Genomic DNA, 447,913 nt, shown 5'->3' with positions numbered 1-447,913 from the left:
GGCGGTAATGAGATGACTGCGGCGTTCGCTCAGGACCAGGTCGCACAGCAGATCAACGCAACGGGCTACTGGTCCACGATCAACGACTCGGCCGAGTCGTCGGTTGCCGGCAAGGGCGCGATGGCGATTCCCCCGATGACGGAGGACGGAAGCACGCTGATGTTCGGGTGGTTGATCGGAGTCGGCGAGCAGTCCGCGGCGAAGGATACTGCCTGGGAGTTCCTCGAGTTCGCTCTCGGAAAGGACGGCACCCGCCGCCTCATCGAAGAGGGCGCCCCGCCGCCGGCACGCCAGTCTCTGCTTGACGACCCCGCTGTCCTCGACGAACTGCCGTACCTTCCGACCCTCATCGAGGCGTCCGAGCGAGGCGGCCACCTTCCCTACATCACTCAGATGCCCGAGATCATCACCGCACTCTCCGTCAGCCTCAACGAAGCCGCGTCCGACGAGACGTCCGCAAACGAGCTTGTTGCGTCGGCACAGGCCCAGGTTGAGTCCATCGTGGCGGGCCTCACCGAGTGCGGCTGACCCTCGTTGATTCCCGCGCCGGCGTGGGCGTTCCTTCAGGAAAGGGGCGCCCACGCAGGGCACGCGAATCCCGTGATCGGTGGACGGGACTGGCCTTCACCGCGCCTGCACTGATTCTGCTGCTCTTCGCTGTGGGCGTACCTCTCGTACTAGCCGTCGTGGCCTCGCTGACCGACGAGAACCTCGTGTCGGCCCGACCGCGCGAGGGCGTCGGCTTCCTGAATTATCTGACCGAAGTCTTCACGGCCGACTTCGTGTCGGCGCTCATGGTCACGGTCGGGGTCATTGTTCTCAGCGTTGTCATCCAGTTGCCCATCGGTCTCGGCCTCGCATTGTTGCTCGTTCGACCGCTCATGGGAAAGGCAGCACTTCGCACCTTCATTACTCTGCCGATGATGCTCACCCCAATGGCAGTCGGCCTGATGTGGCGCTTTCTCGTCGACCCGGACCTGGGCGCCATCCGATGGTTCGCCTCCCTCGTCGACGAGACGTGGCAGCCCAATATCCTCGGAAATCCCGTCGGCGCCCTCGGCCTCATTGTCACGGTGAATTCGTGGATCAACATCCCCTTCGTCACGCTGCTCATGCTGGCGGCGCTGCTCGGGGTTCCCGGTGATCTCTACGAAGCTGCAGCCATCGACGGAGCGGGCTGGTGGCGCACGCTGCTGAAGATCACCGTGCCGTCGATCGCGCCGGTTCTCGCCGTGTGCGCAGCGCTTCGCGTCGCCGCCGACTTCCGGATGTTCGACCTCGTCTTCACGATTACCCGCGGCGGGCCTGGCAGTAGCACGGTGAATCTCTCGATGCTCGCGTACCAGGAATCCATGGTCAACTTCCAGATCGGACGAGCGTGCGCGATCGCAGTAGCGATGGCCGTGATCGCCATGCCCTTCTATTGGTTCTTCAACAGAATGATGCGGGAATGAGCCGGACCGGGACGAGGCGAACTCGCGTCGGCAAGGCGCTTCGGGTCGTCGCCCTCGTGATCGCTGCGTGTGCCGCGCTCTCGCCCGTGCTGTGGACAGCGCTGACCTCGCTGAAGACCAACAGGGAGGCGCAGTCGTACCCTCCCACTCTGCTTCCCGAGCGGCCCATCTGGAGCAATTACACGGATCTGATCACGTCGGGCGCGTTCTTGAACTCGCTAGGCACCTCCGCGGTCGTCACGCTGCTTGCGACCCTTCTGACGATGGCAGCAGCGTTTCCGTGCGCGTACGCGCTCGTGCGCCTGCGGCCGCGCGGCCGCCCCCTCCTCGTGCTGCTCATCGTATTGGCGCAGGCAGTCCCGGGCATCGTCTTCCTGATTCCGCTGTACTCGGTCGTCGCGGCCGCGGGGCTCTACGACACGACGCTCCTGCTGGTGATCACCTATGCCGCCTTCCTGACGCCTTTTGCGACACTCGTGCTCGCCTCCTTCATCCGGAGCGTGCCCATGGAGATCGAGGAGGCAGCCATGGTGGATGGGTGCAACAGGCTCTCGCTCCTCTTGCGCATCGTGCTGCCGGTCTCACGTGCAGGATTGTCGAGCGCGATGGTCTTCACGGCGCTCTTCGCGTGGAACGAGTTCCTAATCCCCATCATCATGAGCGGGCGAAACACGCGCACGCTCACAGTGCATGTGTCCACCTTCGTGGGTCAGCAGAACATCGAGTGGGGGCCGCTCTGTGCGGCCGTCATGATCGTGCTGATTCCGGCCGTCGCGGTCGTCCTCTTTCTGCAACGGCATCTTGTAGCCGGACTCACTGCAGGATCGATCAAGTGATCCCGCTTACCCTCACGGAAAGGCATGCACCATGTCCACACTTGTGATCGTTGGTTGCGGAGTGATGGGAAGGGCCTACGCGGAAACCCTTTTGCGGAGCAACCTCCGCTGGCGCACTCGGCTTGTCGGCGTTTGCGACAGCAATCCGGAAGCGGCTGAGGCGCTGGCGCGTGAAACGGGTGCGCGGGCATTCACCGATGTCGCCGAGATGCTGAGAGTCACCGAGCCGGAGGCCGCGTACATCGCTGTGCCGGATCACCTTCACGCGGATCCGTTCTTCGCCTGCATAGAGGCCGGTATCCCGGTACTCGTAGAGAAGCCGCTTTCGACGGACCCCGGGACGGCCAGAGCAATGCGCTCGGCGTCGATAGATGCGGGCGTGTACGCCGAATGCAACTTCACCAACCGTTCCAATCCCGTTTTCACCACCGTCAAGAGCGCAATCGATCGCGGGGAAGTGGGCGAGGTTATCGGGATCAACTCTCGTCTGAGCAATTCCATCCAGTACCCGACTTCTCTTCTGCGCTGGGCCGCCGACACGTCGTCTGGCTGGTTCCTGCTCAGCCACGTTTTCGATCTGACCACGTGGTTGACGGGCGCGCGGGCCGCGGAGGTCACTGCCACCGGTATCCGGCGGGTGCTCAAGTCACGGGGAGTGGACACCTATGACCTCATTCACGCTCTGGTGCGTTACGACCGGGAAATGAGTGGCCTGTACGAATCGTCTTGGACTCTCCCGGACTCATTACCCTCCGCGGTCGATTTCACCTTCGAAGTCCTCGGCACGGATGGTGCCATCTACGTGGACACGTCCGACCAGATGGTTCACGTAGCGGGACGAACGAGCTACACGAAGCCCGGCACGAACAATTGGACCGAGGCTCGTCTGAGCCAGTTCCTCGACCATGTCGAAGGCAGCGCTCGTCCAGACGACCCGCTGGGGGAGGCGCTTGACAACACCCTCCTGCTCGTCGCCCTGCACGAAGCGCTCGAGACTGGTGGCGCCGTTGCGGTCGCCCACCGTGACGACGCGTTGCTGCCGACCACGTTGAGCGAGAGGTGAACGGGATGACCTCTGCATCCTCCGACGGTCCTGCGCTTGCCGCCATCGCCGACGATCTGCTGTCTCCTGCTCGCGCGGTCGCGGCGCAGGAGGTCGACACGATCGCCCGAGTCGCCCTCCGGTTCGCCGAGATTTTCGAACGTGGCCGTCGCGTCTATGGATTCGGGGCTGGCCACTCCAAGGCGGTCGCCGATGAGTTGTGCTATCGGGCCGGAGGCCTCCCGGGTTTCACGTCGATGAATCTCGACGATCTGCGAACGGAACCGCGGCCGGCTCACCTTCAGCTGTCCGACTCGATGCCCGAGCGTGATCCTGCGAACGGCCCGGCACTGCTCGAACTGTTCGCAGTCGGTGCGGGAGATGGCCTGCTCATCGCATCCCAGAGTGGCCGAAACGGAGCCATCGTCGAGATGGCACGGGTCGCGAGGGAGCGGGGGGTTTACGTCGTCGCCGTTGTTTCTCGTGCCCACAGCGACGCGTCGGTGTCCCGTCATCCGGGGGGCGGACGACTCATCGACTATTCGGATGAGACCATAGATAATCACGGGCCGCTCGGTGACGCCGTGATACGTCTGCCGAACGGCGCAGCCACCGGCTCCGCCTCGACCATCTCCGGCGCGCTCATCGCCCAACTTCTGACCGTCGCGACGGCCCGCGCGCTCCTCCTGCGCGGGCAGGACCCGGGAATCATCCCGAGTGCCAACGTTGACCGCTCGAGCGCGGGATGACGCGAGCAGGAGCGGTCGTTGACGTGGGGGGAACGAAGGTCGTTTCCGCGTCGTCGGCGAGCCCCGAGAACTCTCGACGTTGGGCGACGGACGTGGAGCACGGCGCCGACGCGTTGGCCGACCAGATCTCCGACGCTCTTCGCTTCTGGGAGATTCGTGCAGGAGAACGCGCAGTGGTCGCAAGCGCAGGGTACCTGGACGTCGGGTTGGGGCGGGTCCGTCGGGCGTCGAACCTCCCTTTCATCGATTACCCGCTGCGTGACCGCTTGCGCGAATTGCTCGGCTGCCGCGTCGAGCTGGTCGGGGACGCCACCGCCGCGACCGTCGCTGAGTTGACCCACCGCTCGCGCCGCGCTCATGAGAACGGCCTGTACGTGACGATCTCGACCGGAATCGGCATGGGAGTCGTCCGGGAGCGTCGTCTGGACTGGTTAGCCGGAAACGGCGACCGTGAACTCGGCCATGTCCGGGTTGATCAGGCGCCCGATGCTGAGATCTGCGGCTGTGGCAGACGCGGTTGCCTCGAGGCGTATGGATCCGGTTCGAGCATCGTGCGTCGCTACGCGGAACTCAGCCGGATCGACGCTGTTCCGCTCACCTCGCCGGACGAACTGACCGTGAGTGATGTCGTCAGAGCCTGCGATGCGGGAGACGTGCGTGCGCGCACGGTGATCGGCGATGCGCTCGGCTATCTCACCACGGCCATCGCCAATGCCTCGCGAGAATCGGAGGCGAGCGTCTTGGTGTTGGGGGGAGGAGTTATGGTCCATGCCGGTCTCTTTGAGCCGCTTCGGCAGCGGCTCCTCGTTGAGACGGGCAGCCGCATATCAATCGAAAGGTCGCTCTTCGGTGAGCACAGCGTCCTTCATGGAGCGGCGGCGATCTGCGAGCGTGACTCTGAGGTGGTTCGAGCTCTCGGCGAAGACTGGGTAGGGGATCGATGACCTCCCCTCTCCTCGTCGGCGCAGCCAGCGCCGTAATCACCCCCGGACCGGGGCGTATCATGGGCGGCTACGCCGCGCGCGCCTCAGGGGCGACGGGAACGCTCGACGACCTGGAGTGCCGGGTTGTCGTCCTAGAAAAGGACCTCGACACACTCGTGATCGTCGCGTTGGATCTTCTCTACGTGCCTGTCGCGCTGACTCTGCTGATCGCGGACGGCATTTCCGAGCGGTTGAACGTACCGCCCGAGGCGGTGATGGTGACTGCCACACACACTCACTGCGGTCCGGCAATAGGCCCCACCCCGACAACGCCGCAGTCTACGAGCGGGTCTCGGATGCCGCTGTGCTCTCAGCCGCGCGCGCCCGGGACGGGGCGCTGCATGCGGTGCTGGTGCGCGGAGAATTCTCGGCACCAGGCCTAGCGCGAAGCCGTCGAGATCCCGCCGCACCGGTAGACGATTCTGGTTCCGTCCTGTCAGCCGTCGCGCCGACAGGCGAGCTCATCGCGACTCTGGTTAGCTTCGCCTGTCACCCCACCCTCTTGACAGCGGACAATCTTGAGTATTCGCGCGACTACCCGGGCGTCGTTCGCGACACCGTCGAGGAGTTCTGCGGCGGCACCGCGATATTCCTTCAAGGCTTTGCCGGCGACGTGAACCCCGTCTTCCAAGATCACTCGGCGCGTGACATGCAGCTATTCGGAAAGCAGATCGGGGCCGCTGCAGCTTCCGCCGCGCTTTCCGGCCTCCGTTATGCCCAGCCCGCCTTCACCATGAACTTGAGCAGGGACGCCGTGTTGCCGGTGCGCGACGGGTCGCCATCGGTAATGCTGCCGGTAGACCGGATGAGCGCGACCATCGCACATGTTGACGTGGACGCGAAGCCTATCGTCGGCCCGGATGCCAGCCGGCGTGCGTTGGAGGTGGCCCTAGCCGCAGAGATCAGTGCCCGCTCCGAGGGGGAGCGGGAGCGTGCAGTTGCTGTGAGACAGGCCTGCTGGATCGACGATCTGATGGCGTCGCACAGCCCGGTACTCGGTATCGACTTCCCACGCGGAGGCCACAATACCCTGCCTGTTCAGGTGTTCCGAGTGGGACCCATGCTGCAGATCATCGCGCTTCCGGGCGAACCGCATATCTCCACAGCACGTAGTCTTCGCGCCAGGGTGGGAGACACCGCCCTCCTCGTGGGTTATGCCAACGCGGCGCCGAGCTATCTGCCCCCTGCGGAAGCCTTCGCCGAGCACGGCTACGAGGTAGGGAGCACGCGATACGCCCTCGGCACCGTCGAGCGACTCGCAGATGCCGCAGTACGGCTCGCGTTCGCCCCAACAGAGGCGACGAGTGACACGATAGGCGGACTGTGACCAGTGCAACCGACTTGCCCGGCCGTGTCGTGTCCCTCGGCCCGCGCACGCGCAGCGGCCTTCTGTCAACGACGGACGTGGCAGGGGCCAATCAGGCCGTCGTCCTCCAGTCGCTGGCCGACCACGGCCCGCTCTCTCGCGCGGAACTCGCTCGGCTCAGCGGCGTGACTCGCGCAAGCATCGGTGGCGTCGTCGCGGGGCTCCTGGAGCAGGGGCGTCTCGAGGAACTGCCGGTGAAGTCCACCCCTGGTCGGGCTGGTAAGCCCTCCCGCCCGCTGTGGTTCCGCGCCGTGGGCCACTTCGGTGCCGTGGTCATCCAGCCGGGCGGGATCGACGTCGCAGTCATAGACATGCAAGGGAACATCATTACCCATGAGTGCAGCCCACTCCCCACCCAATCGGACGGGTTCGACGATGCGGCCTTGGAGGTCATAAGCGCAACGCTGTCCACGGCCGAGGCGGGACTCGCCGCGATCGGTCTCACCATCCCCGCCTTCTTCAATCCCGACGGCGACATCGTAGCCTCCACGACTCTGCCCCCTCTTGTGGGCTCTCAGCTGCCCACTCAGCTGGCGGATGCCTTCAACACGACGGTCGTTCTGGAGGACGACGCACGCGCACTCGCCCTCGGTCAGCGCTGGTTCGGTCAGGCTCGGGGAGAACGGGAGTTCACGGCCCTGCAGATCGGTGAAGGAATTGGCGCCGGCATCATGCTCGACGGGCGGCTACACCGCGGTCCGCTAATCGGCTCTGAGATCGGACACACGGTGGTGGACCTGAACGGCGAGCGCTGCCACTGCGGTCTCATCGGGTGTTGGGAGACGATCGCCTCCCTGCGGTGGCTGCGCGGTCGATCGGCGTTCGCGGAGTTGAGCGTCGGACACGAAATGACACCGCGACTCCTCGCGGAACTCGACCGGTCCGGCGACGAAGTCGCGCGGCAGATCATCGACGAGTACGCCGACCATGTCGCCGTCGGTGTGGTCAATCTGTTCCACACGCTTTCCGTGCCCCTCTTCATCCTGCATGGGGACGTTGTGGGCGCCGGTGACCGCTTCCTCGCCCAGCTGCGCGCCCGGGTCGCAATTCGCGCGATGCCTGCGCTGAAGTCTGCTCCGGAGATCCGCTTCGATGAGAATGGCGCCCAGTCAGCGGTTCTCGGTGCGGCAGCCGCAGCAACGACGTTCTCGCTCGGGGTCACGCTCTGACCTAGCCTGAGTACGACAAGCGCGATCGTGGCCAAATCGCCGATGTCGTTGCGTAGGAAGTGCGTAAACCTGAACGACTCCCGACATAGCTGAACGTCACAGAATGGGACCGCGAGCTGCATCGAATCAACGCGAACATCGCTGAGCCCGACGCCAGATGCGAGGTGGGGTTCAAATCCCTCCGTGTCCGCAGAAAATCCCCCGATAAGCGGGGTTTGGATTTGGCGTTGTTACCGGTCGACCCCGTCAGATGGATCGTGCAGGCCCCAGGTGACGTCGGCCGATTCTGCCGCTTCTGCGTCGGCGAGACGCTGGAGATGGGCGCGGCCGTGGCCCTCGCCGAGGAAATGCGTATAGACAGCGCGCACAATCCGCGGATCGTCTCCTAGGTACTCGGCGACTTCGTGTGGGAGTGCCAAGCCGCAGCCAACGGGACGCCGCGTGGTCGCGAAGCGCGTGGCGACGAAAACTGAGGGAATACCTCCGGATCGTTGAGACAATGAGTTGCTGCAGACCGATCGCCCGCAGATTGACTACAGAATCCCGATGTCTCACGGAGGAGACGCCACCTCGGAGAACGCGCAGACTGCACAGCGACTGCGGGACTTCAGGCCGGGCCGCTAATTCGCTCTGCGGCGGACTGCAACGAACAAAGCGCAGAATGGCTTGCCCTTCGCCAGCAGCTTCGGTCACCGGAGGCGGCCGGGCGGAGGAACTCCTCGTGCGACAGGTACTCATGCTTCGAATGTGACTCCTTCGGCAGGTCGGTACGACCCGCTCGTGCGGGATCGTGGCGGAGGCGGTCGTCTTGCACCGCGTCGTCCAGGATCGCGGCGAGTACGCCAAACGTCCTGATCGTCACCGTGGCGCCGGCGATTGAGGACAGTCCGCGACCCACGCGCGAACGTCGGTGTGCCGGATGTCGCCGACGCGCCACTTGCCCGCCGGGGAGGACCGGGAGTCACCACGCCGCGTCGATAGAACGCGTATCCACGCTGGCGGGAAGGGCACGCCCCTGTGCGACCATGGTGCCGTGGCGGTCCGGTATGTGAGCGATCTGGCGAGGGCGAATTGGAGCTCGCTCATCTCTGGCGTGGTGGGAGTCGCTGTAGCCGTGCTCATCGTGCTCTCGCGCAACGACCCCGCCGAGCGCGACCCGGCAACAGTGCTCATCGCGTTCTATCTCGTGGCATGGCCGGCGTTCGTGGCGATCTATCTGGCGTGGACGCATGTCGTCTATGCTCAACGCGGTCCGAGGGGCCTCGCGACGGTGGCCCGCCAAGAGACTCGATCCCTGCGACGCTGGTGGACCCGCATCCTCGGGTACGGTGGCGCCTCGAACTGGGCCCTGATCGGCGCGCTGGTCGCCGTCATGCTGACCATCGTCGTCGCTCAGAACCCGGCGTTCCAGGGGGATTGGCTGTTCATCCTCCTCGGTCTTCTCACGGTCGCCAGCTCATGGGCGCTGATGGTCTACTCCTTCGCGCTCGAGTATCTTCGCCTGGCCTCAACGCACGAAGACGACGACGTCCCCGTCGCTGTCAACGTCGACGGCGATGCGCGCTTCACCGACTATCTGACCCTCGCGATCCTGGTCTCCACCATGGCGGCGACGGTGTCGGCGACGATCCGCTCACGTCGAGCGTGGACGCTCGTCCGTATCAACGTCCTCTTCGCCTTCACGTTCAACACTGTGATCGTCGCGATGATGGTGTCGCTGCTGTTCGGCGGGATTCTCGGCTGACGGTCGCTCCGTGGGTCAACACGTTGGGATCATCTTCGACGCCGCGCTGCACGTGGACGTCAACGCCGCGTACGATCGCTCGGCGGGCGTCGGAACGGTGACGACGCTGCTGCCCGCCGTCATGATTGTCCTCGCGCCCGCGGTGGTGTGGGTGCGAACCCGGCGCACAGGGCCGGCGCGGACACCCAACGCCGGGTCGCGCACCGGGGCGGGTCAAGTCCTGTTGAGTCGCCGATGGCGGGAGCGCGCCGCTGTGGAAGCGCTACATGGAGGGCATCACCCGCCGAGAGATCGCCCACATCGAGCAGGCTGCCGAGGCGGGATGACCGCGCAGGACGAAGAAGCCCGGACCCCTTGCAGGTCCGGGCTTCTTCGCATATCCGTGCTGGGGCGTCAAGCCACGGTCTCGGTGATCACGTGGCGCTCGACTCCGATCGTGACGCGGGTCACGAGGGCCGCGACGGCACCGACGGCCACGAGGACCGGAGCCAGGAAGAGGCCGACCGTGGCCACAGCGACGCCGGCCGTGAGTGGCACTTCGAGGATGGTCTCCCCGGTATCGCGCTTGACGAAGAGGCGGCTGACGTTGCCCTCACGAACGATCTCGCGAACGCGGGTGACCGCGTCCTCGGCATCGACTTCGAACTCCTCGTACGCCTTGTGGCTGTTCTCGCTCATGAGAGTGTTCCCTTCTCTTTTTCGACCGGCTCATCCGGCCGTGTCAGGACACTAGGCATCTGCATCGCAGCCGCGCCTCCACCCGTGGTGTCGATCAGCGTGGTCCGCGGTATGCCCCTCCGCAGTACCGATGGGTGACGTGCGCGGCGCCCGCGCGGTCGTACCGTTTCGACATCACGCCGCAGCGACCGAGACGGACTCGAAGGATGACAATCATGACCGACACCCCAGCATCGCTGAGCTCCGATGCCTCGACACGGCTCCTGAGCCCGCTGCGGGCGGCCCGGGCCATCGGCCCCGAGGCTCTCGAGTACGCCGTCCACGGTCTTGTGCTCTTCGTTGCCGTCGTCGGTGCGACGTTCGTCGCCGACTATCCCGCGTGGAAGATGCTGATCTACTCCTCGAGCGCTGTCGTCCTCTTCTGGTGCGCACACGTCTACTCGGCAGTCCTCGCCGACCAGCACACCCCCAGCGCCACGGTGCCGACCGGCATCGCGACGGTGTGGCATGAGATGAGGCGTCACATCCCCCTTCTCGAGGCGTGCATCGCTCCCGCCATCCCCCTCGTCCTCGCAGTGATCGGGGTGCTGCCCTCGCCGATGGCATACGCACTGAGCCTCACAACCGGGATTGTCACGCTCGCTATCGTCGGTTTCCTGTCTCTGCGTAACCGCTACGCTTCGATGCGGCGCTCGCTGTTCGCGGCAGTGACGACCGCGGGCTTCGGCGCCGGAATCATCGCCGCCGAGACCTTCCTGCACTGATCCGCCGAGACATTGCGCCCACTCGCAGGCGCAATGTCCCGCCGGCAGCTGCCTCACCATACGGCGGTACGGGGCCGAGACCCACGACCGGGTGATGACGCGGCACGAGATCGGCCGTAGCGTAACGGCGAAGGCCGCTCTGCCGGCCGGAGAGGGCGATCGTGACCAGCGCGACGAACACGAGAGCGGCCGGGCACCAATCGAATGTGGAACTGCCGTTCTGGGCTTGGTGCACGGCTGTCGCATTCTGCACGACACTGTTCACCGCCGCGGTTCCGATCACGACCGCGGTCTACGACGTTCCCCTTCTGGTGGCCTTCGCGATCTGCACCGTTCAGTCCGGCTCGCTGATTCTCACGATCTTCCGGCCGCTCGTCGGCGCCGCTGTGCATCTCGCCTCCATCGTCGCGCTCGCCCTCGCGACGCGCGGCTTTTCCGAAGGGCCGTGGCCGCTGCCCGTCACCGGACTGATCTCGCTGGGCGCCCTCATCCTCCTTCTCGGGATCCGCGAACGCTGGATCGTGTCGCTGACCGTGTGGTGGGTGAGCATCGTCGTGCTCGCCGCGGTGATCGCCGCGTCCCCCGCGCAGTATGCCTCACCCGATCAGTGGGGCAGCAATCTGATCATCTACAGCAGCTACACGGTCACCGTTCTGGCTGCGGCGATCGCCGTGGGCCAGAGAGCCCGCATTCGCAGTGATCTCGCACGAGCACGCCGCGATATCGAACTCGAGCACGCGCAGCGCCTGTACGTCGAGGAACGCGGGCGCATCGCGCGCGAGCTGCACGACGTCGTCGCCCACAGCATGTCCATCATCCACATGCAGGCGATCTCCGCACCCTTCCGCCTCCGGGACGCCGCGCCGTCTGCCATCGAGGAGGAGTTCACCGACATCGCCCGCTCCGCGCGCACGGCGTTGTCCGAGATGAGGCATCTCCTGGGCGCTCTCCGCTCGGGCGACGAGGATGCCGACCTGCTACCGCAGCCCCAGCTCACCGAGCTGTCCGAACTCGCGCAGTCTGCGTCGCGCGCCGGAACCGATGTCGAGATGGTCACGGATCCCCGCGCGTTCACAGCCAGCTCCCTCGTGCAGCTGACCGCATACCGCATCGTCCAAGAAGCCCTCAGCAATGTCGTGCGACATGCTGCGGGCGCTCCGACGACGGTGAGAGTGAGCGTCGGCGAGGAATCGGTTCTCATCGAGGTGCGCAACGTCGGACCCGGACGCGTGACCGGCGCCGCGGCCGGAATGCCGATCGTCGACCGAGGCGGCCAGGGATTGCGGGGCATGCGAGAACGCGTGAGCCTCCTAGGAGGACACGTGACGACCGGGCCGACGCCCGACGGCGGCTACCTGGTGACTGCCGTCCTCCCCGCCGCGATCGAAAGCCGAGTGGAGACGCCATGACCGTCCGGGTGCTCATCGTGGACGACCAGCCGATGTACCGGGCGGGGATGTCCGCCATCCTCGGGGCAGCGGACGGCATCGCCGTCGTCGGCGAGGCGGGGGACGGCGAGGAAGCGCTCGTGCGGAACCGCGTGCTTCATCCCGACGTCGTGCTGATGGACGTGCGCATGCCGAAGATGAACGGAATCGACGCAACCCGTCAGTTGACGCGCCCCGCGGGGACCGCGAACATTCCGCGCGTGGTCATGCTCACGACGTTCGATATCGACGAGTACGTTTACGCGGCGCTTGAGGCCGGCGCCAGCGGCTTCCTGTTGAAGGACGCCGACGCCCACGAGCTCACCTCCGCGGTGCACATCGTCGCGGGAGGCGATTCCCTCCTATCCCCGCGCGTGACCCGCCGACTCATCGAGGACTTCGTCGCGAGCAAGCCGACCGGATTGCAGTCCACGACCGTCTTCAACAGCCTCACCGACCGTGAGCGCGAGGTGTTCCTGCTGATCGCCACCGGGCGGTCGAACGCCGAGATCGGCAAGGAGCTGTTCATGGCGGAACAGACCGCGAAAAGCCATGTCAGCCGCATCCTGTCCAAGCTGCACCTGCGCGACCGTATCCACGCCGTGATGCTCGCCTACGACACCGGGCTCGTCAGGCCCGGTGCGTCCGGCTGACGATCGCCGGAGCCCCTACCCGCGTACGGGGAAAGACCACCCGTCGGGTGAGGACCCACCCGGCATTCTGCTCGTACCTTCGGGGAACTGTCGCAGGGAGCGGCCAAGACCCGAGCAGGGGGAGCATGATGACCAGCACGACCGGTAGCACGACGAACGACAGGCGCGACACGTTCGGGCGCCGCCACCGCAAAGGCCTCATGATCACCGGCATCGTTGCGGCCGGGCTGGTCGTCGGGAGCCTCGGTTCGTATGGCGTGCTCCGCTCCATCCCGCCGGAGTTCCCCCTCGTCTACTCCGAGACCATCGAGCCGGGCGCGACCGAGGGGGTCAGGGTGGCCGACCCGGCGATCGCGCTCACCTTCGCGCGGGTAGCCACGGCCGCCGGTCCCGCCGTCCTCGCCGTCACCGACTACTCCGGCGGCGAGATCACCGGGATCGATATCAGTGCCGCCACCGGCACCGCTCACACCGAGCCGATCACCGCCTTCAACGCGCTCGGCTACGAGACGCTCCACGGCATCGCGACCGACGCGTCGCAACCCGCGGTCACGGTGGAGGCCTCCGCGGTGCTCACGGCGATCGAGACGCACAAGCACCATGTCGGGACCGGAACCAACTACGTCGAGCATCAGGAGGAGACCACCATCCACGAGCCCTACCTCTTCCCCAAGATGGGGGCGATCACCGATTCGAACGAGCCGCTGGCCGCCGGCGTCGGGGGACTGCTCGACTATGAGGTCGAACTCGGCCTCGTCGCGATGCACGACATCACCGCGGAGACCGGCATCCCCGAGTACATGGGCCTCATGCTCACCAACGACTGGACCGACCGCGAGCTTCTCGTCAGCCAGATCGAGCCTGACAACCTGACCGACGCGGCCGGCTTCACCAACGCGAAGAGCCAGCCCGGCTTCTTCAGCACCGGCGACCTGTTCGTGATCCCCGCCGACTGGCAGACCTTCTACCGGGAGCTCGAGCTGGACCTCTTCGTCAACGGCGACCTGCGCCAGCGCGCCCACCCCGTCGACATGGTCTGGGACGCGGCCACTCTGATCGAGCGGACCCTCGCCATCGGCGACCGCACGTGGGACAGCGACGGCGTGCAGACTCCGCTCACCGCGGCGCCCGGCGTGATCAGCCGGGGCACCATCATCCAGAGCGGGACGCCGGAGGGCGTGATCTATCGCGCCCCCGACACCCGCCAGCGTGTCCTGGGGTTCATGGAATACGTCGCCAGCTTCGGCACCAACGCCGATTCCATCGTCGACTCCGCTTTGAAGGTCTACGTTCGCGACGCCCACGCGGCCGGGGTGTACCTGCAGCCCGGCGACACGATCGTCACGCGCGCGGAGAGACTCGGCCAGATCTTCACGGACATCGTCGCCGGCGAGCGCTCCGAGACCGAAGACCTGAACTGGCCCTCGGTCGGTGCGGACGCGGGAGGCCTCAGCCCCGGAGCGCGAGGGTGAACGGGAGGACCCCGGTCGCCCCGGCTCGGCGCAGCTCACGCGCCGCGACCGTCACCGTCCACCTGCTGTCGACGAGGTCGTCGACGAGCAGCACGGGACCGGTCGGAACGGCCAGAGCGGCCGCGCTGAACCGCTCCCAGACCCCGGCAAGCCGGAAGGCGCTGTTGCCGCCGGGCCCGCCGCTGGGCCCGCCCTCCACCGCGTCCAAGGCTCCCAGCATCGGCATCCGCCCAATGTCGGCGATTCCGCGCGCCAGGGAGTCCACGAGCTGCGGCCTCGATCGGGAGGGCATCGCCACCACGGCGACCGGACGCTCGGCCCACCCCCAGTCGGCCAGCACTCGGACGCAGGCGGCGAGCACGTTCGGCGGGATCGGGCTGTCCGCGGCGCCCGCCGCGAACATCTCGCGCAGGGTTCCACCCCATCCGAGGTCGGTCAGCCGGGCAAGCGCCCTGCCTTCGTCGGCCTGCTCCTCAGCGAGGATGCGGCCACGAACGGGCACGCCGAGCCGGTCGGCGCCGGTCGGCCACTGTCGCCTCGGTTCGAGCGGCACGCCGACACGGTCGAGGGCGGCGGATGCAGCTTCTGTGGCGTCGTCGCCGATCGCGGTGGGAAACCACGCTCCGGCGCAGTTGTCACAGCGTCCGCACGGCCTCGCGGTGTCGTCGTCCAGGGAGCGCTGCAGAAACTCCATGCGGCACGAGGTGGTCTCCTCGTACTCGATCATGTGCTGCTGCTCGGCGACGCGTTCCGCAGCGATCCGTCGGTAGCGGTCCTCGTCGTACGTCCACGGTCGGCCGGTCGCGATCCATCCGCCCCGCACACGGGCGACCGCCCCGTCGACATCCAGCACCTTCAGCAGCAGCTCCAGCGGCGTGCGCCGGATGTCGACCATGGCCTCCAGGGACGGCGTCGACAGCGGGCTTCCCGCGGCCGAAAGGGCCGAGAGCACGCGCTCGGCCCGGTCTCGGTCGGGCATCGCCGCGGTCGCGAAGTAGTGCCAGATGTCGCGATCTTCGACGCCGGGAAGGAGGAGCACATCGGCGGAGGCGGTCGCGCGCCCTGCGCGGCCGACCTGCTGGTAGTACGACACCGGCGATGAGGGAGCACCGAGATGGATGACGAACCCGAGGTCGGGTTTGTCGAATCCCATGCCCAGAGCGCTGGTGGCGACGAGGGCTTTGACCCGGTTGTCCTTCAAGAGCGACTCGGACTCTTCGCGTTCGTCCGGATCGGTCTGACCGGTATACGCACGCACCTCGTACCCGCGGTCGCGCAGCAGCCGGGCCGTGTCGTTGGCCGCCGCAACGGTGAGCGTGTAGATGATTCCGGAGCCGGGGAGCTCGCCGAGATGGCTGAGAAGCCACGCGAGTCGGGTCGGCGCGTTCGGCAGGCGGAGCACGCCGAGCCGCAGCGACGTGCGAGCGAGGGCCCCGCGGATGATGAGGACCTCGGATGAGCCGGTGCTCTCGTCGGGCACGCCGAGCTGCTCGGCGACGTCCGCCACGACGCGGCTGTTGGCGGTCGCGGTCGTCGCCAGCACCGGGACGCCCGCGGGTATGCGCGCGATGAGGTCGCGAAGTCGTCGATAGTCGGGGCGGAAGTCGTGACCCCAGTCGCTGATGCAATGTGCCTCGTCGACGACGAGAAGCCCGATCCTCGCCACCAGCTGCGGCAATTGCTCGTCGCGGAACGATGGGTTGTTGAGCCGCTCGGGAGAGACCAGCAGCACGTCGACCTCGTCACGGTCGAGCTGCGCAAGCACATCAGTCCACTCGTGCGCGTTCGTCGAATTGATCGCGACTGCCCGCACACCCGCTCGCTGCGCCGCGGCGATCTGGTCGCGCATGAGCGCCAGGAGGGGTGAGACCAGCACGGTGGGCCCTGCGCCGCGCCGGCGCAGGAGCAGGGTCGCGACGAAGTAGACCGCCGACTTCCCCCACCCGGTGCGCTGCACGACGAGCGCGCGGCGGTGACCGTCGACGAGGGCATCGATGGCCTCGAACTGGCCGTCGTGGAAGTCGGCGTCGTCGCGCCCGACGAGAGCGCGCAGCACATCGAGTGCCTCTGTCCGCGTGGGCGTCGTCAAGGTCATGCCCTCAACCCTGCCTCATGTCACCGACGTGGTGCCCGGCCGCCCTCAGCGCCAGCGGCCCGCGCCCCACGAAGAACTGGGTAGGTTCGGATGCGTCGTGGTGGCGCTACCGCGCCGGACCGAAGGGGGAGACATGACCTGTTCCGCCGAGCGCCCGGGAGCGACTCTCGCCGTCGAAGCGCGAGTGGGAGGCGACGCGCCATGAGGGCGGTCCTCGTCACGGGAGGCTCCGGCGGGATCGGCGCCGCCGTGGCACGACGATTCGCCGAGGCCGGCGATCGCGTGGCAGTGCACTACGCCAGCAATGAGGCCGGAGCCGAGGAGACTCTCCGCTCCCTCCATGGCACCGGCCATGCGGCCGTGACCGGCGACGTGGGGGTCGCCGACGGCGGGCGCGCCATCGTCGCGGCCGCGATCGAGGCGGTCGGCCCGCTCGATGTCCTCGTGTGCAATGCGGCGGTCGCTCCGGGCGCCACCAATCGCCACGTGATCGGCGAAACCTCGTACGAGGACTGGAGTGCTGCCTTTCAGCAGATGGTGACGGTCAACCTTCTGGGTGCCGCAAATCTGGCGTGGGCGTTCGCGAATCACCTCATCGGTCGCCCCGCCCCTGGCGCCATCGTCAACGTCGGGTCGCGGGGCGCCTTCCGCGGTGAACCCGAATTCCCGGCGTACGCAGCCAGCAAAGCGGGCCTTCACGCGCTCGGCCAGTCGCTGGCGGTCGCTCTGGCTCCGCATGGGATCTCGGTGACATCCATCGCGCCCGGATTCGTGGCGACGCCTCGCCAACTGGCGAAGCTCGACGGAGCCGAGGGCAACGCCCTCCGCGCGCAGAGCCCCTTCGGCCGGGTCGGGACCCCGGAGGAGATCGCCGCCGCGGTGTTCTGGCTCGCCTCCCCGGAGGCAGCGTGGTCATCGGGAGCCATCCTCGACGCCAACGGCGCGTCCTATCTCCGTCCGTAGGGGCGCGACGGGGGTGCGGCGCCCGTAGGAGTGCCGCCACCCTTGCCTGCGTCGGCGGCACACCGCACCGTGAAACCATGTGCGATTCGGTGACGCGGACGCGACCCTGCTACGGGCGCTGCGCCTGGGGAACGCGGGCGAGTGCACGCGCAAGGAATGTTTCGATCCCGTCGACCACTGCCTCGAAGCGTTCGGATGCGAGGAGGTCGAAGCCGTGCTGTGCACCGGGGAGCTCCGCGAGAACGACCGGATTCTTCGACCGGGACTTCAACTGGTGGGCAAGCGCCCGCGCCCCCTCGACGGAGGTGTAGCTGTCCCGGTCGCCGTGCACGAGAAGCACGGGGGGTGCTGCGCTGGCATCGAACCCGAAGGGCGACGAAGGGAGATCCTCAGATTCGCCCCGGCCGTAGTATCTCCCGTAGTAGCCATAGAGCCCGATCGCGACGGCGACGCGGGTGTCGACGTCCTCGAAGCCGGGTTGGAACCGACGTTCGCCGGGGCTCAGGGCGGCGATCAGCGCCAGATGCGCGCCGGCAGAGCTCCCGCAGACGACGAGCGAGGATGGGTCAAGGCCATACCTGACCGAGTTCCGGTGCACCCACGCAATGGCGCGCTTCGCATCGACGAGATGTTCCGGGTACCCGACCTGAGGTCTCAGCCGATAGTTGGCGCTCACCACAACCCAGCCGCGTAGTGCCAGGCGGTACATCAACGCGAGCGATTCCCAGCGCTTATCCCCTCCGAAGTAGCCGCCACCGTGGAGATACAGGAGGACCGGCGATGGTCTCTGTGCGGGAGTACGCAATGCGTAGAGGTCGAGCCGTTGCCCACGCCCGCCTGCGCCGTAGGGCAGGTCCTTGAATCGACGTACGGCCCCAGGACGAATGGGGATCGGCAGCAAGCGAGAACGCCACACCCGGCGCCGTGGCCCGAGGTGCTCTCCCAGCGCGTGGAAGACTGCTCGTCGCGCCTGCAGTACCCGCGCCTGCAATCTCGCGCACCCCACCACGATGGCGCCCGCGGCGAGCAGCGCGACCGCGCCCTGCCATGTCGCCAGAAGATCGTCCCATGCAACCGCGAACGCGGTGACGATGAGGATGTACAGCATCGCCAGCAGCGGGATCTCGTTCACGACCATGCCCAGCAGGTAGCCCAACCGGGCGACAGAGCGCGGCCTCGTCGGCGGAGCTATCGCGAGGCACACCATGACACCTGCGCACGCGAGAGTGATCAGATAACCGTATGGCATCGGCCGCCCTTCAATATGGTTCTACAGATGTAGAGGATTGCGGTACTCTACAGCTGTAGAAGCCGCTGTCAAGAGGACGGACCCGTTGCTGAACACGCCACGCCGTCAACTGCTCGCGTCCGCTGCCGTCGCCACTCTCGCGCTCCAGGGCAGCCGGGGGCTGACGCACCGCGCGGTCGACCGGGCCGCCGGGGTCCCAGACGGCACCACGTCGTACTACTTCCGGTCGCGCGGCGACCTGCTTTCTGCCGCGGCTCACCGCCTCGCGCAGGATGACGTCGTGAAGATCGCGCGGATCCCTGCCGGCTCCGCAGACCAGCTGATCGACTCGCTGGCCTTCGCCGTCAGCGCTGAAGGCAGCGATCGACCGTCGCATGTCGCGCGGCTCGAACTGACCTTGGAAAGCACGAGGCGGCCAGAGCTGCAAACGGCGTTGCGTGAATCCGGCCGAGCAGTACACGAAGCGCTCACGGAGCGTCTGGTGTCCCTCGGAATTTCGGATGCCGCCGCGAAGTCGACCGCTCTTCTCACGATCATGGACGGTCTTCTCCTCGATGCGTTGTCCGGCCCGGACGCGAGAGTGAGGTCCAGCGAGCAGGCTCGAAGTGTGCTCCTTCTCGCTCTTTCCTGAGCGGTCACATCCCCGATCGGGCCCTGCGCGGTGCGTCAGCCGGTAGGCGCCAGGCGACCGAGTCGCTGCTCGAGCGGATGATCCGGTGGTACTCGGAGGCGGTCAGCCCCAGCTCGGCTCGGAAGTCCGCGGCCAGATGAGCATGGTCGGCGTATCCCAGTTCCGCAGCGACCTCGGCCAAGGAACCGGCCGGGCCCTCCCTCACCCGCTGCGCTGCCTCCTGCAGACGGCGGCGGCGAATCATCGCAGCGGGCGACACGCCCACCGTTCGGCGAGTGAGCCGCTGAAATGTCCGGGTCGACACGAGCATCCGCCGCGACGCTTCCTCGACGCGGAGGATGCGGGAATCGCTGAGCAACAAGTCAGACATTTCATTGGCCAGCCGCCCCTCAGCTGTCGTCTTGCCGACACGCGCGATGAGCCACCGCGATAGGGCGTTGGCCGCAGCCTGCTCGTCGGGCATGGCCGCGGCGACCGCCTCGTGCAGGTCAGGTGCGCAGACCTCGACGAAGCCGTCCACCAGCTCAGCGGGCGCTTCGCTGAGCTTCATCAGCGCGGCAGGGCGCAGCACCGCACCCACGGCCCACCCGCTGTCGCGGAGCACGCGCTCCGATGCGCGCGTCGTCGCGCCCCACAGCCTCACTTCCGTCGGTTCAACGACGATGTTCGCCGCGGGATACGCGAGCAGACTCTGATGCGACTCCACACCCGGAGCCAGGTTCCACTGCGGGATCCATAGCCACGCAATCAGTTCGGACGCCTCGGGGTCCGGCGCCAGCCGCGTGAACCGGGGGAGTTGGTGCGGGAAGAGAACACCGCGCGTCGGGTCGATCACGGACGCAGCGTACCCACCCGCGCGTCATGCGGCTCGGTCATGCCGGTGGATCCGGAATCTCGTAGTCCAGCCGAATGCGATGAGTCCCGTCCGACTCCACCCAAAGGGCACCGTCCCCGGATATGCCCCTGAGAGCACCAGTGCCGCTGCCCGGCACGATCCGCAAGTAGTCACTGCGTGAGGGCCCGACCGCTCCCCCCTGCACGGTCGAGGAGTGAACCACGTTGAAGCTGCCCTGCCTGCCGTCCAGTGTTGCCTCGATCGACTCCAGAGCGACGAAGGTACCGGTGTTGGATTCCCCGTCGTATGAGTAGCTGAACTGCGCGATTGCACGGCCCGACAGGGCCCCCGTGAAAGCCTTCCGAATATGCGCGTGACCAGTCGGCAAACCTGTGGTGATCTCGGGAGACCACTCCACCGACTCATAATCCTGGACCTGAAACGTCGATTCAGCGCTCGGCATGCGGCGATTGTAGGAGACGCAACCAGCCGACGTCATCCCAGCGTGAAACGCCGAATGAAGGCGGCTATCTCCGGCCCCGGGAGCTCTACCCTTGCGGCCATGGATCACGAAGCAGCCCAGGATTTCGCCAGCCGCTGGGTCGAGGCGTGGAATGCACACGACCTCGATGGGGTCTTGTCGCACTTCGCTGAGGACGCGATCTTCACTTCGCCTGTAGCTCGCCAGCTTCTCCCTCACACGGAGGGCGTACTGCGTGGGAAGGAAGCGATACGGGCATACTGGCAACTGGGCCTGGAGCGCATTCCCGATCTGCATTTCGATCTGGAAGCCATCTACCTCGGCGTACAAACCGTCGTCATCAACTACCGGAATCACGCGGGGAAACTCGTCAGCGAGGTGCTTGAGTTCGGCTCGGATGGCCTGGTCGTCGCAGGCGCAGGCACGTATTCGACGACGGACGCCACCTCGGCACGCCCCATGCCGCAGTGACTGACACAGCCCTCAAGGGTGCTTCCCAGGCGGCGCTCCAGCCCAGGTTGTCGCGTATTTCCAAGCCGAGCGTCCGGGCGGGCCCGCACAATGACGCGGGTGACCATGCAAAAAAATCCGGCGAGCACTCGGCGTGCGGCGACACTGCGTGGGCAGCTTCTCTTCTTCGCGCTGGCGTGTGCGGTCATCAGCGGAGGATTCTGGATGGCTCTCCCTCTCGTCGGTGGTGCCGTGACGACGTCGCCAGGGATCTGGCTGTACTCGCTCGGTGCGTGCGGTCCGTCATTGGCCGCGCTCCTTGCGGTGCTCCTGCTCAGCCGAGGGGACGTGCCGCGCCGGCGCATCCGGCGTCCATGGGTGTGGGTGCCCGCCGCCTTGGTGCTCGGCGCGCTCCCCGCAGTCGTCAGCGCGGTGATCGTCTCCGGCGGTCGACTCGGCGCGCACGCCGGCGAGACGATCACCTCGATGGGCGGCTTGCTCCCGTTCATCGCGATTTTCCTGCTCACCGGGCCCATCGCCGAAGAGTTCGGTTGGCGCGGGTACGTTCAGCCGCGCCTGCGCATGCGGCTGGGAGTGCTGCCTACCGCCGCCGTGTTGGGGGCGACGTGGGCCGTCTGGCACTTACCGCTCTTCCTGTTGGCCGGCACCGGTCAGCATGCGATGGGGCTCTTCACGCCGCGCGCCGGCGTGTACCTCCTGACGATGGTCCCGTTATCGGTGTTGTTTCTCTTCGTGTCCGAGTGGCTGTCTGGGGGAGTATGGGCAGCGATCGTTCTCCACTTCGCCGGTAACGCGACGGGCGCACTGCTGCCGCAGGCGAATCTCGCCGGCGGGCTCGCTCAACTGGGCGTGGTGGTCGCTCTGGCCTGCGGGTGTCTGTGGGCGTGGCGAAGGATTCCGCCGCGATCGGCGACTCGATCGACGGACTCGCATTTTGTGCCAGTCGGCGGCTAGCCGTGATCCCGGACGAGCGAAACGAGTCCCTGCACGTTCCTCGCGCGGACCGACGCGTGCGAATCGCAGCTCAGGTCAAGCCGCAACATGCCGAGTACGACGAGATTCGTCGCGCGCTGGCCGCCGCCGAGGAGACCGGCGTGGATGTGGTGTTCACCTGGGACCACTTCTTTCCGCTATCCGGCGACCCCGATGGCGCCCACTTCGAGGCATGGACGATGCTGGCAGCGTGGGCCGAGTCCACCGAACGCGCGGAGCTCGGCGTACTCGTCTCGTCCAACAGCTACCGAAATCCTCGGTTGTTGGCGGACATGGCCCGCACCGTCGACCACATCAGCGACCGCGGTGCTGGTGGGCGTCTCATCCTCGGCATCGGCGCAGGCTGGGCAGAGCGGGACCATGTCGAGTACGGCTACGCCTTCGGCACCCCGGGAGATCGGCTGCGCAAGCTGGATGCTGACGTCGCCACCATCCGGGACCGGTGGGGGAAGCTCAACCCCGCGCCGACTCGGCAGATCCCGGTCCTGATCGGTGGGGGCGGCGAGAAGGTCACCCTGCGGATCGCTGCGCGGCACGCCGATGTCTGGCACGGATTCGGCGACGTGGGAGCGATCGCTCACAAGCACGCGGTACTGGACGGTTGGTGTCATCAGATTGGCCGCGATCCGGCTGACATCGAGAGATCGGCGGGAGTGAGTCCCAAGCCCGGGCGGTTCGCCGAGGACGTTGACGACTATCCCGCAAACGCGGAAGCGCTCTTCACCGTTGGGACCCGCTTGTTCACCGTCGGTCTCGAGGCGCCCCGTTGGGATCTGGGACCTCTCCGCGACCTCGTTGCGTGGCGCGATGACCGTAACCGATCTCGTGGATAGATCGTGCGCACGGTCGACGCACCCCTCGTTGTCGATCAGCGGGAAAGGCGCGGGGCTCCTCGCGATGGCGATCACCCAGATCGTCGCGTGGGGTGCGCTGTACTACGCCGTTCTCGTAGCCGCGCCAGCGATCGCCGGCGACACCGGTTGGACTGATCGGGAAGTGTTCCTGGCGATCACCGCGGGGCTCCTGTCATCCGCCGTCTGCGCGATCGCCGTGGGTCGCTGGCTGGATCGGCATCCGCGTCGCGTCATGGTTTCGGGCGCCGTGCTCGGCACTCTTGCGATGCTTGGCGCAGCGGCCTCCCAGAACATCTGGACCTTCGCGGCAGCGTGGATCGTATGCGGTGCGGCTCAAGCCGCGGTGCTCTACCAGGCCGCCTTCACGGTCATCACCCACCGTTACCGGTCGGACCGTCGCGGACCCCTCACGCTGGTAACCCTCGCGGGTGGACTCGCATCGACCATCTTTGCGCCGCTTACGGGATGGCTCGTCGTCGAGGTGGGTTGGCGGGTCGCGTTTGCGATCCTGGCTGTGATCCTCGCCGGCGTGCTGGTCCCGGTGTACTTCCTCACGGTGGAGCGCGTGTGGCCCCACCTGGAAGCGTCGGCCGCGACGAACGGCGCTTCGCGACGGGCGCTGCAATCGACGAGGTTCTGGCTGCTCACGGTCGCGCTCGCCCTGCTCTCGTTCTCGCTGGGCGCGGCGACACTGTCCGCGGTCCCGGCTTCCGTGGAGAAGGGGCTCGATCTCCCATCCGCATCCTGGGTGTTGGGGCTCATCGGTGCAGGGCAAATCCTCGGGCGAGTGCTCTACCTGGCGGTCCCGCACCGGTCCGCCCCTTGGATCGCACCGGCGGTCGTTGGTGCGCTGGGCGCTGCATCCCTCGCCGGCTATGCCGTCGCCCGCGAACCCGGATGGATTTTCGCCGCCGCCATCCTTGCCGGTGCCGTTCGCGGCGCATTCACTCTTGTTCAGGCGTCAGCTGTTTCGGACCGTTGGGGCACGACCGCTTACGGGCGATTGAACGGGATGCTGGCTGCGCCGATCTCCGCCCTCACGGCCCTCGCCCCCGGCGCCGCTGCGGTACTCGCCGGTCTCTGGGGCTCCTACCAAGCGGTGAGTCTTTCCATGGCCGCCATCTGCCTGGCAGGGGGGTTGCTCGTCGTCCGGCGATGACGTCTGATGCCCGCGGGTCGGGAACGACCGAAGCACCTCCCGCGGAGCCCCATCCCAGGAAAGTGGCCCGGTCGGCACCGACTGTGGATCGCCCATCGTGCGTTCAGTACACTGTCGCCCAGGCGCATCCCACGCCCAACCTCCTGACCGGTTCCCCGCGCGGATCGGCGATGCGGAGGCAAAGGGGACTTCGTGAGCCTCGGGATGGAGCAGGTCTGGTCGTCGACACAGAACGGTTGCACGGTCTGAAGCGCGGGCGAGGATCGCGAGGGCAACCGGGGAACCTGGTCATGACCGGACAGAAGCAACTCAAGGCACGTATCCGCGAACGGATGGCGAGGACCGGCGAGCGGTACGCGTCCGCTCGGGCGAAGTTCGTCACCGACAGCGCCGTCGAAGCCGACCACGGCTGGGCGCTTCGCGGGGGAACCGATCCCGACGCGTCCAGCCTCGCGAAGGTGCTCGCACACCGCGGCGTGGTCGGCGTGGACGGCCCGCTCTCGGAGGCGCTGCTCTTCGGGATCGCGGGCGGCATCGGCGCCGGCTACATCCTGTGGGAATTCCAGGAACACAATGAGATCCACCTCGTCCTCGGCTTCGGGCACTCGTGGAACCACCTGGAACGCCGAGCGGTCCCCGCGCTTTCCCGCCTGGGAGTGGAAGCCGATTTCACCCGCACAGGGGGTGAAAAGGCCGCATCGGCGTTGCTGTCGAGGGAACTCGCGGCAGGCAATCCGAGCATCGTCTGGCCGGACCGATACCGGATCGGCTACTGGAACCTGCCCGCCCACCTCGACGGGCACGGCGGGCATCCCGCCGTCGCGTACGCAGAAGCCGATGGCCGGGTGCATCTCGACGACCGAAACCTCCGCCCGCTCACGGTGCAGCGCCACGTGCTCGACGATGCGAGGTCACGGGTCGGGTCATACAAGCACGCGATGCTGGTGGTGCGCGCGAGGGATGTCGTCCTCACCGAGGATCGTGTCGAGTCGGCGGTTCTCGAGGGGCTGTCCGTCGTGATCGATCATCTGTCCTCCGCGTCGACGAGCTTCTCGCTGCCCGCGTGGCAGAAGTGGTCGAAGCTGATCGTGGACGACAGGGCGAAGAAGGGATGGCCGACGGTCTTCTCCGGTGGCACTGACCTGCTCAATGGGCTCGCAGGAACCTGGGATGCGATCGCTCCGGTGAACGCATCGGGTGGTCATCTGCGCGGGCTGTTCGGTGACTTCCTGGCGGAGGCGGGACAGTTGCTGCGACGTCCGCAGATTGAACAGGAGGCCAGCAGATGGCGGGAGATCGGCGACATGTGGCAGGACCTGGCCGATACGGCACTGCCGCAGGGTGACGCCCTCTTCGACGACGTGCGCGAGCTCACGGCCGGCGTCGCCGAGTCGTTGGCGCGGGGCGACGACGGCAGCGAGCAGAGAAGTGATGCGGCGCTGCGTAGATGGAAGCTTTTCGAAGCGAACCGCGACCTGCCGGACTACGACTCCGCGGCGACGTTCGAAGCCATGAGCGTGAGACTCGCGGAGATCTTCCGCGCGGAAGCGGCCGGCATCGCGCGGCTTCGAGAACTGACCACCTCGTCCCGCTGAGGGGCCCCCGCTCCGTCGTTCACTCCGTCACGCCGGACCTCACGCGGCCTTGATGTACCCGTTCGGGTTCAGCACGTACTTCTTCGCCGCTCCCTGGTCGAATTCGGCGTAACCGCGGGGCGCGTCCTCGAGCGAGATCGGTGTCGCGTTCACGGCCCGGGCGATCTGCACCTTGTCGTGCAGGATCGCCATCATCAGCTGACGGTTATACCGCATGACCGGGCACTGGCCCGTCGTGAACGACAGCGACTTGGCCCAGCCGAGGCCCAGTTGCAGCGACAGCGAACCGACCTTGGCCGCCTCGTCGATCCCGCCCGGGTCTCCTGTCACGTACAGTCCCGGGATGCCGAGCGCGCCGCCGGCGGCGGTGATGTCCATGAGCGAGTTGAGCACGGTGGCAGGCGCCTCGTGCGACGCATCGGATCCGTGCCCGCGCGCTTCGAAGCCGACGGCGTCGACCGCGGAGTCGACCTCGGGGACGCCGAGGATCTGCTCGATCTGCTCCTTCGGATCGCCCTGGGAGACATCGACCGTCTCGCAGCCGAACGAGCGGGCCTGGGCGAGGCGATCCTCGTTGAGGTCGCCGACGATGACGACCGCAGCGCCCAGCAGTTGCGCGCCGACGGCGGCCGCCAGGCCCACCGGGCCGGCACCGGCGATGTAGACCGTGGAACCGGGGCGGACCCCCGCGGTCACGGCGCCGTGGAAGCCGGTGGGGAAGATATCGGAGAGCATCGTCAGGTCCAGGATCTTCTCCAGGGCCTGCTCGCGGTCCGGGAACTTCAGCAGATTCCAGTCGGCGTACGGCACGAGCACGTACTCGGCCTGCCCGCCCACCCAGCCGCCCATGTCGACGTAGCCGTACGCGCTGCCCGGCCGGTCGGGATTGACGTTCAGGCAGATGCCGGTCTTGCCCTCCTTGCAGTTACGGCAGCGGCCGCACGCGATGTTGAACGGCACCGACACGATGTCGCCCACGTTGATGAACTCGACGTCCGGGCCGGTCTCGACGACCTCGCCCGTGATCTCATGACCCAGCACGAGCCCCGCGGGTGCGGTGGTGCGCCCGCGCACCATGTGTTGGTCCGACCCGCAGATGTTCGTCGCGACCGTTCGCAGGATGACGCCATGCGGCACCTTCCGACCGATGTTGGCCGGGTTCACGCCCGGTCCGTCCTTCAGCTCGAACTCCGGATACGCGGTGTCGGTCACCTCGACGAGACCAGGGCCCTTGTAGGCGACAGCCTTGTTACCTGACATTCGATCTCTCCTTCTGTTGTCCCTCGCCGGTCCGCCCGGCCCGCGAGTCGGTTCATCGCCGTGTACCGGTGCCAGGGAGCGAACAGAACTCCGCGTCCGCGAAAGCCCGGTGCCCGTGTACGGCGATCATCTCGTCCGTCGCGGGGGGAGCGGTGTGGTCATCGTCCTCGTATGCGGGTGGGGGCGTGAGGGGGTTGTCGCGCATCGGAGTGTGTGCAGTGGAAATGCCTCCCCCGGCCCATCCGCGTAGGTCATCGGATGCAGCTACCGCACTGGGTGATTCGGCGTCGGTCGGCTGCATACTCAGATTCCCCCGAAGCTGAGCGATCACAGGGTGCACCTTGCGCCTTCGGCAGGCAACGTGAGATCGATCAGGTAGTCGGCGACAGCCTGGTCAACGCAGGGGCTGATGCCCTGCAGCGCGATCGTGTGACGTTCGCCTTCGACGGTCAGCAGGGCTGACCCGAGAGACTCGGCGAGGCTGACGCCACCGTCATACGGAGTGCTGGGGTCTCCGGTGATCGAGATGACCAGCGTGTCCGGCAGACCGGATATGTCCTGGGCGTAAGGGAACCCCAGGGTGGGATCGGCAGGCCACGCCTCGCATGCATGGCGCGTGCTGCCGGCGAAGTCTTCCCCGGAATCCAGCCAGGGACTCGTCGCAGCGACCTGCGCACGCAGGTCGGTCTCAGCAGCCGGCGTGCGACGCTCCTCGTCCATGCAGTTGATCGCGAAGTTCGCGTCGAGGAACGTGGACCAGACGCCGTCGCTCCCGCGCCCGGTATAGAGATCATTGAGGGCGAGCAGCTGGTCTGCGCGGCCCTCATTCTTCAGCTGCGCGATGCCTGCGATCGCTGCATCCCACCCCTCCCGCGTGTACAGGCTGGCCCCGACTCCACCGATGACCTGATCGAAGTCGGCCGTGCGGCCGTCGCCCGCCGGCGCGGGTTGGTGCACGAGGGGGTGAACCAGCTGCTGGAATGCCCGTGTCGCCTGGCCCGGGTCAGTGCCGAGCGGGCAATCCGCACTCTCCGCGCAGTACGCGGCGAGCTGCTCGAATGATCGCTGGAACCCGGCCAAGGTCGCGATCCGTTGCCCTTCCCCGTCCGCACGTGGGTCGACAGCCCCATCGAGCACCATCGCTCGGACGTTCTCCGGGAACTGTTCGGCGTAGACGGCGCCCAGGCGGGTTCCGTAACTCATGCCGAAGAAGGTGAGCTTCTCATCGCCGAGGACCGCGCGCAGCACATCGATATCTCGAGCGGCATCCCGCGTCCCCACGGCGGCCAGGACCTCCTCGCCACCGGACGCTTCCGCGCACTTCTCGACGAGAGCGGCGGTGTCCTCCTCCGTCCACGTGCCAGACGCGCCGACCAGGGTCGTCTTCGCCTCACCGGCATCGCGTTCCGCGTCAGAGAAGCACCGGATCGACGGCGTCGACGCGCCCACGCCCCGCGGGTCGAAGCCGACCAGGTCGAATCTCTGCAAGACCGGGGATTCCGCGAGCCTGAGGCTGAGGGCGGCCGCGATGAGCATTCCGGATTCCCCCGGTCCGCCCGGGTTGATGACAAGCGACCCGAGGCGCTCCTCCGGGGACCCCTGCGCGGGAACACGCAGCACACCGATGCGCATGCGCTCCTCCGATGGGGCGGTGTAGTCCATCGGCACTTCGAGGTGAGCGCACTCCAGGGATTCGGACGCGAACAGCGCAGACGCGGTCTCCGTCTGCGCGAATTCCGCGCAGAGGCCGAAGTCGATTCCCTGTCCGTAGAACCGGTCCAGTGCAGGCGACGCGCTCGAGTTCGGCGCGGGAGGTGAGACGGCTGTGCATGCGCTGAGCAGGATCGCTGCAGCCGCTGCTGCGCCCAGCGCGGCCAGGCGGCGGATTTGTCGTCGGGTCGATCGATCTGTGCGGGTCATGTGCCCATCGAAGAGTCTGTTCCCGCAACAGGGTCAAGCGCTTCCGGCCAGATCGCCCCGCCACGGTCATCGCCGGGTGTCCCGCGTCAGCGGGGGTTCACGCGCAGTGTCGTCTGCTTCGAAAGTGCGGTGGTGATCGCCCGGGTCGCAGATCCCGTGCCGTATTTGGCGGCGTACGCGGCATCGATAGCGGCGTCGTGCGAGGAGTCGAGGGTGTAGGTCACCGGCCGGGTCTCACCATCCCAGCTGAGGAACCCCTCGAAGTGCCTCGCGACGCCCTGGTACCACTGTGCCCGCGGACCTTTCACGGAGCGCAGATACAGCTGACCGTCGACGACGACCTGCCAGACGATCACGGGAGTTCGTGACGTGCCATCGGCGTGGCGACCGGCGACGCGCACTTCGCCGATCCTGTCGAGCTGGCGAAGCTCCTCGGCGGTCCACTCGCTCACCGGATCTTCTCTCCGCCGCCGCCGCCGCTGGCGACGACGTCGCTGCACTGACCCATGTCGTTGACCGTAGGCGGCGGTCCGTGATCGCGGCAGGGTCTGTCCGTACCTCACGTTTCCGGCTGCTGCGTCGTCTGGTGGATGTGAACACACATTTCCGCCGCATCCTCCTCGCCTTCACCGTCGTCCTCGGCCTCTACGCCGGGATCTGGGCGCAGTTCTTCCCGACCGAGTTCTACGCGTCGTTCCCCGGATTCGGCCTGCACTGGGTCGACGTCGACGGCCCCTACAACGAGCACCTCATCCGCGACGTGGGGAGCTTCTACCTCGCCCTGACCGCGGTGAGCGTGTTCGCGATCATCCACCGCAGCGCTCTGCCGGGGCGGCTGGCCGGTGTCGCGTGGGCGGTGTTCGGGATCCTGCACTTCGGCTATCACCTGGTGCACCTGGAGGGCTCCGCGCTCGATGTCATCGGGAACGTCGTGAGCCTCGGATTCAGTGCCGCCCTCGGCATCCTCCTGGCCCTGCCGTCGCGCCGCGGGGGCGCGGGGACCGCGGCATGAGCAGCGGCTGACGGCCCGCGCCTGTCCGCCCCGGTCCGGAGGCGGCCACCACCCGAACTCCGCAAAACAGCCCGCGGGAACCGGTTGCGATTGGCGTCGGCGGGCAATTCCGTGCCTGTCTTGAGGAGTTCGGTCGGGCGGAGGCGGCGGATCAGCCGGTCGGATGATGCGCGAGGGGAAGTTCGAGGGGCGGGGAGCGCCGCACGACAGACATCGGTCGCGCCTGGCGCCGGCGTCTGCCGCGGGGCGCCGGTCACGTGGAACACTGAACCATGGCCCACATCGTCCGCCCCGCCACAGGGTCGGATGGCACCTCCCCGTCGTTCCTCGCCGGACTCGCGGCACAGCTCTCCCGCGTGGAGAAGTTCAAGGATGCCGTGGACCCGGCCGCGGTGCGGCGGGGGAGCCGCGTCGTCACCGAGTTCTTCCGCCGGCGCACGGACGAGCTCCGTCAAGCCGCCGGCCTGCCGGCAGGACCCGGAAGCTCCGCCGTGGGCAGGCGCCTCGCCGCCGAAGAAGGCGCCCGTGCGCGCGACGTGCCGCTTCCGGTGTACTCCTACTGGAACACCGGTGTGGACGATGCTCCCGATATCGTCCGCGCGTGCGTCACGCAGCTCCAGCGGCTGCACGTCGACGTGCGGATGCTGGATGCGGTCAGCGTGCGTCGGCTGATCGACATCCCCCCGCGCATCCAGTCCGTGCTCGAGCGCGACCATCCCGCCCATTTCGCCGACTACGTGCGGGTGGCGCTCCTGGAACGCCACGGCGGGATCTGGGTCGATGCGACCTGCTGGGTGCCTCGTCCCCTCGGCGACGTCATCCGTCCGCTCCTGGGCGCCGGCGTGCTGTACCCGCGCTGGGCGACGGGACAGATCGGCAACTGGTTCATCGCATCCACCCCCGGCTCACTCGTCATCCGGCTGCAGCGCGCCGCGCTGGAGATGTGGTGGGCGGAGCGCGATGACCTGCCCGACTACTTCCTCTACCACCGGATCTTCGAGGCCCTGCGCGCCCTGATCCCCGAGTTCCGGGGGCAGTGGGCCGAGGCCGCCCACCTCTCCAGTGCGGCCAGCCATGTGCTGCAGTTGAGCATGATGCAGCCCTGGTCTCCCGAGGTGGCAGGAGTGATCGACGACATCTCGATCGTGCAGAAGCTCAGCTACAAATACGATCCGGCATCCGTCCCGGGCGACTCCATCCTCCAGCACCTTCTCACGACGCGCCGCCTGACGTGAGGGGGCGGGGTCGGGCATACGCTGCCCCTGTCTGTCTCCAGATAATCCATCCGCACCCCCGTAGCCGCAGAGAGGACACAGCATGTCTTTCATCGAGCTTCTCACCGCCCTCAACGCAGGCGAGACCATCACCGGCGGCTCGCCCGCCCATGCCACGATGATCGAAACCAGCCAGGAAGCCCTCCGTATCGCCGGCGAGCTCAACACGGGATACCACGAACCCGCGGAGGTACGGGAACTCCTCGCACAGCTGATCGCGCGCCCCGTCGACGAGTCCGTCACGCTTTTCCATCCCTTCACCGCGGACTTCGGCAAGAACATCTCGCTCGGTAAGCGCATCTTCATCAACTCCGGCTGCCGGTTCCAGGATCAAGGTGGGATCGCGATCGGTGACGATTGCCTCATCGGCCACAACGCCGTGATCGCCACCCTTCAGCACGACATCCACCCCGCGCGACGCGGCGACCTCATTCCCTCACCGGTGGTCATCGGCCGCAACGTATGGCTCGGCGCGAACGTCACGGTGCTGCCCGGAGTCACCATCGGCGACGACGCCGTCATCGGCGCCGGATCTGTCGTCACGAAGGACATCCCCGCCGCATCCATCGCCGTGGGCTCGCCAGCGCGCGTCGTGCGCATGATCAGCGAGTAGCGAGGTCGAGGTCGCCCCCTCAGCCGACCGCGCACATGACGTACTGACCGCACCCGCGCCGGCCCCAAGCCCTCTGGTCGCCGAGCGTCGGTTCGGGGAGGAGCCCCGGCATGTCGCGTGGGGCGGGGCCGGGCATACGCTGTGGATGTCGTCAACCGAAGGGCCCGCCATGTCTTCCCACCCCGACCACTCGTCCGAGGAGCACGTTCCCGGCCCCGGCGAGCCGACGATCCCCGAACTCGAGGTGGATGAGACGCAGGCGCCGCGACCGGAGGAGGAGATCGCCGACCTTCTCCGCGCCGAACCCGACACCGAGGATCACAGCCCGCACGCCGAGTGAGGGCGCGCGTCGGGCTCGGTCGCGTCCTATCCGCCGGCGCTCGCCCGCTCCGCGATCTGCGCCCGCAGCCCCGCGACCAGGGTCTCGAGGCTGAACGACCACGCCAGGGTGGGGTCGTGATCCTGGAGGGCGTGGAACTGCGGAAAGCTCTCGAGTGGGAGATCTTCCATGACCGTCTCCGGGAGCTCGTCCCTGGCGCTCATGCTGCGCTCGGCGCCCACCCCGAGCGTGGCGAAAACCGCTGCCTTCACGGCGCTGTAGGCGTCGCCGGCTGACAGTCCCGCTCGGGCGAACGCGGCCATGGCGACCTCGAACGAGGCGGCGGCGCGAGCACCCTGCACGGGTCGGCGCGAAAGGGCGGCGAAGGCGCCGGGGTGCCGCGTGGCCAGATCGCTCATCGCCGCGAAGAAGGTGCGGACCCACTCCTCCCAGTCCACGGGGGTCACGGGGAGATGCGCTTGGTCGAGCAGGACGTCGACGATCCCGTCGGTGATGGCGTCCCGCGTCTCCACGTGGTTGTAGAGGGAGGTGACGTGAACGCCCAGGTCGGCGGCGATCCGGCGCAGGGTCACCGCATCCAGACCGTCGCGGTCGGCCATGGCGACCGCGCAGTCCAGGATCCGTTTTCGCGTCAGCCCCGCCACCCGATGAGCATAACGCTGTTGACAGCGCTACCTACACTGTAGGTATGATGCACCTACAGTGTAGGTCAGGGATGAAGGAGAACCGGATGTTCGCGTCACACGAGCTGGAGCAGAAGCTCACCGAGCTGATCACGAAGCACAACGTTCCCGGCGCCCAGCTGGCCGTCCTGGACGGCGACGCGGTGACCGAGGTCGCCGCCGGCGTGCTGAGCACGCGTACGGGTCTGGCCACGACACCGGATGCGCTCTTCCTCCCCGGCTCCATCGGCAAGCTCTACACCGCGACGCTGGTCATGATGCTGGTCGAGGAGGGCACGCTCGACCTGGACACCCCGATCCGCACCTACCTGCCCGGCTTCGAAGTCGCCGACCCGCGAGCCCGCGACACGGTGACCCCGCGCGACCTCCTGACCCACACGAGCGGTTTCGACGGCGACCACTTCACCGATACCGGACGTGGCGACGACGCGCTCGCCGCCTATGTCGCCGGATGCGCCGAGCTGCCGCAGATCGCGGCGCCCGGCGAGATCTGGAGCTACAGCAACAGTGGGTATTCCATTCTCGGGCGGATCGTCGAGGTCCAGATGGGGATGACCTTCGAGCAGGCGCTGCAGGAGCGCATCTTCGCGCCGCTCGCACTCGAGCACACCGTGTCCTTCGCCGAGGACGCGATCGTCCACCCCGCCGCCGTGGGGCACATCCCCGACCCCGACGACCCCGAGTCGCAGATCGTGAGCCCGACATGGGGCCTGTGGCGCGCGTTCGGGCCGATGGGGTCGGCCGTCGTGGCATCCGCCGGCGATGTGCTCGAGTTCGTGAGGCTGCACCTCGACGGCGGGGTGGCGCCGGATGGCACCCGGCTGCTGGACGCGGGACTGGCTGCGAGCATGCTCGAGCAGCAGGTGGAACTGGTCGATGACTCGGTGCTCGGGAAGGGCTGGGGCCTGGGCTGGATCCTGGATCAGTGGGGTGATGTCACCGTCATCGGCCACGACGGCAACTCCATCGGGCAGAACGCCTTCATGCGGGTCGCTCCCGAGCAGCGGTTCGGTTTCTGCCTGCAGACCAACGTGGAAAGCGCGCTGAACATGTACCGGGAGCTGGCCGATTGGCTCTTCGGGCGACGGCTCGGGGTGGGGCCGCGACCGGACCCCGCGACCGTCGAAGACTCGCGCGTGGCGGCGACGGATCGTTACGTCGGCACCTACGCGCGCGAAGGGCTGAGCCTGCAGGTCTCGGCCGACGTGGAGGGGCGTCTGCTGGCCACCGTGACGCCCTCGCACGGGGTGGCTCAGGACCAGGGCTGGCCGCCGATGGTGGATCTGCCCCTGCAGCCGGTCACGCGGGAGGACTCGTTCCTGCTGGACCTCCCCATCTCCGACGCCGCCCTGCTCGCCGTGTTCTTCAATCCGGCCGATGCCGACGGTCTCCCCACCTACCTCCACTTCGGGGGACGGGCCCACCGACGCGTGGACACGGGGAGCTGACCGCGGCACCGGCGGAACAACCCGCCGTGACAGCGCGTTGGATGTTCGCGCGCGGGGATCTCGCGTCGTCGGCACGCCACAGCAAGGAGAACCCGTCATGACCACCATCGCTGTCCTCGGCGCCGGCCAGGCGGGAAGCACCTTCGCCCGCGTGGCCATCGCAGCGGGGTACGACATCGTCATCGCCAACTCACGGGGTCCACAGACGCTGAAGGACCTGGTCGCGCAGCTCGGACCTCGGGCGCGCGCGGCGACGGCGGCGGATGCGGCGGCGGAGGGCGACTTCGCGTTCGCCGCGTTCCGGTATGCCCCGCACGACAGCCTGCCGGTCGAGGAGCTCGCCGGAAAGGTCGTCCTCGACAACAACAACTACATGATCTGGCGCGACGGCAACCATCCCGAGGTGGACTCCGGCCTGAAGACGGTGCACGAACTGCGGCAGGAGCAGCTGCCCACGTCCAAGGTCGCGAAGGCGTTCTCGCACATCCAGTTCCACCCGCGCTTCCAGATCCGCGTTCCCAGCGACGCGCTGCCCGCGCTGATCCGGCTCGCCCGGCCGGCGGGCGCGCCCGATCGCACGGCGCTCGTCGTCTCCAGCGACCACCCCGATGCGGTCGGACTCGTCACCGGCTTGTATGACGAGCTCGGCTTCGACGCGGTCGACAACAGTCCGCTGAGTGAATCGTGGCGCAGTGCGCCCGGCACGCCCATGTGGCGCCACATCGTCGACGGACAGAGCCGGGAGGAGCTCATCCGCAATCTTCAGCGCGCTGCGCGTCACACGCCCGCTGGTTGAGCCGTTCTCGCCGGATCCGGCGCAGTGCTGGTGGAATTATGTTCCGGTCGGTACGGTTCTATTCCGCACAGAACCCAGCAGAGGAGCCATCATGCTCGACAGCGCCCACCAGGTCATCGCCGGAGCCGTCCTCCTGACCGTCATCGGAGTCGCCTACGGCGGTCGATTCGTGTTCACCGGTGTGGCGGGGAGGTTCCCCGCCAACGGCCTTCAGAAGTCGTTCTTCCGCGCCGGCCACGCTCACGCCGGCGTGCTCGTGCTCCTCGGTCTCGTGACCATGCTGCTCGTGGAGACGAGCGAGGTACCCGAACCCTTCGCGACGATGTCGCTGGCCGTCTTCGTGGCGGCGATCCTGATGCCGACCGGATTCTTCGTCTCGGTGATCGGCAAGGACCCCGTTCGGCCGAACCGGGCCATCGCTCTGCTCTGGATCGGAGCCGGCGTGCTCGTGCTCGGACTGCTCTCGGCCGGGATCGGCCTCATCGTCGCGGGATTGACGCCGTGACAGAACCACTGGGCGCCGTCCCGAGACCGGACCACTGGCATCGCCCTCTTCTGGTCTTCGCCGTGGCGATGGTCGCTCTCGCCGTCGGGGCGGCGCTCATGGCCGTCATCGATCAGCGCACGGTGACGGGGGCGGGGGTGTGGCTGAAGCCCCTGAAGTTCGCGGTGTCGGGTGCTCTGTACACCGTGACTCTCGCCTGGTTCATCGGCCAGGTGCAGCGCGGGCGCCGCATCGCCGATCGCGCCGGCACGTGGGTGGCGATAGCGCTCTCGGTGGAGATCCTGCTCATCTTCGCGCTGGCCGGGGCCGCGCAATCCAGCCACTTCAACATATCGACGCCGTTCCACACCGTCGTGTGGGGCATCATGGCAGCGTCGATCGCTCTGGTGTGGGTGATGACCCTGCTCATCGCGATCGCCGTCGTCCGAAATCCGGGGCGCGACCGCGCCCGCACCCTCGCGGCCGGGTCGGGAATCATCCTGGCCCTGGTCGGCATGGGGCTGGGGTTTCTGATGACGCTGCCGACGGCCGCTCAGATCGACGATTTCCAGGGCGTCGTCGGCGCGCACGCCGTCGGCGTGCCGGACGGCGGCCCCGGGCTTGCGCTGCTGGGCTGGAGCACCGTGGGCGGAGATCTCCGCATTCCCCATTTCCTCGGGATGCACGCCCTCCAGGCCATCCCGCTGGCGCTTCTGGCCCTCGAGATCCTCGGCCGGTGGGTGCCCGTGCTGTCCCTGCCGCGCGCGCGGTACCGCGTGCTGATGATCGTGGTGATCGGGTTCGCCGCGACCCTCGCCAACGTCACGGTGCAGGCCCTCATCGGGCAGTCCATCGTCCACCCCCGCGGCGCCGTCCTGGTGGCAGGAGTCGCGATCGCCGTGATCGGGGTGGGGGCGACCGCCGTGGTGCTGCACCGTGAGGCCCACGTGCGCCCGGGACCGCTCCGCGCAAAAGTACAGTGAGGGGATGTCGAGGTCACCAGGAGCCGCGGTCGGCCGCCCGAGAGAATTCGACACGGATGACGCGCTGGACAACGCGATGAGGACGTTCTGGCAGCGGGGTTACGAGGGATCGAGCCTGACGGATCTCACCGGCGCCATGGGCATCACCAAGACCAGCATGTACGCGGCGTTCGGCAACAAAGAGCAGCTCTTCCGAAAGGCGTTGGACCGATACCTCCAAGGGCCCTCCGCCTACGAGATGGAGGCGCTGCGGGAGCCGACCGCGCGGGCGGTCGCGGAGGGGTTCCTTCGCGGGGTTCTCGATACGACGACCCGCCCCGACAGTCCGCAGGGATGCCTGACGGTGCAGGGCGCGCTGGCGGCCAGTGACGGCGCACGGCCCGCGCATGAGATTCTCCTGAAGGTGCGAAGCGAAGCGGGGGACCGTCTCGCGGAGCGATTCCAGCGTGCCGTCGACGAGGGCGACCTCCCCGCGGACGCCGACGCCGACGGGCTGGCCCGGTACATCATGACCGTGGTGTTCGGCCTCGCCGTCCAGGCGGCCAACGGGGTCGCCCGTGAGGATCTCGACCGAGTAGTCGATGCGACGCTTCACGCGTGGCCGATGTAGCGCTGGCCGCCCGCATCAGCCGTAGAGGGCTCGGTCCGTTTCCTTTTGCGCGGTCTGCGGTTCGCTGATGATGTAGAGACCGCTCGGGGAGTTGGCCGCTGTGGTGAGCGCTTCCAGCCACGCCCGGTTGATCTGCGGCTGCCGGTTGCCGCTGAACTTGAAGATCAGCGAGGCCTCGGGGTGAATCCACAAGGAGGTGCGGCCGCTGCCCAGACTGACGTCGTCTTTCCACGTGAAGAAGAACGGCTCGCCTCGGCGGAGCTTGGTGCCGATGACGATCTGGAGGTGGGCGAGCAGCCGGTCTTCGAAGGTGGCGCTGATTTGGGTGTTGTAGGAGAACTTGCCCATCATGGCTCCCTGTTCCTGCGCGTCCGGCGCGCGAGGTCTGTGTGTCTGGTCATGAGGCTGCGCGATGAGGCTCGTGTCAGTAGTCGAAGAAGCCGCCGAACGGAGCGTCGTCGTCTCCGGTGTCTCGTGCATCGAATTGGACGGTCTGAACCGAGATGACAACCTCCGTGCGGGGCGAGACGAGAACTGACACCGCGCGGTTGCCGACGACGATGAACTCGACGAACCGGCCACCAGAGCGCGAAGCATCCTCGATCTCGCGGCGCAATTCGCTCACGTCGTGGCCCTGGGCCAGCAGGTAGCTCTCGCCGTTGACCACTATTTCGGTCCGCACCATCGTCGTCATATCGGTCACGTGACCACGCTAGATCAGAGCCGCCATCTCGTGCCCAGCCTTGCGTCGACACCCGGGTCTATGTCAGGCCCCACCCGCGCCGCGGACTGTCAACCCCCGCACGCTTCCTCGTGGTTGCCCACACAGTAGGCCGCGTGAAGCACCTGACTTTCGCAGACAAGACGATGTTCGTGGACGATGAGACGGCAGATTGTGTCACCGAGTACGCCGCGCTCCTGGGCACGGAGCACCTCGCCGACACCGTCACCGTCACCGTGATGGGTCCGGACGGCAATCAGAGCGAGGCAACGCTTCTGCTCAACTCCGCGACGAACCTGATCGCGGAGACCACCAACTTCGACGCGCGGATGGCTGATAACACGGAAGCCGTGGCATACATGCGGAAGCGGATCGGCGAGCTTCGCAACCCTCCGTCGCCTGCATTCGATGAGAGACCGCACCTCGTAGATCTGGACGAGGACGACATCGCCTGAGTGCCTCGCCCGGGAGGGAAGTCCCGGTGCGGGGTGGGACGAGCCATGTGACGGAACCCTGGGCGTATGCTCGCGGCATCGGATCGTCGCGGAGTGACGCGGGTTCACGGCCTCCGCCCGCCTGCCCGTGAGGGGCACAGCGATCGAAGGGGGATCATGGGCCACTTGATCTACGGCGTGGCACCGGCCATCCGCATCGAAGACTGGGGACTGCGGCATCTTCAGTCCGTCATGCTCACTCGGCTGCGACGCAACGAGAGCTTCAGCTTCAGCTGGGACAATGAACCGGACGTCGGCGGGGACGCCGAGGTGGCTGAATCCGGGCGACACGGCACCGTCTGGATATCGAAGAGCTCGTCCCTCTACTTCAGTTACGACCGGCAGCGTGATCGCCCGCTGAACCGCCGATGGCTCGTGCTTCTGGCCGACGCGGCGAACAGCACGCATGGTCTCCGGCTGCTGCCAGAGCCGCCCGACGATTCGCTGCCCCGACCGTAGCCGTCGCATCAACGATCGCCGGGGCGCGACGGCACCGCTCACTCCCTTCGTGATCTGTCAAGCCTCGTGACGGGGATAGCCGGAGAAATGTACTCCTTGAGGCTGTCCGCCCGACGAAGAGGAGTACGTCCGTGGGTCAAGTAGTGACGAGCGCGCTGCGGTCGGTGACCGGATTCGGCAGGCGCCTCCTTCGGCGCCCTCCTCAGCGACGGAGCACGTGGATCGCAACGGTAGCCGAGGCCGGACGAGGGGACGCCCATCGGCTGCCGACGGCACCGTGACGATCCGAGGATCCTCCGCCCACCGCCCGTCTGCCTGAGTGTCTGACCGGAGGGTCGGATGGGTACGTTCACCTACGACGGCACGGCCAAAGTAGACCTCGATGACCGGCTCCTGACGCACTTGCAACTCGTCATCGGCACCAAACTTCGCCGTCAGGAGTTCACGCCCATGCAGTTCACATACAGCGGCAGTCGCACTCCGCAGATCAGCCCTCCATGGCTGGATGCTCTCGCCCACACGGCAGGCGTCGCTACATGTACTCGAAGTCGGTGATCGCGGCGAAGGGGGTGTGGAGGTCGCCGGTGTCGCGGGTGTCGAAGTCGTCTGCCTCGACGGTCTCGGAGGTGAAGATCACCGCCACGCCCGGCGAAACGAGGACGGATACCTCTCTGTTGCCGTAGACCACGAGATTCACGAGGTCGCCGTTGGCGCGTAGGGCGGCCACTGTGGCGGCCTTCACCGACTCGATGTCGTGCCCCTGGGCGAGGACGAACCTGTCTTCGCCGATCTTCACCGTGTCGCGTCTCATGTGAACCACCCTCGGGATCAGTGTCCACCGGGGACCCCACGGCGAACCGATTGTGGCAATCTACGCCGTCTCTGCGCCGGGGGCGAGCGTGACGGAGAATTCACCGCCCGTCCTCAGGTGGCGCGCCGGCGCCGGTGAGGCGGGCGACGGCGGCTTCGTCGGCGGCCTCGGCGAGGCCTCCCATCTCCAGGAGGTACCGGTCACCGCAGTGGCCGAAGAGGAGCGCGCCGAGTGTGAAGAGGAATTGAGCCGTTGCACGCAGCATATGCGTGCAAGAGTGAGGGTTTGCGATGCGACTGCGTCGCCGTCGTTTGCGTGAAATGACAACAATTTCGCAGCCGTAAGTTCGCCCAGCAAATGCGCTTGCGATATCAGCTTGTATGGTGAATATTTATCTCGGGATGCGAACGCGCACCTTGACAGCTCTCCCGATTGGAATTCCATGTCCACACAGCGAAAGCTCACGCGCCTGCTCGGCATCGGCGTCGTTGCCATGACCGCGGCGGCCCTCGCCGGTTGCGCCTCCGGGGGAGGTGGAGACGAGGGCGCCGACGGAGAAGCATCCGGTGAGATCACCGTGTGGTCGTGGTCGACCAACGCCAAGGAGATCGCCGAGCTGTTCGAGGAGGAGCACCCCGACATCACGGTCAACCTGGTCAACCCGGGCGACGCCGCGACGGGAAGTGAGCGCCTGCAGACCGCCTTCCAGGCCGGCAGCGGTGCGCCGGATGTGGCGATGATCGAATACCCGGGCATTCTGCAGAACGCCATGTCGGGGTACATCGTGCCGCTCACCGACTTCGGCATCGACGAGATCAAGGACGACTTCGCCAACAGCATCATGTCGCAGCTGACGGTGGACGGCGAGGTCTACGGCACCCCGATCGATGCGTCCCCGATGGCGCTGTACTACCGCACCGACCTCTATGCGCAGGCCGGCATCGAGCCCGCCACCACGTGGGAGGAGTTCGCGCAGGACGCCGCCACGCTGCAGGCCGCGCTGCCGGGAAGCTACATCGCCAACAGCGCCTTCGCCGACGGCAGCATGAACCGCATGTACTGGCAGGCGGGCATCGCGCCGGTCCAGGTGGAGGGCGAGACGATCGCCATCGACTACGACCAGCCCGAGATCCAGAACGTGCTCGATTACTGGGCCGGTCTGCACAACGACGGTCTGACCGCCGATCTGCCCATCTACAGCCCGGAGTGGAATGCCGCGTTCGCGGACGGCACGATCACCTCGTGGGTCGGCCCCGGGTGGGGCCCGGTCATCCTCGGCTCGAACGCGGAAAGCTCCGCGGGCAAGTGGGCGGTGGCGCCCCTGCCGTCATGGGACGGCGAGCCGGCATCGGCGGAGTGGGGCGGCAGTGCCTACACCGTCACCGAGCAGAGCAAGAACAAAGCCGCGGCCGCCGAGTACGTCAAGTGGGTCAACCACGACCCGCAGGCCTACGAGCTCCTGTTCGAGCTGACCGGCTCCTTCCCGGTGCTGAAGTCCTACATCGCCGATGAGGAGTTCCTGGCGTCGCCCTTCCCCTTCTTCGGTGACCAGCCGGTGAACCAGGTGCTGGCCTCGGCCCTGGAGAGCGTGTCGGACTGGCAGTGGACCCCGTTCAACAGCGAGGTCACCAACGTCTCCGACGCCGAGTACAACTCGATCCTCGAGGACGGACAGGACACCTCGAAGACCCTGGCCACCATCGAGACCAGCCTGCGCGACTACGCGGCCAAACAGGGCTTCACGGTCGCCGATTAGCACGCCACCGCGGGTCCCCCGGCCGAGATGTGCCGGGGGACCCGCCTCGTCCCGGAGAACCGATCCAGCATGACGACAACACACGCACCGCCCACCGCAGCGCGGCGGCAGAAGGGGCGATGGATCCCCTACGTCCTCGTCGCGCCCTTCCTGCTCGCGCTGGCGGTGTTCATCCTCGGCCCCCTCCTGATCTCGCTGATCAATTCGCTGTTCGTCGAACGACTCATCGGCGGGGTCACCTTCGTCGGCCTGGAGAACTACGCACGAGCCCTGACCGATGCGAACTTCTGGGAGGGCTTCGGTCGCCTGCTGCTGTACGGCGTGATCTTCACGCCGCTCACCATCGGACTCTCCCTCCTCATCGCGGTCGTCGTCGACAGCGGTGCGGTGCGCGGGAGCGGCTTCTACCGCGCCCTCTACTTCATCCCGTACGCCATCCCCGGCGTGGTCGCGACGCTCATGTGGGGCTTCCTGTACGGCCCGACCATCAGCCCCTTCACCGACATGGCGGAAGCGGTGGGCCTGGAAGGTCTGAACCTGCTGTCTCCGCAGTTCGTCCTCTTCGCCATCGGCAACATCGGGATCTGGGCGTTCGTCGGCTACAACGTCATGATCTTCTACGCCGCGCTGCGCGCGATCCCCGAGGAGATCTACGAGGCCGCGATCCTGGATGGCGCCGGCCGGTGGCGCATCGGATTCAGCATCAAGCTGCCCATGATCAAGCCCGTCATCACAATGGTCGTCATCTTCTCCATCATCGGAACGGTCCAGCTGCTCACCGAGCCGCTCGTCCTGCAGCCGCTGCAGCCGCGCTCCATCGAAGACAACTTCACCCCCAACATGTACGCCTACTCGCTCGCCGCGGGCGGGCAGCAGCTCAACTATGTCGCCGCGATCTCGTTCTTCATGGGACTCGTCGTCGTCGCACTGTCGGTCGTGTACAGCAAGTTCATGAACCGGCCGGAGAAGGGTGCATCGTGAACAACCCCGCCTTCAAGCGCCCCTCGGTGATCGCCGCGATCCTGTTCGCGGGCTTCGGCATCTACATCCTGGTGCCGATCTACTGGCTGGTCGTCAATGCGACCAAATCCACCTCCGACCTCTACTCCACCTTCGGGTTCTGGTTCTCCGGCGAGCCGCAGCTGTGGCAGAACATCGTCGAGGTCTTCACGCACGACGACGGCATCTTCGGGCGGTGGATGCTCAACACGGTCGGGTACTCCCTGGCCGCCGCCGTCGGCGCCACACTGCTGGCTGTCCTGGCCGGTTACGCCTTCGCGAAGTGGCGATTCCGCGGTCGCGACGGGCTGTTCTGGCTCGTGCTGGTGGCCATCATGGTGCCCGGCGCCGCTCTGGCGGTCCCGACGTATCAGCTGGTCGCCGCGATGGGGCTCGTGGACTCCCCGCTCGCGGTCATCCTGCCCTCGATGGTCAGCCCGTTCGCGATGTACATGCTCACGGTCTACATCTCCTCGGCGGTGCCCGACGAGATCATCGACGCCGCCCGCGTCGACGGCGCGCGTGAGCCCCGCATCATCCGCAGCGTCGTGCTGCCGATCATCGGGCCCGGGGTGGCGACGGTGTTCCTGCTGACCTTCGTCGGCACGTGGAACAACTACCTCCTGCCGCTGCTGGTGCTCCAGTCCCCCGAGCTCATGCCGATCACGCTGGGCCTGACGAGCTGGAACCGGGTCTCGCTGTTCCCCTCGACGGGTGCAGAGGTCTTGTACAGCCTCGTCGTGACCGGATCGCTGCTGTCGATCATCCCGCTGATCATCGTGTTCATCTTCCTGCAGCGGTACCTCCGCAGCGGGCTCACCCTGGGAGCCGTCAAGTGAGTGCCACCCCCACCCGCCGCGTCTTCGCCCACGAGGTCGTCGACTTCGACACCCCCGCCGCGATCACGACGCGTGCGGAGCTGGACGGCGAGGTCGAGCGGCTGCGCTCGGAGGTGCCGGCCGCCGTCATCGAGAACGAACGACCCCTGCGCACCGTCCACCCCCTCACGCCGTGGCACGTACGCGCGTGTGCGGAGCATCCCGCCGACCCCGCCGCAGCCGACGCCTCGGATTTCGCGCCGGCGACGCTTCCGTACAGCACCGAGGACGCGTACCTGCACTTCCGTGCCGAGACGCCGGCCAGTGACAGTGCGTGGGCCGAGCGCGCCGTCCTGCGCGTGGTCCGCCCCGACTACGAAGCCGTCGTGTACGTCGATGGCCGTGCCGCCGGCCGCCGCCGCGGATACCTCGGCACACTGGAGGTGGAGATCGACGCCCGCCGGTCGCGGCAGATCGACATCATCATCCGCCGCGCCCGCGACACGTACCGGTGGTCCGGCGAGAGCGAGGGCGAGAACTTCGGCGACGCACACGGCAAGGGGCTCGGGTCGGTCGTGGCGGATGCGGTCACCGCCGGTGCCGCGCTGGACGCGGTGGAGCTCGAACTCCGCCCGCCCGCACACCTGTCGTATGTCGCCGCGGATGCCCGGGCCGACGGCACGGCCGACGTCGTGGTCGAAGTCTCCGGCGCCGGGGATGCGGCCGAGGGCCTCTCGATCGCGGTGACGGTGACCACCACGGAGGGCCATGTGGTCGCGCAACAGCGGCACGACGTGACGGCAGCGCGCACCTCGGTGCCGCTCTCGGCCGCCGGCATCACGCCGTGGTCGCCCGCCGACCCGGTGCTGTATCGCCTCACCGTGCAGGTGTGGTCCGGAGATGAGCTGGTCGACGAGGTCCGCCGCCCCATGGGCTTCCGGACATTCCAGCGCGATGCCGACGGCTCCCTGTCGCTGAACGGCGCGCCCATCCTCCTGCGCGGCACGACGACCATCGGCTGCGTGTGGGATGCGTCCCGCGAAGGCCGCGACGAGGACGTCATCCGCCAGCTGCTCATCGTCAAGGCGCTGTTCGGCAACATGCTGCGCGTGCACGTCGCCGTCCCACCCGCGCGGGTGTTCGAGCTCGCCGACCGCGTGGGCGTGATGATCTACCAGGACGGGCCGTTCCAGTGGCACTGCTTCGCCTCGCGTGAGGCCGATCTGGAGGAGGAGCTCCTCCAGGTCGAGGAGCTCGCGCGCACGGTGGCGGGTCACCCGAGCGTCGTGGTGGTGTCGGTTCCGAACGAGATGCACATGAAGGTGCCCTTCCACGACGCCGACATCGCCTTCGTCGAACGGGCCGCGGACGTGCTCCGTGAGCACGTCCCGGGCGCCGTGCACCTGCAGGACTGGTCGGGCGGCACGCGGCCCCGAACGCTCCCGCAGGCGGTGCACGACTACCCCGGCTACTTCTACGCCACGACAGGGGCGCTCACGGGTGTGTTCGACGACCCGGCCAACGAGCAGGTGGATCCCGGCGTGCGAGCGATCGTCTCGGAGTACGGCGGTGGCGTCGTGCCGAGCTGGGAGGCGATGAAGTGCACCCAGGATGCGCATGCCCGCCGCGGCGAGACCATCACCCTCCCGCCGACGGAGGACGACCGGTGGACGGCCGAGGCGAGCCTGTACGAGATGACGGGGGAGATGGTGCGCACCCACCAGCGCGTCGTCGGCTGGCGCGACTCGTTCGCCGAGTACCGCCGCGCCAGTGGGGAGGCGCAGTCCCGCGTGCTCACGCGGCAGACCGGGCGCATGCGCCGCGACCGCCAGCACGTCTCCGGCGTCATCCATCACTATCTGCAGAACCCGGGCGACGTCTGGTACAACCCGTGGGTCGACCTGCACGTGATCGACAACGCCGGCGAGCTGACCGGCGGGTTCTCGGCGCTGCGGGACGCGCTCCGCCCGGTGTCGCTGGAGGTGACGGGTCTGCCGCATCGTGCGTACGGCGGCACGACGCTGACCCCGGAGATCTGGATCTGCAACGACCTGCCCGCCGAGATCCCCATCGATGTCGAGTGGACCGCTCGGACGGAGGACGGCGAGGTCCTCGCCACCGACAGTGTGGCCGCCCGCCTGGACGCCGGTTCGGCCGTCGCGGTGGCCCGGCCCGAGGTCGTGCTGCCGGTCGGAAACCGGGTCGCTGCCGTCGTCCTGACCGCGCGTGTCCGCCTCGAGGGACGCGCGTGGGTGGAGGCGACCGAGTCGGTCCAGGTGCACCCGGCCGCGCCGACGTGGGACGGCGAGGTGGACGTGCTGGGCGACCTGGACGGGTTCATCGAGCGCGCCGGCGCATGGCTGCCGCGTCTTCGGCCCTACTCCGCGGACAACGCGCACCCGGTGGTCGTCACGCCGGACGTGGCCCTCACCGCCGATGTCGTCGGTGAACTGCGTGCCGCCTCCGAACGCGGCCGCATCGTCGTGCTGCTGGAGCGCCGCCCGGGGGACGACCTGGGCTGGATCGGCAAGCACATCGAACTGGCCGTCACCGGCGACCAGCCGGTCGAGGTCGCCAACGTGGAGCTCTCGATGCGGGATTCCGGCCTCACCACCGACGACCTCAGCCGCTGGGCGACGCCCGACGGCCGTGTGCTGACCAATCCGCTCATGGGCATCGATCGCCGCGGGACGCCGGCGTGGGCCCGATGCGGGCACGGCCTGCAGATGTCGGCCATTCAGGAGGCGAGCCGCCTGGGCGGGCTCGTCCTGGTGTGCCAGCTGCTGGTGTGGTCGACCCTCGCCCACGAGCCGATGGCCGCGCGCGTCCTCCAGGCGCTACTGGCCGCTCCCTACCGACCCATCTGATCGCCCCCCACGACGACGAACAAGCAAGGAACCACCGTGAACCGCTCCTCGAGCACGGCCGCCGACGGCGTCCGCGTTTCCGCCACCTCCGCCGACCTGGACGCCCGTGCCCACCGCACGCTCCCCGGCGGTGTGAACTCCAACGTGCGCCTCGCGGCACCGAAGCTCTACTTCGAGCGCGGCGAAGGGGCGCGCCTGTACGACGTCGACGGCAACGAGTACATCGACTACCTGCTCGGCCAGGGGCCGAACATCCTCGGGCATGCACCGGCGAAGCTGCAGGCCGACGTCGCCGCCGCGGTGAGCTCCGGCATGCTGTTCGGCGCTCAGCACGAGGCCGAGGTCCGCGCCGCCGAGCGGGTCGTGGAGATCCTCGGCTGGCCGGACATGGTCCGCTTCGGGGTGTCCGGCACCGAGAGCGTGCAGGCCGCGCTCCGCCTCGCGCGCGCGGCGACCGGCAAGCGCCGGTTCATCCGGTTCGAGGGGCAGTACCACGGCTGGCTCGACAACACGCTGGCCAACTGGGACGCCGAAGGCAACGCCCTCGTCGCGGGCGCCGGTCAGATCGCCGACTACCTTCGCGACTTCGTGCCCACGCCCTGGAACGACCTGGCCGCCGTGCGCGAGCGACTCGAGACGCACGACGACATCGCCGCGATCATCACCGAGCCCATCATGCTCAACGCCGGCTCCATCCCGCCGGAGGACGGGTACCTCCAGGGGCTGCGCGCGCTGGCGGACGAATTCGGCGTCGTGCTCATCTTCGACGAGGTCATCACCGGCTTCCGCGTGGGCCTGGGCGGGGCGGCGGAGCGCTACGGCGTCACGCCCGACCTCGCCGTGTACGGCAAGGCGATCGCCGCGGGCTGGCCGGTGAGCGCGCTGGCCGGCCGCCGCGACCTGATGGAGCGGTTCGGCACGGGCGAGGTCAACCACTCCGGCACCTTCAACGCCTCCGTGATGGCCACCGCGGCGGTCCTGTCGGCCACCGGGATCCTGCAGGAGACCTCGCCGTACGCGCGCATGGAGGAATACGGCCGGTCGTTGCAGGAGCTCATCCGCGCCGCGGCGGCCAAGCACGACCTCCCGCTGCACGTGCAGGGCGTGCCGATGGCCTTCCACGTCTCCTTCAGTGGCGGACGCACCCTCAAGGACAACCGCGACATCCTCGCGTGCGACGCGCCCCGGTACGCGGCGCTGTCGCGCGAGCTCATCCGCCATGGCGTGTGGGTGGCAGCCCGCGGCGTCTGGTACATCAGCGCGGCGCACTCGGACGCCGAGCTCGCCGACACCGAGGAGCGCGTGGATCGGGCGTTCGCCGCTCACGCCGGCTCATGACGGCCCGGCGCGTGCGGGTCGGCGTCCTCGGGTTCTTCCACGAGTCCAACACGTTCGCGCCCGGCGCGATCCGGCTCGAAGACGTCGAGCCGCGGACGCTGTCCGGCGAGCGGATCCTGGACGAGCATGCGGATGCCGACACCGCCGTGTCGGGTCTTCTCGCCGGCGCCGCGCGGCACGGATGGGAAACGGTCCCGCTGACCTACATCGAGTTCGTGCCGTCGGCGCCCCTGGACGCCGGCGCAACCGCCGAGGTGATCGCACGACTGCGCCGCGCGGTCACCGAGCACGGTCCGTTCGACGCGCTCCTGGTCGCGCTGCACGGTGCGGCGGTGTCCCTTGCCGAGCCGGATCTGGACGGCGCCGTGCTGGATGCACTGCGCGAGGCGGCCGGCGCGGACACCTTGATCGCCGGTGTCCTGGACCTGCACGCCAACGTGTCGCCGCGGATGGCTGCAGCGGCCGACGTGCTCGTCGGCTACCGCACCAATCCCCATGTGGACGCGAAGGACCGCGGCCAGGAGGCCGCCGACATCGTGGCGCGTGCGCTGACGGAGGGCATCCGCCCCCGCTGCGAGCTGGTGATGGTGCCCGCCGTGATGGGGATCCTCGCGCAGGCCACCGCCGCCGAGCCCTGGGCGGGGTTCGCGCGGGCCGCGGATGACACCCGGCAGTTCCCCGGCGTGCTGTCGGTGTCGCTGTTCCAGGGCTTTCCGTGGGCCGACGTTCCCGAGATGGGGATGTCGGTCCTCGTCGTGGCACCGATCGGTGACCATTCCGCGCGCGGCAGCGCCGAACGCCTCGCGGATGTGATGTGGGCGGGTCGGAACGGATTCCGCTCCGACCCGGCCGCGCCCGCGGCGGCCCTCGCCGACGCCCCCGCCGGCACGACGACGCTCCTGCTGGATGTCGGCGACAACATCGGCGCCGGCGGCACCGGGGCGAGCACGCATGTCCTCGGGCACGCCATCGCCGCGGGACGCCGCAGCGTCGTCGGCATCGTGTGCGACCGGGACGCCGCGGCCCTGGTGCACGAGGTCGGTGTCGGCGCCGCGATCGAGCTCGCCGTCGGCGAGCCTGCCCTGACTGTGCGCGGCACCGTGACGGCGGTCTCCGACGGCCACTACGAGGATCCCGGTCCCACGCACGTCGGGCACCGCTACTTCGATGCCGGACCCTCCGCGGCGCTGACCCTCGAGGGCGGTCAGACGCTCGTGCTGTGCAGCCGCGCCATCCTGCCCTCCTCGGCGCAGCAGTTGCTCAGCCTCGGTGTCGATCCCCGCGCGCACGAGATCGTCATCGCCAAGGGCGTGCACTCCCCGGTGGCCGGCTACCGGCCCTATGTCGACCGGATCGATTACGCGGACACCCCGGGCGCCACCGCCAACGACTTCTCCGCCCTGGACTACCGGCGCCGCCGGCGTCCGCTCTTCCCCCTCGAGACCGAGCACGACCGCGCGGGATCGCCGCGCCCTGCGACCGACAACGAACGGAGCCTCCGCCCATGAAGATCACCGCCGTCGAGACCATCTATCCCGGCGCCCGCAGCGCCATGCCGGCCCTGGTGTTCGTCCGCATCCACACGGATGAGGGCATCCAGGGCATCGGCGACACGTTCTACCTGCCGCAGACCTGCATCTCCCTCATCCACGAGCACATCGCACCGGTCCTCCTCGGCCAGGACGCGCTCGCCATCGAGCGGCACTGGCGTGACCTGTACCGCGCCTACGCGCGCTTCGGTGGGCGGGGAGCGGAGATCCGCGCGCTGTCGGCGGTGGACGTGGCCCTGTGGGACATCCTCGGCAAGGCGTCGGGCCAGCCCGTGCACCGGCTCCTCGGCACGGCGCAGGAGAGCATCCCCACCTACAACACGTGCGGCGGCCCCCTGTACGCCTCCGTGGACGGCGGATCGCAGGCCGGCTACGGCAGCTCGCGCGTCGCCGGCATGTGGGACGACTTCGACGCGTTCCTCAACCGTCCGGGGGAGCTGGCGCAGGACCTCGTCTCGGAAGGGGCGAAGGGCATGAAGATCTGGCCCTTCGACCGCTTCGCCCAGGCCAAGGGATCGCGCGCGATCGAGGGGGGAGATCTGGCGGCGGGGCTGTCGACGGTCGCCGCGATCCGTGACGCCGTCGGCGACGCGATCGAGATCATGGTGGACGGCCACGGACTGTGGGATCTCACGCCGGCCATGCGCATCGCCAAGGGTCTCGAGCAGTACGACCTGGCGTGGGCCGAAGACCTCACGCTCGCCGACAACCCGCGCACGCTCGCGCGCCTGCGCGCGTCGTCCACGACGCCCATCTCCGTGTCGGAATACCTCGTGACGCGGCAGGAGTACATGCCGATCCTCGAGCAGGATGCCGCGGACCTCATCATGATCGACCCCACCTGGGCCGGCGGCATCACCGAGAGCCGCAAGATCGCGGTGCTGGCGGACACGTTCGGGCTGCCGGTCACTTACCACGACTGCACGGGCCCGCTCACGCTGCTGGCCGGTATCCACCTGTCGGCCGCCACCCCCAACCTCCGCTATCAGGAGTCGGTCCGCGCCTACCTCCGGTCGGTCTACCCGACGATGGTGACCTACGTGCCCGAAGTGATCGACGGCACCTTCGCGCTCCCGACAGCGCCGGGGCTGGGCACCGAACTGAGCCCGGAGTTCCTCGCCGGCGAAGACGTCGTGGTGCGCACCACGCGGCTCGAGAGCTGACGGGAGCGACGATCATGACATCTGCCGGCGCTCGCCGTCGCGCGTTCGTGGCGTCCGTGGGTGCCGCCGTCCTCACCGGGTCGGCGCTCGCCGCCCCCGCCGTCGCATCCGAACCTGCCGCCCCCATCGACGTGCAGGTCCTCGCGATCACGGATCTGCACGGGTACCTGAGTCCGCCGGCCGACCAGGCCAACGGCACCATCGCCACCTCGGACGGGCGCACGCTCAGCGTCGGCGGGGCGGCATACCTCGCCACGCATCTCGACGGCGCCTCGGAAGGCGCCGGAAACTCCCTCCGGGTGAGCAACGGCGACAGCTTCACCGGGTGGCAGTGGCAGGTCACGATGACCCGCGACGAGCCGACGATCGAGGTGATGAACGCGCTGGACATCGAGGTGTCCACCGTCGGCAATCACGAGCTCGACATCTCCGAGTGGTTCCTCGCCGACCATATGGCCGAGGGCGCCTGCGACGGCGACCCGGGGATGTGCTTCCCGCAATCCGACGGCACCGCGTTCGCCGGGGCCGATTTCCCGTTCCTCGCCGGCAACCTCACGCGCACAGCCGATGGGACCCGCCCGTTCGCGGCATCCTATGTGCGCGAGGTCAGCGGTGAGGGCGGGGTGACGCGCAAGGTCGGCGTGATCGGCGTCACGACCCCGGCGGTGGAGCGGATCTTCGCGTCCTACCAGGTGGGTGCGCTGCAGGCGGGGGAGATGCTCGACGCCGTGGACGCCGAGGCCGAACGGCTCGCCGCCCAGGGCGTGAACGCGATCGTCGTGCTCGCGCACGAGGGGGCGTCGACCACGGGGACGTTCGACCAGTGCGCCGACGTGCAGGGCCCGATCGTGGAGCTCGCGACGCACGCGAGCCCCCTCGTGGACGTCGTCGTCGGTGGTCACTGGCATACCGCCTTCTCGTGCATGCTGCCCGGCCCAGACGGCACCGACCGGCCGGTGATCTCGCCCGGGCATCACGGGCGCCTGTTCGCCGACATCCGCTTCGACGTCGATCCGGTGACCGGCGACGTCGTGCCCGGCACGGCAGCCGCTGTGAACGTCCCGGTCACGCGGGACGTTCCCGCCGACCCGGAGATCGCCGCGACCGTGGACTACTGGAACGGCGTCGGCGCGCAGCGGTGGGCCGATCCCCTCGGCGCCGTCACCGCGGAGGTCTCAATGACGCTCGATGACACCGGCGAATCCGCGATGAAGAACCTCGTCGCCGACGCGTACCGCGACATCGGCGGCGAGACCTGGGGCACGCGTCCCGATCTGGCGATCGCCGAGCCCTACCAGGTGCGCGGGGGAATCTCCCATGCCGTCGGCACGAACGCCGCCGACGCGCCGGGGCGCGTGCTGTTCGGTGAGGCGTGGTCCGCGCAGGGCCGAGGGTCGTCGATCGTCACCGGTCGGCTGACCGGGGCGCAGATCCGCGACGCTCTCGAACAGCAGTGGCGGACGGATGCGGCCGGCGCCGAGCAGTACGTGCCGCTGGGGCTCTCGGGCCTCACCGTCGTGGCCAACCCCACGCAGCCGGTGGGTCAGCGCGTCAAGAGCGTGCGCCTCGACGGCCGGCCGCTGCTGGCCCACCACTCGTACGTGGTGTCGATGTCGTCGCGCCTGGCTCTCGGCATGGACGGCTTCACGGCGTTGGCGGACCCGCGCGACCCGGTCCGCTCCGACATGGACTACTTCGCGTTCACGTCCTGGTGGGGCGGGCAGGATGTCGTGACGCCGCCGGCGACGGACCGCGTGGAGTTCCGCTGCGGGAAGGCGTGGAGCCGGCCGGGCTGGCCGGTGCTCCCGCCGAACGTCCCCGGCGGGCCCTGCGGGTGAGGCTCAGCGGCTGCGGGCGCTCAGCTCCCGCAGCCGCGCGCCGAGGCGCTCGATGACCGGCGGGGTCATGCGGGTGATGGGTCCCGACACGCTCAGCGCATGCTGCCTGCCGTGTCCGGCGCCGCCGACGATCGCGGCGACGCAGATGGCGCCGCGCTCGTTCTCCTCGAAGTCGATTGCGTACCCCCGGTCGCGGGTGTGCTGAAGATCGTCATGGAGGGTGCGCGCCTCGTCGCCGTCGGGCATGTCCGCCGCCAGCGTGAAGCGCAGCTGCTCGTCGTCGAGCGACGCGAGGATCGCCTTGCCCAGCGCCGTGGAGCGTGCGCTGTGCAGACTGCCCACCTCCGCGGTCATCCGCAGGCTCAAGTGGCTCTCGACGATCGCGAGGTACTGGATGTGATCGCCGACCAGAACGCCGAGGTTGACCGTCTCCTGGAATTCGTCACGCAGGTCGTTCATGACCGGCAGCAGGTCGGACACGACGTCCTGCCCCTTCATGAGGGCCGACGACATGGCCAGCAGCTGCGGGCCGGGCACGTAGCGCTTGTGCGCATCCCGGATCGCGAGCCCGCGCTCCTCGAGCGTGTTGAGGATGCGGTAGACCGCGGCCTTCTCGATCCCGCTCGCCTCGGCGATCTCGCGCAGGGTCTGAGCTTCGCCGAACACGAGCGCCTCGAGGACGTCCACCGCTTTCGAGAGCACGCCGACCGTGTGGGATCTGGGTCGCGTCGCCGTCTCATCGGGTGCGGCCATGTTCTTCCCCCTCTGCGCTCCGCGATTCGCGATGCGCATTGAAAGTTTGGTAAGTAAACTATAACACCGGCATGCCGAATGAGGAGGAACGGATGAGATTCGCGCGAGTAGGAGAACCCGGGGCCGAGAAGCCGGTCGTGGTGCAGGGCGACGCACTGTTCGACCTCACGCCGCTCACGGCCGACATCGATGGTGCGTTCCTCGCCGACCCCTCCGCTCGTGCCCGCGTGGCCGTCGCGCTGGCGGACGGCGCCCTCCCGCGGCTTCCCGCCGACGACTCCCGCCGCTTCGGACCGCCGATCGCGCGGCCGCACGCGCTGCTGTGCATCGGGCTGAACTATGCGGCCCACGCCGCCGAGTCCGGCGCCGCCAGCCCGACCGAACCCATCCTGTTCCTGAAGACCCCGAATACCCTGTGCGGTCCCAACGATGACCTCGTGCTTCCTCCCGGCAGCCGCAAGACCGACTGGGAGGTCGAACTCGGCGTGGTCATCGGCGCGCCCGCGTACCGGCTGAAGGACCCGTCGGACGCGTGGGCGCACATCGCGGGATATGTTCTCGCCGACGACGTCTCCGAGCGCGAGTACCAGCTCGAACGCCCGGGCGGCCAGTGGTCCAAGGGCAAGATCTCGCCCGGATTCACCCCCGCCGGACCCTATCTGGTCACCGCCGACGAGGTCGACCCGGGAAACCTCGGCATCCGCAGCCGGGTCAACGGCGAGGTCCGGCAGGACTCCACGACCGCCGACCTCATCTTCCCCGTGGAGTTCCTGGTGTGGCACCTCAGCCAGTACGTGCGGCTGGAGGCCGGCGATCTCGTGCTGACGGGCACACCCGAGGGTGTCGCGCTGTCCGGTCGCTTCCCCTACCTCGCCGACGGCGACCGCGTCGAGGTGGAGATCGACGGGCTCGGCGCGCAGTCGCGGAGCGTCGTTGCCGGCACGGATGACTGAACGGGACAGCCGCGTCCGCACGCCGTGGGTGATCGGGCACCGTGGGGCGCCAGGACATCGCCCCGAGCACTCCCGCGCGTCGTACGAGACGGCGATCCGGCTCGGCGTGGACGCGGTCGAACCCGACGTCGTGCTGTCGGCCGACGGCGTGCCCATGGTGCTGCACGAGACGGAGCTGTCGGCCACGACCGATGTCGCCGCGAGGCCGGAGTTCGCCGAGCGTCGCAGCGTCAAGGTCGTCGACGGGGCCCGGCGCGAGGGCTGGTTCGCCGAGGACTTCACGAGTGCCGAGCTGCAGGGGCTGCGCAGGCACGAGCGGTGGCCGCACCTGCGCCCGGAAAGCGCGGCGGCCGAAGGCGGGGCCGTGCTGACGCTCGCCGAACTCATCCGCCTCGTGGACGACACCGCCGTCGGGACGGAGTGCGCGCTCGTGATCGAGCTGAAGCACTCGGATCACCTGCGTGCGCTCGGGCTGGATCTCGAGCGTGCGGTGATCGACGTGCTCGCGGAGCACCCGCGGCCGGACGGCGGGGTGCGCACGGTCATGGTGGAGAGCTTCGAGCCGGAGGCGCTCCGGCGGATACGCGCGGCGGGGTTCGCGGGCCAGTGTGCGCTCCTGTGCGAGGGCGCTTCGCTGGCGGAGGTACTGGAGCAGGCCGCGGCCGCTTTCGGACCCGTCGGCCGCGACGGCGGCGCGCCCGTGTTCCTCAGCATCGACAAAGACCTCGTCCTGCAGCATCCGGACGGAGCCGAGGCGGCGGTCCGGGGGATCCGGGATGAGGGCTGGCGGCCCCTCGTGTGGACGCTGCGCCCCGAGAACGCGTTCCTCACGCCGCGCTACCGGCGCGGGAGCGACCCTGCCGCCCACGGCGACTACGTCGGCGAATGGGGAGAGCTCGTCGCGGCCGGGGTGGACGGCGTGTTCGTCGACCATCCCGATCTCTTCGCCCGTGCACACGATCCCGCGGCCACCGCGGTCTGAACCGGAAAGGCACAAACGACATGGACGTGCAGGCGGAACTCTGGTGGGCCACTGGGCATGGACTCGGTGAGTCCGCACGCTGGTTCGGCGGCGCCTACCACTGGGTCGACATCGAGAGCGGTTCGGTGCTGCGCGCCCGACCGGGGGGACCGCTCGAACGCACCGAGCTCGGAGGGATCGTCTCCGCCGTGTTCGATGCGGGCGACGGATGCGAAGGCGTCGTCGCCGGCGACCGCATCCTCGTGCTGCGGGACGGTCGGATCGAGAAGGAATACCCGCTCCCGGATCTCGCCGACCGGCACGGGCGCACCAACGACGCACGCGTCGACCCTCTCGGACGGTTGTGGGTCGGCACCGTGGGACGAGGGTCCGACGCCCGCGCGGCGGTGCTGTGGCGCCTGGACGCGGAGGGCCCGGCCGTCGTGCGCTCGGGGCTCACGCTCTCGAATGGGCTGGACTTCGACGCAGCCGGCACCGCGTACCACGCCGACACGTTCGACCGCGTGGTGTACCGCTACCGTATGGGGCCGGACGGCGAGATCGCGCAGGTCGAGGAGGCCGTGCGGGTGGACGGCCTCCCCGACGGGCTGTGCCTGGACGCCGCGGACGGGTTGTGGATCGCCCTGTGGGGCGGCGGCCGCGCGGAGAGGTACGACGCAGGCGGCCGGCGCACCCATGTCATCCGCACACCCGGCGCGTCGCAGGTGACGTCGCTGTGCTTCGGCGGGCCGCGCCTGGACGAGGTGTTCCTCACCACAGCCGCGGAGGATGTCGACGAACCGAACGCCGGTGCGGTGTTCCGTGCCCGCGTCGACGTGACCGGCCGAGCCGAATCGATTTGGACACGGGAACGGGAGACGGGTGCGAGCCATGACTGAGGGTGCAACGGGGCGGGTGGCCGTCGTCACGGGAGGCAGCCGCGGCATCGGCCGCGCGATCGCGGAGCGTTTGGCCGCCGACGGTCATCGCGTGGTCGTGATCGACGTCGACGCTGCCGTCGAGGAGGTCGCGCGGGCGGCGGGCTGGCGCGGCATCGTCGCCGACGTCTCCGATGAGGCCGCCGTCGAACGGGCGTTCGCGTCGATCCTCGAGCGGGAGGGGCGGGTGGACGTGCTCGTGAACAACGCGGCCCTCACCGGCGTGCACCGCGCCTGGGAGAGTGTCTCGGTCGCAGACTGGGACGAGCTGATGGCGGTGAACCTCCGCTCGGTGTTCCTGTGCTCGCGGGCCGCTGCGCGCGACATGCGGGAACGCCGATGGGGGCGGATCGTGAACATCTCATCGGTGACGTTCGCCCTCGGCATGCGGAACCTCGTGGACTACGTCGCCTCGAAGGGCGGCGTCGTGGGGTTCACGCGAGCCTTCGCGCGTGAGGTGGGACAGGATTTCATCACCGTCAACGCGGTGTCGCCCGGATCCATCCAGACCGAGGCCGACATCGCCAACTTCCCCGATCAAGACGCCATCGCCGCCGCCCAGGCGGAGGTGCAGGCCATCCCGCGTCGCGGCATGCCGGCCGACATCGCCGCGGCGGTATCGTTCCTGGCGGGGGACGACGCGTCCTTCGTCACCGGGCAGACCCTCGGCGTCGACGGCGGCTGGATCATGGCCTGACCTGCTCCCGACGTTCTCCGGCCGATCACTGCGAAGGGTGATGCACGATGGCAATGGATCCCACGGGTACGACGACCCTGGCCGCACCCGCCGCAGAGCTGCTGCGCAACCTCCGCACGGCCGGCGTCGAGGTGCGCACGCGCGCGACCGACCGGCTCGCGGCGGCCCATGACGGATCGCACTACCTCCTGACGCCCCAGGCCGTGGTGAAGGCGAAGAACGCGACCGATGTGGCCGCGACCATGCGCGCCGCGCAGCAGTCCGGCGTCCCCGTCACTTTCCGCTCCGGAGGGACGAGTCTGTCCGGTCAGGCCGGCACCGCGGGCGTGCTCATCGACACGCGCATGCATTTCCGCGGCATCACGGTGCTCGAAGACGGCGCCCGCGTCAGGACCGGCCCGGGCGCCACCGTGCGGGCGGTCAACCTCCGCCTGGCCCGGCACGGCCGCAAGCTCGGTCCCGATCCGGCGAGCGAGATCGCCTGCACGATCGGGGGCGTGGTCGCCAACAACTCCAGCGGCATGTGCTGCGGCACCCACGCGAACACCTACCGCACCCTGGACTCGGCCATCCTGGTGCTGCCCTCCGGCACGGTCATCGACACGTCATCGCCGGATGCGGACGACACTCTGCGCGCGCGCGAGCCGCGCATCCACGCGGGGCTGCTCGCCCTGCGCGACCGCGTACGCGCAGACGCCGCATCCGTGCGCGCGATCGAGGAGCTGTACGCCATCAAGAACACGATGGGGTACGGGCTCAACTCGTTCGTCGACCACGACCGCGCCGTCGACATCCTCGAGCACCTGGTCGTCGGCAGCGAGGGCACGCTCGCGTTCGTGGCCGAGGCCACCTTCCGCACCGTTGCGCTGCCCGCCCATGTCGCCACGGGGCTGCTGGTGTTCCCGACGCTGGACTCCGCCACCGCGGCCCTTCCCGACCTGGTGGCCGCCGGATTCGCCGCCATCGAGCTGATGGATGCCACGAGCCTGCGCGTCGCGCAGCGCGACCCCGACGCGACCCCCGAGCTTCTCGGGCTCCAGGTCACCGAACAGGCCGCGCTGCTGGTCGAGCATCAGGCCGTGAGTGCCGACGGGCTGGACGCGCTCGTGTCCGCGTCGGCCCCGCTGCTGTCCACGCTGGAGTTGGCCGTGCCTGCCGCCCTCACGACCGATCCGGCGATCCGCGCGCAGCTGTGGCACATCCGGAAGGGACTGTTCACGGCCGTGGCCGGGGCGCGCCCGTCGGGGACGACCGCGCTCCTGGAAGACATCGCCGTGCCCGTGGACCGGCTGCTGTCCACCTGCACCCGCCTGATCGAGCTGTTCGACCGGCACGGCTACGAAGACAGCGTCATCTTCGGGCACGCCAAGGACGGCAACATCCACTTCCTCCTCAACGAACGCTTCGACGACCCGCGCTCGCTGCTGCGGTACGAGGCCTTCACCGAGGAGATGGTCGATCTCGTCCTGTCGCAGGGCGGCACGCTCAAGGCCGAACACGGCACGGGGCGCATCATGGCGCCGTTCGTGCGCCGTCAGTACGGCGACGAACTGTACGACGTCATGCGCGAACTGAAGGCGCTCGTCGACCCGGAAGGGCTGCTGAATCCGGGCGTGCTCCTCGCCGAGGATCCGAGCGCCCACGTGCAGGATCTGAAGATCGTGCACACCGTCGAGGAAGAGGTCGACCGCTGCGTGGAGTGCGGCTACTGCGAGCCGGTGTGCCCCAGCAAGGATCTGACCCTCACGCCCCGCGAGCGCATCGTCCTGCGGCGGGAGATGGCCCGGGCCGAGGCCGCCGGCGACCACGCGCTCGCGCAGCAGCTGCGGTCGGAGTACGACTACGACGGCGTGCAGACGTGCGCGGTGGACGGGATGTGCCAGACGGCATGCCCCGTACTCATCAACACCGGTGACCTCGTGCGGCGCCTGCGCACGGAGAACCAGAACGCCCTCTCGCAGGCGGGGTGGAAACTCGCGGCGAAGCAGTGGGGCGCGGTCAGTCGCGTGGGCGGGATGGCGCTGTCGGTGGCGGATGCCGTTCCGGCGGCGCTGCCCGCGGCGGCCACCGCTGTGGGACGCGCCGTGCTGGGGGACGATGTCGTACCGAAGTACACCGGAGACCTGCCCGCGGGGGGTGCGAAGCGCCGGCCGTTCACCGAACCGGACGCCGTCGCGGTGTACTTCCCCAGCTGCACCACGACGATGTTCGGGCCGGCCGAGCCCGGCACGCGCGGCGCATCCGAGTCGTTCCGTGAACTCTGCGCGCGAGCGGACGTGCCGCTGGCGACGCCGGCCGACATCCCGGCGCTGTGCTGCGGGACGCCGTGGAAGTCGAAGGGACTGACCGACGGGTATGCGGCGATGAAGGACCGTGTCGCGGCATCCCTTCGTGCGGCCACGCGCGAGGGTGAGCTGCCGGTGGTCTGCGACGCGTCCTCCTGCACGGAGGGCCTGGAGGTTCTGCTGGAGGCGGCCGGGGAATCGGGGATCCGCGTCATCGACGCCGTCCAGTTCGTCGACGAGGTGGTGCTCGAGCGACTCCCGGCCGGGGAGCGCGTGGCCTCCCTCACCCTCCACCCGACGTGCTCGTCGACCCGCATGGGGATCAATCCCGCCCTCACGAGCGTGGCTGCCGCCGCCGCGGACGAGGTGCACGTGCCCGACGACTGGGGATGCTGCGCCTTCGCCGGTGACCGCGGGATGCTGCACCCCGAGCTCACCGCCTCGGCCACCGCGCCGGAGGCCGCCGAGGTGGCATCCGGCGGGCCGGCCCAGCACGCCTCGCTCAACCGCACGTGCGAGCTCGGCATGACCCGCGCCACCGGGCACGCCTACCGGCACGTGCTGGAGGTGCTCGCGGACACCCTGCCCGACCTGCCCTGAGCCCGCGCAGTTCCCGAACTCCTCAAAACCGCGAGTGTGCGCGGCCGAAACCGCCGCAACCAGGCCGGCGGCGGCGGAATTGAGGAGTTCGGGCGGCACGGACACCGCACGGATCGCGCCGGCAGACGAGCCGCTGCGTGACCACTGCTGTCACCCTGGTCTTCGAGCCGTCGCGTCGACGACTGCCATCCGCACCCGAAAGGCCGCCATGACCACTCCTCACATCGCCGCAGCCCCCGGCGACTTCGCCCCCGACGTGCTCCTGCCCGGCGATCCCCGTCGCGCTCGCCGCATCGCCGAGACGTTCTTCGACGATCCGCGGCTGGTCACCGACGTGCGCGGCATCCTCGGTTTCACCGGATCCATCGGCGGCCGCCCCATCTCCGTCCTCGCCTCCGGGATGGGCATGCCGTCGGTGTCGATCTACGCCACCGAGCTCGCGCGGTCCTTCGGTGTCACCCGTATCGTCCGCACCGGCACGCTCGGTGCGATGCAGGAGCACGTCGCGGTCGGCGACGTCGTCATCGCCTCTGCCGCGCACACCGATTCGGCCATGAGTGAGCTGCGCATCCCGGGTGTGCACTTCAGCCACGCCCCCTCGTTCGCGCTGCTGCGCGAGGCGGCAGCCGTGGCGGCGGGAAGGGGCCTGAAGGCACACGTGGGGGCGGTGTTCACGAGCGACAGCTTCTACGGCGTCCGGCCAGAGATCACCGCAGGGCTGACCGCGCACGGCGTCCTCGCCGTGGAGATGGAGGCCGCGGGTCTGTACGCCGTCGGGGCGGCTGAGGGGATCGAGACGCTGATGGTCGGGACCATCAGCGACCACCTGCTGCGCGCGGAGGAGATGACCCCCGAGCAGCGCGAGACCACCTTCGTCGACATGGTCGCGGTGGCCCTCGGATCCCTGGGATTCACCCTCTGAGCGGCGGCGGCGGCGGCGACGGAGGGGGCGAGGGAAGCGCAGCGCGGCGTCGGGGCGCAGACTGGATGCTGTGACCCGACCCGCTCCACTGCAGCCGCCCCGCATCGAATCCCTGACCCTCCCGCCGCTCGCCGACGCCGACGCACGCGATCTGCGCGCGGGCGGCTCCTACGAGGCATCCCGGTTCACCGGCGCCGACGTGGCGGGGCGCGACCTGACCGGTGCCCGGTTCCTCGAGTGCGAACTCTCCGAGTGGTCGGCCGACGACGCGGTGCTGCAGGGGGCGGAATTCGTGCAGGCGCGCATCAGCCGCCTCAACGCGCCGACCCTCCGCGCGGGACGGACACGCTTGCGCGAGGTGGAGATCCTCGCGTCACGGCTGGGCTCGGTGGAGCTGTACGACGCCGCGGTGTCGGACGTCGTCGTCGCCGACTCGAAGATCGGCTGGATCAACCTGCGCGCCGGTGATCTTCACGACGTGGTGTTCCGCAACTGCCGGTTCGACGAGATCGACCTCAGCGGCGCCCGGCTGAACCGCGTCGCGTTCGAAGGATGCACGACGGGCCGGCTCGACCTGGCGGGAAGCCGCCTGCAGCACGTCGACCTGCGGGGGCTTCGTTTCGACGCCGTCGACGGACCGGCGGGACTTTCCGGAGCAACGATCGACCGCGACCAGCTCGCCATGATGGCCGAGATGTTCGCCGCGCACATGGGCGTCCACGTGCGCGGCTGACCGATCCGCCGGCGACGCGAGCCGGCTCACACCCGGATCAGCACCTTGCCCACCGTCCCCTGCTCGACGGCGTCGTGCGCGGCCGCCGTCTCGGCCAGGGGGAACCACGTCAGGGGCAGGCCAGCCTCCTCGCCGACCGGCAGCGCGCCGTCCTCCAGCGCCGCCGTGATGTCGGCCGCCGCCGCCTCCCACGCGTCGGCACCCACGGTGTAGAGCAGAACTCCCTGCACCCGCAGGTTCTTCGCGAAGCTGGGGCGGATGGGCAGGGCGAAGGTGTCGCCGCCGTCGTCGGCGTAGTACGCGATCGAACCGTGGTTCGCGGCGACGGCGGCATCGGCCTCCGCGTTGGCGGCGATCGAGACCTCCACGATGTGGTCGACGCCGTCCGGTGCGATCTCGCCCACCTGGGCGGTGACGTCCTCGGACGTGTAGTCGATGGTGTGGTCGGCGCCGGCGGCACGGGCCAGCGTCGCCTTGGCGGGAGAGGAGACCGTGGCGATCACGGTGGCGCCGGCCCAGCGGGCGAGCTGGATGGCGGCGTGGCCCACGGCGCCCGCGCCGCCGGCCACCAGGACGGTGCGGCCCTCGAGGGCACCGGGATGCAGCCGCGCGGGGCCGTGCGCGTGCACGGTGAGGGCGCGGTGGGCGGTCATGGCGGGCACTCCGAGGGAAGCCCCGACCGCCATGTCGACGCCCTCGGGGAGCTTGACCGCGCGCGCGGCGGGCACCACCACCTGCTCCTGGGCGGTTCCGGTGGGGCGCTCGTGCTGGGCGAGATACAGCCACACGCGGTCGCCGACCCGTAGGTCCGTGACCCCCTCGCCGACGGCATCCACCACCCCCGCGCCGTCCTGGTTGGGGACGATCTCGGCGAAGTCGTCACGGCGGGTGGTCCCCACGCGCGCTTTCCAGTCGGTGGGGTTGACGCCCGACACCTCGACGCGCACGCGCACTTCGCCCCGGCCCGGCTCTGCCGGGTCGCGGTCGACGAGGGACAGCACGGAGGAGTCGCCGGGGGAGGAGTACACGATCGCCTTCATGCCAGCACGGTACCGGCGATCCACCACCATCGCGGTGGGCTTGACCTGCGACCGTCGCCGGCGTGAGGGCAGCCCACGAGATGGCAGCATCGGGACGCAACCTGTCCGTCGTGCGACCGCGCGGATTGCTCTGGATGCGGACGCTTGGGGGAGAGGAGAAAGGACAGTCATGAGACATTCGACGTGGCCCGTCCGGCCGGAGGTGGGGATCGGCCGCGTGCCCGCCCACCTCGCCGCGCTGGTGACCCTGCCCCGGTACGGCTACCTCGACGCCTTCACACTCACATTCCCCGGCGCCGACCGGTGGTCGGCGGAGCAATGGGCGCGAGCCATGTTCATCGACGACCGTCCGCTGCTCGTCCGGGCGGCGACACGCGGGCTGCTGGGCGTCATGCTGAATCGGCCCTCAGCGCCGGATCGGATCGGCGAGTACACCATCTCCTCGGCCGAGCCGGCCGTTCTGCGGGGGGAGGTGACGTCCCCGCGCGGCGCCGATCAGGTCGTCGTGGCCGTGGAAGGTCACTCCGTGTCGCTGGTGACGGCCGTGCACCGTGACACCCGGGCCGGCAAGCGGGTATGGGGCGTCGTGTCACGTGTTCACCGGCTCTTCGCGCGGCGGGTGCTGCGGTATGCGGCGGCGCGCCTGCCCGCCACGCGGATGACCGTGCAGGCCGACGTCTCGTAGCGACGGCGCGTGCGCCGAGGCGGTCTGTTCGGGCGGCCAGGGTCGACTGTCCTCACGGACGGGGCGCCCGCCCGCGGTCACGACGACGCTGGCGGTATGGACGAAAACAACACACCAGCCATCGCCGTGCGCGGGCTGACCAAGCGCTTCGGTGCGCATATCGCCGTGGACGACGTCGGCTTCGACGCGCTCGGCGGACGCGTCACGGCCCTGCTCGGACCCAACGGGGCCGGCAAGACCACCACCATCCGCATGCTCCTGGGCCTGGCCGCCCCCGATGCCGGCGCCGCCGACATCCACGGCCGCCCGTACTCCGAGCTTCCCCATCCGGCGCGGACGGTCGGAGCCGTCCTCGACGGCGGCGGACTGCACCCCGGGCGCAGCGGACGCGATCACCTTCGCATCGTCGCGGCCCAGATCGGCGCCGCATCCGATCGGATCGACGCCGTGCTCGAGGAGGTCGGGCTGACCGCCGCCGCCCGCCGTCGCGTGGCGGGCTACTCCCTCGGTATGCGGCAACGCACCGCGATCGCCGCGGCGCTCCTGGGCGAGCCGACGGTGCTGGTGCTCGACGAGCCTGCCAACGGATTGGATCCGGAGGGGATGCACTGGCTCCGCGAGCGCATCCGGGCGTTCGCGGATGCCGGCGGCGCGGTGCTGCTGTCATCGCACGTGCTGTCGGAGGTGGCGCTCGTCGCGGACGATGTGGTGGTGATCGCGCACGGACGCGTCGTCGCGGCGGGCGATATGGCCTCCCTCGTCGCCGCCCACGGCGGAGATCTCGAGCGGTTCTATCTCGACGTCACCGCGACCCGGGCGGGGGTGCGCTGATGTTCCGCGGAGAACTCCTCAAGCTGACCACGACGGCCGCGACCAAGGTCGCCCTCGCCGTGGGCGTGCTCGGACTGGTCGCCACCCAGCTCGTGCTCGTCGTCCTGCTGCCCGCACTGGCCAGCGGAACCATCGGCCCCGGCGCCGACGCCCTCGGCGACGACCTGCCCGCGTCGGGTGTCGCGAACGCATCCGCCCAGCTGGCGGCACTCAGCCCCCTCGGGGCCAGTGGAGGCGGGGGATCGCTCAGCATCGCCATGCTCGCCGTCCTCGTGCTCGGTGTGCTCGCCGGCACGACGGACTACCGGTTCGGGGGCATCGTGCCCACCGCGCTGGCCGAGCCGCGACGCGGGCGCATTCTGGCGGCCAAGGTCGTCGCCACGGGAGTGACAGGGCTGGTTCTGGGAGCCGCCTACGCGCTCGTGAGCCTCGTCGCCCTGCTGGTGTCGCTGCCCGCGACCGGGTCGGCGCTCGCCGTCGGGATCGTCGACATCGCTGCCGTGATGGCGCGCGGAACGGTCGTGGTGGCGCTGCTCGCGCTCCTCGGACTCGGAGTCGGCGTGCTGGCGCGCAACCAGCTCGCCGGCGTTCTGATCATGCTCGGCGCGGCCGTGCTGGAACTCATGACGCAGGGCGTCGCCGTGCTCATCAGCGGCGCTCAGCCGCTGTGGGCGCAGGTGCTTCCGCTCACCCTCAGCCAGGCCGCGATCGGCAGCGCGCCGGCTGCGATCCCCTCCGCCGCGGCGCTGGCAGCCCTCGCGGGATGGGTCGCGATCATCCTCGCCGCCGCGGCGGCGGTGATCCGTCGACGCGACCTCTGAGTTCGCATACCCTGACGCCGCCCGGGCCGATCGCATCGGTCCGGGCGGCGTTGCCGCGTCCGAATCCCGCGCGAGACGGGAGGCTGCCACCTGAAGAGTGGAACCGTGACCCGCTCCGCCGCTCCGCCGCTCCGCCGCTTCCCCGCTCGTTCGTCCGGGTGGCATGGTCGAGCGTCCTGGTGCAAGGATCCGAGCAGCTGGCGGTCGCGGCGGCGCCGCTGGCGGCGGTCCTCGGCATCGTCGCCGACCATGTTCCGGGGAAGATCGTCCTCGTCGTCGCGGAGAGCCTTCGCGGCGCGACCCTCGGCGCCGTCGTCCTGCTCGCGTGCGTCGGCGCGCTGGATTACCGCTGGCTCCTCATCCTCGGCGCGACAGGTGCCGTCGGAACGGATCACGACGACGTCGCTGCGGCAGGCGATCGCGCCGGTGGACATGCTCGGGCGGGTCTCATCGCTGCTGATCATGTCGACGTTCGGGGCGCGTCCGATCGGGGCCGGCCTCGCCGCGATCGTCGCCGCGCAGTACGGCCTGCCCGCCTGCCTCGCGCTCGCGGTGGGGTTCTTCGCCGCGCAGCTGATCTGCATCCTCTGCTCGGCCCTCCCGCTTGTCCGCAGCCTCCACGACGCCGGCGCGCGGCCTGCGAGCTAGGAGTTCAGTCGAGGATGGCTCCGGCCGTGAGGTTCCCGACGACTCCCGTCATGGCCGCCGCGCGGTCGGATGCGGCGAAGGCGAGGTACTCCGCGACATCCTGCGCCCCGGGGAGGTGGCCGAGCGCCGATCCCGCCGCCGCGCCGGAGAGCCAGTCATCGGTCGACATCCCCGCGCGCGCCGCGATGCGGCCGAACATGCGGCGCGTGTACGAGCCGGATGCTCCGGCGGCCAGCGCGTGCGGCCGCACGCACAGGACCCGCACACCGGCGGGCCCCAGTTCGGCCGCGAGCGCGCGCGAGAACCCCTCGAGTCCGGCGCTCTGGGCGGCGTTGCCGATGATCCCCATGCCGCCCAGGCGCGCACCGGGAGTGGAGATGTTCTGGATGACGCCGGATCCTTGCGACGTCATCACCTCTGCTGCCGCCTTCGCGGTGACGAACGCCGCAGTGAGGTAGGTCACGACGGGCTCGAGGAACTGCTCCAGCGACGTCTCGCCGATCGGGATGCCCTGCACATGGTCGGCGCCGATGGCGTTGAGCACGAGGTCCACGTGCCCCTGCTCACGCGCGACGTCGGCGAGATGGCGGGTGACCGCGTCCTCGTCGAGCGCGTCGACCACCGCCGCATCCGCCCTGCCGCCCTGCGCGCGGATCGCTTCCCGAGTGCGCTCGAGCGGATCGAGGGTGCGCCCGGCCAGGGCGACGTAGGCGCCCTCCCGGGCGAAGACCTCGCCGGCGGCCGCACCGATGGAACCGCCTCCGCCGTAGATCACGGCCGTCTTCCCTGCCAGCAGCATGGCTCCTCCTCGTCGTGGATCATCCGCCCCTGCGTTGCCGCCCGATGCTAACGGTCGGCAGGCGGGCGCGCACCGAAACACGCGAAAATGGCTGAGACACCGCGCGACGCGCGGTGTCTCAGCCGCAATATGGTGTCTCGGGCCAGGGGGGCGGGGGCACGCGCACCCGCCGGGCGTCAGGAGGCGTAGGCGACGGCGAGGCGGCGGAGGCCCTCGTCGATCGACACGGCCGGTGACCACGCCAGCGCCCGGCGGGTGTCGCGCTGGTCGAACCAGTGCGCGGTGGAGAGCTGCTCGGCGAGGAACCGGGTCATCGGAGGCTCATCCGCGCCGGGTTTGATCGCCCATGCCCGCTCGATGACCGAGCCGGCGGTGCGCCCGAGCCACGCCGGGATGCTGAGCCGCGGGGGTTTCACACCCGCGGCGATGCAGATGCCCGCCAGGAGGTCGCCCACCGGGCGCGGCTCACCGTTGGTCAGGACGAATGCGCGGCCCCCGGCCTCCTCCGCCCGCTCGAGGGCGGCGGCGATCCCGCTGGCGGCGTTGTCGATGTAGGTGGTGTCGATGAGGGCGGTGCCGCCGTTGAGGAGCGGCAGTCGCCCTGCTCGTGCCCGCTCCACGATGCGTGCGATCAGCTGGGTGTCGCCGGGACCCCACACGAGGTGGGGCCGCACCGCCACGACGCGCATCGACGGCGAATCGCGTCCCAGCGCGATGAGCTCCGCCTTCGCCTTCGTCCGCGCGTAGTCCCCCCGGGCGCGGAGCGGATCGGCCGGCTCGGCGCCGACACCCGCGAGCGCGGCACCGGCATACGCGACCGAGGGGGAGGAGACCTGCACGAACCGTGACGCTCCGGCCTGTTCGGCCCCGTCGAGGAGGGCTCGCGTACCCGCCACGTTGACCTCGTCGAACTCGTCCCTCGCTCCTGCGAGCGAGACCTTCGCGGCAAGGTGCACGACACCCTCCACCCCGTCGATGGCACGCTCGATGTCGGCGGGCGTCGTGATGGAACCCAGGATGTCGGTCGCTCCATCCACACCCGACGGGCGCCGTTGCAGCGTGCGCACGCTGTGACCGGCGGCGACGAGTTCGGTGGTGACCGCGCGTCCGAGGAAGCCCGACGCCCCGGTGACGAGGACGATCACGGGGCCGCCGGCCTTCCACCGGCGAGGATGCGCTCGGCCCACCCGGACAGTTTCGAACGGTCGATCTTCGAGTTGTGCCGGATGTCGGTGGGGAGGTGCGGCACGGCGAGGACAGCGACCAGCGGCGTGCGGGTGCTTCCGCGCACGGCGGCGGTGAGGCCGGGGTCGGCGAGAGTCGCCCGCTTCGTCGGCGGGATCGTCTCGACGACCGCGACGGCCTGCCGCAGCCCGTGCGGGCCGACGCCCACGACAGCCGCCCGGCGCACCGCATCCACGCGTTCGACCTCCTGCTCGGGCCCGACGGGGGCGAGAGGACCGTCCTCGGTGACGAGGACGTGCGGCATCCGTCCCTCCACCCACAGGCGGCCGTGCTCGTCCAGGTGGCCCACGTCGCCCGTCCGATGCCAGCGCGCCCCCGGCTCGAAGGGGTCGAGTCCCTCGGTTCCCCGGGTGGCTTCACGGTCGGTGAGCCACAGGCGGTCGTAATGGTCTTTGAGGTGGGGTGCCGAGACGACGATCTCGCCGAGCACGCCGGGCTCCGCCGTCGGAGTGCCCGTCGCGCGGCCGTCCGCGTCCAGTGCGCTCACCAGCACTCGGTTGGCGCCGATCGGCACGCCCACGCACACGCCCGCGTCCGGAGCCTGCGCGGCATCGTGCACGGCGTCGAGGGTCACATCGGTGACGAGCAGGCACTCCGTCATCCCGTACGGCGTGTGCGGGGTCGCATTCGGCATGAGCTCGGCGGCGGACTCCAGCAGGCGCGGGCTGATCGGTGCGCCGGTGGAGAGGAATGTGTGGACGCCTGCGAGCGCCGCGCGATCTTCTTCCGTGAGGGCGTCCGCCGTCGCCACCACGTTGAGGACGGCGGCGGGGGAGAGGAAGACGATGCCCGCACCTGACTCGCGCACGGCTGCGGCCACCGCGCTCGCGGTGAGCGTACGCGGTGAAGAGACGTCCATCTGCGGGGTGACCGACCGCGTTCCCAGGGCGGGGCCCAGCAGTGCGAACGGCGCGAACCCCGTCACCAGGCCCGTCTGCTGCGTCACGCCGAAATGATCGGCGAGCACGTCGCGCAGTGCGGACAGCTGCCCGTGCGTGTAGGCGACCCCCTTCGCCGGTCCCGTGGACCCCGACGTGAACAGGATGGCCGCCTCATCGCCGGGTCCGGGGGGTTCGGGGAGGGGCTCGCCGGTGCCCTGGGCCAGGATGTCGCTCAGACTGCAGGTGACCCCCAGCGCCGCGGATGCCGCCTTCGGCAGTCGCGCGGCCGAGATCCGCACGCCCGGCCACCCCAGCGCGCGGGCGGCGGTGAGCCCCAGCGTTTCCCCGATGATGAAATCGGGCCACGATCCGCGGACGGCGCGCGTCAGGCCCCGGATGCCGAGGCCCGCGTCGGCGACCACGATGACGGCGCCGATCCGCAGGCACGCGTAGACGACGGCCGAGAGCGTGGGGCCCGGGGGGACGAGGAGCGACACGCGGTCGCCCTTGCGGACACCGATGCGGTGAAGGCCCGCCGCCAGGCGCCGGACTCGATCGTCCAGCTGTCGCCAGGTCACCCGCCGGGTGGCGCCGGAGCGCGTGGGAGACATGTCCACGATGGCCGTCTCGTCGTCGGCACGACGCTGCTGGAGGCCATGCCAGATCGGGGTGAAGCCCGATCCGTCGGGATCCGTGGCGGTCACCGGACGCGCCGGTGCGGTCGCACCGGGGGAGGTGAGCCGATCGCCGTGCTCGCGCAGCCACGTCAGCACGGCCTCCGCGTAGGGGCGGTCCTCGGCGACGAGGTGGCTCGCGCCCTCGAACCGGTGGACGTCGGCATGCGGCAGCCGGTCGAGGAGGTCGTCGAGGTAGCGGTCACTGAAGATCGGATCCTCGGGGCCCCACAGCAGGAGCGCCGGCACGTCCAGTTCGGCGACGCCGGCGGCGATCCGCTCGAGTTCGGGATGGCTCGGGTGCCGGCCGTCGGCGGGGATGTCGGCGACGAAGCCGCCGATCGCGCGACGCCGGGTGGCCGAGCCGTAGGGCGTCCGGTAGGCACGCCGGGTCGCCGCATCCACTGCCGGTGTGGCCAGGGCGAGCGTCGTGTCCAGGAATGCGGTGGTGGCCACCGTCGAGGCGGCGAGGACTCCGCGCGCACCGGCGAGCCGCAGGGGTGCGGGAATCGGGACGCCGTCCGGATGGTGGACGGCGGTGTTGAGCAGCACCACCCCTGCGAGCGATTCCGGGTGGTCGATCGCCCAGCCGGCGGACACCACTCCGCCCCAGTCGTGTCCGAGCGTGACGACGGGCGTGTCCAGGCCGAGCGCCGCCGTGAAGGCGCCGAGGTCGGCCACGCGCTGTGCGAGCGGCCGATCCTCGTCGGTGCGGTCGGAGAATCCCATGTCGAGCTGGTCGACGGCCACGACCCGCCATGCCGGCTCTCCGCGCTCGGCCGCGTGCACCGACTGCGTGAGGAGGGCACGCCAGAGGTAGGACCAGGTCGGATTCCCGTGCACGGCGAGGATGGTGCCGACGACGCGGACGCCGAGTCGCGTCAGCTCGGCACCGGTGTCGAGGCAGTGCCACTCGCGCACGACGCCGTGGTCGACGCCCACGCCGGGCACCGCGACGATCCGGCTGAAGCCCGCATCGAGGCCGGGGAGGCCCGGCGGGGGCAGTGTGGCGCGGGCGGTCACCAGGCCAGTTCCATCATGGCCGTGTTGAGGCCGGAGCCGACGCCCATGAGCAGCACCCGGTCGCCCCGCGCCAGGGTCGCCTGCTCCTCGGCGAGGGTGATGGGGATCGAAGCCGGTCCGACGTTTCCGTACTTCGGGAAGGTCACGGGCATGCGGGAGCGGTCCAACTTCGCCGCTTTCACGATGGCGTTGGTGTGTACGGAGGACACCTGGTGGGTGATGTACCGGTCCATCGACGACCAGTTCCACGGGCCCGACGCTTCCTTCCAGGCGGAGACCACGAGATCGAGTCCGCCCTTGAGGAGTGCCTTCGCGTCGGTGAACATGCCGTCGACGCTGCCGACGCACAGATCGTGGAACTGGGTCGCCGCGCGGGTGACCCCGCCGAGGATGCGGTGCCCGCCGGGGTGCTCGTCCGTGCGACCGAGGACCGCGGCGGCCGCGCCCGAGCCGAGGGTGAGTGAGGCGAATTCGCTCATGAAGCTGGATCGGCCGATGTCCGCGCCCGACAGGCGGCGGATCGTGTTGGCCTGGATCTCATCCGCGTCCTCACCGTTGACGACGATGGCGTAGCGGATCTGACCGGACTGGATCATGTTCGCCGCCAGGCTCATACCGCTGACGAACCCCAGGCACGCGTTGGCGACGTCGAAGTTGATCGCGGAACTGGGCAGCCCCAGCCCGTGGTGCAGGCGCACCGCCACGGACGGCTCGAGGTGCTTGCGCGAGACGGACGTGTTGATCAGCAGGCCGACGTCGGACGGGTCGACTCCGACCTCGGCCAGTGCCCGCCGTCCCGCCGCGACCGTGGCCTCGTCGGAGGACTCTCCGGGCGCCCAGTTGCGACGTTCGAGTACCCCGGCGACGCGCTCGAGCAGGCCCCCCGGCAGTTTCAGTCGCCGCAGTGCCGGGGAGAGACGATCTTCGATCTCCTCGGATGTCGTCACTCGCCCAGGCAGTGTGCTCGCCACCGACAGCAGCGAGACATTGTCAAAGCGAGTGGTCGCATTTCCGGCCACGAAACCTCCGTCGGACGCGCCCATCTGGCTCGGTCATCAAGAGCGCAATTTTACGCCCCGCGCATCCATGTGGATGACCCACAGCGCAGAAGCGGGACAGCGGGTATCCTTGCCCGCGCACGGGAGGGTCGGGAACAATGAAACGATGGCGCAAACGAGGGTGACTCCCCCCTGCATCCCATCCCTCCTCCGCAGCGGATCAGCGCGCAGGTGAGGGTCAACTTCAGCAGGTACCAGGAAATCGCCGACACGCTGACTCGCCACGGTCTGGGTTTCCTCGCCGGCGCGACAGGCGTGGCCAGGTGGGTGCCCGCCCGTCGCCGTCGCGACGTGCCCCACCCGCAGACCCGGTCGTACACGGTGCCGCAGCGGGTGCGCGTCGCCCTCGAGGAGCTCGGCCCGACCTTCGTCAAGCTGGGCCAGCTGCTCTCGACTCGTCCAGACCTGTTGCCGCCCGCCTACATCATGGAGCTGTCGAAGCTGCAGGATGCGGCGCCGCCGGTGCCCGCGGCCGATATCCGCGACGCCATCCAGCGCGAGCTCGGAGCCGAGCCCGAGGACCTGTTCGCGGAGTTCGAGTGGACACCGCTCGCGTCGGCGTCGATCGGGCAGGTGCACGCGGCGCGGCTGGACGGCACCTCGGTGGTGGTGAAAGTGCGCCGCCCCGATGCCGTGCGGCAGGTGCAGGAAGACCTGGAGATCCTCAACAGCCTCGCCGCGCGCGTGGACCGCGCGTGGGCGCCGGCGCGGGCGTACGACATCCGTGGAATCGTCCGGGAGTTCTCCCGGACGCTGCGTGCCGAGTTGGACTACCACCGCGAGGCTCAGAACGCGGAGCGGTTCGCCGCCCAGTTCGCCGACCGGCCCGACGTCGTGATCCCGCGCGTCTTCTGGGAGAGGACCACCTCACGCGTCCTGACGCTGGAGCGGATGACGGGCATCAAGATCAACGATCTCGCTGCCCTCGACGCCGCTGGTGTCGACCGGCGCGCTCTCGCGCGCAGCGGGGCCGACATCGTGCTGAGCATGATCTTCGAGCACCGCTTCTTCCACGCCGATCCGCACCCCGGCAATCTCTTCGTGCACCCGGACGGGCGCATCGCCCTCATCGACTTCGGCATGGTCGGGGAGATCGGCGAGGAGCTTCGCGATCGGTTCGCAGACTTCCTCATCGCCTTCACGCTGCGCAACCCCGATGCGCTGGCCGACGCGCTGGAAGGCGTCTCGGTGACGCGCGGCGACGTGGACCGCTACGCCTTCCGGGAGGCGCTGAGATCGTTCGTTTCGCTGTACTCCGACCGCTCCCTCACCGAGGTGGGCTTCGCCCGGCTGGCGAGCGAGCTCCTCGCCCTGCTCCGCGAGCAACGGCTGCAGCTGCCCCGTGAAGTGGCGCTGATCTTCAAGGTCCTCATGATGATGGAGGGCATCGGCGTCCAGCTCGACCCGCAGTTCGACCTGACCGCCGTGCTGACGCCGTACGCGCGACGCCTGGTGCGCGAGCGGTTCGCCCCGGCCGCGATCGCCAACCGGATCGCGCGTGCCTCCGCCGACGCCGGCACCCTCGCCCTGGAGCTGCCCACGCGCCTGCGGCGGGTGATCGACACGGTGGACCGCAACGGGCTCGAGGTGCACCTGCGGGCGGCGGAGCTGGAGCCGCTCGTCGGCCGCGCCGAGCGGATCGGGAACCGGCTGGTCGCCGGCGTCATCACCGCTGCGCTGATCAACGCCGTCGGCCAGTTCATCGCCCGAGACAGCCGGTGGCGTTCACGGCAGAGCGCGCTCGTGGGCGCGGGAGTGACCGTCGCCACGACGCTGAGCGGGTACCTGCTGTGGACCGCGCGACGGCGTTCCGGGCCGAACTGACCCGGAACGCCGGACACTGCTCAGCCTGGCCGGGCCGGTCGCCCCCTCACGCGGCGGCGAAGGCGCGGCGCAGGACCGGCGCCGTGGCCCGCGTGCTGAGCCACACCACGACGACGCCGGCGCCGATGACCGTGGCGATGGTCAGGAGCGACACCGGGGCGGTGATCAGCGCCATGCCCAGCAGCGGGAAGATCAGCACGCCCGCGCACACGGCCGAACCGATCGCCGTGATCAGGAGCGGGCTCATGATCGCCCCGCGGCGGGCGCGCTCGACGGTCTCGACGGGCATGCCCAGGCGGTGGAGGCTGCGGTGCAGCTCCTGCCGGTCCAGGATCTCGGCGGCCTGGTTCACGCCGACGGATGCCGCCACCATGAGGAACGACGCGACCAGGGTGATGATCACACCCGTGCGGATGTCGGCGGCCAATTGGAGGTCCTCGCGCGATCCGGTGCCCATGACCTCGAGGGCTGCCACCGCGCTGCCGGCGAAGACGGCGATGAAGCTGGCCATCGCGATGCCGCTCACCTGCCGCCAGGCCGCCTTGGGCGACTCGAGCACCGTGCGCGCCGACAGCAGCTGATCCGGACGATCCGCGCGCCGGAGCCTCCGGCGCGCCTGGATCCCGAGGACCCACGGACCGATCACGTTGAGCACGGCGAACGCGATCGCGAAGACGACCGTGAGCACGATGATGGTCGGCAGCATCTCGGCGGCCGAGGGCACGAGCGAGATGAGCACGAACGCCGCGACGAGCGCGAGCACCGTGATGACCGCGCGCATCCAATGCGGCTTGGCCACGACCGCGCGCGTGCGCACGCCGAGCGGGGAGATCACGACCTTGCGCAGGCCGATCGCGGCGCTGCCTGCGGCCAGGAGCACGATGCCGGCGAGGATCGCGAGGGTCGTGGGCACCGGCACGAAGACCGCCCCCGCTCCCAGGGCCGCGCCGCGGAAGGGGATGAGGCCCACCAGTGGCACGAGCACGATGTGGAGCACCAGGCCCGCCAGGGCGCCGACGGCGGCGAGGATGGCCGACTCGACCACGGTCGCCAGAACGACACCGGCGGGGGTGACTCCCAGGAGGCGGAGGGTGGACAGGCGCTCGTCGCGGCGACGGGCCGACAGCCGCGCGGCGGCACCGCCCAGGGTCAGGAGCGGCACGACGAGCAGGACCAGGGCGATCGCGGCGAGGGCGTGGTAGATCGGCGCCTCCGGGTCGTCCCACCCCCAGAACGACTGCGCGCCGCCGATGACGGTGAGCACGAGCGCGCTGACGGTGGCGAAGGCGATGATGGGGAGGACCAGCACATCGTTCTGCCCGGGCGTCGGCCGCAGCAGCAGGGTCAGGACGCGCGGGTTCATGCCGACACCCCCTCGGTGATGAGCCGGCCGTCGCGCACGGAGATCGTGCGTGCGCAGCGGGCCGCCACATCGGCGTCATGCGTCACGACCACGAGAGTGCGCCCCTGCTGGGTCGTCGCCCACAGCAGTGCGTCCATGACCTCACCCGATGTGCGCGAGTCCAGCGCCCCGGTCGGCTCATCGGCGAACACGACTTCCGCGCCCGTGACCTGGGCGCGCGCGATCGCGACCCGCTGGGCCTGCCCGCCGGACAGTTCGCCGATCCGGCGGCCCTCCATGCCGCCCAGGCCCAGGGCGGCGAGCCAGGATGCGGCGCGCTCGGTCGATTCGGCCCGCCCGACTCCCGTGATCATGAGAGCCAGCGCGACGTTCTCGACCGCGGTGAGTTCGGGCATCAGGAGCCCCTGCTGGAAGACGAAGCCGAAGTTGTCACGGCGCAGTTTCGACCGCCCGGTCTCGCCGAGGGCGGTGACCTGCACGGCCGCGCCGTTGGCCGGGGTGAAGGTCACCTCGCCCTGGTCGGGGGTGGTGATGCCGGCAAGGACATGCAGAAGGGTGGTCTTGCCCGAGCCGGACGCCCCCATGACGGCGACGGATTCCCCGCGACGGATGGTGAGGTCGACTCCGGCCAGGGCGGTGGTGGGTCCGAAGGTCTTGACGAGTCGGGTGGCCTGTAGCACTGAGGAGGTCATGCTTACAGCCTCGTCAGCGGCGGAGCCCCCGTCGTCGCCCGCAGGAATGAGGTCTGCCGCCGCGGGTCATCCTGCAGGCTGACGCTCGCATCGGCGGGCGCCACAGCGATGCAGGGTCAGGAGTCCTGCGGCACCTCGTCCTGCAGGGGGAGCGCGGCCATGGCCCGCAGGCCTTCGGTGGCAGGCCCGGGAAGCAGGGGGATCGCCTGCCGGAGGCGCCGGGGGAGGCGGGGCAGCAGACGCGCCACCTGCGTGCCCAGGGCGACCTCGACGCGCGAGCGGGGGACGAGCGAGGTCAGCAGCGCCGGCCCGATGGCGCGCGTCTTCGGGATGACATCGCCGAGCGCCTGGGCGTACCGGGCGTACGCGACGCGGTGGTCTCCGGCGGCGGCGGCGAGCTCGCGGGCGAGGATGTAGGCGGCGGTGGTGGCGAGGCTCGTTCCGCCGCCCACCCCGGAGCCGGGCGCGTATCCGGCGTCGCCGACGAGCGCGACACGGCCCTGAGTGTACGCATCCATCCGGATCTGGCTGACGGAGTCGAAGTAGAGGTTCTCGCTGCGGCTGACGTAGTCGAGCAGTCTGGGCACTTCCCAACCGCTGGTGGCGTACGCCGCACGCAGCAGGCGCTTGTGCCGGCTCGCGTCGCGGTAGTCGTAGTCGAGTTCCCGGGTGCTGCGGAACATGAAGACGGCGCGCACATCGCCGGTCTGCCTCACCGGGTACATCACGACGGTGCGGTCGACATCCCGGTAGTTCAGGATGCGGCCCTCCAGCCCGAGGAAGTTGGGGACGGAGCAGATGGCGATGTAGCCCCCGAGGTAGTGGCGGAAGTGCGATTCGTCTCCGAAGGCCAACCGCCGCACGCGCGAGTGCAGGCCGTCGGCGCCGATCACCAGGTCGAATCGACGTGGCGCGCCGTGCTCGAAGGAGACCGCGATGCCGTCGGCGTCCTCCGCCATCGCCGCGATGGAATCGCCGAGGAGGTACTCCACGTCGCTGCCGACGGCGTCGTTGAGCAGCCACGTGAGGTCATCGCGCGGGATCTCGACCGACCGCTCGGTGAGGGTCGTGGTCAGATCGCCCACCTGCATCTGCACCGACGGCTTTCCCGGACGGATCAGGGATGCCACCGTGTTGCCCGTCCGTGCCGCCTCGATGGCGGGCAGGATGCCCATCTGCTCCACGACATCCACCGCCGACCCCCACAGGTCCACGGCATGCCCTCCGCTTCGCCGGATCGCGGGCGCCCGCTCGATCACCGTGGGTTCGAACCCGTGGCGCGTGAGCCAGTACGCCAGCACGGGCCCCGCGACCCCTGCCCCGGATATCAGCACCTTGGCGTTGCGGATCATCGGCATTTGCTCCTTCCGGATCGATCAGCCGTCGCCCGGCAGGTCGCCCGTCGCGCCGACGCCCTCCGACGCCCTGGCCGGCATGCGGCCACGCACGTACCGCCGGATGTCCTCCGCCCCGCCGCGCGCGGCGATGTAGCCGTCGGGGCGGACGAGTACGAGTGTCGGGCCGGTGATCTCGTATGCCGCCGACACCTCCGCCGTCTCCGGCATCCGGACGACCGGGGCGAGGAGGCCGCCGGTGATCGGCTCTCGCGCCGACGCGGCATCCGTCCCGAAGTCCAGCAGGGTGAAACCGACCGGGTCGAGCAGATCATGGATGCGGCGGCCGCCGGCGTCGGCGTCCGGGGCCCGGTCTCCGACCGCCGCGCGGCCGGCCGGTGCGGCGCCTCTGGCGTCGTGGTAGGAGACGTCGAGCTGGGAGACGGCACGCGTGAGGACGCGCTGGGTGTGGGGACGGCCGAGGACCCGAGGGGCGACCGTGCGTCGCGCGGCCAGCGCGATGGGGTTGTGCAGCAGCGTCATCCGCGTGACGGCCCGTGTGCCCCTCACGAGCCGCGCAGCCACGGGGGCGCGCTCGGCTTCGTAGCTGTCGAGCAGCTGGGGGTGCGCATCGCCGTGGATGACGCCGGCGAGCTTCCACGCCAGGTTGACCGCGTCCTGGATGCCGGTGTTCAGGCCCTGCGCGCCGATCACGGAGTGGATGTGTGCGGCGTCGCCGGCCAGGAACACGCGGCCGGCGCGATGGGCGGCAGCGCGACGCTGGTTGATGCGGAACCGGCCCGATTCGCGCACCTCCACGATCCGCGGGCGCCCCGGCACGATCCTGTCCAACGCGGCCTGCAGGTCGTCGGTCGGAACGCTGCCGCGTTCCCATCGCTCTTCGCCGGCGGGCCGCGCGATCGCGACCCGGTGCCAGCCGCCGATCATGGGGAAGAACGCGGCGAACCGTCCACGGTTCAGGAAGGCGAAGAACTCCGTCGGCGGCCGATCCCAGTCCACGCGCAGGTCGGCCACGGCGAAGTGCTCGTCGAACGCGGTGCCGAGGAATCCGATGTCCAGCAGTGCGCGCACGGTGCTGTGCGCACCGTCGGCCCCGATGACCCACGGATAGGTGCGCGCTTCGGCGGGGCCCTGAGCATGGGTCACCGTGGCCGTGACGCCATCGATACTGGGGGTGAGGGCGGTCAGTTCGCACTCGCGTTCGACCGCCACCCCCCACTCGGCCAGGGCCTGCGCGAGGACGTCTTCGACCTCGTTCTGGGGCACCATCAGCAGGAAGGGGTATGCCGTCGGCAGGCCCCCGAAATCCGCGCGGAGGATGCGGCGGCCCTCGCTGAAGATGTTGAAGCGGTCGGCCATCAGCCCGCGTGCCAGGAGCTCGTCGGTGATGCCGGTGCGTGCGAGCAGCTCCAGCGTGCGGGCCTGCACGCCCAGCGCCCGGGTCTGCGTGTTCGCGGTCCGTGCCCGGTCGATGATCCGGACCCGGATGCCGCGCCGCGCCAGCTCGAGCGCTGCCGTGAGCCCCGTGGGGCCCGCGCCGACGACCAGGACGTCCGCATCCATCCGGTCTCCTCTCGCCCGTGGGCTGTGCTCCGGATGCGGCGAACGTAGCCGATCGGCTCGACCCGGCGCCCGTGTACGAACTGCCATCCTGCGTCGGGAGGGTGCCGACCGCCCGAACAATTAGCCGACACGTTGTCGGTAAGCTGGTGCACATGGAGATCCTCAAGAACGTCGTCCTGGCCCTGCACATCATCGGTGTCGCCGCCCTGCTCGGTGGTGTGCTCTACCAGATCGGCGCCATGCGCCAGGGGAAGGCCCGCGTGCTGCCCGCGATGATGCACGGTGCGTGGACCATGCTCGTCACGGGCATCGTGCTGGTCGGTCTGCAGTACCCGCTGGGCAACGAGGTGAACAACGTCAAGATCAGCGTCAAGCTCGCCGTCCTCGTGGCGATCATCGTGATCGCGCTCATCCAGCGCAGGCGTGAGAGCGTCGCCACCTGGGTGCTGCCGGCGATCGGCGGCCTCACGGTGCTCAACGTCGTGCTCGCCACCGTCTGGAAGTAGCGCGCAGCGAGCATAATTGCGTGATGCCGAAGATCTCCGCGCCCACCGTCGCCGAGCATCGCGCAGCGCAGCGCGCCGCTCTCGTCCGTGCCGGAGAGACCCTCCTGGCCGAGTCCGGCCTCGGGGGAGTGTCGCCGCGCAGTGTGTGCGAGCGCGCGGGGATGTCGCGGTCGAGCTTCTACGACTACTTCCCCTCGCTGGATGACCTGCTCGTCGCGATCGCGATCGACGCGATCGAGCGGTGGGATGCGGAGATCGACGAAGCGCTGGTGAGGGTCGAGCCGGGCCTGGACGAACTCCGCGCCTTCGTGGACGCCACGATGGCCATGACCGCCGACGGCAAGCACGCCATCGCGGGTGCGCTGCGGGAGGCCGACCTCAGCCCGAGCCGGTTCGACGACCTCATGGCGCTGCATGACGCCCTCATGCGACCGCTGGTCCGGGTGCTGGGGCATCTGAACGTGCCGAACCCGCCTACAGCGGCCGTCCTCGCGCAGGGCGTGCTCGGCGCGGGCATCCAGCTGGTCTCGCACGGAACCGATCACCGTGAGGTGGCGCGCGACGTCTTCGGTCTTCTCACGAGAGGGCTCATGGGCTGAGCGGGCGTGCGGTGATTTTGCCGCACGAAGTTTTGGTGACAGACTGTCGGGATCATACCGACAGCCTGTCGGTAAATCTCACACGGAAAGCCCTCATGTTCCTCGCTTTGCGCGAACTGCGGTTCGCCCGCGGTCGCTTCGCCCTCATGGGCATCGTGATCGCCCTCATATCCGTCCTCGTCGTCCTCCTCTCCGGGCTCTCCTCGGGTCTCGTGAACGACGGCGTCTCCGGCCTGAAGGCCATGCCCGCCACCGCTTTCGCCTTCGATGAAGGCGCGATGAAAGACAACGCCTTCAGTCGTTCGGTCGTCGACGACGAGCAGCTGTCGGTCTGGCAGGACGCCGAGGGCATCGCCGAGGCGGAGCCGATGGGCGTCAACATCGTCAACGGCGTGACCGACGATTACACTCAGATCGACCTCACCCTCTTCGGCGTCGAGCCTGCCGGATTCCTCACGCCGCCGGTCTCCGCCGGCGAGGAACTCGGCCGGGTGGACGGCATCATCGTGTCGGAGCCGCTCCGCGAGGAGGGCATCGACATCGGGACCGTGGTCACCCTGGACCGCCTGGACGTCGAGCTGACCGTCGTCGGTTTCACCGAGGGGCAGGCGACCTTCGGCCACGTGGACGTCGCGTACCTCCCGATCGACACGTGGCGCCTCATGGCCGCCGGGACGTCAGAGCCGGGCGCCCCGACCGCCGCGCAGCTGGACGCGCTGGACTTCCCGTTCGCCAGCGTCGTGGCGCTGCTGGCAGAGGACGACGTCGCGCCCGATTTCGCCGGCATCGATGAGGCGGCCTCGACCACGACGATGACCCTCACGGAGGCGTTCAACGCCTCGCCCGGATATGAGGCCGAGACCCTCACGCTCAGCATGATCCAGGTCTTCCTCTACGCCATCTGCGCCCTGGTCGTCGGTGCGTTCTTCACGGTCTGGACCATCCAGCGCAGCCACGACCTCGCCGTGCTGCGGGCGACCGGAGCATCCAGCCGCTACCTCCTGCGCGACAGCCTGGTGCAGGCCGCCATCCTTCTGGTCGGTTTCACGGCGCTCGGCGTCGCGGCGGGAGTCGGGATGGGTGCGGCGATGCCGGACGCCATGCCCTTCGACCTCGAGGTCGCCCCCATCGCCGTCGCCTCCGCTCTCACCATCGGGCTCGGCCTGCTGGGTGCGGCGATCGCCGTGCTCCGCATCACCCGAATCGACCCGCTTCGCGCCCTGGGAGGTCAGCGATGAATTCCGTAACCACACCCGTCCTGGATGTCTCGGGCGCAGTCCTCGAACTCGGCGACGGCGATTCCCGCGTGCGCGCCCTGGACGACGTGTCGTTCACCGTGATGCCCGGCGAGTTCGTCGCGATCGTCGGTCCCTCCGGATCGGGCAAGTCGTCCCTGCTCGCCGTGGCCGGCGCGCTGGCGCGGCCCGATCGGGGCACCGTCCGCGTGCACGGCACCGAGCTCGGCACGCTCTCCAAGAGTGCCGCCACCCGGTTCCGTCTTCGCAACATCGGGTTCGTCTTCCAGTCGGGGAACCTGCTCCCCTCCCTCACCGCGGCCGACCAGCTCCGCCTCGCCGGGCGGCTCGCCGGTAACCGGAAGGTCGATCCCGCCGGGCTGCTGGACTCGGTGGGGATGGCGCACCGTGCCGGGCATCGCCCGGGTCAGCTCTCCGGCGGCGAACGTCAGCGCGTGGGCATCGCCCGGGCCCTCGTGAACGAGCCCACGCTGCTCCTGGTCGACGAGCCGACCGCGGCGCTCGATCGCCGCCGCAGCCACGAAGTGGTCGAGCTGCTGGCCGAGCGTGCGCACGCGTCCGATGTCGCCGTGGTCATGGTCACTCACGACCGCGACGTCCTGGAGCACTGCGACCGCGTCCTGGAGATGGTGGACGGGCGGCTCGGCGTGCCGGCGCTGGCCGGGTAGAACCGGCTGCTCCGGCGGCGTGCTCGACGCGTGCGGGGTCTGGCCGGTGCGATAACCCGATTCGCGCGAGATTTCCAGCCCCCCTCCGCACGCAGGTGCGCGCCGTATTCTCGCCGCAGGAGGCCACGGCCTCGACGATCGAGATGGAAGGAGCCCGCTATGGGACTCGACGACAAGATCAAGAATGCTGCCGAAGACCTCTCCGGTAAGGCCAAGGAGGGCACCGGCAAGGCGACCGACGACGAGAAGCTGGAAGCGGAGGGCAAGGGCGACCAGACTCGCGCGAGCCTGAAGAAGGCCGGCGAGAACGTCAAGGACGCCTTCAAGTAAGTCCTCACCCGCCGACCGGGATGTGTTCCGGTCGCACACAGCGCCCCGGCGCCGGTACTCTCCGGCGCCGGGGCGCTCTTTCGTGCGTCGCCGGATCCATCTCGCACCCCTCCTCCGTCGTATGCACGCTGGAGCGGCCACGTCAACCCGCACGACAAGACGGCGCATCCCCCCGTAGACCGGTAAGCCAGCCCGATCCCCCGATCGGAAGTGAGAGGAAGACATGTCGAATATGTATGGAGGAGAGCCTGCCGTCACGTCGACCGCCGAGCCTCAGTCGGGCAAGGTGGAGACGGCCAAGAGCGAAGCGGGCGAGGTCGCCGGGTCGGCCAAGGCAGAAGCCGGTCACGTCGTCGAGACGGCCAAGTCGGAGGCGGCTGCCGTCGCCGGCGAGGCGAAGACCCAGGTCAAGGACCTGTATGCGCAGACTCAGCGCGAACTCAAGGACCAGGCTGCGACACAGCAGCAGCGCGTGGCCGAGGGGCTGCGGTCGGTCGGTGACGAACTGGGCGCGATGGCGCAGCGCTCCGAAACTCCCGGCGTGGCCACCGACATCGTGTCGCAGGTCTCCACGCGACTGGAGGACGTCGCATCCTGGATCGGCGACCGCGATCCGGGATCGCTGCTCAACGAGGTGAAGAGCTACGCCCGCCGGAAGCCCGGAACCTTCATCGCTGTCGCAGCTCTCGCAGGGCTGGCCGCGGGTCGCCTCACGCGGGCGCTCGCCGAGCAGGCCTCGGATGAGAAGAGCAGCGCCCCGCAGCAGCCTCGGTCTCAGGGGGCCGTCGTGGACGCGGCACCGGCCGCGACGATGGGAGCGGGGAACGTCACCACCGCCCCGCCCGTCATCGGCGGAGCAACCCCCGGCACCGGCGTTCCCGCCGGAACGCCGGTCTACGACCAGGTCCGCGCAGTCGGCGACGGTCCCGGTCACGGTGGAGGGAGCACGGATGTCCGATCCGACACCGTCTGAGCAGAAGGCCGCGACCACCTCGCTCGGCGAGCTGCTCGGGGAGGTCACGAGCGACCTGTCCACGCTCATGCGTCAGGAGCTCGAGCTGGCCAAGGCCGAGCTCCGGCAGTCCGCCACCCGCGCCGGCAAGGGCGCAGGGATGCTGGGGGGCGCCGCCTATGCGGCGTTGATGGCGATCTTCTTCCTGTCGGTCGCACTGTGGTGGGCGCTGGCCTACCTGGTGGGATTCGGCTGGTCGGCCGTCATCGTCGCCGTCCTGTGGGGCGTCATCGCCCTCGTGCTGTACCTGAGCGGACGCTCTCAACTGAAGAAGACCGAGGGTGTGCCGCAGACCGTGGACACGCTCAAGCGCATCCCCGACGCCGTGAAGAGAAATGAGGAGAACCGATGAGCGATTCACCGGAAGCAATCCGCGCGAACATCGACCGCACGCGTGAGGAGCTGGGCCTTGACGTCGACGCGCTCGCCGACAAGGTCACCCCATCGAAGATCGCCCAGCGGCAGACCGACAAGATGATGGGAAGATTCGGATCGCTGCGTGATCGCGTGATGGGTGCGGCGGATGACGCAGGGTCGTCGGTGCAGGGTGCCGGCTCCGGCGCGGTGTCCAGCGTCTCCGACGCGGGACGGACGGCGGTGTCCAAGGCTCAGGGCAACCCCCTCGCCGTCGGGCTGGTCGCCTTCGGTGTGGGCCTGGTCGTGGCCTCCCTCATTCCGGCTTCGCAGAAGGAGAAGGACGCCGCTGGGGCGATCAAGGAGCAGGCTCAGCCGCTCATGGATCAGGCCTCCGGCGCCGTGAAGGAGATGGGCGAGCACCTGAAGGAGCCCGCTCAGGAGGCCGTGGCGGCCGTGAAGGACTCCGCGACCGGAGCCGCATCCACGGTCAAGGAAGAGGCGACCTCCTCCGCAGACACCGTCACCGAGCGCGCCCGTGAGGCGCGCGACACGGTCGGCGACAGCGCCTGATCACTCAGGGGATGCGGCGGGGCATCACGCCGCATCCCCTGAGCTCTGCTGCCGCCAGCCCCTGACATCGCGCTCGCCCACGGTGAAGTGGGGCCGGTTCAGAACGGTGGCGGGTCTCCGTCGGGGATGAACATCACCCGGGGTGGTGGTTCGTCGGTGTAGGTCTTGCCCAGCGGGCTGGTGAACTCGACCGTGCCATTCGGCAACTGGCGGACGGTCCATTCCGTTTCTGTTTTCAGGGTGTGGTGTCGGGTGCAGAAGTGGGCGAGGTTGGTGAGCGCGGTCGGTCCGCCGTCGTGGTGCTCGTGGTTGTGGTCGATCTGGCACCGGTGGGCGGGTTGTCGGCATCCGAATCCGCGGCAGTGTTGATCGCGAGCCTGCAGGTACCGGCGTTGGTCGGTGCCGGGGGTGTACCGGTCGACTTCGAGGACGGTCCCGGTGATCGGGTGGCAGAGGATCCGGTCCCATCCGGGTGCGGTGCCGGCGAGGTGTCGGGCGGTGTCGGGGTCGATCGGGACCTGCCCGTGCAGGCTGGCGCCAGCATCGGTCTTGCCGAGCAGAGTGAGCACCGGGACCACGACCTGCACGTGGGCGTGGATGGCGCCGAGCCCGCCGGGGAGCTGTTCCCCGGTGGTGGGGTCGATCGCCGGGGTGCCGGTGAGCAGCATGTCGGCCGCGACGTCGGCGCCGATCTGGACCAGGGTGCGCGTGTCGTCGACGACCGGCTGATCTTCGTCCTCGGTGGCCGGATCGGCGGCGGCTTCCGCGCGCCGTGTGCGTTCGATGTTCGCGGCATCCCGGATGGCGCGCGCCTGCCGACGGATCCGGTCCCGGATCCCGTACGCCACCGCCGCCGGCAGCCGCAGCTGCAGGAGCGCCATCCCGTCATCCAGGTCGAGAACCGACACACCCCGGGTTTCGGCGGCTCTGGCGTGCCGGATGGTCATCCCCTCCGGGTTGACCGCTTCGGCCAGCTGCCGGGCGTACGCCTTCGTCCGCCCCGGTGCCTGCCGTGCGGCGTAGTCCAGGACAGTCTCCTCCCATGCGGCGCGGACCTGATCGTCCACGATCGGCAGCCCCGTTTCGAGGATGACGTCGACGTGTCGCTTCGAGATCCGCGCGTCCGCCAACGCGGTCACGGTCGCGGCGAACTTGCTGACGAGGGTGTGCGCGTCGCCGAGTTCTCGCTGCGCGGTGATGTCGTGCACGTGCGTGGCGAACGCGACCTCCGCGGCGAGGGAGCGCATCGGCATCTCCCGCTCCCGTGAGTCCCGCGACCCGATCCGTGCCACCTGCCCGGTGGCCACCTCGGCCAGGGCGGCGAGGGAGCGGATCCGCTCTGCCTGCGCCTTCGCCACAGCCGCGTCGGCATCCTGCAACCCGGCGAGACCGGCGCGCATGCGGGACGCGTCCGCTGCGGTGGTTTCACCAGGCCAGGGGCTGTATTCCATACCCTCAAGCTAGCCAGGGCCACCGACATTGAGCGCCGTTCTATCGGGCACTGAAGACACCCTGTGGATAAGTCGTATCCGCACCATCCTGGGGAGGAACCGACGCGTCGATCGACGCCTATCGTGCCTGCTCACCGCCGGCGCAAGGAGTGCGCAGACAGGCATCGACAGGTGGGCGCCGGGCCTGGTCAGGCCTGCGCCACCGACCCGCGGGGCCGAAGAGGCATCGCGATCCGCTCCACCCGTGGCGTGGTGTCAGCGCCTTCCAGGAGCACCTCGATCGCCCGCTGCCCGAGCTCGTGGTGGGGGATGGCGAACGTCGTCAGACCGGGACGGAGCCACCCGGCGAGCTGATGATCGTCGAACGAGACGATGGAGAAGTCCTGCGGGATCGACAGTCCGGCCTCGGCGATCGCCTGGTAGGCGCCGAAGGCGAGCCGGTCGTTGAACGTGATGAGCGCGCCGCCACGCACTCCGGATGCCACGAGCTCCGAGGTCGCCCGCCAGCCGTCTTCGGGGAGCCAGACCTGGCAGAGGCGCCCGGTCGCCGGGGTGATCCCCTCCTCGTCGAGAGCGGCCAGGATGCCCGCGAGGCGCTCACGCGCAGCGACGCTCTGACCGGGAACGTCGTGCGTGGACGGGCCGGCCCCGATCAGGTGGATACGCCGGTGCCCCGCCGACAGCAGCGTCTGCGCGGCCGCCCGCCCGGCGGCGTACTCGTCGGGTACGACGGAGGCAGCCGAGGCCGGCGGCTCGGGGAGGGCGTTCAGGAGAACCGAGGGGCGGTGACGCAGGGCCGCGGGCAGCGGGCGCTCGCGCGTGAACATCGACGCGATGACGAAGCCGTCCACTTGCCGATCGAGCATCGCCTCGACGAGGCGCTCCTCCTCACGGGCGTCGCCCTCCGTCTCACCGATGAACAGCATGTATCCATTGCGGTGGGCGTGGTCGAGTGCCCCCTTGATCATGTCGCCGGCCAGTTGCGAGGTGGCCACGGTGTCCGAGATGAAGCCCATGGTCCGGCTCAAGCCGCTGCGCAGCCCTGCGGAGACGACGTTGGGGCGATACCCCAACTCGGACGCGACCAGGCGCACGCGGGCCTGTGCCGCAGGGGAGATGCGCAGTTCGTCACCGCGCTCGCTCAGCACGAGCGAGGCTGTCGTGCGGGAGACCCCTGCGGCGCGCGCCACATCGGCGAGCGTGACTCGTCTGTGACTCACTTGGCCCTCCGCTCTGCGAAGATCCTAGCCGCGCACAACGAGCAGGCCGTGTCTCCCATTTCCGTTGACACGCGATGCGCGGCGGGGCATGATGGCCGTGCTAACGCGGTTTAGCACAATGCTCCCGCGTGCCGTCCCACGTCGAAAGGGAGACATCGGTGTCTCAGTCACAGCGTTCTCAGTCACGCAATCTCCTCGCAACGGGCATCTTCCTCGTCACGGCCTTCGCAGTCACCGCGTGCGCCCCGCCCGGCGGCGACGCCCCTGCTCCGGAGGGCTCCTCGGGCCCCGTGTTCGGGGGAGGTGAACCGACGTGTGGAGAAGAGGACGTCGTCCTCAACATGTACGCGGAGACGGGTTTCCCGCTTCCGATCGAACTCGCCGACGAGTTCACCCGGCAGTACCCCAACGTGACCTTCGAGACCCGCGAGGACCAGTTCGCGGTGCTGACGCAGAACGCCCCGCGCGTCCTCCGAGACTCCCCACCCGACCTCATGCGCCTTCCGCAGATGTCCGAGCTTGCCGAGGGCGGCCTGCTTCTCGACCTCGACCCCTACGCCGAGGTGTTCGGGTGGACGCAGTGGCCCGAATCGCAGCTGGAGCAGCTGCGCGTGGACGAGGACGGGCGCCGCGGGGACGGCCCGCTGTACGCCATGGGCCTCAACTTCTCGATGACCGGCGTCTTCTACAACAAGGAGCTCGCCGCCCAGATCGGGATGAGCGAGGCGCCCGCCACGCTCGAGGAGTTCGACGGGTATCTGAAGGCGGCGAAGGACGCCGGCCTGACCCCCATGGCGCAGTTCAACGGCGGTGCGACGGGCGGCCTTCTCTTCCCGCTGCAGGGCCTCATGGCCTCGTACGGTGAGACCGCGCCGATCAACGACTGGATCTACCAGAAGCCGGACGCGACGATCGACACGCCCGACAACCTCGCCGCCGCCGAGCACCTGCAGCGCTGGGTCGATGCCGGGTACTTCGCACCCGACATCAACTCGATGGACTACTCCCAGATGATGAGCCGGTTCATCGGCGGGGAGAGCGTGTTCATCTTCAGCGGCGACTGGGAGTCGGGCAACCTCGACACGCAGATGCCGGACAACGCCGGGTTCTTCCTGGTGCCGCCGCTCGAGGCGGACGGCCCACAGGGGGCGATGTCGGCGCCGCTGACGTACGGCATCTCGGCGTTCGCCGAGAACCCGGACTGCGCCGCGTTCTTCCTCGATTGGGTCGCCACGAACGAGGAGGCGCGCACGATCACGGTGGAGGTCGGCGGATCGCATCCCATGGGTCCGGCCGACGCCTTCATGCCGGAGGTGGCAGCGGGTTCCGTCACCGAGGCCACGCTGGCCGCCGGCGACGTCATCAACGAGAAGGACGGCGCCATGGACTTCATCGCCAACGCGACCGGAGCCATCTACGCCCAGAGCTGGACGCCCAACGTGCAGCGGCTCGTCGCCGGAGAGCAGGATTCGGCCGGACTGCTGTCGGCCGTGCAGTCGGACTACGAGACCGAAGTCGCCGACTGACGGATGGCCTCTCCATCCCAGGCTGCAGCGTCGGCGCGTGACGTCGGCGCTGCAGCCCCCACCTCGCGCCGGCGTGCGGCCGCGCCCCCCACGCGCGGGAAACGGCGCCTCACGGCGACCGTGGCCGCGTATGTGCTGGTACTCCCGGCTGCCCTGTTCTACATCGCCTTCGTCATCAGCCCCATCGTGCGCACGGCGCAGTACTCGCTGTACGAGTGGGACGGCATCAGCCCGGCCACGTGGGCGGGTCTGGCCAATTACGTCCAGGTGTTCGCCAACCCCACCCTCGTCGGTTCGATCCTCAACTCCTTCGAGCTGATCCTCTACTTCAGCGTCGTGCCCGTGATCCTCGGGCTGTTCGCCGCGAACGTCATCCGCGGGATCGCGACCAGTCGGCTGGCGACGGTGGCGCGCACGGTCCTGTTCCTGCCGCAGGTCATCCCGCTCGTGGCCGCCGGGATCATGTGGACCTGGCAGCTGTCCACCAAGGGCGTGGTCAACCAGTTCCTCGAACTCGTCGGATTGGGGGCGGTCGCCCGTGCATGGCTGGGGGACACGCAGACCGCCTTGCCCGCCGTGGGCGTGATCGGCGCGTGGGTGCAGCTGGGACTGTGCCTGCTCCTGCTGCTGGCGGGCATGACCAAGATCGACCCCGCACTGTACGAGGCGGCACGCATCGATGGTGCGGGGCCGGTGCGGGAGTTCTTCTCCATCACCCTGCCCAGCGTGCGGCAGGAGCTCGCGGTGTGCGTGACGATCACCGTCATCTCGGCGCTGGCGAGCTTCGACATCATCTACATCTCGACGCAGGGCGGCCCGGCCAACAGCACCCTGGTGCCCGGACTGCAGATCTACTACCTCGCGTTCTTCCAGCGCGACATCGGCACCGCATCCGCGCTGGCGATGGTCCTGATGGTGCTGGTCCTGCTCGTCGTGATCCCCCTGCAACGCGTCCTGAGAGGACGTGACGCGTGATCGTCTCGGCTCGCGAGACGTGGCTGGGTCGCGCCCTCCTCGTCGTCCTCATGCTCGTCACGGTGCTCCCGTTCGTCAGCCTGTTCGTCACGGCGCTGCACGAGCCCGGGACCTACCCGGGCGGCCTCAGCTGGCCGGAGGACCCGCACTGGGAGAACTTCGTGCTCGCTTTCCAGTCGGCCGACATGTTCCAGCTGCTGTGGTCGAGTGTGCTCATCGAACTCGGCGTCGTGCCGTTCGCCGTGCTGATCGCCACGCTCGCCGGCTTCGCCCTGGGACACCTCGCCCCTCGGGGCGGGCGGATCGTGTTCATCGTGTTCCTGCTCGGTCTGACGCTGCCGTTCGAGGGCATCATCGTGCCGCTGTACTACCAGATGCGTGATCTCGGGCTGCTGAACACCCGCTGGGCGATCATCCTGCCGCTGGTCGGCCTGTTCATGCCGTTCGCCGTGACCTGGATGCGGGCGCATTTCGTCAACATGCCGCAGGACATCTCCGAGGCCGCCCGCGTCGACGGCGCCACGACCTGGCAGCTGTTCTGGCGCATCCATGTGCCGCTGTCGCTGCCGGCGCTGTCCTCGCTCGCGATCCTCCTCTTCCTGTGGACGTGGAATCAGTTCCTGCTGGCCGTCGTGCTCGTGGACGATCCGGCCAAGCGGACGATGGCCGGGGCCCTCGGCGCGTTCCAGGGGCAATGGGGCACCGACATCCCGCTGCTGTGCGCCGGATCGCTGCTGATCCTGACCCCCACGCTGATCGTGTTCCTGGTGTTCCAGCGTCAGTTCGTGGCAGCCCTCCTCCAGGGTTCCTTGAAGGGCTGACAATGTCGTCCCCGCCGCCGTTCGACCCCGAGATCGTCGCTGCCCTGCAGGCGCGAACCGACGTCGTCACCACCCTGCGAGCGGACGAGATCGCCCGCCTCCGGGCGGGGATCACGCGCCCGACCGACGCGGAGATCACTCTCGGCGGGGTGTTCGACTTCTCGGAGCACTCGGTGCCGTCGGTCGACGGCAGGACTCTGCCGATGGTCATGCTGCGCCCTCGCAACGCGGAGACCCCGGTGCCCGTCCTGTACCACGTGCACGGTGGCGGGCTGGTGGTGGGGACGCCGTACGAGGATCTTCCCTCTCTTGCGGCTCTCGCGAGGGACGTGGGATGCGCCGTGGCCTCGATCGACTACCGGCTCGCGCCTGAGCATCCCTATCCCGTGCCGCTGGAGGACGTGTACTCGGGGCTGACGTGGCTCGTCGCCGAGGCGACGAGCCTCGGGATCGACCCCCGCCGCGTCATCCTGAGCGGGGTGAGCGCGGGCGGCGGTCTGGCCGCGGCGGCAGCACTCCTCGGGCGTGACCGAGGCGGCCCGGTCGTGCGCGGGCAGCTGCTGGCGTGCCCGATGCTCGATGACCGGAACGACACGCCATCGGCGCACCAGATGGCGGGTATCGGGGCATGGGACCGTACGGCGAATGAGACGGGCTGGACCGCCTACCTCGGTGCCGAGCGAGGAGACGTTCCGGCGTACGCGTCGCCGGGCCGAGTGACGGACCTGTCCGGGCTTCCGCCGATGTTCCTGGACGTCGGATCGGCCGAGACCTTCCGCGATGAGGTCGTCGCGTATGCCGCCCGCGTGTGGGAGTGCGGGGGCGAGGCCGAACTGCACGTCTGGCCGGGGGGTGCGCACGGGTTCGACACCCTCGCACCCGACGCGGCCCTCAGCCGAGCGGCCCGCGCCGCGCGTGCGGGGTGGCTGCGGCGGCGTCTGGGCGCGCCGGCGCCCGCGCCGCGTTCGGGCTAAGGAGCGACGGCGACCGGCATGCGCGCGGTGGCGCGTGCTCTCGCGTGGCGCAGTTCGCGTACCGCCACGTTCACGGCGACCGCGGCGGGGACTGCGAGAAGCGCGCCGATGATGCCGTAGAGCGTCCCGCCGATGAGCGTGACCAGCAGCACCATGACCGCGGGGATCGCGACGGAACGGCCGACCACCCGCGGCGCGAGCACATACGCCTCGAAGGCCATGTAGAAGACGTACCAGCCGGCGAGGACGAGCCACGGGACGGGGTCTGCGGGCGCGATGAGCGCCTGCGAGCCCACGATGATCAGCGCCCCCAGCGGGATGCCGATGAGGGGGATCAAGGCCGTGATCATCGCGACGGCGGCGAAGAGGAGCGGAAGTGCCGAGCCGGTCGCGACGAGGAGGATGAGGCTGGTGACACCGGTGATGAGAGCCAGGAGCATCTGCCCGAGGAAGTAGCGGCCCACCGCCGAGCCCACCCGGCTCACCACGCGCACGCCCGTGTAACGATGCCGGCGGGGGAGGAGGGCCACGAACTGACCGCGGAACCAGCGTCCGGACGCGAGGAAGTACACGGTGAGCACGATCACGATCGTCGTCAGGAAGAACCCGTTCCCCAGCGCCAACCCGGCCCCGACGACTCCGCTGGAAACGGTCTGCACCGTCGCGCCCGCGACTCCCGCGAGCATCCCGTCGAGCATCGCCGTGACGTCGAGGACCGCGACCGGCACGAACTGCTGCAGCTGTGCGGCGACGGAATCCAGGGCGCCGGATGCGACGAATTCGTCGGCGCGTGCGAGCAGTTGGGTGGTCTGGTCGACCACGGGCGGAACGATCATCAGCACGACCCCGGCCAGCGCGAGGGCGACAGCCGATGACACCGCGGTGATGGCCAGCGGACGGGGCATCCCCCAGCGGTGAAGCGCCCGTACGAGAGGCGAGAGCCCGATGGCGAAGAACGCCGCCAAGGCGATGCACCACACCACGGGAGCGAGCGGGCCGATGAGCGTCCATGCGGTGAAGGCGGTGAGCACGCCGCCGGTGAGGACGAGGCCACCGACGTAGGGGCGGCGCATCATGGCGCCGAACGAGGGGGCGTCCACGAGGTGGCCCCCGCGGCCGATCACGGGGTGGCCCCCGCGGCCGATCATGCGGTCACCGCCGCTCGCGCCGGGGCGACCGCCCTCATCGACCGCGTCAACCAGTAGACCGCCCGCAGCAGCACCGCCGGCGCCTTGAGGTACCAGTGGTGGATCTGGTGTCTGGCATAGGTGCGCTCGAACCGGTCGGTGTAGTCGCGGAAGGACGCGGGCGAGGTCTGCAGGCGTCGCGCCGAGACGCTCGCCTGCATGTCGGACGCGTACGCGACCCGGAAGTCCGCGTCGCGCAGGTGCACGGAAAGGTCGATGTCTTCGTGCAGGAGGTCGTCGGGATCCAGGCAGGCAGCGTGCTCGATCGCGCGCCACGCATCCGCGCGCATCGCCATGTTGCTGCCGTAGAGGAAGGGGTACTTCCCGCTCACGCCGCGCAGCACACGCCGCACCAGGTCGTCGGAGAACTCACCGGCTCCGCGGAATGGCAGGTCGTAGTACCGGACCGGGCCGGTGACCGCGCCCACCGTGGGGTCGGACATCGCCGCGGCGACGCGCGCGACCCAGTTCGGCTCGAGGACGGTGTCGGCGTCGATGCGGCCCAGGATCTGCCCGGTGGCCTGCGCGAAACCGAAGTTGCGCGTGGGGATGAGTCCCTGGACCTTCGACTGCTGCACGACCCGGATCGCCGCGCCGGGATACCGCTGGGCGACGCGCTCTGCCAGGAGAGCGGTGCGGTCGGTGGAGCGGTTGTCGACGACGATGATCTCCGCGGCGGGCACGATCTGCGATACCGCGGCGAGGAGGCAGCGCTCGATCGTGGCCTCCTCGTTGTAGGCCGGGATGATGAGCGAGACCGACGGCCGGACAGGCAGGGGGGCGGGATCGCGCGTCGGCGGTTCGGGGGTCGGGTTGTCTGGAGGAGGGTGGACATGCGGTCGTTCCTTTCGGCGGGTGTCGAGTGCCGTGAGGCTAGAAGCCGCCTGCAGAGCCGGGCGTCTCCCCGGCGTAGTGTTCTGCCCCCTACCGCCGTATCGCTCGGCCGCTCCCTTCGTCCTGCGCGGACGATGCCCGCGCCGGACGCCAGGACGACGGCGCGCGCGCGGTCGCGGAAACCCCGCTGCGAGGCCAGGCGGTCGCGAGGGCGTGCGGCTTCCCGGACGCGGCGAACCGCTTCACGGCGGGTGCGGCGGCCGGCCCGTTCCGGCATTCATTTTCAGCGCGGATCTGCGCCGCCAGGTGAGGCCCCGATCAACCGCGACGCCCGGGACGAGGGTGATCGTCACAGCGATGGTCGTGGCCAGCAGAGGGTCGGGAGTGACGAACGAGCCGTTCAGCGCACCGGGGTGGGCGTCCGGGGGCGCGAGCGCCGGGCGCCGGCGCGCCGCGCGACATCGACGCACCAGCGGACTGTCACGGCCACTGCGGCGATGAGGACGTACATGAGGACGAAGAGGCCGGCGAGCAGGGTGAAGGCGAGGATGCCGAGGAGGGACAGAGCCGTGCCGAGGAAGGAGGTGATGGCGTTCATGATCGTGCCTCTCTGAGGGTGGTGGATGCTGACCCCGCGAGGGACGAGGGCGAGTGCCGACGAGCCATCCAGCGGCGATGCGGGAGCTGCTCGGGGAAGTGTTCGGCGAAGGTGTGTGCGGCTCGCGCGAGGCGACGTCCGTAAGACGCCCAGCTGCCGAGCGGACGGGCCGAGATGCCGACGACGAGGCGCCGGTCGAACCGGACGCGCGCCGAGGCAGGCAGGCGGTAGCTGAGGTCCATGTCGTCGTGCAGTTCGGTGTCGTCGCGGGGGACCGAGGCGCTGATCGAGCGCCACACCTCCGCGCGCACCGCGCAGTTGGATCCGAAGAGCACGGTGTGCCCGAGCATCAGCCGCATGAAGACGAAATAGCCGGAGACGTAGAAGAAGCGCGCCACAGCGCCTCGTGCACCGCCCAGGTTGTAGAAGGTAGCGGGCCCGGTGACCGCGACTGCGCCGGCGTCCGCCGCGAGAGTCTCCTCGATCCGCGCGAGCCAGGTCGGCGGGAGCACGGAGTCGGCGTCGCAGCGCGCGATGATGTCGCCGGATGCGGCGTCGAACCCGCGCGCGGAGGCGGCGGTGATGCCGGGGCGGACTTCGGTGACGACGGTGGCGCCGAAGCGTTCGGCGACGGCGCGGCTGTCGTCGGTGGATCCGTTGTCCACGACGAGCACCTCGTCGGCCGGGCGGGTCTGCTCGGCCAGCGAAGCCAGGCAGCGCTCGAGCATCCGGGCATCGTTGCGGACGGGGATGACGACGGATATGGATCTGTGCATGCCGGCAGGGTAGGAACCCGCGGTCGGTCCCCGCGTCGCCCGGGCGTAGCGAGCGACCCCCTACCCGAGTACCACGCGATTCCTTCTCCCGGAGGATCCGCGCGACGCCCGCGCCTGCGACAGTCATCACATGGCCGACACATCCGACATCCGCACCCCCTCTCCTGCACGCTCCGCGTCGACCGACTGGGTGACGTGGCGAGACCTCGACGCCACCGAGACCGCCGCGGTTTCCGTCATCGTTCCGGCGGGTGAATGCGACGTCGATCTCGAGGTGCGCCTCCCCGCGGTGCTCAATCAGACCGTGTCGCCGCACGAGATCGTCGTCATCGACTCCTCGCCGGACGGACGCCACTTCGGCGCCGTCACCCGGCTCGAGCAGGCCGGGACGCGCACGGCGATCCGTTACGTCCGCTCACCGGCCCTGAGCCCGGGCGCCCTTCGCCGGCTCGCGGCACGACTGGCCGCCGGCAACGTCCGGGCCTTCGCATTTGCCGGATCGCTCCTTCCGGCCACGTGGGTGGAGCGGATCGGAGCCGCGGTGCGCGGGATGCGCTCGCCGGCCTTCTCCATAGCGTGACGGTGGCTCGTCCGCCGACCGGCCCCGCGGAGCGCCGAGCCCCCTCGGCTAAGCTCACGGCAGCGCTCACTGGCGGCTACCGGAGGTGGGAGGGTTCGCATGCCGATTCCGGCGGAGATCACGGTCGTGGACGAGCGGATGGCCGCGACGAAGACCGACTCGACCCTGACGGTGCACTTCTCCGACGGAAAGTGGCTCGAGGGGCCGTCACACTCGGTGCAGGGCAGATACCTGCTCTTCAGTGACATCCCCAACGACCGGACGCTGCGGCTGGACGAGATGACCGGCGACGTGTCGGTGTTCGACCAGCCGTCGCGCTTCGCCAACGGTCGCACGCACGACTCGATCGGCCGGCTCATCACGTGCCTGCAGGGCCAGCGCGCGGTGGTGCGCCGCGAGCACGACGGACGCGAGAGCGTGATCGCCTCGCACATCGGCGGGCGCAGGCTCAACAGCCCCAACGACGTCATCGCCAGTTCCGCCGGCGTCATCTGGTTCACCGACCCCACGTACGGCCTCAACGAGTACGAGGGTCACGCCGCAGAACCCGAGCTCGACGTGCGCGGTCTGTACCGCTGGTCGGAGGGGATGAGCGAACCCGAGCTCGCCTGCGGCGACTTCACGCAGCCCAACGGGCTGGCGTTCTCGCCCGACGAATCCACCCTGTACGTCGTCGACAGCGACCAGGGCAGCATCGACGCCTTCTCGGTCGATGAGGCGGGGGTGTCGTCGCGCCGCACCGTCGTGGCGGGCAGCTTCGGCTTCGACGGCATCCGCGTCGACATCCACGGGCGCATCTGGGCGGCGACCTCCGAGGGGGTGAGCTGCTTCGACGACGCTGGTGTGGAGATGTGGAAGCTGGCCGTCCCCGAGCCGGTGTCGAACCTGGAGTTCGGCGGGCGTCAGCGCAACGTCCTCTACCTCACGGCGACCACGAGCCTGTACTCGATCCGCACCTCCGTGCGCGGCCGGGCGTGACGCCGAGCCGGCGGCCCGGAGTGCGAGACTTGTCGGCATGACCTCCGACACAGACGCGCCCGTGACGGTGCCGGCGCGGCGAGGTCGGCCCGGATACGACCGTGACCGGGTGCTCGAGATCGCCGTGCAGCTGTTCAACGAGCAGGGTTACGACGCCACCTCCGTCGCCGACCTCGCCCAGCGGCTGGGGCTGACGAAATCCGCGCTCTACCACCACTTCGCGTCGAAGGAAGAGCTCCTCGCCGTCGCGCTGGACCAGGCCCTCAGCAGCCTGGAGGCGGTGCTCGATGACCCGCGTGCGCAGGAGGGGCCGGCATCCGATCGCCTCCGGCATGTCATCCGCAGCGCCACCGACGTGCTGGTGGCCCAGCTGCCGTCGGTGACCCTGCTGCTGCGCGTGCGGGGCAACAGTCCCGTCGAGCAGAGCGCCCTGGAGCGCCGGCGCCTGTTCGACCACCGGGTGACCCGCCTGGTCGCGGAGGCCCAGCGCGAGGGCGATGTGCGCACGGATGTCGACGCGGCCGTGGTCGCCCGCCTCATCTTCGGCATGATCAACTCCGTCGTGGAGTGGTACCGCCCCGGGGGCTCGGTCGATGGCGACCGCCTCGGTCACGACATCATGACCATCGCGCTGGACGGTCTGCAGTCGCACGACTGACGCTCAGGCGTGCAGATCGACGTTCTTCGGCTCCTTGATGAGGGACACCCCGACGAGCGAGATGACGGCGGCCAGGGCGATGTAGGCGCCGATCGTCCACGACATCCCGGTGGCTCCGAACAGCGCCTCGGCGATCATCGGCGCGAACGCCCCGCCGAGGATCGCGCCCAGGGCGTAGCCGATCGAAACGCCGGAGTAGCGGACGTTGGCCGGGAACATCTCGGCGTACAGGGCCGCCTGCGGGCCGTAGGACAGGCCGAGACCGAACGTCATCACGAACAGCGCGACGAAGTACCAGAGGATGTTCGCGGTGTCGATCAGGAACCACATCGGAATCGCCCACAGCGCGAGCACGAGGTAGCCGATCTGGAACGTGCGGATGCGGCCGAGGCGATCGGACACGCGCCCACCCCACAGCGTGAACCCGAGCCAGCCGAAGGAGGCGAGCGTGGTCGCCAGCAGCACCGTGGGGCGGTCCATGCCCAGCACCGCGACGGCGTACGTCGCGAAGAAGGCGATGAGCAGGTAGCCCGCGGCGTTGTTGCCGATGAAGACCACGGCCGTGAGGGCGACCTGGCGCCAGTTCTTGCGGAACAGCTGCCCCAGCGGTGCGGAGGACTCCTTGCGGCGACGCATGAGGTCTTCGAACACGGGGCTCTCCTCGACCGCGCGGCGGATGATGTAGCCGATGACGATCAGCACGATCGACAGCAGGAACGGGATGCGCCAGCCCCACTCCAGGAACGCCTCCGCCGACATCACCGAGGTCAGGATCCACAGGGTGGCGGTGGCGAGGATCATGCCGATGGGCACGCCGATCTGCGGGAAGGCGCCGAAGAACCCGCGCCGGCCGGCGGGGGCGTGCTCGACCGACAGCAGGGCCGCACCGCCCCACTCGCCACCGGCGGAGAAGCCCTGCAGGATGCGGAGCAGGATGAGCAGGATCGGCGCGATGATGCCGGCCGCGGCGTACGTGGGCAGCACGCCGATCAGCGCGGTCGAGGCGCCCATCATGATGAGCGTGAGCACGAGCATCTTCTTGCGACCGAGGCGGTCGCCCAGGTGCCCGGCGACGACGGCGCCCAGGGGCCGGAAGAGGAAGGAGATTCCGATCGTGGCGAACGAGAGCACCTGCGCCAGCCCCGCATTGGAGGCCGCCAGCGGCGCGAGGAACAGCGGTGCGAGCACGAGCCCGGCCGCCTGCGCGTAGATGAAGAAGTCGTACCACTCGATCGATGTGCCGACGAGGGTGCCCGCCAGGACCTTGCGCTCCTCGCGGGTGACCGCAGCCGAGGGCGTGCGGGCTTGCGTCGATGACGCCATGAGAACTCCATTGTTCGGGTGGGGATCGGCGCAGCGGGATTCCTGACCGATCGGTGAGTAAAGCACAAGGTAGCGCACGCGACCAGCGGGCGGGAAGTGTCTCTTGCGCCGGCGCACCCGCGGCGGCCGGTCAGTCGCGGTCGACGAGGAGGTTGCTGATCCGGGCGGTGGCCAGGAGTGCGCCACCCTCCCCGGTGACCCGGATGTCGTACGTGGCCATTCGCCGGCCGCGGTGAAGCGCCGTCGCGGTTCCGGTGATGACGCCCGCGCGGGCTCCGCGGTGGTGCGTGATGTTCAGGTCCACGCCCACGCACACCTTGCCCAGCGTGCTGGCGTGGATCATCGCGGCCCACGATCCGATGGCCTCGGCCAGAGCTGCGGTGGCGCCGCCGTGCAGGCGCCCGAGCGACTGGGTGTTGCCCGCCACCGGCATGGTCGCCACCACGCGCTCGGGCGACTGCTCGAGCACGTCGATGCCGAGCTTGACGTCGAGATCGCCCGGGGTGATCCGCCAGGGTGCGTCGCTCATCGCTGCCTCTCTCCGCCTCGGCGCCTTGCCGAGCCGGCTGACCTCTGACACTATTACTGAACGATCGGTCTGCAAAGGCGTGGATCCTGCGACGGTGCACGAGAGGATGACGATGTCCGAGGCTTTCCTCGTCGGCGGTGTGCGCACGGCGGTCGGACGCTACGGCGGAGCGCTCGCCTCCGTGCGGCCGGATGATCTCGCCGCGCTCGTCCTGGCAGAAGCCGTCACGCGTGCGAAGGTGCCCCGCGGGGGCATCGACGAGGTGTACTTCGGCGCCGCGAACCAGGCCGGGGAGGACAACCGCAACGTCGCCCGGATGGCGGTGCTCCTCGCGGGGCTCCCCGATACCGTTCCCGCGCTCACTGTCAACCGGCTGTGCGCATCGGGGATGTCGGCCATCGCGCTCGCCGCGCAGGCCGTCCGCTCCGGCGACGCCGACCTGATCGTCGCCGGCGGGGTGGAGTCGATGACGCGGGCGCCGTGGGTGCAGGCCAAGCCCGATCGCGCGTGGGGCAAGCCCGGCGAGGCGTACGACACGTCGATCGGCTGGCGGTTCCCCAACCCCGCACTCGTGGCGCGGGACAAGGCCACGTACTCGATGCCCGAGACGGCCGAGGAGGTCGCCCGCCGCGACGGGATCACGCGCGAGGATGCCGATGCCTTCGCCCTGCGCAGTCATCAGCGCGCCGTCGCCGCGATCGACGCCGGGCGCTTCGTGGACGAGATCGTTCCGGTCCCCACCCGGCGCGGGCCCGTCGCCCAGGACGAAGGGCCGCGCCGCGACACGACGCTCGAGGTCCTCGCCGGGCTCCGGCCCGTGGTCGGCGGCGGCACCGTGGTGACCGCCGGCAACTCCAGCTCGCTCAACGACGGCGCCTCCGCCATCGTCGTCGCGAGCGCCGAGGCCGTGGAGCGCCACGGGCTCACGCCGCGCGCGCGCATCGTCTCCGCGGCATCCGCCGCCCTCGCGCCGGAGATCATGGGCCTCGGCCCGGTCCCAGCCACCGAGAAGGCGATGGCGAAGGCCGGGCTGACCGTCGCGGATCTGGATGCCGTCGAACTCAACGAAGCGTTCGCCACGCAGTCGCTCGCCTCGATCCGCCGCCTGGGCCTGGATCCCGACATCGTCAACGCCGACGGCGGGGCGATCGCACTCGGTCATCCCCTGGGCTCCAGTGGATGCCGTCTCGTCGTCACGCTGCTCGGGCGCCTCGAGCGGGAGGGTGGTCGTCGCGGGCTCGCCACGATGTGCGTGGGCGTCGGGCAGGGCGCCGCGATGATCCTGGAGCGCATCGATGGCTGACCCCCTCCTCATCGAGCGGCACGACGACCGCGTCGTGGCGACGCTGAACCGCCCGCACGTCCGCAACGCGATCGACCAGGCGATGATCGACCAGGTGCACGTCCTGTGCGCCGAACTCGAAGCCGCACCCCGCGTGCTCATCCTCACCGGCGCGGGCGGCGTCTTCGCCTCGGGGGCCGACATCGCCCAGCTCCGCGCGCGGCGCGCCGAGGATGCGCGCGCGGGCATCAACACGCTCGCCTTCCGCCGCATCCGCGACCTGCCGATGCCGGTGATCGCCGCGATCGACGGTTACGCGCTGGGCGGGGGTGCCGAGCTGGCCTACGCCGCCGACATCCGCCTCGGCAGCCCCGCCGCTCGCATCGGCAACCCCGAGACGGGGCTGGGCATCCTCGCCGCCGCGGGGGCGACGTGGCGGCTGCCGCAGATCGTGGGGGAGGCCAGGGCGGCCGAGCTGCTGCTGACCGGACGCATCCTCGACGCCGAAGAGGCGCACTCGTGGGGCCTGCTGAACGCCGTGCACCCGGCCGGATCGCTCCTGCCGGCCGCGCACGCGATCGCCGACCGCATCGCCGCGAACGACCCGCTCGCCACGCGTCACACCAAGCGCGCCCTCCTCGCACCGCCCGAGGCCCACCCCGCGATCGAACTCGACCTGCAGGCCGAGCTGTTCGAGAGCCCGGAGAAGGAGCGGCGGATGACGGCGTTCCTGGAACGGAGCAGGACATGACCGCGCCGATCCCCTCGCACGTCGGTGTGCTCGGCGGAGGCCGCATGGGGGCGGGCATCGCCCACGCGTTCGTGCTGGCCGGCGCGCACGTGGCCGTGGTCGAGCGCGACGCGGCGTCGGCGGATGCAGCGGCCCGGCGCATCCGCGAGAGCCTTCGCCGTTCGGTCGAGCGCGGCGCCACTTCCCGCGGTCTCGCCGACATGGACGCCCTGGTCTTCTCCGGCACCGACCTCGACGCCTTCACCGATGCCGGGCTGGTGGTCGAGGCGGTGCCGGAGGACAGCGCGCTCAAGCTCGACGCCCTGCGGCGGGCCGAGTCGGCGCTGCCGCCCGACGGGGTGCTCGCCTCCAACACGTCGTCGATCTCGATCGACGGGCTCGCCGCGTCGCTGGAGCGGCCGGACCGCTTCCTCGGTCTGCACTTCTTCAACCCCGTCCCCGCGTCCGACCTCGTCGAGGTCGTCCTCGGCGCCGCGACCGACCCCGACGTGGGCGCGGCCGCCGTGGGCTGGGTCGGCGCCCTCGGCAAGCGCGCCGTCGTCGTGCGCGATTCGCCCGGCTTCGCCTCCAGCCGCCTGGGTGTGGCCCTCGCGCTCGAGGCGATCCGGATGCTCGAGGAAGGCGTGGCCTCGGCGGCCGACATCGACGCGGCGATGGAGCTCGGCTACCGGCATCCGGTCGGTCCCCTGCGCACGACCGACCTCGTGGGCCTGGACGTGCGCCTGGGGATCGCCGAGGAGCTCTCCGCGCACCTGGGCGACCGGTTCTCGCCGCCGCAGCTGCTGCGCGACCTCGTCGCCGACGGACATCTCGGCCGCAAGAGCGGCCGCGGCTTCTACGAATGGAGTGATCGATGAGCATGATCCTGCCCAGCTATCTGCAGGACGCGTGGTGGACACCCGACGACGCCTCCGGCGCCACGACGGTGCACGACGCCTCCACGGGGGAGGCGGTCGCGTCCGTGAGCGCGCGCGGCGCCGACCTGGCCGCCGCGCTCGCCCACGCACGCACGGTGGGGCAGGCGAGCCTGGGCCCGCTGACCTTCCACCAGCGCGCGATGCTGCTCAAGCAGTTCGCGCTGGCCCTGGGGGAGCGCAAGGAGGAGCTGTACGAGCTGTCCCGCCACTCCGGTTCGACCCTCCGGGACTCCCTGAGCGACATCGACGGCGGCATCGGCGTGCTCTTCACCTATTCCTCCAAAGCGCGCCGCGAACTGCCCAACGCCCAGGTCTACCTCGACGGCCCGGTCGAACCGCTGTCGAAGGACGGCTCCTTCCTCGGCCGCCACGTGTACACGCGCCTTCCCGGCGCCGCGGTGCAGATCAACGCCTTCAACTTCCCCACGTGGGGCGCGCTGGAGAAGTTCGCGCCGGCGTTCCTGGCCGGGATGCCCTCCGTGATCAAGCCCGCGACGCCCACGGCATACGTCGCGGAGGCATGGGTGCGCATCCTCGTCGACACCGGCCTCCTCCCGCCCGGGTCGCTGCAGCTGGTCAGCGGCAGCGTGCCCGACCTGCTGGACCACCTCGAACTCGGCGACATCGTCGGCTTCACCGGCAGCGCCTCCACGGCCGACCGGCTGCGCCGGCACGACAACGTGCAGTCCGGTCGCGTGCGGTTCACGAGTGAGACCGACTCCATCAACGCGTCGGTGCTGGGCCCCGACGCCACGGCGGGAACGCCCGAGTTCGACGCGTACATCAAGCAGCTGATGGTGGAGTTGACGACCAAGGCGGGTCAGAAGTGCACCGCGATCCGACGCGCGATCGTGCCGGCGGATGCGGTGGCCGACGTCATCGGGGCGCTCAAGGCGAAGATCGACGAGCGCGTCGTGGTCGGCGACCCGCACGCCGAATCGGTCACGATGGGGCCCGTGGTCTCCCGCGCGCAGCGCGACGAGGTGCTCCGTCAGGTGGAGGTGCTCCGCGACGCCGGCGGAGAACTGCTGCTGGGTTCGACGGACGCGCCGGAGGTCGTGCGCGCCGACGGCACCGTCGGTCGTGCGGATCAGGGTGCCTTCCTCTCCCCGATGGTCATCGGTTTCGCCGATGCAACCACCCCCGCCGCGCACGAGATCGAGGCGTTCGGGCCCGTGGCCACGGTGCTTCCCTACCGCACGGTGGCCGAGGCCGCCGACCTCGTCACGCGCGGCGGCGGATCGCTCGTCACGAGCGTCGCGACCCACGACGACGACGTGGCGCTGGAGCTCATGAGCCGGATCGGTGCGTACAACGGCCGCGTCCTCTTCCTCAACCGGGACAACGCGCGCACCTCCACCGGCCACGGGTCGCCCGTGCCGCACCTCGTCCACGGCGGACCGGGGCGGGCCGGCGGCGGGGAGGAGCTCGGCGGGATCCGCGCCGTGCTGCACCACATGCAGCGCACGGCGGTGCAGGGGTCGCCGGAGACGCTGACCGCGCTCACGGGCGTGTGGCACACCGGCGCCGCATCCGCCGCCGGTGGCCGTCACCCCTTCCGCAAGGCGCTGAGCGAACTGCGGATCGGCGACCAGGTCGCGTCGGCCTCGCGCACCGTGACCCTGGACGACATCGAGACCTTCGCCCGCTTCACCGGTGACACGTTCTACGCGCACATGGACGAGGCCTCCGCCGCGGCCAATCCCTTCTTCCCCGGGCGCGTGGCCCACGGCTACCTCCTGGTGTCGTGGGCGGCGGGATTGTTCGTGGATCCCGAACCCGGTCCCGTGCTCGCCAACTACGGCCTGGAGAACCTGCGTTTCGTCACGCCGGTGTCACCCGGTGACGAGATCCGCGTCGTCCTCACGGCCAAGCAGATCACGCCCCGCGAGACGGACGACTACGGCGAAGTCCGCTGGGATGCGGTCATCCGCAACCAGGACGACGAGCTGGTGGCCTCCTACGACGTCCTGACCCTGGTCGCCAAGACGGACGACCACCGCACGGATGCGGGGGCCGTGCGCGAGGAGGTGGCGGCCCGATGAGCGACACGACGCTGCGCGCCATGATGCAGAACGACCGGGCATCGGCGTCGCTGGGAATGGTCGTCGAACGCGACGAGCCGGGCATCGCGGTGGTGAGCATGCGGGTGCGCGAAGACATGACCAACGGATTCGCGATCACCCACGGCGGATTCGTGTTCGCCCTCGCCGACACCGCGTTCGCGATCGCGTGCAATGAGGACGAGCGGGTGACCGTCGCCGCCGGCGCCGACATCACGTTCCTGAAGTCCACCACCGCCGGGCAGACCCTCACCGCCACCGCGGTGCGGCGCACCGTCAGCGGTCGCACGGGCATCTACGACGTCTCCGTCACGGATGAGACCGGCGACACCGTCGCGGAGTTCCGCGGCCGCTCGCTCACCACCAACCGACCCGTGTGATCCCCCGCGAGATCCCCCAGGAGCAGCCATGCCCAAGACGACGACACCCGAGATCCGCTCCGACGCGGCGCTCGGCCACACGGCCGCGGAGGTCCTCACCCGCCCCGAGCTCGAGGCGCTGCAGCTGGAGCGGCTGCGCTGGACGGTCCGGCACGCGTACGAGAACGTGCCGCTGTACCGCCGGAAGTTCCACGAGGTCGACGTGACACCCGACGACATCCGCACCCTCGCCGATGTCCGGCGGCTGCCGTTCACGTCGAAGGACGACCTGCGGGAGACCTACCCGTTCGGGATGTTCGCCGTCCCCATGACGCAGGTGCGCCGCATCCACGCCTCCTCCGGCACCACCGGGCGCCCCACCGTCGTGGGCTACACCGAGGCAGACCTTGACCGGTGGGCGGACTGCGTCGCCCGCTCGCTTCGGGCAGCCGGCATCGCGCCGGGGATGAAGGTGCACAACGCGTACGGGTACGGCCTGTTCACCGGGGGCCTGGGCGCCCACGGAGGGATCGAGAAGCTCGGTGCCACCGTCATCCCCATGTCGGGCGGGCAGACCGCACGGCAGGTTCAGCTCATCCGCGACTTCGAACCCGACGCGATCCTGTGCACGCCGAGCTATCTGCTCACCATCGCCGACGCCATGGCGGACGCCGGCATCGATCCGACGACCACTTCTCTCAAGGTCGCCGTCCTGGGTGCGGAGCCGTGGACGAACGAGATGCGAGCGGAGATCCAGCGGCGCCTGAACATCGACGCCGTCGACATCTACGGCCTCAGCGAGGTCATGGGTCCCGGCGTGGCCAGTGAGAGCGTGCTGACCAAGGACGGTCCGCACGTGTGGGAGGACCATTTCCTCCCCGAGACCATCGATTCCCGGACGGGAGAGCCGATGCCGGACGGGGAGCTGGGGGAACTCGTGTTCACGTCGCTGACGAAGGAGGCCTTCCCGGTCATCCGCTACCGCACGCGAGACCTCACGCGACTGCTCCCGGGCACCGCGTACCCGGCGATGCGCCGCATCGAGAAGATCACCGGACGCAACGACGACATGATCATCCTGCGCGGCGTGAACCTCTTCCCCACCCAGATCGAGGAGCTCGTGATGGGGATCGAGACGCTCACCCCCCACTTCATCCTCGAGCTGAGCCGCGCGGGTCGCATGGACGTCATGACCGTGCGCATCGAGCGCCACCCCGACCTCGACCGGGAGACGTGCGAGGCGGCCGCCGCGGTTCTCGCCCAGCGGATCAAGGTGCACATCGGCACGTCGGTCGACGTGCGGGTGGAGGAGCCGGGCACCCTCCCGCGCAGCGAGGGCAAGTACAAGCGGGTCTACGACAACAGGTGAGTCCGGCGGTTGCCCGCGCGCGGACGGGCGGTTAGACTAACTGAACGATCGTTCTGTAAAGGAGTCGAAGATGACAGCATCCGACGCGGCCGTCCTGGCCGCCGAAGCAGAGGCGCAGGCCCGCTTCGACGAGATCATCGCCGCCGACTCCCGCATCGAGCCCCGGGACTGGATGCCCGAGGCGTACCGCAAGACGCTCATCCGGCAGATCGCGCAGCACGCGCACTCCGAGATCATCGGCATGCAGCCCGAGGGCAACTGGATCACCCGCGCGCCGAGTCTCAAGCGCAAGGCGATCCTGCTGGCCAAGGTGCAGGACGAGGCCGGCCACGGCCTGTACCTGTATTCGGCGGCTCAGACGCTCGGCATCACGCGCGAGGAGATGACGCAGCAGCTCATCGACGGCAAGGCGAAGTACTCCTCGATCTTCAACTACCCCACCCCCACGTGGGCCGACATGGGCGCGATCGGATGGCTCGTGGACGGCGCGGCCATCTGCAACCAGGTGCCGCTGTGCCGCGCGTCGTACGGACCGTACGGCCGGGCCATGGTGCGCATCTGCAAGGAGGAGTCCTTCCATCAGCGGCAGGGGTTCGAGATCCTCCTCACCCTCATGCGCGGCACCGAGGCGCAGCAGCGGATGGCGCAGGATGCGGTGAACCGCTGGTACTGGCCGAGCCTGATGATGTTCGGGCCCCCCGATGACGAGTCACCCAATTCGGCGCGGTCCACGGCGTGGAAGATCAAGCGCTTCTCCAACGACGACCTGCGTCAGCGCTTCATCGGGATGCTCGTCCCGCAGGCCGAGGCGCTCGGGGTGACGCTGCCCGACCCGGAGCTGCGCTGGGACGCCGAGAACGAGCGCTGGCACACGAGCGAGATCGACTGGAGCGAGTTCTACGAAGTGCTCGCCGGTCGCGGGCCCATGAACGCCGTGCGACTGCAGAACCGCCGGGACGCGCACGAGAGCGGTGCGTGGGTGCGGGAGGCGGCTGCCGCCTACGCGCGCACGCAGGCCGCCCGCTCGGACGGCGAACGGCAGGTGGCGTGATGTCGGCGCCGGGCGCATCGGCTGCCGAGCAGTGGCCGCTGTGGGAGGTGTTCGTCCGCGCCAAGCGGGGCCTCAGCCACGTCCACGTCGGGTCGCTGCACGCCCCCGACGCAGCGCTCGCCGTGCGCAACGCGCGGGACCTGTACACGCGGCGGAACGAGGGCGTGTCGATCTGGGTCGCCCCCGCCGACGCGATCACCACGAGCGACCCCGACGCGAAGGGCGCTTTCTTCGAAAGCCCGGCGGGCAAGAACTACCGGCACGCGTCGTACTACACCGCATCCGAGGGGGTGCCGCACCTATGACGGCCCTCCGACGGCCTCAGCATCCGGCCGAGGCCGACGTGCACGGCGAGGTCACCGTCGACGATGTCGAGCTCTCCGCCGAACTGGCGGGGGAGGGCGGCCGTGCGGCGTCGGCGGACGCGGCCGAGTACGCCCTCCGACTCGGCGACGACGCCCTCATCCTGTCGCAGCAGCTCAGTGCCTGGGTCGCCCATGCCCCCGAGCTGGAGGAGGACGTCGCGCTGGCGAACATCGCCCTCGACCTGCTCGGGCACGCCCGCTCACTGCTCCGCTATGCCGGCACCGCGGACGGCCGGTCCGAAGACGACCTGGCCTACTGGCGCGACGAGCCGGAGTTCCGCAGCTCGTGGCTCGTGGAGCAGCCCAACGGAGACTTCGCGCACACGATCGCGCGCCAGCTCGTCGCCGCCGGCTACATGTTCGAGCTGTACACCGCCCTGAGCGGGTCGCCCGACCCGTCGCTCGCGGCGATCGCGGCCAAGGCGGTCAAGGAGGTCGACTACCACCGCGACCATGCCGTGACGTGGACGCTGCGACTGGCCGGCGGAACCGACGAATCGCGCCGGCGCATGATCGCGGCGCTGACCGACGTCTGGCCCTACGTGGACGAGCTCTTCCGCGACGACGACCTCATCGAGCGGCTCGAGGGCGTCGCACCGCGGCCCTCGGCGCTGCGTCCGGGGTTCGATGAGGTCATCGCCGCCGTCCTGGCGGAGGTCGAGCTCGAGATGCCGTCGGTGCAGCCGTCGATGGCCGGCGGGCGCCGCGGTGAGCACTTCTCCACGCTGGGTGTCCTGCTCGCAGAGATGCAGGTGCTCGCCCGTCAGCATCCGGGGGCGACATGGTGACCGCGCGCACGCGGGCCTGGGACATCGCCGCGCGGGTGTGCGACCCGGAGGTGCCGGTGCTCACGATCGAAGACCTCGGCATCCTCCGCGACGTCCGCGAGGGCGAGGACGGTGTCGTGGTGACGATCACGCCGACGTATTCGGGATGCCCCGCGATGGACACGATCCGCCAGGACCTCACCCTCGCCTTCTCGGTCGAAGGGTACGACCGGGTCGAGGTCGATCTCGTGCTGGCGCCGGCGTGGACGACGGACTGGATGACGGATGCGGGCAAGCGCAAGCTCAGCGAATACGGCATCGCTCCGCCCATCGGCCGTGCCGCCGACCGCGGGCCGGTGCGGCTGCAGCTGGGTGTGAAGTGCCCGCGCTGCGGCTCTCTGCACACCCGCGAGGTCACCCGCTTCGGCTCCACGTCGTGCAAGGCGCTCTACGAATGCCGTGCGTGCCTGGAGCCGTTCGACTTCTTCAAGGTGCACTGATGGCGCCCTCGCCCACCGTCTCCCGCACCGAGGCGGTCGCCGACGCCCTCCTCCACACCGCCGTGGGCGGGACCGGCGGGGGGCGGCCCCGCGCGCGCTTCCATCCGCTGCGTGTGGCCGAGGTGCGCCCCCTGACGGCCGAGTCGGTCGAGGTCACCTTCGCCGTCCCGGACGACCTCGTCGCGGAGTACGACTACCTCCCGGGGCAGTACGTCGCCCTGCGGGCGCAGCTGGACGGGCATGAGGTGCGCCGCTCCTACTCGCTGTGCCGGCCGCCGACCCCGGGCTCGGTGAGCGTCGCGATCAAGCGCAACTCCGGCGGCTGGTTCTCCGCCTGGGCGCAGACCGAACTGCATGCCGGCGACGAGATCGACGTCATGAGCCCGCAGGGCTCGTTCACCACGTCGCTCGCCGACCTGGATGGCGCCCACGTCGCCGGCATCGCCGCCGGCTCCGGCATCACTCCGGTCATGGCGCTGGCGACCACCGTGCTCGCGCGCTCGGAGAGCTCACGGTTCACGCTCGTCTACACCAACCGGTCGACGCTGGATGTGATGTTCCTCGACGAGCTGGCAGACCTCAAAGACCGCTACCCGACCCGCTTCGCCCTGCATCACGTCCTCTCGCGCGAGCAGCGCGCGGCCCCGGTGCTGTCGGGCCGCCTCGACGAGGAGCGGCTCCGCCGCATCCTCGACGGCCTGATCCTGCCGCAGACGGTCGACGAGTGGTTCCTGTGCGGACCGTTCGAGCTGGTCCAGCTGTGTCGCGACACCCTCGCCGACGTCGGCGTGGACCGTGCGCACGTGCGGTACGAGCTGTTCACGACCGGAGAGGCGGGTGCACCGGCTGGCCCGCGGCGACCGGTGGAGGTGCGGGCGGACGAACCGGTGCGCACGATCGAGTTCACGCTGGACGGTCAGTCGGCGAGCGTGCAGTCGCCGGTGAGCGCGAGGGAATCGATCCTGGATGCGGCGCTGCGCGTGCGCCCCGACACGCCGTTCGCGTGCGCGGGCGGGGTGTGCGGAACGTGCCGTGCCCGCGTGCTGACCGGGTCGGTCACGATGACGGAGAACTACGCGCTCGAGCCCGACGAGATCGAGCACGGCTACGTGCTCACCTGCCAGTCGCATCCCACCACCGACCGCGTCGCGGTCGACTACGACAACTGAGGCCGACGATGATCGATCTGCGCATCGACGGCGACGTCGCGCACGTGGTGCTGAACAATCCCGCCAAGCTCAACGCGCTGGACGAGGCGGCGCTGCGGAGCCTCGACGCCGCGTACGCCGACGCCGAGGCGGCCGGCGTGCGTGCGCTCGTGCTGCGCGGGGAGGGCCGGGCATTCTGCGCCGGCCGCGACATCTCCGGCGTCGACCCGGCCACCGACGACGTGCACGGCTACCTCACGGGGCTCCTCACGCCGCTGCTCAAGCGGATGGCGCGGTTCCCTGCTCCCACCTTCGCCGCCGCCCACGGGGCGTGCCTGGGGGTGGGCCTGGGGCTGCTCATCGCCACCGACGTGGTCTACGTCGCCGACACCGCGAAAGTGGGGTCGCCGTTCGCCGCGCTGGGCGCGACGCTGGACTCGGGCGGCCACGCGCTGTTCTATCAGCGGCTCGGGGCGCACCGCACGCTCGACCTCATCTACTCCGGCGGGTTGCTCTCGGGTGAGGAGGCCGTCCGGCTGGGTCTGTTCTCGCGGAGCCTGCCGGCCGGCGAGGTGCAGGCGGCCGTCGGCGCGGCAGCCGTGACCGCCGCATCCGGCCCCACGGCGGCGTTCGTGGAGAGCAAGCGCATCATCGCCCTCCTCCGCGAGGAGCGCGCGGGCCTGTGGGAGGCGATCGCGGCCGAGAACCTCGCGCAGGAGGCGCTGCGCGACACCGCCGACTACCGCGAGGGATTCGCCGCCTTCCAGGCCAAGAGGCCTCCGGAGTTCACCGGGCGTTGAGCGAGCACGGGCAACAGTGCCTCTGGGGGTGAGCAGGCACTACTGTCGATGCATGCCGGAGTCGCTCACGCCGCGCGCGCAGCTCAGGGTCACGCTGCGGGAGCTCGCGTGGACGATCCACCGTCGCGCTCCCGCCCGCGCCGGGGTCGGTCCGCTGCCCACGAGTGAGATCGCGCTGCTCAAGCAGGTGCTGGATGGCCCGGGCGCGACGATCGGAGAGCTGGCCGCCGCCCTCGGGCTGCAGCAGCCCAACGTCAGTACGGCCGTCCGGCTCCTTCAGCAGCGGGGCTTCGTGCTGAAGGAACCGGATCCCTCCGACGGCCGCATCGTGCGCATCTTCGCGACCGAGCGCGGCGCCTCCGAGCATCGCGCGATCACCGACGCGTGGACCGAGGGGCTCGCCGCCGCCTTTGACCGGCTCACCCCGGAACACCAGGCGATGCTCGACAACGCCCTGGACGCCCTGCAGGCGCTGAACCGGATCCTGCGCGCCGAGTCCTGACCGGCCGCCGCCGGATCGGAGTCGCCCGCCTCAGCGTCCGAAGCCGGACGCATCCGCCGCCGCCGCGAGACTGTGCCAGGTCTCGTACGTGAGGCGGGCGGCCGCCTCGGTGTCGCCCGCCGCACACAGGTCGATGAAGCGTTCGTGACGCTCGATCGACGCGCGCCCATCATCCGAGCCGAAGCGCAGTCGCTCGGCACGGCGGACGACGGGATGGAACAGCTCCAGCACCGCGGCCAGCGCCCGATTACGCGCCGCGGCGATCACGACGGCGTGCAGGTCGTCGTCGGCCCGCAGTGCGCCGTCGGTGTCGCCGTCTTCCAGTGCTGCGGCGAAACGGCGGTTCGCCGCGCGCATCCGCTCGATGTCGTCCGCATCCAGCCGTAACACGCCCTCGCGGACGGAGAGTTCGTGCATCGCGGCCACGACATCGCGTGCCTCGCGCACGGTGGCCTCGTCGATGCTGCTGACCGTGGTGGAGCGCCCGGGCTGCGTCACCACGAGGCCACTAGCCGCCAGACGCAGGAGGGCCTCCCGCACGGGCGTGCGGCTCACCCCCAGCCATGCCGCGAGCTCACCGTCCTTCAGCTGCTCACCCGGCGCGAACGTGCCGTCGACGATGGCGTCGCGCAGCCGCCCGTACACGTCGTCGCGGAGCAGCATGCGGTCGAGCGCGGGGCTGTCGGCGGGAATCGGCATGCAATATATTGCACTCGGTTCGCGTCCCCGGTGCAAGGCGGCGCGCCGCCGGCGGGGGATCATCGTCCTCCCGCCGGCGGATCGGTCAGAGCGGCCAGCCGGTGTACGCCTCGGCGAGGTAGGCCCGCCCGTGCTCGGACTCCACGACGCTGCGCAGTTCGCCCAGCTGACGCAGGCGATCGAAGTCGGATGCGTCGGGGGCGACGTGCAGCATGCTGGTCATCCACCACGAGAAGTGCTGCGCCTTCCAGATGCGCCGGAGAGCGGTCTCGGCATACGCGTCCACGAGCCGCTCGTCGCCGTCCTGGAGGAGGGCACGCAGCGCCCGCTCGAGCACGAGCACGTCCGCCACGGCGAGGTTCATGCCCTTCGCGCCGGTGGGCGGAACCGTGTGCGCGGCATCTCCGACGAGGGCGACCCGGCCGCGGCGCAGCTCGTGAGCGACGAAACTGCGGAACCGCAGCACGTCGCGCTGGAAGATCGGGCCCTCCCGAAGGGTCGTGCCCGGAACCCGGGTCTGCAGCGCATCCCACAGCTCCGCCTCGCTGAAGGCGGCGGGGTCCGCCTCCGGATCGCACTGGAAGTACATGCGCTGGATCGTGGCGCTGCGCTGGCTGATGAGCGCGAAGCCGTCGGGGGAGTTGCTGTAGATGAGCTCCTCGGCACTGGGTGGGGCCTCGCACAGGATGCCGAACCACGCGAACGGGTACTCGCGGAAGTATCCGCCGGTGGGTGAGCCCGTGACCGCCTCGCGGGCGACGCTGCGCGATCCGTCCGCGCCGACGACGAAGTCGGCCTCGATCTCCAGCCGTGCACCGTCCGCGTCGATCGCGACGACGCGCGGTCGGTCGGTGCCGGCGTCCTCGACGCGCTCCGCGGTCACGCCGAAGCGCAGGTCCTGCCCGCCGGCCAGGCGCGCGGCGATGAGGTCTTTGAGAACCTCGTGCTGGGGGTACAGCCACACCGCGCGCCCGACGAGGCCGGCGAAGTCGATGCGGTGGCCCTCGCCGGCGAAGCGCAGCTCGATGCCGTCATGCCGGTTGCCGGCGGTGCGGACGCGATCGGATGCTCCGGTCGCCTCGAGCACCTCGACGGTGCCCTGCTCGAGGATCCCGGCCCGGATCGTCGTCTCGATCTCCGCGCGGGTGCGCTGGTCGATCACGACTGAATCGATGCCGGCGTCGGCCAGCAGGTGCGAGAGCAGCAGCCCGGCGGGGCCGGCGCCGATGATGGCCACACGGGTGCGGACGGGGGTGGTCATGGGGTCTCCTTCGACGGACGTACCCACCGATCCTGCAGGATCAGCCCCCCGCCGCGCGATCGGATTCCCGTTCAATGGGAGGTGGGTCCAGTGCGACGCGGATGTCCTGGGCGGCGCGGCGCAATTCGGCGAGGGGCTGATCGATCGCGGCGTCGCGGGGGAGGACGACGGACAGGGCCGCCACCACCTCACCGGTGCGCTCCCGGATGGGCACCGCCACACCGGTGGACACGGTCTCGACGAACCCGGGCGCCGCGGCATGGCCGAGCCGGCGCACCTCCGCGAGCTTGCGCCGGAGTGCGGCCGGGTCGACGAGGGTCTCGCGCGACATCGGCCGCAGGGGTGCGGACAGCAGCCGCTCCTGCACGTCCGCGTCGGCGTACGCGAGCAGGACGAGACCCGACGACGACGCGTGCAGCGGCAGGCGACCCGCGATCCGCGTCACGTTCGCGCCGGAGGCCGGGTCGCTCAGTCGCTCGAGGAACAGCGCCTCGTCCTGTTCGCGGATCGCCAACTGGGTGTGCTGGCGCACCCGGGCCTGGACGCGCTCCATGTACGGCAACGCGACTTGCCGCAGGTGCAGCGCGTACGACGAGCGGGTCGCCAGTTCCCACAGGCGCATGCCCACCCGCACGCGCCGGTCGTCGGCGCGCTCGAGCAGCCCCGTGGCGACCAGCTCGCCGACGATGCGGTGGGCGGTGGAATCGGGCAGCCCCGCGTGCCGGGCGATCTCGGCGGCGGTCTGCACGGTCCGCGTGGGGGTGAAGGTCTCCAGGATCCGCACCAGCCGGTCGGTCATCGAGTCGCCCGAGGGGGAGTTCGCCATCGGCCCAGCCTCCCACGCGGCCCGCCGCCGGCCGGGCGAACCCGTCGTCGCGGTTTTACCGCGCCGCCCCGCCCGCGGTCAATCCGGAGCGCGGAATCGCCCGCGGGAGTAGAACTGTGCGCGGATCGCGGCGCGGCCGCCGAAGGAAGGAACGCGGATGTCCTCGTCCAAGGTGCAGGTCAAGGAAGTCAGATCCCTCGTGCCGGCGCGGATGGACCGCCTGCCGTGGTCGCGATTCCACTGGATGATCGTGGTGGGCCTCGGCTTCTCCTGGATCCTGGACGGCCTGGAGGTGCAGATCGTCGCAGCCAACGGCTACGCCCAGACGCTGGGGATGGGCGCCTTCGAGGTCGGGCTGGCCGGCACCTTCTACCTGCTGGGGCAGGTCACCGGCGCTCTCGTGTTCGGGCGGCTGACCGACCGGCTCGGCCGCAAGAAGCTGTTCATCCTGTCCCTCGTGGTCTACCTCGCCGGCAGCGCGATCGCGGGCCTGGCGTTCGCGCCCTGGTTCTTCTACATCTGGCGTTTCGTCGCCGGCGCGGGCATCGGCGGGGAGTACGCCGCGATCAACTCCGCGATCGACGAGATCATCCCGTCGAAGTACCGGGGACGGGTCGACATCGCCATCAACGGCACCTACTGGGGCGGGGCGGCGCTGGGCGCCGTCGCCAACATCTTCTTCCTCAACACCGACCTCCTGCCGCAGGATGTGGGCTGGCGTCTCAGCTTCTTCCTCGGCCCGGTCCTGGGGCTGCTGATCATCTGGCTGCGCCGCCACATCCCGGAGAGCCCGCGGTGGCAGATGACGCACGGCCGAGAGGAGGAGGCCGAGCGCAACGTCGACGAGATCGAGGAGCGCATCCGCAACGAGGGCAAGACCATCAGCCCCGTGGACGACGCCAAGGCGATCACGGTGAAGGAATACGGTCAGGTGCCTTTCCTCGTTATCGCGAAGGTGCTGTTCCGGAAGTATCCGCGGCGCACGCTCGTGGGCGTCACGATGATGGTGACGCAGTCGTTCCTGTACAACGCGATCTTCTTCACGTATGCGCTCGTGCTGCAGAACTTCTACGACACCCCGCCCGCCTCCGCGGGGCAGTACTTCATCATCTTCGCCGTCGGCAACCTCGCCGGAGCACTGATCCTCGGCCACTTCTTCGACACGTGGGGGCGGCGGCGGATGCTGTTCGGCACCTATGTGCTGGCGGGCTTGATCCTGCTGTTCAGCGCCTTCCTCTTCAACGCGGGAGTCCTCAACGCCGGTACCCACACGGCGTTCTGGTGCGCCTCGTTCTTCTTCGCCTCCGCGGGAGCATCGGCGGCGTACCTCACCGTCAGCGAGATCTTCCCGCTCGAACTGCGCAGCCAGGTGATCTCGTATGTGTTCTCGATCGGTCAGCTCGTCGGATCGATCGCGCCCGCGCTGTACGGTGCGCTCATCGGCGACGGCACCGACCGCACCCCGCTGTTCTGGGGGTATGTGCTCGGGTCGGTCGTCATGATCGTCGGCGGCGTCATCTCGGGCGTTTTCGGTGTGAGCGCGGCGGGCAAGTCGCTGGAAGACATCGCCGACCCGCTGTCGCTCGTCGCCGGCGCCGACGGGAAGGTCACACCCGACGAGGACGACGGAAAGGAGGCGGCCTCCGCCGACCCGAAGTAGGGCCGGCGCCGGCGCTAGGGTGAAGGCATGGGGTCCAGGCCGGACGAGCGCGGCGCGCTCGGGCGGATGCTGCAGGTGCTGGAGTGCTTCGACGAGGACGAGCCGGCGCTGACCGTGGCCGAGATGTCCCGGCGCACCGGCATCCCGCTGTCATCGCTGCACCGCTGGGTCGCCGTCCTCGCCCGCGAAGGGCTGCTGGCGCGAGGTCCCGGTGCCACCTATGCGATCGGCTCGCGCCTGTGGGAGCTGGGTGAGCTCTCCCCGCTGTCGCTGCGGCTGCGCGAGACGGCGCTGCCGCATCTGGCGCGGCTGTACGAAGCCACGGGGGAGAACGTCCACCTGGGGGTGCTGGACGGCACGTCGCCGGAGACGTCCACGGTGCTCTTCGTGGGCCGGGTGACGGGGCTGAACTCGATCCCGGTGGTCAGCCGTGCGGGGGCCGCGGGCCGCTCCACACCACCGGGGTGGGCAAGGCGCTCCTCTCCACACGCGACGAATCCTGGCTGCGCCGGTATCTGCGCACCCCGCGCGAGCCGGAGACGCAGCACTCGGTCATCGCCGAGGAGGCGCTGCGCGCCGACATCGACCGTGCCCGCGCCCGCGGCTTCGCGACGACGCGGGAGGAGATGACCCTCGGCAACGTCTCCGTCGCGGCCGCGCTGCCGCGCGTCGAGGGTCTCCCCCCGGTCGCGATCGGACTCGTGGTGCACCTGGACCGCGCCGACGAGCGGCGACTCGGCCCTCTCGTCGTCCAGACCGCGCGCGACCTCCACGCCGCCCTCCGCGACGCCCGCTGACCCGGATCCCCCGCGAGACTGCACGCCGCCGACGAAACCCCGACATAATGCCGCTGTCTCGCCGGTGGCGTGCAGTCTCGCGGATGGCGTGGGTCGGGTCGGGGGGCGCGACCGGGCCTGGCGCGGGAGGTCGGGGCGGCGTAAGCTGGTCGCTATACGCACGACTGTTCGCTGTGCGGACGGATAGGGAGCCGGAGTGATCGACAAGACCGTGCCAGACGTCGAATCGGCGGTTGCGGGCATCCAGGATGGTGCGACCGTCCTGATCGGCGGATTCGGGCGCGCCGGCCAGCCCGTCGAGCTGATCGACGCACTGATCGCCCACGGGGCGCGCGAGTTGACCATCGTCAACAACAACGCGGGCAACGGAGACACGGGTCTGGCGGCGCTCCTGGCAGCGCGACGCGTGCGCAAGATCGTGTGCTCCTTCCCGCGGCAGAGCGACTCGTGGGTCTTCGACGGCCTCTACCGCGCCGGTGACATCGAGCTGGAGCTCGTCCCCCAGGGCAACCTCGCCGAACGCATCCGTGCCGCCGGCGCCGGTGTCGGCGCGTTCTTCTCGCCGACGGGCGTAGGCACCCAGCTCGCCGACGGCAAGGAGACCCGCGAGATCGACGGTCGCACCTACGTGCTCGAATACCCGATCCGCGGCGACGTGGCCCTGATCAGCGCCTATCGCGCCGACCGGTGGGGCAACCTCGTCTACCGGGAGACCGCGCGCAACTTCGGCCCCATCATGGCCACCGCCGCCGCCACCACGATCGTGCAGGTCGACGAGATCGTGCCCCTGGGTGCGCTCGATCCCGAAGCCGTCGTCACCCCCGGCCTGTTCGTGGACCGTGTCGTCGCCGTCGGCGAGCGGCCCTGGCTGCGCGAGGGCGAGTTCGTCGGCGGCGTCGACCTGGAAGGGCGGCCGCTGGAGGCCGCGACAGGAGGAGAGCGATGACCACGCGTCTGTCCCGCGACGACCTCGCCCGCCGCATCGCGGCCGACATCCCCGAGGGCGCGTACGTCAACCTCGGCATCGGTGCGCCGACCCTGGTGGCGAACTTCCTGCCCGCCGACGAGGAGATCATCCTCCACACCGAGAACGGACTGCTCGGGATGGGGCCGGCCCCCGAGTCCGGTCACGTGGACCCCGACCTCATCAACGCCGGCAAGCAGGCCGTGACGGCGCTGGCGGGGGCGGCGTACTTCCACCACGCCGACTCGTTCGCGATGATGCGCGGCGGCCACCTCGACGTGTGCGTGCTCGGGGCCTTCCAGGTCTCGCAGACTGGCGACCTCGCCAACTGGTCCACCGGCGCACCGGGCGCGATCCCGGCGGTGGGCGGGGCCATGGATCTGGCCATCGGCGCGAAGGACGTCTACGTCATGACCGATCTGCTGACCAAGGACGGCGGCTCCAAGCTCGTCGCCTCCTGCACGTATCCGCTCACCGGTGTCGGGTGCGTCTCGCGCGTGTACACCGACCACGCCATCTTCGACGTGACGGCGGAGGGCTTCGCCGTCCGCGAGCTGTTCGGCGACAACACCGTCGACGAACTCCGGTCGCTGACCGGACTCGACCTGATCGACGCGACGGCGGATGCCGCGGCATCCGCCGAAGGGACCCAGTCATGACCGCCAGTTTCGTCTTCGACGCCGTCCGCACCCCCTTCGGCCGAGCCGGTGGCGCGCTCGCCGGCGTCCGGCCGGACGACCTCGCCGCGCTCACGATGCGCGCGATCGTCGACCGCACGGGCCTGGATCCCGCGCGCATCGATGACGTGATCTTCGGCGATGCCAACCAGGCCGGAGAGGACAACCGCAACGTCGCCCGGTTCGCGGCGCTCCTGGCGGGCTTTCCGACCAGCGTGACCGGCGTCACGGTGAACCGGCTGTGCGCGTCGTCGCTGGAGGCGGCCATCCAGGCCGCGCGCGCCGTGGAGACCGGCGACGCCGACATCGTGCTCGCCGGCGGCGTGGAATCGATGAGCCGCGCGCCGTTCGTGGTGGAGAAGTCGCCCCGGCCGTGGCCGGCGGTGGGCAACCAGACCCTGTGGAACACCGCCATCGGGTGGCGCATGGTGAATCCGAAGCTGCCCGCGCACTGGACCATCTCCAACGGCGAGTCGGCGGAGAAGATCGCGCGCGAGTGGGGGATCAGCCGCGAGGCGCAGGACGAATTCGCCGTGCGCTCGCACCGGCTGGCCGCCGCCGCGTGGGCGGAGGGCGTGTACGACCCCGAGATCGTGCAGGTGCCCGGGGCCGAGCTGGCGCGCGACGAAGGCATCCGCGACGACACGTCGGTGGAGAAGCTCGCAGGTCTGAAGCCCCTGTTCGCGCAGGACGGTTCGGTCACGGCCGGAAACTCCTCGCCCATCAACGACGGCGCTTCGGCCGTGCTGATCGCCGGTGAGAACGCGCTGCCCGCAGAGCCCCTGGCCCGCATCGCCGGCCGGGCCACGCACGGCGTCGACCCCGACCAGTTCCCCATCGCTCCCATCGAGGCGGCCAACAAGGCCCTCGCCCGCGCAGGACGCACGTGGGCGGATGTCGACGTCGTCGAGTTGAACGAGGCGTTCGCGTCGCAGTCGCTCGCGTGCATCGCCGGCTGGCCCGATCTCGACCCGGAGAAGGTCAACATCCACGGCGGTGCGCTGGCGATGGGGCACCCGCTCGGAGCGTCCGGCGGCCGCATCCTCGGACACGCGGCGCACGAGCTGGCCCGTCGCGGCGGCGGGATCGCCGTTGTGGCGATCTGCATCGGCGTCGGACAGGGCCTGGCCGTCGTCCTCGAGCGCTGAGCCCGCGGATAGGGTGAGGCGGTGACCGACGACACCGCACCACCCCCGGCGTCGGCTGACTTCGTCCAGTCGCTCGCCCGCGGCCTGGCCGTCATCCGCGCCTTCGATGCGGATCATCCCGCGCTCACCCTCAGCGACGCGGCGCGGCGCGCCGGGCTTCCGCGGGCGGCCGCGCGACGGTTTCTGCACACCTTGGAGACACTCGGGTACGTGCGGGCGGATGCGCGCACGTACTCCCTCACCCCGCGCGTGCTCGAGCTGGGGTTCAGCTACCTCTCGGCGCTGTCGCTTCCCGAGATCGTCCAGCCGCACCTCGAGCGACTCTCCCGCGAGGTCGACGAGAGCGTCTCGGCGGCGGTGCTCGACGGCCCCGACATCGTGTACGTGGCCCGCGTCCCCACCCGCCGCATCATGAGCGTGCGGATCACGATCGGCACACGTTTCCCCGCGTACGCCACGAGCATGGGGCGGGTGCTGCTGGCCGCGCTCCCCGAGAGGGAGGCGGCCGATCTGATCGCCTCCGCACACCCCGAGCCGCTCACCCCGCGCACGCGCACGGATGCGGCGGCCCTGACCGCGGAGTTGGAGCGCGTCCGGTCGCAGGGGTGGGCGCTCGTGGACGGCGAACTCGAGCCGGGCCTCCGCTCGGTCGCCGCGCCCGTGCACGGCCGCAGCGGCGCCGTCGTGGCTGCGGTGAACGTCTCGGCCAGTGCCGCCGGCCACCGTGTCGAGCACCTGCGCGACGCGTGCCTGCCGGCGCTGCTGTCGGCGACCGCCGCGATCGACGCGGACATCCGATTGCTCTGAGGACCCCGCCCACCGCGGCGTGTGCCCGATCGTGTTAGGAAGGAGCACATGACCTCCGCCCCGCCCGTCGGACTGCTGATGCGGCGGAAGCGCGACACCGCACGCGACATCCACCGGGCGGCGCTCGACCTCTCGGTCGCGATCGGGCGCAGCTTGGCGGTGAACCTGCGCGAGCGGATGACCGCCCTCGCCGGCGCGCTCGGCTCGGAGGCCCGCGCATGACCGCGCCCGCGGCGATCGTCGTCATGGGGGTCTCGGCGGCGGGCAAATCCAGCGTCGCCGCCGCCCTCTCGGAGCGCCTCGGCCTCCCGTGGGCCGATGCCGACGGTCTGCACTCGGCTGACAACGTGGCGAAGATGGCGGCGGGACAACCGCTCAGCGACGATGACCGCTGGCCCTGGCTGGATGCGGTCGGGCAGGCGCTCGCCGCCGGCGCCGCGACCGGCGGGATGATCGTGGCGTGCTCGGCGCTCCGGCGCTCGTACCGCGACCGCATCCGCCGGCACGCGCCGGACGCGGTGTTCGTGCACCTGAGCGCGCCCGATGAGGTGCTCGCCGCGCGGGCCGCCGCCCGCACCGGGCACTTCATGCCCACGACGCTGCTGGCGTCGCAGCTGGCGACCCTCGAGCCGCTCGGCCTCGACGAACCCGGCGTCGTGGTGGATGTCACCCCGCCCGTCGCCGACGTCGCCGACCAGGCCGCCCGTGCGCTCTCGGCGGGGAGCTGAGTCCGTGCCCACGCGTCTGCTGCTCATCTCAGACACGCACGTGCCCGCCCGCGCGCGCACGATCCCGCCTGCGGTGCTGCGCGCGGCGGATGCGGCGGATCTGATCGTCCACGCCGGGGACTGGATCGTCGCATCCGTGCTGGACGAGCTGGAGGAGCACGGCGACGTGCTGGGGGTGTGGGGCAACAACGACGGACCGGACCTGCGGGCACGACTCCCCGAGATCGCGCGGCGGGAGGTGGACGGCATCCGGCTCGCCGTGGTGCACGAGACCGGGCAGGCGAAAGGCCGCGAGGCGCGCATGGACGCCGCGTTCCCCGGCACCGACGTGCTCGTCTTCGGGCACAGCCACATCCCGTGGGACACCACCACGGCCGGTGGGATGCGGCTGCTCAATCCCGGCTCGCCCACCGACCGGCGCCGCCAGCCCCGGCACACCTACCTCACCGCGGTGGCGGACTCCGGCGTTCTCCGCGACGTGCGCCTCATCGAACTCTGACCGCCCGGGTGTGGCGGGAGTCCACCGCCGTTGCTTGACAGCGGAACGCGTGGGCGTTTACATGAGTGCAGTGTCACTTCACACGCGTGCGGATCACCTGTGTGAGAGGGGAAGCCGGCCATGAGTGGACGCACGATTCTCGTCGCCGGCGGATCGTCGGGCATCGGCCTGGAACTGGCCAAGGACCTCGTGGCCACCGGGGACTCCGTCGTGCTGACGAGCCGGAGCCTCGAACGGGCGCAGGAGGTGGCGGGCAGCCTCGGCCCGCGGGCGACGGGGATCGCGCTGGAGCTGGCCGAACCGGAAGGCATCGCCGCCCAGCTGCGCGACGTGGAGGGCCTGGACGGGCTCGTCCTGATGGCGATCGAGCGCGACGCGAACACGATCCGCGATTACGACGTCGCCGGTGCGCGCCGGCTCGTGACACTCAAGCTCGTCGGGTACACCGAGACGGTCCACACGCTCCTGGATCGGCTGACGCCCTCCGTCGACACCGGCATCGTGCTCTTCGGGGGTCGCGCGAAGGATGCGCCCTATCCCGGTTCGACGACCGTGTCGACGATCAACGGCGGCGTGGAGGGTCTCATGACCACGCTGGCGTGGGAGCTCGCCCCCATCCGGGTCAACTCCCTGCACCCCGGGATCATCGGCGACAGCCCCTTCTGGGCGGGCAAGCCCGAGGGAGTGCTCGACGGCTATCGCGATCGCACGCCGGGGGGAGAGCTCGCCACGATGGCCGACGTCGTGGATGCGACGAAGTTCCTGCTCTTCAACCGCGGCGTCAGCGCTCACACGCTCCATGTCGACCGGGCCTGGCGCATCGCCTGACCCGGCCCTGGCGGGGTCGCTCAGATGAGGATGCTGAGCGGATTCTCGATTCGGCGCTGGAAGGCGGCGAGCCACTCCGCGGCGATGGCGCCGTCGAGCACGCGGTGATCGGCCGACAGCGTGACGGTCATGACGGAGCCGACGGTGAGTTGGCCGTCGGGGTCGACGACGGGCATCGGACGGGCGGCGCCGACGGCGAGGATCCCGGACTGCGGCGGGTTGAGGATGGCGCTGAACTGCGCCGTCCCGTACATGCCGAGGTTCGACACCGAGAAACTCCCGCCCTCGAGCTCGTGCTGGCGGAGCCGCCCGGCGCGGGCGCGCTCGGCGAGGTCGGCGACGGTGGCGCTGACCTGCGACAGGGGCAGCCGGTCGACGCCCCGCACGACCGGCGTCAGCAGTCCGCCGTCGGTGGCGACCGCGACGGCGAGGTCGACGCCGGTGAAGCGACGGATGCTGTCGCCCAGCCAGATCGCGTTGGCGGCGGGAACCTCGACGAGCGCGGCGGCGACGGCCTTGAGGACGAAGTCGTTGACCGAGATCTTCCGTGGTGCCGACTCGTTGACGCGCGCGCGGAGCTCGAGGAGCGCATCCGCTTGGCAGTCGGCGACGAGGTAGAAGTGCGGCACGGTGGACTTGCTCTCGGTGAGCCGGCGGGCGATGGCACGCCGCATCCGATCGACCGGGATGTCTTCATAGGTGGCGGCACCCTCGGCGGGAGACGCCGGCGCCTGCGGAGCGGATGGCTCGGCGACCGCACCCGCGGGCGCGGCCGCTTCGGCGGGTGCAGCGGTTCCGGCCGCTTCGGCGGCAGCGGTTTCGGCCGGGAGGCCCGCGAGGTGGCGCTCGAGGTCGCGGCGCACGATGCGTCCGTGCGGTCCCGTGCCCGAGACGCCGGCCAGGTCGACACCCTGCTCCGCCGCCAGGCGGCGCACGAGCGGGCTGGCGAACAGCCGCTCGCCGGAGTCGTCCGGCTCCGCCGGCGCCTCGGGCGCGGCGCCGGTGCGGACACCCGACCCGTCCGCCGGGTCGGGCTCGGGGTCGCCGGGGGCGTCCTCCGCGGGCGGTTGCGCGGCCGTCCCGGCGGACGACGATGCGTCCGGCGCGCGCTCGGCCGCAGGAGCGGACTCGGCTGCAGCGACGCCGGCGACGCGCAGCGCCTCGTCGATGGCCTCCGCGCCTTCGCCGTCGGCGATGAGCACGACGATCACATCGCCGACCGCCACGCTGTCGCCCTCGCCCACGAGCAGGCGGCCGACCGTGCCGGATGCCTCGGCCGACAGCTCGACCGTGGCCTTGTCGGTCTCGATCTCGGCGAGAGTCTGGCCGACGGCGACGGTCGCCCCCTCGGCGACGAGCCAGGTCTGGATGGCGGCCTCGGTGGCTCCCGCCATCACTTCGGGCATGCGAATGATCTCAGCCATGTCAGGCTCCGAATCCGGTGCGGACGGCTTCGAGGGCCGCGACGACTTCTTCGGTGCGGGCGATCGCCGCGCGCTCGAGCACCCGGGAGATGCTCGGCGACGCCTCGCCTCCCGTCACGCGGGCGACGGGCTGGTCGAGCCAATCGAAATAGCGGCGCTGGATCTCGTCGGCGAGCCATCCGCCGTAGGAGGTGCCCTGTGCTCCCTGTTCGACGATGAGCACCGCGTTGGTCTTGCGGATGCTGTCGCCGATCGTGTCCCAGTCGATGGACGCGCGGTCGAGCCACCGCAGGTCGATCAGCTCGGCGTCGACGCCGGTCTGCTCGATCGCCTCTGCGGCGTGACCGACCATGGACAGGTACGACAGGACGGTCACCTCCGAGCCCTCGCGGACGACGGCGGCGCTTCCCGGCGGGATGATGTAGTCGAGGTCGCCCTCGGGTACCTCATCGGCCTTGCCGTACAGGTCGACGTGCTCGATGACGAGCACCGGGTCCTGCAGGGCGAGCGCGGCGTTCATCAGGCCGACGTAGTCGCGGGCGTTGGATGCGGCGACGATGCGCCATCCGGGGCTGGTGGCGAAGATGCCGGCCGGGTCCATGAGGTGCTGCGAGCCGTAGCCCGATCCCATGGCGACCTTCGTGCGCAGGACGAGCGGCACGGGGTTCTCCCCGCCGAACATGTGGCGGGCCTTGCCGATCTGGTTGAACACCTGGTCGGCGGCGACCCACATGAAGTCGGGGTACATGAACTCCACGACGGGGCGGAACCGGCCGTCCAGCGCCAGCCCGCCGCCGAGTCCGACGAACGCGTTCTCGCTGATGGGCGTTCCCATCACCCGGTCGGGTCCGTACTTCTGCGCCAGCCCCTTCGTCGCACCGTTCGTGCCGCCGTTGAGCTTGTGCACGTCCTCGCCCATCACGACGATGCGCGGGTCTTCCTCCATGCGCCGGTCCATGACTTCGGCCACCGCGTCGACGAATTTCACCGGGCGGGTGGCAGCCGAAGCATCCAGCCGGGGGAGGCCCTCGAGTTCACCGGCGTCGCCGCGCACACCCACGTTGACGAACGTCGTCTCCGGCCACAGCTCGGGGCGGATGCGGCGCTTGCCGGGGCGGTCGGGGTCGGGCTCGACGAGCGCGTCCACCGCATCCGTCATCGCCTGCTGCACGCGTGAGCGCAGGGCCGCGACGCCTTCGTCGTCGATCTGGCCTCGCTCGCGCATGCGCGTGGCGGTGAGCTCCAGCGGATCGCGCTCCCGCCACTGCGCCTCCTCCTCCTTCGTGCGGTAGCCGAAGGCGCTGCCGGGGTACGGGCCGTTCTGGTGGAAGAAGCGGTAGACCTGCGCCTCCACGATCGCGGGACCCCGGCCCGCCCGCATCCGCTCGGACGCCTCGGCCATCGCCAGGTGCACCGCGAGCGGGTCCATGCCGTCCACCCGCCACGACGGGATGCCGAAGCCCTGGCCGCGCACCGAGAACCGGGGGTCGGCGGTGATCTCGTCGGCGCGGGTGGACACGCCGTACAGGTTGTTCTCGATGAAGAAGCACACCGGGAGGTGCCACGCGGCGGCGAGGTTCATCGACTCCAGCACCGAGCCGATCTGCGCGGCGCCGTCGCCGAAGAAGTTGACGGTGAGGTCGGTCGTGCCGCTGTGCTTCTGGGCCCACGCGTTGCCGGTGGCCAGGGGTGCGCCGCCGCCGACGATCGCGTTGGTGCCGAGCGCGCCGGCGTCGAACCACTGCAGATGCATCGATCCGCCGCGACCGCGGCAGTAGCCCTGCGCGAGCCCGAGGATCTCGGCGAGGGTGCGCTGCAGCACGGTCTGGATGTCGTCGTCCACGGGGTTCGCCGGGTCGATCGTGCCGCCGCTGACGTGCGTGAGGGCCTTGGCGAGGAACTGGTGGTGGCCGCGGTGCGAGCCGTTGACCCCGTCGGTGGAGCGGAGGGCCACGATCGAGCCGACCGCGCCGCCCTCCTGCCCGATGCTGGAGTGTGCGGGGCCGTGTACGAGGCCTTCGCCGGCGAGCTCGAGCACCGACTCCTCGAACGCGCGGATCAGGTGCAGCTCGCTGAGCATCGTGCCCAGCAGTGCCGGGTCGGCGGCATCCCAGTCGTCCTTCGTCGTGGACAGTTCGATCCATTCCACGCCGGTGGACAGTGTCGTGCGCTCCGGCATCGTCGCCTCATCCCATCCGCGGCCCGTGCGGCCGGTCCGATCATCCGAGCGTAAGGGCGGATTTGATCCAATGCAAGACCCGGCGTGGGATCTGTGCCGGAATAAGGCGACGAAACCGTAGCGAATGGATACGATGAAGCATCGGTGGACGAGGAGGTCGCGCATGACGAAGGACAGTGGCGGAGGAATCCCCGGACTGAGGGGCGCGGATCACATCGGGATCACGGTGCCCGATCTCGATGAGGCGCACCGTTTCCTCGTCGACGTCCTGGGGGCCGAGCACATCTACTCCCTCGGTGAGAAGCGCGCCGACGACGATTGGATGCAGCGGCAGCTCGGCGTCCATCCGCGCACCGTGATCCGGGCGATCCGGTTCTACCGGCTCGGCACCGGGCTGAACATCGAGACGTTCGCCTACGACGCGGCCGACGGGCAGAACGCCCAGCCGCGCAACAGCGACATCGGCGGGTACCATCTGGCTCTGTACGTCGATGACATGGATGCCGCGGTGGCGTACCTCCGCGCATCCGGCGTCGAGGTGATGGGCGAGCCGGTCGCCAGCCGGCAGGCGGCGCTCGGTCAGCGGTGGATCTATTTCCGCGCGCCGTGGGGGATGCAGTTCGAGCTCGTCAGCTATCCCGGAGGCAAGGCGTACGAGGCCGGCGCACCGCGTCTGCTGTGGAAGCCGACCGACCCGGCGGCGTGAAGAAGAAGAAGAGAGGATCCGCCATGGCACCTGCGCGTGCGGGCGTGCACGGCGCCACCGGCGCCCGGATCGCCGCGACGCTGCGCGAGGCGATCCTCGACGGCGGGTATGCGCCCGGGGAGCGGATCCGCCAGGACGAACTCGCCGAGCGGCACGGGGCGAGCCGGCTTCCCGTGCGCGAGGCGCTGCGGATGCTGGAGGCCGAAGGTCTCGTCACCCTCGTCGCCAACACGGGTGCGTGGGTGTCGACGCTCGGCGCCGACGAGTGCCAGGAGTTGTATCTCGTGCGCGAACGCCTCGAACCGCTCCTGCTGCGCATGAACGTGCCACTGCTGACGGACGACGAGGTGGCGCGCCTCCAGGTGCTCGCCGATCGGATGGAGCGCTCCGCCGACGTCGAGGACTTTCTCCTGATGGACCGGGAGTTCCACCTCTCCGGCGTCGATCACGCCGACACGACGGTGCTCACCGACCTCGTGAAGAGCCTGTGGAACCGGACGCAGCACTACCGTCGCGCCGCGACCCGGCTGTTCTGGAGCGAGGGGGATCGCAGCGTCCACCATGATCACCAGCTCCTGGTGGGAGCGTTCCGCCGCCGCGACGCCGACGATGCCGAGAACCTCCTGGCGCAGCACATCCGCCGCAGCCGTCTGGAGCTGTCGCGGCATCCCGAGGTCTTCGACCTCCCTGCCTGACTCCGTCCCATCGCGCAGAACTCAGGAGATTCCGGCGCATCCGCACTCCCACAGGCCCTCAGACCCCCGGATCTCCTGAGTTTTGAACGGCACAGGGTGCGGTGGGGCCCGAGAGCGGCGTCGATGGTCCCGGCCTCCCATGCCGGGTCTTCCCGCACCCGAGGTGCAGAACTCAGGAGATTCCGGCGCATCCGCACCCCCAGAAGCCCTCAGACCCCCAGATCTCCTGAGTTTTGAACGACACAGGATGCGACGCAGGCGGGGGATGGCGCCGCGCGGCCGCGGGATCAGCGGGTGAGGATGAGGGCGTCGCCCTGACCGCCGCCGCCGCACAGCGCGACGGCGGCGGTGCCGCTGCCGCGACGGATCAGCTCGTGCACCGCGTGGACGACGAGGCGGTTGCCGGATGCGCCGATGGGGTGTCCGAGCGCGATGCCTCCGCCGTGGATGTTGACGACATCGTCGGAGAGACCGAGCTCGGCCTGCGAGCGGGCGACGACAGCGCCGAACGCCTCGTTGATCTCCACGACATCGAGGTCGGTGGGCGAGATCCCGGCCTTCTCGCACGCGAGTGCGAGTGCGCGGGCCGGCTGCTCGTGCAGGGAGTTGTCGGGTCCGGCGACCTGACCGCTCGCGCCGACGACGGCCAGCACGTCCCATCCGTTCTCGTCGGCGTGCGCTCGGGTGGTCACCACCACCGCGGAGGCGCCGTCGGAGATCTGCGACGAGTTTCCTGCCGTGATCGTGCCGCCCTGCGCGAAGGCCGGGCGCAGGGCGGAGAGGGTCTCGACGGTCGTGTCGGGGCGCACACCCTCGTCGCGCGTCACGAGGATCGGGGCGCCCTTGCGCTGCGGGATCTCCACCGGAACGATCTCGGTGTCGAAGATGCCGGTCTCCTGGGCGGCGGCGGCGCGCTGGTGGGAGCGGGCGGCGACGGCGTCCTGAGCCTCGCGGGAGACCTCGAACCGCTCGTTGGCCCGCTCGGTGGAGGCGCCCATGCTCTCGCGGTCGTACGCGTCGGTCAGCCCGTCGAAGGCCATGTGGTCCAGGGCCTCGACCGCGCCGTACGTCCAGCCCTCGCGCGAGCCCATCAGCAGGTGCGGCGCGCGCGTCATCGACTCCATGCCGGCGGCGACCACGACGCGCGCGTCGCCGGTGCGGAGCATCCGCGCGGCGTCGATGATCGCGGTCAGGCCCGAGAGGCAGACCTTGTTGACGGATGCGGCGTGCACCTCCCACCCGAGGCCTGCAGCGACCGCGGCCTGGCGCGCGGGGTTCTGCCCGACGCCGGCCGGCAGCACCTGACCGACGATGACGGCGTCGACGGCCTCGGCCGGGATGCCGCCCCGCTCGAGTGCACCGCGGATCGCGATGCCGCCCAGCTCCGGTGCCGGGACCGACGCGAGCTGGCCCTTGAGCCGGCCCTGCGGCGTGCGGGCGGCGGCGACGAGGACGATGTCGTCGATGATCATGAGGACGTCTCCTGGGGGATGCGGACGATGAGGGGCGGCTCGGTGGCCGCCTGTACATCCTCCACCGTGACGCCCGGGGCGGTCTCCACCAGCACGAGACCCTCCTCGGTGACATCGATCACGGCGAGGTCGGTGATGATCCGGTCGACCACTCCCTTCCCGGTCAGGGGCAGGGAGCAGCTGTCGACGATCTTGGGGCTGCCGTCGCGGGCGACGTGCTCCATGAGCACGATCACGCGGCCCGCGCCGTGGACGAGGTCCATCGCGCCGCCGGGGCCCTTGACCATCTTCCCCGGGATCATCCAGTTCGCGATGTCGCCGGTTCGCGACACCTGCATCGCCCCGAGGATCGCCGCGTCGATCTTGCCGCCGCGGATCATCCCGAAGCTCAGCGACGAATCGAAGAACGCCGCGCCCGGGAGGGTCGTGACCGTCTCTTTGCCGGCGTTGATGAGGTCGGGGTCGACCTGATCCTCCGCCGGGTACGGCCCGACGCCGAGGATCCCGTTCTCGGACTGCAGCACGAGCGCGACCCCGTCGGGCACGTGATTGGGCACGAGCGTGGGCAGCCCGATGCCGAGGTTCACGTACGCGCCGTCGGGCAGCTCGCGTGCTGCGCGCGCTGCCATCTCCTGTCGGTTCAGGGCCATGTCAGTTCCCTCCCGTGCGGACGGTGCGCTTCTCGATGCGCTTTTCGATGCCGGTGCCGACCTCGATGATGCGATGCACGAAGACCCCGGGCAGGTGGATGCTGTCGGGATCGAGTCCGCCGGGTTCGACGAGCTGTTCGACCTGCGCGATGCACACGCGCCCGGCCATGGCTGCGAGCGGGTTGAAGTTGCGGGCGGCCTTGTTGAAGACGAGGTTGCCGTGCCGGTCTCCGCGCAGGGCGTGCACGAGGGCGAAGTCGGTGCGGATCGCCTCCTCCAGGACGAAGTCGCGATCCTCCCCGTCGACCTCGAAGACGCGGACGTCCTTCGCGGGGGAGGCCACGGCCACGCCGCCCGAGCCGTCGTAGCGGCGGGGGAGGCCGCCCTCGGCGACCTGCGTGCCGACACCGGTCTGCGTGTAGAACGCCGCGATGCCCGAACCGCCCGCCCGCAGCTTCTCGGCGAGCGTTCCCTGCGGCGTGAGCTCGAGCTCGAGTTCACCGGAGAGGAACTGCCGCTCGAACTCTTTGTTCTCGCCCACGTACGACGACGTCATCTTGCGGATGCGGCGGGCGTTCAGCAGCACCCCGAGGCCCCAGTCATCCACGCCGCAGTTGTTGGAGACGACCGACAGATCCGTCGTGCCCTGCGCCAGGAGCGCCTCGATGAGGGCGATCGGGTTGCCCGAGAGGCCGAAGCCGCCGACGGCGAGCGTCGCCCTGTCGGGGATGTCGGCGACGGCCTCGGCGGCCGAGGCCCAGGTCTTGTCGATCACGGGTTCACTCCTTCGTGCGGCGCGCGAGAGCACGCGGGTGGTTCCATCCTGCGTGCCGCGCGGCCGCGGTGGGATGGCGCGCGTTGCGATGTGGATGCGGCGGGCCGTAGTGTCCGTATCGTGGACACTACGGCCGAACGCAAGGTGGTGCCCGGCGCGCAGGCGATCGCCCGGGCGGCGCACCTGCTGCGCCTGGTGACGGCTGCGGGGACGGCGGGCGCACCGATCGGCGCACTGGCCGCCGACGCAGGCCTGACCCGCCCGACGGTGCACCGGCTGCTCACCGCGCTCCGGCGCGAGGGCCTGGTGGACCGGGACGAGGCCACCGGACGGTGGCTTCCCGGGCCCGAGCTGTATCTCATGGGAACGGTGGCCGCGTCGCGGTACGACATCACCGCCACCGCCCGCGACATCGTCCGCTCGCTCGCGGTGCGCACGGAAGAGAGCGCCTTCCTGTCCGTGCGCCGCGGCGACGAGACGGTGTGCCTCCTGCGGGAGGAGGGCAGCTTCCCGATCCGCTCGTTCGTGCTCTCCGAGGGTGTGCGCTTCCCGCTGGGCGTGGCATCCGCGGGCCTGGCCATTCTCGCCTTCCAGGCACCCCACGATGTGGACGCCTACTTCGAGCGCCACCCCGACCTGGCCGCGACGTGGGGCGCGGCCCACGGTGAGAAGCGCCTGCGCGCCCGCCTGCGGGAGACACAGGAGCGCGGTTTCGCGGTGAACCCCGGATTGATCGTGGAGGGGAGCTGGGGGATGGGCGCCGCCGTGTTCACGCGCGAGGGTGATCCGCAATGGGCGCTCAGTCTCACCGGCGTGCAGTTCCGCTTCGGGCCCGACCGGATCGCGGAACTCGGACGGACCCTCCTCGCGCACGCCCACCAGCTCACCACGCGCATCGCGCAGCGGTGACGGTGAGCGGCGCCCCCGCCTCCCGTTCGATCGCGATCTCGACTACCGTTCCCAAGCGAAGGGCCACCAGCCCGGCGCCGCGAGGCGTGCAACCGCTGTCAGAGAGGACACCGCCATGAGCACCGTCGCATCCGCCCCCGTCGCCACCTCCGCCGCCACGGAGGTGCCGCGCATCCCGCACTGGATCGACGGCGCCGAGCATCCCTCCAGCGGCGCGCGCACCGCCCCCGTGTACAACCCCGCCACCGGTGCGATCGCCGCCGGGGTGACGCTCGCGGACGAGGAGGACGTGGCCGCCGCGCTCGCGTCGGCAGAGCGCGGGTTCGCGGTGTGGAGCGAGTACTCCATCGCCAAGCGCCAGGCGGTGATGTTCGCATTCCGGGAGCTGCTGAACGCGCGCAAGGGCGAGTTGGCGCAGATCATCACCGCCGAGCACGGCAAGGTGGTCTCGGATGCGATGGGCGAGATCGCGCGCGGACTGGAGGTCGTCGACCTCGCCACCGGCTTCCCGAGCCTGGTGAAGGGCGCCTACTCCGAGAACGCCTCCTCGGGGATCGACGTGTACACGCTCAAGCAGCCGCTGGGCGTGGTGGGCATCATCAGCCCGTTCAACTTCCCGGCGATGGTGCCGCTGTGGTTCTTCTCCGTCGCGATCGCCGCTGGCAACGCGGTGGTCCTCAAGCCCAGTGAGAAGGACCCGTCGGCGGCGCTGTGGCTGGCGAAGCTGTGGCAGGAGGCGGGTCTTCCCGACGGCGTGTTCACGGTGCTGCAGGGCGACAAGGTGGCCGTGGACGGACTGCTGACCTCGCCGGTCGTGCAGTCGATCTCATTCGTCGGGTCCACGCCCATCGCGCAGTACATCTACGAGACCGCAGCGCGCCACGGAAAGCGCGTGCAGGCGCTGGGCGGCGCCAAGAACCACATGCTCGTGCTCCCCGACGCCGACCTCGATCTCGTCGCAGACTCGGCGGTGAACGCCGGGTATGGCGCGGCGGGGGAGCGGTGCATGGCCATCAGCGTGGTCCTGGCCGTCGAGCCGATCGCCGACGAGCTCGTGGCGAAGGTGCGCGACCGCGTCGCTCGCCTGCGCGTGGGCAACGGCGCCGGTGGGGCGGAGGGCGAGCCCGACATGGGCCCGCTGATCACCGAGGTGCACCGCGACAAGGTGGCCGCCTACGTCGACATCGCCGAGGCCGACGGTGCGTCGGTGGTCGTGGACGGGCGCGGATTCACCGTCGACGGGCACGAAGACGGGTTCTTCTTCGGGCCCACCCTGCTGGACCACGTCCCCACGACCTCCCGTGCGTACACCGAGGAGATCTTCGGTCCCGTGCTCTCCGTCGTGCGGGTGGCCTCGTTCCAGGAGGGCGTGGACCTCATCAACTCCGGCGCTTTCGGCAACGGCACCGCCGTCTTCACCAATGACGGGGGAGCGGCCCGCCGGTTCCAGCGCGAGGTGCACGTGGGGATGATCGGCATCAACGTGCCGATCCCCGTGCCCGTGGCCTACCACTCGTTCGGCGGATGGAAGGCGTCGATGTTCGGCGACGCCAAGGCGTACGGGGTCCACGGGTTCGACTTCTTCACGCGGGAGAAGGCGATCACCGCCCGTTGGATCGACCCCGCCACCCGCCACCAGAGCGACCACGGCGGCATCGACCTCGGCTTCCCCCAGCACACCTGAGGATGCGTCGGCCGGGCTCGGTCAGGATGCGGCGAAGGCGCGCACGCGCATCAGCAGGCCCGGTGCCGTGCGGTCGAAGATCCGCCCGCCGAGGAGGATCCCGCCGGTCAGGGCCGCCGCGCCCAGGACGATCCCGACCGGCAGCGCGATCCAGCCGAGCAGCGACGAGCCGGTGATGCCCGCGGCGATGGCCAGGCCCAGCGCGGGGGAGGCGATCACGAGGGCCAGGACCCAGCACGCGAGGTAGGCGAGGAACATCAGGAACGTCTGCCCGGGGACGCGCTGGAACGGGTTGGCCCCGGGTGCGGCCACGGGGACCACGACGAGAGCCGAACTGACCGCGCACACGCCGTAGCCGGCCAGGAGCATCCCGAGTGATCCGCCCACGGCGGCGGGCGTCAGGTCCCAGCGTCCCGATATGGCGGCGGTGATGACGATCACCGCGAGCACGACCGGCACGCCGACGGATGCCGCGGCGAGCATCCGTCCGGCGCGGTCGGCGCGCCCGCGGATGCCGGTCTGCAGCACGGTCGCGAAGGCGGTGTTGTCGTAGGAGACGTCGGAGTAGGGCAGCACGCCCAGGAAGAACGCCACCAGCAGGGCGGACAGGGCGAAGAAGGGCCCGTCGAGGTCGCCGCGGCTCCAGATGAGGGTCAGCACCGGCCACAGCGGGACGATGAGCAGCTGCTGGAGATACCGCAGGTCTTTCAGCCAGTACGTGAGCGAGCGTGCCCAGGATGCGCCGGTCCCCCCGGTCGGCATGATGCCGAACCAGCCCAGCGCGCCGGCGCGGGCGCGTCGGCCCGTCGACTGCGTGGGCGGGGCGACGAGGGATGCGGACAGGCTCCGGTGCCACAGCAGCCATACGGCGGCGAGTGAGGCCGCCGCGATGGCGAACTTCAGCGCCGCGGTGAGGACGTGTCCGGCCGCGAGATCGCCCGGCACCGCCCATGCGGCAGCGACCGGCGTCCACGACAGGCCCTCCACGAGCGCGACGAGCTGGTCGCCGTCGGCGCCGGCCGATTCGAGCACCGCGACCAGGCCCAGGATGAGGGGGCTCGCGAAGATGATCACCGCGAAGGCGACCAGCCCGATGAGTTCGCGTACGCGGCGGCGGCCGCCGAGCCCCTGCGCGAAGGATGCGACGGCGCGCGAGGCCACGATGCACAGGGCGAAGCCCAGGGGCACGGCGATGACGGCCGTGGCGGCGGCGAGCGGCCACCGCCACCACACCGCGAAGGTCGCCAGGACGCCGAGGGCGGTCGTGATGCCCGGGACGCCGGTGGCGCCGCCCGCCGTGATCGCGACCATCATCTTCGTCGTGGACATCGGGAAGGGTGCGAGCTTCGCGGGGTCCAGCGTCGTGTCCACGCCGGCGGCGAAGACCGGGCCGATGACCCAGCCGAGCGTCAGCGCCGCCCCGGTGGCGGTGACGGCGTAGCGGGCGGGGTCCAGGCCGAAGCCGCCGATGAGGAACAGGCCGAGGGTCGCCAGCCCCAGCACCCACACTCCGGAGAGCGCGCCGAGGAGGAAGCCGACGAGCTGCCAGGGGCTGCGTGCGAGCGTGTTGCCGAGGACCCGGAAGCGGATCCTCAGGACAGTCGCAACCATTCCGGCCCTTCCGATCGGTGACGTCCGCCGACCAGTTCGACGAACCGATCCTGCAGCGTCTGGGTGCCGCGCACCTCGTCGATCGTGCCCGCGGACAGCAGACGGCCCTGCGCGATGATCGCGACGTGGTCGCACATGCGCTGGACCAGATCCATCGAGTGGCTCGAGACGATCACGGTGCCGCCGCCGGCGGTGTAGCCGCGGAGGATGTCCTCGATGTTGGCGGCCGAGACCGGGTCGACCGATTCGAAGGGCTCGTCGAGCACCAGCAGGCGCGGCGCGTGGACCAGCGCGCACGCCAGAGCGACCTTCTTCGTCATCCCCGCGGAGTAGTCCACCACGGGCATGCCGGCGGCCTCGGTGAGATCCATGATGCGCAGCAGATCGGCCGTTCGGGCCGTGACCTCGTCGCGGGCGAGTCCGAACATCATCCCCGTGTAGACGACCAGCTGCTCGCCGGTCAGCCGGTCGAACAGGCGCACGCCGTCGGCGAGATTGCCGATCATCGCCTTGGCCCGTACGGGGTCGGCCCACATGTCGACGCCGTGGATGACGGCGGTGCCGGCGTCGGGTCGGAGGAGACCGGTCGCCATCGACAGCGTCGTGGTCTTGCCTGCGCCGTTGGGTCCGACGAGGCCGAAGAACGACCCGGCGGGCACCGTCAGATCGAGGGCGTTGACGGCCGTCTTCTCGCCGAAGCGCTTGACCAGGCCGGTCAGCGCCATCGCCGGGAGCGAGTCGGTGCGCGGGGGCGCGGACACGGGGAGCGCACCGGGGTTATCTGTCACCCTTCGAACCTATCGGCCTGCCCCCGGTCTCACGAGCGGCGGCGCAGGCGCAGGCGCCGCCGCCGGCGGGGCTCGGCGGGCGGGGTGGATGCGGCGGCCGCCTCACGCGCGGCGCGCCGCGTCTCCCACGCCGCGACCTCCGCCGGCACGTCGAGGGTCGGGGTGATCACCGGGGGCCCGCCCAGCAGCTGCCGGCGGGCCTCGATCACGCGGCGGTTGAAGTCCTCGACGGCCTCGCGGACGTCGTCCCGGCGGCTGAGGGCATCCAGACGCTCGTGCATCTCGGCGTGCTCGACCCTCAGGGTCAGCGCAGGTGGGCCGAGCCCGGTCAGCTTCTCGGCGGCGATCTTGCGCCGTATCCACCAGTCCGGGTCGTGGCTCTCGCCGAGGTCGGGTAGAGGCCTGCCGGCACCCGGGAGTCCCTCGAAGTCGCCGCGGCGGATCGCCTGCTGAATCGAGGTCTCCACGAACGCCGCCCGCTCCGTCGCGGTCGAGCCGCGCTCGGGTGCGTCACGGGCGCCCGCCTGCTCCTCCAGCGCCGCGGCATCCTCGGGCGACAGGCGTCCCGCGCGCGCCTCCCGCTCCAGCCGATATCGCGCGGCCGCCTGCCTCGGGTCATCGCTCATGCGCACCTCCGCAGGGTCTGCATTCGAGCCTACGACCGGCAGCGGAGCTCGGCGCGGGAGATGCGCCATCGGGCGCGCTAGGGTGGCCGCGCGGCTCCTGGAGGGCTCGGGCGGAAGGGCGGGAACCATGGGCGAGGAGACACCCGCGTCACCCGCGCGTGCGGGGCGCGTCGGCGTCCGCGACGTCGCCCGAGCCGCCGGAGTGTCGCCGCAGACCGTGTCGCGTGTGCTGAACGGCCACGCGAGCATCCGCGACGACACGCGTGCCCGCGTGCGCGAGGCCGTCTCCGCCCTCGGCTACCGCATGAACAACACCGCGCGCGCGTTCGGCACCGCCACCACGCGCACCCTGGGAGTCGTGGCCTCGGCGGCGGCGCTGTACGGGCCGTCGGCGGGGATCGCCGCCGTCGAGACGGCCGCCCGCGCACGGGGCCGATGGGTAGCCACCGCCTACGCCGACGCGGCCGATGCCGCCTCGGTCGTGGCGGCGGTGCAGCACCTCCTCTCCCAGGGGGTCGACGGCATCGTCCTGGTCGCCGCCCACGCCCTCACCCGCGAAGCGGTCGCCCAGGCGCGGCCGGGGGTTCCGGTGGTCGCGCTGCACGACGGTTCGGGTGCTGAGCGCCAGCAGGAAGGCGCCGCCCTGGCCGTGCAGCACCTCCTGGACCTCGGGCACCGCCGCATCGCAGAGCTGCGCGGACCGGAGGACTGGACCGAGGCCGCCGCCCGCTCGCGCGGGGTCGCTTCCGCGCTGGCGGCGGCCGGGCTCACCGTGTCGGCGTCGTGGACGGGGGATTGGAGCGCGGCGGCCGGCTTCGCCGTGGCGCCCGCCGTCGCCGCGGCAGTGGCGCGGGGCGGCGGGCCGACGGCCGTGGTCGCGGCGAACGACCAGATGGCGCTGGGCTTGGTCGCCGGGCTGCGCGCGCAGGGCGTCGAGGTGCCCGGCGAGGTCAGTGTCGCCGGATTCGACGACAACCCGGATGCCGCGTTCTATCGCCCCGCGCTGACGACGGTCCGTCTCGACCTCGCCGGCGAAGCCCGCAGGGTCGTCGCCGACGTGATCGGCGAGTCCACCGAACCGCCGTCCGCGCCGCTGCTGGTGGAGCGTGCCTCGACCGCCCCGCCGAACCATTAGCCAACCGCGGATGGGACCGGTAACATTCGGCGAGAACCACATGCCCCAGCCGACGAAGCACCTGTGAGGACATCCCCGTGAGCGCCGATGACGACCGCATCCGGGACCAGCTCGAGAATGGGCGCACGTCGCTCGGCATCGAACTCGGTTCGACCCGCATCAAGGCCTGCCTCGTGGGCGAGGACCCGGCCGATGTGATCGCCGTGGGCAGCGCCGCGTGGGAGAACGAGTACATCGATCGCACGTGGACGTACTCCCTCGAAGCCGTGGAGTCCGGACTGCGCGCCGCGTACGCCGACCTCGTGGCCGATGTGCAGCGCCGGTACGGCGTGCAACCGGCGACCTTCGGGGCGATGGGCGTCTCGGGGATGATGCACGGCTACCTCGCCTTCGACGCCGACGGTGAGCTGCTGGTGCCGTTCCGCACGTGGCGGAACACCTCCACGGGCGCGGCCGCGGCCGAACTCACCGAGCTGTTCGGGGTCAACATCCCCCTGCGGTGGTCGATCGCCCACCTGCACCAGGCGGTGCGCGACGGTGAGACGCACGTGCCCCGCGTCCACGCGATCACGACCCTCGCCGGCTACGTCCACGAACGCCTCACCGGGCGCCGAGTGCTGGGTGTCGGCGACGCCTCCGGCATGTTCCCGATCGATGCGGCGACCCACGACTACGACGCGACGCTCCTGGCGCGCTACGACGACCTCGTCGCCTCCGCACCGCTGAGCCGTCCGCTCGCCCAGGTCCTGCCGGAGGTCCGGGTGGCCGGGCAGCCCGCGGGAGAGCTGACGGCCGAGGGGGCCGCGTGGCTCGACCCGAGCGGCCGCCTGCAGCCGGGCATCCCGATGTGCCCGCCCGAGGGCGACGCGGGCACGGGGATGGTGGCGACCAACTCCGTCGCGCCGCGCACCGGCAACGTCAGCGCGGGCACGAGCATCTTCGCGATGGTCGTCCTCGAGCGCCCGCTCCCGCAGGTGCACGAAGAGATCGACCTCGTCACGACCCCCGCGGGCGACCTCGTCGCGATGGTGCACTGCAACAACGGCGCGAGCGAACTGGGCGCGTGGGCCGAGGTGTTCGGCCGGTTCGCCGCCGCGTCGGGCACGCCCGCCGATTCGGATGCCGTGTTCGCCACGCTCCTCACCGAAGCCCTCACCGGGGAGCCGGATGCCGGCGGCGTGCTCGCCTACAACCACCTCGCCGGAGAGCCCATCGCCGGGCTCGTCGAGGGCCGCCCGCTGGTCGTCCGCACCCCGGGGAGCCGGCTGACCCTGGCGAACCTCATGCGCGCGCAGGTGTACGGCGTGTTCGCCACCCTCACCATGGGGATGCGCATCCTCGCCGACGAAGGCGCGACCCTCGACGAGATGTATGCCCACGGCGGAGTCTTCCGGACCGCCGGCGTCGCCCAGCGATTCCTCGCCGGAGCCCTGGGGGCCCCGGTCTCGGTGGCGGAGACCGCCTCGGAGGGCGGCGCCTGGGGGATCGCCGTGCTGGCGTCGTACCTGGCCGAGGCAGACCGGGTGGATCTGGACGCGTATCTCCGGGAGCGCGTGTTCGCCGGCGCCGCCTTCACCACGACCGCCCCCGACGCCACCGACGTCGCCGGATACGCCGATTACCTCCAGCGCTACCGCGCGGGTCTCGCGGCCGAGGTCGCCGCCGCGGCCGCCCTCTGATCCGACTCGAACCTCCCGAAGGACACCCCATGACCCGCACCCCACTGCCCACCTCGCTCGAGCCGTATGAGATCTGGTTCGTCACCGGCAGCCAGACCCTCTACGGCGAGGAGACCCTCCGCCAGGTCGCCGAGCAGTCCCAGGCCGTCGTCGCGGGGCTCGAGGGTCTTCCGGTGAAGATCGTGTGGAAGCCGGTGCTGAAGGATGCCGACAGCATCCGTCGCCTCGCCCTCGATGTGAACGCGCGCGACGAGGTGATCGGGGTGATCGCGTGGATGCACACGTTCAGCCCGGCGAAGATGTGGATCGGCGGTCTGGATGCGCTGCAGAAGCCCCTCCTGCACCTGCACACGCAGGCGAACGTCGAGCTGCCGTGGTCGGAGATCGACTTCGACTTCATGAACCTCAATCAGGCTGCCCACGGCGACCGGGAGTTCGGGTACATCCAGACCCGCCTCGGGGTCGCCCGCAAGACCGTCGTCGGCCACGTCTCGAATCCGGCGGTGCGCGAGCAGGTGGAGGACTGGCAGCGGGCTGCGGCCGGATGGGCGGCCGTCCGCTCGCTCAAGCTCGCGCGTTTCGGCGACAACATGCGCTACGTCGCCGTGACCGAGGGCGACAAGACCGAGGCCGAGCTGCGCTTCGGCGTGCAGGTGAACACGTGGGGCGTCAACGACCTCGCCGAAGCCGTCGCCGCGGCATCCGACGCCGACGTCGACGCCCTGGTCGCCGAGTACGAGGAGCTGTACGACGTGGCGCCGGAGCTGCGTTCCGGCGGCGAGCGCCACCAGTCGCTGCGCGACGGCGCGGCGATCGAGCTCGGGCTGCGGGCCTTCCTCGAGGAGGGCGGTTTCGGGGCGTTCACGACCAGCTTCGAAGACCTCGGCGCACTCCGGCAGCTCCCCGGCCTGGCCGTGCAGCGCCTCATGGCCGAGGGGTACGGCTTCGGCGCCGAGGGCGACTGGAAGACGGCGATCCTCGTGCGGGTGGCCAACGTCATGGGAGCCGGTCGCCCGGGAGGCGCGAGCCTCATGGAGGACTACACGTACGACCTCGTCCCCGGCGACGAGAAGATCCTCGGCGCCCACATGCTCGAGGTGTCGCCGTCGCTGACGACCGCGAAGCCGCGCCTGGAGATCCACCCGCTCGGCATCGGCGGCAAGGACGACCCGGTGCGCCTGGTCTTCACGGCCGATCCCGGACCGGCCGTCGTGGTCGCCATGAGCGACATGCGCGACCGCTTCCGCCTGGTCGCCAACGTCGTGGACAACGTCGAGGCCCCCGACCTGCCCAAGCTGCCGGTGGGCCGGGCGGTGTGGAGGCCGCAGCCCGACTTCGCCACGTCGGCCGCGTGCTGGCTGGCCGCGGGCGCCGCCCACCACACCGTCATGACCACGGCCGTGGGTATCGAGGTCTTCCGCGATTTCGCCGAGATCGCCGCGACCGAGCTCGTCGTTATCGACGACGAGACCACCGTGCGCGGGTTCCAGCGTGAGCTGCGCTGGAACCAGGCGTACTACCGACTCGCCCAGGGACTCTGACGTGGCACGCACACCCCTTTCGGGCACCCAGCACTGCCTGCGCGCCGGCGACGCGACAGCGGTCGTGGCCGGAGTGGGAGCGTCGCTGCGCGCGTACACGCACGAAGGGCGAGACCTGGTGCTCGGCTTCGACGCGGATGAGGTGCGCCCCGGCTACCGCGGCGCGACCCTGGCGCCGTGGCCCAACCGCGTCGTGGACGGGCGTTACCGCTTCGCCGATGCCGAGCAGGTTCTGCCGCTGACCGAGCGCAGCCGAGGGCACGCGCTGCACGGCCTGCTCGCGTGGACCGAGTACGCCGTCATCGACAAGGGCCCGAGCCACGTGACGCTCACCGCCACCGTCGAGCCGCAGACCGGTTATCCGTGGCGTGTGCACGTGGAGACGAGCTTCGTACTCGCCGCCGACGGCCTCACCCAGTCCGTCCGCGCCCACACCGAGGGTGACTCTCCGGCGCCCTGGGGTACGGGACCTCACCCGTACCTGGTGGCGGGGGAGGGGCGCGTGGACGACTGGATGCTGCACCTGCCGGCCTCGCGTGTGCTCGAGGTGACCCCCGACCGGCTCGTTCCCACCCGCCTGGCCGATGTGGCGAGCGACCCCGAGCGCTTCGACTTCCGCGAGGCGCGGCTCATCGGAGGCGCCGAGATCGACCACGCGTTCACCGACCTGCAGCGAACGACCGACGGGACGACGACCGTCGCGGTGACCGACGCGACCGGGCGCGGGACGGGGATCACGTGGTCGGGCGAATGCTCGTGGGTGCAGGTGCACACCGCCGACCAGCCCGAGGGCGAGGCGTCGCCGGCGCACCGCACCGGCCTGGCCGTCGAGCCGATGACGTGTGCCCCCGACGCCTTCAACGCCGATCGGTACGACTTCGACACCGGCCTGCTCCTGCTGGAGCCGGGCGGCGAGCCGGTCGCAGCGGGATGGAGGATCCACCCCGTCGCGTGAGCTCGGGCGCAGGGGAAAGGCCCCGGACGATCGCCGAGGCCTTTCGTTCGCGCGCAGCCGCGGGCGCGACCGCATGCGGGGATCAGGGGTCGCGGCGCAGCTGCTCGCCCATTTCGTTCTGGTGCTGAGGGTTTCCGCTTTCGGCGTCCGCAATCCGGGCGTCGGCGGCGGGCTGACTGTTGTCGCCCGAGACGGGCTCCTTCTTCGTGCCCGAACCAGCCGTGCCGTGCTTGTCGGGGTGATCGTCGTCCTTGTCGGTCATGTCCTCCCATGCGTCCTTGGCCTTGCGTGCGGCCTCTTCCGCCGCGCGCTTCGCGTCGTCCATGAATCCCATGTGTTCCTCCTTCCGGAAGAGATGACTCGACCGTAGGGCGCCGAGAACCCCTCTTTCGACGGGGTTGCGTCGCGAGCCGTCGCGCGGTAACGGGGCTCCGCATCCGCGATCTCTTGATTCAAACTCGAACTATGTGTAACGTCGCAGATCATTCCAGTTAGAACTATCCACCGAATGATCGAGGACATCATGCACATCACCATCCTGGGCACCGGTCACATGGGCCGGACCCTCGGAGCAGGACTGCTCCGCGGCGGGCACTCCGTCATCTTCGGATCGCGGGCGCCGGAGTCGGCCACCGATCTGCCGGCACCGGTCTTCGGGCACGCCGATGCCATCGCGCGAGGCGAGATCGTGCTGAGCGCGATCGTCGCGGCCCGCGCACTGGAGACCCTCACGACGCTGGTGGACGAGATCGGAGATCGTGTGCTGATCGACATCGGCAACGCCGTCGACCAGCATCTCGAGCTGCTCTACCCCGAGGGAAGCCTCGGCGAGCGGCTGCAGCACGCGCTTCCGCGGGCGCGCGTGGTGAAGACCTTGAACACCCTCGCCGGGACGCTGGCGGTCGATCCGTCGAGCCTGCCCGTTCCCACGACGGTGTTCCTCTCCGGCGACGACGCGGAGGCCAAGGCCGCTGTCGCCGGCATCCTGCGCAGCCTCGGCTGGGCAGAGGAACAGCAGATCGACCTCGGGGGGATCTCGACCGCCCGGGCCGTGGAGCACTACTTCCTCCTGTTCGCCGCGATGATGATGGGGCTGCGAAGCGAGCGCTTCAACGTCGCCGTCGTCCGCTGATGGCGCAGTGGAGATCCGCCTCATGACTCAGCAGCAGCGCATCGCGCTGGACGAGATGCTCCGCTCTCTGCCCCTCGACCTCGGCGGCGACGTAGCGGAGCAGCGAGAGCTCTTCGCGCAGATGATGGAAACGATCCCGCTCGCCGAAGACGTCGTCACCGAGCGCGGAGAGCTCGGCGGCGTCCCGGTGGTCGCGGTGGGCATCGACGGAGCGAGCGCTCGCGGGACGATCCTGTACTTCCATGGCGGCGCGTACACGATCGGGGCCGCGGAACTGTCGGCAGGGCTGGCCTCCGAGCTGGCTCGCCGGTCGGGGACGCAGGTCGTCTCGGTGGAGTACGCACTCGCTCCCGAGTCGCCCTATCCCGCGGCCGTGGAAGACGCCGTGGCGGCCTACCGGGGTCTGCGGGAACGGGGCGTGCCCGCCCGCGACATCGTCCTCGCGGGGGAGTCCGCCGGAGGCGGGCTGGCTCTGGCGGCGGCGATGGCGATCCGCTCGGCGGGGATGGACGCGCCGGCGGGCATCTATGTCGCGTCGCCGTGGGTGGATCTGACCCTCTCCGGGCGGAGCGCCACAACGAAGGCGGCGGTGGATCCGTCGGTGACGGCCGAGGGGCTGGCGCGTCGCGCGCGGGATTACGCCGGCGAGGCGGATCTGCGCGATGCGCTGATCAGCCCGGTGTTCGGTGACTTCTCCGGGCTGCCGCCGCTCCTGGTCCAGGTCGGCGGCAACGAGGTGCTGCTCGACGATGCCACGCGCTTGGCCGCGCGCGCCGCCGCGCACCAGGTGAGCGTCAGGTTGGAGGTGACTCCCGGCGTCCCGCATGTGTTCGTCGCCTTCGCCGGGATGCTCGACGAAGCGGATGCTGCGCTCACGCACGCCGCCGGGTTCATCCGCACCGTGCTCGATACCCGGCCCGGCTGATCGCGGTGGGGGCGGCGGCCCGCGGGGTGCGGCGCGGGTTCGGTACTCTACGAGGGCGGGAAGGACACGCCCTTGGTGGACCAGCAGATCAGTCGCGACGAGCTCTCGGCGTACTTCGCGCTTCGTGCCGCGGGGGACCGCCTCCAGCGCGCGGTCGCCACGCAGCTGCGTGAGCACGGACTCACCGAGGCGCAGTTCACGGTGCTCGCGCAGCTGCAGGACGCGGGTGAATTGCGCATGAGCGACCTCGCGCAGGTGCTCGTCGCCTCCAAGAACGGGCTCACCTACCAGGCCACGCAACTGGAGAACCGCGGACTGGTCAGCCGCCGCACGAGCGAGGAGGACGCCCGCGCGGTGATCATCCGGCTGGAGCCGGCGGGCGCCGAGCTGCTGGCGAAGGTGCTCCCCGGCCACATCGCCCTGGTCAGAGAGGCGTTCCTGGACCGGGTGAGCGCGAGTGAATTGGCGGCCATCAGCCGGGGGCTGGCGAAGGTGGCGGCGAACTGACGCGAAGTGCGGCCGGTGGCGTGTGCGTGAGCCGCTAGCCTCGGTGCGAGGGAGGTCTGTGGTGGGGCGAACGTCGGAAGCCGTGGAGGAGGGCGTGTCGATCGCCTCCGCAGCCGCTCGGCTGACGGTGCGCAACCACATCCTCGTCGAGACGATCTCCGCCGGCGCCACCTTCGATCGCGACAAGCTCGCCGGGTTCGCCCGCGACACGATCCTCGCCCTCGCCGAGGAGCAGGAACGGGCGGCTCAGCGCATGCGCGACCTGCGGCGTGGAGCGTGGGGCAAGTTCTCCACCTCCAGTGGCACCCACGACTATCGCGAGCGCGACATGCGCAACCTGCGCCGCCGGCGCAAGCAGTACGACGGGGTCGCCAAGGAGCTGCGGGCGTGGGCCGATGACCCCGAGCGGGTGTATCAACTCGTCGACGCCGCCCGGGAGGCGGCCTGGGGCGATGTCGAAGCGAACCTGCAGCGGCGGCTCAAGGTGGAGGGGATGACGCCCGACGCCGACCCCGACTACGAACGCATGCGCAAGGCCCGCATGGATGCACTGCGCATGGTGGATCTCGCGCGCCTGGCGGCGCACACCCAGCGACGCCGCCAGTCCGCCGACGCCGCCGAATCCTGACCTTCGCCGTCGCGTACGCGGGCGGGATGCAGAGATCCCCCGCTCTCCGAGGAGAACGGGGGATCTCGTCACTGTCTCAACACAGTGCGCGCCCGAAGGGACTCGAACCCCTAACCTTCTGATCCGTAGTCAGATGCTCTATCCATTGAGCTACGGGCGCACGGCCCCCGCGCGAAACGGCGCGTGGGCCTCCTAGAGAATACCCCACACTCCGCCGCCCCGACGAATCGCGGTGGACAACCGCTCTCGGAAGCCGGCGATTGCGGGCTCAGGCGGCGCCGGGTGAGACTGGGGGCACCACGGCGAAGGCGACGGAGGAACATGCGACTGGTGCAGGTGGCGCAGCGCGCCGAGGACCTTGATCGGGCGTCCGACTTCTACACGGTGCTGCTGGAGGCCGAACCCGTCGCGCGATTCGACGATCCGGGACTGGTGTTCTTCGATCTCGACGGCGTGCGCCTCGTGCTGGATCGCAACGCGCCCTCCGCTCTGATCTATCTGCACGTCGACAACGTGCACGAGGCCATCGAGCGGCTCGCGGGCGTGGCGGAGGTGGTCACACGTCCGCACGTGATCTTCACGCATGACGGCGAAGCCCTGGGTCCGCCGCGGCATGAGGAGTGGCACGCCTTCATCCGCGACACCGAGGGGAACCTCGTCGGGCTCGTCGCCTTCCAGCGGGTGTGAGGCGCCGGGGCGTCAGCAGTCGGTGTCGGGCTTCGGCCTGCGCAGCTTGGCGGTGAGGTCGCGCAGCAGCGCCAGCTCGTCGTCGCTGAGTGGCGACATCCGCTCGGCGATGTTGGCGGCGTGCTCGGACGCCAGGCGGCGGAAGGCAGATGCCCCGGCTTCGGTGGCGCGCACGAGGGCGCCGCGGCCGTCGTCGGGGTCGGGGCACTTGCTGATGAGGTCGCGGGCGACCATCCGGTCGACCAGCCGCGAGACGCTCGGCTGGCTGATGAGCATGTTCGCCGTGACGTCGCGCAGGCGCGCCGTCATCTCCGGCGCACGCGTGACGGTGAGCAGAACGTCGTATTCCGCCTGTGACAGATCGGTGTCGGTGAAGTCGACTCTGAGCTGTTCGAACACCTCGTGCTGTGCACGGAACAGGCTCTCCCACGCATCGACGGCGAGGTGGCGGTCGGTCATACCGACAAGAGTAAGGGCCCAGGGGGGCCGCATAGGCTGTGCGGCATGAAGTGGATGCGACGCACCCTGGCAGCCCTGGTGATCGCCTTCACCTCCGTCGGTGCGGGCCTCGTCGCCGCGCCGGCCGCGTCGGGTGCCTCGACGGCGCCGGTGGCCGCTGCATCCGTGGTGCGAACGGATGTGAACGACTTCACGTTCGCGAGCATGGATGCCGACTACACCCTCACGCGCGCCGAGGACGGGGCCAGTGAGCTGCGGGTGGTGGAGACGTTCGTGGCGGAGTTTCCCGACGCCGATCAGAACCGCGGCATGCAGCGGTTGCTGCCGGAGAAGTACCTCGGGGCGCCGCTGGAGGTGGATCTGATCTCCGTCACCGACGCCGACGGTGAGCCCCGCGAGGTCGAGACCGAGAGCGACGACGGCTATCTCCTGGTCACCTCACGCGCCGACGATTACGTGCACGGGGAGCAGACGTACGTCTTCACCTACACGATGCGCAACGTCGTGCGATTCTTCGACGACACCGATGCCGACGAGTTCTACTGGAACGTCAACGGGCTGGACTGGCAGCAGCCTTTCGGTCGCGTCACCGCGGCCCTGCATGTCGATGAGGCGCTCGCCGCGGAGCTCACCGGCTCGCAGGCCTGTTATGCCGGCGCGCGCGATTCGACGACGGAGTGTCCCATCGCCGCGGAGACGGCCCCCGACGGGGCTGTGACGGTGCGGGCGGAGGCGATGGGTCTCGGTCCGCACGAGACGCTCACGGTGGCGGTCGGGTTCGCCTCGGGCACCTTCACGCCCTTCAATCCGTCGTTCTTCGCCTCACCGTGGGGCTGGCTGCAGCTCGTTGGCGTGCTCATCATCCTGGCCGCAGCGGCCTGGGCGATCGTGATCAGGGTCCGGCTCCTGTCCGATGCCCCGGGGCGCCCGACGGTCGTGGCCGAGTTCACCCCTCCCGCCGCCGTCGACGCCCTCGAGAGCGCCGTGCTGCTGGGGAAGACGACCAAGGCCATCCCCGCCGAAGTGCTCGAGCAGGCCGTGGTGGGCAGCATCCGCATCGTCGAGGGAGAGCGTCGGCGATTCGGAGGCCTGCAGTTGGAGGCGCACCTCGTCGACCCCGCACGGGCAGACGGGGATGGGCGGATGCTGCTGAACGGCCTGTTCGGCGAGGATGCGGCGCCCGGCGCGGTCTTCACGTTCGGGCGCCAGGACACCCGGCTCTCCACCGCGGCCAGGGCGATCCTCGCCGAGGCCGGCAAGGAGCTCACGCGGAGCGGCCTGCGCAGGGAGGTGCCGCTGAAACCGCGGATGGGGCCGGCGCTGCTGGCGTTCGGGGGCATGGCGGTGTCGACGGTCTTCGGCGTTCTTGCGCTCCTCGGCAGCGTGACGCCGCTCCTGCCGATCGTGCTCCTGATCGTCAGTGCGCTGGCGCTGGTCTTCGTCATCGGTGTGCTCGCCCACAAGCCGCTGACGCCGGTGGGCGCGGACACGCGCGACCACCTGGCGGGGCTGAAGGTCTTCATCGACTGGGCGGAGGCCGACCGCATCCGGATGCTGCAGTCGCCGGGTGGCGCGGAGCGCGTGGCCGTGGACGCGAGCGACCCCCGGCAGATGCTCCGCATCTACGAGTCGCTGCTGCCGTACGCGGTCGTGTTCGGGCAGGAGAAGCAGTGGTCGGAGCGGCTCGGGGTGCTGTATGAGTCCACCGGCACTCCCGGCTGGTACGTGGGTGCGTCGGGCTTCAACGCCGGGGCGTTCGCGTCGGGCATCGGGTCGCTCTCGGCGAGTGCGACGTCGTCGTCGTCCACGTCGGGCGGGTCGACCGGGGGCGGCTCCGCCGGCGGGGGCGGCGGGGGTGGCGGGGGCGGCGGCGTCTGACTCGGACCGTCACGGTGGCGCGGCGTGGACGAGCGTGGCGTGCTGCCGATGGATCGAGCCTGTGGCGGGTCGCCATCGCCGGTTGTGGTCGAGCCACCTCGGCGGCCGGACCCACGGCGCCCCGCGCACCATCCGGATCTCCCAGCCGCTCGTCTCGAGCGTGCGGTGGTGGGACCAGCACAGCAGCACACCGTTGTCGGTGTGGGTGGGGCCTCCGCGGGCTGCCTCATGCACGTGGTGCACTTCGCACCACGTGGCGGGCACGTGGCATCCCGGGATGATGCACTCGCCATCTCTCGTGGCGATCGCGCGCCGCTGGTGTGCGGTGTAGAGGCGCTGCGGTGTACCGAGGTCGATGATCCGCCCTGCGCGATCGAAGACGATGCGCTGGATCTGCCCGGCGCACCCGGCATGCCGGGCGACGGAAGCGGGCACCGCTCCGGTGTCACCTGCTGTGCGCGGCGGTACGAACGCGACGCCTGAGGCGTGATCGAGCTGATCGGCGGCGACCGTGACCACGAGGGTCGGGGCCGATCCGCCGAGGTGCGGCATGCCGTCCATGCCGGCGGCGACGGCGAGGACGCCGGCGAACGCGTCGTGCCGCCGCTGTGCGCTCGTGCGCGGGTCGACCGGCGGATCCTCCTCCCCCTCCTCGGTCTCGGTTTCGGCCGCGAAGCGCGGCCCTGGAGCGCCCGCCACCTTGGGGTTGAGGAAGGCGTCGAGCAACCGCTGCAACTGAGCGGCGACGTCGGGAAGCAGCGCGCCCTGCACGCCGACGACGCCTTCGCGTTCTCGCCCGAGCGTCAGTCCGCGTGCCTTCATGGCGCGTTCCTCCTCAGGGAGTGCCCCATCCGGGTCGAGGAAGAGCGCCCACGTCTGAGCCATGATCGCGACCTCGTCCGCGCCGGCGGGCAGCGCGTCGCCGTCTCCCGTGGCGGCGTCGACGAGAGCCTGCTCCGCCGCTGCGAACGCGTCCGTGTCCGACACGGCGCCCCGATCGCGGATCGAGGCGAGGGCTGTCACGATCGCGGAGGCCGCATCCACCCCGAGGGCTCCTGACGCCAGTGCCCTCGCGACTAGGGGGAACGCCGGGGGCAACGGCTCGCCGGTGAGCGCCGTGCGAGCCCGCAGTGGCGCCGCGGCGCGCAGGCGCGCGCGTGCGGTGGACCCCGAAACGAGGGTGACGCGTTCGAGGAGTTCGCCGGGAGTCCGGCAGCCACGCGTGACGGTCAACCGCTCGCTGCCCAAGTCGGTGCGGCTGCGATGCGCGACCTCTCCGGCGAGGATCACTCGCCCCGCATCCAGCAGCCGGCCCAGAGCTTCCACGTCGGCCGCGTGCCGCAGGAGTTCGTCATCAGATGCGGCCGCCGCATCCAACCCGTCGACCAGCGCCTGCAGACCTGCACGAAGGGAGGTCACGAGGGCGGTGCGATCGCTGTCGAACATGACCCGATTCTCGCAGGGGCCTCCGACATTCCCAGGTGATTCACCCCAGGTCAGATGCTATTTCTGTGGACAACTCCGCCGAGAAGTGGGCTGGGGAGGAGAGGTGGGTGGCAGGCAAGAGTAAGGGCCGGTCGGAGAGGCTTCCGACCGGCCCATTTCCCTTTGCACCAAGAGTGTCCTGCAATCACATGTCCGGTAACTGCCACAGCAAACAACTACCGTGCGAGCACTCTATAACGAGAAGGTAACGGGAGGGAAGACCTCGCCGTTATCTTTTTGTGATTCTCTCGTCGTGTCCGATTCCAGAACCTGTCAGTGCCGTCAATCGTTCTGTCAGTAGCGGCAGAACGTGTCTGCGTTTCAGGAACTTGTCCGTAGCGGCGCGTCACGCACGCGTTCTGTCTGCGTGCTTCTACCTACTCGGCGGCGTCGCGCTACTGAGCGCGCAAGCGAGCGTCGTGGCCGGTTCGAGCGCCGCACCGTGGAAGTTGGAACTGCTTCTCTTGGTGGGCCTGAACGTGCTGGTCTTCCACGCGGGCGTCTATCGTCGTGTCGATGACTGGGCGAAGGCCGCCATGGCACCCGTTACTGCCCGCGTCGCCGCGAGTGTGTCGCTGGTCGCCTGGACCGGAGTGATCTTCGCCGGACGCTTCCTCGCCCACGTGTGACGGGACTCCTGACAAGTCGCGTGGCAAGACCCACCCTGTGCGACTGCATTGCCGTGCCGCGAATTCGCGGGACGGTCGCATGCTGGGCTGTCAATCAGCGTGGCATCGGACAGTTCAGTCTCCGTGGCACAACTAGAGAAGTCGGATGCTTGCTCTAACTGGTATAACCGGTTAGATTCTTCGCATGCTGACGCGTCCGCGTTACCCGCTTCCCCCGGACATCGCTCAACTGCTCGATGAGCGGGAACTCCGCGCCGACTACGACGCGCGCCCCGCCTACCAACGAAACGACTACGTCGGTTGGATCGGCCGGGCCAAGACAGCGGCGACGCGCACGCGACGCGTCGAGGTGATGCTGACTGAACTGGCTGAGGGCGGCGTGTACATGGGCATGCAGCACGCACCTTCCCGTAAGAGTTCGTGACGGCTGTGAAGGCGCGCGCGCCTGGGACGTGGATGCGAGGGACGGACGGACACCGCTGGTTCTTCGACCCGGGTTCCGTCGGGCTCGAGTTCGCGTACTCGGGTGACTTCGGTTATGGAGTCGCAGAGTGGGAGTCGCTGCGAAGTGCTGCCGAGCTTGGCGACTGGCTCACCACGCGTTTCGGAGAGCCTCTGTCGAAGATCGAGGCGGACGTGTTCGCGGAGGCGATCGCCCTGCGTAGTGCCATCTCGTTCGCAGCCCGTGGAATCGCAGACGGTCAGCCCCTTCGGCCGGAAGACGTTGATGCGATCAACGACCTCGCCGCGAGGGGTGGACTCGCGCCGGTGCTCGCGGGCGGCTCACCCCGCCCCGCCCCCACCGCGAGTCAGATGCTTGCGCACCTCGCTCAAGACGCGATTCGCGCCCTGTCGGCCAGCCCGGGGCGTCTGCGCCGTTGCTCCGCGGACGACTGCGGCCTCATCTTCCTGGATACATCGCGCCCGGGCTCTCGCAGATGGTGCTCGATGAGCCGCTGCGGGGGGCGTGCGAAAGCTCGAGCCCATTACCAACGCAGCCGAGAAGGAGACTGACATGACCAGGTTCACGACCGTCATCAATCCCGAGAACCTCGCGGGCAATCCCGCATTCGCGCAGGGCGTGATCACCGAAGCCGGACGGACCATCTACGTCGGCGGTCAGAACGGTGTCGACACGACAGGCGCTCTCGTCGAGGGACTCGAGGCGCAAACGGCGCAAGCCATTAGAAACGTGCTCACGGTGCTCGAAGCCGCCGGAACAGGCCCCGAAAACGTCGCACGGCTCAGCATCCATCTGCTCGACGGCAGCGACCCCCGCGCCGCGTTCGCAGCATCCGGTGCCGTCTGGGGCAACCACCCCACTGCGATCACCGTTCTGCTCGTGAGCGGACTCGCACGCCCAGGCGCCCTCGTCGAAATCGATGCCATAGCCACCGTTCCGCCGCGGACCGGCGCCGCGTAGCGGAAGACCCCGATAACCCAGGATCCGGTGAGTGGAAGTCGCTTCGTCAGGTGGCAACGAGACGTCGAATAGATCTCGCACGCCCCCTGCTGTTTGAGGAGCGGCCCTGGGGCGCAAGCAATGCGGGTATCTAAGCGTCCATGACGTGCCGCCTCGTTCGACTAATGACAAGTCGCATGATGAAGCAGAACTGGTGCAGCGTGGAGGCGATGGCGTGGGCCGCGGGGCGGTCGCGCGTCCGGCTGACAAACTGCGTGGCATCGGACAGAGACGATGGGGCGACGTTGCAGCCATCCGGTGAGGATCAGGACCAGTGCACTCCCGGTCAGGAGGCCATCGAGCAATCCGGGGGGCATCAAGAAGACCATCAGAGTCAGCGTTGTCCCGCAATTGAAAAGGGACAGCACGAGGCCCCACATCTGATTCCGGGCCAGGCCGATCGCGCCGATGACTCGAAGCACGCCGAAGATGCCGCTCATCGCCATCATCAGATACAGGTTGTCGTTCAGATACGGCAGCGCGAAGATGTCCACCCGGTCAGTGATCGTCGTCTGCGGCGTGCCGAGGACGAGGAGGACGACGACGCCGACAAACACGGAGAGCTCCATCAGCGTGCCTTGCGCAATCAGCAGGCCACTTGCCCATCGAAGCCGGATGATGCGGGAGCGAGCGTCTGTCACACCGCAAACCTATCCGGCAGATCTGACCGCAGTCGCTGCGCCAGGACGTGCCGTCCAGCTGCTCGATCTGCACGGGAACGAGCGGTCAGGGCGGGAGCTTCCGCGGTCCCGCTGCGATTCACGCGGCGGCGACGAGCGTGTTCTGCCGGCGGACGATCCACCAGCGGCCGTCGCGGCGGGCGAAGACATAGAGGGCCGTCATTTCGGGGGCATCGCCACGCTCGGCGGCTTCCGCGGTCGACCACGCCCGCTTGTGCGCCACCGCGACGTCGGGGGCGAGCAGCGTGATCCCGTCGAGGCGGTAGTGCGCCGTCGCGTCACGCAGATGCGCCTGCAGGAGCCCCTGCCGGGTGGACGCCGCGATCTCCTCGCGACCGATGAGCTGCGCGCCGACCGCGTTGACGATGCGGGCGTCGGGGGCGATGTCGCGGACCAGGAGCTCTACGTCGTTCCGATTGAATCCCTCCTCGACGTTGGCGACGATGTCGCGCAACGCGGCCGCGTCTTCGGGCGCCGACGCCTCGTCGTCGGGCGGGATCACGCCGGTGTTCTGCCCGTGCACGATGCGCCAGTCGCCGTCCCGTCGCGCCCACACGTAGGTCGGTCTCCCTTCGATCCGCGGGGAGAACGACTCCTCATCGGCGCTCAGGTACTCCTGATCGACACTCGTGATGGCGACGTCGGGTGCGGGGAAACGCACATCCGTCACGTCGTAGCGGACGGACTGCCCCGCCATCCCTCCGGGGAGGGCGTTCCGGGTGAACGCCGCGATCTCCTCCAGCCCGACCAGACGCTGACCGGCTCCGTTGACCCACACGGCGTCGGGCGCGAACAGGTCGAGGAAGCCGTCGACGTCCTCCGAGCGCTGCGTGCGCTGGATCGCGGCGACCAGCTCTGTGAGACGGTCGGTGTCCGTGGGCGCTGTGGCTGCGGGCGAGTCGGAGGCGTTCATGTCGTAGAGTCCACTTCATCAAGTCCGCTTGATGTCAAGGGGAGTCATGGCGCAGATCCCGGAGGATGCGGTCTGGTTGAAGCCGGGCCAGGTGGCGCAGCGCGCGGGTGTCGCCGTTTCGACGCTGCACTACTACGAGAGCCTGGGTCTCATCGCCAGTCGGCGCACCGCCGGCGACCGGCGCGAGTACCGCCGCGACACGCTCCGCGTGATCGGCTTCATCCGGGCGTCACAGACCCTCGGCATCCCGCTCGCGACCATCAAGCAGGCTCTCGACGGATTGCCCCACGAGCAGCCGCCGACGAAACGCGATTGGGCGCGGATCGCCCGGATGTGGCGTGCCGACCTGGATCAGCGCATCGAGCGCCTCGAGGCTCTCCGTGACAACCTCGCCAACTGCATCGGCTGCGGCTGCCTCTCCCTGACATCCTGCCCGTACACGAATCCGGGCGATGCGATGGGAGAGCAGGGGCCGGGAGCTCGACGCCTCATCCCGTGAGGTCATCGGCGGTCATCGGTCGGGGTCGGCGTCCTCACGCGAGCCGGGCCTGGATGCTCCGGATGTTCGCCGCGAGCGCGCCCGTCGCGAGGAGGCCCGGGCCGAGCGGTCCGGCAGAGTCCGCGCCCAGTGGCGGAAGTCTCCGCAGTGCGGTCCTGGCGTGGGGCGAGAGGTGCGCGAGCTGCCACTCGATCTCTGCGCCGTGCGCGTCCGGGCGTTCGGGCGCCGCCAGTTCTGCGGCTCTCGCCGCATACGCGGCCGCACCGAGAGCGTGCGCCCCCATGTGAGCCACGCCGGCGGCCTGCGCGGCCGCCCTGGCCGCGGCGACGGCCGCGGGAGCGGTGACCGATCGCGCCGCGCGACCCGCGACGAAGCGGCGGCGGATCTCGCCGGCTGTGTCCAGTTCTCCGCGGGAGAACGCACGCGCACGCGCGATGGCGTCGCGCGGACGAAGATCGGCGGGTGCCTCCTGCTCGAACGATGTCAGGACCCGCTCCGCACAGTCCGCCGCCCACCCCGCGAGAAGCCGCCTGTCCGTCTCGCTCAACGTCTGTGTTGATCGCATCTCACGCGTCGCCCGATCGGCGGGATGAGCGTGCGCGGGCTGCCTCGTGGGCGTCGCGCAGGAGCGACACGACCAGTTCCGCGGTCGTCGCCGCCGGATTGACGACCGACACCCACCCGGTGGCACCGTACACAGGATGCGGCGCGAAGGCGTCCGTCGCTGCCGGATCGGCGTCGGCGCGCGCGATCTCCGCGGCCCGATCCCGTCCGACGTGGATGTTCACGCGGAACCGGTGCGGATCGTCGAGCCGAGATCGCTCGTCGTCGGGGTAGTTCTTCGTGACGATCGTCCCGTAGGGCTGGGATCGCTGGGGCATCACACCATCCGGTGCGTAGTAGAAGAAGGCATCGCCCCACGCCAGCTCCGGCAGTCCGCTCCCTCTGTCCGGGACGACGACCAGTGCGCCCTCGAAGCTGCGCACGACATCGATGATCTCTCGCATCTGCATGTCTCAATGGTCTCCTTCACGTGCTTATGTGGACTTGGCGCAGGACGGAGCAGGCGTGGAAGCCGTGAACCCTCAACTGGAGCACCTTACGACGGCGGTCGTCGGCGGCCTCGTCGGCTACTCCACGCAGCAGGTGCGCGATCTGGAGCGACTCGGAGTCATCCCGGTCGCCGACCGTGCCGCCAACGGCTACCGGCGCTACGCGCAGGGTCACGTCATCGCCCTCCGCGCCTACCGAGCACTGGCCGCCGCCATCGGCCCTGTCCCCGCCCGGCAGATCATGCCGGTGCTGATCGAGGGCCCCACGGATGTCGCGGCCGGGCGGATCGACGACCTCCATGTCGTGATCGCTCTCGGCCGAGCGCGGATTCGTGAAGCACTCCGGGGGATCGATGCCGTACTGACAGATGCGAGCGACGTGTTCGAGGAACAGGACGCGATGTCGATCGGCGAGCTGGCGCAGGCGCTCGACGTGCGTCCGTCCGCGCTACGGCACTGGGAACACGAAGGACTCGTCGACCCGGGGCGCAGGAACGGCTCCCGATCCCGCCGCTACGACGCCCGCGCCGTCACGGAGGCGCGCATCGTCGCGGCCCTACGCGACGGGGGTTACCCCATCCCCGTGATCTCCCGCGTCCTGGAGCGACTGCGCGCGCACGGGCTGGCCGCGGAGGTGCGAACGCTGCTGAACGAGCGGCTGTCCGACCTCACCCGTCGCAGTGTCGCGCTGCTCGAGGCGTCTGCGGAGCTTCACGCACTCCTCAGTCGTCAGGGGGAGTAGCCCGCCAGGCAGCCCGGCGGCGTCCACGTCCGAAACAAGGCGACCTTGCTCGGCAGACGATGCGCCGGCTGGGGGTCACTCTGGCCTGCACGCGCGAAATGGTGGACGAGTGGACGGCCACCGTGGCCGACAACCCGGCGCGGGTCGATTACGCGATTACCGCCGTGGACGCCGATGACTGCACGAGGAGGGCCACCTGCGCGACGCCGCCCTCCTCGACGGGGAGTGGACGGATCGGCTCGTCTTCTCGGCGCTGGACAGCGAAGGCGTCTGAGGGTCTGCATCCGCGCCGTCAGCCACTGCTGGCGGATGCGGCGAACTCCTCGGACAGGCGGTGCAGCGTCGCGCGCACCTCCTCGCCCTCGAGCAGTTCCCACCGCAGGCCGCACGTGCCCAGGTAGAGGGCGATCACCTCCGGGCGATCGGCCCCCGTGATCAGTTCCGTCGTGGCGCCACGGTCGATGACCTCCGCGACCGTGGGCCCGAAGATCCGTCGCACCACGTGCGCCTCGGCGTGGATGCGGACGCGGGCGCGCACCGGATACGGGGAGATGCTGATCGCCCGGGTGGTGGCTTCACGCAGCGCGTCGTCGGGGATCTCCCGCGCGCCGAACGTCGTGGGAGTGAGTGCCACCCAGCCGATGCGGTCCACCCGGAGGGTGCGCCATCCGCGGCGCCGGGGCTCCCATGCGACGAGGTACCAGCGGTCTGCAGTGTGGATGATCCGATGCGGCTCGACCGTGCGCTCGACGATCTCGCCGTCGTGCCGGCGGTAACGGATGCGGATGGCGCGGCGCTGCGCGATCGAACGCGCGAGCGCCGTGACCGTTTCCACGTCGATGTCGTCGCGGGCGCGCCCCAGATTCACCATCGCCCGTTCGACCGCCGCGATCTGATCACGCGTCGAAGGAGCGAGAGACAGCTCGAGCTTGGCGAGGGTCCGTGTGGCGGCATCCTCGATCCCCGTCACGATTCCCGCCGCCGCGGTGCGCAGCCCGACGGCGATCGCGACGGCTTCGTCGACGGCGAGGGTCAGCGGGGGAACCGACGCGCCGGCGCCCAGCCGGTAGCCGCCGCCGACGCCGCGGGTGGCCTCGATCCCGTAACCGAGCGCCCGCAGGTCGTCGATGTCGCGCCGCAGCGTCCGGTCACTGACCTCGAGTCGCCGACGCAGCTCCGCCCCGGTCCACTCGGGGCGCGACTGCAGCAGTCCCAGGAGGGCGAGGGTTCGACCGGTCGTCCGCGACATGCGACCACGATCTCATCTATTCCGGCCGCATTGCGACCGGAATATCTCCCACGCTGGAGGCATGGAAGATCACCGGGTCACCCCCTTCCGCATCCGGATCCACCCCGACGAGGTCACCGACCTTCGGAGGCGATTGGACGCGGCCCGGTTCCCACCGGAGCTGCCCGGCGACGAGTGGAGCACGGGGGTGCCCGTCGCCGTGCTCCGTGACCATGTCGCCCGGTGGCGGGAGCATGATTGGGTGGCCACCGAGGAGCGGCTGAACCGTCTGCCGCAGTTCACCACCGAGATCGACGGGCAGACGGTCCACTTCGTGCACGCGCGGTCCGCGGTGCGCGGTGCCGTTCCGCTCATGCTGATCCACGGATGGCCCGGATCCTTCCTCGAGTTCGAGGGACTGGTGGGGCCGCTGACCGACCCGGCCGCGCACGGGGGCGACAGTCGCGACGCATTCGATGTCGTGATCCCGTCGCTGCCGGGATTCGGGTTCTCGACTCCGCTCACGGGATCCGGTTGGTCGACACGTCGCATCGCCGCCGCGTTCGCCGAGCTCATGACCCGGCTCGGGTACGAGCGGTTCGTCGTGCAGGGTGGCGACATCGGAGCGGCGGTGGCCCCCGAGATCGGGCGGGTCGCGCCTGATCGCGTGATCGGCGTGCACGTCAACGGTGCGCTTGGGGCGTTTCACCCGCACGTCGGTGAGGACGCGCTGGCGGCGATGCCGCCCGTCGAACGCGACCGGATGCGCCGGATCGGCGAGTTCATGCAGACGGAGCTGGGCTACGTCGCGATCCAGTCCACGCGGCCCGGCCTCATCGGTGCCATGACCGCTGACAGCCCGGCCGGACAGCTGGCATGGATGCTGGACAAGCTGCAGTCGTGGAGCCATCCGCCGGAGCAGCCGGCGACCGAGGTGCTCGGAGACGAGTTCGTCTTCGCCGACCTGTCGCTGTACTGGTTCACCGCGAGCGGCGGCTCTTCCGCCTACGTCGGGTATGCCCAGGGCGAAGGATGGGGAGATGACCCGGTCGCCTCGGGAGTGCCGACGGCGGCGATCCAGTTCGCACACGACATCGGCATCCGTGCGTTCGCGCAGGAGTGCAACCGCATCGTCCGCTGGAGCGAGCACTCCGACCGAGGCGGGCATTTCGCCGCGCTCGAGGAGCCGGAGCTGCTCGTGGACGATGTTCGCGCATTCGTCCGGTCGCTTCGTCCGGCGGATGGCGACGAGCCCCACCCGGGTCGGTAGTGTCATCGGGTGCCCCAGATCCACCGAGCCGGCGTCGCCGACATCGATCCGATCACGCTCTACCGCATCCTGTGGCTGCGCGTGAGTGTCTTCGTCGTCGAGCAGGATGCCGCGTACCCCGAGATCGACGGGCGCGACATCGAGCCAGGAGCGGAGCTCATGTGGATCGCGGAGGGGCCCGAGGTCGTCGCGACGCTGCGGATCCTCCGCGATGCGGACGGAATGCGCATCGGGCGGGTGGCCACCGCCGCGCCCGCCCGGGGGCGCGGGTACGCCGGCGACCTCATGCGGGCGGCCGTCGCGCGCTGCGCCGAGACGGCGCCGGGGCTGCCGATCGCCCTGGACGCGCAGATGCAGCTCGAGGACTGGTACGCCCGTTTCGGCTTCGTCCGCTCGGGGGAACCGTTCGAGGAGGACGGCATCCCGCACATCCCGATGAGGAGATCATGACCCCGGTGCGCACTGCGCGGCTGACGCTGCGAGCGTGGACGACGGATGCGGACGACGTCGCGTTCGTCTTCGACATGTATTCGCGCATGGACGTGCTGCGCTACCTCGGTCGCACCCCGCGCGTGCTGGAGGACCCGGCCGAGGCGTCCGCCATGATCGGCAGGTGGGAGGCGCTCCGCGACGGCGTGCTCGGAGTGCGGGCGATCACGACGCACGACGGCGAGCGGCTGGGGTGCCTCCTGCTCAAGCGCATACCGTGGTCCACGGATGCCGCGGCGCCGGGAACGCCCGAAGACATCGAGATCGGCTGGCACCTGCATCCCGACGCGTGGGGCCATGGCTACGCCGCGGAGGCGGCCGCCGCCGTGCTGCCGTTGGCGTGGGCGGCGGGCGTCCCGCGCATCGTCGCGGTGACCAACCCCGCCAACGCCGCCTCCCAGAGCGTGTGCCGCCGCATCGGGATGCCCGCGCTCGGCCCGACCGACCGGTACTACGACAGCACGTGCGAGTTGTTCGAGTTCGTGGCGCCGGCAGGCAGCGGCGCGAGCTAGCGCCCGGGCCGCGGCCGCGCAACCACGCCCGCTCGCGGGGCACGCGGGGGAGGATGGGCGTATGCCAGGCATCCCCACCGTTCCCCTCAATGACGGCACCGACTTCCCCGAGCTCGGGCTGGGCACGTACAACCTGCGCGGCGAAGCGGGCGTGACCGCGATGGTCTCCGCGCTGGAGTCGGGCTACCGGCTGCTGGATTCCGCGGTCAACTACGAGAACGAGGCCGAGGTGGGCGAGGCGGTCCGCCGCAGCGGCATCCCGCGTGACGAGATCCTCGTCACGACGAAGATCCCCGGTCGCGATCACGGCTACGACGAGGCGACGGCCAGCGCGCGGCGGTCGCTGGACACGCTGGGCCTGGACCGCATCGACCTCTACCTCATCCACTGGCCGAACCCGAGCGTCGACAAGTACGTCGATACGTGGCGGGCGATGATCGATCTGCGCGCGGACGGGGCGGTGCGCTCGATCGGCGTGTCGAACTTCACCGAGCCGATGCTGCGTCGCATCGTCGAGGAGACCGGCGTCGTGCCGGCGGTCAACCAGGTGGAGCTGCATCCGTACTTCCCGCAAGACCAGCTGCGCGCCGTGCACGCCGAGCTCGGCATCCGCACGGAGAGCTGGAGCCCCCTCGCCCGCCGCAGCGAACTGCTCGGCGAATCGGTCGTGACCGAGGTCGCCCACGCCCACGGCGTGACGCCCACCCAGGCGGTGCTGCGCTGGCACGTGCAGGTGGGGTCGACGCCCATCCCGAAGTCGGCGGATCCGCAGCGCCAGCGGGAGAACGCCGACGTCTTCGGCTTCGAACTCACCTCTGAGGAGGTCGACGCGCTCTCGGCGCTCCGTCGGGGCCGCCTGTGGGACGGCGACCCTGACACGCACGAGGAGATGTAGCCGGTCGCGTCACCGGGCGGGACGGACTCCGGCGAGCCACTGGTCGAACGTCTGGCGTCCGAGCGTGGCGGAGGCATCGGGCAGGAGCGACCCGTCGCGCTGTGCCCGGCCGAAGGGTCCCGGTACCGGCACCGCCGGAAGCCATCCGCGCGCACCGATCGCACGGGCATACGCGCGCACCATGCGCACGAGGCTCTCCTCCCGCGGCCCGGCCAGATCCGGGACGCGCCCCGCCGCGCCCCCGGCCGCGATGGCGGCCAGCGCGTCCCCGACCTCGCGGGCAGCGACCGGTTGCGTCCGCATGCGCGGGGCGACGCGGAGCGGGCCGATCTTCGCGCGGTCGTACATCTGGGCGGCGAATTCGTGGAACTGGGCGGCCCGAAGGATCGTCCACGGGATGTCTCCGGCTTCGACGAGCTGCTCCTGTGCGACCTTTCCGGCGTAATAGCCGAACGGGGCACGCTCGATCGCGACGATGGAGAGGGCCACGTGGTGCTGCACTCCGGCACGTGCCTCCGCGGCGAGGAGGTTCTGCGTCGTCGCGCGGAAGAACTCCACCGTCTCCCCGCCGTCCAGCGTCTCCACGCTCAGCGCATCGATCACCGCGTCCACGCCCTCCAGCGCCGCATCCAGCCCCGCAGCGCGCCGCGCGTCGACGCCCCTGCCGCGTGAGATCACCACCGGCTCGTGTCCCGCCGCGCGCAAGGACGCCACGGCGTGATGTCCCACCGCGCCGGTACCCCCGGCCACCGCAACCCTCACCGCCGTTCGCTCCTGTTCTGCGTGGTCCGACATGTCTGCTGCACGATCCGGTTCATACCCTCCCGACGACGCAGCATCCGCGGATGTGAGGTTCGGCGCCGGCCGGGCGGTCCTACGCTGAGCGGGGAGGTGCGTGACGTGTTCGACGTGGAGACCGAGCGGTCGCAGTTGACGGCGATGGCGTACCGGATGCTGGGAACCGTCGCCGACGCCGAGGATGCCGTGCAGGAGACCTATGCGCGGTGGTTCCGCATGCCCGAAGACGAGCGAGCCGCCGTCCGCTCTCCCGGCGCCTGGCTCGGGCGCACGGTCGGCCGCGTGTGTCTGGACGTGCTGGGCTCGGCGCGCATGCGCCGTGAGCACTACGTCGGGGAGTGGCTGCCCGAGCCGGTGCCGGCGCACTCGGATCTGGTGACGGGGTCCCGCTCGGGCGTCGACCCGCTGGAGGTGTCGATCCGCAACGACGCGGTGAGCACGGCTCTGCTGCTGGTGCTGGAGGCCCTCACCCCCGCCGAGCGGGTGGCCTTCGTGCTGCACGACGTGTTCGACCTGAGCTTCGCCGAGATCGCCGCCGCCATCGGCCGGTCCGAGGCGGCGACACGACAGCTGGCGTCGTCGGCGCGGCGGCACATCCGACAGCGGCGGGCGCGCATGGCCTCGCGTGAGCACCACGACGCCCTCGTGCGCGCCTTCGCCGCCGCGTCGCTGAGCGGTGACTACCACGCGGTCGTGCGCGTGCTCGCCCCCGACGTCGTGCTGCACTCCGACGGCGGGGGAGCGGTGTCGGCGGCCCGGCGGCCCGTGCTCGGCGCCGACCGCGTGGCCCGCTTCCTGCTCGGGCTCCCGCATCTGCAGCCGGGGACCGTCCTCGAGCCGGTGGCGACCCCGGACGGACTCGGGTTCCTCGCCCGTACGGCGAGCGGGCAGGTGCACAGCGTGTGGACGGCCGGCGTGGAGGGTGACCGCGTGACCGACGTGTGGATCGTGGTCAACCCCGCCAAGCTCACGCTCTGGGCGTGACGTCCGGTTCATCCGGCGCCATCTCGGCGCAGTCGGGCAGCATCGACCCGGGCGGACTGGGTTCCACGCGAGGCGTCGCGAGTGTCGCGATGACCACTCCGGCGAGGGCGACGGCGCCGCCGATCGCCTTGACCGGATCCAGCGGCTCGCCCAGGACGAGGGCGAAGGCGTAGCCGAACGCCGGGATGGCGGCGGTGGCGACCCCGGACACGGCAGCCGGAACCCGCTCGGCGCCGTAGTTGAACAGCACGAGAGTGGGGGCGGTGACCACGAGCGCGAGGATGAGGATGCTGAGGAGTCCGCGCGCATCGGTGGGCGCGGCGAGCGTCCCCGTCACCGCCTCCCAGCCGAGCCAGGGCAGCATGAGCGCGGTGCCCCACACGCCGGTGGCGGTGGCCAGCGACAGCGCGTCCGGAGCATCCGGCCGCCCGCCGTCGCGACGCAGGAGCACGGTGTAGACGGCGTAGCCGGCCAGGGCGCCGATGTTCAGCACGACGCCCAGATCGAAGCGGAACCCGGATGCGGCGACCAGGGCGACGCCGAGGGAGGCGAGGATCAGGCCGATGACGGTCCGCAGCGACAGGCGCTCACCGATCATCACGACGGCGGCAATCGCGGTGAGCACCGGCAGCAGCGAGACCACGAGCGCCGCCGTGCCGGGGGTGGTGAAGAGCAGGCCGATGTTGGCGAGGGCGTAGTACACGGTGACGCCGGTGAAACCCAGCAGGATCGTGCGCGGCTGACGCAGCGTGCGCACGAAGGCGGGGCGCCGCAGGGCGAGGGGGATGAGCACGATCAGCGCGAGGCCGAAGCGGCTCACCGACAGCACGGCGGGCGAACCGGTCTGCAAGGCCCAGCCCGACAGGACGTAGGCGAACGACCACAGCGTCACCGACGCCCCGATCGCCGCGATCGGCAGTCCGGGCACGGGCACGGCCCGGCTCAGAGTTCGATGCCGCGGTCGGGGTCGTTGACGCCGGAGTTGCGTCCGCGCCACGACTCGTACGCGAGGAGCCAGCCGATCGAGATGACGGCGCTCAGCACGATGCCCAGCCACACGTTGCCGAACACCATCCCGAAGAGCACACCCAGGGCCAGGAGCAGGATCGTGCCCAGGATCCACTGGGTGCGGCCGCGTGGCCAGCCGGTACGGGGTTCGGACATACGGTCAGCCTAGAGCCTGCGCCGCGTCATCCCTGCGGGGCGATGGAGACCATCCAGTCGACGCCGAACCGGTCGGTCAGCATCCCGAATCGGCCACCCCACGGCGGGGTCTCCAGCGGCATCGTGATGGCGCCGCCGTCGCTGAGCGCACGCCAGTATCCTTCCAGTTCCCTGTCGTCGTCCCCGCTGAGCGACACCGCGAATCCCGCGGGGGGAGCGTAGGGCAGTGACCCCGGCGTGTCCGAAGCCATGAGGGTGAACCCGCGCGGGGTGTCCAGCTGAGCGTGCATCACCAGATCGTTCTCGGCGGGGTCCTGACCCATGTCGTACGCCGCGAAGGTGTCGATGGCGAGGTCGCCGCCGAAGACGGAGCGGTAGAACTCCATCGCAGGGCGCGCGGTGTCACGGAAGGACAGGTAGGGGTTCAGTGTCATGGACATGAGGGCAGTGTGCTCGGGGCGTCTGACATCGGGTCCTGGGCGATGCCTGCTCAGCGGTCGCGGTGATCCTCGGGGTGCACGCGCGGTCCCCTGCGCGGCTCGATCACGCCGCTGGCGTAGATGAGGCGGATGACGCGCTGTCGCTGCCCGGCCCACGGGGCGAGGAGTTCGAGCATCCCGTCGTCCTCCACGCGGTGGCCGGTCAGCGCATATCCGACGTGGTGGGCCAGGTGGTAATCGCCCACGCTCACGGCGTCGGGGTCGCCGAACGCGCGGATGCGGGTCTCCGCGCTGGTCCAGACGCCCACGCCGCGCACGCTCGTGAGGACGGCGTCGCGGGCGGGCCCATCCACGGCTGCGGTGGCCGCGCGTTCGAGGGCGTCCGCGCGCGCGGCGGCGTCGACGATCGTGCGGGACTGAGGGGGCTCCAGGCCCGCCCGGTGCCACGTCCACGACGGGATGCGGCGCCAGCCCTCCAGATCCGGCGGCGCGAACATCGGTCGGGGTGTCGGCCCGGGTGCGCGCTCGCCGCACCACGTGAGGATGCTCCGCCACGCCGAGAAGGCCTGCATCGCGGTGACCTTCTGCTCCATGACGGCGCTGGCGAGGGAGTCGAAGACCCGGTCGGTGCGACCGATGCGCAGCCCCGGGTGCCGGTGATGGGCCTCGGCGATCAGGGGGTGGAGTGACGGGTCGAAGTCGCCCGGGTCATCCTCCGCCCCGCAGAGGGCGGGAAGCTGGGCGAGCGCCCACTCGGCGCCGGGCCCCCACGCCGCCCCGCGCACGATGCCCCCTGGTCCCGCGCGCAGGGCCAGGGTCGCGATGCCCTCCGGCGTCCGGCTCGCGCGCCAGATGACGCCGCCGGCCGCCGTCATCGCGGGGTCGTGCGCGCCGTGGCGCTGCGCGAGCACCGCGCGCGCCAGGTCGAGCGCGTGACGCGGACGGTAGACCGTCTCCCGTGGCTTTGCGGACGCGGGGCGTGGATCGCGCGAGGCGCGCGGTGGGGCGGATGCCCGTACACGCACTCCCGTCGGCCTCATGCCGCCACCCTACGTCGTCCTCTCGACATCCTCCTGGGCATGTCTGCGCCCGGGCGGCGGTCAGACGCGGTCGGGGGAGGGCGTGCCGTGGCCGAAGCGGATCGCGACGTCGGCGTGCCGGTCGAAGCGGTAGCCGACGCCGCGCACGGTGCGCACGATGTCTTCGAAGCGGCCGAGCTTCGCACGCAGCCGGCGCACGTGCACGTCGATCGTGCGCTCGCCGGGGGCGTCGTCGTCGGTGGGGTTCTGCCACAGCGACGCGACCAGCTCGCTGCGGTCGATCGTGCGGCCTTCACGCAGCACGAGGTACTGCAGCAGCTCGAACTCCTTGAACGTGAACGCGGCCGATTCGCCGTCGATGAGCACGCGCTTGCGTGAGATGTCGACCACGACGCCGCCGGCGAGGTCGTCGGCCTCGTCGGGCTCCTGCTTGGTGCGGGCGACGGCGGAGGGCTCGTGGAGGGCCAGGCGCACGACGTCGACATCCCGGCCGCCGGTGCCGGTGGGGGCGAGCGCCACGGTGGCGTAGGTCTGCGCGCTGGGGGCGAGGTCGGCGAGCGTGCGGCGGAGGGCCTCGACGAGCACCCCCAGGCTCACGCCGTCGGCTGCGGCCTTGGATTCGTCGATGCCGACGTACAGTGCGAAGCCGCGCGGCGCGGTGCCAGGGGGGAGGTGGTGAGCCGCGCTCGGGGCGGGCTCGGGCGCGGAGGGCGTGGGGACCGCGCGGAGGTGGCGGGTGGGAGCGGGACGGTCGAGGAGGGCGGGAGTAGACATGATGATGGCTGTCCTAAGAAGGGGAACCGGCGCAGGAGGAGGCCGGTTCGAATGTGGGAGAGCGGGCCGCGACGGCCGGGGGCGAGGCATCCGGGTACGCGTGATCGACGCGGTTGCCGGGATGCTCGGGACGCGTGCTGCGCTCAGATGCGCAGGTGGGCGTCGGGTGGGGTCACCGAGTCAGCGACACATTCGACACGAAGTCGCGCGGCCGGCCATCATCATGCCGGCAGTCCCGTTCGCCTCCCAGGCGGACAGAGAGCGCGCGTTATCGGTCATGGGGCCGATTATGTCCGAATGCGTCGTCGTGCGTCAAATATCTCGCCCGCACGGGCGGGAATGTGACGTCGGGTGACGAGGCGCCCGACCGCGCCGTCGACCCGGCCTGCTCGCCCGGCACCGACCGTCCCGAGCCCGGTTCCACCTCCCAGAGGGGGAGTGGACGCACCTGCTCACCGGTGAGACCGTGACCGGCGGACGCTGGCGGCGCGAGCACCACGGGTTCGACAGCATCCCGGTGTACGTTCGTCCCGGTGCCGTGATCCCGTGGGGAGCACGCACCGACCGGCCCGACGACGACTACCTCGACGGCCTGAGTCTCCGGGTCTTCCCCGGGGCGAAGGGATCGCCGACGTGCGTGTCACGACCCCCGACGGCCGGACCGCCCTCCCGTCCGCCGACCGTTCGGAGATCACCCGATGAGCACGTCCACCGGCAACAACGACTACCGCGACAGCGGACTCGTCTTCCCCGAGGGCTTCACCTTCGGTTCCGCCACCGCGTCGTACCAGGTCGAGGGCGCCGCCGCCGAGGACGGCCGCCTGCCCTCCATCTGGGACACCTTCAGCAAGACCCCCGGCAAGGTCTGGAACGGTGACACAGGTGACGTCGCGTGCGACCACTACCACCGCTGGGAGGCCGACCTCGACCTCATGAAGGAGCTCGGGCTCGGCGCCTACCGCTTCTCGATCGCGTGGCCGCGCATCATGCCGACCGGCACGGGCGCCGTGAACCAGGCCGGGCTGGACTTTTACTCGCGCCTCGTCGACGGGCTCCTTGAGCGCGGCATCCGCCCCGTCGCGACGCTCTACCACTGGGACCTGCCGCAGACGCTGGAGGATGCCGGCGGGTGGCCGGCGAGGGCGACCGCCGACGCGTTCGAGCGCTACGCCGAGGTCGTCGGCGCGGCCCTGGGCGACCGCATCCACACGTGGACGACGCTGAACGAGCCGTGGTGCTCGGCCTACCTCGGGTACGGGCAGGGCGGGCACGCGCCCGGGCGGCACGAACCGGCCGCGGCGCTGGCCGCAGTCCACCACCTCAACCTCGCGCACGGCCGGGCGCTGCAGGCGCTGCGGGCGACTTCGACCGGCGACCCGGAGTGCTCCGTCACGCTCAACTTCCACGTGCCGCGGGGGCGGGGCGATCAGGCCGCGGAGGCGATCCGTCGCGTCGACGCCCTCGCCAACCGCGCCTTCACCGGCCCGATGCTGCGCGGTGAGTACCCCGCCGATCTGCTCGAGGACACCGCATCCGTCACCGACTGGTCGTTCGTGGAGGACGGGGATCTCGCCGCCATCCATCAGCCGATCGATGTGCTGGGGGTCAACTACTACTCCACCGTCACGGTGCAGATGTGGGACGGCGTCTCGCCCAAGCAGAGCAACGACGGCCACAAGGCCGCCGACGGCGGCACGGCGTGGCCCGGCAGCGACGGTGTCGTGGAGTTCCTCGAGCAGCCGGGGCCGTACACGGCGATGGGCTGGAACATCGCCCCGGAGGGTTTGGAGGAGCTGCTGCTGTCGCTGCGCGACCAGTTCCCGGGTCAGGCGCTCATGGTGACCGAGAACGGCGCCGCGTTCGACGACGTGGTCGCCGAAGACGGCTCCGTGCCCGACCCGGAGCGCCTGGACTACCTGCGCCGCCACTTCACCGCCGCCCACAGGGCGATGGCGCAGGGCGTGGACCTGCGGGGGTATTTCGTGTGGTCGCTGCTGGACAACTTCGAGTGGGGCTACGGCTACTCCAAGCGGTTCGGCATCGTGCGGGTGGACTTCGACTCGCTCGAGCGCACCGTGAAGGACAGCGGCCGGTGGTACTCCGAGCTCGCCCGTACGGGCGTGCTGCCCGCCTGACGCGGCTGCCACACTGGGTCGGTGAAGCTGCGGATCGTGGGGGTGTCGGGGGCGGGGAAGACCCGCCTCGCCCGGCGGGCCGGAGATGCGCTGGGCGTCGCGGTGCTCGAGCTGGACGCCGTCTTCTGGGACGCGGGCTGGCAGCATCGCGACCTGGACGAGGCGCTCGAGCTCGTGCGCGGGTTCGTGGCGGAGCATCCCGACGGCTGGGTGATCGAGGGCAACTGGTCGTCGCGCCTGAACGGCCTGCTGGATCCCGGGACCACCGGTGGGGCGGACGCGGTCGTGTGGCTGGACCATCCGCGCGCGGTCGTCATGCGTCGCGTCGTGGCGCGGACGCTGCGACGAGGGCTCACGCGGCAGGAACTGTGGCACGGCAATCGCGAGACCCCGGCCAACTGGGTGCGATGGACGCCGGAGGAGAACATCGTGCGGTGGGCGTGGACGCAGCATCCGGTGACGCGCGAGCGGATGCAGCGCAGGATCGCCGCGGGCCTGCCGGTGGTACGCCTGGCCGGCCAGCGGCAGGTCGACGCGTGGCTGGCCACTCTGCCGCGCAGAATTCAGGAGAACTGAGGGCTCCCCGGGTCGCGGCGGGGGGCCGGGGCGGCGTGTCTCCTGAGTTTTGCGCGGGCGTGGCGCGGATGCGGCGACCCCGCGTCGGACCAGGCGTACCCTGTCGGGGTGACCGGACTGCGATTCACCGACGAGAAAGACGCCTCGCGTTACACGCTGCACCGAGGCGACGACCTCGTGAGCGTGCTGGACTACCGCGACGACGGTCGCACCGTGGCGATGACGCGGGCGTACACGATCCCCACCTTCCGCGGGCACGGCTACGCCGGCGAGCTCGTCGCCCGCGCCGTGGCGCAGCTGGAGGCGTCGGGCGACCGTGAGGTGATCCCGGTGTGCTGGTACGTCGCGGAGTGGTTCGACGCCCATCCCGAGCGCGCCGGCATCCTGCACGCCGCGCGCTCGGCCTGACCGCCCCGCCGCCCGCGCCGCCCGCGCCGCCCCGCCCGCGCCGCCCCGCCCGCGCCGCCGCACAATCCGCGAGACTGCAGCCCACCGGCGAGACAGCGGCTTTATGTCGAGGTCTCGCCGGTGGCGTGAAGTTTCGCGGGGGTGGGGTGGGCGGGGCCGGGTCGGGGAGGGGCGGGTACTCGGCGTCGATCGGCGCGTCAACCCCCTGCGTGCCGGTGGGGCCGCGCGGGAGGGTGGAGAGGACGGAAGGAACACGCCATGGATGATCGCGACCTGCCCGAGGGCGTCATCGACGCCGACCCGCCCGGCGGTTGGGAGAGCGGCGCCGTAGCCGACGGCGAGACGGCCGAGCAGAACCGGGACGCCCAGGGCTCGCCGCGGTTGAGCGACTCCGGCGCGCCCGCAGATGCGGGCGGCGGGACCGCCCCCGAGGGGCCGATCGAAAGCGACGAGCCGTCGCAGGTGGCCGACCCGGACCTGTCCGACGACGAGGAGAGCTGAGATGTCGGGTACGACGAACGAATTCGACGAGCCGGGTGGGAACTACCCCGACCGGTACGACGAGAAGCCGATCGAGCCATCGCAGGACGATGACCGCCGCGGCGACGGCGAGGCCACCGTGCAGCACGGCGAGGCGACGCAGGACGTGCAAGGGGGCGCGGTCGCTCCCGACGCCAAGGCCCCCGAGGCGGCCTCCGCCGGTTCGCCTGGCACGCAGGATGCTCCGGCCATGGACATGCATTCGGCTACCAATGAAGACCGCGTCGAAGGCATCGTGGCTCAGACGCGCGTCGACGTCGGCGACGCCCCCGAGGAGCGCATCGCGGACGTGCTCAGGCAGCGCTTCTCCGAGACCGGAACCGACATCGGCGACGACCGCATCCGGGCCCTCGCCGCGGAGATCGCCCAGCGCTGACCCGGCCGGACACTTCAGCGGTGTGCCGCTGGCGCGTCCGGCCGCACGTCAGTGCGCGCCGGTGGACCTCACACAGCGCACGTGTGCGGGCGGAAGCCGACATCGGAGCCGGACGCGTGCGGCCGGAATCCGACGTCGGAACCCGACGCCATCGCGACGGGGCGCGGCCACACGCCGCGGAACACGCGGCGAGGCGCTGCGGGGGAGCGGAGCGGCTGGAGCACCCCCTCCGGAATGAGACGCTCCGCCCGCAGCGCTCGGCGGCGCAGCGCGCGATCGCGCTCGGCGCTGTCGAGCCGGAATTGGACTTCTGCGGCATATATCCCGAACATCATCGCTCCTGTGGGTCGGTCGTTGCCTCACGAGCGAACGTACGCGGGGCCACCGACATTGCCGCAGCCGTCGACCCTGGCAGGAAAACGCCGCGCCGTGGCGGTCAGGAGGCGAACAGCAGGATCCGCGCGACGGCGGGCGCCGCATCCCGGATCATCGTCTCGTGCCCGCGATCGGGGATCTCCTCCAGGCGCCCGTCGGGCAGGGACTCGGCGATGAACCGGCACCATCCGCGCGGCGAGACGGGATCCTCCTCCCCGCGCAGCACGAGCACCGGAACGCGCACGCGGTCGAGGGAGTCCTCGGGTGCGTGCGCGAGCATCGCGCGGAACTTCCGGCGCAGCCAGGGTCCGGCGCGCAGATACTCCCGCGCGCCGGCGAGGATCACCTTGGGGTGCTCGTCGGTGAGGTCGCGCAGCAGCCGCCACATCTGCGGCAGGGCCCGGCGCGCACGCGCATCCACCGTCGGGGCGGCCAGCACGAGGCGGGAGACGGTGCCCGGATGGCGCGCCGCGACCTCGATCGCCACCTGCGTGCCCATCGAGTGCCCCACCAGCACGACGCGGCCCGGCACCCGCTCCACGATGAAAGCCGCGACGAGATCGGCGAGGCGTTCGATCGCGGGCGTGCGGGCGGGCTCGGGCGCCTCGCCGTAGCCGGGCAGGTCGATCGCGATGACGCGGCCGTGCCGGCGCAGGAGCCCTGCAGCATCGGCGAAGACCGTACGGCCCATCCCGATCCCGTGCACGAGCAGGAACACCGTCTCCCCGGATCCCCGCGTCTCGGCCACGAGCGTGCACCCGGCGGCGGTGAACGTGCTCACCGAGACGTCGTCGGTCGGCTCGGCATCCACCCTCCGACGCTATCGGGTCTGGATGCTGCGGCCCGACCGGGCGTACCGTGGGCGCCATGTGCCGGAACATCCACACCCTCCACAACTTCGCTCCCGCAGCGACCACCGAGGAGATCCACGCCGCAGCCCTGCAGTACGTGCGCAAGATCGCGGGGACGACGAAGCCCTCCCGCGCGAACCAGGCCGCGTTCGACCGGGCGGTGGCCGACATCGCGCACGCCACGGCGCACCTGCTCGACGACCTCGTGGCCGTGGCCCCGCCGAAGGACCGCGCGGAAGAAGCCGCGAAGGCCCGCGCCCGCGCCGAGCGGTCGGGGCGGTACGAGCCGCGCGTCGCCGCCGCATCCTGACCCGCGCAGCGACGTCGGAGGATCGCACGGACGTCGGAGGATGCGCAGCTCATCCTCCGACCTGGGTGCGATCCTCCGACGTCGGTGAGGCGCGCGGGCGCGCGGGACGGGCGGATGCGGCCGCTCGCTGTGGGCGAACCGCCTGAGCGCCTTCGCGGGGATGTCGGGGGCGCGACGTAGCGTGCTGGTATGCGCATCCTGCACACCTCCGACTGGCACATCGGGCGGTCCTTCCACGGACATGCGACCCTCGATGCGCTGCGGGGCGTCCTGGAGGCGCTCGTGGCTCAGGTGGCGCAGCTGCGCGTGGACGTCGTCGTCCTCGCCGGCGACGTGTTCGACTCGGCCGCACCGGCGCCGGCCTGTTACGCGCTGCTCACCGACACCCTCGCCGCGATCTCGGACGCCGGCGCCCGCATCATCGTCACCAGCGGCAACCACGACTCCGCCGCGCGGCTGGGCTTCCAGTCCGCGCTGCTGAGGGAGGGCATCACGGTGCTCACCGACCCCGGTGCGGTCGGCACGCCCGTCACCGTCCACGACGCCTACGGGCCGGTGCACTTCTACGGCATCCCGTACCTGGAGCCGGCGATCGTGCGCCACCGCTGGGAGGGGGTGGAGCTGCGGAGCCAGGCGCAGACCATGAACCACGCGCTGGGGCTCGTGCGTGCCGACCTCGCCGCGCGCGGCGGCCGCTCCGTGGCGATCGCGCACTGCTTCGCGGCGGGGGTCGAGGCGACCCCGGGCGTGGAGCGGGAGATCCGCCAGGGCGGCCTGGACGTCGTGCCGCTGCCGGCCTTCGACGGCCCCGACTACGTCGCGCTCGGCCACATCCACGGCCGCCAGCAGCTGTCCGAGCGCGTGCGGTATGCCGGCGCTCCGCTGCACTACAGCTTCGGCGAGGCCGACAAGCCCCGCGGCTCGTGGCTGGTGGAGCTGGATGCCGCGGGCCTGACCGGCGTGGAATGGATCGCGCTGCCCGTGCCGCGGCGGCTGGTGACGCTGCGGGGGACGCTCGCGGAGCTGCTCGAGGACGCCCGCTTCGCCGCCGACGAAGACGCGTGGGTGTGCGCGCAGTACACCGACCCGACGCCGCAGATCGAGCCGATGCGCCGCCTGCAGCGCCGCTTCCCCTTCTGCGCGACCGTCGTCCACACCCCGGTCGGCGCTCCCGCCCCGGACGGACTGGACTATTCGGGCCGCGTGCGCGCCGCCCGTGACGACGCCGAGCTGTTCGACGCGTTCCTCTCCCATGTGCGCGCGGGAGAGGGCGCCACCGACGCGGAGCGCGCGCTCATCCGCGATGTCGTGGATGCGCGCACCGTCGCCGAGGTCCGCGCGTGAAGCTGCACCGCCTCGAGCTCGCCGGCTTCGGCCCGTTCCGGGAACGGCAGGTCGTCGATTTCGACGCGTTCGCCGACGACGGGATCTTCCTCATCACCGGCCGCACCGGGGCCGGGAAATCGAGCGTGCTCGACGGGGTCTGCTACGCCCTGTTCGGCGGCGTGCCCCGCTACGACGGCGGTGAGCGGAGGCTGCGCAGCGACCACTGCGATCCCGAAGACCCGACACAGGTGGTGCTGGAGTTCACCGCCGCCGAGCGACGGTGGCGCGTCACCCGCTCGCCGGAGTACGAGCGGCCGAAGCTGCGGGGCGGGGGGTTCACGACCGAACCGCACCGCGCGATGCTCGAAGAGTTCGACGGCGGGGAGTGGACGGGGGTCGCGGCACGCCCCGTCGACGTGGCCGCCCACCTGGACGAGATCGTCGGCCTCACCCAGCAGCAGTTCCTGCAGGTCATCCTGCTCGCCCAGAACCGGTTCGCGCGGTTCCTCCTCGCGCGCAACGACGAGCGTCAGGCGCTGCTGCGCACCCTCTTCGGCACACGCACCTACGAGCAGTACGCCGAGATCCTCGAGGGAATGCGCAAAGACGCCGAAGCCGCGCTGGCCTCCGACGGCGAGAACGTGCGGATGCTGCTGGAGGAGGCCGAGCGCGTGGCCCGGGACGCCGATGTGCTCCCCGGTGAAGAGCTCGCGCCCGCCGACATCCCCGGGCGTCTGGACGCCGTGGTGCGGGCCGTCGAACGTGCCGCCTACCGCGCCGAGGTCGCCGCCCAGGAGCAGCGCACCGCCGAGGCGGGCCTGGACGGCGCGCTGGAGAGGGAGCGCGCCGCGCGCGACGTGGCCGAGCGTCAGCGTCAGCGGCTCGAGCTGCGCGAACGGCTGACCCGCCTGAGTGCGGATGCACCCGCGATCGACGCCGAGCGCGGGGTCCTGGCCCGGGCGCGCGCGGGGGAGGAGCTGCGCGCCGCGTTGGAGGCCGCCGACCGTGCGGAGCGCGAAGCCGCCGTGAGCGCGGAGCGCGCCGCCGCGGCCGCCCTCGCGTGGGCGGCGTCGGGGGAGAGCGCGTCCACTCCGGCCCGGCTGCGATCCCGTGACGACGAACTCGCCGCCGTGCTGGCCGCCTGCGCCGACGCCCTGGCCGCCGAAGCCGAACTGGCCGAGGCCGAGCGTGACGTGCAGCAGGCAGCGGCGACCGCCGCCGATGCCGAGCAGGCCCTCGCCGCCCTCGACGCCCAGCGCGCGGCGGTGCCTGCACTCCTGCGCGACCTCGACGAGCAGCTGGACGCGCTGGCCTCGGCGCCGGCCGAACGGGCGACGGCGGAGGCGCGGCTGAGCGAGGCCCTTCGCCGCCGCGACGCGGCGCGGGAGGCGGAAGCGCTCATGGATCCGCTCCGCGCCGCCGAGCGTCATGCGGTCGCGTGCGGCATCGCGCTGGCGGAGGCGACCGCGCACCACACGTCGCTGCTGCAGCGGCGTCTGGCGTCGGCGGCGGGCGACCTCGCCGCCGATCTGGTGGTGGGTGAGCCGTGTCCGGTGTGCGGGGGTACGGAGCATCCGCACCCGGCCTCGCCGTCGGACGAACCCGTCGGGGATGCCGCGATCGAGGATGCGGCGCAGGCGAAGGAGGTCGCGCTCGCCGACGACCGCCGTGCCGCCGAGGTGCTGCGCGACGCGAGCGCCGCGCACGCGGCCGCCGTGGCGCGCGCCGGAGGCGCCGGCCGCGGCGACGCCGAGGCGGCCTACGAAGCGGCCCGCGTGGCGCGCGATGCGGCCGAAGAGCGCGTAGCCACTGCCGGGCGGCTCGCCGCAGAGCGGGCCGGGCTCGCCGCGGCCGATGCCGAGGCCGCTGCCGGCCGGGAGGCGCTGGTCGCCGAGGCGGCGCAGGGGCGCCAGGATGCGGCGCTGGCCGCGCAGCGTGCACACGCCCTGCGCGCCCGGGTGGATGCGGCGCGGGGGGATGCGGCGAGCGTCGCCGAGCGTCGCGACGACGCCGAGCGGCGTCGCGAGCTGCTGCGCGCCGTCACCGACTCCGCCGCCGACAGCGTCGTGCGCGCCGAAGTCCTCTCCAGTGCATCCACGCACCGCGACGAGCGGCTGGCCGCCTCGATCTTCGACGACGCCGGTGACGCCCGTGCCGCGCTGCGCCCCGCGGGCGAGCGTGCCGCGATGGAGGAGCGTGTGCGCGCGCACGAAGACGCCGAGCGCTCGACCCGTGAGCGCCTGCTCGAACTCGAGCTCGCACTCGTCGACGAGCCCGAGCAGCCGGCCGACCTGGAGCCGGTGCAGGCCGAGCTGGCGCACGCGCGCGCCCGCGTGACCGCCGCCGCCGCCGCCGCGGCCGACGCGAGCGCCATCGTCACGCGGCTGCGTGATCTCGCCGAGCGGGCCGACGCCGCCCACCGTGCCATCGCCGACACCGCGGCGCGGGCGGCGGTGGTGGGGCGCCTCGCGCACACCGTCGCCGGGCGCGCGCCCAACACGCGGCGGATGACCCTGGAGACCTTCGTCCTGGCCGCCGAACTCGAGGAGATCGTCGCGGCGGCCAACCTCCGGCTGGGGGACATGTCCGCCGGCCGGTACCGGCTGCAGCACTCGGACGCGCTCGCGGCGCGGGGGGCGGCATCCGGACTGGGCCTGGAGGTGCTCGACTCCTACACCGGCCAGGCGCGGCCGCCGCAGTCGCTGTCCGGCGGCGAGACCTTCCTGGCGTCGCTCGCCCTCGCGCTGGGCCTGGCCGAGGTCGTCACGGCGCGGGCGGGCGGCATCCGCCTGGACACGCTCTTCATCGACGAGGGCTTCGGCTCGCTCGATGACGACACGCTCGAACTGGCCATGCGCGCCCTCGACGAACTGCGCCAGGGCGGGCGGACCGTCGGGGTGATCAGTCACGTGGCGGCGATGAAGGAGCAGCTGCCCGCGCAGCTGGTGGTGGCGGCGGGCCCGCAGGGGGCGAGCGTCATCCGGCAGGGAGCAGCCGTCGCCCGCTGACCGCAAGGCCCGCGGGACCGGAGCTCCCGGCGAGTAGCGTGGGCGGAATGTCACCGTCATCCGGGTATCCGCCTACGCGCGATATCGAGCTTCCGCCGTCGCACCGGTGGCGCGCGTACTGGATCGCCGTGTCGGTGGCCGCCCTCACGATCCTGGATCTGAGCAAGGTCAACGTCGCGCTCCCCGCGATCGAGACGGCACTGAGCGCGGATCCCACGCAGGTCCAGCTCATCGTGTCGGGGTTCATCCTCACGTTCGGACTCGTGCTCGTCCCGGCCGGGCGCCTGGGCGACCAGCGGTCGCGTCGCGTGCTGTTCCTCGTCGGTCTGTCGCTGTATCTCCTGACGAGCCTGGGATGCGCCCTCGCCCCGGATGCGACGCTGCTGCTGGTCTTCCGGCTGCTGCAGGGGGTCGCCGCCGGTATCCAGATGCCGCAGGTGCTGGGGCTCATCCAGCAGCTGTTCGTCGGGGCCGAGCGGGGCAGGGCGTTCGGGCTGTTCGGGGCGACGATCAGCATCGCGACGGCCTTCGGCCCCACCCTGGGCGGCCTCCTGATCGCCGTGGGGGGCGAAGCCGACGGATGGCGGCTGATCTTCTGGATGAACGTGCCGCTGGTGATCATCGTGATGGCGCTGGCGGCGTGGCTGCTTCCCGATACGCGGACGCGGTCGCGCCGCCCGCTCGACCTCGACCCGGTCGGCGTCGTCCTGTTCGGCCTGAGCGTGCTGGCCTTCCTGTGGCCGTTCCTGTTCACCACGGGGGCGCCCGGCGACGACCCGCGCCGCTGGTGGCTGCTGGTGGTCTGCGTCTTCTTCGTCGCGATGTTCCTGCTGTGGGAGCACCGCTACGCCGCCCGCGGGCGGGTGCCGCTCATCCCGTTCTCGGTGTTCAAGCGGGTCTCGTACCGCAACGGCGTACTCGTGTCCACGGCGTACTTCGCCGGAGCCCCGGCGATGTTCCTCCTCGGGACGCTGTACCTTCAGTTCGGTCTGGGACTGGAGCCGGTGTTCGCGGGCATGGTGACGATCGGCTTCGCCGCCGCATCCGCACTCTCCTCGTGGGTGGGCGGCGTGTACGTCAGCCGGATCGGACGGCCCCTGGTCGTGTGGGGACTGGTGGGGCTGCTGGTGAGCGTCGGAGGACTCGTGCTGGCGGTGATATTCACGTCGCCGGAGTGGACGCCGTGGGTCATGGCCGCCGTGATGGTCCTCAGCGGATTGGCCGCCGGCGTCGTGATCTCGCCGAACCAGACGCTCACGCTCGCCGAGGTGCCGGTCCGCCAGGGCGGCGTCGCCGGCTCGATCGGCCAGCTCGGCCAGCGGATCGGCACGGCGGTGGGAACGGCGGTGGCCTTGGCCCTGTTCTACGCCACCGTGTACCGCGAGAAGGGCACGGAGCCCGACGTCGTGGTCTTCCACGACGCGTACGCCGTCGGCATGACGTCGGTGGGCGTGTTCCTCGGGCTCGCGCTCATCGCCGCGGTCGTCGACCTGGCCTCGCGCCGTCGCGACGGCGAGGCGCCTCTTCCGGCCGCGCCGGATCAGACGCCGTAGACCTCGCGGATGCGCTCGCGCAGCTGACGAGAGCACTCGATGACGGCCGTGTCCCACTCCTGCGTCGCGCCGTCCTGCGCGCGATCGGAGACGGCCTTGAGGATGCGGATCGGCACGCCGAACTGGGCAGCCACCCACGCGTAGGCGAACGACTCCATGTCCACCAGGCCCGCCCCCAGGCGGCGGATGACGGCGACGGCGTCCGCGTCGTCGACGAACGAGTCGCCCGTGGCGATCGTGGCCCCCTCGAGGGCGAGGGTCATCCGCGGTGGCAGCGACACATGCTGGCCGCGTACGCCCGCCAGATCCGTGACGTCGTGCTGCACCGTCGCATCGATGTCGTACACGCCCGGCTCGAGTTCAGGGTCGATCGCACCCGCGGTGCCGACGACGACGATCTCGTCGTAATGCGCGGCATCCAGCGCGCGGGTCAGCGCGTAGGTGGCGCGGAGCTTTCCGACGCCGGTGAGGAGCCGGTCGAAGCCCGGCAGTTCGGGCTCGAAGGCGACGAGTTCGGATTCGTGGGCGGCGACGAGGAGTCTCACCCACCCATTCTGCCGGTCGGAGCGATCAGCCGCCGGTCGTGATGATGCCGATGATGCCGGAGGCGAGCATGTAGACGCCGACGCCGGCCACCACGATCCAGATGCCCACGCGCGTGGGGGAGGGCTTCTTCGGGTCGTTCGCGGAAGGGAACATGGGGTCCTCAGGGTCGGGCGAGGATGTAGACGGCGGCGGCGAGGGTGAGCACGCCGCCGACGAGGGCGATGACGCCGATGATCAGGCCGACGCCGATGAGGAGCGCGGCGGCGCCGAGCGCGAGGAACAGCGCTCCCACGACGATGCCGATCACGGCGGCGGCGCGAGGGCGTCGAACGGGGCGGGCGTCTTCCATCGCGTCCAGGCTACCCGCTCGCGGGAGAGCGGACGGGGCCGAGCACCTCGCCCTCGAGCGTCCGGTGCCACACCGCTCCGCTGACGCGGTGCTCGGCGCGCGTGGTGAAGCGGTAGTGATAGGCGTGCACGCGCACCCACGCCGGCCGGCTGCCGTCGAAGGGATCGTGGCGCAGCAGCCGCAGCATCCGCGGGTCGGCCTCCAGCAGGCGCACGACGAAACGGGTGAACCAGTCCTCGAGTGAACGGCCCAGCGGCAGGAACCACATCAGCCAGTCCAGGCGCAGATGGTACGGCGCCACCTGCGGGGGGATGCGGCGGATGTCCCCCGGCTTGCCGCGGAAGCCGTACTCGAGCCACACGGCGCCGGGGTCGTCGGGGTCGGCGGCCGCCGTGCCCTCGATGATGTACTCGACGCGCCGCTTGGTCACCGTTCCGAACGCACCGTACGCGTTGGCGAGGTTCCAGCGGTTGAAGCTCGCGTTCATGAGCTGCCGGCGCGCGGCGAGGTTGCGCAGCGCCGGCCAGCTCAGCACGACGTACATCGCCGCCACGGCGCCGGTGATCAGCAGCCAGTACAGCGGCACGTCGGCGGGCGCGCCCGATCCGGGGATGCTCACGGCGGAGAATCCCAGGACGATCGTGATGACGTTCAGCCACGCGAAGTTGCCCGTCGCCACGAGCCACAGCTGCGTGGCGATCACGATGCCGGCGGCGATCGTGCCGATCCACGCGAAGCCCGGCCACGGGATCCACACGCCCAGGAGCGGTGCGAACAGGAACCACGGCACGACCAGCTGCGCGAAGTGGTTGCCGAGCACTTCGAGTTCGTGGAACCACCGCGGCAGCAGGTGGGCCTGGCGGCTGAGGGGACCGGGCAGCGGCTGGGTCTCGTGGTGGTAGGTCAGCGCGCTCAGATCGCGCCACTCCCGCCCGCCGCGGATCTTGATCATGCCGGCGCCGAACTCCAGCCGGAACAGGAGCCACCACAACAGCACGATCACGACCGTGGGGGGAGGCTGGTCGGCCGAGCCGAGGAAGGCGGCGAGGAACCCCGCCTCCAGCAGCAGCATCTCCCAGCCGAAGCCGTAGAAGGTCTGCCCGAGGCTGACGATCGACATGTACGCCAGCCACACGAACAGGAAGCACAGCATCGGCACCCACGGCGGACCGAGCTGGGGGAGCCCGAACACCAGCGCCGCCGCCACCGCGCCGCCCGCGCCGCACACCGCGAGAAGCCGGCGGTCGGTGTACCGCCACCAGCGGAAGACGGTGGGATGCAGCATCCGCCCACGCGCGCGCGTACCCGAGCGCACCCACTCCAGCAGCCGCGGGGCCGGGAGCAGACCCTCCTCGCCCAGCAGGGCGCGGAACTGCGCGGCGGAGGACAGGAACGCCACGACGTACACCGCGGCGATGCCCCGCTGGAGCACCTCCCGGGCCAGGGTGAAGTCGATCGCGGCGAAGCCGTCCATGCCTCCGAGGCTAGGGAGGCGGCCGCACGGGTGCATCGGGGTTGCGTCCGCGCGAGTCTTTCCCGCATGAGGCGTACGGCGTCGTACCGTGGAACATGGCGCACACATCGGGAACGGGAACCATCGTCGCCGTCGTCGGGGCCGGCTCGGATGAGGCACTCGAGACGCTGGAGGGCCTTGCCGGGGTGGAGGCCCTGAGCCTGCGCGGCACCGAACCGGCCCTCGCCGCGCGGCGCATCGCCGCCGCATCCGTCCCCTGGATCGTGCACGACGCCGACCCGCTCGAACACGTCGCGGCCGCGTGGGTGGAGCTGTACGAGGAGCGCGCGACGCTCGGGACGCTCGAAGTCGAGGTGCAGGCGACGCTGGCCGACTTCGAGGCGGGGCGGGCGGTCATGCCCGACTACTACATCGTGCTCGACCCCGACCAGGCCGACGCGACGTGGCGGCACTGGTGGTGCGGGGCGCTCGGGCACCGCGCGCCCCGGCGCATCCTCCCCGCCGCGGCCGCCTCGTCACCGCGGGATGCCGCGCTTCGGCGGATGCTGCGCACGCTGCCGACCTCGCGCCCGTGGCCCGAGCCGGCCTCGTGGCTCCCTGGTCTCCCGTTCGCCATTCCCGACCGCGTGGGCCTGCACGAGTAAGGGCCCGGCCGCACCCGCCGAGACACCACGTTCCGTCCGAAACACCACGCGTCGCCGGGGGTCTCGGACGGAATGTGGTGTTTCGGGGTCAGGCGGTGGGGAAGACGTCGGGGAGGGCGGCGTGCAGCTCCGCCAGCCACGCGCGCGCGTTGCCGTCGGAGGGGGCGCGCCAGTCGCCGCGGGGCGACAGCGACCCCGACGGAGAGACCTTGGGGCCGTTCGGGATGGCCGAGCGCTTGAACTGCGCGAACGCGAAGTACCGCTGCAGGAACACCTCGAGCCACCGCGCGATCGTAGGCAGGTCGTAGGCGTAGCGCGCGTCGTCGGGGAACCCGGGAGGCCACTGGCCCGCCTCGGCATCGCGCCACGCCTGGTACGCGAGGAACGCGATCTTGGAGGGGCGGAATCCGAACCGCAGGATGTGGTGCAGCGTGAAGTCGTGCAGCGCGTACGGGCCGATGCGGTCCTCGGTCGACTGCATCCGCCCCTCGGCGTCGGCGGGCACGAGCTCGGGGCTGATCTCGGTGTCCAGCACCGACTGCAGCACGTCTTCGGCCTCGTCGACCTCGCCCGCCGAGATGACCCAGCGGATGATGTGCTGGATGAGGGTCTTGGGCACGCCGAGGTTGACGGCGTAATGGCTCATGTGGTCGCCGACGCCGTACGTGGCCCAGCCGAGGGCCAGCTCGGACATGTCGGACGTGCCGATGACGAGGCCGCCGTGGTGGTTGGCGAGGCGGAATAGGTAGTCGGTGCGCAGGCCCGCCTGCACGTTCTCGAAGGTCACATCGTGCACGGGCTCGCCGGCGGCGAACGGGTGACCGAGCCGGCGGAGCATCTCCTCGGCGGCCGGGCGGATGTCGATGGTCTCGATGGATGCGCCGAGCGCCTCCGCCAGTGCGATGGCGTTCCGGCGCGTGCGGTCGCTCGTGGCGAACCCGGGCATCGTGTACGCCAGGATGTCGCTGCGGGGCCGCCCCATGCGGTCCATCGCCCTGGCGACCACGAGCAGCGCGTGCGTGGAGTCGATGCCCCCGCTGACGCCGATGACGGGCTTGGGTCCGCCGATCGCGGTGAGGCGCTGCTCGAGTCCGGACACCTGGATGTTGAACGCCTCGTAGCAGTCCTGCGCGAGGCGCGCGGGGTCGTCGGGCACGAAGGGGAACCGGTCGAGCGAGCGGCGCAGCCCGATGTCGGTCGCGGGCGGGGCGAGGACGAACGGCACGGTGCGGAAGGCCGGCCGGTACGTGCGGCGGTTGTCGTCGAAGGTGCCCTGGCGGAGGCGCTCCTGGCGGAGCCTGTCGAGGTCGACGTCGGCGACGCTGCGGCGCGGCCCGTCGGGGAACCGCTCGGTCGTGTCGAGGAGCTGGCCGCCCTCGTAGATCATCGTCTGGCCGTCCCACGACAGGTCGTTGGTCGACTCGCCCATGCCCGCCGCCGCGTACGCGTACGCCGCCAGGCACCGCAGCGACTGCGACTGCGCCAGCAGGTTGCGGTCATCCGCGCGTCCGATCGTGATGGGACTGCCCGACATGTTCAGCAGCACGGTGGCACCGGCCAGCGCCGCCTCGGACGAGGGCGGCACGGGCACGAACATGTCTTCGCACACCTCGGCGTGCACGACGAGGCCGGGGACATCCAGCGCCTCGAAGAGCAGATCCGGTCCGAACGGAGCGGACAGGTCGCCCAGGCGGATGTCTTCGCCGGCCTGGTCGTCGCCGGCGGCGTACCACCGCCGCTCGTAGAACTCGCGATAGTTGGGCAGGTACGACTTCGGTGCCACGCCCAGGAGCTCGCCGCGATGGATCACGACGGCGCAGTTGTACAGGCGGTTGCGGTGACGCAGCGGCGCTCCGACGACGAGCATCGGGAACAGATCGGCGGATGCCTCGACCAGCCGCTGCACGGCCGCCTCCACCGCATCCAGCACGGGGTCCTGCAGCACGAGGTCGTCGATGGCGTAGCCGGTGAGGCACAGCTCGGGGAACAGCGCGACGGCCACGGACTCGTCGTGGCACTTCCGCGCGGTGGCCAGGACCGACTCGGCGTTGGTGGCCGGGTCGGCGATGGCGACGGGGATCGTGCACGCGGCCACGCGGGCGAACCCGTGCCGGTACGCGCTGGCGAAGGGAAGGCTCGTGCTCGTGCTCACGCTCCCATCCTGGCAGGGCCCGCCCGCTGGCCGCTCGGGGCTTGACGCCCGCAGGCCGGGGCGCGGGGACGTCGGAGGTCGCGGTTAGGGTCGAAGACGGGGAGAAGAGGACCATGCGCTACATCGAGAACGAAGGCCGGATCGTCTGGAGCGCGAGCGACCTCAAAGCGGCGGCCGAGTGCGAGTTCGCCTGGCTGCGTGCGATCGACGCGAAGCTCGGCCGGGTCGCCGCCGTGGAAGACCCCGACGACCCGACCCTCGAGCGGGCGGGGCGCCTGGGGACGGCGCACGAACTGCGCACCCTGGAGGCGTACCGCGCGCGGTACGGCGCCGGAGTCGTGGAGATCCCCGAGACGCGCTCCTCGGATGCGGCGGCGCTCGCCGACGCGGTGGAGCGCACACGCGCGGCCCTGGCCTCCGACGCCGACGTGATCTATCAGGCCGCCTTCGCCACCGACGAGTTCGTGGGGTTCGCCGACTTCCTCGTGCGCGACCCTTCGACCGGCTCAGGGGCCGGGGCGGGGACCGTGCGCGGGCCATGGCTCGTGCAGGACACCAAGCTCGCCCGGCGCGCGCGGGTGACCGCGCTCATGCAGTTGGCGGCATACGTCGACCAGCTCGATCGCCTCGGCGTCCCGCGGTCCGACCGCGTCGAGCTTCTCCTCGGTGACGGGACCGTCAGCACGCACGACGTCGACGACCTGCTGCCCGTCTTCGGACTGCGGCGCGAGCGCCTGCGCGCGCTCATCGCCGACCGCCGCGTCGACCTCGGCGCCGCGGGCGAGCCGATCGCGTGGGCAGACCCGCGCGGCGACCTCGCCGTGGTCGCATGCGGGCGCTGCCCCACGTGCGAGCTCGAGGTCGTCGTCCACCGCGACCTGCTGCTGGTCGCCGGCATGCGCCCCGTTCAGCGGGCCCGTCTCACGGCGGCGGGCATCCGCACGATCGATGCGCTCGCCGGTGCGACCGAGGCGCCCGACGGCATGAGCGCCGACACCTTCGCGTCGCTGCGCACGCAGGCGAAGCTGCAGCTGCAGAGCCCAGACCCCGCTGCGGCAGACGCTGCGGCGGTGCCGGTGTACGAGGTCGTGGCGCCGCAGGCGCTGGGCGCGCTGCCGCGTCCCGACCTGGGCGATCTCTTCTTCGACTTCGAGGGCGACCCCCTCTACACCGAGGGTGAGAGCGGCCAGTGGGGGCTGGACTACCTCTTCGGCTGGATCGACATGCGCGAGCAGTACTCGGCGCTGTGGGCGCACGACTTCGCCGCCGAGAAGGCGGCGCTGGAGCGGTTCCTCGACCTCATCGCGCTGCGGCGGTCGCAGCATCCCGACATGCACATCTATCACTACGCGCCCTACGAGCCGGCCCACCTGCTCACGATGGCGGCGCGCTACGGCGTGCGGGAGGGCGACGTCGACCGCCTGCTGCGCGAAGGCGTCTTCGTCGACCTGTATCCCATCGTGCGCCGCGCGCTGCGCGTGGGGTCGCGGTCGTACTCGATCAAGAAGCTCGAGCCGCTGTACATGGGCGACGAGGTGCGCACCTCCGACGTGCAGCGCGGCGACGACTCGATCGTGCGGTACGTGGAGGCGCGGGCACTCGCCGACGACGGCGACACCGCCGCGTCCGAGGCGATCCTCGCCGACCTCGCCGACTACAACCGCTACGACTGCGTCTCCACGCGGCGCCTGCGCGACTGGCTCGTCGACCGTGCCCGCGAGGCGGGGCTGGTGCCGGCCCGCGGACTCGAGCCCGACGAGGTCGTCTACGCCGAGTCGCCGCGGGCGACCGCCCTGCAGCGGTGGGCGGCCGACGCGCCCGAGGCCCAGGCCGGTGCGCTGCGGCTGGGCGCGGCGGCCATCGATTACTACCCGCGCGAGGCGAAGTCCTTCTGGGCCACGCATTTCCTGCGCCTGCGCGAACCGGTCTCGGTGTGGGAGGACACGCGCGATGTCGTCGTGGTGGATGCCGCGCGCTCCCGCGTGCTGACCGACTGGCACTTCGCCGAGTCGGGAAGGGGAGCAGAACGCCGCATCCTGCAGCTGCGGGGCGATGTCGCCCCCGGCACCCGCCTCACCGCGGGGGGCGAGCCGTTCGCGATCTACGACCTGCCCGCGCCGTTCCCCTACCAGCCGCGCCCGCGGTGGATCCACGGCGCACGGTGGGTGCGTGTTGTCGACGTGCTCGACGACGGCGCGATCGTGGAGGAGACCGCCGTCGACGGCAACACCTGGAGCGAGCTGCCGCTGGCCCTCACGCCCGCCGCCCCGCCGCGCGCGGGCAACCAGCAGGCCGCGATCGACGCGTGGGCGGATGCCGCACTGGCCGCAGCCCCGCAGCTTCCGGCCGACGCTGCCACCGACATCCTGCTGCGCCGCCCGCCGCGCACGCAGGGACAGGGGGCGCTCACGCCCTCCGCGGGCGACGACGTCGCCGCGATCGTGCGCAGCGTCGCCGACCGGGACCGCAGCTATCTCGCCGTGCAGGGCCCGCCCGGGACGGGGAAGACCTACGTCGGCTCCCACGTCATCGCTCGACTGGTTGCCGAGCGCGGGTACAAGATCGGTGTCGTGGCGCAGTCGCACGCCGTCGTGGAGCACATGCTCGACCGCGTGGTCGCCGCAGGGGTGCCGGCATCCCTCGTGGCGAAGACCCCGAAGGACCCGGAGGCGAAGACCTCCTTCACGCCGCTCCCGCGCAACGGCCTCGCCGCCTTCACCGCCGAGCACGCGTCGGGCGGATTCGTCGTGGGTGGCACGGCGTGGGACTTCTCCCACGAGGGACGCATCCCGCGCGGGAGCCTCGACCTCCTCGTCATCGACGAGGCGGGCCAGTTCTCCCTCGCCTCCACGATCGCCGTCTCGCTCGCCGCGCCGCGCCTGCTGCTGCTGGGCGACCCGCAGCAGCTGCCGCAGGTGTCGCAGGGCACGCACCCCGAGCCGGTGGACACCTCGGCGCTGGGCTGGGTGATGGACGGCGCCGAAGTCGTGCCGCCGGAGTACGGCTACTTCCTCTCGCGCACATGGCGCATGCATCCGCGGGTGGCCGGCCCCGTGTCGCGCCTGTCGTACGAGGGCAAGCTCGCCTCCCACCCCTCCACGGCCCTGCGCGAGCTCGAGGGCATCGAGCCGGGCGTGCATCCGATTCCGCTGCGGCACTCCGGCAACGCCACGTCCTCGCCCGAAGAGGCGGCCGAGGTCGTACGGATCGTGTCCGACCTCGTGGGCCGCTCGTGGACGGCCACCGACGTCGACGACGACGGCGCCGTGCGGATGCTGGCGCCCCGGCCGCTGGCGCCGGAGGACATCATCGTCGTGACGCCCTACAACGCCCAGCAGGTCGCGGTGGAGGAGGCGCTCGCCGCATCCGGGTTCCCCACCGTGCCGGTGGGCACCGTCGACCGGTTCCAGGGGCAGGAGGCGGTCGTGGCGATCGTGTCGCTCGCGGCATCCTCCGGGCGGGATGCGCCGCGCGGTCCGGAGTTCCTGCTGCTGGCCAACCGCATCAACGTCGCGCTGTCGCGTGCGATGCAGGCGGCGTACCTGGTCTACTCGCCCGGACTGCTCGACGACCTGCCGCGCACGCCCGAGGGTGTCGCGCGCCTGAGCGCCTTCGCGCGCCTGGTGGCCGCCGCCACCCCGGCAGCCACGCTCGTGCCCGCCTGACCGTTCCCTGAAGTGGTCAGACGGTTCCGTAGAGGCGGTCGCCGGCGTCGCCGAGGCCGGGCACGATGTACCCCTTCTCGTCGAGGCGCTCATCCAGCGCGCCCAGCACCAGGGTCACGTCGCGCCCGTCGACCTGCTTCTCGATCGCGGCGACGCCCTCCGGCGCGCCGAGCAGGCAGATCGCGGTGACATCCTGCGCGCCGCGGCGGAACAGGAAATCGATCGCGGCGCCGAGCGAGCCGCCCGTGGCGAGCATCGGATCCAGCACGAAGCACTGGCGGTCGCTGAGGTCGTCGGGAAGCCGCTCGGCGTAGGTCTTCGGCTCGAAGGTCTCCTCGTCACGCACCATCCCGAGGAAGCCGACCTCGGCGGTGGGCAGGAGCTTGACCATGCCTTCGAGCATGCCCAGCCCCGCGCGCAGGATCGGCACCACGAGGGGCGGGGCTCGCTGATGCGCACGCCCACCGTCGTCGTGACGGGAGTCTGGATCTCGTGCGGTTCGACGCGCACCCCGCGGGTGGCCTCGTACGCCAGCAGCGTCACGAGTTCCTCCGTGAGCTGCCGGAACACCGGCGATGGGGTGCGCGCGTCACGCAGCACCGTCAGTTTGTGGGTGATGAGGGGGTGGTCGGCCACGTGCACACGCATAGGCTCAATCTATCCGCTCGACCCCGTCCGAAACTCGGAGCCGCATGACCGTCCCGCCCGGCGACCTCGTCGCGATGCGCCGCGCGCTCGCGCTGGCCGAGCGGGCCGGAGCCGACGGCGACGTTCCGGTGGGAGCGGTGGTGACCGATGCCGCCGGCACGGTGATCGGCGAGGGACGCAACCTGCGCGAACTCACGCACGACCCCACCGCCCACGCCGAAGTGGTCGCCCTGCGGGAGGCGGCGGCATCCGCGGGCACGTGGCACCTCGCCGGCTGCACGCTCGTGGTGACCCTCGAGCCGTGCGTCATGTGCGCGGGGGCGGTGCTGCAGGCCCGCGTCCCGCGGCTGGTGTTCGGCGCGTGGGAGGACAAGGCCGGCGCCGCCGGCTCGATGTACGACGTCGTGCGCGACCGCCGCCTGCCGCACCGCGTGGAGGTGGTCGCCGGCGTCGAGGCGGAGGCGTCGCTGGCGCTGCTTCGGCGCTTCTTCGCCGGCCGCCGCTGACCCCGCCGCGGAGCAGGATCAGCGCGGGAGGTGCGGCAGCACTTCGGAGCCGAGGTACTCGAGCTGCTCGAGGTCGCCCATGTCCATGAGCTGGAAGTAGACCCGCTCGGCGCCGAGAGCCTGGAGTCGCTCGACCTTGGCGGTGATCTCCGCCCGTCCGCCCGCGACATTGCCGCCGTTGCTGCGGTACTCCTCCAGATCCCGGCCGAGCGTCGCCGCGCGGCGGGTGAGGTCGGCCTCGGATGCTCCGGCCAGTGTCGGAGTCGCCACGGAGAGCTTGAGCGTGCCGGGGTCGCGATCGATCGCCGCGCACGCCGCGCGTACGCCGGCGAACTTCTCGGCCACGGTCGGCTCGGGCACGAAGCCGATGTTGAACTCCGTCGCGAACCGCGCCGCCACCGCGGGAGTGCGGCGGGGCCCGCCGCCGCCGACGATGACCGGCATGCGGGTCTGGACGGGCTTGGGCAGGGCGGGGGAGTCTTCGACGGTGTAGTGCTCGCCGGCGAAGTCGAACCGCTCACCGACGGGCGTCTGCCACATGCCGGTGAGGATGGCCAGCTGCTCCTCGAGGATGCCGAACCGCTTCGCCGGGAACGGGATGCCGTACGCACGGTGCTCGCGCTCGAACCAGCCCGTGCCGAGGCCGAACTCCACCCGGCCACCCGACATCCGGTCGACCTGCGCCACCTGCACCGCGAGCACGCCGGGAAGACGGTGCGTCGCGGAGGAGACGAGGGTGCCCAGGCGGATGCGGCTGGTCTCGCGGGCGAGGCCGGCGAGCGTCGTCCACGCATCCGTGCCGCCGGGAAGGGGATCGCCCTCACCCATGCGCAGGTAATGGTCGGAGCGGATGAACGCGTCGAATCCGAGGCGCTCGGCCGTCAGGGCGAAGGCGAGCTGGTCGTCGTAGTCGTAGCCCTGCTGCGGCTCGGTGAAAATGCAGTACTCCACCGGGCCAGTCTGTCAGCCCGCCGCGGGGCTCCCGTCCGCGTGCGCGCCGGCCGAGCGTCCCGCCGTGGCAGCATCCGGCGCCTCCCCCGTGCCGGTGCGGTCGAGGTCGGGCTCGAGATAGATCGCACGCGCGACCGGCACTGCCGCGCGGATGCGCTGCTCGACGGTGTCGATGTGTGCAGCCACCGTGGTCAGCGGCGCGTCTGCCGGCAGGGCGAGCTTGGCCGCCACCAGCAGCTCGTCGGGTCCGAGGTACAGGGTCTTCAGGTGGATCACGCGATCGACCTCGGGGCCGTCCTCGATGGCGGCGACGATGCGGTCGTGGTCGGCCTCGGTGGCGCCCTCCCCGACGAGCAGGCTCTTGGTCTCGATGCCCAGGACGATCGCGACGAGGATCAGGAGCGCGCCGATCAGGAGCGTGCCGATCGCGTCGAAGATCGGGTTGTGGGTGATGGCGGCGAGGCCGACACCGAACAGGGCGAACACCAGGCCGGTGAGGGCCGCGATGTCCTCCAGCAGCACGACCGGCAGCTCGGGGGCCTTGGAGCGGCGCACGAACGACACCCACGACTGGCCGGGCTCGCGGACGCGATTGCTCTCCTTGACGGCCGTGCGCAGGGAGAACGACTCCAGGACGATCGCGATGACCAGCACGGTGATCGGGATCCACACGTTCTCGAGCTCGTGCGGGTGCGTCAGCTTGTCCACTCCCTCGTAGAGGGAGAACAGTCCCCCGACGGAGAAGAGGATGATCGACACCACGAACGCGTACACGTAGCGTTCGCGCCCGTAGCCGAACGGATGCTCGCGGTCGGCGCTGCGCCGCGCGCGCCGCCCGCCCAGCAGCAGCAGGAGCTGGTTGCCGGAGTCGGCGAGCGAGTGGATCGCCTCCGCGAGCATCGACGCCGAGCCTGAGGCCAGCCACGCGAGGAACTTCGCGATCGCGATGCCCATGTTCGCCAGGAATGCCGCGATGATGGCGCGGCCGCCTCCGGATGCACTCACGGTCAGTCCGCCGATCGCAGGATGATGGCCTCGGTCGAGGGCGCAGGGTCGGCGGGGACGCCGACGTAGCCGATGCGCGTGAGCAGCGCGTGACGGAACTGCGCGGGGGCCTCCAGGTGCGGGCTGTGGCCGACACCGGGCAGGTCGATCTCCATCACGTCCCCGCCGGCATCCGCGTAGGCGGCGAGCACGTCGCGTGTCTGCGACACCATGGGCTGCGGCGGGGCGACCTCCGGCCCCGGCCAGTCCGGCAGGATGCCCAGGCGCCCGAGGTCGTTCGGCTCGTAGACCGACGCATCCGACACGATCGCGTCCACCGCGCCGTGCACCCACAGGAGGGGCGGCTTGTCGGCGAGGTCGACGATGCCCGACACGTCGAAGTACTTCGGTGACAGTGCATTGAGCACGCCGGTGGTGCCCGCCGCGTACCCCGGCCACGCATCGGTGCGAACGGAGTCACCCGGGTAGTTGCCGCCTGCGGTCGAGGTGGCGAGCATCGCCGCCACCCACACGTCTTCGTGCTCCGTCGTGTACGCGCTCGAGACGAACCCCGCCCGGAACATGTTGCGGGGCGACGTCTCCGCCTCCTCGCCGGAGTCGCCTGCGGCCAGGCGTCGCACGAAGTCGGGGTTCGCCATCCCGCCGCCGGTGCCGGCGTCGTCGGACGTGAGGCGCGTGCCGTCCCGGCGGGTGCCCCCGAAGCCGTACGGGGAGATGGGCGCTTCGAGAGTGAGCGAGAGCACCGGGTGCTCGAGCGCGTACTGCAGGATGACCGCCGCGCCCAGCGACCAGCCCACGAGGTGGGCGGTGTGGATGCCGAGCGTCTCCAGTGTCGCGGCGAGGTCGTCGCTGAAGTCGCGCACCCCGCGCGTGGCGTCCACCGGTGCGTTCTCGGTGCCGCCGTACCCGCGAAGGTCGACGGCGAGCACGCGGAGGTCGCGGGGAAGGTCCTGGAGGATCTCCTGCCAGAAGAGCGATGACCCGACGGTGCCGTGGACGAAGGCGACGGTGCGATCGGCGGGGGTGGACGGATCGTCCCCGTCCCGCTCGAGCACGGTCACGCTCAGCCGCGGCGTCTCGACGCGTCGTGAGGAGATTCCGTCGAACAGGGTCATGGGGAGGTCCTCCGCACTGTGTCGCGAGCGATCGGGCCGCCCGCGAATCGACTATATCTCCGGCGTCGGCGGGACGGAACGCGCCACCCTCACCCCTGCGGCTGCTCCTCGCCGCTGTAGAAGGCGTACGTCGCCTCCGCCGCCCGGGCGGCGGCCTCCGCATCCGCGCCGGCGGCGATGTGCGCGTGCGCCCATGCATCCGCCGCGCGGCGTGTGAACGCGCGCCCCTCCTCGGTGAGCGGCCATGTGTAGGCGTCCTCCGGCCGCGGACCGGGTGCGCCGGTGAGGTGAAGCGACAGGCCGAGGAGCCCCTGGTCCCAGCCCACGCCGGTGGCCCCCGGGCCGAACTGCTCCCAGAAGCCGGGCGGGAGGTCCTCCGCCCGGGCGGTGTGGGTGAGCGTGAGTTCGGTGGCCTCCTCGCCGACGGCCCGTAGCCCGACGGTCACCCACGACATGCCGCCGCCGTACTCCCACGTGAGCCGGTACTCGGCCGACCCGTCCTCCGGCGGGGTGCACGACCGGATCGTGCCGCCGGCGTTGCCGACCACCTGATAGTGGCCGCCCAGACGCAGATCGCCCTCCACCGGGGCGAACCAGCGGGCGATCCGCTCCGCCGTGGTCGTGGCCTCCCACACGTCGGCGAGGGGCGAGGGGTAGGTGCGGGTGAGGCTCTGCGCGTGACGGGACGCGCCGTCGACCTCCTCGGTGCGGACCGCCCTCGTGACGGCGTCGATCTCGTTATTCACGTCGACCATGTCAGAACTCTCCTTCGGTGGGGGTGGGCGGTGCTGCGGCGTCGGATGCGGCCCGGCGGCGATCGCGCCTGCCGCGGGCGAGCTCCGTGCCGAGGGCGTCGAGGTGCGGCGTCCAGAAGCGGCGGAACTGCCCGATCCAGCGGTCGGCTTCGGCCAGCGCCTCGGGCTCGAGGGCGTACAGGCGCCGGGTCCCCTCGGCCCGCACGCTCGCGAAGCCCGCGTCGCGCAGGACTCTCAGGTGCTGCGACACGGCGGGCTGGCTGATGCCGAACTCCGTCTGCACGACCTCGCCGACCTCGCCCGCGCGGCGCTCGCCGTCGCCGAGCAGTTCGACGATGCGGCGGCGGACCGGGTCTCCCAGGATGTCGAGGGCGTGCATGCGACACATTCTTGCGCACGCGCTTATATAAGACAAGAATGAATGAGACCTCTTCTAGGATGGCGCCATGACCGATGATCCGTCCGACCTCCTCCCCGCCGTCGCGATCCTCGGAGCCGGATCCATGGGCGGCGCGATCCTTCGCGGTCTCGTGCGCTCCGGACTCGCGCCCGCTGTCACCGTGACGAACCGCACGGCGGCCAAGGCGGGCGAGCTCGCGGGGCTTGAGGGCGTCACGAGCCTCGCGCTCGAGGAGGATCCGCACGCGAATGCGGTCGCGGTGGCCTCCGCCGACGTCGTGCTCGTGGGCGTCAAGCCCGCCATGGTCCCGGGCCTGCTCCGGGAGATCGCTCCGCACGTGCGCGAGGGGGCCATCGTGGTGAGCCTTGCCGCCGGTGTTCCGCTCGCGACCTTCACCGGGATCCTCGGCCCGCGCGTGGTCGTGCTGCGCTCGATGCCGAACACGCCCGCACTGGTGGGCAAGGCCGTCACCGGCCTCGCGGCCGATGCCGCCGCATCCGCCGCCCACATCGCGGTCGTCCGCCGCCTGTTCGAGACGGTGGGAGCGGTGGTGGAGGTGCCCGAGTCCCAGATCGACGCGCTGTCCACGATCTCCGGGTCGGGCCCGGCCTACGTCTTCCTGCTCGTGGAGCAGCTCGCCGAGGCGGCCGTGCGCAAGGGATTCTCCGAGGCCGAGGCGTGGATGCTGGCGGGGCAGACCTTCATCGGCGCGGCGGCGCTGATGGAGGCGACGGGGGAGGACCCGCGCGAACTGCGCCGCCAGGTCACGAGCCCGAAGGGCACGACCGAGCGCGCCGTGGGGGTGCTGCAGGACGCGGATCTGGCCGGCGTGTTCGAGCGGGCGACGGATGCGGCGCTGGCTCGCGCGCGGGAGCTCGCCGCCGGGTGACCGGGGCGCGCGCGGTCAGCGATCGAGCGCGGCGAACCGCTCGATGTCGGAGTTGGTCCCCGACACGATGATGAGGTCGTGGTTGGTCACGATCGTGTTCGCCTCGGCGTAGCGGAACGGCCGCCCGGGGCTCTTGACTCCCACGACCGTGACGTTGTACTTGCTCCGCACGCCCGATTCGTTTAGTCCGATGCCCCGGATGAACTTGGGCGGGTACATCTTCGCCAGTGCGAAGTCGTCGTCGAAACGGATGAAATCGAGCATCCGCCCACTGACCAGGTGCGCCACGCGCTCGCCGGCCTCGCGCTCGGGGTAGATGACGTGGTTCGCCCCCACGCGAGCGAGGATCTTGCCGTGCGCCTGCGAGACCGCCTTGGCCCAGATCTGCGGCACCTTCAGGTCGACGAGGTTGGCGGTGATGAGCACGGAAGCCTCGATGAGCGATCCGACCGCCACGACGGCCACCTGGAAATCCTGCGCGCCGATCTGCTTGAGCGCGTCGATGTTGCGGGCGTCGGCCTGGACGGCGTGGGTGACGCGGTCCGACCATTTCTGCACGAGCTCGAGGCTGTCGTCGATGGCGAGCACGTCCCGGTCGAGGCGGTCGAGTTCGCCGGCGCACGCGGCGCCGAACCGGCCGAGGCCGATGACGAGGACGGGCGAGTCGCTACGGATGCGGTCAACCAACGATGGGCCTTTCCACGGGCAGTGAGTACAGCTGCGTGCGGGACGTCGCAGCGACCGCCGCGGCGAGTGTCACTGTACCAACGCGCCCCATGAACATCGTCGCCGCCAGTACGTAGACCGCGGGGTCGGGCAGGTCGGCGGTCAGGCCCGTGGACAGTCCGACCGTCGCGAAGCCGGAGATCACATCGAAGAGCACCTCTTCGATCGGCGCCTGCGTGATCTGCCCGATCGTCACCGTCGAGAGAGCGACGATCGTCGCGCCCCACGCCACGACGGAGAGGGCGACCCGCTGCACGTCGCTGGGGATGCGGCGTCCGAAGGCCTCGACGGAGGAGCGGCCCTTCGCCTCCGACCACACCGCGAGGGCGAGCACGGCGAGCGTGGTCACCTTGATGCCGCCGGCGGTGGACGCCGATCCGCCACCCACGAACATGAGCATCGAGCCCACCACGAGGGTGGATCCGTTCAGGTCGCCGATGTCGACGACGCTGAATCCGCCCGACCGGGTCATCGCGGAGACGAAGAATGCCTGGAAGGTCGTGTCCCACGCATCCAGGCTTCCGAAGGTCTTGGGGTTGTTGTACTCGAGGAGGAGGATCACTCCCGCTCCCACGACGAAGAGGATGGTCGTGGTGATGAGGGTGAGCTTGGTGTGGAGCGACCAGCGGCGGACGTGCCAGTAGTGCTTCCACAGCGAGAAGATCACCGGGAACCCGATCGAACCGAGGAACACCCCGGCCATGAGGACGGTGAGCAGGAAGTAGTCGTCGGCGAAGGGCGCCAGGCCGTTGGCGTTGGGGACGAAGCCGGTGTTGGTGAAGGCCATGGCGGCGTAGTACGGCGCCTCCCACAGCGCCACCAGCGGGTCGATGCCGGCCATGATGAGCGCGGGGTAGAGCAGGACCGCGAGCCCCGCCTCGATGGCGAGGGTGGAGAGGGCGACGGTCAGCAGCAGCTGCCCGACCTCGCCCAGGCGCACCGTCTGGCCCTCGTTGACGGGCCCGCCGTGCACGCGCAGCGGATTCGAGTCGCCGGCGGCGATGAGCTTGGCACGCAGGCCGAGGCGCTTGGAGATCACCAGCCCGAGGATCGACGCGAGCGTGAGCACGCCCAGCGCCCCCACGTTGACACCGATGTAGGTGAAGACGTGTCCCAGCGGCGACCAGTGGGAGTACATGTCCACGGTCGCCAGACCCGTCACGCAGATGGTGGAGACGGCCGTGAACAGCGCATCGGCGAAGGGCGTGCGCGTTCCGTCGGCGGAGGCCGCCGGCAGGGAGTACAGCGCCGTGAACAGCAGAATGAGCGCGAGGAACACGAGCACCGCGAAGCGGGCCGGCGACGAGGTCGTCAGGTTACGGACCCGATCCCAGCCTCTGTCCCATTGTGCGGACCACCCACGGCGGCCGCGAGGCCACGCCGGCGCTGACGCCATCGCGTCGCCCCTTTCGCTCGTGGACCTGGCTCATGGTACTCCGGGGCGAGCGCGACTAATCTGAAGCAATGGTGGACATCTTCGACGTGATCGCAGACCGCACGCGTCGCGACATCCTCCAGCTCCTCCTCGAACGTTCGACGGACGGCCAGGACGGCACCAGCGTGTCGCACATCGTACAGGTCCTCGGTGCGAGCCAGCCGACGGTGTCCAAGCACCTGAGGGTGCTCCGGGATGCGGGGCTGGTGTCCGTACGCGAAGAGGGTCAGCATCGCTATTACAGCCTGCAGACCGCGCCGCTGGACGAGGTCGACGATTGGCTGGTGCCCTTCTTCTCCGTGGATCCGCCGACGCCGGCGACGCTGCCCGAACCCGCCGCGCACGCGGCGGATGTGGTCGGGCGCGCCGCCGCGTCGGCGAAGCACGCGGTGACCGCGGCCCTGCGCAAGCTGCCGGGCCGCTGACGCATCAGGCGTCGCTGTCGGCGTCGTCCTTCCGGTCGGCGTCCTTGTCGGCGTCCTTGTCCGCGTCGTCCTTGTCGGTGTCCTTGTCCGCGTCCTCGTCGGGAGCGGTGGGGGTGCGGTCGTCCGCGTCGTCGCCGCCGCGCGGTCCGAAGCCGTCACGCGGTCCGGAGCCGTCGTGGTCGCGCGAGTCGGAGTGGTCGTGCCCACGCGGGGCGTCCCGCTCGTCGGAGCCGCCCCCGCGGGGGCCGGCGTCCTCCGGCATCCGGGAACCGTCGGTGAATTCGAATCCCGACTCGGGGCCCGAGTTCAGGTTCCATCCGGTCGCGAGCCCGCCGCCGAAAGCGAGTGCCGTGACGGCGACGCCACCGGCGACCGCCGCCGTGATGACGGGCCAACGGCGCTTGCGTGGAGTCGTCTCCTCGGCAGGCTCCGCAGGTGCCGGGGCCGCGGGGGTGTGGGTGGTGGCGGATTCTTCAGGGGTACTGGGTGAGGCCGGAGCCGGTCCGGCAACTGGTTTCTCGGTCATGTCCCCACTATCGCCGGGCGGATTATGGGAGATGTCAGGGCGGTTTGAGTGTGGGCTGTGAGTTCGGCCGTCACCGGCTGCGCCGGCGGAACAGCCACGCTCCCCACGCGGCCGAGAGGGCGAGGATGAGGCCGCACCACAGCAGCGCCCATCCGAGTTCGGCTCCCATCCCGGTGCTGAAGAGGAACCCGCGGATCGTCTCGATGATGGGAGTCACCGGCTGGCTGTTCGCGATCCATTGCAGCCACTGCGGCATGGTCGCCACGGGGACGAAGGCGCTGGAGAGGTAGGGCAGGAACAGCAGGATGAAGCCGTAGGCGTTCGCCCCTTCCGGGCTTCGCGCGGCAAGTCCGATCGCCGCGAACAGGTACGTGATCGCGAGGATGTACAGCGCGATGATCGCGAGCGCCCCCAGCCATCCCAGCGCGCTCGCGGTGGGACGGAAGCCGACCACCACGGCCACGAGGATGACGACGCCGGTGGCCAGGAGGTTGCGCACGAGGCTGGCGACGACGTGCCCGGTCAGCACGGCGCCGGAGCGCAGTGGCATCGTGCGGAATCGGTCCACGATGCCGGCCTTCATGTCGCCGGCGACGTACAGTGCCGTGGACGACGCGCCGAAGCCGGCGCACGTGAGGATGATCCCGGGGACGACGTAGTCGACGTAGCCGCCGCCGGGTTCGAGGGCGCCGCCGAACACGAACGTGAACATCAGCATCAGCAGGACCGGCAGCAGGATCGCCATCATGAGCGATTCCGCGTCGCGCAGGGAACGCAGCAGCGATCGCCACACGAACACGCGTTCGGCGCTGATCCCGGCCAGGCGGGGGCGCAGGAGGGTGGGGGTGGTCACGGGGTGCTCCTTTCGGGGATCGGTGCGGGGTCGTCGGTGAGAGCCAGGAACACGTCGTCGAGGGTCGGCCGGCGAAGACCGACGATGCCCTCATCCCCGTCCGCGTCGAGGGCGTCGAGGGCCGAGCGCAGTCCCCGCACCGTCCCGTCGGTGGGGATCTCTCGCAGGAGATCCCCGGCCGGGCCGCGCAGTTCGACCACCTCGCTTCCGACACGGGACTTCAGCTCCGACGGAGTGCCGGATGCGACGATGCGACCACCGTGCAGGACGGCGACGCGGTCGGCGAGCTGATCGGCCTCCTCGAGATACTGCGTCGTGAGGAACACGGTGGTCCCTCCGGCGGCGAGCGTGCGGATGACGTCCCACAGTTCCCGTCGGCTGCGAGTGTCCAGTCCGGTGGTCGGCTCGTCGAGGAAGAGCACCTGCGGGGTGACGACGAGGCTGAGGGCGAGATCCAGGCGCCGCCGCATCCCGCCGGAGTAGGTGCCGACCGACCGTGAGGCCGCGGCCGTCAGATCGAACCGCTCGAGGAGCTCGGCCGAGCGCTCGCGCGCGGCTCGCGGGCGCAGGCCCGACAGCCGGCCGAGCATCGTCAGGTTCTCCGCGCCCGTGAGCACGTCGTCCACGGCGGCGGCCTGACCGGTCAGGGCGATGCGCTGCTGCACGTCGCGCGGGTGCGTGGCGACGTCGAATCCCGCCACTCGGGCGTCCCCGGCGTCGGGCAGCTGCAGCGTCGTGAGGATCGAGATCGTCGTCGTCTTGCCCGCCCCGTTCGGTCCGAGCAGTGCGAAGACCTCACCCCGGCGGACGCTGAATTCCAGGTCGTCGAGGACGACGCGTCCGCCGAACTGCTTGCGCAGGCGGCGGACGGCGATGGCGGCGTCCATCGGCTCTCCTTTCTGTGTATGACGTAAACTGCGTATGAAGGTAACACACGGTGTATCGCATAAACAGACCTAGAATGTGATCGTGGAAGAGCAGCCCCTCGATCTCGAGCCTCCGCGCGGCGTCGCGCTCGCGTGGGGAATGGCCGCCGACCCGCAGCGCGGGCCGAAGCGGGAAATGAGTCTGGAGCGCATCGTCGACGCGGCCGTGCAGATCGCCGATGCCGACGGGCTGGGCGCCGTGTCGATGGCGGCGGTCGCCGCGCGACTGGGGTACACGACGATGTCGCTGTATCGGTACGTCAGCGCCAAGGAGGACCTCATCCAGCTCATGCAGGAGGAGGCGACGGGGCTTCCGCCGGAGTCCGTCCGGGAGGCGGACGGGTGGCGGGCCGGGCTGGTCACCGCTTACCGTGCCAGCGTGCAGGTGTACCTGGAGCATCCGTGGATCCTCGACATCCCGATCACCGGGTCGCCGGTCACCCCGAACTCCGCGGCTTTCATGGACGTCATGCTCGACGCTCTCGCCGACACCCCTCTGACCGAGGACGAGCGCCTCGCGGCGGTGCTGCAGGTCACCGGCCAGGCTCGGTGGTACGGCACGATCCTCGCCGCGTACTCCCGCCAGGCCCGTGAGCGCGGAATGTCCCCGGAGGAGATCAGCGCGTACGAGGATCAGCTCTTCGCGAGCCTCATCACGGCGGAGGAGTACCCGGCGCTTCGCCGAGCCGTCGACGCGGGGGTGTTCCGCTCCGAGGCCGACCCCTTCCGGTTCGGGTTGGATCGCACTCTCGACGGGATCGCCGCGTACATCGCCGAACGCGAGTCCGGCGCGGCTCCGGTGCCCTCCGCGACGTGGCTGGAGCCGGCGCCGGCCGGTGTCGCCGACGACAAGCGGTACCGCGAAGCGCGCAAGGCCGTGCGGGAGGCGGAGAAGGCTCTCCGCGCGGCCAGGCGACTCGAACGCCAGGCGCTCACCGAAGCCCGTCAGCGGGCAGCGCGCGCTCGCCGCGACGCGTGAGCCTGCCCCATCCGGCCCAGCAGTCACGCGGGTTTACAGGCGTCGCACCCACCGCCTAGAGTGTCGGCAGCACACCGCGAGAGGGGAACGCCATGGCCGAACTGCCGGACGTGCGGTTCCTCACCGTCGCCGAGGTGGCCGAGTTGATGCGCGTGTCCAAGATGACCGTCTACCGCCTCGTGCACTCCGGCGAACTCCCCGCGGTGCGATTCGGCCGGAGTTATCGCGTGCCCGAGTCGGCGGTGGTCGATGCCATGCAACGGCCGGTCGCCGACGTCGGCTAGACTGATCCGAGGCCTTTTTTCGCGCCTCGTGTACCCGGGAGCCGGCGATCGGCACCCAGACCCTTGACATTGTGAGGTTTTCCGTGGGTTCTGTCATCAAGAAGCGCCGTAAGCGCATGGCGAAGAAGAAGCACCGCAAGCTGCTTCGCAAGACTCGTCACCAGCGCCGCAACAAGAAGTAAGCGGCCGACACACCGAGCGCCTGTCCTTCGTGGCGGGCGCTTCGTGTTCGTCGCAACCGTTCCGCCGTCATCACTGGAGCCGCCATGCAGTCCATCTCCGTCCAGCAGCTGCGCGAGCGTGAGGGCGTCCCGCTCATCGACGTGCGCGAGCCCGACGAGTACGCCGCCGGGCACGTGCCCGGTGCCGTCAACATGCCGATGTCGACCCTCGGCGAGCACGTCGACGACCTTCCCGAGGGTCCCTTCGACGTGATCTGCCAGGTCGGCGGGCGCTCGGCGCGTGTGGTCGAGGCCCTCACCGCGCGCGGACTCGATGCGACCAACGTGGACGGCGGCACCGGCGCCTGGGCCGAAGCCGGCTATGGCCTCGAGCGCTGAGCGCCGCCGGCCGTGAGGCTGCAGAGGAGCCGGTCGTGACGACCCTCACCCTCATCGGCAAGCCGGAATGTCATCTGTGCGATGTCGCCGAGGAGATCGTCGAGACCGTCGTGGCGGACCTCCCCGACGACGTGGCAGACGCCGTCGCCGTGGAGCGCGTGTCGATCCTGGAGGACCCCGCCCTGTATGACCGGTGGTGGGAGAAGATCCCCGTCGTCCTGATCGACGGAGCGCTGCACGCGCACTGGCGCGTGTCGGCCGATCGGCTGCGCGACGCGCTGCTGGACGCGGGCAGGCCCTAGGGCCCTATTCGAGTCCGAGCGTCCTCCCTACGCTTCGGAATATGACAGTGGTCGAGCACGCACGCGATACCACCCACCCCATTCCCCGGCCGGCGTACGCTCAGCCCAAGCTGATCGCGTTCGTGTTCCTCGGCGGGGCGCTGGGGGCCTCGGCGCGCCTCGGCCTCACCCTGGCGATGCCCTCGGATGCTGGCGACGACTGGCCGGTGCTCATCGCCAACCTCGTCGGAGCGTTCCTGCTCGGCCTCTTGCTGACGGGCCTGGCATCCCGCAAGCCGGAGACCCCCGGTCGGCGCGATTTCCGGCTGTTCGCCGGCACGGGGTTCATGGGCGGCTTCACCACGTACAGCTCGCTCGCGACGAACACCGCGGAGCTCTTCGAGTCGGACGTCCTGGGAGCAGTGCTGTATTCGCTGGGCACGCTCCTGGGCGGCATCGCCGCCGCGGCGGTCGGCATCTGGCTCGCCGGCCTCGTGTGGCGGCCGCGAGACGGGAAGGCCGCGTCATGAGCATCGGCATCTTCCTGCTGGCGGCCCTCGGCGGCGGTCTCGGGGCCGCCCTGCGGTTCACCACCGACGGCCTCGTGATGCGGAACGTGCATTCGGGGTACCCGTGGGGCACGTTCGTGATCAATTCCACCGGTTCGCTCCTCCTCGGCTTCCTCACCGGTCTCTCCGACTCCTCCGTCCTCGACGCGGATTGGTTGTTCGTGCTGGGCGGAGGTCTCATGGGCGGGTTCACGACCTTCAGCACCGCGATGGTCGACACCGTCCACATGCTGCAGAAGCGGACGTTCGGGCGTTTCTTCGCGAACTCCCTCGGCATGCTCGTCCTGACCGTCGTCCTCGCCTTCGTCGGCCTGGCCATCGGGCGAGCGCTCTGACCGACCGCCTCCATGCCGCCGCCGCCATGTCCTCGGAATCGGAACGAACGCCCGAGTGGATAGCCCGGCGCATCCTCCGCCCGCGCGGGTCGAGGTGGCATGTCTGCTCGCGCTGACCTTCGCGGCGGGGATCGTCGACGCGCTGAGCTGGATCGGGCTCAGCGGCGTCTTCACCGCGAACCAGACCGGGAACGTACTCCTTCTGGGCATGGGCGTGGCCGGCACGCCGGGGGTGAACGGCCTGCCGGCACTGTGCGCGCTGACGGCGTTCCTCCTCGGAGCGGCCATCGTGGGGCGGATGACCCGCGCGAGTCCGCCGGGATGGACCGGCCGGACGACGTGGATCTTCGCACTCGTCTCCGTCACGGTGCTCGCCCTGGCCGCGGTGGCGTGGCTGTGGCCGCCGCACCGCTTCGCGGTCTCGGGGCTCGCCATCACGGCGGTGCTGGCGGCCGCGATGGGGGCGCAGGGCGCGGAGGCGATGCGCCTGGCGGTTCCGCAGCTGATCACCGTCGCCGTCTCCAGCGCGGTGATCGGTGCGGGGATGAGCCTCCTGGTGGGCCCGTCGCGATCGCGCGCATCGGGTGTGCTGCGGCGGCTGCTGGCGATCGTGGCGCTGGCCACGGGCGCGTTCACGGGTGCCGTCCTGTCCCGGGTCGGGCTCGGGGCGGGGTTGGCCCTCGCCGGGAGCGTGGCCGCCGGGGCGGCCGTGATCGGGCATCGAAGCCGGGCTGTCCGGTGACCGCTGAACGGGAGACGGTGGGGCGATGACGCCGTGGGACGTCGTGTGGATCGTGGTCGGCGTGGTCATCCTCGTCGCCACGCTGGTGGATGCGTTCCTGGCCGTGCTGAACTACGACGAGGCCGGGCTCTTCGTCAACGGCGTCGTACGGACGCAGTGGATCGTGCTCCGCTCCATCACCAGACGGGTCCGCCGGCGCTGGCGGCCGGTCATCCTCCGCCAGGTCACCGGCATCCTCGTCCTCTCGACGATCCTGGCGTGGGTGCTCGGGATCATCCTCGGCTTCACGTTCATCTATCTGGGCGCCATGGGAGCAAGCGGCAACTTCCAGATCTCGGCGGGCGTGCAGGCCGACTTCTTCGGAGCCCTCTACCTCAGCACCGGCCAGTTCGCCACGGTCGGGGTGGACAACATCTCGCCGGGCGATGTCGTGTTCGACATGCTCACCGTCAGCGAGGCCATGATCAACGTCCTCGTCCTGTCCTTCCTCATCTCCTTCCTCGGCAGCGTCTACGGCGTCGTCCAGTCGCTGCGGGCGTTCTCGGCGAACTTCTTCCAGGCCGGTCGTGGCATCGCCAATCCCACCGAAACACTGGAGCCGTACTTCCCCGATGGCGTCGCACGGGGCCTGGACGGTCACCTCGGCTCGATCCTGGACTCCCTGAGCGCGTACTCCGACGGGCTCGCCCAGAATCCGGTGGCGTACTACTTCCAGAGCGGGCGGGAGCAGTTCTCCCTGCCGTACGCCCTGTACATGACCTCGGGAGTGACGGCCGCGCTGCGGTGGGGGCTGCCCACCGGGAGCGACCCCGCCAAGGAGCCCGATCTGATCCGGCTGGTGGAGGCCTTCGACGACTTCCGCGTGCATCTCCTGCGCATGCGGCGCCGGACGTCGCCGGCCACGCCCGACCCGGTCTCGCCCGACGACTTCACCGCCGCGGTCGCGGTCTTCGAGGGCCCTGAATCCAACGCCTCCCTCGACCCCTGGGTGCTGCGATTCCTCACCGTCCAGCGCCGAGTCATGACCGTGACGCAGACGCAGGGCCCGGTCGACCCGGCCGATGCGCACCGCCGGTACGTGCAATGGCTCCCCTTCGATTTCCAGGCCCAGTGGCTCCTCGCCGTGATCAGCCGCGACCTGGACTATCAGCCCGTCTTCCGCGACGTCGCAGCGACCCCCGACGGCATCCCGCTGGATGACCCACGCGCGTGGCGCGCCTCGGGTCCGACGCCCTCCGCGGAGCCACCCACGTCCCGCACGCCGCGCCCCTCGCGGATCGGCGCATGGGTGCGCCGGCGCCACCTCCTCATCGACCCTGGTTGGGTCCGCCTGACCGACGCACTCCGCACGCTCGCCGCCGTCGTTCTCGCCGTCGCGCTCAGCCTGCCCGTGTCGCAGCTTCTGGGCGCCGAGGCGGCGACCGGTGCCGTCTTCGCCGGGCTGGTCGCGCTCTTCTCCGCTCCGGCCACGACAGGAGCGGCCGCGTCTGCGCCCCGGTGGGCGATGCTCCTCACCGCGGTGCCCGTGCTCGTCGGACTGACCCTGGGTGCCCTGCTGCCCAAGGACGTCCTGACGTCCTCGATCGCCATCGCCGTGGTCGCCGCGGCGGCCGCGTGGGCCCGGCGGTTCGGACCGAAGTGGGGCGGGCTGGGCCAGCTCGCGTTCATCACCTTCTTCTTCACGACTCTCACGGGAGTGGAACCGGGCGCGGTCGCCGGCGCCGCCGTGGCTTCGCTCATGGGTCTGCTGGCCGACTGGGTCGTCAGGATCCTTCCGCGGCCCTCCGTGCAGCGCCAGGTGGACGGCGGGATCGGGGCGGTGTACACGCGGGTGGGGATGCTCCTGGACACGATGATCGATCTCGTCGCCAGTGGGCGCCAGGACACGCGCCTGCTTCGGGCCGTGCGGTCAGAGCGGGTCGCCCTGGAACGCACGGTGGGGTCGCTGAACCGTCCCCTGGATCAGTTCGCCCAGACCGTCGCATCGCCGCAGCGGGCTCACACGCTTCGGGTGCGCGTCTTCGACGTGCAGCTGGCGGCGGAGAACCTCGGCACGGTCATCCCCGCCGCCTCCCGTGTCGACGTGTCGGTGCCGCAGCGGGCGCGCCTTGCCTCGGACCTCCTTGCGCTGCGGGAGGAGGTGGCCGTGGTGGAGTCGTCGGAGTACGCCGCGCGCGACGGCGGCGAACCGCGGGACATCGAGGAGTGGCCGATCGAGGCGCGCCGCGTCTCGCGGGCGGCCTCCGAACTGCGCTCCGCCGTGGAGCGCCTCCGCCGCGTCCAGGTGGCCGATGACAAGGTGCTCGAGGACATCCTGCACCGGGAGCTCCCCGGCGTGGATGTGGCGGAGATGGCGCGCAGCGACCGGGAGGCGGCGCGCGCGGCCGCCGCATCCGCGATGCCTCCGCAGCAGCCCGCGACCGCCGGCTTCGCGCCCGCCGACCGCCAGGCGGTGCAGGCGGGACTGTCCACGGCGCTGGCGCTGTACCTGGGTGGATTGGTCTCGAGCGGGCACGAGTACTGGGCGGCGATGCCCGCGTTCCAGGTGCTGAGCGGCTCGGACGGCGAGACGCGCCTCAAGGCGATCCAGCGCATCATCGCCACCGTCGCCGGCTCCGGGGTGGCCTTCGGCCTGGCGATCCTGGCCGGGCACGACCCCCTGTGGGCCTTCCCGCTGCTGCTGGTGGGTGTCTTCTTCGCGCTGTACGTCCGTTCGATCTCCCCGGCGGCGATGTCGTTCTGGATGACGATCGTGCTGGCCAGCATGTACGACGTGCTGGGGAAGCTGACGGTCGAGACGGTGCAGGTGCGGCTGCTGGAGACCGCGATCGGGGCGACCGTGGCCATCGTCATCTCTGCGCTGATCCTGCCCACCCGCACCGGCACGCGCGTGCTGGATGGAATGACCGACCTGCTGGGTCGCGCGCACGAACTCGCCGACGCGGCATTCGCCCGCGTCCTGGGTCGTCCCTCGCCGCCGGACCGCGTGGCACTGGGCGTGCGCGAGCGCGAAGTGAGCCGCCGGCTGACCCAGCTGGAGACGCTCGCCCAGCCGTTGCTGCGCAACCCGGGCTCCCAGCAGCGCACCGGGATCGACACGCAGCTCACGGCTCTGCGGTCGCTGCTGTACTACGAGCGGCACCTCGGCCGCGAGCTGGCCGGGATCGACCCGGGGGTGCCGGGCTCACCCGACTGGGCGGCGCTGGCCCAGGCCACGGACGAGAACTTCGATGCCGCGCGCGCGGTCCTCGCCGGGCGGCTGCCGGCCCGCGTCCACCTGCCGGACGAGTTCGAGACCGATGCCGGGACGGCCGCCTCCCCCAGATACGCAGGGCCATCGTGCAGCTGACGCGGGTCAATCAGGTGCTGCTCGCGCTCGTCGACGCCATCCGCCCGGGAACCGTGGACGCGACGACGGCAGCCGCCTCAGCGCCCCGCGACGGCTGACCGGTCCGCCGGTGTCGCCGGCCGCCCGCTCGTCGTGCCCAGTGCCAGGAGGAGGATCCCCAGACCCGCGATCACGAGGGCGGTCCACACCCATCCGCCCATGTCGTCGAACTCCGCAGCGTCGGAACCGGATGCCGCCGCCAGGATGGTGCCGACCCCCGCGATCCCCAGCAGCTGGCCCGTCTGCTTCGAGGTGGAGATGAGGCTGGAGGCGAGGCCCGCCTCCGACTCCGGGAGCGACGACAGCGCCGTGACGCTGACGGGGTCGGCGATGAACCCGAACCCCAGACCGAAGACGAAATAGGGCACGATGACGGCCCACAGTGCGCCGTGCTCGGTGGCCCACAGTGCGGCCGCGCCCGCCGCGAGCAGCGCACCGCTCATCACGAGCGCGCGCCGCGACTGGCCGCGCACGACCAGGCGGGCCGCCAGCAGTGCCGACGTCGTCGCGCCGGCAGCCAGCGGGATGGTCAGCAGGCCCGCGGCCGTGGCGTTCAGGCCGCGCTCGGACTGCAGGTAGAACGTGTTGAGGAACAGCAGGCCGGCCAGGGCGAGGTAGCCCAGCACGGCCATTCCGAGCCCGCCCACGAAGGAGCGGTCGCGCAGCAGCTGCACGGGGATGAGCGGGTGCGGATGCCGCTGTTCGTAGGGCACGAGGGCGATCAGCGCGACCACCGCGAGCGCTGCGGCGGTGAGGACAGCGGGCGAGGTCCATCCCAGGTGCACGCCCTCGATGAGCGCGAATGCGAACCCAGCGAGGGTGATCGTGACCAGGACCTGACCGACCAGGTCGAAGGGGACCGGCTGGTCGGCGCGCGAGTCCTTCAGGAGCACGACGGCGAGCAGGATCGCGAGCGCGCCCAGCGGCACGCCGGCCCAGAACACCGACGTCCACCCCAGGTCGCGCACGAGGAGGCCGCCGAGGATAGGGCCGGCCGCGAGGGAAGCCGTGCCTATCGTCGTCCACCACATCACCGCGATCGCGCGCCGCGCCCGCTCGGGGAACGCCTCGGCCAGCAGCGACAGGCCCGCCGGTGCGATGAGCGCGCTGCCGATGCCCTGCAGAACCCGGCCGCACACGAGGACCGGAACGGAGGGACTCAGCGCGCATACGACCGACCCGGCCACCATGACCGCGTTGCCCAGGAGAAGCGTCCGCTTCCGGCCGATCCGGTCGGCGAGGGTGCCCGCGAAGGTGAGGAGACTGGCCAGCGTCAAGACGTAGGCGCTGACCACCCATTGCAGGGAATCGATGCCCGCGCCCAGGTCACGGGCGATGTCGGGGAGCGCGATGTTCACGACGCTGCCGTACACCGTGTGCAAGAACTGCGACAGGCAGCAGGCGACGATCACCCACCCGCTCGACGTTCCCGGCGACCTGTTCATCGGCGTCCCTTCGGGGCTCCCGGGCGCCGACTCTAGCGGCGCCGGGGCCATCTCCGTCCACTCTGCGACACGGTCGCAGGTGCGCCAGGGCCTTTGGTCCCCCGCTGGTCGAGGGGTCCCTGTCCGGGGCCCGGTGGCGGTGGCAGGCTGGGCCCGAACGACGCCCCTCCGTACCGCTGCGGAGCGCCACCCCCGGAAAGCAGGAGTCGCCATGGACCTCACTCCCCGCGAGATCGACAAGCTGTACGTCTACCAGGTCGCCGACCTGGCGCGGCGACGGCGCGAGCGCGGCACCAAGCTCAACATGAGCGAGGCGCAGGCGCTCGTCACCGAGGCCATCCTCGAAGGCGCGCGCGACGGCCACACGGTCGCGGAGTGCATGGAACTCGGCAAGAAGGTCGTCAACGTCGACCAGTGCATGGCGGGGGTGCGCGAGCGCATCACGCTCCTGCAGGTGGAGGCGACCTTCCCCGACGGCACCAAGCTCGTCTCCTGCCACGATCCCATCGGCGGCTCACCGCGATGACGGGCGGGGCAGCGATCCACGTGGTCCTCGTCGGAGGCCACGAGGCGGCACAGGGGGCGGATCTCGCCCGCATCGTGCCGCAGCTGGATCACGCCCACGCCACCGCCCCGGGCAGGGGCCTGCACAACGTCGTGTCGGAACTCGTGGGCGACGGCGCGCGCGTCGTGGTCGTGCCGATGACCTTCGGCCGGGACCCGGTCATGGTGGCCGACACTGCCAAGACCCTCAAATGGCTCGCTCCGCAGCATCCGGGCAGGCTCGCCCTCGCGCGGCCGTTCGGTCAGCTCGACCACCTCACGGCGTGGCTGCGCACGGCGGCCAACCGCGCACGCGCCGTCGATCCGGAAGCCGCGCTGCTCATCGTCGCACCGCGCTCGAACCCCTTCGACGAGGCGGAGCTGCACCGCGTGGCGTACCTCGTCTCGGCCAACGGCGCCCTCCCGGAGGTCGCTGTGGCCATCGGGGATGCCGCGGAGGCGGCCACGGCCGCCGAGCGACTGCACACGCTCGGGCGCGCGCACGTGATCGCCGTGCCGGCCGGCCTTGCGGAACACCTGGATGCCCCGGGTGCGGAGTTCGGCGGGCCCCTGCTGAGCGATGCGGCGATCGTGCGGACCGTGAGGACGCGCGTGCAGGAGGCGGCCGAGGCGCTGGACGCCGGTGAGGACGGGATCGACGCCGGCCTCCTCGCCGACCACGGCCATGGATACGCCCACTCGCATGCATTCGAGGAGGGGCACGCGCACGCGCACCCCCACACCCATTCCCACGGCGCGGACCCCGCGCACGACCACACCGACACCGCGTCGCACTCCCACGACGCGCACGCCCACACCCCCGCATCCCGCGCAGCGTTCCCCTCGTCCGGGGACGGCCACCGTTCCCGGCGCTGAGCAGCATCGAAGGAGAAGTCATCATGCACAACAGACGGCCCACCTACCACCACGGACCGGACGAGATCGAGATCAACGCGGGCCGTCCCACCGTGACGGTCAACGTCACCAACACCGGGGACCGCCCCGTGCAGATCGGATCGCACTTCCACTTCTTCGAGGTCAACTCCGCGATGCTCTTCCCGCGCGAGAAGGCGTGGGGCATGCACCTGGACATCCCGGCCGGCACCGGCGTGCGCTTCGAGCCGGGCGAGACCAAGCAGGTACCGCTCGTGGCCTACGCCGGTGCGCGCGTCGTGATCGGGTTCAACGGACTCGTCAACGGCGGCCTCGACGCCCCGCAGACCAAGGTCGACGCGATGCGCCGGCTGCGCGAGCGCGGGTTCGCCGACGGCGAGCCGGACAGCACGGCGGGCAAGCCCGCCGCCGGAGAAGCGAGCAAGTCGGAGGGCAAAGCCGGCAACACCGCCGCGCCTGCCAAGAAGAAGGGAAGCAAGTAATCATGGCTATCCTCAGCAGGCAGCAGTACACCGACCTGTTCGGACCCACCGTCGGTGACCGCGTGACGCTGGCCGACACGAACCTCGTCATCGAGATCGAGAAGGACTACGCCTCCGACAGCTACGGCGACGAGGTCGTCTACGGAGGCGGCAAGTCGGCCCGCGACGGCATGGGATCCGATGCCCGCGCGAGCTCATCGCAGGGGTCGCTGGATCTGGTGATCACGAACGTCATCGTCATGGACCCGATCCTCGGGTCGTCAAGGGCGACATCGGCGTCCGCGACGGCGTCATCGTCGGGGTCGGCAAGTCGGGCAACCCGCAGACGCAGAAGGGCGTCGACCCGCATCTCGTCGTCGGGCCGGGGACCGAGGTCATCGCCGGCGAGCACCTCATCGCCACGGCCGGAGCGCTCGACCCGCACGTGCACTTCATCACGCCGCAGCAGGCCCAGGCCGCCCTGTCCAACGGCATCACGACGCTCTTCGGCGGTGGCACCGGGCCCACCGACGGCACCAACGGCACGACCTGCACGCCGGGCACGTGGAACATCCACCGGATGCTGCAGTCCTTCGACGCGCTCCCCATCAACGTGGGCATCCACGGGAAGGGCAACGGCTCGCTGCCGCAGGCCCTCATCGAGCAGGTGGAAGCGGGTGCGGGCGGCCTGAAGGTCCACGAGGACTGGGGCACGACGCCGGAGGCGCTGAGCCAGGCCCTCGCCGTCGCGGACGAGTACGACATCCAGATCGCCGTGCACACCGACAGTCTCAACGAGTCGGGTTTCGTCGAGAACACGATCTCGGCCATCAACGGGCGGACCATCCACACGTACCACACCGAGGGCGCCGGCGGCGGGCACGCCCCCGACATCATCCGGATGGCCGGGCAGGCCAACGTCCTGCCCTCCTCGACCAACCCGACGCTGCCCTACACCGTGAACTCGGTCGACGAGCTGCTGGACATGGTCATGGTGTGCCACCACCTCTCCTACGACGCCCCCGAGGACGTCGCGTTCGCCGACTCGCGCGTGCGCGCCGAGACGATCTCGGCCGAGACGGTGCTGCAGGACCTCGGGGTCATCTCCATGATCTCCTCGGACTCGCAGGCCATGGGGCGCATCGGGGAGTCGGTGACACGGGCCTTCCAGATCGCGCACCACTGCAAGGACAAGCGCGGCAAGCTCCCGGAGGATGCGGAGGGCAACGACAACTTCCGCGTGCTGCGCTACCTCGCGAAAGTGACCATCAACCCCGCGATCACGCACGGGATCTCCGACTACGTCGGATCCCTGGAGCCGGGGAAGATGGCCGACATCGTGCTGTGGCCGATCGACACCTTCGCCGCCAAGCCGAAGCTGGTGATCAAGGGCGGCCTCATCAACTGGGCGCTCATGGGCGACCCCAACGCCTCCCTGCCGACCCCGCAGCCGGTCTACTACCGGCCCGCGTTCGGCGCCTTCGGGCAGACGCTGCAGAAGACCCGTGCGACGTTCATGTCCAAGGTGTCGATCGAGAAGGGTGTGCCGGAGCAACTGGGACTGCAGAGTCAGATCTTCCCGGTGCACAACACCCGGTCGTTGGGCAAGGACGACATGGTCCGCAACAACGCCATGCCCGAGATCACGGTCGACCCCGAGACGTATGCGGTCACGATCGATGGGCAGCCTGCCCACATCGATCCCGCCCAGACGCTCCCACTGACCCAGCTGTTCTTCCTCGTATGAGGCGCCCATGACGAGCACGGCTTCGGCGGTGGCGACGCGGCTGGTCAGCCTCCAGCTCACGGACTCGGCGTTCCCCAGCGGCTTCTATACGATGTCGCACGGTCTGGAGGGGTTCCATCAGGCCGGACAGGTCGACCGGGAGAGTCTGGAAGGGCTGCTCGAGGACCTCCTTGTCGCCTCGGTCGGGCCGGGCGACGCCACGGCGCTGGCACGTGCGCACGGCAGCGCATCGCGCGGTGACTGGGATGCGGTCGCCTCCATCGACCGCATCCTGTTCGCCTCGAAGCTCAACGCCGAACTGCGCATGGCCAGCGTCCGCAGCGGCCGGCAGCTCGCCGACGTGGCGAGCGAGATCTTCGAGGGGACTCCCGGCGCAGACGACATCGCCGTGTGGGCGGCCCGGGTGCGGGCGAAGCAGACGCCGGGCTGCCAGCCGGTGGCGACGGCGGTCTGCTACGCCGCGACCGGGGTGCCGGTGGCGGAGGCGGTCGCGTCCGACCTGTTCGCATTCGCGGCGAGCTTCGCCTTCGCCGCCCTGCGTCTGCGCCTGGCCGACCACCGCAGCGCACAAGTGCTGCTGCGCCGCATCCAGCCGGTCATCGAAGTCGTCACCGAGGACGCACTCGCGCGCCCCGTCGACGACATCGGCGGATTCACGCCGGTCGGCGACATCATGTCGGCCGGGCACGAGCGGGCCGAAGCGCGCCTGTTCGCGAGTTGACGGCACCACAAACATCCAAAAGACAGGAACAGTCATGAGCGAGAACGTGCTTCGCGTCGGTATCGGCGGCCCCGTAGGGTCGGGCAAGACCGCCCTCACTGAGGCGCTCGTGCCCATCTTCATCGCCGCGGGCCGCGTGCCCGGGGTCATCACGAACGACATCTACACACAGGAGGACGCGCACCACGTGCGCCGCGAGCTGGCCGGCGTGCTCGACCCCGACCGCGTCGTCGGAGTCGAGACGGGGGCCTGCCCGCACACGGCGGTGCGTGACGATCCCACCATGAACCTGGCGGCCGGCGACGAGATGCTCGAGCGCTTCCCCGACATCGACACGCTGCTGTACGAGTCGGGAGGCGACAACCTCACGCTGACCTTCTCGCCGTCGCTGGCCGACGTGTTCGTCTTCGTCCTGGACACCTCCGAAGGCGAGAAGATGCCCCGCAAGCGCGGCCCCGGCATCACCGAGAGCGACATCCTCGTCATCAACAAGATCGACATCGCGCAGTACGTCCGCACCGATCTGTCGGTCATGGAGCGCGACGCCCATGCGGTGCGCGGCGGCAAGCCGGTCGTCCTGACGAACTCGCTCGACGGCACCGGCGTGCAGGAGCTTTTCGACACGATCCTGGCCACGTGGCGGGCGCGCCAGGGCGAGCTGGTGTCGTGACGATCCCCGCGGTGGGCGGCGACGTGGACGTGGAGCGTCACGATCCGGGCGTCGTCCCCCTCCACGGCGGGCCGCGGCTGCAGCCCGCGCACTTCGAGCCGGCGCACGTGCCGGTCGAGGTCGCCCGGTACGGCACGGCGGCGCACACCTTGCCGGTCGGAAGCCCCGGCAAGGTGGGGATCCTCGAACTCGGTTTCGCGCTGCGCGGACCCGAGGGTGCTCGCCGCACCGAACTCGTGCACCACTTCCAGAAGTCGCCGCTGCAGATCATGCGGCCGCTGTACTACAACCTCGCCAGACCCGACATGCCGTACACGTACATCCTTACCACCGGGGGAGGCATCCTCCACAACGACCGGCAGCGCATGGATCTCACCTTCGGGCCCGACACGTCGGCGTTCGTCACGACGCAGGCGCACACGAAGATCTACCGGATGGAGTCGGGGTACGCCACCTCGCTCATCAACCTCGACCTCGCCGACGGCGCGTACGTCGAGTTCCTCCCCGACCCCGTCATCCCCTACGCCCAGTCGCGCTTCTACCAGCGGCTGCATGCCGACGTGCATCCCGGGGCCACGCTCATCGCGGCGGAGACCGTCTACGCCGGGCGCATGACCCGCGGCGAGCACCACGCCTACGCCGCGTATGCGACCGACTTCGAGCTGTGGCGCCCGGGTCCGGAGCCGGCACCTCTCGCGATCGACCGCGTGCGCCTGGTGCCGCACGACGGGTATGTCGGCGGCGCCGCCGTGCTCGGCGGCCGTGACATCGTGGCGTCGCTGTACGTGGTCACGCCGCGCCTGCCCGCCCGCGAGGTGGCCGACGTGCTGCAGGACAGCGTCGCTGCCGTGGTCGAGGCATCCGATGACGACGCCGCCCGGTTCGGGGTCAGCGTGCTCCCGGGCGACGCGGGAGCGTGGATGCGCTTCGTCGGTGACGACACGATCACCTCTCTGGCCGTGCAGAAGGCGGCGGCGGCCGCCGTGCACGAGGCCATCACCGGGTCGCCGGCGCCGCCGATCCGCAAATAGCCGCTACGCCTGGGAGGCGCCATGTCGACGGAAGAGAAGACCGCGCGCAGCGCGGGGGCGCAGTACGGCCTGGGAATGCTCCACGGGCCGTCGCAGATCTATTTCCAGCAGAACGTCATCACGGGCCTGCTCGTGCTCGCCGCGTTCTTCGTCGCCGACTGGCGCATGGGCATCCTGGCCCTCATCGGCGCCGCGGGCGGGATCCTGGGCGGGCGGCTGGTCGGCTTCACCCTCGCCGACGTCGCGGCCGGGATGCAGTCCTTCTGCGGGACGCTCGTGGGGGCCGCCGTCTTCGCCGCACTGGGCGGCGACGCCTGGTGGTCGTACGTCCTGGCCTTCGTCGGCGGGGTCGCGACGGGGCCCGTCACATGGCTCGTCAACGCACTGTTCACCAAGACGCCGCTCAAGCGGTACGACCTGCCGTTCACGACCGCGCCCTTCGTGATCGTCGCGACGATCATCGCGCTGTCGACGCTGCGGCTCGCCGTCGACGCGGCCCCGTCGGACCTTCCCGATGAGCCCGTGCTGGCCTTCCTGTGCTCGCTGCTGACCAACGTCTCTCAGGTGGTCCTCGTCGACAACGTCATCGCGGGCGGGCTGATCCTGGTCGGCCTGTTCGTCGCGAGCTGGAAGGTGGGCATCGCGGCCCTCCTGGGCAGCGTGCTCGGCTCTCTCACCGCGATCGTCCTCGGCGAGTCATGGAGCGAGCTCGCGAACGGCCTGGCCAACTACTCCGGTGTGCTGACGGCCATCGCGCTCACGGTGACGTTCCTGAAGAGCTCGACGGCGTCGTGGATCTACGCGCTGCCGTGGATCGTCATCACCGCGGTGGTCACTCTCGGCATGCATCGTGCGGGCTGGGAGACCTACACGTGGCCGTACATCCTCACGACGTGGGTCGCCCTCATCGTGGCGTACTACGTGCGCGGCCTGCGCCGCACGTGAAGGGGGCCGTCGCATATGGACGACACGATCCCGCTGCGACAGTGGTCGGCGACGCGCCATGAGCACGAAGCGCTGCACGCCGCGGCCCGCGCCGAGGATCTGCGTGCGGCGATGGCGCATCTGCGCGCGCACGGGCAGCGGATGACCGAACCGCGCCGGGCGGTGCTGCACGCGCTCGCCGGTTCCGCCGACCACCTCACGGCCGACGAGGTGGTGGACCTTCTGGCCGAAAGCGACGTACACAGGGCCACGGTGTACCGCACGCTGGATCTGCTCGCCGCATCCGGCGTCGTCTCCCAGCGCCGCACCGCCAGCGGCGCCACCGGCTACCACCTCGCGGCCACGGGCGCGGGCCGTGCGCACCTGCACGGGCACTGCGTCGACTGCGGCGCCGTCGTGATGCTGCCCCTGGGCGCCTTCCGGTCGCTCACGAACCAGTTGCGGGCGACGACGGGATTCGTCCTGGCACCGGATCGCAGCGCCCTCGCCGGCCGGTGTGAGTCATGCGCCGCGGCGCGCTGAGCACCCGGTGACTCCGCCGAGCGTCCGGTGACTCCGCCGACCGGACGGGGGCTCGTCCGCTGGACGGGGCTCGTCCGCTGGTCGTCGAACGACTCGCCGCGCCGCCCGAACTCCGCAAGGTCGCGCCGAAAAGTGCCCGAACGGCCGGTTTCGCGCCCCGGCCGGACCGGTTTTGCGGAGTTCGGGCGACGGGGCCGGGTGGCCGTCGTGCGGGCCGGCTCCGCGCCGCGCGGCTCGCGTCCACCCACCTCATCGCCGTGCGGCTCGCGTGCACCCATCTCATCGCCGCGCGGCTCGCGGGCACCCACCTCATCGCCGTGCCGCTGCCCGAACTCCGCAAGAACGCGCCGAAAAGTGCCGGAACGGCCGGTTTCGCGCCTCGGCCGGACCGGTTTTGCGGAGTTCGGGCGACGGGGCCGGGTGGCCGTCGTGTGGGCCGGCTCCGCGCCGCGCGGCTCGCGTGCACCCACCTCATCGCCGCGCGGCTCGCGTTCACCCACCTCATCGACGCGCCCGAACTCCGCAAGAACGCGCCGAAGAGTGCCCGAACGGCCGGGTTCGCGCCCCGGCCGGGCCGGTTTTGCGGAGTTCGGGCGGGTGCGGTGGGCCCGGTCAGGCGCCGCGGTCGAGGACCGGCTCGCGCTCGTCGGAACGGATCACGGGGATCGCGTTGGTGAAGGCCGACGCCCGCTCCTCGGCCTCCGCGCTGCCGGTGAACAGGCCCGCGCCGGGCTGGGAGGAGGCGTCGCGTGCGGGCGCAGGGTGGGCGTCACCCGCACTGGTCACCAGCACGCGCTGCACGGGCAGTGCGTCGGGCATCGTGTGCTGCATCCACGTGACCATCGCCTCGCGCACGTGGCAGCGCAGGTCGAACAGCGTCGGGGCGTCGGATGCGGTCACGAGGATGCGGATGCGGACGAGCCCGCCGGTGGCCTCGGTCACCTGCAGCACCGACGCGCGCCCGTCCCACAGGTCGGTGCGGGTCAGCACCTCGTCCAGGTGCTCGCGCATGCGTGCCGGCGAGACGCGCCAGTCCACGTCGAGTTCGACCGAGCCCAGCAGTTCGCTGCCGCGCCGCGTCCAGTTCTGGAACGGCTGGGTCGTGAAGTACGTGCACGGCAGCACGAGGCGGCGATCGTCCCACAGATCCAGCACCACGTAGCTGAGGGTGATTTCACCCACGCGCCCCCACTCGTCCTCCACGACGACGACGTCGTCCACGCGCAGCGCGTCGCTGAAGGCCAGCTGCAACCCGGCGAACATGTTCGCCAGCACCGTCTGCGCCGCCAGACCCGCGACGATCGAGGCGATACCGGCTGACGCGAGGACGCTCGCCCCGACGGCGCGCACCGCGGGGAAGGTGAGCAGGATCGCGCCCAGCGCGATCACGACGATCAGCGCGATCGCCAGGCGCCGCACGATGAGGGCCTGCGTACGGATGCGGCGGGCCACCCGGTTGTCGGGGACGTCGATGCGGTGACGGCCGAGCGTGAGGTCGGTGGCGAAGGTGACGAGGGCTCCGAGAAGCCACGCGGCCGCGGCGATCACGAGGATCGAGAGCAGCTGTGTGAGCACGGGCAACCACGAAGCCTCCGGGAAGGCCAGTCCCACGGCCGTCCACATGCCGGCGAGCAGCACGAGCGTGCGGAAGGGGAGGCGGGCGTGGTGGACGAGGCGTTGCGGCCACGCCCGTCGTCGTGCGACCCGCCGAGCGGCCCACGCGACGAGCAGGGTGATGATCGTCGCGACGAACACGCACGCGACGAAGGTGACCGCGAAATTCAGCCAGGCATTGTCGAACACGTGCGTCCACGCTACGCGGCGAGCCTGGACCGATCCTGGCCGCCGGCTCGGCGCCACATGGTGCGGAGCGCGGTCAGGGAGCCAGGCGCGTGGGTCCGCGGAAGAGGAACGTGACCTCGCGGATCGACGACTCACCCAGCAGCAGCATCAGCAGACGCGCGAGCCCCATGCCGAAGCCGCCATGCGGGGGAGTGCCGTAGCGGAAGAAGTCGAGGTAGTGCTCCAGGCCCGCGAGATCCAGGCCCTTCTCCACGGCCTGCTCCTCGAGGATGCGCACGCGGTGCTCGCGCTGCGCGCCCGTGGTGATCTCCACGCCCTTGAACAGCAGGTCGTAGCTCCGCGTCATCCCCGTCTCCGGGTCGCGCATGTGGTAGAACGGCCGGATCTCGGGGTGGTAGTCGGTGACGAAGACGAACTGGTGTCCGTACGTCTCCTCGATGTACGCGGCCACCTGCCGCTCGCCCTCGGGGTCGAGGTCGCCGTCGGTGCGGGGGATCTCGTAGCCGCGCTGCTTCACGGTCTCACGGGCTTCGGCGAGCGGGATGCGGGGGAACGGCACCGTCGGGACGACGACTTCGATCCCGAAGAGCTCCTCGATCTCGGCGCCGTGCTTGTCCTTGACCGCCTGGATCGCGAACTGCAGGAGCTCCTCCTGCATGCGTGCGACGTCTTCGTGCGAGTCGATCCAGCTGATCTCGGCATCCACCGAGGTGAACTCGGTGGCGTGACGGCTCGTGAACGACGGGTCGGCACGGAAGACGTCGCCGATCTCGAAGATCTTGCCGAAGCCGGCCGACTGCGCCATCTGCTTGAAGTGCTGCGGGCTCTGCGCGAGGTAGGCGGTCTTGTCTTCGAAGTAGTCCATGCTGAACAGCTCGGCGTTGGACTCCGACGGGCTCGACATGAGCTTGGGGGAGTGGATCTCGATGTAGTCGCGCTCGACCCAGTAGGTGCGCATCGCGTGCTCGAGGGTGGTCTGCACGCGGAAGATGAGGTTGTTGCGGGCCTGGCGGAGGTCGAGGAAGCGCCAATCCATGCGCTTGTCCATGCCGCTGTCGGCGGCGATGGGCGTCTCGGGGAGGGCTTCGGCCGCGATGTCGAGCGCGGCGACCTTGATCTCGACGCCGCCGAGCTTGACGCGCTCGTCGTGCTTGAGCTGGCCGTGCACGGTGAGGAACGTGCCGGTGGCCAGGGCGGAGATCGTCTCGGTGAGGGCGAGGGCGGCGGATGCCTCGGGGCCGGCGTCCTCGGCGAGCTCGCGCGTGGCGGGGTTCACCAGCTGCACGGCGCCGGTCTCGTCCCGCAGGATGACGAACTGGACCTTCTTCTGATCGCGCACCGTTTCCACCCATCCCGACACCGAAACCGGGCCGTCGGGGAGGGACTGCAGCTGCTTGACCAGAACACGTTGACTCACGAGGGTTCAGTCTACGTGCGGGGCGCCGCTCGGCCGGGCGCGGCCTGTCGGATCAGCGGAATCGTCGGCTGATCGCGCTGCCGGTTTGGAACAGGGTGATCCACACGAGGAACTTCTGGAGGGGACGCAACGGCAATCCGGCGAGCCTCCGCCATCCACGGCGTCGAGACCAGGCCGCGGTGATCGTGACCTGGGTGCCACCCGTCGTGGTCGCCAGCGCGAATTCCGTCAGGACCGAACTGCTTTCGGGTGCGTCGGGATGTGCCAGGCGCCACGCGATCTTCTCCGGTCTATGCGCGGCGACGAGTTCGATGCTGCGGCGACGGAACCGGGGCTTCGTCTTCGCCTGCTTCCCGTCCGGATGACGTGTGGGTGCGTGACCGTGCCAGACCATCCCAGGGGTCGCGTCCTGGCCGGAGTGATCGATGGACCCGACGCTCATCTCCCACTCGGGGAGGTGCGTCGGGTCGGCGAGGAACTCCCACACCTCCTGGATCGGGGCGGGAACGAACGTCTCCACCGACCCCGAGACCCGTCCCTTGGCCTTCGCCGCGGCACGCGCGGTCTTCTCGCGCGGTGCGTCGATCCGGTCGAGGTGCTCGAGCAGGGCATCGGGCGTCGTGCCCAGACGGTCGAGGAGGTCGGCGATCACACCGCTGGGCTCTGCGACGAGCTCCCGGAGCACTGCGGCGGCGTCACCCGCCTTGTCTTTGCCGCCGGAGCGCGCGAGGAGGTCAGAAGCGCGCTTGCTCCACGCGTACCCGTCCGTCTCGTGGAACACGATCCGTCCGGCCTCGGGGAACGACGCCTGGATGCCGAGTGAAGCCAGTTGTCCCTGACGCTGTTCCTCGACGGCGCGACGGGCGGAGTCGAGGTCGATACCCATGCTGCGCAGTGCGCGTCCGGCGGATTGGTCGTTGATGACCAGGGCGAGGAACAAGTGCTCGATGTCCGCTGTGCGCAGCCCGAGCCGGGATGCTTCCTCCATGGCGGCGAGAGAGAGGGATTGAATGGTCTCAGCGGTGCGGACGAACTTGCTCATGCGTTTCTCCTGAGGACCGGGATCGTGGGGTCGACCCGTTTGGCGTGCTTCTTGTGGACGGCCTGCCTGGTCACCCCGAGCGCGTGAGCGATGTCCTGCCACGTCATGCCCGAGCGCAGCGCGGCCTCGACCTGCCGAAGTTCCCACGTGTCCGCGAGCACGCGCAGCGACGCCACTGCCCGCAAGCCCGCCCGAGGGTCGCTGGTGTCGGCTGCCACCGCCGCGATGTGTGGAGACTCCATGCTGTCAACCTATGTTGCTCACGCTCCGTCTGTCAACCTGGGTTGCGCGAGATGTCCGCTCCCTCGCCGCGCCCTTTCGCACGGTCGACGGCGCCGCCCCCTACGATGAGCGCGTGACCTACCCCGCGCCCTCGCCGTCCACCCGTGCCCCGACGCGGCGCACCGGCCGCCCCGTGCGCGTGTGGGACATCGTGCTCACCGTGCTCCTGCTGCTCCTGCTGGCGGTCTTCGCTGCGCTCGCGTCGTACTTCGGCCTCTTCCTCGGGATGGCGTCGGACGGATGCTTCGACGACAACTGCGACTACGGCATGCTGAGCTTCGGGGTCTGGTTCGCGGCGATCTCGCCGTGGGTGATACTCCTGCTCGCCATCGTGGGCGCGGTCACTCTTCTCATCGTGAGGCGGCTCGCCTTCTGGGTGCCGCTGACGGCCGCTGCGCTGAACGTCGTGATCTTCTTCGTGGCCGCGGCGATCGTCGAGGCCGCGGTCGGGCCGTAGCCGGTGACTCCCCGGCTGACCGGGGCGGGGGTGAGCCCCCAGGAACTCGTAACCTCCCGCGCCTAGGCTGATCGCGGCACCCGTACGTCCGCCGATCACCGAGAGCAAAGGCCCCGATGACCGAAACCACGCTTGCCGCGACCTCCTCTGCCGGCGACGGATCGTGGCTGTCGGCGCTGGCCGACTGGACCGTCTCGCTGATGGATGTCATCGGACCCGTGGGCGCGGGTCTTGCCATCGCGCTGGAGAACCTCTTCCCGCCGCTTCCGAGCGAAGTCGTGCTGCCGATGGCGGGCCTGGCGGCAAGCCGGGGATCGTTCTCGCTGGCCGAGGCCCTCATCTGGACCACGATCGGATCGATCGTCGGGGCGCTCGCGCTCTACGGCCTCGGCCGGTGGCTGGGCGTGGAGCGGCTCCGCCGGATCGCCGACAGGATGCCGCTGGTGAACGTGCAGGACGTGGATGTGACCGTGGCGTGGTTCGTGCGGCACGGCGGCAAGGCGGTGTTCTTCGGCCGGATGCTGCCGATCTTCCGGAGCCTCATCTCCATCCCCGCGGGCGTCGCCAAGATGCCGCTGTGGCGGTTCACGCTGCTCACGGCGGCGGGCAGCCTCATCTGGAACACGATCTTCGTGCTGGCCGGATACCTCCTCGGGGAGCAGTGGCACGTCATCGAGCAGTACGCCGACATCCTCCAGTACGTCGTGATCGCCGCCGTCGTCGCCGGGGTGGCGTGGTTCATGGTCGTGCGGGTGCGCATGCTGACGCGTGCGCGCCGCACCCGCACCGACGGCGCCTGAGGGGGCGCCACCGCAGGCATGTCCACAGGCGCTCCACAGAACGCCCGCGCCTAGACTGAAGGGGTGTCCGCCGATCGCCTCCACCTCGTGCGCCATGGCGAGGTCGACAACCCGGGGCGCGTCCTGTACGGGCGGCTGCCCGGCTTCGGCCTGAGCTCCGATGGGCGGCGGATGGCGCGGCAGGCCGCCGAGTACGTGCAATCGCTCGATCGTCCCGTGAGCGCGCTGGTCGTCTCGCCGCTGCAGCGCACACGCGAATCGGCCGAGCCGTTCGCGGAGCTGTTCACGATGGAGCCGGTCATCGACGAGCGCGTGATCGAGCCCACCAACGTCTTCGAGGGCCGGCGGATGGGACGGGTCTTCTACAACCCGCTGAACTGGCGCCACCTCACCCGCCCCGCCCTCCCCAGCTGGGGCGAGGCCTACGAGAGCATCGTCTCGCGGATGCGGGCGGCGATGGATGACGCGTGGGACGCAGCCGACGGCGGGGACGTCGTGATCGTCTCGCATCAGCTGCCGATCTGGATCTCCCATCTCTCGATCGCCGGCGGCGCGCTGCGCCACGACCCGCGCCGCCGTCGCTGTGCGCTCTCCAGCGTCACCAGCTTCGAGCGCCGCGGCGACCGCTGGGTCGAGGTCGACTACGCCGAGCCCGCGTCGACCGCGGGCGCCGTCGACGTGGGGGCCGTGTGATGCGCCGGCGCATCCTCGTCGCATCCCTCGTCGCCGCCCTCGCGCTCGGGCTGGGCGCGTGCGCGGCCGACCCGCTGGCCGACCAGTACCGGGCCGGCGACAACAAGGGCTACATCGCCGCCAACGGGTTCCAGACCACCGAGATCCCCGCCGCCGACCGCGGCGAACCGGTCGAATTCGCCGGCGTCACCGAGACGGGCGACGAGGTGTCGGACGCCGACTACGCCGGCCAGGTGCTCGTGGTGAACTTCTGGTACGCCGCGTGCGGACCGTGCATCGTCGAGGCCCCCCGCCTGGAGGAGGCCTACGAGAGCTTCGATGGACAGGACGTGGCGTTCCTGGGCGTCAACACGTACGACCAGGCCGCCACCGCCGCATCCTTCGCCCGCGACAACGGCGTGAGCTACCCCAGCGTCATCGACGTCAACGGCGGCGCCGTCAAGCTCGCCTTCGCCGAGCACGCGCCCCTCACCGCGACGCCGGTGACGCTCGTGCTCGACACGCAGGGACGCGTCGCCGCGCGCATCATCGGCGAGCTGCCGGAGGCCTCGATCCTGCAGGCGATCGTGCGCGACGTGCTCGCGGAGTCGGCGTGAACCCCGGCGCGATCGTGTTCGACGGTGCGCTGTGGTTCGCGCTGCCGATCGCGCTCGCCGCCGGGCTGGTGTCGTTCCTCTCGCCGTGCGTGCTTCCGCTGGTGCCCGGCTACCTCGGTTTCATCGGCGGATCCGTCGCGCCCCGCCGCGGGTCCTCGGCGGCGGCACCGGGCCGCGGCCGGCTCCTTGGCGGGGTTCTGCTGTTCATCGCCGGGTTCACGCTCGTGTTCATGACCGTGAACGTCCTGGGCGGCACGGTCGGGCGCTTCTTCGTCGAGTACGCCGACCCGATCACGCGGGTCATGGGCGTGATCGTCATCCTGCTCGGGCTGGTGTTCATCGGATTGTTCGGCCTCGCCCAGCGCACCGTCCGGCCGCAGGCCCGCAGCAGCGTGGGACTGGTCGGGGCGCCGCTGCTGGGAATCGCCCTGGGTATCGGATGGACCCCCTGCATCGGGCCGACCCTCGCGGCGATCTTCTCGGTGTCGTGGAACCTCGGAGATCCCGGCCGGGCCGCACTGCTGGGCCTGGCGTACTCCCTGGGCCTGGGCATCCCCTTCCTCCTCCTCGCGCTCGGCTTCGGCTGGGCGACCCGTTCGGTGGCGTTCCTGCGCCGCCACATCCGCGCGATCAACCTGATCGGCGGGGCGCTCCTGATCCTCCTCGGCCTGGCGATGGTCACGGGCGTGTGGGGCGCGTGGATGTCGCAACTCCAGGGGGTGATCCAGAGTGTCCCCCTCCCGCTCTGACGAATCGACCATGACCGACCCACTGCGCCCTGCCGACCACGCCTCCGCACCCGAGCCCGACGACATCACCGCGCCCGCCCTCGGTATCGGGGGGTGGCTCCGCTGGGGCTGGCGCCAGCTGACGAGCATGCGCACGGCGCTCGTGCTGCTGCTGCTGCTGGCGATCGCGGCCGTCCCCGGGTCGATCGTGCCCCAGCGCAGCGCCGATCCCAACGGCGTGACGCAGTACTTCACCGACAACCCCGACCTGGCTCCCATCCTCGACAACCTGAGCCTGTTCGACGTCTACTCCTCGCCGTGGTTCTCCGCGATCTACCTCCTGCTCTTCGTCTCGCTCATCGGCTGCGTCATCCCGCGCACCAAGCACCACTGGAAGGCCCTGCGCGCGCGTCCCCCGCGCACCCCCGCGCGCCTGTCGCGTCTGGACGGCTTCCGCGAGGTCGAGCTGGATGCGGCATCCCCCGACGAGGCCGGCCGCCTGGCCGCCGAATCGGTCGACCTCGCGTCCGAGCAGCTGCGCAAGGCCGGCTACCGCGTCGAGCGCTACGACGGCCGGGGCGCGTTCTCGGTGTCGGCCGAGCGCGGGTACCTGCGTGAGACCGGCAACCTCGTCTTCCACGGCGCGCTCGTCGGGGTGCTCATCGCCGTCGGCGTCGGCGGTGGCTTCACCTACACGGGCCAGCGGGTCATCGTCGAGGGCACGACGTTCGTGAACTCGCTGCTGGATTACTCCTCGTTCAACCCCGGCCGCTTCGTGAGCGCCGAGTCGCTCACCCCGTACGCGCTGACGCTCGACGAGTTCGAGGTCAGCTACGTGCCGCTCGGCGAGCAGGGCGCCGGTCAGGCGGGCGACTTCGCCGCGAACCTCACCACGCGCGTGGGCGGCGAGGAGAGCGAAGGGCGGGTGCGCGTCAATCACCCGCTCGACGTCGCCGGTGACAGCGTGTACCTGATGGGCAACGGCTACGCCCCGACCCTCACCATCCGCGACGCCGACGGCGAGGAGATCTTCCACGACTCGGTGCCGTTCCTGCCGCAGGACACCAACATGACCTCCCTGGGCGTCGTGAAGGTACCCGACGGGCTGCCCGAGCAGATGGGCCTGGTCGGGTTCTTCTACCCCACCCAGGCAGCGCTCGCCTCCGGCGCGTTCACCTCGGCGTACCCCGACCTCATCAGTCCCGTGGTCACCTTCAACGTCTTCGTCGGCGACCTCGGCATCGACGGCGGTCAGCCGCGCTCGGTCTACACGCTGGACACGAGTGAGATGGAGCAGCTCAGCGGCGGCGACACGGGGGTCGACTCGATCGAGCTCGCCCCGGGCCAGACCGCCGAACTGCCCGACGGGCTCGGCACGATCACCTTCGAGGACGAATCGCCCGAGGGTGCCACCGGGTACGCCGAGTCGGTGAAGCGGTTCGCGTCGCTGTCGATCCACCGCGACATCGCGGCCCCATGGGTCCTGCTCTTCGCGGTCCTGGCCACCCTCGGGCTGCTGGCGGCACTGTTCGTCCCGCGCCGCCGCATGTGGGTCAAGGCCACCCCGGACGGGGATGTGGTCCGGATCGAGTACGCCGGTCTGGCCCGCGGCGAAGACCCGACGCTGGGCGTGGCCGTGGATCAGTTCGAGACCCGTCACCGCGCCGCCGTCGAGGGTCGGCGCCGTGCCTCGGACGTAGACTGAGACCATGCCCGGATCCGAAACGCTCTCCCTCGACGCGGTCTCCGTGCTGCTGGTGTGGACCGCCATCGCGATCTACGTGCTGGCCTTCATCGCGTACGCCGTCGACCTCGCGCGCCGCTCCGATGTGGCCCTCAAGGCGCAGGATGCCGCACGCGAGCGTGAGCTCGTGACCGCCGGCGGCGGATCCGCCCGCGCCGGCGGCGGCGGGGCAGGGCAGCCGCGCGACGCCGCGGACACTCCCCTCCAGCCCCGCTACGTGTGGGCGCGCATCGGCACGTCGCTGACGGTGCTGGGATTCCTCTTCCACGTCGCCGCCGACATCACGCGCGGGATCGCCGCCGAGCGCGTGCCCTGGTCGAACATGTACGAGTTCGCCCTCACCGGCACGATGCTCATCGTCGCGGTGTATCTGGTCGTCCTCTTCCGTTACGACCTGCGCTTCCTGGGCTCCTTCATCACCGGGCTGACAGTGGTGCTGCTGGGCGGCGCAACGCTGGCCTTCTACGTCGAGGTCGTGCCGCTGGCAGACCCGCTGAAGTCGGCGTGGCTCGTCATCCACGTGTTCGTCGCGTCGCTGGCCACGGCCCTGTTCGCGCTGGCGTTCGGCCTGTCGGTGCTGCAGCTCATGCAGTCGCGCAGGGAACGGCGCGCGGTGGCCGCCGTCGCGTCGGGCGACGCCGCATCCGCCCCGTCGGGCAAGCGCGGCGGCTTCCTGCGGACCCTTCCCTCCAGCGACACGTTGGAGTCGCTGGCCTACCGCTTCGCGATCGTCGGGTTCATCTTCTGGACCTTCACGCTCATCGCCGGGTCCATCTGGGCCAACGACGCGTGGGGCCGGTACTGGGGCTTCGACACCAAGGAAGTGTGGACGTTCGTCGTGTGGGTTCTGTACGCCGGGTACATCCACGCCCGCGCGACCCGCGGATGGCGCGGCACCCGCTCGGCGTGGCTGTCGATCATCGGCTTCACCGCGGTGATGTTCAACTTCACGATCGTGAACATGTTCTTCAAGGGCCTGCACGCCTACTCCGGTCTCTCCAGCTGACGCCCTTCCGGCGCGGACAGCCGGGATCGCCGTGCGCTGGTAACACGCGCACAGGCTGACCGTCGGCGCACATCGTCGCGGCGGTTGCGCGCGCCTTGTGGCGCTCTTTTGGATGCAATATATTGCATGTCGGCGGCAACCGTCGCCGCAGGAGCGCTCCGGGGAGACCGGTGCGAGACGGAAGGAAGAGCATCGTGAGCACCATCGAGGAAGAGATCACCAACGTCGTGCTCGTGCACGGCGCATTCGCCGACGGCTCGGGGTGGCGCGGCGTCTACGACAACCTGACCGGGCGGGGATACCGCGTGACGATCGTGCAGAACCCGCTCACCTCCCTGGCGGACGACGTGGCCGCGACCACGAGGGTGCTGGACATGCAGGAGGGCCCGACGATCCTCGTCGGCCATTCATGGGGCGGCACGGTCATCACGGAGGCGGGAGTGCACCCCGCCGTGGCGGGCCTGGTGTACGTGTCGGCTCTCGCGCCCGACGCGGGGGAGACCACGTCGCAGCAGTACGAAGGATTCGCCGCGACGCCGGAGTTCGTCATCGACGTCGGCGACGACGGGTACGGCTTCCTCAACCACGACGGATTCCAGGCGGGATTCGCGGCAGACCTCGACGATGCGGATGCCGCCTTCCTCCGCGACACGCAGGTGCCGATCAACATGTCGGTCTTCGCCACGCCTCTGACCAGCGCAGCCTGGCGCGACAAGCCCTCCTGGGCGGTCATCGCCCGGGAGGACAAGTCCTTCGACCAGGCGATGCTGCAGCACATGGCCCGGCGCATGGGCGCGGAGATCACCGAGGTCGCCGGCAGCCACGACGTGTACATCACGCAGGCCGGGGCGGTCTCGGACGTGATCGTGGAGGCAGCGCACAACGCCCTCGCCAACCGGTCGGTGAACGCCGGCTCCGCCTGAGCGAAGCCGGCGCGACCCGGATCAGGCGGGAGCGGGGGCGGGGGCCAGCAGCGCGCGCGCCGACACCGTCCGGCGCCGTGCGACCGCGATGGTCGTCGCGAGGAACGCCAGGAGTGCCCACACGACGAGCCCGACGACTGCTGCGCCGAGGCCCCCCGCGGCGGTCAGCGCTGCGAGCATCCCCTCGTATGCCGGCGCGGTGGGCAGGAGCCCAGCGACTCCCGAGATGACGCCGGGGACGGTCGAGACCACACCCGTGGCCACCGCGAGCACGCCGATCAGTGCCGACACCCATCGGCCCGCACCCCCGAAGACGGCGACGAGGGCCTGGTTCACGGCCGCGAAGGCCACGCCTGCCACCGCGGCGACGGCGGCGAACAGCGACCATTCCGCCCAGCCGTAGCCGGCGGCCAGCTGCACGACGATCGCGACGAGCACGCCCTGGAGTGCCCCGATCCCGGCGGCCGGGGCGAGCGCGCGAAGCGCCAGCAGCGCAGAGGGGCGGCGGGAGGACAGCGTGCGCGCGGTCACGGCGCGCAATGCCACGAATGTGCCCAGCCCGCCGAACCACAGCGCCACGGTCACCACCAGGGGCACCGCCGATGCGCCGAACAGGTTCGTGCCCACGCCCTCCGCCGCGACGGGGTCGGCGACGACGGAGGCGAGATCGGCCGCTTCGGTGTCGCTGTAGGAGGGCAGCTCAGCCACGGCGGTCGCCAGCCCGTCGGCGAGCTCGGCGGTGCCGTCGGCCACCTGCCGAACGCCGCCGGAGAGCTCCTCGGCTCCCGTGGCCGCCTCGCCGGCGCCCTCGGCCAGCTGCGATGCGCCGTCAGCGAGCGTGGATGCTCCGCCGGACAGCTGTGCGGCACCGTCCGAGAGCTGCCGCACGCCGCTCGCGGCGGTGGTCGCGCCGGCGGCGAGCTGGTCGATTCCGCCGGACAGCTGGGACAGGCTCGCCGAGAGGGTCTGCAGGCCAGGGCCGAGCTGCTGGAAGCCGTTGACTCCGGCTGCGATCGTGTCGGACTGCCCGATCAGCTCGGTCACGGGTCCCACGGCCGCCTGCGCCTCGGCGGCCAGCTGGGTGAGCGTGCCGCAGAGCTCCGCCGACCCGCCCTGCGCGGCGCAGTCGGCAGCGGCCTGCGTCAGTGCCTGGGATGCCGCGGTGACCTGGGCCTGGACGGCGGCGCTGTTGGCGGCCAATCCGTTCGCCGCGGTCACCAGCTCGGCGGGCAGCTGCGGGATCGCGTCGGCGGTGGACTGCAGCCCTCCGGCCAGGAGCCGGCCGTTGCCGGCGATCTCCTGTGCGCCGGCGGCCCAGCCGTCCAGGCCGTCGGCGGCCTGCCCGGCTCCACTGTCCAGTCCGGCGGCGCCGCCGGCCAGCTGCGAAGCGCCGTCGGCGAGGGCCGCGGCGCCGTCCGAGAGCTGCGCGACGCCGCCGGAGAGGGCGGTGGCACCGTCCGCGGCCTGTCCCGCGCCGTCGGCCAGCTGGGCGGCGCCGTCGGCGGCGGTGCCCAGCTGGTCGCCGAGCGTGGTGAACCCCAGGAACACGTTCTCCAGGTACACCTCCGATAGCGAGGTGCCCAGGAGGGATGCGGCCGCCTGCGTGACCTGCGCCGAGATGGCGTCGTCCACGACGAGGCTGTCGGGCGGCGTGGTGACCTCGATCGTGGCGCGCTCGGGAGCTTCGCCGCCGGGGGAGGTGGACGTCGCTGCCGCGGAGAAGTTCTCCGGGATGCGGATGACGGCTGCGTACGAGCCGTCGGCGAGGCCCTCGCGGGCGTCTTCGTCGTTGGTGATCGTCCAGTCCAGATTGCTCGGGAGGTCATCCGACCCCTCCACCAGACCGGCGGTCAGCTGCCGGCCCAGCGGCACGGTCTGGCCATCGATCGTGACGGGCTCATCGTCGTTCACGATCGCCGCGCCCATCGACTCGAGGCGCTCGACGGGGTTGTACAGGGCGGCCACCAGCACGCCGCCGACGATCACCGGCAGCAGGAGTGCGCCGATGATCGTCAGCCAGGTGACGGGGCGCCGGGAGCCGGCGCGCTCCAACGCGAGGGGGGAGCCAGGACGGGTCATGCGGTCACCTCGGACAGATCGGACGTGCGGGGGGATGCGGCGGCCACCTGCGTGACGGATGCGCCGGTCCAGCCGGCCTCCGACAGCACGCGGCGTGCCGCTTCGGGGTCGGCGGCGGTCAGCAGCAGCGTCCACTCGCCGGTGGCCGCGGCATCCCGGAGGGTCGCGGCGGCCTGATCGCGCAGCGCGCCGTGGGCGACGGTGTCCACGCCGGAGATCGCGAGGACGCCGGGTGTACCCGTGAGTGCGTCGCGGAGTTCGGCGAGCGGGTCGTCGGCCTCATCCAGTGCGGCGATGCCGACGTGACTGCGCACCCATGCCTCGCGGCCGGGGAGCAGGTGCCCGGCGACACGGAGGCGGCCGGCGGTCGGCGAGACCCGCCCGGAGAGGGTGTAGAGGGCCGCGCGCGAGGCGCGCGGGTCGGTGGAGGTGAGGATGGCGGCGTGCCCCGGGTCCACCTCGAGGGAGAGGCCGTCGAACAGGGGGGTGTCTCCGGCTTCGAGTCCGACGCCGTCCGCGATCACGACGGCGCGCGAGTCGGGCCCCGGCCAGTCCTGCAGGGCGATCTCGCGCTCCACGGCTTCGCCTTCGACATCGAGCTTGGGCAGGATCCGGTCGAGCCAGCGGGGGATCCACCACGCCTTCTCGCCGAGGAGCGTCATGAGTGCCGGGATCAGCGTCATCCGCACCAGGAACGCGTCGACGGCGATGCCGACGGCCAGGCCCAGCGCGATGGGCTTGATCGACGAGTCGCCCTCGGGCACGAACGCGGCGAACACGGCGAACATGATGAGGGCGGCCGCCGTCACGACTCGCGCCGTCGCAGAGAAGCCCGAGCGCACCGCCGCCACGGCGACCGCGCGCGCGTCGGCACGCGCGGCGTTCTTGGTGCGGGTGTGGACGTAGTCCTCCCGCATGCGGGTGACGAGGAACACCTGGTAGTCCATCGCGAGCCCGAACAGCACGCCCATCAGCACGATCGGCATGAAGCTGATCACCGGCCCGACGCGGGCCACGTGCAGCAGGTCGGCGAACCAGCCCCACTCGAACACCGCCGCGACCACGCCGAACGCCGCGGCCACCGACAGCAGGTAGCCCAGGGCTGCCGTGAGCGGAACCGCGATGGAGCGGAACACCACCATGAGCAGGAGGAAGGACAGGCCGACCACGAACAGACCGAAGGGGACGAGAGCGGCGCCCAGGCGGTCGGAGATGTCGATCGCCACGGCGGTGTAGCCGGTGACCTTGAGGTCGATGCCGTACTCGTCCAGGAGCCGGTCGTGCTGCGCGCGAAGCTCGCGCACGAGGTCGGCGGTGGCCGGGTCATCCGGTGCCGTCTCCGGCACGATCTGCACGATCCCGGTGTCGGCGGTCTCGTTCGGGGTGGCGAGGGCGACCTCTTCGACGCCGGGGAGGTCTTCGACCTCCGCCGCGATGTCGGACATGAGACCCAGGGGATCGGTGGAGGTCACGATCGTGCCCGTGAGCACGAGCGGTCCGTTGACGCCGGGGCCGAAGTGCTCGGCGGCGAGGTCGTAGCTCTGCCGGGCGGAATTGCTCTCCGGCAGGACCCCCGCGTTGGGGAGCGCGAGCGCAAGGCTGCCGGCCGGGATGGCGAGGGTCCCCAGGCCCACCACGACGGCGATGGCGGTGACGAGGGGGCGGCGCGACACCATCGCCACCCACCGGTTCGTGCGCTCGGCGGCGGCCGGCGCAGCCGGGCGCTCCGCGGGGAGGTCGCCGTCGGACTCGGCCTCGCGCGCGGCCGCTGCGCGCCGGCGGGCACGACGTCCGGGGCTCCGTCCGGTGGCACGACGCCCCACGAAGCCCAGCAGCGCCGGGGTGAGGGTGACCGAGACGACCACCGCGATCGCGACGGCGACGGATGCGGCGATCCCCATGGTGGTGAGGAAGGGGATGTTCGCGAATGAGAGGCCGATCAGGGCGATGAGCACCGTGACGCCGGCGAATGTCACGGCCGATCCGGCGGTTCCGGTGGCGCGTGCGGCCGATTCCTCGGGATCCATCCCACCGCGCACCTGGTCCTGATGGCGTGCGGCGATGAACAGCGAGTAGTCGATCCCGACGGCAAGGCCCAGCATGAGCGCGAGCAGCGGGGTGGTCGAGGAGATGGTGGCGAACGCGGTGGCCAGGAGGATGAGCGCCATGGACAGGCCCACCCCGAGGATCGCGGTGACGAGAGGCAGGCCCGCCATCACGAACGAGCGGAAGGTCACGACCAGCACGACGAGCGCGATGAGGAGCCCCAGCGCCTCGGTGATGGTCACGCCGGGGATCGATTGGGCGAACAGGTCGCCGCCCAGCGCCGCCTGCGCGCCGTCGGGGAGGTCGGCGGCGAAGTCGTCGGCGGCGTCGCTGAGGGTCTGCTTCGACTCCGGCGACACGCTGGCGCCCTGGCCGTCGAACTGCAGCCGCACGATGGCCGCGTCGCCCTCGTCGCTGACCAGCCCCGAGACGGTCTCGTCGAACGGGTCGGTGACGGCCAGGACGCCGTCGATGTCGCCGAGTTCGGCCACCAGCTCGTCGATGCCGGAGGCATACGGCTCGTCCGCGACCCGGTCGCCGTCTGCGGCCACGACGACGATCTGAGCGCTCGTGCCGCTGACCTGCGGGAACGTCCGGGAGAGCTGCTTGAGGCCCTCCTCCGACTCGGTGCCGGGGATGGAGAAGGAGTTGTCGGTGCCCTGGTTGAACGCGAGCGCCCCGCCTCCCGCCGCCAGCAGGACGACCACCCACGCGATGAGCACGCGCCAGCCGTGACGGTAGGACCAGCGCCCCAGCGTGGCGAGAAGAGTGGACACAGCGGCTCCGATCGGTCAGACGGCTCCGATACAGCGCTGTATCCGATACACCCATGTATCGTATGTCCTGATCGGCCCCGTCAGGCTGAGCGATCCGTGTGAAACGAGGACTCATGAGCGATACCACCGCCACGACCCCTCGAGGCCGGGAGGCCACGCGGCAGCGGCTCTTGGATGCTGCCGCCGAGGTGTTCGCCGAGGTGGGGCTGGACGCGACCTCCGTCGAATCGGTGTGCGAGCGGGCGGGATTCACGCGCGGGGCGTTCTACTCCAACTTCGCGTCGAAGGAGGAGATGTTCCTCGAGCTGGCGGCGTCGGTCGCGCGGTCACGGGTCGCGGAGGTAGAGGCGCGCGTGACGGAGCTGGCGGGGGAGGGGACGCTGGAGGCGACCCCGGCCACCGCAGTCGCGCTCGTCGAGCGGGTGCTGGATCTCCCGGGGGATGACCGGCTGGGCGTGCTGCTCATGAGCGAGATCCGCATCCATGCGCTGCGCAATCCCGCGATGGCCGAAGCGTTCCTCGAGCAGGACCGCGAGCTGGGCCGCAACATCGCCCGGATGATCGGCGACATCGCGCGGGCGAGCGGGCTGCGCCTCGCGCTGCCGCAGGATCAGGTGGCGCAGCTGCTGCTGCTGGTGTGGGAGGGCACGATGACGCGCGCGGTCATGGCAGGCCGAGACCGTCTCGGCGCCCGTGACGAGGTGCAGAAGAGCCTCGCCGGCGTCGTCCCGCTGCTCATCGCCGGGTCGGACTGACCGCGCTCAGCCCTCGGCCAGCAGCGCGTGACAGCGCGTGAGGCGGCGCAGCCACCAGTCGCGGCGCTCGGGAGCCGCCGCGAGTGAGCGGAGGCGCTCGGGCGAGGGGGTCACCGGTCCCACCGGCAGCATCCCACCATGCGCTCGCAGCGGCGGGTCGGCGACATCGGCCAGGAACAGCGACGAGGTCCCCAGTCCGCAGTCGTAGTCCAGTTCGGGCAGCGCCGCGGCCAGCGCCACTCCCATCGCAAGTCCCACGGAGGTGTCCAGCGCGCTGGAGACGACGGCCGGCAGGCCCGCCGCCGCGACGATCTCGAGCGCGCGATGCACCCCGCCCAGTGGCTGGGCCTTGACGACGAGCAGGTCGGCGGCGCCGGCGCGCGCCACCCGTAGGGGGTCATCCGCCTTGCGGACGCTCTCGTCGGCGGCGACGGGGATGCCGAGGTAGCCGATGCGCTCGCGCAATTCGACGAGCTCGTCCAGGCCCGCGCAGGGCTGCTCGATGTACTCGAGATCGAACGGGGAGAGGGCGTGCACCGCATGCTCGGCCTCATCGAGGTTCCAGCCGCCGTTGGCATCGACGCGCACGCGGCCCTCGGGGCCCATGGCGGAGCGGACGGCGCGCACGCGCGCGACGTCGTCCTCGAGGGTCTGCCCGGGCTCGGCGACCTTCACCTTCGCCGTGCGGCAGTCGTCGAATCGCGCGAGCACCGCGGCGACGTCGCCGGCCGCCACCGCGGGGACCGTGGCGTTGACCCGCACGCTGCCGCGCCGGGGCGCGGGGCGCCGGCCCCATCCGAAGTCGACGGCGCCGGCGAGCCAGGTCGCCGCCTCCGCGTCGTCGTACTCGAGGAAGGGGGAGAATTCCGTCCACCCAGACGGGCCCTCCAGCAGCACCGCCTCCCGCACGTCGACACCGCGGAACCGCCGCGCCATCGGGAGGGCGACGACATGCGCGTTCGCGAGGAGTTCGTCCAGGGCGGGCAGCGGTGCGGTCACGCCCCCATCCTCCCCCGGATCGCCGCTCTCGTGGGTCGAGTGCGCACAGCAGTGTGTCCTTGACGTTAGTGTGTGCCGCACAGTACCGTGTGCGATATGAGTGAGGATGACGCGCTGGGCGGACACCTGCAGGAGATCCGGCGGGGGACCGCCGTGCTCGCCTGCCTGCAGCTCCTGCGCGAGCCCGGCTACGGCTACGGCCTGCTCGAAGACCTCGAGCGCCGCGGATTCCCCACCGATGCCAACACGCTCTACCCCCTGCTGCGCCGCCTCGAGAAGCAGGGCTATCTGACCAGCGAGTGGAACACCGACGAGACGCGGCCGCGCAAGTTCTACCGCACGAGTGCCGCCGGTGCCGCGCTCGCCGCCCGGCTGACCGCCGAATGGCGTGCCGTCGCCGACGCGATCGCCGCCCTGCCCGAGGAGAGATGACCATGTCCACCTTGACCGACCGGTACGTCGGCGCCGCGATGCGCTCGGTGCCCGAGAAGCAGCGAGCCGATCTCGCCGCGGAGCTGCGCGCGTCCATCGAGGATCAGCTCGACGCCCGCATGGCAGGGGGCGAACCGCACGACGCCGCCGAACGGGCGGTGCTCACCGACCTCGGCGACCCCGACCGGCTCGCCGCCGACTACACCGACCGCCCGCTGCATCTGATCGGACCGCGCTACTTCCTGGCGTGGTGGCGCCTGACGAAGCTCTTGTGGGCCATCGTGCCGGTGTGCGCCGCTTTCGGGGTGGCGCTGGGACAGACCCTCTCCGGTGCGTCCTTCGGAGAGATCGTCGGCTCGGTCGCGAGCGTCACGATCAGTGTGATCGTGAACGTCGGCTTCTGGACCACCCTGGTGTTCTTCATCGTGGAGCGGTCGGCGGGCGGTGCGGACGTCGGGTTCGTCAGCCGGTGGACGCCCGACCAGCTCCCCGAGCCCCACGACAGCGGTGCCCGCCTCACCGATCTCATCGCGTCGCTCGTGCTGCTCGGGGTGGCGGCCGGCGCGGTGCTGTGGGACCACTTCGTGGGCACGGCATACCTGGCGGGCCGCGGCTGGACGTCGTTCCTGGCGCCGGAGCTGTGGCCGTGGTTGATCGGCGGACTGCTCGTGCTCTGCGCGTGCGAGGCGATCCTGGCGATCCGCGTGTATGCGTACGGGCGCTGGACGGCCCGCTCCGCCTCGGTCAACCTGCTGCTGAACGCGCTGATCGTGGTGCCCGGGGTATGGCTGCTGATGCAGGGCAAGCTGGTGAACCCGACGTTCTTCGCCTCGGTGATTCCCGAATCCGGCGACACCGTGGCGGTGATCGTCGGGATCGTCTTCGGGTTCACCATGGTCGGTGTCGCCGGCTGGGACAGCGTGGACGCCTTCCTCAAGGCCGGGCGCGCCGGCCGCACGTCAACCCGGAGAAGGGCCGCGGTGTCCGCGCAATAGGCTGACGGCATGCTCTTGGAGACCCCCGTACGCATCGGCGTGCAGATCGAACCCCAGCACGCCTCCTATCCGCAGATCCGCGACGCGGTGCTGCGGCTGGAGGAGATGGGCGTGGACATCCTGTTCAACTGGGATCACTTCTTCCCGCTGCACGGCGACCCCGACGGTCTCCACTTCGAGTCGTGGACGATGCTCGCGGCGTGGGCCGAGCAGACCGAGCGCGTGGAGTTCGGTGCGCTGGTCAACTGCAACAGCTACCGCAATCCCGACCTGCAGGCCGACATGGCCCGCACGATCGACCATGTCAGTGGCGGCCGGTTCATCTTCGGCACCGGCGCCGGCTGGTTCGCGCGGGACTACGACGAGTACGGCCACGAGTTCGGCACCCCGGGGACGCGCCTGAACGATCTCGCCGAGGGGCTCGACCGGATCATGGCGCGCTGGGACCGGCTGAACCCGCCACCCACCCGCCGCATCCCGGTCCTCATCGGTGGCAAGGGGGAGCAGAAGACCCTGCGGATCGTCGCCCGTCACGCCGACATCTGGCACAGCTTCGTCGCGCCGGAGGAGATGGCGCACAAGATCGCTGTCATCCAGAAGTGGGGCGAGGTCGAAGGACGGGACGTGTCCGGCATGGTCGTCTCCAACGAGCTGAAGGGACGCGACGAGGCCCAGGCCGATGCCCTGTTCGACGCCGGTGTGCGCCTGTACACGCTGGGCTGGGCCCCCGGTCTCGCCGACTACGACACCGTGGCGCAATGGCTGCGCTGGCGTGACGGAAAGAACGGCGCGTGATGGTCTCCGAGCTGTTCGACGCCGCGGAGTGGACGGCGGCGCCCGCGAGCGAGCGCTACACCGACATCACGGCGCACGTGTCGCACGACGGGCGCATCGCCCGCATCGCGTTCGATCGTCCGGAGGTGCGCAACGCCTTCCGCCCGCACACCGTCGACGAGCTCTACACGGCGCTGGACATCGCGCGGCAGGACCCCCGCATCGGGGCGGTGCTCCTCACCGGCAACGGCCCGAGCCCCAAGGACGGCGGCTGGGCGTTCTGCTCCGGCGGCGACCAGCGCATCCGCGGACGCGACGGCTACAAGTACTCGGACGATGAGACGGCCGTCGGGGATCCGGCCCGCGCGGGACGGCTGCACATCCTCGAGGTGCAGCGGCTCATCCGCTTCATGCCCAAGGTGGTCATCGCCGTCGTGCCCGGGTGGGCGGCCGGTGGCGGGCACTCGCTCAACGTCGTGTGCGACCTGTCGATCGCGTCGGCCGAGCACGGCAGGTTCAAGCAGACGGATGCGGATGTCGGCTCGTTCGACGCCGGCTACGGTTCCGCGTATTTCGCGCGCCAGATCGGGCAGAAGCTCGCGCGGGAGGTCTTCTTCCTCGCGGAGGAGTACTCCGCCCAGCGCGCGTACGAGATGGGCGCCGTCAACCGGGTCGTGCCGCACGCCGACCTCGAGCGCGAGGCGATCGCGATGGCCCGCACGATCCTGGGCAAATCCCCCACCGCGATCCGCATGCTCAAATTCGCCTTCAACGCCGTCGACGACGGCCTGGTCGGCCAGCAGGTGTTCGCGGGGGAGGCCACGCGCCTGGCGTACGGCACTGATGAGGCCGTCGAGGGCCGCGACGCCTTCCTGGAGAAGCGCGATCCGGATTGGACCGGTTTCCCGTGGCACTATTGACCTTCGTCCCGGCCCCCTTGCGGCGATCGGCTGCCGAACCGACCGTGGAAGCAGCGGATTCGCGCATCTCGAGGGAGTGAGGCCGACGTGAGGCTCGAGCAGATCGACGCGGCCGACCCGCGGGATGTGCTGCGGGCACTCCGGGCAGCCCTGGGAGCCGGGCCGGCGGTGGGGTTCGGCTCCACCCGTGAGCAGCTTCCCGCCGAGGTGCCGGCCGGGACGGCGGTCGTCCTGACGACATCGGGCTCCACGGGCGTGCCGAAGGCCGTCGCCCTCAGCCGCAGCGCGCTCACCTCCAGTGCGCTGGCCACCTCCGCCCGCATCGGTGAGGGTGCCTGGCTGCTCGCGCTCCCCCCGGCCTATGTCGCGGGTGTGCAGGTGCTCGTGCGCTCGCTCATCGCCGGACGGGAACCCGGCATTCTGTCGGGCTCGTTCTCGCCCGCCTCCTTCGCCGCGGCCGCGCGCCTGATGGCCTCGAGCGAGAACGGCGTGCGCGTCCCGACGTACACCTCGCTCGTGCCCGTGCAGCTGCAGCGGCTGCTGGATGCCGCCGCATCCGATCGCGACGTCGCCGCCGCTCTGCGTTCGTTCGAGGCCATCCTCGTCGGAGGGCAGTCCCTCCCCGACGCCCTCCGCGAGCGCGCGGCCGACGCCGGCGCCCGGATCGTGCGCACCTACGGCTCGACGGAGACCTGCGGGGGATGCGTGTACGACGGCACGCCGCTGGACGGCGTCCGCGTGCGGATCGTCGAGGGTGAGGTTCAGATCACCGGCCCCGTGCTGGCCGACGGCTACCTCGGCCAGCCGGACCGCACGGCCGCGGTGTTCCCCGCCGATCCCGACGGAACGCGCTGGTACCGCACGGGCGATGCCGGCCTCCTGGACGAGCACGGGATGCTCCGCATCCACGGACGCATCGACAACGTCATCGTGTCAGGTGGCGTGAACATCTCCCTCGATCGCGTGGAACAGATCGTGCGCGGCATCCGCGGACTCGAGTCCGCCGTCGTCGTGCCCGTCGCCGACCCGCAGTGGGGCGAGGCATCCGTCATCGTCGCCCCGCGGGGAGGCGCGCTGCGCCGCAGCGAGGCGGAGCAGCTCGAGCACGCCCGCACGGCGGTCGCGGCCGAACTGGGCGCCCCCGCGCGCCCGTCCCGGCTCATCGTCGTCGACGAACTCGCTCACCTGCCTTCCGGCAAGCCCGACCGCGAGGCGATCCGGCAGCTGGTGGCGTCGCTGCACTAGGCGGGGTCAGGCGGCGCGGTCGCTGGTGTCGACCACGCAGAAGCGGTTTCCCTCGGTGTCCTCCAGCACGATCCAATCCGCGTCCGCCGGATAGCCGTCCCACTCGACCTCGCGCGCACCGAGGTCCAGGAGCCGCCGGATCTCGGCGGCCTGGTCGTCGGCGTAGAGATCGAGGTGCAGGCGCGGCGGATAGTGCTGGGGATAGCCGGCGTCCTCGACGGTCATCACGATGGTTCCGATGCTCAGCATCGCTTCAGCCTGCCGCCGGGGCCCGGCGGCAGGAAGAGGGTTGCGCGCCCGCCTAGGATGGCACTTCGTGGCCGCTCAACCCCGCAAACGTCCCGTCCGCAGCAGCTCCGCACGCCGCCGGCCCGGAGGCAACCCGCAGAAGCGCCCGGTCGCCGCGCCCCCGCCCAAGGCGACCGTGCGCGACTGGATCGGCGCGGCGCGCCTGCGCACGCTGCCGCTCGCGGTGAGCCCCGTGCTCGTGGGCACCGGCGCGGCCAACCTCGGCGCCGAGCCGTTCCACTGGGTCATCGCGCTGACCTGCCTCATGGTGGCGGTGAGCCTGCAGATCGGCGTCAACTTCGCCAACGACTACAGCGACGGGATCCGCGGCACCGACGATCACCGCGTGGGGCCGGCGCGGCTGACCGCGTCGCGGAAGGCGAAGCCGCGCACCGTGCTGGTCGTGGCCCTGGTCTTCTTCGGGCTCGGCGCGCTCGCCGGGCTCGCGATCGTCGTCCGCACGCAGCAGTGGTGGATGCTGGCGGTCGGGGCCGCGTGCATCGTGGCGGCGTGGTTCTACACCGGCGGCAAGCGACCCTACGGCTACGCAGGGCTGGGGGAGCTGTTCGTCTTCGTCTTCTTCGGGCTGGTCGCCACCCTCGGGACGACCTGGGTGCAGGCGTTCACGCTGCCGCAGGAGGCGTGGTTCGGGGCGGTCGCGATCGGGTTCCTCGCGTGCGCCGTGCTGCTGGCGAACAATCTGCGCGACATCGACCAGGACCGCGCCGCGGGCAAGCGCACCCTGACCGTGCGCATCGGACGGCGGGCGACGCAGGTGCTGTACACCGTGCTCGTGCTGGCGCCGTTCGGGATCGCAGCGTATCTGGCGCTGTTCTATCCCATCGCGTGGCTGAGTCTCATGGCGCTGCTGGCCGCGCTGCCGGCGATCCTGATCGTCTGGACCTACCGGGTGCCGCGCGAGCTGGTGATCGCCCTCGCGCTCACGTCGCTGACGTCCCTGGCCTACGGGGCGTTCCTGTTCTGGGCGTTCATCGGCTGACGCACCGCGGGGGACGGGCCGTCAGCGGTCGGTGTCGCGCGGGCCGGCCGCCGTCTCTGCGGCGGCATCTTCGGCGAGGGCGTCGTCGGCGGCGTTCGAGCGGCGGGCCCGCCGCCGGCGCTCCGCCATGCCGGAGGTGACCTGATCGAGAGGGCGGCGCAGGAACAGCAGCGACAGGCTCAGACCGATCAGGGCAGCGAACAGCGCCGCCAGCCACGGCAGGTCCTGGAACACCGGGAACAGCATGAGGATGCCGAACGGGACGAAGAACGCCAGCAGCCGCAACGCGGTGTACACCAGGGCGGAGCGCGCATTCATGCGTCCATCCTAAATCGCGGCCCGAGGTCCCGCCCGCCCGGCCCACGCACAGACATCCCGCCTAGGATGAGGGCATGACGAGGCTGTTGCTGATCCTGGCGCTCGTGGGCACCGCGTTCTGGGTGTACGCGATCGTGGATTGCGCGCTGCAGCCCTCGACCCGCCACCGCGGCGTGAGCAAGGGTGCCTGGATCGCCATCGTCGTGCTGCTTCCGGTGCTCGGCGGCCTGCTGTGGTTCGTCGTCGGACGTGGCCGCGGTGCGAAGACCGCCGCCGCCCGCCGCGCGCCGGACGACGACCCCGAGTTCCTCGGCAGCATCGGATCGATGGCCGACCAGGACGAGCGCATCCGCCGCCTGGAGGAAGAGCTCGCCCAGCTCGACGCCGAGGCCGACGACGAGCGCTTCCGCGCGGACCCGTCCGCGGACGCCCCGCCCAGCGAAACCGGCCCCACCCCGCCGAGCACCGACGGTGACGACGACGCGCGCGGTCAGCGCGGCGCCGTCGGCTGACGTGACCGCAGACCGCCGCACCGACGCGGCACCCGCCACCGACGCGGCCGCCGCACTGCTGGGGGCGCTGGTGGCGCGTGGGGTGGAACACGTCGTGCTGAGCCCCGGCTCCCGCTCGCAGGCTCTCGCTCTGGTGGCGGCCGCGCTCGAGCGAGAGGGCCGCATCCGACTGCACGTGCGCATCGACGAGCGGGTCGCGGGATTCACGGCTTTGGGTATCGGACGCGAGACCGGCACCCCGGCTGCGCTCATCTGCACCTCGGGGACCGCCGTGGCCAACCTCCTCCCGGCCGTCCTGGAAGCGCACCACGCCGCCGTGCCGCTCGTTCTCCTGACCGCCGACCGGCCGCCCGAGCTGCGGGGTGTCGGGGCGAACCAGACCACCCGCCAGCCTGGGCTGTTCGCCCCGAACGTCCGGTTCGACGCCGACCTGCCGGTGCCCGAGACCGCCGACGCCGATGGGTCGTCGGAGCAGACGACGCTGCTGCGCTCGGTCGCAGCCGACGCCTTCGAGGCGGCGCGGGGGAGCGTGGCACGCCCCGGCGGACCCGTGCACCTGAACCTGCCCTATCGCGAGCCGCTCGCCGGCGCGGTGCCCGCGTGGCTGGCCGAGCCGGCGGTGGTGGAGGGCGACGGGTCGCCCGATGGCGAGTCCGGGGCGCTGTACCAGGGCGGCGGCGGCATCGGTGGCGCGGACGCCGCGCCGGCCGAGACGTCCCCGCACGTGCTTGCCCGCGGGCCCCGCACGATCGTGGTCGCCGGGGCAGACGCCGGTCCCGCGGCGGAGGAGCTCGCTCACGCCGGCGGTTGGCCGCTGGTCGCGGAGATCGTCAGCGGTGCGCGGTTCGGCCGCAACCTCGTCCACGGCTACCGCGCACTGCTGCGCGAGCCCGACCTCGGCGGCGCCGTGCAGCGCGTCGTGGTGTTCGGTCACCCCACGCTCAGCCGCGAGGTCGCCGCCCTCCTCGCCCGTCCCGATGTCGACGTGGTCGCGGTGCGCGGCCCCGGTGAACCGCTCAACCTCAACGGCACCACGGTGTCGGCGGATGCCGTGCGCGTCGGTGACGGCACACCCGACCGGGAGTGGCTGGGGCGCTGGATGCGCGCGTCGGCGGCCGCGGCGGTCGACCTGTCTCCCCCCGCGCCCGACGCCGACGCCCTGTCATCGGCCGAACCGCAGCAGCGGCTGGGCGCGATCGCCGCGGAGGTCGCCGTCCTGCGCGCGCCGCTGGACCGCGCGTCGCTCGTCGACGCCCTGTGGCGGGCGACGTGGCCGCACGACCGGCTGGTGTTCGGCTCCTCCCGGCTCGTGCGCGTGGCCGACGCCGTCCTCGGCGGCAAGAAGGTGCCCGTGCACGCCAACCGCGGCCTCGCCGGAATCGACGGCACCGTCGCGACCGCGCTGGGAGTGGCCATCGCCAGTCAGGCCGACGGGCGGCCCGGCCTCACGCGGGCCCTCGTCGGGGATCTGGCTTTCCTGCACGATGCCGGCGCGCTGCTGATGCCCGGTGTGGAGGAGGAACCCCGCATCCAGGTGGTCGTCGGCAACGACGGCGGCGGGACGATCTTCGACGGCCTCGAGGTGGCCGAGACGGCGGGCGCGGAGGCGATGGACCGCGTCCTCTACACCCCGCAGGCGGTGCGGCTGGAGCATCTCGCGCTCGCGTACGGGTGGGAGTTCCACCGCGTGACCACGCGCGGGGCGCTCGATCAGCTGCTGACCTCGCCTGCCGGCGGACGCCAGCTCATCGAGGTTCCGCTGCCGCGCTGACCGCCGGGGATGCGCGGCCGGCCGCGGGCGGCCATCATGAGCACATGACCACTTCGTCGCGGTGGAGCACCGCCGCATCCGAGGCGCTGCGCGCTCGAGCGGGTTTCGCCCTCACGCATGTCGACCCGCGCTCGACGCCCGGCTACACCGGCGGCAAGCCCGACGGCGTCGAGGATCTGGCGGAGGGCGCGACACGACTCGGCGAGCTGCAGGAGCGGCTGTTCGCGCAGAGCGTGGCCGGCACCGCGGAGGGGTCGGTGCTGCTGCTCCTGCAGGCCATGGACACCGCCGGCAAGGGCGGCATCGTGCGGAACGTGGTGGGGGCCGTCGACCCCCAGGGCGTCGAGCTGGCGGCCTTCAAGAAGCCCACCGATGAGGAGCTCGCCCATGACTTCCTGTGGCGGATCGGGCGGCGCCTGCCCGAACCGGGGCGCATCGGGGTGTTCGACCGCTCCCACTACGAAGACGTGCTGATCGGCCGCGTGCGCGCACTCGCCCCGCCGGAGGAGATCGAGCGGCGCTATGGCGCGATCGTGGATTTCGAGGCGGATGCGGCGGCTCGCGGCATCCGCTGGGTCAAGGTCATGCTGCACATCTCCCGCGAAGAGCAGCGGACGCGGCTGGCCGAACGGCTCGACCGCCCCGACAAGCAGTGGAAGTACAACCCTGGCGACATCGACGAGCGGGAGCGGTGGGATGAGTACATGACCGCCTATCAGGTGGCCATCGAGCGCACCTCCACCGACGCCGCGCCGTGGCATGTGGTGCCCGCCGACCGCAAGTGGTACGCCCGGCTGGCCGTGCAGGAACTGCTCGCCGACGCGCTGGCAGGGCTCGACCCGCACTGGCCCGCGCCCGATTACGACGTCGAACGGGAGAAGGCGCGGCTGGCGGCGACGTGAGGCGCGCTCAGGCGAGCGCTTCGACGATCGGCCGGAACTTCACGCGCGTCTCCAGTAGTTCCGTCTCCGGGTCGCTGCCGGCGACGATGCCCGCCCCGGCGTAGGCGGTGATGGGCAGCGCACCGTTGGCGTCGGGGAGGTCGAACTGCGCGCAGCGCAGCGCGATGGCCCACTCGCCGTCGCCGGAGGCATCGATCCAGCCCACCGCACCGGCGTAGCGGCCCCGGTCGAACGGCTCGAGCCGGCGGATCATCGCCATCGCGGTGGGGGTGGGGGTTCCCGCGACCGCCGCGGTGGGGTGCAGCGCCGCGACGAGGTCGAGGGAGGACGAGCCGTCGTCCAGTTCTCCCTCGACGTCGGTGGCGAGGTGCCACACGTTCGGCAGCCGCAGCGTGAACGGCTCCTCCGCCGCGGCGAGGGCGCTGGTGTGCGGGCGCAGCGCGTCCAGCACGCTGCGCACGGCGAAGCGGTGCTCGTCCTGGTCCTTGCCGCTGTCGGAGAGGAACAGGGATGCCGCGGTGTCGGCGTCCGCGTCGGCGCCGCGCGCGATCGTCCCGGCCAGGACACGCGCGGTGACGGTGCCCCGCGAGGCGGTCACGAGGGTCTCGGGGCTCGCGCCGATCAGACCGTCGACGGCGAACACCCAGCAGTCGGGGTAGCCCGACAGGAGCGCACGCACGAGGCGGCGGAGGTCGGCTCCGGAGGGAACGGTGCCCACGACATCGCGAGCCAGGACGACCTTCTCCACGTCGTGGCGGGCGATCGCCTCCAGCGCGGTGCGCACCGCGTCCTGATACCCCTGTGCGCTCATGCGCCCGGGGCCGAGCGTGGCCGACCAGTGCGGGCCGAACGGGGTAGCCGGGGGGAGGGCGGCGGCATCGGCGTCGGGAACCGGTTCGTCCACGCGCACGTGCGTGACCCACGTTCGGCCTCCGCGTCGCCCGACGAGCGTCGCCGGCACCGTGAGCACGCTGGCGTGAGCCGAGCTCGGGTCGAACGCGAAGGAGCCGAGGGCGACCAGGCCGGTGCCGGGCACGCCCACGGCGTCGTCGATGTCGGCGGCTGCTGCCACCGAGCGCCAGCGGACCGCGAGCTCGGCGGCGGGGGTCGGCGCGCCCGGTGCCGCCTCCAGCCGCAGAGCGACTCCGAAGCCGGCCAGCGCATCGCCGCGGCGGCTCCAGAACAGCGGGTCGGTGGCGGCGGAGTAGGCGAGGACGTCGTCCACCGCCGCGATCTCGCGCGTGACGACGCGAAGCCGCGGGATCGTGGGAGACGGGGGCGCGGGCACGTCTCCCAGCCTAGTTCGCGCCTGGGCGCGGAGCCTGTGGGCGAGGGCCCGGAGAGGGCGCGGCATCCCTAGACTGCGATCGTGATCTCTCGTCCCGCACCTGGCACGCGCGTCATGTTCCGCTGGCGGAAGTGGGATGGCGCCCCGCACTGGGAGCACGAGTGCGTGTACCTGGGTCGCGACGACCACGGCGAATGGGTGGGGCAGCAGGCCGGATGGCGCAGCTCCCGCCCCGGCCGCGATGTGCGCGCACGACAGCCCAATGTGACGCTGATCCCGCCGAGCGGGGAGTGGACGTTCACCTCCAACGCCGCCCCGCACCCCACGCGTGTGTACATCGACCTCGCGTGGGACGTCGCCTGGGACGGGGAGGAGCCCACCGGCATCGACATGGACCTCGACGTCGTCGAGCAGGCCGGGCGCGGCATCTGGATCGACGACCGCGACGAGTGGGACGAGCATCGCGTGCAGTATGGCTACCCGCTCGACATCGTCGAGCGCCTGGAGTCGGTGGCCGTCGACCTCGAGCTGCGGGTGCGACGGCGCCGCGCCCCGTTCGACGACGCCACGATCAGCCGCTGGCTCGACGTGCTGACCTCCTTCCCCGGCTGAGGGCGCACGTTCCCGGGCGTCGGGCATCGGCGGTGGGGCGCTGCATCCGCCCGGCCTAGACTCGACGCGTGACCACTCCCGAGCCGAATCGCGCCGACCTCGGCAAGGACCCGGCCCGCGTCAGCGGGATGTTCGATCAGGTCGCGCCCGCCTACGACCGAACCAACACGGTCCTCAGCCTCGGCAACGACCGGTTCTGGCGCGTTGCCACCACCCGGGCCGTGGCTCCGCGGCCAGGGCAGCGCATCCTCGACCTGGCCGCCGGCACCGGTGCCAGTTCGGTGTCGCTGGCCCGCAGTGGCGCCGAGGTCATCGCCGCCGACTTCTCGCCCGGGATGATCGCGGAGGGACGACGCCGCCACGGCGACATCCCGAATCTGTCGTTCGTGCAGGCCGACGCCACCGACCTCCCCTTCGACGACGCGGAGTTCGACGCGGTGACGATGTCGTTCGGGCTGCGCAACGTCAACGACCCGCGCGCGGCCCTGCGGGAACTCCGCCGCGTCACCAAGCCCGGCGGACGCATCGTGATCTGCGAGTTCTCGCACCCGCCCGCGCGGGCGTTCGCCGAGCTGTACCGCTTCTACAACGGCCGCGTCCTGCCACTGGTGGCCAAGGCCGTCAGCTCCAACGCCGAGGCCTACGACTACCTGAACGAATCCATCCGCTCGTGGCCCGACCAGCGCACCCTGTCGGCGTGGCTGCGGGAAGCCGGCTGGAGCGATGTCGCGTACCGCAACCTGTCGTTCGGCATCGTGGCGCTGCACCGCGGCACCGCTGCGGAATCCGAGGCCTCCAGCGGGGCGGGGTAGGGTGGGAAGGTGACCCCCAGACCTTCCGCTGCGGGCTCGCAGATGGCGGGCAAACTGGGCCTCGCCGACCGCATTTTCGCCGGCGTCCGCTCGCGCAAGCTCCTCGCCACGGTCGAGGCCGGGCTCGAGCGCGTCGAGCAGAGCCTCGCGAGCGAGCTGCGCGTCACCGATTCGCTCGCCGACGCGACCAGCCGTTACCTGTATGAGGCCGGCGGCAAGCGCGTGCGCCCGATGCTGGCGATCCTCACTTCACAGCTGGGGGAGGGTGTCACCGATGCCGTCGTCCAGGGCGCGACCGCACTGGAGATGACCCACCTGGGTTCGCTGTACCACGACGACGTCATGGACGGTGCCGACGTGCGTCGCGGGGTCCCGAGCGCGCAGACGGTGTGGGGAAACAACATCGCGATCCTCACCGGCGACCTGCTGTTCTCCCGTGCCAGCGGGATCATGGCGCGCCACGGCGACCGCGCCATCCGCCTGCAGTCCGACACCTTCGAGCGCCTCGTCCTCGGGCAGATGCACGAGACGGTGGGTCCGCAGCCGGGCGACGATCCGGTCGCCTTCTACCTCCAGGTGCTCTCGGACAAGACCGGCTCGCTCATCGCCGCCGCCGCCGAGGCGGGCGTCGTGTTCGCGCGCGCTCCCCAGGAGTACGAGGAGCCCGTGCGCGTCTTCGGCGAGAAGGCGGGCGTCGCCTTCCAGCTGCTGGACGACGTGCTCGACCTGTCGGACGACCCCGACGAAACGGGGAAGGTGCCCGGCACCGACCTGCGGGCCGGTGTGCCGACCATGCCGTACCTGCTGCTCGGGCAGCGGCAGGATGCGCCGTCCCGCGACCTGCACGCCCGCATCGACGACGGCGTGGCCCGTATCGCCGACGGTGCGGACCCCGGCGTGCTCGACGGCGCGCTCGCCGAGCTGCGCGACCACGCCGCGACGCGTGCCACCCTCGACCTGGCCCACTCGTGGTCTGCCGAAGCGATCGCGGCGCTGGACCCGGTTCCCGACGGACCCGTGCGCGAGGCGCTCACGCGCTTCGCGCAGGCTGTCGCCGACCGCTCCAGCTGACCCTTCGACACGCTCGGCGACCGGTGTTGGCAAACTCGAAAGGATCTTCATGACCAAGCTCAGGCTGGCCATCGTCGGCGCCGGACCCGCCGGCATCTACGCGGCCGACATCCTGCTCAAGGCCGAGCGCAAGTTCGACGTGTCGATCGATCTGTTCGAGCAGCTCCCCGCGCCCTACGGGCTCGTCCGCTATGGCGTCGCGCCCGACCATCCGCGCATCAAGGGCATCATCACGGCCCTGCGCGAAGTGCTCGACCGTGGCGACATCCGCCTGTTCGGCAACGTCCGCTACGGCCAGGACATCACCCTCGAAGACCTCAAGCGCCACTACAACGCGGTGATCTTCGCCACCGGCGCGGTCCGTGACACGAGCCTGGACATCCCGGGCATCGATGCGGAGGGATCGTACGGCGCCGCCGATTTCGTCAGCTGGTTCGACGGACATCCGGATGTGCCGCGCACGTGGCCGCTGGATGCGTCGTCGGTCGCCGTGATCGGCAACGGCAACGTCGCCCTCGACGTGTCGCGCATGCTCGCCAAGCACGCCGACGATCTGCTGTCCACCGAGATCCCGGACAACGTGTACGAGGGCCTGAAGGCATCGCCGGTCACCGACGTGCACGTGTTCGGCCGCCGTGGTCCCGCGCAGGTGAAGTTCACCCCCCTCGAGCTGCGCGAGCTCGGCGAGCTCCATGACGTCGACATGGTCGTGTACGACGAGGACTTCGACTACGACGAGGCCTCCAAGGCGGCGATCGCCAGCAACAAGCAGGTCATGGTGATCGATCGCGTGCTGCAGGCCTGGCGCAAGCGCCCGAGCGCGAACAACGCCGGAGGTGAGGCATCCCGCCGCCTGCACCTGCACTTCTGGGCCAAGCCGGTCGAGGTCAAGACGGATGAGGCCGGCCACGTGTCGGCTTTCGTCTACGAGCGCACGCGTCCCGACGGCGAGGGCGGGGTGGTCGGCACGGGGGAACTGCGCGAGATCCCGATCCAGGCGCTGTACCGGGCCGTCGGCTACTTCGGTTCGCCGCTGCCGGGTGTGCCCTTCGACAAGCGGCACGGCGTCATCCCCAACCGCGAGGGGCAGGTGCTGCACAAGGACTCCAACGAGCCGGTGCCGGGCGTGTACGCGACCGGGTGGATCAAGCGCGGCCCGGTCGGACTCATCGGCCACACGAAGTCCGACGCGATGGAGACCGTGCGCCACCTCATCAACGACCAGGGTTCGTGGTGGCAGCCCGAGGATGCCTCGGAGGAGGCGATCCCGGCCCTGCTGGCGTCGCGCGGGGTCCATTGGACCGACCTCGAGGGATGGCACCGGCTCGACGAGCACGAAGTGGCACTGGGCCTTCCGCACGAGCGTGCGCGCATCAAGATCGTGCCGCGCGACGAGATGGTCGCGATCTCCCGCGGCGAGTAGCCCGCAGCACATCCCCTCGATCCGCGCGCTGGACGGCGGCCCTGGGGGCGCGGATCGGTCCGCCCCTAGGGTGGAAGGATGAGTGCGCAGTGGCGCCCCGACATCCTCGGGCCGGGGTTCGAACAGCTGACGCTCGAGCTCGGTGACGAGGACGGCGAACAGATCGTCGCGACGCTCGTGCGGAGCATCCCCTCCGTCTTGCTGCGGACGGTCGGCTCCTTCCGCGACGTGGACGTGCTGTACGTGCACGGCTGGTCGGACTACTTCTTCCAGACCGAACTGGCGGAGTTCTGGACCGAACGCGGTGCCCGCTTCTTCGCGCTCGACCTGCGACGGTACGGCCGGAGCCTGCTGCCCGGGCAGCGCCCCGGCGACGTGCGCTCCCTCGACGACTACGACCTCGACATCGCCGCGGCCCTTGCCGCGATGGACGTGGATGCGCGCGGTCCGCGCCGGCTCGTGCTGCTGGGGCACTCCACCGGCGGCCTCACGCTGACCCTGTGGGCCGCCCGGCACCGGGGCCGCGCGGCCGCTCTCGTGCTGAACAGCCCGTGGCTCGAGCTGCAGCTGGGCCCGATCGGGCGCCAGGCGCTGACGCCGCTCATCAACGCCCGCGCACGCATCGATCCACTGGGCGCCCAGCCCGTCCTTGATCTCGGGTTCTACACGCGCGCGCAGCGGCAGATCGGTGTCCTCCCGGCGGGCGTGGGCGACTGGCGACCCGAACAGGGGTTCCCGACGCATCCGCGCTGGCTGGCCGCCGTCGTGGCGGGGCACGGTCAGATCGCGGAGGGGGTGGATGTCGGATGCCCCGCGCTCGTGATGCTCTCGGCGCGCTCGATCCCACCGATCCGCTGGAGTGAGGACATGACCTCCACCGACTCCGTGCTGTTCGTCGACGACATCGCCCGTGCCGCCACGCGCATCGGCGAACTCGTGACGATCGCTCGCATCGAGGGCGCGATCCACGACGTGTTCCGCTCCCGGCCCGAACCGCGGGCGGCCGCATTCGCGACGTTGGACCGGTGGATCCGCTGGCTGCGCTGATATCAAGGCGTCATCCCCGTGAGGCGGATGCGGCACCCGTCCGTCAGCGCCGTGACCGCGCGACCAGCGCGCAGATGAGCGCGGCGGCGGCCGTGCACGTTCCCACCACCGCCATCGGCACGGCGGTGCCGTCGCCCCACAACCCGACGATGGGCGAGATCGACCCGCCCAGGGCGAACTGCGTCGCCCCCAGCAGGGCCGCCCCGGCGCCGCGGGAGGTCGGGCCGGTGCGTGCGAGGGCCAACGCACTGGCGTTGGACAGGATGAGGCCGGCGCCTCCGGTGATCACGAAGGCGTAGGAGATGAACAAGGCGGCCGAGAGCACGCCGGTGAGCGCCAGCACGGTCATCGCCGCGCCCGCAGTCAGCGTCGCGCCGACGCCGACCAGCAGCATCCGCTCGGGTCCCAGCCGCGGCGCCACGCGCGCATTGACGAGGTTCGCGCAGACGAGGGCGACCCCGCCCGCGGCGAACGACAGCGAGTACAGCAGCGGCGTGAGCCCGAGCACGACCTGACCGACGAAGGGCGAGGCCGAGATGTAGGCCATCATGCCCGTGAACGCGAGGGCGAAGACGAGCACGTACGCGGCGAAGGACCCGTCGCGCGCGAGTTCTCCGAACCGGCGGAACACCGAGAGCACCGTGCCGGGGTGGCGGTTCGCACGCGGCAGCGACTCCGGCACCATGACGGCGGCGAGCGTCAGCATCAGCACGGCAGCCATCGCGAGCGCCGCGAGCACGCCCCGCCACCCCGCGAGCGGGGCGATGAGGCCGCCGATGGGCGGAGCCACGACCGGCCCCAGGGCGCCGACGGTCGCGATGAGGCTCAGGGCGCGCACGGCCGTGGCCCCCGTGCTGAGGTCGGCGGCGATCGCCCGGGCGATCACGACGCTTCCCGCCCCCGCGAATCCCTGCAGGAGGCGCAGGCCGATGAGCGCCCCGATCGACGGCGTGAACACCATCGCCACACTCGCCGCAGTGAACAGCGACACCGCCGTCAGCAGAACGGGGCGGCGCCCCCAGCGATCGGAGAGCGGACCCAGGACGAGCTGCCCGACACCCATGCCCGCCAGGAACGCCGTCAGCGTCAGCTGCACGGATGGGGCGTCGGTGCGCAGGTCGGCGGTCATGTCGGTGAACGACGCCAGGTACATGTCCGTCGCCAGCGGACCCACGGCGGAGAGGAAGCCGAGCACCGCCAGCAGGCCTGGGGTGAGCGAGGTGGGGCGCTTCATGCCCTCGCTCCGCTCACTGATTCATCTTGGCATCCGTGGCGTGCGCTGATTTCCACGGGGCTTCACCCGCACGTCAAGCCCCCGCATCCGGAGCCGTTGTCTCCGTACCCTCGAGGGCATGGCGAACACGGAGAAGAGCGCACCCGACGACCGGCACGACGACGTCGTGGCGGAGCAGCAGATCGTCGAGCCGCCGACGGCGCCGCAGCAGGCGGAGCCGGACGAGGAGGCGGGAAGCTCCGGCGACGACTGACCGTGGCGCGGCCGGGGGTGGACGCCGGCGGCATCCTGGCCCGCGACGCGGGTGCCCGGACATCCACCGCGGGCTGACGGACCTCAGCGCACGGCGGTGAGAGCCTCCCGAGCGGCGACGACGGGCGCCGTGGCCAGCAACCGCGTGATGTTCTCCTGACGCAGGGTCCACAGGGCTCCGTGGATGGCCGCGCCCGTGATGCTCGCCTCGCGCTCGGTCTGCGTCTTGGCGATCGTCAGACTGTCAGTGATGTGGGGGATGGAGCGGGCGAAGAGCACCTCCCGGATTCCTGCCATCAGATGATCGCCGGCGAATGCGAGGAATCCTCCGACCACGAGCACCGAGGGGTTGAGCAGGGTCACGCACGAGGTGAGGACATCGCCGAGGTCGCGTCCGGCACGGCGGAGCACATGCGCCGTCGTGACGTCACCATCGCGGACGAGGGCGAACAGATCCTGAGCGTTCTCCACCTGCACCCCCCGCGAGCGGAGCTCGCTGAAGATCGCATCCGAGCTCGCGACGGCGACGAGGCATCCGGTGTTGCCGCAGTTGCACGGAACGTCGGCATCGGGGCGACGCACCGGGAGGTGGCCGATATCGCCGGCCAGGCCGTGAGCTCCGGAATAGGCGGAGCCTCGGAGGATGAGCCCGACGCCGATCCCGTTGGAGACCGTGACGAACACGAGGTCTTCGGCCGAGGGGTAGTGCGCGGCGTGCTCGCCGATCGCCATCAGGGTCGCGTCGTTGTCGATGAGGATGTCGACGGCGAATCGCGCTCGCAGCCACGGCTCGAGCGCGAAGGAGGACCAGTTCGGCATGGGGCTCACGTTGAAGATCAGCCCGGTCGTGGGATCGATCGGGCTCGAGACGCCGACCGTGATGACCGAGACGGGCCCGTACTCGGCGGGCAGCTCTCGAATGAGCCGTTCGAGCTCCTCCGACGCCCGGTCCAGCACGATTTCCGGCCCGTCACTGAGCCGGATGTCGAAACGCTCGCGAGCCAGGATTCCGCTGCCGAGGTCGGCGACGGCCACCGTGCAGTGCCGGCGCCCGATCTGCATGGCGCCCACCGTGCGTGCCCGGTCGTTGAGGGCGAACCTCGTGGACGGGCGACCGCCGGTCGATGATCCCTCGCCGACTCCCACGACGAGTCCGGCTCTGCGCAGAGCGTTGATCCGGTTGAAGACCGTCGAACGCGATGCGCCCGTGAGCTGAGCGATCTCGGCCCGCGTCCGGGGGGTGCGATCGGCCAGCAGCTTGAGCAGGTCCACTGCGCCGGCGTCGAGACCGAGCGCGTCCTGAGGTTGGCTCATGTCGGGAGTTTACGCACCGGCCGCCCCTCGACCCGGCAATCGTGCGCACCATTGTCCTCAGGATCCGCGAAGTGTAGAACTTTTGCTTGTCCAAGAGGCAAAAGGATGCCAGCATTCACGTGGGGCGCGTCGCCCGTGAGTGCGGAAAGGCAATGATGAGCGTTGACGTCGGCATTCAGCTGTACTCCGTGCGGAACGCGATGGCGGTGGATGCGGAGGGAACGCTCGCGCGCCTGGCCGAGCTCGGGTTCACCCGCGTGGAAGGTGCCAATCACGAAGCGGACACCGATCCCGGGATCGGGTTCGGGATCTCGGCCGACCGCCTCGCCGCCGTCCTCGAGGCCAACGGGCTCTCGATCGTCGGAAGCCACATCAACCCCCTCGACGTCGGCAAGCTCGGGCCGACGCTCGACTTCCATGCCGGCATCGGGAGTCCCGGCATCGGATGCGACATCGAGTTCTACCCGTATGGCGACGTCGACCACGTCAAGCGGCGCGCAGACGCGTTCAACCGCGTGGGCGAGCTGTGCGCCCAGCGGGGGATGGTGTTCTACTACCACAATCATTTCCAGGAGTTCCAGGAGTTCGACGGCACACCCGTATACGAGCTGATCCTGCAGAACACCGATCCGGCGCTCGTGAAGATCGAGATGGACACGTTCTGGGTCTACCGCGGCGGCCACGATCCGCTCGAGTGGATCGACCGGTACCCCGACCGCGTGATCCTCACCCATCAGAAGGACTTCCCGCGGGGGTTCTCCGAGCCTCTGAACCTCTTCGACGGCATCGTCGATCCACGCGAAAACATCACGCTGGAACGCTTCTTGGCGGTGAAGAACCCGTTGTCGTTCGTGGAGATCGGCACGGGGATCCTCCCCATCCAGGACATCATCACGACGCTGGACGGCCTTCCCGCCTTCCGCTGCATGGTGCTGGAGCAGGACTTCAGCACGAACGAAGACCTCGAATCCGCGCGCATCAGCCGGGACGCGTTCAGCCGTCTGCACGGCACGGAGCTGGAAATCCGCGCCTGATCGCCATCCATTTCGGAAGGGGGAACTCCCATGAGCGCGACTGTGTTCAAGTGGGGAATTCTCGGCCCGGGGGAGGTCGCCGAACGCTTCGCCGAGCAGTTGCCGCTGAGCGCATCCGGTCGGCTCGCCGCCGTGGCCAGCCGCGACGGCGCCCGAGCGGCGGCATTCGCTGCACGTCACGGGTCAGCGCAGACCCGCGCCTACGGGTCTTATCAGGATCTGATCGCCGATCCGGAGATCGACGCGGTGTACATCTCGACGGTCCATACCGAGCACGCCGTATGGAGCGTGCGGGCCGCCGAGGCGGGCAAGCACGTCCTGTGCGAGAAGCCGCTCACCGTCACGTTCGCCGAGGCGATGGCCGTCCACGAGGCTGCGCGGCGAGGGGGCGTGGTGCTCGTCGAGGCGTACATGCATCGGTACCACCCCCAGACCGAAGAGGTCCTGCGCCGTGTCGCAGAGGGGGAGATCGGCGAGCTGCAGCACATCGACGCCGGGTATCTGTTCCAGGCCGGCAGCCACACGGGACGGTTGTTCGACCCCGAGGTGGCCGGGGGAGGGATCCTCGACGTGGGCGGTTACCCCGCCTCGATGGCGCAGGCCATCGTGGCAGCGACCGGCCGCAGGCCCGAGCCGCTCACGTTGACCGCCCGAGCGTCCATCCACCCCTCCGGCGTCGACCAGTGGTCGACCGCCTCGCTCACCTTCGCCGACGGGATCACCGCCCACCTGACCTGCGCCATGTCGCTCGCCGACGCACCGCCGTTGCGGATCTGGGGTTCGGAGGGTGTCATCGAGGTGCCCCAGCCGTGGACGATCCCCCCACGCGAGCGGCCGGTGTTCACCGTCGCGCGTGCGGGTGAGGGGCGCCGCACCGTGGTGTGCGAACCCGCGGCCGTGTACGCGCGGGAGGCGGATGCCGTCCACACGGCCTCCGAGGCCGGGTTCGCACCGGATGCGGCGGACACCGCGATCGCGTTGGCACAGCTCCTCTCGCGGTGGCGAGCGGCTGCGGGCGTGCGCTATCCATTCGAACGCGACGACGCGTTCATCCCGACCGTCAGCAGGCGGCCGCTCGTCCGCGGCTCGCACACGATGACCTACGGCACGATCGCCGACGTCGACAAACCGATCTCGCGTCTGGTCTTCGGCTGCGACAACCAACGCGACCTCGGGTTCGCCAGCGTCGTGTTCGACGACTTCTTCGAGCGCGGGGGAAACGCGTTCGACACCGCCTACGAGTACGGAGATCGGCTGCAGCAGAAGCTGTTCGGGCAGTGGATGGCCAACCGGGGCGTGCGTGAGGAGGTGTTCGTGATCGGCAAGGGCGCACACACGCCCTACTGCGATCCGGCGAATCTGGAGTCCCAGCTGCTGGAGACCCTCGAGGATCTGCAGACGGACCATATCGACCTGTACTTCATGCACCGCGACAACGAAGAGATCCCCGTCGGGGAGTTCGTGGACGTCCTCGACCGCTATCACCGGAGTGGGGCCATCCGCGCCTTCGGCGGATCGAACTGGAGCCGGGAGCGCTTCGACGCCGCCAACGCGTACGCGCAGGCCAACGGCACGCAGGGCTTCACGGCGCTGAGCAACCACTTCGGGCTCGCCGAAGCGCATGCGCTGCCGTTCCCCGGCAGCCGGCACGTCACCGACCGTGCGTCCAAGCGGTGGCTCGAGGAGGCTCAGATCCCGCTGTTCGCCTGGGCTTCGGGCGCGCGGGGGTTCTTCAGCCGCGCGAACCCCGCAGACCTGTCCGATCCGATCCTGGTGGAGTCCTATTACAGCGAGCAGAACTTCGAAAGGCTCCGGCGTGCGCGAGAACTCGCCGACAACCTCGGTGTCACCGCGACCGCGGTCGCCCTCGCCTACGTGTTGAAGCAGAAGTTCCCCACGTTCGCCCTCATCGGGCCGCGCACGCTCGCCGAGACGAGAACCTCCACGGCAGCGCTGGACATCGACCTGGACGACGCGGCGATCGCGTGGCTCGACATACGCGAGGCGCAGGCGCCGTCGCGCCGGCTCGCAGCGCAGGTCACAGCGTCCGATGGGTGAAGCGGCCCCCGAGCATGGTGGCGGCCACCGGCATCGACCGCAGCTCGTCCGCGGTGCAGGCGAAGGGATCGCGTTCGACGACGACCAGGTCGGCGGGCCGGCCGACCTCGACGCGCGTGCGCGTCGACGCCGCCAGGGCCGCTTCCACACTGATCGCCTGCTCCGGATGCCACGGTGAGCGGCCGTCGCGGGAACGATCGACGGCGGCCGCGATCGTCACCCACGGATCCAGCGGCGCCACGGGCGCGTCAGAACCGAGCGCCAGCTCAGCACCGGCATCCAGCAGGCTCTTCAGCGCGAAGGAGCGTGCGGTCTTCCCTGCCCAGTACCGATCCGCCACGTCGCGATCGTCCATGGCGTGCTCGGGCTGCACGCTGGCCACGACACCGAGCTTCGCGAAGCGGCCGAAGTCGGACTCGTCGAGGAGCTGGGCGTGCTCGATGCGTCCGCCGATCCCGAGGGTCTCGAAGGCGTCCAGCGCCAGCGTGTTGGCTCTGTCGCCGATCGCGTGCACGTCGGGGACGAGCCCGGCCTCCCACGCGCGCCGCATCAACGGCACGAGTCGCTCAGGCGGTGCTTCGAGCAGTCCGCGGGAATCGGCCTGTCCCTCCAGACCCGGGTATTCGTCGTGGCAGAAAGCCGTGCGGGTGTTGAGCGAACCGTCCGTGAGTACTTTGTACCCGCCCACGGTGACCAGATCGTTGATCGCCGTCCCGGTGCGCAGGCCCATCCCGATGGCGCGTTCGAGGTCTCGCGTGTAGACGCCGAACTCCACCCGCAGTGATCTGAACCCGTTCGTGGTGCGCCGGACCCAGGGGTCGAGATTCCATGTCATCTCCAGGTCGACGACACCGACGACACCCCGCCGCGCGGCCTCCACGCCCGCAGCGGCCGCCCATGCATCGAGGGTGGCATCGGGAACCGTGCCGATGCGGCGGGTGACTTCGAACGCCGGCTCCTCCTGCAGGAGACCGGTGGGGTGATCTGCATGCCCGTACCGCTCGAGGGCAGCCGAGTTCAGCCAGGCGGTGTGAAGGTCGGCGCTGACCAGCACGACAGGGTGGCGACCGGCCGCGTCATCCAGCGTGGTGCGGGTGGGAGTATCCGGCCACAGTCCGTCGCGGAACCCGAACCCGATCAGCGGAGATCCGGCGCTGCAGGCCAGAGCGGTGGTGACGAGCGCGGCTGCCTCTGCGGCGGACCTCGCCCCCGACAGATCGACTCTCTGCTGCACCATCGCCCACTGCGTGAAGTGCACATGGTTGTCCCACAGGCCGGGGAGGAGGATGCGGCCGTCGAGCTCGACCCCCTCTGCCGAGGGGTGCAGGCCCGCACCGATTTCCGTGATGATCCCGTCCTCGACCAGCACGTCGGCGACGTCTCCGCCGCCCACCCGCGCGTTCCGGAGCACTGTGGTCATGACCCCCTCCCCTCACCGGATCCGTCTCAGCATTTGCGGACTTATGCCTGAAAGGTAGACAAAGGTCCGGGCGTGTGTCAATGTTCGTGCGTGGCAATCAAGGGCGAGCGCCGGCTCCCTGCTCCTGCGTCGAAGTGGTCGAGCGCGGCAGTATCGCGTCGCCGTGCCCCCTCGGCAGTGCGCGCCGGCGCACGTAACATCCAATGCATGAGGACGGGCCGCAGCGCTGCACACCCGCCCTGCACCTGAGCACCAGGAAAGGAACGGCGACCATGATGCGCACCACGAGGACAGGGTTGTCTCGCGCGGTCGGACTCGGTGCCGCGGTGGCGATCACCGCGGTCACCCTCGCCGGATGCGGCCGCGCCGAAGACGGCGCGGGGTCGTCAGGCGGATCGGAGGGAATCAGCGACGGGCCGGCGACCGGCGCGATCGAGCTGTGGGCCGCCGGAGCCGAGGGCGAAGAACTGCCCGAGCTGTTCGACGCGTTCATCGAAGACAATCCGGACGTCGACATCAACATGACGCCGATCCCCGAGGAAGACTTCGTCACCAAGATGACGGCGGCCATCGCGGCCGGGACGGTGCCCGACCTCATCTACGTCTTCGCCGAGCACCAGCCCGCCCTGTTCGCGACCGAGGCCTTCGCGCCGGTGCCCGACGGCCTCGTCGATGAAAGCGCGTTCTTCGAGTCGGTGTGGGAGACCGGTCAGGTGGATGACGTCGCGTACGGCGTTCCGTGGTTCACCTACGCGCGTGTGTTCCAGTACCGCGCCGACCTGGCGGAGGCGGCAGGCGTGGACGCCCCGGAGGACTGGGACGACCTCCGCGAGTTCGCCCGGACGCTCAAGGACACCGGGGTCGCCTACCCGCTCGGGTTCTATGTCGTGCCGTTCGATGAGTACACCGCCGCACAGTTCGATACGTTCGCGCACCAGAACGGCGGGGGGATCATCGACGACGACAACTCCGCGTGGACCATCAACTCGCCCGAGAACGTCGAGGCGCTGGAGTTCTACAGCTCGTTGTTCGCCGACGGCTTCGTGTCGCCCGACGGCCCGACGTCCGTGGACTCGGTGGCCTATCTCACCGAAGGCCGCCTCGCCGGAGTGCTCAACGGGCCGTGGCTGCGCGGTTGGATCAAGGATGCGAACGGTCAGGAGTGGCTCGACGCGAACATGGCTGCGCTCGTCCCCCCGGCCGGGCCCGACGGCGACCGTGCAGCATCGATCGGTGGCGGCAACTGGGCCGTCCCCGAAGACGCCGACAACGCAGACGCCGCCTGGAAGTTCGTGCAGTACGCGTCCGAGCCCGACGTCCAGCTGACCTGGTTCGAGCTCATGGGCAACCTCCCCACGGTCAAATCGGCGTGGGATGACCCCGCCATCGCGGAGGACGAGGCGCTGGATGAGGTGCGGGCGGCGATGGAGTTCGGCGTCCCCATCCCGGCGGTGCCGACGTGGAACCAGGTCGGCAAGATCCTCGGCGAGCAGATCGAACGTGTCGTGCGCGGTGGAGCAACTCCCCAGGAGGCGCTGGACACCGCGCAGGCCGAAGCCGAGTCCATCGGCGTCGGACGGTAGACATGTCGGCTGCGGTGACCACCACGCCGGAAGGGCGGGCGCCGTCCCATTCTTCCGGCGCCCGGGGGTCACCCCGCCGCCCCAGGGCGCGCTCGAGCGTCGTCCGGAGGTCGCAGACCCGGGCCGCATGGCTCTTCCTCGCGCCGTTCCTGCTCGTCACGGCCGTCTTCACGGCGATTCCGGTGCTCGCGGCGCTGGGGATGAGCCTCACCGATCTCACCTCTCGCGACATCCGGACGCCCCTGGCCGTGGAGTTCGTCGGCCTGGAGAACTTCGTCGACGTGCTGACGGATGTGGCGTTCCAGAGGTCGATGCTGAACACGGCGATGTTCGTGCTGCTGTGCGTGCCGCTGAACCTCGCCCTCGGCCTGGCTCTCGCGCTGCTGCTGAACCGGGGCATCCGGCGCCTGCGCACGTTCTTCCGCGCCGCCGCGTACCTCCCCGTCATCACGAACATCGTCGCCGCCGCCGTCATCTGGCAGTACGCCTTCGCACCGCGCGGACCCGTCAACGCGGCGCTGGAGAATCTCGGCACGGGCGGGTTGAACTGGCTGGGCGAACCGCCGTCGGCAGTGGCAGCCATCGTCATGCTCGGGGTGTGGCGCAACGTCGGCACCTGCATGGTGCTGTTCCTCGCCGGACTCCAGTCGATTCCGGAGTCGGTGTACGAGGCCGCCGCAGTCGACGGTGCCTCTGCTCCCCGGAGGTTCTGGTCGATCACGCTCCCGCTCCTGCAGCCGACCACTCTGCTGGTGACAGTGCTCATGACCGTGTCGTTCCTCAGCATCTTCGAAGAGCCGTACCTCCTCACCGCGGGCGGACCGCTGGGCTCGACGCGATCCATCGCGCTGTGGGTGTACGAGCAGTTCGGTTTCGGGAACACCGCCGCGTCGATGGCGGGATCGTTCATCCTGATCGCGTTCGTTTCGGTGGTGGCAGTCGTTCAGTTCCGATTCTTGAGGGGGAAGAATTGAACCGGACCTCCCGCCTCGCCACCACGGTCATGTACGCCGCGACGATCGTCGTCGTCGCCGCGCTCCTGCTGCCGTTCGTGTGGGTGATCTTCGGCTCGTTCAAGACCCAGGCCGAGTTCATGTCCGACCCCGGCGCGTGGTTCCCCCGCGGGTTCCCGGTGCAGAACTACGTCGACCTGTTCGTGGAGGAGGGCTTCGGGCGCTACTTCCTCAACAGCGCCATCGTCTCGGCGGTGGCCGTCTCGGCGAACGTGCTGCTCAGCTCGATGGCCGGCTACGCGCTGGCCAAGCTCGACTTCCGCGGGAAGAACCTCATCTTCTCCGTCGTGATCTTCGCGTGGATCGTGCCGTACGTGGCCATCTTCGTCCCGCAGTTCCTCATCATCGTGCAGCTGGGGCTGGTGGACACGCTCGCGGGCATCATCGCGCCGATCCTCGTCTCGCCGCTGTCGGTGTTCATCATGCGGCAGTTCGCCTACTCGATGCCCAACGAACTCCTGGAGGCGGCCCGAGTGGATGGCGCGGGGGAGGGGCGCCTGTTCTTCGGGATCTTCCTCCCGCTGTCGGGGCCTGCGATCGCCACCATCGCGATCCTGTCGTTCCTGGGCTCGTGGAACTCCTTCCTCTGGCCCCTGATCGTCGCGCAGAGTCAGGGCACCTTCACCCTGCCGGTCGCGCTGGCCGTGGCCTCGCAGGCGTCGAACACCACCGAGTTCGGCCTGCTGCTCGCAGGAGCCGTGGTGGTGCTCCTGCCGGTGCTGATCCTGTTCCTCTTCCTGCAGAGGTACTTCATCCAGGGCGTGGCGACTGCCGGGTTGAAGTAGGGGAGAGTTCCCCGCGCACGGCAGTCGGGCTCTCATCCCCGCGAGGAGTCGGTTCCGTGCAGGAGCGGGAGCAGCAGCTCGGTGAGTGCGCGCTCGGTGGTGTCGGCATCGAGGTCGCCGTCGACGCGGAGGACGCGCCATGTCGTGGCATCGCAGAGCGCGACGATCTGAGCGGAGCGGCGGGCGCGTGTCGGCTGGTCCAGCCCCGGATGGAGGTGCTCGGCGAATGTGCGGCGGCACCAGTCCACGTGATAGGCCCGGCCGCGCGCGGCGATCTCCGGAAGTCCCGGTACGAGGGGCGCCTCCGCGTAGGTCTTGAGGATGAGCAGTCCGTACTCCTCGTAGTGCTCCACGAGGGCGCGGACCGTCTCGGTCGGCGTCGACCGCGCCGCCGCCTCACGTTTCGCGGCGATACGCCCGAGCTCACGCTCCACCGTCGTCGTCATGAGCACGGCCTTGCTGCCGAACCTGCGGATCACCGTCTGCACGGTGACATCGGCATCGGCGGCGACGTCCTCGAGGCGGACGCGCTCGTAGGGCGTGGTGCGCAGCCGCGCGAGCATGGCGTCCACGATGCGCTCGGCCGTTCGCTCGGCCGCATCCGCTCGGGCCGACATACGGTAGGTGCGCGTTTTCATATTAGTTACGCTAACATCAAGTTGTGGAGATCTTCATCGAGCACGCTCGGCGCGTGCCCACGCGCCTCGGCCCCCTGTTCGTCCGGCGGGTCGGCCGTGGCGCTCCCACGGTGCTGTGGTCGTCGATGTTCGTCGACAGCCACACGTGGGACGGTCTGCTGCCACTCCTGCTGGCCGGCGCTCCGGGGCGCGAGTACGTGCTGATCGACCCGCCGGGGCTCGGGCTCAGCGAACCTCTGCAGCGCCGCACCACCATCGCCGAAGCCGCCGATGCCGCGCGTGACGCCATTCAGGCGCTCGGCGTAGTCGGACCGGTGGACTGGATCGGTAACGCGCTCGGAGGTCATGTCGGATACGAGCTGGCCACGGATGCGTCGGTGGTGCGGAGCTTCATCGCGATCAGCGCACCCGTCGAGCCGGTTCCTGTGGAGCTCCGGCGGAAGATCGCCCTGCTGCATCCACTGCTGCGTCTGGCCGGGCCGATTCGGCCCGTGGAGAAGGCCGTCGTCGCGGCGATGCTGACGGATGCCTCGGCCACGGACACGCGCATCCTGCGTGTGGTGATGGAGAGCCTCGCGAGACCGACGCGTAAGAGCATGAGCTACGCGTTGCGCTCGTTCATCATCGACCGCCGCGATGTCACGGAGCGGCTCGCGCGCATCGCGGTGCCGAGCCTGTTCGTCGCCTCCGACGACCGTGGCGACTGGAGCCCGGAGGACGCGCAGCGTGCCGCCGCGCAGGCGCCGAACGCTCGGTCGCTCACGATCACGGGTGCACGGACGCTCATCCCTCTCGAGCAGCCGGCCGCGCTGGCGGACGCGATCCTCGCCTTCTGGAGGGACGTCGGATAGGCATACCCCGCGGTTCGGGGCAGGCTGTCCGCGCTGAAGACGGCCGAGCGCTACCGGTAGTTGATGAACTGCAGGTCGACGTCGAGGTCGGCGGCCTTGAGGATGCGGATGACCTCCTGGAGGTCGTCGCGGCTCTTGGACTGCACACGCAGCTCGTCGCCCTGGATCTGCGACTTGACGGTCTTGGGGGCTTGGTCGCGGATCAGCTTGCCGATCTTCTTGGCATCCTCCTGCGAGATGCCCTCCTTCAGCGTGGAGACGATGCGGTACTCCTTGCCGCTGGCGGTCGGTTCGCCGGACTCGAGGCTCTTCAGCGAGATGCCGCGCTTGATGAGCTTGGTCTGGAAGACGTCGAGCACCGCCTTCGCGCGCTCCTCGGAGTTCGCCTTGATGAGGATGGACTCGCCGCTCCACTCGATCGAGGAATCCGTGCCCTTGAAGTCGTAGCGCTGCTCGACCTCCTTGCGGGCCTGGTTGAGCGCGTTGTCGGCTTCCTGCCGATCGATCTTGGAGACGATGTCGAATGAGCTGTCGGCCATGACGCGAGTTTAGCCGCGCGGGTGCACGAAGACGTGGGCGCGGCGCTCCACGGTGCAAGCGTTTCCGGAACGACCGGTCCATTACGTCTTGATATCGAATAGACGGCGGCGTTGCGCGCGGCCCCCTGCTCACCCAAACTGTAAGCGCTTGCATAACGAGCCGGGGTCAACGGTGTCCGCCAATGTGCTGACAGCGGGACTCCTTCTGACAGAGAGGTACACACCGATGAAGGTGAACACCAAGGGAGCGCTCGGTTTCGGCGCACTCCTCGCGACGAGCGCCCTGCTCCTCGCCGGATGCGCCGGCGGCGGCGACGACGAGGGTTCGAGTGGCGGGGGCGACGCCTCGGCGAAGCTGACCGTGTGGGTCGACGCGAACCGCGTGGACGCGCTCAAGGACGTCGCGGCCGCCTTCGAGGAGGAGAAGGGCATCGAGGTCGAACTCGTCCAGCGCGACTTCACCAAGATCCAGGCCGACTTCGCCGCTCAGGTGCCCACGGGCAAGGGCCCCGACATCACCGTCGGCGCGCACGACTGGCTGGGCGGCTTCGTCCAGGACGGTCTGGTCGCCCCGATCGAGCTCGGCGACAAGGCCGCGGAGTTCCAGGAGGTCGCCATCCAGGCCTTCACCAACGATGGCAACGTCTACGGCCTGCCGTACGCGACCGAGAACCTCGCCCTCATGCGCAACGTCGACCTCGCCCCCGAGGCGCCCACGACGTTCGACGACATGATCGCCAAGGGCACCGCGGCAGGCGTGCAGTACCCGTTCGTCGTCGGCCTCGACCCGGCCAACGCCGACCCGTACCACCTGTACCCGTTCGAGACGTCCTTCGGGAACTCCGTCTTCGCGCAGAACGCCGACGGCAGCTACGACGGCTCGCAGCTGACCATCGGCGACGAGAGCGGACTGGCGTTCGCGTCGTGGCTCGGCCAGCAGGGCGCGGCCGGCACGATCAACCTCAACCTCACGCAGGACCTGTCCAAGGAGGCCTTCAACTCGGGCCAGACGCCGTTCATCCTCACCGGCCCGTGGAACGTCGCCGACGCCGAGGCGAAGGGCATCAACGTCGCCATCGACCCGATCCCCTCCGCCGGCGGCCAGACGGCCAAGCCGTTCGTGGGCGTGCAGGGCTTCTACCTCAACGCCAAGTCGGACAACGCCCTCGCAGCCAACGAGTTCCTCGTGAACTACCTGGCCACCGAGCCGGTCCAGACGGCGCTGTACGAGGCGGGCGACCGCCCGCCGGCCCTCACCGCGGCCTACGAGAAGGCCGCGAGCGACCCGATCATCGCCGGGTTCGGTGCAGTGGGCGCCGAAGGTGCGCCGATGCCGAGCATCCCCGAGATGGGCGCCGTGTGGGAGTTCTGGGGCGTGGCCGAGGTCGCCATCCTCAAGGGTGAAGACCCCGCCGCCACCTGGACGAAGATGGCGGAGGACATCCAGGGCAACATCGGCGGCTGAGACCACGCGTCTCTCCCGCCACACGGATGGGGCGGTCTCCGGGCCGCCCCATCCGCACCCCACGTTCCGACGAATGAGAAGGCCCCGAGGATGACCCTCCCCCCGGTCGAGACCGACCTGCCCACCGAGCGCCGGGACCCGGCCACCGACAAGCGCCACCGTCGCGCCGAGCGCTACGCCGAAGCGGCATCGGCGGGGTGGAAGGTGTGGCTGGTGAAGACCGCCGCGCTGGCGATCATCGACGCCGCGGCGGTCTACGCCACGATGGTGCTCGCCGCGTCCGATCAGTGGGTGATCGCGGGCATCGTGGCGCTCGTGACGGTCGCCGTCAACGTCGTGTACCTGACGCCGGGCCTGCTTCCGGCGAAGTACCTGACGCCGGGCCTGATCTTCCTCCTGGTCTTCCAGATCTTCGTGATCGGGTACACGGTCTACATCGCCTTCACCAACTACGGGTCGGGGCACAATTCGAGCAAGGACGACGCGGTCAACGCGCTCCTGCTGCAGTCGCAATCGCGGCTGGAGGACTCCGCGACGTACCCCATCACGGTGGTCGAGCAGAACGGCGTGTTCTCGCTGCTGGTGACCGACCCCGAGACCGGCGACGCCGAGGTCGGCAACAGTGAGGCGCCGCTCGAGCCGGTCGACGCCGAGTTCAGCGGCGGCAAGGCGATCGCGGCCGAGGGATACAACACCCTCCAGTTCGCCCAGGTGATCGCGAATCAGAAGGAGATCGGGGCCATCGCGGTGCCGGTGTCCGACGATCCCAACGACGGGTACCTGCGCACCACCGACGGCTCCAGCGCCTACCTGTTCACGTCGAGCCTGCAATGGGATCCCGACGCCGACACGATGACCGACAGTCGCACCGGCGTGGTGTACCGCGACATCGGGACCGGTGCCTTCACCGCCGATGACGGCACCGAGCTCCTCCCGGGATGGGTGGTCACGGTCGGCGTCGACAACTTCGTCCGCGCCTTCACGGAGGAATCCATCCGCGGCCCGTTCATCGCCGTGGCGATCTGGACGTTCGTGTTCGCCTTCCTCTCGGTGGCGACGACCTTCGTGCTCGGACTGTTCCTGGCGATCGTCTTCAACGATCCGCGGATGAAGAGCCGCAAGTACTACCGCGTCATCATGATCCTGCCGTACGCGTTCCCGGCCTTCCTGTCGGCGCTGGTGTGGGCGGGGCTGTTCAACCAGGACTTCGGCTTCATCAACCAGGTGCTCTTGGGCGGCGCCTCCATCCCGTGGCTGCAGGACCCCTTGCTGGCGAAGATCGCGATCCTGATCGTGAACCTGTGGCTCGGCTTCCCCTACATGTTCCTGGTGACCACGGGCGCGCTGCAGTCCATTCCCGACGACGTCACCGAGGCCGGCAGGGTCGACGGGGCCAGCGTGTGGCAGATCTTCCGGTACATCAAGTTCCCGCTGCTGCTGGTGTCGGTCGCTCCGCTTCTGATCTCGTCCTTCGCCTTCAACTTCAACAACTTCAACCTGATCTACATGCTCACCGGCGGCGGCCCCCGATTCGCCGACGCCTCGATCAACGCCGGCGCCACCGACATCCTGATCTCGATGGTCTACAAGGTCGCGTTCGTCGGGCAGCTGCGCGACTTCGGGCTCGCCAGCGCGTTCTCGATCATCATCTTCGTCCTGGTGGGAGTCATCTCCTACATCTCGTTCCGCCAGACCAAGGCACTCGAGGAGCTGAACTGACATGGCGCTGGATTCGACTGCGTTGACCGGCGGCACCGGACCGGAGGTGGCCCGCGCGCTGAGTGAAGACGCCGCAGCGGGGCGCGCCGACGACTCCGGGCGCCGCGGTGCCCGGACGCCGCGTCGCCCGTTCGGCGTGTGGTTCCGTCAGACCGGATGGCGCCACCTGATCGGCATCGTGATGCTGGTGTTCTGCGCCTTCCCCCTGCTGTACGTCCTGTCGGCGGCGCTGAACCCGGGCGGGACCCTGCTGACGGCGAACGGGCTGTTCCGCACGTTCAGCCTGGAGAGCTTCACGCGCCTGTTCGAAAACCCCACGCAGCCGTTCGCGGCCTGGTTCGTGAACTCGATGGTGATCGGGCTGGCCACCGCGATCGGCACCGTCTTCCTCGGCGCGCTGGCGGCGTACTCCTTCTCGCGGATGCGGTTCACCGGGCGTCGCATCGGACTGCTCAGCCTGCTCCTGGTGCAGATGTTCCCGCAGCTGCTCGCCTTCGTCGCGATCTTCCTGCTCATGTCGACGATCGCCGACATCTTCCCGGCGATCGGCCTGAACACCCAGGTGGGCCTCATCATGGTCTACCTCGGCGGCGCGCTGGGGGTGAACACGTATCTGATGTACGGGTTCTTCAACACCGTTCCGATGTCGATCGACGAGGCGGCCAAGATCGACGGCGCGGGGCACGCCCGCATCTTCTTCACGATCATCCTGCGCCTGGTGGCGCCGATCCTCGCCGTGGTGGGGCTGCTGTCGTTCATCGCCACGCTCAACGACTTCGTGATCGCATCCGTGGTGCTCGTCGACACCGACAAGCAGACCCTCGCCGTCGGCCTGTACCGGCTGGTGTCGGAGGAGACCGCGGCCAACTGGAGCCTCTTCGCCGCCGGTGCGGTCCTCTCCGCGATCCTGCCGATGGCGCTGTTCCTCGCGCTGCAGCGTTACATCGTCGGCGGCCTCACGGCGGGAAGCGTCAAGTAGGAGGGCCCGGCGTCGGCCTGCGGGGCCGGGGCGTCTTCGTAGACTGGAGGCGAGGTGATGCCATGCGTCCTCTGACCGAGGAAGAAGTGCGCGAGTCGTTCGTCAACGCCGCCGGCGACGATCGGCGGATCGTCGCGATGCCCGATGATTTCCTGCTGACAGATTGGGACCACCTGGACTTCTTCGCGTGGCGCGACCCGCGGACGCGGGGCCGGGGCTATCTGGTGACCGAGCGTGACGGCCGACCGCTGGGAGTCGTCCTGCGTGCGGCGGAAGGCTCCTCTCGCGCGCGCTCGGCGCTGTGCAACCTGTGTCACACGATGCAGCCCGGTGACCAGGTCGCCCTGTTCACCGCGCGCAAAGCCGGTCACGCCGGTGAGGCGGGTGACAGCGTCGGCACGTACATGTGCGCCGACCTGTCGTGCCACGAGACGGTGCGGCTGGCGATGCCGCTCGCGCCGAACGAGGTGCGCGCGAGCGTGGACCTGAAGATCGACGGCACCCGCCGGCGCACCGAGGCGTTCGTGGAGCGCGTGCTCGAAAGCGCGCACGCGTGAGCGGCCGGGTGGTCGTGGTCGGCGATGCCCTCATCGACGAGCTGCGCGACGACAAGGGCGTTCGCGAGTTCGTCGGCGGAGCGGCGCTCAACGTCGCCGTCGGGCTGTCGCGCCTGGGGGTTCCCACGACGCTCGTCGCGATGGTCGGTGATGACGAACCCGGCGGACGGATCCGCGCCTACCTCCAGGACTACGGCGTCGAGCTGCTCGCGACGCCGTCGCCCTTCGGCACGTCCCGTGCGGTCAGCACGCGCTCGCCGTCGGGCGAGCCGGAGTACGTCTTCAACGAAGCCGCCCAGAAGCGCCGCATCCGCTTCGGCGATGCCGAGCGCGCGGCTTTCGCGGATGCCGCGATGGTGGTCGTCAGCTGCTTCCCGTTCGACGATCGCGCCCAGACGGATGACTTCGCCGACGCGCTGGCCGCCGCATCCGTCGCCCTCGCGGTGGACCCGAATCCGCGGGCGGGGATGCTGCACGACCGGGCGGAGTTCGTGCGCGGGTTCGAGCGGGTCTGCGCCGGCGCCGTGCTGGTGAAGATCGGCGAGGACGATGCGACGCTGCTGTACGGCGAGTCGCTGGATCTGCTGCGTCCCCGCATCGCCGACCTCGGGGTGGCCGCTGTGCTGGCCACGTACGGCGCGGGCGGTGCCGCAATCGACGCGGGGGCCGACACGGTGTCGCGTCCGATCTCAGCCATGCCGGGGCGCATCGTCGACACGATGGGCGCCGGTGACGCCGTGCTGGCTGCGACCGTCGCGCTGCTGCAGGACGGCATGCCCGCCGGCGCGGACGAATGGGGCGCCGTGCTCGAGCGCGCCATGGACGTCGCGGCGGCCACGTGCCGATTCGAGGGCGCGCTCCTGCGCGTCCCGAGTGCGCTCGAGGGCCGCGACATGGACCGCATCGGCACCTGACACCCGTCCGGCCGCCCCGCCGCGGCTGCCGAAATCAGGAGAATCGCCGGAATCAGGACGCTGTGCGCTGCATCCGTCCTGATCTGGGCGATTCGCCTGATTTCGGCGGGTTGATCTGGTGATTCGGTGCGCCGGTCGCGGGGAGGTAATATGGGGGATCGCGCCTCCGGTCGACTGCACAAGCCGGGCGGATGCGCACCCGGCGAGTTACCCAAGCGGCCAAAGGGATCTGACTGTAAATCAGACTGCTCAGCATTCGGGGGTTCGAATCCCTCACTCGCCACCGAAGACAGCAAAGCCCCGGGTCCCAGGCCCGGGGCTTTCCTCATGCCGCCAGCGTGGAGCGGATGGTGTCGAGGAACCACGCCGTCGCCGTCGCTGCGCCGGCGTCCTGGTGCGACACGAGATGCACGGAGGTCGTGGGGGAGGGGAAGGGCAGCTCCAGCAGCTTCGCCCCGGTCGGGACAGTGAGCGTGCGGAACGCGTCGACGGGCACGATCGCGACGAACCCGCAGTGGGCGACGATCCAGGGCAACGCGGTGAACCGGGTGACCTCCACGTGCGCCACCGGAGAGAGCACGCCGGCGCCGATCGTCGTGACGGCGTCGGTGATGGCGCGGTGACCGGCCGAGGCCCCCACGCGGGCCTCGGGCAGGCGCCGGAGGTCTTCGACCCTGATGCGTCCGTCGTCGTCGTCCAGGTCGCTCGGCACCAGGCAGCCGTAGCGGTCCTGGAAGAGGACCTCCTGATCGACCGGGCCGGAGACGGGCGAACTGGTGATCGCCGCGTCGATGTCGCCCGAGACGATGTCCCGCGTGACGGTGTCGATGTCCAGCGTCACGACCTCGATCGAGATCCCCGATCCTGCGGCTCCCGTCGCGACCAGGATGCGCGGGAGCAGCCGGGCCTCGCCCAGGTCGGTGAGCGCGATCCGGAACCGGCGGTGCGACGTGTCGGGGTCAAAGCGCGTGCCGTCCTCCGTGCTGGCGAGCAGGTGGGACATCGGTCCGCTGATCTCGGCGTACAGGTCGTGCGCGCGCCGGGTGGGACGCACTCCCGACCCCGTTCGGACGAACAGCGGGTCGTCGAAATGCGCGCGCAGGCGACGCAGCGCGTGACTGACAGCCGGCTGCGACACCCGCAGCGACTCGGCGGCCGCGGTCAGGTTCCCCGCACGGAAGACCTCGACGAACGTGCGGAGAAGGTTGAGATCGATACTCGCGGCCACTTCGCTATTATTCACCACAGGCATAAGGGAGATGTCTTCTATTCATTTGACGAACATCGGAGTGCTCTCTAGCGTAGAGACCAGGTCACCGACGATCTGAGAAAAGGATTCAGTGCAGTGACGCAGATGATGAGGGTTTCCGATGCGCTCGGCCGCATGTTCGCCGAGCTGGGCATTTCGCAGGTGTTCGGGGTGGTGGGCAGCGGGAACTTCCGCGTGACCAATGCGCTCATCGAATCCGGTGCGAGCTTCGTGGCCTCCCGCCACGAGGCCGGCGCCGCCTCGATGGCCGACGCCTACTCCCGCATCACCGGCGAGGTCAGCGCGCTGAGCCTGCACCAGGGCTGCGGGCTGACCAACGCCCTGACCGGGATCACCGAGGCCGCCAAGTGCCACACCCCGCTGCTCGTGCTGGCAGCCGACACGGCGGTGGGCGACGTCACGTCCAACTTCCACATCGACCAGGACGCGGCGGTGCAGGCGCTGGGAGCGACCCCGATGCGTCTTCACTCCGCCGAGACGGCACTGGCGGATGCGGCGCGGGCCTTCCGGGTCGCCCAGATCGAGCGCACCACGGTCGTCCTGTCGCTGCCGATCGACATCCAGGACCAGGAGATCGCGTACCCCGGCGACCGTCCGGCTTCCAACCTCCGCGTCCCCAAGCCGGCGATCTCGCAGGCGGATGCGGCGGAGCTCGCCCAGCTGCTCGCCGGCGCCGAGCGCCCCGTGATCATCGGCGGCCGAGGAGCGCGGGCGGCCAAGGGCGTCATCCGCGAACTCGCGGCGGCAGCGGGCGCCGTGCTCATCGCTTCCGGCGGCGGACGCGGCATCTTCGAGGGCGACGAGTGGGCGCTGGACATCGTCGGCGGGTTCGCGACGGACAGTGCGGCGGAGCTCGTCCGCGAGGCCGACCTCATCGTCGCTTTCGGCGTCGCCCTGAACAACTGGACGACACGCGGCGGCACGCTCCTCGACACGGCGAAGGTCGTGCAGGTCGATGACCGCGTGGAGGCGATCGGCAAGCACCGGCTCGTCGATCTCGGCATCGTCGGCGACGCCGGTGCCGTGGCCCGCGCGGCACGCGAGGCGCTGGATGCGACGGCCAGGACCGGCGCGGGATACCGCACGCCGGACGTCGCCGAGCGCATCCGCGCTGCGCGCTACTGGGTAGACCAGGAGATCCCCGAGGTCGACGAGCCCGGGCTGGTGGATCCGGCTGCGCTGACGAACGCCCTGGATGCGATGCTGCCCTCCGAGCGGGTCGTCGTCGTCGACGGCGGCAACGTCAACGCCTACCCCGGTGCGCACTTCCGCGTGCCGGACGATGAGGGCTACGTCCTGCCGCTGTCGTTCCAGTCGATCGGCCTGGGCCTGGCCAGCGTGATCGGCGCCGCCGTCGCGCGACCCGACCGGATGCCGGTCCTGGGCACCGGCGACGGGTCGCTGCTGATGGGCGCCGTGGAGCTCGAGACCGCGGTGCGGCTCGGCCTCGGCATGGTGATCGTCGCGTACAACGACAGTGCCTACGGCGCCGAGATCCACCTCTTCCCGGATTCCACCCCGCGTGAGCAGGAGATCGTCCGCTTCCCCGACACCGACATCGCCGCCATCGCCCGAGGCTACGGATGCGACGCCATCACGGTGCGATCCCTCGACGACCTCGGCGGCGTGACCGCATGGCTCGAGTCAGGCCGAGACCGTCCGCTGGTCATCGACGCGAAGATCAGCGGGCGCGCCTCCTGGCTCATGGCCAGGGAACACGGCCACTGACACCCGTGGCAGCGCCACTCCCCGGCGGCGGCGGTCTGACCCCGGGGGTGACGGCGAAGGCATCGGCGAGCGCGGCTTGAACCGCCTGGATGCCCGGTCGCCCCCGCGAGCCGCGGCGCACCGCGGTGAAGATGTCACGGCGGGGCTCACCGGGAAGGTCGACGAGCCGGACGGGCGGAGGTGAGGCAGCGAACACGAGGTCGGGGATCATCCCCACCGCCACTCCGGCTGCGATCAGTCGCACGTGGGCGGTGAGGTCGGCCAGCTCGAACCGCACGTCGGGCTCGAAGCCGGCGGCCCGGCACTGCTGGGTGGCCCACTGCCGGGCTGCCGTGCCCCGCGGCTCCATGACCCATGCGCGATCCGCGAGCGCGGCCAGATCGGTCGTCGCCTCGTCCGGGGCGACGGCGAGGCGGATCGCGTCGCGCCCCAGCAGCGTGCGTTCGATGCCGGCGCGGTGCTCCCGAGTGTGCCCGGGGTACTGCTCGGCCACGACCAGATCGAAGCCGCGCGCGGCCAGCTCGAACAGGCCCTCTTCCGGAGCCAGCTCGACAACCTCCACGCGGAGCTCCGGCGCTGCCACGCTCAGCGACCGCAGGGCGACGGGAACCAGTCCGTGGGTGGCTGACTGCATCGCGGCGAGCCGGACGGGAGCGTGCGCCGGCTGCAGGCGCTCGAGCTCTGCGCGCGCCTGCTCGTCCGCCTCGAGCATGACGGCGGCGTGGGCGGCGAGTGCTTCGCCGTGTGCCGTGAGCCGCACGCGGCGCCCGTCGGGTTCGAGAAGCGGCACTCCTGCCTCGCGTTCGAGCTGCGCCAGCTGCTGCGAGATCGTCGACGGGCTGTAGGCGAGGGCCTCGGCCACGGCGGCAAGGGTGCCGCGCACCGACAGCTCGTACAGCAGGCGCAACCGCCGCAGATCGAACACTCCAGCCACCCATCGCTTGTGTCGAACGGTACCGATCGTAATCCATCGCTTCTCTCGAACGGTTGCGCCGACGAGACTGGGCTCATCCCCAGGAGGCCCGCATGTCGCTCGCCGATTCTCCCCTTCGCGCCGTCGCCCCGGCCGATCTCGCCGAGGAGGCCATCGCGCTCGTGCGCGAATGGCTCGAAGTCAGCCGCTCGGAGCCGGCCGATGTCTCCGCCCAGCGCCTGGCCGGGGTGCTGCGTGACCCGCGCGGGCTGGACTTCACCGTCGGCTTCGTCGACGGTGTCGTGCGCCCGGAGGATCTGCGCGTGGCAGCCCGCAACCTCGCCGCCCTCACGCCCCTCATCCCGGCCTTCCTGCCGTGGTACCTCAAGGCCGCGATCCGCGTGGGCGCGCTGGCTGCCCCCGTGCTGCCGGCGGTGGTCGTCCCCGTCGCCCGCCGCGCGCTGCGCGCAATGGTCCGTCACCTCATCGTCGACGCCACCGACCGCCGCCTGGGGCGCTCGATCACGCGCATCCGCGGGGCTGCGGACAGCGGCATCCGCTTGAACGTCAACCTCCTCGGCGAGGCCATCCTGGGCAAGCGCGAGGCCGCGCGGCGGCTGGAGGGCACGCGCCGCCTGCTCGCCCGCGACGACGTCGACTACGTCTCGATCAAGGTGTCGTCGACGGTGGCCCCGCACACACCGTGGGCGTTCGAGGATGCCGTGACCGACGCCGTCGACGCGCTGCGGCCGCTGTACCGGCTGGCCGCGGAGGGCGGCAAGTTCGTCAACCTCGACATGGAGGAGTACAAAGACCTCGACCTCACCCTCGCGGTGTTCATGAGGGTCCTGGGCGAAGCGGAGTTCCACGGCCTCGAGGCGGGCATCGTCCTGCAGGCGTACCTCCCCGACGCGCTGGGCGCGATGATGCGGCTCCAGGAGTGGGCGACGGAGCGGGTCGCCGCCGGCGGTGCACCCATCAAGGTGCGAGTGGTCAAGGGCGCCAACCTCCCCATGGAGCGGGTGGACGCCGACGTACACGACTGGCCCCTGGCCACCTGGCCCACCAAACAGGCGACGGATGCGTCGTACAAGGCGGTGCTCGATTACGCACTGCGCCCCGAGCACACCCCGCACGTGCGCATCGGGGTCGCCGGGCACAACCTCTTCGACATCGCCCTGGCGTGGCTGCTGGCCGAGCGCCGCGGCGTGACCGGCGGCATCGACGTGGAGATGCTGCTGGGGATGGCCACCGCTCAGGCCGCCGTCGTTCGGCGCACGGTCGGCTCGATCCTGCTGTACACCCCGGTCGTGCACCCGCAGGAGTTCGATGTCGCGATCGCCTATCTCATCCGGCGCCTGGAGGAGGGAGCGTCGGGGGAGAACTTCATGTCGGCCGTGTTCGACCTCGACGCCGACGCGGGCCTGTTCGCCCGCGAACGCGACCGCTTCCTCGCCGCTCTCGCCGACATGCCCGCCGGCGTGCCCGAGCCCCGACGCGTGCAGGACCGCCGCGCTCCGGCCGAGCCGGCGCCGCGTGACGGATTCCGCAACGCGGCGGATTCCGATCCGTCGATCGCGTCGAACCGGGAGTGGGCCGCCGGCATCGTCGACCGGATGACGTCGTCCCGCCTGGGCGCGGAGACGGCGGCCGCGCACGTGGTCACCGGGGCCTCCGAGCTCGAGGCCATCCTCGAGGGCGCATCCGCCGCCGGCGAGGCATGGCGCGCCCTGGGCGCCGATGCACGCGCCGAGATCCTCCATCGCGCCGGCGACGTGCTCGAGGCCCGCCGCGCCGACCTCATCGAGGTCATGGGCGCCGAGTGCGGCAAGGTCGTCGAGCAGAGCGATCCGGAGGTGTCGGAGGCGGTCGACTTCGCGCATTACTACGCCGAGCAGGGCAGACGCCTCGGCCAGGTGGACGGTGCCGAATTCGCCCCGGTGGCGCTGACCGTCGTCACCCCGCCGTGGAACTTCCCCGTCGCCATCCCGGCCGGCTCCACCCTGGCCGCCCTCGCCGCCGGAAGCGCCGTCGTCATCAAGCCCGCCGGCCAGTCGCGCCGGGCGGGGGCGGTCATGGTGGAGGCGCTGTGGGAGGCGGGTGTCCCGCGCGAGGTGCTGCGGTACGTGCAGCTGGAAGACCGGGAGCTCGGGCGACGGCTCATCGCGCACCCGGCGGTGCAGCGCGTCGTCCTCACCGGCGCGTACGAGACGGCGGCGCTGTTCCGCTCCTTCCGGCCGGATCTGCCGTTGCTGGCCGAGACCAGCGGCAAGAACGCCATCATCGTCACCCCCAGCGCCGATCTCGACGTCGCCGCCAGAGACGTCGCGTTCTCGGCGTTCGGCCATGCCGGCCAGAAGTGCTCCGCGGCCTCGCTCGTGATCCTGGTGGGTTCGGTCGCGACCTCCGACCGCTTCCGCCAGCAGCTCGTGGATGCGGTCACCTCGATGGACGTGGGGATGCCGTGGCACCCCGCCAGCCGCATCGGACCGCTCATCGGCCCGGCCGAGGGAAAGCTGCTGCGCGCGCTCACGACGCTCGAGCCCGGTCAGCGCTGGCTCGTGCAACCGCGTCGCCTGGACGAGGAGGGCGCGCTGTGGACCCCGGGCATCCGGGTGGGCGTGCAGCCGGGAAGCGAGTTCCATCTCACGGAGTACTTCGGGCCGGTGCTGGGAGTCATGTCCGCAGCGACGCTCGAAGAAGCCGTCGCGCTCGTCAACGCCATCGACTACGGGCTGACCTCGGGCCTGCACTCGCTGGATGAGGCGGAGATCGCGACGTGGCTGCGCACCGTCGAGGCGGGCAACGCCTACGTCAACCGCGGCACCACGGGCGCGATCGTGCAGCGGCAGCCCTTCGGTGGCTGGAAGAAGTCGGCCGTGGGGGCCGGGACCAAGGCCGGCGGCCCGAGCTACCTCTTCGGATTCGGAACGTGGACGGATGCAGCGCCCTCCGCAGGCGGCCGCCTCGACGCCTTCGCCACGACGGCGCTCGCGGCTGTGCCCCAAGATGACCGGGCCTGGCTGTCCGCCGCCCTGGCGACGGATGAACGGGCGTGGCGCGAGGAGTTCGGACTCGCCCGCGACATCTCCGGGCTCGCGGTGGAGCAGAACGTCCTCCGCTACGCCGCCGTTGCGGTGACGGTGCGGCTCGAGGATGCGCCGTGGCAGTCGCTGGTGCGCGTGGTCGCCGCCGGCGCGCGCGCGGGCGCCGACCTCACCGTCAGCACCGCGACCGACCCCTCACCGGCGGTGCGGGCCTGGCTGGAAGGGCTCGGGGTCGCCGCGCACACCGAGGGCTCCGCGGCCTGGGCGCGTCGGCTGGCCGGCATCGCTCGCCGAGGCGGCCGCATCCGGCTGCTGGGCGGATCGCCCCTCGACGTCGCGGCGGCGACGGACGGGTCTCCGGCGGTCGCCCTCTACGGGGGGCCGGCCACGAGCGCGGGCAGGGTGGAGATGCTGCCGTTCCTGCGTGAGCAGGCGGTGTCGATCACCGCCCATCGGTTCGGGACCCCGCGCCGGTACGCCGTCGCTGCGGCAGCTGCGGCAGCTGCGGACGGCGGCGGCTTCCCGGGTCGCGAACAATAGCGGATCTTCCCCAGCCGGTCCGACGCAGCCGGGCGCCAGCGCGCGCGCATGCCAGGATGGAGCGAACCTGCCACGAGAGGATTCTCATGACCGACGCCCCGCAGCATCCGCCTCAGGCCGTTCCGCCCTCCCGCGACCGCAGTCGCGGTCTGCTCAGGATGGCGATCTGGGTCGCCATCGGTGCACTCATCGCCGCAGCGATCGTGTGCGTGGTCTGGGTGCTCATCGGGCCCGAGAGCGACATCATCGGTCGGGCGTTCCTGACGATCCTGCTGCTGGCCGCGTTCGCCGCAGTGGCGATCCTCGATGTGCATCTCTCGGAGCGCCGGCCCGCGTGGTTCGCGCTGACGAGCATGATCACGTGGGTGGTGGCGCTCCTGGTCGGGGCGTTCCTCATCTGGATGCCGACAGAGGAATACGGCTTCGAGGGCTTCACGCGGTTCGTGTCCTTCCTCGCCGTGATCCTCGTGCTCCAGCTCGCTCTGCTGCACGTGCGTCTTTACATCAAGTCCCTCGCGCGCCACGTCACGCCGTTCACGCAGACGCTCGCGGGCATCACCGTCGCCCTCGTCGCCGCTCTCGCCGTCATGCTCGTGCTGCCGCTGACGTTCCACGAGTTCATCGACTTCCGTGACCTGTACTGGCGCATCGTGGTGGCCATCACGATCCTCGCGGCCGTCGGCACGGCGCTGATCCCGCTCATGAACGCACTGTTCGCACCCAAGGCCCCGCGGCCCGAACCTGCCGCCTACGGCGCACTCCCCGGGCAGGGTGGCGCCGCGTATGCGCCGGAGCAGCCGGCGCTTCTGCCGTGGCCCACCTTCGCCGACGGTGTCACGCCGCTGCCGATGATGCCCGACGGTTCTCCCGACTGGAACGCGTACTACACCGGTTACCCGACCTACCCGCAGCAGCCCGGTCTCGCTTCGGTCGGCGCCCCCGAGGCAGTCCCGTCCGCCGCGCAGGCGTACCCGCCGGCCGAACAGCCGCAGGCGTACCCGCCTGCCGAGCAGCAGCAGCAGCAGCAGCAGCAGGGGTACCCTGGTGCGCCGCAGCAACCCGGCTACCCGGGTGCTCCGCAGCCCGGCTACGACGGGTTCCCGCCCCCGCCGCCGGCGCCGCGCTGATCCGCCGCTTCCGGGCTGGTCGTCGCGGTCGAGCCGCGGACGACCAGCTCGGGAAGCAGGCTGATGTGCGCAACCGGCCGGCGCGGATGGGCCCGGAGCGCGCGCAGCGCCTCGACGGCCGCGATCCCGCTTTCGCTGAAAGGCTGACGCACCGTCGTCAAGGAGAACAGCTCGGCGACGTCGACATCGTCGTAGCCGGCGACGCGGACGTCTTCGGGTACGCGAACGCCGGCGTCCCGGAGCCCTGACACCACACCCGCGGCGATGACATCGTGCAGGGCGAAGACGCCGTCGGGCCGGTTCTTCGCCGCGAGGAGTTCGGCGGCCGCGGCCCGTCCGCCCTCGAAACTGTCGTCGCACACGACGAAGGCGAGCTTCCGGTCGACGCCGGCCTCGCGCAGTCGCTGCGCGAAGCCCTGGAGGCGGAGCTCGCCGTTGGTGACATATTCGCTGGAGCGCGGTACCGGACTCACCCAGGCCACCTCCCGCACCCCCTGGGCGAGCATGTGGTCGGCCACCAGCGCGCCGCCCCGCGCGTCGTCGACGGTGACGCTCGTGTACTGCTGCGAAGGGCGATCGAGCAGGACGACGGGTACTCCGCTGCCATCCAGTTCCGCCGCCAGGCGGGCCGTCGGTTCGGCGCCCATGATGATGAGGCCGTCCACAGGCCCCCGTCCGACGACGCGGTCGATCGTCGGTTGGTCGGTCGCGGCGAAGTCGATCACCATCACATCGGTGTCGGCCTCGGCCTCGCCCAGCACTCCCAGGAGCCGCTGCAGGTAGGTCGGATGCGCCGTGAAAGGCGCCACGACGGCGATGCGGCGCAGCGTCCGCACGGCTTTGCCGCGGCCGCGCGGGACGAACCCCAGTTCTTCCGCCGTCTCGAGGATCCGCCGGCGCGTGGTGGGGGCGACGCGCTCCGGACGGTTCAGCGCGTGCGACACCGTGGCGATGCTGACACCGGATCGTGCGGCGACCTCGTAGATCGTGACGTTCTCGGATGCGCGCCGCTCGTCGGGCGGTTCGATGTCAGTCGGCATGACTCATCGTGACCTTTCGATCCGCGGGGACTTCATCGTAACGGCGACGCGTCGGCGGCAGCAGAGGACCCCTCTTCCGCGGTGGGGGCGGCGTCGAACCCGGCCAGTCCCGCCCGCAACTCTTCGATCGCCGCCTCCTGCCATGCCCGCGACGAGGCGACGGCCGCTGTGAGGCCGGGCGTGCCGTGCAGCTGCCCCGCGCCGCGTCGGAGCCGCCCGTCCACGCCGGCATGGGTGATCCGGTGCACGAAGGCTTCGGCCGCATCCCTCAGCGCGTCGAACTGGGCGGTCATGACGAGCGTGCGCGGAAGGCCCGACAGGTCGGCGACTCGGGCCGGGTTGAGGTAGGGCCCGGGATCCTCGATGCCGCGATACGCCGCCGCGAGCGCGAGCGCGCCCTGAAGCTCCGCCGGCCGGGCGAACGCGCGCATCGACGGCCAGTCCACCGACAGATCCAGCGCCGGCACCTCCAGCAGCATGTGCGCGAGCGACGGGCCTGCCGGGCGCGCGCGGCGCGCGTCGCGCATCCGCAACGCCGTGACGGCCGCGATGTGCCCGCCCGCCGACGTGCCGCCGATCCCGAGCCGCCAGGGGTCGACGTCCCAGTGGTCGGCAGCCGCGTACAGCGCGGCCAGGAGGGAGAGAGCGTCGTCGACGGCGGCCGGATACGGATGCTCGGGGGCCAGGCGATAGTCCAGCGCGATGATCTGCACCCCGGCTGCGGCAGACCGCTCCGACAGCACCGCGTCGTTGAGGAGCTCGCGGGCGGTGCCGGCGACGAAACCGCCGCCGTGCAGGAAGAGCTGGGTGGGCAGCGGCCCGCTGGTGTGACGGGGCCGGATGCGGCGGGCGGAGAGCGGCGCATGGCCGTCGGCGCCCGGGAACTCGACGTCGGTGATCTCGGCCCGCGGGTCGACGGGAGCCGCGAACTCTGCCGCCAGGGCGTCGGAGAGCCGCCGATCGCGTTCGCGCCGGGCGGGGAAATCCCCCGGGGCGGCCGGGGGCAACCCCGCCTGCAGATCGTCGATGCGGGCCAGCCAGGCTCGGATGCCGGGCTCCAGACTGTCGAAGTCGATCATGCGGCGTTCTCCTCGGGTGCGGTCTGTGGGCTCGGTGATCGGGTGCGAGCGAGGCATGAGGGGCTCATTCGGCCACGGGGACGGTCAGCTGCGAGGGACGTGCCCCGCCCAGGACGATCCTCTGCGCGCTGGGGACGAGCCGGCCGAAGTCGTGCAGCGGATCGGCGGTGCCGGAGTTGCGCAGATGCAGCGGATGCGCGCCCGACGACACCTGGAGGCGCAGCCGGTGGCCGGCGGCGACGCGGTATGCGGTGGGGGAGAGCGTGAGGCGCACGCTTCGTCGGTCGGAGACGGCACCGACGGCGTCCATGCGCCGGTACACGTCGGTGATCGTGCGGGCGCGTCCTTGCACGTCGACGTCGCACAGCCTGAGGAAGAAGTCGACGCGGGGGTTCGTCGAGGTGAACGTGAGGTCGACGGTCGCCTCTCCCGCGATCACGGTGTCGTGGGGGAGCGGGGTGCCGGTGAAGACGAGCACATCCGCCCGCCTCTCCCGGTCCCGCTGGTCGCGCCGGCCGGACGTGAACGGATTGAGGGAGCGCCCTCCGCCCTGGGGCGTGGGGTGGGCGGGATCATACGTGTAAGCGACGGTGTCCTCGCTGCTGCCGGCATGCGTGGCCGTGACGGGGTCGAGGCGGTCACCCGGCGCGAGCAGCCACCGGTCGCCGGTGGTCAGCGGGGGCCAGGCCGCAAGATCGCGCCATCCGCCGTCACCGCCCACCTCGACGCGCACCGGCGACTCGGTCGCCAGCGCCACCGGATCGCTCAGACGGCGCAGGGCCTCGCGGACGGCGTGGACGCCGGCATCCGGTCCGTCATGGGTCCAGTCGCCGACGATGAGGCGCACCGGACGGCCGGCAGCGTGCAGCGCCTGATAATCGCCGACTCCGCCGGCGAGGAAGAGATCGTGCCAGCCGGCGATCACCGTCACCGTCGGCACGGCCCGCGCGTCGCTCGCGAAGCGCATCGGCTGCCACCACGCGTCGTCGGGGCCGCTGTGCGCGAGCCAGTCGGGGAAGAACCCCGCCCGCGCGCCCGTCGCGACGCGCACGGCCGTCTCGGGGGGCACCGCGAGGCTGCCCCGGGAGATGCGGCTCTTTGCGCGCAGGAGCTTCCACAGCCGCACGATGAGCGGTCGCTCCTGCATGTCGAGGGCGTAGGCCCATGTCACGGCCGTCTCCATACTGAAGCCGCCGCCGGCGTAGATCATGGCGCGATCGATGCTCCGGGCCGACAGCCCCACGATGAGGGCATCGGGGCGGTGGGGGCCCTCGCACAGTGCCCACTGGGTCGTTCCCGCGTAGCTGAACCCCCACGAGATGACCGGCCCGGTCGACCACGGCTGGGCCCGCAGCCACGCCATCGTCGCCTGGCCGTCGGCTGCCTCGTGCCGCAGCGGGTAGAACCACCCGCCCGAACCGAACGTCCCGCGGACGCTCTGGATCACGACGTGGTGCCCGCGCTCGGCGAAGAACGTCGCGACGGCTGCCATGCCGCGCCGGCCATAGGGCGTGCGGATCAGGATCGTCGCCTCCCCGGCGTCCTCAGCGAACCAGTGGTCGGTGAGCAGCGCCGCGCCATCGGTGGCGGGTACGCGGAGATCGCGCTGCACGCGGACGCCCGTATGGGTTCGCGGCGGCATCCCGGTCGCCGCTTCGAGCCGCCGGTACTCCGAGCGTGCCGCCCTCCTCAGGCGCGGAGCATCCACGAGGGCCGGCGGCGCGCTCGACGATGACGCTCCGCTCATGCCAGCACCCTTCCCAGCCAGGCGAGCGTTTCGTCGTGCATGCGGCGGAACACCTCCGGCGTCGCGACGGTGTGGGTCATCGGATAGCGGTGCCGCGCGACGGCGACCCCGGCCTGCTCGAGTCGATCCGCGTACGCCAGCGCGTCCGGAGCGAGTGGGTCGTAGTCGCCGGTGATGACGAGCGTGGGGCTGGAGCCGCTCAGATCGGATCGGCGGGCGGGGGAGACGCCGGGTTCCTCCGGATCGGCGCCTGCCGTGTACAGCGCGACGATCCGTCGTGCGTCGGCGATGCTCTCCTCGTCGGCCTGGAATCGGCCCGACCCGAGGCTCAGGTCCACCGACGGACACTGCAGCACCACCGCCACCGGAGGCGGCAGCTCCCCGTCGAGGGCGCGATGCGCTGCGGCGGCGGCGAGGTTGCCTCCCGAGCTGATCCCGAACAGCACGAGGCGCGCCGCATCCGCTCCCAGCTCGGCGGCGTGGCCGACGATCCACGAGATCGCCGCGGCCACGTCGTCGGCGGGGATCGGGTAGGGATGCTCCGGAGCCAGGCGATGGTCGATGCCCACGACCACGGCCGGCAGGCGTCCGGCGAGCTCCCGGCTGAGGGTGTCGTTCAGGTGCCACCCTGCCGCGCCCCCGCCCATCCAGTAGGCGCCACCGTGCACGAGGGCGACCACCGGCAGTCGCCCCTCGCCGGCCGGGCGATAGACGCGCAGGCCGACGGTGCCGCCGGGCACCGGCGCACTCGCCCACGAGGTCTGGACGGGCCGCTCGTCCGCGCCCAGGGGATCGGCGCCGAGCGAATCCTCCAGGACGGCGTCGTAGTAGGCGCTCGCCGCCAGTGCGGCCGCGTCATGGCGGGCGCGTCGGAGGGCCACCTCGGCTTCCCACTCCGGCCGGGCAGACGGGTCGGCCGGTGCGGGTTCGGGCAGCGGCCCTCCGCCGGGTGCGAGCCGCGGGAGTCCGCGGGCCACGATCGATGCGATCACGGCCGCGTGGGGACGATCCGTGTCGGTCACCGCACGCTCTTGATCGGCAGCACCGAGAGTCCCCCGAGAACGGCGAAGACGATCGCGGCGACGTAGAGCGCCGTGTAGTTCTCTCCACCGCCGATCGCCAGCAGCGGCACGGCGACGACGGGAACGAGCAGCTGTGGCAGCTGGTAGGACAGCGCGACGATGCCGAGGTCTTTCCCGGCCTCCTCGAACGTGGGCAGCACCTCGGTCATGAGGGCGATGTCGACGGACACGTACGCGCCCTGCGCGGCGCCGACGATGAGGATGCCGACCATGAACATCGTGATGTCGGGGGCGGCGATGGCAACGAGCAGACCGGCCGCCGACAGCACGCACGATGCCCACACGATCGCCTTGCGCCGGCCGGTGCGATCGGAGATCCACCCGAACAGGATCGTCATGATGATGTTGCCGACGGTGAAGATGATCAGGGTGATCGCCTGCACGCCGGATGCCTCCTCAGCCGGTACGCCGAGGTGATCGATGATGAAGAACAGGAGGTAGGTCGACACCGAGACGATCGACATCGTCACCAGAAGCCGGCACGACCACGCCCAGAAGAAGTCGCGGTAGCGGACCGGGTCGAGCCAGTACGTCGCCACGACGTCCGACCACTTCCAGGGAGCCGGACGCTCGGTGCGGACGATGTCGCGCAGCCCGAAGAACAGCAGCGCGCTGAAGAGCGCGCCGAGGGCTCCGGGAACGATGAACCACGACCACTGCGCTCCGTTGGGCAGCGCGGCGATGAGCGATGCGCCGACGATGAGCGCGAGGCCCGCGGAGGCACTGGCCACCGCCGCGACCCTCGCCCGGATGCGCTTGGGGATCTGATCGGCCAGCAGTGCGTGCACGGCGGCGTTGGCGGCGCCGAACCCGCACTGCACGATGATCCATCCGAGCACGACCATCCAGACCGAGCCGGAGAAGGCCAGCACGACCACGCCGACCGTTCCCGCGAGCGCGCCGCCGAGGATCCAGGGCCGGCGCTTTCCCAGCGCCGACATCGTGCGATCGCTGAACCGCCCGAACAGCGGAGTGATGACCATGACGACGATTCCGCCGATGGCCGCCGTGATCGAGAGATTCAGCCCTTTGGTGTCGTCGTCCAGGAAGGCGAAGACCTTGGGGATCGCCGCCCCGCCGATCGTCCCGGTCGCCAGGCTCAGCCCGAACCAGGCGAGTACGAAGAAGAACAGGAAGCTGCGACCCTGGGGGGAGCCGGGCACCTCGTCACTGCCCGCATCCGCCACCGGCTCCGCCAGGATCGCTTCCGAGGCGGGGTTCGCGCCCGCGCGGGCGTTGTCCTCCCGCGGCGGGTTCGGTGACATCGGCGGCTCCTCATCGAAATGCTCGCGGGTGAGCGCCGCGCGAAGGGAGCGCTCGCCTCGTGGCTCATCGCCGGGCCCCTCCGTCGCAGCGGAGCGGCGAGCGAAAGTAAAGCTCTCACACTTTACAGAAAGAAGGGCGGAGCGGAAGGGTGAATTCTGGTATGCGCGGAGCGGCCGCAGTCGCGCCAGTAGCGTGGGGGAATGACCCCCGCCGACGACCTGCTCGACATCGCCACCGAGATCGCGCGGGAGGCCGGCGCCCTGGCGCACCGGCGCCGCGCGGAGGGCGTCACGATCGCCGCCACCAAGTCGGCGCTCGCCGACATCGTGACCGACGCCGATCGCGAGGTGGAAGACCTGATCCGCGCACGCCTGAGCGCCGCACGGCCGGCCGACGGGTTCCTGGGCGAGGAGTCGGGTGCCGGGCAGCGCGAGGCGGAGATCACGTGGGTGGTCGATCCCATCGACGGCACCGTCAACTACGCCTACGGGCAGCCCGCCTATGCCGTCAGCATCGCCGCGGTCGCCGGTGACCCGGACCCGGAGAGCTGGACCGCGCTGGCGGGGGTGGTGTACTGCCCGCCGACCGGCGAGCTCTTCCGCGCCGCCCGGGGCAGCGGCGCGTGGCTGGGCGACCGGCGGCTGCAGGTCAACGCCGATGCCGGCCCCGCGGGCGCCCTCATCGGCACCGGATTCGGCTACGACCCGGCCACGCACGAGGGGACTCTCGATCAGATCCGCCGGGTGATGCCCATCGCGCGGGATCTGCGGCGCGGGGGCGCGGCATCCCTGGATCTGGCAAGCGTTGCCGCCGGACGGTTGGACGCGTATTACGAGCGTGGGCTGCAGCCGTGGGACCACGCGGCCGGCGCGCTCCTGGTGCGCGAGGCGGGTGGCGTGGTGTCCGGCTCGCCCGGCGGCCGCCCCGGGCGGCGCATGACGATCGCCGCCGCACCCGGCCTCTTCGAGCGGCTCTCCGCGCTGCTGGACGACTGACCCGCGGCGGTGGGAGCGCGCACATGGCATTCCCAGACCTCGCGATGTAGTGTTTACCTGATCGTTACCTTCGTCGCCCGAATGGCGGGGGTGGCCCAACCCGAATCGCTGTACACCGTCGCGCCCCCGTGACACGACCCGGAAGCCTCCTCGTCTTGACCGACCCTCGCCTGGCTGCGCCCGCCCTCCCTCGGCGGTCCGGCCACACGTCCCACGTGCGTGCGGACGAAAACCTCGCCGTCACCAGAGCCGAGCTGCGGCGACAGGCTCAAGCCCTCCCGGCGCCTGCTGCGGCCCCGCTGACGCGCCGCGAGGCGCGCGGTCGGCTCGCGGCCGCGAACGTCGCACCCGAGGTCGCCGTCGAAGACCTGCCCGACCTCGCGCCCGAAGCGCTCGCGCTCCCCGCCCTTCCCGCCGATGTGCCCGTCGTCGTCGAGACCGCCGCCGCCATCGACGCCGCACCCGCCACGCTCCCCACCTCGCCGATCGACCTGCCGCAGATCCGGGCAGGCCGTGCCGCTCCGGCTGGGGACACCGCCTTCGGCCGGGTGAACTCCACCTCGTCCGAGGCGGACGACCGCCCTGTGGCCGACGAGGGCGCACCCCTGTTCGACGAGTCCGAACTCGATGCGTTCGAGGCGGCCGCCCGGCTGTTCGCCTTCACGGGGGAGACGCCCGTGCAGGTCGCCGCTGCGGCGCGGGACGAGGGCGATCTCGCACCTGCTGCCGCGCGGGAACCCGCCCGACGCGGTGCAGGATTCAAGCGGATGGCCGCTGCATCCTTCTCCATCGGCGTCATCGGCGTCGTCGGCCTGCTCACCGTCGGAATGACCACGCCCGTCGAGGCGGTCGCGGCAGCCCAAGGCGGCACCGCTGCCCTCAGTGTGCTCACGCCGGGCGACGTGGACGCCGAGGAGGAGGCCATCCAGGCCTACGTCGCCCCCGCCGACGTGCAGAACCAGGGCGTCGTGCGCAACGAGAACTACCGCACCGCGACGATCGCCGAGATCGCCGCCGAGTCGGGCATCTCGAACTTCTCCAGCTTCTTCGTCAACAACCCCAACTCGGCCATCCAGTGGCCGTTCGCGGTCGGCGTGCCCATGACCTACGGCTTCGGTATGCGCTCGGGCCGTCTGCACGAGGGCCTGGACTTCGTACCCGGTGCCGGCGCGCCCATCCAGGCCATCGCCGACGGCACGGTGCGCATCGCGACCGAATCGGGCGGAGCTTTCGGCGTGACCGTCGTCATCGACCACGTCATCGACGGTGAGATGATCTCCAGCCGCTACGCGCACATGCAGTACGGCTCGCTCCAGGTCACCCCCGGCCAGCAGGTCAGCGTGGGGACCTTCCTCGGGCGCACCGGCGACACCGGACGCTCCTTCGGTGCGCACACGCACTTCGAGCTCCTCGCCGGCGGAACGACGGCGATCGACCCGCTCCCGTGGCTCCGCGAGCACGCCGGCGGGTGACCTGCGTGAGGCGAGGCCCAGGGCTCTGGTATTCTCGTTGAGTTGCCCGGATCACTCCGGGTACGCCCCGATAGCTCAGTGGCAGAGCACTTCCATGGTAAGGAAGGGGTCGTCAGTTCAATCCTGACTCGGGGCTCGAAGCATCCGACGGATGCGTCGCGGCAGGGTAGCTCAGTTGGTGAGAGCGCACGACTCATAATCGTGAGGTCGCGGGTTCAAGCCCCGCTCCTGCTACCGCCAGAACCCCCGGGGGATTCCCCGGGGGTTCTTCGTTTCTCGTCGGCGTCGCGGCGGGCCCGACGTTCCGGTCCGATCCCGCGGGCCGGCAGTGCGACGACTATGCCGAGGTGGCGCTGAGGTCGTGGACGAGTTCGCGCTCCTGGTCGTGGGAGAGCGAGGTCTGCACGACGGTCCCGTGGTACGGCGCCAGCGCAGCGGCGAACTTGTCCGCCGTCAGCTTGGTCGCGTACAGGATGACGGCCGACTTGCCGGCGGTCACGGTGTTCTGCACACGCTGGCGGAACTCCGCGTCCAGGCCCGACTTGTCCATCGCGGCGAAGAGGGCGCCGAGGAGACCGCCGAACACAAGGCCGACGACGGGGACGAAGAAGAGAATCCCGACGAGCGTCCCGAACAGGGCGCCGCTGGCGGTGCCGAGCCCGAACCGGGCCGCGGAGCCGGGATACTCCACCCGGGTCTTGCCGTCTCCGTCCACTTTCACCAGCGCCAGGCCCGCGAGTTCGACGACGAGGTCGTTCTGGAGTTCCTGAATCCTGTTGTACGCGGCTTCCGCGTCCGGCTCGGTGTCGAACGCAATCACGATCAGGTCGGCCATGGGGTCCTCGCTTCGATGGGATGGTGTGTGGCCGACGCTAGTCATCGGCGACGCAGACCGGCAATGACAGGCGAGCCGGCCCGGGTCTTTCGGCCTGCCGCCGCATGGCGTCGGAGGTGGCGCATCCGTGGGAGGCTGGGTGTATGGCGCAACCCTCGCCGGCAGCGGCCCAGCGCAACGCCTTCGTCCCGTCGTTGCTCGCGGCGATCGTCCTCTTCCTGGCACCACTGCTGTTCGGCGCCGGGTGGACGCTTTTCGTGCTCCTCACCACCGCCATCCTGGCGCTGATCGTGGCGTGGTTCGCCGTGCAGGCCCGGCACTGGTGGTGGGTGCCGGTCTTCGTGGCGATCGCCGTCGTGTGGAACCCCGTCTATCCGCTCCCCCTGAGCGGACCGGTATGGATCGCCGCTCAGCCGGTCGCGGCCGTCGTCTTCCTCGTCGGGGGCGCACTCATCCGGGCCCGCCGCTCGTAGAGCGCGATGGCAGCCGCGACGGAGACGTTGAGGGACTCCACCGCGGGGTTCACCGGGACGCGGAAGTGAAGCGCCGCGCACTCCTCCATGTGGGCGGACGCCCCGTGCTTCTCGCTCCCGATCAGGAGGGCGAGGCGGCGATCGACGAGCGCGGCCTCGCTGAGGGGAGCGGGTGCGCGGGCGCTGAGGCTCGCGAGGGGGATGCCCGCCCGGTCGAGGCACCCCTGAAGCTCGCGGGCGTCGGCCGGCACCACCGGTAACGCGAACACCATGCCGCGGCTGGCCCGCACCAGCCGTCGGTCCACGATGGTCGTGATTCCGCCGTCCAGGAGCACCACCCCGGCGGCATCGAACGCGCAGGCCGAGCGGATCACCGCGCCGATGTTGCCCATGAGGCGGACTCCGTCGAGCACGACGATGTCGCCCGGTCGGGCGATCATGTCGGCGAGTCCGGCGGATGGGGGCGTCCGCGCCAGCGCGAACATCCGCGACCGCTTCTCCGTACCGAACAGGGCCGACACGACGCCGTCGGCGAGCACGTGGAACGGAACATCCGGGAGCCCTGCTGCGGCAAGGGACGCTTGCCGGGACTGCTGGTCGGCCGTGCCGTAGACGCTGTCCAGGCGCACTCCGCTGCGCAGCGCCTGGATGATGTTCTCCTCGTCGTCGATGACGAACGTGCGGCGTCGGGCCGTCGAGCGGTGGAGGACGTCGCGGACACGGCGCGCGACGGGATGGTTCACCTCGCCGATGACCGGGTCGGTCGCCATCGCGCCGCCATCGCCCGGTCGCATCAGGTTCGCCGTCATGTCCACGACGACCAGGCTCGAGGATGACGCTACGTGAGGGTCAAGACGGCGCTGCCATCTCGGTGCGGAGCCGGCTTCGCCGCCGGATGGAGCCGGGGGTTCGCCCGACGATGCGGGTGAAAGCCCGGTGGAACGCCGCCTCCGAGCGGTATCCGAGCTCGTCGGCGAGGGCGGCGACGGTCGTGTCGCCCTCCGCCAGGCGCGACTGCGCCAGCGCCATCCGCCACCGCGCCAGGTAGGCGATCGGCGCCTCCCCGGTGAGTTCGGTGAAGCGCGCGCTGAAGGCCGAGCGCGACATGGTGGCCGCGTGCGCGAGCAGCTGCAGATTCCACCGTCGCCCCGGATCGTCGTGGATGGCCTCCAGTGCCCGGCCGATCCGCTCGTCCTGCACCGCGTGCATCCACCCGGTCGCCGACCCGCCCTCGCCGGCGATCCATGCCCGGATGGCCTGGAGCACCAGCACGTCCGCCAGGCGCGTGGCCACCGTCTCGCCGCCGATCTGAGGATGCGACAGCTCCCGCGCCATCGTGCGCAGCGTGTCGTGGACGGAGGATCCGGCCTCAAGCTCATCGCCGCGCACTGTCACGACGGCGGGGAGCGCGCGCATGAGCTCTCGAGCGGCGGGGGCGTCGAAGGAGACGATGCCGCAGATCAGCTGCGACGCCTCGCCGGTGCCGCCGTGCCGCAGGGTCGAGTACTGCTCGCCGATGTACTCCTGCGGAAGCCGGTCCACACGCAGGGCGGGGCCCGCTGCGGGAGAGCTCGCCAGGTCGTGACCGCGCCCATGCGGCACGAGCGCGAGGTCGCCTCGGCGCAGTTCGAGCGGTGCGGAGCCGGTGAGCCGCAGCCAGCAGGATCCGTTCGTCACCACATGGAAGCTGACGGAGTCTTCGATGGCGGGCATCTCCAGCGCCCACGGCTCGGCCAGTTCGGCATGGCAGTAGAACGTGCTGCGCATCTGGACGGTGTGGAGCAGTCGTGCGAGCCGTGCTCGATCCATCGGGCTCACCCCCGGTCGACGTGATTGCGGAAGAGGTTACTCCCGACGGCCTCGAGGGGCTGGACGATCGAGCAAGAATCGCGGCACTTCTGGCATGGAGCATCCGGGGGCAGATCCGTAGCTTCGGAGCATCACCCCTACAGAGAGGATCCACCATGTACGTCATTGCAGGAGCAACCGGACGCGTCGGGTCGGCCGCGGCGCGGGAGCTGACCGATGCGCACGCCGACGTCCGCGTCGTGGTGCGGCGACAGGCGGACGCGGAGCGATGGGTCGCGCGCGGAGCCGAGGCCGCCGTGGCCGCGCTCACCGACCGGGCGGCACTGGGAGCAGCGCTGCGAGGATGCTCCGGTCTGTTCGTCCTGCTCCCCTTCGACCTGAATGCCGACGACCTGGACGCGCACGCCGACGAGCTGATCGCCTCCGTCGCCGGCGCGGTCGCCGACGAGCGCGTGCCGCATGTGGTGATGCTCTCCTCCGGCGGCGCGGATCTCGCCGAGGGCACGGGGCCCATCCGCGGGCTGCACCGGATGGAGCGCGCGCTCCTGGAGACCGGGACCACAGTGACCGCACTGCGGTCGGGGCACTTCCAGGAGAAGGTCGGCGACGTGATCGATGTGGCCCGCGAGACCGGCGTCTACCCGGTCTTCGCCTCCTCCGCCGATACCGCCCACTCGATGGCGGCCACGCGCGACATCGGCGCGGTGGTCGCCGACGCGCTGCTGCACCCGCCCATCCGCAGCGAGGTGGTCGACGTGCTGGGTCCGGTGTACTCCGAGCGGACGGTCGCCGGGCTCCTCGGCGCGGCGCTGGGCCGCGAGCTGCACGTCGCCACCGTCCCGGAGGAGGCGTGGCCGGGCGCGTTGATGGAGGCGGGCTTCCGCCCGCACATCGCCCAAAGCCTGGCGGAGCTGTACCGCGCCGACGAGCAAGGACTGCTTGCGCCGCGCGGCGACCGGGCCGTCCACGTCTCCACGGAGATCGCGTCGACCATCGACGCCCTGTTGGCCTGACCCGGGTGTGGACCCGCGGATCGCGCCCGCTCCGGGCCACCTCTCCCGTGCAGAACTCAGGAGATCCGGGCCTCCGGCCGCCGCCGCAGCACCCCCGCTCGGCGTGTCTCCTGAGTTTTGCGCAGGGCGGGAGGGTGACCGGCTCGACCGGACGCGTCAGGGGGTCTCGATGGCGACGAGCGGATCGGAGGTGGGCTGGCCGGTGGGCGAGCCGCCTGCGGGTTCACGCGTGACCGCCAGCACGTCGCCGGGCTCCAAGGAGCCGGACAGCAGTGCGGGGCCGACTCCGTCATCGGCGGGCACGAGGCCGGCGGATACGGCGGACCCGTCGCGGATGAGCCACATCTGGTAGCTCTCGTCCTCGCCGACGGGTGCAATCCCCTCCAGGATGAGGACGGCCTTGCCGACCGTCGGCGACCAGTACGCCGTCGCCTCCCCTCCATCGGCGATCGGTGCGGACTCGGTTCGAGCGTCGGGCGCCTCCCGGATCTCCTCGAGCGCGGCCACGGGTGCGGGCGGGTTGAGCTGCTGATTGAGGAACGCCGCACCCCAGCCGACGCCTACCAGCAGGGCGAGTGAGGCCGCGAGGGCGAACCAGGTCCGTGCGCGCCACGCGCCGCGCCGCGGCGGTGCGGCTGTCGTGGCGGGGACGCCGCCCCCGGCCTCCGTGCGCGTGTCGGCGGGGGACTCCTGCGGCGTCACGGCGATCCGGGCCAGCAAGGCGCTGCGGATGTGCGGGGGCGGGGTGACCTCGGCGGCGCCATCGGCCAGCGCGGCGGCGGTGGCCGCGCTCGCCGTCACGTGCCGCTCCCATTCCGGATGCTGCCGGCGGGCGGTCTCGAACACCACCTCGTCTTCGTGCGAGAGCGCGTGCACTGCAGCGCCGGCGGCCAGCCCGGCGAATTCCTGCTCGTTCACGTTGTCACCCCCATCGTCACCCGAAGGCGGGAGAGACCGTCCCGCATCCTCGTCTTGACCGTGCCGAGGGGCGACCCCACGAGCGCCGCGATTTCGCTCTGACTGTAACCGCCGAAATACGCCAGGGTGAGCGCGTCGCGCTGAGCCTCGGGCAGCGTCGCCAGTGCGTCGGCGACCCGTCCGGCGTCGATCCGCAGCTCGACTTCCTCCGCGACGCCGTCATGCGCCACACCCATGTCCCGGAAACCCGCACGCACGTCGCGGTCGGTGCTGGCCTGCGCCGCCCGCACGCGGTCCACCGCCCGGCGATGCGTGATGGTCAGAATCCACGATCTCCCCTGACCCTTATCCGGAGCGAAGCGGCCCGCGGATTGCCAGATCTCCAGAAACACCTCCTGCAGCACCTCCTCGCTCTGCGCCCGATCCACCAGCACGCGAAGGATCAGGCCGAAGGCACGGGCGGAGATCATGTCGTACAGGCGCGCAAAGGCGTCCTGATCGCCGTCGGCCACCCGCACGAGCAGAGCGCCGACGTGATCGACGGCGTCCCCGCCGTCGGACACCTCCGCCCCGTCGATCACCACAGCACCCAGCATGCCCCAGGACACCGGCTGAGGGTTGCTCTCCGCGCGGAACCGGATGATCCGAACCGGGCCGGCACGTCGCCCCATCCGATCTGCGGCCCGTTCCGAAGAGTCCGTGTAGCCCGCTTGAGCGGCTGCAGCAGCACCGACACGGCGGCGCCTCGGCGTCGCCAGATCAGGAGAACAAGATGTCCCGCAAGAAGCTGTATCTGCTCGGCGTGCCGGTGGCCGTGGCCGCCGTCTTCGCCCTGAGCGCGTGTTCGACCTCGAGCGGAGACATGTCGGAGGAGTCCTCTTCTGCGCCCTCGTCGGAGGAGACCATGCAGACCGAGGAGATGGACCCGGCCGCGAACCTCGTCGGCGCCGGCTGCGCGGAATACGCCGAGACGGTCCCCGACGGCGCGGGATCGGTCGACGGGATGGCGCAGGACCCGGTGGCCACCGCCGCCTCGAACAACCCCCTGCTGACGACGTTGACCGCGGCGGTGTCGGGTCAGCTGAATCCGGACGTCGATCTGGTCGACACGCTCAACGGCGACGAGTTCACGGTGTTCGCGCCGGTGGATGACGCGTTCGCGAAGATCGACGCGGCCACGTTGGAGACGCTCAAGACGGACAGCGATCTGCTCACCTCGATCCTGACGTACCACGTCGTTCCCGGTGCACTCGCCCCCGACGAGGTCGAGGGCACCCTGGCCACGGTCAACGGCGCCGAGCTGGAAGTCACCGGCAGCGGTGACGAGATCATGGTCAACGGCGAGTCCGCCGTGATCTGCGGCGGCGTTCAGACCGCCAACGCGACTGTCTACCTCATCGACACGGTGCTGATGCCGCCGATGATGTGAGAAAAGCTCCCGGTGGGGGGCCGGGGGAGAGCGGTCGCCGACGCGTGCGAGGGGGCGTCGGCGACCGCGCATTCGCGAACCAGGAATCCTCCCGGTGGGAAACGGGCGGAGGCAGGGAGAATGCAGGCAACGATTCGCGGCGCGGGCGCGCGATGGAGGGATCGGCTGTGGCGAAGGTGACGGGGATGCGGCGCAGGTTCTGGGGCTGGGCCGCCATCGGGGGAATCGTGAGCGCGGGAGTCTTCCTCGCCGCGGCAGAGCTCGTGGCACTCGTCGCGTCACGGGAGGCCAGCCCGCTGCTGGCCCTCGGATCCGTCGTGATCGACGCGGTGCCGCAGCCGCTGAAGGAGTTGGCGATCTCGACCTTCGGGGAGTACGACAAGATCGCGCTGCTCGTGGGTCTCGCCCTCGCCGTGCTGGCCGCCGCCGCTGTCGCGGGCGTGCTGCAATTCATCCGGCCGCCGCTGGGTGTGGCGGTGGTCGTGATCGCCGGTGGGCTCTCCCTCGCCGCCGCCCTCACCCGAGCCGAAGCAGGCCCCGCAGCAGCCCTCCCCGCTCTGGGCGGAACGGCCGCCGGCGGCGTCACACTGTGGTGGCTGGTGGCCCGGGTGCGCCGCTGGGCCGCCGCAGCAGTCGACGCGGTGCCCGACGAGCGCGGGTCGCCGTCGCCGGCTCGCGACGGCGACCCCGCTGAGCGGCCGACGGTCCACGCGAAGGGCGCCACCGCATCGCCCTCCGTCGACCGGCGGGCGTTCCTCCGCGTCACCGCGATCGCCGGCGCATCCGCGCTCATCGTGGGCATCGGTGCGCGCGCGCTGATCGACGCGACGTCGTCGTCATTCGCCGCCGTCCGCAAAGCCCTGCGTCTTCCTGCGCCGAAGTCCTCCGTGACGGTTCCCGCCGGTGCCGAGCTCGACGTCCCGGGGATCTCGCCGTTGTTCACGCCGAACGCGGACTTCTACCGCGTCGACACGGCGCTGACGGTGCCGTCCGTTGACCCGGCCACGTGGCGCCTGGTGATCGACGGGATGGTGGAGCAGCGGGTCGAGCTCACCTTCGACGACCTCGTGGGAATGGGGCTGGACGAGTACGCCATCACCCTGACGTGCGTCTCCAACGAGGTCGGCGGCCCTCTCGTGGGCAACGCGATGTGGCTCGGAGTTCCGGTCCGCGACGTGCTCAGGAAGGCGCGGCCCCTCGCCGGGGCCGACATGGTGCTCTCGCGCAGCGTCGACGGCTTCACCGCCAGCACGCCGCTGCCGTCCCTCACCGACGACGGCCTGGATGCCATCCTGGCCGTCGGGATGAACGGTGAACCGCTGCCGCTGGAGCACGGATTCCCCGTGCGCATGGTGGTCCCCGGGCTGTACGGCTACGTGTCGGCGACGAAGTGGCTGACCGAACTGAAGGTCACCACCTTCGACGCGGATGAAGCGTACTGGACCCCCCGCGGCTACAGCGCGAAAGCGCCCATCAGGTTCTCCTCGCGACTGGACACTCCTCGCACCGGCGAGCCCGTGCCTGCGGGGCGCACCGCGCTCGCGGGCGTCGCCTGGGCGCAGACGGTGGGCATCGAGCAGGTCGACGTGAGCATCGACGACGGACGCTGGCAGACGGCGACCCTGTCGAACCCCATCAGCGATGACACGTGGGTGCAGTGGTTCTTCGAATGGGACGCCACCCCGGGCGCGCACAACATCGTCGTGCGCGCGACCGACAAGAACGGCGACGTGCAGATCGGGGAGCGCACCCCGGTGGCACCGGACGGTTCGACGGGATGGCATCGCACCCTCATCCGCGTCACCTGAGGGCGGCTGACCGGTCGCCCGACGCGTTCCCGCCCGCGCGACCTCCGCAGCGACTCCGTAGCCCATTCAGGCGCAGATCAAAAGGGTCAGTGGAAATCTCCCCGCTCCGGATAGAAGTGGGGGATGGACAGGATTCACTACGCCGGAGATTCCATCCTCACCGGGACCGACATCGCGCGCGCCCTCCTCGACTACGCGCAGGCGCTGGCCCAGGTCGGTTCCGCCGCCACCGTGGAGATCCCGACCATCGATGAGGCAGGGGAGCCCGGACGCTCGGACATTCTGGTGGGTCCCGCCAGCCAGCTGATCAGCAGCTCAGCCCAGGTCGCTCACGAAGAGCTGGTCGACGAGAAACTCGTCGACCAGCTGCGGGAGAAGACGCGCAACCTTCGCCGCTATGGCACACCCGGCACTGGCGCGGTCGTGACAGAGCAGGACGACCCGCCTGCGGGGGAGTGGTCGGACTACGAGGGCATCTGACGCACCTACGGGAGGATGCCGTCGTCCCCCGGCACCGGCGTGAGAGCGACATCCACTCCGGCGGTGATGAGCAGGAAGGTGGGGCGTGGCTGCCCTTCGCCGGAGTTCACCTCGAGCCAGAAGGGAGCGGCATCCCGCGCCGCGCGAAGGATCTGCGCGCGGAGCTCGTCGATGTCGGTGTTGCCGACCGAGTACGCCTGGCCGCCGTAGGCGATGTCAATGCGCTTCATCGGTCTCCTGCTCCCCTCCCGCGTTCGCCGGCGGTTCCGGCACGACGTACAGCCCGCGCGGTGAGTTGGCGGTGAACATGAGCGCGTCGACCCACGCGCGATTGAGGACGGGCAGGCGGCCGCCGTAGAACTTGTAGGTGATGACGCTGTGCGGGTGCACCCAGATCGACGTTCTGCCGTCGCCGATGCTCGGGTCGTCCTTCCACGTGAAGTGGAAGGACTCCCCGCGCCGGAGTTTGGCGCCGATGACGACCTGCAGATGCGCGAGCAGCCGGTCGTCGAAGTCGGCTTTGAGCTGACCTTCGAACAGGAACTTGCCCACGCGGTCCTCCGCTTCGTGCCGGATCGGAAGCGGATCCCTCGGGTGTGTGAAGCAGACCGCAAGGGTCACACCCGCCCCCGGTGATTCTGTCAGGCGACGCCCGAACCCCACCTTCGCGAAAAGGCGCGACATGCGCCAGTGCCCCATCCGTTGAGGACAGCGCGGTCCACGCGCCGCGGGAAGCGGGCGAGCACCGCGGACGCCTAGACGCCGGGGGTCAGTGGCGCAACCCCCGGCGGGCGCGGTGGACGATGCCTACGCTGGTGGTGCGTGAAAGGAGTCCCGACATGATGAGCACCCCCGTGCCGCCCCTCTCGCCCGGCGATGAGAACCCGGCGGACGATCTGAAGACCGACATCGTCAAAGACGTGAAGCGCGAACACACCATCACCAGCGACGTGACCGGGGACGACGCCGACGACGCGTGAGCCTCGGGGCGGCTTAGCCCGCTGTCGTGGCCGGCTGAGTTTTTCCGCGTCGGCGCAGGCGCCGGCCCAGCACTCCCTGACGGGGGCTGAACAGGTAGACCGCGGTGAAGACCGCGCCCTGCACGAGGACGACGAGCCCTGCCGACGAGGCATCCAGCCAGTAGCTCAGGTAGATGCCCACCACCGACGACAGCGCCGAGATCACCGGCGCGATGACGAGCATGCGGCCGAAGCGGTCGGTGAGCAGATACGCCGTCGCGCCCGGGATGATCAGCATCGCCACGACCAGGATGACGCCCACGACCTGCAGGGCGACGACGGCGGTGAGGGCCAGGACCCCGAGGAGGAGCGCCCCCAGCATCCGGGGCGACAGCCCGATCGCGAACGCGTGGGCGGGGTCGAACGCGTAGAGCGTCAGATCGCGCCGCTTGACCACCAGCACGACGAACGCGACCAGCGCGAGCACCGCGATCTGGACGAGATCGGCCGCGGAGACCCCGAGGATGTTGCCGAAGATGATGTGGTTGAGGTCGGTCTGGCTCGGAGTGATCGAGATGAGCACGAGCCCCAGGGCGAACAGCGTCGTGAACACGATCCCGATCGCGGCGTCTTCCTTCACGCGACTGGTGTCACGGATGACGCCGATCAGGGCGACCGCGAGCAGACCGAAGACGACCGCCCCCAGTGCGAACGGCGCGCCCACGACGTAGGCGAGCACGACACCGGGGAGTACCGCGTGCGACACGGCGTCGCCCATGAGCGACCACCCGATGAGGACCAGCCAGCACGAGAGCATGGCGCACACGACCGCGGCGATCACCGTGGTGAGGATGGCGCGGGTCATGAACTCGTACTGCAGGGGTTCCAGGAGCACGTCCAGCACGTTCATCGCGCGCCCCCTTCGAGGGGTGCGTCCAGCCCGAAGGCGCGCGCCAGGTTCTCGGGCAGGAGAGCCTCGGCGACGGCGCCGCGGAACACGATGCGCTGCAGCAGGACGACCGCGTCGTCGGCCAGGGAGGGCAGGGCGGCAAGATCGTGCGTGGAGACGAGGACGGTGCGCCCGTCTGCGGCGAGCTCTCGCAGCAGGCGGACGATCGTGGCCTCGGAGGTCTTGTCGACCCCCGCGAACGGCTCGTCCAGCAGCAGGACCGCCGCATCCTGCGCGATGCCGCGCGCCACGAACGCGCGTTTGCGCTGACCCCCGGAGAGCCGGCCGATCTGCCGGTCGGCGAGGTCGGTCAGGTCCACGCGCGCGAGGGCCTCGTCCACGGCGGCGTGATCGGCCGCTCGCGGGCGCCGGGTCGGGCCGAGCCGCCCGTACCGACCCATCAGCACGACGTCGCGCACCGAGACGGGGAAGGCCCAGTCGACGTCTTCGCTCTGCGGCACCGACGCGATGAGGCCCTTCCGCCGTGCCACCGCGGGAGCAACGCCCAGGACCTGCGCGGCGCCGGAGTCGGGGCGGATGAGCCCGAGGACGGTCTTCAGCAGCGTCGACTTGCCCGAACCGTTCATGCCGATCAGGCCCGTCACCCGCCCGGGTGAGAGCTCGAGGGACACATCCCTCAGCGCCACGACGTCGCCGTAGCGCACCGTCACGCCCTCGACGGTGATCGCCGGTGTCACCGCGCGCCGCCGGTGAGGGCCGTCATGATCGTCGCGGTGTCGTGGCGGAGGAGGTCCAGGTAGGTGGGCACCGGGCCATCCGCCTCGGAGAGCGAGTCGACGTAGAGCACGCCGCCGAACTCGGCGCCCGTGGCATCCACGACCTGCTGCATGGGCTTGTCCGACACGGTGGACTCGCAGAAGACGGCGGGCACGTCGTTGTCGCCGACGAACTCGATCGTCGCGGCGATCTGCTGGGGCGTGGCCTGCTGCTCGGCGTTGACGGGCCAGATGTAGGCCTCGGTGAGACCGGCGTCGCGCGCCAGGTAGGAGAACGCGCCTTCGCACGTCACGAGAGCGCGCTGGTTCTGCGGCAGTGCGGCCAGTTCGCTCACGAGCTCTTCATGGATCTGCTGGAGCTCGGCGGTGTACGCCGCTGCGTTGGCGGCGAAGTCGTCGGCGTGCTCGGGCGCGAGATCGCTGAAGGCGTCGACCATGTTGTCGACGTACCGCTGCGCGTTGACCGGGCTCATCCACGCGTGCGGATTCGGCCGACCGTCGTACGCGTCGCCGGCGATGTCGATCACGTCGACCCCCTCCGACACGACGACGTGGGGCACATCGGCCGACTCCACGAACTGCGCGAACCACGCCTCCAGGTTCATGCCGTTGTCCAGGATGAGGTCGGCCTCGGCGGCCTTGGCGATGTCACCGGGGGTGGGTTCGTAGCCGTGGATCTCGGCGCCGACCTTCGTGATCGACTCGACCTCGAGGTGCTCGCCCGCGACGTTGCGGGCCATGTCGGCCAGGACCGTGAACGTCGTCAGGACACGGGGGCGATCCCCTTCGCCGGGGGTGGCCGAAGCGGTGACGCATCCGGTGAGAAGCCCAGCCGCGAGCGCCACCAGCGACACGAGTGTCACCGTCCCACGAAGACTTTTCGGCATACCGAAAAACTACTGCCTCGGGTCGCGGAGTAGCAAGGCACAGCCGGCCGATTCTGCGCCCGGGCGGCGAGGAGTGGGCGGGGCCACGCGCCGCGATCCGGGGGAGAGGTGACAATGGGACGATGTCGCCTTCCCCCTGGGCTCCGCCCCCGGCCTTCACGACGCGCCCGACCCTGACCGGCTCCTTCGGGATGACGGCCTCCACGCACTGGCTCGCCACCGGCGCGGCGCAGAGCGTGCTCGAACGCGGCGGCAACGCGTTCGACGCCGCGGTGGCGGGATGCCTCGTGCTGCAGGTCGCCGAACCGCACCTGAACGGCCCGGCCGGCGACCTCGTCGGTCTGGTCGCACCCGGCGGGCGGTCGCCGCGGGTGCTCTCCGGCCAGGGGGCCGCCCCGGCAGCGGCGACGATCGCGCATTACCGGGCCCTCGGACTGGACGCCGTCCCGGGCGCCGGCGGCCTGGCCGCGGCGATCCCGGGAGCCTTCCCCGCGCTGCTGCTCCTGCTGCGCGAACACGGCACGTGGGAATTCGCCGATGTCGCCGCCTACGCCGTCGAATACGCCGAAGGCGGCGTGCCCGTCGCCCCGGCATGGGCGCGGACGGTGGATGCTGTGGCCGAGCTGTTCCGCGCGCACTGGCCCACCTCGGCGGCGCTGTGGATGCCGGGCGGGCGCGTCCCCGAGGCGGGGGAGACGTTCCGCAACCCCGAGTGGGCCGGTGCGCTGCGCCGGCTGGCCGCAGCATCCGGCTCCTCCCGCACCGACCGCCTCGACGCGGTGCTGCGCGAATGGCGCGAAGGATCCGTCGCGCGCGGACTCACCGCGTTCCTCGGCCGGCCGCACCGCCACTCCGACGGCGGAGAGTACGCGGGAGTGCTGGCGCCCGAAGACATGCGCGGGTACGACGCCGAGTGGGAGGAGCCGGTGACCTACCGGTTCCGGGGCGTCGACGTCGTCAAGGCGCCGGCGTGGGGCTCGGGACCGGTGCTGCTGCAGGCGCTCGCGATCCTGTCGACCTTCCCCGACGACGAGCTCGACCCCGCCACCGCGCGCGGCGCGCACGTCATCATCGAGGCCCTCAAGCTCGCCTTCGCCGACCGCGACGCGTACTACGGCGAGGATGCGCGCGAGGTGCTGGGGGTGCTCCTCAGCGACGCGTACGCGCGCGAGCGTGCCGCGCTCATCACGGATGCCGCCAGCCCCCAGTGGCGCCCGGGTGCCGTGCCCGGTCGCGAGCCGTTCGTGCCCCCGCTCGTGTCGGATGCGCCAAGCGCCGGCGGCAGCGTCGGAGAGCCGACCGTGCGTGCGGACGGGGAGACGCGCGGCGACACGTGTCACCTGGACGTCGTGGATGCGGCGGGCAACATCGCGAGCATCACGCCGTCCGGCGGGTGGCTGCAGTCCTCCCCGGCGGTGCCGGGCCTCGGGCTGGCCGCCGGCACTCGGCTGCAGATGACGTGGCTGGACGAGGCGGCCCCGGCGGCGCTGCGGCCCGGCGCCCGCCCCCGCACGACGTTGTCGCCCACCCTCCTGCAGCGAGGCGGAGAGGTGATCGAGGCTCTCGGGACACCCGGCGGCGATCAGCAGGACCAGTGGCAGCTGCCCTACCTGCTGCGCCGCATCCTCGGCGGATTCTCCGCGCAGTCGGCGATCGACGCTCCGACCTTCCACACGACCCACCTGCCCAGCTCCTTCTGGCCGCGGGCGTGGGAACCGCTGGGCGTGGTGGTCGAAGGCCGCCTGGGCGCCGACGTCGTGGGCGATCTGCGCGCCCGCGGCCACGTCGTCACGGTCGTCGACGACTGGTCGCTCGGCCGCCTGTCCTCGGTCGGCCGCGGCACCGGCGGCATCCTCTCCGCGGCGGCGAATCCGCGCGGCGCGTCGGGCTACGCCGCGGGGCGCTGAGTCGGGTCCGTCCCGGCGGGGCGAGCGCGCATCAGCCTCTTGTCAATCCCTCCCCTTTCCCGGGGTGCGTGGGGTGGGGTGGGGACACCAAACCACACGAGGAGTGACATGGTTCAGATCATCGAGACCATCGACGTCGATGTGCCCGTGCGCACGGCATACAACCAGTGGACCCAGTTCGAGACCTTCCCCTCCTTCCTGGATGAGGTCGAGTCGATCCAGCAGCGCGACGACACCCACCTCCACTGGAAGGTGAAGGTCGGCGGCGTCGAACGCGAGTTCGACGCAGAGGTCACCGAGCAGCATCCCGACGAGCGCGTCGCATGGCGCAGCGTCGGCGGAGAGACCGAGCACGCGGGCGTGGTGACCTTCCACAAGCTCTCCGACACCTCCACGCGTGTCACGGTGCAGATCGACTGGGAGCCGGAAGGCCTGCTGGAGAAGGTCGGCTCGCTCGTCGGCGTCGGCCAGCACGCGGTCAAGAAGGACCTCAAGAACTTCAAGGAGTTCATCGAGAGCCGCGGCGTCGAGACCGGCCAGTGGCGCGAGGACGTGCCTCGCTGACCTCTCGCTAACGAGCAGCGCCCCGGTTGTCAACGCTCTTCGCCGGGGCGCTGTCGCGTGTTCACTGGAAGGAAGAGATTTCCACACAGGAGGACACCATGGACGAGGGGAGCACCGCCGCCGACGCCGACCTTCGCGACGAGGCCGACATCTTCGAAGAGGAACTGATGGCAGAGCTGAGCGCACGTGGCATCGTCGCGGTCCTCTGAGCCGCAGGCTCGGGTCCGCCCCATCGAAACGGCCGACGCCGGCGAAGTGCTGACTCTGCAGCGCGCCGCATTCGTGTCGGAGGCCCTCATCTACGGCGACGTCGACACGCCGCCTCTGACGCAGACCCTCCCCGAACTCGAAGCCGAGCTGGTGGAGAACCTCGGATGCGTCGCGCTGGACGGCTCGCGCATCGTCGCGGCGGCACGCGCGCAGCGCGACGGCGACCTGCTGCTGATCGGCCGGATCGCCGTGGCGCCCGACATGCAGGGCGCCGGGCTGGGGTCCCTCATCCTGCACGCCGTGGAGGAGCGTGGCCGGGAGGCCGGGGCCCGCGAGGCGGAGCTGTTCACGGGGCGGCTGAGCGAAGCCAACCTCCGGCTGTACACGCGAGAGGGCTATCGCGAGACCGAGCGTGCCGGCGGCGAGACGGGCGAAGACCAGATCTTCCTCCGCAAGAGCCTCGTGCCCTGACGCGCCTGCTCACCGATGTCGGCCGCGCGCAGGCGCGCATAGCAACGGGGCCGGGGAGCGACAAGCCCCGGCCCGCGCGGTGAGCGTCGCGCTAGCGTCGCTCTCGTCTCGGTCCTGAGTGCAAGGAGAACACAATGGCCACGAAGAACGACAAAGACACCAAGAGCGCCCCCACCCGCAACCGCCGCCGGCCGGCACGCGGCGGAGCCGGGGCTGGCCTGACGAAAGAGGAGAACGCCGAGAGCGGCTTCACCGCATCCGCGGAGCTGAGCGAGAACCTCCAGAAGGTGCTCGTCGACCTCATCGAGCTGTCGATCCAGGGCAAGCAGGCGCACTGGAACGTCGTGGGCAGGAACTTCCGCGACACCCACCTGCAGCTGGACGAAGTCATCGAATCCGCACGGGAATTCAGCGACACCGTCGCCGAGCGCATGCGCTCCCTCCACGCGCTGCCCGACGGCCGCAGCGACACCGTCGCCGAGACGACCAGCCTTCCGGAGTTCCCGCAGGGTGAGATCGACACCGCCGAGGTCATCGATCTCATCACCGAGCGCCTGGATGCCGTCACCTCGATGTGCCGCGAGGTGCACGACGACGTCGACGAGGAAGACCCGACCAGCGCCGACATCCTGCACGCCGTCCTGGAGCGGCTCGAGCAGCTCTCCTGGATGGTCAGCGCCGAGAACCGCACGCCCTCCACGCGCAACGCATAGCCGCCGGGCCCGCCCGCCGCAACCCCGGCGGGCGGGTCGGTGGGGGCTCCTACCGTGGCGGGCATGGCCGACATGTACACCGCACAGGACCCCACGACGCAGTACCCGCGCCCGCCGTTCCCCCCGCAGCAGCAGTCGGGACCGGGCGACATCCACCAGATGGATCCGGCCCCCGACCACGGCGAGACCACCTACATCGGTTTCGGCCGGCTGCCCGGACGCAAGGCGCTCGTCACCGGCGCCGACTCCGGCATCGGGCGCGCGATCGCGATCGCCTACGCCCGCGAAGGCGCCGACGTCGCCCTGAGCTACCTGCCGGAAGAGCAGGCGCAGGCGGAGGAAGTGGCCGCGCTGGTCGAGAAGGAGGGGCGCACCGCCGTGCTCCTGCCCGGCGATCTGCAGGACGAGCAGACCAACGTCGACATCGTGGAGAAGACCGTCGCCGGACTCGGCGGCCTCGACATCCTGGTCATCAACGCGGGCACCATGCCCACCGTCGACAGCATCGACGACTTCGAGACCAAGACCCTCGACCATGTCGTGAAGACGAACATCTACCCGCTGTTCTGGCTGACGAAGGCGGCATCCCCGCACCTGAAGCCCGGCGCGGCCATCATCACCACCTCCAGCATCCAGGGCTTCCAGCCCTCGCCCTCGCTCGCGGAGTACGCCGTGTCCAAGGCCGGCATCGCCAACTGGACCCGGGCGCTGTCGCAGCAGCTCATCGAACGCGGCATCCGGGTCAACGGTGTGGCGCCGGGGCCGGTGTGGACACCGCTGCAGCCGGCGTTCGTCCCGAACGAGAAGATCGAGGAGTTCGGCGCGCAGACCCCGATCGGCCGCGCCGCGCAGCCGGTGGAACTCGCCCCCGCGTTCGTGTTCCTCGCGTCGCAGGAGGCCAGCTACATCCTGGGTGAGACGATCGCCGTGACCGGGGGCTCGCCCGTGCACTAGGTTCACCCCATGGACGACGAGACCCTGCGGCGCCTGCATGCGTGGTGGCGGGCGGCCAACTACCTCAGCGTCGGGCAGATCTATCTCCTGGACAATCCGCTCCTGCGCCAGCCGCTGACGCGGGAGCACGTGAAACCTCGGCTGCTCGGTCACTTCGGCACCGTTCCCGGGCTCACCCTCGTCTACGCCCACGCCAACCGTGCGATCCGCGAGCGCGACCTCGACGCGCTGTACGTCGCCGGGCCCGGTCACGGCGGGCCCGGCGTCGTGGCGTGCGGGTGGTTGGACGGCACGTACACCGAGGTGTATCCGCGGATCACGCGGGATGAGGAAGGGATGCGGCGGTTGTTCCGCCAGTTCTCCTTCCCCGGCGGCATCCCCAGCCATGCCGCGCCCGAGACTCCGGGCTCCATCCACGAGGGCGGTGAGCTGGGGTACTCGCTCAGCCACGCCTACGGAGCGGCCTTCGACAACCCCGACCTGACGGTCTTCTGCGTCGTGGGCGACGGTGAGGCCGAGACGGGGCCGCTGGCGACCGGATGGCACGGCAACAAGTTCATCGACCCTGCCACCGACGGGGCGGTGCTGCCGATCCTGCACCTCAACGGCTGGAAGATCGCCAACCCGACGCTCCTGGCCCGCATCCCCGACGACGAGCTGCTGAGCCTGATGCGCGGGTACGGGCACGAGCCCATCCTCGTGTCGTTCGAGGCCGGCGACGAGCCGGACCACGTGCACCGGGTCTTCGCCGAGGCACTGGATGCGGCGCTGGACCGCATCCGCGACATCCAGCGCGCCGCGCGGGAGGACGGGTCCACCGAGCGCGCGATCTGGCCCATGATCATCCTGCGCTCGCCGAAGGGGTGGACCGGGCCGAAGCAGGTCGACGGGCTGCCGGTGGAGGGCACCTGGCGCGCGCACCAGGTGCCGCTGCCCTCCGCGCGCGATACCGACGAGCACCTCCGCCAGCTCGAGGAGTGGCTCCGGTCGTACCGGCCGGAGGAGCTGTTCGACGACGACGGGACGCCCCTGCCGGACACCGTCGCGCTCGCGCCCGAGGGCCCGCGGCGGATGTCGGCCACGCCGTACGCCAACGGCGGCACCATCCGAACCGACCTCGACCTGCCCGACTTCCGCGACTTCGCCGTGCCGGTCGGCGCGCCGGGGGCCGAGGACGGCCAGGCCACCGCCGTGCTGGGGCGCTTCTTCGCCGAGGTCATCCGGCGCAATCCGCACACCTTCCGGCTGTTCGGGCCCGACGAGACCGCCTCCAACCGGATCGCGCCGGCCGTCTACGACGCCACCGACAAGCAGTGGAACGCGGAGTTCTCACCGCTGGACGAGCACCTCGCCCGTGCGGGGCGGGTGATGGAGGTCCTCAGCGAGCACCAGTGCCAGGGGTGGCTCGAGGGGTATCTCCTCACCGGGCGGCACGGGGTGTTCAACAGCTACGAGGCGTTCGTGCACATCGTCGATTCGATGTTCAACCAGCACGCCAAGTGGCTGGAGGCGTCGCGGCCGCTGGAGTGGCGTGCGCCGATCGCGAGTTTCAACTATCTGCTGTCCAGCCACGTCTGGCGCCAGGACCACAACGGCTTCACGCATCAGGATCCGGGATTCCTGGACGTCGCGATGAACAAGAGCGCCGAGATCGTGCGGGTGTACCTGCCCTTCGACGCCAACACGCTGCTGAGCACGTACGACCACTGTCTGCGCTCGGTCGACTACATCAACGTCGTGGTCGCCGGCAAGCAGCCCTCGCCGCAGTGGCTGGGCATGGACGAGGCGATCGCGCACTGCCGCCGCGGGCTGGGCACCTTCGCGTGGGCGGGGACGGAGACGGAGGGGCGAGCTCCCGACGTGGTGCTCGCGGCGGCCGGGGATGTCCCCACGCACGAGACCGTCGCCGCGGCCGCGCTCCTGGCCCAGTACGCGCCCGATCTGTCCACCCGGGTCGTCAACGTCGTCGACCTCATGCGCCTTCAGTCGGAGGATCAGCATCCGCACGGTCTGAGCGACGCCGATTTCGACGGCTATTTCCCGCCCGACGTGCCGACGATCTTCGCCTTCCACGGCTATCCGTGGCTCGTGCACCGCCTCACCTACCGCCGGCACGGGCACGACGATCTCCACGTGCGCGGGTACAAGGAGCGCGGGACCACCACCACTCCGTTCGACATGGTGATGCTCAACGACCTCGACCGCTTCCAGCTCGCGATCGACGTGCTCGACCGCGTGCCCGGGGGCGCGACCCGCTACGCCGGGCTGCGGCAGGACCTCCTGGACCGTCGCGCCCGCGCTCGCGCCTACACGCGCGAGCACGGGGAGGACGACCCCGCCGTCGCCGAGTGGCGGTGGGGCGCGGCGCTCGCCTGACGCCGCCGCCGTGCGCAGAACTCAGGAGATCCGGGGGTGGCGGCGGGGTTGGGGTGCTGCGGCGCGGCGTGTCTCCTGAGTTTTGAACGGAGGCTCGAGGTGACTCGACGCCGCCGAGGCCGGGCGGGTGCCGGGGAACGCGGCCCAGGGAGGGCGGATCAGCGGGCGGAAAGCGCCTGGTCGAGGTCGGCGCGGAGGTCGTCGAGCGACTCGATGCCGACCGACAGGCGGACGACCTCCGCGGGCACGGCCAGCTCGGTGCCGCGCACCGACGCGTGCGTCATCTCGTCGGGGTGGTTCACGAGCGATTCCACCCCGCCGAGCGACTCGGCGAGCTGGAACAGGCGCGTGGATTCCGCGAAACGGCGGGCGGATGCGGCGTCGGCGAGTGCGACGGAGACGATGCCGCCGAACGCCGACATCTGGGCTGCGGCGATGTCATGGCCCGGATGCGTGGGGAGACCCGGGTAGTACACGCGATCGACACGGTCGTCCTCGTGGAGGAAGCGCGCGAGGGCGAGGGCGTTCTCGCTGTGCCGCTGCATCCGCAGCCCGAGGGTCTTGATGCCGCGGGAGGTCAGCCACGCGTCCATGGGTCCCGACACCGCGCCCGCGGCGAACTGCAGGAAGCGCACCTGCTCGGCGAGGGCATCGTCGTTCAGCACCAGTGCGCCGCCGACGACGTCGGAGTGGCCGCCGAGGTACTTCGTCGTGGAGTGCACGACGACGTCGGCGCCGTGGGCGAGGGGGCGCTGCAGTGCGGGGGAGGCGAAGGTGTTGTCCACCACCACGAGCGCGCCGGCCTCGTGGCCGAGGCGCGCGAGCCCGGCGATGTCGGTCACGCGCAGGAGGGGGTTGCTCGGGGTCTCCACCCACAGGATCTGCGGCGCGCGCACGGCGATCGCCGCCGCGACGGCCTCGAGGTCGCTCATGTCCACGACCCGCAGCGACACGCCCCACGGCCCGAGGATGCGGGAGAGGAGCCGGTACGTGCCGCCATAGACGTCATTGCCGAGGAGCACCTCGTCGCCCGGCCGCAGGGCCGCGCGCAGCAGCGCGTCTTCGGCGGCGAGTCCGGAGGCGAACGACACGCCGTGCCGACCGCCCTCGAGCGCGGCCACTTGCTCTTCGAGCGCCGTGCGCGTGGGGTTTCCGCTGCGGCCGTACTCGTAGCCGGCGCGCAGGTTGCCGATGCCGTCCTGCACATAGGTGGTGGAGAAGTGCACGGGCGGGATGACCGCGCCGGTGCCGGGATCGGCCGACTGCCCGGCGTGCACGGCGAGGCTGTCGAAGGCCAGGCCGTCGGAGGAAAGCCCGTCGGAAGCCGGGTGGTCGGAGGGACGTGCGGCGGAATCGGCGGTCACGAGGAGGCTCCTTCGGAGGCGGGCGTGGGCGTGGGCGTGGTGGCGGGGGAGCCTGGGAGATCGGCGGTCGTGAGTACGGCGACCGGGCGACCGGCGGATGCCACGAGCACGGCACCGGAGGCAGCGATCAGCTCGAGCGCCTCAGCCGCCGGCGCCCCCACACCCACGAGCGGGAGCGGGTCGCCCGCGAGGTCGGCGACGGGCGTCCCGGGGGAGGCCGAGCGCAGGGTCGCGGCGTGCACGGCCCCGGAGACCTCGCCGAGCACGGGATCGGCGGCGGATGCCACGGGGGCAACGTCCACGCCCGCGCGGCCGAGCGCCTCCAGCGCGTCACCGGCAGTGGCGGATGCCGCGACCACCGGCAGCGCGCGCTCGCCGCGCTCGGCGAGCAGATCGGAAACCGTGGGGCCGGAGGACGGAGCATCCACCGCGAACCCGTGCGTCTGCATCCACGGGTCGGAGAAGACCTTGGCGAGGTATCCGCGGCCGCTGTCGGGGAGGATCACGACGACCACCGCATCGGCGGGCAGGCCCCGCGCCACCCGCAGTGCCGCGACCACGGCCATCCCGCTGGAACCGCCGACGAGGAGCCCTTCCTCGCGGGCGAGGCGGCGCGTCATCGCGAACGACTCGGCGTCGCTGACGGCCTCGACCGCATCGACCACGGTGGGGTCGTACGCGCCGGGCCAGAAATCCTCACCGACGCCCTCGACGAAGTAGGGCCGACCCGTGCCGCCGGAGTACACCGAACCCTCCGGATCTGCACCCACGATGCGCACGGCGCCGCCGGAGACCTGCTTGAGGTAGCGCCCCGTGCCGCTGATGGTGCCGCCCGTTCCGACGCCGGTGACGAAGTGGGTGATCGCCCCGTCGGTGTCGCGCCAGATCTCCGGGCCCGTGCTCTCGTAGTGGCTGCGGGGGCCGTTGGGGTTGTCGTACTGGTTGGGCATGAACGCGCCCGGGGTCTCCTCGACGATGCGGCGGGAGACGCTGTAGTACGAGCGCGGGTCCTCCGGTGCCACGGCGGTGGGCGCGACGACGACCTCGGCGCCGTACGCGCGCAGGACCGCCCGCTTGTCGTCGGAGACTTTGTCGGGCACGACGAACACGCAGCGGTAGCCGCGCTGCTGCGCGAACAGCGCCAGGCCCACACCTGTGTTGCCGCTCGTCGGCTCCACGATCGTTCCCCCAGGGCGGAGGGCGCCGCTGCGTTCGGCGGCGTCGATGATGTTGGCCGCGATGCGGTCCTTGGACGATCCGCCGGGGTTGACGAACTCGATCTTCGCCAGCACGGTGGCGGCGATGCCGTCGGTCACACGGTTGAGACGGACGAGGGGGGTGTCGCCGATGAGGGCGGTCACGCTCGAGGCGTAGCGCACGGGGTGCATTCCTTCAGTGGGTCGCGCGGAGCGCGGGGTGGGCAGAGGTCGTCGGAGGCGGCGCGAACGCGCTCAGCGACAACAACGACAGGTCTGCACGGCACCAGCATATCGGCGGTCGCCGTTCGTGCAACCCGCGGTCCCGCGACGTCAGCCAGGCCCCGGATGCGCCGCTACGGCGCCGTGCGCAGGCACGCCTCCAGCGCCACCCACGGCAGCATCGCGCACTTCACGCGCGTCACCAGGCGGGAGACCCCCGCGAACGCCGCCGCATCCCCGAGGCTCTCGGCGGGTTCCATCTCGCCTCCGCCGCGCATGAGCGCGCGGAAATCCGCGATCAGTCCGGCCGCCTCCTCCCGCGTGCCGTCGCGCACGAGATCGGACATGACCGAGGCGGATGCGGTGGAGATGCTGCATCCCGATCCCTCCCACGCCAGCGCGCTGATGCGGCCGTCGGGGGCGATCTCCACGCCGAGGGTGATCTCGTCCCCGCACGTGGGGTTCAGCTCGTGGTGGGTCGTGGCGAACCCCGACACGTCGCCGCGGCCGACCGGACGCCGGCTGTGATCGAGGATGACCTCGCGGTACAGGTCGTTGAGGTCGCTCATCGGTCGGCTCCGAAGAATCCGCGCACCTCGGCGAGGGCCTCGCCGAGGGCGGCGATGTCGTCGTCGGTGGTGTAGACGTAGGCGCTGGCGCGGGTCGTGGCCGGCACGCCGAGCCGGCGGTGCAGCGGCTGGGCGCAGTGGTGGCCGGTGCGGACGGTCACGCCGCGGTCGTCGAGGAACTGCCCGACGTCGTGCGGGTGCACGCCGTCGACGACGAAGCTGACCAGCGCGGCGCGTTCGGCCCCGGCCGCCGGACCGATGATGCGCACGCCGGGGACCCGGACGACGGTGTCCACGAGCGCCTGGGCGAGATGATGCTCGCGTTCGGCGACCGCCGGCATGCCCAGTCCGGCGAGATAGTCCGCCGCCGCGGCGAAGCCGACGGCCTGAACCACGGGCTGCGTGCCCGGTTCGAACCGGTGCGGGGCCGGGAGGAACCCCGCGGACTCCAGCGTGACGGTCGTGATCGCCGAACCACCCGTGCGCCCCGGAGGCAGCGCGTTCAGCAGCGCCGCGCGACCGTACAGCACACCGATACCGGTGGGGCCGAGCATCTTGTGCGCGGAGAAGGCGGCGAAGTCCACGCCCAGTCCGTGCAGGTCGAGCGGGCGATGCGGCGCCGACTGACAGGCGTCGAGGAAGGTCAGTGCGCCGTGCCGGGCGGCCAGGGCGACGACGTCCTCGACCGGGGCCACGAACCCGGTCACGTTGGAGATGTGCGCGAACGCGATGAGCCGCGTGCGATCGGAGACGACCCCCGCGAGCGCGTCGATCGTCCACAGCCCCTCATCGTCCACCGGCACGGCACGCAGGACGGCGCCGGTGCGCGCGGCCAGTCGCTGCCACGGAACGAGGTTCGCGTGGTGCTCGGCCTCGGTGATGACGATCTCGTCACCGGGATGCAGCACCCAGGGTCCGTCGCCGCCCTCGTGCGCCGCATCCGTGAGTGACCAGGCGAGCAGGTTGATGGCGTCGGTGGCGTTCTCCGTCCACACGATCTCGTCGTCGCCGGCGCCGACGAACCGCGCGATCCGGGCGCGCGCCGATTCGAACGCCGTGGTCGCCGACCCGGTCGCGGCGCTGGCGCCGCGATGGACGGCGGCGTAGGCGGTCTCGGTGAACGTGCGCTCGGCATCCAGGACCACTCGCGGCGGCTGGGACGTCGCGGCGGAGTCGAGGTACACCTGTCCCGGGCGCCGCTGGAAGAACGGGAAGTCGGCGCGGGTCTGGCGCAGCGCCGTCGAGCGTGGCATCGTCATGGTTCCTCCGTCATCGGCCGCAGGGGCCTGCATCCAGTCTCTCTCGTCCGGCGCCGCCGCGGGCGTGTATCAGGTGCGCCCGCTCCGCGTCAACGGCCGAAGGCGGCCGAGCGTGCCGGGATACGTTCGATGTGTTCGACCCCCGCGGATCAGCCGCAGACCGGTGTTCGGGTCACCGCGTCTCTCGGCCCGTGGGGAGGACGGCCCCCGGTCGGCAGTGGCTTCCGCCGCCGGGGGCCGCGAACCTCCCCTTCAGCGCGCGGCGCCCAGGGGTTCCGGCCGGCGCGCCGTCGGTGAGGATGTCGCCGCTGCGGATGTGGTTGAAGGCCTTGGCGACCTTCGCACCCGCCAGGTGCGCCTGCAGGAGGCCGGACGTCGTCGCCTCGCCGACGAACTCGCCCGCGGCGGCCGCCTCCTCGGCGGTCGCGGCGGTGACGCGCTCGCCCAGCTCGGAGACGAGCTGGGACAGGGTGTCGGGTGTGCGCGAGTTCGCGATCACGACGTCGTAGCCCCGCGCGGCGAGCCCGCGCGGGTCGAACCGATGTTGCCTGCTCCGATGATTCCCACACGAGTCATTGCGGGCTCAACCCGGCGTGGTCCCGGGTCATTCCCGGGTGGCGGTCACGCTGCGGGCGCGGCGATAGGGTGAACGGAATAGTCCGCATCCCGCCGAAACGAGACGGTTCATGAGCACGACACCCCCCGGATGGTACGACGACGGTCACGGCGCCCTGCGCTGGTGGGACGGTGCGCAGTGGACCGAGCACGTGCAGCCGCCGGCACCTGCCGACCCGGCCGCGCAGGCGGATGCGGCGCCCGCCGACCACACGGAGTCCGTCGCTGCTCCCGCGGCACCGGATGCTCACGCGGAGCCCGTCGTCGACGCCGCCACGGCACCGGATGCCCCGACCGCACCCGGCCTCTCGGAGCCCGGCGCCCCTGCCGCATCCGCGCCCGACGCCGCCCCCGCCGCATCTGCGCCCGACGCCGCCACCGCCGCGCCGTCGGTGCCTGCCGGTCCGGCGTACCCCCCGCAGTACCCGGGCGCCCCGCAGCCCGGATACCCCGCCGGGATGCCGGCGCAGCCCGGACCCCTGGCGCCGGATCAGCCGAAGCCGAAATCCAAGCTGTGGATCCTGTGGGTGGTCCTGGGCGGGGTGGTGCTGCTGCTGATCGTGCTGGCGCTCATCCTGGTCCCCATGATCATCGGAATGCTCACGAGCAGCCCGGCGGCGACCGCGGGCAGCCCCGAGGAGACCGCGGCCGTCGAGGCCGTCGAACTCTACGACGACGCGTGGGGCGACGCGGACTGCGACGCCTACGAACGCTCGACCACCGAGGCCTACCGCGAGAGCATCGGCGTGGCCGACTGTGAGACGTTCGCCGTCGACGCCGAATCGTTCGGGCTGTCCACCGACGACTATGAGCTGGAAGTCACCGACATCACTGTCGTGAACGACGAGCTCATCGAGGTCGTGACCCTCGAGACGTACGACTCGCTGTACGACCAGGACGGCCAGCCGCTGGACCAGCCCGAGCCGGTGCAGGACGCCCTGCGCTACGAAGTCGTGCTGGACGGGGACCGCTGGGCGATCGACGCGCTCGATTACGCCGAATGAACGCATCCGCACCCCCGCGCCGGGGCGCGCGCTTCATCTTCGCGTGCGTGGGCATCGGCCTGCTCGCGGGGCTGCTGTCCGGCCTGTTCGGCGTGGGCGGGGGCACGGTCATCGTGCCGCTGCTGGTGCTGCTGCTCGGGTTCGACCAGCGCCGCGCCGCTGGGACCTCGCTCGCCGCGATCGTCCCGACCGCCGCGGTGGGTGTCATCTCCTACGCCGTCTCCGGCTCGGTGGCGTGGATCCCGGCGCTCATCCTCGCCGCAGGAGCGGTCATCGGAGCGCAGGTGGGCACCTGGCTGCTGCCGCGCATGTCGCAGACGGCGCTGCGGTGGGGGTTCGTCGGATTCCTCGCCGTCGTCATCGTCAGCCTCTTCTTCGTCATCCCCTCCCGCGACGCCGTGCTGGAGCTGACGTGGCTCACCGGGTCGGGGCTCGCCGTGCTCGGGCTCATCACCGGCGTGCTCGCGGGGCTGCTGGGGGTGGGCGGCGGCATCATCGTCGTACCGGCGCTGCTGCTGCTGTTCGGCACGAGCGACCTGGAGGCCAAGGGCACGTCGCTGCTCATGATGATCCCCACCGCCATCTCCGGCACGATCGGCAACCTCCGCCGCCACAACGTCGACCTCGCCGCGGCGGGACTGGTCGGGCTCGCCGCCTGCACGACGACGGCGGTGGGAGCGTGGCTGGCGACGATCGTCGACCCGTTCCTCGGCAACATCCTGTTCGCGGCGTTCCTGGTATTCATCGCCGTGCAGATGGCGCTGAAGGCGGTCCGCGGGCGCACGCGCTGACGGCAGCCGCCGCGGCGCCCTCGGTAGACTGGGCACGTGCCCGTTAATCCCCAGCTCGTCGGCCGGACGTTCCCGCCGACCGCCCCCTATCTGGTCGGCCGGGAGAAGGTGCGCGAGTTCGCTCGGGCCGTCTTCGCCGACGCGCCCGTGCACACCGATGCGGAAGCGGCCCGCGCGCTCGGGTACGCCGACGTCGTGGCGCCGCCGACCTTCGCCATGGTCATCCAGGACCTGACCCTGCAGCAGCTGCTGGGCGAGCCGGATGCGGGCATCGAGCTGTCCCGCACGGTCCACGCCGAGCAGCGGTTCCGCTACACCCGTCCCATCGTCGCGGGCGACGAGCTGACGGCGACGCTCACCGTGGGCGGGGTGCGCTCGGTCGGAGGCAACGCCATGGTCACCAGCGAGACGGAGATGACGGATGCGGCGGGGGCGCACGTGGTGACGGCCACGACGGTGCTCCTGGTCGGATCGGGGGAGTCCGCGTGAGCGCCGTGGGCGAGGTCGTCGCCGAGCGCACGGTGCACCTGACGCGGGAATCGCTCGTGCGCTACGCCGGCGCATCCGGGGACTTCAACCCCATCCACTACCGCGACGACATCGCCGCCGAGGTCGGGCTGCCGGGGGTGCTCGCCCACGGGATGCTGACGATGGGCATCGCCGTCGGCGCGATCGCCGAGTGGCTGGGGGATCCCGGACGCATCCTGGAGTACGGCGTCCGCTTCACCCGGCCGGTCGTGGTGCACCCCGACAACGGCGCCGATCTGCACATCGTGGCCAAGGTGGGCGCGGTCGATGAAGACGTCGTGCGCATCGACCTCACCGTGACACACGCCGAGACGACCGTACTGGGCAAGGCCCAGGTGCGCGTGCGCGCCTGACCCATGCCCGAACTCGCACCTGTTCCGCTCGCGGACCTGACGACGCTGCGCACCGGGGGTGCGCCCCACCGCCTCGTCGAGGCGACCACGACCGACGAACTGGTCGGCACCCTTCGGGCCGTGTGGGACGACGGCGATCCGTGGCTCCTGGTGGGCGGCGGCTCGAACCTCTTCGTCGGCGACGAACCGTTCGCCGGCACCGTCGTGCTCGTGCGCACCCGCGGCATCGAACGGCTGCCCGGATCCCGCCCCGGCACCGCGCGGCTGCGGGTTCAGTCCGGACATGACTGGGACGAGCTCGTCGCCTACACCGTCGCCGAGGGGCTGGCCGGCATCGAGGCGCTGTCGGGCATCCCCGGCACCGTCGGGGCCGCGCCCGTGCAGAACATCGGCGCCTACGGGCAGGAGATCGTGCAGACGCTCGTGGAGGTCGAGCTGCTGGACGAGCACACCGGCGAGGTGTCGGTCGTGCCCGCATCCGAACTGGGGCTGGGCTTTCGCACCTCGGTGCTCAAGCACCACTACGGCTCGGTGCCCGCCCGCTCCGCCGCGATCCTCAGTGTGACCTTCGAGCTCGAAGAGGTCGGCGACCGCGCGCGCCCGATCGCCGGAGAGCAGTTGCGCACCGCGCTGCGCCTGGCCCCCGACGCCGCCGTCTCGCTGAGCCACGTGCGCGAGCACGTGCTCGCGATCCGCCGCAGCAAGGGGATGGTGCTCGACCCGGGCGACCCCGACACCACGAGCGCCGGATCGTTCTTCCAGAACGCGATCGTCTCCGAGGCCTTCGCCCGGACGCTTCCGGCCGAGTGCCCCCGCTGGCCCGTCTCGCCCGACCTGGACACGGTGCTGGTGATCCCGCTCGCCGAGTTCGACGGGGTCGTGCCCGCTCCTGTCGGCACCCCGGCGGAGGTGAAGATCAGCGCCGCGTGGCTCATCGAGCACTCCGGCCTCGGTAAGGGCTTCCGCCTGCCGCGCTCGCGGGCCGGCCTGTCGAGCAAGCACACCCTCGCCCTGACCAACCGGGGAGGGGCCACCGCCGCCGAGCTCGCCGAGCTCGCGCGGTTCGTTCAGCAGCGCGTGCAGTCGGAGTTCGGCCTCCTCCTCCAGCCCGAGCCGGTGCTCGTGAACGTCGAGCTCTGACCCCCCGCCCCGCCCCGCCCGCACCACCCGCGAGACTGCATCCACGTGACGAGACCGCGACATTATGTCGCGGTCTCGTCGGGGGCGTGCAGTCTCGCGGAGGTGGGTCGGCCGGACGGGCCGGGCGGGTCAGGCGAAGAGGCGCTGGAGGCGCTGGACGCCCTCGAGCAGCTGGTCGTCGCCCAGGGCGTACGACAGGCGCAGGTAGCCGCTCGGGCCGAAGGCCTCGCCGGGCACGACGGCCACCTCGGCCTCCTCCAGGATGAGGTCGGCGAGTTCCAGTGACGTCGTCGGGGTGGTGCCGCGCCACTCGCGGCCGAGGAGTCCGGTCACGTCGGGGTAGACGTAGAACGCCCCGAGCGGCTCGGGCACGCTCACCCCGGGGATCTTCGCCAGCTCCGACACGATGAGCCGCCGGCGCCGGTCGAACGCCAGGCGGAAGCCCTCCGCTTCGTCCTGGGGGCCGCTCAGTGCCGCCAGAGCCGCGCGCTGGGCGATGTTGTTGACGTTGCTGGACAGGTGCGACTGCAGGTTCGCGGCGACCTTGATCGCGTCGGCGGGCCCGACCATCCAGCCCACGCGCCATCCGGTCATCGCGTAGGTCTTGGCGACGCCGTTGAGGAGGATCGTCTGGCCGGCGAGGTCGGGAACCGCCTCGACGATGGATGCGGCGTGGGCCCCGTCGTACACGAGGTTCTGGTAGATCTCGTCGGTGATGACCCACAGGCCGTGCGCGAGCGCCCAGTCGCCGATCGCCTTGGTCTCCTCCGGCGTGTAGACGGCACCGGTGGGGTTGGACGGGGACACGAACACGAGCGTGGTCGTGCGGTCGGTGCGGGCGGCTTCGAGCTGGTCGACGGTGACCTTGTACTCCTGGTCGGCGCCGGCGAACACCTCGACCGGCACGCCGTCGGCCAGGGCGATCGCCTCGGGGTACGTCGTCCAGTACGGCGCGGGCAGCAGCACCTCGTCGCCGGGGTTCACCACGGTCTGGAAGGCCTGGTACACCGCCTGCTTGCCGCCGTTGGTCACGATGACCTGCGACGCCTCGACCTCCAGGCCGGAGTCGCGCAGCGTCTTGGCGGCGATGGCCTCGCGCAGCACGGGAAGACCCACCGCGGGGGTGTAGCGGAAGTTCGCGGGGTCGCCCAGCGCCTCGGCGGCCGCATCCACGATGAACTGCGGTGTGGCGAAGTCGGGCTCGCCGGCGGCGTAGGAGATGACCGGCCGCCCCGCGGCCTGCAGGGCCTTGGCCTTCGCGTCCACCTTCAGCGTGGCGGACTCGGCGATCGCGGACAGCTTGCGGGAGAGGGGGGCACGGGATGTCACGGCACCGAGCCTACCGGCGCGCGGCGTTCGTTACAGGGTCGTTGCCCGCCGCTGCCGGGCCGTGGCCTACCGTGTGGTGAAGGGGGGTGGCGATGAGGCGCGCACGGATGCTGCTGGCCGGAGCCGTGCTGGCCACGGCGCTGAGCGGCTGCGCCGGCGTCCCCGGGTTTCCGGCGCCGCGCCCGGATGCGACCCCTGTCGCGGAGATCGCGTGCACCGAAGCGTTCCCCGGCGCCGGCTCCACGGTGGCGTCCGGGGCCGTGCCGGACGGCTTCGAGCCGGTCGCCCTCTACCGGTGCGACCCGTACGCCGCCGACGAGGACGACGCCGGCACGTGGTCGGGCGCGCGGCTGGAACGCTTCGACGGCGACCTCGGGCCGCTGCTGGCGGCGCTGGCCGAGCCCGACGGGGCGCAGTGGCTCGGCGCGTGCACGGCCATCGGATTCGCCGGGCCCGAGTTGTGGCTCGCGGACGCGCAGGGACACTACATCCGGGTCGCCTACCCGGCGGACGGATGCGGTCAGCCCACCCCCGGTGCGGTCGCTGCGGTGAACGCGGCGATCGAGCGCCTGCGGCTGACCGAGGAGACCTTCACCCCCGCGATGCTCCTCGAGTCCCGCGCCGCCGAGGCCGCTGGATGCGCGACGCAGGCGGGGGTCATGGTGCTGGCGGACCTCTCGGACGTGGCGGGGATGGGCGCGTCGCCCGCACCCTCGCGCGAGGAGGTCGCGACGATCCCGTGGGAGCCCGCTCCGCTGCCCTCCGCCGGGGAGGTCGACGGGCTCCTCGTGTGCCGCTACGAGGCCGGCGCCGAGGGGCAGGGCACGTTCGCCGCGGCCGGCCGGCTCGGAGTCGACGACGCCCGTGCGGCCGTGTCCGCGGCGGCTTCCCCGGCCCCGGACGCACCCGCGTGCCGCAGCTCGGCGACCCGCCTGGCCGTGGCGCATCCGCTGATCGCCGGCGAACCCGCATCCGCGCCGTTCACCGTCGAGCTCGACGGATGCCGCCGCCTCATCGACCCGGGCCTTCGGGCGTCGGTCGCGCCGCCCGAACTCCTCGCGCTGCTCGCGTCGGTGTGACGGCGGGGCGCCGCCGGTTCCCTAGGCTCGTCGGGTGATCGAGTGGATTCTCGCCGAGTGGATGCAGATCGTCGGGTTCGCCACCGGCGCCGCGTGCGTGTTCCTGGCTGCGCGCCGGAACGTGTGGACGTACCCGCTGGGCATCGCGAACAACGTCGTCTTCCTCGCCGTCTTCCTCCCCGCCGGCCTGTACGCCGCGGCCGCCCTGCAGCTGGTGTACCTCGCCCTCGGCGTGCACGGGTGGTGGCGATGGACGCGCGGCGTCGAACACGACCGCCACTACATCGCGCGCACGCCCCGCGGCGCGATCCTGTGGCTCGTCGTCGTGGGCGTCGCCGGCGCCGCCCTGCTGACGTGGGTGCTGTCGACCTTCACCGATTCGCAGGTCGCCGTCGCCGACGCGGCCACGACGTCGGCGAGCCTCGTGGCGCAGTACATGCTCAACCGCAAGTGGCTGGAGAACTGGTTCGTCTGGATCGGGGTGGACATCGCGTTCGTCGCACTGTCCGTCGTCACCGGCCTGTGGGTGGTCGCCGCCCTGTACGCCCTGTTCATCGCGCTGTGCGTGTTCGGGTGGCGTTCCTGGCGACGGGTGGGCTCTGACGCTGCGGCGGATGCGGCGGCACCGGGTGCGGTGGACGCGCGTGCCTGACGGGCGGTTTCGCCACGGCCTCATCGTGGGGAAGTTCTACCCGCTGCACGCGGGGCACTCCCACCTGATCCGCACGGCCCTGCGCGCGTGTGATCGGCTGACCGTCGAGCTCATCGGGGCGTCCGTGGAATCGGTCACCGTCGCGGCGCGGGAGCAGTGGATCCGCGAGGAGCACCCCACCGCCCACGTCGTCGCGTTCGTCGACGACACGCCTGTGGACTTCGCATCCGAGACGGCGTGGGATGCCCACACGAGGATCATCGCGGGCGCGCTCGATGCGCCCGTCGACGCCGTCTTCACGTCGGATGCCTACGGGGAGGAGCTCGCACGACGCCTGGGGGCGACATGGGTGCAGGTGGATCCAGGCCGCGTGCGCAACCCGGTGTCGGGCGCGGCGGTGCGCGCCGACCTCGCCGCCCACTGGCACGAGCTCGCGCCCGCGGTGCGTGCGACCCTGACCCCGCGCATCGTCGTGCTCGGTGCCGAATCGACCGGTTCCACGACGTTGGCCGCCGCTCTCGCCGACGAACTGGGCACGCTCTGGGTGCCCGAGTACGGCCGCGAGCTGTCGATCACGCGCGAGGGCGGGCTCGCCGCACCCTGGCGCGGCGACGAGTTCGACCTCATCGTCGACCGGCAGATCGCGATGGAGGATGCAGCGCTGCGGCAGACGCCCGCGCCGGTGCTCGTGTGCGACACCGATGTGCTCGCGACGGCGCTGTGGCATGAGCGGTACATGGGTGCGCCCGCACCTCGCATCCTCGCGCGTGCGGCCGAGCACCGGCCGGCGCTGTACGTGCTCACCGGTGACGAGATCCCCTTCGTCCAGGACGGCACCCGCGACGGCGAGCACATCCGCGCCCGCATGCAGGCGAGGTTCCGTGCGGTGCTCCAGGGGCAGCCCGTCCCGTGGCTGGAGGTGGGTGGCGACGTCCCGGCCCGCGTGCGCACGGCGCTCCCCGCGGTGCACGACGCGCTCGCGCGGGCGCTGTCTTTCACCGCGCCGCTGGAGGGGCGCCCGATGGACGAGCAGCTCGCGCTGCAGCGCCGGGCCGGCCGATAGGCTGACGAAATGGCGGATCGCTGGCACAAGGTCTCCGAGTCACCGACGACCCCCGCAGCATCCGCCGGGGTATCGCAGCTCACCGCGGAGGACCTTTTCCGCACTCCCGAGGCCGACGCCCACGTGCCGCTGGATGAGAAGCTCCGCCGCACCTACTACTGGATCGTCAACCGCGCCGTCATCTCGCCGTACTACGACGTGGAGTTCTCCACCGGCGCCCCGGTGACCTTCCCGCTCGGCGACGCCGGTGCGGAGCTGACCCTCCCCACCGAGCCGTCGTTCTCCTCGAACGTGCTGCTTCCGCTGCTCACCTTCGCCGTCGGCGGCAAGTGTCTCCTGGTGGGCGGCCCCGGCCGCGGCAAGACGACCGTCGCCGTGCTGATGGGCGTGCTGGCAGGGTCATCGGCCGAGGAGGTGCGCCGCGGCGTGCAGCAGGGTCAGCCGCAGCTGACCATCAGCGACCTGGTCGGGATCCCGTTGCCGCGCGACCTCGTCAACGCCGCGAGTCTCGCCGAGATCGGGATCGCCTGGCGCGAATGGCTCACCCGGCCGGTGAAGATCATCGACGAGTACAACCGCATCCCGACCAAGACCCAATCGGCGCTGCTGACGATGGTGGCCGAGGGATACGTCGAGAGCCACGACCAGATGCACCGCACGGCCCCGCCCTCGGGCGTGGAGAGCTGGTACTTCACCGCCAACGACGACGCCGGCGGCGGCACGTTCCCTGTCATCCAGGCCCTGCGCGACCGGATGGACGTCACCGTCCAGGCCGCGAGCTTCAACAGCCGGTTCTTCGACGAGCTGGTGGCGCGGGTGGAGGCGGGGGAGAAGCCCGAGGAGCACGTTCCGGAGGAGCTCGTCTTCGCACCCGACGAGCAGACCCGGATGCGGGAGGCCATCCGGGCCGTGCCGGTGCCGGCGCAGGTGCGGCGGCGGCTGGAGTTCTTCCTGAGCCACTTCGAGTTCGTGCAGGCCGGCGGCCGGCGATTCGAGTACCGCACGAAAGACACCGTCACCACCGCCGGGGGGCGGGTGGCCGAGGCGATCGAGGCGAACTCGGGGGCCGACCTCGCCGCCGATCTGGGTGCGCAGTCGATCAACGGGCTCTCCGTCCGGGCGCTGCAGACCCTCATCGTCTACGCCAAGGCCATCGCGTGGTTCCGCGGGCGGGACGCGGTCGGCGTCGACGACGTCGCCGCGGTGCTGCCGTTCGTGCTGCGCGGCAAGCTCCTGCCCAACTCCACGCATGCGCGCTTCGACGTCGGAGCCGAGCGGGAGCTGGCCGCCGACGTCATGAGCTGGCTCGCCGACCTGTTCGCCGAGTCGTGCCGACAGTTCGATGCCCTGGGCCGCGGCCACGAGGACCCGGTGCGCGACCTGCTCACCCAGCTCGATGCGGGGCTGGACGGCCTGAGCGCCGTGGACGCCTCCCGCCGTCTCACCGAGATCGAGGCGCGCGTGCGCGCGATCTCGGCCACCGGCAAGCTGTACGGTCGCGATTTCGACGACCTCATGAGTCTGAAGTACCTCCATCAGCGCTACACGGCCTACCTCCGATGGGCGGAGCGCCAGAGGTGAATCGGCTCCCCGGGCACCTCGCCGACCAGAGCCTTCCCTCCGGAGCGCCCGAGCCGGTCGCGGGGGTCGACTGGACGGTCGCGGAGCGGAACGTGCGCCGCGCGGGCGGCGACCCCGCCCGGTTCTCCGCGAGCATCGCCGGCGCCCTGCGCGCGGCCGGCGGAGCGGATGACGTGACCGCCCTGGCGGGGATCGCGGCATGGCGATCGGGCGCCCTGGCCTATCGTGACGACGCCCTCGCCCGCATCGGCACTCTCGGGCAGGACGGGCGGGAGGGCGCGGCCGCGGCCCTCGGGCTGGAACCGGGCGAGCTCGACGAGTTCGTCGAGCGTCAGGGGACCGACCGATTCTGGTGGCCCGGGCGCGCCTCCGCCAGCGGGTACGTGTGCGCCGTCGGCGGGTTCGCCGGACTGGGCGGCGCATGGGTCGCCCCGCCGGTCTCCGGCGTCGCGCTGAGCACGCCAGGGGCGTTCGCCATCCGGGCGGGGGATGAGTGGTGGCGGCTGGACGCCGACGTGTGGGGGTCGCAGCTGTCGTGGCTGGACGCCGAGCCCGACGATGTCGCGCAGGCGGGACCGGCATCCATCGTGTGCCTGCCCGACTCCTACCTGGCGTGGGTGCACGTGCGGGCAGCGGCGTGACGCGGGGCGCGGCGACCTCGATCCCGCTGACCGGTGGCGCCCGCGTCGCGTGGAATCGCGCGCTGGAGCTGTGGGGCGTGCACATGCACGACGCCGAGCTGCGCCCCGGTGCCGCGCGGGGCGCGCCCGCGTGGTTCACCTTCCCGCCCTCGATCACCGTCGACACCGACATGGTGCGCGAGCTCGGCGGCGCCGCGGAGCTGGAGAGCGTGTTCGCCCATGAGCTCGGCCACCACGTGCTGGCGCCGAGCACCCGCATCGATGCCCTCAAGATCCGTCATCAGCTGGCCCGGTCGCTCGTCGCCTCGGGAGCCGAGACGGTGCGCGACGAGGACGTCGCGCTGCTGTCCAACCTGTGGACCGACCTGCTCGTCAACGCGCGTGTCGGTCTGCTGCAGCGGCGACGCGACGGTGAGGGAGCCGAGCCCGGGATCGTCCGGCTCGGACGCGCCCTCTACGGCGCATCCCGTGACTCGTCGAGCCGGCTGTGGTGGCTCTACCTGCGCACGTACGAACTGCTCTGGCACCTCCCGGCCGGGACGCTGGCGATTCCCCAGCCGCCGGAGGCTCCCCGCCCCGCGGCGGTGCGCTCGCGGATCATCGACGTGCCGCTGGAGAAGATCCCCGAGCGCTTCCGCGAGCAGGAGGCGGCGCTGCGGGCCGCCCGGCGGGAGGCCGAGCGCGTCGCGGCGGAATTGGACGGCGCCATCACGACGCATCCGATGCTCGACGCCGATCTGCTCGCCGGGATCGTCCGCGCCTTCGCCGCCGATCCGGTGGGCGGCGCCCTGCGCTTCGGCGTGCTGGCCGCGCCCTACCTCGTGGAGGAGCGGCGCGCGGGTGACGGCGCGGGCGTGCCGGGAGGGCAGTGCGCCGCCGACGACGCTCCCGCCACCGCCGGCGAGCTCGGCCGCGTGCTGGCCGACCGCCGCCTCCACGGGGCGATGCCCGACCGCGCCGGACGCACCGGCGACGAGCCGGGGCGCGGGCAGCGGCTGGATGTGGCCCGCACGCTCGAGCTGTACGCGGCATCCGACCCCGACGTGGTCATCGCCGCGTGGTACCGGGCCCAGGCGGCGCCGTGGGTGCGGCCGGTGACCCAGCGCATCCCCACGCGTCCGGCATTCGACCTGCCCGGGCCGCTGGAGACCTGGGAGAGCGGCGACGACCTGGCCGATCTCGACTGGGCTGCGACGCTGCAGGCCGGAGCCGACGTCGTCCCCGGCGTCACCACGCGTCGCCGCTCCTGGATCGACGACGAGCCCGAGCCGCAGGAGGGCAGCGTCGAGCTCGACCTCTACATCGACTCCTCCGGCTCCATGGCGCGCCCCCGCACCGGGTCGCCGGCCGTTCTGGCCGGGATGATCCTCGCGCTCTCGGTGCTGCGCGGAGGCGGTCGCGTGCGGGTGACGAGCTTCTCCGGCCCGGGGCAGGTCGCCGGTGGTGACGGGTTCGTGCGCGATCCGGCCCGCGTGGTCGGCGACCTGGCCTGGTACTTCGGTGGCTCCACGTCCTTCCCGCTCGACCTGCTTCACCGGCGGTACGCACAGCTGACGCCCCCGCGCGGCGGCGAGCGACGGCACCTCGTGGTGCTGTCGGACGACGGGCTCACCTCGATGTTCGGCGACGGGAACGAGCCGTTCGCGGGGGTCGCGGCCGCCACGCGCGGCAAGCTCACCACCGGCACGCTCGTCGTCCTGGCGTGGGCGCGGCGCATCGAGCCGCTCGCACGCGCCGCAGGCTACGACATCCTGTATCTGGAGCGGATGGATGATGCGCCCGGCGTGTGCGCACGACTGGCGGAGGTGCTGCATGGCTGAGGCCGGGGAACTGCTCGAGGTGTGGGTGTCGATGGCGCAGTCCGACGACGCGACATGGGCCGCCGCGCGTCCCGGACCCTCCCTCGCGGCGGTCGCCGCACGTCTGTCCAGCGTTCCGCGGGCGTTCCTCGATGACCGCGTCTCGATCCAGGCGCTGGCCGGCGATGTGCTGGGGCGTCCGGTCGTAGCGGCCTCCTACGCGCAGGACCGGCGCGTGCGTCAGGGTGCCGCACTCGCGCTGTGGCTTCTGGCCAGCGAGACCACTGTCGAACCGTTCGACCCTCCGCTGCAGTACGCCACAGGGACCTCCGCCGTCGACGTGCTCGCGCTGCGCCTGGCTCCCGTCACCGATCCGCTCGAGTGGCTCTCCGACGACGAGCGCAGGGAGGAGGCGGTGCGCATGTTCCTGCTGTGGTGCGGGCACTTCCCGGCGGGCGAGGATGCGGCCACCGCACGGTCGCTGCTGGAGGCGCGTGACTCCCTGCGCCGTAACGGCGCCCTCGCCGAGGCGTACGCGGCGCATCGGCACCGCGCCGAGATCGCGCGCCGCCTCAACGAGGCGCGGGCGCGGGAGGCCGCCGCAAGGTACTCCAGTGAGTGACACCGGCCCCTCCGACGATCCCCTCGCCCTGGCCGAATACGCCGCGGGCGAGGCCGCCGTGCTCAGCGACGCCGAGCGGTGGCCGACGATGGACGCCGCCGGAGCGGCCCGGTTGCACCGCTGGCGCACGCATCCCGCCGCACCCCCGTGGGTGCACGAGACGGGCGACCGCGTCACACCCGACATGCTCGACCGTGTGCGCACGCCGCTGCCGACCGAGGGGTGGCTGGAGGAACACCTCGAGACCGCGCGCAGGCTGCTGCACTACCGGGGCAGGACGGGTCTGCACACCCTCGCCGACTTCCCGCCCATCAGCCGCGCGCACCTGGCCGCCGACATCGCCGCGTTCGTGCCGCTGGACGCCGACCTCGGCCGCATCCTGCACGGCACCAGCTCGGGGTCGACGGGGGCGGCTCTGCTGATCCCCGACGACGTCGAAGAGGTCGCCCGCGGCTTCCACCATCTGGTCGGGCTCGTGGCCGGTGCCGGGGTCGCGTGGCGACCGGACGGGGAGCGGCTCGCGCTGGTCTCGGTCGTGCATCAGCGGCAGGCGTTCACGTACGTCTCGCTCGTGAGCGGGTTCGCGCAGCGCGCGATGGTGCGGCTCAACCTTGCCGCCCATGCGTGGGGCGCGGCATCCGACCGGGCGGCCTTCCTCGCCGACGCCGACCCGCAGGTGATCACGGGCAACCCGACGAGCCTGGCCGAACTCCTCGCCCCCGACCTGCGGGGTGCCGTGCGGCCCCTGGCGCTGTTCTCGGGCGCGATGGCGCTCGCCGCGCCGCTGCGGGCCGACCTCGAGGCCGCCTTCGGATGCCCCGTCTTCGACGTGTACGGGCTGCATGAAACGCGACCGATCGCCGTCCGCACCGACGACGGACCGTTCCGCGTGCTCGATCGACGCGTGCTCGTGGAGACGCTCGGCCCGGACGGGCGCCCCGTCGCCGACGGCGAGGTGGGGGAGATCACCGTGACGGCGGGGGAGAACCCGCTCCTGCCGCTGGTCCGCTACCGCACCGGCGATTTCGGGCGGCTCGTGCCGCTTCCCGGGGGCGGGGTCGGCATCGCCGACCTCGAGGGACGGGAGCACACGGTCTTCGCGGGCGGGGGTGGCGGCCGCATCCCGTGCGTGGACCTCACGCAGCAGCTGCAGGCGCACGGTGCGCGGGGGTGGAGCGTCGAGCAGTCCGCCGACGGGAGTGTGCGCGCGCGCATCGCCGGCGGCGACGCGGATGCGGTGGCCGGCGCGCTGCGCGCCCTCCTCGGCCAGCCGCTCGAGGTCGAGCGGCTCGAGCGCGTCGCCGACCTCGGCGACGGCAAGCCCCGCCGCTACCGCTCCGCCGCCCGCTGACCCCGCCGCCGCCCGCGCCCGCCGCGCCCCGCCGCCGCCCGCGCCCGCCGCGCCCCGGCCTGCCCGCCCCGTGCCGGCCCGCGCCCCGACCGCGAGACTGCAGCCCACCGACGAGACCGTGACACAATGCCGCGGTCTCGTCGGCTGCGTGCAGTCTCGCGGCTGGGAGGGGGCCACGGAGGGGGCGGATGCGGCCGCATAGGATGAGGCGGGCGCGCGCCGCGCGCGGAGGAGGCTGCCGTGGTCGCGGACCGCAAGACGTGGGTGCTCGTCGACGGCGAGAACATCGACGCGACCCTGGGGGGCTCCATCCTGGGGCGGCGTCCACAGCCGGAGGAGCGACCCCGCTGGGACCGCATCCTCAGCTTCGCCGCCGACGCGTGGAATCAGGACGTGCGGGGGCTGTTCTTCCTCAACGCCTCCACGAACCTGCCGATGCCGTTCGTGCAGGCCCTGCTCGCGCTGGGGTACCAGCCGGTGCCGCTGTCGGGGGAACCGCACGAGAAGGTCGTCGACATCGCCATCCAGCGGACGCTGCAGGCCCTGCGCGACCGAGAAGACGACGTCATGCTCGTCAGCCACGACGGCGACTTCGTCGACGACGTCGGCGCGCTCGCCGACGGCTCGCGACGTCTCGGAGTGCTGGCGTTCGAGGAGTTCCGCAACTCCGCGTTCGCCGCCATCCCCGGCCTGCGCTTCTACGATCTCGAGTTCGACGTCGGCGCCTTCGATGCGCAGCTGCCGCGGGTGCGCATCATCCCGATCGACGAGTTCGACCCCGCCCAGTTCCTGCGCTGACCGGGCGCTTTGCGCCGGTGCATCCGCGCCGGAGCATCTGGTGGTTTGATCGGTGTGTGACACGCCGCCTCGAGCCATCCCCGTCCGCCAGCCCGGATCCGACGCTGCGGCACGCACTGCGGCACGTGTCCAAGCAGTTCTCCGGGCAGCTGCAGCGGCGGATCCAGGAGCACGGCGTGAGTCACGCGGAGTACGTCGCGATGTTCGCCCTCAAGCGGCTGCCGAACCTCTCCAGCGCCGAAGTGTCGCGGTGGACCGGTGTGACACCGCAGGCGGGCAACCAGATCGTGAAAGGGCTGCTGGAGCGCGACCTCGTTCGGCGGCAGCCGTCCCGGGACCACGGACGCGTACTCCTGATCGAACTCACGGACGAGGGGCGCCGGGTGATCGAGGCGTGCGAACGTGAGGCCAACGACCTGGAGAACCAGATGTGTCAGGGGATGACCGGTGCGCAGCGCAGTGAGCTGATGTCGCTTCTGCGCCTCGCCGCCGCGGGACTTGGCAGCCCCATCTCCTCGCCCGCACGATAGCCGCGCGCGGGCAGCCGACAGTAAGAGACATTTGTTGTGTCAGTAAACTTGATCAATATCTAGTCACTTGATACTGTCGGCGAAGGGGCCATGGAGGCCCGTTGTTTGGCGAGGAGGCTGAACTTGATAGGGATGTTGGGCAAGCGCCTTCTCCTGGTGATCCCGATGGTGCTGGTCGTCTCGATCATCATGTTCTTCCTCGCCTCGCTCGTGCCGGGCGACCAGGCGCGGACGATCCTCGGCGAGAACGCATCGCCGGAAGCCGTCGCCGCGCTGCGCGAGCAGCTGGGGCTCGACCTCCCGCCGATCCAGCAGTATTTCAACTGGGCGCTCAACGCCCTCCAGGGGGATCTGGGCTCGTCGATCTACAGCGGCGAGCCGGTCATGTCGATCCTGGCCGGGCGGCTCCCCGTCACCCTCTCGCTCATGGTGCTGTCCACGCTCGCCATCGGCGTGGTCGGCATCGTGCTGGGCCTGGCGAGCGCACTGCGCGGCGGATGGCTCGGCCGCGTGCTGGACGCCATCTCCCTCGTGGGTCTGGCCGTCCCCGGCTTCGCGATCGCGATCTTCGCCATCTCGCTGCTGGCGGTGACCGTCCGCATCTTCCCCGCCACCGGCTACGTGCCGATCAACGAGAGCCTGGGGGGATGGCTGTGGACGCTCGTCCTCCCCGTGTTCGCGCTGAGCCTGGGCGGAACGACGCTCGTGGCCAAGCAGGTCCGCGACTCCGCGAAGGACGCCCTGGCGAAGGACTACGTCCGCTTCCTGCGCGCGAACGGGGTGAGCGAGACCTCGATCGTGCTCCGGCACGTGCTCAAGAACGCCGCGATCCCCGCCGTCACGGTGCTGGGCATCGGCGCGATCGCGTCGCTGACGGGCACCGTCTTCGTCGAGAACGTCTTCGTCCTTCCGGGGCTGGGGACCATGGCCACGCAGGCGACGCTGAACCACGACCTTCCCGTGCTGCTGGGCATCGGCGTGCTGTTCACCCTCATCACCGTCTTCATCAACCTCCTCGTCGACATCGTCTACGGGGTTCTCAACCCGAAGGTGAGGGCCGCCTGATGGCTGAGCGTCGTCGTCGTCGTCGTCGTCGTCAAGGATCGCCGCGCGTGGTGGCGAGCAACCGGCGGAACCTGTTCGTCGACGTCATGCGCCGCCCGCTGGGCGCGGCGGCCGCCGTGTACCTCGCGCTCGTCGTGCTGGCCTCGGCGCTCGCACCCGTGCTGGCGCCCCACGATCCGCTGAAGCAGACGCTCAGCGCCGTGCGGCAGGGGCCCTCGGCGGAGTACCCGCTCGGCACCGACGCCATGGGGCGCGACCTGCTCAGCCGCCTGCTCTACGGAGGGCAGGAGTCGCTCATCGGGGTGGCGCAGGCCCTCGTCGTCGCGCTCGTGATCGCGGTGCCGCTGGGCATCGCCTCCGGGTACTTCGGCGGATGGTTCGACCGTGTCGTGATGCGCTGCATCGACATCAACATGGCCATCCCCAACCTCATCGTGACCCTCGCGGTGCTGGCGATCTTCCGCAACAGCATGTTCGCCGCCATGGTCGTCTACGGCATCCTCGTCTCGGCCTCCGCGGCGCGCGTCATCCGCAGCGCTGCCCTCGGGGTGCGGGAGGAGCTCTACATCGACGCCGCCCGAACGACGGGCCTGGGCGGTCTGCAGATCCTCGTGCGCCACATCTTCCCGCGCACACTCGGCGTCATCATCGTGCAGGCGGCGATGCTCAGCGCCATCGCGCTGGGCGTGCAGACCGGACTGGCCTTCCTCGGCTTCGGTCCACCGCCGCCCGAGCCGACGTGGGGCGGAATGGTCGGCGAGGCATCCTCGATGCTGCAGTTCCACACGTGGATGATCCTGCCCACCGCGGGCGTGATCACCCTGACGACCCTCGCCTTCGGCCTGCTCGGCGACGCCGTGCGCGACGCCAATGCCGAGGCCATCCAGCGTCCGATGCGCCCGTCGACCCCCCGCTCGCGCGCAGAACGCGGCCAGGCCCAGGCGGCCCGCGTGGCCGCCGCCGAGGCCGCGGATGCCGTGTCGCCTCCGCCGGCGGACACCCTCCTCAGCGTCCGCGGCCTCACCGTGGCCTTCGGCTCCGGAGATGACGAGACGATCGTCGTCGACGGCGCGGACTTCGACATCCGTCGCGGCGAGACGGTCGGGCTCGTCGGCGAATCCGGCTCCGGCAAGACCGTGACGGCGATGGCCGTGCTGGGCCTGCTGGCGCAGGGCGGGCGGGTCCTGTCGGGGCGGATCTGGTTCGACGGCGTCGACATCTCGGGGTACTCCCCGGCCCAGTACCGCGCGCTGCGGGGCACGAAGATGGCGATGATCTCGCAGGAGCCGATGGTCGCGCTGGACCCCGCGTTCCGCATCGGCTTCCAGCTCGCCGAGGTCATCCGCACGCACCACAAGATCAGCTGGCGCGCGGCGCGCAAGCGGGCCGTCGAGCTGCTGGCAGCCGTGCGGCTCCCCGATCCCGAGCACGTCGCCTCCCTGTATCCGCATCAGGTCTCCGGCGGGATGGCGCAGCGCGTGGCGATCGCGATCGCCCTCGCCGGCCGGCCGGAGCTCCTCATCGCCGACGAGCCGACCACGGCACTGGATGTGACCGTGCAGGCCGAGATCCTCGACCTGCTGCGGGCGCTGCAGCGCCGCCTGGGCATGGCGATCCTGTTCGTCACCCACGACTGGGGTGTCGTGGCCGACATCTGCGATCGCGCCGTGGTCATGTACGCGGGCCAGGTGGTGGAGCACGCCACCGTGGTGGAGATGTTCCGCGATCCGCTGCACCCCTACACCCAGGCGTTGCAGGCATCCGACCCGCACAACGCCGTCAAGGGCGAGCCGCTCCCCACGATCGGCGGGGTCGTCCCGCCGCCGGGGCACTGGCCGCAGGGATGCCATTTCGCCGCCCGGTGCCGCTTCGTCACCGACGCGTGCCGCGTGGGGCGCATCCCCCAGGAGGACCGGGGCGAGGGGCGGGATGCCCGCTGCATCCGGATCGACGTCGCGCGTGCGGCCCGCGTAGAGGAGGGTGTCCGATGACGACGACCGTGCCGCCGATCCTGGAGGTGCAGAACCTGTCGGTGGAGTACCGGCGGGGACGCCGCCGCACCCTGGCCGTGGACGACGTGAGCCTGCAGATCGCGCCCCGCGAGACGCTCGGCCTCGTGGGCGAATCCGGCTCGGGCAAATCCACCATCGGCAAGGCTGTGCTCGGCCTGGTGCGCCCCAGCAGCGGCGTCATCCGCTACGACGGACGCGACATCCTCTCGCTCTCCAAGGCGCAGCGGCGGGCGCTGACGAAGGAGCTGCAGGTCATCTATCAGGACCCGCACACGTCGCTGGATCCCACCAAGCCCATCGGCTACTCGATCGCCGAACCCGTGCAGGTGCACGAACCGGCCGACAAGGCCGTCGTCCGCGAACGCGTGTTCGCCATGCTGCGGCGGGTGGGGCTGAGCGAGGACGCCGCGCGGAGGTTCCCCGCCCAGTTCTCCGGTGGGCAGAAGCAGCGGATCGCGATCGCCCGTGCGCTGATCCTCTCGCCCCGGCTCGTGGTGTGCGACGAGCCCGTCAGCGCCCTCGATCTGTCCATCCAGGCGGAGGTCATCAATCTGATGGCCGAACTCCAGCACGAGATGGGCGCCAGCTACCTCTTCATCTCCCACGATCTGTCGATCGTCCACTACCTGTCCGACCGCATCGCCGTGCTCAAACAGGGGCGGATCGTCGAGCAGGGAGACGCCGGGCGCGTGTACGAGGATCCGCAGCGCGAGTACACGCAGCGGCTGCTGGCCGCGGCCCCCGTGCCCGATCCCGAGCTGCAGGCGCTGCGCAATGCGGCCAGGGAGAAGGACGGGCTCGATGCCCGCACCGACGCCATCGCGAGCGCGATCCGCTGACGTTCCGACCGCCATACCGAGGAGAAGCATGCCCCTGCAGACGATCGACGACGCCGAGCTCTGGTACGACGAGTACGGCCCCGACGACGCACCGGAGACGATCCTGTCGTGCGCGATGGGCTTCGCCGGCACCGGCTACCCCGAAGACCTCGCCGAACCGCCCACGGGCTACAAGGTCTACACGATCCAGGCGCGCGGGTTCGGGCGCTCGACTCGCGCAGGCGAGCCGCCCAGCGAAGGCTGGCTGACGCGCTGGGCCGATGACGTCGTGGCCTTCGCCGATGCCCGCGGGATCGACCGATTCGTCTACACCGGCGCATCGCACGGCGCGGGTATCGGATGGTACATCGCCGTGCGCAACCCGCACCGCCTGAAGGCTTTCGTGTCCGTCGTGGGCACCCCGCACGACCGCTTCGGGGTGACCGACTCCTCAGAAGGGCGCCGCGAGGTCATCCGCGCGCGCCTGGCCGGCGACACCGGCTCCATCCGCGCGCAGCTGGAGAAGCTCGGCGGCTGGCTGCACGAAGACGAGGTCGAGCGCCGTGCGGAGCGCGACCGGTTCCTGGATGCGGCGGTGGCCACGACCCTGACCCGTGACGAGGACGAATCGCGCATCAACCAGGGGATGCCCTTCCCCGAGGCCAAGACGAACGACGAGCTCGCCGCGATCCTGCGCACCGTCCGGGTTCCGACCCTCATGCTCGCAGGCATGCGCGACGGCATCGTCTCGCCGGAGTCGTCCCTGCGCGGTGTCATGAGCGTCCGCGACTCCAAGGCGGTGTTCTTCGAGAGCGAGGGGCACTTCATGACCCAGGAGATCCCCGAGCGGCTCATCCGCGAAGTGCGGCTGTTCCTGGACGAGATCAACGGCACGGCTCAACCCGAACCGCGCCATTCCCGCGACAACACGAAGGTGGACACGATATGACAGCACAACAACGACCGCGCCGCCGCGGTGCGCTCCGACGAGCGGGCAGCATCGTCGCTGCCCTGGCCCTGGTGGCAGGCCTGGCCGCGTGCACCCCGACCGCCGATGAGGGCGGAGAGGGCACCGGAGGCGCCACTGGCGAGCGCGGAGAAGAGCTGGTCCTGCAGTTCCGAGGAGCCCCCATGAGCCTGGACCCTGCGCTGCAGGGGACGGCGAGTGGCTCGGTCTTCACGGTGCTGGCCTATGACCCGCTCATCTACCAGGCGCCAGACGGCAGTCTGCAGCCCTCGCTGGCCACCGAGTGGGAGTTCACCAACGACGACAACAGCGTGTTCGAGTTCACGCTGCGCGACGACGTGGAGTTCGCCAGCGGCGAGCCCCTGACCCCCGAAGCGGTGGTCGCGTCGATGGAGTACTTCGTCGCCAAGGGTGGCGGCAACATGCCGCGCGTCGGTCCCATCGAAGCCGTCGAAGCCGTCGACGACTCGACCGTGCGGATCACCTACAGCGCGCCGTTCGCCGATGCGCCGATGTCGCTCACCCAGACGATCATGCTGGGCAACATCATCGGCCCCGACGGCCTGGCCGACCCGGCGTCGTTGCTGCAGACGATGGACGGCACCGGCCAGTACACGTACGACGCGGACGAGTCCGTGCCCGACTCGGAGTACATCTACGAGCGCAACCCCAACTACTGGAACCCCGACGCGCAGATGTGGGATCGCGTGAAGGTGCAGGTCATCACGGATCCGAACGCCGTCCTCAACGCCGCATCCACCGGCCAGATCGACTTCGGGCTCGGCAGCCCGCTGCTGGCGTCGGCGGCCGAGTCGGCGGGCCTGGAGATCGTGTCCGCGCCGTTCTACAACTGGGCGCTGCGACTGGCCGACGTCGGGGGCGAGGTCAACCCCGCCCTCGCCGACGAGCGGGTGCGCGCCGCGATCGCCCTCGCGATCGACCGTGAGGCGATCGTGAACGCGCTCGGCGGCGAGCACATGTCAGCCAGCGACCAGCTCGTGGTCGAGGGCACCGCCGGGTACAACGACGACATCGGGTGGGAGTTCGACCTCGAAGAGGCCCGTCGCCTGATGGCCGAAGCCGGGTACGAGGACGGGTTCGAGATGACGGTGCTGGACAGCAGCCTGCAGGACCAGCAGTCGCAGATCGCGCTGGCCATCTCCAGCGCCCTCGAGGAGATCGGCATCCAGGTCACCCTGGAGGTCGACTCCACCAGCATCCCCTCCTTCGCCGAGAAGGCGGAGTCCAAGCAGTACGAGGCGGTCCTGTGGGCCAGCAACGGCGGCGTCGGCAACGCGTATGCGGATCTGCGCAGCGTCGACACGATGTCCAACCCGTTCGGGTTCCTCGACGAGGAGATGGAGAAGCTGTACGCCGAGAGCCTGGGGCTCACCGGCGACGAGCGTCAGGCCGTGTACGAGCGCATGAGCGAGCGCTGGCAGGAGGTCGCGGTCACCGTCCCGATCCTCACGCAGTACTTCGTGAACTACGTCGGCCCGAAGGTGACCAACGTCAAGGCGTCGCCGCAGAACCCGGTGATGCTCCCGGTGGGTCCGGAGCCGGAGTACAACTGGCAGCCCGCCGAGTGACTCGTGCCGTGGTGGGGGCACCGCCTCCACCACGGCACCGACATGCGAAACGGCAGGTCCCCGATGCGGGGGCCTGCCGTTTCGGCGTGGCGGTCGTCGTGCCGCCCTTATGACACGCGGACGACGTCACCCTCCCACTCGAAGCGGGTCTGCAGTCCTGCCCGGCGGGAGATGTCCTCGATGTAGTCGGCGACGGAGTCGCGCTCGCCGCGGGCCAGGGGCACGGGGGCGGCGTCGCCATCGATCCAGCACGGGATGAAACCGGCGTGGATGCCGCTCTCGTCGACGTCGAGGATCGCGATCGCGGTGTTGCGGCTCTCGGGGTGGAAGGGGTATCCGGGCATGTCGGGGTCGGGGGAGAAGCCGTACATCTCCACGCGGCGCCGCGCCCAGGCCTTGAGCTCTTCGGAGTCGCTGTCGGGGCTCGGGGTGAGAGCGTCGGTGACGGTGACGAAGTTGCCCAGGCCGTGGAAGATCGCCTTGCCGCGGTACATCTCGATGCCCCGCATGATGTGCGAGTGATGCCCGACGACGGCGTCGGCGCCGGCATCGACGGCGGCGTGGGAGATCTCGTACTCGTAATCGTCGATGCGGGCCGGAGTGTGGCCGTATCCCTTGTGCAGGGCGACGACGACGACGTCGACCTCGCGCCGGAGCGACTCGATCGCGGTGCTCATCTGCTGCAGCGACCGCCGATCGGCGAAGGTGTAGACCTGGGGCGGGTTGCCCGGGTTCAGGTCGTCGAGGTCGTAGTGGGTGAGCACCTTGACGAAGGCGCTGCCGGCCTTCTTGCTCGTGGCCCAGGACTCCCGCGGGCCGACGCAGTTGAAGCTCAGGACTCCGACGCGCACGCCTTTGCGTTCGACGATGGCGGGCACCATTGCCGCTGCCAGGTTCGCGCCCGTGCCGGTCGTGACGATGCCCGCTTCGTGCGCCGCCGAGAGCGTGTCGAGGACTCCCTTGGTGCCCAGGTCGAACACGTGGTTGCCGGCGACGGTGCCGATGTCGTAGCCCGCATCCGCCATCGCGCGCAGGTGGGCGGGGTCAGAGGGCGGCGAGGGGACGGTGAGCGCGGTGACGGCGGTCTCGGTCGTGTGCGGCACCTCGATCTGCCCGATGGCGACGTCGCTCGCGCGGGTCACGGGGGCACTGGCGACGAAGTACGGATCGGGATCGCCGTACTGGAGGACGATGTCGCCGACGGCTGCGATGCGGATGCTCATGAAACTCCTTAATCAAGTTCCTTGATACTATGGCGGCATCGACAAACGTGGCAACGAACGCCCGTGACTGTCGCGGAACACATCGGGGTGAGTATGAGCGGACCGCTCGAAGGCAAGACCGTGATCGACCTGACCTCTGCGCTGGCGGGGCCTTACGCGACCCTGCTGCTGGCGGGTCTGGGCGCACGCGTGATCAAGGTGGAGAACCCTGGCCGCGGGGGCGACTCCTCGCGCAACAACTCCCCGTACGTCGGGGCCGACGGGCTGAGCCTGCAGCGCACCTCACCCGACGACATGTCGGTGTCGATGATGCTGCGCGGGCGCGGCAAGGAGAGCCTCACGCTGGATCTGAAGCATCCCGACAGCCGCGAGGTCCTGTTCGATCTCGTCCGCAACGCCGACATCCTCGTGGAGAACTACAGCTCCGGGGTCACGCGGCGCCTGGGCATCGATTACGCCCGTGTGCGGGAGATCAACCCCCGCCTGGTCTACACGTCGATCAGCGGGTTCGGTGCGACCGGCGACCATGGGGACCGCAAAGCCATGGACACGATCATCCAGGCCCTCAGCGGAGTCATGCTGACCGCCGGTGAACCCGATGACGGCCCCATCCGCTTCGGGCTGCCCGTCGGCGACCTGGTGGCGCCGCTGTTCGCCGTCATCGGGACGCTGTCGGCCGTTCTCGAGGTCGAGCGCACGGGGCAGGGGCAGCACGTGGACGTGTCGATGCTCGGCGCGCTCACCTCGCTCGTCGCCTGCGAGCCGTTCGACGCCCTGGAATCGGTCGGCTTCCCGCTGCGCACCGGTGCGTACGTGCCCCGTCTGGCGCCGTTCGGCACCTTCCGCACGCGGGACGGGTGGTTCGCCATCTGCGCGCCCACCGACCAGTTCGCCGCCGGCGTTCTGGGGGCCATCGGACGCCCCGACCTGCTGCAGGCGGAGGATTTCGCCACGCGCGACGCCCGCGTCGCGAACGCCGACCGCCTCCACGCTCTCATCGCGGGCTGGGCCGCGGAGACCACACTCGAAGAGGCACTCGCAGCCCTGGAGACGCACGGCGCGCCCTCCGCCGCGGTGCGCACGACCGCCGAGGCCGTCCGGGATCCCGATGTCGTGGCGCGCGGCGAGGTGGTGCCGCTCGTCCATCCCAAGTTCGGCCACTTCGACGGTCTGTACGGATCGGGCCTGCCGGTGGTCTTCTCCCGCAGCACGGTGGATCTGTCCGCTCCCGCACCGGGGCTCGGCGAGCACACGCACGCCGTCATGCGGGACCTGCTCGGCTACTCCGAGGAGCGGGTACAGGGTCTGACCGAGTCCGGCGTGCTCTGACGCCCGCCGCGCGCGGCTGACCCGCGTCGGAGAATCGCACCGAGGTCGGAGCATCCGGCTCGCATTCTCCGACCTCGGCGGGATGCTCCGACCGGGATGCGATGCCCGGGCGAGCGTCACGTCAGCGCAGCATCCACCGCCTCCGCGACCGCGCGGATGACCGGCCACGCCCCCGCGCAGGTGTTGCCAGCGTCCCACGGTTCACGGCCATCCGCCGTCCTCGTTCAGAACTCAGGAGAATCCGTCTCCGGAGGGTCCGCCGGGGGTGCCGCGCCGGCGTGTCTCCTGAGTTCTGAACGGAGGAGAGGCGCCGGGGACACCGCGCTGGAGGCGCCGCTCCCGCATCGCGAGGAACAGCGGGAAGGTGAAGGCGAACGCCGTCACGGCCGACAGGAGGATGTACACGCAAGCCCGCCGCATCCCCAGGCGCCGCGCCTCGACGATGAGGAAGACGCATCCGGCGATGGCGACGACGAGCAGGTCGGTGCCGATGGATGCGACGGCCGGACCCGAGTTCACCAGGTCGCCGAGGTAGTCCCGCGCCTGCACGACCGACCACGCGTTCAGCGTGAAGGTCGCGACCAGCCCCACGACGGCGAGGGCGAGATAGACGAGGGCCAGTGGCGTCCAGCGGGATGCGGTCATGGCGAGCATTGTCCTCCTGCCCGCCCGGAGCCTTCAGCCGATGCGGAAGCGGTGGACCGCCGCGCCGACGTGGGCGGCGGGGGAGTCGGTGCCCCCGGCGCGCGCCCACGCCTGCATCGCCGCGTTGGCGACGGCCTCGAATCCGCAGGCGAGGGCGTACGCGGTGTCGTCGTCGATGTCGGGCACCCGCGCTCGGATGGATGCGGCGAGCTCAGTGATCCACGGCGCATAAGCCGTGCGCAGCCAGGCCTGCAGTTGCGGCTCGGCTGCGACGACGCGCACCCAGGGGAGGCCCCCTGCGCGCACGGCATCGTCCTCCGACACCGAGGCCACGACCGCCGTGTGCACGACGTCGGAGGGGTCCGCGTCGGCGGGGGCGGCGCGCAGGGCCGCCCGCAACCGATCGGTGGCCGCCTCGATCGGGCGGGCGAGGATCGCCGGCTGCGATCCGAAGCGGCGGATGAGGGTGCGCACGCTCACGCCGGTGCGTTCGGAGATCTGATCCCAGGTCGTGGCGGCGAAGCCCTGCGTGGACCACAGGTCGATCGCCTCCCGCGCGACGGCGTCGCGGTCCACCACGGGGGGCCGACCGCGCCGGGCGGGAGTGGTCGCGCTCATGCCGGAAGCGTACTATTTATGGCAGAGGGTGACATAAAGAATCGCCCGCGCGTCGGAAAGAGGAATCATGGGTACGTATGTCGTGACCGGGTCCGCATCGGGGATGGGGGCCGCGGTCGTCAGTCGCCTGCGCGAGGCCGGCCACGAGGTGATCGGCGTCGACCTGCGCGAGGCCGAGGTCGTCGCAGACCTCTCCACCGCCGAGGGACGTGCCAGCGCCGGACGGACCGTGCTCGAGCGCGCCGGAGGGCGTCTGGACGGCGCCGTCCTGGCTGCCGGGGTGGGGCCGATGCCGGGCCGTGAAGAACTCATCGCGGCGGTCAACTACTCCGGTGTCGTGGAGCTGCTGGAGGCGTGGCGTCCGGCGCTCGCCGCCGCCGGGAACGCACGTGTGGTCGTGTTCTCGTCGAACTCCACGACGACGGTCCCGGCGGTGCCTGGGGGTGTCGTGCGGGCGCTGCTGAAGGGCGACCGCGCGCGGGCCATCCGCGCCGCCCGGCGCATGGGCAAGAATGCACCGGCCATGGTCTACGCCGGATCCAAGATCGCCGTGACCCGCTGGATGCGCCGCAACGCGGTGACGGCGGAGTGGGCGGGCGCCGGCATCCGTCTGAACGCGATCGCCCCGGGTGCGATCCTCACGCCGCTGCTCCAGAAGCAGCTCTCCGAGCCCGAGGAGGCCAAGGCGATCGAGAGCTTCCCCGTGCCGGTCGGTGGATTCGGCGACCCGGCCCAGATCGCGGACTGGGTTCTCATGATGCTCGGTCCCTCGGCGGGCTTCCTGTGCGGGGCGGTCATCTTCGTCGACGGGGGGACGGATGCGTACTTCCGCGCCGACGACTGGCCCGTGCCGCTCGGCCTGACGCGCGTGCGCGCCTACATGCGTCGCATGAAGGAGTTCCGCCGGCCCGCCTGACCGCCCGCCGCGACGGCGAGAGTGCATCGACCCGGCGAGAGTGCACCGGATCCGGTGCACTCTCGCCGAGGTGGTGCACTTTCGCGGTGGAGGGTCAGAGCCCGGACACCTGCAGCGCCGCCCACAGCTCGGCGCGAGCCGGGAACGACGACAGGTCGCTGCCGAGGACGGATTCGGCCTGGGCGATGCGCGTGCGCACCGTGTGCCGGTGCACGCCCAGGGCGGCGGCGGCCGCGTCGATGCGCGCGTCGTGCTCGAGCCACGCCCGCAGCGTGGGCAGCAGCTCGGTGCCGCGGGCGGCGTCGTGGTCGGTCAGCGGGGCGAGGGATGCTGCGGCAAGCACGCGGGCGAGGTCGCTGTCCAGCGCCCCGAGCACACCGGATGCGGCGGTCTCGCCGAAACGCGCGACCGCGCCGCGCTGGCGGCGCAGGGCGGCGCGCGCCTGGTCGTGCGCGCGGGCGAACTCCGCCCAGGCGGCGGGCGCGGAGACCCCGACGCGCACGGGGAAGCGGTCCACGAGCTCGTCGGCCAGCGGCGAGTCGGGCGTGGCGGCCACCACGAGACCGTCCGGGCCCCGCCCGAAGACGACCGGGTCGGTGGCGGCGATCACGGCGAGCCACTCCGCGGCGTTGTCCAGGGTGGCCGCAGTGCCCTCCACGACGCAGACCGCCGTGGGCGCGGGGGGAAGCGCGCCCCCCAGTTCGCGCACGAACCGGCGGGCGAGGGCGACGTCGCCGGCGAGCAGGGCGTGGATCACGCCCGCACGCAGCACGCCCTGGGCGCGCTGGAGCCCGTCGTTCTGTTCGAGGGCGAGCCCGGCCATCGCGATCACCGAGGTCACGACCGCGCGGCTCTCGGCGTCGAGGTGGCCCGAAGCGATCGCCAGCACGCCGCGCAGGTGCCCGCCGCGGCCGAGGGTCTGCAGCGAGAACGGGGTGTCGCCCACGTGCAGCGCCGAGCCGGCCCGTGCGCCGCGGCGCACGACGGCCGACACCTCCGCGTCGAGCCCGTCGCGGGTGGCCGCATCCAGCTGCCCGGCGGGATGCTCGCGGCGGAGATCGCCCGTCGCGTCGTACAGCCCCACCCATGCCCCCAGCTGGCGCGCGAGTTCGGCGAGGGTGGCGTCCAGGCCGTCCGGGCGCAGGGCTGCCAGAGCGACGGCGCGCTGGGCGGCGAGGGCCCACGTGCGCCGCGCGTACGACTCGGCGGCGATGGCCTCCGCGTTCGCGCGCGCGACGGCGATGAACGGGGTGCGGTAGGGCACTTCGAACAGAGGGAGCCGCGCATCCAGGCACGCGGACTGCAGCAGGGGCGGGATGCCGTCGCGCACGACCTCGCTGCCGAATCCCAGTGCCACCACCCCGCGGTCCTGCAGGCGCCGGACGTAGGCGCGGTGGGTGTGCTCGTCGTCGGGCGTCTCGGCGAACTGGGTTCCGGTCGTGAGGAGTACGAGCCCTTCGGAGAGGAAGGGGGTGGGGTCGGCGAGGTCGCTGCTGTGGACCCAGCGGGCCGCGCGATCCAGCGCCGAGGAATCCAGTGCGGCCTCGGGGATCGCCAGGCGGAGCTTCAGATCGCCGCGGGACAGGAGCGCCCGTACGGTGGCGGTGGATGCCGAGGGGTCGACCACGTTCCCGGTCCTCTCCACGTCACAGCTCGCCGCGGCGTACAGGCGATGGTGCCGAATGTACATGATGGTGAGTGCAGGCCGTTCCCCGGCGTCCCTACGATCGCGATCATGAGCATCATCGACACTCCTGCGATCCCCCTCGGCGGACCCACCCTGCCTCAGGTGCGGCGCCTGGTCACGGCCCTTCCCGGCCCACGCTCGGAGGACATGCTCGCGCGCAAGTCCGCCGCGGTCGCCTCCGGTGTCGGGCACACCGTGCCGGTGGCCGCGGTCGCCGCGGGGGGAGGGGTCGTGGTGGATGCCGACGGCAACTCCCTCATCGACCTCGGATCGGGCATCGCCGTGACCACCGTGGGGAACGCGCATCCCGCCGTCGTCGCCGCGGTGCAGGCGCAGGCCGCCCAGTTCACCCACACGTGCTTCATGATCTCGCCCTACGAGTCGTACATCGCCGTGGCGGAGGCGCTGAACCGGCTCACCCCCGGCGACCACGAGAAGAAGTCGGCGCTGTTCAACAGCGGCGCCGAGGCGGTCGAGAACGCGGTGAAGATCGCCCGCAAGCACACCGGACGGCAGGCGGTGGTCGCCTTCGACCACGCCTACCACGGCCGCACGAACCTCACGATGGCGCTGACGGCCAAGAGCATGCCGTACAAGAGCGGCTTCGGCCCGTTCGCCTCCGAGGTGTACCGCGCGCCGATGTCCTACCCGTACCGCGACGGACTGAGCGGCCCGGATGCGGCCGCCAAGGCCATCTCGGTGATCGAGAAGCAGATCGGCGCCGACAACCTCGCCGCCGTGCTGATCGAGCCGATCCAGGGTGAGGGGGGCTTCATCGTGCCCGCCGACGGGTTCCTGCCCGCGCTCGCGCAGTGGTGCCGCGAGAACGGCGTGGTGTTCATCGCCGATGAGGTGCAGAGCGGCTTCGCCCGCACGGGCGCGATGTTCGCGAGCGACCTGTTCGGCATCGTCCCCGATCTCGTCACGACGGCCAAGGGCATCGCCGGCGGACTGCCCCTGGCGGCGGTGACCGGCCGCGCCGAGATCATGGATGCCGCGCACGCCGGGGGCCTCGGGGGCACCTACGGAGGCAACCCGATCGCGTGCGCGGCGGCGCTGGCGGCGATCGAGGTGTACGAGACGGAGGACCTCGCCGGGCGCGCGCGTGATCTCGGCGACATCCTCCAGGCGCGCCTGCGCACGCTGCAGGAGCAGGACCCGCGCATCGGCGACGTGCGCGGTCGCGGCGCCATGGTCGCCGCCGAGTTCGTCGACCCCGCCACCGGCGCCCCCGACGCGGCGTTGACCTCCGCCGTCGCGAACGCCTGCCTCGCGGAGGGCGTGATCGTCCTGACATGCGGCACGTACGGCAACGTCATCCGGTTCCTGCCGCCGCTGGCGATCGGCGACGACCTGCTGAACGAGGGGCTGGACGTGCTGGCCTCGGTGCTGGCGACCGTGTGATGGCGCACGGCGGCGGGGGAACGAGAGGTGAGGAGGAGACGATGAGGGAACTGACGAGAGATGTCGTGGTCGTAGGCGCCGGCGCGGCCGGGCTGACCGCCGCCAACGACCTGCGCAAGGCCGGGCTGTCGGTCGCGGTGCTGGAGGCGCGCGACCGCGTGGGCGGGCGGCTGTGGACCGACGTGATCGACGGCGCGATGCTCGAGATCGGCGGGCAGTGGGTCTCGCCCGACCAGGATGCGCTCATCGACACGCTCGCCGAGCTGGGGCTGGAGACCTACAGCCGCCACCGCGACGGCGACAGCGTCTACGTGGGCCCGGATGGCGCGGCCGTGCGCTTCACGGGAGACGTCTTCCCCGTCTCGCCCGACACCGAGCGCGTCATCGGCGAGATCACCGAGCGCCTGGACGCGATGGTCGCCGAGATCGACCCCGACCGGCCCTGGGCGCACCCGAAGGCCGATGAGTGGGACGCGATCTCGTGGGACGCGTGGCTGCGCGCGCAGACCGACGACGACGAAGCGGTGCGCAACCTCGCGTTCGCGACCGGCTCGGCGATGCTGACCAAGCCCACGCACGCTTTCTCGCTCCTGCAGTCGCTCCTGATGGCCGCATCCGCCGGGTCGTATTCGAACCTCGTCGACGCCGACTTCATCCTCGACAAGCGTGTCGTCGGCGGTCTGCAGCAGGTGCCGCTGCTGCTGGCCGAACGGCTGGGGGACGACGTCCTGCTCGGCCAGGCGGTGCGCCGGCTCGCGTGGGACGAGGACGGCGGGGTCACGGCCGTGACCGACGACGTGACGGTGCGGGCTCGCTTCGCGATCCTCGCCCTGGCCCCGGTGCTGTATCCGCGGATCTCGTTCGACCCACCGCTTCCGCGCCTGCAGCAGCAGATGCACCAGCACATCTCGATGGGCTTCGTCATCAAGGTCCACGCCGTCTACGACCGGCCCTTCTGGCGGGAGCAGGGCCTTTCGGGCACCGCGTTCAGCCCGTACGAGCTGTCGCACGAGGCGTATGACAACTCCATCCACGGCGATCCCCGCGGCACGCTCGTGGGATTCGTCTCCGACCGCAACGCCGACGACCTCTTCCGGCTGAGCGCGGCCGAGCGCAAGGAGCGGATCCTCGAGTCGCTGTCGCACTACTACGGCCCCGAGGCGAAGAACCCCGTCGTCTATTACGAGAGCGACTGGGGCGCGGAGGAATGGACGCGCGGCGCGTACGCGGCGAGCTTCGACCTCGGCGGTCTCTCCCGCTACGGCGCCGATCTGCGCACCCCGGTCGGCCCCATCCACCTCGCCTGCAGCGACCTCGCCGGCGCCGGTTACCAGCACGTGGACGGGGCCATCCGGATGGGGCGGCTGGCGGCGCACGCCATCGTCGAGGAGGCCCGCGCATGACCCGGCCCGTGGTGGTCGGGTACACCGCCACCGACGCCGGCGCCGACGCGCTGGCCGTGGCCGCACGACTGGCCCGGGCAACGGATGCTCCGCTGGAGATCGTCATCGTGCTGCCCGACGAATCGCGCAGCGTCATCACGCCGCCCGCCGCCGGGTACGCCCGGCTCGTGCGCGACCAGGCGGAGCAGTGGCTCGCGCAGGCGCGCGGCCTCGTCGGCGACGCGATGACGGTCAGCGGATCGGTCCGGTACGCCGAGTCCTTCGCCGAGGGGCTCGTCATCGCCGCCGGGCAGCTGGACGCAGGCTTCCTCGTCGTGGGGGCTGCCAACGGCGGGCTGCGCGGTCGCCATTTCCTGGGTTCGGTCGCGTCCGAGCTGCTGCATTCGGCCGACGTGCCGGTGGTCCTCGCCCCCGAGGGCTCGCGCGACATCGACCCCGCCGCCGGCCTCACGCGCGTCACCGCCGCGGTGGGCACACGTCCTGGTGCGGACGTGCTGCTGGAGGAGGCCGTCGCGCTCGCCGTCGCCGCATCCGTGCCGCTGCGCCTGCTCTCGGTCGAGACGATCGACCTGCCCGCCGGGCTCGACACCGGCGCCATCCGCATCGCGGGGGCCCGGCACGCGCAGCAGGTTCTGGATGCCGCGCGCGCCGAGCTGCCCGCCGGCCTGCCCTCGGAGGCGGTCATCGCCCGAGGGGAGGGCATCGAGGACGCCGTCGCCGATCTCGCATGGGACCCGGCCGAGATCGCCCTGGTCGGCTCCAGCCGCCTCGCCCAGCCCCGCCGTCTGTTCCTGGGCTCCACCGCGGCGAAGATGCTGCGCGTGCTGCCCGTCCCGCTCATCGTCGTGCCCCGCACGCGCCCGGAGGAAGGAGAGCGGGCATGACCGCTCCCGAACGCGCCCCATCCGCTTCCGCTCCGGCGGCCACCGGCGGCCTGTCACGCAAAGGCCTGTCGGCCGGCACCGTGGGTCTCCTCGGGGCCGTCGTCATCGGCATCTCGTGCATCGCCCCCGCCTACACCCTCACCGCCGCTCTGGGCCCCACCGTCTCGGAGGTCGGCTTCCAGGTGCCCGCGATCATCCTGCTCGGGTTCATCCCGATGCTCCTCGTCGCCTTCGGCTACCGCGAGCTGAACAAGAACATGCCCGACTCGGGCACGTCCTTCACGTGGGCCGCGCGCGCCTTCGGCCCATGGATCGGCTGGATGGCGGGGTGGGGCCTCGTCGCGGCCACGATCCTGGTGCTCTCCAACCTCGCGGGCATCGCGGTGGAGTTCCTGTTCCTCCTGATCGACCAGATCGCCGGCAGCCCCGGGACGATCGCCGAGCTGGCCTTCAACCCGTTCATCAACGTGGCCGTGTGCCTGCTGTTCATGCTCGCGGCCACCTACGTCTCCTACCGCGACATGCAGACGACCCAGAAGCTGCAGTACGTCCTGGTGAGCTTCCAGGTGCTCGTGCTGATCGTGTTCTCCGTCGCCGCGTTCGTCCACGTCGCCAACGGCTCGGCGTTCGACGCGAGCCCCGTGGAGCTGTCGTGGTTCAACCCGCTCGCCGTCACTCCGACGCTCGCCATCGTCGCGGGGCTCTCCCTGTCGATCTTCATCTTCTGGGGATGGGACGTGACCCTCACCATGAACGAGGAGACGCGCAATCCGGAGAAGACCCCGGGGCGCGCGGCCACCGTCACCGTCATCACGATCGTGACGCTGTACCTGCTGATCTCCGTGGCCCTCCTCGCCTTCGCCGGCACCGGCACCGGCGAGCTGGGGCTGGGCAACCCCGACATCCAGGCAAACGTCTTCTTCTACCTCAGCGGCCCGATCCTCGGCCCGCTGGCCTTCCTCGTGTCCCTGGCCGTCCTGACCAGCTCGGCCTCGTCGCTGCAGTCCACGTTCGTCGGTCCGGCCCGCACGCTCCTGGCGATGGGCCACTACGGAGCGCTGCCGCCGGCGTTCGCGCGCGTCTCGCCGCGGTTCTTCACCCCCGGCTACGCCACGATCGTCTCGGCGGTCGTCGCGTCGGCGTTCTACGTCGTGATGCGCTTCATCAACGAGAACGTGCTGTGGGACACCATCACCACGCTCGGCATGATGATCTGCTTCTACTACGGCCTCACCGCGTTCGCGTGCGTGTGGTACTTCCGCAGGCAGTGGTTCGACTCCGCCCGCAGCTTCGTCTTCACGCTGCTGTTCCCGCTGGTGGGTGGCGTCATCCTGGCCGCGCTGTTCGTCCTCACCCTCGTCGAATCGCTGGACCCCGACTACGGCAGCGGCACGGCGTGGTTCGGCGTGGGGAGCGTGTTCGTGCTGGGCGTCGGGATCATCGGCCTGGGCATCGTGATCATGATCTGGCAGGCCATCCGCCGTCCTGCGTTCTTCCGCGGTGAGACCCTGTCCAAAGACGCCCCGGCGAGCATGCGCCGCGGGCGGCAGACTGTGTGATGAGGGAAGAGAGGATCGTCATGAGCGAATACGCCGTGATCAACCCCGCGACCGGCGAGAAGCTGGCCGAGTACGACACGCTGACCGACGCCGGCGTCGAGGGGGCCATCGCCGCCGCGCACGACGCGTTCCGCGTGTGGTCGCACACTCCGGTCGGCCAGCGCGCCGCGCGCCTGCGCCGTGTGGCCGAGCTGCACCGTGAGCGGCGCGACCACCTCGCCGCCCTCATCGTGCGGGAGATGGGCAAGCCGCTGGAGGCGGCGCTGGGAGAGGTCGACTTCGCCGCCGACATCACCGAGTTCTACGCCGACAACATCGAGCGGATCACCGGCGACCAGCCGCTGGAGATCCTCGGGGAGGGCACCGCGGTCATCCGCCGCTCGCCGCTGGGCGTGCTGCTGGGGATCATGCCGTGGAATTTCCCGTACTACCAGGTGGCGCGTTTCGCCGCCCCCAACCTCGCCGTGGGCAACACGGTGCTGCTCAAGCACGCGCAGCAGTGCCCGGAGTCCGCCGAGGCCCTCCAGCTGCTCTACCGGGATGCGGGGCTCCCCGAGGGTGCGTACGTCAATGTGCGGGTGACCAACGAGCAGGCCGCCGCGATCATCGCCGATCCGCGGGTGCAGGGGGTGTCGGTCACCGGCTCCGAGCGCGCCGGTGCCGCCGTGGCCGAGGTCGCGGGGCGCAACCTCAAGAAGGTGGCGCTCGAACTCGGCGGCTCCGACCCGTTCCTGCTGCTGTCCACGGACGATCTGGACTCCGCCGTCCGCTCCGCCGTCGATGCCAGGCTGGACAACACCGGACAGTCGTGCAACGCCGCCAAGCGCTTCGTCGTGGTGGACGGTCTGTACGACGCCTTCCTGGAGAAGTTCACCGCGGCGATGGCGGAGGCCAAGGTGGGCGATCCGCTCGCCGAGGACACCGTCCTCGGCCCGCTGTCCTCCCTCGCGGCGGCCGAACGGCTCGAGGAGCAGGTCGAGCGGGCCATCGCGCAGGGCGCGACGGTGGTCACCGGCGGCACCCGCGAGGGCGCGTTCTTCGCCCCGACCGTGATCACGGGGGTGACCTCCGACATGGACGCCTACCGGGAGGAGTTCTTCGGGCCCGTGGGCGTGGTCTACCGCGTCTCGGGTGAGGACGAGGCGGTCGCCGTCGCCAACGGCACCGGTTTCGGATTGGGTTCGTACGTGTTCACGACCGACCCGCAGCAGGCCGAGCGCGTGGCCGACCGGCTGGAGGCGGGCATGGTCTACGTCAACGTCGTCCTGGCCGACTCTCCCGAACTTCCCTTCGGTGGCGTCAAGCGCAGCGGCACGGGCCGCGAGCTGGGGCTCCTGGGCGCCGACGAGTTCGTCAACAAGAAGCTCATCCGCGTGGTGTGATGACGCACGCCCGCCACGACGACGACGGCGTCGCGCGCGCCCTCGCCGAAGGGGTCCGCCGATGGCGCCGTCGCCGGGCCGTGCGGCGCGCCGCGATCGCTGCATCCTTCGCCCTCATCGCCGTGGCGGCTGCCTCCGCGTGGCTGGTGGCCGACGCGCGTGAGCGTGCGCTCGCCGACCGCGCGGTCACGGCCGCGCAGGAGGCCGTCGTCACGGCGACGTTCGAGGGCACCGCCGACCTCGCCGGCCGGATCGAGGCCCAGCGCGCCGCCTTCCGCGACGCCGATGCCCTGTGGGCGGCGGCGGAGGAGTCGACCGCGGCGTTCCGCGGCGGTGACGTGGCGCCCGCGGCGTCGGCCCCCAACCCCGGCGGTGAGAGCCTGCCCGGCGGTGACGCGGAGGCGCGCGCGCTGCTCGACGGCATCGGCGGCACGGCAGTGCAGATCGTGTACGACGGCGGCCCCCAGAACTGCGGGTATGCCGCCGCCGACGTGACCTACCGGGTGGCTCTGGGCGGCTGCTACGACAGCAGATTCCGCAATCGCCTCTTCCTCGCGTGGGATGCCGGCGCCACGCGCACCAACATCTGGCCGATCTTCGTGCACGAGGCGATGCACTGGTACCAGTGGGACCGCTTCTCGACGCAGTTCGCCGCCGCCGAGCAGACCGGCGTCGGGCAGGATGCGTATCGCGTCCAGATCGAAGCCGATGCGAGCTGCCGGGCCGTGATCCAGCACGGCGTCCCCGCGACCGCGTACGAGCTGTCGTCGGCTCCGTGCGACATCGCGCAGTGGCATGACGGGTGGCTCCTCGAGCAGATCGCGGCGCTGGGGGTTCCCATGTCCGCCCCGGCACCGGAGGCGTTCGAGGTGCAGGAGGTGGTGCGGCCGTGATCCGGCGACCGCGAGCCGCCGTGCTGGGCGGCGTGCTCCTGCTGGTGCTCGCGCTCTCGGGGTGCGGGTTCGGACCCGACCCCGAGACCGCCCGCGCCGAGGCGAGGGCCGTCTTCGACGACCTCGTGAGCGAGATGGCCGCCGCCGATCCGGCCGTGCTGCGCACCGTGGAGCCGGCGGCCGAGACGGAGCATCCGTGCGGTGAGGAGGGTCAGGGGTCACAGCGCGCGCTCGTGGCCACCGCGACGCTGTCGGTCACGGCGGCGACCGAGGCCGCCGAGGAGACCGTGGCGGCCGTGGCGGCGACACTCGATTCCGACACCTGGGACCGCATCGACCCTGCCGCCGAGGTTGCCGGGCAGCAGGCATGGGCCTCGCCGGACGGCGTCGTGGTGACTGTCACCTTCGACGATCCGGTCCTGATCACGGCGGTATTCACGCCGTGTCAGGGCTGAGCGCGTTCGCGAGGGTGCGGGGGATGACGTAGACTTGCTGCGCAGTTGAAGTCTGCATTCTTTTGCCGTGCCCGGCGGTCGGGTCGATCCCGATCGGATAGGTCACGGCAGCGGAATGCAGGCATCCTGAGGCCCTTGCGGCCTCTAGGGCGGTAGCTCAATTGGCAGAGCAGCGGTCTCCAAAACCGCAGGTTGCAGGTTCGATTCCTGTCCGCCCTGCGCGCCGGCGCATGCTGGCACACGGAAAGCAACTCAGGTGGGTTCGATGGTCCAGGATGAACCGAACGGCGAGCTCGTCGCCAAGCGCGACGTGCCGCGTGAGAAGAAGCCCGGCTTCTTCGCACGCATCGCGGTGTTCGTCCGTCAGGTCTTCGCGGAACTTCGCAAGGTCGTCACCCCGACCCGCTCGGAGCTGCTGAAGTTCACGGCGGTCGTCCTCGGCTTCGTCGTCGTCATGATGGCGTTCGTCTACGGACTGGACGTGCTGTTCGTGTGGGTCACCACGGCCGTGTTCGGCGTGCCGGGCGGAACCGTCCCCTGACCCGCGCCGTGAGCGCTTGCGGAGCGTCCATGACGCCCGCCCCATCAACGGAAGAGATCACAAGTGTCTGAAAGATATTCCGACGACGCCGACTGGGCGCCGGCCGCCGAGCAGTCCAGCGAGGACGACGAAGCCCAGGAGGGCAACATCCTCTCGGCGGAGGACCGTGCCAGCATGCCCGCCGAGCACCTGGCCATCCACGTCGTGGACGATGACGAGGACGACTCGCTGGGCGACGACGACATCGAAGTCGACGACCCCGAAGCGGATGCGATCGTCAACGACGCCCTGACCATCGACGAGGCGGCCGAAGTGGAAGCCGCCGCGGAGGTCCTGACCGATTCCCTCGCGGATGAAGAAGCCGAGCGAGAAGCCGAGGAGGCTGACGACGTGACCCCGTACGACGGACCCGACGTGAACGGCGAGCCCGACGAGCCGGTGCTCGACCGCGAGTTCCTGGACGAGGTCGCCGAAGCCGAAGGCGTCGTGGACGAGGTCGAGGCCTCCGTCGACCCGGCGAACGCGGCGGAGGAGCCCGAGGGCTTCGACCCCACCGTCAACCCCGACGACACGGCGGCCGTAGCGGGCGAGTCCGACGAGGACGAGGACGAGGACCCGTACGAGGCGTTCCGCGCCGACCTGCGGATGCTGCCGGGCAAGTGGTACGTCATCCACTCGTACGCCGGGTTCGAGCGCAAGGTGAAGGCCAACATCGAGCAGCGCAAGTCGACGCTCGAGGTCGAGGACGACATCTACCAGGTCGAGGTCCCCATGGAGGACGTCGTCGAGATCAAGAACGGCCAGCGCAAGATGGTCACGCGTGTCCGCATCCCCGGATACGTCCTCGTGCGCATGGAGCTCAACGAAGACACCTGGTCGGTCGTGCGCCACACGCCGGGGGTCACCGGGTTCGTCGGCAACGCCCACAACCCCACGCCCCTGCGCTTCGAGGAGGCCTTCAACATGCTGAAGAGCCTCGTCGAGGTCAAGGAGGTCGCCCCCGCCAAGGCCGGCGCCGCCAAGGGTGGCCAGGCTGTGGCCCGCAGCATCCCCGCCGAGGTCGATTTCGAGATCGGCGAGACCATCACGATCAAGGAAGGCTCGTTCGCGGGTCTGCCCGGAACGATCAGCGAGATCAAGCCCGAGAGCGGAAAGCTCACGGTGCTGGTGTCGCTGTTCGAGCGCGAGACCCCCGTCGAGCTCAGCTTCGACCAGGTCACCAAGCTCTGACGTCCGTCGCGACAACGCCCCGCTCGGCTCCGGCCGGCGGGGCGTTTCGCGTCATCGGTGCTGCGCGGCCCAGTGCGGGCTCTGGATCAGGCCCAGCAGGTTCCCGAAGGGATCGGTGACCGACGCCGACCACCAGCCCTCGCCACGAGGGGTGATCGGGTCGAACGGCGCCGCGCCGGCGGCCAGCAGACGCTCGAAGGCCGCACCGATGTCGTCCACGTGGATGCTCGCGATCGCCCCGCCCGGGCCCGGCAGCGCCGGACGGTACGCGCTGGACATGACCGCGAGTTCGTCCTGATCGTCGCCGAACCGCCACTCGGCGTACTCGACGGGAGCGTTCTCGGGCCGGACGAAGTACGGCGGCGTGTCCAGCACGTCGGAGTACCAGGCGACGGCGGCGTCCATGTCGGATGCCACGAGGTTGAGGTTTGCCAGTCCGCGGAACATGTCGTTCTCCTTCTGTCGAGTCGATGACTCCACTCTTCCGGCTGAAGTGATCAACTATTGATCACTTTCTCTGGGATCCTGAGACCATGCGCGCCGACCGACTCATCCAGGCCCTCCTCGTGCTGCAGGCGCGCGAGAGCGTCACGGCCGCTCAGCTCGCCGAGGAGCTGGAGGTCTCGGTGCCCACCGCCCGACGGGATCTGCAGGCGCTGCTGGACGCGGGGGTGCCGATCTACCCGCGCGCCGGTCGCGGGGGCGGCTGGCAGCTCATCGGCGGTGCCCGCACCGACCTGACCGGGCTGAGCGCACCCGAGGCGTTCGCGCTGGTGCTGCGCCTGACCCGCACCGGCGCCGAATCGGAGGCGGCGGTGCGGGCGGAGCGGAAGATGCTCCAGGCCCTGCCGCGCCCGTTCCGCGACGCCGCCGAGCGGGTCATCGCCGCCACCGTGCACGAGGGGCCGTGGGGGCGGGACGACCCGGCAGCGGAGGCCCCGGCCCACGCGCAGCTGCTGCAGGAGGCGATCGCGACAGGCAAGCTGGTCGGTCTCGGTTACCGTGAGGGGCGCGAGCCGGTCGCGCTGGTCCCACTGGTGGTCGGCCGCCGCGGTGACCTCTGGTACGTGCTGGCCGCACCCCCGCGTCCGGGTACCGGGGTGGCCGACACCTCCCGGGTGCGGACGTACCGCATCGACCGCATCCGGGAACTGCGCGTGCTGCGCGAGCCGGGCCGTGCGCCCGACGACTTCTCGCCCGAACGGGCGTGGGAGGAGATGGTGGCCGTCGTCGACGCCCGGCGCGGAGCGGTCGCGGCGACCGTGGCGGTGGGGCCCGAGGTGGTCGCGGCGTTCTGCCGGTGGTTCGGTCAGTACGCCGTCGTGGGGGAGAGCGCCGCCGGCGGACGCGTGCAGGTCGAGGTGCGGGCGCAGAGCGCGCGGGCTCTCGCGGAGCAGCTCGCGGGGTGGAGTGCGGAGGTCGAGGTCATCGAGCCCGAGGAGGTGCGCCATGAGCTGGTGCAGATCGGTGCGCACCTCGTGGCGACCTACCGTGACACCTCGCCGCCGTCGCGGTGACGTGCCGTCACGGCGACCTCAGCGAGGCTTGGTCCCCAGAGCCGTGTACGCCGTGGGGTGGCCGCCGGCCGCGAGCCGGCCGGGCGGCTCGCCGGCGTAGCGCAGCATCTCCCGGGTGAGGTGGCTCTGATCCGCATAGCCGTGGCGGACCGCCAGGTCCGGCAGTGGTACGCGCCCCACCTCGGCGGCGGCGCGCTCGAACCGCACCACGCCGGCGGCAGCCTTGGGGCTGACGCCGAACCGGCGCGCGAAGCGGGAGGTCACGTGGCGGTGGCTCCAGCCGGTGCGGGCGACCAGATCGCCGATGCGGGCCCGGCCGCCGGAGCGGCGGATCCGGTCCCACATCCAGTCGACGAGGGGGTCCGGCTCCGCGGAGTCCGCGAGCGCCGCGAGGAGCTCGCCCTCCACCAGTGCGATCCGCTCCGCCCAGGTCGCCGCGGCCTCGAGGCGCTCGGGAGGGGGCCGCCGAGGAAGGGGGCGACGTCGTCGATGCCGACCACTCTGCGCGCCAGGTCGCGCCCGGGGATGCCGAGGAGGCGGTAAGCGCCCTCGGGGGTCAGGTACACCTGCACGCATCGCTGCGTCCCGACGTACCGCGTCGCGGTGTGGCCGGTCATGAAGCCGGCCACGAAGGACGAGTACGTGCCCGTGCCCTCTCCCTCGGAGAGCGCAGTGACTTCGAGCGGATCGCCGAAGGAGAGCACGAGAGGCAGCAGCGCCCCGGCGGGCTGACGTCGCTCCAGCGGGACCGGCGCCCGCTCCTGGAAGCCGACGATCCCGGCCACCAGGCCCTGCAGATGCGGGTGCGGACGGTGCCGCGTCACCCGCGTGCGCGGCTGGGCCGCGGGTCGATTTCCTTCAAGCTCCGGCGGCATGGCGGCGAGCATGATCGGAGCATAACGAGAGGAGAGACAGATGGTAAGCAGCCTGGTGGCGGTGGAATTCCTGAGCGTGGACGGGGTGATGCAGGGGCTCGGGTCGCCCGACGAGGACACGGAGGGCGGCTTCGCCCACGGCGGCTGGGGACAGAGGTACGGCGACGTGCTGCACGAGGTCATGGATCCCGACGGCATGACGTCGACGTCGGCGTACCTGTTCGGCCGCAAGACGTACGACAAGCTCGCCGCTTTCTGGCCGTCCCAGCCCGACGCCAACCCCATGGCGGCGAGCCTGAACGGCTCGCCCAAGTACGTCGCGACCCGGACACGGCCGGAGCTCGCGTGGGCGGGGTCCGTGCCTCTGGCGGGCGACCTCGACGACGCGGTGCAGGCGCTGAAGGCGCGTATGGACGGCGACATCGTGGTGCTGGGAAGCGGCGACGTGGCCCGGCAGCTGATGGCCGCCGGCCTCGTCGACGAGCTGCGCCTGTTCGTGCATCCGCTCCTGCTCGGCGAGGGCAAGCGCCTCTTCGGCGCGCTGCCGGCCCCGCGGGAGCTCCGGCTGCGCGGCGTGGCCTCGACGAGCAAGGGCACCCTCGCGGTGACCTACGCCCTCGACCCCCGCACGTGACCGCCCGCCCCGTCGGTCACACGGGGAGCCGGCGGAACAGGCCGGGGTAGTCGACCACGAACCCGTCGTCGTCGACGGTGATCTCCCGCTCGAAATCGCTGTCACGGGATTCGTAGAGGTAGCGCCGGTCATCCACCCGCGTGTACCGCTGGGGGTCGGCGGTGACCGTCAGGTCCGGCGCGACGAAGGCGGTGACGATGTCGGCGGAGCAGCCGACGGCGAGGGCGAGGCGCCGGATCGGCAGCGTGTTGGTGAACGGTGTGAACGACAGGTCGATGTCGGTCGCCTCTGCCAGGTCGGGCCGCCGCTGACCGTTGCACAGCCACGACCCGTCCGCGGTGCGCTCCAGCAGCAGCTGCACCCCGCCGCCGCCGGCCTCCAGCGTCCGGAACGTCCAGTCCTCCTCCATGGCCACGTCATAGGAGTAGGAACGGTCGGGCGTGCGCACCTCGGATGCGGCGAACAGGCCCTCCTCGTCGGAGACGAAGGCGAGGCGTTCCATGCTGGGGGCCTGCACCCCCTGCCACATGATGCGCATGCGCCTCCTCCCTGTCGAGACCGTACGGCTCGGGCCGCCGCATTCCCACCGGTGCGAACCGCGACTATACTTGTGTAGTTGCCCGTCACCGGGACGACACCCCCCACCACTGCCAGGATTCGCCTGGTTCGTGGCAGCGCGCCGCTCCCGGCGCACGACAGTGAGGAAACACATGGCACCGAAGAAGAAGGTGACCGGCCTGATCAAGCTCCAGATCAACGCCGGTGCCGCCAACCCGGCGCCGCCGATCGGCCCCGCGCTCGGTCAGCATGGCGTCAACATCATGGAGTTCTGCAAGGCGTACAACGCCGCGACCGAGTCGCAGCGCGGCAACGTCATCCCCGTGGAGATCACCGTCTACGAGGACCGCAGCTTCACGTTCATCCTGAAGACCCCGCCGGCCGCCGAGCTGATCAAGAAGGCCGCCGGTGTTGCCAAGGGCTCGCAGACCCCGCACACGACCAAGGTGGGCAAGCTCACCAAGGACCAGGTGCGTCAGATCGCGGAGACCAAGCAGCCCGACCTGAACGCGAACGATCTCGAGGCCGCCTCGAAGATCATCGCCGGCACCGCCCGCTCCATGGGCATCACGGTCGAGGACTGAGGGGATAACGAACATGGCTACCAAGTCCAAGGCGTTCCGCGCCGCCGCTGAGAAGATCGCGGCTGACAAGTTCTACACTCCGGCCGAGGCTGTCGCCCTGGCCAAGGAGACCGGCTCGAAGAAGTTCGACTCGACCGTCGAGGTCGCGCTCAAGCTCGCCGTCGACCCGCGCAAGGCCGACCAGATGGTGCGCGGCACCGTCATGCTGCCGCACGGCACGGGCAAGACCGCCCGCGTCATCGTGTTCGCCAACGGCCCCGCAGCCGAGGCCGCCATTGCGGCCGGCGCCGACGAGGTCGGCGGGTCCGAGCTCATCGAGCGCGTCGCCGGTGGCTGGACCGACTTCGACGCCGCCGTCGCCACGCCCGAGCTCATGGGCCAGGTCGGCCGGCTGGGCAAGGTGCTGGGCCCGCGTGGCCTGATGCCCAACCCGAAGACCGGCACGGTCACCCCCAACCCGGCCAAGGCCGTGGAGGAGATCAAGGGCGGAAAGATCGAGTTCCGTGTCGACAAGCACGCCAACGTGCACTTCATCGTCGGCAAGGCCTCGTTCTCGGCCGAGCAGCTCGATGAGAACCTCAACGCCGCTCTCGAGGAGATCGTGCGTCTGAAGCCGTCCAGCTCGAAGGGCCGCTACATCCAGAAGGGTTCGGTGTCGACCACGTTCGGCCCCGGCATCCCGCTGGATGTCAACGTCATCGCCTGACCCGCTCGCCACGAAGGGGCTCCACCATCCGGTGGGGCCCCTTCGTCGATCGTGGCGGCATTGCGCAGCAACGCGGCGTAACGCGCAGCGACCGTCCGCCGCCTTCGTGCTGTACTGAAACGTCCCCCTCGACGCCGCGCCGTGCGCAGCGGCACCGCCGTCCCATGTCAGGAACCCCCATGCACCGCTTCCGCCCGACCGCCCTCGTCCTCGCCCTCGGCGCAGCCCTCGCCCTCACCGCCTGCAGCGGGGGAGCGGGGCAGTCCGGTGCGTCGCCGGCGGCGGAGGACGACTACGCCCTGGCCACCGCCGGCACGCTCACCGTCGCCACGGAGGGGACGTATCGCCCGTTCAGCTTCCACGACGCCTCGGGCGAGCTCGTCGGGTTCGACGTGGAGATCGCCGAAGCGGTCGCCGACAAGCTCGGCCTGGAGGTGCGGTTCCAGGAGACCCAGTGGGACGCGATCTTCGCCGGGCTGGATGCGGGGCGGTTCGACGTCATCGCCAACCAGGTGTCCATCAACCCCGAGCGCGAGGAGAAGTACCTCTTCAGCGAGCCGTACACGGTCTCGCCCGGGGTCATCGTCGTCACCGAGGACGACGACTCGATCGCCGGATTCGACGACCTCGCCGGCAAGACCACGGCGCAGTCCCTCACGAGCAACTGGTACGAACTCGCCACCGACAGCGGCGCGAACGTCGAACCGGTCGAGGGGTGGGCCCAGGCGGTGAGCCTCCTGCAGCAGGGGCGCGTGGACGCCACGATCAACGACAGCCTCACGTTCCTGGACTACGAGAACAGCGAGGGCCCGACGGGGCTGAAGATCGCTGCCGAGACCGATGATCCGGCGTACAACGCCTTCGCGTTCACCCAGGACAAGGACGCACTGGTGGCGGCGGTGGATGACGCTCTCGCCGAGCTGCGCGAGGAGGGCGTGCTCGCGGAGATCAGCGAGAAGTACTTCGGCGCCGACGTCACGCAGGAGTGATGTCGCGCACCGTGCGGCGTCCCCGCTGCCGGGAGGGAACGTCGTGAACGAGGTGTGGCCTCTCGTCGTCGACTCGTTCTGGCCGCTCCTGCTGGCCGGTCTCACGGGGACGATCCCGCTGGCGCTGGCGTCGTTCGCGATCGGCCTGGTCATCGCCCTCGGCGTCGCCCTGCTGCGCCTCGCGCGTAACCCCCTGCTGTCGGGCATGGCCCGCTTCTACATCTCGGTGATCCGCGGGACGCCGCTGCTGGTACAGCTCTTCGTGATCTTCTACGGGCTCCCCTCCGTGGGTGTGCTGATCGACCCGTGGCCGGCGGCGGTGATCGCGTTCTCGCTGAACGTCGGCGGGTACGGCGCTGAGGTCATCCGCGCGGCGATCCTCTCGGTGCCGAAGGGGCAATGGGAGGCGGCCCACACCGTCGGGCTCTCCCCGACGAAGACCCTGACCCGCATCGTGCTCCCGCAGGCGGCCCGCGTGTCGGTCCCGCCGCTGTCGAACACCTTCATCTCGCTCGTCAAGGACACCTCGCTCGCCTCGCTCATCCTGGTGACCGAGCTGTTCCGACGCGCGGAGAACATCGCCGCCTTCACGTACGAGTTCATGATCATCTACCTCGAAGCGGCGTTCATCTACTGGATGTTCTGCCTCGTGCTGGCCACGGGTCAGGGCGCGATCGAGAGGAGGCTGGACCGCTATGTCGCACGCTGAGCCCGCCGGCCACGATCCGCTGTCCCCGCCGGCGGCCGCCGACGATCGGGTGCTCCTCACCGTCAGCGGCCTCGAGAAGCACTTCGGGGTCAACCGCGTCGTCGATCGCGTCGATTTCGAGGTGCGCCGCGGCGAAGTGGTCGTGCTCATCGGTCCCAGCGGCTCGGGGAAAACCACCGTGCTGCGCTGCCTCAACGGGCTGGAGATCGCCGACTCCGGCCGCGTCGCGTTCGAGGGGGACCGGCCATCGACTTCGGCCGGCGCGTGTCGAAGTCGGACCGCCGCGCCCTGCGCGACCGCTCCGCGATGGTCTTCCAGCACCACAACCTCTTCCCGCACCGCACCGTGCTGCAGAACGTCGTCGAGGGGCCGGTGCATGCCCACGGCGTCGCCAGGGCGGATGCGGTGGCGCGAGCCGAAGCACTGCTGGAGCGCGTGGGACTGAGCGAGAAGCGCGACGCCTACCCCTTCCAGCTGTCCGGCGGCCAGCAGCAGCGCCTGGGCATCGTGCGCGCCCTCGCGCTGCAACCCGACCTCCTGCTCTTCGACGAACCCACCAGTGCGCTGGACCCCGAGCTCGTGGGAGAGGTGCTGACGGTGCTCAAAGAACTCGCCGAGGAGGGGTGGACGATGGTGATCGTCACGCACGAACTCTCGTTCGCGCGGAAGGTCGCCGACGAGGTGCTGTTCTTCGACCGGGGCGCCATCGTCGAGCGCGGCACGCCCGGCGAGCTGTTCACCCGGCCGCAGCACGAGCGGACGCGGCGGTTCGTCGACAGCATCCTCCGGCCGCTGGAGGACTGATCGCGGCGGTCAGCCGGTGCTGCGCACCTCGAATGCGCTGTCGCCCGCCGGCGCCCTGTCCGCGGTCGTGAGTTCGTCCACACGCGATCCGGGTGGGCCCTGCCGCATCCAGTCCAGCATCTCCTCGACGGCGGCTGCTTCGCCCTCCACCTCCGCTTCCACACTGCCGTCACGGCGGTTCCGCACCCATCCGCTCACGCCGAGCCGGTTCGCCTCCAGCCGGGCGGTGTAGCGGTAGCCGACGCCCTGGACGTCGCCGCGGACGATGACGTGCACGCGCTTCATGTGCCCATGGTGCCCCACGACACCGGTCACGGGACCAGCACGAGACTGATGGCTAGTCCGATCATGACGACGGCGATGAGCGCGTCCAGGATGCGCCACGCCCGCGGGGTGGCGAGCCACCGGCTGAGATAGCGTGCCCCGAACGCGAGCCCGAAGAACCACACGATGCTGCCGAGCATCGCGCCGGCGGCGAAGACCCAGCGCGCCTCCCCGTGGCCGCTGGCGACGAGCCCGAGGAAGAAGACGGTGTCGAGGTACACGTGCGGGTTCAGCCACGTCAGGGCGAGACACGTCAGCAGCACGGGAGCCAGGCGGGTGCGCACGACGGTCGTGGGCCCCCGGGCGCCGGGAGCGGATGCGGCGTCTGCGGCGACCGTGAGCGCGTGACCGCTCGGGCGCAGCGCTCGACGGGCCGCGAGAAGGCCGTACCCCAGCAGGAACAGCGCCCCGGCCCACCGGATCACCTCCACGAGCCAGGGGATGGCGGTGAGGGCGAGCCCGAGCCCGGAGACCCCCAGCGCGATGAGGGCAGCATCCGAGATCGCGCACACGGCCGCCACGGCGAGGACGTGCTCGCGGCGCAACCCCTGACGGAGCACGAAGAGGTTCTGCGCCCCGATGGCGATGATGAGGGTCAGCCCGAGGCCGAGACCGGCGAAGAAGGAGGGGAGCACAGCCCCGACGCTAAGCGCGCGACGCAGTCACGTCCAGTTCAGGATTCTTCCGAACCATTAGCCTGGCTTCATGTCTATTCCGCTGGACCTGGCCCGCACGCTCGCGGTGATCCTGGATGAGGGCACCCTGGAGGCGGCCGCACGCCGCCTGCACGTGACGCCTTCCGCGGTGAGCCAGCGCGTGCGGGCGCTGGAAGCCCGGCTGGGACGCGTCGTGCTCGTGCGCACCAAGCCGGTCCAGGCCACCGACGCGGGCAAGGCGGTCGTCCGCCTCGCACGCCAGCTCGACCTGCTCGAGCACGACGCCCTCGCCGGCATCGGCGCGGACGAGGCCGCCACCGCGGTCGTGCCCCTCGCCGTCAACGCCGACTCCCTCGCGACGTGGTTCCTGCCGCCGTTGGCCCGTGTGGCGCAGCGCCGTCGGGTGGTCTTCCAGCTCCATCGTGACGATCAGGACTTCACCGCGGGCCTGCTCGAGTCGGGCACGGTGATGGGCGCGATCACGTCTCGGGAGGCGCCGGTGCCCGGATGTCGCGTGCGCGCGGTCGGGGTGCTGCGGTACGAGGCGGTCGCGAGCGCCGGGTTCGCGCAGCGCTGGTTCCCCGACGGGGTCGACGGCGACGCGCTCGCGGGCGCTCCGGTGGTCGATTTCGACCGACGCGACGACCTGCAGTCGCGTTGGCTCGCCGATCAGGGCCCGACGGCCTCGCCTCCGCGGCACCTCGTGCCCGCCTCGCACGACTTCGCCACCGCGATCGGACTGGGATTGGGGTGGGGCCTGCTTCCCCGGTTCCAGTCGGCGGAGCTGTTGCGGTCAGGGGAGCTGGTGCGCCTCGGGGGGCCGCCCGTGGACGTCCCGTTGTTCTGGCAGCAGTGGAATCTCACCTCCCCGCTCCTCGACGAGATCGCCGACGAGGTCGTGCAGGAGGGGGCGCGGGTGCTCGCCACCACGTGACGCCCGAGGTCGGCGGGTCCGGCCCCGCCGTGCTCAGCGGATGCCGACGTGGAAGCGCGACTCGTCGCTGCGGTGCAGCGCGTTGTACCGCTCGAAGGGCACCCCGTCGTCGTCCCACGCCACCGATTCGATGGACAGCACGGGCTGGCCCGGCTGCAACTCCAGCAGCCGCGCATCCTCGGCTCCGGGCACGACGGCGCTGATCCATCTGTCCGCCCCGCTGGGGTGCACGCCGAAGTGGCGGCGCAGATGCTCGTAGAGCGACCGGTTCTCCAGGTTCGCCCGACGCAGGGTGGGGAAGCGGTCGTAGGGGAGGACCGTGTCCACGAGGAGCCAGGGGGTGCCGTCCACGCGGCGCAGGCGACGCAGGCGGACGACCTGAGAGCCGGCGGGGAGGCGGAGCGACTGGGCGTCGTCGGCGCTGGCCGGCCGCACCTCGAAATCCAGCACGCGCGTGGTGACGCTGCGCCCCGTGGTGGACAGATCGTCGGAGGAACCTGCCATGGAGCCGATGAACTTCAGCTCCGGCCGCTGCGGGGCGACGAAAGACCCGCGCGCGCGCACCTTGTAGATGAGCCCTGCGCGCACCAGTTCTGCGAGCGCTTCGCGCACGACCGTCCGCGACACGCTGTAACGGTCGATGAGTTCGGATTCGGACGGGAGAGCCTGATCCGCGCGGAGTTGCCCTGACTCGATCTCCTCGCGCAGCACCTTCGCCAGTTGCTGCCACAGCGGCGTGTCCGCCTCGCGGTCGAGGACGGTGTACGGCGCGGGTGTGGACATGGCGGCTCCTTCGGTCCGTCGCCAGGTGCTCAGAGCGTATCGCGCGTGCTCGGGGCGCCGGACGAGACGCAATTGACAGCGCCGGGGCGCGTCCCTATCTTGGTCATGACCAACTCATCATGACATGTTGGTAATAACAGGTGCCGATCGGCGCCGATCGCTCAGCGCTCGTCACTTCGCGACGAAGCGGACCAGGAGGCAATGACAATGAAGTTCACCCACACCCGCCGCGCGATGACGGCTGTCGCCGCCACCGTCGCCGCGACCCTGCTGCTGGCCGGCTGTGCCGGAACCGCCGAGGCCGGCTCCGGCTCGGAGGGCGGCGAGCCCGAAGGCCTGAAGATCGCCCTCTCCAACGGCTTCGTCAACGGATGGCGCCTCACGCTCATCGACAAGTTCGAGACCGAGGCGGACAAGCTCAAGGAAGAGGGCGTCGTCTCGGACTACTCCGTGGTGAACGCGCCCGGTGAGAACAGCGCCACCGAACAGGCGTCGCAGATCCGCAGCCTCATGCTGCAGAACCCCGACGTCCTCATGGTCATCCCGGCCTCCTCCAGCGCGCTCAAGCCCGTCATCGAGGAGGCGTGCACCGCCGGCATCAACGTCATCATCCTCGACGCCGACATGGAGACCAGTTGCGGCACGGTCGTCCGCAACGAGTACGGCCAGTGGGGCGCGGACTCCCTCGAACCCGCCCTCGAGGCCATCGGCGGCAAGGGCGACATCGTGATCAACCGCGGGGTCGTGGGCTCGCAGCCCGAGGAGGCCTTCCACGCGCGTCAGCAGGAGATCCTCGCCGACTTCCCCGACGTGAAGGTCGCCGCCGAGATCAACGGTTTCTGCGACTCCGCGACCGCGCAGAAGGAGATCGTCGGAATCCTCGGATCGCTCCCCGAGATCGCGGCGGTACCGGGCTGCATCGGCGGCATGGGCATCGTGCAGGCGTTCGAATCCGCCGGCCGTGAGGCCCCCGTCGTCGTCTTCGACACCGACGGGAAGTCGCTGAAGTTCTGGAAGGACAGCGGCATCGACAACGGCTCCTTCGCCGCGCTCACCGACCCCGGTCAGGTCGTCGCCGCGATCTACGTCGCCCTCGCCAAGGAGCGCGGCGACGACGTGCCGGCCGAGGTCGTGCTGCCGCTGGTGAAGATCGCGCAGGAGGACCTCGACTACTGGGTCGCCGAGCTGGGCACCGACGAGTACGCCGCGATCGCATGGGATGACGCATCCATCGAGGCGGCTCTCGAGGCGCTCGAGAACGGCGAAGACGTGCAGGCTCCCGCCCTGCAGAAGTGACCGACCGGCCGACCAGTTCGAAGGAGCACCCGATGGCATCCGTGACGCAGAGTCCCCCCTCTGCATCGCCCCAGGCGACGCAGGTCGTGCTGACGGCGCAGGACGTGTCCAAGCGGTACGGCAACACCACTGCCCTCGCCGGGATCGACGTCACCGTGCAGACGGGCGAGATCCTCGGACTGGTCGGCCACAACGGCGCCGGCAAGAGCACCCTCATGCGCGTGCTCGCCGGACGCGAGCAGCCTGACGCAGGCACGGTCAGCTGGCGTGGCGGCGGGGAGTGGAACCAGTCCGTCGCCGCCCGCGCCGGCGTCCGTATGGTGTACCAGGAGCTCGCCCTGTGCCCCGATCTCACGGTCGCGGAGAACATCGCGCTCTCCGATCGCGCCGCCCGCGGCTGGGGATGGCGGCGCGCGGCGGAACGGCACGTCGCCGAGAAGCTCGATCGCGTCTTCCCGGGGCACGGCATCGCGATCGTGCGCCGCACGAGCGATCTCACGATGGCGCAGCGGCAGATGGTCGAGATCGCCCGCGCCCTGTGCACGCCCGACCTTGCCATGCTCATCCTCGACGAGCCGACCGAGTCCCTCAGCGTGGATGCCACCGGCCAGCTGTATGCGCACCTGCGCGAGCTCGCCGCCTCCGGTGTGGGCATGGTGCTCATCTCGCATCGGATGCAGGAGGTCCTGGCCAATGCCGACCGCATCGCCGTGATGAAGGACGGCCGCATCGTCGACACCGTCGCGGCACGCAGCACCTCGGAGCAGGCGCTGCTGTCCACGATGGGCGGCGAAGTGCATGCCGATACGGCCACCGTCCGCCGTGTCACCTCCACCGAACGCGCCGATATCCGCCAGGGCGGAACGGTCGCGCGCATCACGGGGAGGGCGTGCCGTTCGTCGTGCAACCGGGCGAGATCATCGGCCTCGCCGGTCTGGCCGGCCACGGACAGGACGCGCTCCTGCGGCGGCTGTGGACCAGCGCGCGGGGCGTCACCGTCGCCAAGCGCCGCGCCTACGTGCCCGGCGACCGGCAGACCAGCGGCATCTTCCCGCTGTGGAGCGTGGCAGAGAACCTCACCGTCTCGGCCTCCCGGCAGCTCTCATCCGGCGGCGTGATCCGCTCGGCCCGCAAGCGCGCCCTCGCGGACGAGTGGGTGCAGCGCCTGAGCGTCAAGGGCGGCGCCCGCGCGCCGATCACCTCGCTCTCGGGCGGGAACCAGCAGAAGGTGCTCGTCGCCCGGGCGTTCGCCACGGATGCGGCGCTCGTGCTGCTGGACGACCCCTTCCGCGGTGTCGACGTCGCCACCAAGAACGAGCTCTACGCCCTCATGCGCGTGGAGGCCTCACGGGGCCGCTCGATCGTCTGGTACTCCACGGAGAACAGCGAGATGGCGCACTGCGATCGCGTCTATGTGTTCCGCTCGGGTCGCATCGTGAGCGAACTCGCCGGCGATGACATCACCGAGGACCGCATCATCGCCGACTCGTTCGGCGGCGACGACCGCACGCAGGAGGACGCTCGATGAGCACCGCCACCGCTTCATTCCCGTCCACGGGTCAGCGCCTGCGCGCCGGCGCCGTGAACGGATCGCCCGCCCTGCTCGCGCTCGTGGCGCTGGTGGCGATCTTCGCCATCACGGCGACGCTGCAGCCCGGCATCCTGAGCGTGCCCGGCCTCACCCTGATGCTCATGTCGTCGGTGCCCCTCGTGCTCGCCGCGCAGGCGCAGATGATCATCATGAGCGTCGGCGACATCGACCTCGGGATCGGGTTCCTCGTGGGCCTGGTCACCGTCATCGCCGCGACGCTCTTCGTCGACGCGCCGCTGCTCGCGCTCGCCTCGATCCTCGGCATCGTCGTCGCGTACGCCGTCATCGCGTACGTCGTGCAGCAGCGCGGTGTGCCCTCCATCATCATCACGCTCGGCATGTCGTTCGTCTGGCTGGGCATCGGCCTCCAGATCCGCCCGACGCCGGGAGGGGCGACGCCCGAGTGGCTGTCGGTCATCTCGACGTGGCGGCCCACGTGGTTCCCGGCTCCCGTGATCTTCATCATCGCCGCCACCGTGATCGGCTGGTACGTCACCCGCCGCGCTCGCATCGGCACGCGGATGCGGGCACTCGGCTCCCAGGCCCCGACGCTCGAGAAGGCGGGCGTGTCCCTGGCAGCGACCCGCATCGCCGCGTACGTGATCGCTGCGATCCTGATGGTCCTCTCCGGGCTCATGCTCGCCTCCCAGACCTGGTCGGGCGACATCAACGCGGCCAGCGAGTACACGCTCATGACCATCGCCGCCGTGATCCTCGGCGGCGGCACCTTCGCCGGGGGGCGCGCGATGCCGATCGGCACCACGCTCGGGGCGGTCACCCTCGGGCTCATCACCGTTCTGCTGAGCCTCATCAACCTGCCCTCCAGCCTGCAGTCGGCAGCACAGGGACTCATCGTCATCGCTGTGCTGGCCGGACGCATCATCACCGAGAGGTTCGTCCGATGAGCGCCATCGACAACGCCGTACCGTCCGAGCGCCGCCGCTTCACGTGGCCCGCGTGGGGGTGGTCGCTCATCGGCGTGCTGGCCGTGTGGGCCGTCATCGTCGCGGTGCGCCCGGGCGCACCGCTGGACCCGCTGACCCAGGCGCTCTCCCTGGCGCCGTTCCTCGTTCTCGTCGCGCTGGGACAGATGCTCGTCATCACCCTCGGTCCCGGCAACATCGACGTGTCGGTCGGCACGATCGTCTCGATGTCCTCGTACGTCTCGGTCGCCGTCGGAGCGACGGCGGGGCCGGTCGTCGGGCTCGCCGCCGCCGCGGCTGCCGGTGTCGCCGCGGGCGCGGTCAGCGTCGCGGCCATCCTGCTCCTTCGGGTCCCCCCGATCATCGCGACCCTCGCGACCAGTCTCGTGGTCACCAGCGCCACGCTGCTGCTCGCCGATGCCGCACGCGGCGGCGCGCATCCGGCACTGCGCTCCTTCGTCAACGCCAAGGTGCTCGGCATCCCGGTCATCGCCCTCCTCGTGGTGCTCGTCACGGTGGTCATCTGGTTCCTGCTGCGCCGCACGCGCCTGGGTCTGTCGATCATCGCGGTGGGCCAGAGCGAGCGCGCTGCCGAGCGTGCGGGGCTGAAGGTCGTCGCCGTCACCGCGACCGCCTACCTCATGAGCGCCGGCTTCGCCGGCCTCGTGGGCGGCCTGCTGGCCGCGTTCATCTCGCCCAGCACGCAGCTGGGCACCTCGTACATGCTCGATTCGATCGCCGTCGTCGTGATCGGCGGCACGCTCATCTCCGGTGGACGCCCGGTCGCGACCGGTGCGTGGACCGGCGCCCTCTTCTTCGTGCTGCTGTCGGGGCTGCTCAACCTCGTCGGCTGGTCGGTCGGCGCCCAGAACGTGCTGAAGGGCGTCCTCGTCGTCCTCGTCGTGATCGTCGCCTCCGCCGCCACCGGCACCGGTCGCACCAGCATCCGGCGACTGCGTGCCTCCCTGACCCCGGGCGCGCCGCAGGCAGCGTCCACCACCACCACAACACAGAAGGAGCCCATCAATGGCTGACCTCGACGACCTCCGCGACGGCACGGACTTCTCCGCCGCCCGCACGGCCTCCGGCGGATTCCACCTGAAGGGCCAGTCCGGACAGGACTGGGGCATGCGCGCGCGTCTGTCGCGCGTGTTCGACCCGAGCGACGGCAAGACCGTCATGCTCGCGTTCGATCACGGCTACTTCCAGGGCCCCACCTCCGGGCTGGAGAACCTCGAGCGCTCCATCCTGCCCCTGGTCCCGCAGGCCGATGCCCTCATGTGCACCCGCGGTGCTCTGCGCACCACCATCCCGGCCGAGAACGGCAAGGGCATCGTGCTGCGCGCCTCGGGCGGACCGAGCGTCCTGAAGGAGCTGTCGGACGAGGAACTCGCGGTCTCGATCGAGGACGCCGTGCGCCTGGACGCCGCCGCTCTGGCGGTGCAGGTGTTCGTCGGCGGTGAGAACGAGACGAAGTCGATCAAGAACCTCACGACGCTCGTGGACCAGGGCCAGGCGACCGGCATCCCGGTGCTCGCGGTCACCGCCGTCGGTCGCGACATGGTGCGCGACGCGCGGTACTTCCGTCTCGCCACCCGCATCAGCGCCGAACTGGGCGCCGCCTTCGTGAAGACCTACTACGTCGAAGAGGGCTTCGAGACGATCACGAGCGCGTGCCCCGTGCCGATCGTCATCGCCGGCGGCAAGAAGGTCGAGGAGCAGGAGGCCCTGCGCGTGGCGTACCAGGCCATGCAGGAGGGAGCCGCCGGCGTCGACATGGGACGCAACGTGTTCCAATCCGAGCATCCGGCCGCCATGCTCGCCGCCGTCCGTGGCGTCGTGCACGACGGCCTCACCCCGACCGAGGCGTACGAGCTCTTCCAGTCCCTCTCCCACTGACACCGACGTGCGGGCGCCCGGCCGGGCGCCCGCACGTCCGAAGGACACAATCCCATGCCCACTCTGCGCACCCATAGCGCGCCCCAGTCGGCTGACGTCGTCGTGATCGGCGCCGGGATCAACGGTCTCGCCATCACGCGTGAAGCGGCCGCCCGGGGACTCCACGTCGTCATGATCGACCGCGACGACATCGCCGCGAGGACGTCGGCGATCTCGACGCGGCTCATCCACGGTGGACTGAAGTACCTCCCCCGGTTCGAGATCCCGCTGGTCTTCGAGTCGATCCGGGAGCGCAACATCCTGCTGAAGACGGCGCCGCACCTCGTGCTGCCCTACCCGATGCTGATCCCGTTCGCGAAGTGGAACAAGACGCCCGGCTGGCTGATGTCGTGCGGCCTCATCGTGCACGACGTGCTCGCGATCGGTAAACGCCTGCCGCTGAACCGCATCGTCTTCGGCGGCCGCCTCCGTCGCGAGTGGCCGTCGGTGGCGAAAGCCGGCGTGAAGTGGGGCGGTCTGTTCCAGGACGCCCACGTGCCCGTGACGGAGCGGTTCGCCACTGAACTCGCGATCGACGCGTCGCGCAACGGCGCAACCGTGCTCACCCACACTCCCGTCACCGCGCTGCTGCGTGACGGCGGTCGGATCGCCGGTGTGGTCTACCAGGACCGGGAGAGCGGGCAGGAGCGCGAACTGCGCGCCCCCGTCGTGGTGAACTCCGCGGGCCCCTGGGTGGACGAGGTCCTCGCCCTCGCCGGCACGCACCCCCGCCGGATCGGTCCCACGAAGGGCAGCCACCTCGTGGTGGACGCTTTCCCTGGCGCTCCCGCCACGTGCGTCTTCTTCGACTCGCCGCAGGACGGTCGCCCCATGTTCGTCCTGCCCTGGTGGGACGGACGTTTCATGCTGGGCACGACCGACCTGCCGTACGACGGCTCGATCGAGGACATCGCGATCGACCAGGACGAGGTGGCCTACCTCCTGGCGTCGGTCAACACGATCATCCCCGACGCGGGGCTCACGCCCGACCACGTGCTGTGGTCCTACTCGGGTGTGCGCCCGCTGCCCTACGTCGCCGACCTGACGGACCCCTCCTCGGTCAGCCGGGACAGCGAGATCGTCGTTCACGACGGGGATTCCACGGGGCTCCTGACGATCATCGGCGGCAAGTACACCACGCATCGCGCACTCGGCGAGCAGACCCTGCGAAAGATCGAGAAGCAGCTGGGGCTCCCGCGCGAGGCTTCGCCGACGCGCGAAGCGCGCTTCCCCGGCGCCCCCGCCGAAGACGTCGCGCAGTTCCGTGCCTCGTTCGTCGCGCGCAGCTCGCTGCCCGAGCGCACCGCCGCCCGCCTGGCCGACGTGTACGGCACCCTCGCGCGGGATATCGAGATGCTGGCCGCGACAGACCCGGCCCTCTCGGAGATCGTCGACGAGGAGACGGGCGCGATCGCGGCCGAGATCCTCCACGCGGTGCGCGAAGAAGGCGCGGTGACGTTGGAGGATGTGCTGCTGCGGCGCACCGTGATCGCCCTGAACAGCGATGTGGGGCTGTCCTGCGCACCGCGGGCGGCGGCGGTTCTGGTGGCGTATGCCGGCTGGAGCGAGGAACACGCCGACGCGGAGGTCGCGCGCTACCGTGAATCGGTTCGGCGCTTCGTGCCGAGAGCACTGCAGGGCGCCTCCGATGCCGACCGGACGCTGTGAGCAGAGGAGAGCGGACAGCATCATGAGCACGTGTGTCATCGGGATCGACGTCGGCCTGACCTCGGCGAAGGCGGCGGCCTTCGACGAGGCCGGCAACGAGATCCGCACCGTCTCCGCCCCCAACCCGCGCGTCGCCGTCTCGCGCGAGCGCCAGGAGGTGGACATGGATGCGCTCTGGGACGTCGTCGCCGACGTGCTGCGCGACCTCACCGGCGAACTGGCACGAGAGGGCTGGACGATCGCGGCGGTCGCCGCCACCGGTCACGGCAACGGCCTGTACCTCGTGGATGAGGACCTGCGCCCGGTGCGCGCCGCCATCGCGTCGACGGACCACCGCGCCGAGGCGATCGTGGCGTCCCTGGACGCGGCGCAGGTGGAGAGCGTGCGCCGCGTGACGGGGTCCATCCCGTGGGCCGCCCAGCCGGGCGTGCTGCTGCGCTGGCTGCTCGAGCACGAACCCGACGTCCTCCAACGGGCGAGCTGGGCGCTCACATGCAAGGACTGGATAACGGCGTGCCTGGCCGGGGTGGCGCAGGCCGACCTGTCGGACTCGTCCGGGTGCGGCCTGGTGAACCTCGCCACCCGGGACTACGAGCCCGCGGTGCTGGACCTGCTGGGCCTTCCCGCCGACACGTCCCGGCTGTTCCCCCCGCTGCGCAGCTCCGACGAAAAGGTCGGCGGTGTGACCGCCGACGCGGCCGCGCGGACGGGGCTGCCGGTGGGGACCCCGGTCGTCGCCGGTTGCATGGACTGCGTCGCCAGCCCGTTGGGCGCCGGTGCGACCGCTCTGGGCGATGTCACGGTGATCGTCGGCACATGGGCCATCAACGGCGTCGTGGTGCCGGCCGACACGGATCCGCCGCGCGTCACGATCAACGCGCTGCTGCCCGATCCGTCCGCCATGCTCGCCATGGAGGTGGCGCCGACGTCTGCGGCCAGCATCGAGTGGGCTGCCGGCCTCCTCGGCGCGCGAGCGACGATCCCCGTCACGCCACGAGACCTGCTGACCGCGGGGCAGAGCGCGCCGCCGCTGGCCGACGGCCTGCTGTTCCTCCCCTTCATCCATGGCGCCCCCGAGCATCTCGGCGCCTCGGGCACCTTCCTCGGCGTCAAGGGGAACCACGGTTATCCGCACGTCGCCCGCGCCGTGGCCGAAGGCATCACGCAGTACCACCGCGTGCAACTCGGGAAGGTCCGCTCCAGTGGGGCGGAGGTCTCCGCCGGGCCGTGGACGCTCGCCGGAGGCGGGGCGAAGAACCCCCTGTGGGCGCAGATGTTCGCCGACATCGTCGGTCACCCCATGCGGCGTCAGCTGGGGACGGAACTGGGTGCCCGTGGCGTCGCGTGGCTCGCCGCGCGGGGCGTCGGCATGGACACCGCGTCGTGGCACGCGGACCCGGATCCGCGGCTCGTGGTCGAGCCGGGCGAGTGCGCCGCGGACTACGCGCGGCAGGCCGTGACGTTCGACCGCGCCCTCGACGCCATGAAGGCGGTATGGGAGGCGACGGCGTGAGCGCCTCCCCGTCTCCCGATGCCCTGGCCGACATCGTTCGGATCAGTCGCGCCCTCGGCTCCGATCCCGCGTACGTCCTGCACGGCGGTGGCAACACCTCGATCAAGACCACCGGCGTCGATGTCACCGGTGAGCCGGTCGAGCTCGTCCTGGTGAAGGGCAGCGGCTGGAACCTCGGCACGATCCAGGCGGCGGGTTTCGCGCCCCTGCGCCGCGCGCGCCTGCACGATCTGCTGCAGCTGGAGCAGCTGGACGACGCCGCCATGGTGAACGAACTGCGCCAGGCCTCGCTCGACGCATCGGCGCCCATCGCGTCGATCGAAGCGCTCCTGCACGCCTACCTCCCCGGGCGCGTCGTCCTGCACTCGCACGCCGACGCGATCGTGGCGCTCACCAACCGTGACGTCGCAGCCTCCGACATCACCGATGTGCTCGGCGAGCGGGTGCTCGTACTGCCGTACGTCAAGCCGGGGTTCGGGCTCGCACGCCTGGTCGCCCGGACGGACGTTTCGGGCGTGGATGCGGTGGTGCTCAGCAACCACGGACTGTTCACCTTCGGCGACGATCCGGACGCGACGCTGGCCCGGCACCGCGATCTCGTGGACCGCGCCTCCGCCGCCGCCGGTGTGTCGGCCTGGGGTGATCCGGGGCCGGTGGTCGATCGCTCGGGTGCCGTGGAGGCGGTCGCCGGTTTGCGTCAGGACCTCTCCTGCGCGGCCGGGCGACCGATGCTCGTGCGGCAGTCGGCATCCAGTCGTGCCGACGGGTTCGCGCGGCGTCCGGAGGTGGCAGCCCTCGCCGGCCGCGGAACGGCGACCCCCGAGCACGTGCTGTACACCAAGCGGGAACCGCTCGTGGGCCGGGATGTCGCCGCGTACGCCACGCGTTATCGCGAATACGTCGCGCGGCATCGCCCGCGGGCGGAGACGGAGATCACCGAACTCGATCCGGCGCCGCGCGTCGTCTTCGATCCGGCGCTGGGCTGTCTCTTCGCGGGGGAGTCCGTCACGGACCTGCAGGTCACCGCCGACGTGGCGATCCACACGATGGACGTGATCGACGCGGCCGACCGCCTCGGCGGATACCGTTCGCTGGACGAATCCGACACGTTCGACATCGAGTACTGGTCGCTGGAGCAGGCGAAACTGGCGGGGCGCACGCGCCGGCCGCTCACCGGTGAGGTCGCCATCGTGACCGGGGCGGCGTCCGGGATCGGCCGTGCGGTCGCCGAGCAGCTCATCGCCGACGGTGCGGCCGTGGTCGGCATCGACCTCTCGGCCGCCGTGACATCGGTCAGCTCCGCAGACGCGTGGCGCGGCATCGTCGGCGACGTGAGCGATCCCGCCGTTCTCGACACGGCGGTGGACGCGGCCGTGCGCGAGTTCGGCGGGGTTGACATCGTCGTGATCGCCGCGGGCATCTTCCCGCCCTCCCAGGCGATCGCCGAGGTGGCCGACGACGCGTGGGACCGTGCCCTCCGTGTCAACGTCACCGCTCCCATGCGGCTCCTGCGCGCCGTGCACCCCGTGCTGGCGCGCTCGCCCCGGGGTGGCCGCGTCGTGCTGGTCTCGACGAAGAACGTCGCGGCGCCCGGTCCGGGTGCGGCGGCCTATTCGGCCAGCAAGACCGCGGCGGCGCAGCTGGCACGTGTGGCCGCGCTGGAGTGGGCGGCCGACCGCATCCGCGTGAACCAGGTCGAGCCGGACGCCGTGTTCGACACGGCCATCTGGACCCCCGAACTGCTCGAGGCCCGCGCTGCCCATTACGGTCTCACGGTGGCGGAGTACCGCACCCGCAACCTGCTCGGGATCGAGGTGCGCAGCGCCACTGTCGCCGAGGCCGTGGTCGCCCTGTGCACGTCGTTCCCGGCGACCACCGGCGCCCACGTGAGCGTGGACGGCGGAAACGACCGCGTGATCTGAGCCGCGCGCCTAGTCGTCGCTGACGCGCAGGACGACCTTCCCGCGCGCGTGGCCGCGCTCGAGCTCGGCGTGGGCGTCGGCCGCATCGGCCAGATCGAAGACGCGGTCGATGTACACCTGCACGGCGCCGGAGTCGAGCAGGCGCGCGATCGTGGCGAGCACCCCGCCGTCGGGGATGACGGTGTAGCCGGTCGCGCGGACACCGGCCGCCGCCGCATCCTCGGTGAAACCCGGCCATGTGCCGCGGGGCACCTCGATCAGCAGGCCGCCGGGGCGCAGGACGGCGAGCGATCGCGTTCCTGTCTGCGCGGAGTCGTTGCCGACGAGGTCGATCACGACGTCGACCTCGGTGGCGACCTCCTCGAAGCGCTGCGTCGAATGGTCCACCACGACCGCGGCACCCAGATCCCGCAGCCAGTGGGCATTGCGGGCGGAGCCGGTCGCGATGACATGGGCGCCGAAGTACGCGGCGAACTGGACGGCGAAGTGACCGACCCCGCCGCTGCCGGCGTGGATGAGGATGCGCTGCCCCTCATGCGCCAGCGCGGTCTCCACCACGATGCCCCACGCCGTCAGCGCGGCCAGGGGCACCCCGGCCGCCTCGACGTGCGAGAGCGACGCGGGCTTGCGGGCGATGGACAGCGCCGGGGCCACGACGTACTCGGCGTAGCTTCCCGGGCTCCGGGGGAAGGCGGACATCCCGAAGACCTCGGTGCCGGGCGGGAAGGGGTAGGCCTCGAAGGGGGCCTTCACCACGACACCGCTGAAGTCGTACCCGAGCGTCGCGGGGTAGTGGCAGATCTGTCCCGACACCCCGGCGCCGGTCCGGGTCTTGGCGTCGATCTGGTTGACGCCGGCAGCCACGACACGCACGAGCACTTCGCTGAGCGCCGGGGCGGGGACCTCGACCTCGGCCGGGCGCAGCACGGCGGTGTCGCCCACGGCGTCCAGCACCTGGGCCCGCATCCTCGCCGGAGGCGCGGCTGGCGGGGTGAGGACGGTGCCCGTGGGAGCGGGCTCGGGGCGCAGCGGGCGGAATCTCATCCGTCGCTCCTTCCGTGCGGTCGGCGTCGGCAGCACAGGTGACTGGGACGATGTCCAGTCAAGCCGAGCAATGTCTCGCCGGTGTTACGCGGCGGTCACTGCCCGGAGAAGCTCCCGAGCTCGCTACCGCGCATCGCCGGGTGCCCGGCCTGTCGCCAGGGCCGACAGCAGCACGGCGGCGTGGCGGATGTCCTCCACCGACCAGTCCGCGAGAGCCGCGGTCAGCCGGCCGCTGTGGGGGGTGCGCGCGGCGGCGAGCCGCTCGGTGCCCAGCGGCGTGACCGCGATCAGACGCGAGCGGCGGTCCAGCGGGTCGGGTGTGCGAACGACGAAGCCGAGCCCCTCGAGCTCACTGACGCTGCGACTGGTGAGGCCCTTGTCGGCGGTCAGGCGCTCGGCAAGGGCCGACAGGGTGACCGGCCCGAGGCGATTCACCGCGGAGAGCACCTTGAACGTCCCCGGCAGCATCCCGGGGCTCGCCGTGTCCGCCGCCTCGGCGAGGAGCCGGCGGAACACCGTCACGAGTTCCGAGAACGATCCCTCCAGCGCGTTGATCGCGTCCGTGCGCTCGTCGCCGTCGGCGGCGCGGGCAGGGTCGGCATCCGGGGTCACGTCAGTCATTCTTCCGCGTATCCGGCCGGCCCGAGCGCCGCGGCCCACCGTCCTGCACGGCCTCGACGGAGCCGGTGGCGCTCAGCGCGGCCATGCCTTCGGCGGTGGACACCGTGGCCAGGTCGGCCTCGCCGGCGGCGAGGCGCTCGGCGGTGGTCATCCGCGTGAGCGGGTGGTTCGGCAGGAAGACGATGGCGAGGAGGCTGATCACCGCAAGGGGGACGGCGATGAGGAACGCCTGCGCGATGGAGGTGGCGTAGACCTGTTCGAAGATCACGCGCACCGCCTCGGGAAGGGCCGACACCTGGGGAAGCGAGCCGGACTGCAGCTGATCGGCCACACTCGCCCCCGCCGGTCCGAGCCCGGCGATGGCCGTCGCCAGCTCGGCCTGCCGGCTCGCCAGCAGCGAGGTCACGGATGCGGCCACCGTCGCGCCCATCACCGAGACGCCGACCGTGCCGCCGAGGCTGCGGAAGAACGCCACTGCCGCGCTCGAGGTGCCGAGGGTGGCAGGGTCGGCGGTGTTCTGGACGATCAGGACCAGGTTCTGCATCGTCATGCCGACACCGGCACCCAGGAGGAACATGTAGACGCCGACGAGCACGAGCGAGGTGTCGTAGCGGATGGTCGACAGCAGGAACGAGCCGGCGATCAGCAGCACGGCGCCCAGGACGAGGTAGGCCTTCCAGCGCCCGTAGCGGGTGATGAGCGCGCCCACGACGATCGAGGCGATCAGCAGGCCCGCGATCATCGGGATCGTGAGGAGCCCGGCCTCGGTCGGCGAGGCGCCACGGGCGAGCTGCATGTACTGGCTGAGGTACACCGACGTGCCGAACATGGCCAGGCCCGTCGCGATCGACGCCACCACCGAGAGGGTGAACGTCGCGTCGCGGAAGAGATTCAGCGGCACGAGGGGCTCGGGCACCTTCAGCTCGGTGACGATGAACAGCACCGTCGCCAGCGTGGCACCACCCACCATGAGGGCGGTCTCGGTGCTGGCCCACTCGAAGGTCTGGCCGGCGTTGGTGATCCAGATCAGCAGGAGGGAGACGGCTGTGGCCAGGAACACGATGCCCAGGTAGTCGATGCGGACCTTGCGGGGCGGATGCTTCGGCAGGTGCAGCGTGCGCTGCTGGATGATCAGAGCGGCCACGGCGAAGGGCAGGGCGACGAAGAAGTTCCACCGCCATCCGAACGCGTCGGTGATGAGGCCGCCCAAGAGCGGTCCGCCCACCGTGGCGACGGCCATCACGGCCCCGAACAGACCCATGTAGCGACCCCGCTCGCGCGGGCTGATGATGTCGGCCATGATGACCTGGCTGAGGGCGGCCAGGCCGCCCGTGCCCACGCCCTGGATCGCGCGGAACGTGATCAGGGTCTCGGGGTTCTGCGAGAACCCGGCGGCGGCAGTGGCGAGGACGAACAGCGTGATCGCGATCTGGATGAGCAGCTTGCGGTTGAACAGGTCGGCGAGCTTGCCCCAGATGGGCGTCGAGATGGCGGTCGTCAGCAGCGTCGAGGTGACGACCCACGTGTACACGGCCTGATCGCCGTTGAGATCGTGGACGATCACGGGGAGCGAGGTGGACACGACGGTCGAAGCCAGCATCGACACGAACATGCCCATGAGGAGCCCGAGCAGGGCGGGCAGGACGCGGCGCCGGGCGGGCGTGGTGGAGGAATCGAGAGCCATGGGGCCCTTTCGTGCGGGAGACGGTTCCGCGACGACATCGGCGCGATAGTTGAGCTACGTCAACGATACGCCGGTTGCTTGACTTACGTCAACGACTCCTCATTCCGCCAGCGCGAGCGCGCGGAACGCCTCTCGGGGCGGCGGTGCGGGCGCGGCGCCCTGGCGAGCGCGCATCGTCCGTCGGTGCAGTTCGTCGATGAGGGCCGTGGCCAGCCCCACGAGTGCATCGATCTCACGCTGGTCGCGGTCGACCCACTGGCAGCGCGGCTCGTCGTCCACCGGCACGAACCCGTCGTGCACCTCCCACGTGACGAGTGTCCGCTCCGCGCCCAGGACGTGCTGCTGCCACCACACCTGCCGCAGATAGGGGCGCGGGATGCTGCGCCAGGCCTTGTTCGTCGTCTTGATCTCGGCGAGCACGACGCGGCCCGCCGCATCCACCCCCACCCCGTCGGGGGTCGCCAGGTGCCGCTTCTCCACGACCGCGTGGAACAGCGCGGAGGAGGGCTGGATGCCGTGGGTGGCAGCGACCCACGCGGCGATCTCGGGCTCGCGGAGCCGCCCGTGCGCCGTGTAGGCATTTCCGGAGAACCGCGATCCGCCGCCCAGCTTCTGATCCGCTGCCTTCGCGATCGCGCGCTCGCTGGTGAGCGAGGCCACGTCGGTCGCGGTGATACCCCGGGAGCGGGCCCGGATCCACGCCACGCGGTCACGGGAATCCGCGACGATCCGGGCGGCGAGTTCGGGGGTCACCTCTCGAGGCTAACCCGGCCCCGCGACGCCTGCAGCACGGCACGCGGCGAAGCCGGCGTCACGCGCGCGAACGCCGCATCCGACGGTCATGACCCAGCGGGTCGCGATGTCCGTAGCCGTTCTGGATGCGCTGGACGCCGCCGAACTGGCCGGCTGTGACGGCGAGGAACAGCACCGACCACAGGCACGCGGCCACCACGAATGCCGGGTCGGGGCTCACCGCGACGAAGTAGTAGATCATCGAGACGGAGAACGCCGACGCCAGGAAGGCCGACGCCACGGTGATGATCCGCGGCAGGAGATCGGGGGAGTATCCGACCCAGCGTGCGGTGAAGTAGTCCGAGACCATCGGGCGGCGCGCGCCGGTGCGGTAGGGCAGTGCGCTCCAGTACCCCGCCGCGCGCGCCAGCCGGCGGCCGGAGCGGTGCAGCATCCACAGCACGAGGACGGCAGGGGCGCCGACCACGAGCGCGACGAGGATGCCGGCGATGGCCAGGTCGATCGACGGTGAACCGCTCAGGCGACCGGGCGTGAGGGCTTCGACGGTCAACAGGATCCCGAACGTGGCCACGACGCCGCCGCCGGTTCCCCAGTGCCGGGATCATCCTCACGCGACACCGCTCCTCTCGGGGGCCTGCGCCGGCGTGACGGGTCGGGGCGTCCGCGTGCGGCCGAACGAGAAGAAGCGACGGAGTGCGACCCAGGCCGGGTCCGACTCCGAGTACGCCAGGAAGACCCGCCACGCCCCGCCGGACATGCAGACCGTCGTGGCCAGGGCCACCGGCGCCAGCAGGATCATGAGCAGGAACACGCCGGGCTGCGAGTCGGTCCAGGCCATGACCGCGAACAGGATCGCCAGCGCGCCCGTTCCCACTGTGGCGCCGGTGAAACCGAAGCGGAGGGACAGCGCGGGCCAGCCGCGACGGGCGCGCGTAGTCGGCCCAGAGGGCGCGCTCGGCCTCGGGGGCCACCGCCGCGCCCGCGACCTCGTGCGGTGCGACCTCGCCGGTTGCGCGTTCGAACTCCCGGGCGCGCTCGGCGACCTCGATCCATTGCTCCGATTCGGGCAGAATCATCCGCAACGCCATCGTCATCCCCCCGGGTGAGTGTGTCTGGCACCCATTGTGCCCTCGCGGGATTTGCCGCACGCAACTCCGGCACGTATGCTGGTGGGCAAGCCAAAGACCGTCGGTCATCGGTGTGCGCGCAAGTGCAGCCCGATCGAAGCTCTGCACAGCAGGGGCCCACGCAGGTGACACAGAACGATTCTCCTGAATCCAGCTCCGTGCGCCTGCGCCGGAGCTTTTTTGTTGCCTGCATCGCGATGGTCCCCGGCCGGCGCCCCGCTTCCGCGGAGCGCCTCGTACATACAAGGAGTGGCCATGGCGCAGAAGGAAGCATCGGTCGCCGAGCTCACGAAGCATTTCGAGGACTCGACCGCCGTTCTGCTGACCGAGTACCGCGGGCTGACGGTTGCCGAGCTCAAAGAGCTCCGCAACAGCATCCGTCAGGACGCGGAATACGCCGTGGTGAAGAACACGCTGACCAAGATCGCCGCAGGCAATGCGGGGGTCACGGGACTGGACGACGACCTCAAGGGTCCGTCGGCCATCGCGTTCGTGCACGGTGACCCTGTCACCGTCGCGAAGGGTCTGCGTGCCTTCGCCAAGGCACACCCTCACCTCGTGATCAAGGGCGGCTTCTTCGACGGAGCATCCCTGACCGCGGATGAGGTCAACAAGCTCGCCGATCTCGAGAGCCGTGAAGTCCTGCTGGCGAAGCTCGCCGGTGCGATGAAGGCGACGATGACCAAGGCGGCGTACGTCTTCAATGCGCTCCCGTCGAAGGCCGTCCGCACGGTCGACGCGCTGCGCGAGAAGCAGGAGTCCGCGGCCTGACATCGGGCCCCGGCACAGCGAAACCCCAATCAAGGAGAAACATCATGGCAAAGCTCAGCACTGAGGAGCTGCTCGACGCGTTCAAGGAGCTCACCCTCATCGAGCTCAGCGAGTTCGTGAAGGCGTTCGAGGAGACCTTCGACGTCACCGCCGCCGCGCCCGTCGCGGTCGCCGCTGCCGGCGCTCCCGCCGGTGGTGCCCCCGCCGAGGAGGAAGAGGTCAAGGACTCCTTCGACGTCGTCCTCGAGTCGGTCGGCGACAAGAAGATCCAGGTCATCAAGGTCGTCCGCGAGCTCACCTCGCTCGGCCTGGGTGAGGCCAAGGCCGTCGTCGACGGCGCGCCCAAGCCCGTTCTCGAAGGTGCCAACAAGGAGACCGCCGAGAAGGCCAAGGCTGCCCTCGAGGAGGCCGGCGCTTCGGTGACCCTGAAGTAACACCCTCCGCGAAAGGCCCCGGATGCGACGCATCCGGGGCCTTTCCGTTTCCGATGGCCTCAGCGCGGGGGGTGCGTGTCGGAGACGGCGATGGCCGGAGCCGGGTCCGCCGGTGCCGTCGAACTGCGCACGACCAGTCGCGCCTGCAGGAGCAGTTCCTCCCGCGCCCGCGCCGGGTCGCCGATCGTGCGCAGCAGCAGGTCGACCGCGGCGCGGCCCTGCTCGCGCGGGAGCTGGCGCAGCGTCGTGAGGGAGAACATCTCCGCGTACTCGTGATCGTCGATGCCGACGACGCTGAGGTCGCCCGGCACGGCGATCGCGAGGCGGCGGGAGGCGATGATCGCCCCGATGGCCACTTCGTCGCACGCCGCGACGAGTGCGGTGGGGCGCGCGCGGGTCTCTCCGAGCAGATCGACCGCTGCGGCGTATCCCTCGGGGATGCTGACCCCCGAGCCGACGTGGCGGATGTGCGCGGCCAGCCCCGCGTCGGCCATCGCCTCCTGGTAACCGCGCAGACGGAGGCGGTCCACGTGCGCGAAGTGGTCGTCGGTGTCGCCACCGAGGAAGACGATGAAGCGATGCCCGAGGGCGATGAGGTGCTCCGTCGCGCGCCGGGCCGCGTGCACGTCGTCGACGGTGACCAGGCTCGACGGGCCCGTGGCGCCCACGACGCTCACCACGGGGCGTCCGATCCGCTGGAGCTGCTCGAGCTCTCCTTCGGCCGGCTCCAGCCCGACGGCGATCAGTCCGTCGAACCGCCGGCGGGGGAGGAAGTCCTCGAGGATGCGGCGGCGCTCCTGCGTTCCGGGCGGGGCCTCGTAGAGGGTGAGGTCGAGGTTGCGCTCCAGCAGCGCGGACTGCACGCCCCCCAGCACCTGGGCGAAGAACCACCGGGCCACGGTGGGTACGAGCACGGCGACGGACTGCATCCGACCGGTGGCCAGGCTCACCGCGCTGGTGGACGGCACGTATCCCAGGGAGGCGGCGACCTCGGCCACGCGGCGACGCGTCTGCTCGGACACGTATCCACTGCCCGTGAGTGCGCGGCTGGCCGTGGATTTGGAAACGCCGGCGATGCGCGCGACGTCGGAGATTCCGCTCATGTGGCCTCCTCGCCGCATCGTCGCACCGCCCTTGCCGCACAAAGGGTAACCGCGCCCCGCGCGAAATGGAACCGGTTGCGGGAGCTGCCGGCGACCGCGGAACCGTTTCCAGACCGGCTGAGAGCGCTCCCATTGGCGGTTATGCAGTCGTGATCAATGGTTGTTGTGCCGTGCGTGGAAGTCGCATACCGTGGCCTGGAATCGGTTCCTGACGGGAGCCGCACCAGAGCTCTCAAAGAGGAGGAACCACATGGGCATGTCACAGCACCGTCGCCTTTGGGCGCCGCTCGCACTCGTCGGCGTCGCCGGCTTGGCGCTTGCCGGTTGTACCGGTGACATCGAGGCCGGGGGCGACGACGTCGACTGCGCCGACTACGAGGACTACGGCACGTTCGAGGACGCCACCGTCACCATCGGCGGAACGATCCTCGACCTGGAGGCCGACCGTCTGGTGGAGTCGTGGAGCGACTTCGCCTCGTGCACCGGCATCGAGATCAACTACCAGGGCTCGAGCGAGTTCGAGGCCCAGATCGCGGTCCTCGCCGAGGGTGGCAACGCCCCCGACATCGGCATCGTGCCGCAGCCGGGCCTGCTGGCCCGTCTCGCCGCCGGCGGCTGGATCGTGCCGGCGTCCCAGCCGGTGATCGACAACATCGACGAGGGCTGGGACCCGATCTGGAAGGAATACGCCACGATCGACGGCACGACGTACGCCGCGCCGCTGATGGCGAGCATCAAGGGGTACATCTGGTACTCGCCGGCTCAGTTCGAGGACAACGGCTGGGAGGTCCCGACGACCCTCGACGAGATGATGGAGCTGTCCGAGACGATCGCATCCGACTCCGGCCACCAGCCGTGGTGCGTGGGTCTGGAATCCGGCGAGGCGACCGGCTGGCCGGGCACCGACTGGATCGAGGACTTCGTGCTGCGCCAGGCCGGCGCGGACTTCTACGACCAGTGGGTCACGCACGAAGTTCCGTTCAACTCGCCCGAGGTCGTCACCGCGTTCGACTCGGTCGGCGAGTACCTCAAGAGCGATGAGATGGTCAACGGCGGATTCGGCGACGTCTCCACGCAGATCAGCACGCCGTTCCAGGAGGCGGGTCTGCCCATCCTCGACGACGAGTGCTCGCTGCACCACCAGGCCTCGTTCTACGAGACCTTCTGGAACCCGGACGGCGGAGACGACATCACCGTCGCACCCGACGGCGACGTCTTCGCGTTCCTGATGCCCCCCGTCGACGCCGACGACCCGCAGGCGGTCACCGGTGGCGGCGAGTTCCCGGTGGCGTTCCGCGAGGCCGAAGAGGTCGAGGCCGTGCGGACCTACCTCGCCAGCGCCCTGTGGGCGAACAACCGCGTGAGCCTGGGCGGCGTCATCAGCGCCAACAAGGGACTCGACCCGGCCAACGCCTCCAGCCCGCTGCTGGAGCAGTCCATCGAGATCCTGCAGAGCCCCGACACCGAGTTCCGCTTCGACGGTTCCGACCTGATGCCCGGCGCCGTCGGTTCCGCGGCGTTCTGGCGGGGCATCGTCGAGTGGATCGGCGGACAGAGCACGCAGACGGTGGTCGATGAAGTCGAGGCCAGCTGGCCCACCAGCTGACCGTGAGCGGGCCGGGATGGGATGCTCCGTCCCGGCCCGCTCATCCCCTCCCCGTGTGCGCTGCGGGGCCGGATCTGAGGTTTCCCTCGGCAGACGAGGCAAGAAAGGCGAACGATGACAACCGCTGATCTCATCGGGAAGATCCTTCAGGTGGTGCTCGGCCTCGTGGTCTTCGCCGCCATCCTGGGGATCATCGTCCTCCTGATGGGCCGTGCGCCTCGTCGCGGGCGCACCGCCTGGCAGCTGCTGTGGTTCCTCCTGCCCGCGCTGCTCCTGCTGGCGGTGGGGCTGGTGTGGCCCGCGATCCGGACGACGCTGCTGGCGTTCCAGGACAACAGCGGCAACTTCAGCTGGAACAACTTCGCGTGGATGTTCACGCAGCCGGCGGCCATCCGCACCCTCATCAACACCGTCATCTGGGTGCTCCTGGTGCCCACCTTCTCCACCGCTCTGGGGCTCGCGTACGCGGTCTTCATCGACAAGTCGCGCGGAGAGAAGATCTACAAGGCGCTCGTCTTCATGCCGATGGCGATCTCGTTCGTCGGGGCCGGCATCATCTGGCGCTTCGTGTATGAATACCGCTCGGCGGGCCGCGAGCAGATCGGCCTGCTCAACGCCCTCTCGGTTGCGTTCGGCGGCGACCCGGTGCAGTGGCTGCAGACCGACCCGATCAACACCGTGCTGCTCATCGTCGTGATGATCTGGATCCAGACCGGGTTCGCGATGGTCGTGCTCAGCGCCGCGATCAAGGGCATCCCGACCGAGCAGATCGAGGCCGCCCAGCTGGACGGCACCAACGCATGGCAGCGGTTCATGAACGTGACCGTCCCTGGTATCCGCGGATCCCTCGTGGTGGTGCTCACGACCATCTCGATCGCGACCCTGAAGGTCTTCGACATCGTCCGCACGATGACCGGCGGCAACTTCAACACGAGCGTCGTGGCGAACGAGATGTACGTGCAGGCGTTCCGCGCGAGCGAAGTGGGCCGCGGCTCAGCCCTGGCCGTCATCCTCTTCGTGCTCGTGCTCCCCATCGTCATCTACAACGTGAACGTGCTTCGCAAGCAGAGGGAGATCCGATGAGCAGCAGTGTCGCCCCCGTCGACCTCCCCACCCCCGACGGCAAGGACGAGTACCGGATCGCCATCGCCGGCACGGCGACGTCACGGACCAAGCGGCGGCTGACCTCCCGCGGCGCCACGGTGGCTGCCCTGATCATCGCCATCCTGTGGACGATCCCCACGTTCGGGTTGCTCGTCTCGTCCTTCCGCCCGGCCGAGCTGATCCAGGAGACCGGCTGGTGGACGATCTTCCAGAACCCCGGTTTCACGCTCGACAACTACCGTGACGTGCTGCTGTCGCCGTCGCAGTCCTCGCCGCAGCTGGGCGCGTACTTCGTCAACTCCCTCGCGATCGCGATCCCGGCCACGATCTTCCCCCTCGTGTTCGCCTCGATGGCGGCCTACGCCTTCGCGTGGATGCGGTTCCGCTTCTCCAACGGGCTGTTCATCTTCATCTTCGCGCTGCAGATCGTGCCCATCCAGATGGCGCTGGTCCCGCTCCTGCAGACGTTCTCGGTGTGGCTGCGGCCGGGCCAGCAGTGGCTGCACGATGTCATCCCGTTCATCCCCGAGCAGAACTATCTGCCGCTGTGGATCGCGCACACGATCTTCGCGCTGCCGCTGACGATCTTCCTGCTGCACAACTTCATCTCCGAGATCCCCGGTGACGTCATCGAGGCCGCTCGTGTGGACGGCGCCAGCCACACCCAGATCTTCTTCCGCGTCGTGATCCCGCTCGCAACTCCCGCCATCGCGTCGGTGGCGATCTTCCAGTTCCTGTGGGTGTGGAACGACCTGCTGGTCGCCCTCATCTTCTCCGGCGGAACGCAGGATGTCGCCCCGCTCACCCAGCGCCTGGCCGAGATGGTGGGCTCTCGCGGGCAGGACTGGCAGCGACTGACCGCCGGCGCGTTCGTCTCGCTGATCGTGCCGCTGATCGTGTTCTTCTCCCTGCAGCGCTACTTCGTGCGCGGCCTGCTGGCCGGAAGCACCAAGGGCTGAGGGCAGGACGGCCCGGAGCCGGCGTACCGTCGGCGCGGGCCGCGGCGTAACCTGACCGCATGGATGCCGCCCCCGGTCCCGTCGCGGCGGCCCAGGCGGATCCGGGGCTCGATGCCGCCGCCGTCGCCGAACGGACCGCGGCGGGGGAGACGAATGCGTTCACCCCGGACACCAGCCGCAGCGTCTGGAACATCGTCCGGGCCAACGTCTTCACGCTGTTCAACGGCATCATCTTCGGTTGCTTCTTCGTCCTGCTGCTGCTCGGACGCTGGCAGGACGCGCTGTTCGGGGCGATCGCCCTGTCCAACTCGATCATCGGATGCGTGCAGGAGTTCCGCGCGAAGGCGGCCCTGGATCGGCTTGCGCTGCTGAACGCGCCGCGCGCGCGCATCCGTCGCGATGCGGTGGAGGGCGAGATCGCGCCGGCGGCCGTCGTCCTCGGCGACCTCCTCGTGCTGCGCCCGGGCGACCAGGTTCCCGCCGACGCCGTGGTGACGCAGGCGCGCGGCCTGCAGATCGACGAATCGATGCTGACGGGCGAGGCCGACGCCATCGACAAGCACGTCGGCGATGAGGCGCTGTCGGGGTCGGTGGTGATCGCCGGCGACGGGCGGGCCCGTGTCACGCGCGTGGGGGCCGACTCCTACGCCAACCGGTTCGCCGGTGAGGCGAAACGGTTCTCCCTCGTCAGATCCGAAGTGCGTGCCGTGGTGAACCGGGTGCTGGTGTGGATGGGCTGGATCATCGGCCCCGTCGCTCTGCTCGTCCTGAACGCGCAGATGGTGGTCGCCGGCGGGTGGGGCCCGGCGTGGCGGAGCGGAAGGTGGACCGATGCCGTGGTCAGCACGGTTGCGGCGATCACCGCCATGATCCCGCTCGGCCTGGTCCTGATGACCTCGATCGCCTTCGCCGTCGGCGCGGCCAGACTCGCCCGTCAGCAGGTGCTGGTCAACGAGCTGCCCGCCGTGGAGGTGCTGGCTCGCGTGGACGTCGTCTGCCTGGACAAGACCGGGACCCTCACCGCCGGTGACATCGCCTTCGACGCCGTCCACGCGATGACGGACGCCCCCGACGGCGTGGCCGACACGCTGGCCTGGTACGCCGCCGCCCCGGGGGCCAACGCCACCGCGCGGAGCCTGCGGGAGTCCTTCCCCGTCGTCACGCCGCGTCACCCGGTGGGGGAGATCGGCTTCTCGTCCGCGCGCAAGTGGAGCGCGGTGTCGTTCCGGGACGACGCGGGCGGGACGTGGGTGCTCGGAGCCCCCGAGATCGTCCTGGGAACCGACGGCGCCGGCAAGGCGACGGAGGTCGGCCGTCTCGTCACGACGCTTGCAGCCGCCGGCCGGCGCACGGTGGTGCTCGCCCGCTCCCCGCACGCGCTCACTGCAGCAGACGTCGCCGCCGAACGGCTCCCCGCCGGTCTCCGCCCGGCGGCGGTGATCACGTTCCGCGAGCGGATCCGGCCCGACGCCGCCCGGACGCTGCGGTACTTCGGCGATCAGGGCGTGGTGATCCGGGTGATCTCCGGGGACAACCCCCGTACCGTGGCGGCGGTTGTACGGGAGGTGGGGATGGACGTCGGCGAGGGGTACGACGCCCGCCTGCTGCCCGAGGACGACGACCAGCTCGCCGATGTCATGGAGCACAACACCGTCTTCGGGCGCGTCACGCCCGAGCAGAAGAAGCGGATGGTGCGCGCGCTGCAGGCTCGCGGTCACACCGTCGCCATGACGGGGGACGGCGTCAACGACGCCCTCGCGATCAAGGCCGCCGACCTGGGGATCGCGATGGGTTCGGGCGCCGCCGCCACGAGAGCCGTCGCGCGCATCGTGCTGCTGGACGGCCGGTTCTCGCGCCTCCCCGGCGTCGTGGCCGAAGGGCGCCGGGTGATCGCCAACATCGAGCGCGTGTCGATGCTGTTCTTCACCAAGACGGCATATGCGACCACCCTGGCGGTGCTGTTCGGTGTGCTGCTCCTGCCCTTCCCCTTCCTGCCGCGGCAGCTGTCGATCACCGACGGGCTCACCATCGGCATCCCGGCGTTCTTCCTCGCGCTGCTGCCGAACGCGCGACGCTACGTTCCCGGGCTGCTCAGGCGTTCGCTGTCGTTCGCGGTTCCTGCCGGGCTCGCGATCGCGGCCGCGCTCCTGGTCTACGACCTGGGCGCGCGCCGGCTCGGCATGGACGAGGCCGCCGTGCGCAGCGGCGCGACGATCATCCTCGCCGTGGTGGGGATCTGGGTGCTCGCGGTGCTCGCGCGTCCGATCACGCCGGTGAAGGCGATGGTCGTGGGGGCGATGTTCGTCGCCCTCGTCGCCGTCTTCACGGTGCCGCAGTCGACGGAGTTCTTCGAGCTCGTCGACCCGGGGGAATCGGGCGCGTGGCTGGTCACGGTCACCACGGTCACGACGGTGCTCGTGATCGAGGTGGTGCGCCTGTTCCACCGGCGGTACCTCGCGCGTGCGCTCGCCGGCGTGGCGTGACTCACGCCGGCGGCGGTGCGAAGGCACGCGAACCGGGCGGCACCCACACGACCAGGGCCACGAGGGCCTGCACGATCACCTGCGCCACGGCCACGGCGTCCCACGAATCGGTGGCGACCAGCGTCGTGGCGTTCAAGGCGACGAGCACACCGAGATAGCCCGTGCTGAGGGCGCGGGAGAGGCGGCTGCCGCGGGCCAGTCCGGATGCCACGGCCAGGAGAAGCAGTCCGGCGAGGATGATGCCCGAGCCCAGGAGCGAGACGGCGAGCACGGCCTCGGTGGCGACGCGGTAGCGGCTGAGCAGCACCAGGATGCCGACGGCGACGTTGCCGAGCGCGCTGGCGTAGACCAGCGCGACCGCGATCCAGATGACGACGGGACGGCGCGGATTCGCGGAGTCCGTCACGCGACCACTGTAACCGGCCGCCCGGCGGCGCCCCAGGGTCGTTACCCGGCGCAGCCCAGCCGGGCGGCCATCGACTCCATCGCGGCGATCTCACCGGTCTGCGCGGCGATCATCCCCTCTGCCACGGCGTCGACGCGGGCGTCGGAGCCGAGCTCCACGACGGCCTCCGCCATCGGGATCGCACCCCCGTGGTGGCGGATCATCAGCTCCAGGAAGAGGCAGTCCGCCTCCGCGCCGGTGGCGTCCTGCAGCTGCGCCAGCTGGGCGGGCGTGGCCATGCCCATCTGCTCCTCGGGGTCTGCGGACTCCGGTGCGCCGGCATGGTCGTGAGCGGAGGAGTCCGCCATCCACGCCATGAGCGGCCCGCCGGCCTGGGGCAGCCCCCAATTCACCAGCCACCCGTACATCTCGCCCCGCTGCCCGGCCTGCGCGGTGGCCATGTCGTAGGCCAGCACCCGCAGCTGGGGGTCGTCGGTCTTGCGGTGGATCTCCATCGCCATCTGCACCGCCTGCCCGTGATGCACCTGCATGTCACGGGCGAATCCGGCCTCGGCGGACGTGGTGGACGGATGCTCCGGGGCGGCGGTGGCCCCGAACGCGCTGAAGCGGCCGATCGCGAAGGCGACGGCCGCGACCGCCACCGCGACCAGCAGCACCACGACCCACGGCGCCACCCGTCTCGGCGCCGGCGCGGTGTCGGGGTCGGTCATGGTCGGGTCAGAGCTTGCCGGGGCCGTCCAGGGCGCCCGAGCAGCTCGCGTTGGGCTCGGGGACGTTCTGGCTCCGCCAGTACTCCTCGAAGAACTCCGGGATGCGCTCATCCGAGGCCGAGTCGAGGGAGAGCTGGTTGTTCCACGCGCTGAGCACGATGGGGGAGTCCAGCCCCTCGTACGGCGACAGGATGACGTAGGTGGAGGGCAGGTGCGCCTTCAGGGCAGCCAGGTCGTCGTCCGACAGCGCGGCGGCGTCGTACGTGACCCAGATGGCGCCGTGCTCGAGCGAATGCACCGCGTTCTCGTTCTTCTGCGGCTCGGTGTAGATGCCGCAGTTCAGCCACGCCGAGCTGTGCGGGCCGCCCGCCGGAGGCGTCTGCGGGTAGTCGACGGGCTCCTCCACGTGCGTGGTGTCGTTCTCGAAGGTCTCGACCCCCTCGATCTCTGCGCCGGCGCTGTCCAGAGCGCCGTACGTGGGCGCGCTGCGGGGCGCGAAGACGAAGGACGCCACGACGAGGGCGACGACGGCCAGCGCGGCGGTGGAGCCGACCACCCACCACACGACCTTGCTGCGGCGGCGCTTTGCGAGCTGGCGCTGATATTCTGCGAGCTTCTCCTGGCGCTTCTGCTCGCGCTGCTGCTTGACGGTCTGGTTGATGTGCGCCTGCGTGGCGGGGTTCCCGCTCTCACGGCGATCGGCGGGGCGTGACGGAGGAGTCATGTGCGGCGTGTTCGGGTTCCGGTCGTGAGCGAGGACACGTCGGCACGGCGCCGACGGCCCCAGCCTATTCGTATGCATCGGTGAGGGGGCTGAGAAGCTGCCGTCGCGCGGGCCGGGACTTCTGCCGCGGGGTGCGGACCTGGCTATCATGGTGCGGGTGCTCGAATCGATTCGAGCCCCCACCCCTCACCCCACCCCCCTCAGACCCGGATTCCGGGTCTTCTCGCCGATGCTCCGAAACGAAGGCTCCGTGGTCGACACCGATTCCCATCCGATCGTCTCCCCGGCCCGCGACGGCCGCGCCCGCCCGGCGACCACGGGAGCCATCCGCACCCTGGGGAGCAATCCGGCCACCGCGCCGATCATGCTCCACCCCGGCGATTCGCTGTCGACCGGGCGACGGGTGGTCTACATCATCCTGCTCGGCGCGCTGACTGCCCTCGGCCCGTTCACCATCGACCTGTACCTGCCGGCGTTCCCGGTGCTCGAAAGCGACTTCCGCACGACCGAGGCCGCGATCCAGCTGACGCTCACCGGAACCATGATCGGCTTCGCGCTCGGCCAGCTCGTCGTCGGGCCGCTCAGCGACAAGGTCGGCCGGCGCGTTCCCCTCCTGGCCGTCACGGCGCTGCATGTGCTCGCCAGCACGGCGGCGGCGCTGGCACCCACGCTGGAGCTGCTCTCGGTGACCCGCGTCCTCATGGGCGCCGGTGCCGCCGCCGGCGGGGTCGTGGCCGCCGCGATCGTCCGCGACCTGTTCGGCGGCCGGCGCCTCGTGGTGATGCTCTCCCGGCTCGCGCTGGTGTCGGGGGTGGCACCCGTGCTCGCGCCGCTGGTGGGCTCAGGCCTGCTCCTGGTGATGCCGTGGCGCGGCATCTTCGTCGTCCTCGCCGTCTACGGCGCGGTCATGCTGATCGCCGCCCTCTTCCTCGTCCCCGAGACCCTTCCGCGTGCGCGACGCGCCGAGCAGGCCGGCACGACCATCTGGCAGCGCTACCGCAGCGTCCTGAGCGACCGCGTCTTCCTGGGCGTGCTGGTCATCGGAGGCATGACCTTCAGCGGGCTGTTCTCGTACCTGTCCTCCTCGTCGTTCCTCTTCCAGGGGGCGTACGGCCTGGACGCCCAGCAGTACGGGCTGTTGTTCGCCGCGAACTCGCTCGGGGTTGTCCTCGGCGTGCAGGCGGCCTCGCGCCTGGCCGCGCGGTTCGGTCCGCAGTGGGTCATGGCGTGGTCGACCGCGATCATGCTGGTGGCCGGCACCGCCATCGTGATCACCGATCAGCTCGGGCTCGGCATGTGGGGGACGGTCGTTCCGCTGTTCTTCTTCATGACCGGATGCGGCTTCACGTTCCCGTGCGTCCAGGTGCTGGCGCTGGATCGTCACGGCAAGGCCGCCGGTACCGCGCAGTCGATCATCGGGGCGACCAACTTCGGCGTGGCGGGCCTCGTCTCGCCGGTGGTGGGCTGGGTGGCCGGTTCGGCCGGCATCTCGGCGACCACGATGGCCGCTGTCATGGTCGGATGCGCCGTGATCGGCGTGGCGGCGCTGTGGCTGCTCGTCCGCCCGCGCACCGTGGGGCTGCTGGCGCCCTGACCCTCGCGCAGGTCAGCGGTCCCGGCGCACCGGCTGCAGCCGGAACAGGCGGACTGTGCGCGCGGAGTCGCGCTCGTAGCTGCGATAGCCGGGCCACTGTCGTTCGATGCGCGCCCACGCCGCATCGCGCTCGTCGTCGCCGATGGGTGTCGCGTGCACGGGCATCCGCCGCCCCCGCACGGTGATCTCCGCGTCGGGGTGGGCGAGGAGATTCGTGGTCCATGCCGGATGCCGCGACCCGGCGAAATTCGTCCCCGCCACGATCGCCCGGCCCGATCCGTCGGGGGTGTACATCAGCGGGACGTCCCGTGGCTGACCCGACTGCGCGCCCACCGTGTGCAGGACCAGTGAGGGGACCAGCAGCGCGCTGATCTGCACGCGGCCGCCCGTGGCGCGGGCGAGGACGCGTTCGACCGGCGGGAGCACGCGCGGCCCGAGGCGGCGGAAGCACCGCGTGCGCGTCAGCGGTGCCACGAGATGGCGGACGATGTCAACGGCCTGGTTCATGGCGCCCATTGTCGCGTGTACGGGGGCACAATGAGGCGATGAGGCCCAACCCCGTACGCACCCGCCGGCTCGTGATCGGTCTGAGCGCGATCGCTCTGGCGTGCCTCCTGGGCGCCTGGATCTTCTGGCAGGACAACGCGCCGTTCGCCGTGGACACGGCGTGGAACAGTGCGCTCGTGGACTGGCCCTCGCCGGCGCTGGTGGTCTTCTCCCAGGTCATGAACGTCTTGGGCGGTGGGTGGATCGGCGCGCTGATCATCCCGCTGGGCGGGGCGATCGCGCTCATGCTGATGCGCCGCCACTGGGCGGCGGCGTACTTCCTGTCGGCGGAGGCGGTCAGCGCGGCGCTCGTGCAGATCCTCAAGCAGGTGTTCGGCCGGGCGCGCCCGGAGGAGATCCTGGTGATGAGCGACTACGGGTCCTTCCCCTCCGGCCACGCCGCCAACGCGGCGACCCTGGCCGTGATCGCGGCGATCCTCTTCCCCCGCGCGTGGGTGGTGGTGGCCGGCATCGTCTGGACGCTGCTCATGGCCTTCAGCCGCACCTATCTGCACGCGCACTGGTTGAGCGACACCACCGGCGGCGCGCTCGTGGGCGCGGGGGCGGCACTGGCCATGGCGGCGGTGTTCACGGTTCCGCTCGCGCGCGAGGCGGCGGCGTTCTCGGCACCGCCGCGGGCTCCGGCGGAGCTGCAGGGCCCTGGGGCGTGAGGTTCCGGGCGCATAACGTCGGGGCATGACCGAGCTGAGTGCGCCCACCGGACGCGAGCCCGAACTGCGGGCGGTGCCCCGCGCCGACGGCACGATGCCGCGGGCCCTCGTGATCGGGGCGACGGGCTACCTCGGCGGCCGCCTCGTGCCGCGCCTGCTCGCCGCCGGTTACGCCGTGCGCGTCCTCGCGCGCACGCCCGAGCGGGTGCGCGCCTTCGAGTGGGGCGACGAGGTGGAGGTGGTGGAGGGCGCGGCGGCGGATGCGGCGGCGGTCCGCGACGCCGTGGCCGACGTCGACGTGGTCTACTACCTCGTGCATTCGATGGCCGCGGGCACGGGCTTCGAGGAGGCCGATCGCCGGGCCGCCCAGACCGTGGCCGATGCCGCGGCGGCCGCGGGCGTGCGACGCATCGTCTACCTCGGGGGGCTGCATCCCGACGACGTCCCGCTCTCCCCGCACCTGCGCTCCCGCGTGGAGGTCGGCCAGATCCTCCTCGACAGCGGCGTGCCTACCCTCGTGCTGCAGGCCGGCGTCGTGATCGGGTCGGGTTCGGCGTCGTTCGAGATGGTGCGCCACCTCACCGACGTGCTGCCCTACATGCCGGCCCCGCGCTGGGTGCGCAACCGCATCCAGCCGATCGCCGTCCGCGATGTGCTGCACTACCTGCTCGGGGCCGCCCGGGTGGATCCCGCCGTCAACCGCGCCGTGGACATCGGCGGGCCGGACGTGCTGCGGTACGGGCAGATGATGAACGGCTACGCCGTGGTCGCCGGGCTCCGCCAGCGCGCCATCGCGGCGCTGCCCGTGCTGACACCGCGCCTGGCCTCGCACTGGGTGAACCTCGTCACACCCATCCCGCGCTCGATCGCACGGCCGCTCGTGGAATCGCTCCAGAACGACTGCGTCGTCAAGAACGACGACGTCGACGCGCTCATCCCGCCCCCCGCCGGAGGCCTCACGCCGTATCGGCGGGCGGTGGCGCTGGCCCTCGGTCGCGTGCAGGCCGACGACGTCGAGACGAGCTGGCGGGATGCCGAGCTGTCGGGCGTGCCCAGCGACCCGCTGCCGAGTGACCCCGACTGGGCCGGGCGCGCGGTGTTCACCGACGCCCGCTCGGCGCGCACGCCGGCGCGGCCGGAGCGGCTGTGGGCTGTGGTCGAAGGGATCGGCGGGGAGAACGGGTGGTACTCCTCGCCGGTGCTGTGGGCGCTGCGGGGGTGGATGGACCGGATCGTGGGGGGTGTGGGGCTCGCGCGCGGTCGCCGCAGCCGCCGCCGGCTCGCCGTCGGGGATGCGCTGGATTTCTGGCGTGTGGAGGCGGTGGAGCCCGGCCGGCTCCTGCGCCTGCGCGCGGAGATGAAGGTGCCGGGGCTGGCGTGGCTGGAGCTTCGCGTGACCCCCGAGGCCGAAGGAGCGCGCTACGACCAGCGCGCCGTGTTCTTCCCGCGGGGGCTGGCCGGGCGGCTGTACTGGCTCGCTGTGCTGCCCTTCCACGGGCTCATCTTCCGCGGCATGGCCAACCGCATCACCGCAGCCGCGGCGCGCGCCTCGTAGGCTGGGCGGATGCAGCGCATCGCCCGGGTCATCACGGTGTCCGATCGGTCGGCGGCGGGCGTGCGCGAAGACCGCGGCGGTCCGCTCGCGGTGGGACTCCTGCGCGATGCGGGCTGGCAGTGCGGCGACGCCGAGATCGTCCCCGATGGCGCCGACTCCGTCGAAGCGGCCCTGCGTCGGGTCGCCGCGGACTCTCCTGCCCTCATCCTCACCACGGGCGGCACGGGGGTGGGGCCGCGTGATCAGACCCCCGAAGGCACGGCGCGCGTGCTCACCCGGCAGCTTCCCGGCATCGCCGAGGAGCTGCGCCGGCAGGGGCTGGCCGACACGCCCTTCGCGGCCGTTTCGCGGGGCCTCGCCGGCGTCGTGGACTCCGCCGGTGCCTTCGTGGTGAACCTGCCCGGTTCGCCGCGCGCCGTCGCCGCCGGCGTGCCGGTGGTCCTGTCCGTGGCCGCACACGTGCTCGATCAGCTGGTGGGGGGAGATCACGCATGAGCGTCGTGCGGTTGGCCGTGGTGACCGAGGACGCACTCGACATCGCCGCGCACCTGGACGCCGTCGACGATCCCACCCTCGGCGCCGTGACGACGTTCGTCGGGCGGGTGCGCGACAACGATCCGGATGCGGGCGGCGCCGTCGTCGCCCTGGAGTACAGCGCGCATCCCGACGCCACCGCGACGCTCGCACGGCTCGCCGCGGACGCCGCGGAGGGGAGCGACGCCGTGGTGGCGGTCAGTCACCGCATCGGTCGTCTGCAGGTGGGGGATGCGGCCGTCGTCATCGCCGTGGCATCCGGACACCGTGCCGCCGCGTTCGAGGTGTGCCGGGCCGTGATCGAGGCGATCAAGCGCGAGCTGCCGGTGTGGAAGCGTCAGGTGGAGGCGGACGGGACGACGGCGTGGAAGGGCATGGGCGGCTGATCAGCCGCCGGCGAAGGGCGGCAGGACGTCGATGACCGACGTGCCGGTGAGCGGCACGTCCGCGTCGGCACGCACCCCGTCCACGAGCACGGCGCACCGCGGGAGCACGGCCCCGAGATCCGGGTGGTCGTGCACGAGCGCGGCCCGCAGGGCGTCCAGGGTCGGCTCGGAGCGGTCGGCGACGTCCGTGCCGGCGGCCTCGGCGGCGGCGGCGAAGAAGCGCACGCGCATCAGGCCGACTCCTCGCCCGGTCGCGTCCAGTCACCGGAGCGGCCGCCCGATTTCGCCACGATCCGGACGTTCTCGATCAGGGCGCCGCGGTCGAGCCCCTTGATCATGTCGACGATGGCGAGGGCTGCCACCGAGACGGCGGTGAGCGCCTCCATCTCCACACCGGTGCGGTCGGCGGTGCCCACGGTCGCCTCGATCTGCACGCCCTCGGCGGTCACCTCGAGCTCGACGGCGGCGCGATGAACGCCGATCACGTGCGCGAGGGGCAGCAGGGAGGAGGCCGACTTGGCCCCCTGGATGCCGGCGATCCGCGCGACGGCCAGCACGTCGCCCTTGGGCGCGGTCCCGTCCACGAGGGCGGCCACGACCTCCGGCGAGCAGCGCACGAAGCCCCGGGCGGTGGCGGAGCGGACGGTGGGCTGCTTCGCCGTGACGTCGACCATGTGCGCGCGCCCTGCGGTGTCGAGGTGGGGGAAGCTCATGCCTCCAGCATGACATCCGCCGCGGCCAGGGGGCGCCGTGACCGGGGGAGTGGCGCAGCGCGTCAGCCCGCCGGCACCCCTGCCCGCAGGGGCACCTCCGTCATGCGCGCGCGCAGGGCGTCGACCATCGCGACGCGGCCCAGCAGCGGCTCGCCGGCGCCGGTCACGAGCTTCACGACCTCCGTCGCCAGCATCCCGCCGATCTGCACGCACAGCCCGCCGAGTACCCCGACCTGGGCGCACGTGGGCGGCTCGCCCTCGGTGCCGGCGGGGAACAGGTCGGCCAGGACCACCGGCGCGACGCCCGCGGGCGGGTCCGACCAGAACACCGTCACCTGCCCGTGCCACTCCTGCACCGCCCCCCACACGAGCGGGACCCCCAGCGTCTCGGCGGCCTCGGCCACCGCGCGCCGCGTGGTGAAGACATCGCTGCCGTCGACGATGACGTCGGCCCCGCCCAGCAGCGCGACGGCGTTCTCCGGCGTCAGCCGCTCGGTGACGGGCACGACCGCGGTGTGCGGGGCGAGGTCGCCGGCGGCCCGCACGGCCGACGCGGTCTTGGGCTCGCCGACGTCCTGCACGCGGTGGATGATCTGCCGCTGCAGGTTCGTCAGCTCCACCACGTCGTCGTCGACGACGATCAGCTCACCCACCCCCGCCGCCGCGAGGGCCAGGATCGCCGGCGAGCCCAGCCCGCCGGCACCGATCACGGCCACGCGCGCGGCGGCGAGGCGGCGCTGCCCCTCTTCGCCGATGCCGGTGAGCACCGCGTGGCGCGCGGTGCGGATGAGTTCGGTCGGTGCCAGGGCGTCGACGGGTGCGACCAGCGGCTTCATGACTTCAGGCTACGACCTCGGCCGCCGAGTACGACTCCGCATCTGCGGGTGATAGGCGCGCATGCATCCGCAGATGCGGTACCGTGGCGCGATGACGAGCTTCCGCATCGCCCAGGCCGCGCGCCTGCTGGGGGTCAGCGACGACACCGTGCGGCGATGGGTCGACCAGGGGGCGCTCCCGGTCACCGGCACGACGCCCGCCGAGATCCCCGGTGAGGCGCTCGCCGCGCACGCCCTGGCGCTCGCCGCGGAGCCGGGCGATCCCGGGGACACGCTCTCCAGCGCCCGCAACCGCTTCACCGGGATCGTGACGCGCATCCAGGCCGACGGCGTGATGGCCCAGGTCGACATCCAGAGCGGACCGCACCGCGTCGTGTCCCTGCTGTCGGCCGAGGCTGTGCGGGAGCTCGGGCTCGAGGTCGGCGCCGTGGCCGTCGCCTCGGTGAAGGCGACGAACGTCGTGATCGAGATCCCGAGGCCCTGACGTGCACAGCGTGCTGCGCCGTGCCGCCGCGGCCGCCCTCTTCGCGGCCACCGTCGCACTGACCGGGTGCGCCGGAGGGGCCGCCACCGGACAGGGAGACGGGGGTACCGTGCGCGTGTACGCCGCGGCATCCCTCGCCGCATCCTTCGACCGCATCGCCGAGGTCTTCGCCCAGCACCACCCGGGCGTGGAGGTGACCGTCGTCTCCGATGGCTCCACGACCCTGGCCCGGCAGATCGCGGAGGGCGCGCCCGCGGATGTCTTCGCTTCGGCGGATGAGGCGGCCCTGCGCATCGCCGACCCCACGGCGCGCGGGCACGTCTTCGCCACCAACACGCTCGTCATCGCCGTGCCCGCAGCCAACCCCGCCGGCATCGCCGACCTCGCCGACCTGCCCGGGGCCACCGTCGTGCTGTGCGCACCGCAGGTGCCGTGCGGTGCCGCCTCCGCCGCGCTCCTGCGGCTGGCCGATGTCGAGGTGACCCCCGCGAGCATCGAGCAGAACGTCACCGCCGTGCTCACGAAGGTCGCCGCCGGCGAGGCCGACGCAGGTCTCGTCTATGCCACGGACGTGCGGGGTGACGACGACGTGCGCACGATCGAGCCCGCCCTGGCCGCCGGCGTCGTCAGCCGCTACCCCATCGCGGTGCTCCCCGGCGCGCGGGATCCGGAGGCCGCCGCCGCGTTCGTGGATTTCGTCCGCTCGTCGCAGGGCCGCAGCATCCTCGCCGACTTCGGGTTCGGTGCCCCGTGAGCGGCGGCTACGTGCCGCGGTGGCTGGTGGTGCCCGCCTGCGCCGGCCTGGTGTTCCTCCTCCTTCCCCTCGTCGCGCTCGTCGCGCGCGTGCAGTGGGAGACGCTGTGGGCCGACGTCACCTCCCCGGCGGCACTGTCGGCCCTCGGCCTGTCGCTGCAGACGGGGCTCGCGGCGACCGCGCTGTGCGTGGCCGCGGGCGTACCGCTGGCCCTCCTGATCGCGCGGTCGAGCCGGCGCACCGCCGCGGTGCTGCGCGCGGTCGTGACGGTGCCGCTCGTGCTGCCGCCCATGGTGGGCGGCGTCGCCCTGCTGTACCTGTTCGGGCGCACCGGATGGCTCGGCGCGCTCGGCCTGCCCTTCACCACCACCGCCGTCGTGCTCGCGCAGGCCTTCGTCGCACTGCCCTTCCTCGTCCTGGCCGCCGAGGGCGCGCTGCGCACGGCCGGCGTCGAGTTCGAGCGCACCGCGGCGGCGCTGGGGGCCGGACGCTGGACGATCCTGCGGCGGGTCACCCTGCCGCTGGCCGCGCCGGGCATCGTCGCCGGCGTCGTGCTGTGCTTCGCGCGCGCGGTCGGAGAATTCGGAGCCACGGCCCTGTTCGCCGGCAACGCCCCGGGCGTCACTCAGACGATGCCACTGGCGATCTACACAGCCTTCAACGGCGCCGGGGTGTCGCAGGGGACGGCCGTGGCCCTGTCGCTGCTGCTGCTGGTCACGGCGATCGCGGTGCTGCTGCTCGTGCGGGGCTGGCGCCCGGGGGCGGCGCGGTGAGCGGCCTGTCCGCGCACGTGGTGGTGCGCCGGCCGGAGCTGACCGTCGACGTCGGGATCGACGTGGCGGAGGGGCAGACCGTGGCCGTCATGGGCCCCAGCGGCGCCGGCAAGTCCACGCTGCTGGGAGCCCTCGCCGGTCTCGTGCCGCTGACCGAGGGGGAGGTCGCCGTGGACGGGCAGGTCGTCGAGCGCACCCGGGGCTCCCGCATCCGCCTCGCACCGATGCACCGCGGGATCGTGCTGCTCGGACAGGACCCTCGGCTGTTCCCGCATCTGTCCGCGCGGGAGAACGTGGCCTTCGGGCCGAGGGCCGGCGGGATGGCGCGCGCCGCCGCCCGCGCGCAGGCCGATGCGTGGCTGGAACGGGTGGGCCTGGCCGATGCCGGCGACCGACGGCCGGCGCACCTGTCCGGCGGGCAGCAGCAGCGGGTCGCGGTGGCCCGCGCGCTCGCCGCCTCGCCGCGCGCCGTGCTCCTGGACGAACCCCTCGTCGCGCTGGACCCCGTCACCGCGGGCGACATCCGGGCGATGCTGGCCGAGCAGCTGGCGCACACGACGGTCGTGGCCGTCACCCACGACGCCGTCGATGCCGCGGCCCTGGCCGACCGGCTCGTGGTGATCGAGGCCGGCGAAGTGCGGCAGTCCGGGGCGGTGGCCGACGTGCTCGGTCACCCCGCGACGGGTTTCGTCGCCGCCATCGCCGGGCTGAACCGGGTCGAGGGGATCGCCGACCGCGGCGCGTGGGCGCGCGAGGACGTGCGGCTGGTGGCGGCGGATGCCGCATCCCGCCGGCTCGCGTCCGCCGACGGCCGGGCGCTGGCGGCGGTCTTCCGGCCGGCCGCGGTGCGCGTGGGTGCGGCCGCGGCCCCCGGCGGCTGGGTCGCCCGGGTGGATCGGCTGGAGTCCACCCCCGCCGGGGTGCGCGTGCACGCGGGCTGGTGCGTCGCCGACGTCGACGCTGCGGCGGCGGCGGGCCTTCGGCCCGGAGCATCCGTGCCGATGTCGCTCGATCCCGCCGACGTGCGCTTCATCCCCGCGTCCGCCGCCGCGGCTAGGCTCGGCGCGTGAGCGGCATCCGCGGATTCCGGACCGGCGACGAGGCCGCCCTGGCAGAGGTGTGCCTGCGCACCGCCGACGCCGGCGGCGACGCCACGGGCGTGCTCGCGGACGACGACCTGTGGGCGGCCCTTTTCGTGCTCCCCTACGTCGCGCGGCATCCCGAGTTCGCGTTCGTCGTGGAATCCGAGGGCCGCGTCGTCGGCTACGTCGTGGCGGCCCCCGACACGCACGCGTTCGAGGCGTGGTTCCGCGAGCGGTGGTGGCCGCGTTTCGCCGGGCGCTGGCCCGATCCGGCCGAGGTGCGCACGCGGCAGGACGGCCTCATCCGCTACGCCTCTGCGCGCGGCGGCGAGGCCGTGCCGTTCGCCGACGACCACCCGGCGCACCTGCACATCGACCTGCTGCCCGAGGCGCAGGGGCAGGGCTGGGGGCGGCGGCTCATCGACACGGTGCTGGGTGCGCTGACGGCCGCGGGCGTGCCCGGCGTGCACCTGGTGGCGTCATCCGCCAACACCGGCGCGCTCGCGTTCTACCGCCGGCTCGGCTTCACCGAGCTGCCCTCACCCGAGGGCGACCAGGCCTTCGCGCGCACTCTCCCCGCCCCCTGATCCGCGAAAGTGCATCACCTCGGCGAGAGTGCACCGGATTCGGTACGGATTCGCCGGGTTGATGCACTTTCGGCGGGGGTGCGGGGGAGGGAGGTCAGGCCAGGCGGCCGGACTCGAGGCGGACGGAGCGGTCGATCAGGTCGGGCGGCACGTCGATGTGCGAGATGAGCACGACGGCCTGGTCCGGGCGCACCGCCCCGAGCAGGTCGCGCAGCAGGGCGTCGGATGCGGCGGGGTCGACGCCGGCCGTCGGCTCGTCCAGCACGAGCACGGGGAAACCGCCCAGCAGCGCCCGCGCGAGGGCGAGGCGCTGCGCCTGACCGCCGGAGACGAGTGCTCCGCGGTCGCCCACCCGCGCGTCCAGTCCGCCGCGCTCAGCCACCCACGCGCCCAGCCCCACGCGCTCCAGCACCGCGAGGAGGTCGTCGTCGGTCGCGGTGTCGCGCGCGAACAGCAGATTCTGGCGGATGGACTCGTCGAAGAGGTACGGGGTCTGCTCGCACAGCCCGACGGTGCGGCGGAGGTCGTCGCCGGAGAGCTCGCGCGCCTCCACGCCGCCCACGGTGTACGACCCGGCGTAGTCGAGGAAGCGCACGAGGACGTGCGCGAGGGTCGTCTTGCCGGCACCGCTGGGGCCCGTCACGAGCACGCGCTCGCCGGCTCCGACCCGCAGCGAGACATCGACGAGCCGCCCGGCGTCCGCGTCGGCGTCCGAGCGCGCGGGCCAGTGCGCGCGGACGTCGCGCAGCACGAGGCCTTCCCCGAGCGCCGGCGCCGCGCCCGTGGGCGCCGGCTCCTCGTGCGGAAGGCCCTCGGGGATGCGGTCGGGCACCGTCTCGGCGATGCGCTCGGCCGCGCCGCGCACCTGCCGCCACGACGCCAGCGCGAGGGGGACCGGCCCGAACACCTCGAACACGGCCATCGGCAGCAGCACGACCACCGCCAGGCCGGGGCCGCTCAGGGTGCCGTCGGCCACGCCGGGAGCGGCCACCACGAGCGCGAGCAGCGAGGCGAGACCGGCCAGGAGCGACACCGCGGCAGAGGTGGCGCCCTGCGCGACGCCGCGCCGCACCACCGCACGGCGCAGGCGCTCATCCGCGGATCGCGCGCGGGCGCGCGCGGCATCGAGCCCGCCGAAAGCCGTCAGCACGTCGAGGGAGACGAGCAGGTCGTAGACGCCGTCGGCCACGGCGGCGCGCAGGGGTGCGATCGCGCGCTCGGCGCGGGCGCCGGCCGCCCAGCCCACGCCCACGGCCAGGGCGAACGCGACGGCCAGGCACAGCAGCAGGGTGAGGGCCGCGGGCCACGACACGAAGGCGACGAACACGACGCTCGCCAGCGACGCGAGGACGGCGACGGCGAGGGGCTGGACGACGCGCAGCGGCAGGTTCTGCAGCTCCTCGACGTCGTCGACGAGGCTGGAGAGCATCTCCCCGCGCCGCGCGCGGCCGAGGCCGTCGGGGGAGAGGGGGACGATGTCGCGCACGAGCCCCGCGCGCACCGCGGCGAGTTGCCCCAGGGCTGCGTCGTGGCCGGCGAGGCGCTCGAGGTAGCGGAACACGCCGCGACCCAGCGCGAACGCCCGCACCGCGACGACGGCCGCCGACAGGTACAGCACGAGCGGCTGCTCGGCGGCGCGCGCGATGAGCCATGCGCTGGCGGCGAGCAGCGCGATGGCGCTGACGGCCGTTCCCACCCCGGCCAGCACCGCCGGCGCGAACCTGCGCGGCGAGGGCTGCGCTGCCCGCAGGATGCTCCGCACCCGCCCGTTCACGCGCGGCCTCCGTCCGTGGTCTTCCGCGGATGCCCCGCAACGCCCGCACCCGCCGGGTCACGCCGAGCGGGGATGGTCACGACGTCGTCGGCGATCGAGGCGGCCGAGGCGCGGTGCGACACCACGAGTACCCCCGCGCCGTCGTCGGCGATGCCGCGGATGCTCTGCCACAGCGCCGCTTCGGTGTCGGCGTCCAGTGCGCTGGAGGGCTCGTCCAGGACGAGCGCGCGGGCACGGCCCGAGCGCAGGCGGTACAGCGCGCGCGCCACGGCGACGCGCTGGGCCTGACCGCCCGACAGGCCCGAGCCGCCGGCCCCCAGGACGAGCCCGGGATCGACGTCGGCGGCCTGCGCATCGGCGAGGCACGCGCGCACGAGCCCGTCGTCGACCTCGTCGGTTCCGAGCGCGACGTTCGCGGCGACCGTACCGGAGACCAGGCCAGGTCGCTGCCCGGCCCACGCGATGCAGTCCCGCGCGTCGGGGCGGACCGCGCCGTCCACGACGATCTCGCCCTCGTACGGGGCGAACCCCAGCAGCGCCGCGACGACGCTGGACTTGCCGGCGCCGCTGGCCCCCCGCAGCCACGTCACGCGGCCCGGCTCGATCGCGAGGTCCACGGGCGTCAGCATCCGCTCGCCGCGGCGCACGGCGAGCCCGCGCGCGCCGATCCGCGACCCCTGCGCGGGGCGCGTCCCGGCGACGGGGGCGGATGCGGCGGCGTCGAGCACGTCGAAGATCTCGTCGGTCGCGGCCACGCCTTCGGAGGCGGCGTGGAACTGCACCCCAACCTGCCGCAGCGGCAGGTACGCCTCGGGCGCCAGCAGCAGCACGAACAGGCCGACGAGCAGGTCCATGTCGCCCGCCAGGAGACGGAAGCCGATCGTCACGGCGACGATGGCGACGGAGATGGATGCGAGGAACTCCAGCGCGAAGCCGGAGAGGAACGACACCCGCAGCACCGCCATCGTCTCGCGCTTGTACCGGCCCGTGACCTCCTCGATCCCGTCGGCGGCGCGGCGGTCGCGACCGAAGGCCTTGAGAGTCCCGAGGCCTTCGACCGTGTCGGCGAACCGCGCGGCGAGGCGGCCGAGGGTGTCGTACTGGCGGCGCTGCACGGCCCGGGTGGCCAGGCCGATGAGCACCATGAACAGCGGGATGAGCGGGATCGTCAGGACCACCGTGAGGCCCGACAGCGGATCGGCCAGCGCGATCGCCCCGATGAGGATCGGGGTCGTGAGCGCGGTGGCGACCAGTTGCGGCAGGTACCGGCCGAAGTAGGCGTCCAGCGCCTCGAGGCCGTGCCCGGCGGTGACGGCCAGCGCGGCGGCGTTGCGGGCGCCGAGCCAGCCCGGGCCGAGCCTGCCGACGGCGTTCATGAGGGCTTCACGCAGCTGCAGCGACGCGGCCGCCCCGCCGCGCGCGCTCACCCGTTCGGAGGCGAGCACGAGGAGGGCCCGCACGAGCACCAGACCAGCCGCAGCGCCCAGCAGGGGCCAGAGGTCCGACACCGGTGCCCCGTCGATCGCGCCCACGAGGGCAGAGGTGAGCGTCCACGCGAAGCCGACGATCACGCCCGTCTGGGCCAGGACGATGGCCGCGCTGACGGCGAGGAAGCTGCGGGATGCCCGGGCGTACCCCAGCAGCCGCGGATCGACCGGACCACGTCGCCGCTGCGTCCCCGTGGTGGCGCTCATCCCCTCGATCCTCTCACCGCGCCGGCTCCCGGCGGCCGCCACGCTCGGCGCCGCGCGCTCGCCGCCACGCGCTCGCCGCCACGCCGCCGAGCACAACGGCGGGGATCGCTCGCGCCGCGCCGCAGCATCCTGCCGATCCGCGGCGCGTCGGAGCGGATCCCCGCCGTTGTGCGGCGTGGACGCGCACGGACCCGTCGGCCACGAGGGTCAATGCGCGAGCTGCGCGGCCTTCTCGATGCGATCGCGCGTGACGCGCTTGCGGAAGACCCAGTACGTCCACCCCTGGTAGGCCAGCACGAGCGGCAGGAAGATCAGCGCGGCCCAGCTCATGATCGTGAGGGTGTAGTCGGTGCTCGAGGCGTTCTCGATCGTGAGGTTGAACGCCGGGTCGGTGGAGGAGGGCATGACGTTCGGGAAGAGCGCGAACCACAGCATCAGGACGGCGGTCATGATCGTCGCCGCGCCGAACCCGAAGGCCCATCCCTCGCGGTCGCGCAGGTTCGCGACGACCGAGGAGATCAGCAGGACCGCGGCCAGCGCGCCGAGGGCGAGCACGGGGAGGGAGAAGTGCGCGAACACCGTCCACGCCACGAACACCGCCGCCACGGCGACCGCGAGCACCCCCGCCTTGACAGCCAGGCGCCGCGCGTCGGCGTGGACCTTCCCGTCGGTCTTCAGCGCGACGAAGTACACGCCGTGCACGAAGAACAGCAGGAGCGTGGTGAGCCCGCCCAGGAGCCCGTACGGGTTCAGCAGCGTCAGGACGGTGCCGGTGAACTCGAAGTCGGCGTCGATGGGCACGCCCTGGACGATGTTGGCCACCGCGACGCCCCACAGGAACGCCGGCAGGGCCGATCCGACGATGATCATGCGGTCGAAGTTGCGCTTCCATCGCAGCGAGTCGCGCTGATGGCGGTATTCGAACGAGACGCCGCGGGCGATGAGGGCCAGCAGGATCACCAGCAGCGGCAGGTAGAACCCGCTGAACAGCGTCGCGTACCACTCCGGGAACGCGGCGAACAGGCACGCGCCCGCGACGATGACCCACGTCTCGTTGAGGTCCCACACGGGGCCGATCGTGTTGATGATCTGGCGGCGCGAGATGTCGTCCTTGCCCAGGAAGGGCAGCGACATCCCCACGCCGAAATCGAACCCGTCGAGGACGAAGTACCCGACGAACAGGAACCCGACGATCCAGAACCAGAGGTAGGCGAGGTCCATGATGAGCTCCTAGTAGACGGTCGTCGGGGTGTTCTCGACGGAGTCGGGCTCCGCCGGCGCATCCGGATCGGGGAGCGGATCGGGCCCCTTCTGCGCGTATTTGATGATCAGGCCCAGCTCCACCACCGCGAGCGTGGCGTAGATCGCGGTGAACGCGATGAGCGAGATGAGCACGTTCCACCCCGGCACGCTGGGGGAGACGCCGTCCTCGGTGAGCATGAGACTGAACACGATCCAGGGCTGACGCCCCATCTCGGTGAAGACCCACCCCACGAGGCTGCCCAGGAGCGGGAGGGGTGCCGACCACACGAACACGCGCCACATCCACGGCTTCATCTGGAACGTCGACTTCTTGCGCGTGAACCACAGGCCCGCGACCGAGAGCAGCGCCGCGATGCCACCCAGGCCCATCATCCAGCGGAACGACCAGTACGTGATCCAGATGATCGGGGTGTAGTCGCCGGGGCCGAACTGCTCGTTGTACAGCGCCTGGAGGTCGTTGATGCCCTCGACGCACCCGTCGAGCGAGTGCGTGGACAGCAGTGACAGCAGGTAGGGCACGCGCAGCGACCAGATCTCCTCCGAGCCGTCGGGCGTGCCGAGGGAGAACAGCGAGAAGGATGCATCGGCCCCGCATGCGGTGTCGTACATCGCCTCGGCGGCGGCCATCTTCATCGGCTGCGTCGCGGTCATGACGAGGCTCAGCTGGTCACCGGAGATGGCGACCCCCACGAACGAGATGACCATGAACCACATGCCGAAGCGCAGCGACGTGCGCATCGTCTCGACGTTCTGGTGGCGCATGAGGTGCCACGCCGACACGGCGATGAGGACGGCGGCGGCGAACATCCACGCCGACGTGATGGTGTGCGGGAAGGCGGCGAGGGCGACCGGATTGGTCAGCAGCGCCCAGAAGTCCACGAGCTCGGCGCGGGACCCATCTGCAGCCATCTCGTAGCCGACCGGATTCTGCATGAAGGCGTTGGCGGCGAGGATGAAGTAGGCCGACAGTGTCGCCCCGATGGCGGCCATCCAGATGCTCGCCAGGTGTGCCAGACGGGGGAGGCGGTCCCAGCCGAAGATCCACAGTCCGATGAAGGTCGCCTCGAGGAAGAAGGCCAGCAGCCCCTCGAAGGCCAGGGGCGCCCCGAAGACGTCTCCGACGAAGCGCGAGTACGACGACCAGTTCATGCCGAACTGGAACTCCTGCACGATGCCGGTGACCACGCCCATGGCGAAGTTGATCAGGAAGATCTTGCCGAAGAAGCGGGTCAGGTGCAGCCACTTCACCTCGCCGGTGCGGTACCACACCGTCTGGAAGATCGCCGTGACCAGCACCAGGCCGAGGGTGAGCGGCACGAAGAGGTAGTGGTAGAGCGTCGTGAGACCGAACTGCCATCGGGCGAGAAGTAGCGGGTCGAGCAGCTCCACGGGAACCTCCGATTTTTCGGCCGCACGTGTGGTCGGACCACACGCTAACATGCGGTCACCCGCACCTGCCGGTCAGTCTCTCGCCATCGAAATACCCACACCAGTGCCGAGGGCCGGGAATAACCCCTAGCCTCGGAACATGGGTGAAAAGGCGGCCGCGGGGTGAGTGCGACTCCCGTCATCCTGCGCATGCGCGGGGCCGCGCCCGAAGGGCAGGCCGGGGCGCTCGTCGACACGCACGGCCGCATCCACCGCGACCTGCGCATCTCGCTGACCGACCGCTGCTCACTGCGGTGCACGTACTGCATGCCCGAGCAGGGCAACGAGTGGCTTGCCAAGACCAGCATCCTCACGGTGGACGAGATCGTCGAGATCGCCACCGTCGCCGCCTCCCTCGGCGTGAGCACCTTCCGTCTCACCGGGGGCGAGCCGCTCCTGCGTACCGACATCGTCGAGGTGGTGCGCCGGATCGCGGCGATCCCGGGCGCCGACCGGCCGGTCGAGGTCGCGATGACCACGAACGGCATCCGCCTCCCGGAGCTGCTGCCCGACCTGGTGGATGCGGGGCTCGGGCGGCTCAACATCAGCATCGACACGGTGCGCCGAGAGCGCTTCGCAGCCCTCACCCGCCGCGACCGGCTGGACGACGTGCTCGCCGGCATCGCCGCGGCCGCCGCATCCCCCCTGCGGCCACTCAAGCTCAACGCCGTCGCGATGCGCGGGGTCAACGACGACGAACTCGTCGACCTCGTCCAGTACGCCGTCGACGTGGGCGCCCAGATGCGCTTCATCGAGCAGATGCCGCTGGATGCCGGTCACACGTGGGACCGGACCACTATGGTCACGCGTGAGGAGATCCTCGCCGCCCTCGCCGAGCGGTGGGAGCTGACGCCCGTGCCGGGCCGCGGCGGCGCCCCGGCCGAGACGTGGCTGCTCGACGGCGGCCCGCACCGCGTCGGCGTGATCGCCTCGGTCACGGCGCCCTTCTGCGGGGCGTGCGACCGGCTGCGCCTGACCGCGGACGGTCAGCTGCGCAACTGCCTGTTCTCGATCGCGGAGTACGACCTGCTGCCCGTCCTGCGAGAGCCCTTCACCGCGTCACGGGAGGAGCGCATCGCCGAGCGCCTCCGCGCCTGCGTGCACGGAAAGCTGCCCGGTCACGCCATCAATGACCCGGCGTTCCTCCAGCCTCCGCGCGGCATGAACGCGATCGGCGGCTGACGCGGATCACGGCACGACGGCCAGCTGCACGACGCAGTCGGTGGGCCGCTCGGACGGTCGGATGTTCTGGGCGCGCAGTGGTCCGCACGCGGACGTGAGCACGCCGTCCATGAGTCCCAGATGCACCGTGCACCGCACGTCACGTGCACCCGCAGCGGCCTGGGGGCAGGGGGAGAGGTCGACCGTGAGCGCCTGCTCGTCGACGACGGGGGAGAAGCCCGCGCCCTCCAGGTCGTCCACCAGTGCGTCCAGCTGGTGCACCGCCTCCTCGGGGAGCGCCGTCGCCGCCGGCCACAGTCGACGGAAGAGGTCGCCCCGGATGGCGGCCTCACGCGCCTTGCGCTGGGCCACCGGGCTGGAGGCCGCGTCGTGGCCGGTCGCCGTGTAGAGCACGCGGGGCCGCCCGCGGGTCGTCCGATGCTCGGTGGCGGCCACGATGTACCCGCCGTCGATCAGGCGCTGGAGGTGCTCACGGATGGTGTTGGCATGAAGCTCCGTCGCCTCGGACAGCTCGCTCACGGTGCGCGCCGGCCGCTCCTGCAGGAGATGGAGGATGCGCACGCGCGAGTCGTTGGAGATCGCGCTGTAACCGGCGTTGCCCATCCCGCCATTATCCGCTGCTCCGCCGCGTTCGTATACTCGGTAGGCACATACTCGATATCCAAGGGGGTCGCATGTCGGTGCGCCGCGGGCTGCTGGCGATCCTCGATCAGGACGCGTGCTACGGGTATCAACTGCGCGCGGAGTACGCCCGCCGCACCGGCACGGTGCTGAACGTCGGCCAGATCTACACGACCCTGGACCGGCTCGAGCGCGACGGACTGGTCGAGCGCCGCGGCACGGACGAGGCCGGGCACACCTACTGGGGCATCACCGACGCCGGGCGCGCGGAGACCGACCGCTGGTTCACCGAGGCGGAGACTCCCGGCGGGCGGGACGAGCAGGCGCTCAAAGTCGCCCTGGCGGCGACGCTGCCGGGCGTGGACGCCGCGGCGGTCGTGGCCGCCGAGCGCCGGGCCGCCCACGCGCGACTGTCGGCGATCGACGCCGACGACGACGGGCTGGAGGTCGCCGCGGCGATCCTGCGGGAAGCGGAGCGCTCCCGCGTGGTGGCCGAGATCGCGTGGCTGGACGCCGTCGCGCCCCTCGTGTCGGCGCCGGGGTCCGGCCGGACTTTCGGGGTGTCCTCCGATCGGCCTCGGCGCGGACGCCCGGTGCGCGGCGCGACTCAGGCCGGGTAGTTCGCCCCGGCCAGCAGCGTCGCCAGATGCGCGGCGTTCGCGGCGACGGTCGCCGTCGTGCCCGCCGTGCTCTCAGGGGTCGCGTCGAGTTCGCGATAGTCGGTGGATCCCATCGCCTCGCCGTTCCAGTACGTCACGCCCTGGGCCGGGATCGTGTAGCCGACGTCGTTGAGGGCCTGGAACAGGTCTGCAGTGATCTTGTGTGCGCCGTCCTCATTGCCCACGACGGCGACGACGGCGACCTTGCCGAAGAGGATCGGGCGTCCGGCCTCGTCGGTCTCGCTGAGCTCGGCGTCCAGCCGCTCGAGTACGCGGGCGGCGATCGAGGAGTGGTGCCCCATCCATGTCGGGGTGCCGAGGACGAGGATGTCGGCGGCGAGCACCTTCTCGCGCAGCATCGGCCATTGATCGCCCTCGCCCATGTCCTTCTCGACGCCCGGCCGCACGTCGTAGTCCACGACCCGGACCAGGTCGGTCTCCACGCCGGCGTCACCGAGCGCGGCGAGCACCTCACTCAGGAGCTTCTGCGTGCTGGAGGGTGCGGGAGCGGGCTTGAGCGTGCAGTTGAGGGCGAGAGCGCGGACCATGGGATCCCCTTTCCGAGTGTTCGAGCGACGGTACGCGGTCCGCTGTCGCGCCATCGGGGGATTGACACCGCGCGGGAGAACGACCGCGCCGGAGATAGTTAGCCTGCCCGGTCGGAGTCGTCAAGCCCCGCACGGGTTTTCGTTTGCGGGAGCACTCTTGTAGGCAGGGAGAGGAGCCCGGGCATGGTCATGGAGGCGCGTCACGTCGAATCGACGGCGCTGGCGGCCCCGCAGCCATGGACGCGTGTGGATCTCGACCTCTACGAGATCACGTGGGATGGCGTCGTGGCCGGGTACATCGAGGTCGTCGGCCATGTGTTCGTGGCCCTCTCGGGCCCCCGTTACGACCGCGCCGTGGAGGTGCGGCAGGCGCTCACCTTCTCGGACGCCGTGGACGCCCTCCGTCATCCCGCATCCTGACCCACCGCCGCGACGCACGCCGCTCTCTCGGGGCGAGCAGGGCGTGCGTTACGGTCGGATCATGACTTCCTCCGACCGCGACGACGAGGTTGATCTCCTGATCGACGCGTGGTCGCGGCGCCTGCCGGAGGTCGACCTCACGCCGCTGGACGTCATGTCGCGGCTGCGTCGCGCGTCGCACCGGCTCAATCGCCTGCGCGCGGCAGCCTTCGCCAGCGCAGGCCTGTCGGCGTGGGAGTTCGACGTCCTGGCGGCCCTGCGCCGCGCAGAGGAGCCGCACGAGATGAATCCGGCCCAGCTGATCGAGGCGACGATGATCGGGTCGGCAGCGATGACCAACCGCCTCGAGAAGCTCACCGCGCGGGGGCTCATCGAGCGGCGCCCCAACGAACAGGACCGCCGCAGCATCCTCGTCCGTCTGACTCCGGAGGGCGCCGGGCGCGTGGATGCGGCGATGACCGAGCTCGTGCGCCGGGAGGCGGAGGAGCTGCGTGGGCTCAGCCGCGCCGATCAGGCCGCGCTCGCGCGCATCCTGAGAAGCCTCGTCGACCCCACCTGATGGTCGCGTCGCTCCTATCCTCGACGTAGGACGGGGCGCGGGGTTCTGCAGGCCGGACGAAGGAGTGGGCTCATGCAGGGGGAGCACGAGGACGAACTGCGGATGCTGCGCGCCCGCGCGTACGGGCCGTCGGCCGACATCCACACCGACCCCGCGGCGGTGATCCGACTGGAGGAGCTCGAGGCCGCCGTGCGAACGTCGGCCGGGGACATCGCCGGCCCGCCCGCCGACGCCGTCGCGCGCCCGGAGACCGTGCCGACGCCGGAACCCGCGCCGGAGCACGCCATCCCGGAGCCCGAGGCTCCGGCCGGGCCCGAACCCGCCCCGCCCGCGGCGCCTGAACCCGCCCCGCCCGTGGCGCCCGAGCCCGCCGCGCCGGCGCGCGGTGCCCGACCGCGGTGGGCGGCGGTGCTGTGGCCGCTCTCGGTGGTCGTGGCGCTGTCGGCGGGTGCGACCGCCGCATCGCTCGCGATGCCGCTGGTCCCGCGCGACGCGGGAGCAGGTGCCACCCAGGTCGCCACGCTGCGCCCTGACCCGGGCTTCGTGTGGCCCGACGGCCTCTTCGGACCGCCGAGCGACGACGCGCAGGGCTATGCGGACTTCCTGGGCGTGACGGCCATCACCGCCCCGCTCGGCGTCTACCGGACCGGGGGCGACGACAGCACGTGCGTCCTGCTGATCCCGACCGATCATCTGGCGGACGACCCCGAGGACGGGCTCGAGTGGATGCAGTCGGGGTGCGGGGCCGGGCCTTTCCCCGCCGCCGTCGCCTTCACGGTGGATCCGCAGACGCCCGCGAGCCTGCGCGGCCGCTTCCCCGTCGGCACCGCGATGCAGTTCGTCTTCGACGGGGAGCGGGTGGGGGTCTTCGCCGAAGCCGCGGAGTGAGAGGGTGGAGTGTGCCCCCCACTCTGCTCGACCTCGTTCCGCGCGGCGCCGACGACGACGCCGTGTACACGGGCTTCGTCGCGTGGGCGAATGACCGCGGCCTGACGCTGTATCCGGCCCAGGACGAGGCGGTCATCGAGCTGGTCTCCGGCGCGAACGTCATCCTGTCCACGCCCACCGGCACCGGCAAGTCCCTCGTGGCCGTCGCCGCGCACGCCGCGAGCCTCGCGCGCGGAGGGCGCACGTGGTACACCGCGCCCATCAAGGCCCTCGTCAGCGAGAAGTTCTTCGCCCTCGCAGAGATCTTCGGCGCCGAGAACGTCGGGATGGTCACCGGCGACTCGTCGGTGAACCCCGACGCCCCCATCGTCTGCTGCACCGCGGAGATCCTCGCCAACCTCGCCCTGCGCCAGGGGCCGGGCGCCGCCGTCGACCAGGTCGTGATGGACGAGTTCCACTACTACGGCGACGCCGACCGGGGATGGGCCTGGCAGGTGCCCCTGCTGCTCCTGCCCCGCGCGCAGTTCCTGCTGATGTCGGCGACCCTCGGCGACGTCACCGCCATCGCCGACGATCTGGAGCGGCGCACCGGCCGGCCGACCGCGCGCGTCACCGGCGTCGAGCGGCCCGTGCCGCTGCACTTCTCCTACGCCCGCACCCCCGCGCACGAGACGGTGCAGGAGCTCCTGGACACGCGCCAGGCGCCGGTGTACATCGTGCACTTCTCCCAGGCCGCCGCGATGGAGCAGGCGCAGGCCCTCTCCAGCATCCGCGTGATCGCGCGCGAGCAGCGCGACGAGATCGCCGAGGCGATCGGGGGGTTCCGCTTCACGACCGGGTTCGGCCGCACGCTGTCGCGCCTGGTGCGGTCGGGCATCGGCGTGCATCACGCCGGAATGCTGCCGCGGTACCGGCGGCTGGTCGAGACGCTCGCCCAGCGGGGCCTGCTCCGCGTCATCTGCGGCACCGACACCCTCGGCGTCGGGATCAACGTCCCCATCCGCACCGTGCTGCTGACGGCCCTGTCCAAGTACGACGGGCAGCGGATGCGGCACCTGTCCGCGCGCGAGTTCCACCAGATCGCCGGGCGTGCCGGTCGCGCCGGGTTCGACACGGCCGGGACGGTCGTGGTCCTCGCTCCCGAGCACGAGATCGACAACGCCACGGCGGTCGCGAAGGCCGGCGACGACCCGAAGAAGCTCCGCAAGATCGTCCGCAAGAAACCGCCGCAGGGGTTCGTGAACTGGGGCGAATCGACGTTCGAGCGCCTCGTCGGCGCCGAACCCGAACCGCTGCAGCCGCATCTGCAGATCACGGCGGCGATCCTCATCAACGTGATCGCCCGCGGCGGCGACGTGTTCGCCCACGTCCGCTCCCTCGTCTTCGACAACCACGAGCCCCGCCCCCGCCAGCGCGAGCTCGCCCGGCGCGCGCTGGCGATCTTCCGCACGCTGCGGGCCGCCGACGTGGTGGAGGTGGCCGACGGGGCGATCCGCCTCACCGTCGACCTGCAGCCCAATTTCGCCCTCAATCAGCCCCTGTCGCCGTTCGCGCTCGCCGCCATCGAGCTTCTCGATCCCGACGACGCACAGGGCGCGGCGGGCACGGGCCACTATGCGCTGGACGTCGTGAGCGTCATCGAAGCGACCCTCGATGACCCCCGCCCCGTCCTGTCGCAGCAGGAGTACCTCGCCCGGGGCGAGGCCGTCGCCGCGATGAAGCGCGAGGGGCTGGACTACGACCAGCGCATGGACGCCCTCGAGGAGATCACCTACCCGAAGCCGCTGGCCGACCTGCTCGCCCAGTCGTACGAGGTGTTCGCGTCGAGCCAGCCGTGGATCCGCGACTTCGCGCTGTCGCCCAAGTCGGTCGTGCGCGACATGTTCGAGCGCGCCCTGTCGTTCGGGGAGTTCGTCTCGATGTACTCCCTCGCCCGCAGCGAGGGGCTCGTGCTGCGCTACCTCAGCGACGCCTACCGTGCGATCCGTCAGACGGTCCCCGTCGAAGCCCGGACCCCCGACCTGACCGACCTCATCGAATGGCTCGGCGAGCTCGTCCGCCAGGTCGACTCCAGTCTCGTCGACGAGTGGGCGGCGCTCATCGCCCCGCCCGACGACCCGGCGGCGCCGGTCGTCCCGCCGCCGCCGCCGTCGGTGCTGACGAACCGCCGCGCGTTCAGCGTGCTCGTGCGCAACGAGATGTTCCGCCGCATCCAGCTGGCCGCGCGCCAGCGCGACGACGAGCTCGCCGCACTCGACCCCGACGCCGACTGGCCGGAGGCGCTGGATGCGTACTACGCCGAGCACGATGAGATCCTCACCGGCGGCCCAGCGCGGTCGGCGACCCTCGTGACGGTGGACGAGAGCGACGTAGCCGACGGCGTGTGGCGCGTCGAGCAGACCATCGACGACCCCGCCGGCGACCACGACTGGCGCATCCGCGCCGTGGTCGATCTGCCGGCATCCGAGGAGGCGGGCACGGCCGTCGTACAGGTGACCGAGGTCGTCCGGCTCTAGGGCGGCGCTTAGGCTCGGAGGGTGGACACCGCCCTCGCCATCCTGCTGCTCGTCAACGCCGCCTTCAACGTGCTGGTCTGGCCGCGGTTCTACGGGCGCGTCGCCAAGGACCCGCGCGCGCGGGATGCGGCGGGCAAGCCCACGCGCTTCCTGATCGTGCACGCCGTCCTCATCGCCCTCGCCCTCGTCCTGGCGCTGGTCTCGGCGATCGCGGGCGTCATCGCGCTGGTGGACTGACCGCCCCCGGCGCCCCGCCGGTGTGCTCGGCAGGGCTGAACACGACGATCACATGGAGGTCGTGCGTGACCTCGACGAAGCGGTGCTCCTCCCCGGCCGGGACGAACAGCACGGCTCCGGGCACCGCCTCGGCGCTTCCGCCCGGCGTCGTCAGGCGAGCGCTGCCGGCGAGGACGATGTAGACCTCGTCCTCGGTGTGGGGCTGCTGCGGATCGACGCCGCCGGCGGGGATGACGTAGGAGCCGACGCTCATCGTGGGTGCGCGCAGCAGCTCGTCGTAGACCGCGAGGCCCGGCGAGGAAGCGGGGGGATACCACGATCGCATGACGCTCCTTTCCGGTGGTGTGCCGTCATCGTGCCCGGCTCGCGCCGCGGCATCCACGTCCACCTCCGACACGGTGGCCTGCACGGGACGGGGGTGGTGGTGTCTCGCCGGTCCAGGGCGCCTCAGGGGTGCCTAGACTCGCGGCAGGAGCCGCCAGGCTCCGCGCGAGCCTCGGAGGAGCACGATATGCAGCTGGCCATGGTGGGACTGGGACGGATGGGCGCGAACATCGTGCGCCGCCTGATGCGCGACGGGCACGAGTGCATCGTGTACGACGTCAACCCGGATGCGGTGGCGACCCTGGAGGGGGAGGGAGCCGTGGGCGCGGGGGACTTCGCCGACCTCGCCGCGAAGATGACCGCGCCGCGCACGGTCTGGCTCATGATCCCGGCAGGGCTCACCGGTCGGGTGGTGGAAGAAGTCGCCGCGGTCCTGGAGCCGGGCGACATCATCATCGACGGCGGCAACTCCAACTATCGCGACGACGTCCGCCGCGCCGCCGCACTCAAGGAACGCGGCATCCACTACGTCGACGTCGGCACCAGCGGCGGGGTGTTCGGTCTCGAGCGCGGCTTCTGCCTCATGGTCGGCGGCCCGGACGAGGCCTTCGCCCACATCGAGCCGGTCCTGCAGACGATCTCGCCCGGCACCGGTGACATCCCGCGCACGCACGGACGCAGCGGGGAGGTCGCCCCGGAGGAACAGGGCTACCTGCACTGCGGCCCGTCGGGCGCCGGTCACTTCGTGAAGATGGTGCACAACGGCATCGAGTACGGCGTCATGGCCGCCATCGCAGAGGGTCTCAACATCCTCGACAACGCCGATGCCGGCCTGCGCGAGACGACGCACTCCGCCGAGGTCGCGCCGCTGGAGGAGCCGGAGTTCTACCAGTTCGACATCGACACCCCGAAGGTCACCGAGCTGTGGCGGCGCGGATCGGTCATCTCCTCCTGGCTGCTGGATCTGGCCGCGGCCGCCCTCCAGGCCAATCCGACGCTCGAGGGCCTCGCCGGCCGGGTCTCGGACTCGGGCGAGGGGCGCTGGACGGTCAAGGCCGCGGTGGATGTGGGTGTGCCGGCTCCCGTGCTGGCGGCGTCGCTGTTCGGGAGGTTCGCCTCGCGGGGCGAGGACCACTTCGCCAACCAGGTGCTCTCGGCCATGCGGATGCAGTTCGGCGGCCACCAGGAGCTGCCCGCCGGCGACGTGCTCGAGGCGGGCGGGGCGAAGGCCGACAGCGGCGGGTCCTGACCACCGCCGGGTCCCGGTGACGGATGCGGCGGCCCGCCGTAGGCTGAGGGGCATCCCACCGACGGCAGGGGAGGGCGGCATGGTCCGCGTACGCGTGGCAGGGGTCGCACTGGACTCCGCGCAGCAGCACGTCATCCTGCTCAAGCCGGTGGGTCCGTCCGCCCTCGCCGGCACGGTGCTCCCGGTGTGGATCGGAGCCCAGGAGGCGACGGCGATCCTCGTCGCCGTGGAAGGGGTGGTGCCGCCCCGCCCGCTCGCTCACGACCTCATGGTGAGACTGGTCGACGCGCTCGAGGGCTCCGTCGAACGGGTCGACGTGACCCGCGTGGACGGCGGCACCTTCTACGCGGAGGTCTCCCTCGTCACCCCGCACGGGCTGCGCGTGATCGACGCGCGCCCCTCCGACGCCATCGCCCTCGCCTCGCGGACGGACGCACCGATCTGGGTCGCCGACCCGGTGTTCGCTGAGGCGGGCGTCCCCGAGGCGGTGACCGACCTTCCCGACCAGGTGGACGAGGAGGAGGAGGTGGACGAACTCCGTCGCTTCCTCGACGAGGTCGACCCCGACGACTTCAAGGCGTGAACGTCGCGGCCTACTCGACGATGCCCAGTTCCCGCAGGTCGATCAGCTCGCCCTGCGGCTGCCAGCTCGTGCCGTCGAACTGGGTCAGCTGCACCTGGAAGATCAGGCGCCCGCCGAAGCCGGCGTCGAGGGTCATGCCGTCCTGCAGGTACGGGTTGGCGGTGTCCTCCATCGAGTCCCACGCCTCCAGGAGTCCGTCGGCTGTGAGCTCGGGCGCCGCTTTCAGTGCTTCGACCAGCGCCGCGCCCAGACCGTACCCGTTGAACGCCAGCGCCTGACGGATGTCCTTCTCATAGCCGTGCTCGGTCATCGCGGCGACGAAGGCCTGTGTGGCCTCGTCCTCCTCGTTCTTCGGGTCGGCCGGATCCTTGCCCCAGTGGAACGCGTACGCGTCGCGGACGGCTTCCGCGCCGGCCGGGTCGACGACGGTGACGAAGTCGGCCATGTTGCCGGCGAGCAGGAGCGTCGGCTCGTAGCCGATCTCGTCCATGTACGCCGTGACCGCACCGATCGTCGGAGCGCCGATGTTGATGATGACCGTGTTCACCCCCGCCGCCTGGAACTGGCTGACCTGCGCGCTGAGGTCGGCCGTGCCGGGCGGGACCGTCGCCACCTGTGCCGGAGTGACGCCGCCGGCTTCCAGGCCGGCGATGTGGCTCTCGCTCAGGTCGTTGTTGAAGCCGATGAACCCGACGACCGCGTCGGGGGCGTTCTCCTTCAGCCATTGCGCGTGGAGCTCGCCCTCCCATGCGACATCGGGCCAGAAGGCGCGCGTGTACGGGAAGTTCTCGACGTCGCTGAGGGGGGTCTGGCCGGCAAGGGCGATCTGCGCGACCTTCTTGTCGTTGAGGTAGGGGCGGCCGGGGACGGCGATGCCGCCGAAGTTGACCACCGCGATCGCGCCGTCCTTCTCGACGAAGCTGCGCTGGTTGTCGGCGAGGCGGGCGGGGTCGTATCCGTCGTCGGCGGTGACGAGCTCGATCTGCCGGCCGTCGATGCCGCCCTCGGCGTTCGTCGCCTCGATGTACGCCTGGAAGCCGTGCAGGCCCGCGGCCGCTGCAGCCAGCGGTCCGCTCTGCGGCCAGCTGGCGCCGATGACGATCGGGCTGTCGTCGGCTGCTCCCTCGTCGGGCTCGGTCGCGGCCTGCCGGCCGGTGCACCCCCCGAGCAGCAGCGCGACGGCGGTCGCCGCGGTGACGGCGATGAGGGTGGGGCGAGTTCGTCGTGACATCTTCATCAGCGATTCGCTTCCTTTCGTGTGAGTGCGGGTGGTGATTCGGGTCTCGGTTCGGTGCGCACGGGGGCGGAGCGGGCGCCGCCGGCGGTGGCGGGTGCGCGGCGGACGGTGAGGCCACCGATCCGCCGCGCGAGCGTTGAGCTCCAGCCGGCCAGACCCCCCGGCGCGAAGATCAGGCACACACCCAGCAGCACCGCGAAGATGAGCTGAGCGAACTGGCCGGAAGCTTGGCCGGGCAGGACGTCGCTGGCGAAATCGGGGAGATACACCACGATCGCGGCCCCGACGATGGCGCCGATCCATGACCGGTTACCCCCCACGGTGGTGGCCATGAGCAGGATCAGCGAGAACGTCAGGAGGTAGCTGTCGGGGGTTGCCACCGTGAGGACGAGGACCAGGATGCCGCCGGCCAGACTGGCCACGGCGGCGCTGACCACGAACGCGATGAGCTTGAGCTGTGGGACGCGCACCCCGTTGGCCATCGCGAGGATGCGATTCGTGCGCACCGCGGCGTAGGCGCGGCCGAAGCGCCCGGTCGTGATGTTGCGCAGCAGTCCCAGCGTGCCGGCGAGCGAGGCCAGCGCGAAGAGATAGCCCAGCTGAGCGGACGTCAGGCCGGCCTGCGCGGTGAAAGGGGAGGTGGGCAGCGCCAGCCCGACGGTTCCGCCGGTGAAATCGCTGAATCTGTTCATCAGCAGCGGGAAGACGGCGGCGATCGCGATCGTGAACAGGCCGAGGTTGAGGCCGCCGAGCTTGAGCGCGGGGATCCCGATGACGACTCCGACGAGCAGTCCCACGGCGACGCTGCCGGCGAGAGCGACGGGCCACGGTGCATCGAGGTTCAGCATCATGAGCATCGTCGTGTAGCCGCCGATGCCGAGGATCGCGCCGTGCCCCACGCTGATCTGTCCGGAGAAGCCCACGAGGAGGTTCAGTCCGGCTACGCCGAGGGCGATCGCGAGTACGCGCGTGGCGTTGAAGAGGTCGTAGTCGCTCACCAGGAACGGGACGCACACGCCGATGAGCAGGAGGGCGAGGGTGCCCAGCCCGCGCGGCGTGCGGAACCACGGCCGCTCGAGCGGGTAGGGGACGGGAGGGGTCACGCGCGCACCATCCGTTCTCTTCCGAAGAGCCCGCCGGGTTTGATCAGAAGGACGATCACGATCAGGACGAAGGCGACGACGATGTTGAGGTCGCCGCCCAGGAACGGGATGTAGCGGCCCGCGAACGCGGTGACCACTCCGATCAGCAGGCCCCCCACGACTGCCCCGACGCGGCTGGTGAGGCCGCCGAGGGTCGCGGCGGACAGCGCCATGAGCAGGGGGAAGTTCATCATCTGGGGCGACAGCCCCAGCGTCGGTGCGGCCACCACTCCGGCCACGGCCCCGACGGCACCGGCGACCGCCCAGCCCAGGGCCAGCCACACCGGTGCGGAGAGCCCGAGCAGTGCCGCAGACGGTGCGTTCTGCGCGACGGCGCGCAGGCGCAGTCCGATGGGCGTCTTCTGGAACAGCAGCGCGGTCAGGGCCATCGCCACGATCACCAGCAGCGCACCGCCTGCCTGCTGGTACGTCAGCCGCAGGCCGGCGAACTGGATGATGCCCGACCCGAAGGGGCTCGGGAAGCTGCGGGGGTCGGTGCCCCAGATGATGCTCGCCAAGGCGCTGATGCCCAGCAGCAGTGCGACGCCCATCGCCATCAGGACGCCTTCGTTGCGGGTGTCGACCCAGCGGACGACGACGACGTGCAGGAGCGCCCCGATCACCGCGGATGCGGCGACGGCGATGAGGATCGCCAGCCACGGCGGGATCCCGCCCAGCAGCACCGTGTACGCGATGAAGGCGGCGACGACGGCCAGCTCGCCCTGGGCGAAATTCAGCATCCCGGTGCCCTGGAACACCACGCTCAAGGCGAGTGCGAGCGCCGCGTACACCGTTCCGGTCGTGAGGCCGTCGAGCAGGATCTGGAAGAACTCAGTCATCGAGTGCCCCTTCGGGCGAGGAGGTCGCAGCCGGGGAGTGCGCGTCGCCGAGGTAGGCGGCGCGCAGGGCGTCGTGGTCCTGCAGCTCGGTGGCCGGTCCTTCCAGCGCGACGCGGCCGCGGGAGAGGACGATCGCCCGGTCGGCGATCCGGAGGGACAGGCGGGCGTTCTGCTCGGCGAGCAGGATGGTCAGCGACCATGCGTCGCGCAGCGACTGGAAGCGGTTGAACAGCTCCAGCGTCGTCAGCGGTGCAAGACCCAGCGACGGTTCGTCCACCAGGAGCAGCCGAGGGCGTGCGAGAAGGGCCCGTGCGACGGCGAGCATCTGCGCCTGGCCGCCCGAGAGCGCGCCGGCCTGGCGGGCCCGCATCTCGTGCAGGACGGGGAACGTCTCGGCGATCAGCTCCAGGTCGGAGGTCGTGCGCGCGCGCAGGTTCCGCGGGCGGGCGAGAGCGCCCAGGCGCAGGTTCTCCTCGACGGTGAGTTCGGTGAACGTGCCGCGGCCCTCGGGGACATGGCCGAGGCCCAGGCGCGCGACCCGTGCGGTGGACAGCCCGTCGATGCGGGTTCCCGCGAGCGTGATCGCGCCGGAGGATGCGACCTGACGCGACAGGGCCCGCAGCAGCGTCGTCTTGCCCGCGCCGTTCGCGCCCAGAAGCGCCACGATCTCGCCTTCCGCGATCGCCAGGTCGACGCCGTGGAGCACCTGCACGCCGCCATAACGGGCGCACAGGTCTTCGGCGATGAGCATGGTCATGGCAGCTCCCCGTCGGCGGGTGCATCGGCACCCAGGTAGGCGGCGATCACGAGCGGATCGGCCGACACGGTCGCCGGGTCTCCGGAGGCCAGCAGCCGCCCGGCATCGAGGACCGCGACGAATCGGGCGACGCGCATGACCAGCCCCACGTCGTGCTCGACGAGCAGGCTCGTCATGTCGGAGTGGGCGCCGAACTCCGCGATGAATCCGAGCAGCTCGTCGGCCTCGTCGGCGCTGAGGCCGGCGGCCGGTTCGTCCAGCAGCAGGAGCTGGGGGCGCGACAGGAGCGCGCGGGCGATCTCGACGCGTCGACGATCCGCGTGGGCCAGGCTGCTCACGGGGGCCAGGGCCAGCGGCTGGAGGCCGAGCGGGCCCATCAGCTCCCACGCGTCCAGCCGCACGGCGCGCTCTTCGCGGCTCGCCCGGCCGATCCTCAGGGCGGCCGCCCACATCCCCGCCCGCATTCCGCCGTGCGCTCCGAGCAGCACGTTCTCGAAGACGTTGAGGTCGGGCAGAAGGGTGGGCGTCTGGAACGTGCGGGCGATGCCGGCGACCGCGCGCGCCTGGGCGGGCATGTCCCTCATCGGGCGTCCCGCCAGGGCGATCTCGCCCTCGTGGCGGTAGATGCCGCTGATGCAGTTGAAGAGGGTGGTCTTGCCGGCGCCGTTGGGACCGATGACCGCGCTGGTTCCTCCGCGAGGGATGTCGAAGCTCACGTCATCCAGAGCGCGAACACCCCGGAATCCGATCCCGACGTCGCTGATCGTCAGCGCGGGAGCGAGGGTCGTCATCTCGTGCGTGCGCACGGTCGCGTCGCTGTCCAGGGTCATCATCCTTGATGTCGTCGGGCGGGGTGAGGGGGTGCCTCGTCGCCATCGTATGAGCGGCCCTGCGATATGGGTCAGAGTGATTTGCGTATACGGGACATCGACGCTATTGATGTCCGAGCGGGCAGCCCATACCGTCCCGGGCTCCGGCGGTCGCGCTGGAACGGGGTAGGTCTCACGCGGCGCGGAAGACCGGGACCCGTCGCTCGGGCTGTTCGACGTAGCGTCGGCCGAGGGGCGAGATCCACTCGATCGCGCCGCCGGCGAGCTGTCGCACCACCCACCCGCCGTGATGCTTGATGGTGTGATGGCCCTGGCACAGCGGGGCGAGGTTGGAAAGCTCTGTTCGTCCGCCGTCTTCCCACGCGACCTGATGGTCGATCTGACATCGGGCGGCAGGCATCGCGCACCCCGGGCCCATACATCGATCGGCTCGCCAGCGGACCAGGCGCCGAAGCGGGGCGGGCGGGCGGTACTTCCTGCGACCCACCGAGAGGACCGTCCCGGTCTCGGGGTGGGTGAGGATCCGCATCCAGCTGTCGGCCGTGCCGCACAGCTCCCGTGCCCGCTCGATCGGGATCGGACCGACCCCCTCCACGACGGCCGGCTCGCTCTGTCCGGCCAGTTCGTCATTGAGGAGCGCCATCGCCGGGACGGTGACGGCGACTGTCGCGCGGATCCCACGGGCGGCGGTGGGGTACTCCCGGACGACCCCATCGACGAGCAGATCGGCTACGGCATCGGCGCGGAGCTGGTCGAGAGTGCGCGTTTCACCCTCTTCTGCCGCCAGCACCTTGGCGATGGCGGTGACACGGTCGTGGACGGCGTGGGCTTCCACAGCCGGCAGGTGAACGAGGAGCCACGCCATGCCGTCGGCGGCCGGCTCGATGACGACTCGGCGCTGCGCGATCGCGTCGCGGTGGCGTTCCTCGAGCGTCGCCGCCCGGACCATCTCCACCAGCTTGCGCAGCAGGCGGCGAAAGGCGCCGAGCGGGTGCGCCTCGGCCAGCTCGACCGCGAGAGGAATCACCTGCTCGCGGAGCGCCGGCTCGACGGTGTCGACGAGTTCGACGAACACCTCTGCGTGACGCTCGGTCGTTCGCGCCCCGTGCAGCGAGGCAAGCATCGAGGGGTAGCGGGCGACGAGCCCCTCGGCGGTGATCAGGAGCCGGTCTGCGGCATGCTCGGTCATCTGAAGCGCCGCCGCAAGCTCCAGGCGCAGCGAACGCTCGATGATCTCCGGGCCGGCGCCGCGGAAAGTGGTCACCTCGGTGAGCGCTGCTCGATGCATCGCCTCGACCCGTTCGAACCGCTGCGCCGCGAACACCGCCATCATCGTCGACACCTCGGTCACGAGGTCCAGCGGATCCAGCACGCCGGCCGGCTCGGGGTTGTCCTCCCAGAGCGCCTCGAGCCCCTCGTCGGCGTCGTCCGCCGAGTGGGTGGCATCTGTGCTCATGGGAAGAGGTTAGAACGTACCTCCGACATTCGGCTTCCAACCCCGGCGAAGGTACGACGTACTTGGCGAACGATTCGGCCACGCACAGGTTGAACTCCACGCCGGGCGGGCTGCCCTCAGAGGCCGCGCACGACCAGCTTGCCCACCGTGTGCGCCGCGTCGATGTGCGCCAGCGCGGCACGGGCCTGCGTCTGCGGCCACACGCGCTCGATGTGCGGGGTGATGTCGCCCGCGGCCGCCAGGCGTGCCAGTTCCGCGGTGATCTCCGGCTTCGCCGTCGCTGCGAGCGGCCGCAGGCGCCGCGACCCGAACACCGACAGCACCATGGCGCGAAGGATCACCGCCAGCGGGCCGGTCACGGGGCGGCTGCCGCCACTGACGAGAACCACGGTGCCGCCGGGAACGACGAGGCGACGCAGCTGCCGCAGCGGATGATCGCCGGCGATGACGACGACGGCGTCGAAGGATGCCGCAGTGAGCTGCGACAGGTCGGTGCGCCGGTGCTCGAGCCCGGTCGTCGCGCCCAGCGCCGTGACCACGGGAAGCGCACGGGGGCCAGCCAGCGCGGTGACTTGGGCTCCGCGGAGCGCCGCCAGCTGAACGGTGAAGTGCCCCACCCCGCCGCCGGCGCCCACGATCAGCACGCGCGCCCCGCGGGCAGCGTCGCCTTCGAGCCCGGCGAGCGCGAGCGCCTGCCACGCCGTGCCGCCGGCCATCGGCAGCGTGGCCGCGACGAGGTCGTCCAGGCCCTCGGGGCGGAGGACGAGCCGCGCGGCGGGGACTGCGACGAAGGGTGCGAGCCCGCCGCCGGTGGTCTCGCCCAGCACCGCGTCGCCCACCTGCAGCGTCGTGACGGCGGCGCCTGCCCGGACGACCGTGCCGGCGATGTCGCGGCCCTGCACCGCGGTCCGCGGGCGGCGCAACCCGAATGCCAGGCGCAGGATCAGCGGGTCTCCTCGCATGACCCGGGCGTCGGCGGAGTTCAGCGCGGTCGCATGGACGCGCACCAGCACGTCGTCGGGACCCGGAGAGGGGACCGGCACCTCTTCGGGCGCGACGGCTTCGGCATCGCCGTAGCGGTGCTGTGCCCACGCGGTCATGGTGGGGGGCGCGGCTGTGGCGTGCGTGGTCATGAGGTCTCCTCCTCGGGGTAGCGGAACACCGCGTCCAGGGGGGTCCCGAATACGCGGGCGATCTGGAAGGCCAGCTCCAGAGTGGGCGAGTACTTGCCCTGCTCGATGGCGATGAGGGTCTGCCGCGTCACGCCGATGCGGCGGGCGAGCTCGGCCTGGGTGAGTCCCGCGGCTTCGCGCAGGGCTCGGATGTCGTTGACCACCTTCGTGGGCTTGACCATCAGACCAGTCCCCGGCGGTAGGCGACGACCTGCGCGATGCCGCCGATGAAAGCCGACAGCGCGAACCCGAAGAACATGGTGTTCGCGATCCAGAACCAGGACACCTCGAGCGCGCACAGCGCGATCACGCCCAGTCCGGCGATGACCATGAAGGCTTGACCGACACGGGATCCGAGGCGGGCGATGTCGCGGTCGCGCAGGTCTGCCGCGCCCACGCCGTCGGGGTCGCGCACACCGGCGATCATGCCCCACACGATGCTGAGGACGATCGAGCCGACGATGCTGCCGAGGATCGTCCAGAGCATGATCGGCCACCAGTGCACGTCGGCGAGCGGTCCACCGCCGGCCGCGTGCAGGATCACGATGACGTAAACCGTCATCGCCACGAGCGTGATGATGAGCTGCGACCACGTGTTGCGTTCTTGATAGACCACGTCACCCTCCTCCGGGTGTCAAGAATGTTTGACACGCTCAGTATTGGATGCCGCGACCTCCCTGTCAAGAATTTTTTACATTGGGCCCGACGATCAGACCGCCGATAGTGTGCGTGTGGGTGACTTCTCGTTCGGCTGGTCGGGAGAGCCTTGTGTCCAGAATCCCGACTACTGAAAGAGACTCACATCGCAATGCTCAGACGGCACCCCCTCGTCTCGTTCTTTGTTCTGGCCTTTCTCGGCTCATGGATCGGCTGGAGCCCGTGGTGGCTCTCCCGGAGCGGTATCGGGCTTCTGCCATTCGAATTGCCGTTTGCTGCAGTCGCAGGCATCAACCAGCTCGGGTTGTTCGCGGGTCCATTCGCGGCGGCGTTCATAATCGTGCGGGCGACGGAGGGCCGCGAGGGCCTTCGCCGGTTCCAACGCCGCATCTTCCAACTGCGTGGTCGGCCTTTCTGGTGGATGCTCGCGCTTGTCTTCATCCCGATAGCCGCAGGACTCGGGTATCTCCTCGTGCCTGGCTTCGCATTCGCCGTCGAAGACGCCGGGATGACGACCGTGATTCTCTTGGCAAGCACCTATTTCGTCTACATTCTCGGCGGACCACTTCAAGAAGAGCCCGGCTGGAGGGGCTTCGCTCTTCCCAGACTCCAGCAGCGGCTGCACCCCTTGATCGCGGCCCTTGTTCTTGGAGTCATCCACTGTCTCTGGCATGCGCCACTGTTCTTGACGAGCGAGTGGGATACCGCGCGACAGGATCCCAGCCAGTTTCTCGCGTATCTCGTTCTCGTCGTCAGCTTGTCCGTTGTGCTGTCCTGGCTCGCCAACGGGTCTCGCGGTTCGATACTTCTCGTGATCCTCGGTCACAACAGTGTCAACTGGGCGCTCTTCGCCGCGGGCACCTTCGAAGGCGCGCCGGTCTCATCGAACTGGCCCGCGGCACTTGGTCTTGCGTGCCTCGCCATCGCTGTGACGAAGGGGCGACTCAGGTACTCCCGGGACCCGCTACCCGCTGAGCGCCGCTCGGCCGTGAACGCGTCCGGCAACGCCTAAATCGCAGCGCCCTGAACGGGTCCATCGGAGTTCGGCGTCCAGCCGAGCGCAGGAGCAACATGCTTCGCGAACGACTCGACCACGCGGAGGTTGAACTCGACACCGAGCTGGCTGGGGATCGTGAGCATGAGGGTGTCGGCCGCGGCGATCGCGGCGTCCTGCTGCAGCTGTTCGACGAGCACGTCCGGCGCGGCGGCGTAGGTCTTGCCGAAGGTCGCCTGGAACCCGTCGATCATGCCGATGCCGCCCCCCTCGCCGGCTCGGCCGAAGTACAGCGCGTCTTCGGTCGTCGTGATGGGGAAGATCGACCGGCTGACCGACACTCGGGGCGTTCCGGGGTGCCCCGCCTCCCGCCACGCGGCGCGGAAGCCGTCGATCTGATCGGCCTGCAGCAGGTCGAACTCGCGCCCGTCCGCCTCGGTGAGGAGGGTCGACGACATCAGGTTCACGCCCATCCGCCCCGCCCAGGCGGCGGTGTCGCGATTGCCGGCACCCCACCACACGCGCGAGCGCAAACCGGGAGAGTGCGGTTCGACTCGCTGCCGGCCCACGGCGCCACCGAACGGGCTGGAGGGGTCGCCGTCCGCGAGGCCTTCGCCCTCGATGGCACGGAGGAACAGGTCGAAGTGCTCGCGTGCGAGGTCGGCGCCGCGCGGGTCCTGCGCGCCGGTGTAACCGAACGCCTCGTAGCCGCGCACGACGGTCTCGGGTGAGCCGCGGCTGACCCCGAGCGCCAGGCGGCCGTCGCTGAGCAGATCGAGTGCGGCGGCCTCTTCGGCGAGGTAGAGGGGATTCTCGTAGCGCATGTCGATGACGCCCGTGCCGACCTCGATATTCCGTGTGCGTGCGGCGATGGCCGCCAGTAGCGGCATCGGCGAGGACTGCTGGCGGGCGAAGTGATGGACGCGGAAGTACGTGCCGTTGACGCCCAGATCGTCCATCCCCTGCGCGAGGTCGACCGCCTGGTGGAGCATGTCGCCGGCGGTCAGCTCCCGACCTCGGCCGAGGGGTCCGTAGTGGCCGAAGGAGAGGGTGCCGAATCGCTGCATGCCTCCCTCAACCGCCGCACCGGCACACGTATTCCCATGAATGCATGCGGCGCTCGCAGGCCTCGCGGGAGGTCGCCCGTAGTGACGGCCCGCGGGGGTGTCAATCCCCTCTCGACGGGCGTGCGGCACCGACAGGCTCGAGGACGGACCGCGGACGACGCGAGCGAAGGGGCGAGACGGCATGAGGGCACTGACATGGCAGGGCAAGCGCAAGGTCGAGGTTCGGGACGCGCCCGATCCGCGGATCGAACAGCCCACGGACGCGATCGTGCGCATCACATCGACGGCCATCTGCGGCTCCGACCTGCACCTGTACGAACTGTTCGGCCCGTTCCTGGACCCGGGCGACATCCTCGGGCACGAGGCGATGGGCGTCGTGGAGGAAGTCGGCTCCGACGTGACGACGCTCGCACCCGGTGATCGCGTCGTCGTGCCCTTCAACATCGCGTGCGGGCACTGCTTCATGTGCCGCTCCGGCCTCCAATCCCAGTGCGAGACGACGCAGGTGACCGAGTACGGGTCGGGCGCGGCGCTGTTCGGCTACACCAAGCTGTACGGTCAGGTCCCCGGCGGACAGGCCGGGATGCTCCGGGTGCCGCTGGCCGAATACAACACGGTGCTCGTGGGCAAGGAACTGCCCGATGACCGGTACCTCTTCCTCAGCGACATCCTGCCGACGGCGTGGCAGGGCGTGGAGTACGCGAACCTGCCCGAGAACGGCACGCTGGTCGTGCTCGGCCTGGGTCCGGTCGGTCAGTTCGCATCACGCATCGGCGTGCACCGCGGTCACCGCGTGATCGGGATCGATCCGGTGCCCGAGCGGCGTGAAATGGCGGCGCGGTTCGGAGTGGAGGCATGGGACGACGACGACGCCCTCCAGCGCGTCCGCGACGCGACGGAAGGCCGCGGCGCCGACGCCGTGATCGATGCGGTGGGCATGGAAGCCCACGGCAGCCCCGGTGTGCACCTCGCGCACCAGGCCATAGGCGCGTTGCCTGACGCGCTCGCGCGTCCCCTGATGAAGCGCGCGGGAGTCGACCGGCTGGCCGCGTTGCACTCGGCGATCGACATGGCGCGCCGCGGCGGCACGGTCTCGATCAGCGGCGTCTACGCCGGCGACGCCGACCTCCTGCCGATGAAGACGATGTTCGACAGGCAGCTGACGCTGCGGATGGGGCAGTGCAACGTCAAGCGCTGGATCGACGATCTGCTGCCGCTGGTGGAAGATCCCTCCGATCCGCTGGGCACCGAGCAACTGGTGACGCACCGCGCGCCGCTGGAGGAGGCGCCCCGGCTCTACGAGACGTTCCAGCGCAAGGCGGACGGCTGCATCAAGGTCGTGCTGCAGCCCTGACCGCCACCGGCGCCGCGGATGACTGCGCCGACGGAGTCGGCGACGACGCCGCGCCGGCATGGCGCGCGCGGAGGACGCCAAGCGGGGTCGCGGCGCGCGAGAGCCGCTGGTCGGCGTAGCGCACACCGCCGCGCGCGCACAGCACGACGGCCGCCCACGAGGTGACGCCGCGCTCCACCACCCATGCCGGTGCCCACAGCGCCGCCGTGGGCGAGAAGATGCGCGCTCCGCCGTGGCGTCGCCGGCCCACCTCGCCGACGACGATCGCGGCGCCGATGAGGGTGACCAGCGCTGCCGGTCGCCGCCCGGCGAGCAGCAGGGCGGGGAGGATCGCGAGCTCGGCGACCAGCCGCCCGGGCTGGGCGAGGCTGTCATATGCCTGCCGCACGCGCTGACCGAGGAAATGGCGCGTGGAGGGCGGGCGACGCACCACATACAGGTCATGCAGGGCGCGCACACGCCCGCCGGCGGCGCGGATGGTGCGCTCCATCTCCAGGTTCTCGAAGAGCACGTCGGGGTCGTATCCGCCGGTGGCCGCCAGCGCCGAGCGGCGCACCGCGTAGGTGCCCGGATAGTCCCCGCCCAGCGCGCGGTTGATGAGCGTCCGGCCGGTGTCCCAGCGGGCGTGCCACGGGAGGGGGTCGAAATGGTTCTGCGGCTTGACCAGCTCGGCGTCCTGGAGCGCTGCCACGAGGCGCGCCAGTGCCGCCCGGTCATAGCGGACGTCGTCGTCGGCGAGCACGATGCGTTCGTGCCGAGCCGCCGCGACCCCCGTGAGGACCCCGCGCACCTTCCCGTTCGCGCCCTGACGCAGCCCGATGTGGAGATGGCGCACGACGTCTCCCCACGCCTCCGCGTGGGCGGCGAACAGGTCGGGATCGGATCCGTCGACCACAGTGACATCGATCCACTGCGCCAACCGGTGCAGGTAGGCGCTCAACTCCGCCACGCCCGCCTGGTCGCTCCCCTTGAGCGGGAGCACGTACTCGGCGGCGAGCCGCGGCACGGCGCTCAGTCCTCCGTGCGGAACCCCGCCGCCTTGTGCGTCCCGTCGCAGAACGGCTTGATCGCCGACAGCCCGCAGCGGCACAGCGCGACGGTGCGGCGCGTGCGGGGGATGGGTTGGCCGTCGGCGGTGCGCAGGTCGACGTCGCCCCGGAGCAGGAGCGGGCCGTCGGGGTAGGCGGTGATCGTCACGCGGTCGTCGGTCACGGCAGGTCCCGCAGGGAGGATTCCGACCGCTCCCATGCTTCCAGCATGTGCTCGCCCGCCCAGCCGTCCACCACCAGGCAGGCCGACGCGCCGAAGAGGATGTCGGGCAGCAGGTCGGGGCGGTCCTCGGCGAGCGCGCCGGCCATGTCACGGCCCGCGATCTGCTCATGCACGGCGTCGGCCTCGACGTGCTCGTCGAAGTAGTCGGTGACGTCTTCTCCGTAACCCAGGCGCCGCAGCCCGTCGGCGTACTTCTTGTTCGGGATCGACGAGGTCATCTCGAACGCGGCGAGGTGCCCCACGATCGCTCCCAGCAGGCGCCGGTTCAGCCCGAACATCGACATCGCGTTGTGCGAGGCCAGAGTGACGGCGGGCACCCTGTCGACGTACGCGCCGTAGGTGTCATCCAGCCCGGCACCGCGCATCGACGCGGCGAACATCGTGGCGTGCACGCGATCGGGCCGCCCTCCGCCGTACTCGTCCGACTGGATCTCGACCAGGGCGGCCTTCGCGCGCCCCCGCAGGCGGGGAATGGCCCACGAGTGCGGGTCGGCCTCCCGCAGCGTGTAGATCGAGCGCTGGATGAAGAACTCCTGAGCCTGCTCGCGCGTCGCCTTGCGGAACATGTGTCGCGACAGACTCGGCCCCGTGTCGGCCGAGGTCATCTCGAACAGCAGCCGCGCCACCGCGTCGGCGGTCGGCTCGGGAAGCTCGGGCACCGGGGCATTCGCACGCAGCTCGGCCTCGAACGCCTGCTCGAGCATCCGTCGCGTCCGCACCAGCTCCGGGTCCCACTCCAGATCGGGGGAGAAACCGTCGATCGACCCGTAGGCCGAGGCGTACAGCGCGAACAGCGCCAGCTGGATGTCGTCATCGCGGGCGATGTCGTCCGCGCCGGCCAGAGCGTCCGCTGCTGCGGAGACGTGATCGGCTCCCCGACCTTCGCCACCGGTCAACGTGCGCAGGACCGCGTCGCTGAGCGGGCCACGGGGAGAGAACGGAACACCCACGGCTGGAGGGGCCATATCGACGACGGTCACGGGCACTCCGATCTGCAGGGACAAGACCCTTCCACCTTCTCGCCCCGGCCGGGGGTGGCGGGGGCCCTTGACAACCGCCCGGACGTCGACACCCGCGACCCGGCGGTCGCGCTGATTGTGCACGCACGCGGCCCGCAAGGCAACCCCCGTGAAGTCCGGCGGCATCCGTCGTTTCGTGTCTGCTGCGCCGGCCGGCCGGTCATCCCCGTCGGCGCAGACATCCCCGTCGACGCGGAAAGGACACGCGATGTACTTCCATCGGCAAGAGCTGCAGCACAAGGACATGCCCGACAAGCCGGACGCGGTCTACGCGCGCAAGCTCCAGGAGTCGGAGAAGCTTGCCGGCGGCGCCCAGGACGCGGTGCACAAGGAATGAAACCATCACCCGACACGGCCTACCCGGCGATGCGGAGTGCGAAGGGCTCGCCGGTGCGGTCGTAGCGGCCGTCCTCGGCCTGCTGGATCTCTCGCGCATCCCGCGCGGCACCCCCGCACGTCATACGGCCCTGCTGCACGGCGCTCAATGCGGGCGCGATCGTGCTGTTCGCGGTGGTACTGGTCATCCGCTTCGCTGTCGGCGACGACATCTCCCCGTGGGCGCTGGCGATCACGGTGGCCGCCCTGCTGATACTCGGGTTCTCCGGATGGCTGGGCGGCAAGCTCTCCTACCGCTGGGGAGTGCGGGTCGCCGATGAGACCACCCAGCGGGAGGGCTACATCGGCGCGTGACTCACCGCCGGCCCCGCCGACCCGTCAGGGCCGCGGCGCCGGCGAGCGTCGCGGCGACAACCCGGCGCGCAGCGCAGGCGATCGCCATCCCCCCTTCACAGTGCCGGCGTCATGGTGCGGGCACGACTTCGGCATCCGGAGAGGGTTGACACGGTGCGGGTGCGGAGGAGTACCAGGGCTGGTGGACGGTGGCAACCCCGTCCGCGCCGCGGCACCTCTGCGCGCACAGTGTTGCGCATGACGCGTAACCCCGATGGTGTCTTTCCCGTCGCGGAGGGAGTGCTCCGCATCAGCCGCGCGGCGGTGAACTGCTATCTGGTCGATGCGGACGACGGTCCGGTACTGGTGGACGCGGGCCTGCCGCGCACGTGGCCGCTGCTTCGGCAAGCGCTCTCGTCGATCGGGCGAAGCCCCGACGATCTGTCGGCGGTCTACCTCACGCACGGACATTTCGACCATGTCGGCATGTGCGACCGGCTGTGGCACGACCACCACGTGCCGCTCCACGTGCACGACAAGGACGTCCCCCTCGCGCGGCACCCGTACCGTTACGCCCACGAGCGACCACGGTTCGGGTACCCCGTGCGGTACCCCGGGGCGTTGCCGGTGCTCGCGCGCATGGTCGCCGCCGGGGCTCTCGGGGTGCACGGGGTGGACGCCCAGGGAGACGTGCGGCCGGGGGCGGTGGATCCGCTGCGAGGCGGGCTGATCCCGGTCGCCTCCGCCGGCCACACCTTCGGGCACTGCGCATTCCACCTTCCCGACCGCGGCCTGCTCTTCTCCGGCGACGCGCTGGTCACCTACGACCCCTACACCGGCAGGACCGGGCCGCGGGTCGTCGCCCGCGCCGCGACCGCCGATGCCGACGCCGCCCTCGCGGCACTGGACGCGCTCGCCGCCACGGGGGCGGACGTCGTCCTCCCCGGTCATGGCGAGCCGTTCCGAGGTGGCGTCTCCGACGCGGTGGCCCGTGCGCGGGCGGCGGGGATCGACTGATGACCGACGCGGCACGCCACGAAGCGCTGCGCCGGAGGATCGCCGGTCGCATCGCCGCGGCGCAGGCCGCGCTGCTGGGGGCGGCGGCCTTCGCCGGCCTCCTTCCCGGCGCGACCATCCTTCTCGGGCTGCTCAGCTCCGATCCGCCGCTGGACGCGTTGCGCGCCGGCGGAGCGGTCCTTCTGGCCGCTGCCGTGTGGCGGGGCGATGCCCCCGCCCTCTCCCGCGCTCTCCTGGCGGTCGGTGGCGTCGGTCTCGCGTTCGCGGCGTGGGTACTGCTGGATCCGCACATGGCGGGCCTGCTCACCGCGGGCGCGACCCCCCTGGAGGGCGCGATCTCCGCCGCGTTCGGGGCGGTGGCCCTCGCGACGGCGCGCCTCAAGAAGCGCACGACGGTGCCCTGACGGTCAGGGGACGAGTGCGAGCGCGATTCCGCCGGCGGCCCCGACCAGCACCACCGCCCACGACGGCCAACGCCACACCGACAGCAGCACGAAGCATCCGAGGGCGAGCGCGAAGTCGGCTGCGCCGCGGATGGCCGTGGTGAACAGCGGCGTGTACAGGGCTGCGCCGAGGATGCCCACGACGGCGGCATTGGCCCCGCGCAGCAGCGGCTCGGCCCACGTGCGCCGCCGCACCGCGCCCCAGAACGGCAGCACCCCGACCAGCAGCAGGAGCCCGGGAAGGAAGATGGCCACCGTCGCCACAGCGGCACCCAGGATGCCGCCGGGCCCGACATCGACGAGGGCTCCGAGGTAGGCGGCGAACGTGAACAGGGGCCCGGGCAGTGCCTGGGCGGCGCCGTACCCGGTGAGCACGGCATCCGCGCCGAGCCAGCCGCTGTCGACGACCGCCGCCTCCAGCAGGGGCAGGACGACATGGCCCCCGCCGAAGACGAGGGAGCCGGCGCGGAAGAACGCGTCGAACAGCGCGAGACCGCCGGCCCCGGTCGCCAGCACGAGCAACGGCAGCGCCACCACGAGAACGGCGAAGGCCGCCAGGCACGCCACGCCCACCGCGCGTGACACCCGGATCGGCGGCGGCGGCGACGTGGGGGCGGAGCCGGGCACCCCCCGGCACAGCACCAGTCCCGCAGCAGCGCCCAGCGCGATCGCCAGAAGCTGCCCGGCCGGCCCGCCGGGGAACAGGGCGAGCAGCACCGCGCCCGCGGCGATCGTGGCCCGCCGCGCATCGGGGGTGAGGGTGCGTGCCATTCCCCACACCGCCTGGGCGACGACCGCCACGGCGACGATCGTGAGTCCGTGCACCACGCCGGCGGCGATCGGACCGGACAGCACCGCGGCGCCGGCAGCCAGGGCCACCATGATCACCGCGGAGGGCAGCGTGAATGCGACGAACGCGGCGAGAGCGCCGCACACGCCGGCGCGCACCATCCCGAGGGCGAATCCCACCTGGCTCGAGGTGGGGCCGGGGAGCACCTGACCCAGCGCGACCAGATCGGCGTATCGGGCGTCGTCGAGCCACCGGCGTCGCGTGACGAACTCGTCACGGAAGTACCCCAGGTGAGCGATGGGGCCGCCGAACGACGTCAGCCCCAGCTTCAGGAAGGCGCGGAACACCTCGCCGGTCGAACCTCGCACCCGCCCAGTGGACCACCGTCGGCTGAACCGTGGGTGAACGACTCGGCGCCGCGCCCTGCGATGCTGGATGCATGCGCCACGAGCTCGCCGAGAAGGCCGACCACGAGTACGTCTCCCTCACCACGTATCGCCGCACCGGCGAGCCGGTGGCCACGCCGGTGTGGATGGTGCGCGACGGCGACCGGCTGCTGGTGACCACGGGCGGCGCGTCCGGCAAGGTCAAGCGACTGCGGCACACGCCCCGCGTGTCGCTCGCCGGCTGCGACGCGCGCGGCAGGGTCGCGCCGGATGAGGTGCCGGCCACCGCGCACGCCGTGGTGGACGCGAGTCCCGAGACGCGCGAACGGCTGGACGCGGCGCTGAAGGCGAAGTACGGGATGAAGTACCGCCTCCTCCGTCTCGGTCGGCGCAAGGACGCGGCATCCGTCGCCCTCGTGATCACCGATCCCGAGCACTGACATCGGCGCGACATGACCCAGGATGGGCGTATGTCGCGCCTGACCGAGTGGATGGACGCGCGTCAGGTGGTGCTGGCCGTGGCCGGCATCGCCGTGGGCGCGGCACTCGCGCTCGGCCTGCCCGCCGTCGCCCGCCCGCTCGAGCACGCGATCACCCCCGCCCTCGCGGCCCTGCTGTACGTCACGTTCCTGGCCGTGCCGTTCGTGCGCCTGGCCGCGGTGTTCCGGGACGGGCGCCTGCTCACCACGGTCGTGGTGCTCAACTTCGCCGTCGTGCCGGCCGTCGTGTTCGGCCTCAGCCGCGTCGTCGCCCAGGACAGTGCCCTCCTGCTCGGGGTGCTTCTGGTCCTGCTCACCCCGTGCGTCGACTACGTCATCGTCTTCTCCGGCATGGCCGGGGGCGACCGCGAGCGGCTCCTCGCCGCGACGCCGGTGCTCACGATCGGCCAGGTGCTGCTGCTGCCGGCGTACCTCTGGCTCATGGGCGGGGAGCACACGCTCGCGGCCATCGACCTCCGGCCGTTGGTCGAGGCCTTCCTGCTCGTCGTCGCGGTTCCCTTGGCGCTGGCGGTCCTCACGCAGCTGCTGAGCCGTCGCTCCGCCGTGATCGGCCGCACCGCGGGCGTGGTCCAGGGTGGTCTCGTGCCGCTGATGGCGCTCACCCTGCTCGTGGTGGTCGCCTCCCAGCTCACCCGTGTGGGCGAGGCCGTCACCGAACTGCTGCCCATCGTCCCGGTGTTCGTGGCGTACGCCGTCGTGATGGTGCCCATCGGGGCCGGGCTCGCACGCGCCGCCGGGCTGGACCGCCCCGGCCGCATCGCCGTCGTCTTCAGCGGCGTCACCCGCAACTCGCTCGTCGTCCTTCCGCTGGCCCTCGCGCTTCCTCCCGCATTGCACCTCGCTGCGCTCGTCGTGGTCACCCAGACGCTCGTGGAACTGCTCGTGATGGTCGTCCTCGTGGGGGTGTTCCGGCGGATGCGGCGACCCGATCCCGCCGGGGTGGAACCCGTTCGGGAAAATCGCGCACCCCGGTAGCCAAGAGCCGGTCGGCCACGTAGATTGCGCCTGACCGGACTACGCAGCCGACAGCGATGGAGGAGACGGACATGGTCGACAGTTCTCCCGGAGCCAACCGTGACCACCGGATCGAGCAGCTCACCACGGCGGAATGCTGGGCGCTCCTGGAGCGGACCCGCATGGGGAGGCTGGCTCTGCTGGATGCCTCAGGTGCGCCCGAACTCTTCCCGGTGAACTACACCAGCCACGAGGGTTTCCTCTACATCCGCACGGCCAACGACAGCAAGCTCCGCCACATCCGCGTGAATCCCGGAGTCGCCTTCGAGGTGGACGGCAACGAGGACGACATCCACTGGAGCGTCGTCGTGCGCGGCGCCGCGGCGCAGGTCACCACCGACGACGAGATCCGGCGCAGCGGGGTTTCGCAGCTGACGACGGCGAGCGTCACGATCAAGCCCTTCTACATCCGGCTGGCTCCGTCCGTGCTCACGGGGCGCCGCTTCCGTGAACGCGGCGTGCCCGGCCGCGAAGAGCCCACCGCCCCGGCGACGGGGCCGGTCGACCGCGGCGCGGGCGTGCCGCGGTCGACCCGCCCCAACCCCATTCCGCACCTGCCGCCGTTCGAGGAGTGACGAGGCCTCGAGCCGGCGCGCTCAGTGCGCGGCGTCGACGCCGCCGCTGAGGCGGCCGTGCAGGCGCGTCGTGGCGTCGTTCATGCCCTCGAAGGTCACCGTTTTGCCGAGCCGGTCGTACTTCGTCTGGATCGCGTCCAGCGCCGCGACGCTGGAGGCGTCCCACACGTGCGAACGCGACAGGTCCACGATCACCCGATCGGGATCGCGCGTGTACGCGAACTGCGTGGTGAGGTCGTTGCTGGAGGCGAAGAAGAGCGCCCCGTCGACGGTGTAGCGCGCCGTGGGCTCCGCGGCATCCGTCGCGGTCACGACGCGCGTCACGGTGGTGAAATGCGCCACGCGGCGCGCGAACAGGAGCATCGCCGTCACCACGCCGACTCCGACGCCGATCGCGAGGTTGTGCGTCCAGACGGTGACGACCACCGTCACCACCATGACGACGGTTTCACTCTTGGGCATGCGTCGCAGCGTGCTCGGGCGGATGCTGTGCCAGTCGAAGGTGGCCACCGACACGACGATCATGACCGCGACGAGGGCGGCCATGGGGATGATCGCGACGACGTCGCCGAGAACCACGACGAGCACGAGCAGGAACACCCCGGCGAGGAACGTGGAGATGCGTGTGCGCGCACCTGAGGCCTTGACGTTGATCATCGTCTGCCCGATCATCGCGCAGCCGCCCATGCCGCCGAACAGGCCCGACAGGATGTTCGCCGCCCCCTGCCCGAGCGCCTCGCGCGTCTTGCGCGAATGCGTGTCGGTGATCTCGTCCACCAGCTTCGCGGTCATGAGCGATTCCAGCAGGCCCACGATCGCCATGGCGACGGCGAACGGGCCGATGATGCCGAGCGTCTCCCACGTGAGGGGGACGTTCGGAACGAAGAGCTCGGGCAGGCTGCGGGGGAGAGCGCCCTCGTCGCCCACGGTCGGGACGTTCAGGGCGAACACGACCGCGGCGCCGGTGAGCAGCACGATCGCGACCAGGGGTGCGGGCACCACCTTGGTCAGCCGCGGCATGGCGTACATGATGAGCAGCCCCGCCGCCACCAGCGGGTAGACCAGCCACGGCACGCCGACCAGGTGCGGCACCTGGGAGATGAAGATCAGGATCGCCAGTGCGTTGACGAACCCCACCATGACGCTGCGCGGCAGGAACCGCATGAGCTTCGCCACGCCCAGTGTCGCCAGCACCAGCTGGATGAGCCCGCCCAGGATGACCGTCGCGAGGAAGTAGTCGATGCCGTATTCACGCGCCACCGGGGCGATGACCAGTGCGACGGCCCCCGTGGCGGCGGTGATCATGGCGGGGCGGCCGCCCAGGAACGCGATCGTGACCGCCATGATGAACGACGCGAACAGTCCGTACCGCGGATCGACGCCGGCGATGATGGAGAACGCGATCGCCTCGGGGATGAGGGCGATCGCCACGACCAGGCCCGCGAGCACTTCGCGCGTGAGCAGACGGGGGCTCTGCAGCGCCTGCCACACGGTCGGCTCGATGCGGTGGCGGCTGGCGGATTCCGGCGCGTCGACGGCGGTCATCGTGCTCCTGTCAGGGGGCGCTCCGGCGCACGTGCGAGCGCACCGGACCGCGGGACGGTCGGTGACCGACGGAGGGGAGAGCGCCGGCGAGTGCGGCGCACAGGCACTCTACCGGGGCGGCGCGGTGTCGGCCGCCGCGTCCTCGACCTCGGAGATCAGACGCTCGACGCGGCCGCGGATGTCGTCGCGGATGCGTCGGACGTCGTCCAGGCCCTGCCCGGCGGGATCGTCGAGCTGCCAGTCCTCGTACCGCTTGCCCGGGAAGATCGGGCACGCGTCACCGCAGCCCATCGTGATGACGACGTCGGATTCGCGCACGGCGTCCACGGTGAGCACCTTCGGGATGCTGCCGGCGATGTCGATGCCCTCCTCGGCCATCGCGGCCACGGCGACGGGGTTGATCTGATCCTTGGGCTCGGAGCCGGCCGAGCGGACATCGATCCGGTCGCCGGCGAGCGCCTGGAGATAGCCCGCGGCCATCTGGGAGCGCCCGGCATTGTGCACGCACACGAAGAGCACGGTGGGTCGGGTCATGGAGTCCCCTCTCTCCCGACAGCATGTCACGCCGTCCTCGATCGGCTCTACGCCCCGCCTGCGCACGGTGTCGCCGGCAGGAACGGCGGGTCACCGGGAAGGGGCGGGGTACGGGGCGGGGGAGTGCGCCGCGCGCCGGTGGCCTCGAACGCCGCGGCGACGGTCAGCAGGGCGACGTCGTCGTAGGCCCGACCGGCGAAGGTCAGCCCCACGGGCATGCCGATGTCGGGGAGCGTCCCCATCGGCACGGTGACCGTCGGGACACCGCAGTGCCGGATCGCGAGGTTGCCGTTGGCCACCCACACGCCGTTGGCCCACGCGGCGTCCGCGGAGGCAGGGTTGACGTCGGCGTCGGCGGGGCCGACGTCGGCCATCGCGGGGAACACCACGGCGTCCAGGCCGTGGCGGTCCATCCACTCCTCGAGGTCGATGCGGCGGGTCTTCTCCAGTCCGCGCAGGCCCTCGGCCAGGTGCGGGATGTCGGTGAACGACGACACCGGGTGGTCACGGACGTGCTGCGGATACGCGGAGATGTCGTCGTCGAAGCCGGAGTAGTGGTCGGTGAGCGCGCCGTCGGGGTGCGGGAAGATCTGCGACCCGTCGACACCGGCGAGCGATGGGAAGGCGGGGTCGCCGTTGGCCCGGAGGAAGTCGTCCCACGCCCACGCGGAAAGGTCGAGGATCTCGCGCGCGAGGAAGTCCCGCGACACCAGGCCCCGCGAGTGCAGGGTCGCCGCCCCCGGCCGGTCGCCTTCGTAGTTCGACACGAGCGGGAAGTCCACCTCCACCACCGTCGCGCCCGCGGCCTCGAGTTCTGCGCGCGCGGACTGCCACAGGCGGATCACCGAATCCCGCGTGCGGATGCGGCGCCCCGTCGGTCCGCCGATGCCGAGAGTGGGCCCGGTGCCGGCGTCGTCGTCGGCGTTGATGTAGAGGCGGGGAACGCCGAAGCGCTTGCCGGCGAGATGCGCGCGTGCGGCCGCCGCATCCGCCGGCGCGAGCGCAGGGAAGGAAGCCGGTCGCACCGTCGCGACCGGCGGGATCGGCACCCACGGCTGCGCTCGCCAGAAGTCCCCGCGCGCCTCGGGGTCGTCGGCGACGATGACATCGAGCACCGCGAGAAGGTCGGGCATGGAACGGGTGTGCGGCACGACGACGTCCATCGTCGGGACGAGCGGCCAGTTGCCGCGCACCGAGATGATCCCGCGGGAGGGAGTGTAGGCGCACAGTGCGTTGCACGAGGCCGGTGCGCGACCGCTGGACCACGTCTCCTCGCCGAGCCCGAACGCCGCGAAGCTCGCCGCCGTCGCGGTGCCCGAGCCGTTGGATGATCCGGAGGCGAACGCCGACGTGAGGTACGCGGCGTTGTACGGGCTCTCCGCCCGCCCGTACAACCCGCGCTGCATGCCCCCGTTGGCCATCGGCGGCATGTTCGTCAGCCCGAGGCAGATGGCCCCGCCGGCACGCAGCCGCTCGATCGTGAACGCGTCGCGCTGGGCGACGAGGCCGGCGAACGCGGGGCTTCCCGCCGCGGCGGTCAGGCCGCGCACCAGGAAGCTGTCCTTCGCGGTGTAGGGGATGCCGTCCAGCGGACCGAGCGTGCGCCCGGCCGCCCGGCGGGCGTCGGATGCGGCGGCTTCGGCCGCGGCATCCGGGTTGCGCACGACGACGGCGTTGAGGGCGGTCTCGGTGTCGGGCCCGTCGTACGCGTCGATGCGTGCCTGGTGCGCGGCGACGAGATCGACGGACGTCGTGGTCCCGTCCGCCAGGGCGCGCTGCAGGTCGGCGATGGACGCTTCGTGCACCTCGATCATGCGTGCGCCACCGGCTGCTGCTGCGTGATGCAGTGGATGCCGCCGCCCCGCGCGAACAGCTCGCGCGCGTCGACGGTGACCACGCGCCGGCCGGGATACACGGCGGCGAGGATGTCGCGGGCGCGCGCGTCTGCGGCGACCTCGCCGAAGCCGCACGCGATGACGCCGCCGTTGACGACCAGATGGTTGACGTAGCTCCAGTCCACGAACCCGTCGCCGTCGCGGAGGGTGGCCGGGGCGGGGAGATCGACGATCGTGAAAGCTCGGCCGGCCGCATCCGTCTGCGCGGCGAGGTGAGCGCGAAGGTCGCGGGAAACGGCGAAGTCGGGGTGCTGCCGGTCGCGCTGGTCGTGCAGGAGGAGCGTCGCGGGGGAGGGGATCGTGGCGACGATGTCGACGTGTCCGCTCGTGCCGAACTCGCCGTAGTCGCGCGTCAGCCCGCGCGGGAGCCACACCGCGTGGGTGGCGCCGATCGTGCGGAGCAGCTCGGCCTCGACGCGCGCCTTGTCGATGTAGGGGTTTCGGCGCGGATCCAGCTGCACCGTCTCGGTGAGCAGAACCGTGCCGGCACCGTCGACGTGGAACCCCCCGCCCTCGTTCACCAGGAGCGAGCTGACGATGTCGGCGCCGGCGGCGCCGGCGGCGCCGGCGACGAGGCGGCCGTGCTCGGCCGACAGCGCCCACTGCGCCCAGCCGTGGTCGCCCCAGCCGTTGAAGGTCCAGTCCACTGCCCCGAGCACCCCTGGGCGCTCGTCGTCGACGACGAAGGTGGGACCGGCATCCCGCATCCAGTACTCGTCCACGGGCGCCTCGATGATCTCGACATCCGCCGACAGCATGCGCCGCGCCCGCGGGCCTTCCGAGGGGTCGACGACCATGGTGACCGGTTCGAACTCCGCCACCGCGTGGGCCACCGCCGTCCACGCGGCGTAGCCGGCTTCGCGCTCGCTGTCGGCGGCTCCCAGAGTGAGCCCCTCGCGGGGGAACGACATCCAGGTGCGCGCGTGCGGTGCGGTCTCCGAGGGCATGCGCCAGCTCATCGCCGCGCCTCCACCGCCGACCACCGGGAGCGTCCGGCCACGATCGTCTCCACGACGTGCGCGGTCAGGAGCGCGTCGGCCCCCTCGGCGAAGGGGTCGGTGTCGAGGATGACGACGTCAGCGGCGAAGCCCGGGGCGATGCACCCGCGCCACGCGCCGTCGCCCACCGAGGCGGCCGCGTCGCGGGTGGCATGGCCGATCGCGCGCTCCAGCGGAACGGCGTACTGCGGATGAACGGGAGGCACCGAGCCGTCCAGCGCCGAGGCGCGCGTGGATGCGACGTACATGTTGGCGAGCGGGTCGTAGGGTGCCGTGGGGGCATCGGTGGAGAACGCCAGGAGCGCACCGGCGTCCTCGTACTCCGGCCACGCGAACGCCCGCTCGACGCGCTCGTCGCCGAGCATCTGGGCCCAGTTGGCGAAGATGGCAGGGTCGGCGTGCACGGGCTGCATGGATGCGGTGACCCCGAGGCGCGCCATCCGCTCGGCCGTGCCCGGGGCGGCGTACTCGAGGTGCTCGATGCGGTGCCGGCGCGGACGATCCCCGTTGGCCAGGACGGCGTGCTCGATGGCATCCAACGCGATGTCGCTCGCGCGGTCGCCGATCGCATGCATCGCGATCTGCAGTCCCAGGGCATCCGCGGCGGTCACAACGGGCGCGAGCTGCTGGAGTGCCCAGATGGGCTCGGCGTGGGAACCATCGGCGTAGGGGCGGCCCATCGCGGCGGTGCACGCGTCGATGACGCCATCGAGGACGAGCTTGATGCCGACGACGCGCAGCCACGGCGTCGAGGGCGCGGCGGCGAGCTCGGCCGCCCGCGCGAGCTGGGCGACGTTCGCCGCCTCGTCGCCGGTGTTGGCGACGAACCAGTGCGCCGCCACGCGCAGCGGCAGCTCTCCGCCGTACCGGGCCTGCGCGCGTTCGAAGGCCGCGAGCCCCAGCTCGTCGAACGCCATGTCGACCACGCCGGTCACCCCGGCCGTCAGGTAGGCGCCGATGACGCGGTCCACGGCGGCGTCGCGCTCGGCGTCGGTGGTCGTGGCGTCGCGGTGCGCCCACGCGTACTGCTGCGCCGCCGTTTCGTACAGCATTCCGTTGGGCTCGCCGTGCTCGTCGCGGCCGATGGAACCGCCGAGGGGATCGGGGGTGTCGCGCGTGATGCCGAGCTCGGCCAGTGCGGCGGTGTTGACCCAGCACGAGTGGTAGTCGTTCGCGTCGAGGTACACGGGCACGTCGGGCACGACGGCGTCGATCATCTCCCGCGTGGGCTTGCCTGCGGGCACGGCGTCGAAAAGCCAGCCCCGGCCGCGAAGCACCGTGGCCTCGGGCGCCTCGCGGCGGGCGGCGGCGAGCAGGCGCTGGATGTCCTCGACGCCGGCAGCGCCGGTGAGGGCGACTTGGCCGAGGGCGGCGCCCATCATGAGCACGTGGGTGTGCGCGTCGGTGAAGCCGGGCAGCACGAGACGCCCTTCCAGGTCGACGACGGCGGCCGGATCCGCCACCGCCGCGCGTACGTCGGCCTCGCCGCCGACGGCCACGATCTCGGAGCCGTCCACGGCGAAGGCGTCCGCCCACGCGCGGACGGGGTGGGCGGTGAAGACGCGTCCGTTGCGGTAGACCGTGGCGCTCATGCCGCGACCTCGGCAGCGGCCGCGCGCTCCAGGCGGCCGGAGATGACCGCGATGACGCCGGCCGGCACCGCGAGGACGAAGCTGGTCACCCCGAGAGTGATCGCGAAGCCCTGGTATCCCAGGGCCGACACGATCGCCGCGCCGATGACGGGGGTCAGCGCCGAGCCGACCAGATACACCGCCAGCAGCGGTCCCGACCAGCGGCCGTGGGCGTCGAGGCCGGCGGAGGTGGCGACGAAGTACATGAACGCGATCGCGTAGATCGTGTTCCACGCGACGAACAGCACGATGAACACCGTGGGATCGGAGACGAACCCCTGCGTGATCTTCAGGATGCCGCCGGCGATCAGGAGCACGACCAGGGGAACGGCCCTGCCGAGGCGGTTGCCCACCAGGATGAGCGCGAGCGAGCCGAGCAGGCCCCCCGCCGTCGACGCGCTGAGGGCGATGCCGAGCCCTTCATCGGAGAGCCCGGTGAGATCTGCGCCGAGCACGCCGGCCATCGCCCACAGCGAGTCCTCGCTCACGGCCCACAGGGCGAACACGACGAGGAGCGCGAATCCCGCGACCGTGACGGTGCGGGAGGGGACCGCCGCGGTGCGCGTGGTGCCGGTGGCCGGCACCACGATCGGCATCGCCTCCGCCACGGCGGCGCCGGCGTGCGCGTCGGCGGCCGGGGCGTCGGGCAGCCACGTGGTCAGCACCAGGCCGATGAGACTGAACAGCGCGAGCGCGCCGAAGACCTGCAGGGGAGCCAGGCCGATGACGGGGACGACGGCCAGCACGATCGTGATCACGCCGCGGTTGGACAGGCCGTTGAGACCTGCGACCCGGTCGGGGTTGCGGAAGGCGGCCAGGGCGGCTCCGGATGCCGCCACCGCCCCGCCCGCGCCTGCGCCGCCCAGCAGCAGCCCAGGGAGGATCAGCGCGGGGACGAGGGCGGCCAGCAGGAACCCGGCGAGGGCGAGAGCCAGTCCGATCCGCGCCACCGTGCGGCGGCGCCCGCCCGCGCACAGCGGAGCGACCGCGAGACCGGTGATGGCGGTCAGCAGGAGCGTGGCGGTCACGAGCCAGCTGGCGGCGAGGACGTCCAGCCGCAGCCCCGTCTGGACGGCCGTGATCATGTACGGCGAGAGGTTGACGCCCAGGTAGCCGGCGATCGCGATGGCGAAGGTGGCGGTGGCGGTGGGTACGCGCACCGGGACGCGCGCGGTGCTTCCCGCCGTCCGTGCGAGATCGGAAGTGGAGGACAAGGCGGGGCCTTTCGGTACGGTCGCGCGCAGGTGGCGCAACGGTGCGGCGGGTGTGCTCCGGGCGCGGACCCCGCGGAGGGCCTTCCGGATGCGGCGAGCGTATGGAACTGATGTTTCGAGAGTGTCTGCACTGACGTTTCGGTCATGTTAAACGATTAAGTACCGGTCCGCGCAAGAGGCGGGAGGGCATTTTTCTCGGGTACTGTCGACGCTCATGGCAGCGCGCAAGGCGACCCTCCGCGATGTGGCGGCGGCCGCCGGGGTCTCCACCGCTGCAGCATCGTTCGCGCTGCGGGGCAAAGAGGGCGTGTCTCCGGAGACCCGGGCGCGCGTGCTGGAGGTCGCGCGGGAGCTGAGCTACGAGGTCAATCTCCCCGCCCGGAGCCTGCGCACGTCCCGGTACGGCGCGATCGGTCTCCATCTGCCGGAGGGGGCCAGTCGCGCCACGTATTACACGGAGTTCGCGTTCGGGGTCGTGGATGCCGCGGAGGAGCGCGGGCTCTCGGTCATCCTTCTGCCGCACCTCGATGCGGGGCAGCATCCGATCGCCTTCGTGGACGGATTCATCGTCGTGGACGCCACCGCGTCGGATCCGGGGGTGCGCGCCATGCTCGCAGACGGTCGCCCGGTCGTCAGTGGGGAGCACGTCGAATCGGCGGAGCGGGCCGTCACGGCGAGCGTCGTGTCCGACCACGACGCGGCGATGCACCGCCTGCTCGATCATCTCGCCGCTCAGGGGGCGGCGCGTATCGGCGTGCTGCTGCCGCCGGAGACGACGGCGTGGGGTCGTCAGGTCGCGAGCGCGTATGCGGCGTGGTCGGCGTCGCACGGCAGGGATCCGGTGGCCGTGCGCATCGGATTCGTGCCGACCGTCGCGGAGGTGGAGGCGGCCGCCGATGCCGTGCTGTCAGACCCCGTCGTCGACGCCCTCGTGGTGGTGCCCAGCGGATCGGCCGCTCCGGCACTGTCAGCCGCGCTGCGCGCCGGACGCGTCGTCGGGGAGGACCTGCTGCTGGCGGCCTACGTGGACGAGCCCGTCCATACGCTGCTCTCGCCCGCCGTGACCGCTTTCGACCTGAACGCGCGCGAATTCGGTGGGGAGTGCCTGCGACTGCTCGTCGAGGCGCTGGCCGGCGACGCCGGCGGCTCGGGTCCGGTCATCCGTATGACGGTGCCGAGCCTCGTCGTCCGGGAGAGCTCGACGCGCCGCGCCCGACCCTGATCGGGGTGGCGGAGGTCAGGCTGCCTGCTGAGGCGAGTGGACGATGAGCACCGGGCACGACGCGTACTGCGCGCATGCCGTGCTCACCGAGCCCAGCAGGAGCCCGACGAAACCGCCATGACCCCGGCTGCCCAGGACGAGCATGCCGGCACCGGCGCTCTCGCGGATGAGGGTCGGCGCGGTGGGTCCGGCGATCACGCGTCGTCCCAGGGCGGCGGGCGGATCGGCGCCGAAGGCGGACGTGATCGTGGCATCCAGGGTCGCGTGCGCCTCCTGCTCCGGCGACCATGTCTGCATGGCGCCGGCGGTGGCCAGTGGGGGGTAGGACCACACGACGACCGCCTCGAGCGGCACGGCCAGCGCCGAGGCCAATCGCGCCGCGTGACGGAGTGCGTCAACGGATGACTCCGACCCGTCGACCCCGACGATGATGGGCTGCCCTGACTCCGCTGCGTCCATGAAGCCACCATGGCACCGGCGCCGCGAATGGCAAGGGACTTAGGTCACGGAGGGGCGGGCCGGCCTTGTGCGAGATACGGTAGGGGGGTATGGTATCAAGATGAACGGTTACGTGGCGGACAAGGACGTGCTGCTCAAGCGGCTGCGTCGCGCGGAGGGCCAGGTGCGCGGCATTGCGCGGATGGTCGAGGAGGACAAGTACTGCATCGACATCCTCACGCAGGTCTCGGCCGCGACCAAGGCGCTGGAGGGCGTCGCGCTGTCGCTGCTGGGCGATCACCTCACGCACTGCGTCGCCGAGGCGAGCGCCGAGGGCGGCCCGGTGGCCCAGGAGAAGATCCGCGAGGCCAACGAGGCCATCGCGCGCCTGGTCCGCTCGTAATCCCGTCACCAGATCCCGAGGAGAAGTCATGAACATCGGAAACCGCGACGACCTGGGTCTGAAGGACTCTTCCGGCTGTGCGTGCTGCTCGACCGCTGGGGCGCCCGCCGGCGCGGATGCCTCGGCCACGGCGGTGACGTCCGAGGTGCTCGTGTCCGGCATGACCTGCTCGCACTGCGTCATGAGTGTCACGGAAGAACTGACCGCGATCGACGGCGTCGAGGGCGTGTCGGTGGACCTGAACGCCGGTGGCGCGTCTCGCGTCTCGATCCGCAGTGCTGCGCCGATCGACGCGGCAGCCGTGGCGGCGGCGGTCCAGGAGGCCGGCTACACCCTGGCCGGCAGCCCGTCGTGAGCGCGGTGGATGTCGAACTCGACATCACCGGGATGACCTGCGCGTCGTGCGCGACGCGGATCGAGCGCAAGCTCAACAAGCTGCCGGGCGTGGAGGCGACGGTCAACTACGCCACCGAGAAGGCGCGCGTCCGCGCGGCCGATGTCGATCCCGCCACCCTCATCGCGGCGGTCGAATCCGCCGGCTATCACGCCGCCCTTCCTGCGCCCCCTCAGTCCGAGAGCGCCGACGACCGCGATCCGGCGGACGCGAATCTGGTGTCGCTGCGCCAGCGCCTGCTGATCAGCACGGCACTGGCGGTGCCGGTCGCACTCCTGTCGATGGTGCCCGCCCTGCAGTTCACCTCCTGGCAGTGGCTGGCCCTGACCCTCACCGCACCGGTGGCGGTGTGGGGCGCGTGGCCGTTCCACCGGGCGGCGGCGGTCAACGCCCGCCACGGCGCTGCGACCATGGACACCCTGATCAGCGTCGGCGTCATCGCCGCGTTCGGATGGTCGCTGTACGCCCTGTTCTTCGGCGGCGCCGGGATGCCGGGCATGACGATGACCTTCCGCCTCTTCGGCACCCCCACCGGTGGCGGTGAGGAGCTGTACCTCGAGGTCGCGGCGTTGGTGACGGTGTTCATCCTCGCGGGCCGGTACGCCGAGGCCCGCGCCCGCAAGTCGTCGTCCGAGGCCCTGCGGGCGCTGCTGGAACTGGGCGCGAAAGACGCCGTGAAGATCGTCGCCGGCGCGGAGCAGCGCGTTCCGGTCGCGCAGCTCGTGGTGGGAGATGTCGTTCTCGTGCGCCCGGGGGAGAAGATCCCCTCCGACGGGCTCGTGATCGACGGATCCTCCGCGATCGATGCCGGCATGCTCACGGGGGAGTCCACCCCGGTCGAGGTGGCGGTCGGATCGCGTGTGGTCGGCGGCACGGTCAACGTCGGCGGCCGGCTGACGGTGGAGATCACGCGCGTGGGCGCGGACACGGAGCTCGCGCGGATGCGGCGCCTCATGGAAGAAGCGCAGACCGGCAAGGCCGAGGTCCAGCGTCTGGCCGACCGCGTGTCCGCGGTCTTCGTGCCGGTCGTGATCGTCCTGGCGATCGCCGCCTTCGCCGGCTGGCTGATCGCCGGCGCTTCGCTGGAGGTGGCTTTCACCGCGGCGGTGGCGACGCTCATCATCGCGTGTCCCTGCGCGCTGGGTCTGGCCACTCCCACGGCCCTGCTCGTGGGCACCGGCCGCGGCTCGCAGCTGGGCATCCTCATCCGGGGCCCGCAGGTGCTGGAGCAGACCCGCAAGGTCGACACGATCGTGCTGGACAAGACCGGCACGGTGACCACCGGCACCATGGCCGTCACCGCGGTGCACCCCGCAGCCGGCGTCACCCGCGGCGAGCTGCTCGCGGCGGCCGCCGCGGTGGAGTCGGGGTCGGAGCATCCGGTGGCCCGCGCCATCGTTGACGAGGCCGTCGCCGAGACCGTCGCCGTGGCCCCCGCCGAGACCTTCGACTCCCACGCCGGCTCGGGTGTGCAGGGCATCGTCGCGGGTTCGCTGGTCGTCGCCGGACGCCCGTCGTGGGTGCAGGATCAGTGGGGCATCCACGCGACCCCGCAGCTGCAGCGCGACGCGGACGCCCTGGCCGCCGAGGGTGCGACGGTCGTCGCCGTCGCCCGCGACGGCGAGCACCTGGGGATCATCGCCGTGGCCGATACGGTCAAGCCCACCAGCGCCGAGGCGGTCGCCCGCTTCCGCGCGCTCGGAATGACCCCCGTGCTCCTCACCGGTGACAACGAGGGCGCCGCCCGGCACATCGCGGCGCAGGTCGGCATCGACCACGTGCACGCCGCGGTCACCCCCGCCGGCAAGCTCGAGGTCGTCCGGCGCCTGCAGGAGGACGGACACGTCGTGGCGATGGCCGGCGACGGCGTCAACGACGCCGCAGCTCTCGCCGCCGCCGATCTGGGGCTGGCCATGGGCGGCGGCACGGATGCGGCGATCGCCGCGAGCGACATCACCGTGGTCTCCGGCGACCTGCTCGTCGTGGCCGACGCGATCCGACTGGCCCGCCGCACCCTCGGCACCATCAAGGGCAATCTCTTCTGGGCGTTCGCGTACAACGTCGCGGCGATCCCCGTGGCCATGGCGGGTCTTCTCAACCCGCTGGTCGCCGCGGCGGCGATGGCGTTGTCGTCCGTGTTCGTGGTGACGAACAGCCTGCGACTGCGCGGGTTCCGGCCCCTGCCCGCCGGCGCATCGGCAGTCGCTGCCGACCGGCCCCGCATTGCGGCCCCGGCCTGACCGCTCCCCGCACTCCCGTCGTCGAAGGAGGCTACGCATGAGCCGGCACGACCACCACCTGCCCGCCGATGACGCCATCGCCGAGGTGGAATCCCCGCCCGGCCACGAGGGACATGCGGGGCCGGCGGGGCACGCTGAGCACGGCGGCCAGGCCCATCACGCGGGCCATGCCGATCACGGGGGCCATGCCGGCCACGCCGATCACGTCGGACGATTCCGCCGGCTGTTCTGGATCATGCTCGCCCTCGCGGTGCCGGTCGTGGGCTTCTCGGGCATGTTCGCGATGCTGTGGGGGTATCCCCTCCCGGAGGCTCCGTGGGTGGGCTGGATCTCTCCGGTCCTGGGAACGGTCATGTACGTGTGGGGTGGCGCGCCCTTCCTGACCGGCGCCGTCGCGGAACTGCGTGCGCGCAGGCCCGGCATGATGCTCCTGATCGGGCTGGCGATCACGGTCGCCTTCGTCGCGTCCTGGGGTGCGAGCCTGGGACTGCTGCACCACGAGCTCGACTTCTGGTGGGAGTTGGCGCTGCTGATCGTCATCATGCTGCTGGGGCACTGGATCGAGATGCGCTCCCTCGCCCAGACGACGTCCGCGTTGGATTCCCTGGCCGCGCTGCTCCCCGACGAGGCCGACCGGGTCGAGGGCGACGGGGTCGTCACCGTCGCCCCGGCTGAGCTGCGCGTCGGCGACGTGGTCGTGGTCCGCCCCGGCGGGCGCGTGCCGGCCGACGGTCGTGTCGTGCAGGGGTCGGCGAGCATGGACGAGTCGATGATCACCGGCGAGTCCCGGCCTGTGCTCCGTGGTCGGGGAGCCACCGTCGTCGCCGGCACCGTGGCCACCGACTCCGGCTTGCGCATCGAAGTGACCGCGGTCGGGGAGGACACCGCGCTGGCGGGTATCCGGCGGCTGGTGACCGAGGCGCAGAACTCCTCCTCCCGCGCGCAGCGGCTCGCCGATCGCGCCGCCGGATGGCTCTTCTGGTTCGCCCTGGCCGCCGCCGCGATCACGGCCACGGTGTGGACCGTGATCGGTCTGCCCGATCAGGCGGTCGTCCGCACGATCACGGTCCTGGTGATCGCCTGCCCGCATGCGCTCGGCCTGGCGATCCCGCTGGTGGTGTCCATCGCCACCGAGCGCGCCGCCCGCGCGGGCGTGCTGGTGAAGGACCGGCTCGCCCTGGAGAGCATGCGCACCGTGGACACCGTCGTGTTCGACAAGACCGGAACCCTCACCAGGGGAACTCCCGCCGTGACGGCCGCAGCACCGGTGGAGGGGATGGATGAGGACCGCCTTCTCGCCCTGGCCGCGTCGGCCGAGTCGGACTCGGAGCATCCGCTGGCGCGCGCCATCGTGGCCGCCGCCCGCGCGAAGAACCTGTCACTCCCCGCCTCCCGGGGCTTCGAGTCCTCTCCCGCGGTGGGGGTGCGAGCCGACGTGGACGGCCGGGTGGTGCAGGTCGGCGGCCCGTACCTGCTCGAGCAGGCCGACGCCCGGGAACTGCCCATCGCGCAGCGGTGGCGGGAGGACGGCGGGATCATCCTGCACGTGCTCGTCGACGGGCGGGTCGCCGGAGCACTGCGCCTGGCGGATGAGATCCGCCCCGAGTCCCGGCAGGCCGTCGCGACCCTCCATGCCCGCGGCGTCGGGGTCGTGATGATCACCGGCGATGCCGAAGCGGTCGCCGCATCCGTCGCCGCAGACCTCGGCATCCGGCGATTCTTCGCCGGCGTACGCCCGGAGGACAAGGCGTCGAAGGTGAAGCAGCTGCAGGACGAGGGGCACGCGGTCGCCATGATCGGCGACGGCGTCAACGATGCACCCGCACTCGCACAGGCCGACGTGGGCATCGCCATCGGCGCGGGGACCGACGTCGCCATCGCCTCCGCCGGCGTCATCCTCGCCAGCGACGACCCGCGCTCGGTGCTGTCGGTCATCGAGCTCTCGCGCGCCGGCTACCGGAAGATGACGCAGAACCTGTGGTGGGCCGCCGGCTACAACCTCATCTCGGTGCCGCTGGCCGCCGGCATCCTCGCCCCGATCGGGTTCGTGCTGCCGATGTCGGTGGGAGCCATCCTGATGTCGCTGTCGACGATCGTGGTGGCCCTGAACGCCCAGCTGCTGCGGCGGCTGGACCTGCGTCCCGACGCGCAGTCCGCCCCGGATCCGGGATCGGACGCCGTGTACTGACCGGAGAGGCTGAGCCGATGACTCACTCGCCCCGGCCGTGCACCGGTCTGGCGTTCGCCGGGGGTTCTCCGACCTCCTGGACGGTATGGCCGCTGCACGCCGTCTTGGTGACGCCGGCTCGCTCGATGCGCGACACGGTGAACCATCGCATCGCGTCGCGCAGCCGGCACCACCCCACCAGATACCACCGGCCGCTCGTGGAGGCGAACAGCACGGGTTCGACGTCGCGGGTGGTCGTGGTCCCGTCTCTGGATGTGTAGCGGATGCGGACGACGCGCTGCTCGGCCATCGCCTCCTCCAGCGCCGACCTGATGGCGCGCGACGAGGAGGAGGGAGTCGCGTTGACCCAGATGCGTCCGGCCAGCTCGTCGGCTCTTGTCCGGGTTCTGGGATCGAGGACGTCGAGGATCTTGTGGATCCCGGCTGCTGCCAGATCGGCGTAGGGGGCATCGGGTGCAGCGGACACGGCCGCCATGAGCGCCACGGCCTGCGCCGGGGACAGGCTGACAGGCGGCAGTGACGCGCCCGCGGCCAATCCGTAGCCGCCGCCCGGGCCCGGGCGCGACCACACGGGCACGCCGCTGTCGTCCAGCGCAGCGAGGTCTCTCTTGACCGTGCGCACGGACACGCCGAACTCCCTCGCCAGCCGCTCGGCGGAGCATCCCCGTGATCCGCTCCGGCGCAGCATCTCGGACAGGGCGTGGAGGCGTTCTGCTCGCTTCACTGTTCCGCCCGGATCGAATTCATGTCACAAATAGTGACATACCGCTGCCCACAGCACCCACCAAGCTGGTGACATGACCAGTACGACGAGCAGCCCGACCATCATTCTCATCGCCGGCCACTGGCTGGGCGCGTGGGCGTGGGATGACGTCCTCGAGCACCTGAACACCGACCACTCCGGCGCGATCGCGATGACGCTGCCCGGTCTCGATGGGGACGATCCCGAGCGTGCGGTGAGGACCCTCGACGATCAAGCCGCAGCGGTCCTCGACCTCTTCGCCCGACTCGGGGTCTCCGAGGATCAGCCCGCGACTCTCGTCGCTCACAGCGGCGCGAATTTCCCCGTCAGTCTTGTCCTTGACCGCCACCCTGAGCTCGTCCATCGGGTGGTGTGGGTCGACTCCGGCCCCGTGGCGACGGGAAGCGTCTTCGCCCCGGACCTCCCGGAGGAGGTGGCGGAGCTTCCGCTGCCGCCTCTCGACGTGCTCGGCCAGCAGGCGAGCCTCGAAGGCCTGGGCCCAGAGGTCCTCGAGCGCTTTCGGGCGAGGGCCGTCCCCGAGCCCGGCCCCGTGCTCCGTCAGCCCGTCGAGTTGACCAACGATGCCCGCCGCACGGTCCCGACCACCCTGGTGTGCTGCTCGATCCCGAGCGTGCAGGTGCTGGAGCTGGCCCGCGCGGGCCATGCCATGTTCGCCGAAGTCGCGAACATCGACCACCTCGACGTCATCGACCTTCCGACGGGGCACTGGCCCATGTGGAGCCGTCCCCGCGACCTCGCCGAGGTCATTCAGTCAGCGGCTTCTCGAACCGACTGAGCTGCGCGTCTACCGTGAAGGGGGCCGGCCGGATCCGGCTGGCCCCTGTCCGTCTCCGAGGGGCCACACCACGCCACCGGCCGAACAGAACCGGCGCGAAGACCGTGCTCGAGCCGGGTCGCAACGAGTGGCGATCCCTTGTGAACACGGGGAACTGATGGCGGAGGATGGGGGATTCGAACCCCCGAGGGCTTGCACCCAACACGCTTTCCAAGCGTGCGCCATAGGCCACTAGGCGAATCCTCCTGAGGCCCCGGAGGGCCGCCGACCATCCTACCCGTATGCGCGACGCCGCCCGAACCGCGGTGGCGGGTCAGCGGGCGGTCGCCGCTTCGGGCGGGTGCGCGTAGGCCGAGCCCGGGCGGATCACGAGGGAGCGGGGCACGGCGACGGACAGGATGCGCCGCCCCGGCGTGACGCTCGCGAGCATCCCCGCACGCGCTTCCGCCAGAGCGGGGGCGAGGCCGCCGCGGTGGTCGAAGCGCGAGGCGACACCGGCGTAGCTGGAGCGTTCGATCCCGGCCACGAGCGCGCCGACGGCGGTCTCGGATGCGCCGTGGTCACGGGTGAGCCGGGCCCCGAAAGCGCGCGGGGACTCCGCGCCGGGAACCGGGATCCCCAGGTCGATGGCCAGTTCCTGAAGGGCGAGCCACGCCGCCCCCGCGTCGCCGCCCTCCGCCGCCAGGACGGCCCTGCGCCGGCGCAGTTCGCGGAGCACGCCGGGCAGTGCCAGAAGTGCCAGCAGCAGCATCCCCGTGCCCACACCCGGCCACGGACCCACGCCGCCGGTCGTGGAGGTGCCCCCGCTCCCGGCCTGCAGATCGTCCTGGGGACGCGGGCCGGCGGTCGGGGAGGCCGTGGAGCCGGCGTCGGGCTGCAGGGCGTCCTCCGGCGCCCGGTCGGCGGGGGCTCCTGCGCCCGCTGCGCTCGCCGAGGAGAAGCTCGTGGGTGTTCCCAGGCTGTTCGTGGGCTCGAAGGGCACCCAGCCCACGCCGGGGAAATGAACCTCCGGCCACGAGTGCAGCTGGCTGCTGGACACGGAGTACACCGTCTCGCCGTCGGTGGAGTCGCTCCTGCTCATGCCGGGGAGGTATCCGACCACGATGCGCGAGGGCATGTCCAGCGTCCGCGCCATGAGAGCGAACGCGGAGGCGTAGTGGACGCAGTAGCCCTGCCGTACGGCGAGGAAGTCGGCGACTGCCAGCGCACCCGACCCGTCGAAGCCCTCTTCCACCGGCGCCTCGAGCGAGTACTCGAACTCCGAGCTGCGGAACCACGCCTGCAGGGCCTGCAGGGCCTCGAAGTCGCTCTGCGCGTCGACGGTGACCTCGCGCGCGGTCTGTTCGATGATCGCCGGCAGATCATCGGGTAGGAGGTAGGACTCCTCGCGCACCTGCCCGCCGGCCTCGATGCCGCGGATCTGTTCGACGGTGGGTCGCGGCACGGCGCTCTCCACCTCATACGCCTGACCCTGCGTCGATCCGCTGCGGGCCACGACGGTGCGGTTCTGCGCGAGCGCTCCCCACGCCCCGTCCAGCCCTGTCACCGTCGTCGCCGGGAACGGCACGGGCAGCCAGGGGGAGTTCAGATCCACGATCTCCACGGTGGCGCGCTGCTCGTCGACTTCGATGCCGGGATCGACCTCCAGCGCAGGGAACGACTCCTCCTCCGCGCCCAGCGGTGTCGTGCGCCCGGTGTCGGGCTCCCACACCGAACCGTCGAAGTCGGAGAGGGTGACCGCGCGGAGGTAGGGCGGTTCGGACGCGGAGGAGCGGACGGTGAGCACCTCGGTCTCGCGCGGCTGGCGCAGGTCGTCGCCGAGCTCGAGGGTCGGGTCGATCGTGGATCCGGTGCCCAGGCCCCCTGAGCCCGCCCGGGCGATGGGAGGGGCAGGAGGGGGGTGGCCACGACCGCCGCCACGACGGCGATCGCCCCGATCGCCAGTGCCGTCGCGGTCGCGCCGCCCGATCGGCGTGGCTGGTCGCCGGGTGCGGCGTATCCGGTCGCCGCGCGGGTGGGTGCGGCATCCGGCTCGCGATGGCGCGCACGCGTGTCGATGCGCAGGAGGAACAGCACGCTGACGGAGAGGACGACGAAACCCACCAGGTCGATCTCACCCGGCACGGCGATGGAGGGGATCAGCGAGATGGCCACGAGGGCGACCCCGGCAAGCAGCGGCATGCGCGCCGTGAGCACCACGTGATCGATCGCGAGGGCGACCAGGCCCACGGCGGCGACGAGCAGGAAGGTCAGCGGCACGCCCGGCTCCAGCGGAGCGGCGCCCAGCACGATCTCCTCGACTCCGGCCGAGACCAGCACCGGGACCGTCGCGAAGGTGTCGGGGGTCGGGACGATCCACAGCACGGCCGAAGAACGGCCGAACATCAGGGTGAGCAGGAGGACCCATGTCACGGCCTCGAGCCCGGCCACGGCCAGTCCCGGCAGCCGCATCCCGCGGCCGACGACGCCCGTGGCCAGCACCGCGGCGGCCAGGCCGAGGGCAGCGAGCAGCCACCATCCGCTGTCGATCACCCGCAGCAGCGGCACGGTCGCGCCCACGAGTGCGGCGAGCACCCCGGCGGCGAGCAGGACGTCGGTGCGCCGCGGTCCGGCCGCCCGGTCACGGACGCCGCCTCGCGCGCCCCACGTCTCAGCGGACACGGGCCGCTCCCCGGTCGATGGCCTGCTCCCATGCCGCCGCGATGTCGGCGTCGGGGGTGAGGGATGCCGCGCACCATCCGGCCATGCGCAGCCGGTCCACGGCGTCGGAGGCGGCGCCCACGCCGAGGAGCACGGGCAGCGCGGAGTGGTGGGCCAGGGGCGCGAGCGCCTCGGTGTCGCCGGCCGAGAGACGTCCGGTCACCACGACGACGGGTCCGGTCAGAACGCCGGCGAACAGTCCCGCGACCCGGCCCAGATCATCGCCCTTGCGGGTGGTCAGGGTCGCCAGCTGCGCGGCGAGGGCCTCGACGTCGAACACTTCGCCGCCGGCGAGCGGATCCGACAGCGCCGCGCCGTCGGAATCCATCAGCTCGACGCTGTACCCCTCCCGCACGAGCTGCATCACGGCCGAGACCGCCGCGGACACACCGCTTTCGAACGCGGGGTCCAGCCCTGGGGCCAGCACCGCGTCGGCGCCCCATCGCAGCACCCCGCGATCGAGCACGACGCTCGCTTCCGGAGTCGCCTCCTGCTCCTCCTGGCGGACCATGAGGGTGTCGCGGTGCGCGGTTGCCCGCCAGTGAATGCGCCGCATCGAGTCGCCCGGCGCGTAGGGCCGGGCGACGAGGTTGTCGGCGCCCTGCCCCAGTTGCGCCGTCGTGGCCTGCAGCATCCCGCCCGCCTCGCCGGGCGCGGTCGGCAGTGTCGACAGCTCGACGATCGCCGGCGCGACGGTGACGCGTGTGCGCCCGCCGAGGGAGAACCGCCGCCGGGCCAGGCCGAAGGGGTCGGTGGCGGTGACCACGAGGGGGCCGAGGGAATGGATGCCGCGGGCGCGGCCGAGCACGGTGTAACCCAGTTCCACGCTCCCGTCGCCGCCGCGCAGGCCCGAGCCCAGGGCGGGGAAGATGCCGCGGGCGCGGCCGGACAGGCCGGGGGAGAGGGTGTCCTCCCACGTTCCCGGTGCCGTCGGAAGCGCCGAGCGCATCCCGGCCCGCACGCGCACCGTGCTCTCCCGGCCGACCGCGGCGACATCGGGCACGAGGGAGCGGGTGACGGCCTCCGTGCGCCGCGCCGTGAACAACGACACGACGCTGCCGGCGATGACCACCAGCAGCAGCACGCCGAAGTACATCAGCTCGCCGACGCCTGCCTCGTGGGCCACCAGGAACGCCAGGACGGCGAGGGCCCCGGCTCCGGTGCCCCGGGCGGTCAGCGGCCACAGGCGTCTCATGGCAGGCTCACATGCGCGCGGCGAGCGGCACGCGCACCGACCCGGCGATCCGCTCCAGCGTCGAGGCGACGACGTCGGCCGAGGGCCGGCCGCCCGCCGCGGCGCGGCTGGGGATGAGGCGGTGCGCGAAGACGGGCGCGAGCAGCGCGGTGACATCGTCGGGGATGACGAATCCCCGCCCGTCCAGGGCCGCCCACACCTTCGCCGCGCGCACGAGCTGCAGGGTGGCGCGCGGGCTCGCGCCCAGGCGGAGGTCGGGGTGCGTGCGCGTGGCGTGGGCCAGCGCGACGGCGTAGTCCTCCACGGCCGGCGACACGTGCACCGCTCGCGCCCACGCGATCAGCTGCGTCACCCGCTCGGCGGTCACGACGGGACGGATCGCCTCCAGAGGGTTGACGCTGTCGCGCTGGCGGAGCATGAGCGCTTCGCTGCGGGCATCGGGGTAGCCCATCGAGATGCGCATCATGAACCGGTCGCGCTGCGCCTCGGGCAGGGCGTACGTGCCCTCCATCTCGAGGGGATTCTGCGTCGCGACGACGAGGAACGGATCGGGGAGCAGGTGGGTGCGTCCGTCGACGGTGACCTGCTGCTCCTCCATGGCCTCCAGCAGAGCCGACTGCGTCTTGGGGGAGGAACGGTTGATCTCATCGGCGATGACGACGTTGGCGAAGATGGCGCCTGGCTTGAACTCGAACTCGCGATCGACGGGATTGAACACCGACACCCCGGTGACATCGCCGGGCAGCAGGTCGGGCGTGAACTGGATGCGGCGCACGCTCGCATCCACCGAAGCGGCCAGGGCACGCGCCAGCATCGTCTTGCCGACGCCGGGCACGTCCTCGATCAGGAGGTGGCCTTCCGCCAGCAGCGCCACGAGCGCCGAGCGCACGGCCTCGGGTTTGCCGTCGATCACGCGCGACATCGACGCGACGATGCTGTCGGTGACCCGGCCGAAGTCGTCCGGGGTGAGCGGCCCCGATGCGGAATCGGGCGATGTCGTCGCGGTCTCGTTCATTGATCCCTCGGGTCCGGGGAGTGGCGTCGTCGCCGGTCGTGACCCGATCGTAACCCCGCTTTCGGTCTCGGGGGCTGGGAGAAGTCTGCCCTTGTCGCGCGAGGGTCCGTGCGGCGGGGCGGCGAAGTCGGTGAGCCCGCGTTGGCCGCGGGGCGCGTCGACCGATACACTGGAGCCGGCTCTCCGCGTGACGGCATCCAGGCCAACTCCCCCAGGACGGAAACGTAGCAAGGGTAACCAGGCTCTGCTGGGTGCGCGGAGAGTCTTATTTTTTGTCCCGGTCCCGGGCCCCTCCGCTCGCGGGATCGCCGCCGTAGGGTGGACGCGTGGCGCAGAGCATCTACATCACGTCGGCCGAGGGAAACTCGGGCAAGTCGACCGTGGCCCTCGGGGTGCTCGACGCGCTCAGTCACGCCACGCCGCACGTGGGCGTCTTCCGCACCATCGCGCGTTCGACGACCGAGCGCGACTACGTCCTCGAGATGCTCCTGGACCACGACGGGGTCGACCTCGATTACGACCAATGCGTGGGGGTCACCTACGACGACGTCCGGCGCGATCCGGATGCGGCGCTGGCGAGGATCGTCGAACGGTACAAGGCCGTCCAGGCCCAGTGCGACGCGGTCGTGGTCCTCGGCAGCGACTACACCGACGTGTCCAGTCCGGCAGAGCTCGCCTACAACGCGCGCATCGCCGCGAACCTCGGAGCGCCCGTCCTGCTCGTGGTGGGCGGGCGCGCGCAGCACGGTCAGAGCGAGCAGCTGGGCTCCAGCATGCCCCGCACGCCGGAGCAGGTCGGTCAGGCCGCTGCGCTCGCGCTGGTCGAACTCGCCCATGAGCGCGCCGAGCTCCTCGCTGTGGTCGTCAACCGGGCGGATCCGCAGGTGCTGGCCGACATCGTCGCCTCCGTGCGGTCGGTCCTGACCGGCGACGGCGCCCCTTCGCCGTCAGAGCGCGAGATCCCCGTGTGGGCGCTCCCCGAAGACCGGTTCCTCGTCGCCCCGTCGGTGCGCGGCGTGATGCGCTCGGTCGGCGGCGAGCTGGTCAAGGGTGATCCCGAGCTGCTCACGCGTGAGGTCCTGGGCGTCGTGGTGGCCGGGATGTCGATGGTCAACGTGCTGCCGCGCCTGACCGAGTCCTCGATCGTGGTGATCCCCGCCGATCGCGCCGAGGTGCTGCTGGCAGCCCTCCTGGCCAATGCGTCGGGGACCTTCCCCTCCCTTGCCGGCGTCGTGCTCAACGGCGGCTTCCCTCTGCCGGAGCCCGTCGATCGGCTCATCGACGGGCTGGGCTCGTCGCTGCCGCTGATCGCCACCGACCTCGGAACCTACGACACCGCGGTGCGTGTGATGAACACCCGCGGCCGCCTCGCCGCCGACTCGCAGCGTCGCTACGACACCGCGCTGGCGATCTTCGAGCGCCACGTCGACACCGACGAGCTGACGCGCCTGCTCGGGGTGGCCGAGCCCACCGTCGTCACGCCGCTGATGTTCGAGTACGGCCTCGTCGAGCGCGCCCGCCGTCAGCGCCGGCACATCGTGCTGCCCGAGGGCACCGACGACCGCGTGCTGCGCGCGGCGGCGACCGTGCTCGCGCGCGGCATCGCCGACCTCACGATCCTCGGCGAGGAGATCGAGGTGCGAAACCGCGCCATCGAACTGGGGATCGACCTGGGCGAGGCTCGCGTCGTGAGCCCCTTCGACGCCGTGTACGTCGACCGGTTCGCGCGCGAATACGAGCGGCTCCGCGCGCACAAGGGCATGACGTATGCGCGCGCGGCCGACACCGTCACCGATGTGTCGTACTTCGGCACGCTCATGGTGCACCTCGGACTGGCCGACGGGATGGTCTCCGGCGCCGCCCACACCACGGCGCACACAATCCGGCCGGCCTTCGAGATCATCAAGACCCGTCCCGGCGTCTCCGTGGTCTCCAGCGTCTTCCTCATGGCGCTGGCCGATCGGGTGCTCGTGTACGGCGACTGCGCCGTCATCCCCGACCCCACGAGCGAGCAGCTGGCCGACATCGCGATCTCCTCGGCTGCCACGGCCGACCAGTTCGGCATCGCCCCGCGCGTGGCGATGCTGTCGTACTCGACGGGCGAATCCGGAACCGGCGCCGACGTGGAGAAGGTCCGCGCCGCCACCGCCCTCGTGCGCGAGCGGGCGCCCGAGCTGCTCGTGGAGGGTCCGATCCAGTACGACGCCGCCGCCGACGCGGCGGTGGCCAAGGCGAAGCTGCCCGGCTCCGACGTCGCCGGCCGTGCCACGGTCTTCGTCTTCCCCGACCTGAACACCGGCAACAACACCTACAAGGCCGTGCAGCGCTCCGCCGGTGCGGTGGCCATCGGCCCCGTGCTGCAGGGCCTGAACAAGCCCATCAACGACCTCTCCCGCGGCGCGCTGGTGGACGACATCGTCAACACCATCGCCATCACGGCGATCCAGGCCCAGGCCGGCGGCACCACCGGGGAGGGAGGCACACCATGAGCGATGTCCTCGTGATCAACTCCGGGTCGTCCTCGATCAAGTACCAGCTGTTGGACGGCGACACCGAGCAGGTGCTGGCCAAGGGCCTCATCGAGCGCATCGGCCAGGAATCCGGGCTCGCCCGCCACACCGTCACGGCGGCCGCACTGGCCGGCGGCGGCGACGGGGTGGCGCTCACGGTCACGGATGCGACCTCCGAGATCCAGCGCGAGATCGCCGATCACACCGCGGGGTTCGGCGTGATGCTGGAGGCCTTCGCGCAGCACGGGCCGTCGCTGACCGAGCGCGCACCTGTGGCCGTGGGACATCGGGTCGTGCACGGGGGAGCGCGGTTCTACGAGCCGACGCTGGTGACGCCGCTCGTGGAGATCAACATCGACGAGTTGTCGGTGCTGGCCCCGCTGCACAACCCCGCCAACCTCGCCGGCATCGTCGCGGCGAGGAAGGCGTTCCCCGACGTCCCGCACGTGGCGGTGTTCGACACGGCGTTCCACCAGAGCCTGGCCCCGGCCGCCTACACGTACGCCATCGACGCGCCGCTGGCGGAGGCCCACCGCATCCGCCGGTACGGCTTCCACGGCACCAGTCACCAGTTCGTCAGCGAGTCCGCCGCCGCCTTCTTGGGCAGGCCCCTCGGGCAACTGCGGCAGATCGTCTTCCATCTCGGCAACGGGGCCTCGGTCACCGCGATCGAGGGCGGACGGTCGGTGGACACCTCGATGGGGCTCACGCCGCTGGAGGGGCTCGTGATGGGGACGCGCTCGGGCGACCTCGATCCGGCCGTCCTCCTGCAGCTGGCCCGTCGCGCGGACATGTCGATCGGCGACCTGGACGACCTGCTGAACAAGCGCTCCGGACTGCTCGGTCTCGCCGGCGTCAGCGACATGCGCGACATCCGCGCCGGCGTGGACGCCGGCGATGCGCGGATCACGCGCGCGTGGGACGTCTAC

452 protein-coding genes, 6 tRNA genes, 1 other RNA gene and 9 pseudogenes (2 of these 468 running past the window's edge) are annotated in these 447,913 nt (G+C 70.9%); 296 read left to right on the top strand and 172 right to left on the bottom strand.

What is annotated here, in order from left to right; translation table 11 throughout:
• From F6J85_RS15315 to F6J85_RS15275, 9 genes are all read left to right on the top strand, one after another.
• Window positions 1–528, top strand: partial view of an ABC transporter substrate-binding protein gene (locus F6J85_RS15315; protein WP_150926355.1) — the 3' portion only. It extends 762 nt beyond the left edge of the window; 528 of the gene's 1,290 nt are visible here — the last part of the coding sequence; its start codon lies beyond the left edge, outside the window; its stop codon occupies window positions 526–528.
• 158 nt (window positions 529–686) lie between these two features.
• On the top strand, window positions 687–1,454 hold the full coding sequence (locus tag F6J85_RS15310) for a carbohydrate ABC transporter permease (protein WP_150926353.1): 768 nt from the start codon (window positions 687–689) through the stop codon (window positions 1,452–1,454).
• Window positions 1,451–2,290: a carbohydrate ABC transporter permease gene (locus F6J85_RS15305; RefSeq protein WP_150926351.1), complete on the top strand. Its 840-nt coding sequence runs from the start codon at window positions 1,451–1,453 to the stop codon at window positions 2,288–2,290. The genes F6J85_RS15310 and F6J85_RS15305 overlap by 4 nt, the downstream gene beginning before the upstream one ends.
• A 31-nt stretch (window positions 2,291–2,321) precedes the next feature.
• Window positions 2,322–3,353 (top strand): Gfo/Idh/MocA family protein, encoded by a 1,032-nt coding sequence (locus F6J85_RS15300; RefSeq protein ID WP_150926349.1) that lies wholly within the window; start codon window positions 2,322–2,324, stop codon window positions 3,351–3,353.
• 5 nt (window positions 3,354–3,358) lie between these two features.
• Window positions 3,359–4,081 (top strand): sugar isomerase domain-containing protein, encoded by a 723-nt coding sequence (locus F6J85_RS15295; RefSeq protein WP_150926347.1) that lies wholly within the window; start codon window positions 3,359–3,361, stop codon window positions 4,079–4,081.
• Window positions 4,078–5,025 (top strand): ROK family protein, encoded by a 948-nt coding sequence (locus tag F6J85_RS15290; RefSeq protein WP_150926345.1) that lies wholly within the window; start codon window positions 4,078–4,080, stop codon window positions 5,023–5,025. The genes F6J85_RS15295 and F6J85_RS15290 overlap by 4 nt, the downstream gene beginning before the upstream one ends.
• A 343-nt stretch (window positions 5,026–5,368) precedes the next feature.
• Window positions 5,369–6,391, top strand: coding sequence for a hypothetical protein (locus tag F6J85_RS15285; RefSeq protein ID WP_150926343.1), 1,023 nt, complete (start codon window positions 5,369–5,371; stop codon window positions 6,389–6,391).
• The gene (locus F6J85_RS15280; RefSeq protein WP_150926341.1) at window positions 6,388–7,599 is read left to right on the top strand and encodes an ROK family transcriptional regulator; all 1,212 of its coding nucleotides are present in this window, start codon (window positions 6,388–6,390) and stop codon (window positions 7,597–7,599) included. Before F6J85_RS15285 ends, F6J85_RS15280 begins: the two co-directional genes overlap by 4 nt.
• Window positions 7,600–8,632: 1,033 nt before the next feature.
• Entirely contained in the window at window positions 8,633–9,343 is a 711-nt protein-coding gene (locus F6J85_RS15275; RefSeq protein WP_191906649.1) for a DUF1345 domain-containing protein, read from the top strand.
• Between the two features lie 393 nt (window positions 9,344–9,736).
• On the opposite strand, the gene F6J85_RS15270 is transcribed toward F6J85_RS15275, so the two are convergent.
• On the bottom strand, window positions 9,737–10,021 hold the full coding sequence (locus tag F6J85_RS15270; RefSeq protein ID WP_150926338.1) for a DUF4342 domain-containing protein: 285 nt from the start codon (window positions 10,019–10,021) through the stop codon (window positions 9,737–9,739).
• Window positions 10,022–10,236: 215 nt separating this feature from the next.
• Here F6J85_RS15270 and F6J85_RS15265 point away from each other — a divergent pair, with 215 nt between their 5' ends.
• From F6J85_RS15265 to F6J85_RS15250, 4 genes are all read left to right on the top strand, one after another.
• On the top strand, window positions 10,237–10,785 hold the full coding sequence (locus tag F6J85_RS15265; RefSeq protein WP_150926336.1) for a hypothetical protein: 549 nt from the start codon (window positions 10,237–10,239) through the stop codon (window positions 10,783–10,785).
• A 161-nt stretch (window positions 10,786–10,946) separates the two neighbouring features.
• Window positions 10,947–12,194 carry a sensor histidine kinase gene (locus F6J85_RS15260; protein WP_150926334.1) on the top strand — a complete coding sequence of 416 codons (1,248 nt, stop codon included), beginning with the start codon at window positions 10,947–10,949 and terminating at the stop codon, window positions 12,192–12,194.
• Window positions 12,191–12,865 carry a response regulator gene (locus F6J85_RS15255; RefSeq protein ID WP_150926331.1) on the top strand — a complete coding sequence of 225 codons (675 nt, stop codon included), beginning with the start codon at window positions 12,191–12,193 and terminating at the stop codon, window positions 12,863–12,865. The genes F6J85_RS15260 and F6J85_RS15255 overlap by 4 nt, the downstream gene beginning before the upstream one ends.
• Before the next feature lie 128 nt (window positions 12,866–12,993).
• A complete protein-coding gene (locus tag F6J85_RS15250; protein ID WP_191906648.1) occupies window positions 12,994–14,337 on the top strand; it encodes a fumarylacetoacetate hydrolase family protein in 1,344 nt (447 codons plus the stop codon).
• On the opposite strand, the gene F6J85_RS15245 is transcribed toward F6J85_RS15250, so the two are convergent.
• The gene (locus F6J85_RS15245) at window positions 14,315–16,432 is read right to left on the bottom strand and encodes a RecQ family ATP-dependent DNA helicase (protein WP_150926328.1); all 2,118 of its coding nucleotides are present in this window, start codon (window positions 16,430–16,432) and stop codon (window positions 14,315–14,317) included. The two genes, F6J85_RS15250 and F6J85_RS15245, sit on opposite strands and share 23 nt — an antisense overlap.
• A gap of 201 nt (window positions 16,433–16,633) precedes the next feature.
• Between F6J85_RS15245 and F6J85_RS15240 the strand changes: the two genes are divergently transcribed.
• Complete coding sequence (locus F6J85_RS15240) at window positions 16,634–17,395, top strand: SDR family NAD(P)-dependent oxidoreductase (RefSeq protein ID WP_150926326.1); 762 nt, start codon at window positions 16,634–16,636, stop codon at window positions 17,393–17,395.
• 109 nt (window positions 17,396–17,504) lie between these two features.
• Here the strand turns inward: F6J85_RS15240 and F6J85_RS15235 are convergent, their stop codons facing one another.
• On the bottom strand, window positions 17,505–18,533 hold the full coding sequence (locus F6J85_RS15235) for an alpha/beta hydrolase (protein ID WP_202980838.1): 1,029 nt from the start codon (window positions 18,531–18,533) through the stop codon (window positions 17,505–17,507).
• Between the two features lie 196 nt (window positions 18,534–18,729).
• Here F6J85_RS15235 and F6J85_RS15230 point away from each other — a divergent pair, with 196 nt between their 5' ends.
• The gene (locus F6J85_RS15230; protein WP_150926324.1) at window positions 18,730–19,275 is read left to right on the top strand and encodes a TetR/AcrR family transcriptional regulator; all 546 of its coding nucleotides are present in this window, start codon (window positions 18,730–18,732) and stop codon (window positions 19,273–19,275) included.
• A gap of 4 nt (window positions 19,276–19,279) precedes the next feature.
• On the opposite strand, the gene F6J85_RS15225 is transcribed toward F6J85_RS15230, so the two are convergent.
• Together F6J85_RS15225 and F6J85_RS15220 are read right to left on the bottom strand one after the other, a co-directional pair.
• Entirely contained in the window at window positions 19,280–20,110 is an 831-nt protein-coding gene (locus F6J85_RS15225) for a helix-turn-helix domain-containing protein (RefSeq protein WP_150926322.1), read from the bottom strand.
• A 37-nt stretch (window positions 20,111–20,147) separates the two neighbouring features.
• Window positions 20,148–20,573 carry a DUF3224 domain-containing protein gene (locus F6J85_RS15220; RefSeq protein ID WP_150926320.1) on the bottom strand — a complete coding sequence of 142 codons (426 nt, stop codon included), beginning with the start codon at window positions 20,571–20,573 and terminating at the stop codon, window positions 20,148–20,150.
• A gap of 99 nt (window positions 20,574–20,672) precedes the next feature.
• Between F6J85_RS15220 and F6J85_RS15215 the strand changes: the two genes are divergently transcribed.
• The 5 genes from F6J85_RS15215 to F6J85_RS15195 all read left to right on the top strand — a co-directional run bounded on the left by F6J85_RS15215 (window position 20,673) and on the right by F6J85_RS15195 (window position 25,663).
• Entirely contained in the window at window positions 20,673–21,062 is a 390-nt protein-coding gene (locus F6J85_RS15215) for a nuclear transport factor 2 family protein (RefSeq protein WP_150926318.1), read from the top strand.
• A gap of 105 nt (window positions 21,063–21,167) precedes the next feature.
• Window positions 21,168–22,016 (top strand): CPBP family intramembrane glutamic endopeptidase, encoded by an 849-nt coding sequence (locus tag F6J85_RS15210; protein WP_238707134.1) that lies wholly within the window; start codon window positions 21,168–21,170, stop codon window positions 22,014–22,016.
• Between the two features lie 29 nt (window positions 22,017–22,045).
• Entirely contained in the window at window positions 22,046–22,888 is an 843-nt protein-coding gene (locus F6J85_RS15205; protein WP_150927500.1) for an LLM class F420-dependent oxidoreductase, read from the top strand.
• Between the two features lie 64 nt (window positions 22,889–22,952).
• Window positions 22,953–24,068: an MFS transporter gene (locus tag F6J85_RS15200; RefSeq protein WP_191906646.1), complete on the top strand. Its 1,116-nt coding sequence runs from the start codon at window positions 22,953–22,955 to the stop codon at window positions 24,066–24,068.
• A gap of 290 nt (window positions 24,069–24,358) precedes the next feature.
• On the top strand, window positions 24,359–25,663 hold the full coding sequence (locus tag F6J85_RS15195; protein ID WP_191906645.1) for a BtrH N-terminal domain-containing protein: 1,305 nt from the start codon (window positions 24,359–24,361) through the stop codon (window positions 25,661–25,663).
• 39 nt (window positions 25,664–25,702) lie between these two features.
• Here F6J85_RS15195 and fdhA read toward each other — a convergent pair whose 3' ends face one another.
• The 3 genes from fdhA to F6J85_RS15180 all read right to left on the bottom strand — a co-directional run bounded on the left by fdhA (window position 25,703) and on the right by F6J85_RS15180 (window position 29,295).
• Window positions 25,703–26,923, bottom strand: coding sequence for a formaldehyde dehydrogenase, glutathione-independent (gene fdhA / locus F6J85_RS15190; protein ID WP_150926311.1), 1,221 nt, complete (start codon window positions 26,921–26,923; stop codon window positions 25,703–25,705).
• Between the two features lie 327 nt (window positions 26,924–27,250).
• Window positions 27,251–28,843: an alpha/beta hydrolase gene (locus F6J85_RS15185; RefSeq protein WP_150926309.1), complete on the bottom strand. Its 1,593-nt coding sequence runs from the start codon at window positions 28,841–28,843 to the stop codon at window positions 27,251–27,253.
• An 86-nt stretch (window positions 28,844–28,929) separates the two neighbouring features.
• Window positions 28,930–29,295 (bottom strand): DUF2255 family protein, encoded by a 366-nt coding sequence (locus tag F6J85_RS15180; RefSeq protein ID WP_191906644.1) that lies wholly within the window; start codon window positions 29,293–29,295, stop codon window positions 28,930–28,932.
• 140 nt (window positions 29,296–29,435) lie between these two features.
• Between F6J85_RS15180 and F6J85_RS15175 the strand changes: the two genes are divergently transcribed.
• The 4 genes from F6J85_RS15175 to F6J85_RS17770 all read left to right on the top strand — a co-directional run bounded on the left by F6J85_RS15175 (window position 29,436) and on the right by F6J85_RS17770 (window position 32,082).
• A complete protein-coding gene (locus tag F6J85_RS15175; RefSeq protein ID WP_238706978.1) occupies window positions 29,436–29,855 on the top strand; it encodes a hypothetical protein in 420 nt (139 codons plus the stop codon).
• A gap of 272 nt (window positions 29,856–30,127) precedes the next feature.
• A complete protein-coding gene (locus F6J85_RS15170; RefSeq protein WP_150926305.1) occupies window positions 30,128–31,090 on the top strand; it encodes a capsular polysaccharide synthesis protein in 963 nt (320 codons plus the stop codon).
• Window positions 31,091–31,172: 82 nt separating this feature from the next.
• Window positions 31,173–31,742, top strand: a complete 570-nt coding sequence (locus F6J85_RS15165; protein WP_150926303.1) for a sugar O-acetyltransferase — start codon at window positions 31,173–31,175, stop codon at window positions 31,740–31,742.
• Between the two features lie 169 nt (window positions 31,743–31,911).
• On the top strand, window positions 31,912–32,082 hold the full coding sequence (locus F6J85_RS17770) for a hypothetical protein (RefSeq protein WP_191906643.1): 171 nt from the start codon (window positions 31,912–31,914) through the stop codon (window positions 32,080–32,082).
• A gap of 26 nt (window positions 32,083–32,108) precedes the next feature.
• Here the strand turns inward: F6J85_RS17770 and F6J85_RS15160 are convergent, their stop codons facing one another.
• Complete coding sequence (locus F6J85_RS15160; protein WP_275094050.1) at window positions 32,109–32,726, bottom strand: TetR family transcriptional regulator; 618 nt, start codon at window positions 32,724–32,726, stop codon at window positions 32,109–32,111.
• 86 nt (window positions 32,727–32,812) lie between these two features.
• Between F6J85_RS15160 and F6J85_RS15155 the strand changes: the two genes are divergently transcribed.
• The 5 genes from F6J85_RS15155 (at window position 32,813) to F6J85_RS15135 (ending at window position 37,086) form a co-directional block, all read left to right on the top strand.
• Window positions 32,813–34,213: a serine hydrolase domain-containing protein gene (locus F6J85_RS15155; protein ID WP_191906642.1), complete on the top strand. Its 1,401-nt coding sequence runs from the start codon at window positions 32,813–32,815 to the stop codon at window positions 34,211–34,213.
• A gap of 97 nt (window positions 34,214–34,310) precedes the next feature.
• Window positions 34,311–35,009 (top strand): NADPH-dependent F420 reductase, encoded by a 699-nt coding sequence (locus F6J85_RS15150; protein WP_150926298.1) that lies wholly within the window; start codon window positions 34,311–34,313, stop codon window positions 35,007–35,009.
• A 91-nt stretch (window positions 35,010–35,100) separates the two neighbouring features.
• The gene (locus tag F6J85_RS15145) at window positions 35,101–35,514 is read left to right on the top strand and encodes a hypothetical protein (RefSeq protein WP_150926296.1); all 414 of its coding nucleotides are present in this window, start codon (window positions 35,101–35,103) and stop codon (window positions 35,512–35,514) included.
• A complete protein-coding gene (locus tag F6J85_RS15140) occupies window positions 35,511–36,476 on the top strand; it encodes a hypothetical protein (protein ID WP_150926294.1) in 966 nt (321 codons plus the stop codon). The genes F6J85_RS15145 and F6J85_RS15140 overlap by 4 nt, the downstream gene beginning before the upstream one ends.
• A 4-nt stretch (window positions 36,477–36,480) precedes the next feature.
• Window positions 36,481–37,086 carry a TetR/AcrR family transcriptional regulator gene (locus F6J85_RS15135; protein ID WP_150926292.1) on the top strand — a complete coding sequence of 202 codons (606 nt, stop codon included), beginning with the start codon at window positions 36,481–36,483 and terminating at the stop codon, window positions 37,084–37,086.
• 15 nt (window positions 37,087–37,101) lie between these two features.
• Here the strand turns inward: F6J85_RS15135 and F6J85_RS15130 are convergent, their stop codons facing one another.
• Together F6J85_RS15130 and F6J85_RS15125 are read right to left on the bottom strand one after the other, a co-directional pair.
• The gene (locus F6J85_RS15130; RefSeq protein WP_150919729.1) at window positions 37,102–37,434 is read right to left on the bottom strand and encodes a DUF7882 family protein; all 333 of its coding nucleotides are present in this window, start codon (window positions 37,432–37,434) and stop codon (window positions 37,102–37,104) included.
• Between the two features lie 76 nt (window positions 37,435–37,510).
• Window positions 37,511–37,780, bottom strand: a complete 270-nt coding sequence (locus F6J85_RS15125) for a hypothetical protein (RefSeq protein ID WP_150927493.1) — start codon at window positions 37,778–37,780, stop codon at window positions 37,511–37,513.
• Window positions 37,781–37,923: 143 nt separating this feature from the next.
• Here F6J85_RS15125 and F6J85_RS15120 point away from each other — a divergent pair, with 143 nt between their 5' ends.
• From F6J85_RS15120 to F6J85_RS18345, 3 genes are all read left to right on the top strand, one after another.
• Window positions 37,924–38,262 (top strand): hypothetical protein, encoded by a 339-nt coding sequence (locus tag F6J85_RS15120; protein ID WP_150919701.1) that lies wholly within the window; start codon window positions 37,924–37,926, stop codon window positions 38,260–38,262.
• Between the two features lie 156 nt (window positions 38,263–38,418).
• A complete protein-coding gene (locus F6J85_RS15115; RefSeq protein WP_150926290.1) occupies window positions 38,419–38,760 on the top strand; it encodes a DUF7882 family protein in 342 nt (113 codons plus the stop codon).
• A 339-nt stretch (window positions 38,761–39,099) separates the two neighbouring features.
• On the top strand, window positions 39,100–39,315 hold the full coding sequence (locus tag F6J85_RS18345) for a DUF7882 family protein (RefSeq protein WP_476738599.1): 216 nt from the start codon (window positions 39,100–39,102) through the stop codon (window positions 39,313–39,315).
• On the opposite strand, the gene F6J85_RS15110 is transcribed toward F6J85_RS18345, so the two are convergent.
• Together F6J85_RS15110 and F6J85_RS17765 are read right to left on the bottom strand one after the other, a co-directional pair.
• Entirely contained in the window at window positions 39,293–39,571 is a 279-nt protein-coding gene (locus F6J85_RS15110) for a hypothetical protein (protein WP_150926289.1), read from the bottom strand. The two genes, F6J85_RS18345 and F6J85_RS15110, sit on opposite strands and share 23 nt — an antisense overlap.
• 100 nt (window positions 39,572–39,671) lie before the next feature.
• Window positions 39,672–39,836, bottom strand: coding sequence for a hypothetical protein (locus tag F6J85_RS17765; protein WP_191906641.1), 165 nt, complete (start codon window positions 39,834–39,836; stop codon window positions 39,672–39,674).
• Window positions 39,837–40,013: 177 nt separating this feature from the next.
• Between F6J85_RS17765 and F6J85_RS15105 the strand changes: the two genes are divergently transcribed.
• The 8 genes from F6J85_RS15105 (at window position 40,014) to F6J85_RS15070 (ending at window position 51,900) form a co-directional block, all read left to right on the top strand.
• Window positions 40,014–41,327, top strand: coding sequence for an ABC transporter substrate-binding protein (locus F6J85_RS15105; RefSeq protein WP_150926287.1), 1,314 nt, complete (start codon window positions 40,014–40,016; stop codon window positions 41,325–41,327).
• A gap of 69 nt (window positions 41,328–41,396) precedes the next feature.
• Window positions 41,397–42,308, top strand: a complete 912-nt coding sequence (locus F6J85_RS15100; protein ID WP_191906640.1) for a carbohydrate ABC transporter permease — start codon at window positions 41,397–41,399, stop codon at window positions 42,306–42,308.
• The gene (locus F6J85_RS15095; RefSeq protein ID WP_150926283.1) at window positions 42,305–43,165 is read left to right on the top strand and encodes a carbohydrate ABC transporter permease; all 861 of its coding nucleotides are present in this window, start codon (window positions 42,305–42,307) and stop codon (window positions 43,163–43,165) included. The genes F6J85_RS15100 and F6J85_RS15095 overlap by 4 nt, the downstream gene beginning before the upstream one ends.
• A complete protein-coding gene (locus F6J85_RS15090) occupies window positions 43,162–46,011 on the top strand; it encodes a hypothetical protein (protein ID WP_191906639.1) in 2,850 nt (949 codons plus the stop codon). The genes F6J85_RS15095 and F6J85_RS15090 overlap by 4 nt, the downstream gene beginning before the upstream one ends.
• A 36-nt stretch (window positions 46,012–46,047) precedes the next feature.
• The gene (locus F6J85_RS15085; RefSeq protein WP_150926279.1) at window positions 46,048–47,349 is read left to right on the top strand and encodes an aspartate aminotransferase family protein; all 1,302 of its coding nucleotides are present in this window, start codon (window positions 46,048–46,050) and stop codon (window positions 47,347–47,349) included.
• Window positions 47,346–48,857: a M81 family metallopeptidase gene (locus F6J85_RS15080; RefSeq protein WP_150926277.1), complete on the top strand. Its 1,512-nt coding sequence runs from the start codon at window positions 47,346–47,348 to the stop codon at window positions 48,855–48,857. Before F6J85_RS15085 ends, F6J85_RS15080 begins: the two co-directional genes overlap by 4 nt.
• On the top strand, window positions 48,854–50,062 hold the full coding sequence (locus F6J85_RS15075; protein WP_150926275.1) for a mandelate racemase/muconate lactonizing enzyme family protein: 1,209 nt from the start codon (window positions 48,854–48,856) through the stop codon (window positions 50,060–50,062). Before F6J85_RS15080 ends, F6J85_RS15075 begins: the two co-directional genes overlap by 4 nt.
• Before the next feature lie 14 nt (window positions 50,063–50,076).
• The gene (locus F6J85_RS15070) at window positions 50,077–51,900 is read left to right on the top strand and encodes a bifunctional metallophosphatase/5'-nucleotidase (RefSeq protein WP_150926273.1); all 1,824 of its coding nucleotides are present in this window, start codon (window positions 50,077–50,079) and stop codon (window positions 51,898–51,900) included.
• Window positions 51,901–51,903: 3 nt separating this feature from the next.
• Here the strand turns inward: F6J85_RS15070 and F6J85_RS15065 are convergent, their stop codons facing one another.
• Entirely contained in the window at window positions 51,904–52,653 is a 750-nt protein-coding gene (locus F6J85_RS15065) for an IclR family transcriptional regulator (protein WP_191906638.1), read from the bottom strand.
• A 92-nt stretch (window positions 52,654–52,745) separates the two neighbouring features.
• Here F6J85_RS15065 and F6J85_RS15060 point away from each other — a divergent pair, with 92 nt between their 5' ends.
• From F6J85_RS15060 to F6J85_RS15030, 7 genes are all read left to right on the top strand, one after another.
• Window positions 52,746–53,606, top strand: a complete 861-nt coding sequence (locus F6J85_RS15060; protein ID WP_150926269.1) for a fumarylacetoacetate hydrolase family protein — start codon at window positions 52,746–52,748, stop codon at window positions 53,604–53,606.
• Window positions 53,599–54,588: a glycerophosphodiester phosphodiesterase family protein gene (locus tag F6J85_RS15055; protein ID WP_150926267.1), complete on the top strand. Its 990-nt coding sequence runs from the start codon at window positions 53,599–53,601 to the stop codon at window positions 54,586–54,588. Before F6J85_RS15060 ends, F6J85_RS15055 begins: the two co-directional genes overlap by 8 nt.
• A gap of 20 nt (window positions 54,589–54,608) precedes the next feature.
• Complete coding sequence (locus F6J85_RS15050; protein ID WP_191906637.1) at window positions 54,609–55,466, top strand: SMP-30/gluconolactonase/LRE family protein; 858 nt, start codon at window positions 54,609–54,611, stop codon at window positions 55,464–55,466.
• Window positions 55,459–56,202: an SDR family NAD(P)-dependent oxidoreductase gene (locus F6J85_RS15045; protein WP_150926263.1), complete on the top strand. Its 744-nt coding sequence runs from the start codon at window positions 55,459–55,461 to the stop codon at window positions 56,200–56,202. The genes F6J85_RS15050 and F6J85_RS15045 overlap by 8 nt, the downstream gene beginning before the upstream one ends.
• Window positions 56,203–56,255: 53 nt before the next feature.
• Window positions 56,256–59,087: an FAD-binding and (Fe-S)-binding domain-containing protein gene (locus F6J85_RS15040; protein ID WP_150927491.1), complete on the top strand. Its 2,832-nt coding sequence runs from the start codon at window positions 56,256–56,258 to the stop codon at window positions 59,085–59,087.
• 208 nt (window positions 59,088–59,295) lie between these two features.
• Complete coding sequence (deoD, locus tag F6J85_RS15035; RefSeq protein ID WP_150926261.1) at window positions 59,296–60,009, top strand: purine-nucleoside phosphorylase; 714 nt, start codon at window positions 59,296–59,298, stop codon at window positions 60,007–60,009.
• 70 nt (window positions 60,010–60,079) lie between these two features.
• Window positions 60,080–60,742: a pentapeptide repeat-containing protein gene (locus F6J85_RS15030; protein WP_191906636.1), complete on the top strand. Its 663-nt coding sequence runs from the start codon at window positions 60,080–60,082 to the stop codon at window positions 60,740–60,742.
• A gap of 26 nt (window positions 60,743–60,768) precedes the next feature.
• Here the strand turns inward: F6J85_RS15030 and F6J85_RS15025 are convergent, their stop codons facing one another.
• Window positions 60,769–61,782 (bottom strand): NADPH:quinone reductase, encoded by a 1,014-nt coding sequence (locus tag F6J85_RS15025; RefSeq protein WP_150926257.1) that lies wholly within the window; start codon window positions 61,780–61,782, stop codon window positions 60,769–60,771.
• Between the two features lie 169 nt (window positions 61,783–61,951).
• Between F6J85_RS15025 and F6J85_RS15020 the strand changes: the two genes are divergently transcribed.
• The 4 genes from F6J85_RS15020 to F6J85_RS15005 all read left to right on the top strand — a co-directional run bounded on the left by F6J85_RS15020 (window position 61,952) and on the right by F6J85_RS15005 (window position 64,767).
• Complete coding sequence (locus F6J85_RS15020) at window positions 61,952–62,467, top strand: hypothetical protein (RefSeq protein ID WP_150926255.1); 516 nt, start codon at window positions 61,952–61,954, stop codon at window positions 62,465–62,467.
• A gap of 96 nt (window positions 62,468–62,563) precedes the next feature.
• Window positions 62,564–63,298: an ABC transporter ATP-binding protein gene (locus F6J85_RS15015; RefSeq protein ID WP_150918739.1), complete on the top strand. Its 735-nt coding sequence runs from the start codon at window positions 62,564–62,566 to the stop codon at window positions 63,296–63,298.
• Window positions 63,298–64,119, top strand: coding sequence for a hypothetical protein (locus F6J85_RS15010; RefSeq protein WP_150926253.1), 822 nt, complete (start codon window positions 63,298–63,300; stop codon window positions 64,117–64,119). Before F6J85_RS15015 ends, F6J85_RS15010 begins: the two co-directional genes overlap by 1 nt.
• Window positions 64,120–64,494: 375 nt before the next feature.
• Window positions 64,495–64,767: an MFS transporter gene (locus tag F6J85_RS15005; protein ID WP_150926251.1), complete on the top strand. Its 273-nt coding sequence runs from the start codon at window positions 64,495–64,497 to the stop codon at window positions 64,765–64,767.
• 4 nt (window positions 64,768–64,771) lie between these two features.
• Here the strand turns inward: F6J85_RS15005 and F6J85_RS15000 are convergent, their stop codons facing one another.
• The 4 genes from F6J85_RS15000 to F6J85_RS14985 all read right to left on the bottom strand — a co-directional run bounded on the left by F6J85_RS15000 (window position 64,772) and on the right by F6J85_RS14985 (window position 70,408).
• On the bottom strand, window positions 64,772–65,566 hold the full coding sequence (locus F6J85_RS15000) for an SDR family NAD(P)-dependent oxidoreductase (RefSeq protein WP_150926249.1): 795 nt from the start codon (window positions 65,564–65,566) through the stop codon (window positions 64,772–64,774).
• Window positions 65,567–65,742: 176 nt separating this feature from the next.
• Window positions 65,743–66,711: an NAD-dependent epimerase/dehydratase family protein gene (locus tag F6J85_RS14995; RefSeq protein ID WP_150927488.1), complete on the bottom strand. Its 969-nt coding sequence runs from the start codon at window positions 66,709–66,711 to the stop codon at window positions 65,743–65,745.
• Entirely contained in the window at window positions 66,708–69,392 is a 2,685-nt protein-coding gene (locus tag F6J85_RS14990; protein ID WP_420846148.1) for an alpha/beta fold hydrolase, read from the bottom strand. The genes F6J85_RS14995 and F6J85_RS14990 overlap by 4 nt, the downstream gene beginning before the upstream one ends.
• Window positions 69,386–70,408 (bottom strand): 3-oxoacyl-ACP synthase III, encoded by a 1,023-nt coding sequence (locus tag F6J85_RS14985; protein ID WP_420846093.1) that lies wholly within the window; start codon window positions 70,406–70,408, stop codon window positions 69,386–69,388. Before F6J85_RS14985 ends, F6J85_RS14990 begins: the two co-directional genes overlap by 7 nt.
• A gap of 210 nt (window positions 70,409–70,618) precedes the next feature.
• Between F6J85_RS14985 and F6J85_RS14980 the strand changes: the two genes are divergently transcribed.
• Complete coding sequence (locus F6J85_RS14980) at window positions 70,619–72,271, top strand: ABC1 kinase family protein (RefSeq protein WP_150926243.1); 1,653 nt, start codon at window positions 70,619–70,621, stop codon at window positions 72,269–72,271.
• A 46-nt stretch (window positions 72,272–72,317) separates the two neighbouring features.
• Here F6J85_RS14980 and F6J85_RS14975 read toward each other — a convergent pair whose 3' ends face one another.
• From F6J85_RS14975 to F6J85_RS14960, 4 genes are all read right to left on the bottom strand, one after another.
• Window positions 72,318–73,634: an FtsX-like permease family protein gene (locus tag F6J85_RS14975; protein WP_150926242.1), complete on the bottom strand. Its 1,317-nt coding sequence runs from the start codon at window positions 73,632–73,634 to the stop codon at window positions 72,318–72,320.
• A complete protein-coding gene (locus tag F6J85_RS14970) occupies window positions 73,631–74,326 on the bottom strand; it encodes an ABC transporter ATP-binding protein (protein WP_150926240.1) in 696 nt (231 codons plus the stop codon). Before F6J85_RS14970 ends, F6J85_RS14975 begins: the two co-directional genes overlap by 4 nt.
• A gap of 116 nt (window positions 74,327–74,442) precedes the next feature.
• Window positions 74,443–75,678 carry an FAD-dependent monooxygenase gene (locus F6J85_RS14965; protein ID WP_150926238.1) on the bottom strand — a complete coding sequence of 412 codons (1,236 nt, stop codon included), beginning with the start codon at window positions 75,676–75,678 and terminating at the stop codon, window positions 74,443–74,445.
• 24 nt (window positions 75,679–75,702) lie between these two features.
• Entirely contained in the window at window positions 75,703–77,244 is a 1,542-nt protein-coding gene (locus F6J85_RS14960; RefSeq protein ID WP_191906635.1) for an FAD-dependent oxidoreductase, read from the bottom strand.
• 152 nt (window positions 77,245–77,396) lie between these two features.
• Between F6J85_RS14960 and F6J85_RS14955 the strand changes: the two genes are divergently transcribed.
• The 8 genes from F6J85_RS14955 to F6J85_RS14920 all read left to right on the top strand — a co-directional run bounded on the left by F6J85_RS14955 (window position 77,397) and on the right by F6J85_RS14920 (window position 82,542).
• The gene (locus tag F6J85_RS14955) at window positions 77,397–77,750 is read left to right on the top strand and encodes a hypothetical protein (protein WP_150926234.1); all 354 of its coding nucleotides are present in this window, start codon (window positions 77,397–77,399) and stop codon (window positions 77,748–77,750) included.
• Between the two features lie 23 nt (window positions 77,751–77,773).
• Complete coding sequence (locus tag F6J85_RS14950; RefSeq protein WP_150926232.1) at window positions 77,774–78,349, top strand: TetR/AcrR family transcriptional regulator; 576 nt, start codon at window positions 77,774–77,776, stop codon at window positions 78,347–78,349.
• A 95-nt stretch (window positions 78,350–78,444) separates the two neighbouring features.
• Complete coding sequence (locus tag F6J85_RS14945; RefSeq protein WP_150926230.1) at window positions 78,445–79,587, top strand: ABC transporter permease; 1,143 nt, start codon at window positions 78,445–78,447, stop codon at window positions 79,585–79,587.
• Complete coding sequence (locus F6J85_RS14940; RefSeq protein ID WP_150926228.1) at window positions 79,584–80,273, top strand: ABC transporter ATP-binding protein; 690 nt, start codon at window positions 79,584–79,586, stop codon at window positions 80,271–80,273. The genes F6J85_RS14945 and F6J85_RS14940 overlap by 4 nt, the downstream gene beginning before the upstream one ends.
• 159 nt (window positions 80,274–80,432) lie before the next feature.
• A complete protein-coding gene (locus F6J85_RS14935) occupies window positions 80,433–80,603 on the top strand; it encodes a CsbD family protein (protein ID WP_135069030.1) in 171 nt (56 codons plus the stop codon).
• Between the two features lie 223 nt (window positions 80,604–80,826).
• On the top strand, window positions 80,827–81,576 hold the full coding sequence (locus F6J85_RS14930) for a hypothetical protein (RefSeq protein ID WP_150926227.1): 750 nt from the start codon (window positions 80,827–80,829) through the stop codon (window positions 81,574–81,576).
• On the top strand, window positions 81,554–81,967 hold the full coding sequence (locus tag F6J85_RS14925; RefSeq protein ID WP_150919718.1) for a phage holin family protein: 414 nt from the start codon (window positions 81,554–81,556) through the stop codon (window positions 81,965–81,967). Before F6J85_RS14930 ends, F6J85_RS14925 begins: the two co-directional genes overlap by 23 nt.
• On the top strand, window positions 81,964–82,542 hold the full coding sequence (locus F6J85_RS14920; RefSeq protein ID WP_150919719.1) for a DUF3618 domain-containing protein: 579 nt from the start codon (window positions 81,964–81,966) through the stop codon (window positions 82,540–82,542). Before F6J85_RS14925 ends, F6J85_RS14920 begins: the two co-directional genes overlap by 4 nt.
• Before the next feature lie 98 nt (window positions 82,543–82,640).
• Here F6J85_RS14920 and F6J85_RS14915 read toward each other — a convergent pair whose 3' ends face one another.
• Window positions 82,641–83,942 (bottom strand): HNH endonuclease signature motif containing protein, encoded by a 1,302-nt coding sequence (locus tag F6J85_RS14915; RefSeq protein WP_191906634.1) that lies wholly within the window; start codon window positions 83,940–83,942, stop codon window positions 82,641–82,643.
• Window positions 83,943–84,181: 239 nt separating this feature from the next.
• Window positions 84,182–85,213, bottom strand: coding sequence for a LacI family DNA-binding transcriptional regulator (locus tag F6J85_RS14910; RefSeq protein ID WP_150926223.1), 1,032 nt, complete (start codon window positions 85,211–85,213; stop codon window positions 84,182–84,184).
• A 158-nt stretch (window positions 85,214–85,371) separates the two neighbouring features.
• Between F6J85_RS14910 and F6J85_RS14905 the strand changes: the two genes are divergently transcribed.
• From F6J85_RS14905 to F6J85_RS14890, 4 genes are read left to right on the top strand one after another with little or no spacing between them, the layout of a single operon-like run.
• Window positions 85,372–86,739 carry an ABC transporter substrate-binding protein gene (locus F6J85_RS14905; protein ID WP_150926221.1) on the top strand — a complete coding sequence of 456 codons (1,368 nt, stop codon included), beginning with the start codon at window positions 85,372–85,374 and terminating at the stop codon, window positions 86,737–86,739.
• A gap of 3 nt (window positions 86,740–86,742) precedes the next feature.
• Window positions 86,743–87,714: a carbohydrate ABC transporter permease gene (locus tag F6J85_RS14900; RefSeq protein WP_150926219.1), complete on the top strand. Its 972-nt coding sequence runs from the start codon at window positions 86,743–86,745 to the stop codon at window positions 87,712–87,714.
• Window positions 87,711–88,535 carry a carbohydrate ABC transporter permease gene (locus tag F6J85_RS14895; protein ID WP_150926217.1) on the top strand — a complete coding sequence of 275 codons (825 nt, stop codon included), beginning with the start codon at window positions 87,711–87,713 and terminating at the stop codon, window positions 88,533–88,535. The genes F6J85_RS14900 and F6J85_RS14895 overlap by 4 nt, the downstream gene beginning before the upstream one ends.
• Window positions 88,536–88,537: 2 nt before the next feature.
• A complete protein-coding gene (locus F6J85_RS14890; protein WP_150926215.1) occupies window positions 88,538–89,509 on the top strand; it encodes an alpha/beta hydrolase in 972 nt (323 codons plus the stop codon).
• Here the strand turns inward: F6J85_RS14890 and F6J85_RS14885 are convergent.
• The 4 genes from F6J85_RS14885 to F6J85_RS14870 all read right to left on the bottom strand — a co-directional run bounded on the left by F6J85_RS14885 (window position 89,506) and on the right by F6J85_RS14870 (window position 92,904).
• Window positions 89,506–90,657 (bottom strand): AI-2E family transporter, encoded by a 1,152-nt coding sequence (locus F6J85_RS14885; RefSeq protein ID WP_150926213.1) that lies wholly within the window; start codon window positions 90,655–90,657, stop codon window positions 89,506–89,508. The two genes, F6J85_RS14890 and F6J85_RS14885, sit on opposite strands and share 4 nt — an antisense overlap.
• Window positions 90,654–91,472, bottom strand: coding sequence for a glycosyltransferase family 2 protein (locus F6J85_RS14880; protein WP_150926211.1), 819 nt, complete (start codon window positions 91,470–91,472; stop codon window positions 90,654–90,656). Before F6J85_RS14880 ends, F6J85_RS14885 begins: the two co-directional genes overlap by 4 nt.
• 458 nt (window positions 91,473–91,930) lie before the next feature.
• Window positions 91,931–92,128 carry a hypothetical protein gene (locus F6J85_RS14875; protein WP_150926209.1) on the bottom strand — a complete coding sequence of 66 codons (198 nt, stop codon included), beginning with the start codon at window positions 92,126–92,128 and terminating at the stop codon, window positions 91,931–91,933.
• Window positions 92,125–92,904: a glycosyltransferase family 2 protein gene (locus F6J85_RS14870; RefSeq protein ID WP_150926207.1), complete on the bottom strand. Its 780-nt coding sequence runs from the start codon at window positions 92,902–92,904 to the stop codon at window positions 92,125–92,127. Before F6J85_RS14870 ends, F6J85_RS14875 begins: the two co-directional genes overlap by 4 nt.
• Before the next feature lie 130 nt (window positions 92,905–93,034).
• Between F6J85_RS14870 and F6J85_RS14865 the strand changes: the two genes are divergently transcribed.
• From F6J85_RS14865 to F6J85_RS14855, 3 genes are all read left to right on the top strand, one after another.
• On the top strand, window positions 93,035–93,484 hold the full coding sequence (locus tag F6J85_RS14865) for a glycosyltransferase (protein ID WP_150926204.1): 450 nt from the start codon (window positions 93,035–93,037) through the stop codon (window positions 93,482–93,484).
• A 99-nt stretch (window positions 93,485–93,583) separates the two neighbouring features.
• The gene (locus F6J85_RS14860; protein WP_150926202.1) at window positions 93,584–94,462 is read left to right on the top strand and encodes an SMP-30/gluconolactonase/LRE family protein; all 879 of its coding nucleotides are present in this window, start codon (window positions 93,584–93,586) and stop codon (window positions 94,460–94,462) included.
• Between the two features lie 37 nt (window positions 94,463–94,499).
• Window positions 94,500–95,120 carry a TetR/AcrR family transcriptional regulator gene (locus F6J85_RS14855; protein ID WP_150926200.1) on the top strand — a complete coding sequence of 207 codons (621 nt, stop codon included), beginning with the start codon at window positions 94,500–94,502 and terminating at the stop codon, window positions 95,118–95,120.
• A 3-nt stretch (window positions 95,121–95,123) separates the two neighbouring features.
• Here F6J85_RS14855 and F6J85_RS14850 read toward each other — a convergent pair whose 3' ends face one another.
• Window positions 95,124–96,443 (bottom strand): MFS transporter, encoded by a 1,320-nt coding sequence (locus F6J85_RS14850; RefSeq protein WP_150926198.1) that lies wholly within the window; start codon window positions 96,441–96,443, stop codon window positions 95,124–95,126.
• A 130-nt stretch (window positions 96,444–96,573) separates the two neighbouring features.
• Window positions 96,574–96,972: a PaaI family thioesterase gene (locus F6J85_RS14845; RefSeq protein WP_150926196.1), complete on the bottom strand. Its 399-nt coding sequence runs from the start codon at window positions 96,970–96,972 to the stop codon at window positions 96,574–96,576.
• Between the two features lie 112 nt (window positions 96,973–97,084).
• On the opposite strand from F6J85_RS14845, the gene F6J85_RS14840 reads away from it, so the two are divergent.
• The 13 genes from F6J85_RS14840 (at window position 97,085) to F6J85_RS14780 (ending at window position 108,846) form a co-directional block, all read left to right on the top strand.
• Window positions 97,085–98,275: a thiolase family protein gene (locus tag F6J85_RS14840; protein WP_150926193.1), complete on the top strand. Its 1,191-nt coding sequence runs from the start codon at window positions 97,085–97,087 to the stop codon at window positions 98,273–98,275.
• On the top strand, window positions 98,268–99,005 hold the full coding sequence (locus tag F6J85_RS14835; RefSeq protein ID WP_150926191.1) for an enoyl-CoA hydratase/isomerase family protein: 738 nt from the start codon (window positions 98,268–98,270) through the stop codon (window positions 99,003–99,005). Before F6J85_RS14840 ends, F6J85_RS14835 begins: the two co-directional genes overlap by 8 nt.
• Entirely contained in the window at window positions 99,002–99,862 is an 861-nt protein-coding gene (locus tag F6J85_RS14830; protein ID WP_150926189.1) for a 3-hydroxyacyl-CoA dehydrogenase family protein, read from the top strand. Before F6J85_RS14835 ends, F6J85_RS14830 begins: the two co-directional genes overlap by 4 nt.
• Complete coding sequence (gene paaZ, locus F6J85_RS14825) at window positions 99,859–101,967, top strand: phenylacetic acid degradation bifunctional protein PaaZ (RefSeq protein ID WP_238706977.1); 2,109 nt, start codon at window positions 99,859–99,861, stop codon at window positions 101,965–101,967. The genes F6J85_RS14830 and paaZ overlap by 4 nt, the downstream gene beginning before the upstream one ends.
• Window positions 101,964–102,365, top strand: coding sequence for a hydroxyphenylacetyl-CoA thioesterase PaaI (gene paaI, locus F6J85_RS14820; protein ID WP_150926187.1), 402 nt, complete (start codon window positions 101,964–101,966; stop codon window positions 102,363–102,365). The genes paaZ and paaI overlap by 4 nt, the downstream gene beginning before the upstream one ends.
• A gap of 28 nt (window positions 102,366–102,393) precedes the next feature.
• Window positions 102,394–103,713 (top strand): phenylacetate--CoA ligase PaaK, encoded by a 1,320-nt coding sequence (gene paaK, locus F6J85_RS14815; RefSeq protein WP_150926185.1) that lies wholly within the window; start codon window positions 102,394–102,396, stop codon window positions 103,711–103,713.
• Between the two features lie 70 nt (window positions 103,714–103,783).
• Window positions 103,784–104,764, top strand: coding sequence for a 1,2-phenylacetyl-CoA epoxidase subunit PaaA (paaA, locus tag F6J85_RS14810; RefSeq protein ID WP_150926183.1), 981 nt, complete (start codon window positions 103,784–103,786; stop codon window positions 104,762–104,764).
• Complete coding sequence (paaB, locus tag F6J85_RS14805; RefSeq protein ID WP_150919308.1) at window positions 104,764–105,069, top strand: 1,2-phenylacetyl-CoA epoxidase subunit PaaB; 306 nt, start codon at window positions 104,764–104,766, stop codon at window positions 105,067–105,069. The genes paaA and paaB overlap by 1 nt, the downstream gene beginning before the upstream one ends.
• Window positions 105,066–105,917: a 1,2-phenylacetyl-CoA epoxidase subunit PaaC gene (gene paaC / locus F6J85_RS14800; protein WP_150926181.1), complete on the top strand. Its 852-nt coding sequence runs from the start codon at window positions 105,066–105,068 to the stop codon at window positions 105,915–105,917. The genes paaB and paaC overlap by 4 nt, the downstream gene beginning before the upstream one ends.
• Window positions 105,911–106,396, top strand: a complete 486-nt coding sequence (gene paaD, locus F6J85_RS14795) for a 1,2-phenylacetyl-CoA epoxidase subunit PaaD (protein ID WP_150926179.1) — start codon at window positions 105,911–105,913, stop codon at window positions 106,394–106,396. Before paaC ends, paaD begins: the two co-directional genes overlap by 7 nt.
• Window positions 106,396–107,565 carry a 1,2-phenylacetyl-CoA epoxidase subunit PaaE gene (gene paaE / locus F6J85_RS14790; protein WP_150926166.1) on the top strand — a complete coding sequence of 390 codons (1,170 nt, stop codon included), beginning with the start codon at window positions 106,396–106,398 and terminating at the stop codon, window positions 107,563–107,565. The genes paaD and paaE overlap by 1 nt, the downstream gene beginning before the upstream one ends.
• An 8-nt stretch (window positions 107,566–107,573) precedes the next feature.
• Window positions 107,574–108,344 carry an enoyl-CoA hydratase/isomerase family protein gene (locus tag F6J85_RS14785; protein WP_150926164.1) on the top strand — a complete coding sequence of 257 codons (771 nt, stop codon included), beginning with the start codon at window positions 107,574–107,576 and terminating at the stop codon, window positions 108,342–108,344.
• Window positions 108,345–108,396: 52 nt separating this feature from the next.
• Entirely contained in the window at window positions 108,397–108,846 is a 450-nt protein-coding gene (locus tag F6J85_RS14780; protein WP_150919297.1) for a MarR family winged helix-turn-helix transcriptional regulator, read from the top strand.
• A 30-nt stretch (window positions 108,847–108,876) separates the two neighbouring features.
• Here the strand turns inward: F6J85_RS14780 and F6J85_RS14775 are convergent, their stop codons facing one another.
• The 3 genes from F6J85_RS14775 to F6J85_RS14765 form a co-directional block, all read right to left on the bottom strand.
• Window positions 108,877–109,545 (bottom strand): GntR family transcriptional regulator, encoded by a 669-nt coding sequence (locus F6J85_RS14775; RefSeq protein WP_150926162.1) that lies wholly within the window; start codon window positions 109,543–109,545, stop codon window positions 108,877–108,879.
• Between the two features lie 85 nt (window positions 109,546–109,630).
• The gene (locus F6J85_RS14770) at window positions 109,631–110,806 is read right to left on the bottom strand and encodes a 4-hydroxybenzoate 3-monooxygenase (RefSeq protein WP_150926160.1); all 1,176 of its coding nucleotides are present in this window, start codon (window positions 110,804–110,806) and stop codon (window positions 109,631–109,633) included.
• A gap of 40 nt (window positions 110,807–110,846) precedes the next feature.
• A complete protein-coding gene (locus tag F6J85_RS14765) occupies window positions 110,847–111,632 on the bottom strand; it encodes an IclR family transcriptional regulator (RefSeq protein WP_150919291.1) in 786 nt (261 codons plus the stop codon).
• Window positions 111,633–111,789: 157 nt separating this feature from the next.
• On the opposite strand from F6J85_RS14765, the gene F6J85_RS14760 reads away from it, so the two are divergent.
• From F6J85_RS14760 to F6J85_RS14720, 11 genes and pseudogenes are all read left to right on the top strand, one after another.
• On the top strand, window positions 111,790–113,292 hold the full coding sequence (locus tag F6J85_RS14760; RefSeq protein WP_150926159.1) for an MFS transporter: 1,503 nt from the start codon (window positions 111,790–111,792) through the stop codon (window positions 113,290–113,292).
• Window positions 113,293–113,319: 27 nt separating this feature from the next.
• Window positions 113,320–113,436: pseudogene (locus F6J85_RS18065) on the top strand (helix-turn-helix domain-containing protein); the annotation flags it as partial.
• Between the two features lie 320 nt (window positions 113,437–113,756).
• Window positions 113,757–114,089 (top strand): IclR family transcriptional regulator C-terminal domain-containing protein, encoded by a 333-nt coding sequence (locus F6J85_RS18060; protein WP_238706976.1) that lies wholly within the window; start codon window positions 113,757–113,759, stop codon window positions 114,087–114,089.
• A 196-nt stretch (window positions 114,090–114,285) separates the two neighbouring features.
• The gene (locus F6J85_RS14750) at window positions 114,286–115,035 is read left to right on the top strand and encodes a 3-oxoacid CoA-transferase subunit A (RefSeq protein ID WP_150926157.1); all 750 of its coding nucleotides are present in this window, start codon (window positions 114,286–114,288) and stop codon (window positions 115,033–115,035) included.
• A complete protein-coding gene (locus F6J85_RS14745; protein WP_150926155.1) occupies window positions 115,032–115,712 on the top strand; it encodes a 3-oxoacid CoA-transferase subunit B in 681 nt (226 codons plus the stop codon). Before F6J85_RS14750 ends, F6J85_RS14745 begins: the two co-directional genes overlap by 4 nt.
• Window positions 115,709–116,878 (top strand): thiolase family protein, encoded by a 1,170-nt coding sequence (locus F6J85_RS14740; RefSeq protein ID WP_150919281.1) that lies wholly within the window; start codon window positions 115,709–115,711, stop codon window positions 116,876–116,878. Before F6J85_RS14745 ends, F6J85_RS14740 begins: the two co-directional genes overlap by 4 nt.
• 21 nt (window positions 116,879–116,899) lie before the next feature.
• A complete protein-coding gene (locus F6J85_RS14735) occupies window positions 116,900–117,685 on the top strand; it encodes an IclR family transcriptional regulator domain-containing protein (protein ID WP_150926153.1) in 786 nt (261 codons plus the stop codon).
• A 48-nt stretch (window positions 117,686–117,733) separates the two neighbouring features.
• Entirely contained in the window at window positions 117,734–117,907 is a 174-nt protein-coding gene (locus tag F6J85_RS17760; protein ID WP_191906633.1) for a hypothetical protein, read from the top strand.
• The gene (locus F6J85_RS14730) at window positions 117,904–118,413 is read left to right on the top strand and encodes a gluconokinase (protein ID WP_150926151.1); all 510 of its coding nucleotides are present in this window, start codon (window positions 117,904–117,906) and stop codon (window positions 118,411–118,413) included. The genes F6J85_RS17760 and F6J85_RS14730 overlap by 4 nt, the downstream gene beginning before the upstream one ends.
• 4 nt (window positions 118,414–118,417) lie before the next feature.
• On the top strand, window positions 118,418–118,912 hold the full coding sequence (locus F6J85_RS14725; protein ID WP_202980837.1) for a metallophosphoesterase family protein: 495 nt from the start codon (window positions 118,418–118,420) through the stop codon (window positions 118,910–118,912).
• 120 nt (window positions 118,913–119,032) lie between these two features.
• Window positions 119,033–119,740: an SDR family NAD(P)-dependent oxidoreductase gene (locus tag F6J85_RS14720; RefSeq protein WP_150926147.1), complete on the top strand. Its 708-nt coding sequence runs from the start codon at window positions 119,033–119,035 to the stop codon at window positions 119,738–119,740.
• Between the two features lie 20 nt (window positions 119,741–119,760).
• Here F6J85_RS14720 and F6J85_RS14715 read toward each other — a convergent pair whose 3' ends face one another.
• Together F6J85_RS14715 and F6J85_RS14710 are read right to left on the bottom strand one after the other, a co-directional pair.
• Window positions 119,761–121,164 carry a dihydrolipoamide acetyltransferase family protein gene (locus F6J85_RS14715; RefSeq protein ID WP_150926145.1) on the bottom strand — a complete coding sequence of 468 codons (1,404 nt, stop codon included), beginning with the start codon at window positions 121,162–121,164 and terminating at the stop codon, window positions 119,761–119,763.
• A gap of 1 nt (window position 121,165) precedes the next feature.
• On the bottom strand, window positions 121,166–123,343 hold the full coding sequence (locus F6J85_RS14710) for an alpha-ketoacid dehydrogenase subunit alpha/beta (protein ID WP_150926143.1): 2,178 nt from the start codon (window positions 123,341–123,343) through the stop codon (window positions 121,166–121,168).
• A gap of 163 nt (window positions 123,344–123,506) precedes the next feature.
• On the opposite strand from F6J85_RS14710, the gene F6J85_RS14705 reads away from it, so the two are divergent.
• Entirely contained in the window at window positions 123,507–124,049 is a 543-nt protein-coding gene (locus tag F6J85_RS14705; RefSeq protein ID WP_150926141.1) for a VOC family protein, read from the top strand.
• A gap of 23 nt (window positions 124,050–124,072) precedes the next feature.
• Entirely contained in the window at window positions 124,073–124,744 is a 672-nt protein-coding gene (locus F6J85_RS14700; RefSeq protein WP_150926139.1) for a GntR family transcriptional regulator, read from the top strand.
• A 287-nt stretch (window positions 124,745–125,031) separates the two neighbouring features.
• On the opposite strand, the gene F6J85_RS14695 is transcribed toward F6J85_RS14700, so the two are convergent.
• From F6J85_RS14695 to F6J85_RS14685, 3 genes are read right to left on the bottom strand one after another with little or no spacing between them, the layout of a single operon-like run.
• Window positions 125,032–126,216, bottom strand: coding sequence for an acetyl-CoA C-acetyltransferase (locus F6J85_RS14695; protein WP_150926137.1), 1,185 nt, complete (start codon window positions 126,214–126,216; stop codon window positions 125,032–125,034).
• The gene (locus F6J85_RS14690) at window positions 126,213–126,866 is read right to left on the bottom strand and encodes a CoA transferase subunit B (RefSeq protein WP_191906632.1); all 654 of its coding nucleotides are present in this window, start codon (window positions 126,864–126,866) and stop codon (window positions 126,213–126,215) included. The genes F6J85_RS14695 and F6J85_RS14690 overlap by 4 nt, the downstream gene beginning before the upstream one ends.
• A gap of 1 nt (window position 126,867) precedes the next feature.
• Window positions 126,868–127,641 (bottom strand): CoA transferase subunit A, encoded by a 774-nt coding sequence (locus tag F6J85_RS14685; RefSeq protein ID WP_150926135.1) that lies wholly within the window; start codon window positions 127,639–127,641, stop codon window positions 126,868–126,870.
• 120 nt (window positions 127,642–127,761) lie between these two features.
• Here F6J85_RS14685 and F6J85_RS14680 point away from each other — a divergent pair, with 120 nt between their 5' ends.
• A complete protein-coding gene (locus tag F6J85_RS14680) occupies window positions 127,762–128,550 on the top strand; it encodes an IclR family transcriptional regulator (protein WP_150926132.1) in 789 nt (262 codons plus the stop codon).
• Between the two features lie 115 nt (window positions 128,551–128,665).
• Complete coding sequence (locus F6J85_RS14675) at window positions 128,666–130,234, top strand: CoA-acylating methylmalonate-semialdehyde dehydrogenase (protein WP_150926130.1); 1,569 nt, start codon at window positions 128,666–128,668, stop codon at window positions 130,232–130,234.
• 21 nt (window positions 130,235–130,255) lie between these two features.
• Here the strand turns inward: F6J85_RS14675 and F6J85_RS14670 are convergent, their stop codons facing one another.
• The 3 genes from F6J85_RS14670 to F6J85_RS14660 all read right to left on the bottom strand — a co-directional run bounded on the left by F6J85_RS14670 (window position 130,256) and on the right by F6J85_RS14660 (window position 133,259).
• Window positions 130,256–131,845 (bottom strand): hypothetical protein, encoded by a 1,590-nt coding sequence (locus F6J85_RS14670; protein WP_150926128.1) that lies wholly within the window; start codon window positions 131,843–131,845, stop codon window positions 130,256–130,258.
• Complete coding sequence (locus tag F6J85_RS14665; RefSeq protein WP_150927485.1) at window positions 131,827–132,570, bottom strand: ABC transporter ATP-binding protein; 744 nt, start codon at window positions 132,568–132,570, stop codon at window positions 131,827–131,829. Before F6J85_RS14665 ends, F6J85_RS14670 begins: the two co-directional genes overlap by 19 nt.
• A 92-nt stretch (window positions 132,571–132,662) precedes the next feature.
• A complete protein-coding gene (locus tag F6J85_RS14660; protein WP_150926126.1) occupies window positions 132,663–133,259 on the bottom strand; it encodes a DnaJ family domain-containing protein in 597 nt (198 codons plus the stop codon).
• 127 nt (window positions 133,260–133,386) lie between these two features.
• On the opposite strand from F6J85_RS14660, the gene F6J85_RS14655 reads away from it, so the two are divergent.
• From F6J85_RS14655 to F6J85_RS14640, 4 genes are all read left to right on the top strand, one after another.
• On the top strand, window positions 133,387–134,394 hold the full coding sequence (locus tag F6J85_RS14655) for a LacI family DNA-binding transcriptional regulator (RefSeq protein WP_150926125.1): 1,008 nt from the start codon (window positions 133,387–133,389) through the stop codon (window positions 134,392–134,394).
• 77 nt (window positions 134,395–134,471) lie between these two features.
• Window positions 134,472–136,073, top strand: a complete 1,602-nt coding sequence (locus F6J85_RS14650) for a xylulokinase (protein ID WP_150926122.1) — start codon at window positions 134,472–134,474, stop codon at window positions 136,071–136,073.
• 29 nt (window positions 136,074–136,102) lie between these two features.
• Window positions 136,103–137,614: an L-arabinose isomerase gene (araA, locus tag F6J85_RS14645; RefSeq protein ID WP_150926120.1), complete on the top strand. Its 1,512-nt coding sequence runs from the start codon at window positions 136,103–136,105 to the stop codon at window positions 137,612–137,614.
• A 1-nt stretch (window position 137,615) separates the two neighbouring features.
• A complete protein-coding gene (locus F6J85_RS14640; protein ID WP_150926119.1) occupies window positions 137,616–138,569 on the top strand; it encodes an aldose 1-epimerase family protein in 954 nt (317 codons plus the stop codon).
• 82 nt (window positions 138,570–138,651) lie between these two features.
• Here F6J85_RS14640 and F6J85_RS14635 read toward each other — a convergent pair whose 3' ends face one another.
• Entirely contained in the window at window positions 138,652–138,903 is a 252-nt protein-coding gene (locus tag F6J85_RS14635; protein ID WP_150919235.1) for a hypothetical protein, read from the bottom strand.
• Between the two features lie 174 nt (window positions 138,904–139,077).
• Here F6J85_RS14635 and F6J85_RS14630 point away from each other — a divergent pair, with 174 nt between their 5' ends.
• The 4 genes from F6J85_RS14630 (at window position 139,078) to F6J85_RS14615 (ending at window position 141,761) form a co-directional block, all read left to right on the top strand.
• The gene (locus tag F6J85_RS14630; RefSeq protein ID WP_150926117.1) at window positions 139,078–139,701 is read left to right on the top strand and encodes an NADPH-dependent F420 reductase; all 624 of its coding nucleotides are present in this window, start codon (window positions 139,078–139,080) and stop codon (window positions 139,699–139,701) included.
• A 22-nt stretch (window positions 139,702–139,723) separates the two neighbouring features.
• Window positions 139,724–140,626: an alpha/beta hydrolase gene (locus F6J85_RS14625; RefSeq protein WP_150926115.1), complete on the top strand. Its 903-nt coding sequence runs from the start codon at window positions 139,724–139,726 to the stop codon at window positions 140,624–140,626.
• A gap of 75 nt (window positions 140,627–140,701) precedes the next feature.
• Window positions 140,702–141,133 (top strand): MarR family winged helix-turn-helix transcriptional regulator, encoded by a 432-nt coding sequence (locus F6J85_RS14620; protein WP_238707133.1) that lies wholly within the window; start codon window positions 140,702–140,704, stop codon window positions 141,131–141,133.
• Window positions 141,134–141,194: 61 nt separating this feature from the next.
• Window positions 141,195–141,761, top strand: coding sequence for an asparagine synthase (locus F6J85_RS14615; RefSeq protein WP_150919227.1), 567 nt, complete (start codon window positions 141,195–141,197; stop codon window positions 141,759–141,761).
• Window positions 141,762–141,848: 87 nt separating this feature from the next.
• On the opposite strand, the gene F6J85_RS14610 is transcribed toward F6J85_RS14615, so the two are convergent.
• A tRNA-Arg gene (locus F6J85_RS14610) sits at window positions 141,849–141,921 on the bottom strand.
• Window positions 141,922–142,082: 161 nt separating this feature from the next.
• Here F6J85_RS14610 and F6J85_RS14605 point away from each other — a divergent pair.
• The gene (locus tag F6J85_RS14605; protein ID WP_150926111.1) at window positions 142,083–142,448 is read left to right on the top strand and encodes a VOC family protein; all 366 of its coding nucleotides are present in this window, start codon (window positions 142,083–142,085) and stop codon (window positions 142,446–142,448) included.
• 12 nt (window positions 142,449–142,460) lie between these two features.
• On the opposite strand, the gene F6J85_RS14600 is transcribed toward F6J85_RS14605, so the two are convergent.
• Window positions 142,461–142,907 carry a MarR family winged helix-turn-helix transcriptional regulator gene (locus tag F6J85_RS14600; protein ID WP_150926109.1) on the bottom strand — a complete coding sequence of 149 codons (447 nt, stop codon included), beginning with the start codon at window positions 142,905–142,907 and terminating at the stop codon, window positions 142,461–142,463.
• A gap of 45 nt (window positions 142,908–142,952) precedes the next feature.
• Here F6J85_RS14600 and F6J85_RS14595 point away from each other — a divergent pair, with 45 nt between their 5' ends.
• The gene (locus tag F6J85_RS14595) at window positions 142,953–144,785 is read left to right on the top strand and encodes a DUF2207 domain-containing protein (RefSeq protein ID WP_150926107.1); all 1,833 of its coding nucleotides are present in this window, start codon (window positions 142,953–142,955) and stop codon (window positions 144,783–144,785) included.
• Between the two features lie 9 nt (window positions 144,786–144,794).
• On the opposite strand, the gene F6J85_RS14590 is transcribed toward F6J85_RS14595, so the two are convergent.
• The gene (locus F6J85_RS14590; RefSeq protein ID WP_150926105.1) at window positions 144,795–146,231 is read right to left on the bottom strand and encodes an HNH endonuclease signature motif containing protein; all 1,437 of its coding nucleotides are present in this window, start codon (window positions 146,229–146,231) and stop codon (window positions 144,795–144,797) included.
• Window positions 146,232–146,689: 458 nt separating this feature from the next.
• Between F6J85_RS14590 and F6J85_RS14585 the strand changes: the two genes are divergently transcribed.
• The 4 genes from F6J85_RS14585 (at window position 146,690) to F6J85_RS14570 (ending at window position 148,322) form a co-directional block, all read left to right on the top strand.
• A complete protein-coding gene (locus F6J85_RS14585) occupies window positions 146,690–146,899 on the top strand; it encodes a hypothetical protein (RefSeq protein WP_150926103.1) in 210 nt (69 codons plus the stop codon).
• Between the two features lie 184 nt (window positions 146,900–147,083).
• A complete protein-coding gene (locus F6J85_RS14580) occupies window positions 147,084–147,323 on the top strand; it encodes a YdeI/OmpD-associated family protein (protein WP_150926101.1) in 240 nt (79 codons plus the stop codon).
• Between the two features lie 32 nt (window positions 147,324–147,355).
• Complete coding sequence (locus F6J85_RS18315) at window positions 147,356–147,913, top strand: CGNR zinc finger domain-containing protein (RefSeq protein WP_150927483.1); 558 nt, start codon at window positions 147,356–147,358, stop codon at window positions 147,911–147,913.
• A 1-nt stretch (window position 147,914) separates the two neighbouring features.
• Window positions 147,915–148,322 (top strand): RidA family protein, encoded by a 408-nt coding sequence (locus F6J85_RS14570; protein ID WP_150926099.1) that lies wholly within the window; start codon window positions 147,915–147,917, stop codon window positions 148,320–148,322.
• Window positions 148,323–148,483: 161 nt separating this feature from the next.
• Here F6J85_RS14570 and F6J85_RS14565 read toward each other — a convergent pair whose 3' ends face one another.
• Both F6J85_RS14565 and F6J85_RS14560 read right to left on the bottom strand, forming a co-directional pair.
• On the bottom strand, window positions 148,484–149,002 hold the full coding sequence (locus F6J85_RS14565) for a hypothetical protein (RefSeq protein WP_150926097.1): 519 nt from the start codon (window positions 149,000–149,002) through the stop codon (window positions 148,484–148,486).
• Window positions 149,003–149,120: 118 nt separating this feature from the next.
• Window positions 149,121–149,954 carry an SgcJ/EcaC family oxidoreductase gene (locus F6J85_RS14560; protein WP_150926095.1) on the bottom strand — a complete coding sequence of 278 codons (834 nt, stop codon included), beginning with the start codon at window positions 149,952–149,954 and terminating at the stop codon, window positions 149,121–149,123.
• 46 nt (window positions 149,955–150,000) lie between these two features.
• On the opposite strand from F6J85_RS14560, the gene soxR reads away from it, so the two are divergent.
• Window positions 150,001–150,453: a redox-sensitive transcriptional activator SoxR gene (gene soxR, locus F6J85_RS14555; protein ID WP_150926093.1), complete on the top strand. Its 453-nt coding sequence runs from the start codon at window positions 150,001–150,003 to the stop codon at window positions 150,451–150,453.
• A 34-nt stretch (window positions 150,454–150,487) separates the two neighbouring features.
• Here the strand turns inward: soxR and F6J85_RS14550 are convergent, their stop codons facing one another.
• Together F6J85_RS14550 and F6J85_RS14545 are read right to left on the bottom strand one after the other, a co-directional pair.
• On the bottom strand, window positions 150,488–151,000 hold the full coding sequence (locus tag F6J85_RS14550) for a putative immunity protein (RefSeq protein ID WP_338037090.1): 513 nt from the start codon (window positions 150,998–151,000) through the stop codon (window positions 150,488–150,490).
• 19 nt (window positions 151,001–151,019) lie between these two features.
• Window positions 151,020–151,466 carry a DUF6194 family protein gene (locus F6J85_RS14545; RefSeq protein WP_202980835.1) on the bottom strand — a complete coding sequence of 149 codons (447 nt, stop codon included), beginning with the start codon at window positions 151,464–151,466 and terminating at the stop codon, window positions 151,020–151,022.
• Between the two features lie 64 nt (window positions 151,467–151,530).
• Here F6J85_RS14545 and F6J85_RS14540 point away from each other — a divergent pair, with 64 nt between their 5' ends.
• Window positions 151,531–152,247: a MerR family transcriptional regulator gene (locus F6J85_RS14540; RefSeq protein WP_238706975.1), complete on the top strand. Its 717-nt coding sequence runs from the start codon at window positions 151,531–151,533 to the stop codon at window positions 152,245–152,247.
• Window positions 152,248–152,539: 292 nt separating this feature from the next.
• On the opposite strand, the gene F6J85_RS14535 is transcribed toward F6J85_RS14540, so the two are convergent.
• Window positions 152,540–153,496: a helix-turn-helix transcriptional regulator gene (locus F6J85_RS14535; RefSeq protein ID WP_150926089.1), complete on the bottom strand. Its 957-nt coding sequence runs from the start codon at window positions 153,494–153,496 to the stop codon at window positions 152,540–152,542.
• 61 nt (window positions 153,497–153,557) lie between these two features.
• Here F6J85_RS14535 and F6J85_RS14530 point away from each other — a divergent pair, with 61 nt between their 5' ends.
• From F6J85_RS14530 to F6J85_RS14515, 4 genes are all read left to right on the top strand, one after another.
• Window positions 153,558–154,745: an epoxide hydrolase family protein gene (locus tag F6J85_RS14530; protein WP_150926087.1), complete on the top strand. Its 1,188-nt coding sequence runs from the start codon at window positions 153,558–153,560 to the stop codon at window positions 154,743–154,745.
• A gap of 9 nt (window positions 154,746–154,754) precedes the next feature.
• Entirely contained in the window at window positions 154,755–155,195 is a 441-nt protein-coding gene (locus F6J85_RS14525) for a GNAT family N-acetyltransferase (protein WP_150926085.1), read from the top strand.
• Window positions 155,192–155,746, top strand: coding sequence for a GNAT family N-acetyltransferase (locus F6J85_RS14520; RefSeq protein WP_150926083.1), 555 nt, complete (start codon window positions 155,192–155,194; stop codon window positions 155,744–155,746). The genes F6J85_RS14525 and F6J85_RS14520 overlap by 4 nt, the downstream gene beginning before the upstream one ends.
• A gap of 61 nt (window positions 155,747–155,807) precedes the next feature.
• On the top strand, window positions 155,808–156,641 hold the full coding sequence (locus F6J85_RS14515; protein ID WP_150926081.1) for an aldo/keto reductase: 834 nt from the start codon (window positions 155,808–155,810) through the stop codon (window positions 156,639–156,641).
• 9 nt (window positions 156,642–156,650) lie between these two features.
• On the opposite strand, the gene F6J85_RS14510 is transcribed toward F6J85_RS14515, so the two are convergent.
• Window positions 156,651–157,436, bottom strand: coding sequence for an SDR family oxidoreductase (locus tag F6J85_RS14510; protein WP_150926079.1), 786 nt, complete (start codon window positions 157,434–157,436; stop codon window positions 156,651–156,653).
• 96 nt (window positions 157,437–157,532) lie between these two features.
• Between F6J85_RS14510 and sigJ the strand changes: the two genes are divergently transcribed.
• Window positions 157,533–158,423 carry an RNA polymerase sigma factor SigJ gene (gene sigJ / locus F6J85_RS14505; protein WP_238706974.1) on the top strand — a complete coding sequence of 297 codons (891 nt, stop codon included), beginning with the start codon at window positions 157,533–157,535 and terminating at the stop codon, window positions 158,421–158,423.
• On the opposite strand, the gene F6J85_RS14500 is transcribed toward sigJ, so the two are convergent.
• Genes F6J85_RS14500 through F6J85_RS14480 form a run of 5 tightly spaced genes read right to left on the bottom strand, consistent with a single transcriptional unit; the run spans window position 158,407 to window position 161,841 of the window.
• Complete coding sequence (locus tag F6J85_RS14500) at window positions 158,407–159,357, bottom strand: DMT family transporter (protein WP_191906630.1); 951 nt, start codon at window positions 159,355–159,357, stop codon at window positions 158,407–158,409. The genes sigJ and F6J85_RS14500 overlap by 17 nt on opposite strands.
• 8 nt (window positions 159,358–159,365) lie before the next feature.
• Window positions 159,366–159,587 (bottom strand): hypothetical protein, encoded by a 222-nt coding sequence (locus F6J85_RS14495; RefSeq protein WP_150919191.1) that lies wholly within the window; start codon window positions 159,585–159,587, stop codon window positions 159,366–159,368.
• Window positions 159,588–159,613: 26 nt separating this feature from the next.
• Window positions 159,614–160,027: a VOC family protein gene (locus tag F6J85_RS14490; RefSeq protein ID WP_150926072.1), complete on the bottom strand. Its 414-nt coding sequence runs from the start codon at window positions 160,025–160,027 to the stop codon at window positions 159,614–159,616.
• 50 nt (window positions 160,028–160,077) lie between these two features.
• Window positions 160,078–161,067, bottom strand: a complete 990-nt coding sequence (locus tag F6J85_RS14485) for a DNA-3-methyladenine glycosylase family protein (protein WP_150926070.1) — start codon at window positions 161,065–161,067, stop codon at window positions 160,078–160,080.
• Between the two features lie 60 nt (window positions 161,068–161,127).
• Window positions 161,128–161,841 carry a winged helix-turn-helix domain-containing protein gene (locus F6J85_RS14480; protein ID WP_150919187.1) on the bottom strand — a complete coding sequence of 238 codons (714 nt, stop codon included), beginning with the start codon at window positions 161,839–161,841 and terminating at the stop codon, window positions 161,128–161,130.
• 698 nt (window positions 161,842–162,539) lie between these two features.
• On the opposite strand from F6J85_RS14480, the gene F6J85_RS14470 reads away from it, so the two are divergent.
• The 5 genes from F6J85_RS14470 (at window position 162,540) to F6J85_RS14450 (ending at window position 165,876) form a co-directional block, all read left to right on the top strand.
• On the top strand, window positions 162,540–163,976 hold the full coding sequence (locus F6J85_RS14470) for a GH1 family beta-glucosidase (protein WP_150926068.1): 1,437 nt from the start codon (window positions 162,540–162,542) through the stop codon (window positions 163,974–163,976).
• 21 nt (window positions 163,977–163,997) lie between these two features.
• Window positions 163,998–164,552: a P-loop NTPase family protein gene (locus F6J85_RS14465; protein ID WP_150926066.1), complete on the top strand. Its 555-nt coding sequence runs from the start codon at window positions 163,998–164,000 to the stop codon at window positions 164,550–164,552.
• A gap of 108 nt (window positions 164,553–164,660) precedes the next feature.
• Window positions 164,661–164,960, top strand: coding sequence for a GNAT family N-acetyltransferase (locus F6J85_RS14460; RefSeq protein ID WP_150926063.1), 300 nt, complete (start codon window positions 164,661–164,663; stop codon window positions 164,958–164,960).
• A 258-nt stretch (window positions 164,961–165,218) separates the two neighbouring features.
• Window positions 165,219–165,461: a hypothetical protein gene (locus F6J85_RS14455; protein WP_150926061.1), complete on the top strand. Its 243-nt coding sequence runs from the start codon at window positions 165,219–165,221 to the stop codon at window positions 165,459–165,461.
• Between the two features lies 1 nt (window position 165,462).
• Window positions 165,463–165,876, top strand: a complete 414-nt coding sequence (locus tag F6J85_RS14450; protein WP_150926059.1) for a hypothetical protein — start codon at window positions 165,463–165,465, stop codon at window positions 165,874–165,876.
• Window positions 165,877–166,312: 436 nt separating this feature from the next.
• Here F6J85_RS14450 and F6J85_RS14445 read toward each other — a convergent pair whose 3' ends face one another.
• Window positions 166,313–167,062: an alpha/beta fold hydrolase gene (locus F6J85_RS14445; RefSeq protein WP_238706973.1), complete on the bottom strand. Its 750-nt coding sequence runs from the start codon at window positions 167,060–167,062 to the stop codon at window positions 166,313–166,315.
• A 56-nt stretch (window positions 167,063–167,118) separates the two neighbouring features.
• On the opposite strand from F6J85_RS14445, the gene F6J85_RS14440 reads away from it, so the two are divergent.
• From F6J85_RS14440 to F6J85_RS14425, 4 genes are all read left to right on the top strand, one after another.
• Complete coding sequence (locus tag F6J85_RS14440) at window positions 167,119–167,412, top strand: DUF2277 domain-containing protein (protein WP_150919970.1); 294 nt, start codon at window positions 167,119–167,121, stop codon at window positions 167,410–167,412.
• 189 nt (window positions 167,413–167,601) lie between these two features.
• On the top strand, window positions 167,602–168,756 hold the full coding sequence (locus F6J85_RS14435; RefSeq protein WP_150926055.1) for an exonuclease SbcCD subunit D: 1,155 nt from the start codon (window positions 167,602–167,604) through the stop codon (window positions 168,754–168,756).
• A complete protein-coding gene (locus F6J85_RS14430) occupies window positions 168,753–171,746 on the top strand; it encodes an AAA family ATPase (protein ID WP_150926052.1) in 2,994 nt (997 codons plus the stop codon). The genes F6J85_RS14435 and F6J85_RS14430 overlap by 4 nt, the downstream gene beginning before the upstream one ends.
• A 47-nt stretch (window positions 171,747–171,793) precedes the next feature.
• Window positions 171,794–173,299: an MFS transporter gene (locus F6J85_RS14425; protein ID WP_150926050.1), complete on the top strand. Its 1,506-nt coding sequence runs from the start codon at window positions 171,794–171,796 to the stop codon at window positions 173,297–173,299.
• Here F6J85_RS14425 and F6J85_RS14420 read toward each other — a convergent pair.
• From F6J85_RS14420 to F6J85_RS14410, 4 genes are read right to left on the bottom strand one after another with little or no spacing between them, the layout of a single operon-like run.
• Window positions 173,287–173,844, bottom strand: coding sequence for a 5'-methylthioadenosine/S-adenosylhomocysteine nucleosidase family protein (locus F6J85_RS14420; protein ID WP_150926048.1), 558 nt, complete (start codon window positions 173,842–173,844; stop codon window positions 173,287–173,289). The two genes, F6J85_RS14425 and F6J85_RS14420, sit on opposite strands and share 13 nt — an antisense overlap.
• Window positions 173,845–173,869: 25 nt before the next feature.
• Window positions 173,870–173,998, bottom strand: coding sequence for a hypothetical protein (locus F6J85_RS18185; protein ID WP_275094049.1), 129 nt, complete (start codon window positions 173,996–173,998; stop codon window positions 173,870–173,872).
• Between the two features lie 7 nt (window positions 173,999–174,005).
• Window positions 174,006–174,194 carry a hypothetical protein gene (locus tag F6J85_RS14415; RefSeq protein WP_150926046.1) on the bottom strand — a complete coding sequence of 63 codons (189 nt, stop codon included), beginning with the start codon at window positions 174,192–174,194 and terminating at the stop codon, window positions 174,006–174,008.
• 10 nt (window positions 174,195–174,204) lie between these two features.
• Window positions 174,205–175,668 carry a lipase maturation factor family protein gene (locus tag F6J85_RS14410; RefSeq protein WP_150926043.1) on the bottom strand — a complete coding sequence of 488 codons (1,464 nt, stop codon included), beginning with the start codon at window positions 175,666–175,668 and terminating at the stop codon, window positions 174,205–174,207.
• Window positions 175,669–175,763: 95 nt separating this feature from the next.
• Here F6J85_RS14410 and F6J85_RS14405 point away from each other — a divergent pair, with 95 nt between their 5' ends.
• Window positions 175,764–176,312, top strand: a complete 549-nt coding sequence (locus F6J85_RS14405; RefSeq protein WP_150926040.1) for a hypothetical protein — start codon at window positions 175,764–175,766, stop codon at window positions 176,310–176,312.
• An 88-nt stretch (window positions 176,313–176,400) separates the two neighbouring features.
• On the opposite strand, the gene F6J85_RS14400 is transcribed toward F6J85_RS14405, so the two are convergent.
• Window positions 176,401–178,464 carry an NAD(+) synthase gene (locus F6J85_RS14400; protein WP_150926036.1) on the bottom strand — a complete coding sequence of 688 codons (2,064 nt, stop codon included), beginning with the start codon at window positions 178,462–178,464 and terminating at the stop codon, window positions 176,401–176,403.
• 113 nt (window positions 178,465–178,577) lie between these two features.
• On the opposite strand from F6J85_RS14400, the gene F6J85_RS14395 reads away from it, so the two are divergent.
• Window positions 178,578–182,129 carry a TM0106 family RecB-like putative nuclease gene (locus F6J85_RS14395; protein WP_150926034.1) on the top strand — a complete coding sequence of 1,184 codons (3,552 nt, stop codon included), beginning with the start codon at window positions 178,578–178,580 and terminating at the stop codon, window positions 182,127–182,129.
• A gap of 16 nt (window positions 182,130–182,145) precedes the next feature.
• On the opposite strand, the pseudogene upp reads toward F6J85_RS14395, so the two are convergent.
• Window positions 182,146–182,777, bottom strand: a pseudogene (gene upp, locus F6J85_RS14390) (uracil phosphoribosyltransferase).
• 44 nt (window positions 182,778–182,821) lie between these two features.
• Here upp and tadA point away from each other — a divergent pair.
• Entirely contained in the window at window positions 182,822–183,283 is a 462-nt protein-coding gene (tadA, locus tag F6J85_RS14385) for a tRNA adenosine(34) deaminase TadA (RefSeq protein WP_191906629.1), read from the top strand.
• Between the two features lie 18 nt (window positions 183,284–183,301).
• Here tadA and F6J85_RS14380 read toward each other — a convergent pair whose 3' ends face one another.
• From F6J85_RS14380 to F6J85_RS14360, 5 genes are all read right to left on the bottom strand, one after another.
• Complete coding sequence (locus F6J85_RS14380; protein ID WP_150918531.1) at window positions 183,302–184,234, bottom strand: LLM class F420-dependent oxidoreductase; 933 nt, start codon at window positions 184,232–184,234, stop codon at window positions 183,302–183,304.
• A 12-nt stretch (window positions 184,235–184,246) separates the two neighbouring features.
• Window positions 184,247–185,239, bottom strand: a complete 993-nt coding sequence (locus tag F6J85_RS14375; RefSeq protein ID WP_150926030.1) for a cation diffusion facilitator family transporter — start codon at window positions 185,237–185,239, stop codon at window positions 184,247–184,249.
• Window positions 185,240–185,241: 2 nt separating this feature from the next.
• Window positions 185,242–186,354, bottom strand: a complete 1,113-nt coding sequence (locus tag F6J85_RS14370; RefSeq protein WP_150926027.1) for an alpha/beta fold hydrolase — start codon at window positions 186,352–186,354, stop codon at window positions 185,242–185,244.
• Window positions 186,355–186,443: 89 nt separating this feature from the next.
• Window positions 186,444–187,109 carry an SRPBCC domain-containing protein gene (locus F6J85_RS14365; protein ID WP_150926023.1) on the bottom strand — a complete coding sequence of 222 codons (666 nt, stop codon included), beginning with the start codon at window positions 187,107–187,109 and terminating at the stop codon, window positions 186,444–186,446.
• A 1-nt stretch (window position 187,110) separates the two neighbouring features.
• A complete protein-coding gene (locus F6J85_RS14360) occupies window positions 187,111–187,488 on the bottom strand; it encodes an ArsR/SmtB family transcription factor (RefSeq protein ID WP_150926021.1) in 378 nt (125 codons plus the stop codon).
• 67 nt (window positions 187,489–187,555) lie between these two features.
• Here F6J85_RS14360 and proC point away from each other — a divergent pair, with 67 nt between their 5' ends.
• The gene (proC, locus tag F6J85_RS14355; protein WP_150926020.1) at window positions 187,556–188,398 is read left to right on the top strand and encodes a pyrroline-5-carboxylate reductase; all 843 of its coding nucleotides are present in this window, start codon (window positions 187,556–187,558) and stop codon (window positions 188,396–188,398) included.
• 15 nt (window positions 188,399–188,413) lie between these two features.
• Here proC and F6J85_RS14350 read toward each other — a convergent pair whose 3' ends face one another.
• Together F6J85_RS14350 and F6J85_RS14345 are read right to left on the bottom strand one after the other, a co-directional pair.
• Window positions 188,414–189,085 (bottom strand): potassium channel family protein, encoded by a 672-nt coding sequence (locus tag F6J85_RS14350; RefSeq protein ID WP_150926017.1) that lies wholly within the window; start codon window positions 189,083–189,085, stop codon window positions 188,414–188,416.
• Window positions 189,078–190,520 carry a TrkH family potassium uptake protein gene (locus tag F6J85_RS14345; protein ID WP_150926015.1) on the bottom strand — a complete coding sequence of 481 codons (1,443 nt, stop codon included), beginning with the start codon at window positions 190,518–190,520 and terminating at the stop codon, window positions 189,078–189,080. The genes F6J85_RS14350 and F6J85_RS14345 overlap by 8 nt, the downstream gene beginning before the upstream one ends.
• Window positions 190,521–190,588: 68 nt before the next feature.
• On the opposite strand from F6J85_RS14345, the gene F6J85_RS14340 reads away from it, so the two are divergent.
• Window positions 190,589–190,984: an ArsR/SmtB family transcription factor gene (locus F6J85_RS14340; RefSeq protein ID WP_150926012.1), complete on the top strand. Its 396-nt coding sequence runs from the start codon at window positions 190,589–190,591 to the stop codon at window positions 190,982–190,984.
• Between the two features lie 4 nt (window positions 190,985–190,988).
• Here F6J85_RS14340 and F6J85_RS14335 read toward each other — a convergent pair whose 3' ends face one another.
• The 3 genes from F6J85_RS14335 to F6J85_RS14325 form a co-directional block, all read right to left on the bottom strand.
• Window positions 190,989–191,510, bottom strand: coding sequence for a hypothetical protein (locus tag F6J85_RS14335; protein ID WP_150926010.1), 522 nt, complete (start codon window positions 191,508–191,510; stop codon window positions 190,989–190,991).
• A 70-nt stretch (window positions 191,511–191,580) separates the two neighbouring features.
• Window positions 191,581–192,363 (bottom strand): ABC transporter permease, encoded by a 783-nt coding sequence (locus F6J85_RS14330; RefSeq protein WP_150926008.1) that lies wholly within the window; start codon window positions 192,361–192,363, stop codon window positions 191,581–191,583.
• On the bottom strand, window positions 192,360–193,250 hold the full coding sequence (locus F6J85_RS14325) for an ATP-binding cassette domain-containing protein (protein ID WP_150926005.1): 891 nt from the start codon (window positions 193,248–193,250) through the stop codon (window positions 192,360–192,362). The genes F6J85_RS14330 and F6J85_RS14325 overlap by 4 nt, the downstream gene beginning before the upstream one ends.
• Window positions 193,251–193,332: 82 nt before the next feature.
• On the opposite strand from F6J85_RS14325, the gene F6J85_RS14320 reads away from it, so the two are divergent.
• From F6J85_RS14320 to F6J85_RS14280, 9 genes are all read left to right on the top strand, one after another.
• Window positions 193,333–194,268, top strand: a complete 936-nt coding sequence (locus F6J85_RS14320) for a TetR/AcrR family transcriptional regulator (RefSeq protein ID WP_238706972.1) — start codon at window positions 193,333–193,335, stop codon at window positions 194,266–194,268.
• A 92-nt stretch (window positions 194,269–194,360) separates the two neighbouring features.
• Window positions 194,361–194,552 carry a helix-turn-helix domain-containing protein gene (locus F6J85_RS14315; protein ID WP_150926002.1) on the top strand — a complete coding sequence of 64 codons (192 nt, stop codon included), beginning with the start codon at window positions 194,361–194,363 and terminating at the stop codon, window positions 194,550–194,552.
• Between the two features lie 83 nt (window positions 194,553–194,635).
• Entirely contained in the window at window positions 194,636–194,734 is a 99-nt protein-coding gene (locus F6J85_RS14310) for a 30S ribosomal protein bS22 (protein WP_003792170.1), read from the top strand.
• A gap of 84 nt (window positions 194,735–194,818) precedes the next feature.
• Window positions 194,819–195,112, top strand: coding sequence for a rhodanese-like domain-containing protein (locus tag F6J85_RS14305; RefSeq protein ID WP_150926000.1), 294 nt, complete (start codon window positions 194,819–194,821; stop codon window positions 195,110–195,112).
• A 35-nt stretch (window positions 195,113–195,147) separates the two neighbouring features.
• Window positions 195,148–195,414: a glutaredoxin family protein gene (locus F6J85_RS14300; RefSeq protein ID WP_150925998.1), complete on the top strand. Its 267-nt coding sequence runs from the start codon at window positions 195,148–195,150 to the stop codon at window positions 195,412–195,414.
• Window positions 195,415–195,455: 41 nt separating this feature from the next.
• Window positions 195,456–195,923 (top strand): fluoride efflux transporter FluC, encoded by a 468-nt coding sequence (locus F6J85_RS14295; RefSeq protein WP_150925995.1) that lies wholly within the window; start codon window positions 195,456–195,458, stop codon window positions 195,921–195,923.
• Window positions 195,920–196,297 carry a fluoride efflux transporter FluC gene (locus F6J85_RS14290; protein ID WP_150925992.1) on the top strand — a complete coding sequence of 126 codons (378 nt, stop codon included), beginning with the start codon at window positions 195,920–195,922 and terminating at the stop codon, window positions 196,295–196,297. The genes F6J85_RS14295 and F6J85_RS14290 overlap by 4 nt, the downstream gene beginning before the upstream one ends.
• Window positions 196,298–196,391: 94 nt before the next feature.
• Window positions 196,392–197,039 carry a YoaK family protein gene (locus tag F6J85_RS14285; protein ID WP_191906628.1) on the top strand — a complete coding sequence of 216 codons (648 nt, stop codon included), beginning with the start codon at window positions 196,392–196,394 and terminating at the stop codon, window positions 197,037–197,039.
• 25 nt (window positions 197,040–197,064) lie between these two features.
• Window positions 197,065–200,388, top strand: a complete 3,324-nt coding sequence (locus tag F6J85_RS14280; RefSeq protein ID WP_150925987.1) for an FUSC family protein — start codon at window positions 197,065–197,067, stop codon at window positions 200,386–200,388.
• A gap of 77 nt (window positions 200,389–200,465) precedes the next feature.
• Here F6J85_RS14280 and F6J85_RS14275 read toward each other — a convergent pair whose 3' ends face one another.
• Window positions 200,466–201,872, bottom strand: a complete 1,407-nt coding sequence (locus F6J85_RS14275) for an MFS transporter (RefSeq protein ID WP_191906627.1) — start codon at window positions 201,870–201,872, stop codon at window positions 200,466–200,468.
• Window positions 201,873–202,083: 211 nt separating this feature from the next.
• On the opposite strand from F6J85_RS14275, the gene F6J85_RS14270 reads away from it, so the two are divergent.
• The 9 genes and pseudogenes from F6J85_RS14270 to F6J85_RS14230 all read left to right on the top strand — a co-directional run bounded on the left by F6J85_RS14270 (window position 202,084) and on the right by F6J85_RS14230 (window position 209,406).
• Window positions 202,084–202,398 carry an urease subunit gamma gene (locus F6J85_RS14270; RefSeq protein ID WP_150925983.1) on the top strand — a complete coding sequence of 105 codons (315 nt, stop codon included), beginning with the start codon at window positions 202,084–202,086 and terminating at the stop codon, window positions 202,396–202,398.
• Window positions 202,395–203,291 carry a sirohydrochlorin chelatase gene (locus F6J85_RS14265; protein WP_150925981.1) on the top strand — a complete coding sequence of 299 codons (897 nt, stop codon included), beginning with the start codon at window positions 202,395–202,397 and terminating at the stop codon, window positions 203,289–203,291. The genes F6J85_RS14270 and F6J85_RS14265 overlap by 4 nt, the downstream gene beginning before the upstream one ends.
• Before the next feature lie 23 nt (window positions 203,292–203,314).
• The gene (locus tag F6J85_RS14260; RefSeq protein ID WP_150925978.1) at window positions 203,315–203,791 is read left to right on the top strand and encodes an urease subunit beta; all 477 of its coding nucleotides are present in this window, start codon (window positions 203,315–203,317) and stop codon (window positions 203,789–203,791) included.
• 2 nt (window positions 203,792–203,793) lie between these two features.
• Window positions 203,794–205,517, top strand: a pseudogene (gene ureC / locus F6J85_RS14255) (urease subunit alpha).
• A gap of 7 nt (window positions 205,518–205,524) precedes the next feature.
• Entirely contained in the window at window positions 205,525–206,238 is a 714-nt protein-coding gene (locus F6J85_RS14250) for an urease accessory protein UreF (RefSeq protein ID WP_150925975.1), read from the top strand.
• Between the two features lie 34 nt (window positions 206,239–206,272).
• A complete protein-coding gene (gene ureG, locus F6J85_RS14245; protein ID WP_150925974.1) occupies window positions 206,273–206,908 on the top strand; it encodes an urease accessory protein UreG in 636 nt (211 codons plus the stop codon).
• The gene (locus F6J85_RS14240; RefSeq protein WP_202980834.1) at window positions 206,905–207,939 is read left to right on the top strand and encodes an urease accessory protein UreD; all 1,035 of its coding nucleotides are present in this window, start codon (window positions 206,905–206,907) and stop codon (window positions 207,937–207,939) included. The genes ureG and F6J85_RS14240 overlap by 4 nt, the downstream gene beginning before the upstream one ends.
• Window positions 207,940–207,960: 21 nt before the next feature.
• Window positions 207,961–208,884 (top strand): urea transporter, encoded by a 924-nt coding sequence (locus tag F6J85_RS14235; protein WP_150925971.1) that lies wholly within the window; start codon window positions 207,961–207,963, stop codon window positions 208,882–208,884.
• A gap of 15 nt (window positions 208,885–208,899) precedes the next feature.
• A complete protein-coding gene (locus tag F6J85_RS14230; protein ID WP_150925969.1) occupies window positions 208,900–209,406 on the top strand; it encodes a Fur family transcriptional regulator in 507 nt (168 codons plus the stop codon).
• 612 nt (window positions 209,407–210,018) lie between these two features.
• Here F6J85_RS14230 and F6J85_RS14225 read toward each other — a convergent pair.
• From F6J85_RS14225 to F6J85_RS14210, 4 genes are all read right to left on the bottom strand, one after another.
• Window positions 210,019–211,209 carry a mechanosensitive ion channel family protein gene (locus F6J85_RS14225; protein WP_420846089.1) on the bottom strand — a complete coding sequence of 397 codons (1,191 nt, stop codon included), beginning with the start codon at window positions 211,207–211,209 and terminating at the stop codon, window positions 210,019–210,021.
• Window positions 211,210–211,282: 73 nt separating this feature from the next.
• Entirely contained in the window at window positions 211,283–212,626 is a 1,344-nt protein-coding gene (gene aspS / locus F6J85_RS14220; protein WP_150925967.1) for an aspartate--tRNA(Asn) ligase, read from the bottom strand.
• Between the two features lie 52 nt (window positions 212,627–212,678).
• Entirely contained in the window at window positions 212,679–213,668 is a 990-nt protein-coding gene (locus F6J85_RS14215) for an SRPBCC family protein (RefSeq protein WP_150925965.1), read from the bottom strand.
• Window positions 213,665–213,910 carry a hypothetical protein gene (locus F6J85_RS14210; RefSeq protein ID WP_150925959.1) on the bottom strand — a complete coding sequence of 82 codons (246 nt, stop codon included), beginning with the start codon at window positions 213,908–213,910 and terminating at the stop codon, window positions 213,665–213,667. Before F6J85_RS14210 ends, F6J85_RS14215 begins: the two co-directional genes overlap by 4 nt.
• Window positions 213,911–214,023: 113 nt before the next feature.
• Here F6J85_RS14210 and F6J85_RS14205 point away from each other — a divergent pair, with 113 nt between their 5' ends.
• The 8 genes from F6J85_RS14205 (at window position 214,024) to F6J85_RS14170 (ending at window position 220,897) form a co-directional block, all read left to right on the top strand.
• Window positions 214,024–214,407 carry a DUF6264 family protein gene (locus tag F6J85_RS14205; protein ID WP_150925957.1) on the top strand — a complete coding sequence of 128 codons (384 nt, stop codon included), beginning with the start codon at window positions 214,024–214,026 and terminating at the stop codon, window positions 214,405–214,407.
• Between the two features lie 116 nt (window positions 214,408–214,523).
• Window positions 214,524–215,207: a DedA family protein gene (locus tag F6J85_RS14200; protein WP_150925956.1), complete on the top strand. Its 684-nt coding sequence runs from the start codon at window positions 214,524–214,526 to the stop codon at window positions 215,205–215,207.
• A gap of 63 nt (window positions 215,208–215,270) precedes the next feature.
• Complete coding sequence (locus F6J85_RS14195; protein WP_150925954.1) at window positions 215,271–215,900, top strand: histidine phosphatase family protein; 630 nt, start codon at window positions 215,271–215,273, stop codon at window positions 215,898–215,900.
• Window positions 215,900–216,496 carry a TlpA family protein disulfide reductase gene (locus tag F6J85_RS14190; RefSeq protein ID WP_150925952.1) on the top strand — a complete coding sequence of 199 codons (597 nt, stop codon included), beginning with the start codon at window positions 215,900–215,902 and terminating at the stop codon, window positions 216,494–216,496. Before F6J85_RS14195 ends, F6J85_RS14190 begins: the two co-directional genes overlap by 1 nt.
• On the top strand, window positions 216,493–217,245 hold the full coding sequence (locus F6J85_RS14185; protein ID WP_150925949.1) for a cytochrome c biogenesis CcdA family protein: 753 nt from the start codon (window positions 216,493–216,495) through the stop codon (window positions 217,243–217,245). Before F6J85_RS14190 ends, F6J85_RS14185 begins: the two co-directional genes overlap by 4 nt.
• A gap of 10 nt (window positions 217,246–217,255) precedes the next feature.
• On the top strand, window positions 217,256–218,929 hold the full coding sequence (resB, locus tag F6J85_RS14180) for a cytochrome c biogenesis protein ResB (RefSeq protein WP_150925947.1): 1,674 nt from the start codon (window positions 217,256–217,258) through the stop codon (window positions 218,927–218,929).
• A gap of 4 nt (window positions 218,930–218,933) precedes the next feature.
• Window positions 218,934–219,974, top strand: coding sequence for a c-type cytochrome biogenesis protein CcsB (ccsB, locus tag F6J85_RS14175; RefSeq protein ID WP_150925945.1), 1,041 nt, complete (start codon window positions 218,934–218,936; stop codon window positions 219,972–219,974).
• A gap of 194 nt (window positions 219,975–220,168) precedes the next feature.
• Entirely contained in the window at window positions 220,169–220,897 is a 729-nt protein-coding gene (locus F6J85_RS14170) for an alpha/beta fold hydrolase (RefSeq protein ID WP_150925943.1), read from the top strand.
• Between the two features lie 21 nt (window positions 220,898–220,918).
• Here F6J85_RS14170 and F6J85_RS14165 read toward each other — a convergent pair whose 3' ends face one another.
• Both F6J85_RS14165 and F6J85_RS14160 read right to left on the bottom strand, forming a co-directional pair.
• The gene (locus tag F6J85_RS14165; RefSeq protein WP_150925942.1) at window positions 220,919–222,976 is read right to left on the bottom strand and encodes a YhgE/Pip family protein; all 2,058 of its coding nucleotides are present in this window, start codon (window positions 222,974–222,976) and stop codon (window positions 220,919–220,921) included.
• Window positions 222,973–225,798: an MMPL family transporter gene (locus tag F6J85_RS14160; RefSeq protein ID WP_150925940.1), complete on the bottom strand. Its 2,826-nt coding sequence runs from the start codon at window positions 225,796–225,798 to the stop codon at window positions 222,973–222,975. The genes F6J85_RS14165 and F6J85_RS14160 overlap by 4 nt, the downstream gene beginning before the upstream one ends.
• 113 nt (window positions 225,799–225,911) lie before the next feature.
• Here F6J85_RS14160 and F6J85_RS14155 point away from each other — a divergent pair, with 113 nt between their 5' ends.
• On the top strand, window positions 225,912–226,553 hold the full coding sequence (locus F6J85_RS14155; RefSeq protein ID WP_150925938.1) for a TetR/AcrR family transcriptional regulator: 642 nt from the start codon (window positions 225,912–225,914) through the stop codon (window positions 226,551–226,553).
• Between the two features lie 6 nt (window positions 226,554–226,559).
• Here F6J85_RS14155 and F6J85_RS14150 read toward each other — a convergent pair whose 3' ends face one another.
• The gene (locus tag F6J85_RS14150; protein WP_238707131.1) at window positions 226,560–227,489 is read right to left on the bottom strand and encodes an o-succinylbenzoate synthase; all 930 of its coding nucleotides are present in this window, start codon (window positions 227,487–227,489) and stop codon (window positions 226,560–226,562) included.
• Between the two features lie 159 nt (window positions 227,490–227,648).
• On the opposite strand from F6J85_RS14150, the gene F6J85_RS14145 reads away from it, so the two are divergent.
• The 5 genes from F6J85_RS14145 to F6J85_RS14125 all read left to right on the top strand — a co-directional run bounded on the left by F6J85_RS14145 (window position 227,649) and on the right by F6J85_RS14125 (window position 231,918).
• A complete protein-coding gene (locus F6J85_RS14145) occupies window positions 227,649–227,984 on the top strand; it encodes a PadR family transcriptional regulator (RefSeq protein WP_150925936.1) in 336 nt (111 codons plus the stop codon).
• A 2-nt stretch (window positions 227,985–227,986) separates the two neighbouring features.
• Entirely contained in the window at window positions 227,987–228,979 is a 993-nt protein-coding gene (locus F6J85_RS14140) for a permease prefix domain 1-containing protein (protein WP_238706971.1), read from the top strand.
• Between the two features lie 9 nt (window positions 228,980–228,988).
• Window positions 228,989–229,774, top strand: a complete 786-nt coding sequence (locus tag F6J85_RS14135) for an LLM class F420-dependent oxidoreductase (protein WP_150925932.1) — start codon at window positions 228,989–228,991, stop codon at window positions 229,772–229,774.
• The gene (locus F6J85_RS14130) at window positions 229,774–230,673 is read left to right on the top strand and encodes a 1,4-dihydroxy-2-naphthoyl-CoA synthase (RefSeq protein ID WP_150927465.1); all 900 of its coding nucleotides are present in this window, start codon (window positions 229,774–229,776) and stop codon (window positions 230,671–230,673) included. The genes F6J85_RS14135 and F6J85_RS14130 overlap by 1 nt, the downstream gene beginning before the upstream one ends.
• Before the next feature lie 87 nt (window positions 230,674–230,760).
• A complete protein-coding gene (locus F6J85_RS14125; RefSeq protein ID WP_150925930.1) occupies window positions 230,761–231,918 on the top strand; it encodes an AMP-binding protein in 1,158 nt (385 codons plus the stop codon).
• A gap of 6 nt (window positions 231,919–231,924) precedes the next feature.
• On the opposite strand, the pseudogene F6J85_RS14120 reads toward F6J85_RS14125, so the two are convergent.
• Window positions 231,925–232,200: pseudogene (locus tag F6J85_RS14120) on the bottom strand (VOC family protein); the annotation flags it as partial.
• A gap of 34 nt (window positions 232,201–232,234) precedes the next feature.
• Between F6J85_RS14120 and F6J85_RS14115 the strand changes: the two are divergent.
• The gene (locus tag F6J85_RS14115; RefSeq protein WP_238706970.1) at window positions 232,235–233,206 is read left to right on the top strand and encodes a 1,4-dihydroxy-2-naphthoate polyprenyltransferase; all 972 of its coding nucleotides are present in this window, start codon (window positions 232,235–232,237) and stop codon (window positions 233,204–233,206) included.
• 21 nt (window positions 233,207–233,227) lie between these two features.
• Here F6J85_RS14115 and F6J85_RS14110 read toward each other — a convergent pair whose 3' ends face one another.
• The gene (locus F6J85_RS14110; protein ID WP_150925924.1) at window positions 233,228–233,524 is read right to left on the bottom strand and encodes a DUF4229 domain-containing protein; all 297 of its coding nucleotides are present in this window, start codon (window positions 233,522–233,524) and stop codon (window positions 233,228–233,230) included.
• Window positions 233,525–233,598: 74 nt separating this feature from the next.
• Here F6J85_RS14110 and F6J85_RS14105 point away from each other — a divergent pair, with 74 nt between their 5' ends.
• The 3 genes from F6J85_RS14105 to F6J85_RS14095 are packed head-to-tail and all read left to right on the top strand — an operon-like array spanning window position 233,599 to window position 236,709.
• Window positions 233,599–234,036, top strand: coding sequence for a PLDc N-terminal domain-containing protein (locus F6J85_RS14105; protein ID WP_150925922.1), 438 nt, complete (start codon window positions 233,599–233,601; stop codon window positions 234,034–234,036).
• 1 nt (window position 234,037) lies between these two features.
• On the top strand, window positions 234,038–235,807 hold the full coding sequence (gene menD / locus F6J85_RS14100; RefSeq protein WP_238707130.1) for a 2-succinyl-5-enolpyruvyl-6-hydroxy-3-cyclohexene-1-carboxylic-acid synthase: 1,770 nt from the start codon (window positions 234,038–234,040) through the stop codon (window positions 235,805–235,807).
• A 44-nt stretch (window positions 235,808–235,851) separates the two neighbouring features.
• Window positions 235,852–236,709, top strand: coding sequence for a PPK2 family polyphosphate kinase (locus F6J85_RS14095; RefSeq protein ID WP_150925919.1), 858 nt, complete (start codon window positions 235,852–235,854; stop codon window positions 236,707–236,709).
• Between the two features lie 7 nt (window positions 236,710–236,716).
• Here F6J85_RS14095 and F6J85_RS14090 read toward each other — a convergent pair whose 3' ends face one another.
• Window positions 236,717–237,997, bottom strand: coding sequence for an isochorismate synthase (locus F6J85_RS14090; protein WP_238706969.1), 1,281 nt, complete (start codon window positions 237,995–237,997; stop codon window positions 236,717–236,719).
• An 81-nt stretch (window positions 237,998–238,078) separates the two neighbouring features.
• Between F6J85_RS14090 and F6J85_RS14085 the strand changes: the two genes are divergently transcribed.
• The 5 genes from F6J85_RS14085 to F6J85_RS14065 all read left to right on the top strand — a co-directional run bounded on the left by F6J85_RS14085 (window position 238,079) and on the right by F6J85_RS14065 (window position 242,962).
• The gene (locus tag F6J85_RS14085) at window positions 238,079–238,609 is read left to right on the top strand and encodes a DUF402 domain-containing protein (protein ID WP_150925915.1); all 531 of its coding nucleotides are present in this window, start codon (window positions 238,079–238,081) and stop codon (window positions 238,607–238,609) included.
• A 68-nt stretch (window positions 238,610–238,677) separates the two neighbouring features.
• Entirely contained in the window at window positions 238,678–239,421 is a 744-nt protein-coding gene (locus tag F6J85_RS14080) for a demethylmenaquinone methyltransferase (protein ID WP_150925913.1), read from the top strand.
• A 9-nt stretch (window positions 239,422–239,430) separates the two neighbouring features.
• Window positions 239,431–240,492, top strand: a complete 1,062-nt coding sequence (locus F6J85_RS14075; protein WP_238706968.1) for a polyprenyl synthetase family protein — start codon at window positions 239,431–239,433, stop codon at window positions 240,490–240,492.
• A gap of 49 nt (window positions 240,493–240,541) precedes the next feature.
• Window positions 240,542–241,915 carry an FAD-dependent oxidoreductase gene (locus F6J85_RS14070; RefSeq protein ID WP_150925911.1) on the top strand — a complete coding sequence of 458 codons (1,374 nt, stop codon included), beginning with the start codon at window positions 240,542–240,544 and terminating at the stop codon, window positions 241,913–241,915.
• Window positions 241,916–241,993: 78 nt separating this feature from the next.
• Complete coding sequence (locus F6J85_RS14065) at window positions 241,994–242,962, top strand: alpha/beta hydrolase (RefSeq protein WP_150925909.1); 969 nt, start codon at window positions 241,994–241,996, stop codon at window positions 242,960–242,962.
• Between the two features lie 43 nt (window positions 242,963–243,005).
• Here the strand turns inward: F6J85_RS14065 and F6J85_RS14060 are convergent, their stop codons facing one another.
• Window positions 243,006–244,196, bottom strand: a complete 1,191-nt coding sequence (locus F6J85_RS14060) for a multidrug effflux MFS transporter (RefSeq protein ID WP_150925907.1) — start codon at window positions 244,194–244,196, stop codon at window positions 243,006–243,008.
• Window positions 244,197–244,314: 118 nt separating this feature from the next.
• Between F6J85_RS14060 and F6J85_RS18180 the strand changes: the two genes are divergently transcribed.
• A complete protein-coding gene (locus tag F6J85_RS18180) occupies window positions 244,315–244,449 on the top strand; it encodes a hypothetical protein (protein WP_275094048.1) in 135 nt (44 codons plus the stop codon).
• Window positions 244,450–244,532: 83 nt separating this feature from the next.
• On the opposite strand, the gene F6J85_RS14055 is transcribed toward F6J85_RS18180, so the two are convergent.
• A complete protein-coding gene (locus F6J85_RS14055; protein ID WP_150925905.1) occupies window positions 244,533–245,762 on the bottom strand; it encodes an ROK family transcriptional regulator in 1,230 nt (409 codons plus the stop codon).
• A gap of 155 nt (window positions 245,763–245,917) precedes the next feature.
• Here F6J85_RS14055 and F6J85_RS14050 point away from each other — a divergent pair, with 155 nt between their 5' ends.
• Complete coding sequence (locus tag F6J85_RS14050) at window positions 245,918–246,796, top strand: sugar phosphate isomerase/epimerase family protein (protein ID WP_191906625.1); 879 nt, start codon at window positions 245,918–245,920, stop codon at window positions 246,794–246,796.
• Window positions 246,797–246,826: 30 nt separating this feature from the next.
• The gene (locus tag F6J85_RS14045; RefSeq protein WP_150925901.1) at window positions 246,827–248,854 is read left to right on the top strand and encodes an aldo/keto reductase; all 2,028 of its coding nucleotides are present in this window, start codon (window positions 246,827–246,829) and stop codon (window positions 248,852–248,854) included.
• Here F6J85_RS14045 and F6J85_RS14040 read toward each other — a convergent pair.
• On the bottom strand, window positions 248,835–250,274 hold the full coding sequence (locus tag F6J85_RS14040) for an amidohydrolase (RefSeq protein ID WP_150925899.1): 1,440 nt from the start codon (window positions 250,272–250,274) through the stop codon (window positions 248,835–248,837). The two genes, F6J85_RS14045 and F6J85_RS14040, sit on opposite strands and share 20 nt — an antisense overlap.
• A gap of 272 nt (window positions 250,275–250,546) precedes the next feature.
• Between F6J85_RS14040 and F6J85_RS14035 the strand changes: the two genes are divergently transcribed.
• The 3 genes from F6J85_RS14035 to F6J85_RS14025 are packed head-to-tail and all read left to right on the top strand — an operon-like array spanning window position 250,547 to window position 253,655.
• A complete protein-coding gene (locus tag F6J85_RS14035) occupies window positions 250,547–251,857 on the top strand; it encodes an extracellular solute-binding protein (protein ID WP_191906624.1) in 1,311 nt (436 codons plus the stop codon).
• A gap of 14 nt (window positions 251,858–251,871) precedes the next feature.
• Window positions 251,872–252,831: a carbohydrate ABC transporter permease gene (locus tag F6J85_RS14030; protein WP_238706967.1), complete on the top strand. Its 960-nt coding sequence runs from the start codon at window positions 251,872–251,874 to the stop codon at window positions 252,829–252,831.
• The gene (locus F6J85_RS14025; RefSeq protein WP_238706966.1) at window positions 252,828–253,655 is read left to right on the top strand and encodes a carbohydrate ABC transporter permease; all 828 of its coding nucleotides are present in this window, start codon (window positions 252,828–252,830) and stop codon (window positions 253,653–253,655) included. The genes F6J85_RS14030 and F6J85_RS14025 overlap by 4 nt, the downstream gene beginning before the upstream one ends.
• Window positions 253,656–253,687: 32 nt before the next feature.
• On the opposite strand, the gene F6J85_RS14020 is transcribed toward F6J85_RS14025, so the two are convergent.
• Window positions 253,688–254,293 carry a TetR/AcrR family transcriptional regulator gene (locus F6J85_RS14020; protein WP_150925893.1) on the bottom strand — a complete coding sequence of 202 codons (606 nt, stop codon included), beginning with the start codon at window positions 254,291–254,293 and terminating at the stop codon, window positions 253,688–253,690.
• A gap of 23 nt (window positions 254,294–254,316) precedes the next feature.
• Between F6J85_RS14020 and F6J85_RS14015 the strand changes: the two genes are divergently transcribed.
• On the top strand, window positions 254,317–255,144 hold the full coding sequence (locus tag F6J85_RS14015) for an alpha/beta fold hydrolase (protein WP_150925890.1): 828 nt from the start codon (window positions 254,317–254,319) through the stop codon (window positions 255,142–255,144).
• A gap of 50 nt (window positions 255,145–255,194) precedes the next feature.
• On the opposite strand, the gene F6J85_RS14010 is transcribed toward F6J85_RS14015, so the two are convergent.
• The gene (locus F6J85_RS14010; protein WP_150925888.1) at window positions 255,195–255,683 is read right to left on the bottom strand and encodes a YajQ family cyclic di-GMP-binding protein; all 489 of its coding nucleotides are present in this window, start codon (window positions 255,681–255,683) and stop codon (window positions 255,195–255,197) included.
• Between the two features lie 226 nt (window positions 255,684–255,909).
• On the opposite strand from F6J85_RS14010, the gene F6J85_RS14005 reads away from it, so the two are divergent.
• The 6 genes from F6J85_RS14005 (at window position 255,910) to F6J85_RS13980 (ending at window position 261,600) form a co-directional block, all read left to right on the top strand.
• Complete coding sequence (locus tag F6J85_RS14005; protein ID WP_150925886.1) at window positions 255,910–257,148, top strand: sugar ABC transporter substrate-binding protein; 1,239 nt, start codon at window positions 255,910–255,912, stop codon at window positions 257,146–257,148.
• A 90-nt stretch (window positions 257,149–257,238) separates the two neighbouring features.
• Window positions 257,239–258,867, top strand: coding sequence for an ABC transporter permease subunit (locus tag F6J85_RS14000; RefSeq protein ID WP_150925884.1), 1,629 nt, complete (start codon window positions 257,239–257,241; stop codon window positions 258,865–258,867).
• A 1-nt stretch (window position 258,868) separates the two neighbouring features.
• Entirely contained in the window at window positions 258,869–259,846 is a 978-nt protein-coding gene (locus F6J85_RS13995; protein ID WP_150925882.1) for a sugar ABC transporter permease, read from the top strand.
• A 62-nt stretch (window positions 259,847–259,908) separates the two neighbouring features.
• A complete protein-coding gene (locus tag F6J85_RS13990; protein ID WP_150918831.1) occupies window positions 259,909–260,403 on the top strand; it encodes an FBP domain-containing protein in 495 nt (164 codons plus the stop codon).
• Window positions 260,400–261,317 (top strand): PfkB family carbohydrate kinase, encoded by a 918-nt coding sequence (locus F6J85_RS13985; protein WP_150925881.1) that lies wholly within the window; start codon window positions 260,400–260,402, stop codon window positions 261,315–261,317. Before F6J85_RS13990 ends, F6J85_RS13985 begins: the two co-directional genes overlap by 4 nt.
• Before the next feature lie 201 nt (window positions 261,318–261,518).
• Window positions 261,519–261,600, top strand: a tRNA-Tyr gene (locus F6J85_RS13980).
• 42 nt (window positions 261,601–261,642) lie between these two features.
• On the opposite strand, the gene F6J85_RS13975 is transcribed toward F6J85_RS13980, so the two are convergent.
• Window positions 261,643–262,545, bottom strand: a complete 903-nt coding sequence (locus F6J85_RS13975; RefSeq protein ID WP_191906623.1) for a LysR family transcriptional regulator — start codon at window positions 262,543–262,545, stop codon at window positions 261,643–261,645.
• Window positions 262,546–262,671: 126 nt separating this feature from the next.
• Between F6J85_RS13975 and F6J85_RS13970 the strand changes: the two genes are divergently transcribed.
• Complete coding sequence (locus tag F6J85_RS13970) at window positions 262,672–264,315, top strand: thiamine pyrophosphate-binding protein (RefSeq protein ID WP_238707128.1); 1,644 nt, start codon at window positions 262,672–262,674, stop codon at window positions 264,313–264,315.
• On the opposite strand, the gene F6J85_RS13965 is transcribed toward F6J85_RS13970, so the two are convergent.
• Window positions 264,290–265,240 (bottom strand): LysR substrate-binding domain-containing protein, encoded by a 951-nt coding sequence (locus tag F6J85_RS13965; RefSeq protein ID WP_150927457.1) that lies wholly within the window; start codon window positions 265,238–265,240, stop codon window positions 264,290–264,292. The genes F6J85_RS13970 and F6J85_RS13965 overlap by 26 nt on opposite strands.
• A 101-nt stretch (window positions 265,241–265,341) precedes the next feature.
• Between F6J85_RS13965 and F6J85_RS13960 the strand changes: the two genes are divergently transcribed.
• Together F6J85_RS13960 and F6J85_RS13955 are read left to right on the top strand one after the other, a co-directional pair.
• Window positions 265,342–268,815 carry a bifunctional proline dehydrogenase/L-glutamate gamma-semialdehyde dehydrogenase gene (locus F6J85_RS13960; protein ID WP_150925876.1) on the top strand — a complete coding sequence of 1,158 codons (3,474 nt, stop codon included), beginning with the start codon at window positions 265,342–265,344 and terminating at the stop codon, window positions 268,813–268,815.
• An 86-nt stretch (window positions 268,816–268,901) separates the two neighbouring features.
• Window positions 268,902–269,942 (top strand): hypothetical protein, encoded by a 1,041-nt coding sequence (locus F6J85_RS13955; RefSeq protein ID WP_150925875.1) that lies wholly within the window; start codon window positions 268,902–268,904, stop codon window positions 269,940–269,942.
• Here the strand turns inward: F6J85_RS13955 and F6J85_RS13950 are convergent.
• From F6J85_RS13950 to F6J85_RS13930, 5 genes are all read right to left on the bottom strand, one after another.
• The gene (locus tag F6J85_RS13950) at window positions 269,903–270,982 is read right to left on the bottom strand and encodes a LacI family DNA-binding transcriptional regulator (protein WP_150925873.1); all 1,080 of its coding nucleotides are present in this window, start codon (window positions 270,980–270,982) and stop codon (window positions 269,903–269,905) included. The two genes, F6J85_RS13955 and F6J85_RS13950, sit on opposite strands and share 40 nt — an antisense overlap.
• 32 nt (window positions 270,983–271,014) lie before the next feature.
• Window positions 271,015–272,061, bottom strand: a complete 1,047-nt coding sequence (locus tag F6J85_RS13945; protein WP_191906622.1) for an alpha/beta hydrolase fold domain-containing protein — start codon at window positions 272,059–272,061, stop codon at window positions 271,015–271,017.
• Between the two features lie 64 nt (window positions 272,062–272,125).
• Window positions 272,126–273,808, bottom strand: a complete 1,683-nt coding sequence (locus tag F6J85_RS13940; protein ID WP_150925869.1) for a CocE/NonD family hydrolase — start codon at window positions 273,806–273,808, stop codon at window positions 272,126–272,128.
• Entirely contained in the window at window positions 273,805–274,830 is a 1,026-nt protein-coding gene (locus F6J85_RS13935; RefSeq protein WP_150925867.1) for an alpha/beta hydrolase, read from the bottom strand. The genes F6J85_RS13940 and F6J85_RS13935 overlap by 4 nt, the downstream gene beginning before the upstream one ends.
• A complete protein-coding gene (locus F6J85_RS13930) occupies window positions 274,827–276,155 on the bottom strand; it encodes an MFS transporter (RefSeq protein WP_150925865.1) in 1,329 nt (442 codons plus the stop codon). Before F6J85_RS13930 ends, F6J85_RS13935 begins: the two co-directional genes overlap by 4 nt.
• A gap of 201 nt (window positions 276,156–276,356) precedes the next feature.
• Here F6J85_RS13930 and F6J85_RS13925 point away from each other — a divergent pair, with 201 nt between their 5' ends.
• From F6J85_RS13925 to F6J85_RS13910, 4 genes are all read left to right on the top strand, one after another.
• Window positions 276,357–277,151: an inositol monophosphatase family protein gene (locus tag F6J85_RS13925; RefSeq protein ID WP_150925863.1), complete on the top strand. Its 795-nt coding sequence runs from the start codon at window positions 276,357–276,359 to the stop codon at window positions 277,149–277,151.
• Window positions 277,152–277,366: 215 nt separating this feature from the next.
• Complete coding sequence (locus F6J85_RS13920; protein WP_238706965.1) at window positions 277,367–278,623, top strand: M23 family metallopeptidase; 1,257 nt, start codon at window positions 277,367–277,369, stop codon at window positions 278,621–278,623.
• A 64-nt stretch (window positions 278,624–278,687) separates the two neighbouring features.
• A tRNA-Thr gene (locus tag F6J85_RS13915) sits at window positions 278,688–278,759 on the top strand.
• Between the two features lie 24 nt (window positions 278,760–278,783).
• Window positions 278,784–278,857 (top strand) — tRNA-Met (locus F6J85_RS13910).
• A gap of 103 nt (window positions 278,858–278,960) precedes the next feature.
• On the opposite strand, the gene F6J85_RS13905 is transcribed toward F6J85_RS13910, so the two are convergent.
• The gene (locus tag F6J85_RS13905) at window positions 278,961–279,458 is read right to left on the bottom strand and encodes a DUF1269 domain-containing protein (RefSeq protein WP_150918854.1); all 498 of its coding nucleotides are present in this window, start codon (window positions 279,456–279,458) and stop codon (window positions 278,961–278,963) included.
• Window positions 279,459–279,601: 143 nt separating this feature from the next.
• On the opposite strand from F6J85_RS13905, the gene F6J85_RS13900 reads away from it, so the two are divergent.
• On the top strand, window positions 279,602–279,931 hold the full coding sequence (locus F6J85_RS13900) for a DUF6804 family protein (RefSeq protein ID WP_150925859.1): 330 nt from the start codon (window positions 279,602–279,604) through the stop codon (window positions 279,929–279,931).
• Here the strand turns inward: F6J85_RS13900 and F6J85_RS13895 are convergent.
• Window positions 279,868–280,740, bottom strand: coding sequence for a TrmH family RNA methyltransferase (locus F6J85_RS13895; RefSeq protein WP_238707127.1), 873 nt, complete (start codon window positions 280,738–280,740; stop codon window positions 279,868–279,870). The two genes, F6J85_RS13900 and F6J85_RS13895, sit on opposite strands and share 64 nt — an antisense overlap.
• A 40-nt stretch (window positions 280,741–280,780) precedes the next feature.
• The gene (locus F6J85_RS13890; RefSeq protein ID WP_150925855.1) at window positions 280,781–281,740 is read right to left on the bottom strand and encodes an AraC family transcriptional regulator; all 960 of its coding nucleotides are present in this window, start codon (window positions 281,738–281,740) and stop codon (window positions 280,781–280,783) included.
• 155 nt (window positions 281,741–281,895) lie between these two features.
• Between F6J85_RS13890 and F6J85_RS13885 the strand changes: the two genes are divergently transcribed.
• Complete coding sequence (locus F6J85_RS13885; RefSeq protein WP_150925853.1) at window positions 281,896–282,753, top strand: NmrA family NAD(P)-binding protein; 858 nt, start codon at window positions 281,896–281,898, stop codon at window positions 282,751–282,753.
• A 156-nt stretch (window positions 282,754–282,909) separates the two neighbouring features.
• On the opposite strand, the gene F6J85_RS13880 is transcribed toward F6J85_RS13885, so the two are convergent.
• Together F6J85_RS13880 and sigK are read right to left on the bottom strand one after the other, a co-directional pair.
• A complete protein-coding gene (locus tag F6J85_RS13880) occupies window positions 282,910–283,671 on the bottom strand; it encodes an anti-sigma factor (RefSeq protein ID WP_150925851.1) in 762 nt (253 codons plus the stop codon).
• Window positions 283,668–284,267, bottom strand: coding sequence for an ECF RNA polymerase sigma factor SigK (gene sigK / locus F6J85_RS13875; protein ID WP_150927455.1), 600 nt, complete (start codon window positions 284,265–284,267; stop codon window positions 283,668–283,670). Before sigK ends, F6J85_RS13880 begins: the two co-directional genes overlap by 4 nt.
• Window positions 284,268–284,443: 176 nt before the next feature.
• Here sigK and F6J85_RS13870 point away from each other — a divergent pair, with 176 nt between their 5' ends.
• The 3 genes from F6J85_RS13870 (at window position 284,444) to F6J85_RS13860 (ending at window position 287,388) form a co-directional block, all read left to right on the top strand.
• The gene (locus F6J85_RS13870) at window positions 284,444–285,100 is read left to right on the top strand and encodes a fasciclin domain-containing protein (RefSeq protein ID WP_150925849.1); all 657 of its coding nucleotides are present in this window, start codon (window positions 284,444–284,446) and stop codon (window positions 285,098–285,100) included.
• A 152-nt stretch (window positions 285,101–285,252) separates the two neighbouring features.
• A complete protein-coding gene (locus F6J85_RS13865; protein WP_150925847.1) occupies window positions 285,253–286,908 on the top strand; it encodes a molybdopterin-dependent oxidoreductase in 1,656 nt (551 codons plus the stop codon).
• A gap of 123 nt (window positions 286,909–287,031) precedes the next feature.
• Window positions 287,032–287,388 (top strand): hypothetical protein, encoded by a 357-nt coding sequence (locus tag F6J85_RS13860; protein WP_150925845.1) that lies wholly within the window; start codon window positions 287,032–287,034, stop codon window positions 287,386–287,388.
• A gap of 5 nt (window positions 287,389–287,393) precedes the next feature.
• Here F6J85_RS13860 and F6J85_RS13855 read toward each other — a convergent pair whose 3' ends face one another.
• Together F6J85_RS13855 and F6J85_RS13850 are read right to left on the bottom strand one after the other, a co-directional pair.
• Window positions 287,394–287,618 carry a hypothetical protein gene (locus F6J85_RS13855; RefSeq protein WP_150925843.1) on the bottom strand — a complete coding sequence of 75 codons (225 nt, stop codon included), beginning with the start codon at window positions 287,616–287,618 and terminating at the stop codon, window positions 287,394–287,396.
• Entirely contained in the window at window positions 287,605–287,940 is a 336-nt protein-coding gene (locus F6J85_RS13850) for a DUF7882 family protein (RefSeq protein WP_150925841.1), read from the bottom strand. The genes F6J85_RS13855 and F6J85_RS13850 overlap by 14 nt, the downstream gene beginning before the upstream one ends.
• A 287-nt stretch (window positions 287,941–288,227) precedes the next feature.
• Between F6J85_RS13850 and F6J85_RS17755 the strand changes: the two genes are divergently transcribed.
• Window positions 288,228–288,368: a hypothetical protein gene (locus tag F6J85_RS17755; RefSeq protein ID WP_191906621.1), complete on the top strand. Its 141-nt coding sequence runs from the start codon at window positions 288,228–288,230 to the stop codon at window positions 288,366–288,368.
• Window positions 288,369–288,381: 13 nt separating this feature from the next.
• On the opposite strand, the gene F6J85_RS13845 is transcribed toward F6J85_RS17755, so the two are convergent.
• From F6J85_RS13845 to F6J85_RS13835, 3 genes are read right to left on the bottom strand one after another with little or no spacing between them, the layout of a single operon-like run.
• On the bottom strand, window positions 288,382–289,257 hold the full coding sequence (locus F6J85_RS13845) for a metal ABC transporter permease (RefSeq protein ID WP_150925839.1): 876 nt from the start codon (window positions 289,255–289,257) through the stop codon (window positions 288,382–288,384).
• The gene (locus F6J85_RS13840) at window positions 289,254–289,994 is read right to left on the bottom strand and encodes a metal ABC transporter ATP-binding protein (protein WP_150925835.1); all 741 of its coding nucleotides are present in this window, start codon (window positions 289,992–289,994) and stop codon (window positions 289,254–289,256) included. Before F6J85_RS13840 ends, F6J85_RS13845 begins: the two co-directional genes overlap by 4 nt.
• Window positions 289,991–290,920, bottom strand: coding sequence for a metal ABC transporter substrate-binding protein (locus F6J85_RS13835; RefSeq protein WP_150925833.1), 930 nt, complete (start codon window positions 290,918–290,920; stop codon window positions 289,991–289,993). The genes F6J85_RS13840 and F6J85_RS13835 overlap by 4 nt, the downstream gene beginning before the upstream one ends.
• A gap of 122 nt (window positions 290,921–291,042) precedes the next feature.
• On the opposite strand from F6J85_RS13835, the gene F6J85_RS13830 reads away from it, so the two are divergent.
• The 6 genes from F6J85_RS13830 to F6J85_RS13805 all read left to right on the top strand — a co-directional run bounded on the left by F6J85_RS13830 (window position 291,043) and on the right by F6J85_RS13805 (window position 298,115).
• The gene (locus tag F6J85_RS13830; RefSeq protein ID WP_150925831.1) at window positions 291,043–292,827 is read left to right on the top strand and encodes a gamma-glutamyltransferase family protein; all 1,785 of its coding nucleotides are present in this window, start codon (window positions 291,043–291,045) and stop codon (window positions 292,825–292,827) included.
• A gap of 108 nt (window positions 292,828–292,935) precedes the next feature.
• Window positions 292,936–293,391 carry an SRPBCC family protein gene (locus F6J85_RS13825; RefSeq protein ID WP_150919620.1) on the top strand — a complete coding sequence of 152 codons (456 nt, stop codon included), beginning with the start codon at window positions 292,936–292,938 and terminating at the stop codon, window positions 293,389–293,391.
• Window positions 293,392–293,577: 186 nt separating this feature from the next.
• Entirely contained in the window at window positions 293,578–294,072 is a 495-nt protein-coding gene (locus tag F6J85_RS13820; protein ID WP_150925829.1) for a GNAT family N-acetyltransferase, read from the top strand.
• A 134-nt stretch (window positions 294,073–294,206) separates the two neighbouring features.
• A complete protein-coding gene (locus tag F6J85_RS13815) occupies window positions 294,207–294,785 on the top strand; it encodes a Dps family protein (protein WP_150925827.1) in 579 nt (192 codons plus the stop codon).
• A gap of 63 nt (window positions 294,786–294,848) precedes the next feature.
• Window positions 294,849–295,739, top strand: a complete 891-nt coding sequence (locus F6J85_RS13810) for an SDR family oxidoreductase (protein WP_275094046.1) — start codon at window positions 294,849–294,851, stop codon at window positions 295,737–295,739.
• Window positions 295,740–295,748: 9 nt separating this feature from the next.
• Entirely contained in the window at window positions 295,749–298,115 is a 2,367-nt protein-coding gene (locus F6J85_RS13805; protein ID WP_150925826.1) for a phosphoketolase family protein, read from the top strand.
• Between the two features lie 158 nt (window positions 298,116–298,273).
• On the opposite strand, the gene F6J85_RS13800 is transcribed toward F6J85_RS13805, so the two are convergent.
• The 5 genes and pseudogenes from F6J85_RS13800 to F6J85_RS13780 form a co-directional block, all read right to left on the bottom strand.
• Window positions 298,274–299,413 (bottom strand): cystathionine gamma-synthase, encoded by a 1,140-nt coding sequence (locus tag F6J85_RS13800; protein WP_150927454.1) that lies wholly within the window; start codon window positions 299,411–299,413, stop codon window positions 298,274–298,276.
• Window positions 299,414–299,475: 62 nt separating this feature from the next.
• Entirely contained in the window at window positions 299,476–300,858 is a 1,383-nt protein-coding gene (locus tag F6J85_RS13795; RefSeq protein ID WP_150927452.1) for a cystathionine beta-synthase, read from the bottom strand.
• Window positions 300,859–301,031: 173 nt separating this feature from the next.
• A complete protein-coding gene (sufU, locus tag F6J85_RS13790; protein ID WP_150925824.1) occupies window positions 301,032–301,466 on the bottom strand; it encodes a Fe-S cluster assembly sulfur transfer protein SufU in 435 nt (144 codons plus the stop codon).
• Complete coding sequence (locus F6J85_RS13785) at window positions 301,463–302,725, bottom strand: aminotransferase class V-fold PLP-dependent enzyme (RefSeq protein ID WP_150925822.1); 1,263 nt, start codon at window positions 302,723–302,725, stop codon at window positions 301,463–301,465. Before F6J85_RS13785 ends, sufU begins: the two co-directional genes overlap by 4 nt.
• Window positions 302,726–302,978: 253 nt before the next feature.
• Window positions 302,979–303,301 (bottom strand): annotated as a pseudogene (locus F6J85_RS13780) (NAD(P)-binding domain-containing protein); the annotation flags it as partial.
• Between the two features lie 110 nt (window positions 303,302–303,411).
• On the opposite strand from F6J85_RS13780, the gene F6J85_RS17825 reads away from it, so the two are divergent.
• From F6J85_RS17825 to F6J85_RS13755, 5 genes are read left to right on the top strand one after another with little or no spacing between them, the layout of a single operon-like run.
• Complete coding sequence (locus F6J85_RS17825) at window positions 303,412–304,344, top strand: DUF2510 domain-containing protein (protein ID WP_202980833.1); 933 nt, start codon at window positions 303,412–303,414, stop codon at window positions 304,342–304,344.
• Window positions 304,341–305,135 carry a sulfite exporter TauE/SafE family protein gene (locus tag F6J85_RS13770; protein WP_150925819.1) on the top strand — a complete coding sequence of 265 codons (795 nt, stop codon included), beginning with the start codon at window positions 304,341–304,343 and terminating at the stop codon, window positions 305,133–305,135. The genes F6J85_RS17825 and F6J85_RS13770 overlap by 4 nt, the downstream gene beginning before the upstream one ends.
• Before the next feature lie 36 nt (window positions 305,136–305,171).
• Window positions 305,172–305,624 (top strand): FAS1-like dehydratase domain-containing protein, encoded by a 453-nt coding sequence (locus F6J85_RS13765; RefSeq protein WP_150919604.1) that lies wholly within the window; start codon window positions 305,172–305,174, stop codon window positions 305,622–305,624.
• Complete coding sequence (locus tag F6J85_RS13760; RefSeq protein ID WP_150925818.1) at window positions 305,621–306,016, top strand: MaoC/PaaZ C-terminal domain-containing protein; 396 nt, start codon at window positions 305,621–305,623, stop codon at window positions 306,014–306,016. The genes F6J85_RS13765 and F6J85_RS13760 overlap by 4 nt, the downstream gene beginning before the upstream one ends.
• Window positions 306,017–306,019: 3 nt before the next feature.
• Complete coding sequence (locus F6J85_RS13755; RefSeq protein WP_150925816.1) at window positions 306,020–307,156, top strand: UDP-N-acetylmuramate dehydrogenase; 1,137 nt, start codon at window positions 306,020–306,022, stop codon at window positions 307,154–307,156.
• A 129-nt stretch (window positions 307,157–307,285) separates the two neighbouring features.
• Here the strand turns inward: F6J85_RS13755 and F6J85_RS13750 are convergent, their stop codons facing one another.
• Window positions 307,286–308,485 (bottom strand): pyridoxal phosphate-dependent aminotransferase, encoded by a 1,200-nt coding sequence (locus F6J85_RS13750; protein ID WP_150925814.1) that lies wholly within the window; start codon window positions 308,483–308,485, stop codon window positions 307,286–307,288.
• A gap of 92 nt (window positions 308,486–308,577) precedes the next feature.
• Here F6J85_RS13750 and F6J85_RS13745 point away from each other — a divergent pair, with 92 nt between their 5' ends.
• The 15 genes from F6J85_RS13745 (at window position 308,578) to F6J85_RS13680 (ending at window position 325,052) form a co-directional block, all read left to right on the top strand.
• Entirely contained in the window at window positions 308,578–309,564 is a 987-nt protein-coding gene (locus tag F6J85_RS13745; protein ID WP_150925812.1) for a hypothetical protein, read from the top strand.
• Between the two features lie 34 nt (window positions 309,565–309,598).
• On the top strand, window positions 309,599–310,216 hold the full coding sequence (gene pnuC / locus F6J85_RS13740; RefSeq protein ID WP_150925810.1) for a nicotinamide riboside transporter PnuC: 618 nt from the start codon (window positions 309,599–309,601) through the stop codon (window positions 310,214–310,216).
• Complete coding sequence (locus F6J85_RS13735) at window positions 310,209–311,279, top strand: AAA family ATPase (RefSeq protein ID WP_150925808.1); 1,071 nt, start codon at window positions 310,209–310,211, stop codon at window positions 311,277–311,279. The genes pnuC and F6J85_RS13735 overlap by 8 nt, the downstream gene beginning before the upstream one ends.
• 9 nt (window positions 311,280–311,288) lie before the next feature.
• The gene (locus F6J85_RS13730) at window positions 311,289–312,860 is read left to right on the top strand and encodes an AAA family ATPase (RefSeq protein WP_150925806.1); all 1,572 of its coding nucleotides are present in this window, start codon (window positions 311,289–311,291) and stop codon (window positions 312,858–312,860) included.
• Window positions 312,857–313,501, top strand: coding sequence for a potassium transporter Kef (locus F6J85_RS13725; RefSeq protein WP_238706964.1), 645 nt, complete (start codon window positions 312,857–312,859; stop codon window positions 313,499–313,501). The genes F6J85_RS13730 and F6J85_RS13725 overlap by 4 nt, the downstream gene beginning before the upstream one ends.
• Window positions 313,474–315,321, top strand: coding sequence for a vWA domain-containing protein (locus F6J85_RS13720; RefSeq protein WP_238706963.1), 1,848 nt, complete (start codon window positions 313,474–313,476; stop codon window positions 315,319–315,321). The genes F6J85_RS13725 and F6J85_RS13720 overlap by 28 nt, the downstream gene beginning before the upstream one ends.
• Window positions 315,314–315,922, top strand: coding sequence for a phosphohydrolase (locus tag F6J85_RS17750; protein WP_191906619.1), 609 nt, complete (start codon window positions 315,314–315,316; stop codon window positions 315,920–315,922). Before F6J85_RS13720 ends, F6J85_RS17750 begins: the two co-directional genes overlap by 8 nt.
• Window positions 315,915–317,273, top strand: a complete 1,359-nt coding sequence (locus F6J85_RS13715) for a phenylacetate--CoA ligase family protein (protein WP_191906618.1) — start codon at window positions 315,915–315,917, stop codon at window positions 317,271–317,273. Before F6J85_RS17750 ends, F6J85_RS13715 begins: the two co-directional genes overlap by 8 nt.
• A 240-nt stretch (window positions 317,274–317,513) precedes the next feature.
• The gene (locus F6J85_RS13710; protein ID WP_150925800.1) at window positions 317,514–318,071 is read left to right on the top strand and encodes an NYN domain-containing protein; all 558 of its coding nucleotides are present in this window, start codon (window positions 317,514–317,516) and stop codon (window positions 318,069–318,071) included.
• Window positions 318,072–318,127: 56 nt separating this feature from the next.
• Window positions 318,128–318,601 (top strand): MarR family winged helix-turn-helix transcriptional regulator, encoded by a 474-nt coding sequence (locus F6J85_RS13705; protein WP_150925798.1) that lies wholly within the window; start codon window positions 318,128–318,130, stop codon window positions 318,599–318,601.
• 132 nt (window positions 318,602–318,733) lie between these two features.
• Window positions 318,734–319,666 (top strand): ABC transporter permease, encoded by a 933-nt coding sequence (locus tag F6J85_RS13700; RefSeq protein WP_202980832.1) that lies wholly within the window; start codon window positions 318,734–318,736, stop codon window positions 319,664–319,666.
• Window positions 319,667–319,713: 47 nt separating this feature from the next.
• The gene (locus F6J85_RS13695) at window positions 319,714–321,657 is read left to right on the top strand and encodes a dipeptide/oligopeptide/nickel ABC transporter permease/ATP-binding protein (protein WP_202980831.1); all 1,944 of its coding nucleotides are present in this window, start codon (window positions 319,714–319,716) and stop codon (window positions 321,655–321,657) included.
• Complete coding sequence (locus tag F6J85_RS13690) at window positions 321,654–322,517, top strand: ATP-binding cassette domain-containing protein (RefSeq protein ID WP_150925792.1); 864 nt, start codon at window positions 321,654–321,656, stop codon at window positions 322,515–322,517. The genes F6J85_RS13695 and F6J85_RS13690 overlap by 4 nt, the downstream gene beginning before the upstream one ends.
• Window positions 322,518–322,545: 28 nt before the next feature.
• On the top strand, window positions 322,546–323,445 hold the full coding sequence (locus tag F6J85_RS13685) for an alpha/beta fold hydrolase (protein ID WP_150925790.1): 900 nt from the start codon (window positions 322,546–322,548) through the stop codon (window positions 323,443–323,445).
• The gene (locus F6J85_RS13680) at window positions 323,442–325,052 is read left to right on the top strand and encodes an ABC transporter substrate-binding protein (protein ID WP_150925788.1); all 1,611 of its coding nucleotides are present in this window, start codon (window positions 323,442–323,444) and stop codon (window positions 325,050–325,052) included. The genes F6J85_RS13685 and F6J85_RS13680 overlap by 4 nt, the downstream gene beginning before the upstream one ends.
• A 107-nt stretch (window positions 325,053–325,159) precedes the next feature.
• Here the strand turns inward: F6J85_RS13680 and F6J85_RS13675 are convergent, their stop codons facing one another.
• Window positions 325,160–326,275, bottom strand: a complete 1,116-nt coding sequence (locus F6J85_RS13675) for a CapA family protein (protein WP_150925786.1) — start codon at window positions 326,273–326,275, stop codon at window positions 325,160–325,162.
• A gap of 93 nt (window positions 326,276–326,368) precedes the next feature.
• Here F6J85_RS13675 and F6J85_RS13670 point away from each other — a divergent pair, with 93 nt between their 5' ends.
• The gene (locus tag F6J85_RS13670; protein WP_150925784.1) at window positions 326,369–327,604 is read left to right on the top strand and encodes a CaiB/BaiF CoA transferase family protein; all 1,236 of its coding nucleotides are present in this window, start codon (window positions 326,369–326,371) and stop codon (window positions 327,602–327,604) included.
• 231 nt (window positions 327,605–327,835) lie between these two features.
• On the opposite strand, the gene F6J85_RS13665 is transcribed toward F6J85_RS13670, so the two are convergent.
• Window positions 327,836–328,249: a DUF2834 domain-containing protein gene (locus F6J85_RS13665; RefSeq protein WP_150925782.1), complete on the bottom strand. Its 414-nt coding sequence runs from the start codon at window positions 328,247–328,249 to the stop codon at window positions 327,836–327,838.
• A gap of 33 nt (window positions 328,250–328,282) precedes the next feature.
• A complete protein-coding gene (locus F6J85_RS13660; protein ID WP_150925780.1) occupies window positions 328,283–328,867 on the bottom strand; it encodes a TetR/AcrR family transcriptional regulator in 585 nt (194 codons plus the stop codon).
• 67 nt (window positions 328,868–328,934) lie between these two features.
• Between F6J85_RS13660 and F6J85_RS13655 the strand changes: the two genes are divergently transcribed.
• The gene (locus F6J85_RS13655; RefSeq protein ID WP_150925779.1) at window positions 328,935–329,783 is read left to right on the top strand and encodes an SDR family oxidoreductase; all 849 of its coding nucleotides are present in this window, start codon (window positions 328,935–328,937) and stop codon (window positions 329,781–329,783) included.
• Between the two features lie 94 nt (window positions 329,784–329,877).
• Here the strand turns inward: F6J85_RS13655 and F6J85_RS13650 are convergent, their stop codons facing one another.
• Window positions 329,878–331,410, bottom strand: coding sequence for a PucR family transcriptional regulator (locus tag F6J85_RS13650; RefSeq protein ID WP_238706962.1), 1,533 nt, complete (start codon window positions 331,408–331,410; stop codon window positions 329,878–329,880).
• A gap of 108 nt (window positions 331,411–331,518) precedes the next feature.
• On the opposite strand from F6J85_RS13650, the gene gabT reads away from it, so the two are divergent.
• From gabT to nusG, 10 genes are all read left to right on the top strand, one after another.
• Window positions 331,519–332,874, top strand: coding sequence for a 4-aminobutyrate--2-oxoglutarate transaminase (gene gabT, locus F6J85_RS13645; RefSeq protein WP_150925775.1), 1,356 nt, complete (start codon window positions 331,519–331,521; stop codon window positions 332,872–332,874).
• 41 nt (window positions 332,875–332,915) lie between these two features.
• Complete coding sequence (locus tag F6J85_RS13640; RefSeq protein WP_150925773.1) at window positions 332,916–334,277, top strand: flavin monoamine oxidase family protein; 1,362 nt, start codon at window positions 332,916–332,918, stop codon at window positions 334,275–334,277.
• Window positions 334,274–335,161 (top strand): universal stress protein, encoded by an 888-nt coding sequence (locus F6J85_RS13635; protein WP_150925771.1) that lies wholly within the window; start codon window positions 334,274–334,276, stop codon window positions 335,159–335,161. Before F6J85_RS13640 ends, F6J85_RS13635 begins: the two co-directional genes overlap by 4 nt.
• Window positions 335,158–336,720 carry an APC family permease gene (locus F6J85_RS13630; RefSeq protein ID WP_150925769.1) on the top strand — a complete coding sequence of 521 codons (1,563 nt, stop codon included), beginning with the start codon at window positions 335,158–335,160 and terminating at the stop codon, window positions 336,718–336,720. Before F6J85_RS13635 ends, F6J85_RS13630 begins: the two co-directional genes overlap by 4 nt.
• 20 nt (window positions 336,721–336,740) lie before the next feature.
• On the top strand, window positions 336,741–338,102 hold the full coding sequence (locus F6J85_RS13625) for an NAD-dependent succinate-semialdehyde dehydrogenase (RefSeq protein ID WP_150925767.1): 1,362 nt from the start codon (window positions 336,741–336,743) through the stop codon (window positions 338,100–338,102).
• Entirely contained in the window at window positions 338,102–338,995 is an 894-nt protein-coding gene (locus F6J85_RS13620) for a hypothetical protein (RefSeq protein WP_150925765.1), read from the top strand. Before F6J85_RS13625 ends, F6J85_RS13620 begins: the two co-directional genes overlap by 1 nt.
• A complete protein-coding gene (locus tag F6J85_RS13615) occupies window positions 338,992–339,450 on the top strand; it encodes a hypothetical protein (RefSeq protein ID WP_150925762.1) in 459 nt (152 codons plus the stop codon). The genes F6J85_RS13620 and F6J85_RS13615 overlap by 4 nt, the downstream gene beginning before the upstream one ends.
• 146 nt (window positions 339,451–339,596) lie before the next feature.
• Window positions 339,597–339,669: transfer RNA gene (locus tag F6J85_RS13610), tRNA-Trp, on the top strand.
• A 46-nt stretch (window positions 339,670–339,715) separates the two neighbouring features.
• Window positions 339,716–339,991: a preprotein translocase subunit SecE gene (gene secE / locus F6J85_RS13605; RefSeq protein WP_150920009.1), complete on the top strand. Its 276-nt coding sequence runs from the start codon at window positions 339,716–339,718 to the stop codon at window positions 339,989–339,991.
• A gap of 63 nt (window positions 339,992–340,054) precedes the next feature.
• The gene (gene nusG, locus F6J85_RS13600) at window positions 340,055–341,221 is read left to right on the top strand and encodes a transcription termination/antitermination protein NusG (protein ID WP_150925760.1); all 1,167 of its coding nucleotides are present in this window, start codon (window positions 340,055–340,057) and stop codon (window positions 341,219–341,221) included.
• A 51-nt stretch (window positions 341,222–341,272) separates the two neighbouring features.
• Here the strand turns inward: nusG and F6J85_RS13595 are convergent, their stop codons facing one another.
• Window positions 341,273–341,668 carry a VOC family protein gene (locus F6J85_RS13595; protein WP_150925758.1) on the bottom strand — a complete coding sequence of 132 codons (396 nt, stop codon included), beginning with the start codon at window positions 341,666–341,668 and terminating at the stop codon, window positions 341,273–341,275.
• 86 nt (window positions 341,669–341,754) lie between these two features.
• Here F6J85_RS13595 and F6J85_RS13590 point away from each other — a divergent pair, with 86 nt between their 5' ends.
• Complete coding sequence (locus F6J85_RS13590) at window positions 341,755–342,738, top strand: helix-turn-helix transcriptional regulator (protein ID WP_150925756.1); 984 nt, start codon at window positions 341,755–341,757, stop codon at window positions 342,736–342,738.
• Between the two features lie 18 nt (window positions 342,739–342,756).
• On the opposite strand, the gene F6J85_RS13585 is transcribed toward F6J85_RS13590, so the two are convergent.
• Window positions 342,757–343,146 carry a helix-turn-helix domain-containing protein gene (locus tag F6J85_RS13585; protein WP_191906616.1) on the bottom strand — a complete coding sequence of 130 codons (390 nt, stop codon included), beginning with the start codon at window positions 343,144–343,146 and terminating at the stop codon, window positions 342,757–342,759.
• Between the two features lie 507 nt (window positions 343,147–343,653).
• On the opposite strand from F6J85_RS13585, the gene F6J85_RS13580 reads away from it, so the two are divergent.
• Window positions 343,654–344,247 carry a dihydrofolate reductase family protein gene (locus F6J85_RS13580; RefSeq protein WP_150925752.1) on the top strand — a complete coding sequence of 198 codons (594 nt, stop codon included), beginning with the start codon at window positions 343,654–343,656 and terminating at the stop codon, window positions 344,245–344,247.
• Between the two features lie 16 nt (window positions 344,248–344,263).
• Here F6J85_RS13580 and F6J85_RS13575 read toward each other — a convergent pair whose 3' ends face one another.
• Window positions 344,264–344,785: a putative glycolipid-binding domain-containing protein gene (locus F6J85_RS13575; RefSeq protein WP_150925750.1), complete on the bottom strand. Its 522-nt coding sequence runs from the start codon at window positions 344,783–344,785 to the stop codon at window positions 344,264–344,266.
• Window positions 344,786–344,957: 172 nt separating this feature from the next.
• On the opposite strand from F6J85_RS13575, the gene rplK reads away from it, so the two are divergent.
• The 6 genes and pseudogenes from rplK to F6J85_RS13550 all read left to right on the top strand — a co-directional run.
• On the top strand, window positions 344,958–345,389 hold the full coding sequence (rplK, locus tag F6J85_RS13570) for a 50S ribosomal protein L11 (protein ID WP_135068513.1): 432 nt from the start codon (window positions 344,958–344,960) through the stop codon (window positions 345,387–345,389).
• Window positions 345,390–345,402: 13 nt separating this feature from the next.
• Window positions 345,403–346,095, top strand: coding sequence for a 50S ribosomal protein L1 (rplA, locus tag F6J85_RS13565; protein ID WP_150925748.1), 693 nt, complete (start codon window positions 345,403–345,405; stop codon window positions 346,093–346,095).
• A gap of 179 nt (window positions 346,096–346,274) precedes the next feature.
• A complete protein-coding gene (locus F6J85_RS13560) occupies window positions 346,275–347,084 on the top strand; it encodes an amino acid ABC transporter substrate-binding protein (RefSeq protein ID WP_150925746.1) in 810 nt (269 codons plus the stop codon).
• 43 nt (window positions 347,085–347,127) lie between these two features.
• On the top strand, window positions 347,128–347,793 hold the full coding sequence (locus F6J85_RS13555) for an amino acid ABC transporter permease (protein ID WP_238706961.1): 666 nt from the start codon (window positions 347,128–347,130) through the stop codon (window positions 347,791–347,793).
• A pseudogene (locus F6J85_RS18340) lies at window positions 347,780–347,986 on the top strand (ATP-binding cassette domain-containing protein); the annotation flags it as partial. The gene F6J85_RS13555 and the pseudogene F6J85_RS18340, both read left to right, overlap by 14 nt.
• A pseudogene (locus F6J85_RS13550) lies at window positions 347,956–348,597 on the top strand (amino acid ABC transporter ATP-binding protein); the annotation flags it as partial. The pseudogenes F6J85_RS18340 and F6J85_RS13550, both read left to right, overlap by 31 nt.
• Window positions 348,598–348,606: 9 nt before the next feature.
• Here the strand turns inward: F6J85_RS13550 and F6J85_RS13545 are convergent.
• Window positions 348,607–348,882 carry an acylphosphatase gene (locus tag F6J85_RS13545; protein WP_150925732.1) on the bottom strand — a complete coding sequence of 92 codons (276 nt, stop codon included), beginning with the start codon at window positions 348,880–348,882 and terminating at the stop codon, window positions 348,607–348,609.
• Window positions 348,883–348,908: 26 nt separating this feature from the next.
• Window positions 348,909–349,556: a LysE/ArgO family amino acid transporter gene (locus F6J85_RS13540; RefSeq protein ID WP_202980830.1), complete on the bottom strand. Its 648-nt coding sequence runs from the start codon at window positions 349,554–349,556 to the stop codon at window positions 348,909–348,911.
• A 70-nt stretch (window positions 349,557–349,626) separates the two neighbouring features.
• Between F6J85_RS13540 and F6J85_RS13535 the strand changes: the two genes are divergently transcribed.
• Entirely contained in the window at window positions 349,627–350,511 is an 885-nt protein-coding gene (locus F6J85_RS13535; RefSeq protein WP_150925729.1) for a LysR family transcriptional regulator ArgP, read from the top strand.
• Window positions 350,512–350,544: 33 nt separating this feature from the next.
• Here F6J85_RS13535 and F6J85_RS13530 read toward each other — a convergent pair whose 3' ends face one another.
• Complete coding sequence (locus F6J85_RS13530; RefSeq protein ID WP_150925727.1) at window positions 350,545–351,294, bottom strand: GntR family transcriptional regulator; 750 nt, start codon at window positions 351,292–351,294, stop codon at window positions 350,545–350,547.
• A gap of 207 nt (window positions 351,295–351,501) precedes the next feature.
• Here F6J85_RS13530 and F6J85_RS13525 point away from each other — a divergent pair, with 207 nt between their 5' ends.
• From F6J85_RS13525 to F6J85_RS13485, 9 genes and pseudogenes are all read left to right on the top strand, one after another.
• Window positions 351,502–352,590, top strand: coding sequence for a substrate-binding domain-containing protein (locus F6J85_RS13525; RefSeq protein WP_191906615.1), 1,089 nt, complete (start codon window positions 351,502–351,504; stop codon window positions 352,588–352,590).
• Window positions 352,591–352,622: 32 nt separating this feature from the next.
• Window positions 352,623–353,159, top strand: a pseudogene (locus F6J85_RS18045) (ATP-binding cassette domain-containing protein); the annotation flags it as partial.
• Entirely contained in the window at window positions 353,129–354,118 is a 990-nt protein-coding gene (locus F6J85_RS18040; RefSeq protein WP_150927448.1) for an ATP-binding cassette domain-containing protein, read from the top strand. The pseudogene F6J85_RS18045 and the gene F6J85_RS18040, both read left to right, overlap by 31 nt.
• Window positions 354,115–355,086 carry an ABC transporter permease gene (locus F6J85_RS13510; protein ID WP_150925721.1) on the top strand — a complete coding sequence of 324 codons (972 nt, stop codon included), beginning with the start codon at window positions 354,115–354,117 and terminating at the stop codon, window positions 355,084–355,086. Before F6J85_RS18040 ends, F6J85_RS13510 begins: the two co-directional genes overlap by 4 nt.
• Complete coding sequence (locus F6J85_RS13505) at window positions 355,083–356,138, top strand: ABC transporter permease (RefSeq protein WP_150925719.1); 1,056 nt, start codon at window positions 355,083–355,085, stop codon at window positions 356,136–356,138. Before F6J85_RS13510 ends, F6J85_RS13505 begins: the two co-directional genes overlap by 4 nt.
• A complete protein-coding gene (lsrF, locus tag F6J85_RS13500) occupies window positions 356,131–357,003 on the top strand; it encodes a 3-hydroxy-5-phosphonooxypentane-2,4-dione thiolase (protein ID WP_150925717.1) in 873 nt (290 codons plus the stop codon). Before F6J85_RS13505 ends, lsrF begins: the two co-directional genes overlap by 8 nt.
• A gap of 54 nt (window positions 357,004–357,057) precedes the next feature.
• Window positions 357,058–358,710: a glycerol-3-phosphate dehydrogenase/oxidase gene (locus F6J85_RS13495; RefSeq protein WP_150925716.1), complete on the top strand. Its 1,653-nt coding sequence runs from the start codon at window positions 357,058–357,060 to the stop codon at window positions 358,708–358,710.
• A 22-nt stretch (window positions 358,711–358,732) separates the two neighbouring features.
• Window positions 358,733–360,223 carry an FGGY-family carbohydrate kinase gene (locus F6J85_RS13490; protein WP_191906614.1) on the top strand — a complete coding sequence of 497 codons (1,491 nt, stop codon included), beginning with the start codon at window positions 358,733–358,735 and terminating at the stop codon, window positions 360,221–360,223.
• Entirely contained in the window at window positions 360,220–362,145 is a 1,926-nt protein-coding gene (locus tag F6J85_RS13485) for an SDR family NAD(P)-dependent oxidoreductase (RefSeq protein WP_202980829.1), read from the top strand. Before F6J85_RS13490 ends, F6J85_RS13485 begins: the two co-directional genes overlap by 4 nt.
• Before the next feature lie 9 nt (window positions 362,146–362,154).
• Here the strand turns inward: F6J85_RS13485 and F6J85_RS13480 are convergent, their stop codons facing one another.
• The 6 genes from F6J85_RS13480 to F6J85_RS13455 all read right to left on the bottom strand — a co-directional run bounded on the left by F6J85_RS13480 (window position 362,155) and on the right by F6J85_RS13455 (window position 367,085).
• Window positions 362,155–363,189 carry an NADP-dependent oxidoreductase gene (locus tag F6J85_RS13480; protein WP_150925709.1) on the bottom strand — a complete coding sequence of 345 codons (1,035 nt, stop codon included), beginning with the start codon at window positions 363,187–363,189 and terminating at the stop codon, window positions 362,155–362,157.
• A gap of 123 nt (window positions 363,190–363,312) precedes the next feature.
• Entirely contained in the window at window positions 363,313–363,810 is a 498-nt protein-coding gene (locus F6J85_RS13475) for a MarR family winged helix-turn-helix transcriptional regulator (RefSeq protein WP_150925707.1), read from the bottom strand.
• Window positions 363,803–365,494, bottom strand: a complete 1,692-nt coding sequence (locus F6J85_RS13470; protein WP_150925704.1) for an MDR family MFS transporter — start codon at window positions 365,492–365,494, stop codon at window positions 363,803–363,805. The genes F6J85_RS13475 and F6J85_RS13470 overlap by 8 nt, the downstream gene beginning before the upstream one ends.
• 99 nt (window positions 365,495–365,593) lie before the next feature.
• Entirely contained in the window at window positions 365,594–366,247 is a 654-nt protein-coding gene (locus F6J85_RS13465) for a YqaJ viral recombinase family protein (protein WP_150919991.1), read from the bottom strand.
• Between the two features lie 58 nt (window positions 366,248–366,305).
• On the bottom strand, window positions 366,306–366,818 hold the full coding sequence (locus F6J85_RS13460) for a hypothetical protein (protein ID WP_150925703.1): 513 nt from the start codon (window positions 366,816–366,818) through the stop codon (window positions 366,306–366,308).
• Window positions 366,819–366,854: 36 nt separating this feature from the next.
• A complete protein-coding gene (locus tag F6J85_RS13455; protein ID WP_150925701.1) occupies window positions 366,855–367,085 on the bottom strand; it encodes a hypothetical protein in 231 nt (76 codons plus the stop codon).
• Window positions 367,086–367,629: 544 nt separating this feature from the next.
• Between F6J85_RS13455 and rplJ the strand changes: the two genes are divergently transcribed.
• Together rplJ and rplL are read left to right on the top strand one after the other, a co-directional pair.
• On the top strand, window positions 367,630–368,145 hold the full coding sequence (gene rplJ, locus F6J85_RS13450) for a 50S ribosomal protein L10 (protein WP_150919988.1): 516 nt from the start codon (window positions 367,630–367,632) through the stop codon (window positions 368,143–368,145).
• A 44-nt stretch (window positions 368,146–368,189) separates the two neighbouring features.
• Window positions 368,190–368,579 (top strand): 50S ribosomal protein L7/L12, encoded by a 390-nt coding sequence (rplL, locus tag F6J85_RS13445; RefSeq protein WP_135068465.1) that lies wholly within the window; start codon window positions 368,190–368,192, stop codon window positions 368,577–368,579.
• Window positions 368,580–368,638: 59 nt separating this feature from the next.
• Here the strand turns inward: rplL and F6J85_RS13440 are convergent, their stop codons facing one another.
• Window positions 368,639–369,682 (bottom strand): LacI family DNA-binding transcriptional regulator, encoded by a 1,044-nt coding sequence (locus F6J85_RS13440; RefSeq protein ID WP_150925699.1) that lies wholly within the window; start codon window positions 369,680–369,682, stop codon window positions 368,639–368,641.
• Between the two features lie 250 nt (window positions 369,683–369,932).
• Here F6J85_RS13440 and F6J85_RS13435 point away from each other — a divergent pair, with 250 nt between their 5' ends.
• From F6J85_RS13435 to F6J85_RS13420, 4 genes are all read left to right on the top strand, one after another.
• Entirely contained in the window at window positions 369,933–371,288 is a 1,356-nt protein-coding gene (locus F6J85_RS13435; protein ID WP_150925697.1) for an ABC transporter substrate-binding protein, read from the top strand.
• Window positions 371,289–371,402: 114 nt separating this feature from the next.
• Window positions 371,403–372,371, top strand: a complete 969-nt coding sequence (locus tag F6J85_RS13430) for a carbohydrate ABC transporter permease (protein WP_150919984.1) — start codon at window positions 371,403–371,405, stop codon at window positions 372,369–372,371.
• A complete protein-coding gene (locus F6J85_RS13425; protein ID WP_150925695.1) occupies window positions 372,368–373,351 on the top strand; it encodes a carbohydrate ABC transporter permease in 984 nt (327 codons plus the stop codon). The genes F6J85_RS13430 and F6J85_RS13425 overlap by 4 nt, the downstream gene beginning before the upstream one ends.
• 59 nt (window positions 373,352–373,410) lie before the next feature.
• Window positions 373,411–375,834 (top strand): HAD-IC family P-type ATPase, encoded by a 2,424-nt coding sequence (locus F6J85_RS13420; RefSeq protein ID WP_150925693.1) that lies wholly within the window; start codon window positions 373,411–373,413, stop codon window positions 375,832–375,834.
• A 1-nt stretch (window position 375,835) separates the two neighbouring features.
• On the opposite strand, the gene F6J85_RS13415 is transcribed toward F6J85_RS13420, so the two are convergent.
• The 3 genes from F6J85_RS13415 to F6J85_RS13405 are packed head-to-tail and all read right to left on the bottom strand — an operon-like array spanning window position 375,836 to window position 377,674.
• A complete protein-coding gene (locus F6J85_RS13415) occupies window positions 375,836–376,240 on the bottom strand; it encodes a hypothetical protein (RefSeq protein WP_150925690.1) in 405 nt (134 codons plus the stop codon).
• Between the two features lie 41 nt (window positions 376,241–376,281).
• Entirely contained in the window at window positions 376,282–376,950 is a 669-nt protein-coding gene (locus F6J85_RS13410; RefSeq protein ID WP_150925688.1) for a DUF305 domain-containing protein, read from the bottom strand.
• A 7-nt stretch (window positions 376,951–376,957) separates the two neighbouring features.
• Window positions 376,958–377,674 carry a DUF3105 domain-containing protein gene (locus tag F6J85_RS13405; RefSeq protein ID WP_150925687.1) on the bottom strand — a complete coding sequence of 239 codons (717 nt, stop codon included), beginning with the start codon at window positions 377,672–377,674 and terminating at the stop codon, window positions 376,958–376,960.
• Between the two features lie 250 nt (window positions 377,675–377,924).
• On the opposite strand from F6J85_RS13405, the gene F6J85_RS13400 reads away from it, so the two are divergent.
• A complete protein-coding gene (locus F6J85_RS13400) occupies window positions 377,925–379,268 on the top strand; it encodes a multidrug effflux MFS transporter (protein WP_420846086.1) in 1,344 nt (447 codons plus the stop codon).
• Window positions 379,269–379,280: 12 nt separating this feature from the next.
• On the opposite strand, the gene F6J85_RS13395 is transcribed toward F6J85_RS13400, so the two are convergent.
• The gene (locus tag F6J85_RS13395) at window positions 379,281–379,775 is read right to left on the bottom strand and encodes a nitroreductase family deazaflavin-dependent oxidoreductase (RefSeq protein WP_150925685.1); all 495 of its coding nucleotides are present in this window, start codon (window positions 379,773–379,775) and stop codon (window positions 379,281–379,283) included.
• A gap of 38 nt (window positions 379,776–379,813) precedes the next feature.
• Here F6J85_RS13395 and F6J85_RS13390 point away from each other — a divergent pair, with 38 nt between their 5' ends.
• From F6J85_RS13390 to F6J85_RS13375, 4 genes are read left to right on the top strand one after another with little or no spacing between them, the layout of a single operon-like run.
• Window positions 379,814–380,485, top strand: coding sequence for a phosphatase PAP2 family protein (locus F6J85_RS13390; protein ID WP_150925682.1), 672 nt, complete (start codon window positions 379,814–379,816; stop codon window positions 380,483–380,485).
• Between the two features lie 25 nt (window positions 380,486–380,510).
• Entirely contained in the window at window positions 380,511–382,040 is a 1,530-nt protein-coding gene (locus F6J85_RS13385; RefSeq protein ID WP_150925680.1) for an SDR family oxidoreductase, read from the top strand.
• Between the two features lie 9 nt (window positions 382,041–382,049).
• Window positions 382,050–382,535 carry a MogA/MoaB family molybdenum cofactor biosynthesis protein gene (locus tag F6J85_RS13380; RefSeq protein WP_150925678.1) on the top strand — a complete coding sequence of 162 codons (486 nt, stop codon included), beginning with the start codon at window positions 382,050–382,052 and terminating at the stop codon, window positions 382,533–382,535.
• A complete protein-coding gene (locus F6J85_RS13375; protein WP_150921575.1) occupies window positions 382,532–382,960 on the top strand; it encodes a molybdenum cofactor biosynthesis protein MoaE in 429 nt (142 codons plus the stop codon). The genes F6J85_RS13380 and F6J85_RS13375 overlap by 4 nt, the downstream gene beginning before the upstream one ends.
• On the opposite strand, the gene F6J85_RS13370 is transcribed toward F6J85_RS13375, so the two are convergent.
• The 3 genes from F6J85_RS13370 to F6J85_RS13360 form a co-directional block, all read right to left on the bottom strand.
• Window positions 382,961–383,194: a MoaD/ThiS family protein gene (locus F6J85_RS13370; protein WP_150921574.1), complete on the bottom strand. Its 234-nt coding sequence runs from the start codon at window positions 383,192–383,194 to the stop codon at window positions 382,961–382,963. It abuts the gene before it with no gap.
• Entirely contained in the window at window positions 383,191–383,673 is a 483-nt protein-coding gene (gene moaC / locus F6J85_RS13365; protein ID WP_135068437.1) for a cyclic pyranopterin monophosphate synthase MoaC, read from the bottom strand. The genes F6J85_RS13370 and moaC overlap by 4 nt, the downstream gene beginning before the upstream one ends.
• Before the next feature lie 62 nt (window positions 383,674–383,735).
• Window positions 383,736–384,509 carry a HesA/MoeB/ThiF family protein gene (locus F6J85_RS13360; RefSeq protein WP_150921573.1) on the bottom strand — a complete coding sequence of 258 codons (774 nt, stop codon included), beginning with the start codon at window positions 384,507–384,509 and terminating at the stop codon, window positions 383,736–383,738.
• Window positions 384,510–384,600: 91 nt separating this feature from the next.
• Between F6J85_RS13360 and F6J85_RS13355 the strand changes: the two genes are divergently transcribed.
• Genes F6J85_RS13355 through F6J85_RS13335 form a run of 5 tightly spaced genes read left to right on the top strand, consistent with a single transcriptional unit; the run spans window position 384,601 to window position 388,189 of the window.
• Window positions 384,601–384,993 carry a TOBE domain-containing protein gene (locus tag F6J85_RS13355; RefSeq protein ID WP_150921572.1) on the top strand — a complete coding sequence of 131 codons (393 nt, stop codon included), beginning with the start codon at window positions 384,601–384,603 and terminating at the stop codon, window positions 384,991–384,993.
• Between the two features lies 1 nt (window position 384,994).
• Window positions 384,995–385,747: a molybdate ABC transporter substrate-binding protein gene (modA, locus tag F6J85_RS13350; protein ID WP_150925676.1), complete on the top strand. Its 753-nt coding sequence runs from the start codon at window positions 384,995–384,997 to the stop codon at window positions 385,745–385,747.
• The gene (gene modB, locus F6J85_RS13345) at window positions 385,744–386,520 is read left to right on the top strand and encodes a molybdate ABC transporter permease subunit (protein WP_150925674.1); all 777 of its coding nucleotides are present in this window, start codon (window positions 385,744–385,746) and stop codon (window positions 386,518–386,520) included. The genes modA and modB overlap by 4 nt, the downstream gene beginning before the upstream one ends.
• The gene (locus F6J85_RS13340; RefSeq protein ID WP_191906612.1) at window positions 386,517–387,590 is read left to right on the top strand and encodes an ATP-binding cassette domain-containing protein; all 1,074 of its coding nucleotides are present in this window, start codon (window positions 386,517–386,519) and stop codon (window positions 387,588–387,590) included. The genes modB and F6J85_RS13340 overlap by 4 nt, the downstream gene beginning before the upstream one ends.
• Window positions 387,587–388,189 (top strand): GNAT family N-acetyltransferase, encoded by a 603-nt coding sequence (locus tag F6J85_RS13335; protein ID WP_150925672.1) that lies wholly within the window; start codon window positions 387,587–387,589, stop codon window positions 388,187–388,189. Before F6J85_RS13340 ends, F6J85_RS13335 begins: the two co-directional genes overlap by 4 nt.
• 94 nt (window positions 388,190–388,283) lie before the next feature.
• Here the strand turns inward: F6J85_RS13335 and cydC are convergent, their stop codons facing one another.
• The 4 genes from cydC to F6J85_RS13315 form a co-directional block, all read right to left on the bottom strand.
• Complete coding sequence (gene cydC / locus F6J85_RS13330) at window positions 388,284–389,963, bottom strand: thiol reductant ABC exporter subunit CydC (protein ID WP_150925670.1); 1,680 nt, start codon at window positions 389,961–389,963, stop codon at window positions 388,284–388,286.
• Entirely contained in the window at window positions 389,960–391,657 is a 1,698-nt protein-coding gene (gene cydD, locus F6J85_RS13325) for a thiol reductant ABC exporter subunit CydD (RefSeq protein ID WP_150925667.1), read from the bottom strand. Before cydD ends, cydC begins: the two co-directional genes overlap by 4 nt.
• Before the next feature lie 207 nt (window positions 391,658–391,864).
• Complete coding sequence (gene cydB, locus F6J85_RS13320; RefSeq protein WP_150925665.1) at window positions 391,865–392,878, bottom strand: cytochrome d ubiquinol oxidase subunit II; 1,014 nt, start codon at window positions 392,876–392,878, stop codon at window positions 391,865–391,867.
• A 9-nt stretch (window positions 392,879–392,887) separates the two neighbouring features.
• Window positions 392,888–394,309 carry a cytochrome ubiquinol oxidase subunit I gene (locus tag F6J85_RS13315; RefSeq protein ID WP_150925663.1) on the bottom strand — a complete coding sequence of 474 codons (1,422 nt, stop codon included), beginning with the start codon at window positions 394,307–394,309 and terminating at the stop codon, window positions 392,888–392,890.
• 189 nt (window positions 394,310–394,498) lie between these two features.
• On the opposite strand from F6J85_RS13315, the gene moaA reads away from it, so the two are divergent.
• Window positions 394,499–395,530, top strand: coding sequence for a GTP 3',8-cyclase MoaA (moaA, locus tag F6J85_RS13310; protein WP_150927441.1), 1,032 nt, complete (start codon window positions 394,499–394,501; stop codon window positions 395,528–395,530).
• Window positions 395,531–395,536: 6 nt separating this feature from the next.
• Here the strand turns inward: moaA and F6J85_RS13305 are convergent, their stop codons facing one another.
• Window positions 395,537–396,133 (bottom strand): helix-turn-helix transcriptional regulator, encoded by a 597-nt coding sequence (locus F6J85_RS13305; RefSeq protein ID WP_150925662.1) that lies wholly within the window; start codon window positions 396,131–396,133, stop codon window positions 395,537–395,539.
• Window positions 396,134–396,204: 71 nt separating this feature from the next.
• Between F6J85_RS13305 and F6J85_RS13300 the strand changes: the two genes are divergently transcribed.
• Window positions 396,205–396,771 (top strand): PadR family transcriptional regulator, encoded by a 567-nt coding sequence (locus tag F6J85_RS13300; RefSeq protein WP_150925661.1) that lies wholly within the window; start codon window positions 396,205–396,207, stop codon window positions 396,769–396,771.
• On the opposite strand, the gene F6J85_RS13295 is transcribed toward F6J85_RS13300, so the two are convergent.
• The gene (locus tag F6J85_RS13295) at window positions 396,759–397,358 is read right to left on the bottom strand and encodes a flavodoxin family protein (protein ID WP_150921563.1); all 600 of its coding nucleotides are present in this window, start codon (window positions 397,356–397,358) and stop codon (window positions 396,759–396,761) included. The genes F6J85_RS13300 and F6J85_RS13295 overlap by 13 nt on opposite strands.
• 183 nt (window positions 397,359–397,541) lie before the next feature.
• Here F6J85_RS13295 and F6J85_RS13290 point away from each other — a divergent pair, with 183 nt between their 5' ends.
• The 5 genes from F6J85_RS13290 (at window position 397,542) to F6J85_RS13270 (ending at window position 401,978) form a co-directional block, all read left to right on the top strand.
• A complete protein-coding gene (locus F6J85_RS13290; protein WP_150925659.1) occupies window positions 397,542–397,778 on the top strand; it encodes a hypothetical protein in 237 nt (78 codons plus the stop codon).
• 61 nt (window positions 397,779–397,839) lie between these two features.
• Window positions 397,840–398,337 carry a MarR family winged helix-turn-helix transcriptional regulator gene (locus F6J85_RS13285; RefSeq protein WP_150921561.1) on the top strand — a complete coding sequence of 166 codons (498 nt, stop codon included), beginning with the start codon at window positions 397,840–397,842 and terminating at the stop codon, window positions 398,335–398,337.
• A gap of 72 nt (window positions 398,338–398,409) precedes the next feature.
• Entirely contained in the window at window positions 398,410–399,225 is an 816-nt protein-coding gene (locus F6J85_RS17740; RefSeq protein WP_191906611.1) for a hypothetical protein, read from the top strand.
• 11 nt (window positions 399,226–399,236) lie between these two features.
• A complete protein-coding gene (locus tag F6J85_RS13275) occupies window positions 399,237–401,741 on the top strand; it encodes a DEAD/DEAH box helicase (RefSeq protein ID WP_150925657.1) in 2,505 nt (834 codons plus the stop codon).
• 21 nt (window positions 401,742–401,762) lie between these two features.
• On the top strand, window positions 401,763–401,978 hold the full coding sequence (locus tag F6J85_RS13270; RefSeq protein WP_135068392.1) for an SCO4848 family membrane protein: 216 nt from the start codon (window positions 401,763–401,765) through the stop codon (window positions 401,976–401,978).
• On the opposite strand, the gene F6J85_RS13265 is transcribed toward F6J85_RS13270, so the two are convergent.
• The gene (locus tag F6J85_RS13265) at window positions 401,959–402,303 is read right to left on the bottom strand and encodes a cupin domain-containing protein (RefSeq protein ID WP_202980828.1); all 345 of its coding nucleotides are present in this window, start codon (window positions 402,301–402,303) and stop codon (window positions 401,959–401,961) included. The two genes, F6J85_RS13270 and F6J85_RS13265, sit on opposite strands and share 20 nt — an antisense overlap.
• 186 nt (window positions 402,304–402,489) lie before the next feature.
• Here F6J85_RS13265 and gnd point away from each other — a divergent pair, with 186 nt between their 5' ends.
• Both gnd and F6J85_RS13255 read left to right on the top strand, forming a co-directional pair.
• The gene (gnd, locus tag F6J85_RS13260; RefSeq protein ID WP_150920750.1) at window positions 402,490–403,551 is read left to right on the top strand and encodes a phosphogluconate dehydrogenase (NAD(+)-dependent, decarboxylating); all 1,062 of its coding nucleotides are present in this window, start codon (window positions 402,490–402,492) and stop codon (window positions 403,549–403,551) included.
• 79 nt (window positions 403,552–403,630) lie between these two features.
• On the top strand, window positions 403,631–404,134 hold the full coding sequence (locus tag F6J85_RS13255) for a bifunctional nuclease family protein (protein ID WP_150925655.1): 504 nt from the start codon (window positions 403,631–403,633) through the stop codon (window positions 404,132–404,134).
• Between the two features lie 10 nt (window positions 404,135–404,144).
• Here the strand turns inward: F6J85_RS13255 and F6J85_RS13250 are convergent, their stop codons facing one another.
• The 9 genes from F6J85_RS13250 to F6J85_RS13210 form a co-directional block, all read right to left on the bottom strand.
• The gene (locus F6J85_RS13250) at window positions 404,145–405,371 is read right to left on the bottom strand and encodes an ABC transporter substrate-binding protein (protein ID WP_150925653.1); all 1,227 of its coding nucleotides are present in this window, start codon (window positions 405,369–405,371) and stop codon (window positions 404,145–404,147) included.
• Window positions 405,371–406,474 carry a branched-chain amino acid ABC transporter permease gene (locus F6J85_RS13245; RefSeq protein WP_150925651.1) on the bottom strand — a complete coding sequence of 368 codons (1,104 nt, stop codon included), beginning with the start codon at window positions 406,472–406,474 and terminating at the stop codon, window positions 405,371–405,373. The genes F6J85_RS13250 and F6J85_RS13245 overlap by 1 nt, the downstream gene beginning before the upstream one ends.
• On the bottom strand, window positions 406,471–407,352 hold the full coding sequence (locus F6J85_RS13240) for a branched-chain amino acid ABC transporter permease (protein ID WP_135068380.1): 882 nt from the start codon (window positions 407,350–407,352) through the stop codon (window positions 406,471–406,473). Before F6J85_RS13240 ends, F6J85_RS13245 begins: the two co-directional genes overlap by 4 nt.
• Window positions 407,345–408,109 (bottom strand): ABC transporter ATP-binding protein, encoded by a 765-nt coding sequence (locus F6J85_RS13235; protein ID WP_150925649.1) that lies wholly within the window; start codon window positions 408,107–408,109, stop codon window positions 407,345–407,347. The genes F6J85_RS13240 and F6J85_RS13235 overlap by 8 nt, the downstream gene beginning before the upstream one ends.
• On the bottom strand, window positions 408,106–408,939 hold the full coding sequence (locus F6J85_RS13230) for an ABC transporter ATP-binding protein (protein WP_191906610.1): 834 nt from the start codon (window positions 408,937–408,939) through the stop codon (window positions 408,106–408,108). The genes F6J85_RS13235 and F6J85_RS13230 overlap by 4 nt, the downstream gene beginning before the upstream one ends.
• A gap of 172 nt (window positions 408,940–409,111) precedes the next feature.
• A complete protein-coding gene (locus F6J85_RS13225) occupies window positions 409,112–410,395 on the bottom strand; it encodes an HNH endonuclease signature motif containing protein (protein WP_150925645.1) in 1,284 nt (427 codons plus the stop codon).
• A 116-nt stretch (window positions 410,396–410,511) separates the two neighbouring features.
• Window positions 410,512–411,528: an NAD(P)-dependent alcohol dehydrogenase gene (locus F6J85_RS13220; protein WP_150925643.1), complete on the bottom strand. Its 1,017-nt coding sequence runs from the start codon at window positions 411,526–411,528 to the stop codon at window positions 410,512–410,514.
• On the bottom strand, window positions 411,525–411,749 hold the full coding sequence (locus F6J85_RS13215; protein WP_150920754.1) for a helix-turn-helix transcriptional regulator: 225 nt from the start codon (window positions 411,747–411,749) through the stop codon (window positions 411,525–411,527). Before F6J85_RS13215 ends, F6J85_RS13220 begins: the two co-directional genes overlap by 4 nt.
• Complete coding sequence (locus F6J85_RS13210) at window positions 411,749–412,183, bottom strand: hypothetical protein (RefSeq protein WP_150925641.1); 435 nt, start codon at window positions 412,181–412,183, stop codon at window positions 411,749–411,751. Before F6J85_RS13210 ends, F6J85_RS13215 begins: the two co-directional genes overlap by 1 nt.
• Window positions 412,184–412,375: 192 nt before the next feature.
• On the opposite strand from F6J85_RS13210, the gene F6J85_RS13205 reads away from it, so the two are divergent.
• Window positions 412,376–413,236: a type II CAAX endopeptidase family protein gene (locus F6J85_RS13205; RefSeq protein WP_150925639.1), complete on the top strand. Its 861-nt coding sequence runs from the start codon at window positions 412,376–412,378 to the stop codon at window positions 413,234–413,236.
• On the opposite strand, the gene F6J85_RS13200 is transcribed toward F6J85_RS13205, so the two are convergent.
• A complete protein-coding gene (locus F6J85_RS13200) occupies window positions 413,233–414,285 on the bottom strand; it encodes an LLM class flavin-dependent oxidoreductase (RefSeq protein WP_150925638.1) in 1,053 nt (350 codons plus the stop codon). The genes F6J85_RS13205 and F6J85_RS13200 overlap by 4 nt on opposite strands.
• Before the next feature lie 181 nt (window positions 414,286–414,466).
• On the opposite strand from F6J85_RS13200, the gene F6J85_RS13195 reads away from it, so the two are divergent.
• Complete coding sequence (locus F6J85_RS13195; RefSeq protein WP_150925636.1) at window positions 414,467–415,639, top strand: zinc-dependent alcohol dehydrogenase; 1,173 nt, start codon at window positions 414,467–414,469, stop codon at window positions 415,637–415,639.
• Here F6J85_RS13195 and F6J85_RS13190 read toward each other — a convergent pair.
• From F6J85_RS13190 to F6J85_RS13180, 3 genes are read right to left on the bottom strand one after another with little or no spacing between them, the layout of a single operon-like run.
• Window positions 415,617–416,645 carry a glycosyltransferase family 2 protein gene (locus tag F6J85_RS13190; protein ID WP_150925634.1) on the bottom strand — a complete coding sequence of 343 codons (1,029 nt, stop codon included), beginning with the start codon at window positions 416,643–416,645 and terminating at the stop codon, window positions 415,617–415,619. The genes F6J85_RS13195 and F6J85_RS13190 overlap by 23 nt on opposite strands.
• A 5-nt stretch (window positions 416,646–416,650) precedes the next feature.
• Window positions 416,651–416,851 carry a CDGSH iron-sulfur domain-containing protein gene (locus F6J85_RS13185; RefSeq protein WP_238706960.1) on the bottom strand — a complete coding sequence of 67 codons (201 nt, stop codon included), beginning with the start codon at window positions 416,849–416,851 and terminating at the stop codon, window positions 416,651–416,653.
• A complete protein-coding gene (locus F6J85_RS13180) occupies window positions 416,848–417,876 on the bottom strand; it encodes an iron-containing redox enzyme family protein (RefSeq protein WP_150927437.1) in 1,029 nt (342 codons plus the stop codon). Before F6J85_RS13180 ends, F6J85_RS13185 begins: the two co-directional genes overlap by 4 nt.
• Before the next feature lie 163 nt (window positions 417,877–418,039).
• Here F6J85_RS13180 and F6J85_RS18035 point away from each other — a divergent pair, with 163 nt between their 5' ends.
• On the top strand, window positions 418,040–418,267 hold the full coding sequence (locus F6J85_RS18035) for a hypothetical protein (RefSeq protein WP_150925631.1): 228 nt from the start codon (window positions 418,040–418,042) through the stop codon (window positions 418,265–418,267).
• Window positions 418,268–418,286: 19 nt separating this feature from the next.
• Here F6J85_RS18035 and F6J85_RS17730 read toward each other — a convergent pair whose 3' ends face one another.
• Window positions 418,287–418,454 carry a hypothetical protein gene (locus F6J85_RS17730; protein WP_191906609.1) on the bottom strand — a complete coding sequence of 56 codons (168 nt, stop codon included), beginning with the start codon at window positions 418,452–418,454 and terminating at the stop codon, window positions 418,287–418,289.
• Between F6J85_RS17730 and F6J85_RS13170 the strand changes: the two genes are divergently transcribed.
• The 3 genes from F6J85_RS13170 to F6J85_RS13160 all read left to right on the top strand — a co-directional run bounded on the left by F6J85_RS13170 (window position 418,441) and on the right by F6J85_RS13160 (window position 420,020).
• Window positions 418,441–418,620: a DUF2231 domain-containing protein gene (locus F6J85_RS13170; RefSeq protein ID WP_191906608.1), complete on the top strand. Its 180-nt coding sequence runs from the start codon at window positions 418,441–418,443 to the stop codon at window positions 418,618–418,620. The genes F6J85_RS17730 and F6J85_RS13170 overlap by 14 nt on opposite strands.
• 237 nt (window positions 418,621–418,857) lie before the next feature.
• Entirely contained in the window at window positions 418,858–419,616 is a 759-nt protein-coding gene (locus F6J85_RS13165; protein ID WP_150925626.1) for an MBL fold metallo-hydrolase, read from the top strand.
• Window positions 419,616–420,020: a hypothetical protein gene (locus tag F6J85_RS13160; protein WP_150925624.1), complete on the top strand. Its 405-nt coding sequence runs from the start codon at window positions 419,616–419,618 to the stop codon at window positions 420,018–420,020. The genes F6J85_RS13165 and F6J85_RS13160 overlap by 1 nt, the downstream gene beginning before the upstream one ends.
• 3 nt (window positions 420,021–420,023) lie before the next feature.
• Here the strand turns inward: F6J85_RS13160 and chrA are convergent, their stop codons facing one another.
• The gene (chrA, locus tag F6J85_RS13155; protein ID WP_150925622.1) at window positions 420,024–421,217 is read right to left on the bottom strand and encodes a chromate efflux transporter; all 1,194 of its coding nucleotides are present in this window, start codon (window positions 421,215–421,217) and stop codon (window positions 420,024–420,026) included.
• Between the two features lie 71 nt (window positions 421,218–421,288).
• Here chrA and F6J85_RS13150 point away from each other — a divergent pair, with 71 nt between their 5' ends.
• From F6J85_RS13150 to F6J85_RS13140, 3 genes are all read left to right on the top strand, one after another.
• Window positions 421,289–421,675, top strand: coding sequence for a PPOX class F420-dependent oxidoreductase (locus tag F6J85_RS13150; protein WP_150920702.1), 387 nt, complete (start codon window positions 421,289–421,291; stop codon window positions 421,673–421,675).
• A 30-nt stretch (window positions 421,676–421,705) separates the two neighbouring features.
• Window positions 421,706–422,710, top strand: a complete 1,005-nt coding sequence (locus F6J85_RS13145; RefSeq protein ID WP_150925620.1) for an arsenic resistance protein — start codon at window positions 421,706–421,708, stop codon at window positions 422,708–422,710.
• Window positions 422,711–422,781: 71 nt separating this feature from the next.
• Window positions 422,782–423,324, top strand: a complete 543-nt coding sequence (locus F6J85_RS13140) for a pyridoxamine 5'-phosphate oxidase family protein (RefSeq protein ID WP_191906607.1) — start codon at window positions 422,782–422,784, stop codon at window positions 423,322–423,324.
• A 21-nt stretch (window positions 423,325–423,345) separates the two neighbouring features.
• Here F6J85_RS13140 and F6J85_RS13135 read toward each other — a convergent pair whose 3' ends face one another.
• From F6J85_RS13135 to F6J85_RS13110, 6 genes are all read right to left on the bottom strand, one after another.
• The gene (locus F6J85_RS13135; RefSeq protein ID WP_150920705.1) at window positions 423,346–424,869 is read right to left on the bottom strand and encodes a SulP family inorganic anion transporter; all 1,524 of its coding nucleotides are present in this window, start codon (window positions 424,867–424,869) and stop codon (window positions 423,346–423,348) included.
• A gap of 108 nt (window positions 424,870–424,977) precedes the next feature.
• Window positions 424,978–425,403: an arsenate reductase ArsC gene (locus F6J85_RS13130; protein WP_150925617.1), complete on the bottom strand. Its 426-nt coding sequence runs from the start codon at window positions 425,401–425,403 to the stop codon at window positions 424,978–424,980.
• A gap of 47 nt (window positions 425,404–425,450) precedes the next feature.
• The gene (locus F6J85_RS13125; protein ID WP_150925615.1) at window positions 425,451–427,217 is read right to left on the bottom strand and encodes an amidase; all 1,767 of its coding nucleotides are present in this window, start codon (window positions 427,215–427,217) and stop codon (window positions 425,451–425,453) included.
• Complete coding sequence (locus F6J85_RS13120; protein ID WP_150925613.1) at window positions 427,214–428,257, bottom strand: agmatine deiminase family protein; 1,044 nt, start codon at window positions 428,255–428,257, stop codon at window positions 427,214–427,216. The genes F6J85_RS13125 and F6J85_RS13120 overlap by 4 nt, the downstream gene beginning before the upstream one ends.
• Window positions 428,254–429,888 carry an amidohydrolase gene (locus F6J85_RS13115; protein ID WP_150925611.1) on the bottom strand — a complete coding sequence of 545 codons (1,635 nt, stop codon included), beginning with the start codon at window positions 429,886–429,888 and terminating at the stop codon, window positions 428,254–428,256. The genes F6J85_RS13120 and F6J85_RS13115 overlap by 4 nt, the downstream gene beginning before the upstream one ends.
• Window positions 429,885–431,141 carry an MFS transporter gene (locus F6J85_RS13110; protein ID WP_150925610.1) on the bottom strand — a complete coding sequence of 419 codons (1,257 nt, stop codon included), beginning with the start codon at window positions 431,139–431,141 and terminating at the stop codon, window positions 429,885–429,887. Before F6J85_RS13110 ends, F6J85_RS13115 begins: the two co-directional genes overlap by 4 nt.
• A gap of 214 nt (window positions 431,142–431,355) precedes the next feature.
• Here F6J85_RS13110 and F6J85_RS13105 point away from each other — a divergent pair, with 214 nt between their 5' ends.
• Window positions 431,356–432,363 (top strand): substrate-binding domain-containing protein, encoded by a 1,008-nt coding sequence (locus tag F6J85_RS13105; RefSeq protein WP_150925608.1) that lies wholly within the window; start codon window positions 431,356–431,358, stop codon window positions 432,361–432,363.
• Between the two features lie 15 nt (window positions 432,364–432,378).
• Here F6J85_RS13105 and F6J85_RS13100 read toward each other — a convergent pair whose 3' ends face one another.
• Window positions 432,379–432,822 (bottom strand): universal stress protein, encoded by a 444-nt coding sequence (locus F6J85_RS13100; protein ID WP_150925606.1) that lies wholly within the window; start codon window positions 432,820–432,822, stop codon window positions 432,379–432,381.
• 100 nt (window positions 432,823–432,922) lie between these two features.
• Here F6J85_RS13100 and F6J85_RS13095 point away from each other — a divergent pair, with 100 nt between their 5' ends.
• Genes F6J85_RS13095 through F6J85_RS13080 form a run of 4 tightly spaced genes read left to right on the top strand, consistent with a single transcriptional unit; the run spans window position 432,923 to window position 438,026 of the window.
• Window positions 432,923–433,204: a metal-sensitive transcriptional regulator gene (locus tag F6J85_RS13095; RefSeq protein ID WP_150925604.1), complete on the top strand. Its 282-nt coding sequence runs from the start codon at window positions 432,923–432,925 to the stop codon at window positions 433,202–433,204.
• A 28-nt stretch (window positions 433,205–433,232) separates the two neighbouring features.
• Window positions 433,233–433,559 carry a heavy-metal-associated domain-containing protein gene (locus F6J85_RS13090; protein ID WP_150925602.1) on the top strand — a complete coding sequence of 109 codons (327 nt, stop codon included), beginning with the start codon at window positions 433,233–433,235 and terminating at the stop codon, window positions 433,557–433,559.
• The gene (locus F6J85_RS13085) at window positions 433,556–435,838 is read left to right on the top strand and encodes a heavy metal translocating P-type ATPase (RefSeq protein WP_150925600.1); all 2,283 of its coding nucleotides are present in this window, start codon (window positions 433,556–433,558) and stop codon (window positions 435,836–435,838) included. The genes F6J85_RS13090 and F6J85_RS13085 overlap by 4 nt, the downstream gene beginning before the upstream one ends.
• A 37-nt stretch (window positions 435,839–435,875) precedes the next feature.
• Window positions 435,876–438,026: a heavy metal translocating P-type ATPase gene (locus tag F6J85_RS13080; RefSeq protein ID WP_150925598.1), complete on the top strand. Its 2,151-nt coding sequence runs from the start codon at window positions 435,876–435,878 to the stop codon at window positions 438,024–438,026.
• 22 nt (window positions 438,027–438,048) lie between these two features.
• Here F6J85_RS13080 and F6J85_RS13075 read toward each other — a convergent pair whose 3' ends face one another.
• Window positions 438,049–438,750 carry a helix-turn-helix transcriptional regulator gene (locus F6J85_RS13075; protein ID WP_150925596.1) on the bottom strand — a complete coding sequence of 234 codons (702 nt, stop codon included), beginning with the start codon at window positions 438,748–438,750 and terminating at the stop codon, window positions 438,049–438,051.
• Window positions 438,751–438,823: 73 nt separating this feature from the next.
• On the opposite strand from F6J85_RS13075, the gene F6J85_RS13070 reads away from it, so the two are divergent.
• Window positions 438,824–439,564, top strand: a complete 741-nt coding sequence (locus F6J85_RS13070; protein ID WP_150925594.1) for an alpha/beta fold hydrolase — start codon at window positions 438,824–438,826, stop codon at window positions 439,562–439,564.
• Between the two features lie 158 nt (window positions 439,565–439,722).
• On the opposite strand, the gene F6J85_RS13065 is transcribed toward F6J85_RS13070, so the two are convergent.
• From F6J85_RS13065 to F6J85_RS13050, 5 genes and pseudogenes are all read right to left on the bottom strand, one after another.
• Window positions 439,723–439,810: transfer RNA gene (locus tag F6J85_RS13065), tRNA-Ser, on the bottom strand.
• A gap of 67 nt (window positions 439,811–439,877) precedes the next feature.
• Window positions 439,878–440,957 (bottom strand): transglutaminase-like domain-containing protein, encoded by a 1,080-nt coding sequence (locus F6J85_RS13060; RefSeq protein WP_238707124.1) that lies wholly within the window; start codon window positions 440,955–440,957, stop codon window positions 439,878–439,880.
• 96 nt (window positions 440,958–441,053) lie between these two features.
• Window positions 441,054–442,096, bottom strand: a pseudogene (locus tag F6J85_RS18030) (TgpA N-terminal domain-containing protein); the annotation flags it as partial.
• Window positions 442,097–442,214: 118 nt separating this feature from the next.
• Window positions 442,215–443,459 (bottom strand): DUF58 domain-containing protein, encoded by a 1,245-nt coding sequence (locus tag F6J85_RS13055; protein ID WP_150925590.1) that lies wholly within the window; start codon window positions 443,457–443,459, stop codon window positions 442,215–442,217.
• A 7-nt stretch (window positions 443,460–443,466) separates the two neighbouring features.
• The gene (locus F6J85_RS13050; protein ID WP_150925588.1) at window positions 443,467–444,474 is read right to left on the bottom strand and encodes an AAA family ATPase; all 1,008 of its coding nucleotides are present in this window, start codon (window positions 444,472–444,474) and stop codon (window positions 443,467–443,469) included.
• 174 nt (window positions 444,475–444,648) lie between these two features.
• Between F6J85_RS13050 and ffs the strand changes: the two genes are divergently transcribed.
• The 3 genes from ffs to F6J85_RS13035 form a co-directional block, all read left to right on the top strand.
• Window positions 444,649–444,745: signal recognition particle sRNA small type (gene ffs, locus F6J85_RS13045), an RNA gene on the top strand.
• Window positions 444,746–444,800: 55 nt separating this feature from the next.
• Window positions 444,801–446,963 carry a phosphate acetyltransferase gene (gene pta, locus F6J85_RS13040; protein WP_150925586.1) on the top strand — a complete coding sequence of 721 codons (2,163 nt, stop codon included), beginning with the start codon at window positions 444,801–444,803 and terminating at the stop codon, window positions 446,961–446,963.
• Window positions 446,960–447,913, top strand: partial view of an acetate/propionate family kinase gene (locus F6J85_RS13035; protein ID WP_150925583.1) — the 5' portion only. It continues 285 nt past the right edge of the window; only the first 954 of its 1,239 coding nucleotides appear in the window; its start codon is at window positions 446,960–446,962; its stop codon lies beyond the right edge, outside the window. The genes pta and F6J85_RS13035 overlap by 4 nt, the downstream gene beginning before the upstream one ends.

It is taken from the genome of Microbacterium lushaniae (assembly GCF_008727775.1).
GTDB classification, from domain to species: domain Bacteria; phylum Actinomycetota; class Actinomycetes; order Actinomycetales; family Microbacteriaceae; genus Microbacterium; species Microbacterium lushaniae.
This window is presented reverse-complemented; position numbering and strand designations above follow the sequence as displayed.

Coding starts and splice junctions, on each gene's coding strand:
- paaI (WP_150926187.1), top strand. CDS start 101,964: ATGAGCGACACGACGCTGCGCGCCATGATGCAGAACGACCGGGCATCG.
- rplL (WP_135068465.1), top strand. CDS start 368,190: ATGGCAAAGCTCAGCACTGAGGAGCTGCTCGACGCGTTCAAGGAGCTC.
- F6J85_RS13525 (WP_191906615.1), top strand. CDS start 351,502: ATGAAGTTCACCCACACCCGCCGCGCGATGACGGCTGTCGCCGCCACC.
- F6J85_RS13930 (WP_150925865.1), bottom strand. CDS start 276,155: ATGTCACCGAACCCGCCGCGGGAGGACAACGCCCGCGCGGGCGCGAAC.
- F6J85_RS14005 (WP_150925886.1), top strand. CDS start 255,910: ATGAAGGTGAACACCAAGGGAGCGCTCGGTTTCGGCGCACTCCTCGCG.
- F6J85_RS13095 (WP_150925604.1), top strand. CDS start 432,923: ATGAACGGTTACGTGGCGGACAAGGACGTGCTGCTCAAGCGGCTGCGT.
- F6J85_RS13785 (WP_150925822.1), bottom strand. CDS start 302,725: ATGACGATGCCACGCTCGACGGCGCTGCGCCAGACCCGCGCCGACTTC.
- F6J85_RS17755 (WP_191906621.1), top strand. CDS start 288,228: ATGATGAGCACCCCCGTGCCGCCCCTCTCGCCCGGCGATGAGAACCCG.
- paaK (WP_150926185.1), top strand. CDS start 102,394: ATGCCCAAGACGACGACACCCGAGATCCGCTCCGACGCGGCGCTCGGC.
- F6J85_RS13970 (WP_238707128.1), top strand. CDS start 262,672: ATGATGAGGGTTTCCGATGCGCTCGGCCGCATGTTCGCCGAGCTGGGC.
- F6J85_RS13385 (WP_150925680.1), top strand. CDS start 380,511: ATGACCGAGCTGAGTGCGCCCACCGGACGCGAGCCCGAACTGCGGGCG.
- F6J85_RS15010 (WP_150926253.1), top strand. CDS start 63,298: ATGTTCCGCGGAGAACTCCTCAAGCTGACCACGACGGCCGCGACCAAG.
- cydB (WP_150925665.1), bottom strand. CDS start 392,878: ATGGACCTCGCCTACCTCTGGTTCTGGATCGTCGGGTTCCTGTTCGTC.
- paaA (WP_150926183.1), top strand. CDS start 103,784: ATGACAGCATCCGACGCGGCCGTCCTGGCCGCCGAAGCAGAGGCGCAG.
- F6J85_RS14065 (WP_150925909.1), top strand. CDS start 241,994: ATGAGTGCGCAGTGGCGCCCCGACATCCTCGGGCCGGGGTTCGAACAG.
- F6J85_RS14510 (WP_150926079.1), bottom strand. CDS start 157,436: ATGTCGGACCACGCAGAACAGGAGCGAACGGCGGTGAGGGTTGCGGTG.
- F6J85_RS14305 (WP_150926000.1), top strand. CDS start 194,819: ATGCAGTCCATCTCCGTCCAGCAGCTGCGCGAGCGTGAGGGCGTCCCG.
- F6J85_RS14325 (WP_150926005.1), bottom strand. CDS start 193,250: ATGGACGCCGCCATCGCCGTCCGCCGCCTGCGCAAGCAGTTCGGCGGA.
- F6J85_RS13285 (WP_150921561.1), top strand. CDS start 397,840: ATGACTTCCTCCGACCGCGACGACGAGGTTGATCTCCTGATCGACGCG.
- F6J85_RS14425 (WP_150926050.1), top strand. CDS start 171,794: ATGTCACCGTCATCCGGGTATCCGCCTACGCGCGATATCGAGCTTCCG.
- F6J85_RS14260 (WP_150925978.1), top strand. CDS start 203,315: ATGCACAACAGACGGCCCACCTACCACCACGGACCGGACGAGATCGAG.
- F6J85_RS14485 (WP_150926070.1), bottom strand. CDS start 161,067: ATGAGGCCGACGGGAGTGCGTGTACGGGCATCCGCCCCACCGCGCGCC.
- F6J85_RS14625 (WP_150926115.1), top strand. CDS start 139,724: ATGACTCAGCAGCAGCGCATCGCGCTGGACGAGATGCTCCGCTCTCTG.
- F6J85_RS14000 (WP_150925884.1), top strand. CDS start 257,239: ATGACCCTCCCCCCGGTCGAGACCGACCTGCCCACCGAGCGCCGGGAC.
- F6J85_RS14580 (WP_150926101.1), top strand. CDS start 147,084: ATGCTGACGCGTCCGCGTTACCCGCTTCCCCCGGACATCGCTCAACTG.
- F6J85_RS13070 (WP_150925594.1), top strand. CDS start 438,824: ATGACCAGTACGACGAGCAGCCCGACCATCATTCTCATCGCCGGCCAC.
- F6J85_RS13440 (WP_150925699.1), bottom strand. CDS start 369,682: ATGAGCGGAATCTCCGACGTCGCGCGCATCGCCGGCGTTTCCAAATCC.
- F6J85_RS14010 (WP_150925888.1), bottom strand. CDS start 255,683: ATGGCCGACAGCTCATTCGACATCGTCTCCAAGATCGATCGGCAGGAA.
- F6J85_RS14940 (WP_150926228.1), top strand. CDS start 79,584: ATGAATTCCGTAACCACACCCGTCCTGGATGTCTCGGGCGCAGTCCTC.
- F6J85_RS15170 (WP_150926305.1), top strand. CDS start 30,128: ATGGCCCACATCGTCCGCCCCGCCACAGGGTCGGATGGCACCTCCCCG.
- F6J85_RS15110 (WP_150926289.1), bottom strand. CDS start 39,571: ATGAGACGCGACACGGTGAAGATCGGCGAAGACAGGTTCGTCCTCGCC.
- F6J85_RS17825 (WP_202980833.1), top strand. CDS start 303,412: ATGAGCACGACACCCCCCGGATGGTACGACGACGGTCACGGCGCCCTG.
- F6J85_RS14950 (WP_150926232.1), top strand. CDS start 77,774: ATGCCGAAGATCTCCGCGCCCACCGTCGCCGAGCATCGCGCAGCGCAG.
- F6J85_RS13150 (WP_150920702.1), top strand. CDS start 421,289: ATGCGCCACGAGCTCGCCGAGAAGGCCGACCACGAGTACGTCTCCCTC.
- araA (WP_150926120.1), top strand. CDS start 136,103: ATGACCCGCACCCCACTGCCCACCTCGCTCGAGCCGTATGAGATCTGG.
- F6J85_RS14265 (WP_150925981.1), top strand. CDS start 202,395: ATGACGGGCGGGGCAGCGATCCACGTGGTCCTCGTCGGAGGCCACGAG.
- F6J85_RS15185 (WP_150926309.1), bottom strand. CDS start 28,843: ATGACCCGCACAGATCGATCGACCCGACGACAAATCCGCCGCCTGGCC.
- F6J85_RS13665 (WP_150925782.1), bottom strand. CDS start 328,249: ATGACCGCATCCCGCTGGACGCCACTGGCCCTCGTCTATCTCGCCCTC.
- F6J85_RS13825 (WP_150919620.1), top strand. CDS start 292,936: ATGGTTCAGATCATCGAGACCATCGACGTCGATGTGCCCGTGCGCACG.
- F6J85_RS14720 (WP_150926147.1), top strand. CDS start 119,033: ATGAGTGGACGCACGATTCTCGTCGCCGGCGGATCGTCGGGCATCGGC.
- F6J85_RS14095 (WP_150925919.1), top strand. CDS start 235,852: ATGACCACTTCGTCGCGGTGGAGCACCGCCGCATCCGAGGCGCTGCGC.
- F6J85_RS14250 (WP_150925975.1), top strand. CDS start 205,525: ATGACGAGCACGGCTTCGGCGGTGGCGACGCGGCTGGTCAGCCTCCAG.
- F6J85_RS13165 (WP_150925626.1), top strand. CDS start 418,858: ATGACGCGTAACCCCGATGGTGTCTTTCCCGTCGCGGAGGGAGTGCTC.
- resB (WP_150925947.1), top strand. CDS start 217,256: ATGACCGACCCACTGCGCCCTGCCGACCACGCCTCCGCACCCGAGCCC.
- F6J85_RS14635 (WP_150919235.1), bottom strand. CDS start 138,903: ATGGGATTCATGGACGACGCGAAGCGCGCGGCGGAAGAGGCCGCACGC.
- F6J85_RS13470 (WP_150925704.1), bottom strand. CDS start 365,494: ATGGCTCTCGATTCCTCCACCACGCCCGCCCGGCGCCGCGTCCTGCCC.
- F6J85_RS14830 (WP_150926189.1), top strand. CDS start 99,002: ATGACCGCGCCGATCCCCTCGCACGTCGGTGTGCTCGGCGGAGGCCGC.
- F6J85_RS15125 (WP_150927493.1), bottom strand. CDS start 37,780: ATGACGACGATGGTGCGGACCGAAATAGTGGTCAACGGCGAGAGCTAC.
- F6J85_RS13115 (WP_150925611.1), bottom strand. CDS start 429,888: ATGAGCGCCACGGTCTACCGCAACGGACGCGTCTTCACCGCCCACCCC.
- F6J85_RS13360 (WP_150921573.1), bottom strand. CDS start 384,509: ATGAAGCCGCTGGTCGCACCCGTCGACGCCCTGGCACCGACCGAACTC.
- F6J85_RS14480 (WP_150919187.1), bottom strand. CDS start 161,841: ATGTCTACTCCCGCCCTCCTCGACCGTCCCGCTCCCACCCGCCACCTC.
- F6J85_RS15215 (WP_150926318.1), top strand. CDS start 20,673: ATGGATCACGAAGCAGCCCAGGATTTCGCCAGCCGCTGGGTCGAGGCG.
- F6J85_RS13590 (WP_150925756.1), top strand. CDS start 341,755: ATGCGCGCCGACCGACTCATCCAGGCCCTCCTCGTGCTGCAGGCGCGC.
- F6J85_RS15100 (WP_191906640.1), top strand. CDS start 41,397: ATGACGACAACACACGCACCGCCCACCGCAGCGCGGCGGCAGAAGGGG.
- F6J85_RS14850 (WP_150926198.1), bottom strand. CDS start 96,443: ATGGCGTCATCGACGCAAGCCCGCACGCCCTCGGCTGCGGTCACCCGC.
- F6J85_RS14740 (WP_150919281.1), top strand. CDS start 115,709: ATGACCGCCAGTTTCGTCTTCGACGCCGTCCGCACCCCCTTCGGCCGA.
- F6J85_RS13510 (WP_150925721.1), top strand. CDS start 354,115: ATGAGCACCGCCACCGCTTCATTCCCGTCCACGGGTCAGCGCCTGCGC.
- F6J85_RS15135 (WP_150926292.1), top strand. CDS start 36,481: ATGTCGAGGTCACCAGGAGCCGCGGTCGGCCGCCCGAGAGAATTCGAC.
- F6J85_RS14040 (WP_150925899.1), bottom strand. CDS start 250,274: ATGACCACAGTGCTCCGGAACGCGCGGGTGGGCGGCGGAGACGTCGCC.
- F6J85_RS14280 (WP_150925987.1), top strand. CDS start 197,065: ATGACGCCGTGGGACGTCGTGTGGATCGTGGTCGGCGTGGTCATCCTC.
- F6J85_RS13865 (WP_150925847.1), top strand. CDS start 285,253: ATGGAGGGATCGGCTGTGGCGAAGGTGACGGGGATGCGGCGCAGGTTC.
- F6J85_RS15025 (WP_150926257.1), bottom strand. CDS start 61,782: ATGAAGGCGATCGTGTACTCCTCCCCCGGCGACTCCTCCGTGCTGTCC.
- F6J85_RS13575 (WP_150925750.1), bottom strand. CDS start 344,785: ATGCGCATCATGTGGCAGGGGGTGCAGGCCCCCAGCATGGAACGCCTC.
- rplK (WP_135068513.1), top strand. CDS start 344,958: ATGGCACCGAAGAAGAAGGTGACCGGCCTGATCAAGCTCCAGATCAAC.
- F6J85_RS13535 (WP_150925729.1), top strand. CDS start 349,627: ATGTCTATTCCGCTGGACCTGGCCCGCACGCTCGCGGTGATCCTGGAT.
- F6J85_RS13700 (WP_202980832.1), top strand. CDS start 318,734: ATGTTGGGCAAGCGCCTTCTCCTGGTGATCCCGATGGTGCTGGTCGTC.
- F6J85_RS14965 (WP_150926238.1), bottom strand. CDS start 75,678: ATGATCCGCAACGCCAAGGTGCTGATATCCGGGGCAGGGGTCGCGGGG.
- moaA (WP_150927441.1), top strand. CDS start 394,499: ATGCGCGGGGCCGCGCCCGAAGGGCAGGCCGGGGCGCTCGTCGACACG.
- F6J85_RS14535 (WP_150926089.1), bottom strand. CDS start 153,496: ATGTCGCGGACGACCGGTCGAACCCTCGCCCTCCTGGGACTGCTGCAG.
- F6J85_RS14410 (WP_150926043.1), bottom strand. CDS start 175,668: ATGGACGGCTTCGCCGCGATCGACTTCACCCTGGCCCGGGAGGTGCTC.
- F6J85_RS14275 (WP_191906627.1), bottom strand. CDS start 201,872: ATGAACAGGTCGCCGGGAACGTCGAGCGGGTGGGTGATCGTCGCCTGC.
- F6J85_RS13545 (WP_150925732.1), bottom strand. CDS start 348,882: ATGAAGCGCGTGCACGTCATCGTCCGCGGCGACGTCCAGGGCGTCGGC.
- F6J85_RS13125 (WP_150925615.1), bottom strand. CDS start 427,217: ATGATCGAGGTGCACGAAGCGTCCATCGCCGACCTGCAGCGCGCCCTG.
- F6J85_RS14490 (WP_150926072.1), bottom strand. CDS start 160,027: ATGTCCATGACACTGAACCCCTACCTGTCCTTCCGTGACACCGCGCGC.
- F6J85_RS14155 (WP_150925938.1), top strand. CDS start 225,912: ATGAGCGATACCACCGCCACGACCCCTCGAGGCCGGGAGGCCACGCGG.
- F6J85_RS15055 (WP_150926267.1), top strand. CDS start 53,599: ATGACTGAACGGGACAGCCGCGTCCGCACGCCGTGGGTGATCGGGCAC.
- rplJ (WP_150919988.1), top strand. CDS start 367,630: ATGGCGCAGAAGGAAGCATCGGTCGCCGAGCTCACGAAGCATTTCGAG.
- F6J85_RS13130 (WP_150925617.1), bottom strand. CDS start 425,403: ATGACCCGACCCACCGTGCTCTTCGTGTGCGTGCACAATGCCGGGCGC.
- F6J85_RS13620 (WP_150925765.1), top strand. CDS start 338,102: ATGACGCACGCCCGCCACGACGACGACGGCGTCGCGCGCGCCCTCGCC.
- F6J85_RS14395 (WP_150926034.1), top strand. CDS start 178,578: ATGCGCTACATCGAGAACGAAGGCCGGATCGTCTGGAGCGCGAGCGAC.
- F6J85_RS15155 (WP_191906642.1), top strand. CDS start 32,813: ATGTTCGCGTCACACGAGCTGGAGCAGAAGCTCACCGAGCTGATCACG.
- F6J85_RS14270 (WP_150925983.1), top strand. CDS start 202,084: ATGGACCTCACTCCCCGCGAGATCGACAAGCTGTACGTCTACCAGGTC.
- F6J85_RS13580 (WP_150925752.1), top strand. CDS start 343,654: ATGGTAAGCAGCCTGGTGGCGGTGGAATTCCTGAGCGTGGACGGGGTG.
- F6J85_RS13205 (WP_150925639.1), top strand. CDS start 412,376: ATGCTCAGACGGCACCCCCTCGTCTCGTTCTTTGTTCTGGCCTTTCTC.
- F6J85_RS14440 (WP_150919970.1), top strand. CDS start 167,119: ATGTGCCGGAACATCCACACCCTCCACAACTTCGCTCCCGCAGCGACC.
- F6J85_RS14110 (WP_150925924.1), bottom strand. CDS start 233,524: ATGAATGCGCGCTCCGCCCTGGTGTACACCGCGTTGCGGCTGCTGGCG.
- F6J85_RS13410 (WP_150925688.1), bottom strand. CDS start 376,950: ATGACCGACCCCGACACCGCGCCGGCGCCGAGACGGGTGGCGCCGTGG.
- F6J85_RS14450 (WP_150926059.1), top strand. CDS start 165,463: ATGTCGGGTACGACGAACGAATTCGACGAGCCGGGTGGGAACTACCCC.
- F6J85_RS13635 (WP_150925771.1), top strand. CDS start 334,274: ATGACCCGGCCCGTGGTGGTCGGGTACACCGCCACCGACGCCGGCGCC.
- F6J85_RS14890 (WP_150926215.1), top strand. CDS start 88,538: ATGTCGTCCCCGCCGCCGTTCGACCCCGAGATCGTCGCTGCCCTGCAG.
- secE (WP_150920009.1), top strand. CDS start 339,716: ATGGTCCAGGATGAACCGAACGGCGAGCTCGTCGCCAAGCGCGACGTG.
- F6J85_RS13265 (WP_202980828.1), bottom strand. CDS start 402,303: ATGCGATCGTGGTATCCCCCCGCTTCCTCGCCGGGCCTCGCGGTCTAC.
- F6J85_RS14675 (WP_150926130.1), top strand. CDS start 128,666: ATGAGCACCGTCGCATCCGCCCCCGTCGCCACCTCCGCCGCCACGGAG.
- F6J85_RS15250 (WP_191906648.1), top strand. CDS start 12,994: ATGACCAGCACGACCGGTAGCACGACGAACGACAGGCGCGACACGTTC.
- paaZ (WP_238706977.1), top strand. CDS start 99,859: ATGAGCATGATCCTGCCCAGCTATCTGCAGGACGCGTGGTGGACACCC.
- F6J85_RS13770 (WP_150925819.1), top strand. CDS start 304,341: ATGAACGCATCCGCACCCCCGCGCCGGGGCGCGCGCTTCATCTTCGCG.
- F6J85_RS17750 (WP_191906619.1), top strand. CDS start 315,314: ATGGCTGAGGCCGGGGAACTGCTCGAGGTGTGGGTGTCGATGGCGCAG.
- F6J85_RS14920 (WP_150919719.1), top strand. CDS start 81,964: ATGAGCGATTCACCGGAAGCAATCCGCGCGAACATCGACCGCACGCGT.
- F6J85_RS15000 (WP_150926249.1), bottom strand. CDS start 65,566: ATGCTGCTGGCAGGGAAGACGGCCGTGATCTACGGCGGAGGCGGTTCC.
- F6J85_RS14105 (WP_150925922.1), top strand. CDS start 233,599: ATGACGAGGCTGTTGCTGATCCTGGCGCTCGTGGGCACCGCGTTCTGG.
- F6J85_RS14190 (WP_150925952.1), top strand. CDS start 215,900: ATGCGCCGGCGCATCCTCGTCGCATCCCTCGTCGCCGCCCTCGCGCTC.
- fdhA (WP_150926311.1), bottom strand. CDS start 26,923: ATGTCAGGTAACAAGGCTGTCGCCTACAAGGGCCCTGGTCTCGTCGAG.
- F6J85_RS14705 (WP_150926141.1), top strand. CDS start 123,507: ATGACGAAGGACAGTGGCGGAGGAATCCCCGGACTGAGGGGCGCGGAT.
- F6J85_RS13690 (WP_150925792.1), top strand. CDS start 321,654: ATGACGACGACCGTGCCGCCGATCCTGGAGGTGCAGAACCTGTCGGTG.
- F6J85_RS13685 (WP_150925790.1), top strand. CDS start 322,546: ATGCCCCTGCAGACGATCGACGACGCCGAGCTCTGGTACGACGAGTAC.
- F6J85_RS15105 (WP_150926287.1), top strand. CDS start 40,014: ATGTCCACACAGCGAAAGCTCACGCGCCTGCTCGGCATCGGCGTCGTT.
- F6J85_RS14695 (WP_150926137.1), bottom strand. CDS start 126,216: ATGATCATCGACGACATCGTCCTCGTCGCCGCCGCCCGCACGCCGCAG.
- F6J85_RS15080 (WP_150926277.1), top strand. CDS start 47,346: ATGACGGCCCGGCGCGTGCGGGTCGGCGTCCTCGGGTTCTTCCACGAG.
- paaE (WP_150926166.1), top strand. CDS start 106,396: ATGGCGCCCTCGCCCACCGTCTCCCGCACCGAGGCGGTCGCCGACGCC.
- F6J85_RS13435 (WP_150925697.1), top strand. CDS start 369,933: ATGGGCATGTCACAGCACCGTCGCCTTTGGGCGCCGCTCGCACTCGTC.
- F6J85_RS13660 (WP_150925780.1), bottom strand. CDS start 328,867: ATGAGCGCGACCACTCCCGCCCGGCGCGGTCGGCCCCCCGTGGTGGAC.
- F6J85_RS13625 (WP_150925767.1), top strand. CDS start 336,741: ATGAGCGAATACGCCGTGATCAACCCCGCGACCGGCGAGAAGCTGGCC.
- F6J85_RS14070 (WP_150925911.1), top strand. CDS start 240,542: ATGACCAAGCTCAGGCTGGCCATCGTCGGCGCCGGACCCGCCGGCATC.
- soxR (WP_150926093.1), top strand. CDS start 150,001: ATGGCGCAGATCCCGGAGGATGCGGTCTGGTTGAAGCCGGGCCAGGTG.
- paaB (WP_150919308.1), top strand. CDS start 104,764: ATGTCGGCGCCGGGCGCATCGGCTGCCGAGCAGTGGCCGCTGTGGGAG.
- F6J85_RS14630 (WP_150926117.1), top strand. CDS start 139,078: ATGATCGAGGACATCATGCACATCACCATCCTGGGCACCGGTCACATG.
- F6J85_RS17765 (WP_191906641.1), bottom strand. CDS start 39,836: ATGCTGCGTGCAACGGCTCAATTCCTCTTCACACTCGGCGCGCTCCTC.
- F6J85_RS17760 (WP_191906633.1), top strand. CDS start 117,734: ATGACCTCCGCCCCGCCCGTCGGACTGCTGATGCGGCGGAAGCGCGAC.
- F6J85_RS13675 (WP_150925786.1), bottom strand. CDS start 326,275: ATGAGCATCCGCATCGCAGCCGTCGGCGACATCGTCCTCCAGTACGGC.
- F6J85_RS15210 (WP_238707134.1), top strand. CDS start 21,168: ATGCAAAAAAATCCGGCGAGCACTCGGCGTGCGGCGACACTGCGTGGG.
- F6J85_RS14290 (WP_150925992.1), top strand. CDS start 195,920: ATGAGCATCGGCATCTTCCTGCTGGCGGCCCTCGGCGGCGGTCTCGGG.
- F6J85_RS13595 (WP_150925758.1), bottom strand. CDS start 341,668: ATGTTCCGCGGACTGGCAAACCTCAACCTCGTGGCATCCGACATGGAC.
- F6J85_RS14295 (WP_150925995.1), top strand. CDS start 195,456: ATGACAGTGGTCGAGCACGCACGCGATACCACCCACCCCATTCCCCGG.
- F6J85_RS13940 (WP_150925869.1), bottom strand. CDS start 273,808: ATGAGCGGAGCGTCATCGTCGAGCGCGCCGCCGGCCCTCGTGGATGCT.
- F6J85_RS13480 (WP_150925709.1), bottom strand. CDS start 363,189: ATGAGATTCCGCCCGCTGCGCCCCGAGCCCGCTCCCACGGGCACCGTC.
- F6J85_RS13835 (WP_150925833.1), bottom strand. CDS start 290,920: ATGCCGAAAAGTCTTCGTGGGACGGTGACACTCGTGTCGCTGGTGGCG.
- F6J85_RS14215 (WP_150925965.1), bottom strand. CDS start 213,668: ATGAGCAAGTTCGTCCGCACCGCTGAGACCATTCAATCCCTCTCTCTC.
- F6J85_RS13430 (WP_150919984.1), top strand. CDS start 371,403: ATGACAACCGCTGATCTCATCGGGAAGATCCTTCAGGTGGTGCTCGGC.
- F6J85_RS15195 (WP_191906645.1), top strand. CDS start 24,359: ATGACCGGACAGAAGCAACTCAAGGCACGTATCCGCGAACGGATGGCG.
- F6J85_RS14660 (WP_150926126.1), bottom strand. CDS start 133,259: ATGAGCGATGACCCGAGGCAGGCGGCCGCGCGATATCGGCTGGAGCGG.
- F6J85_RS13895 (WP_238707127.1), bottom strand. CDS start 280,740: ATGACGGCGAACCTGATGCGACCGGGCGATGGCGGCGCGATGGCGACC.
- F6J85_RS14340 (WP_150926012.1), top strand. CDS start 190,589: ATGGTGGACATCTTCGACGTGATCGCAGACCGCACGCGTCGCGACATC.
- F6J85_RS13955 (WP_150925875.1), top strand. CDS start 268,902: ATGACCGACGCCCCGCAGCATCCGCCTCAGGCCGTTCCGCCCTCCCGC.
- F6J85_RS13380 (WP_150925678.1), top strand. CDS start 382,050: ATGCAGCGCATCGCCCGGGTCATCACGGTGTCCGATCGGTCGGCGGCG.
- F6J85_RS14935 (WP_135069030.1), top strand. CDS start 80,433: ATGGGACTCGACGACAAGATCAAGAATGCTGCCGAAGACCTCTCCGGT.
- F6J85_RS14780 (WP_150919297.1), top strand. CDS start 108,397: ATGCCGGAGTCGCTCACGCCGCGCGCGCAGCTCAGGGTCACGCTGCGG.
- F6J85_RS13230 (WP_191906610.1), bottom strand. CDS start 408,939: ATGACCCTGGACAGCGACGCGACCGTGCGCACGCACGAGATGACGACC.
- F6J85_RS18315 (WP_150927483.1), top strand. CDS start 147,356: ATGCGAGGGACGGACGGACACCGCTGGTTCTTCGACCCGGGTTCCGTC.
- F6J85_RS14885 (WP_150926213.1), bottom strand. CDS start 90,657: ATGATCGGCCGCGGGGGCCACCCCGTGATCGGCCGCGGGGGCCACCTC.
- F6J85_RS13300 (WP_150925661.1), top strand. CDS start 396,205: ATGTCGGTGCGCCGCGGGCTGCTGGCGATCCTCGATCAGGACGCGTGC.
- F6J85_RS13375 (WP_150921575.1), top strand. CDS start 382,532: ATGAGCGTCGTGCGGTTGGCCGTGGTGACCGAGGACGCACTCGACATC.
- F6J85_RS13225 (WP_150925645.1), bottom strand. CDS start 410,395: ATGAGCACAGATGCCACCCACTCGGCGGACGACGCCGACGAGGGGCTC.
- F6J85_RS14055 (WP_150925905.1), bottom strand. CDS start 245,762: ATGAGCCAACCTCAGGACGCGCTCGGTCTCGACGCCGGCGCAGTGGAC.
- F6J85_RS13135 (WP_150920705.1), bottom strand. CDS start 424,869: ATGACCGCCGTCGACGCGCCGGAATCCGCCAGCCGCCACCGCATCGAG.
- F6J85_RS14455 (WP_150926061.1), top strand. CDS start 165,219: ATGGATGATCGCGACCTGCCCGAGGGCGTCATCGACGCCGACCCGCCC.
- F6J85_RS14715 (WP_150926145.1), bottom strand. CDS start 121,164: ATGGCTGAGATCATTCGCATGCCCGAAGTGATGGCGGGAGCCACCGAG.
- F6J85_RS15130 (WP_150919729.1), bottom strand. CDS start 37,434: ATGGGCAAGTTCTCCTACAACACCCAAATCAGCGCCACCTTCGAAGAC.
- F6J85_RS15220 (WP_150926320.1), bottom strand. CDS start 20,573: ATGCCGAGCGCTGAATCGACGTTTCAGGTCCAGGATTATGAGTCGGTG.
- F6J85_RS14710 (WP_150926143.1), bottom strand. CDS start 123,343: ATGCCGGAGCGCACGACACTGTCCACCGGCGTGGAATGGATCGAACTG.
- F6J85_RS13355 (WP_150921572.1), top strand. CDS start 384,601: ATGACGAGCTTCCGCATCGCCCAGGCCGCGCGCCTGCTGGGGGTCAGC.
- F6J85_RS14150 (WP_238707131.1), bottom strand. CDS start 227,489: ATGGCGCGGCGGTTCCGCGGTGTCGACGTGCGGGAGGCGGTGCTGCTG.
- ccsB (WP_150925945.1), top strand. CDS start 218,934: ATGCCCGGATCCGAAACGCTCTCCCTCGACGCGGTCTCCGTGCTGCTG.
- F6J85_RS13390 (WP_150925682.1), top strand. CDS start 379,814: ATGAGGCCCAACCCCGTACGCACCCGCCGGCTCGTGATCGGTCTGAGC.
- F6J85_RS15240 (WP_150926326.1), top strand. CDS start 16,634: ATGAGGGCGGTCCTCGTCACGGGAGGCTCCGGCGGGATCGGCGCCGCC.
- F6J85_RS14595 (WP_150926107.1), top strand. CDS start 142,953: ATGAAGTGGATGCGACGCACCCTGGCAGCCCTGGTGATCGCCTTCACC.
- rplA (WP_150925748.1), top strand. CDS start 345,403: ATGGCTACCAAGTCCAAGGCGTTCCGCGCCGCCGCTGAGAAGATCGCG.
- F6J85_RS14020 (WP_150925893.1), bottom strand. CDS start 254,293: ATGAAAACGCGCACCTACCGTATGTCGGCCCGAGCGGATGCGGCCGAG.
- F6J85_RS13220 (WP_150925643.1), bottom strand. CDS start 411,528: ATGACCACGCACGCCACAGCCGCGCCCCCCACCATGACCGCGTGGGCA.
- F6J85_RS15045 (WP_150926263.1), top strand. CDS start 55,459: ATGACTGAGGGTGCAACGGGGCGGGTGGCCGTCGTCACGGGAGGCAGC.
- F6J85_RS14915 (WP_191906634.1), bottom strand. CDS start 83,942: ATGCGCGCCGGTCTCGCCGGGTTGCAGGATGCCGACGCGGCTGTGGCG.
- F6J85_RS15145 (WP_150926296.1), top strand. CDS start 35,101: ATGCTCGACAGCGCCCACCAGGTCATCGCCGGAGCCGTCCTCCTGACC.
- F6J85_RS13805 (WP_150925826.1), top strand. CDS start 295,749: ATGGACGACGAGACCCTGCGGCGCCTGCATGCGTGGTGGCGGGCGGCC.
- F6J85_RS15245 (WP_150926328.1), bottom strand. CDS start 16,432: ATGACCTTGACGACGCCCACGCGGACAGAGGCACTCGATGTGCTGCGC.
- F6J85_RS14770 (WP_150926160.1), bottom strand. CDS start 110,806: ATGACCACCCCCGTCCGCACCCGTGTGGCCATCATCGGCGCCGGCCCC.
- F6J85_RS13995 (WP_150925882.1), top strand. CDS start 258,869: ATGGCGCTGGATTCGACTGCGTTGACCGGCGGCACCGGACCGGAGGTG.
- F6J85_RS15150 (WP_150926298.1), top strand. CDS start 34,311: ATGACCACCATCGCTGTCCTCGGCGCCGGCCAGGCGGGAAGCACCTTC.
- F6J85_RS14435 (WP_150926055.1), top strand. CDS start 167,602: ATGCGCATCCTGCACACCTCCGACTGGCACATCGGGCGGTCCTTCCAC.
- F6J85_RS13745 (WP_150925812.1), top strand. CDS start 308,578: ATGAGGCGCGCACGGATGCTGCTGGCCGGAGCCGTGCTGGCCACGGCG.
- F6J85_RS17770 (WP_191906643.1), top strand. CDS start 31,912: ATGTCTTCCCACCCCGACCACTCGTCCGAGGAGCACGTTCCCGGCCCC.
- F6J85_RS13730 (WP_150925806.1), top strand. CDS start 311,289: ATGGCGGATCGCTGGCACAAGGTCTCCGAGTCACCGACGACCCCCGCA.
- F6J85_RS13405 (WP_150925687.1), bottom strand. CDS start 377,674: ATGACTCCTCCGTCACGCCCCGCCGATCGCCGTGAGAGCGGGAACCCC.
- F6J85_RS14200 (WP_150925956.1), top strand. CDS start 214,524: ATGACCGAAACCACGCTTGCCGCGACCTCCTCTGCCGGCGACGGATCG.
- F6J85_RS15290 (WP_150926345.1), top strand. CDS start 4,078: ATGACGCGAGCAGGAGCGGTCGTTGACGTGGGGGGAACGAAGGTCGTT.
- F6J85_RS13990 (WP_150918831.1), top strand. CDS start 259,909: ATGCGTCCTCTGACCGAGGAAGAAGTGCGCGAGTCGTTCGTCAACGCC.
- F6J85_RS13845 (WP_150925839.1), bottom strand. CDS start 289,257: ATGAACGTGCTGGACGTGCTCCTGGAACCCCTGCAGTACGAGTTCATG.
- F6J85_RS14700 (WP_150926139.1), top strand. CDS start 124,073: ATGGCACCTGCGCGTGCGGGCGTGCACGGCGCCACCGGCGCCCGGATC.
- F6J85_RS15040 (WP_150927491.1), top strand. CDS start 56,256: ATGGATCCCACGGGTACGACGACCCTGGCCGCACCCGCCGCAGAGCTG.
- F6J85_RS15075 (WP_150926275.1), top strand. CDS start 48,854: ATGAAGATCACCGCCGTCGAGACCATCTATCCCGGCGCCCGCAGCGCC.
- F6J85_RS13255 (WP_150925655.1), top strand. CDS start 403,631: ATGGTCCGCGTACGCGTGGCAGGGGTCGCACTGGACTCCGCGCAGCAG.
- F6J85_RS14855 (WP_150926200.1), top strand. CDS start 94,500: ATGACCTCCGACACAGACGCGCCCGTGACGGTGCCGGCGCGGCGAGGT.
- F6J85_RS14315 (WP_150926002.1), top strand. CDS start 194,361: ATGGCCGAACTGCCGGACGTGCGGTTCCTCACCGTCGCCGAGGTGGCC.
- F6J85_RS13950 (WP_150925873.1), bottom strand. CDS start 270,982: ATGCCGACTGACATCGAACCGCCCGACGAGCGGCGCGCATCCGAGAAC.
- F6J85_RS18185 (WP_275094049.1), bottom strand. CDS start 173,998: ATGTTCCCTTCCGCGAACGACCCGAAGAAGCCCTCCCCCACGCGCGTG.
- F6J85_RS14335 (WP_150926010.1), bottom strand. CDS start 191,510: ATGACCGAGAAACCAGTTGCCGGACCGGCTCCGGCCTCACCCAGTACC.
- F6J85_RS15305 (WP_150926351.1), top strand. CDS start 1,451: ATGAGCCGGACCGGGACGAGGCGAACTCGCGTCGGCAAGGCGCTTCGG.
- F6J85_RS13180 (WP_150927437.1), bottom strand. CDS start 417,876: ATGGCCCCTCCAGCCGTGGGTGTTCCGTTCTCTCCCCGTGGCCCGCTC.
- F6J85_RS15065 (WP_191906638.1), bottom strand. CDS start 52,653: ATGGCCGCACCCGATGAGACGGCGACGCGACCCAGATCCCACACGGTC.
- F6J85_RS15115 (WP_150926290.1), top strand. CDS start 38,419: ATGGGCCACTTGATCTACGGCGTGGCACCGGCCATCCGCATCGAAGAC.
- F6J85_RS14515 (WP_150926081.1), top strand. CDS start 155,808: ATGCCAGGCATCCCCACCGTTCCCCTCAATGACGGCACCGACTTCCCC.
- F6J85_RS13490 (WP_191906614.1), top strand. CDS start 358,733: ATGAGCACGTGTGTCATCGGGATCGACGTCGGCCTGACCTCGGCGAAG.
- F6J85_RS14570 (WP_150926099.1), top strand. CDS start 147,915: ATGACCAGGTTCACGACCGTCATCAATCCCGAGAACCTCGCGGGCAAT.
- F6J85_RS13145 (WP_150925620.1), top strand. CDS start 421,706: ATGTCGCGCCTGACCGAGTGGATGGACGCGCGTCAGGTGGTGCTGGCC.
- F6J85_RS13815 (WP_150925827.1), top strand. CDS start 294,207: ATGGCCACGAAGAACGACAAAGACACCAAGAGCGCCCCCACCCGCAAC.
- F6J85_RS13200 (WP_150925638.1), bottom strand. CDS start 414,285: ATGCAGCGATTCGGCACCCTCTCCTTCGGCCACTACGGACCCCTCGGC.
- paaD (WP_150926179.1), top strand. CDS start 105,911: ATGGTGACCGCGCGCACGCGGGCCTGGGACATCGCCGCGCGGGTGTGC.
- F6J85_RS14050 (WP_191906625.1), top strand. CDS start 245,918: ATGAGCGTTGACGTCGGCATTCAGCTGTACTCCGTGCGGAACGCGATG.
- F6J85_RS14495 (WP_150919191.1), bottom strand. CDS start 159,587: ATGTCCGAACCCCGTACCGGCTGGCCACGCGGCCGCACCCAGTGGATC.
- F6J85_RS14865 (WP_150926204.1), top strand. CDS start 93,035: ATGGCCGACACATCCGACATCCGCACCCCCTCTCCTGCACGCTCCGCG.
- F6J85_RS14235 (WP_150925971.1), top strand. CDS start 207,961: ATGTCGACGGAAGAGAAGACCGCGCGCAGCGCGGGGGCGCAGTACGGC.
- paaC (WP_150926181.1), top strand. CDS start 105,066: ATGACGGCCCTCCGACGGCCTCAGCATCCGGCCGAGGCCGACGTGCAC.
- F6J85_RS13055 (WP_150925590.1), bottom strand. CDS start 443,459: ATGAGACGCCTGTGGCCGCTGACCGCCCGGGGCACCGGAGCCGGGGCC.
- F6J85_RS13630 (WP_150925769.1), top strand. CDS start 335,158: ATGACCGCTCCCGAACGCGCCCCATCCGCTTCCGCTCCGGCGGCCACC.
- F6J85_RS14370 (WP_150926027.1), bottom strand. CDS start 186,354: ATGACCCTGTTCGACGGAATCTCCTCACGACGCGTCGAGACGCCGCGG.
- F6J85_RS13870 (WP_150925849.1), top strand. CDS start 284,444: ATGTCCCGCAAGAAGCTGTATCTGCTCGGCGTGCCGGTGGCCGTGGCC.
- F6J85_RS13830 (WP_150925831.1), top strand. CDS start 291,043: ATGTCGCCTTCCCCCTGGGCTCCGCCCCCGGCCTTCACGACGCGCCCG.
- F6J85_RS15060 (WP_150926269.1), top strand. CDS start 52,746: ATGAGATTCGCGCGAGTAGGAGAACCCGGGGCCGAGAAGCCGGTCGTG.
- F6J85_RS13960 (WP_150925876.1), top strand. CDS start 265,342: ATGTCGCTCGCCGATTCTCCCCTTCGCGCCGTCGCCCCGGCCGATCTC.
- F6J85_RS13495 (WP_150925716.1), top strand. CDS start 357,058: ATGCCCACTCTGCGCACCCATAGCGCGCCCCAGTCGGCTGACGTCGTC.
- F6J85_RS14870 (WP_150926207.1), bottom strand. CDS start 92,904: ATGCACAGATCCATATCCGTCGTCATCCCCGTCCGCAACGATGCCCGG.
- sufU (WP_150925824.1), bottom strand. CDS start 301,466: ATGAGCGACCTCAACGACCTGTACCGCGAGGTCATCCTCGATCACAGC.
- F6J85_RS13900 (WP_150925859.1), top strand. CDS start 279,602: ATGGCGCAACCCTCGCCGGCAGCGGCCCAGCGCAACGCCTTCGTCCCG.
- F6J85_RS14605 (WP_150926111.1), top strand. CDS start 142,083: ATGCGACTGGTGCAGGTGGCGCAGCGCGCCGAGGACCTTGATCGGGCG.
- F6J85_RS13120 (WP_150925613.1), bottom strand. CDS start 428,257: ATGAGCTGGCGCATGCCCTCGGAGACCGCACCGCACGCGCGCACCTGG.
- F6J85_RS13050 (WP_150925588.1), bottom strand. CDS start 444,474: ATGAACGAGACCGCGACGACATCGCCCGATTCCGCATCGGGGCCGCTC.
- F6J85_RS13810 (WP_275094046.1), top strand. CDS start 294,849: ATGGCCGACATGTACACCGCACAGGACCCCACGACGCAGTACCCGCGC.
- F6J85_RS13680 (WP_150925788.1), top strand. CDS start 323,442: ATGACAGCACAACAACGACCGCGCCGCCGCGGTGCGCTCCGACGAGCG.
- F6J85_RS15300 (WP_150926349.1), top strand. CDS start 2,322: ATGTCCACACTTGTGATCGTTGGTTGCGGAGTGATGGGAAGGGCCTAC.
- F6J85_RS14345 (WP_150926015.1), bottom strand. CDS start 190,520: ATGGCGTCAGCGCCGGCGTGGCCTCGCGGCCGCCGTGGGTGGTCCGCA.
- F6J85_RS13100 (WP_150925606.1), bottom strand. CDS start 432,822: ATGGACGCAGCGGAGTCAGGGCAGCCCATCATCGTCGGGGTCGACGGG.
- F6J85_RS14840 (WP_150926193.1), top strand. CDS start 97,085: ATGTCCGAGGCTTTCCTCGTCGGCGGTGTGCGCACGGCGGTCGGACGC.
- F6J85_RS15020 (WP_150926255.1), top strand. CDS start 61,952: ATGAGACATTCGACGTGGCCCGTCCGGCCGGAGGTGGGGATCGGCCGC.
- F6J85_RS15070 (WP_150926273.1), top strand. CDS start 50,077: ATGACATCTGCCGGCGCTCGCCGTCGCGCGTTCGTGGCGTCCGTGGGT.
- moaC (WP_135068437.1), bottom strand. CDS start 383,673: ATGAGCTTCCCCCACCTCGACACCGCAGGGCGCGCGCACATGGTCGAC.
- F6J85_RS13195 (WP_150925636.1), top strand. CDS start 414,467: ATGAGGGCACTGACATGGCAGGGCAAGCGCAAGGTCGAGGTTCGGGAC.
- F6J85_RS14835 (WP_150926191.1), top strand. CDS start 98,268: ATGGCTGACCCCCTCCTCATCGAGCGGCACGACGACCGCGTCGTGGCG.
- F6J85_RS13425 (WP_150925695.1), top strand. CDS start 372,368: ATGAGCAGCAGTGTCGCCCCCGTCGACCTCCCCACCCCCGACGGCAAG.
- F6J85_RS15050 (WP_191906637.1), top strand. CDS start 54,609: ATGGACGTGCAGGCGGAACTCTGGTGGGCCACTGGGCATGGACTCGGT.
- F6J85_RS13290 (WP_150925659.1), top strand. CDS start 397,542: ATGGTCATGGAGGCGCGTCACGTCGAATCGACGGCGCTGGCGGCCCCG.
- F6J85_RS14760 (WP_150926159.1), top strand. CDS start 111,790: ATGTCCTCGTCCAAGGTGCAGGTCAAGGAAGTCAGATCCCTCGTGCCG.
- F6J85_RS17730 (WP_191906609.1), bottom strand. CDS start 418,454: ATGACCAGTACCACCGCGAACAGCACGATCGCGCCCGCATTGAGCGCC.
- F6J85_RS14970 (WP_150926240.1), bottom strand. CDS start 74,326: ATGACCTCCTCAGTGCTACAGGCCACCCGACTCGTCAAGACCTTCGGA.
- F6J85_RS14670 (WP_150926128.1), bottom strand. CDS start 131,845: ATGGTTGCGACTGTCCTGAGGATCCGCTTCCGGGTCCTCGGCAACACG.
- F6J85_RS18345 (WP_476738599.1), top strand. CDS start 39,100: ATGGGTACGTTCACCTACGACGGCACGGCCAAAGTAGACCTCGATGAC.
- proC (WP_150926020.1), top strand. CDS start 187,556: ATGACCGATGATCCGTCCGACCTCCTCCCCGCCGTCGCGATCCTCGGA.
- F6J85_RS13140 (WP_191906607.1), top strand. CDS start 422,782: ATGGTCGACAGTTCTCCCGGAGCCAACCGTGACCACCGGATCGAGCAG.
- F6J85_RS13925 (WP_150925863.1), top strand. CDS start 276,357: ATGACCCCCGCCGACGACCTGCTCGACATCGCCACCGAGATCGCGCGG.
- F6J85_RS13640 (WP_150925773.1), top strand. CDS start 332,916: ATGAGGGAACTGACGAGAGATGTCGTGGTCGTAGGCGCCGGCGCGGCC.
- sigK (WP_150927455.1), bottom strand. CDS start 284,267: ATGCTGGGTGCTGTGGTGATCGACGGGGCGGAGGTGTCCGACGGCGGG.
- F6J85_RS14875 (WP_150926209.1), bottom strand. CDS start 92,128: ATGAACGCCATCACCTCCTTCCTCGGCACGGCTCTGTCCCTCCTCGGC.
- F6J85_RS15015 (WP_150918739.1), top strand. CDS start 62,564: ATGGACGAAAACAACACACCAGCCATCGCCGTGCGCGGGCTGACCAAG.
- F6J85_RS14135 (WP_150925932.1), top strand. CDS start 228,989: ATGCTCTTGGAGACCCCCGTACGCATCGGCGTGCAGATCGAACCCCAG.
- F6J85_RS13475 (WP_150925707.1), bottom strand. CDS start 363,810: ATGACTGACGTGACCCCGGATGCCGACCCTGCCCGCGCCGCCGACGGC.
- F6J85_RS14165 (WP_150925942.1), bottom strand. CDS start 222,976: ATGACCCGTCCTGGCTCCCCCCTCGCGTTGGAGCGCGCCGGCTCCCGG.
- F6J85_RS13250 (WP_150925653.1), bottom strand. CDS start 405,371: ATGAAGATGTCACGACGAACTCGCCCCACCCTCATCGCCGTCACCGCG.
- F6J85_RS14945 (WP_150926230.1), top strand. CDS start 78,445: ATGTTCCTCGCTTTGCGCGAACTGCGGTTCGCCCGCGGTCGCTTCGCC.
- F6J85_RS14665 (WP_150927485.1), bottom strand. CDS start 132,570: ATGGCGCTGACCGGCCTGGTCAAGCGCTTCGGCGAGAAGACGGCCGTC.
- F6J85_RS14520 (WP_150926083.1), top strand. CDS start 155,192: ATGACCCCGGTGCGCACTGCGCGGCTGACGCTGCGAGCGTGGACGACG.
- F6J85_RS14730 (WP_150926151.1), top strand. CDS start 117,904: ATGACCGCGCCCGCGGCGATCGTCGTCATGGGGGTCTCGGCGGCGGGC.
- F6J85_RS14960 (WP_191906635.1), bottom strand. CDS start 77,244: ATGGATGCGGACGTCCTGGTCGTCGGCGCGGGCCCCACGGGGCTCACG.
- F6J85_RS13420 (WP_150925693.1), top strand. CDS start 373,411: ATGGATGCCGCCCCCGGTCCCGTCGCGGCGGCCCAGGCGGATCCGGGG.
- F6J85_RS15270 (WP_150926338.1), bottom strand. CDS start 10,021: ATGAGCGAGAACAGCCACAAGGCGTACGAGGAGTTCGAAGTCGATGCC.
- F6J85_RS14530 (WP_150926087.1), top strand. CDS start 153,558: ATGGAAGATCACCGGGTCACCCCCTTCCGCATCCGGATCCACCCCGAC.
- gnd (WP_150920750.1), top strand. CDS start 402,490: ATGCAGCTGGCCATGGTGGGACTGGGACGGATGGGCGCGAACATCGTG.
- F6J85_RS15255 (WP_150926331.1), top strand. CDS start 12,191: ATGACCGTCCGGGTGCTCATCGTGGACGACCAGCCGATGTACCGGGCG.
- F6J85_RS14545 (WP_202980835.1), bottom strand. CDS start 151,466: ATGCAGATGCGAGAGATCATCGATGTCGTGCGCAGCTTCGAGGGCGCA.
- F6J85_RS13080 (WP_150925598.1), top strand. CDS start 435,876: ATGAGCCGGCACGACCACCACCTGCCCGCCGATGACGCCATCGCCGAG.
- F6J85_RS13235 (WP_150925649.1), bottom strand. CDS start 408,109: ATGACCATGCTCATCGCCGAAGACCTGTGCGCCCGTTATGGCGGCGTG.
- F6J85_RS13455 (WP_150925701.1), bottom strand. CDS start 367,085: ATGGCCTGGACCGACTCGCAGCCCGGCGTGTTCCTGCTCATGATCCTG.
- F6J85_RS13860 (WP_150925845.1), top strand. CDS start 287,032: ATGGACAGGATTCACTACGCCGGAGATTCCATCCTCACCGGGACCGAC.
- F6J85_RS14210 (WP_150925959.1), bottom strand. CDS start 213,910: ATGGAGTCTCCACACATCGCGGCGGTGGCAGCCGACACCAGCGACCCT.
- F6J85_RS14365 (WP_150926023.1), bottom strand. CDS start 187,109: ATGGTCGACGTGAATAACGAGATCGACGCCGTCACGAGGGCGGTCCGC.
- F6J85_RS13295 (WP_150921563.1), bottom strand. CDS start 397,358: ATGGTCCGCGCTCTCGCCCTCAACTGCACGCTCAAGCCCGCTCCCGCA.
- F6J85_RS13090 (WP_150925602.1), top strand. CDS start 433,233: ATGAACATCGGAAACCGCGACGACCTGGGTCTGAAGGACTCTTCCGGC.
- F6J85_RS13240 (WP_135068380.1), bottom strand. CDS start 407,352: ATGACTGAGTTCTTCCAGATCCTGCTCGACGGCCTCACGACCGGAACG.
- F6J85_RS13395 (WP_150925685.1), bottom strand. CDS start 379,775: ATGAACCAGGCCGTTGACATCGTCCGCCATCTCGTGGCACCGCTGACG.
- F6J85_RS15235 (WP_202980838.1), bottom strand. CDS start 18,533: ATGGTCGTGAACGAGATCCCGCTGCTGGCGATGCTGTACATCCTCATC.
- F6J85_RS15265 (WP_150926336.1), top strand. CDS start 10,237: ATGACCGACACCCCAGCATCGCTGAGCTCCGATGCCTCGACACGGCTC.
- F6J85_RS13105 (WP_150925608.1), top strand. CDS start 431,356: ATGGCAGCGCGCAAGGCGACCCTCCGCGATGTGGCGGCGGCCGCCGGG.
- F6J85_RS14925 (WP_150919718.1), top strand. CDS start 81,554: ATGTCCGATCCGACACCGTCTGAGCAGAAGGCCGCGACCACCTCGCTC.
- F6J85_RS13655 (WP_150925779.1), top strand. CDS start 328,935: ATGGGTACGTATGTCGTGACCGGGTCCGCATCGGGGATGGGGGCCGCG.
- F6J85_RS14035 (WP_191906624.1), top strand. CDS start 250,547: ATGATGCGCACCACGAGGACAGGGTTGTCTCGCGCGGTCGGACTCGGT.
- F6J85_RS14130 (WP_150927465.1), top strand. CDS start 229,774: ATGGTCTCCGAGCTGTTCGACGCCGCGGAGTGGACGGCGGCGCCCGCG.
- F6J85_RS13755 (WP_150925816.1), top strand. CDS start 306,020: ATGCCCGAACTCGCACCTGTTCCGCTCGCGGACCTGACGACGCTGCGC.
- F6J85_RS14590 (WP_150926105.1), bottom strand. CDS start 146,231: ATGTTCGACAGCGATCGCACCGCCCTCGTGACCTCCCTTCGTGCAGGT.
- F6J85_RS18180 (WP_275094048.1), top strand. CDS start 244,315: ATGGCGAACACGGAGAAGAGCGCACCCGACGACCGGCACGACGACGTC.
- F6J85_RS14560 (WP_150926095.1), bottom strand. CDS start 149,954: ATGAACGCCTCCGACTCGCCCGCAGCCACAGCGCCCACGGACACCGAC.
- F6J85_RS14845 (WP_150926196.1), bottom strand. CDS start 96,972: ATGAGCGACGCACCCTGGCGGATCACCCCGGGCGATCTCGACGTCAAG.
- cydD (WP_150925667.1), bottom strand. CDS start 391,657: ATGAGCGCCACCACGGGGACGCAGCGGCGACGTGGTCCGGTCGATCCG.
- ureG (WP_150925974.1), top strand. CDS start 206,273: ATGAGCGAGAACGTGCTTCGCGTCGGTATCGGCGGCCCCGTAGGGTCG.
- F6J85_RS13305 (WP_150925662.1), bottom strand. CDS start 396,133: ATGGGCAACGCCGGTTACAGCGCGATCTCCAACGACTCGCGCGTGCGC.
- F6J85_RS13530 (WP_150925727.1), bottom strand. CDS start 351,294: ATGTCCACACCCGCGCCGTACACCGTCCTCGACCGCGAGGCGGACACG.
- F6J85_RS13560 (WP_150925746.1), top strand. CDS start 346,275: ATGCACCGCTTCCGCCCGACCGCCCTCGTCCTCGCCCTCGGCGCAGCC.
- F6J85_RS14930 (WP_150926227.1), top strand. CDS start 80,827: ATGTCGAATATGTATGGAGGAGAGCCTGCCGTCACGTCGACCGCCGAG.
- F6J85_RS14140 (WP_238706971.1), top strand. CDS start 227,987: ATGTCCACCTTGACCGACCGGTACGTCGGCGCCGCGATGCGCTCGGTG.
- deoD (WP_150926261.1), top strand. CDS start 59,296: ATGACCACTCCTCACATCGCCGCAGCCCCCGGCGACTTCGCCCCCGAC.
- F6J85_RS15295 (WP_150926347.1), top strand. CDS start 3,359: ATGACCTCTGCATCCTCCGACGGTCCTGCGCTTGCCGCCATCGCCGAC.
- F6J85_RS13890 (WP_150925855.1), bottom strand. CDS start 281,740: ATGGATCGAGCACGGCTCGCACGACTGCTCCACACCGTCCAGATGCGC.
- tadA (WP_191906629.1), top strand. CDS start 182,822: ATGACCGTCCCGCCCGGCGACCTCGTCGCGATGCGCCGCGCGCTCGCG.
- F6J85_RS14045 (WP_150925901.1), top strand. CDS start 246,827: ATGAGCGCGACTGTGTTCAAGTGGGGAATTCTCGGCCCGGGGGAGGTC.
- lsrF (WP_150925717.1), top strand. CDS start 356,131: ATGGCTGACCTCGACGACCTCCGCGACGGCACGGACTTCTCCGCCGCC.
- gabT (WP_150925775.1), top strand. CDS start 331,519: ATGAGCATCATCGACACTCCTGCGATCCCCCTCGGCGGACCCACCCTG.
- F6J85_RS15200 (WP_191906646.1), top strand. CDS start 22,953: ATGGCGATCACCCAGATCGTCGCGTGGGGTGCGCTGTACTACGCCGTT.
- F6J85_RS13905 (WP_150918854.1), bottom strand. CDS start 279,458: ATGGCCGACCTGATCGTGATTGCGTTCGACACCGAGCCGGACGCGGAA.
- F6J85_RS13945 (WP_191906622.1), bottom strand. CDS start 272,061: ATGATCGACTTCGACAGTCTGGAGCCCGGCATCCGAGCCTGGCTGGCC.
- F6J85_RS13670 (WP_150925784.1), top strand. CDS start 326,369: ATGAGCGGACCGCTCGAAGGCAAGACCGTGATCGACCTGACCTCTGCG.
- F6J85_RS13505 (WP_150925719.1), top strand. CDS start 355,083: ATGAGCGCCATCGACAACGCCGTACCGTCCGAGCGCCGCCGCTTCACG.
- F6J85_RS14405 (WP_150926040.1), top strand. CDS start 175,764: ATGGCGCACACATCGGGAACGGGAACCATCGTCGCCGTCGTCGGGGCC.
- F6J85_RS14145 (WP_150925936.1), top strand. CDS start 227,649: ATGAGTGAGGATGACGCGCTGGGCGGACACCTGCAGGAGATCCGGCGG.
- F6J85_RS14600 (WP_150926109.1), bottom strand. CDS start 142,907: ATGACCGACCGCCACCTCGCCGTCGATGCGTGGGAGAGCCTGTTCCGT.
- F6J85_RS14060 (WP_150925907.1), bottom strand. CDS start 244,196: ATGAAGCGCCCCACCTCGCTCACCCCAGGCCTGCTGGCGGTGCTCGGC.
- F6J85_RS14690 (WP_191906632.1), bottom strand. CDS start 126,866: ATGGCCCTGAACCGACAGGAGATGGCAGCGCGCGCAGCACGCGAGCTG.
- F6J85_RS14470 (WP_150926068.1), top strand. CDS start 162,540: ATGAGCACGTCCACCGGCAACAACGACTACCGCGACAGCGGACTCGTC.
- F6J85_RS14230 (WP_150925969.1), top strand. CDS start 208,900: ATGGACGACACGATCCCGCTGCGACAGTGGTCGGCGACGCGCCATGAG.
- F6J85_RS14975 (WP_150926242.1), bottom strand. CDS start 73,634: ATGAACCCGCGCGTCCTGACCCTGCTGCTGCGGCCGACGCCCGGGCAG.
- F6J85_RS14415 (WP_150926046.1), bottom strand. CDS start 174,194: ATGGAAGACGCCCGCCCCGTTCGACGCCCTCGCGCCGCCGCCGTGATC.
- F6J85_RS14900 (WP_150926219.1), top strand. CDS start 86,743: ATGGCCTCTCCATCCCAGGCTGCAGCGTCGGCGCGTGACGTCGGCGCT.
- F6J85_RS14360 (WP_150926021.1), bottom strand. CDS start 187,488: ATGCACGCCCTCGACATCCTGGGAGACCCGGTCCGCCGCCGCATCGTC.
- F6J85_RS13160 (WP_150925624.1), top strand. CDS start 419,616: ATGACCGACGCGGCACGCCACGAAGCGCTGCGCCGGAGGATCGCCGGT.
- F6J85_RS14765 (WP_150919291.1), bottom strand. CDS start 111,632: ATGGCGAACTCCCCCTCGGGCGACTCGATGACCGACCGGCTGGTGCGG.
- F6J85_RS14785 (WP_150926164.1), top strand. CDS start 107,574: ATGATCGATCTGCGCATCGACGGCGACGTCGCGCACGTGGTGCTGAAC.
- F6J85_RS14775 (WP_150926162.1), bottom strand. CDS start 109,545: ATGCCGATTCCCGCCGACAGCCCCGCGCTCGACCGCATGCTGCTCCGC.
- F6J85_RS13215 (WP_150920754.1), bottom strand. CDS start 411,749: ATGGTCAAGCCCACGAAGGTGGTCAACGACATCCGAGCCCTGCGCGAA.
- F6J85_RS14955 (WP_150926234.1), top strand. CDS start 77,397: ATGGAGATCCTCAAGAACGTCGTCCTGGCCCTGCACATCATCGGTGTC.
- F6J85_RS13885 (WP_150925853.1), top strand. CDS start 281,896: ATGTACGTCATTGCAGGAGCAACCGGACGCGTCGGGTCGGCCGCGGCG.
- F6J85_RS14745 (WP_150926155.1), top strand. CDS start 115,032: ATGACCACGCGTCTGTCCCGCGACGACCTCGCCCGCCGCATCGCGGCC.
- F6J85_RS15165 (WP_150926303.1), top strand. CDS start 31,173: ATGTCTTTCATCGAGCTTCTCACCGCCCTCAACGCAGGCGAGACCATC.
- F6J85_RS14860 (WP_150926202.1), top strand. CDS start 93,584: ATGCCGATTCCGGCGGAGATCACGGTCGTGGACGAGCGGATGGCCGCG.
- F6J85_RS14655 (WP_150926125.1), top strand. CDS start 133,387: ATGGGCGAGGAGACACCCGCGTCACCCGCGCGTGCGGGGCGCGTCGGC.
- F6J85_RS13855 (WP_150925843.1), bottom strand. CDS start 287,618: ATGAAGCGCATTGACATCGCCTACGGCGGCCAGGCGTACTCGGTCGGC.
- F6J85_RS17740 (WP_191906611.1), top strand. CDS start 398,410: ATGCAGGGGGAGCACGAGGACGAACTGCGGATGCTGCGCGCCCGCGCG.